The following is a 449,390-nucleotide window of genomic DNA, read 5'->3' as shown; positions in this document are numbered from 1 at the left end:
GCTGGGTATCGCGTATTGGCTGGCCGGCGTGCCGTCGCCGGTGACGCTTGGCGCGCTGACCGGCGTCATGGCGCTGATTCCCGGCGGAGCGCCGCTCTCCTTTACGCTGGTTTCGATCTATCTCGCCGCCAGCGGCTCACCGGTGGCCGGCCTGGCTTTGTTCATCTGGGGCACGGTCGAACTGTTCATCGTCGACAAGACCTTGCGACCGAAGCTCGTCGGCGGACCGATAAAACTGCCCTTCCTGCCGACCTTTTTCGGCCTGATCGGCGGCGTCAAGACGATGGGTTTTCTCGGCCTGTTCATCGGCCCGGTGCTGATGGCGCTGCTGGTGGCGATCTGGCGCGAATGGCTGCGCGAGGTCGAGATGATGGACGAGATGCCTGCTTCCCCGGAACAGGAGGGCTCGCCGTCGCTGATCGAGATCGACGGCGAGGCGAAGAAGATTCAGGCAGGATGACTCACCGCAAGGGCGGCGCGGCGCCTGCGTCCGTCATGCAACTGCCACACCGAATGGACCACCAATGTGACGATCAGGATCGCGCCGCCGATCAGGCTGTTGCGCGACGGCGCTTCGGAAAAGATCAGCCATACCCACACCGGCGCCAGCACGGTCTCCAGAAGGTAGAACATCGCCACTTCCGGTCCGGAGATGTATTTGGGGCCGGCCGCCAGGCAGAAGAACGAGATCGGCATGATCACGGCGCCGTTGAAGATGATCCACCAGGGCGCGCTCACATGGATGCCTTCGCCTGACACCATGAAGGCCGCCAGCACGAGCGGCGGAACAACCCCGACCAGCGCCGTGAAGCCCATGTCCTTGCCGCTGGCCCGCGAAATGGTGATGGCCACGGAAATGAAGAAGGCCGAACACAGCGCCATGAAATTGCCGAACAGATGTCCGGTGCCGACGGATCCGCCGACGATTACCAACACGCCGAGGATCATGACCACCATCGCCGCGAGTGTCACCGCTCGCGGTCTTTCCCGGAGAAACAACCAGGACAAGAGCGCGGCGAACACCGTATTGAAGGCCAGGATGAACACCAGGTCGGCGGTCGAGGTGTGGAAGACGGCGGTGACAAAGGTGATCGAGGTCAGCCCGTAGCATATCGCGGCCGCCAGTCCCGACCAGCCTGGAATGAGCTGCGGGGCGTTTCGGCTCAGCGCCCGCCAGACCGCCCAGATGATCATTGCCGCTATGAAGGTGGTCCCTCCACGCAAGAGCAGGATCGTCCAGGCGCCGCCATCGGCGAGCCGGATCAGCGGAATGTCGACGGTCAGCGTCAGGCCGCCGATGGCGGTTATCAGAAGGCCCTTCTGGTGGTCGCTGTGGGAACTCATATGCAAACTTTCGTAATGAAATACGGACGGAGCGGCCGATCGGCGCAATGACGCACTCTCCCGCCAAGCGGCTGAAAGACCAGCATCCCCTGCGTTGAAACAGTTAAACGTGGATCTTGGAAAAACTCAGCGTGAGACCGCTTCGTTGGTGTAGCGCTCCCAGCCTTTCGGGCCGAGATGCTCCTGCGGCATGAAGCGCATCTTATAATTCATCTTGCGCGAGCCGTTGACCCAGTAGCCCAGGTAGACATGGGGCAGCCCCATCGCCCTGGCGCGAGCGATGTGATCGAGGATCATGAAGGTGCCGAGAGACCGCTCCTCGAAGTCGGGATTGAAATAGGAATAGACCATCGACAAGCCGTCCGCCATCTTGTCGGTGAGCGCCACAGCGATCAGCTCGCCTTGTCCCTTGCCGGTGATGAAGGTGTCGGGTCCGCGCCGGCGGTATTCGATGACCTTGGTGTCGACATGGGTGTCCTCGACCATCATGGCGTAGTCCAGAACCGTCATGTCCGACATGCCGCCGCGGCGGTGGCGGGCGTCGAGATAGCTGCGGAACAGCGAATATTGTTCGGTCGAGGGCTCGGCATTGTGCATGGCGCCGACAAGATCGGAATTGTGCTGCAGCACGCGCTTCATGTTGCGGCTGGCGACGAATTCCTGCGCCAGGATGCGCACGGAGACGCAGGCGCGGCAGGTCTCGCAGGCCGGCCTGTAGGCGATGTTCTGCGAGCGGCGGAACCCGCCTTGCGTCAGGAGATCGTTCATCTCCGACGCCTTGTCGCCGACCAGATGCGTGAACACCTTGCGCTCGAACTGGCCGTCGAGATAGGGGCACGGCGACGGCGCGGTCAGGAAGAACTGCGGCGACTGGGTCGGGTGCTGCGTCATCGAGTCTCGGAAACACTCCTTCGAATCGCTCTACCTTTGGCGCGGAAAGCGAAAAATTCAACAGGATTGTGAAGGCGTGGCCATGTGGACGCCTTCACATTTGCGCCGACGCCGCGGCGATGCTTGCGAAAATGCCTCTTAGCGGCCGGTGCGGCTGACCACCGTGCCGAGCAGCAGGTCGTGCAGCGTGCGCTTGCGATCGGCAAACAGCGTCACCAGCAGCACCAGCGGCGACAGGATGACGTTGCCGGCCCAGAACAGCACCGAATGGACCACCGCCGTGAGCCCGTCGATCGGCCTGCCGTCGAGCCGGTCGAGCCGGATGCCCATCATCTTCATCCCCGTGGTCGCCTGGTCGGCGCTGCCAAGCGTGTTCCAGATGTAGAGAATCGCGACCGCCGGGACCAGGACGCCGAACAGCATCCAGCCAAGCCCGAGGGTTAAAAGTCCGAGGAAAAACACCAGTATGGCGACAGGGATGGTGAGCAGCGCGACAATGACATAGTCGATCATGACCGCCAGGACACGGCGCGTGCGCACGCCTTCATAGACCCTGACGTCGTCGAGCCTGGTGTTGATGATTTCCCCGTCGAGAACGCGAGCGTTCATGTCATTTCCTCGTAACAGGGGCCTGCTTAGCCTGCGCCCCACCTGCTGGGAAAATGGTAAAGGCTGATGACGGAATCAAGATCGAGCCTTTGCCGGTAAGCAAGGCGGGCGAAGCGGCCGGCGGGCCGGTTGAATTCGCGCCTGACATGGCGTTAGCTTGTTGCGGCGCACCAAAAGCGCCGAGGGGCAGGGACGGGCAGGATGGATTACGACATGCTGGTCATTGGCAGCGGCCCTTCCGGCCGTCGTGCCGCTGTGCAATCGGCCAAGCTCGGCAAATCGGTATTGGTCGTCGACAGGGGGCGGCGCCTGGGCGGCGTTTCCGTGCACACCGGCACCATTCCGTCGAAGACGCTGCGCGAAACCGTGCTCAATCTCTCGGGCTGGCGCGAGCGCGGCTTCTATGGGCGCGGCTACCGGGTCAAGCAGGACATCTCGGTCGGCGACCTGGTCGAGCGCCTGCACAAGACCCTCGACCACGAGGTCGAGGTGCTGCAGCACCAGTTCATGCGCAACACGGTCAAGAGCGCCCGTGCCGCGGTGAAATTTCTCGGGCCCAACAGGGTCAGCCTGACATCGGACAATGGCGACTACAGCGAGGTCGGCTTCGCCAATGCGCTGATCGCCGTCGGCACGAAGCCGCACCGGCCGCGCGACGTGCCGTTCGACAAGAGCCGCGTGTTCGACAGTGACGAGATGCTCGAGCTCGACCGCTTGCCGCGCACGCTGACGGTCATCGGCGCCGGCGTCATCGGGGTCGAATACGCGACGATCTTTTCGGCACTCGACGTGCCGGTGACGCTGGTCGAGCCGCGCAACACGATCCTCGATTTCGTCGACCGCGAGATCGTCGACGACTTCATCCACCAGATGCGCGACCGCGGCATGACCATCCGGCTGGGAAGCGCCGTGAAGGAGATCGCCTCGAGACCCGACCATGCAGAGGTCACGCTGGCCGACGGCCGCACCATACGTTCCGAGATCGTGCTCTATGCCGCGGGCCGCACCGGCAATGTCGGTAGCCTCGGCCTCGATGCGGTCGGCATCGAGGCTGACTCCAGGGGACGCATCAAGGTCGATCCGCATACCTTCCAGACCAGCGTGCCCAACATCTACGCCGCCGGCGACGTGATCGGCTTTCCGAGCCTGGCCTCCACCTCGATGGAGCAGGGCCGGGTGGCCGCCTGCCATGCCTTCGGCGTGACCTTGCCGCCGCCGCCGGAAACCTTCCCTTATGGCATTTACGCGGTGCCAGAGATCTCCACCGTCGGCCAATCCGAGGAACAGGTGCGCGAGAGCGGCGCCGCCTACGAGGTTGGCGTGGCGCGTTTCCGCGAGACCTCGCGCGGCCACATCATGGGCGTCAACACCGGCTTCCTGAAGCTTCTGTTCTCGATCGAGACGCGCCGCCTGCTCGGTGCGCATATCGTCGGCGAGGGCGCCACCGAACTGATCCACATCGGCCAGGCGGTGATCAATCTGGGCGGCACGGTCGATTTCTTCGTCAACAACACCTTCAACTATCCAACGTTGGCCGAGGCCTACAAGATCGCCGGGCTGGACGCCTGGAACAGGATGGGGCAGGGATAGTCCTGCCGCCGGCGCACTATCATCCTCACTCCGCCGCCTCCCGTTTGGCCGTGGGCGATCCGGTTGCGAGCAGCAGGGGCAGGCAGAGGACATAGAGGGTCGCGCCCGCGACCCACACCATGCCTGGGAAGACCATTCGAGTGCGAAAATAGAACATGACGATGACGAGTGGTCCGAACACCGAGACCAGGCTCGTCATGCTGGTGAGCACACCTTGCAATCGCCCCTGGTGATCTGCCGCGACACGTGCTGTCAGCAACGATTGCAGCGCCGGGGCTCCGATCCCGCCGAGACAGAAAAGCGGCAACAGCGCGAACGCCATCCAGCCTTGCCAGGCGAGCGCGATCGACACATAGGCCGTGCTGTCGGCAAGGATGGCGACCATGAGCGCTCGCCTTTCGCCCCAACGCTCGGCGATCGGTCCGGCGACGAAACCCTGGGCCCCGGCATGGAAGAGGCCGAACAATGCCAGCGAGATGCCCACGGTGAAAAGGCTCCAGCCGAATTTGTCCTGCACGTAGAGAACCCAGACGGTGCCGCCGACTTCGCCGACAAGGCCGAGCACGGCAAAGGCGCCGAGCAGCGGCAGGAGGGCCGGAAAAGTCAAGGCCCAACGCAGCGGCGCCAGCGGGTTGAACGACAGCGGCTCGCCTGTGCCGCCGACCCGCTCTGGCTCCGGCAGCAGAAGGAAGGCCAGCGCCAGATTGATGCCGGTGAACCCTGCCGCCGCCAGGAACGGCGCGCGCAGCCAGAGATCGCCAAGCAGGCCGCCGAGGGCCGGACCAGCGATGAACCCGACGCCAAAAGCGGCGCTCAGATGGCCGAAGGCGCGGGCGCGCCGCTCTTCGCTGCTGATGTCGACCATATAGGCGGAGGCCACCGCCATACTGGCGCCCGTTATGCCGGCGATCAGTCGGCCGACGAACAGCAGCGGCAGCGACGGCGCGAAGGTCATGAACAGATAATCCAGCATCGACCCGGCAAGCGACAGAAGCAGCACCGGCCGGCGGCCGTAGCGGTCCGACAACGCGCCGAGCAGGGGCGAAAACAGCACCTGCATGGCGGCATAGGCGGCGAGGAACGCGCCGAAAATCCAGCCGATGTCCTCGACATGGCCAACCTCGCGCAACAGCCCCGGCAGCACCGGCATGATCAGCCCGATGCCGGCCGCGTCCAGCGCCATTGCCGTCAGCACGACGAGATAGGCCCTTTTCATCGAGATGCTTCTTTCCTAAAGTTTATCGGTGATAAGGTGGCGTTTATCACCGATAAAATGGACGGGCAAGCGAGGTGCATATGAAACTGGACAAGGCGCTGATCGTCGCGCAGGCGCTCGAGCTGTTGAACGAAGTCGGCATCGATGCGCTCTCGACGCGGCTGCTGGCGCAGCGGCTCAAGGTCCAGCAGCCGGCGCTTTACTGGCATTTCAGGAACAAGCGCGCCCTGCTCGACGCAATGAACGAGGAGATTCTGCGGCGCGGCCATGACCATCGAGCGCCACTGCCGGGCGAGAGCTGGCAGGAATTCGTACGCAACAACGCCCGCAGCTTCCGCGGCGCCTTGATAGCCTATCGCGACGGTGCGCGCGTCCATGCCGGTACCGAGGCCGATCCGGGCGATCTCGAACATGTCGAACGGTTGCTCAACTTTGTGCACGAGGCCGGCATGCCTTCCGTCATGGCCATGCGGTTGCTGATGATCATCGGGCGCTACACGGTGGGCTGCGTCCTCGAGGAACAGGCAGAATATCCGGCCGGCCCAGGTCGAGGCGCGGCGCTCGATGCCAAGGCAAGCGGTTACCCGCTGCTCAGCCAGGCCCTGGCCGATTATCGTGCGGGCGGTCACGAGGCGCTGTTCGAAAGCGGCCTCGACTTGCTGATTGCCGGGGCGCAGGCCGGCATCGCTGAACCGGGCTGAGCGCGGCGATCCGCGTCTTGCCCGTCAGGCGACAGGCACGGGCGGGGCAAGCCATTGCCGCACGATCGCGACATCGGGATCGCCGATTTCATGGCCCGAAGCGACGATACGCGCATCGACCTCGGCACCGCGCTGGCTGAGCAGCGTTACCAGCGCCGGCGCGAAGGGTCCGTAGGTCAGGTCGGCGGCGCCCGCGACAATCAGGGCCTTGATGCCGGTCAGATCGGTTGCCGGCGTCTCGTCCAGCACCGGCATCGGCCGCAGCAGTGCCGCCCGTCCGACAAGGCCGGGATGGAGCAGCATCAGGCTGGAAACCAGATTGGCGCCGTTGGAATAGCCGAGAAAAGCCGTGCGCTTCGGATCGATCCGGTGCCGCTCCATGGCCGCGGCCACGAACCGCGCGAAAGCGGCCGTCTCACGGCGGATGCTGGCCTGCTCGAAGCTGGTCGGCGTGATCCGCTCGAACCAGCGGAAGCCGTCATCCTGGACGATGCGGCCACGCACGGCGACCAGGCAGGCATGTGGCGCGATCTGCCTCGCCAGCGGCACCAGGGTCGTCTCGTCGACACCCGATCCATGCAGCAGGAACAGGCAGTCGTCGCTGGCTCCGCCGGATCCGAAGAAGCGGTAGGGGAAGGTCAGATCCAGCCGCGGCAGGCCGTTTTCGAGGCTTGTATCGCTCATGCCGCATCCTCTTGATTATATTTCGCTTCGCTCAATTTGCCGGCTTCAAAACGCAATATTTTCATGCTCCGCGAAAGTTGATTGAACCGGGCGCATTTCAGTCGGTTTCTGCGCCGATATACTCCATCGCGGAGGAATCGAAGCGGTGCGCCGGGGGTCGCATTGCTGGGCATGAACAACCAGCTTTGAGGCCTTTTGTCGATGACCACCCCAGTTCCAACCGAGCGCGATACGCGCATCGATGTGCTGCGTGCGCTCGCGCTGCTGACGATCTTCGTCGACCATGTGCCGGGCACGGCTTTCGAGACGCTGACCTACAAGAATTTCGGCTTTTCGGATGCGGCCGAGGCTTTCGTGCTGATATCGGGCATTTCGGTCGCGCTTGCCTATGGCATGAAATTCCGCCCGGGAGGCCGGCTGCTCGCGACGCTGAAGATGTGGCGGCGGGCAGGCGTGCTCTACATCGCCCATATCGTCACCACGATGGCGGTGATGGCGTTGTTCTGTGCCGCGGCGGTGTTCGGCCATAGGCCGGAACTGCTGAAGCTGATCAACATCGAACCGCTGATGAAGGACACGCCCGAGGTGGTGGTCGGCATCGTCACGCTCGGCCACCAGCTCGGCTACAACAACATCCTGCCGGTCTACGCCGTGCTGCTTTTGCTGGCGCCGGCCTTCTTGCTGTTCATCAGCTACAGGCCGCTTGCAGCGCTGACCGTGTCCTGCCTGCTATGGCTTGTAGCCGGCATCTGGCAGATCGCCCCGCCGAACTATCCCGAGCCCGGCCTGTGGTTCCTCAATCCGCTGTCCTGGCAGTTCCTGTTCAACATCGGTCTTGCCGCCATGCTGCACGTCAGGCGCGGCGGCGTCATTCCGGTCAACCGTTGGCTGATCGGTGCCGCCGCCGCCTATGTGCTGGCCGCGCTGGCATGGGTGCATAGTCCGTTTTGGGGGCAGGTGACCTGGTTCGACCTGCCGGTGGTGCTGACCGGCTTCGACAAGACATTCCTGTCGCTCCCGCGGCTGCTGCATATCCTGGCGGTCAGCTATCTGGTGGTGGCACTGCCTGTGGTCTCGAACCTGTTTCGCACCGGCCCCGACCATCCGCTGGCGATACTCGGCAAGCGCTCGCTGCCGGTGTTCATTGCCGGCACGCTGATCGCCATGGTCGCCCAGGTGATGAAGCTGATCAACCCCGGCGGCCTCGCTTATGACAGCCTGTTGCTCGCCGCCGGCATCGCCATGCAGTTCGCGCTCGCTTTCTATCTCGAATGGTTGTCGACCATCGGCGGTTCGGGGAAAGCCAGGACGACGCAAAAGGACGCCAAGCCCGTCCAGGCGTCTTTCGGTATCTCGGCCGTGGCAAGAGCCAACCGCTGAGGTCGGCGAGCCGGTTCAGGCGCGCGGCGGAGCCGAGGAGGCGCGCACGATCAGTTCGACCGGCAACAATTGCCGGCTAACCTTGCCGTCGCTTTCCAGGATAGCCTTGACGGCAAGCCGGCCCATCTCGGCGATCGGCTGTGCTACCGTGGTCAATGGCGGCTCGGATAGCGCTGCTTCGGGAACGCCGTCGAAACCGATGACTGAAACATCATCGGGGACGTTCAGCCCGCGCGCGCTCAGCCATTCGAGTGTTGCCAAGGCCATTCTGTCCGACATCGCCAGGATAGCCGTGGGTGGCTCGCGGGAAGCAAAGATCGTTTCCAGCCCCGCCTTTGTGGTGACGGCATCGTTGGCGGTTTCGTAGACGGGCACCTTGGATGTATCGATGCCAACCCGCGAGAGCTCCCGGAAATAACCGGTGAGGCGATCGCGTGTCCCCGCATAGGCTGCGGTGCGAAGCTCCTCGGGCGAAATGAGGCCTGTCCTGTCATCGGCGAAAGGCAGCGCCAGCACGGCAAAGCGGCGATGCCCGAGATCCGTAAGATGACGTGCCGCCATGCCGGCGCCGGCGATGTTGTCGACGCCGATCGCCGCGACGGACCCATCCTCCGAATCCAGGTCGAGCGCCACGAATGGCAGCTTGCGCTCACGCGCCAATTCGACGAGGCGCGAGCCCCCTTCGATGCAGAAGACGATGAAGCCGTCGACAAGGGCGCTCTGGATATTCCAGGCAAGCTGTTCGGTGTTGGCGGCCGAGACTAAGGAGATGCCGGCCCCGGTCGCATCGCAGGCCTGCGAGATGCCCGCCATCATCACGCGCGCGAAGGGATCCTCGAAGAAATAGGAGAGGGGCTCCGCGGTGGCGACGCCGATGGCGTTGACCTTGCCGGCCCGCAGCAGGCGGCCCTTGGGGTCGGGGCCGGCATAGCCCATCGCCTCGGCCGTCGCGCGAACACGTTCGCGGACTTCTTCGCGCACGATCTCGGGGCGGCTGAAAACATTGGAGGCAGTGCCATGCGAAACACCGGCGGCCTTGGCGATGTCGGCCAGCCGGACGGGTCGTCGATTGCCTGCGGTGAGTGACGCCATTTGTGCGTGCCTCCTGATATGCATTTAGCACGTTCCCGATTTGCATCTAGCACTTTCGTTGGATCGATTCAAATTTCGCTTGACCGGCGGCTTCCACAGGCCTATCTTTGAATCGATCCAATTCAGGCTTGCCTGCTGGACCAAACTAGACGGGAGGTGCGCCATGCATCCTGTTAACTATCTGTTCGAAGACATCTACCGCAACGACTGGAGCGGGTCGGCCGCCAAAGTGTCCAAGCGCCGCGGCGGAACAAGCCCGTGGATTCGCGATCTCCGCTTCCTGGTGGCGCGCAAGCGGAGCTGACTGGCGTGAATTTTTTGCGCCGGCTGATTGGATCGATTCAATTAAAGTCAAGGAGAAGAGCCATGCATCCGATGAAGCATCTGTTCGACGACATCTATCGCAATTATTGGGGCATCGGCCCGGCCGCGGAGCGGTCAGAGGCGCCGCGACGCGCGAAGCCCTCGGCGCGCAACCGCGATTTTTGGATCCGGCTTGAACGTCGCCGGGATTGAAACCGGCCGCCCATCTCAGGGTCGCCGACGCACCACGGCGGAGACAGCTATGGCCAGCCAGCCTGCGATGAGCAGGGTGCCTCCGATCGGCGCCGACATCGGAAACAGCCTCGATCCGAGAAAATCGCGGGCGAGAAGATCGCCCGTGAAAAGCACGAGCCCGACGAGCAGCACCAGGCTGGCTATCCGCAGCGGGCGATTCGCGTCGAGAAGACCGACGGCCAGAAACGCCGGTGCGTGCATCAGCAGGAAGGATGCCGCCGTACCGGTGAAGGCGCCGCCGAGATGCGCGGCGGCCGCCGACAGCGCCACTCCTGCCGCGCCAATAAGGCCTGCGGCGAGCACAAGCAGACGGCTGCCGGTCGTTTCGGCCAGGTTCATGTCGACGCTCCTTCGCTTGATCGGCTGGGCAGCTTGTCAGGGCTTGCCCGCTTCCATCAACATATGCCGCGTCCGCCGCGCCTGGACAATCCAGTTGTAGACCGCGCCGAGCGCCATCAGCACCGACGTGCCGAGAAACACCGCCCGCATGCCGAAATGGCCGCCGACGAAACCGCCCGCAAGCGGTCCGGCCACCTGCCCGACATATTGGGCCGAGATCGAAAGGCCAAGCACGTTGCCGCCGACGCCGTCGGGAATGTTGTGGCGGATGACGCTGGTGATGCAAGGCAGCAAACCGCCGAGCGCCAGGCCCATCAGGAAGCGCAGCGCGATCAGTTGCCAGCCGTCGGTGACGAAGGCCTGTGGAATGAGCAGCAGCGCCGACACGGCCAGCGCGCCGACGACGACGTTCCAATGACCGACGCGATCGGCGAGCCTGCCAAGCCATGACGCCGACAGAATGGCGCCAAGAGCGGCCGCCGACATCACCACGCCGGCAACGAGCGTCACCCGGCTCTGGTCCTCGATCAGCTGCTGCACATAGACGGTGATGATCGGCTCGATCGACATGGTGGCGAAGGCCAGCAGCATGCCGGTCGTCAGCATGGCCACGACCGGACGCTTGTCGGCAATTTGCGACCAGCCGCTCTTCGGCTTTGCCGCCGTCGCGGCCTTGCTTGCTTGCGGGCGCTGGTTCTCCTTGATCAGGAATGTCGTCGCCAGGAAGGCAAGGAAGATGACGCCGCCGGACAACAGAAAGGTCGCGCGGATACCGATTACCGGCGGCAGCGCGCCGCCGAGCAAGGGGCCGACCAGCGAACCTGCCGTGATGCCAGCGGACAAGACACCGAGCGCCCAGCCGGAGCGGTCCTTCGGCGTCTGCATGGCCACCAATATGGTCGAGCCGGAGGAATAGCCGCCGGCAAAGCCGATCAGCAGGCGCAGCAGCACCAATTGCCAAACCGTCTCGACCATTCCGGTCAGCGACATGCAGATCGCCATGCCGAAGGAGGCGCGTACCAACATCAGCTTGCGGCCGTAGCGGTCGCCGAGCCGTCCCCATAACGGCGCAACGAGCGCCGCCGCGAAGAAGGTCGCCCCATAGGCGATGCCCGACCATTGCACGATCGCCGCATGGCCCTCGACGCCCAGTTGCTCGACATAGAGCGGCAGGAACGGCAAGAGCAGGGTCATGGCGATGAGCGTGCTGAACGAACCCGCGAAGCAGACGGCGAGATTGCGCCGCCAGTGGATGTTGTAGCCGCCCTGTGCCGTATCGTTCTGCGTCATGTCGTGCCTGCGTGTGTCAGGGGATTGTTGTGGATACCGTTTTGGGATACCAAGTCGGTATCCGTCATGGACCCACAGCCCGACCGCTGTCAATGCGGCACGTGAAAAGGCAACAACGATGTCCCAGATGCACAATGTCGAACGGCAGCTCCGCGAGATGATCCTTGGACTTGAGATCGGCCCGGGTGAGAAACTCACCGAGCGCTGGATCGAAAGCCGCTTCGGCGCCTCGCGCACGCCGGTCAGGGCTGCGCTGCTGCGGCTCGAAACCGAGGGGCTGGTCGGCAGGGACGGGCGCGGCTGGACGGTCTCGCCCATCAACCTGGCCGAACTCGAGCAGATCGCGGTCTACCGCGAAGCGGTCGAGGTCGCGGCCGTAAGGCTGACATGCGGGCTTGCCGACAGAAGTGCCGTCGATGTCGTCGAGGCTATGCTCGTCTCCTGCGACGACGACACTCCGCGCGAGGAATGGCATCGCGTCGGCATGGATTTCCACATCGAGCTGGCACGGCTGTCCGGCAATGAATTCCTGTTTCGGGCCGTCCGCGATGCGATGATCAGGCTTTCGCGCGCCCGTTGGCTGGAGGTACGCGATGGAGCGGCCCTTGGCCGCGCGTGGGCCGAGCATCACGCCATCCTGGCCGCCGTGCGGAGCGGCGATGCACAGGAAGCCGCGCGCTTGCTCTCGGAGCATATCGTCGGCAGTCGCGACCGTCTGTTGACGTCGCTGGCCAATGATCGCCGCGGCCTTCGCGCCAGGGGATTTGCCGTCGTGGCGGCATAATGTGGCCTGCAGGGCAGGCCACTCGCCGCCGAAAAAAGGACCGCCGGCCCCGAGCCCCACTTTTCGGCCTCGCTTCGCGGACGCCGATGGCGTAGGACCGGGCGATGGAAAACAACCGATTTGAAGTACCCGTGACCGTCAAATCAGTCACGGCGGGAAGTACACAGCTCTTACGCTCGGCCCGCGAGGCTTCCGACTACCTCATGAACAGCTGGCCCGGCAAGCGCACTCCCAAGCATCGGGCGGCGCTGCAGGCCTGCCACGATGCGCTGGCCGGCGACAAGCCGGCCATGAACGCAAGGCGCGCCTTTATCGCGGCGGCGCGTGAAGTGGACGTCTTCGTCAGCGACAAGGCGCCGGCCTGATCCAGGCCGGATTGCCGCGCGCCGTCACTCCTCTGTTTCAGTCTCGGTGTCAGTCTCGGGTTTCGAACGCTCCCGCGCCGCAGCCTTGGCCGCCAGCTTTTCGGCCTTCTTGGCCGCCTTCTGGCGATCGCGTTCCTTGCGTTCCTGATCGTAATTTGGTGCTCGTGCCATGGCGGCTCCTTTTTGCTGTTCTTGTGGGCTGACTACGCGTCGTTCGCCTTCCGACGTCTCGGAGCCGGCATCAGGGTTCCTATAAGCTGCTTCGGTCGATCACAAGGTCGGCGGCGCCGAAACGTTCCTTCGCCGTCAGCTGCTGATGCCAATAGGGATAGAGCAGGGGCGGGCGGCTGACCGCGTCGAGACGGTCACGTTCCTCGCCGGTCAGCGTCAGGCTGGCCGCGGCGATATTGTCCTTGAACTGGGCCTCGTTGCGCCCGCCGATCACCAGCGAGCTGACGGCCGGCCGGCCAAGCAGCCAGGCAAGCGCCACCTGTGCGGCGGACACGCCGCGGGCCTTGCCGATTTCGACCAGCACATCGACGATCCGCCACAGCCGGTCCTCGTCGCGGATCGGCGGTTCGGACCACCCGGCGATCTGGCGCGCGGTCGGGCTGTCACGGTGATATTTGCCCGACAGCAGGCCGCCCGCCAGCGGACTCCACACCAGCACGCCCAGCCCCTGGTCGACCGAGATCGGCAGAAGCTCGTATTCGGCTTCGCGAGCCTCGAGCGTGTAGTGGATCTGCTGGGTGACGAAGCGCGGTTGATGGCGGCTGTCGCTGATGGAGAGCGCCTTCATCACCTGCCAGCCGGAATAGTTGGAGCAGCCGACATAGCGGATCTTGCCCTGGCCGACCAGCGTGTCGAGCGCGGCGATGGTCTCTTCGAGTGGCGTCACGCCGTCCCATTCGTGCAGGAAATAGATGTCGATGACGTCGGTCTTGAGCCGCTTCAGGCTCTTCTCGCATTCGCGGATCAAATGATGACGCGACAGGCCCTCGTCATTGGGGCCATCGCCCATGCGCATGCGCGCCTTGGAGGCGATCAGCACGTCGCTCCTGCGCTTGCCGCCGAGCGCCTCGCCGATGATCTCCTCCGAGAGGCCGTTCGAATAGACATTGGCCGTGTCGATGAGATTGATGCCGGCATCGATGCACAGATCGATCATGCGCTTCGCCTCGGCGAGATCGCTGTTGCCGACAGCCGCGAAAGGGCCGGCGCCGCCAAAGGTCATGGTGCCCATGGTCAGTGTCGAAACCTTCAGGCCGGAACGGCCGAGAGTGCGGTATTCCATGTCAGTCCTCGCGATTGAGTAGAATGGCCCGATAGGGTTGCTGGATTTGTAGGACAATCTGCGCGGCTTGTCGCCCTCCGGCCCCGCACACCGATGAGCGGCCGTGGCGTGCCCTTGCAATAAAACCGTCATTGCCGGCCTATACTCAGTCGGTCAGGGTGTTGCGCGCCGCCGTCAGGACGCCGCCAGTGCGCCCGGCCGTTGCCGGAGGCGGCAGCTTGCAGATGGAGCAGCACGAGATGAATGAATCCATACCCAAGTCCGGCGCCAGGGACTGGTTGGAAGCTGAACTCGCCGACACGCTCGACGAGGACTATGAACTGGAGATGTCGGAACCGGCGCTGTCGTTGGAGATCGCGAGGATCTACAAGAACGCGCATCCGCCTTCTATCGACCGCATGCAGTATTTTCGCGACCTGATCGGGCTGCAATCCGAGCTGATCAAGCTGCAATCCTGGGTCGCCTACCACAAGAAGAAGCTTGTGGTGATCTTCGAAGGGCGCGATTCGGCCGGCAAGGGCGGCGTCATCAAGCGCATCACCCAGCGGCTCAACCCACGCATCTGCCGCGTCGTGGCGCTTCCGGCGCCGACCGAGCGCGAGAAGTCGCAATGGTATTTCCAGCGTTATGTGCCGCACCTGCCGGCCGGCGGCGAGATCGTTCTGTTCGACCGCTCGTGGTACAACCGTTCCGGCGTCGAGCGGGTGATGGGTTTCGCTGGGCCCGATCAGGTGGAGGAATTCTTCCGTGACGTGCCGGAGTTCGAGCGCATGCTGGTCCGCTCGGGCATCACGCTGATCAAATACTGGTTCTCGATCACCGACGAGGAACAGCAGATGCGCTTCCTGATGCGCATCCACGATCCGATGAAGCAGTGGAAGCTGTCGCCGATGGACCTGCAGTCACGGGTGCGCTGGGAACAGTATACCAAGGCCAAGGAAGAGACCTTTGCCCGTACCAACATTCCGGAGGCGCCCTGGTTCATCGTCGAGGGCAACGACAAGAAGCGAGCGCGGCTGAACTGCATCGACCACCTCTTGCAGCAGGTTCCCTACGAAGAGGTGCCGCACGAGGAGATCACGCTCCCCGAGCGCGTCTTCAATCCCGAATACGAGCGCCAGGTGCTGCCGCGCGAGCTCTACGTGCCGGAGAAGTATTGAGGCGGGTGAAGCTGCGATCTCCCCCACCAGGGGGGAGATTACGCTCCCCACCTTACGCCCGCTTGATCACCACATGCGTGGCAAGCGGCGTCGCTACCTGTTCGCTGCACTGGTAGCCGAGCTTCGGCAGATTAATCCCGGCGAAGAGGTGCTCGCCGGAGCCGAGCAGCACCGGCGAGATCGCCAGATGCATCTCGTCGATGAGCTTCTCCTGAAGATATTGCCGGACGGTGGCGACCCCGCCGCCGACCCGCACATCGCTGCCATTGGCCGCTGCCCTTGCCTGCTCGAGCGCCGAATGGATGCCATCCGTAACGAAGTAAAAACTCGTGCCGCCTTCCATGACGATGGGCTCGCGCGCATGGTGCGTCAGCACGAAGACAGGCACATGATAGGGCGGGTTGTCGCCCCACCAGCCCTTCCAGTTTTCGTCGGGCCATTCGCCGCGGATCGGCCCGAACATGTTGCGGCCGAGAATCCAGGCGCCGACATTCTCGAAGCTGCCCGCCGCGAACGCGTCGTTGGTATCGGTGGTGCCGCCATCTTCTCCGAGCACCATCTTGCGGAAGGTGCGGGTACCAATCATCCATTTGTGCAGGGCTTCCCCGCCGACGCCGAGCGGGTTTTTCAAATCCTGGTCGGGACCGGCACCGTAACCGTCGAGCGACAAGGTGAATGCATTGACGCGAAGTTTGGACATGGAGGCCTCCTCAGACTGCTTGTAAATTGCAACCAGTATGGAATAACGCAACCGATTGCATATTGCAAGCTGTATTCCCATTGCTGTGACGTGGTGAACTGCCGACGGTCAGCGGCAGCACCGCCAATACGCTTAATGCTTCTGACGAAGGTGACCGGGATGCTTGTGCAGCAGGCAGCTGCGGAGTGGCCGCAGCCGGCCCGCGAGGAAATACAGCTATTTGCCTTGCAAAGCCTTGAGGATTCGCTCGATGGCCAGGTGTAGCGGCGGTAGGCTGTCTGCCGCTACTGCCCAGACGAGAGCTTCGGACGTCTTGTGATATTCGTGGCGTAGATGTTGCCTATTCCACGAACCTGTTTCCAAGGGATTTCTGGAGCAAGAATGATCAAATCGTCCGGGATATGCCGCGTGGCTTCAGAAATAATCTCGATGCCGCGCTCGACGCCATGGCGAAGTAGCCAGCTGTTACGAAAATTTCGAGAGTCTTGCCCGCGGTGGCAGCGTCGATGCCATCCAAGGCCGTCATGATCTCGGCTAGGATTGGCTCGATTCGGCGGGCTCCCATCAGAATACGCACACGGCCGATCGCTCGATCTCGGCTTTCAACATCGGATGAAGGCTATCGCGTGTGGTGAGGTCGATCTCCGCCGAGATATTCTCTTCGAGAAATTGCTTGATACCCACCAGATCGATCAGCGAAAACCGCCGCGTCGGATCATAGTCGATGAACAAGTCGAGATCGCTGTCAGTGTTCCCACTGTCGCGTGCGATGGATCCAAATAGGTAAAGCGATGTCGCGCCCATGCCTCGGATGGCATCCGCGTTTCTCCGCAACCGTTCGATGATCTCATCCTTGCGCATGATTCATTGTAATGGATTAGACTGAAATTCCAAACAATCAGACGGCTTAACCCCTCAGCATCGCCGCCACCTCAGGGGCGAAATAGGTGAGGATTCCGTCGCAGCCGGCACGTTTGAAGGCAAGAAGCGATTCCAGCATGGCCTTTTCGCCGTCGATCCAGCCATTGGCGCCCGCTGCCTTGATCATCGAATATTCGCCCGACACCTGGTAGGCGAAGGTCGGCACCGCAAATTCGTCCTTCAGCCTTCGGATGATATCGAGATAGGGCAGGCCGGGCTTGACCATCAGCATGTCGGCGCCTTCGGCCAGGTCCTGCTCGGCCTCGCGCACCGCTTCGTCCGAATTGGCGTGGTCGATGTAATAGGTCTTCTTGTCGCCCTTGAGCAGACCGGCCGTGCCGACCGCCTCGCGGTACGGCCCGTAGAAGGCGGAGGCGAATTTCGTTGCATAGGACATGATCGCCACGTCCTGGAAACCGTTTGCGTCGAGCGCATCGCGAATGGCGCCGATGCGGCCGTCCATCATGTCGGACGGCGCGATGATGTCGGCGCCGGCCGCGGCCTGGATGACGGCTGCCGCGGTCACCTGTTCCACCGTCTCGTCATTGACGATGAGACCGTCACGCAGGATGCCGTCATGGCCATGGCTGGTGAATGGGTCGAGCGCGGCGTCGGTGATGACGCCGATTTCAGGCACCGCGTCCTTGATCGCGCGCGTGGCGCGGTTGATGACGTTGTCGGGATCGAGGATATGTGAGCCGGTCTGGTCGCGCAGCGAAATGTCCACATTCGGAAAGGTGGCGAGCGCGGGGATGCCGAGCTTTGCCGCGCGTTCGGCCTCCTTGACGGCAAGGTCGATCGACAGGCGGAAGACGCCCGGCATGGCGGCGATAGGCTCGCGCACTTGTCTGCCGTCGACGACGAAGATCGGCCAGATCAGGTCGTCGACGGAAAGCCTGTTCTCCTGCACCAGGCGCCGTGACCAGTCGGCCTTGCGCATGCGGCGCAAGCGGCGGCTGCCGGTGATGTCGTCGACGCTGCGCGCGCCGGCAGGTTTTGCGGGGGTGAATCTGTTCATCGCCAAAACTCTCGTTTGGCGGGCTTTTATCACGCACCCGTGGTGCTGACCAATGCGACACGTTTGTGCCAGCGATCCGGTCGGGTCCCTATTCGGGTTGCCCGTTGCCCGAAAGGATCTGCGCCGCACCGCGCATGCCGACACGGAACGCCTCGTCGAAGCCGACGCCGCGCACTTGCCAGGCGTAGGTCTTGCCGGCCTTCGCCAGCCGCCAGTCGGCGATCCAGCCGAACTCCTTGTCGCTCCAGACGATGCTGCCGGAAAGCGCCTGATCGGCGCCGGCCATTTTCGCAACCGTGTCCAGCTTCGCCATGTCGGCGTCGCGCATGGTCCTGTCGTCCAATCCGGCCTTCGACAGCAGCGCCGCCGTGGGGAAGGCCACCTGCATGGCGATCGGCGCGGCGGCATTGCCGAACGACTCGCGCATCAGCACGCCGCGCTCGTCATCGGCATCGAGCGCGAAATGCCCGACGCCGCGCTCGGTCGACAAGAACACCGCCAGCCGTGGCCGTTCGGTCAGCCACGGCCTGCTGCCGAGCGAAGCCAGCACCGGATCGATTACCGCCGGGCTGTACTGGCAGTAGAGATTGTGAGGCCGATCATAGGTGCCCTGATCGTCATGGTTGGGAATGCCTTCCATGCGATCGCGGTAGCGAAAGCCCGCCACGAAGCTTGCGGCTCTGTCGCGCAGCGCCGCCATCTCCGGTTTCGCCGGCAGGCGCTGGTCGCCGGAGACCCGGACCAGAACAGCGTCGAGGCAACGTTTGAAGCCAGCCTGGCGGTTTTTCTCATACCGACCATTGACGATGGTCTGCGACTGGTAAAGCTCGGCGAGGCTTGCCGCCAGGGTCGGTTGCAAAGCCAGGCAAATGACGATCAGCCCGATCGTCATCGGCACGAGGCGCGCAAATCCAGCCATGAGCCACACCCCATTGGAACCCGCTACAGCTGCGCCGTCGCCATGCGGTTCCCGGCGTTGCGGCCACAACGGCTCTTTTTAGCACTGGGCTCCGGCACGAGCCAAGACGCGCTGTCAGCATGCCGGCATTGACGCGGCCATGCGCCACGCTTTAGCACTTCAGTCCCGGCGGAGCGGGGGAGGGATTCTTTCACGATGGATTTTGGCGGAGGCGACGAGATCCGCTTCGAACATCTGGGTCGGGCCGGCATCGTCACGTTGACGCGGCCGCGGGCGCTCAACGCGGTCACTCACGGGATGGTCAATGCGCTCGCCAAGGCATTGCACGCCTGGGAGCGGGACTGGAGCGTCGACGTCGTCGTCGTCAAGGCCGAGGGCAGGGCGTTTTCGGCCGGCGGCGACATTCTGCACATCTACGAGGCCGGCCGGGCCGGCAAGCCGCCCGTCGAATTTTTCGCCGACGAGTATCGGCTGAACGCCCAGATCGCACGTTTCAAGAAACCTTATGTGGCGCTGATCGACGGCATCGTCATGGGCGGCGGCGTCGGCATCTCCTTTCATGGATCGCACCGGGTGATGACGGAAAATGCCCAGTTCGCCATGCCGGAGGTGGGCATCGGCTTTTTCCCGGATGTCGGCGCCAGCCACCTGCTGCCCGATCTTGGCGGTTCCTTCGGCATGTATCTGGCGCTGACCGGCAATCGCATCCGCTATGGCGACGCGTTGTGGTCCGGGCTGGCCACGCATACGATCAAGGCGCAGGACCAGGCAGGCTTTCTTGACCAGCTCGCCGCTACCGGCGATCCAGAATCAGTGCTGCGCGGCTTCTTCATTCCGGCGAAGCGCGAGACGGACAGGCGCGTGCTGGAGGCGATCGCCCGTCATTTCGCGCAGGCCTCGCTTGCCGATATCATCGGCAGCCTGGAGCGCGCGGCAGGCAGCGACGACTTTGCCGCAACGACCCTGGCGACGATCTTGACCCGCTCGCCGACCAGCCTTCGTGTCGCCTGGCGCCAGATCACTGCCGGCCTGACGCTGCCGATGGATCAATGCATGAAGATGGAGTTCCGCATCCTCAACCGGATGCTTGCGGGCCACGATTTCTACGAAGGCATACGCGCCACCATCATCGAAAAAGGTTCCAAGCCGCAATGGATGCCGGCGACCCTCGATGCGGTCGACGATGCCGATGTCGATGCCTATTTTGCCTCGCTCGGTGAACGGGAACTCCCGCTATGAGCGAGGTGACGTCCAGACGCGTCGTGCTTCAGCCCTCGGGGGTGGAGGTTATCTTCGCCTGGTTCCAGCGGATCATATCGGGTTACTGCCTACTGTTCGGCATTCTGTACTGGGTCAGGCTCATCGGCTTCTATCCCGGCTCGCTGTGGCGCTTCGACCTGATGCCGGTCCACTGGCAGGTGACGGCGGTGGTGCTCGCCGTGTTTTTTCCCTTTGCCGCCGCCGGCCTATGGATGCTGGCCTCCTGGGGCCCGGTGATCTGGTTCATCTGCGCCGTGACGGAGATCGTCATGTATGCCGGTTTCCCCGAACTCTTCGGCCACCGTCCGCTCATCGTCGTCTCGCATGCGGGCGTGGCGCTGCTCTATGTCGTTTTCCGCCTCGTCATCTATCTACAGAAGCGGTCGCCGCGGACCTGAGACCGGCACGCGCCGCCCGCCATCCGGCGGATCAGATTTCGCCCTGAAATCATTGGCTAAATCTTTAGGTTAATTATCCTTGCTCGAGTGACCGTTCGTTAAGCGTCTTGCGAAACCTATTACCGGTAAGCTCTTGTTAGCCTTGGCGTTTAAGTCGAATTTTATGAGTATTCGATAGTGTCGCGATCAAGGTGAAAAACAAAAAATCACCAGGGCGACAAACGAGAGGCAAAGACAATGATCAATTCGCGTCCGGCGGCAAAGACCGCCAACGTTTCCGACGATCGCCGCGAGGCAATCCGTTCGCTGTACATGGAATCGCTCCAACTGGTCGAGCGCCTGCACCGCCGTCTGCTCGACGTGATCAAGGACGAGTTCGACCGCAACGGCCGTTCCGACATCAACGCCATCCAGGCCTTGCTGCTCTTCAACATCGGCAATTCGGAGCTGACCGCCGGCGAGCTGCGCTCGCGCGGCTACTATCTCGGCTCGAACGTCTCCTACAATCTCAAGAAGCTTGTCGATCTCGGCTTCATCAACCACCAGCGGTCGCGCATCGACCGCCGTTCGGTCCGCGTCTCGCTGACGCCGAAGGGCAACGAGGTGGCGGAGGTGGTCGCCGGTCTCTACGAGCGCCATGTCGGCTCGATCGAGCAGGTCGGCGGCATCAACACCGACGAGTTCAAGCAGATGAACCGCGCCCTGCAGCGCCTCGACCGCTTCTGGAACGACACCATCGCTTACCGGATGTGAGCCAAGTCCAGGACTAGAAGCCGCGCCACAGAAGCGCGGCAGCAACAGCGACCTCCAGTCAGGGCCGGTGCCGAAAAGCATCGGTCTTTTCTTTTCGTTGCGTTGGCCGAAGCAAATTGCGGGCCAAGGCCACGTTGCCGCCATATTCCAATGGAACCGAAGATGGCAGTGATGCTGTGGTGAAGGCCATGGGTTCACCCGCAGCCTTGCGCGTTTTCACACCGAGGTGATGCGGACCATGGTTGGCTAATTGTTAAGATTGCCAATTTTAGAGTGCGGGCGAGATCGCCCGATGATCAACGCAGCAAGTGTCGAACTGCTACAAATGTCTGGAACGTCCATGAGAACCAGCCGCCGTTTCTTCCTTTCCGGAGCCTCCGCGCTCGCAGCCGCCGTTGTTGCCGGCCGCGCCAGCGCGCAGGACGTGATCGGGGACATCCTGAAGTCCTCGGCGCGCGGCAACTGGGATGATCAGTTCGACGCCCGCGCCAGTGCAGGCGGCAAGGTGGCCTCGACGCTGCCGATCTTCAGCCCGCAGACCGTCGCCTTCACCGAGCAAGCCGTGGCGCAGTACCAGAACATCGTCGGGCAGGGCGGCTGGGTCGAGGTTCCCGCGACCAAGAAACTGCAGCTCGGCGTCGATGATCCCGATGTCGCGCCGCTGCGCAAGCGCCTGATGGTCGCCGGCGACCTGTCGCAGAGCGCCGGCATCTCGACGGCCTTCGATTCCTATGTCGACTCGGCGGTCAAGCGCTTCCAACTGCGCCATGGCCTGCCGGCCGACGGCGCGCTGGGCAAATATACCTACGCGGCGATGAACGTTTCGGCGCAGATCCGGCTCGGCCAGTTGCAGACCAATCTCCAGCGATTGAAGGAGAAGGCGGGCACGCTTGGCAGCCGTTATGTGCTGGTCGATATTCCGGCAGCGCAGGTCGAGGCGGTCGAGAACGATCGTGTCGTGCTTCGCCATACCGCGATCGTCGGCAAGATCGATCGCCAGACACCGATCGTCAATTCCAAGATCAACGAGATCATCGTCAATCCATATTGGAACGCGCCGGTGTCGATCGTGCGCAAGGACATCATCCCGTTGATGCGCAAGGACCCCGATTATCTCAAGAACAGCCATATTCGCCTGTTTGCGCCAGATGGCAGCGAAGTCGATCCGATGAATGTGGACTGGTCGACCGACGACGCGGCCAAGTACCGTTTCCGCCAGGATCCCGGTTCGGACAACGCCATGGCGTCGGTGAAGATCAATTTCCCGAGCCCGGACGGCGTCTACATGCATGATACACCGCAGCAGAGCCTGTTCGGCAAGATGATGCGCTTCGATTCCTCGGGCTGCGTGCGGGTGCAGAACGTGCGCGACCTCGTCACCTGGATCCTGCGCGACACGCCCGGCTGGGACCGGCAGCATTTCGAGGCTGCGATCAAGACCGGCGAGAACACGCCGATCCAGGTCACCAACCCGGTGCCGGTGCATTTCCTCTATCTCTCGGCCTGGTCGACGGGCCCCGGCGTCGTCCAGTTCCGCGACGACATATATGGCCTCGACGGAGCCAACGAGCTGCAGATTACTTCGTCGCTCTAAGCGATTGATTGTTCAGGAAAAGGCCGCTCTTGAGCGGCCTTTTCCTGTCGCCAGGCCGTTCACACCGCCGCTGACCTCCAACTCTGCGTAGGCCCGCTCCGGCTGGACGAAGCGGGCCATTGCGCATGGTCGGCGAAACTGCCGGAATCGGACCATGCAAGTTGCCGTCTTCGTCCTCGTCGTGCTCGTCCTGGTGGCGCTTTCCGGTGCATTGGTGCGGCTGGTGCGGGTGCCGCTGCCGGTTCTGCAGATCGCCATGGGTTCTGCGCTGGCCTGGCCGGCGCGCGGGCTGCATGTCGAGATCGATCCGGAACTGTTCCTGCTCGTATTCATTCCGCCGCTTCTGTTCGCCGATGCCTTTGCTGCGCCCAAGCGCGAGCTTGTCGCCTTGCGTGGACCCATCCTCGACCTTGCCATCGGACTGGTCTTCTTCACCATCGTCGGATTTGGCTACGCCTTGCATTGGCTGGTGCCCAGCATCCCACTCGTTGTCGCTTTCGCGCTCGCCGCGGTGCTGTCGCCGACCGACGCGGTGGCGGTGTCTTCCATAGTCGACAGGAACATCGTTCCGGCGCGGCTGATGCACATTTTGGAAGGCGAGTCGCTGCTCAACGACGCGTCGGGTCTGGTCATGTTCCGCTTTGCCGTGGCGGCGGCATTGACCGGCAGCTTTTCCTTCGCCGCGGCCTCGCTGAGCTTCCTCTATGCCGTAGGTGCCGGCATCCTCGCCGGCATGGCGGCGCTGTTCGTTGCCGCCAAGGCGCTGCAACTGCTCAACCGCATCGGCGGCGTGCCGGCGGAGGCGCAGGTTCTGGTCATGATCCTGGTGCCTTTCGTCTCCTATCTCAGCGCCGAGCATATCGGCGCCTCGGGCATCTTGGCGGCGGTCACCGCCGGCCTGTTGACCGGAGTTTCCGGCATGTTCCGCTTCCTGGGCGTCTCGGCGCGCATGCAGACGATGTCGCTGTGGTCGACGCTGTCCTTCGTCTTCAACGGCGCGCTCTTCATCCTGCTTGGCCTGCAGTTTCCCGATATTATCCGTAAAGTGCCGCCGGAGTTGTCCAGCCGGCACTGGATCATCGAGCCGGTGCTGACAGTGCTGCTGCTGACGCTCTGCCTGATCGGCCTGCGTTTCCTGTGGATCTGGATCGGCGACATGGCTGGCGCCATGTCGGCGCGGCTCGGCAAGCGAAAGGCCGAGCCGTTCGGCCTGCGCGTGCGGCTCGCCGGATCGGTCGCCGGCGTGCGCGGAGCGATCACGTTGGCCGGCATCCTGTCGCTGCCGCTCACCTTGCAGGACGGCTCGCCGTTCCCGGCCCGCGACGTGGTGATCTTCCTCGCCGCCGGGGTCATCATCTGCTCGCTGGCCATCGCCAGCCTCGCGCTACCGAAGATCGCTCGCGGGCTGGTCGAACCGGGCGAGGACCCGGCGGCGGCCGAGGAGCGCCGGGCGCGGGTCGGCGCAGCCAATGCGGCGATCGCCAGGATCGAGAGCATCGCCAATGAGGCAGGCGAGGGCGGGGCCGTCGAGGCACGGCTCGCCGTTGCCGACAGCATCGTCGCCGGCTACCGGCGCCGCATCGCCGCCTCCGACGAGGCCGACGAAGCGCGTGCCGAGGCGCGCGAGGCGAGCCGTCTGGAGCTTGAACTCAGGGCGGCCGGCATAGAAGCCGAGCGCGCCGCGCTACGCGCCATGTTTCTCAGCCGTGAGATCAATGACCATACGATGCGGGCGCTGTTTTCCGAGATCACCTTGACCGAGGCTCTTCTGAAGCAGCGGCGCGACAGGAAATAACGGTCCGCCGCTCTGCCTGCCGCAATCCGGCCAGCAAATTTCGCGCCGCAAACGTGGCGAGGCGAAAACAACTGTGTTAATGGCGCGGCGAACCCGATCCTGTCACCCGAAAATGTGCAGCGGTTTGGGACAACGGCATGCGCAAGACAAAACCGACCCTCCGGACCTAAGGAATTCAGGCCATGGCAACAGCAGCGGCAGCGTCGAACAAATTCGAATCCTTCTTCGAAACCACGCTGGAAGACGCCGATCCGGAAATTTTCGGCGCCATCCGCAACGAACTCGGACGCCAGCGCCACGAGATCGAGCTGATCGCGTCTGAGAACATCGTCTCGCGCGCCGTGCTCGAAGCGCAGGGTTCGATCATGACCAACAAATACGCCGAGGGCTATCCGGGCAAGCGCTACTATGGCGGCTGCCAGTTCGTGGATGTCGCCGAGGAGCTGGCGATCGAGCGCGCGAAAAAACTGTTCGGTTGCAATTTCGCCAACGTGCAGCCCAATTCCGGCAGCCAGATGAATCAGGCGGTGTTTCTGGCTCTCTTGCAGCCGGGGGACACCTTCATGGGCCTCGACCTCAATTCCGGCGGGCATTTGACGCACGGCTCGCCAGTCAACATGAGCGGCAAATGGTTCAAGGTCGTGTCCTACGGCGTGCGCAAGGACGACCACCTGCTCGACATGGACGCCATCGAGAAGACGGCGCATGAGACGAAGCCGAAGCTTATCCTGGCCGGCGGCACCGCCTATTCGCGCATCTGGGACTGGAAGCGTTTTCGCGAGATCGCGGATGCGGTCGGCGCCTACCTCATGGTCGATATGGCCCACATCGCCGGCCTCGTCGCAGGCGGCGTGCACCCCTCGCCGTTGCCGCATGCCCATGTGGTGACGACCACCACGCACAAGTCGCTGCGCGGCCCGCGCGGCGGCATGATCCTGTGCAATGACGAGGAGATCGCCAAGAAGATGAACTCGGCGGTGTTTCCCGGCCTGCAGGGCGGGCCGCTGATGCATGTCATCGCCGCCAAGGCGGTTGCCTTCGGCGAGGCGCTGAAGCCGAGCTTCAAGCTCTATGCCGAGAGCGTCGCCGCCAACGCCAAGGCGCTCGCGTCCAGCCTTCAGGAGACCGGCCTCGACATCGTGTCGGGCGGCACCGACAACCACCTCATGCTGGTCGACCTGCGCCCCAAGAATGCCACCGGCAAGCGCGCCGAGGCCGCACTTGGGCGCGCCAACATCACTTGCAACAAGAACGGCATCCCCTTTGACCCGGAAAAGCCCTTCGTCACCTCCGGCGTGCGGCTCGGCACGCCCGCCGGCACCACGCGCGGCTTCGGCCAGGCCGAGTTCCGCGAAATAGGCAAGCTGATCGCCGAGGTGCTGGATGGCCTCAAGGCCGCCAATTCCGATGACGGCAATGCCGCGGTAGAGGCCGCGGTCAAGGCCAAGGTCGTGGCGCTGACCGATCGGTTCCCGCTCTACCCTTATCTCGGTTGACCTCGCGCCACGCGTCATCTTTTATCCGCCAGCGGCGCACCGACCCCCCGATCGGTCGACGCGCCGAACTGGAGACCAGACGATGCGTAATTTCCGCCCCGCCACTCTTGGCGCCCAAGCCTTGCTGGGCGTTTTCCTGACATTGCCCGGAGCTGCCCTTGCGCAGACCCAACCCGCCCCAGAAATGCCCGCCACCGCTACCTTCGGCAGATGGACAACCATCGTCGATACGCTCGACACCGGCCAGGATGCGCGCAAGACCTGCGCCGCTTCCACCGCCTTTTTCGATGCCAGCGGCAATTCGGGCACGCTGACGCTGTCGATCTCGAACGGCGACGCCATGCCGCCGGACGCTTACCCGGCCATCATGATTATTGTCGACAACGGGAACCTTCCCACCGGCAAGAAGATCGCCGCCACTTTTGGTGATCCTGGCGTCAAGGTTTCCGCCACCGTCTATTCGAACGATGCCGTCAACGGCCGTCCCAGCTGGACGGTCGACAACCAGCCCAAGACCAGTCTCGCGCTCTTGCGAGCCATGCGCAAAGTCACCTCACTCGATGTCGCTTTCGGCAAAGAGGCTTTCGCCAGCATTCCGATGGACGGCTTCACCAAGGCCTACCGCAACCTCGGCACATCATGCGGCTTTCCGACCAAGGACGTTGCACCCTAGCCAGGTGTGCTGAGGCAGGTGCTGGCAATCTGCCTCGCGGCTCGCTATCTCTGACGCGAAAGGGTCTGCGTGCCTTGCCATCGTGGCAAAAGGCTCTAAGCCTTTTCGCCTCACCAGATTCGCGAACCCAAGGCTCTCAATGCGCTGTCCCTATTGCCAGTCCGAAGATACGCAGGTGAAGGATTCGCGCCCCGCCGAGGATGGCGCGGCGATCCGCAGGCGTCGCGTCTGCCCCGATTGCGGCGGCCGTTTCACCACCTTCGAGCGCGTGCAGTTGCGCGACCTCGTCGTGGTCAAGAAGTCGGGGCGAAAAGTGCCTTTCGACCGCGACAAGCTCTTGCGTTCCGTCGAGATCGCTGTGCGCAAGCGCAATGTCGATCCCGAGCGCATCGATCGTGCCGTGACCGGCATCGTGCGCCAGCTGGAAAGCTCCGGCGAGACCGAAGTGGCCTCGGGCGAGGTTGGGCGGCTGGTCATGGAAGCGCTGAAGTCGCTCGACGACGTCGCCTATGTCCGTTTCGCCTCGGTCTACCGCAATTTCCGCGAGGCCAAGGATTTCCATGAACTGCTGGGGGAATTGAAGGGCGACGAGGACAAGAGCGAAGAGGACGCCGGCTGAGCATGGCGGAACGCAGCGAGGCCGAACAGGCAGCCCTTGACCGCCGTTTCATGGCGGCTGCACTCAGACTGTCGCGCAGGAATGCGGGCCGGACCTCAACCAATCCTTCCGTTGGCACACTCATCGTGCGCGACGATGGCTTGGGCCCGATGATCGTCGGCACCGGCGTCACCGCCGTCGGCGGCCGCCCGCATGCCGAGACCGAGGCACTCGCCGAAGCGGGCGAACTGGCGCGCGGCGCCACCGCCTATGTCACGCTGGAGCCTTGCGCGCATCACGGACGCACGCCGCCTTGCGCCAACGCTCTGGTCAATGCCGGCATCGCGCGCGTCGTTGGCGCCGCCAGCGACCCCGATCCGCGCGTGTCGGGCCAAGGCTACGCGATCCTGCGTACCGCGGGCGTCGAGGTTGTGGAGAATGTCCTGGCGGCGGAGGCCGCCGAGCAGATGGCCGGCTATCTCATTCGATCGCTTAGGAAACGGCCGGAAGTGACTCTCAAGCTGGCGCTTTCCAGCGACGGCAAGATCGGCATGGAAGGGGCTGGGCAGGTGTCGATCACAGGCGACATTGCGCGCCGCGAAGTCTATTTGATGCGCGCCGAGGCTGATGCCATCCTGGTCGGCATTGGCACGGCGCTGGAGGACGACCCGGCGCTGACGGTGCGCTTGCCGGGACTGGAGAACCGGTCGCCGGCGCGCATTGTGCTCGACAGGCAGATCAGGCTGCCTGAGACTTCGAAACTGGTGTCCGGTGTCGACCGGGTGCCGCTCTACGTCGCGGCTTGCCTGGAAGCCGATCCTCTGCGGCGAGCAACGCTCGAACGCGCCGGCGTGCGCTTCATCGGCACCGAGACGCATGAAGGCGGCGTGGCGCTGCCGGAACTGCTCGAGGATCTTGCCGCGCTCGGCATGGCCAGCGTGCTGGTCGAAGGCGGAGCCAAGGTGGCCAGCGCCTTTCTGTCGGAAGGCCTGGTCGACCGCATCGTGCTGTTCCGGGGGCCGGAGGCGATCGGCAAGGGGGGCATTGCATCGCCCATCGATGCCAACCATGTCCCGGCGGGATTTCGCAAACTGCGCGAGATGCGGTTCGGCGAGGACAGCTACGCCGAGTGGGTAAGAGACTTTTAGGATCAACACCGATGTTTACCGGCATTGTTACCGACATAGGCACCGTCGCGGCCGTCAAGCCGCTGCGGGAAGGCGTGGGATTGCGCATCGACACCGCCTATGATCCCGAAACCATCGCCATCGGCGCCTCGATCTCTTGCGGCGGCGTTTGCCTTACCGTGACGGCCTTGCCCGACAGCGGCTCGAACGCGCGCTGGTTCGAAGTCGAGGCCTGGGAGGAGGCACTCCGGCTGACGACGGCGACGGGTTGGAAATCGGGCACGCGGATCAATCTGGAGCGGGCGTTGAAGATCGGCGACGAGCTTGGCGGCCACATCGTGTCGGGCCATGTCGACGGTACCGCCGAGATCGTCGAGCGCAAGGACGAGGGCGATGCGGTGCGCTTCACGCTGGAAGCGCCGCGCGAGTTGGCGAAGTTCATCGCGCCGAAAGGCTCGGTCGCGCTCGACGGCACCTCGCTCACCGTCAACAAGGTGGAAGGCACCCGCTTCGACGTGCTTCTGATCCACCATTCGCTGACCGTCACCACCTGGGGTGAGCGCAAGGTCGGCGACCGCGTCAATCTCGAGATCGACACCATGGCCCGCTATGCGGCACGGCTGGCGGAAGCGGCGAAAGAGGGGCTTTGAGCATCGCCGAGCTGTTCATGAGGAACTAGCGGTGATGGAACACAGGAATTCCAAAGTGCAAGCGCGGCTGAGGTGGCCGATGTAGATGCTGGCCGAGTGGTGGCCCACGCCATTGTTGCCTGGGCTCAAAGCCTCGCTACAGATTGTCCGATCTCGGTACCCCGGCCCAATGAGGCAATCTTGTGCTTGCGATCAATTCGGCTTCGGCCTAAGTCACCGGCGATCCCGGAGACATTTATGGCTGGCACATCCCAACACGGCAAAGCGTTCATTCGCCCGAAGAAGAAGGCCCACCTTCTCGTTATCGAGGCACGCTTCCACGACGATCTTGCCGACGCACTGCTCGAAGGCGCGACGAGCGCGCTTGACGAAGCGGGTGCGACCTACGACGTCGTCACCGTTCCAGGTTCGCTCGAAATTCCCGCCGTCATTACCTTCGCGCTGGACGGCGCGGCGGAAGGCGGCACGAACTATGACGGCTTCGTCGCGCTTGGCACCGTCGTCCGCGGCGACACCTATCACTTCGATATCGTCGCCAATGAATCCAGCCGCGCACTGATGGACCTGTCCGTGCAGGACTCGGTCTGCATCGGCAACGGCATCCTGACCACGGAGAACGACGCGCAGGCCTGGACGCGGGCCAAACGTTCGGAAGGCGACAAGGGTGGCTTTGCCGCGCGCGCGGCGCTGACCATGATCGCGCTCAAGGAACGACTGGGAGCGCGATCGTGAGCGACCCCGCTTCGCCCGGACAGCCCACGGTGCGCCACGCCAACAAGCGCGGCGCGGCGCGGCTTGCCGCCGTGCAGGCCCTCTATCAGATGGATGTCGCCGGCAGCGGCGTCTTCGAGATCACCGCCGAATACGAAGCGTTCCGCCTTGGCAAGGAAGTCGATGGTGCGCTTTACCGCGAGGCGGATGCCCAATGGTTCCGCGCCATCCTCACCGGTGTCGTCGAGGACCAGAAAACCATCGATCCGGTTATCCGCCAGGCGCTGACCGATGATTGGCCGCTGTCGCGCCTCGATTCGACGCTGCGCGCAATCCTGCGCGCCGGTGTCTACGAACTGATGAAGCGCGAAGACGTGCCGGTGGCGGTGATCGTTTCCGAATATGTCGATATCGCCAAGGCTTTCTACGAGGAAGACGAGCCGAAGCTGGTCAACGCCGTGCTCGATCGCGTCTCCCGTCGGGTGCGTGGCGAGGGACGCGGCAAGGACGCTTCATGACGGCGGTCGCCATCGAGGCGGCCAGGGAGGCGCGGCGCACCGCGTTGATCCTCGCCGCCTCGCAGGCAATCATCGGTTCGGCGGCGCCCATCGCTATCTCCATGGGCGCGCTGGCCGGTCAATATCTGCTCGGCCCCGACAAGTCGCTGGCGACGGCGCCGATCACCGGCTTCAATCTCGGAGTGGCGCTCGGTGCGCTGCCGGCGGCGGCCATCATCCGCGCGATGGGCCAGCGCGGCGGCTTCATGACCGGTACGATCGTCACCGCGCTTGGCGGTCTGGTCGCGACGCTGGCACTCTTCCATGGCAGTTTTTGGCTGTTCGCCTTCGGCCTGACGGTGATCGGTGTCGGTGGCGCCTTCGTCCAGCAGTTCCGCTTTGCCGCCGCCGACAATGCGCCGCCGCAGTTCAAGGCGCGCGCCATCTCCTTCGTGCTGGCGGGCGGCATCATCACCGCCATTCTCGGACCGCAGATCGTCATCTTCACCCGCGAGTTGTTCGCACCGGTGATGTTTGCCGGTTCGTTCGCATCCATCCTGGTGCTGGCCGCCGTCGGCGCGGCGATCCTGTCATTGCTGCGCCTGCCGCCGAGGGCCACCGCCGGCGGAACGGAAATTGCCGGCAGCGATGCCCGGCCCTTGGCCGAGATCGTTACGCAGCCGCGTTTCGTCGCGGCACTCTTTTGCGCCGTCGGCAGCTATGCCCTGATGAGCTTCGTCATGACCGGCGCGCCGCTTGCCATGGTCGGCTGCGGCCTGTCGGAGGACGATGCGACGCTCGGCATTTCCTGGCATGTCATGGCAATGTTCGGGCCGAGCTTCTTCACCGGATCGCTGATCCATCGCTTCGGTGCTGAACGCATTGTCGCGGCCGGCCTCCTGCTGCTGATCGGCTGTGCGGTGGTCGCGCTGTCCGGCCTGGCGCTATGGCAATTCTGGACGGCGCTGATCCTGCTCGGCCTCGGCTGGAATTTCGGCTTCATCGGCGCCACGGCCATGGTCGCGGCAAGCTACCGGCCTTCCGAAAAGGGCAAGGTGCAGGGGTTCCACGACTTCGTCCTGTTCGGCTCCGTGGCCTGCGCCTCGCTGATGTCGGGCATGGTCTACAATGCCTGGGGCTGGACCATGCTCAACTGGATGATCTTTCCCGTCACTATGCTATGCTTCGTCGCGCTCGGCGCGCTGAGGATGGCGAGCTTGCGTCTGGCTTGACGCCCAATTTGAATTTATGCGTCCGGCGGCAGAACCTGAAGCACTCGCGCTATGAACATGTGGAACTCAGCCATATAGTTGCGCAGGAAGTCCTCGGTGGATTCGACCGTCACTTCGCCCTCGTCCGTGATCAGCCCCGGCGTGAACTGGATATAAGCTTCAGGCGCGTTCATCTGGGGCGAATTGCAGAAACTCAGAACGCTTCGAAGGCTTTGTTGGGCGACGGCGGTCGCGATGGCGCCCGGCGATGTTCCGATGACGGCTGACGGTTTGCGCGCGAAGGAATTCTTGCCGTAGGGGCGGCTGGCCCAATCGATTGCGTTCTTCAGTCCGCCGGGAATAGAGCGGTTATACTCTGGGGTGACGAACAGAACGGCCTGGACGGAGGCGATCGCCTTTTTGAAAGCCTGGGCGACCGGCGGGAAATCGGCGTCGTAGTCGTAGCTGTAGAGCGGCAGATCCTTGAACGAGATTTCCGTCATTTCGAGTTCCGGAGGGGCAAGTTGAACGAGCGCCTTCGCGAGCTTGCGGTTGATGGATTCCCGGGCAAGACTGCCGATGAGGTAACCGACTTTGTGTATGGCCATGACACGCTCTCCGTGTTTGCCGCCCGCACCCTCGCTGCATTATCCGCCAGATGGCAGCAGATCGCCAGCGTCGCGTCGCAATTGGCCTCCGAACAAAAATATTGCGTCTGTACCACTTGTTATGAAACCGTGTGCCCCGACGAGACGTTGGAGCCGTGCTCATATGCGGCACCGAATTCCGGTTCACAGCAAGGGATTTTCACAATGTTTTCAATCAAGATTCTGGTTGGCGCGGCGCTCGCGCTCGGTATTACGATAGCGTCGGCGAATGCTCAGGTGGTCGTCTCCTCGAAGATCGACACCGAGGGCGGCGTGCTCGGCAACATCATCCAGCTCGTCCTCAATGCCAACAACATCAAGACCACTGACCGCATCCAGCTCGGCGGCACGCCGGTGGTGCGCAAGGCAATCACCGCCGGCGAGATCGACATCTATCCCGAATACACCGGCAATGCCGCCTTCTTCTTCGAGAAGACCGACGACCCGGTCTGGAAGGACGCCGCCAAGGCGTATGAGACGGCCAAGAAGCTCGACTATGACGCCAACAAGATCGTCTGGCTGTCGCCATCGCCGGCCAACAACACCTGGGCGATCGCACTGCGCAAGGAGGTGGCCGAGACCAACAAGCTCGCCACCCTGTCCGACTTCGGCAAATATGTCGCCGGCGGGGGCAAGGTCGTGCTCGCGGCCTCGGCCGAGTTCGTCAATTCAGCCGCGGCCTTGCCGGCCTTCCAGACCACCTACGGCTTCACGTTGAAACCTGACCAGTTGATCACGCTCTCCGGCGGCGACACGGCCGCGACCATCGCGGCGGCAGCCAACCAGACCAATGGCGCCAACGCCGCCATGGTCTACGGTACCGACGGCGGCATCGCGCCCTCCGGGCTGGTCGTGCTCGACGACGACAAGGGCGTGCAGCCGGTCTACCAGCCGGCGCCGATCATCCGCGAGGCGGTGCTGAAGGAGCATCCCGAGATCGAGACGTTGTTGAAGCCGGTCTTCGCCAAGCTCGACCTCGTCACGCTGCAGGAACTCAACGGCCGCGTCCAGGTCGGCGGAGAGCCGGTCAAGGGTGTGGCGGAAGACTTTTTGAAAAAGAACGGGTTCTTGAAGTAGTCAGCGCACCCGTGACGTTGATGCGAGGCGCCCCCCTCTGTCCTGCCGGACATCTCCCCCACAAAGGGGAAGATTGGCAGTTTGCGCGCCTCGCTTCTTTCTACAACGACGGAGATTGGCGAAGGCCATCACGTCATCTGATCTCCCCCCTCGTGGGGGGCAGGCCAGAGGGGGGCGCCTCGCGCAAACGCGCGTCATGATGCTCCGCTTCGACAAGCTCGGCGTGGTCATTGCCGCGATTGCTGCCTATGCGGCGTTCGCCACTCCTTTCGCCACGTTCCGCGCCAATCGCATCGTGCCCGGCCAGGCGCGCTCGATCGTTGAGGCACTTCCCGCAATGGCCGGGCCGCTGCTTTTGGCCGTCATTGTCGCAGCCGCGCTTGTCGCGCTGCTGAAAACGCCGCTCGTCCTGCGCCTTGCCGCCAGCGTGATCACGCTGGCGGCTCTCGCGCTGTTGATCGGCGTCACCGGCACATTCCTGACCCCGGCAGGCAACACCTTCGCGCGCGTTTCGCCGGGCTCCGGGTTCTGGCTGCTGGTCTTCGCCTTTACCCTCCTGCTGGCCGACGTACTGACGAGAATGAACCTGTCTCCCTGGTCACGTGTCGGCGTGCTTGTCGTTGCCGCGCTCGCCATCGGACTGCTGCTGATATCGGGATCCTGGGACAGCCTTTCGATCCTCAAGGAGTATTTCAACCGTGCCGACAGTTTCTGGGCCGAGGGCGCCAAACATGTCACGCTGGCGCTCGGTTCGCTGGCGGCGGCGGTGATACTGGGCCTGCCGCTCGGCATCCTGTGCCATCGCGTCGAGCGCCTGCGCGCCGGCGTGCTCAACGTGCTCAACATCGTCCAGACCATTCCCTCGATCGCGCTGTTCGGCCTGCTCATCGCGCCGCTCGGCTGGGTGGCGGCGCATGTGCCGGGAACTGCCGCGCTCGGTATCCGCGGCATCGGAACGGCACCTGCGTTCGTGGCGCTGTTCCTCTATTCGCTGCTGCCGGTCGTCGCCAACACCGTAGTCGGCCTTGCGGGTGTGCCGCGTGCCGCCAATGACGCGGCGCGCGGCATGGGCATGACCGATCGCCAACGCCTGTTCGGCGTCGAGTTTCCGCTGGCTTTCCCTGTGATCCTCACCGGCATCCGCATAGTGCTTGTGCAGAACATCGGCCTTGCCACCATCGCCGCCCTGATCGGCGGCGGCGGCTTCGGCGTGTTCGTGTTCCAGGGCGTCGGCCAGACGGCGATGGACCTGGTGCTGCTTGGCGCCATGCCGACGGTCGCGCTCGCCTTCGCTGCCGCCATCATTCTCGACGCGGTGATCGAAATGACCTCAACCAAGCGCAGGGCGGACCCCGCATGATCGAGATCGAAGGCATTACCAAGCGCTACGATGCGACCACGGTGGTCGATGACGTCTCGATGATCATCGAGCCCCGCACGCTTTGCGTCATCGTCGGCACCTCGGGCTCCGGCAAGACGACGCTGCTTCGCATGATCAACCGGCTGGTCGAGCCGACTTCCGGCGTCATCAAGCTCGACGGCGCCGACAACCGCTCGGTGCCCGGCTACGAGCTGCGGCGCAGCATCGGCTACGCCATCCAGGGCCACGGCCTGTTCCCGCACCGAACGGTGGCGCAGAACATCGCCACCGTGCCGGTGCTGCTTGGGTGGGACAAGGATCGCATCAAGGCCCGCGTCGACGAACTGATGACGCTCTATCAACTCGACCCGCAGGCCTACGGCCCACGCTACCCGCACGAACTCTCCGGCGGCCAGCAGCAGCGCGTCGGCGTCGCTCGCGCGCTCGCGGCCGAACCCAATGTGCTGTTGATGGACGAGCCGTTCGGCGCGCTTGACCCGATCATCCGCACCAAGGCGCAGGAAGATCTGCTTGCGATCCAGAGGCGCTTCGGCACCACCATCATCCTCGTCACCCATGACATGGAAGAGGCCGTGCATATGGGCGACAAGATCGCCGTCATGGATGCCGGCAAGCTGGTACAATATGCCAGGCCGGCGGAGATACTGGCGAGGCCGGCGAGCGGCTTCGTCGAGACCCTGGTCGGCGCCAGCGAAAAACCGTTCCGGCTGCTGTCGCTCGGCCGCGTGCGCGACGCAGTCGAAAAGGGCGCGGCGGAAGGTGAGGCGATCCTCGGCGACGCTAGCCAGCGCGACGCGCTGGCCGAGCTTCTCTGGTCCGGCCGTCCGGCGCTGCCGGTCAAGGATGCCGACGGCAAGCCGCTCGGCCGCGTTACCGTCGACGGCTTGGTGAAGCGTGCGGCGAGGCCGGCATGAAGGCCTGGCTGCCGTTGCTGCTCAGGCTTGCGCTGGTGGTGCTGCTGGTCGCTTTCGTCACCAGTCCCGGCTGGTTCGAGCCGCTGCTCAAGCCGCTGACCGAGAACGGCGCGCCGGTGATCTACAATCAGGGCAGCCTGCTGACGCTGATGCTGCTGCACCTGCGCACCGTGCTGATCGCCACGCTCGCTGCCACCGTGGTGGCGGTCGCGCTCGCCATCCTGGTCACCAGGCCTGCCGGCGCCGAATTCCTGCCGCTGTCACGCAGCCTGGTCAATATCGGCCAGACTTTCCCGCCGGTGGCGGTGCTGGCGCTTGCCGTGCCGGCGGTCGGGTTCGGCGAGAAGCCGACGCTGATCGCATTGTTCCTCTATGGTTTGCTGCCGATCTTCGAGAACGCGCTGACCGGCCTGACGACGTTGCCCGGCAATGTCATGGAAGCGGCGCGCGGTGCCGGCATGACCGGTTGGCAAAGGCTGCTGAAGGTCGAATTGCCGCTCAGCGCGCCGGTCATCCTCGGCGGTATAAGGCTGTCGGTGGTTATCAGCCTCGCCACCGCCACCATTGGCTCGACGGTTGCAGCGAAGACGTTGGGCGAGGTGATCATTGCCGGGCTCTTGTCCAACAATCTCGCTTTCATCTTGCAGGGCGGCCTGATCGTCGCCGCCTTGGCCGTGCTGATCTATGACGGATTGTCGGCGGTCGAGCGCTATGCCGCGCGGCGCATGGGGCGCCAGGCCGAGTAGGCTTCCGTCCAGGTGCTCCGATCTTTCAACGTCCACTTGAACGGGCAGGGTGGTCGAGCGTCAGTTCGAGTTCGATGCCTTGCTCTTTGCAGATCCAGCGGCGGCAGATGACGGCAAAGTCGTGTTGTGTACCGGCTTTCACGAGCGAGACAAGATCACCCACGGCGCAATCGCTGCCGAGCTGCAGCGCCTCGATGGGTTCGGCGATGACTTGCTTGCCGGCATAATGTCTTGCGCTGGCCGTGAGCATAATCGACACCCGCCTGCCAGTTGCGCGATCTTCGGGACTCGGCGATTGATTGGGCCGATGCCCCGATCCTTCAGCAGGAGTTCTTGCCATGACCTTGCGCTTCTCCAAGATCGTCATGTGTCTCTGTCTGGCGGCTTTCGCCTTTCTTGTCGCTTTCGGCAACGTCACCGATTACGGCTCAAACTTCGCCTTTGTCCAGCACGTGCTGAGCATGGACACGACCTTTCCCGGCAACGCGCTGATGTATCGCTCGATCACCAACCCCTCGCTGTGGACGACGGGCTACTGGCTCATCATCGCCGGCGAGGCGCTGACCTGTCTGCTCTACCTGATCGCGGCCTGGAACCTGTGGCAAGCGCGCAATGCCAGCGGACAGGTTTTCAACGATGCCAAGAAATTCGCCGTTATCGCCGCGACGATGGGATTCCTGATCTGGTATCTTGGATTCATGGTGGTGGGCGGCGAGTGGTTCGCCATGTGGCAGTCGAGCATCTGGAACGGCCAACAGAAGGCATTCATGTTCTACATGACTATGCTGACGGTGCTGATCTTCGTCATTCAGCCAGACGGCGATCTGCGCCAGGCCTGACGGCTGATTGGCGATTTCAATCGATATAAAGCAGCAGCGGCATGGTGACACCTGCCGCTGTCCGGCTCTTTTGGGCGAAAGCCGGGCAAAAACCGAACAATATCTTGACGTTCGCGGCCCTGTTTCGCATACACCGCTGCGAAGAGGGGGATTCCGCGCACGGGATTCCGTCTTTGTCTCAACGGCCCAGGGAGGGGTTCTTTTGGGCCAGCAATCGAGGAAAACCCGGCAATGACCATAATTTCCGCCGTCATCGCCTGCGGCCTGCTTTCTGTCCTTTACGCCATCTGGGCGACACGTTCGGTCCTCGCTTCGGACCAGGGCAATGCACGCATGCAGGAAATCTCCGCAGCCATCCGCGAGGGCGCGCAAGCCTATCTGGCGCGCCAGTACACCACCATCGCCATCGTCGGCGTGGTCGTGCTGCTGCTCGCCTGGTGGCTGCTGTCCATGACCGCCGCGATCGGCTTCCTGATCGGGGCCGTGCTTTCGGGCGCGGCCGGCTTCATCGGTATGCATGTTTCGGTGCGGGCCAATGTTCGCACGGCACAGGCCGCCTCCAACAGCCTTGCCGCCGGCCTCGACATCGCCTTCAAGTCGGGCGCCATCACCGGTATGCTGGTTGCCGGGCTTGCCCTGCTTGGCGTGTCGATCTACTACCTGATCCTCACCCATTTCATGGGGCTTCAGCCCAATGACCGCGTCGTCATCGATTCGCTGGTCGCACTCGGCTTCGGCGCCTCGCTGATCTCGATCTTCGCCCGTCTCGGCGGCGGCATCTTCACCAAGGGCGCCGATGTCGGCGGCGATCTGGTCGGCAAGGTCGAAGCCGGTATTCCCGAGGACGACCCGCGCAACCCCGCCACCATCGCCGACAATGTCGGCGACAATGTCGGCGACTGCGCCGGCATGGCCGCCGACCTGTTCGAGACCTATGCGGTCACAGTCGTCGCCACCATGGTTCTGGGCGCCATCTTCTTTGGCGGCACCGCCATTCTGGGTGCGGCGATGCTCTATCCGCTCGCCATCTGCGGCGCCTGCATCCTGACCTCGATCGTCGGCACTTTCTTCGTCAAGCTCGGCTCCAACGGCTCGATCATGGGCGCGCTCTACAAGGGCCTGATCGTCACCGGCCTGTTGTCCATCGTGGGCCTGGGCGTGGCCACCTCGGCCACGCTCGGCTGGGGCGAGGTCGGCACCGTCGCCGGCATGGTCATCACCGGCAAGAACCTGTTCATCTGCGGCCTGATCGGCCTCGTGGTGACCGGTCTCATCGTCGTGATCACCGAGTACTACACCGGCACCAACAAGCGTCCGGTCAACTCGATCGCCCAGGCGTCGGTGACCGGGCACGGTACCAACGTCATCCAGGGCCTTGCGGTCTCTCTGGAATCGACGGCACTGCCGGCCATCGTCATCGTCGGCGGCATCATCTCGACCTATCAGCTCGCCGGCCTTTACGGCACGGCGATCGCCGTCACCACCATGCTCGGCCTTGCCGGCATGATCGTCGCGCTCGATGCCTTCGGCCCGGTCACCGACAATGCCGGCGGCATCGCCGAAATGGCCGGCCTGCCCAAGGAAGTGCGCCACTCCACCGACGCGCTCGACGCGGTCGGCAACACCACCAAGGCGGTGACCAAGGGCTATGCCATCGGTTCGGCGGGCCTCGGCGCGCTGGTGCTGTTCGCGGCCTATTCGAACGACCTGAAATTCTTTGCCGCCAATGGCGACAAATACCCCTACTTCCAGGGCATGGGCGAGGTCTCCTTCGATCTTTCCAACCCCTACGTCGTCGCCGGCCTGATCTTCGGCGGCTTGATCCCGTATCTGTTCGGTGGCATCGCCATGACGGCCGTCGGCCGCGCGGCGGGCGCCATCGTCGAGGAGGTGCGCAAGCAGTTCCGTGACGACCCGGGCATCATGGCCGGCACGTCCAAGCCGAACTATGCGCGCGCGGTCGATCTTCTGACCAAGGCGGCGATCCGGGAAATGATTATCCCGTCGCTGCTGCCGGTGCTGGCGCCGCTCGTCGTCTATTTCGGCGTGCTGCTGATCTCGGGCTCGAAAGCATCGGCCTTTGCGGCTCTCGGCGCCTCGCTGCTCGGCGTCATCGTCAACGGCTTGTTCGTCGCCATCTCGATGACTTCGGGCGGCGGCGCCTGGGACAACGCCAAGAAGTCGTTCGAGGACGGTTTCACCGACAAGGACGGCGTCAAGCACCTGAAGGGTTCCGAGGCGCACAAGGCCTCGGTGACCGGCGATACGGTCGGCGATCCTTACAAGGACACCGCCGGCCCGGCGGTCAACCCGGCGATCAAGATCACCAACATCGTGGCGCTCCTGCTGCTGGCGGTGCTGGCGCACGGCTGAGCGGCAAAGCGTTGAAAGCCCGCGGGGAGCAATCCCCGCGGGTTTTTATTTGACGGCGGTTTCGGAAAGTGGAAAAGCGAATTTCAACGGCTGCGTCCGCGTCCTGCCGTGGCTGGCTGCCCATCGCCGGCGAGCCGGCCTCTCCCGCTCCACAAAAACCCGCGGGATCGCTCCCACGGGTTTTTGGTCGCCTGAGATGCTGCTGCCTTCCCCGAGGGAAGGCGGTCTGAGATCAGGGAGTGCCGCCGGGAATGCCGGGCGCCAGCTTGCTGGCGCCGTTGATGATCTGGCTGAGGAAGTTCTGGTCCTTGCCGCCAGTCGGCGTGGTGCGCGATATGAAATCGAAGATCTTGCCATCCTTCAGGCCGTAATTGGCGATCTGGGTGACCCGCCCATCGGCCCCGAAATAGACCGCCAGCACATGCTGATCGATCAGTCGCGGCTTGTCGAAGGCGACGTAGCGCTTGCGAGTCTGCGAGATGTAATAAAAGGCCTCATTGTCGAAGGTCGCCGTCGTCGAGGGCGTGCCGAGCGCGAGCAGCACCTGCTCGCGGCTCGAGCCGACCGGCACCGAATCGATCGCCTGCTGATCGATGACATACCCCTGCGTCAGCGTTTCGCTGGGGTTCAGATCGCCGATCATCTTGGAACTGTTGCAGGCCGAAAGCGCCGCAATGATGGCCAGCAGCGAGATCGCGCCAGCGGGCCTGGAAGAGAAGGTCGACTTGAAATTCAGCGCGCGCAACAACAATTCTCCATTATATCGCCGCAACTTGCGCTGGGCCGCAAAACCGGTAAACCAGCTTGCTTGCCGATGCAACAAGGCCAATTCAACAAACGGTCCCCGGAGACCATCCCCATGTTCCAGCGCCTTTTTGGTCGCGAACGCCACGCCAACCGCGCCATCACCGACGCGCTTTACGCACAAATCGTGGCGGCCGCGCGGCAGACCGTATTTTATTCCCACTGGAATGTGCCGGACACGCCACTTGGCCGTTTCGAGATGCTGTCGCTGCACATGTTCCTGGTCCAGCACCGGCTGCGTGGCGAAGACGGCGTGGCGCAGGAGATCGCTCAGGTGCTGATCGACGAGTTTTTCCTGGACGTCGACCATTCGCTGCGGGAACTCGGCATTGGTGACGTCGGAGTGCCCAAGCGCATGAAAAAGCTGGCGAAGATGTTTTATGGCCGCACCGCCGCCTATGACGACGCATTGGAGCGCAATGATCATGATGGGCTCACCGCCGCCCTTGCACGCAATATCCGGCCCGATGCTGTGGCCTGGGCGGAAGCGTTGCGACTGTCCGACTATGTCGCCGATGCCCGCAACCGGCTGGCCGCGCAGCCGTGCCGGGCGATCGTCTCCGGCACAGTGACCTTTCCGCTCGCCCAGGAGGCAGATCGATGAAGCACGCCGATCCGCAAAGCCCGGTGTCGTTTTTTGCCAACGTCGCCCGCCTGCCGCAGAAGGGCCTGCCGGTGGTCATCGAGGCCGACGCCACGCAGCGCGCGAAACTCGCCGAGGAGCACAGCTTGCTCTCGGTCGAAGCCTACCGCGCCGAGTTCCTGGTGACGCCGTGGAAACGCAATGGTGTGAAGGTCAGCGGCCGGGTCGAGGCCCACATCACCCAAGCCTGTATCGTCACGCTCGATCCGGTCGGAGCGAATATCGACGAATCATTCGAGGCTCTGTTCCTGCCCGAGGACTCCAAGCTTGGACGACAGGGTTTCGAAGGCGGCGGCGAGATCCTGCTCGACGCGGATGGACCTGACAGTCCCGAAACATTTTCAGGCGACACGATCGATGTCGGCGCACTCGCCGAGCAGTTCTTCGGATTGGCCATCGATCCTTATCCGCGCAAGCCGGGTGCGACGCTTGATGCCGGCGGCGAGGCCGAACCGGTGGAGAATGAATTTCAGCAGAAACTGCGGTCGCTGCTGGGAAAATCCTGAAAACCTCGCCCGCGACGGAAAAGTCGGTTGTGCGAATGTCCAAAACCGCTATTTTCGCCGAACCTTCGCGATCACTAAAACGATCCGCCGCCTAAGCAAAACCGTGAGATGAATACCGCGTGATCAGGATTTCCATCGATGCCATGGGCGGCGATCACGGACCAGCCGTGGTCATTCCGGCGCTCATGACCGTCGCGACCCGCCGTCCCGACGTTCGCTTCGTCATCTACGGGCGGGAGGAGGCCGTACGGCCCGAACTGGCCAAATTTCCCAAGCTGGCCGGTGTGAGTGAATTCTTCCATTGCGAGGTGGCCGTCAGGATGGACGACAAGCCGAGCCAGGCGCTGCGCCATGGCCGCTGGAAGTCATCGATGTGGAAGGCTGTCGAGGCGGTCAAGTCGGGCACGGCGGACGCGTGCGTCTCGGCCGGCAACACCGGCGCGCTGATGGCGATGTCGAAATTCTGCTTGCGCACCATGGCTACCATAGACCGCCCGGCGATCGCGGCACTTTGGCCGACGCTGCGCGGCGAAAGCGTAGTCCTCGACGTCGGCGCCACCATTGGCGCGGATGCGCACCAGCTCATCGATTTTGCCATCCTTGGAACCGGCATGGCCCGATCGGTCTTCGGCGTCTCGCGGCCCAGTGTCGGCCTGCTCAATGTCGGGGTCGAGGAGATCAAGGGCCAGGAAGAGGTCAAGGAGGCTGGGCGCATGCTGCGTGAAGCCAATATGGCCTCGATGAACTATCACGGTTTCGTCGAGGGCGACGACATCGGCAAGGGCGTGGTCGACGTCGTCGTCACCGAAGGCTTCGCCGGCAACATCGCCCTGAAGACGGCGGAAGGCACGGTGCGCCAGATTGGCGGTTACCTGCGAGCGGCGATGAGCCGTACACTGATGGCCAGGATCGGGTATATCTTCGCCAAGGGTGCGTTCGATCGCCTGCGCGAGAAAATGGATGTGGGCCGCTCCAATGGCGGCGTTTTCCTCGGGCTGAACGGCATTGTGGTCAAAAGCCACGGCGGCGCCGATTCGGATGGTTTCGCCGCCGCCATCGAACTCGGCTACGACATGGTGCGCAACAATCTGCTCGACCGCATCGAGGCCGACCTGGACTTGTTCCATGCGCGCAATCCGCATGCCCAGACATCTAGGAAATCCGACGTCGTCAGCGACGCAAAGGAATAGGAAAGAACTTTGATCAGATCAGTCGTGCGCGGCATGGGCGCCGCGCTGCCCCGCCGCATCATGAAGAATGCCGACTTTGAAGGCATGGTCGAAACCTCGGACGAGTGGATCGCCCAGCGCACCGGGATCCGCCAGCGCCATATCGCGGCCGACGACGAGACGACCGCTTCGCTGGGTGAGGCGGCGGCGCGCGTAGCGCTCGCCGATGCCGGTCTGACACCCGGAGACATCGACCTGATCGTGCTGGCGACCTCGACGCCCAACAACACTTTTCCGGCCACAGCCGTCGAGATCCAGAACCGGCTCGGCATGCATCACGGCTTTGCCTTCGACCTGCAAGCGGTGTGTTCGGGCTTCGTCTATGCGGTAACCACGGCCGACCTCTATATTCGCGGCGGCTTGGCCAAGCGCGTGCTGGTGATCGGCTCGGAAACCTTTTCGCGCATCCTCGACTGGACCGATCGCTCGACCTGCGTTCTGTTCGGCGACGGCGCCGGTGCCCTGGTTCTTGAAGCCGGCGAGGGGGATGGCAGCATTGCCGACCGCGGCGTGCTGGCGATGAGCCTGCGCTCCGACGGCGCGCACAAGGACAAGCTCTTTGTCGACGGCGGGCCTTCGACGACGGGAACGGTCGGCTATCTCAGGATGGAAGGCCGCGAGGTCTTCAAGCATGCGGTGGGCATGATCACCGACGTCATCGAGGCGACGTTCTCGCAGGCCGGCATCACCGCCGACGACCTCGACTGGTTCGTGCCGCATCAGGCCAATAAACGGATCATTGACGCTTCCGCCAAGAAGCTCGGGATAGCCGAGCAAAAGGTGGTGGTGACGGTCGATCTGCACGGTAACACCTCGGCTGCTTCCGTGCCGCTGGCGCTTTCTGTGGCTGTTGCCGATGGCCGCATCAAAAAGGGCGACCTGGTGCTTCTGGAAGCGATGGGCGGCGGCTTCACCTGGGGCGCGGTTCTGCTTCGCTGGTAAGTGCCGAACGGTCCGGTTCGGTCCTTGACCTTGCCGGATCAATTACTTAGGCTCTGCCGCTGTTGTGTCGATTTTATGTTTTGAGCTGATGGGACGGTCGCATGGGGGGAAAGACACTTACGCGCGCCGACCTTGCCGAAGCCGTTTACCGCAAGGTAGGTTTGTCGCGCACTGAATCGGCCGAACTCGTCGAGGCGGTGCTGGACGAGATCTGCGAGGCGATCGTCCGTGGCGAGACGGTGAAACTGTCGTCTTTCGCGACATTCCACGTCCGCTCCAAGAACGAGCGCATCGGGCGCAATCCCAAGACCGGCGAAGAAGTGCCGATCCTGCCGCGCCGGGTGATGACCTTCAAGTCGTCGAACGTGCTGAAGAACCGCATTTTGCGTTCCCACCAGAGCGGCAAGGCAAAGGGCGGCAAGTAGGCTCGCTCCAAATGCACGGTTGAAAACAGGCCTTGCGATCATGCCGGGCTTGAATATTGCCTCACAAACCGCTGAAATGAGACCCGATTCGGCAACATGGCCGGATTGGTGTTCCGCGTGATCGTTACGCGCAGCCGGAATGAGCTCCCCTCCTGTCGAGGGAATCCCATTCGAACGCCGGTTCCCATGTCCCGGGATCATGCTCCAGTGTGAGGATTTCGCCCATGGACAAGAGCCCTGACGCCTTTCGCACCATCAGCGAGGTCGCCGAAGACCTCGATCTGCCGCAGCACGTGCTGCGCTTCTGGGAAACGCGTTTCAACCAGATCAAGCCGATGAAACGCGGAGGCGGCCGCCGTTACTACCGGCCGCAGGATGTCGAACTGATCAAGGGCATCCGCCATATGCTCTACGAGCAGGGCTACACCATCAAGGGCGTGCAGAAGCTGTTGCGTGAAAACGGCAACCATTTCCTGGTTGCCATCGGCAATGGCGACATGGCCGCCGTCGAGGCGATCTCGCAACGAAAGCAGGCCGATCAGGTGCCGTTGACGGCGGCAGCGCAGCCGCGCGGCGGAGATGACGAACTGGTTGGCCAGCCGAGGGTCAAGCCCAGCCGCCGTTTCTTCGGCCTTGGCAAGAGCGACGAGGAAGGCCCGGTCCAGCCGGACGCTTCGAAACTGTCGCGCGACAACCGCGCGCTGTTGCAGGAAGCGTTGTTCGACCTGCTCGAATGCAAGCGCCTCCTCGACCAGGTGCGCTGACGGGCAACCGGCCGGCGCCTGAAGACCGGGAACCCGCCTTTGGGTGATGCGTTACATTTCCTTGAGCAAGACAAGGCTTGAGCAGACAAGGAAACGCACCATGGCATCATTCTCGACCCTCTCGGACGTCGATCTCGACAAGCGGGTCGCTGCACTCTCCAGGGAACTGGCGGCCCTGAAGAAGGCCGTGTCCAGGCGGGGCGGCGCTTATTACGAAGGCGGTCGCGACGCGGCGCTTGACACGTATTCCGACCTTGCGGAACGTCTGCACGATGCGATGCCGGCGATCCGCGAACGAGGCAGGGCGATCGAGAAATCAGCCCGCGAGCATCCGGCGACGGCCGCCGCCATAGGTCTCGTGGTGGTTGGCCTGGTCGCCAGTCTGCTGTTCAGCCGGCGCTGACTTTATTTCACACCACTCGAAAGACGGCCTCGCCACAACCGCCGAAGGGCGATTCATGTCGCGCGAAAGTGCACCCAGTTTGGGACAGCGGCGCCTTCGGGCGCCGCGAAGAAAGAACCCTTCAACCAGTTTGTCGGTCTGTATAACGAACAGGGGATTTTTCCTCAGAGCAGACGCTCCTTGTAGCTCGGGCTCCGCGGGAATCGCACTGATACGGCCCGTGTCCGGAGGAAACCAAGAGGAGACCGGCTTCGAACGAGAGGCCAAAACCGATCTTCTCATTGGCAATCGGTTAAGCTCAGGCCTTCTTGCCCATAACCTTGTGGTGGTGGTGATGATGGTAGTGGTGACTGCGATGGTGCTTGCGATGGTGACGGTGATGCTTGTGCATCGGCGCCGCATCAGCGCTGGTTGCGCCCAGGATTGGCATGGTGAATGCAAGTGCAATTGCAAGCCCGAGGGCCGAGAGGAGGGACTTCTTCATGGATATTTTCCTTTTTTCGCAGGCAATCTGAATCAGGCCAACAGCCTGTTCGCCGCGAGCGGGATTACGCTCCCGTTTTTTTTCGTCAGTATTTCCCGAATATAGAATTTTGTTTCTGGAATGTGTCTGGCGGCGCAGGCTGTGGGCTCCGCCGACAGGCTGAGCTCACAGTGCCGATGAGCGGGAGAAATTTCGGTACGAGGCCGCAGATCCAACCGGCTTATTTACATGGGCGGGACCACGCCATTGTTGCCGACCACGACGCGGTTGGCACTCAGCGTGCCGTCGGCGCCGCGCGTCGCGGTGACCACGACGGGCGCTCCGGGCTTGAGATCGGCCGGCACGGCCGGCGCAAAGGTGACGACCGGCGTCTTGTCGGGGATTGAGATCTTCTTTGTCTGGCCGTTGTCATAGGTCAGCGTCACCGCGCGGCCATTCACCTCGGTCACGTCGGCGACGGTGCCGTTGGTCATGCGGCTGTTGGGCTTGAGGTCCCAGGCGCGGTCGCCTTCGCCCGTGCCTTTCAAGGCAGCGGGAAACACCACGACCTCGAGCGCACCGCTGCCGCCGTCGGCCTTCGACACGGACGCTATGCCGAGGAAATCGCCGAGCTTGATGTCCTTTACCGACGCGCCCGCAACGCCCGATATCTTCCATCCGGCGGCTAGCTTGACCTTATCCATGCCACCCTGGCGGTTTTTCACCGTCAACTGGGATTGATCGGAACTGGCCACGACGCCGCGCACGCGCACCGTGTCTGCCGCCGGCGCGCTGGTTGCAGCAATGCCAAGGCTGGAAAGCGTGCCGAGCACGATCATGATTGTCCGCAATTTCATCGCATCGATCCTTTCGCAAAAATGATAGCCGCGCCGGCAACGGTCTTGGGTCTCGCGCCGGCGCAATTGAAACAACGAACAGGGTGTCAAAATTGTCGAGCGACGAGGGGATCAGGCGTTCAAAAGAACTTGATCGAGAAAGGCTGCGAGCGACGTAAGCCACACCCCGGTTCACGATGCTGTGACGGCCAGTTTGTGACTTGGCAAATCACCCGCAAGCGGGCATGTTCTCGCCGTCTCAGGCAACACCATTTTCATCAAACTCTTTCAGCCAACGGAGTTGCCAATGCCATACAGTGCAAAGCGCGAACCCCTCCCGGAACTGGTTGCCAGCGAAGCCGGGCAAGGCCATAGCGCCCTCAGAACGATTCGGGAAACCAAGGGATACAGTGTCGAGGAGCTGTCCCTGACAACCGGTCTGGCGGTCGACGAAATCGAGGATATCGAGAACGGCAGGACGGCCGATCCGTCGAAGCTCCGCCGTATTGCGTCGGCGCTTCGGCTTCCTCAGGAGGCGCTGCTCGGCACGGCCGCGCAGGCGCGGGCTGCGCAAGACCGCCCCGCGCTGTAAGGGCCAGTGCCAAGCATGTTCGAAAACCCGCCGGGGATCTTGGCGGGTTTTCTGTTTGCCGTGACTGAAGGCTTGCCTGCTTACCCTTGGCACGTGTTTATGGACGCGCCGGCTAGCTTGCTGCTTCGTCATGCCGATCCGCGGGGTTTCGATGAGCCTGGAATCCGTTCGTGCCTTTTTCGCCGGCAAGGCGCCCGATATCGACGTGATCGTGACCGAGGCGAGTTCGGCGACCGTAGCATTGGCTGCGCAGGCGCACGGCGTGTTGCCGGCGCAGATCGCAAAGACGATCTGCCTTCGCGTCGGCGAACGCACCATGCTGGTCGTGACCAGCGGCACCGCCAGGCTGGACAATCGCAAGTTCAAGGATCGATTCGGCAGCAAGCCGCGCATGCTGGAGACCGCCGAGGTTGTCGAGGCAACCAGCCATCCGGTCGGCGGTGTCTGCCCGTTCGGTCTGCCGACGCCGCTGCCGGTCTATTGCGACGTGTCGCTGCGCGGTTTCGAAGAGGTCGTGCCCGCCGCCGGCGCCACCAACGCGGCGGTGCGTATCGCGCCGCAACGCATGGCTGATCTCACCGACGCCGAATGGGTCGATGTCTGCCAGGGGTAGATGGCAATCGATAAGACGGACTGTGGGGGAAGTCCTTGTTTAGAATGGTCGGAGTGGCCGGATTCGAACCGACGACCCCTTGACCCCCAGTCAAGTGCGCTACCGGGCTGCGCTACACTCCGGACCGGTCGCGATGTATCGTGATAACCCCGCTCGGGTCAACCGAAATTCGGCGCTTTTCGCGCCCGTGTGGATGCGATGGCTGTTGAATCCGGCATCGCCATCCGTAACTGCCGCTGGTAGCGGTGTTCCAGTGCGATCGCCCCCCAGACCAATCCAAGCAGCAGGTAGACATGGCGCCAATGGTCGATGTCGATGAAGGTTCCGAGTCCGATATTGCCGATGAAGGCGACATAGGCGCACAGGAGATAGGGCTGCCATGGCCGGTCGCGCAGCAGGATGCGGAATCCCGCACCTATCGTCCAGATGACGAGCGTCAGGAACGATACGAAGCCGAGCCAGCCATAGTCCATCAGCATCTTCAGCCAGATGTCGTGGGTGTCCTCGCCGAAGATGGTGCCGAACACCAGCGGTCCGATGCCGAACGGATGCTCCATCGCCATCTGGAAGCCGATCGCATAGCGGGCGAAGCGGCCGAGGCGGGCGGTGTCGTAGCTTTGTTCGAGATGGGCACGGTTGGAGAACATCTCCGCCACGCCGGGCAGTTGCAGGATGACGATCATGGCGATCGTCAGCAGCGACAATGCCGCAATGGTCATCACCACCACGCGCAGCCTGAACATGCCGCTGTTGCTCTGCAGGAACAGACAGCCGGTGAGCAGAACGGCAGAGACGGCAAACATGCCCCAGGCGCCGCGCGAGAAGGAGAAGAAGATGCCTGATGTGATGATGAGCAGCGGCATCGCCAGCAGCGGCATGCGCGAGACGGGCCCGGTCAGCAGCAGATAGAGCAGATAGATGCCGGGTAGAACCAGGAATGGCCCGAACACGTTCGGGTCCTGGAAGGCGCCCGCGGCGCGGTCGTATTTGGTGAACATCTCCGCGCCCGGGAAGGCATGGAAATAGCCTGCTATGCCGAGCAGCGACGTCATCACCGCGGATATGACATAGGCAATGAAGATCAGCCGGTAGAGGCTCGGCTGCGTGGCGGTGACCGATGCGAAGAACACCGCGCTGAAAGCGAGAAACAGCGACACTGAAAGGTAGAGCGGTGTGTTGGCGAGGTCCGACATCTGCGTCATGGCGATCATGCCGCCGATATTCATCGTCACCAGAAGCACCAGCAGCGGCGCGGCCGCGCGCGAAATCCTCAAACCGAAAAGCGCCCAGATGGCAATCAGGCCGGCCATGTAGATTTCGTATGGGGCCGGCTCGCTGATGACGAAGCCGGAAAGCAGGATGCCGAGCCCGACCGCGCCCGAGGAAATCAGCGCGATCAGCTTGGCGTTGACCGCCGCGCGCGGCAGGTCATGGGTGACCGCGCTCAATAGGCGTTTTCCGTGTTGAGCAGCCGGATCGGCGTCAGGAACAGGATCCGCAGGTCGAACAGCATCGACCAGTTCTCGATGTAGTAGAGGTCGTATTCCGTCCGCATGCGGATCTTCTCGTTGGTGTCCATCTCGCCGCGCCAGCCATTGATCTGGGCCCAGCCGGTGACGCCGGGCTTGACCTTGTGGCGGGCGAAATAGCCGTCGACCACTTCGTTGTAGAGCAGGTTGTGCGACTGCGCGGCAATCGCGTGCGGGCGCGGGCCGACCAACGACAGCGAACCCAGCAGCGAATTGAAGAACTGCGGCAGTTCGTCAATCGAGGTCTTGCGAATGAAGCGGCCGACACGGGTGACGCGCGGATCGTTCTTGGTGACCGTCTGCTTGGCGGTCGGGTCCGACCGGTCGGCATACATCGAGCGGAATTTGTAGACCTCGATCACCTCATTGTTGAAACCATGCCGCTTCTGGCGAAACAGCACCGGTCCCTTGCTGTCGAGCTTGATGGCGATTGCTGTCGCCAGCATCACCGGCGAGAACACGACGATGCCGATCAGGCTGAAAACGATGTCGAAGGCGCGCTTGGCCACCGAATCCCAGTCGTTGATCGGCTTGTCGAAGATGTCGAGCATCGGCACGGAGCCGATGTAGGAATAGGCGCGGGGACGAAACTGCAGCGCGTTGGAATGCGCCGACAGCCGGATATCGACCGGCAGCACCCACAGCTTCTTCAGCAATTGCAGCACGCGCGATTCGGCGGTCAGCGGCAGCGACACGATCAGCATGTCGATGCGGGCGATGCGGGCGAATTCGATCAGCTCCGAGATTGTGCCCAGCTTGGGATAGCCGGCAACGATAGGCGGCGAGCGTTTGTCGCTGCGATCGTCGAAGATGCCGCATATGCGGATGTCGTTATAGGGCTGCCTCTCGACCGAGCGGATCAGGACCTCCGCTGCCTTGCCGCCGCCGACGATGACGGCGCGCCGCTCCATGTGGCCGTCGCGCGCCCAGCGCCGGATCAGCTTCGACATCACCAGCCGCAGGCCGAAGATGAGAATGAAACCGACGGCGAACCAGGTGCCGAACAGCAATCGTGAATAGTTTTCAGATATCTTCATCACGAATGCCGTCAGCGCCATGAGGGCGAACGTGCCGGCCCAGACCAGCAGCAAACGTCCAAAATTGGCGATCGGCCGCATGAGCGAGACGATCTGGTAGCAATCGGTGACGTCGAGCAGCACCACTGCAAGGAACGACGCGGCGGCGATCGTCAGCGGATATTGCCAGGCGAAATAGTTGAAGAAGCCGACAAAGTAGAAATAGACGCCGAGCCCGGAAAGAAACAGCACTGCGAACTCGACCATCCGCAGGACGCCGCTGACCATGATGGGCGACATCGTATCGCGCCGGTATTGCGAGGCGACCTGACGGGCGACATCATTCATGCCGCCCGGCATGCCGCCATCGGTCGGGGTGTCGAGTTTGCGCACAGCCTCTGCCGAAAAGCGGTGCACGGGATCGATCTCGTTCATGGGGTTTCCGCAAGCTTCCCCCAGGCAATAGCAAAAGAGAGCTAAGAAACCCTTGAAACAACGCGTGGCTTTGGAAGGGCTTGGGACGGTGGTCTATTTGGCCAGCGCCGCGAAATACGCCTTCTCGATCTCGGCGGCCATGACATCGGCTCCGAAGCGTGCCTCCAGATCGGCGTGATCGGGCATCAGTTTTCGATAGGCGGCGGGATCGGCCAGCGCTTCGGCCATCTTGTCGGCAAGTTGCAGCGGATCAGGCCTGATCAGGGCAGGGGATTCGGCGCCGAAAATCTCCGGTATGCCGCCGACGGCCGTGGCGATCATCGGTTTCCCCGCCGCAAGCGTCTCCAGCACGACATAGGGCAATGCTTCGGCGCGCGAGGGAACGACGACCAGTGCGGCCAGCGCAAAGGCATCCCTGGCCGGCATAGGCGGCAGGAAACGCACGTTGCCGTCGAGCCCGAGCCGCCTCACTTGCGCGCGGTAGCGAGGCAGGTTGTCGCCGTCGCCCACCATGACCGCGCCCAGCGGGCGTCCGAGCCGTGTCCCGGCAAGGGCCAGCGCGTCGATGAAGATGTCGGGTCCCTTGAGGTCACGCATCATGCCGATGTAGAGCAGGTCCACCGTTCCAGGCTTCTCCGGAACGGGATCGAACTCGGCCGCGCGCAGGCCATTGTAGACCAGCGCGTTCGGAACGGGCGCCTCGCCGACCTTCCTGCGATAGGTGCGTCGCTCATAGTCCGAGACGAACAGCAGACAGTCGGTGAAGTGAGCCATGGATCGCTCGAGCGCGAAGAACAGCTTTCCCGTGAACGTGCTCTCGTCATAGTGGAGAGAACCGCCATGCGGCGAATAAAGGCGGGCCACGCGAGACCTTGATACCCGCAACAATGAGCCGAACAGACGGGCATAGGCGCCACCTTTGGCGCCGTGCCCGTGCAGCACGTCCGGCCGCAATTCCTTGATGATCCCGTAGGTGCGCCAGGCCGAGGCGAGATCGCCCAGTCCGACATGGCGCTGCATCGGCGTGCGATGGATGCCGAGCGCCAGCATGGCCTTCATCCGATCGAACAGGCGCTCCTCGAATTCCCCGCCTGTGGTCGAATCGCACACGATGCCGACCGAATGGCCGGCGGCGACCTGAGCTTCCGCGAGGTCCCGCACATGCCGAAAGATCCCCCCGACAGGTGAACGAAAGCAATGGACGATCCTGAGTTTGTCCGCCACGTGTGTTCGTCAGAACAGACGTTCGCGCACATAGACGGTATCTCCGGGCAGCAGCGGGTCTGACGTGACAACCCGGCCGGTCATCACCTTGCCGTTGATATCTCGGGTGATGTCGACGCTTTCCTGGTTGGCGCGCGGCGTGAAGCCGCCGGCAATGGCGACGGCTTTCTGAACGGTGAGGCCGGGCACATAGGAATACTGGCCGGCGGCTCCCACTTCGCCCATGACGAAGATAGGCCTGTAGCGGTCGATCTCGACGGAAACGTCAGGGTCGCGCAAATAGCCCTGGCGCAGTTTGTCGGCGATTTCCTTTTCCATCTGCTGGGCGGTGTGGCCGCGCGCCGGCACGGCGCCGACCAGCGGGAACGAGAGATAGCCGGACTGATCGACACTATAGGTGTTGGTCAACCCGTCCTGCTCGAACACGGTGACGCGGACGCGGTCACCGGCGCCCAGGCGATAGGGTTGATCGAGCACCGCATGGAAAGCGGCCGGTGTCGGCCGGTAGCTGGAGCAGCCGGCAAGCATCGACACGGCAAGCAGCGCGCGAAAAAGGGAAGCAGTGCTTTTCATGACAGGACACATACCTTCGACTGGCCGCTGCGGCGTCGCAGCAAACATCTGAGAGCGCGTCCGTTATCGTCCTGTTAGGGTTAATGGCCGGTAAAGGGCCCGATCGATACGGCACCGATCGGCAGGAGTTTTACAACTTTGACGGTTTTGCTTGGCGCCTGCCAGTAAGTCCTGACGGAAGCTTCCTGTGATCTTAACGGCTGAGTTACCATAGTTGTTTACGGTGCATGCGATCCGTATCGGAGTAGGATGCATGTCCGTTCAGTCCACGGCCGCAGACGTTGACGTCGATCTCAGGCAGCTCTTCGCCAGCCTGGCGAGGAACTGGCTGCGAATATTGGTCGTCTCCCTGGTGGTTACCGGGTTGGCGTTTGCGCTCGCTTCGCTGGCAACCAAGCACTACAAGGCCCAGACGCAGGTTCAGATCGATACGCGTGAATCCGTCTACACGCGCCCGGCCGGCAGCAATGACAGCGACAAGCCTATCCTCGATGAGCAAGGCGTCGCCACCCAGGTCCAGATCATTTCGTCCAACGAAATCCTCAAGCAGGTAGCGCAGAAGCTTGATCTGTCGCGATTGCACGAATTCGATGAAACTGTCGATATGTCGCCTCTCAGCCGCCTGCTGATCCTGGTGGGGTTGAAGAACGATCCCATGGATATCCCGGTCGACGAACGCGTCCTGAAGAAGATGCGCGAGAAGCTCAACGTCTATGGGGTTGAAAAGACGCGTATCATCGCCATCGAGTTCTCTTCGGAAGATCCCAAGCTCGCGGCTGCTATCCCCGATGCCATTGCCGCCGCCTACATTGCAGGGCAGGGCGCGGCCAAGCTCGAATCCAACACCGCCGCCGCGGACTTCCTGGCTCCCGAGATCGCCGATTTGCAGAAGCAGGTCAGGGATGCCGAGGCCAAGGTCGCCGCCTATCGCGCCCAGTCGGACCTTCTGGTGGGCGGCAACAATTCTGTGCTCGCCACCCAACAACTGGCCGAACTGTCGACCGAATTGTCGCGGGTGCGGGCCAACCGCGCCGCAGCGGAAGGCACCGCCGAAAGCGTGCGCAAGGCGCTGCAGAACGGCGGTTCGCTGGATTCGCTGCCCGAAGTGCTGTCGTCCGATCTCATTCAGCGCTTGCGCGAGCGGCAGGTCGAGCTGCGCGCCAACATCGCTGACCTGTCGACCACGCTGCTCGACAATCATCCGCGCATTCGCGCGGCAAAATCGCAACTGGCCGATCTCGACGCGCAGATCCGCAGCGAAGCTCAGAAGGTCATGAAGGGCCTGGCGATGCAGGCCGATGCCGCCAAGGCACGTGAGAGCCAGCTCGTCGCCGACGTCAACACGCTGAAGGCGGCTGCGGCGGAGGCGGGCGAACAGCAAGTCGGTCTCGATGCGCTGCAGCGTGATGCTGCCGCCAAGCGCCAGCAGCTCGAACTTTACCTGACCAACTACCGCGAGGCGGCTTCGCGCCAGGATCGCAACTACGTGCCGGTCGACGCACGTGTCATCTCGAAGGCCGTGGTGCCTTCCGAGGCCTACTTCCCCAAGATCGGGCCGATCGTCGGTGCTGCTTTTGCCGCCTCGGTTTTGCTCATGTCGGTGTTCACGCTGCTGCGCGAACTCTTTTCCGGCCGCGCCATGCGCCCCGCCAGTGGCGCTCGCTTCGAGCCGATCGACGAGGTGGCGATGCCGGTCGCGGCCAGGGAACCGACGATCATTCCGGAGCTCGGGCCTAAGCACCACGCCGAGAAAGCGGCAGAACCGGAGATGATGGCGGAACCGGATCTGCCCTCGCCGGCGGAACCTGCCACAGAGGTCGAAGCCGCCGCTGGCGCCCCGGTCGCCGAAACCGCTCCTGTCGCCGAGGCCGTCCCGGTCGCCAAAACCAGGCCGCGTTCGGTGCTGGGCGAGATCGACGTCGAAAAAGCGGCGGAAAAGCTGATCGCAAGCGGCGCCGCGCGCGCCATCTTCGTGTCACCGGAAGGTGACGAGGCGGCCGCGTCCGCGATCCTGGTGGCGCGCGAGGTCTCCGACGCCGGGCTGCGCGTGCTGCTGCTCGACCTCACGGCTTCCGGCGCCGCCTCGCGGCCGATGCTCGACAGCGGGCTGTTCCCGGGCATCACCAACCTGCTCGCGTCGCAGGCGCAGTTCAGCGAGGTCATCCACCCCGACCTCTATTCCGACTGCCATGTCATTCCCGTCGGCACCGCCGATCCGGTTCGCGCCATGCGCGCCGCCGACCGCTTACCCATCATCATGCAATCGCTGACCACCGCCTATGACCTTGTGGTGGTCGAATGCGGGCCCGCCGACGCGCAAGGGATCAGCCGGCTGGGTGGCGAGGCGACCGAGGTGTTCCTCTCCATGCTGGAGCCGGATGATGAGGTGACGCAGGCCGCCGTCAAGCTGATCGAGAATGGCTATCCGGAGTTGACGCTGGTGACCCCGATCGGCCACGAACCGCCGGGCACCCCGGTGCCGGGAAGGCGCTCGGCGGCTTGAGTCCGTCGAGGGAGCGTGCGGTCATCACGTTGGAAGGGGTTAGCTACCGTCCTCGGCGGCCGCCGGCGCCTGGCCAGCGGCCTTGCGACGCAGCAGCTTGGTCAGCCTCCACATCGTCGGGCTGTTCTTGACGACGGCTTTCAGCCTGGCGCTTTGCCGCAGCCCCAGCGCCAGTGCGCGGCCTTTCGACGTCAGCGGAACCAGCACCTCGAAATGCTGCGTTTCGATATCGCACCATAAACGCTTGTACGGCTCGTCGCCGACCGAGAAATCATAGACCTCGAAACCCGCCTCGCAGGCTTCCTGGATATTGTCGAAGAACAGGAAGTCGCCGGGGCTGGTGTGGGCGAGGTCATCCTCGGCGATCGCGCCGAACTCGCAGATCAGGCGTTTGCCCGCGCGGCTCGATCCGGTCACGGCGCGAAGCTTGCCGGCAACCTCGAGCCCGTGCAGCACGAAGGAGGGCTTGTCCTCGGCAAGTGCCTCGGTGAACAAAGCACGGAAGAACGCGCGCACTTGATCGTCGCCGAAGACGTTGGCGATGCCCATCCTGCGGAAGCGGAATTCCTTCATCTCGAAAAAGCCGTCGAGCAGCCAGCCGACCTCGTCCACAGTCCGCGCCTCGATGCGCCGATGGCTGCCGATGGCCTCGAACTTGCGCGTCTGCGAACGGTGCTTCTTGCGTTTGCGCTTTCCGTTTGTGCGAGAGAGCAGTGCATCGAAACCGCCGGCCAGGTCGACGGCGAGCGACAGGTTCGGGCTGTCGAAATGATCGAACGAGGCGAGTGGGTTGGCTACGCCATCGAGGTCGGGCAGCAGGCGTTCGAAGGCGACGAGATCGATGTCGGGGCGAGCCTCGCCTATAGCCGCCAGGGTCGAACGAATAGCGGCGCTGTCCGCCCTGGCAAGCCATTGCGGGTCGGCGGCGACGAAATTGCCGTTGGCGTGGCGGCCGCCCATGAAGCGGGCAATACGGAATGGCCCATGGCCGACGACCTCCAGCGCCAGTGCGAAAACCGGCCTGCCTTCACAATTCAGCATCGCCACGACCGGGTCCGGCTCGACCTGCGCGGCCCAGTTGCGGATCCACGCCGCGCTCTGCGCCGGCGCGAACAAAGCTGAGCGGCAGAACGCGGCATAGGCCGCGAGCCCATCGGCGGAAGCGGTGGAAACCGACAGCCCGGCCGAGTCTGTCGGCGGCGCGCAGGGCGAGGCTTCGGTTGCCGCCAGGCGATTGCCGTCAAATGACGCGGCCGCGTCAACCATACCTCAATCCTTAGGGCGTATTGCTGCCGATTTGGGGCGCTCAGGCATATCCGTGCTTGGTTAGCCTAGGCGCAAAAGGTGAAGGAATGATCGACGGCGGGGAGGCAATCCGAAAGCTGGCGCTCAACGTCGCCCGCTATACCGGCCTCGCACCGCTGGCCAAACCGCTGGTCGGCGGTATTGGCGCCATCCTCATGCTGCACCGCGTTACGGCAAAGCCCGAAAAGCCCAATAGCGTCAACCGTCATCTCAACATTGCGCCTGGCTTCCTCGACGCCATGATCGCCGGCCTGAAGGCGGATGGCTACGCCTTCGTCTCGATGGACGAGGCGGTGGAGCGTATCGCGGCGCGCGGCAAGGGCGGCCAATTCGCCGCCATCACCGCCGACGACGCCTATCGCGACAACATGACCGAGGCTTTGCCGGTACTCGAAAAGCACGGCGCGCCGATCACCATCTATGTGGCTCCCGGGCTGATCAACGGCACTGCGGATCTGTGGTGGGACCTGGTCGAGGATCTCGTCAACGCGGGCGATCGCCTGACCCTGACGACGCCCGACGGGCAAACGACGATCGACTGCACCAGCCCGGCCAAAAAGCTCCAGGCCATCGCACGGCTGCACACCTATCTCACCACCGAGATTCGCGAGGAGGACCTGCGCGCCGTGCTGCGCGAACTGGCGCATGCGAACGGCGTCGACGCCGACCGGCCGCGCGTAGACACGCTGATGACCTGGTCGCAGATCCGCGCGGTCGCAGCGCATCCGCTGGTGACGATCGGCGCCCATACGATCAACCATAGTAATCTGAAGCGGCTTTCAGAAGCCGATGCGCGGCACGAAACCGTCGGGGTGAGGTCCATCCTGCGAGCCGAGCTGGGCAAGGAGCCGCGCCATTTCGCCTATCCCTACGGCTATGCCAGCGCCGTCGGCTGCCGTGAAGTGGGTTTTGTCCGCGATGCCGGCTACACTTCGGCCGTGACCACCCGCCATGGCGTGCTGCGCGCCGAACACGCCGGTTTCCTGCACGCATTGCCGCGCATCTCGGTCAACGGCCGTTATCAGAACCTCGCCCACATCCGCACCATGCTGTCGGGCGTGACGACGCCGCTCGCCAACGCCGGTAAGATGGTGGTCACCGTCTGACGGCGGCCGGCCACGGTTCAGCGCTTGGGTCGGGGCTCCAGCATCAGCCATTTGATGATGCCCATCGCCGGCAGCACCCAGAGCAGGCCGCTCAGCAGGAAGAACAGGAAATGCGTCCACGGGCCCGCCTCGGACAGTCGGGCGACCGCGAAGATCGATGCGACCAGCGCATAGATGATGACAAGCGCCACCAGCAGGAACATTCCGATCAGCTTTTTCAGGCGCACGGGCATGGTTGGCCTCCTGGAGCTGGGCGAAGGTGCGGCCCAGCTCAATGTGTCGGCTTCGCATAGAACCTGTCGCGAAGCTGCGCAACCCGGCAGACGCGGCGCGACGGCGTGCCGCGCCATCCGGTCTTGCATGCGGGAATGCGATGGTCCACCAATCCGCGACCTCAACCTGCCGGGAAAATCCATGGCCGCCATTACTGCCGCGCCTTACGAGGCGCGTGACCGCGATCTGCACAACCGCGCGCTGGTGCGTGGCTGGCTCTACGTCGTGCTTCTGGTGCTGTTCGCGCTGGTGCTGGTCGGCGGCGCCACAAGGCTCACCGAGTCCGGCCTGTCGATCACCGAGTGGCAGCCGATCCACGGCGTCATCCCGCCGCTCAACGACGCAGAATGGCAAGAGGAATTCCAGCGCTATCAGCAGATCCCGCAATATGCCGAGCTCAACAAGGGCATGAGCATCGAGGCATTCAAGTCGATCTTCTGGTGGGAGTGGGCACATCGTCTCCTGGCGCGCAGCGTCGGTCTGGTCTTTGCCTTGCCGCTGCTGTTCTTCTGGGCGGCGCGCCGTATCGAGCGCGGACTGGGGCCGAAGCTGGTCGGCATCCTGCTTCTCGGCGGTCTGCAGGGCGCCATCGGCTGGTGGATGGTCGCCTCGGGCCTGGTCGACCGCGTCTCGGTCAGCCAGTACCGGCTTGCCACCCATTTGACGCTTGCCGCGTTGATCTTCACGGCCACTATGGTCGTCGCGCGCGGACTGGCGCCGCATTCGGAGCCTGCGGCCGATCGCTCGACCCAGAAACTGGCTGGTTTCATAGTGCTTCTGGCGCTGATCCAGATCTATCTCGGCGGTCTGGTGGCCGGGCTCGACGCCGGCCTGAGCTACAACACCTGGCCGCTGATGGACGGTAAGATCATCCCCGGCGATTTGCTGATCCTGGAGCCGGCATGGCGCAATTTCTTCGAAAGCCCCAAGACGGTGCAGTTCGTGCACCGGATCGGCGCCTACACGGTGTTCGTCGTCGCCCTGTGGCACGTGATCGCCACGCGTCGCCGTCTGCCCGGTTCAACGCATGCCCGCCGCGCGACGCTGTTGTTTGCCCTGGTGCTGGTGCAGGCCTCCATCGGTATCGGCACGCTGTTGATGCATGTGCCGCTGCACTTGGCGCTGGCCCATCAGGGATTCGCGTTGATCGTGCTGGGGTTTGCCGCCGCGCATTGGCGCGGCACCAAGGGCGCCTATCCCTTGCCCCACGAGATCGCCGTCGGGCGCTGAGTCTCGCAGGTCACGTCTAGAACGCCCGACTGCGCCTTGTCGCCGTAGAATTCCGCCTGACGCAAGGCGGCACGGATCAGAAGCCGAGCCGTACCGTTCGGATCGCTGCTGCCACCGAGAGTTCGCGGTTCTCCTCGACCGCGTTGTCGTCCTCATGGTGCCACGAGGCCGACAGGCAGCCATAGGCGATGGCGTGATCCAGTATTGCCGCCGGCGTCTGGCGCAGCGTTCGCGCAAAGACTTCGGCCATCCCGGCAATCCGTGGGGGATCGAGACAAAGGTCGTCGCGATCAAGAGGGTTGTAGAACATGTTCGCGGCGTCGAAGCCGGGATCGCCAAAAATGCCCTTGGGGTCGATCGCCAGCCAGCCGCGCGGCCCGTGCAGGATGTTTTCGTGGTGCAGATCGCCATGCAGCGGCCGGATGTCGTGCGGATCGTCCAGCAGCCGATCGGCGATAGCGGCGGCCTCGACATAGATGCTGACATGGCCGGCGTCGCGGTCGGTCGCGGCTTTCTTGAACAGGCTCGAAAACCGTTCTCGAAGCGGCTGCAGGTCGGCCGGGGCAGGGTGGTCCGATGGCGAAAGCAGCTTTGCCATCACCTCGGCCGCGATTGCAGTCGCGGCATCGTCGCCCTGCTCATCGAGAACCTTGGAAAGCATGGTCTCCCCGGCATATTCGAGCAGCATGGAGCGCCCGTCGCGGCCCAGCAGCCGCACGGCGCCTTCGCCCCGCCGCCAGGCAAGGAAATGCTCGCCGCGCAACTCGTCCGCTACATCGTCGAATGGCTTCAGCGCCTTGACGATCGCCGGCGACCCGTCCTCGCGCCGCACCTTCCAGATGCGGCTCGAAAAGGTTTCGGCGATGAGCTCGGGCGCGCTGATCTTCCAGCAGTCCGGAAATGCCGGTGCCGCCATCAGAGACCGAGCATCAGGTCCATGTTCTGCACGGCGGCCCCCGATGCCCCTTTGCCGAGATTGTCGTAAACGGCGAGCAGCAGGGCCTGCGCGCGCTTGTCATTGGCAAAGACGTAGAGTTTCATGCGGTTTGTGCCGTTGTAGATTTCCGGATCGATCTCCGGAATGCGTTCCAGATGCGCATAGGGCGCCACTTCGACCACGCCGCCCTTGATGGCGGCGAAATGGTCGGCGATCGCTGCATGGAGTTCCGCACCGGTCGGCACATGGTCGAGACCACCGAGCTGCAGCGGCACCACCGTGATCATGCCTTGCGCGAAATTGCCCACCGCAGGCTGCATGATCGGATCGTGCGACAGTTTCGCATAGGCCCTGAGCTCCGGCACGTGCTTGTGCTGGAGGGTGAGCCCGTAGGGCAGGAATTCAGAGGCGTCCTCGCCCTTGGCGACATAGTCCTCGATCATCGGGCGGCCGCCGCCCGAATAACCGGAGATGCCGTTGACGGTGACCGGGAAATCCGCAGGCAGCAGGCCGGCGGCGATCAGCGGCCGTAGCGTCGCGATCGGTCCTTGCGGCCAGCAGCCAGGATTGGCGACGCGTTTTGCCGCCCCGATCTTCTTCGCCTGCTCCTTGTCCATCTCGGCAAAGCCATATTCCCAACCTTGCGCGACGCGATGCGCGGTCGATGCATCGATGACCCTGGTGGTCTCGTTGGAAATCAGCGAGACACTCTCCTTCGCCGCATCGTCCGGCAGGCACAGGATCGCAACGTCGGCGGCATTGAGGAATTCGGCTCGCGCCGCCGTTTCCTTGCGGCGCTCGGCAGGAATTGAGATGATCTCCAGGTCGCCGCGCTCGGCAAGCAGCGCCCGGATCTGGAGGCCGGTGGTGCCGTGCTCGCCGTCGATGAAGATTTTCGGTTTCATTGGCTGATCAAATTCCCTGATATCGAAAACTATATGCCGTTGCCTTGACTCACGGCGGCGCCGTTGTGGCTGCCGTTGTTCAGCTCTTCGAGCCGTGCTTTCCGCTCGGCCAGCAGGCCGAGATACTGCATGGCGATCATCGAGCCGGCAATCGCCGTTATATCGGCGTGATCGTAGGCCGGCGCAACCTCCACGACATCGGCCCCGACAATATCGATCTGGTTGAGCTGGCGCAGCGTCGACAGGATCTTTGCAGAGGACGGCCCGCCGGCGACCGGCGTGCCGGTGCCAGGTGCATAGGCAGGATCAAGGCAGTCGATATCAAAGGTGAGATAGGTCTTCTTGCCGCCCGTCCTGTCGACGATGGCGTAGGCGATGTCGGACGCACGCATCTCCTCGATCTCGTGACCGTAGAGGATCTTGATGCCGAACGTGTCGGGCGCGTGGGTGCGGATGCCGATCTGGATCGAGCGGTCGGGATCGATAATGCCTTCCTTGACCGCGCGGCCGACGAAGGATCCGTGGTCGATGCGTTTGCCGTCATCCTCCCAGGTATCCTGGTGCGCATCGAACTGCACCAGAGCGAGCGGGCCATGGATTGCGGCATGTGCCTTGAGCAGGGGCCAGGTGACGAAATGGTCGCCGCCCAGCGACAGCAGGAAAGCACCTGACTTCAGGATCTTGGCCGCCTCGCGTTCGATCGTCCCCGGCGTCTTCTGGTGGTTGCCGGTATCAAGCAGACAATCGCCATAGTCGACCACCGCGAGGTGCTCGAACAGATCACGCGAAAAGGGATATTGCGGATCATTGTCGAGGATTGCCGAGGCGCGGCGGATCGCCTGCGGCCCGAAACGCGCGCCGGGCCGATTGGTGACGGCGGCATCGAAAGGGATGCCCCAAACCACAGCGTCCGCGCCTTTCACATCCTTCGTGTATCTGCGTCGCATGAACGACAGCGCGCCGGCATAGGTCGGCTCCAGCGAAGCACCCGTTTTTGAGCGGGCTGTGAAGGCATGGTCGATGTTCTTGTTCGCCATTACGGATCCTTGGTTTTCATCGGGGTGCAACAACTACAGAACCGGCACGCAACATGCCAGTCACAGCTTGGGGAAACGAAACGGCGCGGCCGCGGTGCCGCCGCGAGACAGGATTGTATCATCATGACGCAGACCGCGTTTCTTGATTCTCCCCATGGCGCGGCGTCGATCCAGGCCGGCACGGTGGCGGGTGAGCGGTTCCTGGTTCTCGATTCGTGGCGCGGCATTTGCGCCCTGCTGGTGGCGCTGTTCCACTTCCCGACCGGTTCGACGATCTCGCAAAGCGCCTTTGTCGGTTCGTCCTATCTGTTTGTCGACTTCTTCTTCGTTCTCTCCGGTTTCGTCATCGCCAGCTCCTATGGCGGGCGGCTGAACCAGCCGCGGGAGGTTGCACGCTTCGCGCTGGTGCGCTTCGGCCGCATCTATCCGCTGCACCTTCTCATGCTCGCCGGTTTTGCCGGTTTCGAGCTGCTGCGGCTGATGCTGCCACAGTTGCATGGCGCCGGTGCCGCTCCCTTCACCGGCGGCTTCAGCCTCGAGAGCCTGCTTGCCAATCTGCTGCTGCTCCAGGGGGTCGGTTTCGAGGATCAATTGACCTGGAATGCGCCAAGCTGGAGCATTTCGGCGGAGTTCTTCGCCTATCTGTTGTTCGCCGGCGTGGTCCTCACCGCAGGCGCGCGGGCCTGGGTGTGGTTCGTCGCCGCCGCCATCACCGCGCCACTGTTCCTGCTTGGCTTCTCGACCCACCATATGGATGTGTCCTTCGATTTCGGCTTCATACGCTGCCTGTACGGCTTCTCGCTCGGCGCCTTGCTTGCCTGGTTCCAGCATGATTCCATTGCAGGCGCGCGACAGGCGCTTGCCCGGACCGGTCCGCTGCTGAGCTGGACCCTTGCCGAAATCGTCATGGCGGCTGTCATTGTGCTTTTCGTAGCGCTGGCGGGCGACAATGATGCCGGGATCGCAGCACCGCTGGTGTTCGCGCTGGCGCTGTTTCTCTTTGCTCACGAGGGCGGCTGGATCAGTGTCTTTCTGAGAACCCCATTCATGCTGACGCTCGGCGCGCTGTCCTACTCGATCTACATGGTCCACATCTTCGTCCAGGCGCGCATGATCAACGTCGCCGGCCTTGTCGAGCGCAAGCTCGGCCTCGATCTTGTCGGCGACATCGTCTTGCGCGGAGAGCCGGCGACCGGCTTCGGCGCCGGCTGGGCGGGGGACGTTGCGATCCTCGTCATGCTCCTTGCTACGATAGGTGTCTCCTGGATCACCTGGCGTTTCGTCGAGATGCCTGCGATGGCCTGGTTCCGCCGACTGTCGAAACGCATCTGAGGCGACATATCACGGCAACCGCTAGCCGGCTTCGTTCACCTAGACGTCACGGGCATCGCCTATTCCCGGTTCGATCCGGAATGGAGCGATTCTCGATGCGGACCTTCTGGCCGAGCCTTCTGTTTTCAGTCACGCTGGCGGCTTCCGCCAGCCAGTCAATGGCGGGCGAAACCCGTGCGAGGCAGATCCTCGACCGCTTCGAACATGCCAACCAGTGGCGCGACCACGTCATGGTGGCCGCGCATCGCGCCGGCAGCATGCAGGCCGGCAAGACGCTCTATGCGGAAAATTCGCTCGCCGCCGTCGACGGCTCGATCGCGATCGGCGCCGAGATCGTCGAGGTCGACATCCGGCGCTCGAAGGACGGCGAGTTTGTCGTCATGCATGACAGCTGGCTCGATCGCACCACGACCTGCAAGGGTGAGGTGGTTAAGTACACGCTGGCCGAACTGAAGAGTTGCCGGCTGGTGATCGAAGGTACGGGCGCCGTAACCGACGAGACAGTCTCGACGCTGCGCGAGATGCTGCTGGCGACCCGCGACAAGATCCTCATCAATCTCGACAACAAGCTCGAGGTTGGGGACCTGTCGGGTATGGTCGCGGTGGCGCGAGATCTCGGCATGGCCGACCAGGTCATCGTCAAGGAAAACCTGTGGAACCAGACCAGGATCGCTACGGTGAAGACTGCCATGGAAGCGGTCGGCGGCGGCGTCCACTTCATGCCGATCATCGCCGACGACGCAGTGCATGACGCCGGTTTCGCCGCGACGGTCGACCATGCTTTTGCGCCGCGCGCGATCGAGCTGATCAACTGGCGCGCCGGCGCGGAGACGTTGACCGAGACTGGCGGGCCGCTGTTCAGCACGCGCATGCGCGCGGCCGCGGTGAGGGGCGACTGGCACATCTGGGCCGACACCTACGCCATCGTCAACAAGCCGGGCGGCTTCCTTGCCGGCGGCCGGGGCGATGAATTGGCGGTTCAGGCGAACCTGCCGCGTGAGGCCTGGGGCTTCTGGGCCGATCGCGGCGCCACCATCATCCAGACCGATGAGCCGAAGGCGGCGATAGGCTGGCTCGCCGCGAACGGTTTTCGCGTGCCCTATGCCGGGACGGGCGAACGCGTCGAACCTGCCGCGACCGCCAGCATCAATTGATTTGCCGCGGCTGAAGTTCCGGCCTGGTTGTCGCAGGCCGGCGCCTGCTGACGCAACGGTGTCAGCGGAAACCCGTTATCCATGGGCATGCCCGATACCATCGTTCTCAAGCGCCCTGCCGCCTATGCCGCCACCGTTGCTGCGACCAGCCTCGGCTTCGTGGTCGTGCAACTCGATGTCTCCATCGTCAACGTCGCGCTGAACAGGATCGGTACTGGGCTGTCGATGGGGATCGGCGGCCTGCAATGGGTCGTCGACGCCTACACGCTTGCCTTCGCCTCGCTGCTGCTCGCCGGCGGCGCGCTCGGCGACAGGGTCGGCGCCCGCCGCGTTTTCGTTGGCGGCATGGCGCTGTTCAGCATCGCTTCGCTGGTTTGCGGCCTGGCTCCGAGTGCCTGGTTGCTGATTGCGGCGCGCGCTGCACAAGGCGCGGGTGCCGCTTTGCTGATGCCGTGTTCGCTGGCACTCCTCAATCGCGCCTACGCGTCCGACAAGGCGCGCCGGGCACGCGCCGTGGGGCTGTGGACGGCGGCGGGCGGCATCGCGCTGTCGGCAGGGCCGGTGCTCGGCGGCTTCATGGTCGCGTCGCTTGGCTGGGCCAGCATCTTTCTGGTCAACCTGCCCATTGGCGCTCTCGCCATCTGGATGGCTTATCGGTTTCTGCAGGAGACGCCGCTCAAGGCCAAGCGGCCGCCGATCGACTGGATGGGGCAAGGACTTGTCGTGCTGGCGCTGTTTTCGCTGACCGGAGCCTTTATCGAAACCGGTTCGTGGGGCTGGATCTCAATGCCGGTCATTGGCGGACTGGTGTTGGCTGTGGTGGCCGCAAGCCTGTTCCTGCTGGTCGAGAGCCGTACGAGGGCGCCGATGTTTCCGCTCGGTCTTTTTGCCAGCCGCGTGCCGGCTGTGACGAGCCTCGTCGGACTGGCGGTCAACCTGACGCTCTATGGGACGATCTTCATGCTCAGCCTGTATTTCCAGCAGGAAAGGCATTTTTCTCCCGAAATGACGGGTCTCGCCTTTCTGCCGTTCATGGCGGCCGTCACCGTGTCGAACATTGCCGCCGGGCGCCTTGCCGCGAACCATGGCCCACGATTGCCTATGGCGATTGGCCTGTTCGTCGCAGCAGCCGGTTTCGGACTGATGGCGCTGATCGAGGCCGATACATCCTACCTGTCGCTGCTGTGGCGCCTGCTGTTCCTGCCGGTCGGCATAGGCCTTGCCGTACCGGCCATGACCACCGCGCTCTTGTCTTCCGTTCCGGCGGAGATGTCGGGAACGGCATCGGGCGTGCTCAACACCGTGCGCCAGTCGGGTGGCGCGATCGGGGTGGCGCTGTTCGGATCCGCCTTGGCGGTGGGCACGGTCGAGGGCATGCAACTGGCATTCCTGGCCTCGGCGCTCGCGGTGGCCGGCTCGGCACTTTGCGCGTTCCTGTTCATCCGCGACTCCGGCCATTCCGCTCGATAGTGATGCGCAATGCAAAAAGGCCGCCCGGAGGCGGCCTTTCGATTGTGAAGCTGCGGTGCGCTTAGCGCTTCGAGAACTGGAACGAACGACGGGCCTTCGCCTTGCCGTATTTCTTGCGTTCGACGACGCGGCTGTCGCGGGTCAGGAAGCCGCCCTTTTTGAGCACGGCACGCAGCGCCGGCTCGTAATAGGTCAGCGCCTTTGAGATGCCGTGACGCACAGCGCCGGCCTGGCCCGAAAGGCCGCCGCCGATGACCGTGGCGACGATGTCGTACTGGCCCGAGCGGTTGGCGGCGATGATCGGCTGGTTGAGGATCATCTGCAGGACCGGACGCGCGAAATAGGTCGCGAATTCCTTGTCGTTGATGACGATCTTGCCCGAACCCGGCTTTACCCAAACGCGCGCGATGGCGTTCTTGCGCTTGCCGGTGGCATAGGCGCGGCCCGACTTGTCGAGCTTCTGGACATGGACGGGTGCCGCGGCCTGCGTATTGGTGTTGCCGGTGGCGGCGCCCAGTTCTGCGAGCGAGGAAAGCTCAGCCATCTTATGCGACCTTCTTGTTCTTGGAATTCAGCTTGGCCACGTCGAGGACTTCTGGCTGCTGGGCGACATGCGGATGCTCGGCACCTGCATAGACGCGCAGGTTCTTCATCTGGCGACGGCCGAGCGGGCCACGCGGAACCATGCGCTCAACGGCCTTCTCGACGACACGCTCGGGGAACCGGCCTTCAAGCAGTTGGCGCGCGGTGCGCTCCTTGATGCCGCCGGGGTGCCCGGTGTGCCAATAATAGACCTTGTCGGTGAACTTCTTGCCGGTGAACACCACCTTGTCGGCATTGATGACGATGACATTGTCGCCGTCGTCCACATGCGGGGTGAAGGTCGGCTTGTGCTTGCCGCGAAGATGATTGGCGATAACGGTGGCGAGACGGCCGACGACGAGACCTTCGGCGTCGATCAGGATCCACTTTTTCACCACATCCGCAGGCTTCTGCGAAAAGGTTGTCATGTTTTCTGCTTTCGGTTCGGACCTTCCCCAATCCACAAACGATAAGGAAGGCGTTTCTTGTTGCTTGGATTGGCGAAAGCGTTTGCCCGCCGCCAATAACAAAACGGCGGCCTTTCCGGGCCGCTGCTTCGTGAGGGCTTATAGGGGAGGGCGAGGATCACGTCAAGGTGAGTGAGAAAGCGGATGTCAAAGAAAGTATAGCGAAAACAAACGCTTGGCGTAAAGGTATTATTTTACCACATCTTGTGGGGACTGCGCACCTGGTTTGGTGAGTGCTTGCCTCGATTCCCTTGCGGGCCGCGCTCGAAAGTGACGTTAGCCCTGACGACTGCGCTGTCATTGTCGATGAACGGCACCGAGACGAGATAGCCCCATTTGGCAAGCGACTCGCAAATATCAGGGAGGGCGACAATCATTTCGTGGCCAGGGATACGGGGGAAGCGGATACCGAAAGCGCTGTCAGTCTCTTTTTCGACTAGCGGGAATGGTTCTCCATCTCAGCCTCCGGCATGCCTATTGGTTCAATCGCTAAGATCGTTGCGGCGGGATCGAATAGGTGCCGGTCGCATGTGCAACCGTTTGTCCCTCCGGGCCGGCGACGATGTCGATATCGAACACCATCAGGCTTCTTCCAAGCTTGAGAATCCGGCAATGGCCCTCGACCGCCCCGGCTTGCGCCTTGCGCACGAAGTTGATGTTGAGATTGGTGGTGACCGAGAGCGCGTCCGGGCCGGCATGAGAGAGCACGCAGGCATAGCCGCCTATGTCGGCAAGCGTGAACAGCGACGGGCCCGACACCGTGTCGCCGGGGCGCAGGTGCCGCCCGGAGGCGTTGAGCCGAACCGTGCAGCCGCCGGGAAACACGTCGAGCACCTCATAGAAGCGGAACTGCTCGTTGAGCTGCGGATAGACGCTATTCATCAACGTGTTGGTTTCGGCCGCGGTCAGCACGGGCGTCAGATTGCTTTGGGCGGGCATGGGCGGTTTCCTATATGAAATGTGAGAGCTTCGGGCGAGGGATGCCTGGGCCAAATGTTGCCATGGAGAAAACACGCCGCGCGGCTGTTCTTCAATCGGCAGCATGCTAGTTCTTTTGCTCCATGGCCCGCCAAGCGGGCAGACAAAGAGGTTTCATATGGCTGAAATCGTCGCCATCAAGCCGGCCGCCGAAGGCCCCGTCCTTGCCAGCCTCGACAAGGGCGTGCTGCGCCTGACGCTTGCCAATCCACCCGCTAACGCGCTTTCCCTGGCGGTTATGGCGGCGCTGACGGAGGAACTGGACCGCGCCAGGGCCGACAAGGCCGTTCGCGTCATAGTGCTGTCGGCGGTCGGCAAGGTATTCTGCGCCGGCCACGATCTCAAGGAGATGACAGCGCGCCGCGCCGACGCCGATCGCGGCAAGGCCTTCTTCGAAGAGACGTTTGCCGCCTGCGCCACGCTGATGCAGGCGATCGTGCGCCACCCCAAGCCGGTGATCGCCGAAGTCGATGGCCTGGCCACCGCCGCCGGCCTGCAGCTTGTCGCCAGTTGCGACCTCGCCATCGCCTCGCATGAGGCGACCTTCTGCACGCCGGGCGTCAACATCGGCCTGTTCTGCTCGACGCCGATGGTGGCGCTGTCTCGCAACGTCTCGCGCAAGCCCGCCATGGAAATGCTCCTGACTGGCGAAACCATCGATGCCGCGACCGCCAAGGAGTTCGGCTTGGTCAACCGCGTCGTGCCGCGCGAGTACCTGAATCAGATTGTCAACAAATACGCGCAAACTATTGCTTCAAAATCATCTTCGGTGGTGAAGACCGGCAAGGAAGCGTTTTACGCGCAGGCCGAGATGGGGCTGGCGGATGCCTATGCCTATACCGGGCGGGTCATGGTCGAGAACATGCTGGCGCGTGACGCCCAGGAGGGCATCGGCGCCTTCATCGGCAAACGCAAGCCGGAATGGACCGACGAATAAGGACGAAAGTCATGGAGCCGCGCATCTCCATCATCACCATCGCCACCGACGATCTCGATCGTGCGGTGCGCTTCTACGAGACGATGGGCCTGAAGCGCCATGCCGGCATCACCGATGGCGTCGCCTTCTTCCAGATGGGTGGTGTTATACTCGGCCTGTTCCCGCGCGCCAGCGCCGAGGAGGATTCCGGCATCACCTTCGCCAAGGGGCCTTCCGCCGTCTATCTCGCCTACAACACCCGCTCCGATGCCGAAGTCGACGCGGTGCTTGCGATGGCTGAAAAGGCCGGCGGCCGCATCGTCAAGCCGGCAGGCCGTGCCTTCTGGGGCGGCTGGTACGGCTATTTCGCCGATGCCGACGGACATGTCTGGGAAGTGGCGCACAACCCGGCCTTTCCGATCGCGGAAGACGGCACCATCTCGCTGCCCGATTGATGGCTTACCGCAGGCAGTTGACGCGGCTCAAGGCGCCCTATCTCAAGCGCATTCTGCTCGATTCCGAGCGGGTGACCGATTGGGAAAAATACCCGTGGAACCTGCCGCTGTTTCGCGGTCATGCCTTCGAACTCGAATTCACCACACCGATTACCATCATCGTCGGTGAGAACGGCACCGGCAAATCGACATTGCTCGAGGCGATCGGCGCGCTCGCCGGTTACGACGAAGCCGGAGGCGGCAAGGGCTACCGGCCCGTCGACCATTCCGGCGCCATCGACAAGAGTGGTGCCGCGCTGGCAGACACCTTCCGTGGCCATTGGTTGCCAAAAGTCACCGCCGGCTGGTTCTTTCGCGCCGAATCCTTCTACTCGGTGGCTCGCTATCTCGACCAGGTGGCCCTGGAAGATCCGTTCAAGCCACCTCCGCCCGACTTTCTGTCCTGGTCGCATGGCGAAGGGTTCATCCGCTTCTTCGAGGAACGTTGCCGCAGGCAAGGCATCTACATCCTCGACGAGCCCGAAAGTGCGCTGTCTCCATCGCGCCAGATCGAACTTCTCAAGATGCTGCGGCGCATGGACCGGTCGGGCACCGCGCAAGTGATCATGGCGACGCATTCGCCGCTGCTGATGGCCTGTCCCGGCGCCCGGCTGTTCCGCATCAGCCGGTTCGGGTTAGATTCGACCGATTTTCGGGATACGGACCACTTCCGCATGATGCGCGATTTCAGCAATGATCCTGATGGCTTTCTCGCCGAGGCGTTGTATGAGGACGAGCCATGAATCACGATAGCTACGACAACGCCTACATCGCCGGCATCCTCAATTCGGTGAAGACCATCGCCATGGTCGGCGCGTCTGCCAACGATGTGCGTCCAAGCTATTTCGTGTTGAAATACCTGCTGGCCAAGGGGTTTGAGGTGTTTCCCATCAATCCGGGCCATGCCGGCAAGCAGATACTCGGCCGCACGGTCTATGGCAGCCTTGCCGAGATTGCGCAGCCCATCGACATGGTCGACATCTTCCGCGCCTCGGCGGCGGTGCCCGGCGTTGTCGACCAGGTGCTGAAGGTCGATCCTCTGCCGAAAGTGATCTGGATGCAGCTCGGCGTGCGCCACGACGAGGCCGCCGCGCGCGCCGAAGCCGCCGGCATCAAGGTGGTGATGAACCGCTGCCCCAAGATCGAATATGGCAAGCTGTCCGGCGAGATCGGCTGGACCGGGGTCAATTCCGGTGTGCTGTCGTCGAAGAAGCCGCTGATGCGGTCGGGGTTCCAGAGTTTCGGCGTGCGGCAAAAATAGACAAGGGGAAGGCGCAAAATTATTCCGGCAGGAGCCGCATTTTCCTGCTGCGTGGTCGAAGATGAAACGCCGAAGGGTATTTTCTTCTTTGCATTCGTGGTCCAGCTTGGCCAAGAATGGCCGGCGAATTTCAGAAGTTTGTTCGAGGGAGGTTTCAGTGACCCGCACGCCCGGTTTCAACACGCTCGCCGTCCATGCCGGCGCCAAACCCGATCCGGCCACCGGCGCGCGCGCCACGCCGATCTACCAGACGACCTCCTTTGTCTTCGACGATGCCGACCATGCCGCCTCGCTGTTCGGGCTGAAGGCCTTCGGCAACATCTACACCCGCATCATGAACCCGACGCAGGCGGTGCTGGAAGAGCGCATAGCGGCGCTCGAGGGCGGCACGGCCGCCCTAGCGGTCGCATCCGGCCACGCCGCCCAGGTAATCGTGTTCCACAATCTGTTGCAGCCGGGCGACAATTTCGTCGCCGCCAACAAGCTCTATGGCGGTTCGATCAACCAGTTCGGCCATGCCTTCAAGAACTTCGGCTGGGAGGTGCGCTGGGCCGAAGCGAACGATCCGTCAACCTTCGAGAGCCAGATCGATGACAAGACCAAGGCGATCTTCATCGAGAGTCTGGCCAATCCCGGCGGCACCTTCGTCGATATCGAGAAGATCGGCGACATCGCGCGCAAGCATGGCCTGCCGCTGATCGTCGACAACACCCTGGCCTCACCCTACCTGATCCGACCGATCGAGCACGGCGCCGACATGGTCGTCCATTCGCTGACCAAGTTCATTGGCGGTCACGGCAACTCGATCGGCGGCGCCATCGTCGATGGCGGCACGTTCGACTGGTCGAAATCAGGGAAGTACCCGATGCTGTCAGAACCGCGCCCCGAATATGGCGGCCTGGTGCTGCACGAAACCTTCGGCAATTTCGCCTTCGCCATCGCCGCGCGCGTGCTTGGCCTGCGCGATCTCGGCCCGGCGATCTCGCCGTTCAACGCCTTCCTCATTCTGACGGGCCTTGAAACCTTGCCGCTGCGCATGCAACGCCACTGCGACAATGCGATCACCGTCGCGGGCTGGCTGTCCAACCATCCCAAGGTGGCCTGGGTCAACTATCCCGGCCTTCCCAGCGACAAGAACAACGCCCTGCAAAAGAAATACTCGCCGCAAGGCGCCGGCGCGGTCTTCACCTTCGGCCTCAAGGGCGGTTACGAGGCCGGCGTCAAATTCGTCGAAGCGCTGGAGTTGTTCTCGCACTTGGCCAATGTCGGCGACACCAAGTCCTTGGTCATCCATCCGGCGTCGACCACGCACCGACAACTGTCCGACGAGCAGAAGGTCAAGGCGGGTGCGGGACCGGACACGGTGCGGCTGTCCATCGGCATCGAGGACGTCACCGACATCGTCGCCGACCTCGAACAGGCACTCGCCAAAGTTTGATCTATTCTCTCCCTCGTTGGAGGGTCGGCGCAAAACGCCGGGGGTAGGGTGAGCCGGCCCGGGGCCGGTTCTTTCATGGAGGCAAATCCTGTCCGCGCATTACCTGACGATATCGACGGACTCTGTCGACGCCGAAGAAGGCGCGCCGGCGCCCGATCGCCTGATCTCGGGCGATCCGAAATTCCGCACCTGGAATGTCGAGGAGCGCGAAGGCGGCCTTTATGCCGGTATCTGGGAATCCACTCCGGGCAAGTGGCGCATCGTCTACGACGAATGGGAATTCTGTCACATCCTCTCCGGCGTTTCGGTGATCGAAGAGGAGGGTCACGAAGCGCGCACCGTCAGGGCCGGCGACAGCTTCGTGCTGCGGCCTGGCTTCAAGGGAAGCTGGGAAGTGCTTGAAATCACCCGCAAGGAGTATGTGATCAGGCTCTGATCACTTTGCTGCGCGCTGCTCACAGCCCAGGCCTGCGCTCCTTCAGAAGCCGACGGTGAGCTTTTCCAGCCCGTGGAAATGATACGTGTCGCGGAAGCTTGGGCTTTCGGCAAGACGGAGCTTTGGGTGCCGCTCGAACAAGGTTCTCAGCGACACCTGCAATTCGAGCCTGGCCAGGGGCGCGCCGATGCAGAAATGGATGCCGGCGCCGAACGACACGTTCTTCTGGTCGGCACGATCCGGCCGGAAGGCCCGCGGCTCGGCAAAGGCATGAGGGTCATGATTGGCCATGCCAAGCAGCAGACCGATCGTCTGGCCGGGCTGCACGACGATCCCGGGAGCGATTTCGATCTCCTGGTAGGCGTAACGCGTGAACATGTGCAGCGGCGCGTCGAAGCGCAGGCATTCCTCGACAGCGGCCGCGGTTGCCTCGGGTGAGGTGAAGAAACGGCGCGGGTCGCCGCCTTGCGCAAGGATCGTGCGCACCGCATTGCCGGTCTGGTGCACGGTCGCTTCGTGGCCGGCATTGAGCAGCAGGATCGCCGAGGACACCATTTCGTCTTCCGACAGTTTTTGGCCTTCCTCCTGCGCCGAGATCAGCAGCGACAGCAGGTCGTCGCCGGGATGCTTGCGCCGCTCGGCGATGGTGTCGCGCAGGAAATCGGCGAAATCCTTGGCCGCGCGATTGGCCGTCTCCTCGGTCTCGCGGGTGCGGCCATGCACGTACATGGCGACCATTCGATGTGACCAGTCGAGCAGTTGCGGCCCCATTTCGACCGGCACGCCGAGCATCTCGGCGATGATGGTGATGGGCAGGGGAGAAGCGAAGGCGGGCAGCAGGTCGACTTGCTTGCCCGGCTCGAAACGGTCGATCAGTTCGTTGGCGAGCGCCTCGACACGCGGCCGCAGCCGCTCGACCTGGCGCGAGACGAAGGCCCGGTTGACCAGTGTTCGAAGCCGCGTGTGCGCCGGCGGCTCCAGTTCGAGCATGGAATTGGCTTCGATGCCGTCGAATGCCCTGAGATGTGTCCTATCCCGGCCGACCCCTCGACTGTCGGGAATGCCTGCCGGGTTCTGACGGCCGAAGCGGCGGTCGCGCAACAGCTTGTTGACATCGTCGAAGCCGCCAAAGCACCAGAACCCGAATTCTTCCCAGAAAAAGGCGTTCGATGCATCGTGCAGGAACGCGTAGGCCTCGTACGGATCCTGGAAGAAAGCCCGCTCGTGCGGGTCAAGCCTCAGGCGACGGGTCGCTGGATCAAAGGCGAGGTAGGATGGCGTCGATTTGGTCATGCCAGACCAATAGCGCGGCTTGCCAGCCTGGTTCCAGACCGTATGTTGGCGCCCGCAATCCAATGCGTTGAGCCAGCCGCAACGGCTGCGGAAAGTCTGATTTGATGAATGTGATCGTTGTCGGCGCGGGCATCGCCGGTCTCTCCACCGCATGGTCGCTGGTCAAGGCCGGCCATAGCGTTTCCATCGTCGAGCAGGGGCTGATCCCCAATCCATTGGCGGCATCCGGCGACCATCACCGCATCATTCGCCGTGCCTACCGGGCCGGGACCGGCTACGGCCGGCTGATCAGCGAGGCCTATGAAGCCTGGGACGAGATGTGGGCCGACCTCGGCGAGAACCACCTCGATTCCAGGGGCTTTCTCTGCGTGTCGCGCGAACCGGGCGACGAAGCCGAGGAATACCGGGAAGGGCTGGAGGAGGGAAACTATCCGTTCGATCTGCTGGAACCCGATGCCGCGGTCGAACGCTGGCCTTTCCTGAAGCCGGGCTCGTTCCGCTACGCCTATTTTTCGCCGGAAGGCGGCGCGCTGCATTGCCGCAAGATCGCGTCCGGCCTGGCCAAGTGGCTGCGCGCCAACGGCGCCAACGTCTACGAGAACAGCAGGGTGACTGCGGTCGACCCCGAGGCAGGGCATATCGTGCTCGCGTCCGGCGAGACAATGCAGGCCGACCGCATCGTCGTCGCTGCGGGCGCCTGGGTGTTGAAACTGTTCCCCGAACTCGGCGGCCAACTGAAGACGTACCGAACCGCGCTCGCCTATGTCGAACCGCCGGAGGACCTCAAGGCCGTCTGGGAAGTTGCGCCCGTGGTCCTCGATGTCGGCGGCAAGACCGACGGCTACATGATCCCGCTGACCCGAGGTGCCGGCATGAAATTCGGTTCAGGCCTGCACAGGGTGCCGACCAGCGACGCCGACTGGAACCGGCAGCCGGTGCCGGGCGAGGGCGAGGCGATCCGCAACCTGTTTTCGCCGCCGATCGACCGCATCGAGGAGTACGAGGTGACCGAAGTGGTCACCTGCGCCTACACATTCACGGACGACGAGAAATTCCTGGCGCATGAGACGGGCAAGTGCCTGATCGTCTCGGCCTGCTCGGGCCATGGCTATAAATTCGGCGCGGCGGTCGGCCGGCGCGTGGCGGCGGCTGTCGACGATGGCGATATTGCCGGCCTGAAACGTTGGCTGCGAGCCGAAATCGCCTGAATTCAGTCCTGGCAATGCCTTGGAATATGCACGCGCCGCCAGCCGGATGAGCCTTCGCGCACCAGCACGCGCCGCGGGACGGTCTGGTAGGCGGCGGGAATGTCGATGACGCGCCTTTGTTCCGGTCGCACCAGCACCTCCTCGGCGATCCTGTCATATTGCGCCGGAATGACGACGCGCTGTGTGCGCTCCGGCCGGACCACCACCGTTTCGGCGACGCGTTCATAGCGCGCCTTGTGCCGGACCTTGCACAGCACCTTGCGGCCGTGGATGACGCGCCATTCCCAGGAATAGCCGCCATCGTCGACCTTGACTGTGTGATAGACGGTGCGGGTGATTGCGGGCACCACCTCATAGGTCACCTGTGCCGGAACGGTCATCACCACGCGCTCGCGCGTGCCGTAGATCGGCGCTCCATAATCGACCTGCTGGCTGGGCGGGCTGACCATCACGTCCTCGTACACCGTGTCATAGACATCAGGCGTGCGGACCGGCTCATAGCATTCGACGGCGCGGCCGCCCGCGGCCGTCTGCGAAATCGAGCCGAGCATGGTCAGCCCGGCCATGGCGAAGCATGCGGTTTTCCTGGACATGACATTCCCCCTGTTGAACCGCGGACACAAGTTCAACGTTGAATTGTAGGGGAAGCGGTTCGCCAGGAAAGCGGTTTCGGCGCATTTCGTTAAGCGAAGCGGTTAAGAAACTGCTACCTGTCGTCTGCCGCAGGTGCCGTCGCGGGCCTGCGGAAGCATCCGCGGCTGCGAATCTTGGCTGGAAAGCTTGATTCGACTTACCCAGATGGCTAGGACGGGTCGGCCTTGCACAAGGATGAGCCGGCATCCTATTTACGCAATAACGATCCAGAACCGATTCTGCCCGAGTTGCCAGCATGTCCGGCGCCGGAATCCCACCGCGAGACAAGAGATAACGAATGAAGAACCCCGTCGAAACCTACATGAACCTCGTTCCGATGGTGGTCGAACAGACCAATCGCGGCGAGCGGGCCTACGACATTTTCTCGCGCCTCCTCAAGGAGCGCATCATTTTCATCACAGGTCCGGTCGAGGACGGCATGGCGACGCTGGTCTGCGCGCAGCTCCTGTTCCTGGAAGCCGAGAACCCGAAGAAGGAAATCAACCTCTACATCAATTCGCCCGGTGGCGTCGTCACCTCGGGCATGGCCATCTACGACACCATGCAATTCATCAAGCCGGCCGTGTCGACGCTGTGCATCGGGCAGGCGGCCTCCATGGGCTCGCTGCTCCTGACCGCCGGCCACAAGGACATGCGCTTCGCCACGCCGAACGCCCGCATCATGGTTCATCAGCCGTCCGGCGGCTTCCAGGGCCAGGCGTCCGACATCGAGCGTCATGCCCAGGATATCATCAAACTGAAGCGCCGCCTCAACGAGGTGTACGTCAAGCACACCGGCAAGAGCTACGACGAGATTGAAAAGACGCTCGACCGCGACCATTTCATGACCGCGGACGAGGCCAGGGACTTCGGCCTGATCGACAAGGTCATTTCGTCGCGCGAAGCGGCCGAAGGGGCGCTGGCATAACGGCATATTGGCAGTTGGATGGCGGCATCACGCGCTTTTGGCGCGTCTTGCGGCATTTCGGCCACAATTGGCTGTTCCCTCGACGATCGGGATTGCCTACGTTAAGGCTATGTTGATTTTCGACGGCTTAGCTTTGTGTGGGGTTGCTGCGAATCATTGCCACGTTTTCTGATTTGTGTTTCGTACGGAATACGTTGCGGGAGCCGGGATACTGGCGGCGGCGGATTCCCGCGATAAATAGAGTATGCGCCCTTTCAGCCAGACCATCGGCGGGCGGCCATGAAAGGACATGAAAATGAGCAAAGTCGGCAACAACAGCGGCGATTCCAAGAACACGCTTTATTGCTCGTTTTGCGGCAAAAGCCAGCATGAAGTGCGCAAGCTGATCGCCGGCCCGACGGTCTTCATCTGCGACGAATGCGTCGAGCTGTGCATGGACATCATCCGCGAGGAGAACAAGACCTCGATGGTGAAGTCGCGCGAGGGCGTGCCGACCCCGCAGGAGATCCTCAAGGTTCTCGACGACTACGTCATCGGCCAGCCCTACGCCAAGCGCGTGCTCTCGGTGGCCGTCCACAATCACTACAAGCGCCTCGCCCATGCCGGCAAGAACAACGATGTCGAACTGGCCAAGTCCAACATCCTGTTGATCGGCCCGACCGGTTGCGGCAAGACGCTGCTGGCGCAGACGCTCGCGCGCATCATCGACGTGCCCTTCACCATGGCCGATGCCACGACGCTGACCGAGGCCGGCTATGTCGGCGAGGATGTCGAGAACATCATCCTGAAGCTGTTGCAGTCGGCCGACTACAATGTCGAACGCGCCCAGCGCGGCATCGTCTACATCGACGAGATCGACAAGATCTCGCGCAAGTCCGACAACCCGTCCATCACCCGCGACGTGTCGGGCGAGGGCGTGCAGCAGGCGCTGTTGAAGATCATGGAAGGCACTGTGGCCTCCGTACCACCACAGGGCGGCAGGAAGCACCCGCAACAGGAGTTCCTGCAGGTCGACACCGCTAACATCCTGTTCATCTGCGGCGGCGCCTTCGCCGGGCTGGACAAGATCATCTCGGATCGTGGCCGCAAGACCTCGATCGGCTTCGGCGCCACCGTGGCATCACCCGAGGATCGCCGCACCGGCGATGTCTTCCGCCTTGTGGAGCCAGAGGATCTCTTGAAGTTCGGCCTCATTCCCGAGTTTGTCGGCCGTCTGCCGGTCCTGGCGACGCTGGAAGACCTCGACGAGCCGGCGCTGATCCAGATCCTGACCGAGCCGAAGAACGCACTGGTCAAGCAATACCAGCGGCTGTTCGAGATGGAGAATGTCGACCTGACCTTCCACGAGAACGCATTGTCTGCCATCGCCAAGCGCGCCATCGAGCGCAAGACCGGCGCGCGCGGCCTGCGCTCCATCATGGAAGCGATCCTGCTCGACACCATGTTCGAATTGCCGGCGCTCGAAGGCGTGCGCGAAGTGGTGATTTCGGAAGAAGTGGTGACCGGCAGTGCCCGGCCGCTCTACATCTATTCCGAACAGAAGGAAAAGAAGGGCAATGTCAGCGCCTGACATGCCACTTGGCCCCATATTTTTGTGGAACGGCGCCCTCGGGGCGCCGTTTTGCCATGAGGGGCATGCGAGCTTCGCGAGGGAATGGAAAGCCGGCGATGTTAACTCTTGATCTTTGGCCCTCTGGCATCCACCTATCACGAGAAGGCCGAGGTGCCCGATTTCTGTGCTGTAAAACTCCCGTCACAAACGGTGGTAGGCGGAACGATCCCCGGTCGTTAATATAAGATTCGCGGTTGGCCTGATGGCGGCCGCGACATGAAAGGTTGGACAATGGCCAAAATAACCAAGGCTCCCAGCGACGGCGTCTTCGCAGTCCTCCCACTGCGCGACATCGTGGTGTTCCCGCACATGATCGTTCCGCTCTTTGTCGGGCGTGAAAAGTCGATCAAGGCCCTGGAAGAGGTGATGGGTCAGGAAAAGCAGATCCTGCTCGCCACCCAGATGAATGCCGCCGATGACGATCCGGAGCCCGATGCCATCTTCGATATCGGCACGCTCGCCAACGTGCTGCAATTGCTGAAGCTGCCCGACGGCACCGTCAAGGTGCTGGTCGAAGGCGCCTCTCGTGCGAAAATCACCGCGTTCACCGACCGTCCCGACTTCCATGAGGCCCGCGCTACCGCGCTGGTCGAGCCGGAAGAGGAAGAGGTCGAGGTCGAGGCGCTGGCTCGTTCGGTCGTCGCCGACTTCGAGAACTACGTCAAGCTCAACAAGAAGATCTCGCCCGAGGTGGTTGGCGCCGCCAGCCAGATCGACGACTATTCCAAGCTCGCCGACACGGTCGCTTCACACCTCGCCATCAAGATCCCCGAGAAGCAGGAGATGCTGGCCACGCTCTCGGTCAAGGAGCGGCTGGAAAAGGCGATGGGCTTCATGGAAGCCGAGATCTCCGTCCTGCAGGTGGAGAAGCGCATCCGCTCGCGCGTCAAGCGCCAGATGGAGAAGACGCAGCGCGAATACTACCTCAACGAGCAGATGAAGGCGATCCAGAAGGAGCTCGGCGAAGGCGAGGATGGCCGCGACGAGGCCGCCGAGATCGAGGCCCGCATCAAGAAGACCAAGCTCTCCAAGGAGGCCCGCGAAAAGGCGGAAGCCGAATTGAAGAAGCTGAGGACGATGTCGCCTATGTCGGCGGAATCCACGGTGGTGCGCAATTATCTCGATTGGATCCTGTCGATCCCGTGGGGGAAGAACTCCAAGGTCAAGCAGGACTTGGCGTTCGCGCAGAACGTGCTCGACACCGACCATTTCGGTCTCGACAAGGTCAAGGACCGCATCGTCGAGTATCTCGCCGTGCAAAGCCGCCAGAAGAAGCTCAAGGGGCCTATCCTGTGCCTCGTCGGCCCTCCCGGCGTCGGCAAGACCTCGCTCGGCAAATCGATCGCCAAGGCAACCGGCCGCGAGTTCATCCGCATGGCGCTGGGCGGCGTGCGTGACGAGGCCGAGATCCGCGGTCACCGCCGCACCTATATCGGCTCGATGCCCGGCAAGGTCATCCAGTCGATGAAGAAGGCGAAGAAATCCAATCCGCTCTTCCTGCTCGACGAGATCGACAAGATGGGCCAGGATTTCCGCGGCGATCCGTCGTCGGCTTTGCTGGAGGTGCTCGACCCCGAGCAGAACTCGACGTTCATGGACCACTATCTCGAGGTCGAGTACGACTTGTCGAGTGTGATGTTCGTGACGACGGCGAACACGCTGAACATCCCTGCGCCCTTGATGGACCGCATGGAAATCATCCGTATCGCCGGCTACACCGAGGACGAGAAGATCGAGATTGCCAAGCGGCATTTGCTGCCCAAGGTGGTGCGCGATCACGCTCTGCAGCCGAAGGAGTTCTCCGTCAGTGAGGACGCGATCCGCGCCATCATCCAGACCTACACCCGTGAAGCGGGCGTCAGGAGCCTGGAGCGCGAGCTGATGAAGCTCGGGCGCAAGGCGGTGACCGAGATCCTGAAGACGAAGAAGAAGACTGTGAACATCACGGCGGACAATCTCGCCGACTATCTCGGTGTTCCGCGCTTCCGCTTCGGTCAGGTCGAGGCAGACGACCAGGTCGGCGTCATCACCGGACTTGCCTGGACGGAAGTCGGCGGCGAGCTGCTGACGGTCGAAGGCGTCATGATGCCCGGCAAGGGCCGCATGACGGTGACCGGCAATCTGCGCGACGTGATGAAGGAATCGATTTCGGCGGCGGCCTCCTATGTCCGCTCGCGCGCTCTCGATTTCGGCATCGAGCCGCCGCTGTTCGACAAGCGCGACATCCACGTCCACGTGCCGGAGGGTGCCACGCCCAAGGATGGGCCGTCGGCCGGTGTGGCGATGGCGACCGCGATCGTCTCCGTGCTGACCGGCATTCCGGTCAGGGCCGATGTCGCCATGACCGGCGAGATCACGCTGCGCGGCAGGGTGCTGCCGATCGGCGGTCTGAAGGAGAAGTTGCTTGCCGCACTGCGCGGCGGCATCAAGAAGGTGCTGATCCCGGAAGACAACGCCAAGGATCTGGCGGATATTCCTGACAACGTGAAGAACGGTATGGAGATCATCCCGGTCTCGCGGGTCGGCGAGGCGTTACGCCACGCGTTGGTGCGTATGCCGGAGCCAATCGAATGGGTCGAACCGGTCAATTCTCCTGCCGCGACGGACACTGCGGATGACGCCGGAAAGTCGCTTGCGCATTAGTTCTTGCTAAAGTTGCAGCGCACAAACAGAAAGCCGGGCCTCGCGCCCGGCTTTTTCATGTGAAAAACCCCGGAATTCCGGGCTTTTTTCCATTCTTTCCCGGCTTTTCGACTTGGTTGCGCAAGCGCTTCTTTCTAAAGTCCGTTTCCTGCCGGATGAGTCGTGAGTTCCGGTGTTCTCATGGAAGGGAATTTTTATGAACAAGAACGAACTGGTGTCCGCTGTCGCCGACGCCGCGAGCATTTCGAAGGGTGACGCGCAGTCGGCTGTCGATGCGGTATTCTCCGTCATCACCGGCGAATTGAAGAAGGGCGGCGATGTCCGGCTTGTCGGCTTTGGCAATTTCACCGTCTCAAAGCGTGCGGCCTCGACCGGTCGCAACCCTCAGACCGGCGCCGAAGTGAAGATCCCGGCTCGCACCGTGCCGAAGTTCTCGGCCGGCAAGGGTCTCAAGGACGCCGTCAATTAAGCGCCTTTTTTAAATTTCAAAATATCAGAAAAGCCGGGCAAGCCCCGGCTTTTCTTTTGCGCTCGTAGTGGTCGATAGGTTCGCGATGGCGAGCTACGCGGTCGGCGCGTCCGCCCGCATCAGGCCGTCCTTCTTCAGGTCGGCCCAGAGTGCCGCCGGCAGTTTCGCATCGAGCAGCGACCGGTTGCTTTCGACCTCGCTTGGCCGCTGGCCACCGGGGATCACCGAAACGACGGACGGATGCAGCAACGGGAACTGCAGCGCTGCCTCGATCAGGCGCACGTCATGGCGTCGGCAGATCGCCTCGATGCGCGCCACCCGGTCGAGCACGTCCCGCGGCGCTTCGGTGTAGTTGTAGAAGGCACCCGGCTTCGGCCCCGTAGCCAGGATGCCGGAATTGTAGGGACCGCCCAAAACGATACCGATGCCGCGCTTCTGGCAGAGCGGCAGGAAGGATGTCAGCGCCTCCTGCTCGAGCAGCGTGTAGCGGCCGGCAAGCAGGAACAGGTCGAAATCACCGCGCTCGGCCAATGTCTGGGCAACCTGCCATTCGTTGATGCCGCCGCCGAAGGCCTTGATGACGCCCTGGTCGCGCAAGGCAAGCAGCCCGTAGTAGCCGGAGCGCATAAACTCCTCTATGCGCTGGTCGGACGCTTCCTTGCTGCCATGAGTGAAGATGTCGACGTCGTGCACGAACAGAATGTCGATGCGGTCGACGCCGAGCCGTTCCAGGGACGCTTCGAAGGAGCGCATCACGCCGTCATAGTTGTAGTCGTAGACCTCCTTGCGCGACGGCGTGTCGAAGAACTTGCCGATGCCGGTGCGCTCTTGCGGCGGACAGGCGCGCATGATGCGGCCGACCTTGCTCGACAGCACGTAGTCGTCGCGCATCTTGCCGCGCAGGAAGGGATTGAGCCGCGTCTCCGACAGGCCAAGCCCATAGAGCGGCGCGGTGTCATAGTAGCGGCAGCCGGTCGCCCATGCAGCCTCCAGCGTCGCATTGGCGTCCTCGTCGGAGACGGCGCGGTAGAGGTTGCCAAGCGGCGCCGTGCCGAAGCCGAGTTCGGTGAAGCTGATGCCGCCATTGCCGATGCGGTCGAAATACCGTGTCTTCATATCCTGCCGTTTGCCTCATTGATTTGTCTGACATGACACTATCACGCCCGTGGCACAGCAAAAGCGCGCAGGGGCGTTGGACACGGATTTTCGCGGTGATACCATGAATAAAAACAAGCTGTTCGGGAGAGACGTGACCGGGAATTTCCACTCTTCTTCGACCTTGGATCGTTGGACGGCACCGTCATGAGCGATGCGGGCTTGCAGATGTTCAGGACCGCTCTCGACGAGCTCGGCACTGTGCTGGCACGCGTTGACGACGGCCGGATCGATGCCGCCTGCGGGATGCTCGCAGGAGCACGGCAGATCGTTGTCTATGGCTGCGGCCGTGAGGCCTTGCAGGTCAAGGGCTTCGCCATGCGGCTCTATCATCTGGGCCTGCCGGTGTCGGTGGTCGGCCACATGACGACGCCGCCCGTGGGACCGGGCGATGTCTTCCTCGTCAGTTCCGGGCCTGGAGAAACCGCGACCGTGCTGACCCTGATGCAGGTGGCGCGCCAGGCCGGCGCGAGGGTTCTGCTTCTGACCGCCCAGCCGGGCGGCAGTGCGGCGCGCTTTGCCGACTTCACGCTGCTCGTGCCGGCGCAGACCATGGCCGACGACCAGGGCCCGCAAAAAACATCGGTCCTGCCGATGGGATCGGTGTTCGAAGGCGCGCTGTTCCTGCTGTTCGAGGTCATGGTGCTGAAGCTCAGGGGTTTGACCGCGGCCTCGCCGGAGGCGATGCGGGCCCGCCACACCAATATGGAGTAGTGCGAATGCGCTATGAGCTGATGCTGCCCCACCAGATTCGCAAGGCGATCGCCCAGAACTGGCCGGTCGCGCTGCCGCTCGGCGTGCTCGAATACCATGGCGAGCACATGGCGGTCGGCATGGACACGCTGGCGGTCGTCAAGACGCTGGAACTGTTCGAGAAGGAGCGGGACATCGTCATCCTGCCGCCCTTCTACTACGGCGCGGCGAGCTACGCCGTGGCGCCGCCGGAAGGCACAGGCTCGGTGCAGGTCGGCGGCAATCAACTGGCCCCCTTCGCGGAAGAACTGTTCTACAGCCTGCTGCGCATCGGTTTTCGCAACATCCATGCAATAATCCACCACCAGACCGAGAATTTCGCCGCCGGCATGCCGACCGATCTCGCCTTCAAGGCCGCCGGCCGCCAGGCGATCTTCCGCTTCCTCGAAAAGCAGCGTGGCGAGGGCTGGTGGGGGGCCGACGCGATGGCCGACTACTATGCCGGACACGCCGCGGGCGAGAACTTCTTCAACTGGGTGCAGGTGCATCCGCTGATGCCGGCCGCGATGAACGGCAAGTACCCGTTCGACCATGCCGGCATCGGCGAGACCTCGCTGATGCTGGCGCTATGCCCCGAAGCTGTCGATACCGGCCATTTCGCCGACAATACGAGCTGGTATACGGCCAGCGCTCCGGATGCATCGGCGGAACTCGGGCAAAAGGGCGTGGTGATGATCCTCGATCATTTGCGGGCGATATTGGGGCGCTGACGGGACGGTTCTGCCTTCTCCCCTTGTGGGAGAAGGTGTCGCCGAAGGCGAAGGATGAGGGGTGTTCCAGGGAACGCCGACGTCTCACTTCGCTGGAACACCCTCATCCGTCTCGGCGCTGCGCGCCGATCCACCTTCCCCCACAAGGCGGGAAGAAGGAGCGCCGCCTATTTCACCGCTCCCGCGGTCATGCCCATGATCAGGTAGCGCTCCAGCGCGATGCCGATGACGGCCAAGGGCGCGATTGCCGCCGTGGCAAGCGCCGCCATCGACCACCAATTGATGCCTTGCGAACCGGTCTGGCTCGCCACCATGACCGGAATTGTCTTGGCGTCGGTCGAGGTCAAAAGGGCGGCGAAGAAATACTCGTTCCAGCACAGCACCATCGCCAGGATGAAAGCCGCGACCATGCCGGGCAGGGCGATCGGCATGACGATGCGAAAGAACGCGCCCCAGATCGACAACCCGTCGACGAGGGCCGCTTCCTCGAGCTCGACCGGGATGGAATTGAACTGGTCGCGCATGATCCAGATGACGATTGGCAGCACCATCAGCGTGTAGAGGAGGATCAGCCCGATGCGCGTGTCGAGCAGGCCGACTTCGCGGTAAAGCACCAGGAACGGCAGTGCGAGCACGACTGGCGGCAGGATGAGCTGCGACAGGAAGAAAAAGGAAATGTCCTCGTTCTTGAACCAGGCGAAGTGATAGCGATAGCGTGTAAGGCCGTAGGCGGCGAGGCTGCCGATGATGATGGCCAGGCTCGACGCGCCGACCGAAGTGATGACCGAATTCATGAAGCGCTTGAAGAATTCGTCGCGGACGGTCGACGTCTGGAAGATCGAATCCGGCGACAGACCGAGCGATCGCCAGCCCTTCCAGTCCGGCTGGAAGTCGATGAAGGGGATGAGATGGCCCTGGGTCACGTCTACCGCCGACTTGAACGAGGTCGTGATCGTCCAGTAGATCGGAAACAGGCAGATGAAGGCCCAGAACACCAGCGCGCCATAGATGAAGACGCGGCTGGTGATGAAGCTCGCCGGCGAGCGGATTTCGGAGACGGTGTAGTCGGTGGTCTGAACGCTCATGATCCCTGCCGCACTAGTTCACATTGCGCACGAAGCGGTTGGCGACCTTCAGCAGCCAGGTCACGAACACCACGATGATGACGAGATAGGCCATCGCCAGCATCGTGCCGTAGCCGACATTGGAACGGTCCCGGTACTCGCGATAAATAAAGCTCGACACGGAATCGGTGGCGCCGCCGGGACCACCCGAGGTGACCGTGATGATGATGTCTGCCAGTTTCAGCTTGAAGATGATGCGCAGCACGACCGCGGTCACCGACACCGGCAGCATCAGCGGGAAGGTGACTTGCCAGAAGGTCTGCCAGGCCGTGGCGCCGTCGACGCGCGCGGCCTCCAGCACCTCGCGTGACATCGCCTGCAGGCCGGCGAGCAGCATGATCATCATGAAGGGGATGAAGGTCCAGGCGTCGAGCATCATGATCGAGATGCGGGCGGTGATCGGGTTGGAGAAGAAGGCGGGGTTGTCCCAGCCGAGGTGGCGGGCCAGTGTCGCCGCCGGTCCGAACCGGTACTCCATCAGCGATTTGCCGATCATCCAGGATACCGCGACCGGTGACAGCATCAGCGGCATCAGGAAGACGACGCGGAAGAATTTGCGCGCCCGGATCTGCGCGTTGAGCAGCAGCGCCAGGCCGAAGGCGATGACATATTCGACCAGCACCGCCAGCACGTAGAGCACCATGTTGAACAGCGCGTTGCGGTAATAGGGATCGCCGAGCATCTGCCAGAAATTGTCGAGCCCGTTGAACTTGCGGCCCGAGAATGAACTCAGGTTCCAGTCGGTCAGTGCGATATAGAAGCCGAACAGGGTCGGGAAGATCACCATGGCGATGGTGAACAGCAGCGCCGGCAGCAGGAACAGCGCACGCTGGCCGTCTTCGCCGCGCGTCAGCACCTGGCCGACGCCGAGTGCCACGCCCCACAGCACGTAGGCGTAGACCACGGGCCGCCATGTCTCGAAGCCGATCGTGTCGACCTCGCTCTTGTAGAGGATTTGCACCAGGATCGTTGCCAGAAGGCCGAGCGTCGCGACGGCCATCAGGGACCAACCAAGGCGCTTGCGGCCGGGCGGGATCAGGTCGGTCGGTGCGGAATTTGCCGGCCACGCATTCGTGGTCGAAGTCTGGTCAGCCACGCCTCTTGCCTCATTTGCGCAAATGACCGGCCGAAGCCGGCCGAGATACGGCCCGGCGACGACGTTTCGCCGGGCCGTGATCCATCATAACGCCTGCCTACAGGCCGAGCGAGGCCTTGTAGAGCTTGATCTGGTTGTCGCGGCCGATCTGGTCGGTCAGCTTCTCCCAGGCCGCGGCAATGGCGTCTGCGCCCTCCTGCGCCTTCATCTTGCCTGCGAAGGTGTTTGCCAGAATGTCCTCGGCGGCTGAATAGTACTGGAAGATGCCGGGGATGCGTGGCTCGATCGCCGCGTTCGGGTGGTTGTAGCTGTCCGATTCCGACTTGAGATAGGAGGTGATGAAGGCTTCGTCATAGCCCGCCGCCACCCACTCCGGAATGTCGAAATGCGAGTTGCGGTAGGGCTGGAAGCCCGACGGGTACATCGCCGTCCAGATCGACAGGTCCTTGCCGCCGAGATGGGCGGCAGCGGACCATGCCGCCTTCTTCTTCTTCTCGTCGCTATCGACGCGGGCCATGACGTATACGCCCCAGCCGAGATAGGCGCAGTTCGGCGCATAGTTCGGTCCGCTGGCGAGTTTGTCCCACTGCCCGGTCTTGGAGTTGTAGACGTCGTCGGAGCCGGGCAGGATCGAGAAGCCGGTGACGTCGCCCACGACGGAGGAGTCGTTGGTCTTGACGTTCGAGCCGACATCGCCCCACCAGGTGACCATCGAGCCGGTGCCGGCCAGGAACTGCTGGAAGGCGGTGGTGTTCGGATCGGCGTTGATCTGGTCGGCGGGCTCCGAAGGCAGCGCGTCGATCACGTCCTGTATGGCGCGCACCCAGGCCGGATTGTTGATGCGCGGCTTCATCGTGTCGGCGTCGAACAGCCAGGCCTTGTCGTCGGGGTGCTTGGCGTAGGCGGTGGCGCGGCTGCCAAGGAAATAGAAGCCGAATCCACCCCAGGGTTTCGGCGCGTCGAGATAGCCGTAGACGTCCTGACCCTTGATCTGCTTGCCCTTGAGGAACTTGGTGACCGCCTGGACCTGCTGCCAGGTCTTCGGCACGCCCCATTCGCCGCCGCCGCCGCCGTCCTTCCAGGCCTTGGCGAGATCGGCATCGGAAAACACATCGGTACGGTAATTGAAATTATGCGCGTCGCCATCGACGGTCACGCGGTACTGCTTGCCGTTCCAGGTGCCGACAGGCGGCTTCAGATAATTGACGAGGTCGTCGAAATCGATCTGGGTCTTGACCCAGTCGGGCATCTCGGACGTGAGGCCCTTGCCGCAGACGTCGCCCTCGAACGGCGCGCCCATCTCGATGATGTCGAAGTCGACCGTGCCGGTGGCGATCGACTGCTGCAGACGGGCATTGTAGTCGGCCTGCGCCAGGTCGATCCAGTTGATCTTGGCGCCGGTATAGGTCTCCCAGGGCTTCAGGAAGCCGCGGAACAGCACATTGTGCAGGTTCTGGTTGTTGAGGCCCATGAAGGTAAGCTCGACGCCGGCGAATTCGCCTTCCTTGACATTGGCCTTGGTCGCCTCGAGGCAGAGCTCGCCGACCTTCTGGAAGTCGGCGTCGGTCGGCTGACCCTTGCCCACGCCGGGGATCTGCAGGATTTTCGAGCGCAGCTCGCTGGCGGCGGAGGCCGGGCGCGTGAGGGCGCCGAGCCCGGCGCCGGATGCGGCAGCGATCGCGGCCATCGAGGCCGCGCCCTTCAATATGCCGCGTCGGGTTGCCCCCGCGCGGACCAGCGTTTCGTAGAGACCTGTTTTCATCGATGTTCCTCCCAGAATATCTGTTGTGAATGCGGCCAAATTTCTCAGGCGCTGGAGCGCCAAACGATTCTCCCGGCTCGGAAACGAACGATGCAGGACCCCACCTGCTCGATTGAAGTTCCGTTTTTTTGGTTCGGGCGACCGGTATTCGGACCAGCGCCCGTCACTATTCTCGCAACCAAACGCCGTGTCAACGAGACCTGGTTTTTGTCGGGAAGAGACCGGCTTGCCCTGGCAGGTCGCGTTGGTTAGCTTCTGCGCATACGGCAATGGAGCCGACGGGGGAGATATGGCTCAAGTCGCGATCAGCAAAGTGGCCAAGGCGTTTGGAACCGTCAAGGTTCTGCACGAAGTCAGCGTCGATATATCTGACGGCCAATTCGTGGTGCTGGTCGGTCCTTCGGGTTGCGGCAAGTCCACGCTGCTGAGAATGGTGGCCGGGCTGGAGACCGTCTCCGGCGGCACGATCGCCATCGGCGACCGTGTGGTCAACCACTTGCCGCCGGCCAAGCGCGACATCGCGATGGTGTTCCAAAACTATGCGCTCTATCCGCACAAGACGGTGGAGCAGAACATGGCTTTCGCGCTCAAACTGCGCAAAACCGATCCGGCCGTGGTTGCCGAGCGGGTCAAGCGCGCCGCCGACATCCTCGACCTCAACCCTTACCTGAAACGCTATCCCCGGCAGCTTTCCGGCGGCCAGCGCCAGCGCGTCGCCATGGGCCGCGCCATCGTGCGCAACCCGCAGGTGTTCCTGTTTGACGAGCCGCTCTCAAATCTCGACGCCAAGCTGCGCGTGCAGATGCGTACCGAGATCAAGGAATTGCACCAGCGGCTGAAGACAACCACGATCTACGTCACGCACGACCAGATCGAAGCCATGACCATGGCCGACAAGATCGTGGTGATGCGCGACGGCCGCATCGAGCAGGTCGGTGCGCCGCTGGAATTGTTCGACCGGCCGGCCAATCTGTTCGTCGCCGGCTTCATCGGCTCGCCTTCGATGAACCTGCTCAAGGGCACCATGCGCAAGGGCGGCGTCGACATTGCCGGATCTCTGTTTCCCGTCGCGCCCGGCAGCGCCGTGGAGGAAGGGCGCGCCGTCGTCTACGGCGTGCGCCCGGAGCATCTCGAGATCCATGCCGATGGCGTGCCTGCCAAGATTTCGGTGGTCGAGCCGACTGGTTCAGAAACCCTCGTCTTCCTGCGTTTCGGCGACGGCGAGATGGTGGCGCTGTTTCGCGAGCGCCACGACTTCAAGCCCGGCGATACGCTCAAGCTCAGGCCGCGGCTCGACCACATCCATCTGTTCGATGCCGAGACCGGCAGGCGTCTCTGACCTCAAACTCATTTCGCGAGGAATATCATGCTCAAAGGGATCAATCCGCTCCTCAATGCCGACGTGCTCCAGGCATTGCGGGCGATGGGACACGGCGACGACCTGATTATCGCCGACACCAACTTCCCCTCCGATTCAGTGGCGCGCCAGACGGCGCTCGGGCGGCTGCTGCGCATCGATGCGCCGGCGGCGCAAGTCGTGGAGGCGGTGCTGTCGCTCTACCCGCTGGATACGTTCGTCGACGATTCAGCCGCGCGCATGGAGATCGTCGGCAAGCCGGACGAGATCCCGCCCGTCCAGCAGGAAGTGCAAAAGGAGATCGACGCCGCCGAGGGCAAGCCATGGCCGATGCTGCCGGTCGAGCGCTACGCTTTCTACGAGCGCGCCAAGCAGGCCTATTGCGTCATCCAGACCGGCGAACGCCGGTTCTACGGCTGCTTCGCCTTCCGCAAGGGCGTGGTCCCGCCGGATGCGGAGTAGCGGCATGGTGGCCGGCAAGCCGATCGTCATCCTCGGAGTCTTTGTCGCCGACACGGCCTATCGCGCCGCGCGGCAGCCGCGCATGGGCGAGACGATCCTCGGAACGTCCTTTACCCTCGGTCCCGGCGGCAAGGGTTCTAACCAGGCGGTTGCTGTCGGCAAGCTTGGCGCCGATGTAACCTTTCTCACGCGCCTCGGCGTCGATGCCTTCGCCGACATGGCCAAGCGCACCTGGAAGGACGCCGGCGTGAAGAATGCCGTGATCGACACGCCCGATAGCTATACGGGCGCCGCCTATATCTTCGTCGAGGAGGGCACCGGCAACAACGCCATCATCGTCAGCCCCGGCGCGGCGATGCTGATCTCGCCCGACGACATCGAGGCCAATGCCGCCTTGATTCGTGGCGCCGGCGTCTTCGTGACGCAACTCGAACAGCCCATCGAGGCGGCTCTGCGGGCGCTGGAGATCGCGCGCGGGGCAGGGGTGACGACCATCCTCAATCCGGCTCCAGCGGCCAAACTCCCCGACCGCATCTATTCGCTCTGCGACTACCTCACGCCCAACGAGACGGAGACTGAGGAGTTGACCGGAATGAAGGTCGCTTCGGTCGACGACGCGCGCCGCGCCGCCGGCAAGCTGCTTGAAAAGGGTGTCGGCACGGTCATCGTAACGCTGGGCGAGAAGGGCGCGCTCCTTCACTCGAAGAATCGCTCCGACCATGTCCCGGCCGTCAGCGCGGGGCCGGTGGTCGAGACCACTGGAGCGGGAGACGCCTTCAATGGCGGGCTGGCCGCAGCACTTTCGCGAGGCGTGGAGCCGTTGCAGGCGGTGCGCTTTGCCTGTGCGGTAGCCGGCATTTCGGTGACGCGACCCGGCACGGCGCCATCGATGCCGACGCTGCAGGAGGTAGAGGCCCTGCTGGCGAGGGGTTGATCGCTGCGAATTGTAGGCACTAGCCTAGCTGGCCTAAGTTACCTCAGGCCTCATGCAAGGCAGATATCTTTGACGATCAATGTCTTCATTTCTCTCCAGCCAAGGGTTTGAAACCCTTGAGAGAAATGGCGCGAGTGACGGGGCTCGAACCCGCGACCTCCGGCGTGACAGGCCGGCACTCTAACCAACTGAGCTACACCCGCGCATTGACGAGCACGTGTCAGCCGTGTTCGTCGTTGGGCCGCTGGATAAGGGGTTCGCTACCGGGTGTCAAGCGCACGAAACCATCATAACAACAAACTGGAGAAGGTTTTTTGACAGCCGGCGTTTTGTTCGCAAATCCAGCCTGTGAACCGGGCGTCGACTGTTCATTTGGCCTTGCGAAGCCGGCCCCGACCGCTTAAAGGTCCGGCCCGGAGCGGGCGATTAGCTCAGTTGGTAGAGCGCTTCGTTTACACCGAAGATGTCGGCGGTTCGAGCCCGTCATCGCCCACCATATAACCTGCTGAATTTTAATGCTTATTTGCGATCGTTGGTTGATTCAGATTTCTCCAGATGGGCGCCCTAGCTACAAACTAGCAACCGGTGCGCTTGAGTGACTCCCCTGTTCCAGCTCGATAACGCCAGACAATGGGGCGGGAATCAATCATTCTCGGATGGTCCTTCCACTGCCAAAATTTGAAGGCTCTCGATCTCCTGCATCACCTTGCCAGCGATACCCTGGAGGTCGCCATACATTCCGACTGTGGACTCGATGACGCCCTGGATTGTACCTCTCGTTTAGCCCAGGGCCGCATGTCCGAGAACTTTTCCAGGATCGCCTCTATCCGCTGCCTGAAACGAGGGCCGGTCAGGTACCCATACACCAACTCCATCTTGGAAGCCTGACCAGTATGGGCAAGGTTGAGTTTCCTAATTCGATTAGCGACTGTCGCAACATCACCGCAACGGGGCGTGCGCGTCTCGGATTTGCAGCGTAGAGGCCGTCGATCAGATCGAAAGGCTTCTACTCCAGGGGCAGGGCCTCGGAGATTATCAAGGCTATATGCTGCGCAAAGGGGCTGAATGGTGAAGCCATCGAAACCTCTCCCAATTCCGCTTCTAAACCGAGCCGAAGACAGGCTTCAACTTCGTGCGCGATTCTGCAGCCCTCAATTGCATACATGGACTTCCATCAGCCGCTCGAGCTCCTGGTATTCTTGAGGAAGCTCGGCATTCGGCAGCAGATTTGAAATCGCGGATCGTGTATCCCACGTTCGGCATAGGGACGAACGAAGGGAGGGAACATGAAGCGGGACGTTCATGATTGGGCCGGATGGAAGTCTGCCAACGCGCACAAGACGAAGCATCCAGCCGATTTTGAACAGAAGTTTGTGGACCTAATCCTCGCTAAGGTTCCTGGGTTAACTCCCGACGATGTCACCGCGCAATACGAGTTCGTCGACGATACCGGACGACATAGGCGCATCGACTTCGCAATCAGGAACTCGGGCAAGGGTTACGACCTGATGATCGAACTGGATGGAGCATCGAAAGACACAGACACTTCGAAGTGGAGGGACTTCCTTGAGCGTCAAAACTACATCGTCCTTAGGTTCGGCAACATCCTAAGGTTCTCGAATAGGTGCATGTTCGAGCGACCGAACAAGGTCATCTCCACAATATCACGGGGCCTAAGGCACGCGCCCGGCGCGCCCGGGGAATGGTCCGAATACGATAACGAACTGGGTGGCGACATAACCACGGTTTACCTAGGGAGGCGACGCCTCGGAACTGGTCAATGCTGTGCGGATTGCGGCAGCCTGTTAGGCGATTTTTGGCGCAAGCCCGATGGCGAGGTGGTGTTCAGTTGCGCATTGTGCATGTGAGCCTTGGTGTGAGCTGGCCATCGGGACGCAGTTGTTCAAGCACGAGTTCAAACGGCACCCGGCCAAGAATGAACCTGTCACCGAGGCGAATTCGGGACTGCGTTCCATAGCTACTGGCCTCACTCAGGCGGTCGTCGCCGGACGCGCGAATTTGTGTGAGCAATACGTCGTGAGTGGCTTGGAAAACGGAAACGAAACCCAACGGGCCCTGTTGGATTTGGCTCAGACTCACGTTGATCTCGTTAGACCCGACGACCAATTCTCTCTCGAAAGCCTAGGTTAAATACCCCAGAAAGACGGCATTCCAGGGCGCCTTTCGGCTTGAAAGCAGGAATATTTTCCTATAATCTGGAGTTGTCCCCATCCCTGGAGCGCAACCCAATGTCTGGTCGTCAAGCCAAGGTCATCACCGATTCGATGTTGCGCAAAATGCTTGCGCATACGCGCAAATCATCGCGACCGCTGAGGGATCGGGTGATTATCCTCCTCTCCTGTAAGGCCGGGCTGAGGGCCTGCGAAATCGCCGGATTGGAGTGGTCCATGCTCCTCGATCCGAAGGGGAAGATCGGGAGCCTGGTCGTGATCGAGGATCGTATCGCGAAACGTCAATCCGGCCGCCGTATCCCACTCCATCCCATCCTCAAGGGTGCACTGTCTTTGTTGCGAGGAGAGGAGGGAGTCGACGGCCCGGTGATCAGGTCAAGCCGCGGTGGCGCGATGCGGGCAAACAGCATCGTCAATTGGTTCGTCGAACTGTACGGCGAGCTCAACTTCGAAGGGTGTTCGTCTCATTCGGGACGCCGGACTTTCATCACGACGGCAGCACGATCCGCGCACCGCGCAGGAGGATGTCTTCGCGACGTTCAACTCCTCGCCGGCCATCAGTCTCTGTCGATGACCCAGAGTTACATCGACGGCGACACCGATGCCCAACGCCGCATCGTTTCCATGATCTGAGATAGCGCTATGTCTGACCGAAACGAAGTGGTTGGTGCGCCGATCCCGCGCGCGCGGATTTTGAGGATCCCTGTCGCCGAGAAGATCCTGGCGCCGTTCAACCAAGGGGATCTGGATAGCCTTTGCGGCGTCTATTGCGTGATGAACGCTGTCCGATATCTGTTCCCGGAGCTTGGACGCGAAAAGTCGATTGACCTTTTCCAAGTTCTGTCGGAGAGCCTGACGACAAACAGCGTGACAGCCCATGAGACGGTCGGACTGGGGATCGAAATTCCTACCGTCTACGCCCTTGTCGGGGCCGCCTGCGACTACCTTCAAGAGGTAGTCGAGGCACCGATCAGCATGGCCATGTTGACCTCGAAAGTCCGTCGGTTCGACGATCTATGGGCCGCGTTGCGCGAAGGTCTTCGCGGCAACCAGGTCGCCATCATCGGCCTCTCTGGTCGCCACGATCATTGGACAGTTGCCTACCGTATGACCGCGAGGACGATCCGGTTGTTCGACTCCGACTCGATGAAGGTTTTGCAGCGGGCGCGGTGTTCGCTGCGTGACCGGAGAGTTCCTTACCAGATCGATCCTGACGAGATCATTCTCATTCGGAGGGGAGGGGTAGTTGGTAGTAGATTCTAGTAGAAATCTTGGCGGCCTTTTCGACCTTAGGAGGTTGGTCCGGACGAGATCATTCTCAATCGAAGGGACGGCGTGGTCGGTAGTGAAATCTAGTAGAAATTTCATCGATCGTTCCGTCGGGGTGAAATGTCACTTTTACACTGACAGAGCCATCACCAACGATTGGTGCGCGCCGGCAAAGAGCGGGAGCCCATAGGTGACCCTCGAAGAGTATCTCGGTTATCGGCAACGGGTGGTCGAGCTCGATCCGGACGCGATGAAGAAGGTCGAGACAAAATCCCCTCCGATCGACGCGACCGATTTTGCCCTGAAAGTCTCCTACGTGATCCTCAACAGTGGAATGAGGTGGACGGTCGCCCAAGACATCTGGTCACGAATGAAACCGTCCCTGATCGAAACCGGAGAAGTGGGGGACACCTTCGGACACCCGGGAAAGAAGAAATCCATCAACCAGGTTATGACAAACCGAACGGACTATTTCGACGGGTTTCGGTCGGTATGGCAAATCGGATCGGATGCGGTGATCGAGTTTTGTGAGACCCTTCCACATGTCGGGGGGATCACAAAGTATCATTTAGCAAAGAACCTGGGCGTGGACGTTGCGAAACCCGATGTCTTGTTAGAGAGGGTCGCTGCAAGGTCGGGCGAGACGGTCCAGGAATTATGTAGCCGTTTGTCCAACCGGTCCGGAGACAGTGTCTCGAAGGTCGACTATGTGATCTGGAAAGCCTGCCAGCAAGGATGGTGGGGCGCATGATCGGACCGTCGACGTCGTGGATGTCGATGATCCGTCTCAATGATTGCGCCTATTTAAAGGATAGAGCCCTAGTTATCAGAAACCGAAGGCCGCCTCCCGGCCGCGGCCGCTTGAACTGCAGAAGATGTGATAGAAATCGATACCGCCTGGTCGCGGTGACAGCGGGGCCACCCGGATCGGGTGCCCTGCTGAATTCAATCCGCGAGGTTTGGATAATTGAAAGCCGTATCGACGGAGAGCACGGCTGTGGATGTCTCAACCTCGCTGTCCATACAACTAGGCGCGAGAGGAAGCCTTTGCTTGCTCGCGCCATCGGCTTGCGGCCGAACGCTAGATCGGGGTGGTGCCCAACAGGCGGTGCTTCATTTGTTCGAATTCGGCGTCGGTTATCGCGCCCTTGTTTCGCAGTTCGGCTAGGCGCTCCAGCTTTTCGATCGGCGGCTCGCCAGCCTTGGAATCTCTGGGCCTCACATAAGCCTGTAGCGGCTGCATGGGCTGTGGCGTAGCGTTTGGATTTTGGTGCGCCTCCGACGAGTATGGCCCAGGTTCAGGCCCGTACTCGTTCGGCCCCTTCTCAGAAGCCATCACCGCGAAGATAAATGCGATCAGCGGTACAATGCACGGTATGGCAACCCACGTGCTGTATCCGGCATCGTGCAGTCGTCGCACCAGCGCCGAGAAGTAGGGAATAATATGAATGAGCGCCACCAAATTAGTAAACAGTCGACCTGTCCCTAACTTCGATCGACCGCAAAGGCTAATATAGATATTATATTGACATCGAGGCAGAATAACCAGAAACCTTTTCTGCTGAGACGACCTGAGAACGTAACGTATTTCCTAATTGCGTTATTGTAGTGAAAGACAAGCTCCTTCATTTGTCTCTGAAGGATAACCTCTTGCATTGGTTTACACCCCCATTTAGGTCCCGCGGGGCCACAGATATCCAAGCCAAGAGGGCCGCGGACTATTTCCCCTTTCGGCGCTTCGCTAGGTGGCGCAGGACCTGCGGCCCGAAGGCGCCCACAACAACCACGGCCATAGCCATCCAAAAGAACGGGAACAACGGGGGCTGAATTATACGAGGATCGTCATCACGATAGCCAAGTAGCCAGAGGACAAGCGCTCCAATCAACACAACGGCAAAGGGCCACCAAGGCCTGGCCCACAGTTTATCAACCCAATTTTTCATTTGATGTATTCCCCACCGCCAGAAGTAAACCTAGTCACCCGACCGCCGCGGTCCCTTAGACCCGAGGCTCGCCCTCAACGGAATCGCTGAGACAACCTGCGTTTCCCAGGCCGGGCCTGCGGCCGCTCCAAAAATTCGATCCAGAAGGACGCACCCGCATCACAGCTGCGGCAGGTGCCAAGAGCTGCCGAACAGTCGTCTCGGGGAGGGACCCCAGCCGTTCGTCACTGTGCCAATACCAAATCGCCATCGCCCAACCTTCATGACTAATATGGGACTGTCAGTCCGTCGATTGTCAAGCCGTTTGTACTGCCTTCTTGCTCACGATGAACGTGCGCAAGATCATTGGCTGGAACCTCCGCAAGCTCCGTGTTGCGCAAGGTCTGTCGCAAGAACGGCTGGCGCTGGCGGCGGACATCGATCGCTCGTACGTTGGTCGGGTCGAGCGCGGTTCGGAGAACGTCACCATTGATAGATTGGAGGCTTTCGCCAAGGTGCTTGGAGTCTCCGCCGCGGAACTTCTGACCGAACCTCCGAAAGGCGCTCGCGAGCCATCTCCACTTTCCTCGGGTCGACGGCCGAAGGCAGGATAGCGGACACAGGGCGCGCCCAAAAGCTCAGCCGCGCTTTGGGCGACTGAACCCACACAGCGCAGTTCCGTTGGCCAGGTCGCTTCATTTGCCGACCGATGCGGCGCGCGACCGCGCAATTCGGTGCACGATTGCAAGATGCGCCCGATTTCATCGGGAAAGCTGCTCTGTGCCGGGTTCCTATGGTTCCGCCTCAGCCCTGGTCCGGGTGCATGTTGGCTTGGAATATTTTCCTATATCCTGATCCTAACAGGGGGAGGAACAGCCATGTCAGGACCTCAGGCCAAGGTCACGTTGGAACGGATTTTGTCGCAGGTCGATTATCGACCCCAACTGGGCCTGATCTGAAAGCGCAATCAATGGGTGGTGGGTCGGGGAGCATTCCGGACCCGCAAGTCCTCGGCTGAATTGCCCGCGTCGACGCGGACTGAGCGCTTCAGCTTAACAAGAACTCCAATGTACGAACTGACCGGCAATGGCGCCGGCCAGAAAGGACCATTCGCGTCCAAGAGAGGGAAAGACGATGACAAACCAGAAACCAGGCATGCTCTTCGGGGAGGCCAACGACATCAGCCGGGCGCTCGACGAGAGCGTCCTCAGGACCAGGCTTCTAAACGACGACTTGAGGATCCGGCGCCTCGGGGGAACTATCGTCATCACCGAAGGGATAGCGGCGCTCGGTTCCTCAACGGTCAGGGACATTATCTCGGCCATCACTGTGTTTGATGGTTTTACTCCGGAGAACGATCCCTACGGCGAGCACGATTGCGCGGTTATGACGGTCAGCGGGATCAAGATCATCTGGAAGATCGACTATTACGACCTAACCCGCCGTCTCCATTCGTCGGACCGAAACGTCACATCGCGGGTGATGACGGTCATGCGGGCCGACGAGTACTGAGACTGCCCGGTTGCGCCATCGTACGGAGAACGACCAACCCCTGAACGGCGACCGCTTAAACCTGTTGGGATGTCGCCTCGACTTTCCCAGCGCCGTGCTGAGAGGGTATGACCTAAACTTACCTAACGGCATGTCTGGTCGTTCTAGTCCGGCTCGCATTACCGCGATTTCTTAGCTACTTTCTTCGTTACCTTGGCCAGAGCCTTCCGGCCTAGGCCGGTAGATTTCGCCAGCGCCGACCGTTGCGCGGCATAGTTCGGCGCCACCATCGGATAGTCCGACTTCAATCCCCATTTCTCGCGGTATTCGTCGGGCATCAAACCGTAGTGCACGTTGAGATGGCGCTTCAGCGATTTGAACTTCTTTCCGTCCTCAAGGCAGATGATGTAGTCGGGAAATACCGATCTCTTTGGATTGACTGCGGGAACCAGGGGCTGTTTCTCAGGTTCGCCTGGTCCTCCGATTTTGGACAGCGACGAATTCACGCTCTCTATCAGCTCCGGGAGAGATGCAACCGGCACCGCATTCTTACTGACATAGGCAGACACTATGTCCGTAGTGAGCTCGATTAACTGGTTGCGGCTGTCCTCAATCTTTTCCGACATGCAATAGCTCCCGATCGAGACGAAATTCTTTAATGGCTTTATCGAGAAATGCTAGTGGTCTAAAATTGCCTTCGAGCGACAGCGCCATCGGCGGCGGCCTGAATGATCCGGTAGACTTGCATTCTGGAGCAGCCTACCTCCTTTGCAATTCCAGCCTGGCCAAGGCCGTCAGCGTGCAATGCCATAACTTGGCTTCGATCAAGTCTCTGTTTCCTTCCCTTATAGACACCGTCGCGTTTGGCTTGCTCGATGCCGTCGCGTTGGCGTTCCTTGATGAACCGTCGCTCCATCTGAGCGACCATTCCCAGAACGGTCAAGACGATGTGGCCCATTTCCCCCCTCGTCACGTGCGGGTCGAGCACCGTGACGAACGCACCCTTCTGCTCGCACTCGTAAATCAGGTTGAGCTCGTCTCGAGTATCGCGGGCGAGCCGGTCAAGGCGAGTCACCACCAGCTCATCACCGGGACGAAGAAAATCCAAACGGTTGCCAGTTCTGTGCGGCCATGGCGGGTGCCGCCCGAAACCTTTTCTGAGCGAATGACCTGGCATCCGGTTTAAGTTTTACGAGCTGAGTTTCGAGATCCTGATCGATCGTGCTGACGTGGGCGTATCCCATGCGAGCCATTGGCGTGTCACCTGATGGTTTAGGCTCGACGCTACCTTGCCACAAATAGTCGATGTCAAGCCGGATCGTCTATGCGCCTGTAATCGTCGACTTTTGAGCCCGGGACGTCCATTTGCGCTGTGACGTCCGTCCACGCCTACACGGATCGACACCGTTACCATTCTAGGTTTGCGCGAGTCTCCTACACCTTATCAAGTCTATGATCTATTTCACACTGCTATTATATTTTGCCCCACATTTTCAATTGAGTTTTGCCGTATCTGTGCATATGCTAATGGAGGGTTACTGATCAAAAGTTTGGCGTGCTCAGAGTAGAAAAGACAGAATAAGTATCGTGCCTCAGTGACGCGCGCGATGCATAGAAGTTGTCTACAACGCTTTTGCCTACGTGTTGCGGGGGGAGGGCTATGGCTAGATATCCGGGCGCAGAATGGGTGACGATAAGTGGATCGTCAGGATCCTTCACCGGTGGGCCATTCAAAATCGTCCATCACACTACCGAAGGATCAAGCGCTGCCGGGGCATTTGCTGCCTTTCGCGCCAACCGATCCGATCCACATTTTACGGTAGATGAGAGCAAGATTTATCAGCACATAGACACCAACGTCGCGGCGCGTGCACTGAGAAACGCGCCCGGGGGAATCGAGACCAATCGTGATTCTGCTGTTCAAATCGAAGTCGTAGGTTTCGCGCACCGTCCGAAATCGAAGGCGACGCTTCGCAATGTGGCGCGGCTTTGCCGCTGGATCGAAGCCATTCACGGTGTACCAAAAGTATGGCCAAACGGTCCCCCGCAGCCGGCCCTCAACGGCAAGGATCCTGGTGGGCACAATCGTGATGCACGCGCCTGGGATACGAAGGGCGGCCATTACGGCCATTCAAACGTGCCAGAGAACACCCATTGGGATCCAGCCTATACGAGCGACGAGGTTGAGTTCCTGATGCGTTCCTCCGGCGATGAAGCGATGGCGTTGAACGACGAGTTTCCGTCGATTCCCGAGACCGATCCCGCACTGGCGTCTGATTACAGCCGTATTCCCGACCACAGTCATGTCGGCGATTTAGCATCCGGTTCGGTTTCTCCATCGATCCCCAGCGCGCCGGCGCGAGAGGAATCACGTTCTCGCCTCGGGCCATTCTTTACAAGCCTGCGCGGCGACGTGGGAGCTGCCGTTGGTCGTGCCGTCGTCGAGGGACGCATCGATCCGATTCGCTTCGGCGTAGATCCGTCTGAGTTGGCGCCACTGGAACGATCCCGCGGCAGCCTGGAAGGCGTCGCCAGGGGCAGTGGCCTTGACACAGTTCGCAATCCAGTCGGTCTCGAAGCGATTGTGCGGCGCGTTGGGCGCCCACCCATGCTTATTCGCAACGATCAAATTGCTTTCGAACAAGTCGACTTGCTGCCGGAGCTTACGGCCTCACTAGTGCAAGGGATCAACCGCTTCGTTCCATCCGTCGGCCGCGTCGAGTTTGTGAATCATTCCATGCGATGGGGCGGGACAGGGTTCGTCGTGGCTGAAGCTCCGGGTGGACGTCGCAAGGTCGTCACCAATCGCCACGTTGCCAAGCTAGTGGCACGACGCGCCCGAGATGGTTCGGGCGTTTTCCTGCGGTCGCCGATCGGAGCGCGCTACAGCGCCAACCTCGACCTGCGGGAGGAAGTGGATTCGGCGCCTGGCAACGCCTTCACTCTCCCAGTCGTTACCATCCTCTACATGGCCGACGATACTGAGGCTGACGTCGCGCTGCTCGAGATCGAGGTTCGGGAAGGGTTGGCCCCGGATCCGGTGCCGCTTGCGCCTCGGCGCGGTCGTGATGGGGAGCTCGTCGGCACTATCGGCTATCCGGCCTTCGATGACCGGAACGATCTCTCGCAGATGCGTCAGTATTTCAACGACCTCTATGACGTAAAGCGGTTTGCCCCCGGGTTGATCATGACAGGTGGGGAGGGGACGGTCTTGTCGCACGATTGCACGACCCTGGGTGGCAATTCAGGTTCCTGCCTCGTCAGCCTTGAGCAGCAAGCCGTGGTCGGCCTGCATTTTTCTGGAGAGTTCGGCATCCAGAACGCCGCGGTCAGTTCGGAGACCTTGAAGGATCTGCTCTCATCGTCTCGGCCGACCATCGGTGGATTGGCGCTGGCAGAGCCTGCGGAGGAACGGGCAGACGGCGTCCATTCGGCCAATGATATGTCCAATCGTTCAGGTTATCAGCCGAATTTCCTCGGGGATGGGACAGAGGTTCCCTGGCCTGAGTTCGGAGAGGAGATCGCTGCAGACGTGGCACAGCCGTCGGACGCGACGGAAGAACGCAAGTATGAATTGCGCTACACCCATTTTGGCGTTCTCTACTCGAAGCATCGGCGCTCGCCGCGCGTCACCGCAGTCAATATCGACGGAGAAAACTCGCGACGCATTAAGCGTGGAGACGACCAGTGGTTCTTCGATCTCCGTATCGACCGTGATCTTCAACTGGGTCAAGGTGCCTATCGCGATCCGGAGATCGATCGCGGCCATATGGTGCGGCGCGAGGATCCAAACTGGGGCGACGACGCGCAAAAGGCAAATGACGACACGTTCCATTACACGAATTCGGCCTTTCAGCACTCAAGCCTGAACCAGGGAAAGACGCTGTGGCAGGGCCTTGAGAATTACATTCTCGAAAGCGCGCGAACCGAAGGTTTTCGGGCTTGTGTCTTCACAGGGCCGGTATTCCGGGATGACGATCCTGAGTTTCTGCTGGATTCTAGTTCGTCCAGACAGGTTCACCGCGTTCCACGAGAGTTCTGGAAAGTGGTCGTCATGCTCAAGGTTGGTGGTGGGTTGCACGCTACCGGATACGTACTGAGCCAAGGCGATATAATCCGAGAATTGCTTGAGCGCCGCAGTCGTGTCGAGGCAGTTGAGGGGTTTGTTCTTGGCGCCTACCGAACGTTCCAAGTCGCAATCAGGCATATTGAGGAGATTACTGGCTTTAAGTTTCCCGCTCTACGGGGGGCCGACCCTCTCACTCCGAATGTCGAGGAGTCGCCGGACCCTAGCCAAGTGACCTACCTTCCACTTGAAAGCGTGACCGACGCGATCTTGACTCCATCCGTTAGCCTAGCGGAGGCGGGCGCCGAAAGTGATGTTTTTGCCGCGCGCGGGGACAACGTTCCCGCGCCCGAGTCCATCAAGCTGCTCCACCGGATTGTCGCACTCCAGGAGAGCGTTCCAGACGATGATCTAGCCCTGGGAGGCCAGATGGCTCGGCTTTTCCAGACCTACCAAGGTGAGATCACCTTCAAAGTACCTGGGGATGAAGCACCGGCACCAGACTTTGCCAAATTGAAAGATGAATACAAAGCGCTTTACCAGAGCTGCGCGATACGCCCTGAACGGAAAGGCGAGGTGGCTTGGTATGTCACAAGGCTCAACGATTTCCGCCCACGCTACGAGAAGGTGGGCAGCGTCCTGAACATCCCTTGGTGGTTTATAGGTATCACCCATGCGCTCGAGGGGAGCTTCAACTTCAAGGGACATCTCCACAATGGGGATCCCCTCAGCGCCCGTACCGTGCAGGTCCCCAAAGGGCGGCCGAAGAAATGGAATCCGCCAAGTGATTGGGAATCGAGTGCCGTCGACGCGTTGACGATGAAAGGCTACGCGTCCCAGACGGATTGGTCGATCGAACGGTCGTTCTATCGTTTCGAGGCCTACAACGGCTGGGGTTACCGCACCCGCGGAATCAACACGCCTTATCTCTGGAGCTTTTCCAACCATTACGCGAAGGGAAAGTACATCAAGGACGGAAAATACGATTCGTCGGCGGTGTCGAAGCAATGCGGCGCCGCGGTTATGCTTAAGATGTTGGGCATCGGGGAGCCAAGATAGCCAGACATTTTGAGCCGAATTGCAGATCGCCAGGTAGTAGCGATACGTACAAAGGGGAGTCGAGCATGAACCAAAATCCGCTGAGCTTCATCGAAAGTGCCGACATCAAGGCAAGCCCACGCCGACACACTACCCCCTTGGAACGCTTAGAGAGCCCGCCGCTAAATCTCGACAAGCTCCCAGACGGCATCGTCGCCGGCAATACCCTTATCGATTATTCGGCTGCGCCGGAAGGGGTGCGCGGCCCCCTTTCGCTCGCGATGACTTTCGCGAGCCGGGCAGCTTCGGCTTCGATGCGAGATGGCGATGATGAGGATGACTGGTTTGCCGGCTACAAAACAAACCTGATGCGGCTCGGCTTCACAGTATCCCAGAGTGCGTTTACCAGGTCGCGCTTCAAAAAACGGGGGATCGCTGTACACAATGCGATAATTCCGTTCTTGACCATCGCACTGGGTGGCGCCGCTGTTGGCCCCGTTATTCTCGCGCTACTCCAGAACTTGAAGGAGATGGACAGCAATCAGCCATGGATCACCCTATTCGATCAAGAATCCAGAAAGTTCGAAACTCGCGAGATGCTCTTTGGCGCAGTGAGTTCTGATGTTGTCGAAAGTAGGATGCGGCATGTTGCTGCCCGTCTCTCCTTCATTGATAGTCAAACTAACGTTTTGTTTTTCAAAGTTACCGACGTTGCTGCTGAGTTCGAAAGCGCAACAACTACCGTTAGTGCCAACAACAGTCTTTTGGCAGCGATTGAACCTCGCCTACGCGAACGACTAGGTGAATCGATCTTCGACTTTATTAAGGACGTAGCGATCTAACGCAAAGCAGAAAGACTCATGGGGATGGAGGAGGCTTCAACTCGAAGCTCGCGCGGTTCACCATTCTTTGGACGTTGCGAATAGAACCTTGCTATCAAAGCGGAGGCGCTTTGTCCCAAAAGGCATCGAGCGTTCTCAGTTCGACTCCGTCACTCTCCGTGCGCGCGACTAGGTCGGCGACTATTCGGTGTAGCGGGATCGCCTGATTGTAGCTGCCGCGATAATCTGGCCAATCGAGTGGATCGCCGCCTTGGTGTAGCGCCACTACCTTCAGCCCGTCGTCGCAACATGCCGAGCCGGACGAACCCGGTAGGGTTCGCGCATCATGCCTCAGCCGAATGCCCTCTCCCGCCCACTCAAGCACCTTGCCGTTCGAGAGCTTTATCGGTTGGAGACGCGGTTGCGACGGATAGCCGAGGTCCTGTGGATGTTGGAAGATCCAGATCTGATCGCTCGGCTCGATGGAGCTAGGCTTCGACTGCACCTCAATCCAGCCCCGGACAGGTGCCGACGGTTCCGGCTTGGCACCGACCGGTTGCAGACCGACTGGTTCAGCGAGTCGCAAGAGCGCATAGTCGAGTTCATCGGGTGACCAATCCGTTTGCTCGACCGTAACATCTGCCTTACCAAAGGGGCGATGCGCGATGCATCCTTTTTTCATCACCGAAACGGTTCGGCCGGTATTAACGACGCCGTCCACGACTTTGAAGTCAAATCGGCATTGCAACTTGTCTATTCCATCCGGGAGAAGGTGGCTAACCACGTGATAGTTGGTTATTATGATGTCTGCCGCCACCAGCCATCCCGTTCCGAGGCCTCCACGTGAATCCTCGACAGCGCAAATACCATTCGCCAACTGTCCGAGGCGCCTGCCGAATTCGTCGACATCGCGAAAACCTGATCTCAGGTTCACTATCTTTTCGAGGTTGCCTTGATCCTCTGGAACTTTCGCCTTGGCAAGAAGGTTTACCTCAGCCTCCAGGAGCATCGCGTTCCCGGGGGCTGAGTTACGCGCTGCGATGAGCAGCGCCGGCCACCAGCCTTCCATGTTGGCGCGCTCAATAAGTTTAAAAATCGCTTCTGAAAACGTCGCTCCGCGTCCTGCGTAATTTCTCAGCTTCTTGTCGAGCCGGAAGCTGAGCATCATGGCTAAGCTGTCCTCGTCGAAAGCCGCATCTAGACCTTGATGAAGGGTGGCCATTTCCGGGCCGCTTAACACGCGTATCACCATTGGGGTATCACCTCCTCATTTGTATACAGAGGGATAGCCAGCATGCCTCTACCTCTGCGCCGTCGGCGTCTGTGCTGACCCCCGGGCCATCATCGCATTCAACTCGTCGATTTTGGCTGAACATCAATCGTAAAACCCGTTGCACGGCAAAAGTTACTGGCGCAAAATAGCGTTTGCAAGGTGTTCTTGATTTGTCCGTTGTTGCGTTCCCAAACGCGATGAACCAAGGTAAACATCGTACCGGGTTAGGCAAATGTGCGATCGGTTAAACCCCAAGCAGCTTTTGCAGTTTCGAGATGCGTTAACCGAGGTGTTTACTCAGGGAACATACGCGGCGTTTCATGACCGTCATTGGACCCCCCTTTTTCGAAACATTGTCGGACCCAACGACGCCGATCCAATAGCGATTGGCAAAGTGCTGAACGAAGCGAACACCGGATGTTGGTGGCGAGGCCTGCTGGCGAAGGCCCGCCAGGAACGCCCGAATAGCAAGGCGCTTCGCGACTTCGAGATCGCTACACTTGACTCAGGACGGTTGACACAGAACCAGATCGACCACTTTCGGGACTTGCTCAATGTTTCTTTCACCCGGACTGCTTTTGAGGACTTCGTAGCCGAAAGCCTTGAATTGAAACCTGGTGATATCATCGCGTCGAGTAACAATGATCTCCAAGCGATAGCTGCGGTCCTGGATTATGCAAACTCGACATCACCGCCCTTGTGGAGATTGGTACTAACCGAGGCGCGGATTAAACGCCCGAGCGACGAGAAGCTGCAGAGCTTCGAGCCTGAAATCGGACCAACTCTGCCGCAGCCCCCGCCGTCTTATGATGTCGTGATCCTGGGATCGCCGACCGGGAGCATGGTTGCCGAGACATCAACCGCCATTGAGGATCTCAAAGTACGCTTAGGAAAAAGTGGGGTACCGTTCACCGTTCTTCCGGACAAATGGGCGAAGAAAGCTGCTCATCCCGAGTTGTTGGGTTGGGCCAGCGCCGAGCGGAAGCCCATCTTGATCCTGCCCATCGACAATGCTTGGGCGCGGGCTTACGCGCTTAATCCAGCGCTCCTGAAGAAAGATATCGATGTTGCCGCTGGAGCGCCTGGAAGCAATTTCAAGTGCGTAATCTGGCTTCCGCAAGACACAGACGATGATGATTTCGTCGAAAAGATCAATGCCCAATCCAACGAGGGCTGGGCGGTTCAATTGGCCGCCGACCTTTTTTGGTTTCAGCAGGGAAATTCCGGTCAATTGAGCCAGGTCGTCGAAAGATTTCTGGGGCGCGAGCCGTCGAGCAGCGAAGACGACGAGGAATCTCCTCCTCCGTTTGGATACCAGGATGTCGAATACAAAAAAATGCCAGGCGGGAATGTTATTCGAGATATCATTATCCCTGAGGCGTCAGCGCCGCTCGGAAAATACAAGCCTCCGACTTGGGAGGAGGTACCTTTTTTTGATGAGCAAGAAGCTGTAAAAATAATCAATGACATGATGTTGTACAAGTTCGGTGTCGTAGCGATACACAACTTCAATGATTCCATCGACGACGAAGGCATTATACCGATGAATTTTCGTGAAAGAGTAATGGCTATCGACAAGATCGTCCAAAGCTTTGCTAAAGGAAATGGAGTTGATCCGCAGAACATTCTCTGCCTTGGGATCATAGCGACAACAATGCCGGAAAGACATTCGTTTCGATATTTGAAAAAGGCCACGAATGAAATCATTGCGCGGTGGCGGTTTGTTGCCGTCGGGGTTAAAAGTCAGTTAAATTTTCAAGTCGACTCCGGTCACTTGAACTCTCTTATTCAGGAACTGCAGGCGCGCCTAAACCGAACTGGCCAGAGAAGATCAGAGTGATCGCCATGGGCGAGCAACAGCTACCCCTTGAAGCGGTGGACGAGGGCGAGCAGCTTGAGGCCGAGGACGACGAGGAAAGCGGCCTCGTTGGCTTGATTGCGGCATGGCAGGAATTGCATGATGATCCCCAAGCGGAATTGCCGCGCTACAAATTAACGCCCTCTCCCTATCCGGGACTCAGGAGCTTCGCATCGTCTGAGGGTCTTCTCTATTTCGGCCGATCGGGCGAAGACGAGGCACTTGCTAAACGTCTTGAGATTTTTAACGTCGTAGGGGTGCTGGGCGGCTCGGGGTCTGGCAAGTCGTCTCTGGTGCTAGCCGGGCTGCTGCCATATCTCAGGCGTTTCCAGAGAATACCGAATCGCGGCGGGAGATGGTATCTTGTTACTGCTCGGCCCGGTAAGACTCCCAGCAAGGCCATCGTCGATGCGGTCTGGACAGCGGTCGGTGAGCCGCTTGCCAAAAGACCATTCGGCGAGCGCGCGTTGGCCGCGACGTTCGCTCAATTTGGCGTGTCTGAGGCGTTATCAGGCACAGAATTGCTATCGGCGTGCCAGGAGGCGCTCGTACAATTCCTGCTGCCGGCAGGCAAGCTTGACCATGACAGGCTGCTGAGATTCGCCAATGAAGAGCTTCAAACGCTTGATTCGATCAGTTCCGGGGGCATGCAGGTCGGAGCAGCAAATCTGCTGATTGTCATTGACCAGTTCGAGGAGATTTTCCGCGAAGAGGTCGATCGAGATGGGGCCAATGCGATCGTTGAACTCGTGAAGGCCGTCCACGGCCGAGCGCGGCAGGGTCTGTTCATTGCCTTAACGATGCGCAGCGAAGAGGTGCATCGCTGCGCCGAATACGAGGGGCTCTCAGAGATTATCTTTGCGACCTCGACCCAAGTCGAATTGCTTACCAAGGAGCGGGACATTCACGCTGCGATCGTGCAGCCGGCGCGCCGTGTTTTCGACGCCTGGGGAGTATCCTACGGCTACGACGAAGATGAGCGCTCGACCTCTCCCTTCAGCCGGGATTTGGTCGATTTACTTACCGCTGAAACGCAACGGCTGAGCAGGACTCTCGATCACAAGCCGGACAGTCTTCCGCTGCTGCAGCACGCCCTACGCGCGATCTGGGAAGAAGCAATAAAGCGTTGGGGCAAGGAGCACCGCAGCGGGAATTCGGGTTGGTCACCCAAGTTGACCCTTGATGACTTCCGCGATCGCAAGGCCTCTGAGCCTCTGCAAGTCTGCTTGAATCGATGTGCAGAGAACGCCCGGCAGGAGGCGTTGCAAGAAGGAGCACGACATGTAAGCGAGGGGACCATCGCGTCGCGCCGACCAGCTGTATCGCAAATGATAGATAGCGCGTTCACCTGCATGGCGCGCATGGACGACCGCGGCAGATGGGTTCGGCGCTTTGCCACGCCCGAAGAAATTGCGACTACAGCGGTACTTGACGTCCACGCCGTGCGCGCTAAGAGGCCTTTCCACCGCATCTTCGCAGTGGTGAGGCACGAGCCGCCCTACATTGGGTATGAGGCTGACAGAAGGTCGCTTGTAGACGCAGTGATGCAGGTATTTTGTCGCCGCGGTTATGTGCTTTCACGCGATGACATCCAAGCGCGCCGCGCGGGTGACACGCCCCATACGGCGACCAGGACTTACGACGTCAGTCATGAATCATTGATCAGAAGTTGGGAACATTGTCTGTCAATTTTGGAGCAGGCTAAGTCGACACGGAAGGCGCTTTTAGAGACGCTTGAAGTCGCCAATTCGTTGCAAGCGATAAAAGGCAAACGAAACCTGGCCCGCCGTCTGAGTTTATGGGTGAGAGGTGGCGAGAAGCGCCTGGCCGCGGAAGCACTCCGGCATGTAACGCTGGCGAACCTAAGCCCGCTTTTTTTGCCGCCGCGGTGGCTCGGAGAAACTTGGGCTGAGAACCAACTCATCGAAGAATGGCAGCGCACCGGCAATTGGGGAGTTCCACCTGCAGAGAAAGAAAGATTGAAGACTGACAAAGAAGCACAGCGAAAGCTGGCGCGGGCTCGGATCCGTAGCATTGCCGATCTGTTTCATAAATCAAAACTATGGAATGAAGGAGATGGTTTTTGGCCGTCAGGTCACTCGAGATGGCTCGCTAAAGTGGCGCTACTGCCCTTGGCCGCCGTGCTGACCATTACCGTACTCGGAATAAATGGTAGGAATTCAAACAAGATAATAACACTACTTGGCGGGGTGGCAGGAATTACGGACGAGTCTGCCCGCAATGATTTAGTTGCGGCCCAATCGCAACTTGTTTTGGCATTGAGCAGAGCCAACGCTTCCTCAGAAGAAAATTGGACGTATCTGACTTACCGCCTAACGCAGACAACTTACGTTTTAGATACAGCAACAGAAATTCTGAATCAGAAGGCGAGATCAATTCTCAAGAATTCCGTTGGACGGGTTGGATGGAGTCAGTTACTCCCGGGAAATATTCAGAAAACTGACGTCAGGTGTGGGCAAGTCAGCAAAACATCCGGTTTGCCGCTCGTTAGCACTTCAGAGTTTAGCCTAAAGTATGTAGCTCCTTCGGGTTTTGCCTTCGTGAGCTCCGATGCAAGGGGCCTTTTGTCGCAAACCGTCTCGCTGGACGAAGGAGACAAGGTCTGTGTAGATGTGCGCACATCTATACTGCTTAGAGTTCAGCCAAATGGACTAATCATATATCCTCTTACGATCATCGACAAATCGACTGGGTCCGACGGTATTAAGAGTAAAGTGGTGCGCATAAATGAACCAGGTCTCGTAACGCTGTACGCTGCTGATAGCGTAAATGTTGATAACGCGTTTAACAGTAGGCTTGTGTCATACCTGTCGAATAATATCCTGAGCCGCAAGGTGCAGGGTTTCACAACAGAGTCTACGAACGGTTTTGCGGTTCCGCTCGAGGGGGACGGTCAGTTTCTCTATATTTCCCAAATCTCGGGGGTTAGTCAGCCTCAGTTATTGCCGGACAATGCCTGTGCAAGAATATTTGGGAGCTGCAGCGCAGATAAGGCGGATGCTTATCAAAATCGCGAGTTTAACGGTCTCAAGCTTGAAGGGGGTTCCTACACCTTGAAGCTTCGAATTGGGGCAAACGACCCAGCCGCGGTAGGTGAGCCAAAATGCCGATCTGACCAGGAAAATTGCCCGCAATTTCTTACCCTTTTCAGGCGAATGGAAGGCGTTGCGGAAAAGGGGATCAGGTTTAAGCAGGTGCACATCGGTCTGCCCATCGTTGACGCAAGGATAGACGCTAGAGGATACCTAGACTTGCGGGATACGTCTGGAAGGGGGTGGAGGTATATTGTTGGGTGGGAAGCATTTACCTCCGCCTTGGATGACGCCCGTAGCACGATATTTCCAAGCTCTGAGGATGGGGCCGGCGAGAACTGACGTGGTTGGAATGGCAAGTCTGAGGGCAATGCCGCAAGTGTCTGGGCCCTCCAAGGTGAATCCGTGCGGGTGATTTGGTTGAAAATTGCTGCCCGGATTTCCGGCGCCGCTCGATCTGGAGGCAAGGCTCTGGTAAGCGTTGAGATTTGGAAGTACATTTGACGCAGTTCAATTGGGGCATCGTTTAAATGAGCACCCGTCCCCTCCCCATCGCGTTTGCGCTTGTGATGGCCGTCGAGTGCGGTGTGCTAGATGTCAGGGCGTTGTCGTCCTCAGGTGCTACGTTTGAGCCCGGCGCTCTCAACCCGTTTGAACGACTGTCATCGGACGGTCGAGCCGACGGAAGAAGAGCGGCGCAACCTTCGCTTGGGCAAGGCAAGCAGGTGGCGCAGTGGATGAATTTCCCGAATTTCCCGAATTTCCCGAATTTCCCCAACTTCGGTAATTGTTTTAATGGATACTGGAGGAATTGCTGACCTGTGTGGAACCCTCGGCTCATCATCCTGCAGCCGACAGCGTACTGCAACATATCGTGCACCTACTGCTACCTGTCGCATCGGAATGATCGCACCTTGATGTCGGCTGAGATCTTGGAAGCGATTCGTGAGAAAGTCTTCGCCAGACTTCCACCTGATGCAGCAGCGGGAATTGTCTGGCATGCAGGCGAGCCGACAGCGGCGCCAATACAATGGTTTGAGCGGGCGTATGCGTGTCTTGAGCCCAAGAGACCAGCGAACTGTAACTTTGCAATGCAGAGCAACGGTATCGCAATAGACGCCCGTTGGATCGACCTGTTCAGGCGGACGCGCACCGAAATAAGCCTAAGTATCGATGGTCCAGAGCGCTTTCATGACGCTCGAAGGTTGACTCGCAGTGGGAAGCCCACCTGGCGGCTTGCCATGCGCGGGCTAAAACGTCTACAGGACGCAGGCTTCGAGCCGCGTGTCATAACGGTGCTGCATCCTGACTGCCTACGTTGCGCCCAAGAGTTCTTCGAATTCTATCGCGATAACGGTATTAAGGACGTGAGTTTCAGTGTCGACGAATTAGAGGGCGCGAACAAGTCGTCGAGTTTTGATGGTTGTGATTACAAGCCAGAGATCGTGAGGTTTTTGTTATCAATACTTACACTTGCCTACCGATCTGGGTACGCGTTGTATATTCGAGAAGTCGAACGGATCGCCAGTATCTTAGGGGGAGCCCCCTTTGTCGGTAACGAGCTGAACGAACCATGGGCGGCGCTTGTGATTGGTGCCAACGGAAATGTATCCACCTTTTCTCCAGAATTCATGGAGGTACGAGCTCCTGAATACAAGAATTTCGTTTTCGGTAATATCCTAACAGATGATCTTGAGGTGATCAAAAGAAGTTCGTTCCTCAACAGAGTGGAGAAGGAAATATTAAAAGGCGTGGATGCATGTCGGGTATCGTGCCGGTACTTTGGTGTGTGCGGCGGCGGATCACCTGTGAACAAGTACTGCGAAAGCCGCAATCTGGCGTCCACAGAAACCGAGTTTTGTAGGTTGACGATCCAGGCGTCAACCGATGCGCTAATTGGATTCTTAGCTAACCAGAGTTCGAATGCGGACTCATTTGCTAGTGCAACGGTCGGAGCGTAGCGGCGATGCGTTCGGAACATGTTCATGGATCCACGGCGATTCTTGGCAGGCAGAAGCTTACCGGCAGGTGGCGAAAGTTGATGAAGGAAGCTCACCCTCCTGGAGCTTCACTCCAACGATTTGTAGGTATCAAGGGCGATCTCTGTGCGGTGCCCGCGAAGCAGTTATGCAGAAATCACAAGAAAGTGCATTGGGTTTCTATGCTTATACTAATAGTAGCAATTGCCGTAACTGTCGGCCCGTTATTGGCGGCCCACGCTTCTCCCTTCGTCAGCGGCGAGTCAATTATGCGAGATAGGTACGAGCACGTGCAAAGCTGCACACTTGTTGGTCAGTTCCAAACAGAAGATGACGCAAACACCGTTCGGGATGACTACAAAAAGCGAGGTTATAGAGCCAAAACCAAAAAAGATAAAAGCGGCAACTGGGTGGTAATAGTCTGCTAGTAGGAAACGGCGCCGGCGATCAAAAAGTCACTGGCGTTCAATCTAATTCAGAAAAGTGCCCCTCCTTGGATCGCTGCATCGGCTACTAAGGTGTGGAAGCCAAGGTCGTGTTGACCGCCAGATGGACGCGAGCGCTCACAGAGATTTAGCGAGGACTGTCACTGGCAGGATTTAGGCCTCGACGCTGCCTTTCCGAAGGCTACCCGGCTGTTACGCATGAAGACTCTGGCCGTGGCGCCTGTCGTTCAACCGAGAATTTCGACTTCTCACGATCGACGTGAGACTTCGCGTTGGTCCGTCGCTGGCTAAGTGAGTCCTTTACACTTTGCGGCACCCGAACCGCCTGAGACCGGATGCTGACGCATGACTGTTGGTCACGGGTCTTGCAGAATGCTGAGCATCGCCTCAATGCCCGGAGCGCCGGCTGGGACAAGGTGACCCGTCGGTAGCGGACATGGAGCAAATGGACGGCATTCTTCTAGGATATCGACGAAGCCTTTGTCTGACGTGATCACCATGTCGGTTTCAAGAAGATAGGTGAAAAGCTGGTTGTCCCCTCCAGAGCCATTGGTGACCCTGCGAAAACGTTGGGCCATTGAGTGGCCCCACCGCATCCATTGCCTTGGCAGCGCCTTCGCGTTTGTGCTGTGTAGCCAGAATTCAACCCACCCAGGGCTTTTCAGCAAACCGTGGTCAACCTCGACAAATGGCGAGATCCAGTCGCGATACGGATTCCCCTGCCTAGACAAAGCGTAGGTTAAGCCCGCCCAACTCTCTATCCGCCAAGCCTCGACCATCTCGCCGTTCCAGCCGGGAACCGGGTTTGGTAACGCAGCGAAAGTTTTATCCATCGGCGGGTTTGACTTCCAACCTGACTCCATCATCTGTTTGCGGGCGCCTCGGATCTGCTCGGAGGCCTGTTTCAGCAATGACCCCTCCATTTGCTGCACGCGCTGAGCTTCATCATTCGGCGATTCGGCGCATCTGACCCAAAATCCGCCCATCTTCCGAGACCAGTCGTTGCGGCTGCGAGCAAAGAAAGTACTGTCCGGGTTAGGTCGCAGCCAATCCGGCCTCAACCGGCGGATCTCTCCCAATATCTCCATTGACTCGCTGTATGCTTCGGGCATGAGACGTCTGAAACGTCGATTGGTCATCAGGGAGATTAAACGATTTCTCAGCGGCAGATCGCGCAATCGCAAAGCTTCGTAGACCACCGCCGGGGAAATCTGGATAGCGTAGTGGCCTTCCCGGGCAGCACGAAGAAGTGCTCCTTGTGCCTCTGCGTCGACTGCATATCGCCAAATATTGGAGTCAAGTAGCGCAAGCTTGAGCTCTCGAGACTTATATTTAGCGGAACTTTTCATAGGAACTATATCAATTAGTAATGCCAAACGTTCACCATAGGCGGCTGGATTGACGCAAACTCCATGTGTAGGATGTAATACTCCTCACCCGCACTTTGTTCGAGCCAGCAGCGTGCCAAACGACGGAAAATCAACTCGCACAAGAGCGACATGGCAGTTGTCGATCCTCAGCGAATCGAAACCTATGTTACACTGATAGGGAGGCGGTTGCGCTTGGGACTTGCTGCCTCGACGGGGTGTAGGCCCCTGGCGCGCGAATGGTAACGCGACATCCTGCAATTCTAAAATTTTATGTAGGGGGTACTTGCACTTAGTGTAGTACTATGCTGTATAGGGTGGCGTGCACTCCGAAAGATGGTCTTTCAGGGACACAGGAAACGGGGGTTCTCATGCCCATATCCTCGGAAACTGCGGCTGCCATCGAAGCTGCACGGCTTGAAGGTCATGCATATGTCGATCGCCTTTTCGATGCTCTCCTTGACCGGCTGGATCCTCCGTCCGCTGCGGTCGCGGGAACCATTCAATATAAAGCGCCCAACGACGAGGACTGCCGTGACCCCCGTAACAAGGTCGGCGTAAATCTGACACCGGAGGGGCGGGAGGTGCTTTTTCGCCTCCTAGACGCTGGCGCCGGTTACAACTCAGCCGGCCGCCGCATGTCCATCACCCAGACTGCTGTCAAGAATCGCAAGAAGGACTGGGAAGCTGCGGGGGGGAAGCACCGCGAGAAGCTGTTCATCCCATACCTCGACACTGTGGCCTAAACTGTAGGGATGAGCAGCCATGACGGGTCGGATCGACAAGTTATCTACAATCGCTTCAATTTGGAATCTCCTCAAAGAGCCGCTCGTCTACATGGGAGGCGTGCGTCAGAAGCTGTCAGTCTGCGTTGCCCAGCACGGAAATGCCAGGGTCACGATTGGTGTCACCGGCAGGGGATATCAACCCTGCTTTCGCATCACGTACGAAAAAGACGGTGCTGAGCATATCTTTGGTTCGTTCTGGGACAATCACCTGCCTCTAGACAGGGAGGATGCCGTAAACTCGAATTGGTCGAAGGTGTCGATGAACTCCGAGGAGGTCGACGGGTTTCTAATGGAACAAATGGGGCGGCGACGTGCCTAGTTTGGCAAAACGAAAAAGGGCCTCCAATTGCTACGGGGGCCTTTTTTGCAATGGGCACTTTTGGGATTATTCCGCCAATGTAGCGTTCGGCAAGATTGCCTCGTGAAGCTAATCTGCGGCCTGTCCTATCCCAAGGATGTCCGCGTCGGGATGTGATTAAAGACGCAGAAGGCAAGTCATCACCCATCGCAAGAGTTCGTTGGCCCCTGTTCGTCGCAAGAGACTGGGAGGATCGACAGAGCCAGCGAATCTCGGCTTTATGTAGGTGTCTAGTTGTCGAGAAGGCTTGCGCCTCGACAACTGCCTTGCACTTGGACTGTTGTTTGATTGTTATTATGAACAAAAATTCCGGAACAACCGGAATGTATTGCGGAGAAGGTGTCTTGGGGGAGAAATTTCTAATCAGGTTTCCGCCGCCGGAAGCGCAGCTAAAACGGGCGATTCGCCAGGATCTGAAGCGTCTCGGATTCAAAAAGGGGAAGAACGGTCAACTGTTGTCCCCCGGCCAGGACAAGCAGGCGGTACGACTGCTTCATGCGGAGCAACGTAGCGATAAACTCAAAGCGAACGCGGCCTTCCTCGCCCGATCTGAAGCGAAACTGTTGCCTCATTTTGCGGATGGAAACGAGATCGAACCTGCAAACATCAGGTTGGTGCTTCGGCGAGTACGCAGTGACACGAAGGATGCCGACCTATTTCGGCTGGCTACGTTAACCTGGTCCGTCCCCGTGTCCGCGGGTTTTGGGCGGCGCCTGCGGTACCTCGTATGGGACGAGAGTCACGACCGCCTGGCGGGCATCATCGCTTTGGGTGATCCCGTGTTCAATCTGTTAGTACGGGACAAGTTGGTGGGATGGAACTCAACTGACCGATCGTTGAGGTTGGTCCATCTGCTTGATGCCTATGTGCTGGGTGCGGTGCCACCCTACTCATTCCTGCTTGGCGGCAAAGCCGTGGCTGCGCTGGTGCGTACGAAGGAAGTAGTGCAAGACTTCAAGGACACCTATGGAGAGTCCGTCGGCATTATTTCAGGGGCCGCTAAGCACGCTAGCCTGCTGATGGTGACCACAACTTCATCGATGGGGCGATCCTCGCTCTATAACCGATTGGCACTGAATGGCACAAACTATTTTCAGCCGGTAGGTTATACGACCGGCTGGGGGCACTTTCACATCACTGATGCTTTATTCGAGAAATTGCGGGCCTACCTCCGCCTAATCAATCACGACTATGCCGACCACCATGCGTACGGAAAGGGGCCGAATTGGCGGCTGCGAACGATCAAGGCTGCGCTTACTCGGCTCGGCTTCAAGGATTCCTTGCTCAAACATGGCATTCAGAGGCAGGTATTCCTCTGCGCCCTAGCCGCGAACACGGTCGACATCCTTCGTGGAAGTGGGGCCGATCCTGAGTACAGCAACCTACTAAGCGTAGCTGAGGTATCCGCGCTGGCCGTAAGCCGCTGGATAGCCCCGCGTGGAATCCGTGAGCCAGCTTTTCGCAACTGGCGCAGGGACAGCATTTCGTTGCTGGTGCGTGGCACCGTCGCCGGAACTCTCGACGAGTTGAGGAACCAGGCAGCGTAAGCTGCCGTCGGAGGGCCCGGGATGTATTTCGCCATCGACCTTGCGAGCGGACAGCGGATTGCGGCATCGGCGGCAAAACGGTACCGGCGTTACGCCTGTCCAGTATGCGGCGCGCGTGTCAGTCCTAGGCAAGGCTCCTATCGCGAAGCCCATTTCGCCCATCTCTCGGGCTCCGCGCGACCGGAATGTTACCTTTACCACTCCGCCGATGCATGGCACGGGCCGGCGGCGGAGTCGGTCGGGCAACTGCGGCCACAGCCTGCCATCTCGCACGCGCCACTTTCGCTTAACCTCCATGTCCAACTGCCGGCCGGTAAGGTACCCGCCTTCTGGGGCCTGGAAGTGCAGATCCCCCGCGCGCCGACCCCGAAGGGCATGTTGACCTTCGATGGCGGCGGTGACGGGTTCCGGGTCCAAGTGGCGTGTGCCCGACTGCACGCTGGAGCGCAGACCTACGTCGTCAACCCCGACTCCCCGAGCTTCCGTGTGGCTTGGGTCAGTCCCGAAGTGGATACTGCTTATGGCGAGGCTGTACAGGAGGGAATACCGGGTTTGGGCGCCGGACGAACCACGGTCTTTTCGGCGGGCAGAGGCAGCCGCCAGTCGTTAGCAGCCACACTTGACTGGGGAGCCACCTACTATTTCGTCCAGCATGCCGATTCGACTACGAATGTGCCGCCGCAACTCGCCGTCACGCGTCTCGCCAACCTTAAGCAATGGAGCTGTCTTCTGGTTACGCTACCGCAGGTGGCTGACGACCAGGTAGCCGGCTGGATCAGGCGGGCGACCGGCCTACCGGTGCAGCCTGCAAAGCGCCGGTGGGGTGTCGTGGCCCCAGCGATGCACTTTGTTGATACGTCTGCGCGACTAGTGTTGGACACCAAGAGCGAACTCACGCTTGCGATGCACGCTGGCAATGCTGAAGATGACGCAATTCTAAATGCGCGTAGTGGCAGCGATGCAGCCAGCTTGCAGCTCGCACACGGAGAATGGCAATTCGTAAGAGTTAGTGGCTTCTCGGCGGCTCAGCCGCCCGTCCTCGACATCGACGGACGGCTGTTGCCAGAACTTGTAGCCAGCCTGTCGCGCGGACAGCACGGGCGGCCCTGCTGGCCTTCGGCACACGCTCGATCTCGGCCAGCTCGGCGGAGGCGGAACCATTACTGGAACAAGTGCGCGGGGGCTCGCTCACCTTCAGCGGCTTGCAGGTACCCAAGGGTCTCGTTCCTCGAGTTCGGTCCCGCCCAACAGACGCAATCGATTGGAATGAGCATGCCTTGGCGACGGCACACGCCGAGATCTATTCGGCAAATGAAACAGTCACGTCGGAAGCCCTAGCCCACTTACAAGATCTGCTGCGAGACATTGCGTGCGACGTCCACCTGGACCTAGGTCCATACGGGGGATGGTGGTTTGCTGGACGGGCGGCCACGGAGACGTCGGCCCGGCACATGTCACCTGCTACTCGCGCGCATGCCCGTTGGGTCCTTGCAGGCGCAGGAATTCCTTCAGGCTCTTACTCAGACGACGAATTAGCAGCCGCGTTGCGCACCTTAAATGCACCGCATTGGCTAGAGTCCCACCGCCGTCTGGCCTTGACCCGAATTGCACGTGGCAGCGGGGACGCGAGATGACACAGCCGGCTCCCACCCCCCAGGCTGTCGAGCGGCTACGCGCCATCGGTGACCGCAAGTTGCTGGCCTTCTTCAACGAAGTAACCACAAAAACCAATCGGGCTTTGCTGAAGGTGCTGCCTAGCGTTGACGGATTTCGCGCGGACAGCGTTGCGAGCCTGCCGAAGCGCAAGCAGGCACTGCTCCATCACTTGTTCAAGAAAGGCGGTGCCAAGGCCAACAAAGCGCGGGCCGAAAACGCTTATTACTATCTTTGGCGGGGATGGGCGGAGCAGCACCTAGAGCATGTTGAAGGCCTTGCCGCGCTGCTGGATGGGATTGAAAGCGCCACGGCAAAAGAACATCCCCAGGTGGCTATGGATCAGCCACAAGCCGAGATTGAAGCGCTGTTCCGCAGCCTGCACGAGCAGTCTTTTCTCAACCGCTGTGACGCAGAGACGATCGCGCGACTGCTTCAGTTTAGTCCGTTTGAGATCACCGACACCCTTCAACTGTTGGCAAGCGGTGCAAAACCCTTGGTGGCGGTGGAGAAAGACCGGGAGTTGTCGGTCTTGCCAAACCGCATTCAGGACCATGAGGAGCGGCTGCAAAGCTTGCAGGGCGACATTCAGGCTTTGTCGGGTGAAATTGCGCGTTTAGCGGAAACCATTGCCGACCTTGTAGCTCGGCCAGTACCGGTAGTCGAGGAAGACGCTTCGGCTCGCGCTCTGGAGAGCGTGCTTTCCGAATTGGCGGCCTTGCGGAAAGAATTGGATGTCCAAGGCCAGGCTGCGACGCGCGTGTCTGCCGCGACGGAGGCTCGCCTGAAGACGGTTGAACACGGCGTCGCCGACCTCGAGGCGCTTTGGAGCGATACTGAAGACCGAACGGGCAAGCACGCCTCCGAGCTCCAACAACAGCTTACTGACATCGCTCAACGGATCGCCCAACTGGGCCAGGCCATTCACCCAGAGACCCCGCAGAGCGACATACCTGTCGTAGCATCGAGGCCTTCGCTCCGCGTTGTGCCGCTGGTCGAACAAACCGGTTCGATTAAGGCGCTTAATACTGGCTTGGAAGCTGCAGGCCTACTGGCGTCCAACTATGCTGCACTAGGGCTCAAGTCGCCTGGTGTGCTCACCGCCGCTGTTACCTGTAAAGTGCTGTTTTTCAAAGGATCATTTTCAACAGAACTGGCCCGCGTAACGGCAACGACACTGGCTGGGAAGCATGTTGTGCGGGCACGAGTGCCGGTGGGCTTCGTCGATGCGGCGACATTGGACACCGATGTAGCGAAAGCACTTGGCGGTCGGAACGGAGCAGTCGGTGCGCTGGTTCTGGAGCGAGTGAACAATGTACCGTTCGAACTGCTGGCTGATGCAACCGCGGACCTTATCCGGAACGAAAACGTCGTGGTGGTGGCAACACTCGCAGATGGAGTTACGACGTTCCCAGAACAGTTGCTCTATCTCCAGCTCGGGCCCGTCTTCGATACGGACGTTTTGGATTGGAGCGTTTTCCCAAAAGCAAATGCGACCGTGACCACCGGAGCATTGACGTCACTTGGTCCTAAAGACTTGTGGATGCAGATCTCCAACGGCAATGCGCAAAGCGAAGAATTGGTGCGGCTTTTGCGGCTGGGGCGTTCGTTCCGAAATCCACACGTCGAACGAACTGCCATTGCATTCATGAAGGCCCTTGAGGGCTTCCGCACTTCAGATGCTCCGACCTCACTCCAATCCGCCGCCTACGGCTGGTTGTGGCCGCTATGGCGAATGACCGGCTTGGCGTCCGAGGACATAGAAGAGGAACTGGACGGCGGGCGGGTTGACAGCGAAAACCATATCGACACACGGCTGCGACTTCTCCTCGACCTAGCTGGTATCAGGAGAGAGTAGCGCCGACATGACCCTGTCACTGCGTATCCTTTCCACTTCTGAAGTGCTGGCCGATGCAACGGCCGGCCTGTCGATCAGAGGATCCTCAGGGTCGGTTCGGCTCGCATTGATTGCTGCGCACCTGCGCGCTGCGTGCGAGGGTGAGGGAACGCGAAACGGTCACGGTGTTTTCACGGGCCGTCTCACCGATATGATTGAGAGGGATCTTGGAGGTTTGTTGGGACCTGCTGAGGCGCGCCCACTGGCCAAGCAGGTGCTGGAGGTGCTTGAGAAAGCCGGCGATCTTTGGCGCTCGCCCGGAGGTTACTGGCATGCGACGCCCCCGCGCGCAGTCTCTCTGCCAGATGGCCTGTCTTTCCTGCTTGGCGTGGTTCCGCATGGCGGCTTTATAGCCGCAGGGGCTTTTCGCTATGCAGGGGGGCGAGCCGGTGGAATGGTTGTGCAGGGTTTTGACGATTGGCTTGGTCGCGCCGAACCCATTGGCGTCTGGATGGCCAAGGCGCTCAGGAAATATCGTCCAGGTCTTCAGCACGCGGGTATCTCGGCCGGCCACCTCGAAATATACGCCCCAGACCAAGCTTCACGGCAATTGCGGTCACGCTGGATAAATCCCCAAGAGGTCGAGCTAGGTGGCGTCTCTTTGCGGTTATGCCGTGCTCAGGCTAAGCCAACATCGCTTTACGACCGCCCATACTATCTCGGGGAGTTTGAGCACACGGGTAACGGGTTATCCTTGCGGCGGGCAGTTCCAGTCGAGCATGAACATGCACGACGGTTCCGTTTTGCCTACGACGAAGCCTTGGGAGCTTCTCGGACGCTGGAACTCAAGCAGGCCGACGACATGGTGCAGGTTACTCTGGCCAGGGACCTGCCAATTGAGGAGGGGCGCGTTCTTGCGCTGGGTTGGGAGCTTGGAGGCGCTAGCCCCCCGTCAGTTTATCGCATGAGTTTTCCGGTCCAAGCGGTACCTTTCGTAGCGCATGCTCTCGGGCGGCTTGGGATTAAACTGAAAGGGACGGTGTCATGAGCAACGGGCCGAAGCAGCAAGAGCACGGCGTACACGCCACGGTGGGGCGGCTCGGCGAAAGCCTGCGAGCCTATATCGAAGCGCAGTACCATGTGCGCAACCCGGCACTGATTCAAGAACGGCGGCTTCTGCTAAACGAGGCAGGTACTGTCGCGCAGGTTCCGTTCATCGAGTCCACGCCCGTCTACGAACTCGGCGCTGCCTACGATCAACTTGACCTTCCACCGGTTGTGGCTACCGCTTTGCGGGACCTTGCCGCAGCAAAGGTCGGCCTATTTCCTCGGCCGTATGTGCATCAGGCACAGACGCTGCAAGGGTATTTTGGGGGCTCCGATCTTATCGTCGCCACGGGTACCGGGTCGGGTAAGACGGAAAGCTTCCTGATGCCGATCGTCGGCCAGCTTGTCCAAGAGGCGCGTGATCGGCCAGCCACAGCGTCGCTGGCCGGCTGTCGTGCTCTCTTGCTCTATCCCATGAACGCACTCGTCAATGACCAGTTGGGCCGAATTCGCCGGCTATTCGGTGACGAGAACGCATCTGCGATTGTTTCGGCCGGGCGGGGGCGGCCGGTCCGGTTTGGTAGTTATACCGGCCGATCGCCTTATCCAGGGTTGCGTTCGGGGAAACGCGACGGTGAGCGCATAGAGCCACTCTTCGAGGAATTTTACTTGCCCTTGATGGGACAGCCGGAGACGGTTTCAGGCCTTATGAAAATCGGCCAATGGCCGTCAAAGGACTTGGTCGCGTTCTACGGCAAACACCAGGAAGAGCTGAAGCCCAATCCCAAAGGGGGAGCGCCACGGCGTTATCATCATTGGAACCGCCGCCTCATCACCCAGCCAGGTGACCGTGAGATGATGACCCGCGACGAAACACAGCGGGCCTGCCCGGATATTCTGATAACAAACTACTCAATGCTGGAATACATGCTGATGCGGCCGATCGAGCGGTCCATCTTTCAGCAGACCAGGGATTGGTTGCATAGCAATAGTGCCAACGAGCTAATCCTGGTCTTGGATGAGGCGCACATGTACCGCGGTGCTGGTGGTGCGGAAGTCGCCCTTCTTATAAGGCGCTTACTTGCGCGCCTGGACGTTCCCCGTGAACGCGTGCGCTTCATTCTGACCAGCGCCAGCTTAGGCCAAGGCGCTGTCGCCGAGTCGGCCATAGAAGTGTTCGCCCGCAATCTCACGGGACTGCCGCAATCATCGGCCCGCAAATTCTCGGTTATCACGGGCACGCGCGAGCAACGGCAGGGCAGCGGGCTGTCCAGCGGCCGCGTGACCGACGTGCTCGCTGTATTTGATTTGGCGGCCTTTGACCAACACGCGACCCATCCGGAAGCTGCGCGAGGCGCAGTGGCAGCATTGGCTGCCGGGCTGGACTGGCCTGAACCTTTGACGGACGAAGACCTGCCGGACTATCTGTTTGCTAACCTTACGGGCTTTCCGGTGTTCGAAAGGCTCGTCGAGCTCGTTTCGGGAGAGGCCATAGCGCTGGGCCACCTACAGGAACAGTTGTTTGAGCACCATCCGGATGGCGCACGAGCACTCGCAGCACTGCTGGCTTTGGCCCCATTTGCGCGGCGTAGGGTGGATGGCCGGGTCTTGTTGCCCACCCGACTGCATATGTTCTTCCGCGGCTTGCCGGGGCTTTATGCATGCGTCGATCCGAAATGTGCCCACGCACGGCATCAGGGTCCCGATCGAATTCTTGGCAGGCTTCATACGCATCAACGCCGGCAGTGCCAGTGCGGTGCACGCGTCTTCGAGCTCCTGACGCACCGCGAATGCGGTTCTGCCTATCTGCGAGCCTATGCCGATCGACCGCAACCCGATTTCCTTTGGAGCACTCCGTCGGGGCCGTTCCGTGAAGGCCATCAGCCGCCGTTGGTCGAGGTAGAAATGCTGATGGAGCCCCCGAACCCGAGCTTTGGCGACTGCGTTGCGGCCTGGCTAGACATGCGCAGTGGCCGCCTTGACTATGGCGCCGAACAGCCAGCCCAAGGCTTTACCCGCCTCTATCTGCCCACGCAGAGCCACGATTGGACCAAAAACGGCGTCAGGTTTGCCAGTTGCTGCATCTGCGGTGAACCAACATTACGCAGCGAGACGTCCACTATTATGGACCACGCCACCAAAGGCGAGGCGCCGTTCGCCAATTTGGTTAAGACGCAATTGGATGGTCAGCCGGCCTCGCGTTTAGAAACGCGAGACTATCCGAATGGCGGCCGCAAGGTGCTGCTGTTCTCGGACGGTCGGCAAAAGGCGGCTCGGTTGGCTCGCGATATTCCGCGAGAGGTAGAGCAAGACATTTTCCGGCAGGTATTGGCGCTGGCTACGCGCATTCTGCGCGAGGCGGGTCGCGAACCGCGGCCGGAGCGGGGTCTCTACATCGCGGTGCTTAAGGTATTGAGCGACAGCAATCTGCCCATCTTCGACGGTAAAGACGCACAAGCAATCGAAGATCAGGTGCGGCGCCTCCAAAAGGACTATGCCGACCAGCCGATCGAGGAACTGCTGACGGAATTCGATCCTGGGCCACCCCCCAGCCGCTATACGATCGCTCTCCTCAAGCAACTATGCGGCCGCTACTACTCGTTAACTGGCACTACGGTGGGTTGCCTCCTTCCGGCACAACGGGCGTTGACGAAGCTTGTTGCTGCGATCGCTCCTTTGCTATCATCCCTTACGGTCGCAGATATGTCTGGGTTGGCCGCCGCGTGGTTGATACACGTGGCGGATAGCTATGCCTTTGATCATACCGTCGAGCCCAACGTGCGCGGAAAAGCGGCAGGTCGCTGGAGAGGTTCGTGGGGCAGTAGCGGCGGGTTTCCCAAGGCAATCCGGCCCGCGTTCGCGACTGCTCTGCTGACCGACCTAACCACTCTCGGTCTAATCGAGAAAGAACTCGCTGACCAACTTGGATTGACTGACGCGACGGGGGCAATTTTTATCGATCCCGCAAAGGTCGCGGTTCACATCGACTTGGACATGACGTGGTACCAGTGCGCGGACTGTACCGCTCTATTACCAGTGACCGTTCATAGACATTGCGCAGCCTGCGGTTCAGCATCCTGTGAGCCCATTACACCTTCCCAAAGCGAATACGTCCGCGCGAGAAAAGGTTTTTGGCGTGCGCCGGTGGAACGTGTGCTGACGGGTAGTGCACGGCTTCGCAGCATTTCCGTTGAAGAGCATACCGCCCAACTGTCGAACCGCGACAATGCGCGAGTTCATGCGACAACTGAGCAGTTCGAATTGCGGTTCAAGGATGTCCGCATTGCGAAGACCGACAAGCCAATCGACGTACTGAGCTGCACCACGACCATGGAAGTGGGTGTCGATATCGGCTCTTTGGTCGCCGTTGGTCTCCGCAATGTGCCCCCACAGCGGGAGAACTACCAGCAGCGAGCCGGTAGAGCGGGGCGGCGCGGCTCATCGCTTTCCACTGTGCTGACCTATGCGCAGAATGGTCCTCATGACGGGTACTATTACAACCATCCGAAGCAGATCGTGGCAGGCGACCCGCGCAATCCGGACGTCAAGATCGATAACCCGAAGATCGCGCGTCGCCACATCGCAGCCTACCTCTTTCAGACGTTTTTCCATAACTACATGGATCATCACGAGGTCACCGTCGGAGCTGGGTCTTCTGCCCTGTTCCGCGCCCTTGGCAAGGCTACGGATTTCTTCCTCGGTGAGCCCATGTCTGGGCTGGATATAGCGAGCTTCGATGCGTGGGTGCGACAGGATCTTCTTGCACCAACCGGCCGACTGCGTCCGCTGATCCGAAACTGGCTGCCGAATGATCTCCGCGTTGCCCCCCAAACGATCGATGCGTGGATCGGAGATGAGGCAGAAGAACTGCTGGCGACTCTCGACGGGTTCCGGGCTGAATTGGCAGCAGCAATAGGAGATGGCAAAAGCGTAGGTGAAGGTGGAGAAAACGCTGCCGAAAGCAGCGAGGCCGAGGATGAGCGTTCCGAACGCGAAGCCATTGCTGACCAGGAACTGCTTGAGTTCCTGTTCGCCAAAGGCTTGCTACCTAGCTACGCTTTCCCGACGGACCTATCGAGTTTCCTCGTGGAGCGCCTGGTTCAGCGAAACAATGAATGGAAGATGGAGGTCGTGGAACGGCCTCAGCAGTCCATTGGGAAGGCACTGAGCGAATATGCACCGGGGCGACTGATCGTCATCAACAAGGAAACTTATCGTTCGGGTGGTGTCGTGGCGAATACATTGCCCGACGTCGAAAACCGCGCAGAAGCGATCTTCGACGAGCGTCGCACACTGGTGCACTGCGAGAATTGCAGCTTTGTCGCAGACTTGGACGACCCTTTGCAAGGTGGGGCTCATTGTCCCGTGTGCAGCGGCGATCTGAGACGCACCCACATGGTAGTTCCGCAAGTTTTCCTCCCAGAGGATGGGAGGGCGCTCAAGGAGGATGATCGCGAGCAGGACATTACTTATGCTACCGCTGCGCAATTCCCCGTTCCGGTTGGCAAGGACGACCTGCCCAGCCTAAGAACCATCGGCCGCAACCTCACTTGTGTAGTCACCACGGACCGCCAACTGGTGACTGTCAACAAGGGGCAGGAGACCTCGGATGGTCGCGGCGGGTTCTGGATTTGCAACCAGTGCGGCCGCGCATCTGTCGACGAGCCCCCACATGCACCACACAACCGGCCGTATAAAATTGAATACTCGTACGGGAAGCCAAGGCCAGGGCAACTGTGCTCGGGTTCCTATGAAAACGTGTTTTTAGGGCACGTCTTCTCTACCGATTTGTTGCTGCTGCGGATCAACTTGAAACAGCCGCTCATTACCGACACGGGCGAACCGCTGCAGTTGAGAATACTGGAAGATGCGCTCTACTCGGTGGCTGAAGGCTTGCGGCTGGCAGCAAGCCGTCATCGGCAAATCGATCTCGATCCTTCCGAGTTCGGCGCGGGGTTCCGTGTCGTGCCCAACCGGGACGACCAAACGCTGCTGCTCGACGTTTACCTTTATGACACCTTGTCCGGTGGAGCAGGCTATGCCGACCTTGCTGCAAGGAACATTGAGGAAATCCTGCAACAAACTCTTGCGCTGTTGGAGCTGTGCCCCTCTCATTGCGAGACCTCGTGCGAGAGTTGCCTGCGGCATTATCACAACCAATATCTCAAAGACCGTCTCGATCGGTACCTCGGTGCTGAGCTGTTGCGCTATGCGCTTGATGGTACTTTGCCCGAGGAGAAGACACCGGAAGCGCAGGCCAATTTGCTGCGCAACCTCCGAAGGTTGCTTGAGCTGGAAGGCTTCAGTTGCGAAAGCCCAAGTACCATCGACGGGACTACGGTACCCTTGGTCGTACGTCATAGCGACCGGCGGGTGATCGTTGGCTTGCGTCCGGCGCTGCTCACCCCCGCATGGCGAAATCACTCGTTCGGACGGCTGCAAGCAGGGATATCGACCCTCGTGCTCAATGAGTTCATCCTTGGCCGGAATCTGCCGGATGAACACCAAGTGGTGCGTGGCGTGGTTTTGGGTAAGCAATAGGCCGGCTGAACGACAGTGAACCCATGTCGGGGCGCTGAAACGAGCCGTCCGCCATCGGTTGTTGGCAGTGGATCCAAAGCGACAATTTTCGGAGCAAGAGTGTCAATCCACTTGAGGCGAAAAGCGCCAAAAAAACGGCGTTGGACCTTGCACTCACCAGTCGCACCGAGCGTACCTCTGGTCCATTTAGACGAAACGCTCGTTCGCAAGATCATCGGAAGCCATTGCGAAATTAGCTACCGTCATCTGAATGGGCGCCCAGCCGACATGGCCGCGCAATGTCAGGAATAACGCCGTGCTTTTCCCGACGTCGAATTTTTCAACTTGATCCTGCGACCGCGTTGCCTCACATCTCACTCGCATGAAGCACGATGCCACCACCGCCCCATTCCACGTAGCCTCCACCTATGAGGTAACGGATAAGGTGTTCGTACTCGGCAGTCTGGCGAAAGGCGTGACCGTCTATCAACAACAGGTTCGGGCATTGAACCTAGCCTGGGCGCTGCGGGAACTCGATGTTCACGGGCGGCGGACCCTAAGCAACGTCGCGGTCATTGGCGGCGGTGCCGCTGGCCTCACATTTGCTGCAGCGATTTCGTCATTTCCCGGCGTGCAAGTTACCTTGTTCGAGCAAAGGTGGGACCTGTGCCCGCTCCAGCAGGGTTCCGATACCCGGTGGCTACACCCGTTCATCTACAATTGGCCGGCAGCGGGGAGCAGGAGGCCGAGCGCCAGCCTCCCGGTGCTAAACTGGACCGCAGGCAGGGCGTCAGACGTTGCGACCAAGATGCTTGACGCTTTTGGTGACCGGTGCACGGAGAACGAGAGCAATGGCCAGCCCGTTCCCAAAGTATTTCTCGGCCTGGGCTACTTAAGAGTGGATGCCCACCGAGGACAAGTGGAGTGGTTGGGCTTAGCTGCAGACCATGCGGGGCGGCACTTTCGCGCCGGTGAACCGGCAGGCGACCGCCAAAGCTACGATACCATCGTCGTTGCTGCAGGATTTGGCTTGGAAGCAGGCCAACCAACTCAAGGGGCTATAGCCTCAGGCTCCTACTGGCGGAATGATACTTTAGGGCAGCCGGTTCTAACCGGTGCTCGGCCGGTGTTCGTGGTGTCAGGCCATGGAGATGGCGGCGTGGTCGATCTCTGCAGGCTCACGATCGAACGCTTCCGCCAAGACACCATACTCGCCGAGTTGCTCGGAAACGATCTGGATGAGGTTGAAAAGGAACTACGTCAGGTAATTGGACCCATCGGTGGGCGGCTGCCCGGCAACGTTAAGAAAATGCTCGATTACGCATCTGCTCCTCTGGCGAAATATCTTTCCACCGCGACTACGACGTTACGGTCTCGGCTACGCAAAGATGTACGGGTGGTCTTGCACGTGAAGCCCGAGGATGGGCAGGACTGGAGCGTTGACCATCTCTTCGAGAACAAGAGTTCATTTCTAAATAGGTTTCTCCTGTACCTGCTCTATGACGCTGGGGCATTTGCGATAAGCCTCGAACCAATCGCCGAATTCGCGAAACGACAAGGCATCCCCAAAAGCCATATCGTGCAACGCCACGGCACGGGTTCATATGCTCACGTTCTCGGACTTTTCTCGGACCACACAAAAGTGGCGACGAGGCTCGCGAAATTGAAAGACAGTGACAATCAGTTGTCCGATGAGCTTTGGCTGCCCGGCTTTTTCTCTCCTGATCCAAGAGGATTAGTGTCATGACAACGGCGCCGCATCCGTTCGAACCTAAGCAAATCAAACCGCAGTACCCAGAGCCCGTCCCAGGAGCTTCGCAGTTGGTGGCGCTGCCTTTCACCGCGGCTGTGGCTGGGTATCTTCGAAGCGTCGGCATAGCCGATACAACGCGGGTCGTGCTCCACCGCGCGGTCAACCGCGAGGGCGGCGAATTTCTCCAGCAACTGAGCGCCTACTCTGGAATTCCTTACGACCCCAGAGGGGCAGGAAGAATGAACGCCGTTACGACCGGTATCATGGGAAAAGCTTTTGCGCTTCAGAAAATAGTGCGAACGCGAGCTTACCCCTCGTCTGAGGCACTGCTGACGGATCTGAAGAAAGACATGAAAGAAATTGGCGATGATCGAGACATCAAGACGGTGGCTCGGTCCTATCTTGCCGTCCCAATGACCTCGCCGGCCAAATCTGTCGTCGCGATACTTTATGCCGATACCTTCTCAATAAATGCGTTTTCGGATGAAGACAGGCTTAATTGCTTGATTGGTATGTGCGAAGAGTTTTGTCGACTTCTCGATAGCCTGACTGCACAATCGCTGCCGGGAATTCAAAACTTTGAACTCACCCGAGGTGCTCCGGTTGAAGACACCGCGACCGTTTACCCACGACTTCAGCAGGTGCTTGAGGACCGTGCAACGCCAAAATTCACTCGGCTAACGTCGCTCAATTTCGAAGCGGCGAGCTAGTGCTCCCACCAATATCGGCCCAATCTCGGCAGTTCGATGTCGCGTGGCAGCTCAGCACACATCAACGAGCATGATGGCACGTTAGGGCATACCTCATATGCAGCGGGTGCCCGCTGTGCTCATGGCCTTTATCGAGTGTCGGCGAGTTCTAAGCAGGACGTCACGGGGACTTTTGGAAATTGCTGAATTGACTGCAGAGCTTAGTTGCCATCGCTCCATCTATTCTCGCGTTCCGCTTGACGAGCGTAGTAGGGTTGCTCGACGATCGGCGACGAGAGGGGCCAATCAATGACCGAGAACGAGGACTGGACACCCGAGGCTGAGGCTGCAATCGGGCTATGCCAAGACTGGGCGAGGGATGTGACTGCGGCCATTCCATGCACCGTCTATCTTTTCGGGAGCGCCATTTATCAGGGGGGCGATCAGTTTGATGTCCAGCGAAGTGACCTAGACCTAGTCGTGGTGTTCCACGAAGACCTTGACGCAAGCGAGCGCGTTGAGCGGTTGCAGCAGCTCCAACTGTTCAAGGTGGGGCTCGAGCTGAGAATGGTTCCGTCGCTTCACCGGACTAACTGCGAGGAACCGGGCGTGAGCGTAGTGCCGGTAAGCAGTGTCGAGCTAGAAGCAAACATCCACAAAAGCGGGGCTCGGCGATTTTTCGACAAAAACATCTTCCTTGACCTCTCGACAGGAGAACAATCCCTAGGGTTGCCCGGCGCCGGTCTCGGCATCCTGCCCGACGAGAACAGGCAAGCCCTGGAGTATGTGCAGAAAGTTCGAAATCAATTCCTCGCCATCAGCGCCAACCAGACTGGCGGCATCGCTCCATTCGACGGGCCTGACCCGCTCCCCAAGTCGCTCGCCCGAGTAGCGGCACAGCTTTCCCCCGATGCCCGGGAAGGTGAGTGGTACGACACTCGCATTGGACTTGAATATCTCTCTGCCGAGCTATCGCGCCGCCGATCTGAGTCGGACGCCTTTAGGACGCTCTACCGAAAAATTTCGATAAGGCGTGGTGGCAGGGGCCAACGGCCCGCGTTATCCAATGCTGACCAACTGTTGCTTGCCGAGCTTCTCTATGACGTCGCGGCAAAGACGCCATTGGAGCCCGTTGCCACTTGGCAGATACGCTTCGAGGGCACGCCACCGACCGAGGCCGAGCGATCGCGCCTAGCCGAAGAACTGCGGCGGCTGGTTCCGGATGCCCAGATCCTCGGCATCTTTGTCGGAAGCATTATCATTCGGGTCCGAAGCTCGAAGCGGAGTTATGGCATAGTCCGCCGGTTTCAGGAACTAGGGATGCTGTCCTTCTTCTTCGCCGTCGAGACGGTGCAGATCTCGCCGCCCAGCGATCCGCGCGAGCCTATGGGGTTTGAGGGTATCGGCCCTATCGAGCGTATTGCCGCTTGGATCAGGGACTGGCGTCCGCAATCGAAGGAAAGCCTGGTGACCACGGAGGCAAGTCTCGCTGGTTGGCTCAATCAGCTTTTCGTCCGAGACCCGGCATTGTCCGATGCGACCATGTCTCGCATGGCTGCTGTGGGCGATGGCGCCAGTGCGGACTTCCTCCTCCGCCTAGGGACTCGCGTACCGGATGCGCTTCTGGCGATTGAACTGGTTCGACTGCGAAATCGTTCCAGCTTCTTCAGCCAGCTTGAACACGTGCTTCACTTCAGGGTGCCGACGATCTTAGTGGTCGTGGGAACAGACCAACAGATCGGCGGCTTGCGCGAAGACATCAATCGCCTCGCGCAGCTTAACGCGACGGTCCGCGTCGTGACCGTGGCGCTCGACAACGGCTGAGGGCAAACGGCAGTTCGGAAAAAATATCCTTGCCCAATGCCCCTGCTGATTGTCCGACCACATCCATCGGTGTCCAGTCATATCCGATAAAAAATGTGGGGTAAAATGAGGATTTATGCGACCGATATCGTCGTATTGTCAGCTATTGCAATAAGCTGGCAGCTTGACTGGCGGAGAGAGCGGGTTTCGACCGAGGGTAACTGACATCTGTCAGGGTAAAATACCCATTTCACACTATCGCGTGTTCAAAGATCGCGGACCCATCGTGCGTCGTTCTGCTTTCCGCTTCGAGCTTCGAGAGGAAGTGTGGCGAGAGCAGTAGTGCACAGAAGAAAATCCATCACATGACTAGACACTGATAGCTGCGTGCGGCCTCGAAGTCGGCTATGCAATGACTCTGCCGGCATTCTACAGGGGGATCCAATGGGGCCTGAAATAGACAACGCTCGCGCCTTGATCACGGCGAGCATTTCCTTTGCGCGGCAGAGCAATCGCGGCGAAGTTCGACGATCGCGGATGCCGGTGCCACAGCTGTCATTGCTTGCCCCTTTGCGAGCCCAAGCCCGCTCTCGAACTGGCGGAGCAGACTGATGCTGTCTCAGCCTCTTGCCGGTTCTGAGCAGCCGGAGGAATTCGTTCTTAAGACAGACCAGGCGCCCGAGTTCTGGCAGTTTCTGAACGGGCTACGTGGCGACGACCTGCTTGTAGAACTGATCGTCAATGAGCTCGACGCGCGTTCATCGCGAACCGAAATCCGGTTCGAACCTGACCAACTAGTCTGTCTCGGAAACGGCGATCCGATCGACGCGCCTGGGTGGGAGCGGTTGAGCTACATAAAAGGAGCAGGTCACGAAGTCGCGGCGAAAGTTGGCATGTTCGGGGTGAAGAACCACGGGCTAAAGGCGTGCTTCACACTCGGCAATACGATCACGCTGCGGTCCGCTGGCCAGCAGATCCTGCAAACACTGTTCAAAGATGGCGACAACAAACCTCCTTATCCCGGTGTACGGATACCGCCGCGTGTTGACCCGGGCGCGCCCCCCCGCGGTACCCAAATCGAAGTTCCATATCGTCGCTGTCGCTTCTCGGTGCCCCACGGCGAGGCCATCGAATTCGCGGCCGTGAGCGACCCGCAAATCGAGCGGATCTTTGATCAGGCCGTATCTACGCTGCCCAAACGCCTCCTAGGTGTCATGCGGCCCGGCATGCTTGAGCGATACGAGATAGTTCTCTCGCACCACAAATTGGGTTCTCACACTTTCGCGTTCAGGGCTGGGCGTTTGCGGAAGGAGTCTGGGCTGGTCACCTACTTCCGGGAGTGCAGCGAGACTCTCGCCGATGGCGAGAGGCTGCTCGAACGCGAGCAAGCCTGCCTCGCGCTATCGACCGGACGGTCGCCCGGAAAGGCTCAGTTTTTCCAAGGGACTGAATACCGATCGGCGGGCAAGCGGCTGTTTTCCAGCAGTGGTCTCGTGGTTGAAGTGGCCTGGGATGTGGATGCAGCTGGCAAGCTCAGGCTGGACAGGGGACGGTTGCGTTATCCCGTCGCATATCCGGAGGGTGATACAGGTTCATTGAGCGGAACCGCCGTGCACTACTCAGGGGCGTTTGTCTCTGATACCGAGCGGCACGAGCTCGCGGCGCAATCGGGCACATGGAACGATGCGATTATTTTGGCATGCGATGTGCTCTTTGCCGACGTCCTCGCCAAGCTGCTCATCCCGCGCCACGGCGCGAGGGCACTCGAACTGCTTGGCAACCTTGCCGGCGAACGGCTGCTGTCCTTCGCCAACCGCCTGTTGACGGCTCGCGCATTTCCAGCAATCGACGCGCAGGGCAAGCCTATCCGCCACAAAAGAGGGGCGCTGCTCGCCGTTCCAGTTTACAAGGGCAGGGGGGGCGAATGGTCTGCTGCACTCGCTAAAGTCGCGCCCGCCTCATTGCCTATCCTCGATCCAAAGACCCCTGCGGCGCTGGTCCAGCTGCTTGCAGCCGGAAGCTGTGCCGGATGGGGCAACGATCACCTTAGATACGACGGACAAGATGTGCTGGATCGCCTGGCGGCCTCTGACACCGAGCATTTCCCATGGCGAAGCGAGGCGGAGCGGCTTCGATCGCTGGGCGATCCGGCCATCGCGAAAGCGCATCTCGACGCGCTGCATCCTTTTTTGAGCGGCTTCGCCGTCGCTGTTCGCCCCAGCGGTGCTACCGCGTACCTACCGGATGGCGAGGGAATAATTCATCCCCTGTCGAGGCTGAAGCGTGGCGCGTCGATTCCATCCGAGCTCCAGCTCGATGTTCCTCCCACGATCCATCCTGATCTGCGCGGGCATGCGGTGTTCAAGCTCGAGGGCTGGCATCTTGAAAGCTACGTACTTCGCAACCTGCTGCGCGATGGTGATCTCGCAGATAAATCGGTCGCGATCCGCAAGCGCTTCTTCAGTTGGCTTGCCGCCAATCCGGACGAGCTTGCCCGCGACGACTGGCCGGCGGTCAAGAACCTACCGATCTGGCCTGCGGTCGACGGCACGGTGCGCGCTTTCGATGGCCTATGCTTGCCGGAAGCCAAGGTCGCGACATTGCTCGGCGACCACATTGCCAGACCGACGCGCGAGGTACGCGTGCTCTGCAAGAAGCTCAAGGGCAGCAGCGCCCGGCTGACCTTGCGCGACCAACCAAGTATATCCGAGGTTCTGGCCTTCTATTCGGATCGGCTCATGGCGTTTCCGACCGATCGCCCGCTGGAGGCAAATGAGCGCTCCGCTTTTCACGAACTCGAAACTGCGCTCGCAGTACTGGCCAGTTCGAAGCGGGGAGCAGAGGTGCTGCGCTCAGTACGCCTGAGAGCGGTCGGACTTAGCTTCGCGGGCCAGCTGAAGCCGGTCAACGTGCTCGTCCGAGACAGCGGCGAGACAGCCCGGCTGGTGCTTCAGCCGAAGGATCTGCTTGATCGCCCGACGCTCGACCTTGATGCCGTCATACCGCCAGCGCGCAGCCCGAACGCGCAGATGGTCCTCGACGCATTGCGTAGTGACCCCGGCAATGCGCGTGCGCTTCTGCCGCGGCTGGCTGTTATAACCGAGGCCGATGATCTCGAGATCGTCTCGGAAGCCTCCCAAATACCGTGCCTGCCCTTTGGAGGCGGCTTGGTCGCCCCGGATCGTCTTGCGTTCAAGGGCAATCTCGGCGAACTCTGGGGCGGATGGAAGCTCCAGATTAGCGGTGACGGCCTTGCCGACAATGTCCAGGAGCTTTATCGCAAGGCCGGCGTCATCCGAGGGATTCCGACACCGGAGACTTCGCGCGCCTATTTCGAATGGCTCAACGCGCAGCCCCAGGCGACGCTAATCGCCCAGATCGGCTGTATCATGCGGCACCTCCATCACCCGAAAGGCGTCGACACCTGGTTGATTCAGCCGCCCGAATTGGGCTGCATCCCGGTCGAGGACAATGGCGGGGTCGAACTGCTCACCGCCACGGTGGCACGTCGTATCGCGGTCGTCGATGACCTGCCCGAGCTCGCCGAGGCGATCCGCGCCGACACGCCCAACCCAAGATTGCGGCTGGCGATCCACAGCGTCCCTAACGTGCGAAACCCGATCGCCGATGAATTAAGGCACTGGCAAATCCCGGCCCTTTCGTCGCTCGCAACGGAGCCAGTCAACCCTGCTGGCCGTGGCCAGGAACTCGCTTCTGAGAGTTATCTCGAGACCGTCCTTGCAATGGCAGGCGCGAACGCCGGCAAGGTGTTCCGGAAGCAGCTGCAGGAATTCGATGTTTCTCAGAACCTGATCGAACCGCAGTTCCAGCGCCGGCTGCTAGCAATCAAGCGGGTAGTGATCGCGAGCGGTCTGACTGTCCAGTTCAAGGTGCGCGGCCGCCAATATCGAGCGGCACGCGAATGGGTCGTACTGCCGAACGAAATCTGGCTCGACCGCGACGGCGATCTCGACGACCTGCTGATGAAGGCCATCGCAGACATCGTATTCCTGAAGCCTCGGCTCCGATGGCTGAGTTCGGTCCTCAAGGACGCGCTTCGCCACCGCACCCGCGATTTTCGGGCGACAGAGGGACCGGACAGCTACGAGCAGGACGGCTATGACGAGAAATCTGCCGAGGAAAAACCCGGCGGATCTTCGCGGCCGCATCCAGGATCTGAGCCCGATCCGACACGCAACAATCCAAACCCGGGCGAGCTATATTCCGGCGGTGGCCTCCGCAACACTAGGCGGAGCAACGAAAGCAAGCGCCAGCAAGTGGTTGCCGAGGACATCCAGCGTGTGCAGCTCAAGACCGATCACTATGCGTCGCATTGTCAGATCGAGCTTGCTCGCCGATCTCCCGAGGAACTGGCGCCGGTCGGATCTTATGCGCAACATGCAGAAAACCGGATTCGTATGCTCGAAGGTCATCACCCCGACAAGACGTCGGCTAGTGGCGCGCGCCATGCCGGCAACCTTCTTATCCTCTCAAAGGTCAACCACGATGGGATTGGTACCCGATTGAGCCGCGCCGACGTTACGAAGGCACTTCGCGACAGGTGGACCTCGCACCGTATTGCGCGACCCGATGGATCGACCTGGCTCGAGGGCGGGATCGCGCGGGCCATCGATCGGGTATCGGGCGAGACCATTCCCATCTTCTTCACCAATTGGCATCGAGATTATTGGTTGAAGATGGCGCCGATTTGAGGAGCGCTGTTGCGAATGCCGGTCAAAGCTGCCACTCCTTCCCTACGCATACCGCCTTCTAGGTCTCTGGTTTTGGCAATCAATCACATGGCCCCCGCAGAAGACGCCCGGCCAATTGGCGGCAGCACCTCCCGACAGACCAGCCCCTTCTGTCGGAAGGTAGATGAGCAGCGATGCAATCACCCCTTGAGAAGATTGCGAGCGATGTACAGGGCGCAGTTCCTAGTCGGAGCCGAGGAGTACCCAGTAGACTCGCCCTTCTGCACAGATTCCTGATGGCGTCTTGACCGTCAGCTTGGGGTTGTTGCCGCCTTCAGTCTTGGCCAGGCCGAGCCTGCGCAACTCCTGCATCATGGCCTTGTGGTCTTCGAACTCCAACTGAAACCGTTCTGACGGGATGAGCACCGCCTTTTTTCCGTCCCGGCGGAGCAAGTACCCTGGCGATCGACTGAATTTCTTAAAGCTAACGGGGCCTGACATGGTCTTGACCCGTACGATGTCGTTGCCATGCTCCTGAGCGTACTTCTTCACGCGCTCCAGGGCGGAGGAAGGGGTGCTTCCGGTTTTCACCGATCGCCCCTCCATCCGATCGAACACATTGAGCAGGCTATTCGTCAGACCTCCCCATTCCTCAGGCAACAGCCCCCATTTCCGGGCGAGTGTGCCTGCCGCAAAGATCATCGCGAAGATGGTTTTGACGCGCTCGGATGTACCGTCAGTTCTACGACGCTGACTGAGCTGCCCGAGGAATGCAGACATCCGTTTCGCGATTTGCGTTCGAAGCTTATCCTCGTCCTCGGCGGCAGCTTCGACCAGCCGAGCGGCAAAGATCCTCCCAGGATGGGCGTAGTTTCGAGCGCAATGTTTGCGAAGATGCGCTGCAGCTTCGCTCACATTCTCGTAGCGGTCGGGAACGGTGTCCAGAACTCCGCTCGCTTTGTTGACTTTGATCGTCACCATCCGAGAGCTCACGGCCCCTACAACCTCCTTCGATGCCTTGACCAAATGGCCAAGCGCCTCGTTGCTGGTGCTCAGCAGGGCCATGCGGATGTCAATTCCCGTCAACCAAGCGTCCAGGGAGCCTGCGACAGCGAATTTAGGATTGGTGTCGAAGGCGACGATGATCTTCTCATGGTGGTCCTTCGGAGAGGCTATCGTCCCGTCTCCGAAGACAAAAGACTTTCCGCACCAGCCCGAGTGCCCAGCGACGTTGGCTGGCCTGTAGTCCGACGCATCCTCGATGAGTTTCTTGAAACGGTTCTTAGATTTGGTCATCAACAGTGTGCTACCCGGGCCACTCAGCTTGGCAAAAACTGCCTTCTCGTTGACTAGAAGTTCCTCCAGCGAGAACCAGGTCGAGCGCGCGTCCGTCCCATAGTTCACCCAATGCGTTCCGTTCTGGTCCTTGACTAAGTCGAGAATGTATGGCTCCCGCCTCGCTCCATTGTGTTTAGCGGGGCCAGCTCTATCTTCTGTCGGACCCGGTCCATTTGATTCTAAAGTCATGATTTACCGTTCCTTCTTCGCGTAGGTTCCCACCTTCCCACCCTGAACGAGTGACAAGCGTAAAATTTGGAGGGTGGTCGTTCATCAAAGTTTGTACTGACGCAGTGTTGTCGTGAGAATGCTCTTAGTATACTGCCCGATGCACCTCATGAGAACGTGTTCGTATGATTTACGCTCGACTTCGGCTAATCGAGAAATACAAAAATCTATCGTGAGAGAATGAAATGCCCTGATCGATACGTGCACTTGTTGGCGATCATCACATCTGCCAGCTCTTGTTTGTGCAGCCAGGCAAGAGCTTGGTTGTGATAAGGGACGTCGATCCTGGTTGCCTCGCGGCTTCTTTTTTTCTTGCCGTTGATTTCGATGACGGCTCTCTCCGGCCAGAAGGCTTTGAAAAGGTAAGACAGTTGTTCGCGCCGGTCGTTCACCGACTGTGCCACGATAGGAGGTGCGCCTGTAGATGTCCGCACATAGCCCCATCGCCCCTTGAGCGCAGGTCGGATCGCTTGACCCTTCTTGCGGGTCGTCAGCAGGTGCCAGTGGAGTTGGTATCTCCGGCTGGTGGGCTCGAACTCACCGTGCAGGAAGCCAACCAACAGTCCTTTGCGGGCTAGGATCCCGGCTCTCTCGAGATGGGTTCGGAACTCGCGCTTGATTGCTGCTGCGCTCTTCCTATGGAGGGCTGCTGGGCTGAAGAGCCAATGGCGATTGATAACGGTCACGACGTTGAGATCGTCGTCAGGGATGTCCTCGACAGCCTCGAGCAGAGCCCCAATCATGTCCGCCCGGAGTTCCCGCATGTGGAGAGACGAGGCCAAGGTCGGTTGCGGCTCTGGGCTGATCAGGCCGAGGCGCAGAACCCTTTGAAGGTCTTTGGTCCGCGGTCCATATTTCCGGCAGGCTTGAAGCAGTTCGAGGCGTGTTTGGTCCTCGTTCAGAGAGAACGAACGCGATTCAAAATAGCGCGCGTCATCCTCCCACTCGTGGATGGGTGGCATGTGGTTCACCGTGATGTTGGATTGGGTAGGCGCTCGGTCAGTCGCGACCGACGTCTGAGGTACTTCTGCGAACGTTCGAGGCTTCAAATTCCTCGATGTCCGACGGCCGGTAACGGACAGATCGTCCGATCTTCACAAACGGAATCCCCGGATTGGCACCCGACACTCGCGCGTTCCTAAGTGTCTTGACCGAGAGTTTCCAGCGAGCTGCCAAGTCGTGTTCATCAAGAAGGCGTTCAGATCCCTGGACCCCCCTTGAGGCCCGGTGGGCTGTTCGTCGATTTCCATTTGGTCGTGCTCCGTGTTTGGGACACGACCTATTTACCGCCGCGGCAATTGGCTAATTAGTCCAGGTCATAATTCTAGAAAATAATTGCGCAGGAACTGGTGTCAGGCTTGACAGCGCGATCGCTCACGGCTGCTTCGACGCCAGCATTTTCTGGATGCTGTCGAAGAGAAACGTCTTCAACTTGGCCCTGTCGTTTGCGAAGGCTTCCCGGTCTGCCTTCGGTCGCGGCCCTGGTGTTGCTCTCTTGGCGGGCGCGAGACTGTCGTCATTCCAGAGCGCCCTAAAGCCTACGTCGTTGAGTGCGAGGTGAGGCTCGAACGCCCTTGCCACCTCGTCCAGCAAATCCCAGAAAGGTTCTTCAACAAGGGTGTAACCCTTCAGGGCTGCTCGTTCAGCAATCGCAGGCAGTAGAGGCTTGAAAATGGCTCTTCCGAAGGTGCGATGTCTTGGACCATCCCCGTTCTCTAGCCAGCGGGCGAAGGATTTTTCGTCAACCAGAATCCAGCGTTTATGCTTGGTATCGTTTTTCGTTATTCGAACCGTACCGGTGTAAAACGCACGCACCACCTGGGCGGCGAAGACGCTTAGGTGTTCGATCGGTGTGATTTGACCGTCCGGTGCGATCAGAAGCACTTTGAACGCCTCTGCCTGAATGGCTTTCGAAAGCTCTTTGAGAAGCTTTTTGTGCTCCCGGGAGGCCGAACGAAATTCTTTTCGTTGGGGTCCTCGAACGACTATTCGGCGATCTACACGATCGTACGGGCGCTTTCTGCTAACGCGATATCGGTAGAAAGCTCGCTTTCGTGAGACGTATTGAAAGGGAAAACAGCGAAGCCCAACGATTTCGTCCCACACAGAGCCAAGGCGCTTTGAGCCAAACCTATCCAGACATTCGTCCAGGTAGAGGAAGCGATGCGGCGCCACCAAGCCCTTGGTGTCAAGAAACTGTAGGCGCGTACGCGCCGCTTGAGGCGATACGGCTTGGTGTGCTGGATCTGCCTTAGACGGCTCAAAGCCCGCAATGTCCTCCGGCATTTGTACCCCAAGAAGAAAAATCGCTGAGAACCTACCGAGCAGTACCGGCCTCTGACAACTGTTCAGGAAAAGGAGATTGCAAACTTATAGTCTGCTTCACGCTCGCCTTTCAGATGGCCGACGCGCTCTTCACCGAAATCGAGGAGTTTCTCCTCACGCAATCGGGTGGGAAGGCTGCGATACCAGTTGGTCAATTCGCTATGACCGCGGGTTCGAAATAGCGGTCCGCTACAATTCCCGAATTTGCGCGTCGAAACTCACATTTCCATTCTTCTCCAGACATCATTGGACACTGCCTCTGCGGCAGACGCCAAGGCCGCATCTGGCCTGTGGATGTAGCGAGATGTCACTCCTCGACCCTTGTGACCAAGCAGGCCTGCGATCGTGCCGTCTGAATAGCCCAGTTCGGAAGCCACTGATGCAAAGGTGTGTCGCAACACGTGGCAGGTCACGTCTAGAAGGCCGGCAGATCGAAAGACGCGCGGCGCTTCCTTGTTTAGACCCTGGTAGTGGATTTCTCCCTTAGCCCCCGGGAACACGAAGGATCGTCCTTCGATCCTGGAGTGTGCGATTAATAATTCGACTGCATTGTTTCCAATTGCACGAAGACTCCTGCCCGACTTGGTATCTTCAAGCCGAAGGCATTTTTGTTCCAGGTCCACCTCGGTCCATTCCAAGTTCGTAATCTCACTCGACCGACACCCGGTCAGGCAAAGCAGTTGGATGATGGCAAGCGCATAGGGGTGGAAGGGTTTGTCCTCTGGGTCGACCCCAGCCCGGATCCGAGTTCCTAAAGTAGCTAGCTCGCTGTCATTGAGGAACCTCTGTCGCGGCTCACTTCGGTATCTGCGAACTCTGTGTACCGGGTTAGCCACTACGATCCCCTCATCGACAGCCCAAGTCATGATCCCTGAGAGCAGGTCGGCGACCCGGGCAGCGGTGGCTGCGCCGCCGGTGACCAACGCGCGGCCCCTGGCTTTCGTTTTGATTGTCGCGGCCGTCTTTCCCACTGTCACGTCCTGGATCATCCGCTTCACGATACGGGCGTCCACGTCCGCAACTCGGGTGGACCCGATGAGTGGCTTAATGTGCCGTTCAATGCGGCCGACATCGATATCGAGAGTTGAGGTCTTCTTTGGCCTATTGAACCTGGTCAGAATGGCGCCGGCCCTTGCAGCAACCATGTATCGGTCACAGAGTTCGGCCATTGTCTCGCGTGCACCGCCGGCTTTGGCATCGTCACGGCTACCGGATGGATCCTCGCCGGAGGCAACCCGTCCCAGAAGCTTCTTTGCCTCCAACCGCGCCAGCTCAACGGTCCAGGGGGACCCGAACCGACCAATGGTGTACCATCTTTGGCGTCCCTTCATCGAATACTTGAGTACGAAAACGGCATCGCGGCGCTGCTTGCGAACTCCAAATCCAAGGATGCTTCCCTTTCCCGCATCCCAGAGGAGTGTTCCGGGGGCAAGCTTTTCAACGTCGGTTTTCGTAATAGGCATACATTCCCCCTAGCTACAGACTAGCAACAGGTATGAAGGGAAATCGAGAGGCCTACAAGGTAGCAGCTATGAAAAAAATATAGCAAAAACAATACATGAGGGTAGGCGAGGGACCTGCTAGGAAGTGCGCGCGCTTCGTTTACACCGAAGATGTCGGCGGTTCGAGCCCGTCATCGCCCACCATTGCGGTACCATGTCAGTTGCAGGGCGGCGGCATTCTGGCGCCGGTAGCCACTCGTGCCGCCATTTCCTTCCGCCGCGACGAGATCTTGTGCTGCCGCTCCGCTTCGTCGCGGCGCTGCTTGTGCGCGCTCTTTCTGGCACCGGGAAACTGGCGCAGTTCGACTTTCTTGACACGCGCAGCACAGCACTCAATTTCGAAAGCTGCAATGATAACCAGGCCTCGCAAGGCATCATATCGGCAACCTCGTCGTGGCTGGTCGTTACTGGCGTGGTCGGGACATTCGTTCAAGAGACCATCACCTATCCTGGGGGCAGCGGTACGATTTTCCCCACATCTACGCCGGGGAAGCATAAGGCCATCCTCACGACGACGGGGCCAGCTGCCGCCGCCCTCATCACGGGTTCGACGTCGGGCGCAACTGCAACTGTGAGCTCGGTTACTCATCCCCATGCCCTGGGAGATATCCGCGTCTATCTTCAAGGCGAGGCGCACCTTTTCAGCGACATCAATGTTGTCGGGGGGGCGCGCCACTTGTGCTCGATGCGGTCAGCTACACGATTGGAAACAGGCCGCTCACATGCGTTTTCTCTGCCTGCTTGTTCGACAGTGGCAAGTCGGCCGGGGCGACGGTTTCGAAATCTGTGGGAACCAAATTTCAAGGATGCTGGTTCTCGAATCGCCCGTCTGATAATGATGTTTATATCGCCAGTAGCTACGTTTGAGGATTGCCAGTGGACGAACAGCTGGAAGAAAGCCGTGCTGTCCGACACTGGGTTTGTGGTCACGCAGATCAAGGGCGGGTTCGTCGCTGATTTCAACAGGTCCAACACTGCGAATCTTCCCGCCATTCACTTCGCTGGCGGTTCTTCCGGCACTGTCCGCGATGTCGTCATAGGCAGCGCGGTGGGCTATAGTGGTAACGCGCTTCGCGGCGTTCAGATCGAAGTCGGCTGTGACGTCACTCTGGACAATGTCGACGCATCGCTATGCACGACACCGATAGTCGATAGCAGCGGAGGTACAGCGAAGATCCGCAATTGCGCCGGATACAAGACGCGCAATCGCGGGACGGGAACCATGCCCACGGGCGGCTCCGTGATCATCACGCACGGGCTTGGCGCGGCACCGAACAGCATCGTTGTGACGCCAAAGGCCGACCCGCTGGTTCGCTACTTCGTGCCTACCGCGAACATCACCGCAACCTCGTTCATAGTGGCTTGCAACGCCGGTCCTGGCAGCGCGTGGGACTTCTTCTGGGAGGCGTCAACGGCGTCGGCGGCTTAAAGTTTTGAAAGAATGGCATTCCCGATGCACTTGGACTGGAATCTTCGCGCAGCCAAGTTCTTGACGCGAGGGTGGGTACCCCGTAATTCGCATTCCTGTCCATCAACGGAGCTGGCGGGCGATGGCTACCCCACACCAGGGCAAGCGAATTCTTTTTGATCTAAGTACGTCTTATGCCTGGCGCGGGCAGCATGCTGTAGGAATAGTGCGCACCGAGCGTGAAATTGCCGCAAGAATTCTTGGTGACCCGAATCTTGACGTGGTGCCGGTTATTTTTCATGGCGGCCAACTTCGGGCCATTTCGACAGATCAGGCATTCGATATCATCTCTTCGCCGAAACCAGCGCCGAAATCTATTACTACAGCACCAGCTGAGCCGCCCATTGAAGCCGCGGTTGAAGCCGCCGTTGAAGCATCGCTACCGCCCAGGCCAGGGTTCGCAAAAGGTGTACACCGCTTCGCGAAATGGGTGGCGAGAGGGGTGCTAAAGGGAGTGCCGCAGCGATCCAGAGAGGATTTTCGACAGAGTCTCATTTTCGGCCGAGAAGCCCTTAAAAAGATGGTGGTTACGGACAGGGCACCACCTCCCGCTGTTCTTCTTCCGCAGGAACCGTTGCCTCCGCCTCCGTCTCCGCCGCCACCGCAACCGGTCCACATACCTCTGGACTTTAGCCTAATCGTCCATCCTAGTAAAAACGACGTTCTTTTCCTGTGCGGCCTCGGATGGGATGTAATCGACTGCAAGCGCCTGTCCGAAATCAAGGTAAGCAGCGGCATGAAAATTGCCAGTGTCATGTATGATCTTATCCCCGTCAAGTTCCCGAACTTGGCGGGTGGAAACCCAATGGATTATTTCTACAATTATTTCCTTCACATGGTCGATCTGAGCGAGCATATCTTTTGCATCTCGAAATGCACCGAGCGTGACCTGATCGAATTCATGGAGGAGCGGGATCGGCCGCTGGGTAGGACGTCTGTGTTTTATCTGGGCGCCAACATATCGACTGCACCGGACGGGTCTGAAATTGCCGACGAACCAACCCGAGAGCGCCTTCGAAAAGGCCGGTACGCTCTGACCGTGGGCACGTTCGAAATAAGGAAGAATTACAGACTCCTGTTGGATATCTGGCCTGACCTTGTGAAGGATCCAGAGTTCGATCTTGACCTTGTTATCGTCGGAATGCCCGGCTGGGGTAACGACGAAATTATGGAGAACCTCCGTCAATCCCCGCTCCTGGGAAGGCGTATTTTCTGGTTCAACAAGCTGGGCGATGGCGGCCTCTCATGGCTCTACGAGAACTGTAACGTGTTCGTCTTCCCAAGCCTTTACGAGGGCTGGGGGCTTCCTGTCGTAGAGGCATTGCAGCACGGGAAGCCGGTCATTGTATCGGACCAGGGTTCTTCGCCAGAGGCAGGGCTGGAGGTGGCGACGATCGTGGCCATTGACGACCGTCAAGGGTGGATCAACGCCATCAAAGAGGCATCCACAGGCAGATTGGTTGCCTCACGTCCGAAGGCTATCCCTTCCTGGGATGAGGCGGCTAACGAAGCAAGATCAAGGCTGCTGAACGTGGTGGGCGCGTAAGGATGAGGAAGGTACTGCACCTGATCCCGTTCCCGATCGCAAATGCTCTGCACGGGGGTCAAATAAGGGCGCGCGAAACAAATGCCGTCCTGCGCGGCGCCGGACTTGATGTCAGGACGGCTTGCATCTTCGATGCCGGTCTGTATCCGAACGCTTCTCCCGATATAGATCTCTCAGGGGAGTTGCCTTCTGCCCCTTGGCAATTGCGTGACTTCGTAACAGCAAAGGCGTTTGCCGAGAACGACCGAAAATTCGGGGCGTTTGCCGAACTTCTCAACGCCGCAAAGCCTGATCTCATCGTCTTTGAAGAGCCGTGGCTTGGGAAGGCCCTGCTAAAGGCAAAAGCACAGGGGCTGTTCACCTGCCCGATCCTCTACAATTCATACAATGTCGAATTCATCGCGAAGGGGAATATCCTGGCCGATGCCGGGATCTCCGACAGGGAAAAGTGGGTTGACGAAATCCGCGATCTCGAAAGGGAGATCGTTTCATCGGCGGCTGTGACCGCATGCACGGCTGAAGACGCCAAGACGTTGAGCCCATGGGCTGAGACCGAAATATCAATAGCCCCAAACGGAGCCACCAAAAGAAAGCGCAGCCACCTGTCGGGCATCCTTCATCAGGGGATAAGCCCAAATTCAAGATATGCCCTGTTCGTCGGCAGCGGGCATCCGCCCAACGTTGCAGGATTTAGGGACCTGGTTCTCCGGTCGCTTCCGGCGTTAACATCGGCCCACCGGGTCATCGTTGCCGGAAGTGTTTGTGATCCGCTTTATTCCGAGCTTGAGAGTTCCGGGCTTCCTTACATGTCTAGGGACAAGATAGGGCTGCTCGGAACGGTCACCGATTTCGCACTTGATTGCCTCATCAAAAACGCTTCGGCGATCCTGCTGCCTATTACCTATGGCGGGGGATCGAACCTGAAAACAGCAGAGGCGCTACTTTCCGGGAAGCCGATCGTCGCGACGCGAAAGGCATTCAGGGCCTACGAGGATTTCTCAGACGCCGATACTGTGACGCTGGCTGATACTCCGAAGGAATTCGGTTCGGCTATCCGACATGCTCTTTCAAGAGAGTCGAGAAAAGCCAAAGAAGACCCTCGGCTAGAGCGGCTCCTATGGTCAAACACTTTGAAGCCGATTGTCGAAATCGCCTCCAGGCTGGCCCGCGTCTGAACCTTCTAAATTCTCGGGCGATCGCATCGCTTAGCGCAGGGTACGGGAATACCCCGCGATTGTCGCGACGTTCGCAGAGTTCTTACTCAGGACATATCCGGTGACGGCCATTTGTGCGCCGGCAGGGACGCTCAATCTGATTTCCAAGTCTTTCACGTCAGAAGGAATGTCGAAAAAGAACTCCGATCCCGCCGGACTTAGGGCATTAATAGTATATTGCGCTAAAACATTCCTGCCGGCATCCGTGACCACGTCCAGGTGCGATTCACCGCTTCCGGTCCCGCTTAAGTTTAGGAGATATCGGCCTTTTTCGACTTTGATGTATGGGCCGAAAAACAGGAACCCCGACGGTCCGGAAGCCGCGAGCGCCCCGTCCACCAGTTGCCCGTTCTGGCTGCGTAGAGAAAGCTTCTCCGCGTCAGCGACGTAACACCAATCTGCGCAAGCTCCTGCATCGGCGAAGGCGAGGCGCGAATAGTTGTCCATAGGGGGCGCGCCTTTGCCGAACAGTCGTTCTCGGTCGCCAACAGCGACCCAATCCGCATCCGACGGCCCATCGCTTTGCGACAGGAACGGACCATCGCACGTAGTCGCCCACAGAGACGGCTTCATGCGGGAATATCGGTAGTCGAAAAGATAAAACCCCATGAAGTGGAGACGCGAAAAGCCTCCCGAAGCGGCAAATCCGATGCATGCGCCTCGCGGGATTTGATCACGGATGAGTGTGACGGCTTGCGGCACCCGATGATCGTTCGACGCCATGTCATGCCACTGAAATTGTCGTGGCAAGCAGATCGCGAAGACGGCGAGCAGCCCGACGGCAGCGATCCCCGAAGATGCAATTGCCGTGACGGCACCGGCACCGATCGCTCCAATGAGTATCTGTCTTGAAAAGTCTGCATCAGGGAACGCAACCGCTGGCCAGAAGGCGGCGGAGTTGATGACGCTAAGTGGATCCGCTTCGGGCGCTTGTAGACGAACCAGAATGGCGAAGATGGCAGGTGCTACGAGAGTCAGAGCCAATGCGATCCGACCTGGTTTTGTTGATAAGCCAATTAGCAGGATGGGGAGAAGTGCCCCTTCATTATATCGCCCGTACATCCAGTGATCCTGTCGGGTCGCGGTCTCTACGACAGTGAACATTGCGGCACTGAATATCGTCATGCCAGCGGTGCAACCAACGGCAAACAGACTTACGAGATGAAGGGGGCTTTTATCAAATTTCCCTCTCAGCGCACCGAGCGCTGCGGAAAGGGCGATCAAGAGAGGGGTGGCCGCAAGCCCTAGCGTGACGATGAGTAGGTACGACACCTGTCCAAGTGCCCGCGTCGAGGCTTCAACCAAGCCGGATAGAGAAAATATGTCCAGCGCGCTGACAGCAGAAGGGTAATGCTCGATCGGCGCAAAACCGGCAGGGGTCATCGCCGCCTTAACCGCTGGCGATAGCCAAAGAACATAGCCACCGATCAAGACTAGCATAAGAGCTGCCGATGCAGTCGTGAGGCGATAGTTGCGGCTGGTGACCCAGATCATCAGCGCCGTCATCACGCAGCACACAATGCCCAGTTCGTGAACCCAGAACAGGAATGCGGCTGTTGCAGATGCGCCTATGGCGCAGGCTTTCGACGCCGGAGACTTCATCAGAAGATAAGCCGTCAACGTGAAGAAGAACGCGAAACAGCCCTGAGAGAATGCATAGCCACTGATCGAAATCCACGCTGGGTACAGTGCACATAGGCCTACGGTAAGCGCCGACATCGTCAAGGAGTGGCTCGGGAATATTTCCCGCGAAAGGCGATGGCAGATTACCAGCGCTCCACCAAAGAACGCGCCGTTGATTATCGTAAGTCCGTTCCAGATGGCCTCGGTAGAGGAGAGACCCCAGAATAAGGGCGCCAGGAAGAGAGAGTAGCCAAAGTGAAAACTGCTTGCGGCATCGATTGAGTGACCGCCGAAAAACTCGCCATAGGCGAGATATCCCATCTCATCCGGCAAAACGACTGGGCCGCTGTAGGGGGCATTGGCAATGGAAAAGCACAGCGTTGTCAGTGAAAAAATCGCGGCAGAAATCGACAACTCGCTTGTCATGCTGGCCTCCCTTTCATATCCTTTACAAGGGATTGGGGAGATTGTTTTGTCGCGGGCTGCCACTTTGATTCTCTGGTTGACGGCTTCTGCCATTGTATTAGCCGCTCTCTATGCACGACAAACCGCAATAGCGGTAGTTACCCCCGCAAATAATTGCTTCGAACTTGCAGCGAGCACGGGCATGGTCATGCCGTCGAGAGCTTGTCCAAACTTCTGATGACCTGAAATCAGCTCATCCAGCCGCTGGTTAATTCGGCCTGGCAGCACATTGAGGATCACGTCGGCATCGTGGTGATCGCCGCTGTGAACGACTTCTCACTGCCCGTCGAATTTCCGGAGCATGCCTCCCGGGCGCCGACAATACCCAAAATCCGAAAAGCCACAACCTGCCCGCGAGGGCGGAAAGGAAACTGCCATGACCGCTTCGCGCGAAAAGGAATCGCTTGCCAAGGTGCTGGTGCATGAAGGCGGCTACGTGAACCATGAGGCCGACCCAGGCGGCCCGACCAACAAGGGCGTGACGCAGCGACGGTTACCGGAAGGCGAAGGGGCTGGGCCAAGCGCTCGGTCAAGAGCATCACCATGGACGAGGTCGGCGAGATTTATGATCGCCAGTACTGGGATGCGGTGAAGGGCGATCTTTTGCCCGACGGTGTCGACTACGTCGTATTCGATGGCGGCGTGAACTCCGGCCCCGGCCGCGAGATCATGTGGCTTCAGGAGGCGCTTCGCCCGATCTACACCGGGCCGATCGACGGCGTCATCGGCGTGGGCACGTTGGCGGCGCTGAAGGCAACCAACAACAATGACGCGCTGATCGACCGCATCTGCGATGCGCGCACGAACTTCCTGCGCCATCTCGGCACCTTCAAGACCTTCGGCAAAGGCTGGACGGTTCGTGTCGCCAAAGTCCGTCCGATCGGCAAGGCATGGGCGACCGGCGAGAAGTCGCAGGCCGCGAGCTTTGTCGACGGCGGCCAGGCCAAGGCGCTGGTCGAGAACGCGAAGGCCGCGCCATCGACCGCGCCGGCCGATGCTGCTATGGGCGCCGGCGGCAGCGGCCTTGGCTTGTCTGGCTACCTCTACGACCTTCAGAACCAGCTTTCGCCGCTGTCCTACACCAGCGAGTGGATTGGCAAGGTCGTCGTGGTCGTGGCCATCGCAAGCGCCGTGCTCGCCATCGGCGGGATCGGCTGGCGCTGGTACACCAACCGGAAGGCGAAGCGCCTGGCTCAAGCGCTCGGCGCCGCGCCGGCATGACTTGGCTGATCACCCTGGTTGCCGGTCTCATCGGCGTTCCCCGCCCGCTGGCCGGCATCATCGCCTGGGGCCGCCATAGCCGTAGCAGTCTCAGTTCATCAAGCATTGGGGTGCCGACGAGGTTCGCACCGAGATCGAAAAGGAGAACATGGATGCGGTACGCAAGGGCATTGAGGCGAGCCGAAATTTGATGAGTGCGATCGCGCTGGCGGGCTGTGGGACTTCCGGCGTCAGCGGTGCTCCAGCCCTGCGGGCAGCGATCGGTAGCAGCCTCGCCGGCGCCGAGGGCAAGACGGTAGAGGACCAGAACAAGATCGACCGCACCATTGCGCCCGGTTGCGCCGTGGAGTTCTATACCGCGGCTGAATGCGACAGGCACACCCATGCGAGCGCGGAACGCCGCGCCGAGCTCAAGAAAGGGCAATGATGTCCAGCCAACTCGATAACATCTCTATGTCGATCGGCGCCCTCAAGGCTGAAGTGATCGGATTGCGACGTGATCTCCAGGCATCGGAGCAGCGAGCCGTCGATAGCAACAGCCGGGCTGACAAGCACCGCGCGGCGATTCACAGGCGCGTCGACGACTTGGTCGAGGAGGTCAGCGATATCAAGATCAACGTCGAAACCATGAAAGCCGACGTCAAGGACAGCAAGACTGTGACCGACGAAGTGAAGCAATGGAAGCAGCGCGACGTTGGCGCTCTCTTCATGGCCGGCATCGCTGGAACAGCGCTTGGCGTCGTCGTTGTCGCCTTCATCGCCTATTGGTGGGGAGGCAATCATGCGGGTGCTGCGCTCAGCCTGATCTCCTACACATCATTTCCAGTCTCCCCATCGGGCGTTTGATGCGCCCAGAAAAGCGCCCAGATACGAGCGGTCAGCGCCCAGTTTCGCTGGAAATAGCTGGGCACAAACGGCATGGAAAAACCCGGAAATGCGCGGTTTTCGGCGTTTTAACGCTCGTTTACACCGAAGATGTCGGCGGTTCGAGCCCGTCATCGCCCACCATTGCGGTACCATGTCAGTTGCAGGGCGGCGGCATTCTGGCGCCGGTAGCCACTCGTGCCGCCATTTCCTTCCGCCGTGACGAGATCTTGTGCTGCCGCTCCGCTTCGTCGCGGCGCTGCTTGTGCACTTTCTCGCTGCTGGGCGACCTCGGCCTCGGAACGGGGCGGGACGCATTGCGCTCGCCCTTTGCCGGCACTGGAATGCTGTGCAATACGGGCAGTGCGCCTTCAGGGTATTGCTTGGCTAACCAGGTCAGCGTTCTCCTGCCACCCTGGAAATTTTGCGCGTGAGGGGCATGGGAGTGCGCCGATTGTGATGAGGGCGGAGATCGCACGCCTCCTTGGGCAAGGCTAGGCCGGAGAAGGTGGTTCCAAATACCTTTTCATGACGTGCAAGGGCACGTAACCACCTTCAACTGGTTCTCCTTTTTCCTCATCCATAAGTACCATTAGAGCCTGAGTTGACCTTTTCATAAACACGGATAACTCATCTCGAATCGGTATGTTGCAAGAAAAGCCTTGCTCCATAATTAGAGAAAGCCGATTTTCATCCATATTAAACTCGATCTTGGCCAAAACCTTGTTGAATGGTTTATTATGAAAAATTATTAGATCTCCACGATCATTTATGGCGATTTCAGTTTTTATTGGAAATTGAAATAGAATTTCATCAATCAAATAAGACTCGCGTCTCTGAATTATCGACAGGATCTGCGAAATAGCGCTGCTCATCCCCAAATGCATATCTTTTAGATCTGACGTGTCTCTCTTTATCGAGCCGGTCAGTTCAAATAATTCATCACATTTTGATTCGAGTCTCGGTAGTGAATGGCGCAAATATCCAAGACGAGATGCGACGAAAGATACTTCCGCTTTGTGATTTTTCTTCAATGCCTCCCGCATGAAAGCAAGGAAGATAAGAGCCCAACCCGGCTCATTTTCAGTCCCACCCCCACGGAAAAATACCGCGAAATCGTCAGGAGCGGCGAGTTTGACTTTGCCGTTCTCTGTGCCGACGATGACGTCCTGCAAGACGCGTTCGCACGCTTCATCCAGACTTGCCTGGACCGATAAAAAGTCGCGTGCCGATAAAGCGCCGTCAAGATTTGCCTCGATTTCGTTGACTACATCGTCGTTTGATTGCGTCCTGAACGTCCCACGCACTCCGATCTGCTCATGCAGATAACGACGTGCGGCCTTGGCAAACTGGATGCGTGCGCGCCGCTCAGGCGGTCGGCCGCCAAGCCGCAATTGGTCTGCCTCTTGCTTATCGATATAGAGGCGCACGATCACCAGTGACGACGTGAGTTCACTCAGTCGAATGGCGTGCTCCAGATCGTGGTTTGCTGGGACGCCACCGGTATGAGCCCGCAGCCTGGCGGCAACATCCTCGTAAATAGCTTGATACCGTCCGCCAAAAAGCTTCTCGCCGATCTTGTCTAGGATGTCGCCAGCATTTTCGAGCGCCTTCCAACCGATTACCGCGCCGATGTATCCGCAAACAGAGATCATACATCAGGGTCCATCTATGATCGCCCAACGTAAGCTGGCAGCGTACGATAAATCAAGAATACCAAACGGCTGAGCCTCTGCCGGCCGCTTTGTTGTTGACGCTGACCTCCGCTCGCTGTCATTCGCTGGCCGCAAGTCTGGTCGTAGGCGCCGGAACTCCGGCCAGCAGAGAGGAAAATCTCCCGGCCTGTCACGCCGGGGTTCGAGCCCCGTCGCGCCATTTCTTCTTGGGGAACAAGCCCTTGGCTTCGGAGAAATGTCGACGTTGAATGTCAAAATATCTTCTTGTCGGAGATAGTCCAGACCTTGCGGGTCAGGGATTTGACCCTACGCGTGCTGAACTGCGGCCCTGCTTGTAAACAACGATGAAAGCGTCTCCGATCGATCGAGGGGCAAAAGTCAATTACCCTGTCCTCCGATGAGCTGTAATGATCCACGCGCGCGAGTCGAAGAGTACGCCCTCGCTGGTCATATGCGCCTCCAGTAAATCGCGCAGCCGCCGCAATGCCTTGTCGGGCGCTTCATCGGTTCGCGCCAGCGCGTCCTTTACAAGATAAAGGTCGATGAGCGCGTCAAACGCCCTATCGACGTCTGGTCCATAGAAGACCGGTTCCCGCACGTCGATAAAATCGATCGAAACAAAGCCCGCCGTGGTCAGAAGTTCTGTGGCGAGGGTAGGATCGCCAAGTGAAAACGGTTTGCTGGCATCTGCCGAACCCGAGGTTCCTGGTGCCAAGGCTCGCCGAATGGCGCCGGACCATTCGTTACGCTCCTGACTTTGCCACACCATCCACGCAAGGCGCGCGCCCGGACGCATTGCCCGGGCGACATTGGCAAACGCCGCCGCCGGATCGGCAAAGAACATCACGCCAAACCGGCTGATGCAGAGGTCGAACGCGGCGGCGGGAAATGCGTGGTGCTGGGCGTCGCCTTGCTCAAACGCCACATTTCGCAGCCCCGCTTCACTGGAACGTCGTCGCGCAATCTCGATCATCTCCAAGGACGTATCCACGCCGATCGCTTTCCCTTCCGACGCGGCACGGGCGGCCTCACGCGTTGTTTATCCGGCACCGCAACCGAGATCGAGCACGCGGTCACGTATCCCAACGCTGGCGGCGGCGCGCAAATGACCATTGTGGCGTTTCAGTTCCGCGTCATAGAAATCAGCCCGATCCAACATCTCCACTTTCACTTGGGTTCTGCCGCGGTCACCTAGTTTCTTTAACCAGTCTCAACCCGATCAAAGCAGTCGATTGCTGACGCTGATGAGCTACCCAGTACAGGGGCTCGATATAAGGCTGCTTGAATAACGATTTTTACTTGGCGCCGTGCCGAGCCAAGGTGGCCGGCGCCCTTTTTTGGGGGCGGGTGGGGTAAACCCGACTTGGCAGGACGCCGGCCAGGCGGGTTGGGGTCCGCCAAAAAGTATAATGACAGAAAACCTTGCGGTTCGATATTCCGCGATAACGGAACATATGCGCGACATGAGCGAGTTCTAGCCGATGTCGAGGGGTCCATGATCCGACTGTTCATCCACCAGCGTAGGTGGTGCATATCGGCTTTCTGGCCGCAGATATTGCAGGTGTAGACGCTGTGCTTCTTGCGCGCCGAGTCATGCGGATGGCCAGGAAGGGCGGGGGAGTCCGCCCACCGTAGGCATAACGGCTCTCGGTAAAGATGCCTTTTATGGCAGCTCTGCTATCTACCAGCCCTGCCGACTATACCAGTCGTCGACGTCTCGGCGTACGCGATCCTTCTCGATGCCGTAACGTTCCTGGATAATGCCCTCAAGCTGATCGCGTTTGCCGGCGATGCGGTCGAGATCATCATCAGTGAGCTTGCCCCACTGCTCCTTCACCTTACCCTTGACCTGCTTCCAGTTTCCTTCGACGCGGTTCCAATCCATTGTGGCTATCTCCTGAATCACACATGGAAGAACGGGTGTATCGCCATGAGGTTCCGGCGGCCAGATCCCCGTGATCACCGCCAGCGCGGGAATGCTGCGGCTGCGCTTTGGCATCAGTGATGATGTGCGCCGGCTTTCTTGCTTCCCTCACGCCTTGTTCACGGCGGCGTCAGCCTGAAGTCGCTCCCCTCCGGCAGCAATTGCCCGCCATCGACGACAATCGTGGTGCCGGTGATGTAGCTGGCATCGTCGGAGGCCAGGAACAGGAAGGCATTGGCGACGTCGCGCGGGCTGCCCAGCCGGCCGAGCGGAATGGCGTCTTCCATGTTTTTGATGAAGGCGGCACCCCGGTGAAGCTCCATTCCCTCGGTGAGGATGTTGCCGGGTTCGACGCCGTTGACGGTTATGCCGTAGCCGGCGAATTCGAGCGCCGCCGAACGGATCAGCCCGTTTATGCCTGCCTTGGTCGCGGAATAGTGGCCGTGGCCGGGACTGGTGACGTGTGGTCCGGTGATCGAGGAGGTGAACAGCATGCGCCCGCGGCGCTGCGCCTTCATCGGCACCAGCGCGGCGCGGACGGCATTGAAACTGCCGCGCAGATTGACCGCCATGACGCGGTCCCAGTCGTCCGGGCTGGTGTTCTCCAGCAATTGCCAAGGATAAATGCCGGCGTTCTGGACGATGATGTCGAGGCGGCCGTGGCGCGTGAGTGCCAGCGCGACGGCGGCCTCGACATCGGCCAAAACCGAGATGTCCGTGCCGATGAAGGCGGCGTCAAGTTCACTGGCGGTCGCCCGTCCCACCTCGATCTCGGTGTCGGCAAGTACAAGCCTGGCGCCTTCTTCGGCGAAACGTTGGGCGATGCCCTTGCCGATGCCGCGCGCGGCTCCGACGATCAGCGCCACCTTGCCGGACAGTCTTCCGGTCTCTGGCCGTACGGTCATGCGAGCCTCTGGCGAATGGTTTGCTTGAAGGCGTCGAGCAGGACCGCCGCCAGCACCAGCAGGCCGTGAATGACCTGGGTGAAGTTGGCGGGCAAACCCATCAGATTGATCGCCGTGTTGATTGCCGACAAAAGCAGCACGCCGGCATAGACGCCGGGTAAGGTGCCGACGCCGCCTTTCAGGCTGACACCGCCGATAACGACGGCGGCAAAGGCGTTGAACAGAAGGCCGACGCCGAGATTGGCGGTGGCGCCCGAGGTGCGGATCGCGAGCAGCCAGCCGGCAAGGCCGGCTATGGCGCCGGCAAGCACGAAGGCGATGATCAGGTTGCGGTTGACGCGGATGCCGGCACGGAAGGTCGCCGTCTCGTTGCCGCCGATCATCACCAGGTGCCTGCCGAAAGGCGTCTTGGCCATGATCAGCGAGAAGACGACGAAGCAGGCGATCGCGATCCAGGCGGTGAGCGGCAGACCGATCAGCCGCTGGATGCCGAACCAGCGGATGGCAGGCGCCAGATCCTGCGCCGAGCGGCCGCCCGAAATGACCAGCACCAGGCCGCGCACCCAGATGTAGGAGGCCAGCGTGATGATGAAGGCGCTCATCTTGACCTTGACGACCAGAAATCCGTTGAAGGCGCCGATGATGCCGCCGACGGCAAGCGCCAGCAGCAGCGAGACCGGCACCATCAGCCAGTCCGGGTGCAACTGCACCCCAAGGCCGATGCCTGAAGAGCAGAACAGGATGCCGACCGCCATGGCGCTGAGAGCGGCCACCGATTCGACCGACAGGTCCATATGCCCGGCGATGATGACCAGCGCCAGGCCGATCGACATCACGCCCAGCACGCTGGAGGCTTCGATGATGTTGGCGAAAATACCGAGCTGGAAATAATTGGGAATGAAAAGGGAGAACACCACCAGCACGAAGACCAGCATGAACCAGACGAGATTGTCGAGGACGAACTCGAGGATTTGACGGGTGCGGGGGCTCATGGGCTGATCCGGTTTCGGTTCGAACGCCGCGGCGGTTCTATGCCGGGCAATTCTGCCGGGCAGGGCGGCTCCGGGCGCGTGGCCCGGAGCCGTTCTGGGGGAAGGTTTACTCGACGGGCTTCACGGTGTCCGTCGGCGGCTTCTGGTTGCCCCAGAAGGCCGGATTATCGACGTTCTCCTTGGTGATCGCGGCACCCGGGATCTTGATGTTCGGGCCCCAGGCCTCCTTGGTCACCACTGACTTGAGCCCAAGCACGTCATAGTCGCCGGGCTTGATCTCCTGCTTGTTGACGACCTTGTCCATGAACATGGCGACGGCCGCGGCCTGCGCGTAGAGTGGCTGTTCGACTTCGACATTGAGCCAGCCCTTGCGGATCAGGTCGAGGCCGACCGGCGCGCCGTTCGAACTCATCAGCATGACGTCGCCCGGCTTCTTGCCGGCGGCCTCGAGCGAGGCGACGGCGGCGACCGAGAGATGCGCGGCGTGGCTGAAGATCAGGTCGATGTCGGGGTTGGCAAGCATCTGGTCGGCGACGATGGTGCCGGCGTTGCTGGCCTCCCATTGCATGGCAGGCAGCGAGATGATCTTGACGTCCGGGAACGCCTTCATCTTCTCTTCAAAGCCCTTTTGGATGTCGAGCGTGTAGGGATCGCCGGGATCGCCGAGCACCTGCAGGACCTTGCCCTTCACAGCGCCGTTCTTGGCCTTCAGCAGCGCTTCGGCCTGTTCGGCGGCGACGTGGCCGATTTCGACAGTGCCGGCTACCGACGTGAAGTCGGATGGAGTGGAGGTGATCTGGCGATCGAATTCCACGACAGGTATGCCGGCCGCGCGCGCGGCCTCGATCGACGGCTTCAGCGCGTTGAAGTCGACGGCGGCCAGGATGATCGCCTTCGGTTTCAGCGCGATGACGTCGTTCATCTGCGATTGCTGGGCGTCGGTCTTGTTGTCGGCGTTCAGCGTCTTCATCTCGTAGCCGACCTGTTTCAGGAACAGTTCCAGCGCGCTCACCGAGCCGGTCTGGAACTCGTCGAGCAAGGTCGGCACCATGTAGTAGACGGTACCCTTGGACTGGGCGAATGCCGGCGTGAGCGTGGCAACTGCCAGTGCCAGGACACCGAGGACAGAAAGAAGTATTCGTTTCATGTCGTTGGCTCCTCTAGTGCCGGACCCCTCTTTTGTCCCTCAGCCCGCCGGTCCGGCACCGGCAAGCGTCTCTCCGGTGATCATGTTGATCACCGCATCGGGACTTGTCTTGTTGCGTGCGACATCGCCGGCCACGACGCCTTGCCGGATCACTACGATCCGGTCTGCGACCTGGAAGGCCTGCTGCATGATGTGGGTGATGATGACGACGCCGATGCCCTGGTTCGCCACTTGGCGGATCATGTCGAGACCGCGCCGCGTTTGCTCGACCCCGAGTGCCGCAAACGGCTCGTCGAGCAGCACCAGCTTGCCGCCCCAGTGCACGAAGCGGTTGAGCTCGATGGCTTGCCGCTGCCCGCCCGAGAGATGCTCGACATTGGTGCGCAATGACGGAATACGGGTGCCGGCACTGGCAAGCGCCTTGCCGACCACGGCCTCCATCGCCCGCTCGTCGAGCACTGGAATGCCAAGCACCTTGCGCGTGATCTCACGCCCCATGAAGAAATTGGCAACCACGTCGACATTCGTGCACAGCGACAGGTCCTGATACACGGTCTCGATGCCAGCCGCCTTGGCCTCGGCGGGGGATTTGGCAAGGAACTCCTTGCCTTCGAACAGCATGCGGCCGGAGGTGGGCTCCAGCCCGCCGGCGATGATCTTGACCAGCGTCGACTTGCCGGCGCCGTTGTCGCCCAGCAACGCGACCACCTCGCCCTTGCCGATCGAAAAGCTTATGCCCTTCAGCGCCTGGATCGCGCCATAGTTCTTGGTGACGTTGTCGAGCACCAGCAGGGGTTCGCTCATCAGGCAACCTCCCTGGCCGTCAGGATATCGCGGCCGCGCTCGCGCCCGGCGGTGAACATCTGGCCGAAGCGCGGCGACAACACGCCTGAGACGGCCAATGCGGCCGCGCCGCGCAGCACGGCATGCTGGCCGCCGCCGGCGACGATAATGCGCGGCGTCTTGCGGTCCTTGCGGGCCGAAACCGAATTGTGCAGAGGCGCAGCCGACCTCGCCAGGCGTTCGAGCAGGTCCGGCGCCGCCAGCCCGCCGAGCACGACCGTCTCGGGGTCGAAAAGGTTCTCGATGATGGCTATGGCGTTGCGGAAGATCGGGCCGACCTCGGCGACCCAATCGGCATCGCTGCCCTTCCAGCGCCCTCGCGCTTCGAGAGAGACATAACGTTCGAGGCAACCGCGATTGCCGCACGGGCAAAGCTCGCCATTGGGAACGACGGGAATATGGCCGATTTCGCCGGCATTGCCCCAGGCGCCGCGCAGCACGCTGCCGTCATGCATCATGGCGCTGCCAAGGCCGACGCCGAAATAGAGATAGTAATATTCGGAATGCTGGGCGCCGATGCCGTAGAGGCGTTCGCCCATCGCGGCCGCTGCCATGTCGCCGTCGAAAAAGGCCGGCAATCCCGTCGCCGCCGTTAGCCGCTCGCGCAGTGCCACGTCCTTCCAGCCGGCCATTGTGGTCGGCCCGATGAAGCTCATAGTGTCGACGCCGAACGGGCCGGGAAGCGCCATGCCGATGCCGATGACACGGCCCTCGGCGCGCGTTCCGGTAAGCTCGCGGACCATGGCGCCGACCTGGTCGAACGCATGATCGGGCGTCGCGTTGGGGGCTTCGCGGTGCAAGCTGTCGATCACGTCACCGCTGAGATTGATCAGCGCCGCGTCGATCCCCAGCGGCGTCAGGTGGATGCCGACGGCATAGCCGCCCTCGGGATTGATGCGCAGCGTCGCCGGTGGCAGGCCACGGCCCTTCGGCTCCTCGCGTACGGACAGGACGTAGCCCTGCTCCTCCAGTTCGCGAACGATGGTCGACACGGTCTGGACGGTGAGCCCGACATGCCTGGCGATGTCGCCCCTGGCGATGGGGCCGTACCGGCGGATCGATTCGAGCACGATGCGCCGGTTGTACGGCCGCCCGAACTCCTGATTGGTCCCTCGCAATGCCATGCCTTGCGTCCCCGGTTGAGGCAAGGTTGGCACCAAACATTTATTCAGTCAAATGGAATTCAAAAATGTGCCGTACTTGAGGGATGTGTCCGCGACGGCAGAAAGGCCGCGGCTGTCCGGCTGATCACCGTGCCCTAGATAGGGGACATGGATAAGATTTATGTCTTGCTGATCTTCGCTGCGGCCATTGCCATCATCTGCCTGGGCGGCAGATGGAATACATCTGATACCGACCACTATATGGGCTTCGACAATTTGCGGTCGCCCCGCAAGGGAAAAGCCCTGGACGGCGACAAGGATGCGAAAAAGCAATGAGGACGGCGCGGGATGGCGGCTGCCTGGGCCCGTGCGTCAGAGATACTGCGCGACCTTCTTGCCGACCGTGAGGAAACGCAAAGGATCGATCGCTTCGCCATTGTGGCGGACTTCGTAATGCAGATGCGGCCCGGTCGAGCGACCGCTGCTGCCGGTCTTGCCGATGACAGCGCCGGCATCCACTTTTTCGCCCACGGTCACGTCGATTTCACTGAGATGTCCATAGCGCGTGGCAAACCCGTTGCCGTGATCGACTTCGACCATGCGGCCATAGCCGCCATTCCAGCCGGCCTTGGTGACCACGCCTGGCGCGGTGACCTTGGCCGCCATGCCGATCGGCGCCCTGAAGTCCATTCCCGAATGCAAGGCGGCCGTGCCGAGGATCGGGTCGGTGCGCACGCCGAACGGGCTGGTGACGGAATGACCGGGAGCGGGATTGGCGAGCGGCAGTCGGCGTGCCTCCTTCTTGAGTTGGTCGAGCGCGTCCAGCGCCTCGTCCAGTTCCTTGACCTTGCTGTCGAAAAACATCGAGCTGTCGAGCGGGATCAGCGGTCCGCCGACATCGCTTTCGTTCTTGCCGAAGTCGCTGTCGACCGGCAGCCCGGCCGCCTCGAGCGCCTGGGTTATGGCGTCGGCATTCTTGTAGGCGTTGTCAGCAAGTATGCTGATGCGCGTGAGCTGGTCGTTCTCGATGGATTTCAACGACTTGTTGATCGAAATGAACAGCTTGTCGGCACGATCGGCGGCTGAATCGTTCGGCAGCGGATCGGAGCGGGTCGCCCACAGGGAGAACGGCCTGGTGTCGGCGGCGCCGGGGGCGGTGCCGAGGCTGGCCAGCGCGTAGCTTTGAGCAGGCTGGGCGATGCTGCCGGTTACTTCGGCGCGTTTGTCAGGCTTTGCCGGCACTGCCGGATCGTCGGCCGTCGCTGCGCCGACTTCATTTTCGGCGCGGTCGAGCAGCGGGCCGAGGCGGCCGTGGCGCTGGCTGAGCTGCGTCTGGCGTTCCAAAAGCTCGCTCACCTTGGTTTCCATCAATTGCTGATCAAGCAATTGCCGGCTGGTGATGCGGTCGACTTGGGCGCGTAGCGCCGAGATGCGGTCTTCGTAAGCCTGCTGCATACGCGCCTGGCGCGCGGTGGTGGCGCCGATCAGGTCGTCGCGCAGCACGAGATAGGAGGTGGCCAGCAGGTAACCGATGGCGATCGCCGCCAGCGCCGAACCGAGAAATACAACCAGCCAGGGCCGGATCGTGAAGTGCCTGATCTCGCTGCCGCGGGCGATGATGACTGTATGCGGTTCCTTGCGCCTGCCAAAGATCGCGGACTGACCGGTTGCGTTCACGGGACCAAGCTTTCGTTTACGACACCACGACAGCCCGACTACACATTATTAAGGTTAACAAAGCTTTGCCGAAGCAAGGCGTCGGCAAGGATTGCCCGCAAAACGAGCGTGGGGTTGTGGGAGAAATCTTCGCGCCGCCTTCTGAAAACAAGGCGCTGGCACGGAGACGCTGCCGGCCCTTAAAGCGCGCGAACGGCTTCCAGGACTTCCTCGGCATGGCCCTTGACGCGGACCTTGCGCCAGATCCTGGCGATACGCCCGTCGCGGCCGATCAGGAACGTCGCCCGCTCGACGCCCATGTATTTGCGGCCATACATCGATTTCTCGACCCAAAGATGATAGGCCTCTATCACCTTGCGCTCCTCGTCGGCGGCAAGGTCGATGGTAAGATCATATTTCGATTTGAACTTGTCGTGCTTCCTGGCGCTGTCGGGCGACAGGCCGATCACGACGGCGCCGGCCTTCTCGAATTCCGGCTTCAGCTGCGAAAAGCTGATCGCTTCGGCGGTGCAGCCGGTGGTGTCGTCCTGTGGGTAAAAGTAGAGGACGACAGGCCTGCCGGCGAAGCCGGTCAGGCTGAGCGAACCGCCGCCGTCCCGCGGCAGCTCGAATTGCGGCGCAACGTCGCCCACATTGAGGTCGGCCATATCGATGCCCTTGTTTGAGGTTACGCGCGAAGCCACACCGATATAGTGTCGAGCGGGGATTCGTCCACGAGCGAGTTCGTAGAACGGAAAATTGCGTGGATCAGGAGCAACCGCAGCACGAGAAGATCAGGTTCAGGCGGGATGAAATCACCGACCTGGGCGCCTTGCCGTCGGCTTGCCGCGTTCCGCCTCTCGGCCAGGCGGCGATCGGGCGCGGTTTTCGCATCCTTTCGCGGCTGTTTGCCGGCGCCATTGCGCTGGTGGCGCTGGCGGCGGTGGCCGTCTATCTCATCGGCGTCTCCGGAATAGGGGCCGACCGGCTGCGCGTCGAGGCGGAGGCCGCCATCGAGAAGCTTGCGGGCGTCGATGTCGATGTTGCGGTCGGGCCCGCCCGCATCACCCTCGACAGTTCAAGCTTCGTCGCTCTCCAGGTGAGCGACGTCAGCCTGAAGGCAAGCGACGGCAAGCCCATGGCCGACGCGGGCAGGGTGCGTTTCGGCATGCGCCTGCTGCCGCTGCTTCGAGGCGAGGTGCGGCTGACCAGCGCCAGGATTTCCGATGCGCGCATCGTTACCGCGGCGATGCCGTCGGGCGGCGACTGGACGGCCGAGCTGCGCAATCGAGACGGGCTGATCGATCCCGAAAAACTGTCCGATGCGCTCTTTGCCAACATCAATCACGCTCTCGATGCGGTGCGCGAGGAATCGCTGCATCGTATCGATCTTCACAATGTGGCATTCGTCTTGCCCGATACCGAGGCGGTCAGGTTGATCACCGTCGCCGACGCGGTCGTCTTGCAGTCGGGGACTGGCGGCATGGAGTTCTCCTCGCAGGCAAATGTCGACGGCAAGGCGGTGACCGTCGCCGCATCCGCCAGCCGCGATGCCGAGACCCGGCGCGTGATGTCGCTGGATGCCACCGTCGGTATCGCCGAAGATGGTGGCGCGAGCGGCGCCGCGGCGTCCGGCAGTAGGTTGGGCGCGCTCAGCGTGACGCTCAAAGGGGCGCAAGGCGCCGGCGACACCGCGTCGCGGCTGACGGCTGCCTTGTCGTCCAGGGGATCGGTGCTTGATCTCGGCTCGCGCGGCCTGCTGTCGGCCGATGTCGACCTCGACGCCACGCTCGTGCGCGGCAGCAACAAGATCCAGGTGGACCGGCTGTTGCTCAAGACCGGCCGCTCGACCTTCGATTTCGCCGGCTCGATTGGGCCGAGGCCCGCGACCGGCGCCGCCGGTGAGGAGCCGGCCTACCGATACGATCTGACCAGTGACGGCTCGACGCTGGCGCCTTCGGAATCGCCGGAGCCGGCGCTCACCTTCCTTGCCCGCATCGCCGGCGTCTACCAGACCAAAAGCCATAGATTGGTAGCCGATCAGATCGCAGTCCGATCCGCCGCTTCCAGCGAGGTCCTTGGCACCGCGGCCGTGGAGTTCGTTGACGGCAAGGCTCCCGGCATCAATCTGGCGCTCAACGTCCACGACATGCCGGTCTCGCACGTCAAGCAGCTTTGGCCATGGTTTTCGGCGCGCAATGCGCGGCTCTGGGTATTGGACAATCTGTTCGGCGGCCGCGTCGTGGACGCCAATCTTCAATTCCAGGTGGTGCCTGATCGCCTCGGCAATGGTGTGCCGCTTTCCGCCGACGAGGTGTTCGGCCGCTTCCAGATAGAAGGATCGCGTTTCGACACGGCTGGCCGCATCCCGCCGATCCGCGATGCCGTCGGTGTCGTCGCCTTCCACGGCAATGACGTCGATATCTCCCTGTCCTCGGGCACCGTCTTCATGCCCAGCGGCCGCACCGTGGCGGCCAGCAACGGTACGCTGACCGTCAAGGCAGCCAACCGCCCGCCGGTCGTCGGCGCACTCGACATCGACGTTGCCGGCGAAGCGTCCGCGGTCGCTGAACTTGCCTCCTACGAGCCGATCAACGCCATGCGTCATGTCGGCTTCCTGCCGGAAGACCTGTCCGGCAGCGTCACCGGCCATGTCAGGGCCGATATTCCGCTGCAATCCGGCGTCGACAGCTCGAAGCTCGATTGGCTGGTATCGCTCGACTACAGCGGGCTTTCATTGGCCAAGCCGTTCGAAGGTCAGACCGTCACGGATGCCGACGGTTCCGTCACGGTCGACCCTGAAAAGGCTGTCATTTCCGCCAAGGCGTCCCTGAACGGCATTCCGGCCGAACTCGACCTGATCGAGCCGCTGGAGGATGGCGGACCGGCACGCAGCCGCAAGGTGACCCTGGTGCTCGACGACAAGATCCGCGCCGCCGCCATGCCGGGGCTGGCCCCGTTGCTGGGCGGAACCGTGAAGGTCGCGATCGACAAAAGCGGCGAGGGCAACCAGAACGTATCGGCCGACTTGACCAATGCCAGGCTCGACATCCCCTGGGCTGGATGGAGCAAGGGGGCAGGGATTCCCGCAAGTGCTACATTCGTCATGACCACGTCCGGCGACACCACGACGCTGTCCGACTTCGACCTCGACGGCAAGACATTCTCCGTCGACGGCAACATCGTGCTGGTCAACGGGGCCCTGTCGTCGGCAAAGTTTAGCAAAGTCGCGCTGAACCGGGGCGACGACGTGGCGGTGTCCGTCAAGCGATCGGGCAGGGGCTATGCAGTCAACATCAGCGGCAACGCCCTGGATGCCCGCTCGCTGATCAAGCAATTCACCTCCGACGTCGACACCGCGACCAAGACGACGGGCGCCGACGCGATTTCCGTCAGCGCCGATGTCGATCGGCTGACCGGCTTCCACGACGAGCAATTGTCCGATCTCAAGCTCGATTACAGCGCGGCCGGTTCGAAGGTGAACGGGCTGAAGGTCAGCGCCACCGCAAGTTCGGGAGCCGCCATTGTCATCAGCAACACGAGCGGCGCCGGCCGGCGCTCGCTCAACGTGCAGTCGGCGGACGCCGGTGCGATCCTCAGGTTCCTCAATATCTACGAGCACATGGAAGGCGGAGCGATTGCCCTGGCCTTGTCGGGAGCGGGCGACGGGCCTATGAAGGGCAAGGTGGACACGACGAACTTCTTCGTCGTCAACGAACCGAAGCTCGCGTCCATCGTCTCGACCACGCCGGCAGGCGACAGCCGCAGCCTCAACCAGGCGGTCAAGGGCAAGCTCGACACCTCGCGGGTACAGTTCGAACGCGGCTACGCCGAGATCGAGAAAGGCAGCGGCTATCTCAGGCTGGCCAATGGCGTGCTGCGCGGTCCGCGCATAGGCACCACGTTCCAGGGCACGCTCTATGACCAGAACAACAATATGGACATGACCGGCACCTTCATGCCGGTCTATGGCCTCAACCGCATCTTCGGCGAACTGCCCATCGTCGGCGCGCTTCTGGGCAATGGCCGCGACCGCGGCCTGATCGGCGTGACCTACCGGCTCAAGGGCAACGCCAACAAGCCGCTGCTCGACATCAATCCGCTCTCGGTGATCGCGCCGGGGATATTCAGGTCGATCTTCGAGTACCGGTGAAGGGGCCTCAGATCGGCCGCACCAATATATGTTTTTTCCTGCCGAGTGAAAGCTTTACGACGTTTTCCGGACTCAAATCCTGAAGTGTGACCGTGCGGCGATCATCACTGACGGGCTGATCGTTGAGCCGTACCGCACCGCCTTGCACATGCCGCCGTGCTTCGCCGTTGGACGCCGCCAGTCCGGCGGTCACCAGCAGCGACAGGATGCCGACGCCGGCTTCGAGCTTGGCGTTCTCGACCTCGACGCTCGGCAGCGTCTCTGCGAGGGCACCCTCCTCGAACGTCTTGCGTGCGGTTTCGCTGGCCTGTTCGGCGGCGCCGCGACCGTGGAGCAAGGCGGTGATCTCGGTGGCGAGGATCTTTTTCGCCTCGTTGATCTCGGATCCTCCCAGCTTCTCCAGACGCGCCACCTCGTCCAACGGACGCGTCGTATAGAGTTTCAGGAAACGGCCGACATCGGCGTCCTCGGTGTTGCGCCAATATTGCCAGAATTCGTAAGGCGAGAGCATCTCGGCATCAAGCCAGACGGCGCCCGTGGCGGATTTGCCCATCTTGGCGCCCGACGAGGTGGTGAGCAGCGGCGTGGTCAGCGCATAAAGCTGCGCGTCCTCCATGCGGCGACCGAGATCGATGCCGTTGATGATGTTGCCCCACTGATCGGAGCCGCCCATCTGCAGACGGCAGCCGAGACGCTTGTAGAGCTCGACGAAGTCATAGGCCTGCAGGATCATGTAGTTGAATTCGAGGAAGGACAACGACTGCTCGCGGTCGAGCCGCAGCTTGACGGAATCGAAGGCCAGCATGCGGTTGACCGAAAAGTGACGGCCGACGTCGCGCAGGAAATTGACGTAGTTGATCTCCATCAGCCAGTCGGCGTTGTTGACCATGATCGCGTCATTCGGGCCGCTGCCGAATTTGAGATATGGCATGAAATTGCGGCGGATACCGGCGAGATTGTCGTCGATATCGCGCGGTGTCAGAAGCTTGCGCGCCTCGTCCTTGAAGGAAGGGTCGCCGATCATCGAGGTGCCGCCGCCCATCAAGGCGATCGGCCGGTGGCCGGTCTGCTGCAGCCAGTGCAACATCATGATCTGGATCAGCGAGCCGGCGTGCAGGCTCTTGGCGGTCGCGTCGAAGCCGATATAGGCCGTCACCGTCTCGGTGGCGAAGAGATCGTCCAGCCCGGCATCATCCGAAGTCTGGTGGATGAAGCCGCGCTCGCTCATCGTGCGCAGGAAATCGGATTTGAAGGCAGGCATGTTTTCTTTCCCGAAAGCGCCCGGCCGATCCGGTACGGACGTATATGAACGCGCGCGTTTAGCACCCAAGCGCGATCAGCAAAAGTGGAATCCGGTTTTGCGTCCGATCGCGCTTTAACCAGGGACTCGCGATCAGCAAAAGTGGAATCGGGTTTGGCGCCCATCGCGCTTCGACCAGGGTCTTGGCAATCACTCGTTGTTGAAACGCCGCAAGCCGCCTCTCGGCGCGGATGCTTGCTTCATTGTTTGTGCTGGCGTAATGAGGCGCGCGCCAAAAGGTCCTTGCAGCCCACGACCCCAAGCGGCACCGCACGGCATCCACCCAATGCCATATCCGACGACAGAGCCCCACGCGACATGCCGGACGCATTGATATCCATCGTCATTCCTTGCAGGAACGAGGCGGCAAACCTGCCGCTGCTGATCGATGAGATCGAGGCGGCGATGACCGGGCGCGACTTCGAACTGATCATCGTCAACGACGGCTCGACCGATGGAACCGCAGCCGTTCTCGCCAAGCAGGCAGCACTTCGCCCGTTTCCCGTCAGGGAATTGCGGCACGAGAAATCGGCCGGCCAGAGCCTCTCGGTACGCTCCGGCGCCTGGGCGGCGCGCGGAAGCATCGTCGCCACGATCGACGGCGATGGTCAGAACGATCCTCAGTACATTCCCATGCTGGTTGACGCCTTGCGGCGGGCCGGGCCCGGCTACGGCGCCGCGCAAGGGCAGCGCCTGAAGCGCCGTGACAGCAAGGTCAAGCAACTGGCGTCGCGGTTCGCCAACTGGCTGAGAAACGCCATCCTGCATGACGAGACGCGCGACACCGGCTGCGGCCTGAAGGCGGTCCACACCGAGATCCTGCGCAAGCTGCCGTTCTTCGACGGCACCCATCGCTTCGTTCCGGCGCTGGTCATCCAGGAAGGATACCATGTCGTGCATTGCGACGTCGTCGACCGCTCCCGCCGCCACGGCAAGTCGAACTATGGGATTTTCGACCGCGGCCTCCAAGGCGTGCTCGATCTCTGCGGCGTCTGGTGGCTGCGCCGCAGGCGTCGCCGGATGCCAAAAGTAGAGGAAATCATGCATGGTTAACGTGCTTCAGGAACTGGTGACCTGGATCCACCGGGTCTTCATCGAACAGTTCAACGCATGGATCCTGCTCGGCTTCGTCGCCCAGTTCTTTTTCACCATGCGCTTCGTCGTGCAGTGGCTTGCATCGGAAAAGGCCAAGCGTAGCGTCGTGCCGATCGCCTTCTGGTTCTTCTCGCTGTTCGGCGGGGCTCTGCTGCTGGTTTATGCGATCAAGCGGCAGGACCCGGTGTTCATCGCCGGCCAGGGCATGGGCTTGTTCATCTACATCAGAAATCTCTGGCTGATCGCCAATGAACGCAAGGCGGCGATGACCAAGGTCGATTGAGCGGCTTTGCGCATCAGCAAGAATGGTCGGAGAGGCTGGAATATGGCGCTGAACAGGAACTACATCCTTCTCTTCCTGTTCAGCCTGGTGATGACGGTGTCGGGACTTGCGTCCATGCCGCCGCTGGATCGTGACGAGCCGCGCTTCGTCCAGGCCACCAAGCAGATGGTCGAGAGCGGCGATTATGTCGACATCCGCTTTCAGGACGCCTCACGCTACCAGAAGCCGATCGGCATCTATTGGCTGCAATCCGCGGCCGTGGCCCTGAGCGGCAAGGGCGCCGCCGCACCAATATGGATCTATCGCCTGGTGTCGACGCTGGGCATCGCCCTGGCCGTTCTCGGCATCGCCTGGACCGGCACCAGGCTTTTCGGAACCAGCGCCGGCATCGCCGCAGGCCTGGTGATGGCGGCGATCTTCGCCACCGCCTTCGAGGGCCGCGACGCCAAGACCGATGCGATGCTGCTGGCCTGCTGCGTGGCGGCGCAGGGCGCGCTGGCGCAGATCTATCTGGCATCGCGCCGCAACGAGCCCGTCGCCGGCCATCTTTGGTGGATATTCTGGCTGGCGCAAGGGGCCGCGATCCTCATCAAGGGGCCGATCGCCCCACTGCTGTCGGCGCTCACCATCGCTGTCTTGTTTGCATTCGAACGCGACGGGCGCTGGCTGTCGAAGCTCAAAGTGGGACGCGGCCTGCTGCTCGTCGTGCTGATCGTGTTGCCCTGGCTCGCCCTGATCACCTGGAAAAGCCACGGCGCCTTCCTCCAGCAGGCCGTCGGCAAGGATATGCTCGGCAAGGTCGCCCAGGGCGAGGAATCGCACGGCCTGCCGCCCGGCTTCTACATGCTGACCTACTCGCTGTTCATGTGGCCGTTCGGCCTGATCGCCGTCGGCGCCGGCCTGCAAGCCCTTAACCGGCTCCGCGACGATGTCAGGCTGCGCTTCTGCCTCGCCTGGTACATCCCCTTCTGGCTGGTGTTCGAGTTGATCCCGACCAAGCTGCCGCACTATGTGCTGCCGGCCTATCCCGGCATGGCGCTGCTGATCGGCTGGCTTTTGACATTGCAGCCGCAGGACGCCAATGCGCCGCTCCGGCGATGGCAGCAATGGTTGTGGTGGTCGACGGCCTTTGGCCTGGTCGTGGTCAGCCTCGGCCTGGCGGCGGTCTGCGTGGCCGCCCCGATCTACTTCACCCATGCCTTCTCCTGGTGGAGCATTCCGGCGGCCGCGTCGGCGCTCGGCGCCGGCTATCTGGCCTTCTCGCGACAGTTGCAAGTACCGCTTGCCCGTATCGGCGCCGTCGCGGCCTGTGCGGGCATCACCTACGGGTTGCTGTTTGGTGTCATCGCCCCATCCTTGGGACCGATATGGCTGAGCCCGGCGATCAACGAGGCTGTGCGCGCCTACAAGCCCTGCGACACCTCGGTGCTGGCGTCGGCCCAGTATCACGAACCGAGCCTTGTGTTCCTGGTGGGCACGAAAACGGTGCTGACCGATACCGATGGCGTGGCAAAGCACCTGCTTGCGGACCCCGCCTGCGCGCTGGGGCTGGCGCCGGTCGAGGATGAGCAGAAACTCAATGGATTGCTGGCCGGGCAAGGCAAGGCGGCCAGCCGTCTTACGACGATCGACGGGCTCAACTTTTCCTCGGGAGACAAAATGTCGCTCGGCCTCTACCGTATCGCCCAATGAGTTCGACAATGGGATGGGGTTTTCAATGCTGGTGAAACCGCGCCCTTCCGTTTCCATCGCGCCCGCCGCGGTGCTGCGTCGGTCGGCCGGCAATTTCCACGACACGCTGCGGATCGTCAGAGGGCGCTTCGCCGCTCGTTCCGCATCGTATCCCAAGATCCTCTGGCCGCTCTGGATCTCGGCCTGGATTTTGCTGACGGCAGTGGCGTTCGCCGGCCTCGACACGCCTGCGGGATTGCTGCACGGCCAGTGGTCGGCGGGATTCGGCCGGCTTGCCGAGTTCCTGACGCAGTTCGGCCTGGGCGGCTGGTATCTCATCCCGCCGGCACTGCTGCTCATAGGGGCCAATCTGACGGACTGGCGAAGCCTGTCGCGGCGGTCATTGATGCTCGTCTACAACTGGACCTGCCTGGCGTTCCTTGCACTGAGCGCCGTCGGCCTGTCCGGCCTGCTGGTCAATGTCCTGAAATATGCGATTGGCCGGGCGCGTCCGCTCTATTTTCAGGATCTTGGGGTCCTGTCGTTGCGTCCCTTCGCCTTCGATGCGCGCTTTGCCGGTTTTCCTTCCGGTCACGCCACGACCATGGGGGCCGTGTTCGGCATCCTGCTGCTTTTGTTCCCGCGGCGCTGGTACATCGCCTTGCCGGTCACGGCCTGCATCGCCTCGACGCGGGTCTTCGTCGGCGCGCATTATCCGAGTGATACCGTCGCCGGCTTTGGTCTTGGCTTTGCCTTCGCGCTGGTTTGCGGATTGGTCTTTGCCCGGCTCGGCTTCATCTTCAGCCCGACACGGTCGGGATTGCCGGTGCGCAAGCCGACCTTTCGGCTGATCGGTCGAAACAAGGCGAACGGCCGTCCGATCCGTTGAGCCTGGGATTTAGAGCAATTCCAGGAAAAGTGTATACGGTTTTCCGTCCGGAATTGCGTCAAAACAAGGAGTTAGAGAGTTCTCCGTTCCGCGAAACGGTGAACTGCTCTACTCGCCGTCCAATCCGCCGTAGGACCTTACCAAGTGCACCATGTCGGATGAATTGGCCGTCTCGCTCTCAAGCCCGCGCGCAACGCCTGCGCGATCGGCGACGGGACGGTTCTGGCTGACCTTCCATTTGCCGTGGATTTCGCTGATCTCGATCTCCAGCCCGATGATGCCCTTGATCTGCGACTGGATAAACGGGGCAGGCGCATCGGTGACCGCCCATGGCGCCTCACGCGCGCCCTCCTGCGAAGCCGTCAGGTCAGCGATCTGCCGCGCCAGCCAGTCCTGGTCGTCGATCACCTTCGCGGTGCCGCGCACCTGCACGATGGCATAGTTCCAGGTCGGCACCACCTTGCCGGTTTCGCGCTTGGTCTCGTACCAGGACGGCGTCACATAGGCGTCGGTGCCCTGGAAGACGATCAGCACCGTCGAGGCCGGATTGTCGGCGATGAGGTGCCATTGCGGATTGGCTTTGGCCAGATGAGCGCGCAGCCTGCCATTTGGCCCGATATCGGCGTCAAGCAGGAACGGGATGGCGTTGGCGACCGGCCCCTCGGGTCCGCCGGAAACCAACAGGCCGAGCGGATGCGCCCGGATCAGCCCGTGCAGCACGTCCGGCCGCGTTTCCTGGAAATGAGGAGGCTGGTACATCGCGGTCATCCGCCCTTTAGCGCAGCCGCTTCGGGCGCGGATCCGACAATTCGCCGGCCAGCCGGCGATCGAGATAATCCGCGCATTCCTCGATCAGTAGTTCGGCATCGTTGGCGAAGAAATGATTGGCGCCGGGCAAGGTCTTCTGCGTGATGGTGATGCCCTTTTGCGTGTGCAGCTTATCGACCAGGCCCTGCACGTCCTTCGGCGGTGCCACCTTGTCGGCGTCGCCATGGATGATGAGCCCCGAGGAGGGGCAGGGAGCGAGGAAAGAGAAATCGTAGGTATTGGGCTGCGGCGCGACCGAGATGAAGCCTTCGATCTCGGGACGGCGCATCAAAAGCTGCATGCCGATCCACGAGCCGAACGAATAGCCGGCAACCCAGCAACTCTTGGAATCCGGATGCAGCGACTGCACCCAGTCGAGTGCAGCGGCCGCATCCGACAATTCGCCTGTACCGTGATCGAATTCGCCCTGGCTGCGGCCGATGCCGCGGAAATTGAAGCGCAGCGTGGTGAAGTCGCGCTTCTGGAACATGTAGAAGAGGTCGTAGACGATCTTGTTGTTCATCGTGCCGCCGAATTGCGGGTGCGGATGCAAGACAATGGCGATCGGCGCGCTCTTTTCCTTCGAGGGCTGGTAGCGACCCTCGAGACGGCCGGCCGGACCGGTGAAAATGACCTCAGGCATGAAATACTCCACTTGGGTAATAAGAAATGCGCGGCGCCCGGAACAACCTTCCTCTGGCCTTGACGCAGGGCGAGCGTCTTCATAGAAGCTAGTTTAGAATTGTTCAAAACTGGGTGGCCGAAACGCAATCGCCCGGCCGCCCGCGCCGCAAGCCGCGTAAATAGGACGGCTTGCCTTGGAATTTCAAGGAAATAACGCGATATCTCGGTGGAATGGCTTCTGACGGGACCAACTGGAAGGAAATGGCCGGAATGCGCGCCTATCTCGACTACAATGCCAGTGCGCCGCTGCTTGCAGCGGCACGCGAGGCTATGGTCGCGGCGCTCGATATCGCCGCCAATCCATCATCGGTCCACGCCGAAGGGCGCTCGGCGCGTCGCCTGATCGAAACCGCAAGGCGTGATGTGGCGGAATTGGTGAAGGCCAAGCCTGGGCATGTCGTGTTCACGTCAGGCGCGACGGAAGCCGCCTCGATGCTGCTGACGCCCGATTGGCGGATGGGGCGCGGGACCATCCGCATGAGCCATCTCTACGTCTGCGAAGCCGACCACCCCTGCCTGTTGAACGGCGGGTCCTTCCCGGCCTCGCAGGTGACGCGGATCGGCGTCGACGCCGACGGAATTGTCGACCTCGAAGCAATGGCAAACGCCCTTGCCGCGCACGACAAGGCCAGCGGCCTGCCGCTGGTGGCAATCCATGCCGCCAATAATGAGACTGGCGTCATCCAGCCGGTCGATCGTATCGCCGAAATCGTAAAGGCGGTCGGCGGTGTCCTCGTCGTAGACGCGGTTCAGGCGGCAGGCCGCATTTCGATCGACATTTCGGCGGGTTACGCCGACTATCTGATATTGTCGTCGCACAAGATCGGCGGCCCAAAGGGCGTCGGCGCCATCGTCGCCGCTGCCGATCTGATGATGCCGACGCCTCTCATCAACGGCGGTGGCCAGGAGAAGGGCCATCGCGGCGGCACGGAGAACCTGCCCGGCATTGCGGGGTTTGGCGCGGCGGCGCGGGAGGCTCTCGCCGGATTGGAGGCCATCGATGCGGTGCGTCGGCGTCGCGACGAGATCGAGGCCATCGTAAAAATGTTAGTGCCGGACGTGGAAATCTTCGGAACCGGCGCGCCGAGGCTTGCCAACACGACATTCTTCGCTATTCCCGGCATCAAGGCCGAGACGGCGCAGATCGCCTTCGACCTGGCTGGTGTGGCGCTGTCGGCGGGTTCTGCCTGCTCGTCCGGAAAAGTCGGTCCGAGCCATGTGCTGAAGGCCATGGGGCAGGGTGACAGTCCGGGTGCGTTGCGCGTATCGATCGGCGCGGCGACCGGCGCGCAGGACATCGAGGCGTTCCGCCTGGCGCTGGCGGAAATCGCCGCGCGTCGGGTGCGCAAGGAGAAGGCCGCGTAGCGGTTGGACGAATTTGGGCCTTTCGGCCTGGTAGAGCCGTGCGTTTCATGCTGGCCGGGTGAATTTCCGGCCGAAGCGCACTATATGAAACTTACGCCGCCGCGGGTGCTCCTTGGGTGCTCATCCGGCGGTGCCATAGTTTGAAAACTGTCGGGCCTTGACCCCGGCGTGGATGGAGAACGCATATGCCTGCTGTGCAGGACACGATCGATCGGGTCCGAAAGATCGACGTCGACCAATACAAATACGGATTCCAGACCGAAATCGCTGTCGACAAGGCCCCCAAGGGCCTGAGCGAAGACATCATCCGTTTCATTTCGGCGAAGAAGGACGAACCGTCCTGGATGCTGGAATGGCGACTGGAAGCCTACCGGCGCTGGCTGACGCTGGAAGAGCCGACCTGGGCGCGCGTCAACTATCCCAAGATCGATTTCCAGGACATCTACTACTACGCGGCGCCGAAGAGCACGCCCGGCCCGACGTCGCTCAGCGACGTCGATCCCGAAATCCTGAAGGTCTATGAGAAACTCGGCATTCCGCTGAAGGAGCAGGAGATCCTGGCGGGCGTCCAGAAGACCGACGCGTCCGAGCTCGAGGAAGCCAGCGACAACGTCTATAAATCCGGCCGCGTCGCCGTCGACGCCGTGTTCGATTCGGTTTCCGTCGTCACCACCTTCAAGAAGGAGCTGGCGCAGGCCGGCGTCATCTTCTGCTCGATCTCGGAAGCCATCCGCGAACATCCGGAACTGGTGAAGAAATATCTCGGCTCGGTCGTGCCGACGTCGGATAATTTTTATGCGACGCTGAATTCGGCCGTGTTCACCGACGGCTCGTTCGTCTTCGTGCCCAAGGGCGTTCGCTGCCCGATGGAACTGTCGACCTATTTCCGCATGAACGAGAAGAACACCGGCCAGTTCGAGCGCACGCTGATCATCGCCGAGGAGGGGGCCTACGTCTCCTATCTCGAAGGCTGCACGGCGCCGCAGCGCGACGAGAACCAGCTTCACGCCGCGGTGGTGGAACTGGTGGCGCTCGACGATGCCGAAATCAAATATTCGACGGTGCAGAACTGGTATCCCGGCGACGCCGAGGGCAAGGGCGGCATCTACAATTTCGTCACCAAGCGCGGCGATTGCCGTGGCCACCGCTCGAAGATTTCATGGACGCAGGTCGAGACCGGCTCGGCCATCACCTGGAAATATCCGAGCTGCATCCTGCGCGGCGACGATTCCTCGGGCGAGTTCTATTCGATCGCCGTCTCGAACGGCTACCAGCAGGTCGATAGCGGCACCAAGATGATCCATCTCGGCAAGAACACGTCGAGCCGTATCATCTCCAAGGGCATCGCCGCCGGCTTCTCGCAGAACACCTATCGCGGCCAGGTTTCTGCGCACCGCAAGGCGACCAACGCGCGCAACTTCACCAATTGCGACTCGCTGCTGATCGGCGACCAGTGCGGCGCCCACACCGTGCCCTACATGGAGGCCAAGAACGCGACGGCTCAGTTCGAGCATGAAGCGACGACGTCGAAGATTTCCGAGGACCAGAAATTCTACGTCATGCAACGCGGCATTCCGGAGGAGGAAGCGATCGCGCTGATCGTCAACGGCTTCGTCAAGGACGTGATCCAGCAACTGCCGATGGAGTTCGCCGTCGAAGCCCAGAAGTTGATCGGAATTTCGCTCGAGGGCTCGGTCGGCTGACCGGACAGATATTCAGGAAACAAAAGAATGCTTGAAATCAAGAACCTGCATGCCCGCATCGTCGATGACGGCACCGAAATCATCCGCGGCCTGAATCTGACGGTGAAAGCCGGGGAGGTCGCCGCCATCATGGGACCGAACGGCTCGGGCAAGTCGACGTTGTCCTACATCCTGGCCGGCCGCGAGGACTATGAGGTCACCGAGGGCGATATCCTCTACAACGGCCAGTCGATCCTCGAAATGGATCCGGCCGAGCGCGCGACTTCGGGCATTTTCCTGGCCTTCCAGTATCCGATGGAGATACCGGGCGTGGCGACCATGGAGTTCCTGAAGGTTGCCATGAACGAGCAGCGCAAGGCGCGCGGCGAGGAGCCGCTGAAGATCCCCGAATTTTTGAAGCGGGTGAAGGATGCCGCAGCCTCGCTCAACATGGACATGAACATGCTGAAGCGGCCGCTCAATGTCGGCTTTTCCGGCGGCGAGAAGAAGCGCGCCGAGATCCTGCAGATGAAGCTTTTGGAGCCAAAGCTCTGCGTGCTTGACGAGACCGATTCCGGGCTCGACATCGATGCGCTCAAGATCGTCTCCGATGGCGTCAACGCGCTGCGCTCGCCCGAGCGCGCCATTGTCGTCATTACCCACTATCAGCGGCTGCTCGAACACATCGTGCCCGACACTGTGCACGTGCTCTACAAGGGCCAGGTCATCAAGTCCGGCGACAAGTCGCTGGCGCTCGATTTGGAGGCCAATGGCTATGCCGGCGTGATCGGGCAAGCCGCGTGAGATGCCAGAAGGCAAGGTCAAACTGATGAACATGCATACACAACCGCAGCGGACGCCGGCCGAAACCGCGTTGATCGACGCTTTCGGCGAACGGTTGTCGCTGCTGCCGGGCGACGGCGCGGTGATGTTGAAGCGCGACGACGCCATCGAGGCGGTGAAGCACGGCCTGCCGACCCGGCGCATCGAATCCTGGCACTACACGGACCTGCGCCGGCTGCTGAACGCCGTGCCGGATTTCGATCCGACCGCCGTGGCCAAAGCCATCGCACCAGTTGTTGAAGGTTCCACCGTGTTGCCGCTTCTCAATGGCGTGTCGAGCGCCAAAATGCCCGGAATCGAAGGCGTCAGCGTCCAGGCCCTGTCGGAGAAACTGACCGACGGCAGCATCGCGCCTGGGCTCGATCCCTATGGCAGCGACGATGCCATCGGGGCGCTGAACACGGCTTTCGTCGCCGACGGCTATTTCGTCGACATCGCCGATGGCACCGAAGTGAAAAAGCCGATCGAATTGCAGAACCTGCAGGCCGGCGGCCAGACGCATGTGCGCCTGGCCGTGCGCGCCGGCGCCGATGCCAAGGCTGTGATCGTCGAGCGCCAGGCCGGCGAGGGCGCGGCCCTTGTCAGCTCGGTCAGTCAGCTCGTGCTCGGCGAAGGCGCGGAGGTGACCTGGCTGATCATCCAGGAGCAGCCGGACACGACAACGCATCTGGCGCAGTTCAAGGCTCATATCGGCAAGAATGCGAAGCTGACGCTGTTCGTCATGAACGCCGGCGGCAAGCTCGTGCGCCAGGAGGTCGTGGTGAAGACCACGGGCGAGGGCGCCGACTTCCAGTTGCGCGGCATCAACCTGCTGGCCGGCGACGCCCACACGGACACAACCATGGTGCTCGACCATGCGGTGCCGCACACGACGTCGACGGAAGTGATCCGCAATGTCGTGACCGGCAAGGCCCGCGGCGTCTTCCAGGGCCGCATCAACGTCCATCAATATGCGCAGAAGACCAACGCCAAAATGGCTTGCAACACGCTGCTTCTCTCGGACGACGGCGAGTTCTCGACCAAGCCGGAACTCGAAATCTTCGCCGACGACGTCGTCTGCGGCCATGGCGCGACCGTCACCGAGATCGACCACAACCATCTGTTTTACCTGATGGCGCGCGGCATCGACGAGAAGAGCGCCCGTGGTCTGCTGGTGAAGGCTTTCGTCGCCGAGGTGATCGAGGAACTGGACGACGAGGTGATCGTCGAGGCGCTGGAAGCGCGACTCGACGAATGGTTTTTGACGCACGGGTGAAGTGATGAACGCACCAGGCAAGATCGGCGATTTCTACGACGTCGAGGCGATCCGCCGCGACTTCCCGATTCTGTCGCGCGACGTCTACGGCAAACCTCTCGTCTATCTCGATAACGGCGCCTCGGCGCAGAAGCCGCAGGCGGTGCTCGACGCCGTCCAGCACGCCTATAGCCAGGAATACGCCAACGTCCATCGCGGCCTGCACTTCCTGTCCAATGCGGCGACCGACGCCTATGAAAAGGCGCGAGAGACGGTGCGCCGCTTCCTCAACGCGCCCAGCACCGACAACATCGTCTTCACCTCGAACACGACGTCGGCGATCAACACGGTCGCTTATGGCTATGGCATGCCCAATATCGGCGAGGGCGACGAGATCGTGCTGTCGATCATGGAGCACCACTCCAACATCGTTCCCTGGCATTTCATCCGCGAGCGCCAGGGCGCCAAACTGGTCTGGGTGCCGGTGGACGATCTCGGCGTCTTCCATATCGAGGAATTCGAAAAGCGATTGACCGACCGGACAAAGCTGGTCGCCATCACGCAGATGTCGAACGCGCTGGGCACGGTGACGCCGATCAAGGAGATCGTGCGGATCGCGCATTCGCGCGGCATTCCCGTGCTCGTCGACGGCAGCCAGAGCGCCGTCCATATGCCCATCGACGTGCAGGACCTCGACTGCGATTTCTTCGTCTTCACCGGCCACAAGGTCTACGGACCCTCCGGCATCGGCGTGCTCTATGGCAAGAAGGACATCCTGCAGCGCATGCGCCCCTTCATGGGCGGCGGCGAGATGATCGAGGAGGTGACGGAGGACATCGTCACCTACAACGAGCCGCCGCACCGCTTCGAGGCCGGCACGCCGCCGATCGTCCAGGCGATCGGGCTGGGCGCCGCGCTCGACTACATGGAAAAGATCGGCCGCGAACGGATCGCGGCGCACGAGGCCGATTTGAAGGACTATGCGCACGAACGATTGCGCGCCATCAATTCGCTGCGCATCTTCGGCGACGCGCCCGGCAAGGGCGCCATCATCTCGTTCGAGCTGCAAGGCATTCATGCCCATGACGTGTCGATGGTGATCGACCGGCAAGGCGTGGCTGTGCGCGCGGGCACTCATTGCGCCCAGCCGCTGTTGAAACGCTTCGGCGTAACCTCCACATGCAGGGCATCGTTCGGCATGTATAATACACGGGCCGAAGTCGATGCTTTGGCCGACGCGCTGGAAAAAGCGCGCAAGTTTTTCGGGTGACGATGATGGAAGATGCCAGCACAGCCACCGACGCTGTTCCCGAGGCGGCCGCCAATGCGGTGGTTTCCGCCTCCGCCATTCCCGCCGACGAACTGGCGCGGCTGACCGACGACATCGTTTCGGCGCTGAAGACGGTCTACGACCCGGAAATCCCGGCCGATATCTACGAGCTTGGCCTCGTCTACAAGATCGATATCGAGGACGACCGCTCGGTCAAGATCGACATGACGCTGACCGCGCCCGGCTGCCCGGTGGCCGGCGAGATGCCGGGATGGGTTGAGAATGCCGTCGGCGCCGTCGAAGGCGTGTCGGGCGTCGAGGTCAACATGACATTCGACCCGCCCTGGTCGCCCGACCGCATGTCGGAAGAGGCGCAGGTGGCGGTGGGCTGGTATTGACGTCGAGCCCGTCACACTTGCGCCAGTGGTAAAACTTCACCATTTTAGGTGAGGAATCATTCGGCAGGCCTTGAACCTGCATGGAATGGAGAAGGAAAAAGATGGGACGCTTTGCCGTCATCACGATGACCGAAAAGGCCGCCGACCGGGTGCGCGAGATCGTTGCCACGCGTGAAGGCGCGCATGGCATTCGCCTCGGCATCAAGAAGGGCGGTTGCGCCGGCATGGAATACACGGTCGATCTGGTGACCGAACCCAATACCAAGGACGACCACATCGAACGCGACGGCGCCCACGTCTATGTCGCGCCGGAGGCAGCACTTTTCCTGTTCGGCACCGAGATGGATTTCGAGCAGACAACGCTGCGCACCGGCTTCACCTTCCACAACCCGAACCAGAGCTCGGCTTGCGGCTGCGGCGAATCCGTCGAACTGAAGCCGGCCGATCTCAAGGCGCTGGCCGAGGCGCGCGCTTCGGCCTGACCTTCTTTCGCCGGGTTTACGGGGAGAAGGTGGCCCGAAGGGCCGGATGAGAGCCGCCGCTGCCCCGTCCGAAGTCTGAGCTGTCTCTCATCTGCCTGCATCTTCCCGTAAACGGGAAGAAGAGAACTACTCCACCCACATTCCTGTCCGCTTGTGCCAGTCGGCGATCGATTCCTCGGGATAGACGTCGAACACCTTGTCGCCGGGTCCGATATCGGGCTCGACCCAGTTGGCCTTGTATTTCAACATCAGATGCACCTTCTCAGGCGGTGTCGGCAGGTCGCTGTCGATCGCCGAGGCGAAGGGATGGACGAGTTCCGGCCAGGTCGGGTCGTAGAGCCACAGCGCCGATCCGCATTTGCGGCAGAAATTGCGCTCTCCGGTCGAGATCTCGCAATGCGGATGTTCGTCGTCCTCGATCTCGGCCCGATAGACGCCGAGGCTGCTCTTGCCCCGGATGGTCATCGTCTCGTAGTCGGCGCCGAGATTGATGGCAAAACCGCCCCCGCCCTGCTGCTTGCGGCAGATCGAGCAGTAGCACAGCATGAACGGCACGGGCGTGTGGCTTTCCACCTCGAAACGAACGGCATTGCAGCGGCAGGAGCCTTTGAGCAGGACAGGCATGGCGGGAAACTCCGATCGGTCATCCTTCAACCTGTCAGCATGGTTTTGGTTGCGCCGATGACAAGGCCGGATCGCGGTGACATGATCCGCGCATGGACAATGAACGCATAGAAGAACTCTTCCAGAGCCTGGGCCCGGTCAGCATCCGAAAACTGTTCGGCGGCAAGGGCATCTATGCCGACGGCGTCATCGTCGCCATCGTGTTGCGCGGCGAATTGATGCTGAAAGCGGACGAGCAAAGCGCGCCCGACTTCGAGGCCGCCGGCTGCACGCAGTGGACCTACACCGGGTCCCGCCACGGCAAGCTGGTTGCGATGCCCTACTGGAGCATTCCCGATGGTGCCTTCGACGACCCCGACGAGATGGCGGTATGGGCGCGGCGGGCCTATGAGGCGGGGCGGCGGGCGGGGAAGTAGGAGCTGCGTTCGCCGAAGAATACCGTCATGGGTTCTGAAGACGATCCAGAATGAGTCGCGTTCTGTCACGCCCCCCTCTGTCCTGCCGGACATCTCCCCCACAAGGGGGGAGATTGGCGGTCTGGGCGGCGACGCCCTTTCTTCGATGCTGAAAATTGGCGAAAGCAGTCGGAATATCCGATCTCCCCCCTTGTGGGGGAGATGTCCGGCAGGACAGAGGGGGGCGCTGGCCCGCAGGTATTGATAGATCTGCGCAGCAGATCTGTCCCCTACAGCGCCCTGGCAATCCGCGCCGCCAGCCGCGCATTATTCTCGACCAGCGCGATGTTGGTCTTCAGGCTCCGGCCGGCGGTGAGTTCCAGGATTTTGGACAGCAGGAACGGCGTTACAGCCTTGCCGGTCACGTTGAGCGCCTCGGCGGCCTTCTGCGCGGCCTCGATGTAGCCGGCCATCTCGCCGGCCGGGATTTCCTGATCCTCCGGCACAGGGTTGGCGATCAGCATGCCGCCGCTCAGGCCCAGCGCCTGTCGCGTCTTGTAGAAATGCGCGATGTCTTCCGGCGCGTGCAAGGTCAGCGGCGCGCGGAATGGCGACTGCCTGGACCAGAAGGCCGGCATGGTCTCGCAGCCATGGCCGATCACCGGCACGCCGCGGGTCTCCAGCACTTCCAGCGTCTTTTCGATGTCGAGGATGGCCTTGGCCCCGGCCGAGACGACGATGACGGGCGTGCGCGCCAGCTCGTCGAGATCGGCGGAAATATCGAAGCTTTTTTCGGCGCCCTTGTGCACGCCGCCAATGCCGCCGGTGGCGAACACCTTTATGCCGACCATGTGCGCGGCGATCATGGTGGCGGCAACCGTGGTGCCGCCGGTGCGCCCTTGCGCGACGGCGAAGCCGAGATCGGCGCGCGAGAGCTTCATGGCATCGCCGGTCATGGCGAGCGATTCGCGTTCTCCGTCGGAGAGGCCGATCTTGATGCGGCCTGCCACCACGGCGATCGTCGCCGGCACCCCGCCGCCATCCCCAATGATCTTTTCCACGTCGGCCGCCATGGCGCCATTATCGGGGTAGGGCATGCCATGCGTGATGATCGTGCTTTCCAGCGCCACCACGGGCTTCCCGGCGGCCAAGGCTTGCGCCACCGGCGCGTGGACATCGATGAAGGGGCGGGCGGTCTCTGGGGTCATCTGGATCTCCAATCCGGAGTGCGGCGCATCCTTCCGGGCGCTTGAGCGGCACGGCGGCACCATGAACTGGCCGGTCTCATGCCATCTCCTGCTCATCGGGCACAAGAGCCAGCGCTTGCGCGAAGGTCGCCGTGGTGAAATCGGGAACGGCGCCAGCGCTTTCGATGGCCAGCGTCGCGGCGGCGACGCCCTCGCGCAGCGCCGCACGCAAGGGCATGTCGCGCAGCAAGGCGGCGACCGTCGCGCCGGCAAGCGCATCGCCGGCGCCGGTGACGTCCACGATTTTTCTTGGAGGGGGCGGGACGACGGCAAAGCTGCCGTCGCGGTCGAAACCGAGCACCGGGCTGCCGCCCGCGGTGACCACCGCGCTGTCGAGACCGGCGCTTCTCAGCCCGTCGACGATAATCTTCTGAGAGGCGGCATCGTCAAGCCCGGCAAGCGCCACCGCTTCGCGCCTGTTCATGAAGGCGACGGCCAGGCCGCCGAGCACTGGTTTCAAGCGCACGACCTTGGCCGGTGAAATGGCAATGGCGAAGACGGGCTTGCCGGCCGCAAGCGATGCCAGCCGCTCCAGAGCCGCCGATGGCAGATTGGCGTCGCACAGGACGGCATCGGCGGCGGCGATCTCCTCGCGGACCCTGGAGCGGCGGATCTGTTTGGCAAACGCCAGCTCATAGAGCGCCATGTCGGCAAAGCCGACGAGCAATTCGCCCTCGCGGTCGATCAGCGCCGTATAGCTCGGCGTCGTGCGGTCGAGGAACACCGCGGACAAGTCCGCAATGCCTGCTTCGGCGATGGCGCGCGAAACCGTGTCGGCGGCGGCATCGCCGCCGCGCACCGACAGCAGCGAGCCCGAGACGCCTCGCCGCACCGCGCTGCGCAACGCGTTGAAGACGCCGCCGCCGACATCCTCGCGCATCGTGCCCGGGTTGGAGGCAGCCGGCACATAAGCGCCGGATACCTGGCCGCGCCTGTCGATATGGGCGCCGCCCACCGCCAGGACTCTTGGAGATTTCACCATGCGCCGATATGACCTTTGTTGGCGCTCACGCACAAGCGCCATGCCGTGCGACGGAGCTTCGCAGGCAACGGCCGGCGATTCGTGAGGCCGGCACGGCGAACCAGCCTGGCCTAATGTTCGGCCATGCTGGAGCCGAATCCTGAGACAAAAAAAGAACAAATCAGGATGTTGCTTATTTTTCAAATGCTTGATCCCCCTTGCCAAATGAGAACAAAAAAGGTACAAATAACCAAGGATTACGGATTGTCCGGCCTTCATTGACGACTACGGGGTGATGTATCATGGCTCAGAACAGCTTGCGGCTTGTAGAGGATAAGGCAGTGGACAAATCAAAGGCTCTGGATGCGGCGCTGTCGCAAATCGAGCGAGCTTTCGGCAAGGGCTCGATCATGCGGCTCGGCGCGAACGAGCAGGTTGTCGAGATCGAAACCGTGCCGACCGGCTCGCTCGGTCTCGACATCGCGCTTGGCGTCGGCGGCTTGCCGCGCGGCCGCATCATCGAGATCTACGGGCCGGAAAGCTCGGGCAAGACGACGCTGGCGCTGCACACGGTGGCGGAAGCCCAGAAGAAGGGCGGCATCTGCGCCTTCGTCGATGCCGAGCACGCGCTCGATCCGGTCTATGCCCGCAAGCTCGGCGTCGATCTCGAAAACCTCCTGATCTCGCAGCCTGACACTGGCGAGCAGGCGCTTGAAATCTGCGATACGCTGGTGCGCTCCGGCGCCATCGATGTGCTGGTGGTCGATTCGGTCGCGGCACTGACGCCACGCGCCGAAATCGAGGGCGAGATGGGCGATTCGCTGCCCGGCCTGCAGGCCCGCCTGATGAGCCAGGCGCTGCGCAAGCTGACCGCCTCGATCTCGCGCTCCAACACCATGGTCATCTTCATCAACCAGATCCGCATGAAGATCGGCGTCATGTTCGGCTCGCCCGAAACCACCACCGGCGGCAATGCGCTCAAATTCTACGCCTCGGTGCGTCTCGATATCCGCCGCATCGGCTCGGTCAAGGACCGCGACGAGGTCGTCGGCAACCAGACGCGCGTCAAGGTGGTCAAGAACAAGCTGGCGCCGCCCTTCAAGGTGGTCGAGTTCGACATCATGTACGGCGAAGGCGTGTCAAAGACCGGCGAGCTGGTCGATCTCGGGGTGAAGGCCGGCGTGGTCGAGAAGTCGGGCGCCTGGTTCTCCTACAATTCGCAGCGTCTCGGCCAGGGCCGCGAGAACGCGAAGCTGTTCCTGCGCGACAATCCCGATACGGCGCGCGAGATCGAACTTGCGCTCAGGCAGAACGCCGGACTGATCGCCGAAAAATTCCTCGAGAATGGCGGCTCCGAAGGTGGTGACGATGGGTTCGAGGACGAAGCCGGCGCGATGTAGGCGTTCGCCGGCGTAATCCAAGCGTTCGCCGGCGCGATCTGGCATTCGGTTTACGGCCCGAGTTCGGCCATAATCCAGGTTCATCAACTTGAGCTTATGTAATCGAGTTCTGTAGTATTGCGTTTCGAACCGCCGGCCCCGTGCCGGCGGTTTGCGTTTTGAGCGGCTGGTGAACCGCGAATTGACCAGCTTGCGTGTTTCTGGACAGGGTGCCAAGCGGCGGCTAAAAGGCCAGCTCCATCTTCTAAAGCGCAGAGCCCATTTTCCGCCGGTCCGGCCGGCGGCTCTCTCGAAAAGGCAGCATTCATGAGTGGCGTGAACGAGATCCGGTCGACATTTCTCGACTATTTCCGCAAGGAGGGTCACGAGGTCGTGGCGTCGAGCCCACTTGTGCCGCGCAACGATCCGACTCTGATGTTCACCAATGCCGGCATGGTGCAGTTCAAGAACGTCTTCACCGGCCTGGAGAAGCGGCCCTATTCGCGTGCCACGACCGCCCAGAAAAGCGTTCGCGCCGGCGGCAAGCACAACGACCTCGACAATGTCGGCTACACCGCGCGCCACCTGACCTTCTTCGAGATGCTCGGCAATTTCTCCTTCGGCGACTATTTCAAGGAGCGCGCCATCGAGTTGGCCTGGAACCTCATCACCCGGGAATTCGGGCTGAAGAAGGACAAGCTGCTCGTCACCGTCTATCACACCGACGACGAGGCGGCTGGTTTCTGGAAGAAGATCGCCGGTTTTTCCGACGATCGTATCATCCGCATCCCGACCTCGGACAATTTCTGGGCGATGGGCGACACCGGCCCATGCGGGCCGTGCTCGGAAATCTTCATCGATCGCGGCGAGCACATCTGGGGCGGTCCTCCCGGCAGCCCGGAGGAGGATGGCGACCGGTTCCTGGAATTCTGGAACCTGGTGTTCATGCAATACGAGCAGGTGACGAAGGACGAGCGCATCGACCTGCCGCGCCCGTCGATCGACACCGGCATGGGCCTGGAGCGCATGGCCTCTATCCTGCAAGGCGTTGAAAGCGTCTTTGAGACCGACCTGTTCCGCCATCTGATCGATGCCGCGTCGTCAGCGCTCGGCCGCGGTCCCGACGCCGAGACCGTCGCGTCCTATCGCGTCATAGCTGATCATCTGCGCTCGTCCTCCTTCCTGGTCGCTGACGGCGTGCTGCCGTCCAATGAGGGCCGCGGCTACGTGCTGCGCCGCATCATGCGTCGCGCCATGCGCCATGCGCAGCTGCTCGGTGCGAACGAACCCCTGGTCTGGAAGCTCGTGCCGGCGCTGGTTCGCGAGATGGGCCAGGCCTATCCGGAACTTGTGCGCGGCGAACAGCTGATCACCGAGACGCTGAAGCTTGAGGAGACCAGGTTTCGCAAGACACTGGTACGCGGTCTCGGTCTGCTGTCGGAGGCGACGGAAAAGCTCGGCGCCGGCGACATGCTGGATGGTGAGACGGCCTTCAAGCTTTACGACACCTATGGCTTCCCGCTCGACCTGACGCAGGATGCGCTGCGCCAGCGCAACATCTCGGTCGATCTTGCCGGCTTCACCAATGCGATGGAGCAGCAGAAGGCGGAGGCGCGTAAGCATTGGGCGGGCTCCGGCGAGGCGGCGACCGAAGCGGTCTGGTTCCCGGTGCGCGAAAAAGCCGGCGCCACGGAATTCCTCGGCTACGAGACTGAAGCTGCGGAAGGCATCATCCAGGCGCTTGTCCGCGACGGCAAGACCGTCGACAGCGCCGGCAAGGGCGAAGCGGTCGCCGTGGTCGTCAACCAGACGCCGTTCTATGCCGAATCCGGCGGTCAGATGGGCGACACGGGAACCATTTCAGGCGAAGGCTTCTCGATCGAGGTTTCCGATACGCAGAAGAAGGCCGATGGGCTGTTCGTCCATATCGGCAAGGTGGCCAGCGGCACCGCCAGGACGGGTGCCGCCGTCGAGCTGAAGGTCGACCATGCGAGGCGCTCCAGGCTGCGCGCCAACCATTCCGCGACGCATCTGATCCATGAGGCGCTGCGCGAGGTGCTGGGCACCCATGTCGCGCAGAAGGGCTCGCTGGTCGCGCCCGAGCGCCTGCGCTTCGACATCTCGCACAACAAGCCCATCTCGCCCTCGGAACTCGAGGAGGTCGAGCGCATGGCCAACGAGATCGTGGTGCAGAACAGCCCGGTGACCACGCGCCTGATGTCGGTCGACGATGCCATTGCCGAAGGCGCCATGGCGCTGTTCGGCGAGAAATACGGCGACGAGGTGCGCGTCGTGTCGATGGGCACGGGCCTGCACGGCGCCAAGGCCAACCGCCCCTATTCGGTCGAGCTCTGCGGCGGCACGCATGTCAGGGCAACCGGTGACATCGGCCTGGTGCGCGTCGTGTCCGACAGCGCCGTCGCCGCAGGCGTGCGCCGCATCGAGGCGCTGACCGGTGAGGCCGCGCGCAAGCATCTCGATGAACAGGACCGGCGGCTGAAGGCGGCCGCGGCAACGCTGAAAATCTCGCCGGCCGACGTGCCGGCGCGTGTTGAAGCCCTGCTCGAAGAGCGCAAGAAGCTCGAGAAGGAGCTCACCGAAGCGCGCAAGAAGCTGGCGCTGGGCGGCGGGTCACCCGCTGACGCGCCGGCCGCGAACGAGACCGTCGCGGGGGTCGGCTTCCTCGGCAAGTCGGTTTCCGGTGTCTCGCCGAAGGATCTGAAGCCGCTGGCTGACGCCGGCAAAAGCTCGCTCGGCTCAGGCGTCGTCGTCTTCGTCGGCACGGCTGAGGACAACAAGGCGAGTGTCGTGGTCGCCGTCACCGACGATCTCGTCGGCCGCTTCAGCGCTGTCGACCTGGTGCGCGTTGCCTCCGCAGCACTCGGCGGGCAGGGCGGCGGCGGCAGGCCCGACATGGCCCAGGCGGGTGGCCCCGATGCCTCGAAGGCCGATGACGCGATTGCTGCGGTGAGGGCGGCGCTCGAAGCCGCGTGAACTGCCGGAATCATCAGATGTTCAGGGCAGCGCCGCCCCTCATCTGGCTGCCGCCATCTTCTCCCCGTAAACGGGAGAAGGACGCTCTCGGGCGTGATTTCGCCAATTATCGTCGTTGAAGAATGGCCGCGGAGGTCGCGGCCAGCTTCTTTCTCCCCGTTTTACGGGGAGAAATGCCCGGCAGGGCAATGAGGGGCGGCGCTAACGCCGAGCAAGTTTCGCTCGACTAGCCCAGCTTTTCGGTGCGTGCAAAGCTCGGGCGCTCGACCACCCGAGCATGCCAGTCCCGGATATCCGCAAACCGAGCCAGCAGATCCCGCCCCTCGCTGACCTTGACGAAATAGGCAATGATCGGCGCCGCATGCAGGTCGGCGAGCGCCACCCGGTCGCCGAGCAGCCACGGTCCGGGAACCTTGAGTGAGGTGAGCACCCTGAGGATCGTTTCCGCCTGGCTCAGGCCATCGGCGATCAGCCTCTCATCCGGCTCGGTCTTCTCCAGCCGCTCCACGGCGACATCCCAGACCATGGCCCGGTAGCCATAGGCGTCGAACATGCCGATGATCTGGTTCATCCGCGCGCGGCCGCGCGGATCCTTCGGCTGCAAGGGTGGCCCGTCGAACGCCTCATCGACATAGCGCGCGATCGCGCTGGCCTCGAACAGGCGAAAACCGTCGTGCTCGAAGGCCGGGATGCGGCCGAATGGGTGGTGCTCGAAATACCAGCCGGGGATGCCATCGGCGGCGAAGACATCGACCGGCACAAGCTCGTAGTCGACGCCCTTCTCCTCCAGCGCCATGCGCGCTATGCGCACGTAAACACTGTAGTCTGCGCCGTAGAGGACCGGTTTGGCCATGCTGCCAGCCCTTTGCTTCGTTTTCGTTGGCCCAAAAAGCGAAGGCTCCTTCCGGAGCCTTCGGCATGTCGAACCCGCGGGTGCCTACGCCATCGCCTTCTGCAAATTCTCGTCGATCTTGTCGAGGAAGCCGGTGGTCGAGAGCCAAGGCTGGTCGGGGCCGATCAGCAGCGACAGGTCCTTGGTCATGTAGCCGCTCTCGACCGTCTGGATGCAGACCTTCTCCAGCGTCTCGGCGAAGCGCTTCAGTTCGGCATTGTCATCGAGCTTGGCGCGGTGGGCGAGACCGCGCGTCCAGGCGAAGATCGAGGCGATCGAATTGGTCGAGGTTTCCTCGCCCTTCTGGTGCTGGCGATAATGGCGGGTGACGGTGCCGTGCGCGGCTTCCGCTTCCACCGTTTTGCCGTCCGGCGTCATCAGCACCGAGGTCATCAGGCCGAGCGAGCCGAACCCCTGCGCCACCGTGTCGGACTGCACGTCGCCGTCATAGTTCTTGCAGGCCCAGACATAGCCGCCCGACCACTTCAGGCTGGAGGCCACCATGTCGTCGATCAGGCGGTGCTCGTACCACAGCTTCTTCGACTTGAACTCGGCCTCGAATTCTGCCTCGTAGACTTCCTGGAAAATATCCTTGAAGCGGCCGTCATAGGCCTTGAGGATGGTGTTCTTGGTCGAGAGATAGACCGGGTAGTTGCGCAGCAGGCCGTAGTTCAGCGAAGCGCGGGCGAATTCGCGGATCGACTCGTCGAGATTGTACATGGCCATGGCTACCCCGGCGCCGGGCGCATCGAACACGTCGTGCTCGATCACCTGGCCATCCTCGCCGACGAACTTGATCGTCAACTTGCCCTTGCCAGGGAAACGGAAATCCGTGGCGCGGTACTGGTCGCCATAGGCGTGGCGGCCGACGATGATCGGCTTGGTCCAGCCGGGCACCAGCCGCGGCACGTTCTTCATGATGATCGGCTCGCGGAAGATGGTGCCGCCGAGGATGTTGCGGATGGTGCCGTTGGGCGACTTCCACATCTTCTTCAGCTTGAACTCCTCGACGCGCTGCTCGTCGGGCGTGATCGTCGCGCATTTCACGCCGACGCCGTACTTCTTGATGGCGTTGGCCGAATCGACGGTCACCTGGTCGTTGGTGGCGTCGCGATGCTCGATGCCGAGGTCGTAATATTCAAGCTTGAGGTCGAGATAAGGGTGGATCAGCTTGTCCTTGATGAACTGCCAGATGATGCGGGTCATCTCGTCGCCGTCGAGTTCGACGACCGGGTTCGCCACCTTGATCTTCGCCATGGAAAGAATGCCTCGTTGCTGGGAAATGGGACGGCCTTGCCCGCGTGGCGTTCGGCCGGGATGCGCCCCTATATCAAAGCGTTTTTGGCCGCGCAAACGGCGATCGGTCACGAAAGCGAAGCGATCGCCCCGCCATTTGCGAATGCTTCATTTTCGCGGCCGAATATGGCAGGGGACGCTGAAATGCCGCAAACAGCAGTTCATTGACAATCATGCCCGTCATCAAAGATTCCGATAACGCTTCAGCCGCCGGTCCCGCCATCATCCTCGTGGAGCCGCAGCTCGGCGAGAATATCGGCATGGTCGCGCGCGCCATGGCCAACTTCGGCCTGGTCGAACTTCGCCTCGTCAACCCGCGCGACGGCTGGCCCAACGAGAAGGCGCGGGCGGCCGCCAGCCGTGCCGACCATGTCATCGACGCCGTGAAGGTTTTCGACGATCTCGCCACGGCGATGGCCGACCTGAATTTCGTTTTCGCGACCACGGCAAGGCAGCGCGACGGCTTCAAGCCCGTGCGCGGGCCGGTCGAGGCGGGAAGGGTGCTCCGGGCCCGTCATGGCATGGGTCAGCGAACCGGCATACTGTTCGGCCGCGAGCGTTTCGGCCTCTACAATGACGAGGTCGGCCTCGCCGACGAGATCGTCACTTTTCCGGTCGATCCCGATTTCTCCTCGCTCAACATCGCCCAGGCCGCGCTACTCATGTCTTACGAGTGGATGAAGTCCGGCCTTGAGGACGAGACCAAGACAAATTTTACGGGCCCGGAGATGAAGCCGGCCAGCAAGGAAGAACTGCACGGCCTGTTCGCCTATCTCGAAGGCGCACTCGAAGCGCGCGGCTATTTCCGGCCGGCGCCGAAGAAGCCGAAGATGGTCGACAATCTGCGCGCCGTATTGACCCGGGCGGGTTTCGCCGAGCCGGAGCTGAAGGTGCTGCGCGGCATCATCTCCTCGCTGGACAGGTTCTCGCCGGCGATGCCGCGCGGCGACGGCTCTCCGGGAGATGATCCAAGGCGGCTTCCGGCAGCGGCGCGCGCCAGCGGTCCGGGCCGCAAGACCAATGCGGATCGTCAGGTGTCCGATGACGACGACCACGCCACGCCGCCGCTCGGCGGCAAGGGAACCGACAATGACTGATCAGCCGATCCTGATGTTCGATTCCGGCATTGGCGGGCTGACTGTGCTGCGCGAGGCGCGCGTGCTGATGCCCGACCGCCGCTTCGTCTACATCGCCGACGATGCCGCCTTTCCCTTTGGCGACTGGGAGGAACCGGCGCTGCGGATCCATATACTCGACCTGTTCGGCAAATTGCTCGACCGGTTCGCACCCGCCATCTCGGTCATCGCCTGCAACACCGCCTCGACGCTGGTGATCGATGCGTTGCGCGAGAGGTTTCCCGGCCATCCCTTTGTCGGCACTGTGCCTGCGATCAAGCCTGCGGCGGAGCGCACCCGCTCCGGCCTCGTCTCCGTGCTGGCGACGCCGGGCACGGTGAAACGGCAATACACGCGCGACCTGATCAGCAAATGGGCGCAGAAATGCCACGTCCGGCTGGTCGGCAGCGACCGGCTGGCCGGGCTGGCCGAGGCCTATATGCGCGAAGGGTTCGTCGACGAGGGAGCCGTGCGCGCCGAGATCGCCCCGTGTTTCATCGAACGCGACGGCATGCGCACCGACATCGCCGTGCTCGCCTGCACGCATTATCCTTTTCTGGTCAACCGCATGCGCAAGACCGCACCCTGGCCGGTCGACTGGATCGATCCGGCCGAAGCGATCGCCCGGCGGGCGATGTCGCTGCTGTCGCCGCTCAACGAGCCGTTGCTGCAAGGTCAGCCGGACATCGCGGTCTTCACATCCGGCAAGGCGGACTTTGCCACCAGCCGGTTGATGCAGGGCTTTGGACTGACGGTCGCCTGATTTCCGGAACATTGGCGAGGCCGTTTCGTTTTCTCCCAGGCAATGAAGGGAGAAAAACCATGCCTGCCACCTCGAAAGCCCAACAGAAGGCCGCCGGCGCCGCACTGTCGGCCAAGCGCGGCGAGACCAAGAAGAGCGAGCTCAAAGGCGCTTCCAAGGGAATGTACGAATCCATGAGCGAAAAGCAGCTCGAGGAATTCGCCGAAACCAAGCGCAAAGGTTTGCCCGAAAAAAAGAAAGATTGAAGGGAAGCGCTATTGGCAATACCTTTTGCAGGGTTCGTCAGCGGCAAGAAATGGGCCCGCGACGGGGTCGCAGGCCTTTATATAATTGTCAGTTATTGGTCGGTGTAATCAGCGCCAGTGGCAGCTGTTAGCGCCAGTGGCAGCGTCGCACTTTCTGGCGAATGACATGGCGGTGACCATGGCGCCACACCACGCGCTTCTTGACCACGGTTCGACATACCTGATGAGGCCGGTGGCCTTGCCAGTGCCTTGCCATCGCCGGCTCCGGCGCGATGACGGCCAGCGATCCGGCTAACACCGCCGCACCAGTCAGGCTTAGAAAGAACTTCTTCATCCGAATTCAGGCTCCTATGCTCAAGTCCCTTCCTGGAGCGGTCAGCTTCAGGGAATCGCCGCCCCGCTCCGGTTTTTTACACAATCCCCGGTAGAAACTGCCAGCGCTTTCCTGGAATTGTTCTAATACCGTTGGCGCGACACCTCGCGCCCGATACGGCACCGCCAACATTGAAAACCGAATATGGTCGCGCGGGGCGGCGCCAGTTGGAAGCTTGACACCGGTCAAATCTCTGTTTAACAGCGCTCCCAACACCGGGCCGCAACGCCCGGTGGTTTGTTTTGCATGCGCAAGACCCGTCGGAAGCCAGTCTGTTTCCAAGGTCTTGTTTGAACTGACGTGTCCCGTGGGTTTTCCGCCGCGTTGCGTGGGAAAACCCTGTCAGGTCTCGAAAACGGAGGCCAGAGGAGGGCGCGTTTCCTTCACCCGGAGCATGAGGTTCCGGGTGTATTCTTTTGAAAGGGAATGCGATGAGCAAGCGCGAATCCGCGAAGTACAAGATCGACCGCCGTCTTGGTGAAAACATCTGGGGCCGCCCGAAGTCCCCGGTCAACAAGCGTGAATACGGCCCCGGCCAGCACGGCCAGCGCCGCAAGGGCAAGCTTTCCGATTTCGGCCTGCAGCTGCGCGCCAAGCAGAAGCTGAAGGGCCACTATGGCGACGTTTCGGAAAAGCAGTTCCGCAAGGTCTATGAAGAGGCCGATCGCCGCAAGGGCGACACCTCCGAGAACCTGATCGGCCTGCTCGAGTCCCGTCTGGACGCGGTCGTCTACCGCGCCAAGTTCGTTCCGACCATTTTCGCCGCCCGCCAGTTCGTCAACCACGGCCACGTCAACGTCAACGGCAAGCGCGTCAACATCGGCTCGTACCGCTGCAAGCCGGGCGACGTCGTCGAAGTGCGCGAAAAGTCGAAGCAGCTGGTGATCGTCCTGGAATCGGTCGGCCTCGCCGAGCGCGACGTTCCCGACTACATCGAAGCCGATCACAACAAGATGACCGCGACCTTCTCGCGCATCCCGGGCCTGGCGGACGTTCCGTTCGCCGTCCAGATGGAACCGAACCTCGTCGTCGAATTCTATTCGCGTTAAGCGAAGGCTTTTTGCGAGACCGGAAGGGGCCGCCCATCGAGGCGGCCTTTTCTTTGTCGGCCATGTCCGCTAATCCGGGCGGCAACGAAGCTCCGAACGTTCGTTGCTCCAGGATTTGGAACCGACGCCATGAACATGCTGCCAGACGCTCAATCGCTTGAGCAGGCCGCCGACATCGAAGGCGGCTTTCATCCGCTGTTCGCCGATGTGCCGTCCTCGGTCGAGTTCAACAAGTTGCGCAAGCGGTTGCTGCGGCTGACCCGCCAGGCAATCGAGGATTTTTCGATGGTCAGGCCAGGCGAGCGCTGGCTGGTGGCTCTGTCGGGCGGCAAGGATTCCTACGGCCTGCTTGCCATGCTCTTGGACCTCAAATGGCGCGGCCTGCTGCCGGTGGAGCTGCTGGCCTGCAATCTCGACCAGGGCCAGCCGAACTTTCCCAAGCACATCCTGCCCGATTACCTCAATGCCCACGGCATTGCACACCGCATCGAATACCAGGACACCTATTCCGTCGTCACCGACAAGCTGCCGCAGGGCAGCACCTATTGCTCGCTCTGTTCACGCCTGCGGCGTGGCCATCTCTATCGCGTCGCCCGGGAGGAGGGATGCTCGGCGCTGGTGCTCGGCCATCATCGCGAGGACATCCTCGAAACCTTTTTCATGAATCTGTTCCACGGCGGCCGGCTCGCCGCCATGCCGCCAAAGCTGCTCAACGATGAAGGCGACGTCATGGTGCTGCGCCCGCTTGCCTACTGCGCCGAAGCCGACCTCGAAAAGTTCGCTGCCGCGATGCGGTTCCCGATCATCCCTTGCGATCTCTGCGGCAGCCAGGAAGGCCTTCAGCGCAACGCCATGAAGGCCATGCTCGACGATATCGAGAAGCGCATGCCCGGCCGCAAGGATACGATGCTGCGTGCGCTGTCCAACACCAGGCCGTCGCATCTGCTCGACAGCAAACTGTTCGATTTCGCCGCCCTCGATGAAACGCTCTCCAGCAGGCAAGACATTTCCGATGACATTTGACGACACCGCGATCGACTGGCTGGCCAGCACCCTGGCCGAAGCAGCCGAAGCCGAAATCATGCCGCGCTTTCGCCGGTTGGGCGATGGCGACGTCCGCCAGAAGACGTCGGCCGCCGACCTTGTAACGCAAGCCGATGTCAGTGCCGAGCGGCTGATCACCGCCAAGCTGCGTGAGCGCTACCCAACAGCCATGATCGTCGGCGAGGAAGCCTGTTCCGACAATCCGGCGCTGCTCGACGGCCTTGGCGATGCCGATCTGGCTTTTACGATCGACCCGGTGGACGGCACTTTCAATTTCGCTTCCGGCGTGCCGTTGTTCGGCGTCATGCTGGGTGTCGTGGTCCGGGGCGAGACCGTCGCCGGCATCATCCACGATCCGGTCGGCAAGGACTGTCTGATCGGCGCCAAGGGTGCGGGCAGCCATATCAGGCACGCCCATGGCAGCCTGGAAAAGGTGCGTGTCGCGGCGCCCGCGCCGATCTCGGGAATGACCGGTTCCGTCTCCTGGCAGTACATGGCCGAACCGGAGCGGTCCCGGCTGGCGCGCAACCAGACGAAAATCCTGTCGCAATTCGCCTATCGCTGCGCCGCGCATGAATACCGCCTGCTGGCCAGCGGCCATGCCCATTTCGTCGTCTACAACAAACTGATGCCGTGGGACCATCTGCCCGGTGTGCTGATCCATGCCGAGGCCGGCGGCCACGCCGCGCGTTTCGACGCCAGCGCCTACCTACCGTCGCATGTCGGTGGTGGCCTGCTTGTCGCACCCGACCGGGAAAGCTGGCGCGAGTTGCGCAGGGAACTCTGGGCGCAATAGGCAGGCCGCCAATTCGGATGCCCGGCCGAGCGTCGCAAAGGCGACAATTCAATGCAAATCGGCGATGTGCCCTGAGACGGGTGGGTTCTGCGGCTGGAACATCTTGCCGCGTTCGGCGATGAAGATCATCAGCAGCGCTGCGACCGAGACGCTGCAGAAGCCGGCGGCGAGCGGCGTCACGGTGCCGTTGAAAGCCTGACCGATCAGCGTGCCGAGAATGCCGCCGAGAAACGTCTGCATGAAACCCAGGATGGATGACGCCGTGCCGGCCAGCTGACCGAGCGGCTCCATTGCCAACGCGTTGAAATTGGCGCCGAGCGCGCCGAACGGAAGCATGGCGCAGGCAAAGAAGGTGATGAACAGCCAGAGCGGCATCTTCATTTCCAGTGAAACGACCAGCCAGGCCAGGCTGATGACCAGAAACAACAGCAGCGCACTCTGCGACAGGCGGCGCATGCCGATGCGGCCGACAAGGCGCGAGTTCAGGTAGTTGGAGAAGGCGAGCACGCCGGCAACGCCGGCGAAGATGACCGGAAACAGCTCGCCGACGTTGAAAATATCGACATAAATCTGCTGCGCCGAGGCGATGAAGCCGAACATGGCACCGAAGATGAATGTGCTGGCGAAGGCATAGCAGATCGCGACCCGGTTGGTCAGCACGATGCGAAACCCGCCGATGATGGCATTGACGGTCAGCGGCCGGCGATATTCGGGGTGCAGTGTTTCAGGCAGGCGCAGCAGCGACCAGGCCGAGACCACAAGCGCGCCGACGGCCATGGTGACGAAGATCAGATGCCAGGTCGCGAACAGCATGATGAACTGGCCGATGCCGGGAGCGATCACCGGGATCGCCATGAACACCATGAAGATCAGCGACATCACCTCGGCCATGCGCCGGCCATCGAACGTGTCGCGCACGATCGAGACGGCGATGACGCGGGTCGCGGCCGCACCGATGCCTTGCACGGCCCGGCACAGCAGAAGCGTCTCGAAGCTTGGCGCTATGGCGGCCGCGGCCGCGGCCGCCACGTAAATGATTAGGCCGGCGACGAGCGGCGCGCGGCGACCGAAACGGTCCGAGAGCGGTCCGAAAAAAAGCTGTCCGCCGCCAAAACCCAGAATATAGGCGGTGATCACATATTGCCGGTGGTTTTCGTTCTCCACGCCAAGCGAGGCGCCGATCTGCTGCAACGCCGGCAGCATGATATCGATGGCCAGTGAATTGAGCGCCATCAGCGCCGCGCACAGCGCAATGAATTCCCAGCGCGGAATGGGCAATTTGCTTGCCGATTGCGGTGCTGACGTCTGCTGGTCCACGGCAAGTCCGATCTCTCAAACGAAAACGCGCCGGTGGGCCGGCGCATTGGCTCGTCTCGGTCCCGGTCAGGGACGCAAAATAGCCGAGGAGGCTCCCCGGTGCTCAGGGCATGTCGGCAGCGACATGCCCAACCGAAATCAGGCGGCGCCCTTGACGCTCACGCCCTTCTCGACAAGGAATGTCTGCAACTCGCCCGCCTGGAACATTTCGCGCACGATATCGCAGCCGCCGACGAACTCGCCCTTGACATAGAGCTGAGGGATCGTCGGCCAGTTGGAGTACTCCTTGATGCCCTGGCGCAGTTCGGCCGAATCCAGCACGTTCACGCCTTTGTAGTCGGCGCCGATATAGTCGAGGATCTGGACAACCTGGCCGGAAAATCCGCACTGCGGGAAACCGGGCGTGCCCTTCATGAAAAGCACGACGTCGTTGCCCTTCACCTCGTTGTCGATGTAGTCGTTGATACCGCTCATGGAATATCCTTTCCCGCCTGTGGGAGTCAGGCTCGAAGCTTTTCCATCAGATAAACCCATAGGTTGCCCGAAACAAGACTTTAGCCGCGTCGTGGCCCGAATGGCGCAAAAGATGCAGCGTTTTGGGCCAAGCGACTTTCGCGTTGGAAGCCCTTAATCCGGTACGCTCGTCTGCAGCGCCAGCGCGTGCAGCACGCCGCCCATATTGCCCTTCAGCGCGTCATAGACCATCTGGTGCTGCTGCACGCGGCTTTTTCCGCGAAAGCTTTCGGCCACGACTTCGGCCGCATAGTGGTCGCCGTCACCGGCAAGGTCACGGATGGTCACCCTGGCGTCCGGGATGCCTTCCTTGATCAGTTTTTCGATGTCGCGGGCATCCATTGCCATGGCAAATTCCTGTTTTTTGGTCGGGCTGCGGCATGGCTGCCCGTGCGATGAGAGTCGGGTGAACCTAAAGCCTTTCCGGTCGGGATTGAAGCCGTTCCGTCCAGCCCCACCGCGGTTGTGGCTTACGACGCGTTCTCGCCCTGACCGCCGGCGTCGTCCGCGGGATCGTCCTCGGGCGTCGAGAAGGTCCGCCCAAGGCTGAAGGTCAGCACATAAAGAGGAAGGTTGATCGTGAGGTTGGCAATCGGCAGATAGGCGGTCATCCGCCAGACGGGCGAGAAGAACGGCTGGCCATAACCATCGCAGACCAGCGAGGAGCCATACTCCCACAGTGCCCCCAATGCGGCCGCGACGGCGAAAAGTTTGATGCAGGTGAAGACGTGCCTCGTCCTTGCTTGGTCCGGCAGAAGCCGGCTCCAAAGCACCAGGCAGACAAGCGGAACCGCATAAAGAAGGTTCTGCAGGCCAAGCATCGGAAGCGTGCCGTTGGCTGCGGCGAGGAACTCCGCGCGTGTTTCCAACCGGGCGCAGACCTCGCTCGAGGTCGTCGACAGCAGGAAAAAGACGAACGGGCCGAGAAACCAGAAGAAGAACAGCGATGGCCAGAAGACGACTGCAAGCAGCGCCCGGGCGGCCAGTTTCCTGTGATTGAGCTTTTCCGAAAGATCGGTTCCCACTTTTCGGGATCACGCTCTGGTCAAATGGCCTGATCCATGAAGCGCGGGAACCAGCCTTCGTGCGCGGCGGTCAATTCGCCGAGCGGTATCGCCCGTGCCTCGCCGAGTTTCAGCGTGTCGCCGCCGGTCGAACCGATCCAGGGCGCGAAGATGCCGAGCTCGCCTTGCTGTTTGCGGATTGCATCCCAGTCCTCACTGTCTGGATGGATCGAGAGCGTCAGGAGATAACGGCCCTGGTCCTCGCCGAACCAGACCGGGATGGGATCGGTGCCGGCCAGTCCGGGGACGGTCGCGCCGATGCCGGATGCCATCGCCATTTCCGCCAGGGCGACGGCGATGCCGCCGTCGGAAACGTCGTGAGCCGCGGTGACGATGCCGGACGCGATGAGGGCACGCACATGGTCGCCGACACGTTTTTCATGGTCGAGGTCGACAGGCGGCGGCGGACCGTCGCTGCGGCCGTGAATGTCCCTGAGATAGACCGACTGGCCGAGATGCGTGCCCCATGAGGCCGGCGCGCCGACCAGCAGGATCATCTGGCCTTGCGCCGCAAAACCGGCCCGCACCATCTTCGACCAGTCGGCGATCAGCCCGACGCCGCCGATGGTCGGCGTCGGCAGGATGCCCTGGCCGTTGGTTTCGTTGTAGAGCGAGACATTGCCGGATACGATCGGGAAGCCGAGCGCGCGGCAGGCATCGCCAATGCCCTTCACCGCGCCGACCAACTGGCCCATGATCTCCGGCCGTTCCGGATTGCCGAAATTGAGATTGTCGGTGGCGGCCAGCGGCAGCGCGCCTGTGGCGGTCAGGTTGCGCCAGCATTCGGCCACCGCCTGCTTGCCGCCCTCATAGGGATCGGCCTCGCAATAGCGCGGCGTCACGTCCGACGAGAAAGCCAGCGCCTTGGTGGGATGGCCTTCGACCCGCACCACGCCGGCATCGCCACCGGGAAGCTGCAGCGAATTGCCCTGGATCAGCGTGTCGTACTGCTCCCACACCCATCGGCGCGACGAAAGGTCAGGCCCGCCGAGCAGTTTCAGCAGCGCGTCGGCGACATCGGCCTGCGGAACGTCATTGGCCGCAAGCGGCGCCGGCTTCTTCAGCTCGACCCACGGGCGGTCATATTCCGGCGCCTTGTCGCCGAGATCCTTGATCGGCAGGTCGGCGACCTGGTCGCCTTGATGCAGAACGCGGAAGCGCAGATCGTCGGTCGTCTTGCCGACAATGGCGAAGTCGAGCCCCCATTTGTGGAAGATCGCCTCGGCCTCCTTTTCTTTTTCGGGGCGCAGCACCATCAGCATGCGCTCCTGGCTTTCCGACAGCATCATCTCGTAGGCGCTCATACGCTCCTCGCGCACCGGCACCTTGTCGAGGTCGAGCTCGATGCCAAGATCCCCCTTGGCGCCCATCTCGACCGCCGAGCAGGTAAGGCCGGCAGCACCCATGTCCTGGATGGCGATGACCGCACCGGACGCCATCAGTTCGAGACAGGCTTCAAGCAGGCACTTTTCGGTGAAGGGATCGCCGACCTGCACAGTCGGGCGCTTCTCGTCGATCTTGTCGTCGAATTCGGCCGAGGCCATGGTGGCGCCGCCGACGCCGTCGCGACCGGTCTTGGCGCCGAGATAGACGACCGGCAGGCCGACGCCCTTGGCCTCCGACAGGAAAATCGCGTCCGTCTTGGCAAGACCCGCGGCAAAAGCGTTGACCAGGATATTGCCGTTGTAGCGGGCGTCGAAATTGACCTCGCCGCCGACCGTCGGCACGCCGAAGGAATTGCCGTAGCCGCCGACGCCGGAAACCACGCCCGCCACCAGGTGCCTGGTCTTGGGGTGGTCGGGAGCGCCGAAGCGCAAGGCGTTCATCGCCGCGATCGGCCGCGCGCCCATGGTGAAGACGTCGCGCAATATGCCGCCCACGCCTGTCGCCGCCCCTTGGTAGGGTTCGATAAACGAGGGGTGGTTGTGGCTCTCCATCTTGAAGACGACGCAGTCGCCGTCGCCGATATCGACCACGCCGGCATTCTCGCCAGGCCCCTGGATGACCCGCGGGCCGGTCGTCGGCAGCGTGCGTAGCCATTTCTTCGAAGACTTATACGAGCAATGCTCGTTCCACATCGCCGAGAAGATGCCAAGTTCGGTGAAGCTCGGCTCGCGCCCGACAAGGTCGAGGATGCGCTGGTATTCGTCTGGCTTCAGCCCGTGCGCGGCAATGAGCTCGGGCGTGATCGGCACGGAATTGGAAATGGTCATGGGCGGCGGTTTTTATCCGTGGGAGCTTGGGATTTTGAGTCTCCTCTTATCGCAAGCTTTGCGGCCGATACACCCATGGGCGGACGAAAAATGGCTGAAATCCGGAGAAAGCCGCGACGTCATGAGCGCGCTTCCCATCGGACCGGATTTCAACCGACGCGCCTCGGTCTTGCCTGGAGGCATGCCGTCGTCCTGAACGGCCGGCGCTCCAAGGGGAGGGGATCAGGAAAAACTGTCGTAGCCGGCGCGGCCTTCGTCGAGAAGCCGCCGGATCGCCGCAACGCCGTCCGCGATGTCCTTACGCTGCCTCGGTTGCGAAATGCCGAAGCGCACGGCGTGGAAGACCTGCTCGGAACGGCCCGCCTTGAACTCGTCTTCGTCGTCGATCAGCACGCCGTGCTCGAGGCAGGCGTTCTTGAACGTGCCGGAAAGCCAAGGATCGGGCAAGGTCAGCCAGACAAAGGGTATATTGTCCCGTGACTTGAATTCGAAGCCGGCCAAAGTCTCGCGCACGATGGCGGTGCGGGCGTTGATTTCGGCGATGCTGCGTTTGCGTATGTCCGCGGCCTGGCCCGACAGCACCAGCCGGGCATTCACCTCGGCCAGCAGGAAAGGCATGCCGCCGGTCATCATCTTGTGGGCAACGCGGATGCGATGGCGATAAGCGGGCGGGCAGGAAAGCCAGCCGCCGCGAACGCCGGCCGCTACCGATTTCGACAGGCCGCCTGCGACAATGGTGCGCTCGGGTGCATAGTCGGCCAGCATTGGCGTCGGATCTTCGGTCAGGCCGCCGTAAAGATCGTCCTCGATAAGGACGACATTGTATTCACGCGCGATCCGCGCGATTGCCTCACGTCGCGCTGCCGGCAGGATCGCCAGCGTCGGATTCTGCACAGTAGGCATCAGAAAGATCATCTTCGGATGCTTTTGCGCGCAGACACGCTCGAAATCGTCGGGGTCGAGACCCTGATGGTCCGATGCCACCAGCGCCGTGCGGCGACCGATCAGGCCGGCGCTGCGCGAAATCTGCGAATAGGTCAGATGCTCGAAGGCGACGTAATCGCCGGGCGTGGTCAGTGCGGCGATCGCCGCCATGACAGCGGCATGGGTGCCGAGCGTCGGCACGATCGTATCGGCGCTCGGTCGAAACGAATTGCGCGACAGCCAGCTGGCGCCGGCCTCGAACCAGCGCTCGGGAAAATCACGCGTGTAGCTCGAAATCTCATGCGCATGATCCAAAGCCGTGCGCGACAGCACTTCGGTGACGATGGCGCCCTGGCCGATATCGGGCGCCGCGGTGCTGTCGAAGCGCAGCTTGCCGCGCGGCGCATCGATGTCGCGCGTGCCTTGCGCGTCCGGCGCTATGAAGTCGGGCCTCGCGTTCTGTCGGCCGAGGACATAGGTGCCGCGCCCGACCTCGCCGCTGACCAGTCCGCGCTCGCGCAGCAATTGATAGGCCCTGCCGACCGTGCCGACGGTTGCGCCGATGTCATAGGCGAGATCCCGCTGCGGTGGCAGCTTTGCCCCGGCGTCGATCACGCCGCGGTCGATATCTGACTCAATGCTGTCAGCAAGGCGCTGATAAAGCGGGCCGGAACTGGCCGTGAGGTCGGGAAGCCAATTTGTCATGGTGACAATTTTGTATATTGCGTCGGACGATGAGTCAATTCACATGCATTGTGTGGAAGAAAAGAGTGCAATTTGCAGCTTTGGTAGAGCGAAATGGATACAATCGAGACAATCAGCGAGACAGGTGCAGGATTGTTCGGACCTGCCGCGGGACCTGTCGGCCGCGGCGGCTTTGTCAGCCGTATCGTGCATATGGTCAAATCGCTGGGGCGCTGGATCGACGGCCTGCTGGAGCGCAGGCGCAGCCGGCTTGCCTTGCTGGACATGACCGATGATCAGTTGAAGGACATCGGCATTTCCCGCTGCGACGCCCATCGCGAAGGGATCAGGCCATTCTGGGAATGAACAGGCGCGATGCAGTGTTCAATCCGGATTGCCTGGAGCCGGAAAGTGTGAAGCTGCAGCAGCCCGGCCATCCTAAGCGGCGGCGGTGCAGGCCGGATTGCCGGACTGCCAGCGCGCGATGTCGGAGCCGATGCGCGCGCCGAGCGGCTCGGCCATCAGCGGACCGAACACGTCGACACGGCTCGAATTGCCTTGTGCCTGCACCACCAGCAGCGGCTTGCCGCCATAATGCTTGGCTGGCACCAGCAGGAAGCGCGGCGTGCCGCTGAACGAATTCAGTTCATTGGCCATCTGGTAGGATTTGAAGGCCGGGTCCTTGCTGGCGATCCAGCATTTATGCGCTGATATCGCCACCTGTTCCATGGCCAGCAGAGCCGCGCTCTTGCCGGAGGGCGGCGGCGCACTTTTCGGGCCCGACTGGCAGGATGCCAGCGCAAGCCCGGTCGCAGCCAGGAGGGCAAAGCGAGCAATCGTCAGTCTCATGGTCAGGCCGCCCCCACGTTCTGAAAGAATTTTGGAATATCAGGCAGCGATGCCGAGCGCGCCTTCGAACAGCGCCCGCCCGTCATTACCGCCATGTGCCGCTTCGATCAGGTTCTCGGGATGCGGCATCAGGCCGAGCACATTGCCCTGGCTGCTGATGATGCCCGCGATGTCGTTGATCGAGCCGTTGGGATTGGTGCCGTCGGCATAGCGGAACACCACCTGGCCTTCGCCTTCCAGGCGTGCAAGCGTCTCGGCGTCGGCGAAATAGTTGCCGTCGTGATGCGCCACCGGCGAACGGATGATCTGGCCCGGCTGGTAGCGGCGGGTGAACATGGTATTGGCGTTGGCGATCTCGAGCTTCACCTGCCGGCAGACGAATTTGAGCGAGGAGTTGCGCATGAGCGCTCCCGGCAGCAGACCGGCCTCGACCAGGATCTGGAAACCGTTGCAGACGCCGATGACCATGACGCCCTTGGCTGCCTTTTCAGCGACCGCCCGCATCACAGGCATGCGCGCCGCGATCGCGCCGCAGCGCAGATAGTCGCCGAAGGAGAAACCGCCGGGAATGGCGATCAGGTCGACATCCGGGATTTCGGTGTCGGTCTGCCAGACCGTGGCTGGCGCCTTGCCGGAAATCTTGGTCAGCGCCGCGATCATGTCGCGGTCGCGGTTAAGGCCAGGCAGGAGGACGACGGCTGATTTCATTTCGGTTCGTAAGGCCTTTGGGTTTCGGCAAGTTCGCGCAGGTCAAGACGGCGTTCGATATGTTCCAGCCGATCATCCTGGCGAGCGAGCACACCATAGATATTCTTCACATCGCTCTCAGTGGCTATCAGATGGCCGCGGATGGAGCCAAGCTCTGATTTCACCTCTCCAAGCGTCAAATCCATCCTGTCCAACCGCGACTGGATCGACTTGAGGACTTCAAATATCAGGCTTCCATCGATCTCGGCCACCAACCCCTCCGACACAACCTCAGGTAAGCGTCACACTATAATTCTCAATCACCGTGTTCGCCAGCAGTCTGTCGCACATGGCCTTGAGATCGGCCTCGGCCTTGGCCTTGTCGGTCCCGGCGAGCTCGACGTCGAACACCTTGCCCTGTCGCACCGAGCCGATGCCGTCAAAACCCAGCCCCGACAGCGCATGCTCGATTGCCTTGCCTTGCGGGTCCAGCACGCCGTTTTTGAGGGTTACGGTGATACGGGCTTTCATCGACGCTCCTGAATGATCGGTATCGGCCTGCGCCGGACCTGCCATTGCCGGCAGGCCCGTTGCGGGCAATTAGTGCTTCATGCCCTTCGGCGGTTCGCTGGACGCGACGAGCACCGGTCCGGTTGGACGCGGCGGCTCGTTCTCGTTCATGATGCCGAGACGGCGGGCGACTTCCTGATAGGCTTCAACAAGGCCGCCCATGTCGCGGCGGAAACGGTCCTTGTCGAGCTTGTCCTGCGTCGCCACGTCCCACAGCCGGCAGGAATCGGGCGAGATCTCGTCGGCGACGACGATGCGCATCATGTCGCCCTCGAACAGGCGTCCGCACTCGATCTTGAAATCGACGAGCTGGATGCCGACGCCCATGAACAGGCCGGACAGGAAGTCGTTGACGCGGATGGCCAGCGCCATGACGTCGTCGATTTCCTGCGGGCTCGCCCAGCCGAAGGCAGTGATGTGCTCTTCAGAGACCATCGGATCGTCGAGCGCGTCGGCCTTGTAATAGAATTCGATGATCGAGCGGGGCAGGACTGTGCCTTCCTCGATACCAAGCCGCTTGGACAGCGAACCGGCGGCGACATTGCGCACCACCACTTCGAGCGGGATGATCTCGACCTCCTTGATCAACTGCTCGCGCATATTGAGCCGGCGGATGAAGTGGGTCGGAATACCCATCCGGTTGAGATGATTGAAGATGTGCTCGGAAATGCGATTGTTGAGCACGCCCTTGCCATCGACGACTTCGTGTTTTTTCTTGTTGAACGCGGTGGCGTCATCCTTGAAGAACTGGATCAGCGTCCCGGGCTCAGGGCCTTCATAAAGTATCTTGGCCTTGCCTTCATAAATGCGGCGGCGATTTTTCATTTGATTTTTCTCTGGATTTGCGGGCAGGCGGCAAGCGACCAGTTCCTGTCCGTCTGCCTAAATTAGTGTGGCGACGGTGGCGTTCAATGCCGGTGTCTATCGTAATCGCCTTGTTTGCTCAATCGGCAAATCCTTTCAATCAACTGCTTTCGGGACCGAAATGCCGCAGCGCAGCAAACCACGAAGCGTATTGACCGGCCGCCAGCCTTTTGGTTTGTGCTCCGCCATCACATATTCATCAATGCCAGCGAATCGATTTCCATCGGAGGGATGCCATGAGCAACATGAAGGATCGCGAAGAGGGTTTTGAGCGCAAATTCGTGTTCGATGAGGAGCTTCGGTTCAAGGCGTCGGCGCGCCGCAACAAGGCTCTCGGCCTGTGGGCCGCGGAAAAGCTCGGGAAATCCGGCGCCGAGGCCGACGCCTACGCCAGGGAAGTGGTAGTTTCCGATATCGAGGAAGCCGGCGATCACGACGTCTTCCGCAAGATCCGCAAGGATTTCGACGCTGCCGGCGTCAGCCAGTCGGACCATCAGATCCGCCGCACGATGGACGAATTGATGGCGCAGGCGATCGAGCAGATCAAGAACACCTGATCCGGCTGAAGCAGGTTCCGCAAAAGTGTCCCGCCATTTGCGACGAACCTGCGGCACACAAAAGAATGACTGGACCAATCGACCGCCCGGCCCAGCCGGGCGGTTTTTCTTTGCGTTTCCCGGCGTTTCCGGCTGAAACTGCGATCCTTAACGAGGAAGAAGCCGATGTCCCTGAAATCCCGCCTTGCGGCCGATGAAACGCTGGTCACCGCGTGGTCGGGCGTGCCGGACGCGCTGACCGTCGAAATCCTTGCCAGGCAGGGCTTCGATGCGGTCACGCTCGACATGCAGCATGGCGGCCATCACGAAGACAGCGTGTTGCGCGGCCTGGCGCCCGTGCTTGCCACCGGCAAACCGGCATTGGTGCGTATTCCCGTCGGCCGTTTCGACATGGCGAGCCGGGCGCTCGATTTTGGCGCCGAGGCGGTGATCGCGCCGATGGTCAACTCGGTGGCGGATGCAAAACTGTTCGCTGCGGCGATGAAATACCCGCCGGTGGGCGAGCGCTCCTGGGGCCCGACCTATGCCTTCCCACGCCATGGCAAGGGTGATCATGCCGAATGGCTGCGCGACAGCAACCAGCGCACCATGGCCTTCGCCATGGTCGAGACGCGGGCAGCGCTCGATGCGCTGGACGGCATCCTCGATACCCCCGGTATCGACGGCATTTTCCTGGGGCCATCGGACTTCTCGATTGCCTGGTCGAACGGCACGACCGTCAATTCGACGCTCGAAAGCATGATGGAAACGGTGGGTTCGATCGCCGAGCGTACCCGCAAGGCCGGCAAGCATGCGGCGATCTACGTCATCGAACCGGCCATCGCCGGCCGCGTCGTGGCGATGGGCTACCGGCTGCTGGCCACAGGGTCCGAGCACTCGCTGATTTCGCTGGGGGCGAAGACGCTTTTGAGGGGTATCAAGGATTCGATCGGCCCCTGATTGAGAGCAACGATCCGGTGGGGGTCGTCAGGCCTTCAGGTCGGTCAGGAATTTGGCGAAGGTCATCGAACCTTCGGGCCATGGGCCGAAGCCTGAATCGGCGTTGAGGTGACCGGCTTCACCGGCATCGATGAAGAGAGACCCCCAGGCGCCCGCAATGTCCTCGGCGACGTCGAAGGCGCAGAACGGATCGTTGCGGCTGGCAATCACCATGGACGGGAAGGGCAGGGGCTCGCGTGAGTAGGGGCCGAACGTCATCAGGTGCCTTGGCCGTATCTCCGGATTGGCGACATCGGGCGGCGCCACGAGGAATGCGCCGGCGACCGGCTTGCGGAACCGCGGGATGGCTTGTACCGCCGCGGCAACGCCCAGCGAATGCGCGACGAGGACGACGGGTCTCTCGGCCTCGTTGACGGCGCTGGCCACGCTCGCCGTCCAGTCCTCGCGCACGGGCTTGGACCATTCCGCCTGTTCGACGCGCCGCGCGGTCGACAGCCTGGATTGCCAGCGGGTTTGCCAGTGCTCGGGTCCGGAATTGGTATAGCCCGGGATGATGAGAATATCTGCGTCCTTGACCTTCATGGCGCGCATGTAGCGAGCGTCTCTGTTTCGTGCAACTATCTCGGCAGGCACGGCACGTCACAATTGTGAACAACCTGTTCGATTTTTCTCGCCTTGTGTGAACGATCGCGATCGACGATCTACCGTGGTGAAACGAAACAGCTGTGTAAGAGCCGGGCTTTTGGATCTGACACGACGCAAGATGACCGGTGGCGCAGGGCTCCTTGCCTTGGGAGTGTCGACCGGCGCTGGCCGAGCGGAGACTTTGATGAGTGAACTGCCCTTTGCTGCGACCACGCCGGTCAGCGTCTCGCGCGTCGGTCTGAAGGCCCGCGATGCCGAAAGCCTGGCCGCTTATTACCGTGCCGTTGTCGGCTTGCAGGAATTGAGCCGCGCCGATGGCGCGATCACCCTGGGCGCCGCTAACCGTCCGCTGTTGGTGCTGGAGCCGGATGCCTCGGCCAAGCCTGACGATCCGCGCAGCGCCGGCCTGTTCCACACCGCTTTCCTGCTGCCCAGCCGAGCCGACCTTGGCCGCTGGATCAATCACGCCATCGCCAGCAAGATCGCCATCGAAGGCGCCTCCGACCATCTGGTCAGCGAAGCGCTTTATTTGACCGACCCGGAAGGCAACGGCATCGAGATCTACGCCGATCGCCGGCCGCAGGACTGGAAATGGAACGGCGACAAGATCGCGATGGCGACCGAGCGGCTGAACATACCGGCCGTCGTTGCCGACGTGCCAGCCGGTGACGCCGGCTGGCAGGGTGCGCCTGAAAACAGCATTGTCGGCCACGTCCACCTGCGCGTCGGCCGGCCGGAAGAGGCGGAAGCCTGGTGGAACCAGGAATTCGGCTTCGACACGGTGGCGAAGTATGGCGGCCAGGCTGTGTTCCTGTCGTCAGGCCACTACCATCATCATATCGGCGCCAATGCGTGGCAGAGCGCCGGCGCCGGCCGCCGCGACCCGGCTCGGTCGGGCCTTGCCTGGGTCGAGATGCGTTCCGACAACGTGGCCAATGAAACGACCCGCGAAGATCCGTGGGGCACGGTGATCAGGACCGTTCCCGGCAAAGCGTGATCGGCAGTTACGTCCCGCGGTACTCTCTCCTCGTAAAGCGAGGGGGAGAAGGAAAGCCCGTCTCACGCCTCTCCGAACACCCGCCGGAAGATCGTGTCGACATGCTTGGTGTGATAGCCCAGGTCGAATTTCTCCCGGATCTCGGCTTCCGGCAGGGCGGCGATGACGTCCTTGTCGGCCAGCAATTCTTCAAGAAAATCAGCGCCTTGTTCCCACACCTTCATGGCATTGCGCTGCACCAGCCGGTAGGCGTCCTCACGAGAGACGCCGGCTTGCGTCAATGCCAAGAGCACGCGCTGTGAATGCACGAGGCCGCGGAACTTGTTCATGTTCTTCAGCATGTTGTCGGGATAGACGAGCAGTTTGTCGATGACGCTGGTCAGCCGCGCCAGCGCGAAATCCAGCGTCACCGTCGCATCCGGCCCGATCATGCGCTCGACCGAGGAATGCGAAATGTCGCGCTCGTGCCAGAGCGCCACATTCTCCATCGCCGGCAGTGCGAAGGAGCGCACCATGCGGGCAAGGCCGGTTAGGTTCTCGGTCAGCACCGGATTGCGCTTGTGCGGCATCGCCGACGAACCTTTCTGGCCAGGCGAAAAATACTCTTCGGCTTCCAGCACCTCGGTGCGCTGCAGATGCCGGATCTCGATCGCCAGCCGCTCCACCGACGATGCGATGACGCCGAGCGTGGCGAAGAACATGGCATGGCGGTCGCGCGGGATCACCTGCGTCGATACCGGCTCCGGCTTCAACCCGAGCTTTGCCGCGACATGCTCTTCGACATAAGGCTCGATATTGGCGAAGGTGCCGACCGCTCCCGAAATGGCGCAGGTGGCTATGTCCTCGCGAGCGTGCACGAGCCGCTCGCGGCAGCGCGAAAATTCGGCATAGGCTTGCGCCAGCTTGACGCCGAAAGTGGTCGGCTCGGCGTGGATGCCGTGGCTGCGGCCGATGGTGACGGTATCCTTGTGCTCGAAAGCGCGGCGCTTCAGCGCCGCAAGCAACGCATCGATGTCGGCCAGCAGCATGTCGCTGGCACGGGTGAGCTGCACCGCGAGACACGTGTCGAGAACGTCCGAGGATGTCATGCCCTGATGGATGAAGCGGGCGTCGGGTCCGACGAATTCGGCGAGATGGGTGAGAAAAGCGATGACGTCGTGCTTGGTGACGCGCTCGATCTCGTCGATCGCATCGACGTCGAACTTCGCGGCATTGCCTTTTTCCCAGATGGTCTTCGCCGCCTGTTTCGGAATGACGCCGAGTTCGGCCAGCGCGTCGCAGGCATGAGCCTCGATCTCGAACCAGATGCGGAACCGGGTTTCGGGCGACCATATGGCCACCATTTCCGGCCGGGAGTAGCGAGGGATCATCGGTCAGTCCTGACGTGTCGAGAAATTTGCCCGCGTCCTAACAGAGGCGGACAAAATGCTCAACGCCGCTGCCGCGCAAACCAGAGGCTGGCGGCAAACAAGGCGACGAAGCCGAGCGGAAAATAGAGCCGGACGCCGAGCACCGCGAACTGGTAGAGCGCCACCGCCATCGTGAAGACGAACTGAAGCCCCCAGGTGAGGGTGAAGGTGGGTGCATGCCATTCGGCATAGTAGGATCGGTATTGCAAGGCATACAGCCCGGCGGTCAAGCCGATCGTCGCCGCGGCGAGACCCACGAATGCCGCCGCGAAGGCGACTTCCCGGCTCCTTCCGAGCGAGACCAGCCGTGCCGCGAACAGGCCAACAGGAAAGGCCAGAGCGCCGCCGCCTGCAAACAGCAGCGTCACGGTGCGGATTTTATCTGGCGTCACCCAACTTTCCAGCAACAGGTTGAGGAGCGCGCTGGCGCCCATCGTGGCGGCCCACACCACAGCGCCGAGCAGCGCCGTGCGCAGCGCAGGTATGGCATGGCGGAGGTGGCCCAGGGTGCGGAGACGCCTGGCGGGTTGGACGAGCGGTGTCACAGGTGACCCGTCACCGCGATCCAGCGATAATCCGGCCCTTCGAAGCCATATTGGCGCACCGCAATCAGCACCGCATAGGCGCTGAGACTGTAGCGATTGCCGCAGGGAAATCCCGATCCATCCTGCACGCCATATTCTTCGAACGCGAAGACGCCGCCGTCCTTGGTGAAGCCCAGGATTTCAAGCTCGGCGACATCTCCGGCCCGGGCGGCGACGAGCGCGCAAAACTGCGCAAGCAGGCAAACGGCAAACAGAAGACGGTTTTGCATGACGTTTCCCGCCGGGCCAACGATATCGCCATTCCCTATCACGGCAAGACGCCGGCGTCGCGCTGTCCGATAAAGCAAGCGCCATGCATCCAATCGCGGCCTCGTCTGTTATTGTCGGCAGTCCCAATGGAGAACCACCATGACCGACACCAGCAAAATTCGTGAGCATATGGAAGTGATCGGTGCCGATGGCGTCCATGTCGGCACCGTCGACAAGGTCGAGGGGCAGCGGATCAAGCTGACCAAGTCCGACAGCGGCATGGGCGCGCATAAGGGGCACCACCATTTCATTCCCTTGAGCCTTGTTGCGGAGGTCGAGGGAAAGAAGGTCTGGCTGTCGGCGAATTCCGACGTCGCGGTCACTTTCGAGGAAGAAAAGTCCGACCCCACCTGATCGCGTGTAACCGCCGTCAGCGCGACGACCAGACCGGAAACAGATCGCCCTCGGCGGGCGTCGCGGCGAAAACGCCGCGAGTGATGGCGCGCGCCATCGTGGCGCCTGCCGCGGCATAAAGGTCGATTGCCGCGTCGGCTTCGAGCCGGATACCGCTCCTGCCCGTCGCCAGCGCGAAGACCAGATCGCCATCGGCCGGCGTGTGCGTCGGCCATATGGCCCGCACGAAACCGTCATGCGCCGACATGGCCAGGCGCTTTGCGGCAGCCTTGGTGAGAACGGCGTCGGTGGCGATGACGGCGATGGTGGTGTTGCCGCCGGCATCCGCCTTGTCCGTGAACGTCTTGTCGCGAAACTTCAAGAGGATGCTTTTGGCGTCGTCCGGCACCGGCGAGGGATAGCCAAGCGCGCCGAATTCATCGCCGATCTCGAACGGAGCCGCCCAGAAATGGCGGCTTCGGCTGATGGTTACCGAGCCGATCGGATTGACCGCCGCAAGCGCGCCGATCGTGACGCCATTGTCAAGCAGCGTCGAAGCCGAGCCAAGCCCACCCTTCAGACCGGAGGTCAGCGCGCCGGTGCCGGCGCCGGTCGTGCCGATCTGGAAATCCGAACCGGCGGCCTGCGCCGCCGCGTAGCCGAGATCGCGGTACGGCGGATAGCGGCCCCAGTCCTTGTCGCCGCCATTGCGCAGGTCGAACAGGATCGCCGCCGGCACGATCGGCACGCGAAAGCCGCCGACCTCGAAGCCAATGCCACGCTCGCGCAGCGCTGCCTGTACGCCGGACGCTGCGTCGAGGCCGAAAGCCGACCCGCCCGACAGCACCACGGCATGGACCGTCTCGACCGAATTGTGGGGTTCGAGCAGGTCCGTCTCGCGCGTGCCCGGTGCACCGCCCAGGATCTGGACGCCGGCTACAGCCGGTTCGTCGCAAAGGACGGTCGTCACGCCGGATTTCAGTCGGGCATCGGAGGCATTGCCGACGCTGAGACCGGCGACATCGGTGATCAGGTTGCGCGGGCCGGTGTGAAACATCAGTTGCTTTCCAACGGTACGAAGCGGGCACCATCGAAACGGAAGACGCGGTACGGATTCCGGCTGAGGTCGCCTTTTGCGTCAAAGCGCACCGGCCCGATAGCCGTGGTGAAATCATGCCCGATGAGCGCTTCGGCAAGCGGCCTGCCGGAGCTTGCCGCTTCCGCCATGGCCGCCTTGGCGGTTTCTACCGCCGCATAGGCCGGCAGCGTGTAGCCGTCCGGCACGATCTTTTGCGCGGCGAACGCCTCGATCACCTTGGGATCGGCGACATCGGCCCATTCGGGGGGAGCGATCATCAGTGTTCCCGTGGCATAGGGCACTGCGCCGGGCGGCGTGCGCAGGTTCTCGCCGCCGGCGAATACGATGCCGGCGTCGAGTTGCGCGGCGTCGCGACCCATGATGGCGATGTCGTCGCCATCGCCACCGGCAAAGACATGGGTTGCGCCGGCTTTCTTCAGCCGGCCAATCAGACCGATCTGGTTGTCGAGCTGCGGTCGGAACGTGTCGACGAACACCGGCTTCAGCGCCGCCTGTTCGGCAGCCGCCCGCAATGTCTCGGCGATCTCGCGGCCATAGATGGTGCCGTCGTCGATGACGGCGAACAGTTCGTTCTGCCAAAGCCGGGTAAGGGTGGCGGCGACGGCGTTGCGCTCGTCGCCGCCCCTCGGTCCGAGCCGGTAGATCGGCCAGCCGGTCTTGGGACGGCGGTCAGTCAGGCTCTCGGTTCGCACGCCAACAGTGATGACGGGGATGCCCGCGTCCTTGAGGATCGGCATCGCCGCCTCGATCGCTTCCGTACAGAGAAATCCAACCACCACATTGACCTTCGCGGCCGCGAATTCCCGGGCTGCCGCGGCACCCCCCTCGGCCGTGCAGGCATCGTCGACCGTCTTGAACTCGATGCCGTTCACCTGGGCCGCCATCTCGGCGCCCGCCTCGATCTGCCTGCCGAGGATCGCCGAGGATCCGGAGAGCGGCGCGGCAACGCCGACAAGCAGCGTCTGGGCGCTGGCGGCGCCGGTCAGCAGCAGCCAGGCCAGCGCGGCAGATATCGTTCCCCCGGGTCGCATCCTGTCGAAGACTTCCTCCAAGCGAGTCCGGATGGTCCCGGCGCCACTCCCGCCAAGACCTAAAGGCTGCCCGGTCTTGGCGCAACACGCGAATATCGGGATATGGGCCAAGCGCTTCGCTTGTGGCATGTCATATCTAGCCATATATAGCGGTAGGGTTCTGGTTATGGAAAATCTCCGGTGTTGAAGAAGAACGACATTGGGCCGCAGGCCTATCGCGACGCGATGAGCCATTTTGCCGGCCACGTCCATGTGGTCACCACCGACGGTCCGGCCGGCAGGCGCGGCGCGACGGTGATCGCGGCCTGTTCTGTGTCGGACACGCCGCCGACCATTCTGGTCTGCCTCAACCGCGAAAATCCCAAGAATGAGCCGTTCGTGAAAAACGGCAGGTTTGCCTTGAACACGCTTGCCTCGCACCAGGAGCCCCTGTCGGTGGGCTTTTCCGGCATGACCGGCTTGCCGGTCGAGGAACGTTTCGCGCTCGGGGAGTGGGATGTGATCTCCACCGGCGCGCCGACGTTGAAGGGCGCGCTGGCGGTGTTCGACTGCGAACTGATCGACACCAAGGACTTGGCCACCCATCGTGTGCTTTTTGGCAAGGTGACAGGCCTGCGCATGGGCGATAATTTGCGGCCGCTGATCTATCACGCCCGCGGCTACCACGTTCTGGAAAGCGGGGCAGAGGCGTCCACGGAGAAGGAATGACCGAGCTGAAACCGCGCCCCGTGCCGCGGACGATCGACGAGACGCTCGATCTTCTGACCGGCGCGGACTATGTGGCGGACAGGTCGTTGGCCACCGTGCTTTTCCTGTCGCTGCGCATGAAGCGGCCGTTGTTCCTCGAGGGCGAAGCCGGCGTCGGCAAAACCGAGATCGCCAAGGTGCTGGCCGAGGCACTCGGCCGCCGGCTGATCCGTCTGCAATGTTATGAGGGTCTCGACGTCTCGTCCGCCGTCTACGAGTGGAATTATGCCGCGCAGATGATCGAGATCCGCATGGAGGAGGCGGCCGGCAAGGTCGACCGCTCCGACATGGAGCGCAACGTTTTCTCGGAAAAATATCTGATACGCCGTCCGGTTCTCGATGCGCTGACCGGCAAGGCCGGCGCCGCCCCGGTTTTCCTGATTGACGAGCTCGACCGCACCGACGAGGCGTTCGAGGCCTTCCTGCTCGAGATCCTTTCCGATTTCCAGGTGACGGTGCCCGAACTCGGCACGATCAGGGCGGAGGAACCGCCGATCGTCATCATCACCACCAACCGCACCCGCGAGATCCATGACGCGCTGAAGCGGCGCTGCCTCTATCACTGGGTCGATTATCCCAGCGCCGAGCGGGAATTGGAGATCGTGCGCCGCAAGGTGCCGCAGGCGAACAGCCGGCTTTCGGCCGAGGTGGTCTCCTTCATCCAGAAGCTGCGCCAGATCGAATTGTTCAAGATGCCGGGCGTCGCCGAGACCATCGACTGGGCCGGCGCGCTGACCGAACTCGACAAAGTCGCGCTCGACCCGGAAACCGTCTCCGACACGATCGGCGTGCTGCTGAAATACCAGGACGACATTGCCCGCATCGGCGAGGGCGAAGGCCGGCGTATCCTCGACGAGGTGAAGGCCGAGCTTTCGGCGGCGGAGTAGGCGCATGGCCATGCCTCGCGCGGAACCCAAGGAGGCGACTGTCGACGGCCACATCGCCGACAACATCGTCTATTTCGCCCGTGTCTTGCGCAAATCAGGCATGCGGGTCGGGCCGGCCTCGGTCAAGGACGCCATCGAGGCGGTCCTTGCCGCCGGCATCGGCTCGCGCGACGATTTCTACTGGACGCTGCATGCCGTGCTGGTGTCGCGGCATGAGGACCATGCCACCTTCGACGAGGCCTTCCGGCTATTCTGGAAGTCGCGTGAACTGGTGGAAAAGATGCTGGCGATGCTTTCGCCGGTGGCGCCCGATAGCAGGGAGAAGCAGAAGCCACGCACGGCTGAAAGCCGTGTCAGCCAGGTTATGTTCGAAGGCCACAGCAGGAACCAGCCGGCGCAGGAAATCCCCGAGATCGAGGTCGACGCGCGCTTTACTTTCTCCGGCAACGAGGTGCTGAGGGCCAAGGATTTCGCTCAGATGAATGCCGCCGAGATGGCCGACGCCAGGAAAGCGATCGCCGAACTGCGGTTGCCCTTCGACATGGTGCGGACACGCCGGTTCAAGGCCGATGCGCATGGTCGCCGCATCGATCCGCGTGCCATGATGCGCTCGGCTGCACGCACTGGCGGTGAACTGATCCTGCCGAAGTTCCGCTCGCCCCGCGAAGTGTATCCGCCGCTGGTCGTGCTCGCCGACATTTCCGGTTCGATGAGCCAGTACACGCGCATTTTCCTGCATTTCCTGCATGCTCTGACGGAAAAGCGCCGTCGCGTGCACACTTTCGTCTTCGGCACCAGGCTCACCAATCTGAGCCGCCAGATGCGCCATCGCGATCCCGACGCCGCCTTGGCCGATTGTTCCGCCGCGGTGAAAGACTGGTCGGGCGGCACGCGCATCGGCGACACGCTGGCCGAGTTCAACCTGATATGGTCGCGTCGCGTGCTGGGACAGGGCGCGGTGGTGCTTTTGATCACCGACGGGCTCGAGCGAGACGCGGTCGACGGCCTCTCGGAGCAAATGGAGCGTCTGCACAAATCCTGCCGGCGGCTGATCTGGCTGAACCCCTTGCTGCGCTTCGGCGGTTTCCAGGCGCGCGCCCGCGGCGTCAGGGCGATGCTGCCGCATGTCGATGAATTCCGTGCCGTGCACAATCTCGACGCGCTCGCCGATCTCTGCGCTTCGCTGGACCGGAAGCCTGGATATGCCGTCGATCCGCGGCGATGGATGGAGGGTGGCGCGAGGCGCGCCGCGTAGCCATATGCTGCTGAAGACACATATTTTCGGGAAAAACAGACCCTGAGAGAAGCAACGATGAGCGACAGCATTTATCTCGACGAGGCCCGCGACCCGCTGATCATCGCGGAAGGCTGGATGAAGGACGGCAAGGATGTCGCCATCGCGACCGTCGTCGAGACCTGGGGTTCCGCGCCACGCCCGGCCGGCAGCCATCTGGTCATCGACGCCGACGGCAATTTCCACGGCTCGGTTTCGGGCGGCTGTGTCGAAGGCGCCGTGGTCACGGAGGCCATGGACGTCATCGGCACCGGCAAGCCCAGAATGCTGGAATTCGGCGTCGCCGACGAGACCGCCTGGCAGGTGGGCCTTTCCTGCGGCGGCCGCATCAAAGTTTATGTGGAAAGGCTAGGCTGATCTTCGATGGATCCTTATGCGCTGAAAACACTCAACGCCGAGCGTCGCGCGCGCCGCGCCGCGATCCTGGTCACCGATCTTGGTGATGGCCGCGACCGTGTCGTGCGCGAAGGCGATGCGGTCGCCGGCGATCTCGGTGCGGCGATCAGCAAGGCGTTCCGCACCGGGAATTCCGGCTCGGTCGAAGCGGAAGGGCGGACCTTCTTTCTCAACGCGCATCTGCCGCATCCGCGCCTGGTGGTGATCGGCGCCGTGCATATCAGCCAGGCGCTGGCGCCGATGGCCAGGATCGCCGGCTATCCAGTCGAGATCATCGATCCGCGCACGGCTTTTGCCACGTCGGACCGCTTCCCCGACGTCGCGTTGCACGCCGAATGGCCTGCGGAGGTCCTGCAACGACAGCCACTCGACAGCTACACGGCGGTCGCTGCCGTCACCCACGATCCCAAGATCGACGATTTCGCGTTGAAAGCGGCGCTCGACGCCAGGTGCTTCTATGTCGGGGCACTCGGCAGCAGGAAAACCCACGCCAAGCGGGTCGAGCGCCTGTTGGCGCTGGGCGCCAGTTCCGAGCAGATCGGTCGCATCCAGGCGCCGATCGGTCTCGACATCGGTGCGGCCAGCCCCGCCGAGATCGCCGTCGCCGTGCTGGCGCAGGTTATTCACGCATTTCGCTCGCGCGGCCTTGAAGCCAGGGACGCCGCAGCGTGAAATTCGGCCCGGTTCCTATCGAACAGGCTGAGGGCGCCGTGCTTGCGCACGCGGCGACGGTCGGCGAGCGACGTTTCCGCAAAGCGCATCGGCTGAGTGCAGAGGATGTCGGGGTGCTGAAAGCGGCGGGCATCGGCGAAGTCGTCGCGGCCGTGCTTTCTCCCGGCGATCTGGGCGAAGACGCCGCCGCTGAACGGATCGCGACCGGTATGCGCCACCGCAATGTCGCGGCCAAGCCTGCCGCGACCGGGCGGGTCAACCTCCATGCCCAAGCCGCTGGCGTCTTCACCGTCAGCAGCGCGATGATCGACGCCATCAATGCCGTCGATCCAACCATCACCATTGCCACGCTTGGCCAGCATGCGCCGGTTGAGAAGGGCCAGATGGTAGCGACAGTGAAGATCATTCCCTTCGCCGTCGGGTCGGCGCTGGTCGATGCGGTCATGAAGATCTGCGCCGGCGGCGAGATCTTTGCCGTCAATGCCTATCGGCCCATTCGTGTCGGTGTCATCCAGACCGTCTTGCCGGGCGTCAAGCCGAGCGTGCTCGACAAGACGTTGCGCGTCACCGAGGCACGGCTGGCGCGTTCGGGCGGGCGGCTGACGGCCGAGCGCCGCACGCCGCACGAGGTTGCGCGCGTGGCCGAGGCGGCCGCCTCGCTGGCGCGCGATAACGACATGGTGGTGATCTTCGGCGCTTCGGCCATGAGCGATTTCGCCGACGTCGTTCCGGCCGCGATCGAGGAAGCGGGCGGTACCGTCATCCGCGCCGGCATGCCGGTCGACCCCGGCAATCTGCTGGTGCTCGGCAGGCTTGCCGGCAAGCAGATCATCGGCGCGCCGGGCTGCGCCCGCAGCCCCAAGGAGAACGGCTTCGACTGGGTGCTCGACCGGCTGATCGCCGGCCTCGACGTAACGGCGACCGACATCGCCGGCATGGGCGTCGGCGGCCTGCTGATGGAAATCCCGACACGCCCGCAGCCGCGCGAACCGCTGCCGGCCGTAAGCCGGCTCAAGGTTGGGATCGTGCTTTTGGCAGCAGGCCGTTCGAGCCGCATGGGCGGGCCGAACAAGCTTATGGCGCTTTTCGACGGCCAACCGTTGGTCCGCCGTACAGCAGAGCGTGCGCTCGCCTCGCAAGCTTCGGGCACGATCGTCGTCACCGGCCATCAACGTGAGCGGGTGCGCGGCGCGTTGTCGGGCCTGGACGTGACCTTCGCCGACAATCCCGATTTTGCCGATGGGCTCTCCACCTCCGTGAAAGCCGGTATGGCCTATCTGCCGGGAGACGCCGCCGGTGCGATGATCGTTCTCGGAGACATGCCGGGTGTCTCGTCCGGCGATCTCGACCGGCTGATCGATGCCTTCCGCAAGGCCGGAGGCAATTCGGTGGTCCGCGCCTCGCACCTTGGCAAACGCGGCAACCCGGTACTTCTGCCGCGCTCGCTGTTCCCGGCGATCGCCCATCTCGAAGGCGATACCGGCGCACGCCATCTGGTGGAGGCCGAGGGGCTCGACGTCATCGATGTGGAGATCGGCGAGGGCGCGTCCGTTGATGTCGACACCCGCGAGGCGCTGGAAGGCGCCGGCGGCGTGCTGCAGGATTGACAAACCGAAGCTGAATTACGCATGGCTGAGTGATGGTTTTCAGTTCACCAGCGTCTGCGCTTCTACCCCCCTCTGGCCTGCCGGCCATCCCCCCCTCAAGGGGGGAAATCGACAGTTTCGATGACGGCTCCCGCCTTGCAAGCGTGGAGGTTGGCGAAAGCCGAACATATGTCCAATCTCTCCCCTTGAGGGGGAGATGGCCGGCAAGCCAGAGGGGGGCGTGCCGCGCTGCCCTCACAGCCTTGCTTTTCTTGTTTTCCGCCGCCTATGCCGATGCGCTCGAACTAAAACCCTTCAAGGACGATCTGTTCGCCTATCCCCCGACGCTCTCATCCGACACCAATGGCGCCTATACGGTCATCGACTACCGAGAGATGCGTGACATCAACCAGCGTGACCAGGTGCCGGAGCGAAGGGTGCACGCCCAGTACACCGACACCGGCGTACGCAAGGTGCAGCAGGATCTGCTGTTGAAGACCGATGTCGGCGATGTCAGGCACATTGCCGTTGGCAAGACGCAAGGCGCCGGTATCATGGTGCTTTACCTGCACGGGCAGGGGGGCAGCCGCAAGCAGGGCGTCGACGACTTCACCTTCGGCGGTAATTTCAACCGACTGAAAAACCTGATGGCCGGCAATGGCGGCCTCTATCTCAGCCCGGACTTTTCCGATTTCGGCGACACCGGCGCGGCGCAGGTCGCGGCCCTGATCAATCACTATGCCGAACAATCGCCAGCCGCGAAAATCTTCGTCGCCTGTGGCTCGATGGGCGGCGCCCTGTGCTGGAAGCTTGCCGCCCGCAGCGATACCGGCCGGCGCATCAACGGGCTGCTGCTGCTCGGCTCGCTATGGGACGAGAGTTTCCTTGCAAGCCCTGCCTTCAGGCGACATGTCCCGGTCTTCTTCGGCCAAGGCAGCCATGACGTGGTTTTCCCCGTGGAAAAGCAGGAAGCGTTCTTCCGCTCCATCATCGCAAGATCGAAAGCCTATCCCTATCCGACGCGGTTTGTCCGTTTCGAGACCGGCACCCATGGTACGCCGATCCGCATGACCGACTGGCGCGGCACGCTCAACTGGATGCTGTCGAAGGCGCCTTGATGCATGTCGGCCAGAGAGCATTGGGTTTGGCTATCATCGTTCGGCCGATATCCTCTCGCAGGTGGCTGATATGATCCAACGGCTCGGAAGCACGGCGATGGACGCTCGCCCCTTCAATATCCAGATTCCGAGCGAACAACTTGAGGATCTCCAGGGCCGTCTTCACGCAACGCGATGGCCCGTTCCGCCGATCGAAACAGGCTGGAACGATGGGGCCGACCTGCCGTTCATGGAGCGCCTTGCGGATTACTGGCGAGATCGCTTCGACTGGAGGGCGCAAGAGGCGCGGCTGAACCGGCTGCCGCAATATCTGGCCAGGGTGAACAACCTGGACGTCCATTTTGTCCACCAGCCAGGCACCGGACCGGCGCCGCTGCCGCTGATCATCACGCATGGCTGGCCCGGTTCCTTCATCGAAATGGAACACATCATTCCATTGCTGACGGATCCATCTGCCCATGGTGGTGACCCAGCCGACGCTTTCCACGTCGTGGTTCCCTCGTTGCCCGGACATGGCTTCTCGCAGGCTCCGACGGAACCAGGCTTCCACTCCGGCCGCATCGCGGAGCTATGGGTGCAGTTGATGTGCGGGCTCGGCTATGACCGCTTCGCTTGCCAGGGCGGCGACATCGGCGCGGGCGTCTCCGCCTGGATGGCACGGCTCCTTCCTGAAAACGTGCTTGGCGTTCACGTCAATTACATTCCCGGGAGCTATCGGCCACCCTTGGGTGCAACTGAGCCACCTGTCACCGTTGAGGAACAGGCATTTCTGGACAAGGCTGCGGCCTGGACGGCAACGGAGGGTGCCTATGCCCATCTGCAGGGCACGAAGCCTCAGACGCTTGCTTATGCGCTGACAGACTCGCCGATCGGTCTCGCAGCCTGGATGATCGAGAAGTTCCGTTCCTGGAGCGATTGCGACGGTGACGTGGAACGCGCCTTTGGCATGGACGCGCTCCTTACGGACGTTTCTCTCTACTGGTTCACCAATGCGCTCACCTCGTCCTTGCGACTCTACAAGGAGAATCGGCTGTCCCCTCTTGCGTTCAAGGCGCAGGAACGCGTTTCGCCGCCGCTTGGGGTAGCGCTTTTCCCCCGCGAACTGCCAATGCCGCCGCGCTCCTGGGTGGCGAGGGTCTTCGACGTGCAGCGATGGACACCGATGCCGCAGGGCGGCCATTTCGCTGCGCTGGAGGAGCCCAATCTTCTGGTCCAGGACATTCGCGCCTTCTTTCGGCCGATGCGTTCGCGGCCTGAATCGAGAAGGTGAATGCGAAGGACGGGTCGAACGCGGCGTTCTTGATTGAGTCTTCCCTACGGAGCGGTGTTGTAGTCGACAACCGTCTGCGGGTTTTCCTCGCCGTCATAGGAGGCGTCGACGTCGTACTGGACGAGCGAAAAATCGCCGTTGCGGAACAGATAGGTGCCTGCTGACGAGGCATCGCCGGCGCCGCGCCATTTGTTGAAGGTGGTGATCGTGTGGGCGTCCTGGTCGTAGCTGGAATTGGTCGCCCAGCCGGTGGTCTGAAAGCCGACGATGTGCATGGATTCGACCTTGCCTTCGCTGTCGTTGTTTACGTAGCGGATGTCCATCTCCGGTTCGGTGAACTGCAATTGCCTGACGCCGTTCGCCTCGTCGGTCATGTAGTAGATCGAGCTTTCATTGTATGCGGCCGCCGAGCAGGAAAAATGGAACAGGCGCGTTTCCTTGTCGGGATCGCCGGCCGCCGCATCCTTGTCCCTGTATTTAATGGAAAAAATCTCCGGCTCCTTGGCCGCGAGATCCCTGTCGCATTGATCGCTATAGCTGGCCAGGAAAGCCTTCTTGGCCTGCTCCAGGGCTGCATCCTTCTTCGGCGGCGGCGGGCCGTCGCCACAGCTAGCCGGCACAGCCTGCTCGAAATCCGCGCTCGACGGCTTCAGCGCTCCGCTGTCGATGAAGATCGGCTGGAATGGCGGCGCCTGAATCTGGGCATTGACCTGGCGCAGCGTGTAGCAGCCGGCAAAGACCTTCGCCTCGCCCTTCTTGTCGGTTGCCTGGATGGCGACCGGAACGCTGTAGTAGATGCTGCCTGCCGCGCCCTCGTTGGATACGGCGCCGGTCCTGACATCCACCTTGTCGGTACCGTCATAGCCCTTGACGAAGCTGTCGAAGTCCTTGGCCGGCTTGGTATCGCCGTAATAACCCCAGGCACGCGCGAATTCATGCCGGTTGATGGCGCTGTAGAGCGAGCGGACAACCGCCTCGGCGCTCGACCTGTCATCGACGTAGGGCGCCTCGTCGGCAGGTGCCGACTGGGCGATGGAGGCAAGGGAAAACAAGGCGGTAGCTGCGAGAAAAGCGTGTCTCATCGGGAATCTCCACGCGGTAACGGAAATTCTACCACGGTGATTGCGGCGACGTGGTGACGCCTTGCGGGTATCGCTTGAAGAATCGCCCGGGAAGGCGCTAGTTCGCACTCACGGCGCCTCAACTGCCCGGGAGATAATTGCGTGACCCTATCCATGTATGAAGTATCGGTGGTCGTGTTTTCGACCCGGTTGAAAGCGCTGTCCAGCGTGCTGTCCACGGCCGAACAGAACGCTGGTGAGCGCAAGATCGACCCGCAGGTATTCCTGACGGCGCGGCTGGCGCCCGACATGTTCGCGCTGACCAGGCAGGTGCAGATCGCCACCGACCATGCCAAAGGAGCCCCATCGCGGCTCGCCGGCCGGGAGGTTCCCAAATACGAGGACAATGAGGCGAGCTTTGCCGAATTGCAGGCACGCATCGCCAAGACGCTTGACCATCTGGCGACGTTCTCCGCGGCCGATCTCGAAGGTTCGGACGAGCGGATTGTCGAGGTCAGGCTCGGCGGGCGCGAGGTCTCGATGGCCGGTTTGCAGTATCTCCTGCATCTGGCCATGCCCAACTTCTATTTCCACCTCACCACCGCCTACGACATTCTTCGCCACAATGGTGTGCCGCTGGGCAAGGCAACGTTCCTGGGCTCGCGTTGACGGATCACGCCGTCAAGGCGTTGCGCATCAGGAGCGGAAAATATCCTGGCTGCCGGAACTAGCGAACGGACATTTCGCGGGCGATGCGCGGGAAATCGGCGGGCTTGATGCCGATGTCGGCGCGGTCCGCATTGCTCATGGAATGCAGCAGCGCGAGCGCGGCACGATAACGCAGACGTTCCTGCGGCCGTGGCCGCGCGAACATTTCAGTGAAGAACCCCATAATCCAGGCCCCTGTTGGACCTCCCAGCGTCGGAATATAGGGGATTCGTGACAATTGTGCAGTGCAGCATTTGCATGCCTGCCATGCTCAGCAAAATTTTCTGCCACAATCCTGCATCGCCTGAAATTTTTGCAGATCGCGAAATCCCTCTTGCTGGCACTTGGCCGGTTTTTCCTCGCCGCTTCCGGCGAATTCCGGACTGCCGAAAGTGCGGCCTGGCCTTTTGTGAGTGACGGGGCTGCGGTCCAGTCTCGTCAACGCTTTCAATTGTTAAAATCGGCGGCATGCATTTTTAACGAGCGGACCCTAAGGTGGATGTCTCGAACACACCGTGAGACTGGGGAGGCTGACATCGTTACCAGCGCCAAGCGGGATTTCGCTTCGTTGCTCGATGATCTCTTCGTTGCCCCCGACAAGGACGGCGAAGAGGCCGCCACTCGCCCGTCGATTCCATTTGACTATCTTTCCGTCGCCGACGAGCTTCATTCCGGCCGTATCAAGGTTTCTGGCAGCGGATTTGCCACCGAGTATCGCGAGGCAGGCGCGGATCTCGCCGCAGAATTCGCGGCCCTGCTCGATCATGCGAAGCTGGCACTTGCGGGCGAGGAGACAAGGCCCGAAGAAAAACTGCCACCGATCGATCCCGAATCAATTGCCGTGGAATTGGGATTGAACACGCCTAAGGCTGTCGCCGATTTTGGCCGCATGCGCCGCAGCTTCGCCTTTTCGAACCATCCCGACCGCGTCGCGCCGCACCTGCGCCAGCGCGCCATGATCCGCATGCAGGTGGCTAACATGCTGATCGACGAGGCCAAGCGGCGCGCCCTGGCAGGGGCTCGCCGCTAGCGCAGCCTGGTTCACGCAAAAGTCGGCTTGCCGAGGCTTGGAGAGCGCCTCTGCTTTCTTGTAGGATGAAACTTCCTTCCCCGCGCAGCCGCGCAAGCTTTTCCCGCCGGAGCACACTTCCATGCACAAACGCCGTCTCGGTCGGACCGATCTTCTTGTCACCCAGATCTGCCTCGGTTCGATGACCTGGGGCCAGCAGAACACCGAAGCCGACGGCCACGCCCAGATGGACCTGGCCTTTTCGCGCGGGGTGAATTTCATCGACACTGCCGAGCTCTACCCGATCCCGCCCAAGGCGGAGACGCAGGGGCGGACCGAGAAGATCATCGGCAGCTGGATGAAGGCAAAAGGCAACCGCGACAAGGTGATACTCGCCTCGAAGGTCGTCGGGCGCACCGCCAACAGCTGGTTTCGCGGCGACAGGCCGTCGCAGCTGGTGCGCGCCGATATCTTCGATGCCGTCGACAAATCGCTGGCCAGGCTCGGCACGGACTATATCGACCTCTACCAGATCCACTGGCCGGAGCGGGACATACCCTGGGGCGCCAATCCGACGCGCGTCGGCGCTGTGGCGCGCCGCACTGATTCCGTCGGGGCGCCGACCGGGGAAACGCCGATCGCGGAGACGCTTGCCGTTTTTGACGAGCTGATGAAGGCAGGAAAGATCCGCCATTTCGGCCTGTCGAACGAGAGCTCCTGGGGCGTCATGCGCTTCATTGCAGAGGCTGACAAAGCCATTGGTCCGCGCGTCGCCTCGATCCAGAACGCCTACAATCTGGTCAACCGCACCTTCGAGGTGAACCTCGCCGAAGTCTGCGATCGCGAAGAGGTCTCGCTGCTTGCCTATTCGCCGCTGGCACAGGGTTATCTCTCGGGCAAATACGATCACGGTGCGCGTCCGCAGGGGTCGCGCACGCAGCTCTTCAATCGCGGCCAGCGTTACGAGACGCCTAACGCCGCCGAGGCGCAGCTTGAATATAACGAGCTGGCGCGCTCCTTTCGCCTGGAGCCGGCGCTGTTCGCCAACGCCTATGTGGCGAGCAGGCCCTTTGTCACCTCTAACATCATTGGCGCGACGACCATTTCGCAACTCGAAATGGCGCTGTCTTCAGTCGAGGTCGTCTGGACCGAAGAGATGCAGAAGGCGGTGGACGCCATTCACCAGCGGGTCGGCAATCCCTGTCCTTGATTGGCTCGTGAGTGCAATTAACCAAGAATAACAGGGGGATGCAGACGATGGTGGATTTTCCGATTGAAACAGTGCGTGGAAAATTCCCCGCGCTCGCTCTGACCGATAAAGGGCGCCGGCGCATCTATCTCGACAATCCCGCCGGCACGCAGGTGCCGCAGGCTGTGGCAGACGCAGTGTCGCGCTGCCTGTTGACCACCAACGCCAATCTCGGCGGCTATTTCGAAACAACGATCGCGGCTCAAGCTGTCGTCGACGAAGCGCATCACGCAATGGCCGACTTCCTTGGCGCCGCGAGCCCTGAGGAGATCATCATCGGCGCCAACATGACGACGATGACCTACCACATGTCGCGTACGCTCGGCCGCACGATGAAGCCCGGCGACGAGATCATCCTCACGCGCATGGACCACGAGGGCAATGTTTCGCCGTGGCTGCAGCTTGCCGAGGATCTTGGTCTCGTCGTGCGCTGGCTGCCCTTTGATGAAAAGAGCTGGCAGGTCGAAGAGGCCGCGCTGACAGGGCTTCTGTCCGGGAAGACTCGAATGGTCGCTTTGAACTATGCCTCGAACCTGACCGGTTCGATCAATCGGGTTAAATCTCTGACGCGCCTCGCAAAACAAGCCGGTGCCCTGGTCTATGTCGATGCGGTGCAGTTCGCGCCGCATGGGCTGATCGACGTGCAGGACCTCGGCTGCGATTTCCTGATCTGCTCGGCCTACAAATTCTTCGGACCGCATATGGGCATATTGTGGGGCCGTCGGGATGTCATCGATGACTTGCAACCCTACAAATGCCGCTGCTCGTCAGACAACCTGCCGGAGCGGTTCGAACTTGGCACGCCGCAGATCGAACTGATGGCCGGTTTGACGGCGGCCATCGACTATTTCGCCGATCTCGGTGCCGCGGCGGGCGAGGGCGGTTCACGGCGGCAAAGCATTGCCAAGGCGTTCGAAGTGTCGATCCCATATGAGAACGTGCTGGCCCGGAGGCTGATCGAAGGCCTGTCGGATATCCAGGGGCTGACGATCCGTGGCATCACCGACCCCGCCCGGATCGGCGAGCGTGTGCCGACGGTATCCTTCACCGTCGACGGGATCGCGCCGGAAACGATCGTCCGGCAGATGAACGCAGAGAACATCTTCCTCTGGTCCGGCCACAACTACGCCTGGGAGATCGTCCACCAGCTCGGCATTCCGGCCGAACAAGGCGTCGTGCGCATCGGCATCGCCCACTACAACACATCCGGCGAGATCGATGAGACGCTGGAGAGCGTGCATCGGGTCATCGCCATGCTCAGGCAGCAGCGGCCCTGACCCGAGATCGACCGGTCAGCGTGCCTTGGTGCCGAACCCGGTCAGGAAAGCGGTGAGGTTGTCACCGAGTTCGTCGCAGAGATAGCCGCCTTCCTGGACGATTGCTGTCGGCAGGCCGAGCTTGGCGATGGCTTCGCCGATGCGCGAGAAACCTGGCGTCGTCACCGAAAGTCCGCCGAACGGATCACCCTCGAACGCGTCGAGCCCGAGCGCCACGACCAGCGCGTCGGGCGAGAAGGCGCGGATGCGCTGGAACGCCACCTCAAGCGCTTCCAGAAACGCCGCGTCGGCGGATTTGCGTGGCAAGGGCAGGTTGAAATTGTAGCCGAGACCGGGCCCTTCGCCGCGCTCGTCGGCATGGCCCCAGAAGAACGGATAGAAGCGCACCGGATCGGCATGCAGCGAAACGGTCAGCACGTCGGGCCGCGCATAGAAGATGCCTTGCGTGCCGTTGCCGTGATGCAGATCGACATCGAGGACCGCAACCCGTGCCGCTTGGCGGCGCAGTACCTGTGCTGCGACGGCCGAATTGTTGATGAAACAGAAGCCGCCGGCGACGTCGGCGAACGCATGGTGACCGGGCGGGCGGCAAAGCGCATAGGTGGCCGGCGCGCCCGCCATCACCGCTTCCGCCGCCTCAACCGCGCTCCACGCGCTCCACAGCGCGCTTTGCCAGGTCTCGCTAGAGATCGGGCAGGCCGTGTCGGCCATGTGGTACCCAGCCTGGCCGACCGCGGAGGCCGGATAGGAGCCGTTGCGCACGATCGGGTGGATGTTCGGAATCACTTCCGCCGAGGCACCCTCAATGCGTTGCCAACGCGTATAGATATGCTCCAGGAAATCGAGATATTCGGGCGTGTGCACCGCCGCGACCGGACCAAGTCCGTGATTGCGCGGCCGCTCGATCGTGCAGCCGGCCGATTTTGCGCCTGCCAACAATCTCTCGACGCGCTCCGGCTTTTCCGGATTGGGCTGCGGGGCGCCGCTGGAAAGGAAAGCCTTGGGGTCGTGGCGCTTCTGCTCCTGCGCGTAGAAGGCTTTCATTCCTTTTCCTCCGGCGCGTCGGCAAAGGTGAAGAAAGCGTCGCCGATGATCTTCTGCGTCTGCTCGTAGCTCGACCAGGCGATGCCCAGCCGTTCATAAAAGGCCTTTGCGCTCTCATTGTCGGTATCGACGGACAATCTGAGATAAACACCGCCTTGCTTGCGGCACTCGGCCGCGACGCGCCGCAGCAGGCGCTCGCCGATCCTGCGGCCGCGAAACCGGTCCTCGACATAGAGGTCCTGCACATAGACGCCGGGCCGCCCCATCCAGGTCGAGAAGATCGGGAAATAGAGGCACAGTCCGGCGAATTCGCCATCGACTTCGGCGATCAGGGTCGAGAAGGCAGGTCTTTCGCCAAAGCCGTAGCGGCGCAGGTCCTCTGGCGTCGAGGTGATCTCCTGATGCGCGCCGATATTGTTTCCGAGTTTCAGGATTGCCGCGTGGATGGTTTCGACATCGTCGATCCGGCCGGGGCGAAGTGTAACCGCTTGTGATGGGCGAACCTTGTTCATTGAGAGCATGGCGCCAAGGCACCCCCCTCTGTCCTACCGGACATCTCCCCCTCAAGGGGGGAGATTGGCAGCTTCGAGGTCACCGCCGGTGTTGCGATGTCGGTGATTAGCGAAAGCCGTAGCGATGTTCGATCTCCCCCCTTGAGGGGGAGATGGCCGGCAGGCCAGAGGGGGGTGGGCGCTACCATCTCAATCGCATCTCAAAACGCCACCCTGTCGCCGCCCTTCAGCGCCAGCATGTCGCGTGCTTCGGCCGGCGTGGCAATCTCCAGCGACAGCCCGTCGAGAATGCCACGGATGCGGCGCACCTGATCGGCGTTGGATTTCGCCAGCTGGCGGCCGTCGTAGAGACTGTCTTCCAGCCCGACACGGACATTGCCGCCCATGGCCGCGCCGATCGAGATCAGCGGCATCTGGTGGCGGCCCGCGGCCAGCACCGAGAACTGGTAGCTGTCGCCGAACAGCTTGTCGGCGATGCGCTTCATGTGGATGAGATTGTCCGGATCAGCGCCGATGCCGCCCAGAATGCCTAGCACGAACTGAATGAACAGCGGCCCCGACACCAGACCCCGGTCGCGGAAATGCGCCAGCGAATAGAGATGGCCGACATCGTAGCACTCGAATTCGAAGCGCGTGCCGCAGCCCTTGCCCAGCCTCTCCAGCACGCCTTCCATGTCGGCGAAGGTATTCTTGAAAATCGTGTCGCGTGTGGCTTCCAGCAGCTTCGGTTCCCATTCGTGTTGCCATTCCCTTGGCTTGTCGAGCATCGGGAACAGCGCGAAATTCATCGAGCCCATGTTGAGCGAACACATTTCGGGCTCGGCCCGCAAAGGTGCCGCCAGCCGCTGGTCCAGCGTCATCAATGAGGAGCCGCCGGTGGTGATGTTGATCACCGCCGCCGTCGCCTGCTTGATGCGCGGCAGGAACTGCATGAACACGTCCGGATCGGCCGTTGGCCGACCGTCTTTTGGGTCTCGGGCATGGAGATGCAGGATCGAGGCGCCGGCCTCGGCCGCGGCGATGGCATCCGTCGCGATCTGGTCCGGCGTTACCGGCAGATAAGGCGACATGGATGGTGTATGGACCGATCCGGTGACGGCGCAGGTGATGATGACCTTTCTCGGCTCCATTGTTTTATCCCTGACCTTCGACCGGCAGGTCGAGCTCGGCTGCCAGGACTTCGAGCGAGTCGCCGATGATGGAGACGATCTCGCCGACCTGTTCGCTGGTGACGATCATCGGTGGTGCGACCATGAAATTGTCGCCGTCGACACCGCCCTTGACCTTGCGGCCATAAATGATCAGCCCGCGCTCATAGGCGAGGTCGAGCAGGCGCTGGGTGGCCTTCCTGCCCTGGTCTATCGGCCGCAGCGTTTCGGGGTCGGCAACCATCTCGGCACCGGTGAGCAGGCCCTTTCCGCGCACGTCGGCGATGAACGGGAAGCGCTTGGCGAGCCCCCGCAATCCCTCCATCAGCACATCGCCCATGGCGGCCGCATTGGTGATCAGGTCGAGCCGGTCCATTTCACCGAGCACGGCAAGACCGGCGGCGCAGGCGAGCGGATTGCCGGCATAGGTATGGCCGTGCTGGAAGCCGCCGGAGGCAAGCAGCGGCTGCACCAGCCGCATCGGCGCCGCCAGCGCGCCGAGCGGCGCGTAACCCGATCCCAGGCCTTTGGACAGCGCGACGATGTCTGGCTTGCAGTTCCAGTGGTCGCCGCCGAGGAATTTGCCGGTGCGGCCGGCGCCGCTCATCACTTCGTCATGGATGAGCAGGATGCCGTAGCGGTCGCAGATCTCGCGGATGCGCGCATAGTAGCTGTCCGGCGCCACCAGCGCCGCGGTGGCAGCACCCCCGATCGGTTCCATGATGAAGGCGACCACGCTTTCCGGCCCCTCGGCCAGGATTTTCTCCTCCAGCATGTCGGCATAGCGGATGCCGCGCTGCTCCATCGAGAGATTGTCGCGGTCGCGCCAGGCGGTAGGTGCCTGCACGGTCGGCATTACCCTCATCATCGGCGTGAAGGTCTCGGCCAGCGCATCGTCCCCGGTGATCGAGAGCGAACCCAGCGTGCCGCCATGATAAGAGGGGAAGCGGGTGATCACCTTCCAGCGGCTGGCCTGGCCGGTGGCCACCGCCCACTGCCGCGCCAGCTTGATGCAGGATTCCGTCGCCTCCGAGCCGCCGGAGACGAAGAAGATGCGATCCATGCCTTCGGGCAATTTGCCGGCGAGTTCGCGCGCCAGCTCTTCGGCCGGCTCGTTCTCGAAATGCAGCCGGTAGGCGAAGGTGGCGCGATCCATCTGCCGCTTCATGGCGTCGAGCACATTGCGGTTGGAATGACCGATATTGGCGACCATTGGGCCGCTCGATCCGTCGATGAAACGGCGGCCGTCCTGCGTCCACATATAAATGCCCTCGGCGCGGTCGATCAGCGGCCGGCGCAGGCTGGAGAGGTAGAACAGATGCGATTGGCGCCGGGCTTCGGCGTCCGGGGCGGCGGTCTGGGCGTTCGACATGTCAGGACTTTCCGAGATAACGATCGAGGACATTTTGGGTAACGCGTTCGACCATCGGGTCCTGCCTCAGCAGGCCGGCGACCCATTCGCAGCTTCCGGCGTGGAACACCTCGCCCTTGCCGCGCGGGAAACTGACGATCATGCCGTTGCCGCGTTTGACTTTTTCCAGGCTGGCGGCGCTCCGATCGCCAAACAGCGTCTCGGCGCTGAAGCGGCCGTCCTCGTCGGTGAGAAACTGATCCTCGATCGGGATATCGGCGCTTTCCTCGACCTGGCTGGCCATGCCGACCGCGAGAACCTCCAAGCCATCCGGCGCGCCGCTGGTCGCGGTCGGATAGGGCAGGCCGCCGCGGATTTCGAAATCCAGCCCGTCGACCTCATAGCCATAGACATGGCTGTCGGCGCCAAGCAAATCGCCATAGTAGATGCCGGTTCCGGCGAAGGCCCAGTGCTCGGGTCTATACACGGGAAAGCCGCGCACACCGCGTGGCGCGCAGCCGCCCCATCCGGCATAGAGGCCACGGGTAGCGTTGAGCCCGAAGGTCGCCGAACCTGGCCGGCCGATCTCGGACGCCTCCCATGAGTTGGTGGCGCGGGTCACATCGCCGCCCCGATAGACAGGATCCTCGGCGCGGGCGCGGTATTTGTAGCAGACCTGGCGGCGGCCTTCATCTTCCAGCCGCGTCTGCCACATGAAATTGCCGGCGAAACGCGCCGCATGGCCGCCGCGCTCGACATAGCTGTCGACTGCATCGCGCATCTCCCAGGTCCAGTATTCGTCATGGCCGACAAAGACGGCGCAGTCGTAGCCATCGAGAATGTCCGGCGAGAAATGCAGATCATGCTGGCTGGCGAGGTCGACGGCGTAGCCCGCCCGTTCGGCGAAGCGGAAGAAATGGCTGTCATAGCTCGCCCAGCCCGACGAGGCGTATTTCTTCGAATGGCCGGTCGCAAGCGCCCATTCCATGTGCGGATAGCGCGGCACGGTCTTTGGCGGCACCGCGACCTCCAGCGGCACGCGCGGCGCCTCCTTGGGCAGCACGACGAAGCCGCGGCACCAGGGGCGCTGCGTCGAGACAACAGGCGAGTACTGGTTGCGGTCCGGCCCGGTGATGCCCTGATAATGATTGGAGCCGCCCCAGGTGTTGTAGGCGAGCCAGGTGCCTGTCGCCGCCACCTGGAGCACACGGCCTGTCTTCTTGCCGGGCAGGGGCGCGACGATGAAGAGATGATAGGATTGGATGGGCTTGCCGTGATGGCCGTCCGCGGTCAGCGTCACGCGATAGGCCCCGGACGGCCAGTCGCTGCCGATGCGGAATTCGAACGAGGCCTCCCAGCCGCAGCCTTCGGCCGAACACTGGTCTGGACTTTCCTGCCAACGCGCCGCAATGCCCGATTTCTCGAACATTCTCGTTTCCGTGCTGCCGTCGCGGACGATCGCCATGCTGAAGGACGGTGCCGTCGAACTGACATGCAGCGTCACTGTCTCGCCGGCGCGATAGGAAAACCGGTCGCTGTAGCACCAGATTTCGCCGCGCTCGCCATCCATGCCTGGCCACTCATAATAGTGGCCGCGCACTGCGTGGCGGCGCTGCTCTGGCGTCAGTCCGAAATCGGGGAATTCAGCGGTCAATCTGGTCATTGTCATGCTCAGGCGGAAAGGTATTTCTTGAGGAAGGTGCGGGTGCGTTCCTTTTGCGGGGCGCGGAAGATGTCGCCCGGCGGGCCTTCTTCCACCACCACGCCGCCATCCATGAACAGCACTCTGTCCGCCACTTCGCCGGCAAAGCGCATCTCATGCGTTACGATGAGCATGGTCATATGCTCGGCGGCAAGCTGCTTCATCACCGCGTTGACCTCATCGACCAACTCCGGATCGAGGGCCGAGGTGGCCTCGTCGAACAGCATCACCTTGGGCTGCATGGCCAGCGCGCGGGCAATCGCCACGCGCTGCTTCTGCCCGCCCGAAAGGCGCGAGGGATAGGCGTCGATCTTGTCGGCGAGCCCGACCTTGGACAGCAGACCAAGCGCCAACTCACGAGCTTCGGCTTTTGGCATGCTTTTCAGGATCACCGGGCCCATCGTGATGTTCTCGATCACGGTCAAATGCGGGAACAGGTTAAAGTGCTGGAACACCATGCCCATCTGCTGACGCACCTTGTTGATGTGCCTTTCGAACGCATGGCCATGCAGCTCCTGGTTGACCTGTACGCCGTCCAGCCAGACCTCGCCGCCGTTCAAACTCTCGAGATGGTTGATGGAACGCAGCAGCGTGCTCTTGCCGGAGCCGCTCGGCCCGATGATGGCGACGATCTGCCCACGTTCGACCGACAGGTCGATGCCTCTGAGGACCTCGACGGCGCCAAACGATTTGCGTGCGCCGCGGACCTCGACCATTGGCCGCTGCGTGCTCATCGGGAAACCTCCACATGTCTTTCAAACCGATGCAAGGCCGCCTCGAGCACGAGATTGAGAATATAGTAGAGCGCCGCGGCCGTGATGTAGAATTCGAAGGGGCGGAATGTTTCGCTGATCGCCAGTTGCGCCGAGTGAACCAGCTCGGCAATGCCGATGACCGAGACGATGGAGGATTCCTTCAACAGCGCGATCAAATTGCTGCCGATGGGTGGCGCCGTGTTGCGGATGGCCTGCGGTATCACGACATGGCGCAGCGTCTGCCACTTGCCGAAGCCGATGCTGCGCGCGCCTTCCGTCTGGCCGACATCGACGGCCACGATGCCCGCGCGGATGACATCGGCATTGTAGACGGCAAAATGCAGTCCAAGGCCGACAATGCCGGCCGCAAGGGCAGGGATGTCGATGCCGACCTGCACCAGGCCGAAGTAGATCAGGAAGAGCTGCAACAGCAGCGGCGTGCCCATGAACACCCACATGAAGGCGCGCACGGGGTAGGCCAGGATTGCCGGTGCGTAGAGTACGACAACAGCAAAGAAGATGCCGCCGGCGAAGCTGAGCGCTCCCGCCGAGACCGTCAGCACCGATGTCCACCAGGCGCCGGTCAGCAGAAGATCCCAGTAGGGCGCGACGACGGTGAAATCCAAATCTTGCATTCTGTTTCGCCCTCAGACGATTGCGAAGCGCTTGTCGAGCATGTCGACGACTCGGGCGACGGCGTAGACCATGATCATGTAGAGAAGGGCCGCGACGCCGAAGATCTCGAACGGCTTGTAGGTGGACCCGATGAAACGCTGGGCGGTGTAGGTCAATTCCACGACCGAGATGGTGGACACCAGTGCCGACCCTTTCAGCAGCGCGACCGTGTTGACGCCGAGCGGCCGGATCATCAGCCTGGCGGCCTGCGGCAGCACGACCTTGCGCAAGGTCTGGAACCGGCCGAACCCGATCGTGCGCGCCGCCTCCGTCTGGCCCCGGTCGACCGCCACCACGGCGCCGCGGATCGATTCCGCCATATAGGCGCCGATGTTCAGCCCGAGGCCGATCACGCCGGCCGCGAACGGATCCAGATTGATGCCGATCTGCGGACCGCCGAAATAGAGCACGAAGAGCTGGATCAGGCAGGGTGTGCCGCGAAACAGGCTCACATAGAGCGTGCCGACGGCCCGCAGGACCGCCGATCTCGACATTCTTGCGGTCGCGGCCAGTGCTGCCGCGACCAGTCCCAGAACCAGGGCCAGCGCTGTCAGTTCCAGTGTCACCAAGGCGGCTTCCACGAAGAACGGGAAGACGCGCTGCATCAAGGAGAAATCCATGCAATGGCCCGTGGCTCTCGGCTTCAGGCGGCCTTGACCGCCGAAGCCTGGCGAAGTTAGCGGATGTCGCTGCCCACCCAGTGCATGGATATCTTCTGGTAGGTGCCGTCGGCCATCATGCCGTCCAGCGCCTTCTGCATGGCGGCCTTCAGCTCCGGATTGTCCTTGCGGATGGCGATGCCGATGGCGACGCTGCCGCCTTCGATACCCGGCGTGTCGAGCTTGCGCACCTTCTCGCCGGTCTCCTTGACGGCGACCATGACCGGAATGTTGTCGACGACGATGGCGTCGACGCGACCGGCCTTCAATTCCAGCAGCAATTCCGGCAGCCCCTTATAAGTGCGGATGTCCCAGCCGCCCTGTTGGCGCGCCCATTTCTCATGCGTTTCGCCGAGCGTCACGCCAAGGGTCTTCCCCTTGAGTTCGTCGAGGCTCTGCACCTTGGAATCCTGATTGACGAAAACCGCGCGGCCGGCGTGGTAGTAGGGGCCGACGAAATCGACCACCTTCTCACGCTCCGGCGTGATCGTCATCGAGCCGACCACGGTGTCGTATTTGTTGGCGAGCAGGCCGGCGATGATGCCGTCCCAGGCGGTGGTGATGATGGTGCCCTTCACGCCGATGCGCTCGGCGATGGCCTTGCCGATATCGGCGTCGAAGCCGACGACCTCGTTCTGGTCGTTGACGAAGTTGAAGGGGGGATACTGCCCGCTCATGGAAATCTTCAATTCGCCCGCCGCCTTGACCTTCTCGAGGTCGTCGGCCCGAGCCGAGACGGCTGCGAAGGAAGACGCAAACAGCAGCGTCGCCACTGCAATGCCGGAAAATATTTTGTTCATCTGATTCCTGTCCTCTGGATGGAGCGCGACGGCTTGTTCTTGGGAGGCGTTGGAGCGCTCCTGAGGTCAATGATTGCCTTTGCGGCAGTATTGCGCAAATAGATAACGGAAATAGGGAGCATAGATATCAGGAATGGCATTGCCGCGCCCCGAACGGCTGGTCTGGGATCTGGACTGGAACCTCCTGCGGACATTCGTCGTCATCGCGGAAGTGAAGAGCATCACGCGTGCCGCCGAGAGGCTGAACCTCAAGCAGCCAAGCGTCAGCAATGCGCTGCGGCGGCTGGAAGACCGGGTCGGCCGGCGGCTGGTCGAGCGTGACGCGACACGCTTCGAGCTCACAGAGGTTGGACGGCTTCTCTACGAGCAGAGCATCGAGGTGTTCGGCACCATATCGCAACTGCCGCTCTTGATGCGCGGCATCAGCGACGATGTCACCGGCCATGTCATGATCGCGACCGCCAGCCATGTGGTCTCGCCGCTGTTTGATCGGGCGCTGTCGGAATTCCACAGCAACTATCCGCGCGCCAGCATCACCATTTCGGTCGCGGCAAGCACGGAAGTGACCAAGCAGGTGAGGGAGCGTCGTGCTTCGTTTGGCGTCTGCCTGGTCAGCCAGCGCGATCCGGCGCTGCAATACGACATGGTCTATCGCGAGTTCTTCGGCTTCTTCTGCGGGCCGCGGCACAGGCTCTACGGGCAAACCGGACTGACGCTCGCCGATCTCCGCGACGAGCCCTCGGTATCGTTCCAGACCGATCATATATCGGATGCGCTGCGGCCGGTCGCGCTGTTGCGCAGCGAAGCACGGCTGAACGCGGATGTCGTGGGCGTGTCGTCGAGCCTGGAGGAGGTGCGGCGCATGATCGTCGCCGGGCTCGGCATCGGCCCGCTGCCGCTGCATGTCGCGCGGCGCGATGTGGCCGACGGCACGCTCTGGCGGCTGCCGCCCTACGATGCGCCGCCGGCTATCGACATCTTCCTGCTGGTCAATCCGGACAAGGCTATGAACCGCGCCGAGAAGGCGTTGCTGTCGGGCCTGCAGACGCTGATCGCCGAAACGCCGCTCGAGGACCGTATCTACAAAGGCTGATATGCAATATCGAATGTGCGGCGGCAGACAAACCCGCTTGCCTCCCTATTCGTCGCCATGCCCTTGGCCCTCGTCAACAAAGCGACTATCTCAGGACAAGGCGGCGTTCCGCCCAGGGGGTCGACATGCTCAGAGTGCAGAAGGTCAAGGTCGACGACATCTACGTGCCGACGGCGCGCAAGAAGACGCTGCATCCCGAGACGGTCCGTCATCTCGCCGAGGACATATTGGAGAACGGCATGAAGATGCCGATCCAGGTCCGCCACGACGGCAAACGGCATATATTGGTCGAAGGCCTGCACCGGCTGGAAGCGGCCAAGTGGCTCGGCGAGACCGAGATCGATGCTTATCTGGTGCAAGCCAAGCGCCACTGAGGCGTCCTCGATTTCGCCGTTGATCCCCATCCACGGGAAAGCCCCAGAATTTCTCCTTGATGATGTCGGTTTGCATTTCGCTGGTTCGTCCTTGGGACGGAAAGCCGGGTCAGACCAATATTCTCGATCGGTTTTCGCGCGGGTTGGGGCCGATGGACCAGCCAGCTCAGGAACCCACCGACACACGGACGGACTGGAGGAGATCGATATGTCCAAAGCCCTGCTTTTCGCCATTCTTGCTTCGGCCGCGGCGCTTCTCGCCTGTCCGGGCATCACCAACGCAAACGAGGTAAAATCTGCCATGACGACCGAAGCGAAGACACCGCCGAAGCCTGAAAAATCCGGCCTGCTGCCGATCAACGGCCTGAACTACTATTATGCCGTCCACGGCAAGGGTGAGCCGCTGCTTCTGCTGCATGGCGGTCTCGGCACAGCGGACATGTTCGTCCCCATCCTGCCAAAGCTTGCCGAACATCGCACTGTCATCACCGTCGACCTGCAAGGTCATGGCCGCACCGCGCTTGGCGACCGGCCGTTCACGCTGGAGGCGATGGGCAACGACATGGCCGATATCGTCAAGGCGCTCGGCTACGATCATGTCGACGTCATGGGCTATTCGCTGGGTGGCGGCGTCGCCTTCCGCATGGCTGTCCAGCATCCCGAAGCGGTGCGCCGGCTTGTGCTGGTCTCGACCGGCTATGCCGCCGACGGGTTCTATGACGAGATGCGCCCGCAGCAGGCGCAGGTGAGCGCGGCCGCCGCCCCCTTCATGAAGAACACGCCGATGTACAAATCCTACGTCGCCGTCGCGCCGCATCCCGAGGAGTTCCCGAAGCTGCTCGACACGCTCGGCAACTTCATGCGCCAGAACTACGACTACTCGGCCGATGTTCCCCAGCTCAAGATGCCGGTCATGCTCGCCTATGGCGACAGCGACATGTACAAGCCCGAGCACGAGATCAAGTTTTACCAGATGCTCGGCGGCGGGTTGAAGGACGCTGGTTGGATGCGCGAGAACCTGTCGCGGAACCGCCTGGCGATCCTGCCCAACCGCACGCACTACGACGTCTTCTTCGCCCCGGAACTGACTGCGGCAGCACTGCCGTTCCTCGATGGTCAGACCAAGGTGAAGAGCTGGGACGAGGTAGTCGGCGAAACCGAATAGCTTGTCCGGTATTGAGTGCCGGCAGTCTCCTTGAGGCGGCCGGCAGTTTCATCGCAGCCGTCGATGGGATCGCATCAATGCTTTTGAATTGACCCAATGTCGGGCGTCGATAGTCTCGCATCAAATCCTCTCGGGAACGGATACGGCAATGGCTAAATATCACGGCGGATGCCTGTGCGGAGCGGTGCGTTATCGCGCCGACGTCGAGCCCGTCAACGAACGCATCTGCCATTGTCGGCTTTGTCAAAAAGCGATCGGCGCCGCCTTCAATGCGCGTGTGCTGTTTCGCATCGACGATGTGACGGTCGAAGGGCCGTTCGCGATTGTGAACAGCTCGCCGGATATCAAGCGCGGGTTTTGCCCCAACTGCGGCACGACGATGTTTTCGCGGCGCGATGCCGCCGGCATCATAGGCGTCACCACCGGCTCACTCGATGATCCGTCCGTCTTCAAGCCGCAGATGCACATCTGGACCGCCTCCAAGCAACCTTGGGTGGTGCTCGATGACGGCTTGCCGCAGCACGAAGGCGCGCCGCCTGCCTAAGGCCTCCGGCCTCCCTTTTCGACTTATGAAAGAAGATGGATCGGGGATCGAGCGCCGAGACGGTTGAGGCGTGCTGGATGAAGTGTGGCACTGCCACGCATCCACCCTTCGGGCCAACAGAGGGATGAAGTCACGTGACCATGACAAAAATTAATCGAAACAGTCACGAAATAATCGAAACAGTCACGCGAAAGCCGGCAAAGCGTCATTGGCGAGCCATCATTGTCTCCCTATTTAACCGGTGCGGGCCGGCATTCGAGGAGACGACGGATGAACGACAGCATCAGTACCCTGGACGAGCTTTTGAGCGATCCGATGGTCCTGCTTGTGATGGAGCGCGATCGTGTGCGCCCGGAACAGGTGCGCATGCTGCTCGAACGGGCGCGTCGGCCTTCCGTCGAGGAGCCGGTTGTCCCGCCGGCGCACGTGATCGCCAGGGCGTGCCAGAAACTCTGGCTGTGCCCCTGATCGCGGCTGTGCCCCCGATCGCATCGTGATTTCCTCCAGTTTTTGCAGACCGACCCAACGGGCCGGTCTGGCCACTGCCTGGCGCGGCCTCCGCCGGGGCCGCGCAGTGTTGACATTCGACCACGCTTTCCGAGCCCGGTGACACCCGTCCGCGGGCGCCAGTTCACAAATCCGTAAATTGATTTTCCTCCCCATGGCGGTATGGCTTGCCTCGGGCCGATCGCCATCAGTCGTTGTCCGCGCAACTCCGATCTCTGACATGGAATTCGACATGGCCGACAGCTGCATGCAAGGCATGGACATGGGCTTTGTCGGCCTGGGCTATGCCAAGGTCGCATTTCTCGGCTTGGTGCAAGGCATCACCGAACTGCTGCCGATTTCCTCGACCGCCCACATGCGCGTCGTCCCGGCGGTGCTGGGCTGGCAAGATCCCGGCTCCGCTTTCTCCGCCGCCATGCAGCTTGCGGCCCTCGCCGCGGTGATCAGCTACTTCTGGAACGATGTCAGGGACATCCTGTCCGGTTCGCTCGGCGCCTTGAAACGGCGCGATTTCGCCGACCGGCATTTCCGGCTGGCGCTCTGGATCATGCTGGCGACGATCCCGATCGTCGTCGCGGGCGTGGCTCTGTCTGGCCTTCTCAACGCCTGCAATTCACCGCTGCGCGGCCTCGGGGTCATCGGCTGGGCCTGCATCGTTATGGCACTCCTGCTGGCGCTGGCCGAACTCCGTGCCCGCCATGCGCGCACCATGGGCCAGGCGTCCATGGCCGATGCGCTGCTCGTCGGCGTCGCCCAAATCGGCGCATTGATCCCGGGCGTCTCGCGGTCCGGCTCGACCTTGACGGCAGCACTGGGGCTCGGCTTCAAGCGGGAAGAAGCGGCGCGCTTTTCATTCCTGCTGGGGCTGCCGGCCATCGCGCTCGCCAGTCTCAAGGAGCTCTGGGAACTGCACAAGGCTCATCTCGATGCCCATGGCTGGTCGATCCTCGCGGTCGGCCTGGTGGTTGCCTCGCTATCCGCCTTCCTCGCCATATGGGGCCTGATGCGCGTGCTGGAACGCTTCTCGGCCTGGCCTTTCGTCATCTATCGCGGCGTGCTCGGCATCGCCCTGCTGCTGGGGCTGGCCATGGGATGGCTTGCCTAAAGCATTCCAGGAAAGTGCGTAGCGGTTTTCCGCCGGCTTCACACAAGGACTAAAAGGCACTTCCAGGAATGTGCTTGCCGGTGTTGCTTCGGCGCAACCCTGGTCGGGCATGCGTCGATCGCCAAAGATGTGATCGGCCGCCTTCATTGACTCCGGGCAAAATCCATCTTTAACGTTCTGTTAACAAAAATAGATGGGTGGGGCCGTATGGCATCCTCGGTGGGTTGGCGCCGCAAGGCGACGGGTTTGGGGTTCGCGTTTGCGCTGACGGCTTTTTGTTCGGCCGCGGGTTTGGCGAATGCGGGACCGCTTTCCATGACGATCGGCGGGCAAACCTCCCAGCCGATCGGGCACTATGATTTTTGCAAGGTCCATTCCGCCGAATGCTCCATCCGCTCGCCCGACAACGCGCCGGAGAGCATGACCGGCCAGCTGTTGCGGCAAATTTCCGCCGTGAATCTCTCGGTCAACACCCGCGTCAAGCCGATGAGCGACATCGACAATTACGGCAAGGACGAGTGGTGGGCCTATCCCGACAACGGGTTTGGCGACTGCGAAGACTACGCGCTTGAAAAGCAGCGCGAGCTCAAGGCCGCCGGCATTGCCATCGCCAATCTGCTGATGACGGTGGTGCGCAAGCCGGACGGCGAAGGCCACGCCGTGCTCACGGTGCGCACCGACAAGGGCGATTTCATCCTCGACAATCTCAGCGACAAGGTTCGCCTCTGGAACCAGACAGGCTATCGTTACCTGAAGAGACAGGCGAGCGACAACAGCGGTCGCTGGGTTTCCATCCTTGGCGGCGACGAGCGGCTCGTCAGCTCTGTTCAATGATGTCGCCGCTTTCTGATATCGGCAGCCGCACTTCGACCTTGGCCGTCTGATCCATTCCCTCTTGGGACCGGTCTTGCGTCGCGCCGGCGAATGCTGGCAGCGGCTCGTTGGACTGGCAATCCGGTGCGCACATGGATCTTTTGACTGTCCTCCAATCCGCGCCTTTGCTGCTCGCGCTGATCAAGACCGCGCTGCCGTCGGCGGCGGCGATCGGCATGGCGCTCGGCCAGTGGCTCGCCTCGGTACCGCCGTGCCGCGACTTCGCCTTCGAGGCCACCAGCTATCTCGTCTGTGAGGTCGATCCCAAACACTATCGGATCGAACTGTTCTGGAAGGACCCGGCCGGCAAGCCCTACCAGTCGCTGCACAATCTCGGCGACGCCCAGCGGCAGGCCGGGCGCACGATGCTGTTCGCCATCAATGCCGGCATGTACCATCCAAACCTCGCGCCGGTCGGCCTGTATATCGAGCGCGGGCAGGAACTGGCCCCGGCGAAGGTCGGGTCGGGAAGCGGCAATTTTTCGCTCCAGCCCAATGGTATTTTCTACATCAGCGACGGCAAGGCCGCGGTCCGCGCGACAAGGGATTTCCTAAAGAAGCGTCCGCCCACCGACTATGCCACGCAGTCCGGACCGATGCTGGTGATCGACGGCCGATTGCACCAGAAATTCCGGGCCGACAGCACCTCGCGCAAGACGCGCGACGGTGTCGGGGTGCGAAGGGACGGTGTCGCCGTCTTCGCCATTTCGAATGGCACGGTGACATTCCATGCATTCGCACGCCTGTTTCGCGACGGGCTCGGCTGCGACAATGCGCTGTTCCTCGACGGGTCGATATCGAGCTTGCTCGCGCCGGCCATCGGCCGCAATGACGACTACTGGAATCTGGGGCCGATGATCGGCGTCTTCAGGCGATAGGATCGGCAGGCCTAGATTGCGCTTGTGACCGCGCACGGCCGACACTCGGAACCGTGCCCAACATGCTTAAAAACTTGATTCAATCTTTATTGGTAATTTCCCGTTCATAACTAGACCTGGTTTGTCCGTCGGCCGTCGCCTTCGGTCTGTTGTGTTTGAGTACAGGTCAAGATGCGGTTACCAGGCGCCGTCAGTTTCGTGATCGCATCGCTGTGCCTTGCCGGCTGCTCATCGACATCGGGCATGGACGCGCTGGACATGCAGAAACCATCGAACGAGATCACCAGCTCGGTCGTGCGGCCCAGCGCGCCGATCGCATCGGTCCCAGTGAGAAAGGCTGAACGCAGAGTGGCGGAAGCCGTGCCGGCGGACGAGAATGTCCGGCCTTACGGCCTGGCCGAGGAAGAGACGGTGGCGTTTCCGGCGCCCGACCTGCCGGACAGCGTGGAGCCGCCGGTCGTCGAGCCAGCGGCGCTGGTGTCGCCGCCGAAGCTCTTGTCGCGGGCAGCCCCTGCGATGCTTGCCGGGCCGGTCACGCGCTACGGCTTTCGCGATGCCAAGCCGATCAATTTCGGCCGCTCCTCGCCCCGTCACCTTGCCGTGCATGGTGTCGACGTGTCGCGCTGGCAAGGCAACGTCAACTGGGAGAAGCTGCGCGCACAGGGCGCCAACTTCGCCTATATCAAGGCCACGGACGGTGGCGACCATCTCGATCCCCTGTTCATGAAAAACTGGCGCAACGCCGACGCCGCCGGACTGAAGCGCGGCGCCTATCACTTCTTCTACTGGTGCCGCACCGCCGGCGAGCAGGCCGACTGGTTCATCCGCAACGTGCCCAAGGTCGACGGTGCCTTGCCGCCGGTGATCGATGTCGAGTGGAACGGCGAATCCAGCTGCAAGCGACGCCCGTCGCGTGAAAAGGTGCTGGAGAAGATGCAGGTGTTCATGGACAAACTTGAACGCCACTACGGCCAGCGGCCCATCATCTACACCGCGCCCGATTTCTACCGCGACAATCTCCGGGGCGAATTCCTCGATTATTCATTCTGGCTGCGCGCCGTGGCGCAGCACCCCTCAAAAGTCTATCCCGGCCGCAAATGGCTGTTCTGGCAATATTCCGGCTCCGGCCTCTCGCATGGCGTCACCGGCCGCATCGACCTCAACGTCTTCCACGGCGACGAGCGGCAATGGCGCGCCTGGGCCGGCGGCCGGCAAATGGTGGCCGACGCGGATTGAGGCGGCGCCATTCGCCCCGTCCTAGTGCCTGTTTGAGCTGCTTGCTCTTGCCGTTGACTCCTCGCTCCGCGAAAGGGGCCCCAAGCACCGTGTTGAGCAGTGCCTGGATATAGACTATGCCTCTACATATTCCGCCAGGCTCACACTTTCGGGCACATCCAGCCCATCGGCTCGCAAGCCCTCGATATGGAAGCGTATTGCGTCCCGAATCTCGGTTTCCACCTCGGGGACCGTCGCGCCAGTCGCGATGCAGCCGGGTAGGTCCGGCACATAAGCAGAAAAATTATTTCCTGCTTTCTCAATCACGACCGCGTAACGCATGTCGTCACTCCTTTAAACCGGACTGCTTGAGGATGCTGTTCAGGGTTCCTGGCGCAGCCTCTTCAGACGGCTTGCCGGCCACGGTGACGCGGCCGGCTTTGGCACTGTGCTTATAGTGGAGATGGTTGCCCTTGGTTGCAACCAGAGGCGGCATCAGCTCTCAGCTACACCCGCTGGTACTTCCACACGTATCGCACTTCTCACATGTCCCGTTCCGCACCATGGTGAAGTTGTGGCATTCCGAACATTCGTTGCCGGTGTAACCCTGCATCAGCGATTGCTGGCGCCGGGTGGCGGCAAGCGCCTTGGCTTCCGCGGCCTCATGCGCGGCGGTGTCGGTGAACAGCCCCTCGACGCCCGAAGCCTCGGCTTCCTCCTCGACGATGTCCTCGACCAGTTCCCTGGCGCGTTCCTCATAGTCGCGCTTGTAGGCGATGGCCTCGTCGCTCGCCGGCTTCAGCGCCAGCACGTTGGAACCGGAGAAGGCCGTCGGTGCTGAGCGGGCAGGGGCCGTTGCCGGGCCAGAACCGCCAAATCCCTTGGGCTCGGCGCCCGACACCAGCTTGACCGGCGAGGCACCGCGATAGAGTCCCTTGGAGAAGGGCGTGGCCTTGCCTTCGGTGATGCCGCGGCCGAGTGCCGTCTTGTCGAAATCCGATTGGTCGACATGGGCGAGGTCGTGGCGGTTGAGATAAGACACGGCAAGTTCGCGGAACACGTAATCGAGGATCGACGTGGCGTTCTTGATCGCGTCATTGCCCTGCACCATGCCGGCCGGCTCGAACTTGGTGAAGGTGAAGGCTTCGACAAATTCCTCGAGCGGCACGCCATATTGCAGGCCGAGCGAGATGGCGATGGCAAAATTGTTCATCATCGCCCGGAAGGCAGCGCCTTCCTTGTGCATGTCGATGAAGATCTCGCCGAGACGCCCGTCGTCGAACTCGCCGGTGCGCAGGTAGACCTTGTGGCCGCCGACGACCGCCTTCTGCGTATACCCCTTGCGGCGGTTCGGCAGTTTTTCGCGGTCGCGGTAGAGACGCTCCACGACGCGCTCGACGATCTTTTCGGTGACCTGCACCGCACGCTGCGCGGCTGGGGCGGCGATCAGCTGCTCGATGGCTTCGTCCTCGTCGTCCTCGCCATCGGCGAGCAGCGAGGAGTTCAGCGGCTGCGACAGCTTCGAGCCGTCGCGGTAGAGCGCGTTAGCCTTGAGAGCCAATTTCCAAGACAGCATGTAGGCGCCCTTGGCGTCCTCCACCGTCGCGTCGTTCGGCATGTTGATGGTCTTGGAGATGGCGCCGGAGATGAAGGGCTGTGCGGCCGCCATCATCTGGATGTGGCTGTTGATCGACAGCGAACGCTTGCCGATCTTGCCGCAGGGGCTGGCGCAGTCGAACACGGGGAGGTGTTCGGTCTTGAGGAAGGGCGCTCCCTCGAGCGTCATCGCACCGCAGACATGGATGTTGGCGGCTTCGATGTCCTTCCTGGAGAAGCCCAGTGCCGGCAGCATCTCGAACGAGAAGTCGTTGAGCTGCTCGTCGGTGAAGCCAAAGGTCTCCTTCACCCAGTCGGCGCCCAGCGTCCACTGGTTGAAGACGAACTTGATGTCGAAGGCCGACTTCAGCGCGGCATTGAGCGCCGCGATCTTGTCGTCGGTGAAGCCCTTGGTCTTGAGCGAGCCGGGGTTGATGCCGGGCGCCTGGTTGAGGTTGCCGTGGCCGACGGCGTAAGCCTCGATCTCTGCGATCTGGCTTTCCGAATAACCCAGCGTGCGCAGCGCTTCCGGCACGGCGCGGTTGATGATCTTGAAGTAGCCGCCGCCGGCGAGCTTCTTGAACTTCACCAGGGCGAAGTCGGGCTCGATGCCGGTGGTGTCGCAATCCATGACGAGACCGATCGTGCCGGTCGGCGCGATCACGGTCGCCTGCGCGTTGCGATACCCATGCTCCTCGCCGAGTTCGATGGCGCGGTCCCAGGCAGCCTTGGCGTGCGTCGCCAGGTCCTGCTGCTTGAGGTCGGAAGCAACCAGCGGCACCGGATTGACGGCCAGTTTCTCATAGCCGTCCTTGTCGCCATAGGCGGCGCGGCGATGATTGCGCATGACGCGCAGCATGTTCTGCGCATTACGGTCGTAATCGGGGAAGGCGCCGAGTTCGGACGCCATTTCGGCCGAAGTGGCGTAGGCGGTGCCGGTCATGATGGCGGTCAGCGCGGCGCAGATGGCGCGGCCCTCATCGGAATCATAGGGAATGCCGGAGGTCATCAGCAGGCCGCCAATATTGGCGTAGCCGAGGCCCAGCGTGCGGTATTCGTAGGAGAGCTTGGCGATCTCCTTCGACGGAAACTGCGCCATCATGACCGAGATTTCGAGAACGATGGTCCACAGCCGCACGGTGTGCTCGTAAGCGGCGATGTCGATCGTGCCGTCGGCATTGCGGTAGGGGAGCAGATTGATCGAGGCGAGATTGCAGGCCGTGTCGTCGAGGAACATGTATTCCGAGCACGGGTTGGAGGCGCGGATCGCACCGGCGGACGCGCAGGTGTGCCAGTCGTTCATCGTCGTGTTGAAGTGCAGGCCCGGATCGGCGGATGCCCAGGCGGCGTAGCCGATCTTTTCCCAGAGATCCCTGGCCTTCAGCGTCTTCAGCACCTTGCCGTCCTTGCGGGCGGTGAGATGCCAGTCGGCATCATCCTCGACGGCGCGCAGGAAATTGTCCTTCAGCGACACCGAATTGTTGGAGTTCTGGCCCGACACGGTGAGGTAGGCATCGGAATCCCAGTCGGTGTCGTAGGTCTTGAACGACATCGAGGTGTAGCCCTGCTTGGCGAACTGGATGACGCGGTAGATGTAGTTCTCCGGCACCGCGGACTTCTTGGCCGCCTTGATCTCGCGCTTCAGTGCGGTGTTGACGGCGGGGTCGAAGCAGTCGTCGTCATGGCCTTCGCAGTTGACGCAGGCCTTCATGATGGCTTCGAGATGCTTCTTGACGATCTTGGAGCCGGTCACCAGCGAGGCGACCTTCTGCTCTTCATTGACCTTCCAGTCGATGAATTCCTCGATGTCGGGGTGATCGGCGTCGACGATGACCATCTTGGCGGCGCGGCGCGTCGTGCCGCCCGACTTGATGGCGCCCGCAGCGCGGTCGCCGATCTTGAGGAAGCTCATCAGGCCGGACGAACGGCCGCCGCCGGACAGCTTTTCGCCCTCGCCGCGCAGCAGCGAGAAATTGGAGCCGGTGCCCGAGCCATATTTGAACAGGCGCGCCTCGCGCACCCACAGATCCATGATGCCGCCCTCATTGACGAGGTCGTCCTGCACGCCCTGGATGAAGCAGGCATGCGGCTGCGGGTGCTCGTAGGAGGATTTCGACTTGGTCAGCTTGCCGGTGAACGGGTCGACATAGAAGTGGCCCTGGCTCGGGCCGTCTATGCCATAGGCCCAGTGCAGGCCGGTGTTGAACCATTGCGGCGAGTTCGGCGCCACGCGCTGGGTGGCCAGCATATAGGCAAGCTCGTCGCGGAAGGCGCGCGCGTCTTCCTCCGACTTGAAATAGCCGCCCTTCCAGCCCCAATAGGTCCAGGTGCCGGCCAGACGGTCGAAGACCTGGCGGGCGTCGATCTCGGAGCCGTAGCGCTCGGCTTCCGGCAGCTTGGCAAGTTCGGCCTCGTCGGCGACGGAGCGCCACAGGAAGGAGGGAACATCGTTCTCCTCGACCTTCTTCAGCCGCGCGGGGACGCCGGCCTTGCGGAAATATTTCTGCGCCAGGATGTCGGCGGCGACCTGCGAGAACTGCGCCGGCACGTCGATATTGTCCAAGCGGAACACCACCGAGCCATCCGGATTCTTGATCTCGGAAAGCGCCTTGCGGAATTCGATCTCCGCATAAGCAGATTGGCCTGGCTTGGTGAAACGACGCTCGATGCGCATTGGTCCGGTCCCTTTTGTCTATATATAGCGCTTTTCCCGAGGGATTTCTGCCCCAAAGGTGAAACGCGCACTCCGCCGTCTGCCGGCGTTCGAAAACGGCCGGCTCTCCATTTTCGCGGTCTCTGTCCGACTTGCTGGTCAAACTTCTCGCGAAGCGCCTGTCCAACTCATCGACGAACCCGCGGGTCCCTCAAAACTGATTTTTTTCCGATTCCCTCACTCGAGGGAAATTCACATTATCTAGCGTCGAACCTGCCTGTAAACACTAAATATAGTGTTAACAGACAATTTATTCCAGTCCGACAATTCTCCCCTTTTATCGCCCACGCCCCCACAATCCCAACGCTTCCGCCAGCCTCGTAAACAGGCGGAAATGTGGGGAAAAACGCACATAATCCGGGAAAAAGACCGGGCTCAGAACTTTCCGGTCGCGCTCTCAACAGGAGCGCATGGCCTATAAAAGGCGACTCGTTTTGCGCCGTCAAGGATTCGTTTGCGTAGCTTTTGTGACCCCAACATCTTGTGTGTCACACATGTGGATAACGGGGATAGAATGAAGGTGCGGCGGTCGCCCCTCGCCGAGGGGAAAAAGGCGCGCTTGTCAGGCTCCGCGATGGCTTCGGGGCGTCATCCGGGCACGCCTGGCGCATCCGGCGTCGCGGATCAGCCGTAATGCGTCCTGGGCTTCGGCTCGGTTCCGGTGAACTGCACCCCGATCCGGCCGTTGCGGCGCCAGCGGACCTCGCATCGATAGCCGATGCCGTCGACGGGCACATAGAGAAGGAAGCGATCCGGAATTCTTGCTTCGGGGGGAATCTTGAGTTCGGCGCCGCTATCATTTTGATTGCGCAGCATGCAGCCAACTTCCGAATTCGAGATGCCGGTAATGATCGTGGCGCCCTTGAGCACGCGCTGGCGATGCTCCCGCTTGTGCTCGTCGGATCGCTCTGGAATGGGATTTGCGGGATTTGTCATCGGTAAAACGCCAGGATCGGATCAGATCCTATTGCGTCTTCATTAGCAAAGCATTCACGCCGGCGGGCACGCCCCTCCGGGCCGCTTGGTCGCACGGTCAATCCCGGTTCAGGTAAACCGGTGCGGGTCGGCGCAGAAATAGGCGATGATCTGGCAGAGGTCCGGTTCGTTGACCATGCGCATCGCTTCGCCCGAACTGACCCATTTGCGGGTGCGGGAGCGTTTTTCCTTCCAATGGTCGGCGACCTTGTCGACATGCAGCGGGAACACCAGCACCTCGCACGGCACTTCCTCGCCGGAGGCCAGGGCCTTGGCATAGAAATAGCGGCCAGCCTCGAGATGCGAGATCGTCCCGCGCAGTCCGGCTTCCTCGACAGCCTCGCGTGCCGCGGCTTCGCAAAGCGGCTCCCTGGCTTCAGGCCAGCCCTTCGGAAGCACCCAGCGGCCGGTATCGCGGCTGGTAATCAGCATGATCTCGACACCGTTTCCGGTTTCGCGCCAGGGCAGGGCGGCTACCTGCAGACGGCACGGCGCGGTGCCGAAGAGTCGCCGGACCCTTTCGGCCAGATGGTTGTGCGTCGTTGGCCTCGTCAGCATCGGAGAAGCTAGCCCCAGCCTCCAGAATCGTTTGCCGTCTCACGAATCTTACGGCCAATTATCGGCAATAAAAGTAAAAACTTTCATCAGGATGGCCGATTTTCGCCAACAGACGCCGATTCCGCGCGCTAGCCTGCCTCGCGAGACCCCTTTGCCTAGTGGAGGAGACTTCCCTGCGGCTCGATTTGCAGCAGGTTGCTTGCCGCGAATCAGCCGGCGTGATCGTCGGCGATCGGCTTCTGGTAGGTGAAGCCCATGTCCCAAGGAAAATAAATCCAGGTATCCTGGCTGACCTCCGTGACGAAAGTATCGACCAGCGGCCGCCCTTTCGGCTTGGCATAGACGGTGGCGAAATGCGCCTTCGGCATCATGGCGCGCACGATGCCCGCCGTCTTGCCGGTATCGGTCAGGTCGTCGATGATCAGCACGCCCGCGCCGTCGTCGGCGAGCAGGGCCGGCGTGACCTCCTTCAGCACCTGCAACTGCCCCTGGCTGCTGTAGTCGTGATAGGAGGCGACGCAGACCGTCTCGATAACGCGGATGCCGAGTTCCCGCGAGATGATCGCCGCGGGCACCAGCCCGCCGCGCGTGATGCAGACGATGGCTTTCCATTGCGCCTTGTTGGTACCGGCAAGCCGCCAGGCGAGCGCGCGCGCATCGCGGTGGAACTGGTCCCATGAGACCGGAAAGGCTTTTTCGGGAAGGGACATTCTTCGCGCACTCCGCAGCACGCGCGGTCGCGCGCAGAAAACAGGGGATTGCGCGCGGAAGTAACTGGAAAACCTTGCGCTTGGCAAGGGCGGCCGCAAACGATCCTTGTGGACTTACCGCGACAGGAAAGCCGCGACCGGCGCGGTGCGCAGCACGGAGCGCGTTACCCCGCCGAACAGGAGCTGGCGCAGCCACGAGTGGCTGTAGGCGCCAAGGACCAGCAGGTCGGCGCCGGTTTCTGCGATCCTGGTCTGGATCACCTCGTCGACCGAGGTGCCGCCCGACCTCTGCACCGAGACACTCACGCTGGCGCCATGACGCGACAAAGCGGAAGCGATTTCCGCTCCGGCGGCTTCGGGGCGTTCATCGAGCGTGTCCGGCGGATCGATGACCAGAATGTCGGTTTTCTCGGCCTCGATGATGAAGGGCAGCGCATCGAAGGCGGCGCGTGCGGCCTCCTTGCTGCCGTTCCAGGCAAGCAGCACACGCTTGAAGGTGGTGATCAGCGGACCCAGATGCGGCACCACCAGCACCGGCCGTCCGGCGTCGTAGACCAGCGTGTCGACGTCGGCGCTCGCATCGCCGCCCGTCTCGCGCTGCGCGGCGATGATCAGGTCGGCGGCACGCACGCTTGAAATGCCGGTCAAGGCGCTGTCGCCGGAAAAACTCTCCAGGCTGTGCCATTCGAAGGACAGGCCGGAATTCTCGATATGCCTGAGAAACGCGGCCCGCAGCTTTTCGGCCCGTTCACGGTTCATGTCGGCCGAAACCTGCAGGAACTCGGTGTCGGGAAAGCCGGTGGCCGAGGTGTAGGGCACCGGAAGCGCTTCGGCGTGGATACCGATCAGATGACTCTGGAAGCGGTTTGCAAGCGGAATGGCGAAGTCGAGCAGGCGCTCCGCGTCCTGCTCGTTCTGCAGAATGGCGACGATCGTCTTGAAGCGCATGGTGATCCCCTCATTTTGCGAGCGATCCGCCCGCGGCAAGGAAACGTCGCAGCGTTGTGCTTGGTTCCGGCCTGGACCGGATCAGCTCGCGCTGCCGGCAAAGCCGGCCACCATCGCCTCGACATCGGCGCGCGCGGCGTCCAGGGCCTGCTGGCTGCGGGCACGGACCACCAGTTCGGTCCAGAACTTGCCGTCGCCGTATTTCGGGTAGGAACCGATGATCGTATCCGGATGCGCTTTCTGGATCTCGCCCAGCGGCCCGCCGACGAGACCTTCGCCGAACGGGCAATGCACTGCCGCCGACAGCATTTTCGTGCCGGCCCTCAGCGTCGGCACGACATTGTCGAGCATGGCCTGGAAAATCGAAGGCACGCCGGCCATGACGTGGACATTGCCGATGCGGAATCCAGGCGCGACCGACACCGGATTGTCGATATGGTCGGCGCCGCGCGGCATCCGGGCCATGCGCTTGCGGGCCTCGGTGTATTCGATGCCTCGCGCGGCATAGCTTGCTTCCAGCAGGGCATAGGCCTTGGCATCGTATTCGCACGGCACGCCGAAGGCCTTGGCAATCGAATCGGCTGTGATGTCGTCATGGGTCGGGCCAATGCCGCCGGTTGTGAACACATAGGTGTAGCGGGCCCGCACTGCATTTACCGCGGCGACGATCTCGTCTTCCTCGTCGGGAACGATGCGCACCTCCTTCAGGTCGATGCCGATGGCCGTCATGATGTCGGCCAGATGGCCTATATTCCTGTCCTTGGTGCGGCCGGACAGGATCTCATCGCCGATGACGAGCATGGCGGCGGTAACGATTTCGGACATTGAAGGCTCCGGCAAAACGGGTCGCCTGAAATAGCGCGGCAAGCGGCCAGCGGCAATGCCACCCGACCGGTGAACAATCTGTGCCCGCATACGCGCCTGTCCCCGCACTTCAACTTTTCGGCGGCCCGCGGCGAACATGGGCGGGAGGCGCTCGTCTTCCTGAACGGGCTTGGCGCTGAAATGCATCACGTTCGCCATAAGGGTCGCCGCCTTCATCCAAGGCATAGTGGCTCGCGCATTTGGGATCGGCTTCACCGACGCTTCACAAGGAATTCAAGGAACCATTCGGTTGATGACTGGTTTGCCCCGTGTCGCACCCAAGGCGACGACGACAAAACGGAGTGATCCAATGTACAAAAAACTTCTCGCGGCATTCGTTCTGACAGCCGGCCTTGCCACATCGGCGATGGCGCAGTCGACGGACGGCAGATATTACAACCATGACAATTGGTGGAACAATTGGTCGCTGTTCGGCAATGAGGATTCATCAGGCATCGACCGGAGCACCACCGGGAGCATCAATGCATACGGCTCCGGGTTGAGCACCCAAGGCTATACCGGTGCGATGGGCCCATGTGCCCATAACACTCCAGGCCCGGACGCCAACGCTCAAGGCAACGTCAATGACCAGTACTGCGGCAAATAATCAGCCGTAGGCTCCCTGCTGACCGTAGGACGTTTTCTCTCCCGACGTCCGCGGTCGGCGCTCCGGGGCGGCCGGCCTTTGGGGCGATCGGGCTCTGGGCTGCAAGATCAGTCGGAAACCTCGGTCTGCGGCCGGTCGCGTCCGTCAGCCAGTTCCTCGTGCCATTTGCCGTCGGCATCCTCGTACTGGATGCCGTCCGTCGACCCAGCGACCTGCTGCTCGGCCGAAGCGATCTCGGCGGCCCGCAGCGCGTCCTGATGCGTGGGAAACGTCTCCGAGAAGGTCGCTCCGACCTTGTAGGCCCAGCCGCCGTCATGCTCGACGATCTTGTAAGTCAGCTTCGCCATCAAAAACCTCCGGTTTAAAGGTCCGTCCGCTCAATGCAGCCGGTCGTCGGACAGCTTGTCGTCCGGCACCAGCACGTCCGATTCCCTGGCGGCTTCGATAAGTGCCCGACGCGCATCCGCTGTCGAACGATAACCTTCCAGCACTTTGAGGCAAGTGTCGAGAGCATCACGATGACGAGGGCCGCGATTGAGCGGCCAAACCGTCATCAGGCACTCCGCCGCCTCCTGGGCGCTGCGGATATGGCGATATTTGCCGACATGGCCGAGTTCGACCACGACCGGTGTTTCAAAAGGCTTGTTGTCCATCATGGCCGCAACGCAAAGCAGCCAATTTGGTTGCAACCGTGTCCTCAGCCTGCGCCCAAACGTCCCAGGAGCGGGGAGGGCGGGCTCGAGGGCCCGCCAGACCGGGCAAATGTCAGCCCGTCGCCTTCATCCAGTGCTGCATCGTCGTCACCGAGCGCGCGAGCTGCGGCGCCGGATGGATCGTCTCGCTGAACGTGGCGGCCGCACGCCATCCCCAGCGCGGGTCGGCGAGGAAGGCGCGCGCCAGCGCCACCATGTCGGCGCGCCCTTCGGCGATGATCGCCTCGGCCTGCTTGGGATCGTCGATCAGACCGACCGCGCGGGTAGGGATGCCGGCGCCCCTGCGCACGGCCTCCGCCAGATGCACCTGGTAGCCGGGCCCGGAAGGCAGTTTCTGCAGGGGCGAATTGCCGCCGCTCGAGCAACAGAGATAGGCAACGCCTTCGGCCTTCAGCGCTTTCGCCACTTCGATAGCATCCTCGACGTCGAAACCGCCATCGACCCAATCCTTGACCGACAGCCGGGCGCCCAGCATCAGTTTCGGCGCTGCCTTTTTCACCGCCCTGGCGATCTCGACGACAAGACGCATGCGATTTTCCAGCGAGCCGCCCCAGCGGTCCGTGCGCTGGTTGGAGAGCGGCGACAGGAACTGGAAGATCAGATAGCCGTGCGCTGCGTGCAGCTCGATGAAGTCGAAGCCCGCGCGTTCGGCCCGCCTTGCCGCCTCGGCGAACCGCTCGATGAGCTGGAGGATGTCCTCGTCTTCCAGCGCCCGTGGCACGTTCCAGCCGGTATCGTAGGCGATTGCCGAGGCCGAGACGGTCTGCCAGGGATCCTCGTCCGGCTGCAGCGGTCCGCCGCCCTCCCAGGGCTTGCGGTTGGAGGCCTTGCGCCCGGCATGGGCAAGCTGAGTGCCGAATTTGGTGCCGGGGGCGGCCACGCGCCTTGCTGCGTCCAGGGCGCGGCGCGCAGCCGCTTCATTGTCTTCGGAATAGAGGCCGAGGCAGCCATGGCTGATGCGGCCACGCCGCTCGACATCGGTCATCTCGACCGTGACCATGCCGGCGCCGGACATTGCCAGGTTCATCCAGTGGTGGAGATGCCAGTCGCTCGCCGAGCCGTCCTCGGCCGAATACTGGCACATCGGCGCGACGGCGATGCGGTTGGGAAAGCTCAAGCCATCGAGCGTGATCGGCTGGAAAAGCGATGTCGTCATGAAAGAAACTCCGGGAGGGGAACGCTATCTAGGCGATCGATCGCCTAGATACCACACACGAGAGAGTGAAACGCCTGCTGGACCAATCGCTGCCCCGATTGCGCGAACGCCGGTTCGCGGCTACGCCTCGCGAACAACATGGAGGCAGCCGATGGAAGATCGTATCCGCATACGTTCTGAAGAGATCCTGTCCGACGACTGGGCGGTTCTGAAGAAGACCGTCCTCGACTATCGCCGCCGCGACGGACAATGGGAGACGCAAATCCGCCAGACTTACGATCGCGGCGATGGCGCGGTGATCCTGCCTTACGATCCCCAGCGTTCGACCGTGCTTCTGGTGCGCCAGTTCCGTTATCCCGCTTACGTCACCGGCCACCGCGAGCCACTCATCGAGGCCTGCGCGGGGCTGCTCGATCAAAACGACCCGGAGACCTGTATCCGCAAGGAGGCTGAGGAAGAGCTCGGCTATCGGCTGAACCATGTGGAGCGGCTGTTCTCGCCCTATATGAGCCCGGGCAGCGTCACCGAGCGGCTCTGGTTCTTCACCGCCCTCTATTCGCCCGCCGACCGCATTTCGGCCGGTGGCGGCGCCGCCGACGAAGGCGAGGACATCGAGGTGCTGGAAATGCCCCTCGACGAGGCTCTGGCCGGCATCGCCGATGGCCGCATCATCGACGCCAAGACCATCATCCTGATCCAGCATCTGAAGCTCAACCCGATCGCTGCTTGACCGATTTCGGTCGCCCTCGGCGCCCGGGGGCGTTGAACGCGTGCGGGACAAAGAATCGGGTGCGGGGCGAATGAAAACGAACGTGTTTTGCACAACGCTTTTTCGGGACTGCATGACACCGATTGACGAGATCGCCTAGGTAGTTGAAACGAAAGGCGCGCGGACGTGGCGGAATTGGTAGACGCAAGGGACTTAAAATCCCTCGATCTCTGATCGTACGGGTTCGATTCCCGTCGTCCGCACCAACCTTGGCTCTACTTGAGCGGTCGGCAGGGCCTAGGCGCCATCAGCGGAAACTGCCTGGCGGGCCTTTTCGGCTCGGCGAGCGCGCACCGAGGCGTGCCGTCCGGCAATAGGTTCTCGGCGAATGTCGCCACGGTCCGCCGCCTTGAAGCGGCGGACCGTGCGTTCAATCGCTCACTGGAGGATCTTTACGATCTTGCGCGTGCCGGGATCCACGATAACCGTGCGATTGTCCACGACGACATAACGATATTTGACGTTGGGAACTTCATGGAGCTCGACCGTGTCGGGCAGGGCGGTCCCGACATTGAGTTCCACACCGGGAATCTTGACCGAGGCCAGAGGCTCTTTCTTGACATACTCCTGTATGACTGTCTCGTCCTGCGGCTGAATGACCACATCCTGTGCGGCGGCTGCACCGATGCCGGTAAGCAGCAGAATTCCCGCTGCGATGGTTGCAAGATCGGTTCTCATTGTTGCTTCCTTTCTTTCTCGTTGAGCTTGGCGCGAAGAGCGGTGGGCGTCCCACGGCTTGCCAGGAATTCGGCAGGGGCTCCAATGCAGGCCATCGATCAGGAACCACCGTTCGATGGCTTGTCAGGCAATCGCTTTTAGACGGGTGGGTTCCGAACAACCGTAAGTTTGGGCCTTTTGCGCGCTATGACCTGACCTTTAGTCGCATGTCCAATAGGACCGAAGCCCTAGCAGTGGAACTGCCGGTAGGAAGCGTGCGTTGCGTTTGCTGCTGATCTTCCAGAGGAGGCCGATCATGGCAGCTCGCCCCACGATGGTAAATCTGGCGGTGGCGGCGCTGCCGTGGCCATAGTACTCGCGATTATTGCGATTGTTGTCCTGCTCATCTTCATGGGCGTGATAAATGTCGGCGGCGGAAAAAACATCGACGTCAAGATCGACGCTCCCAAAGTCGGGACGCCTTCCACGCCTGCATCGGCAAAGCCGGCGGCGCCAGCCGCTCCGTCGAACGGTGGCTGATGTCAATCCGACGCTTCGTGAGGTTAAGCATGACCCCTGGCTCCATCAAAACTGATGGCCACGATCGTGTGGAGATCCCTGCCAATGACAATCACATGGCTGGCGCCGAAATCTTCACCGACCCGCTGTTGGACGTTATCGAGAGCGACGACTTCGCCAACGCGCTTTGCGCGAGAGCGGAGCGCTTCGCGACCAAGATGGTCGTGGTAATGGCGATTTGCTGGACATCAACACTGGTCGCCAGTCTTTATTTTCTACTGGCGCCCTCTTGAAAGGCCGGCCTCGCTTCTTCAGCCTCGACCTCCGCTAGCCCAGGCTGGCGAGGCGTTGTTGTGGGGACGAGCGCCGCATCCCGTTGTTGTCAGCCCGCCGCTTCCTGGACGGCCCGGCGGGTTGGCGATCAGCCGGGCCGAACTGCACAACATTAGTAGTCGCTGTTGTCGATCACCACTGGGTGATGCCGATGGTGACGGTGTTCAATAGAGCCCGTTACGACGACGGTGTCGTGGCGATGATGATGCCGACGACCTTGGTCATAGAAAGCCACTGTGCCATGGCGCCGATGATGGAGGCGCTGCCCTTGATCGTTTATCACGGCCACGTGGCGGTGATGATGGCGGTGGGTTTTGATGACGACATCGGCCTCTGCCGCCGAAGCGACGATCGGCATCGCAACGAAAATGAGCGCCATGGCACTTGTCAAAAGAGTCGCTTTCATCAGTGTTCTCCATCTTTCGGATCCCTCGGCTACGTTCACGGCAGCCCAAGCCGCACGAGATCTCGATTGAGCTTTCTGCCTTCGAAATGAGCAGGGGCCGCCAACTGTTTGGGGTACGGTTTGATCGGTGACCCCTGCTCTCATGGGCGCATGAAGGGACCGTTGCTGCACCCGTCCAACAAATGGAAGGCGTGCGAGTACGTTCCTCGCAGGAGGGCGGATCGGACCTCTGCTGTAGGTATTCAGACCAAGGTCTGGCGGATGTTCTTGGACCTTCGTCCTCAACTGCGGCTCGACAGCCCTCTTCTCGATGCAATTCCTCAACGCGGTGCGCCGTGCGATCAGGCGAGGGCGTTGCCATGGGGGATGCGCGCCTTTGCGCGAGGGCAGGAGCATGACCGCACGCGGCATCAAGCTCCTGCGCGGTCGCGTTCAGACAAGCGGGCGTGACGATACTGGTGCGATCGCGCAATTCCGCGCGCCGCGAGCGATGATAGGGTGTTTGCGCGGCGGATCTGATCCGTCCAGGCCGGCGTCCACCAGCCCCAACCCATCCCCCCGCCCACTGGGGGACGTCGGCCCCTCAGTTTTCCGAATTGCCGTCGCAGACCTGCGACGTCGGACCAGATCGTGCCGCGGCTCAGAACTTGTAGCTCAGATTGATGCCGACCGTGTTCAGCTTCACATTCTGGTCGCGGTCGAGAAAATCGTCCGGAGCATCGAAGTGCTCCTTGCTGAAATCGTAGTAGCGATACTGCGCCCCGACGACGAACTTGTCGGTAAGGGCATAGTCGACCCCGGCGCCAACCGTCCAACCGACGCTGGTTCGCGTGTTGTCGAACGAGGTGCCGGCATTTTGCGAGGTTTCGATACCGGCAAAGGCGATGCCGCCGATGCCGTAGATCAGGAACCGGTCCATCGCATAGCCGGCCTTGGCATTGATGGAACCGAACCACTTGACATCCGTGCCGAGCAGATTTCCCGCGCCCAGTTCTTCGGCGCCCTTTGCCGAGGAATAGTTGAGCTCTGCTTCGGCGCCGAGCACCGCCTGGTCGAATTGCCACAGACCGGCGACATGGCCACCGACGAAACCGCCGTCGAGGTCTGGCGAGGCGGCAAACGGCTCGCCCTCGGTTCCCGAAATGTCGGAACTGCCCCAGCCATAACCGCCTTGCAGGCCGGCATAGTAGCCGGTCCAGTCGAAACCGGGCGCGGTCATCGGCACATCGGCCACAGGCTCGGCTGCGAAAGCCGGGGCGGCCAGAGCGGCAAGAAAACCAGCACTTACAAGCGCTAGGCGGCGCATCGAACTCCCCGAACGAAGAGCTGGAAAGATCCTGGCGGGCACGGTAGCCCGATTTGCGGCAAAACGGTATCGGATTTCTGTGCGGCCGATTTACGCTCTCCTTCGGCCTTCGATAAAGGGGCCAGAGGCCCCGCCATTCCGTTCGGAATTGCGTAAAACCTTGGAGCAATTTTAGGAAAAGTGTGAGGCTGGTCAAAATGCTGTCGGCTTGGCACAGTCACGCAAACGGGAGTTCCTTCATGGCAAAGAAGCCGGCGGCGCATGCTACGAAACCGAAACCCTGGACCGAAATGGCGACGCATCTGGTCGACGTCGCGATGGGCAGGAAACCCGCCGATCTCGTCATTCGCAATGGACGCTGGGTGAACGTCCATTCGGGCGAGATCATCCCCGGCACCGACATCGCCATTGCCGGCGGCCGTTTCGCTTATTGCGGTCCGAATGCCGGCCACACCATCGGGCAGGGCACCAAGGTGGTCGATGCCGGCGGACGCTATCTGGTGCCCGGCCTTTGCGACGCGCACATGCATGTCGAGAGCGGCATGGTGACGGTGACCGAATTCTGCCGCGCGGTGATCCCGCACGGCACGACTTCGATGTTCATCGATCCGCACGAGATCGCCAATGTGCTCGGCCTGCCCGGCGTGCGGCTGATGCATGACGAGGCCGTCGCTATGCCGATCAACGTGCATGTCCAGATGCCATCCTGCGTGCCCTCGGCCCCCGGGCTCGAACATGCCGGCGCCGAACTAACGGTCGCCGACGTCGCCGAGGCGATGGGCTGGGAAAATATCATCGGGCTGGGCGAGGTGATGAATTTCCCCGGCGTCGCCGCCAACGATCCAGTGATGTCGGGCGAGATCGCCGCGACGGTGAAAGCCGGCAAGACCGTCGGCGGGCACTATGCCTCGCGCGATCTCGGCCTGCCGTTCCACGGCTATGTCGCCGGCGGCCCGGAGGACGACCATGAGGGCACGCGCGCCGAGGATGCCATCGCTCGCGTGCGGCAGGGGATGAAGGCGATGCTTCGGCTGGGCTCGGCCTGGTACGACGTCGCCTCGCAGATCAAGGCGGTTACCGAGGGCGGCATCGATCCGCGCAATTTCATCCTGTGCACCGACGACAGCCATTCCGGCACCTTGGTTCATGAAGGGCATATGGACCGCGTGGTCCGTCACGCCATCAGCCAGGGCTTGAAACCAGTGACCGCGATCCAGATGGCGACGCTCAACACCGCTCAGCATTTCCGGCTGGAGCGCGAGATCGGATCGATCGCGCCGGGGCGGCTGGCTGACTTTTTGATCGTCTCGGATCTCGCCGAAATGACCATGGACGAGGTCTATGCGCGCGGCGTCAGGCTGGCCAGGGCCGGCAAGCTCGACATCGACATTCCGGTCTACGACTATCCCAAGGCGGCGAAGAACACCGTCAAGCTCGGCAAGAAGCTGAAGGCCCACGATTTCGACATCACGGCACCCAAGGGCGCGAACGAAGTCCGGGTCCGGGTCATCGGGGTCATCGAAAATCAGGCACCGACGCGGGCGCTGGAAGCGGATCTCGCCGTCGAGGACGGGCTGGTCGCCATGGATCGCCGCAATGACGTCTGCCAGATCGCGCTGGTCGAGCGTCACAAGGGTACCGGCGGCGTCACCAATGCCTTTGTCTCCGGCTTCGGCTACATCGGCGATTGCGCGATGGCGTCGAGCGTGGCGCATGATGCCCATCACATCATCGTCGTCGGCACCAACAAGCGGGATATGGCGCTGGCGGTCAACCGACTGGGCGAGGTCGGTGGCGGCGTCGTGCTGTTTTCCAAGGGAAAGGAACTGGCACTGGTCGAAATGCCGATCGCCGGGCTGATGTCGGACGAGCGGGCCGAAATCGTCGCGGCCAAGGCCGAGAAATTGACCGAGGCCATGCGCCAGATGGGCTGCTCGCTGAACAACGCCTACATGCAGCACTCGCTGCTGGCGCTGGTCGTCATTCCGGAGCTCAGGATTTCCGATGTCGGCCTGATAGACGTGACGACTTTCCAGAAGGTCGACCTCTTCGTGTAAGAGGAGTTGCGGTCGCTTCGCTCATCCGCCGGTGGCGATCGTCAGCACCTTGAACGGCGTGGTGATGACGATCTCGGCAACCGAGCCGACGGCCTTGCCGAGGCCTTGGCCGAGATTGTTGAGCTGCACTGGAGGTTCGTCCGACGCCAGGCCGGCCGGGGCCCGCAGCCGGTCGCCGAGCAACTGAACCAGGATCGGATTGTCGGCGAATTTGGCGTGGTTCAGCCGGTCGCCACCCTTGGTCTGGCTGAGATCGACCACGGACACGCCATAGCTGGCGAGATCGGCCGCATCGCCATAGTCGCCGACGCGGGGCTTGTCGCCCGAGATCAGGGAAGACAATTTGAGCGCCCGGTCGTCCGCGGAAAGCAGGATGGCGAAGGGTTTGTCCGGCTTGCCGTAGCGGATCATCTGTTTCTTGAACACGTCGACGTCGATGTCGGGCGAGGCCAGGATGACATAACCAAGCTTGCCGTCGAGATCGCGGTCGCCGGTGATGGCAAGCTGGCGCAGCGCCTCCATGGTCACCCATGTTCCCATCGAATGGGCGACGATGTCGATGCTCTTGGCCCGCGTCTTGGCCAGCATCCTGAGCGTTGCCTCGAGGTCGTCACGCGCCGCGTTGGCGCTCTCCTTGTCGTAGATGTAGCCTGTCGTCTTGCCGCTCGAAGCCCAGGAGAACAGCACCGGCGTGCCCGGATATTTCGTGTCGTGCGCGATCTGCGTCAGCCGGTAGATGCCGTCGTCGAAACCATTGTTGAACCCGTGCACGAAAACCAGCGCACGGTCGCCGCGCATGGCGATGTCGGCACCGACCGCCTTGGCGAATTGCGGCGCATCCGCATAGAACGCGACATCCTTGGCAGTGAAATCCTTGGCTGGATTGCTGTTGGCAGACCCTCGGACACGCTCGATCATGCCGACCTTATGGCTTTTCGGCACGGTGACGTCGACCCGGGCGAAGCTGGTGGTCAAGGAGCGATCGCCGTCGAACACCTGCCGCGGGTTCTTCGTCGCCTTCTGGCGGGTGGTGGCGACGAATATCTCGTGGGTGGCCGCGATGTCGGACGCGGGTACGGCAACCGTCGTCCTGTTCAGCAGATCGTGCGTGTTTCGGCCGGCGCAGCCTGAGACCAGCAGCGCGAACGCAATGACGATGAAACTCTTCGAATGCACCGTCACACGCCGGCTCCCGCAAAGGAGGACGTCAAACGCGTGACGTCGCTGGATATTTCGATAAGGCCAGAGGCCGGCGCGGTCCAGTTCAAAGTTGGTCGACCGTCGCAAGGCCGAGCGGGCCATGCGAAGCCGCGGCGATGCATCTATTGCCCGAGCAGGCTGATGCGGTCGGTCACGTCGCGGTCGCTGGCAAATCCATCGTCTTCGCGCAGCCGCTGGCCGATCATCTTCACCAGCGCGGGATTGTCGGCGAATTTCGTATGGTTGAAACTGTCCGCTCCCTTGATCTTGGAGAGGTCGACGACCGTTACGCCGTAGGATGCAAGGTCGGCGGCGTCCTTGTAGTCGCCGACGCGCGGCCGCGCGCCGGCAATCAGGCCGGAGAGCCGGAGCGCGCGGTCGTCATCGGACAACAACAGGATGAACGGCTTGTTGGGTTTGCCATACCGGCGCATCTGGCTCTTGAACACGTCGACATCGATGTCGGGCGATGCGAGCACGACGTCGCCGAGCTTGCCGCCGAGATCACGGTCGCCGGTGATGGCGAGCTGGCGCAGCGTCTCCATGGTCACCCAGGTTCCCATCGAATGGGCGACGATATCGATGCGTCGCGCGCCGGTCTGCGCCAGCATGCGCAACGTCACTTCGAGCTGGTCGCGCGCGGCGCTGGCGCTTTCCTTGTCGTAGACATAGTCGGTGGTCTTGGCGCCGGATGCCCAGGAAAACAGCACTGGTGTGCCGGGATAGCCGGAATCGTGGACGATCTGGGTCAGGCGGTAAACGGCGTCGTCGAAGCCGGTGTTGTAGCCATGGACGAAGACCATGACGCGGTCGCCGCGCGCCGCGATGTCAGCACTCAGCGCATTGGCGAATTTCGGCTGGGTGTCGTAGCCGACGACCTCGGAGGCCATGAAATACTTGGCCGGATCGTTCGACTTGCCGCGCGAGCGGCGTTCGATCTGCCCGGTCTGGTGGATGCCGGGAACGGTAACGTTGACGCGGGCATAATTCAGCGTGGCCGATCGCTCGCCGTCGAAGACCTTGTTCGGATCGTCGGACTTCTTGCGCGTGGTGGCGATGAAGATGCTGTGATTCCCGGCGATCTCGGTCACCGGCGCTGCCACGATGGCGCTGCCGAGCAGTTCCTGGGTCTGCTGTCCCGCGCAGCCCGCGACAAGCAAGGTTAGGCCAATGGCAAAAATCGTCTTCAACGGCACGTCTGAAATTCCACTCCGGCCCGAAAGGCCAATCGCCTCCGCGAAGTCTCCCCCGACAGCGCAAGTGCGGCGGAAGTAAGTCGTGCCCAGCCGAAAAGCGGTCGGCGTACAGCGACCGCCGCCGCAGTGTTGCACGAAAGCCAGACTGGCATCAGGGCGGGCCCCGACGGGCCTTGGCACCCGCATCGATTTCAAGCTGGCCGATGCACGGCATGAACAAACGCCCCCAACTGACTGCAAGCATGTCACGAACGCCCGCCGCATGGGTGCGTGCATGACTGGGCAATGGCTTCAGGGGGCAGCCTGTGCAATAGACGGAACCGGGATGCTCGACGGCAAGGCTCGCGGCAAACGGACGTTCCGCAGCCAATCGATGATAGACATTCCCAAACGACATGCGTTCAAGGTGGCTTTCCGATGACCAGCTTCTCTTCCCGTGTTGCCACCGCTGCTTCCGCGATCCGCCGGATCTTTCCGGAAACGCCGCTGCAGGAGAACGACTACCTGTCGAAGAAGACCGGCGCGCGGGTGCTTTTGAAGCGCGAGGACCTGAGCCCGGTGCGCTCCTACAAGATCCGCGGCGCCTTCAACTTCTTCCGCAAGGCACTAGGCGAGGGCAACCAGGCCGAACTGTTCGTCTGCGCTTCCGCAGGTAACCATGCGCAGGGTTTCGCCTTCGTCTGCCGCCATTTCGGCAAAAAGGGGGTTGTGTTCATGCCGGTGACGACGCCGCAGCAGAAGATCGACAAGACGCGGCTGTTCGGCGGCGACTTCGTCGAGATCAGGCTCGTCGGCGATTTCTTCGACGATTGCTATCGCGCCGCCATCGAATTCACCGAAAGCGCCGGCGCCCATATGGTGCCGCCCTTCGACCACAAGGACATCATCGAGGGACAGGCGACGGTCGCCTATGAGATCGCCAACCAGATGCCCGGCGCGCGTATGCCCGATATCGTCATGCTGCCGGTCGGCGGCGGAGGTCTGGCCGCAGGGGTGACGCACTACTTCGCCGATCACGGGCGTGAGGCGCGCTTCGTCTTTTGCGAACCGGCAGGGGCGCCAAGCCTGCGCGAGAGCCTTGCGGCGGGAAAACGGCTCAAACTCGCCAAGGTCGACAATTTCGTCGACGGCGCGGCGGTCGCCGAAATCGGCCGTGAGCCCCTGCGGCACCTCAAGGACTTTGCCGCCGAGACGGTGCGGCTGATCCCGGAAAACCGGCTCTGCGCGACCATGATCGAGATGCTCAATGTCGAGGGCGTGGTGCTGGAGCCGGCCGGCGCGCTGGCTATCGATGCGCTGAAGGATTTTTCCAGGAAGGAAATCCGCGGCAAGACCATCGTGGCCGTGGTTTCGGGTGGGAATTTCGATTTCGAACGGCTGCCGGACGTCAAGGAACGGGCACTGCGCTTCGAGGGCCTGAAGAAATACTTCATCATCCGCTTTCCGCAGCGGCCGGGCGCGCTGCGCGACTTCCTCGAAATGCTGGGGCCGGACGACGACATCGCGCGGTTCGAATATCTGAAAAAGTCGGCACGCAATTTCGGCTCGGTTCTGATCGGCATCGAAACCAAGGCTCGCCGCAATTTCGAACTGCTGAAAGCGAATTTCGAGGCCGAAGGCGTCCAGTATCAGGACATCACCGACAACGAGACGTTGGCCGGGTTCATCATATGAGCGGAAACGTCTTCATAGCCCTGTTTTCAGGCATCAATGTCGGCGGCAACCGCATCGTGAGGATGGCCGAGTTGCGGGCGTTCTTCGAGGATCTCGGGTTGTGCGATGTCGCTACCTACGTGCAGAGCGGCAATGCGGTGTTCCGAACCAAGGAGGGTGACGCCGCCGCGCTGACCAAACAGATCGAAGCGGCTTTCGAGGAGAAATGGGGTTTTCATTCGCGCATCATGGTACGCGATCTCGGCTGGCTCGAACGGCTGGTCAGGGAAAATCCCTATCCGGAGATTGCCGAGGAGCCGACCAAGCTGCACGCGTATGTGCTGGAGCGCGCGCCGACCGCCGAGGAGGCGGCACGGCTGGCCGAAAGATGTACGGGTCCGGAACGGTTCGAGATCAAGGGCGACGCGCTTTATCTGCACGCACCCGAGGGGCTCGGCAAATCGGTGTTTGCCAATCTCATTCCACGCGTGCTGAAGGTACCGGGCACGGCGCGCAACTGGCGCTCCGTGCTGGCGCTGCTGGAGATGGCCGGCAAGCCGGCGGCGGCTGATTGATGCCTGCCGTAATGCGCAGAGAAGGGCCTATGCCGCCTCGGCGCGTTTCCAGTCGAACGTCAGCTCCTCGCGAAACGCAAAGCGTTTGATGTGGTCGGCGACGACGCTTTCGAGGCGCTCGATGGAGCCGGGGTCGTCGCTCGATACGGTGATGTGCAGCGCAGCTCCATCGGCATCCATGATGGTGCGGCCGAGCGAAAGGTCGATGGCGCCATGATTGGGATCGAATTCCACGGGGAATTTGTGGGCCCAATGTTTGCACAATTGCTGCAGATAACGGCTTGCATGTGCGGTGGTGACATCGGCATGGCTGATCGTCATGAAGGGATCTCCGAGGGTGAAACGCACGAAACGGCGCCCGCTTTCGAGGCGGGCGCTATCGCCGCATAGATAGGCGCAACCTCGCCCGCCTTCATAGGCCGGCTGCCGACCGCTCGAAAAGGTGATCGATCACCAGCTTCCGGTGTTCGGCATCGACGCCCATGGTTCGGCCTTTGTCTTCGCCGGACCTTTCTGCAGAAGTTCGATCGAGATTCCGTCAGGCGACCTGACGAAAGCCATGTTGCCGTCGCGCGGCGGCCGGTTGATGGTGACGCCGCTGTCCATCAGCCGCTGGCAAGTGGCGTAGATGTCGTCGACCTCATAGGCGAGGTGGCCGAAATTGCGGCCGCCCTTGTAGTCTTCCGGGTCCCAATTGTAGGTGAGCTCGACCAGTGGTGCTTTCTCGTCGATGCCGCTTTGCTCGTCTTCCGGCGCGGCCAGGAAGATCAGCGTATAGCGGCCCTGCTCGTTCTCGTAGCGGCGCACTTCCTTCAGGCCGAGCTTGTTGCAGTAGAAATCGAGCGAAGCATCGATGTCGGCGACGCGGACCATGGTGTGCAGATAGCGCATGTGATTTCCTCGACTTGTTGGGTTGCGGCGCAACATAGGGGCGGGCCGTCCAAAGGGCAAATCCCAGGCGGCCGCCGGCGCCGCCAAAGAACAAATCCGGTATTCGCATAATGAACCGTGAAAAAAGGCACGTCAGGTCTTGCACACACCGGAAGCCGCAGTGTTAATCTGGTGTCAAGAATCAGTTGCGGTGTTCTTGAAAAAAGGGGGCATTCTTATGGGGGAAAAGGCCTCTTTGACGGGGCGGTCCGAAACCCTTGGCGACGCCATGAAGCGCGACGAAGGCGGCGATGCCGTCGATCTGACCGAAATATCCGGCGCCATCAAGTGGTTCGATGTAGCCAAGGGCTATGGCTTCATCCTCCCGGATGACGGCGTTTCAGGCGACATCCTCCTCCATGTGACATGCCTTAGACGGGATGGTTTCCAGACTGCTCTGGAGGGAGCGCGCGTTGTCTGTCTCGTCAAGCAGGGCGAGCGCGGATTGCAGGCTTTTCGCGTTCTCTCGATGGATGTCACCACAGCGGTCCATCCCGCCGAAATGCAGGAACAGCGCACCCATGTCTCGGTGACACCCGAAAGCGGGCTGGAACGTGCCTTGGTGAAGTGGTTCAACCGCACCAAGGGGTTTGGTTTCCTGACCCGGGGCGAGGGCACTGAGGACATCTTCGTCCATATGGAGACCTTGCGTCGCTACGGCATCACCGAGCTTCGGCCGGGGCAGGTCGTGCTTGTCCGCTTCGGGCGTGGCGACAAAGGCCTTATGGCTGCCGAAATCCACCCCGATATGGGAACCTTGCCGGTCGCGCATTAGGGCGGTTGCCGAGGATTTTCGCATGACACATAGGAACTGGCTGACGGCGGGCGCAATGTGCGTCCTGGCTGCCGTCATCGTCGCCGCGGGCGCCTATTTCTATTCGCCCACACCGACGGCGGCCGACAGCCGGGTGATGATCCTGCCGGTCGACCCGACGCCGCTGGTCGTGGCGACGAAAGACGGGGATCGCTCCTTTTCCATCGAAATCGCCGACACCGACGCTGAACGCGAGGCTGGCTTGATGTATCGCCAGGATATGGCGGACGATCACGGCATGTTGTTCGTCTTCGATATGCAGCAGCAGGTCAATTTCTGGATGCAGAACACGCCGATGCCGCTTGACCTGATTTTTATCGGCCAGGATGGCAAGATCCGGGCGGTCAAGCACGGTGAGCCGCAATCCCAGGCCCTGATTTCGCCTGGCGTGCCGGTGCGCTTCGTGCTTGAGCTCAAGGCGGGCACAGCCGCGAGGAACGGTATCGACTATGGCGACCTCGTGCGCCATCCGGCCGTTGGCACCGTATCGGGCCCCGGCATGCCTCCATCGGACAATGGCGATGCGCCGAACGGCGGTGGCGGTTGAGGACGCGGGCAGTATAGCCGATGCAGTTTTTTTCCCATGACGGGTTCGATATCGCCTTCCTCGATCGCCAGCCGGGATCGGGCCGGGGAGATCCTGCGCTGATGATCCATGGCTTTGCCTCCAGCCACTACGTCAACTGGGTTTCGCCCGGTTGGTTCAAGACGCTGAACGATGCCGGCTACCGCGCCATTGCGCTGGACAATCGCGGCCACGGCTCGTCATCGAAAAGCTATGAAGAGGCAGACTACACCCCGGCCCGGATGGCCTCGGACGCGGCTGCCTTGCTCGATCATCTCGGCATCGGGCGCGCCCATGTCATGGGCTATTCGATGGGCGCGAGGATAGCGGCATTCCTGGCGCTGTCGGATCCCGACAAGGTGGCGACGCTGGTTTTCGGCGGTCTCGGCATCGGCATGATCGACGGCGTCGGCGATTGGGATCCGATCGCTGCAGCCCTTCTTGCCGACGATCCGGCCCAGACCACCCATCCCCGCGGCCGTTCGTTTCGCGCCTTCGCCGACCAGACCCGCAGCGACCGTCGGGCGCTCGCGGCCTGCATCGCCACCTCCCGCGAGTTGCTGAGTGAGGACGACATTGCCCGGATCGCCCAGCCGACGCTGATCGCCGTCGGCACCACGGACGACATTGGCGGCTCGCCCGACGAGCTTGCCGCGCTGATGCCCAATGCCAGGGCTTTCCACATCGAGGGCCGCGACCACATGCTGGCTGTCGGCGACAAGACCTTCAAGCGGCGTGTGCTGGAATTCTACGCCGAAAATCCGCTTTGACCGGCGCAAGAGCCCGATAAAACCTGAGGCACAAGCCCGATATCACGCCGGTTTTTGCAGCGCTTCGAGCGACCGGGTGAGATTCAGCCTGGCCTGCCGCTCGAAGCGCCGGCGGAACTCCTCGCTGTGGAAGATGTGCGGGCGTGTCAGGAAGCTGTTCAGCACCGCGCCGCGCCCGGCCCGCCACATCGGCTCCTCCACCCATTGATATTCGGCGCGGATCGCGCGCTCATAGGCGTCGAATGCATCCGGCGCTGCGCCCAGGATCGACAGGTCCATGTCCAGGAAAAGAGCGACGTCACGCACCGCGGCCGTGTCTTCGAAGTCCGGCAGCTGGTGTGTTGCGGTGGCAAGGATCATGGCGCTGATGCGGCCGAGGCGCTCGGCGTCGAGGCGGTCCGCGAGTTTTTTCTCCGCGAGCGCCGCGCTTTGCGCCTCATTGTCCTTGGCACGGCTGTCGTAAACGGCGTCGTGGAACCAGATCGCCGCCTCGACGGCTTCGGGATCGCCGAGCAGCTCCCGGTATTGGCCGGCGAGCGCCAGCATCGCCTCGATATGGGCAAGGTTGTGGTAATGGCGGTCCTCTCCCTCATAGAGGGCGGAAAGCTCGCGTTTGAGGGCATTGTCGAGCAAGCGTTCATTTTCCATGGCGGCTTGAATTCCCGCGAACCAAATCCATTTGACAAAGCACTAAGGAAAATTGAGTTCAATCGTGCTATGATCTGGCTTATATGTGCGGCCCGATATTAGGCAAGGCGGCAGGACGACGTCGATGAACAGCATCAGCATTTCCCGACACAGCGCGTTGCAGCCGGTCGATCCGATCTGGCGCTCGATCCGTGACGAAGCGATGGGCGCGGTCAATCGCGACCCGCTGCTCGCCGCCTTCCTCTATTCGACCATCCTCAATCAGGAGAGCCTGGAGGAGGCGGTCATCCACCGGCTGGCCGAGCGGTTGGCGCACCAGGACATAGGCTCTGATCTCATCCGCCAGACCTTCAAGTCGATGCTGGCCGACGACAAGGATTGGCCGACCACCGTGCGTGTCGATATCCAGGCCTATTACGACCGCGACCCGGCCTGCGACCGCTTCATCATGCCGGTGCTCTACTTCAAGGGATTTCACGCCATCCAGACCCACAGGCTGGCGCATTGGCTGTGGAACCAGGGGCGCAAGGATTTCGCGCTCTATCTGCAAAGCCGTTCGTCTTCGGTCTTCCAGACCGATATCAATCCGGCGGCCCGCATCGGCAAGGGCATATTCATCGACCACGCCACCGGTCTGGTCGTCGGCGAGACAGCGGTCATCGAGGACGACGTGTCGATCCTGCACGGTGTCACGCTCGGCGGCACCGGCAAGGCCGGCGGCGACCGTCACCCCAAGATCCGTCGTGGCGTGCTGATCGGCGCCGGCGCCAAGATTCTCGGCAACATCGAAATCGGCCATTGCTCCAAGATCGCCGCCGGTTCGGTTGTGCTTTCGCCGGTGCCGCACAACAAGACGGTCGCAGGCGTGCCGGCTCGCGTCGTCGGCGAGACCGGTTGTGACCAGCCGTCGCGCCAGATGGACCAGCTTCTGCCGTCGCAGACGATGGACCAGGTCGTCAGCTTCGACATCTGATTTTCACCGCGGGGCGTCGCGGAGTTTCGCACTGCTCGCGCCGACGGATCCGATTGCCGTGCAATACGGCGAGCTTGCCTTTACATCGCCATCGTCGACGTGTCAGAAGCGCCGTTCAAACGAGCAAGCCGATGATCGGAGAAGACTGTTGAAGCCTGACGAAATCAGAAAGCTGGACGCCTATTTCAAGCGCGTCTTCCAGAATCCCAAGCTTGAGGTCAAGGCACGGCCGCGCAAAGAGGATTCGGCCGAAGTCTACGTCGGCGACGAATTCCTCGGCATCGTCTTCAAGGACGAGGATGACGGCGACTATAATTTCTCGATGGCGATCCTCGACATCGATCTGGGCTGATCCCACCATCCCGTGGCGACGCCGGACGCAAACACGGCCGGCCTTCCCGTCAATGTCCCGCCTTCAGGACACGCCCGGCCTCGGCGGTGATTGCCGAATCAAGCGCCTGCCAATCCCCCAGAAATTCTTTCGGGAAGCGATAGGTGAGGCTGAGATCCTCGCCGACATGGATGTCGCGCTCGCAAGGCGCCAGCGATTGTTCGGCTGCCGGCCCACTCAGGCAGCGGGCCACGAACGGGTCCTTGCCGGGCCGATTGCCGACAACGAGCACCTCGTTGAGGTAACCTGATTTCGCGTTGAAACCGTAAATCGTCGTGCCGCCCGGGCCTGCAGTGCCGGGCTGCACGATCAGCGCGCTGTAGATCGGCCCGAAACGTCCGCTCATGTCGCGAGACATCATCTGCTGTTCGAAGGACAGGAAGACGATGCTTTTGGCTGGCCCCGTGTGATTGAAATCGCCGCGGGCAGCTTCGCTGTAGCCATCCATCTGGGGGTAGCGCAGATAGAGGTCGAGCCGCGAGGCGATGCCGTCGCGCCGCGCCTGCTCGAAACGGATGAAATTGGCCGGCACGGCGATGACATTGTTGCCGATCACCACCTTGCGCATCGTCGCATCATCCGTGTAGCCGGCCATGGCGATCGAATGGCCGGCCCATTTGCCGCCAAGGCTGATTGCGACCGACAGCAGGGCGAGTGCCGCGAAGGCGTAGAACACCCGCTTCATCAGCGTGGAATCGACCACGGTGAATTCGAGGTCTTCGGCGATCGCTGCCTGCTTCATCTCTGTCCCCGGATTCCTGTCCCGTGACGGCACGCATCGCACGGCACGGCTCTTGCAGTCCTTTCGGCGACTGTGCGATTTCATGGTAAACGGAAGGTAAAGATGGGCCCGGTTGAGCTAACTGCGTTCGCTTTTCTTGTCGGGTTGACGGCTTGCGGGCTGGTTGGATCGGCGATGGAGTTGGTTGCCGGGCGCAAGGTCGCGTTCACCGAGCCTTATGTGTCCTCCGCGCACGTACTGCGTTCGCTCGCCGCCACGGCGTGCGCCGGGCCGTTCATGCTGCTCAACGATGCCTTGGACGCCCGCCGCGAGGGTCGCATTTCGTCTGTGGCGCTGGTCTCCTGCGGCTGCACGGCGGTGGCCTGGATGCTGGCGCTCGGCATCGTCCTCGTCGCCATTGCATGTTGGGGGGCTGCCAACCTAGGGTCGTTCGGCTTCCAGGCTTGAGACGAATCGGAGACCGGAAATGCCGCTTTATGCGATCGATGGCACAGAACCAAGCTTCGCGGATGCGGATTCAAACTGGATCGCGTCCGATGCGACCCTGATCGGCGATATCAGCATCGGCCGCAATGCCGGCTTCTGGTTCGGCGTCGTCATTCGCGGCGACAATGAACCTGTCGTGATCGGCGCCGACACCAACGTGCAGGAGCACACGGTCATGCACACCGATCCAGGCTTCCCGCTGACCATTGGCGAAGGCTGCACGATTGGACACCGGGCCATGCTGCATGGCTGCACCATTGGCGACAACAGCCTGATCGGCATGGGCGCAATCGTGCTCAACGGCGCCAGGATCGGCAAAAACTCGCTGGTCGGCGCCGGCGCGCTGGTCACCGAAGGCAAGGAATTCCCTGACAATTCGCTGATCGTCGGCTCGCCGGCCAAGGCGATCAGGGTGCTCGACGAGGCGGCGATCGCGAGGCTGCGAGCCTCGGCCGCGCACTATGTCGCCAACGGCAAGCGGTTCAAGGCGGGGTTGAAGAAGGTCTAGGCCTCCGCCAGAAATGGCGGAGCCGGCCCGGGGACGGGGCCGGCTCCTTAGACCCGGTCGTTGGGACGGGGAGGGTGGGGACTCGACCGGGTTTCTCCTTAGGCGCATCGCGTTGATGCGTAGCGCCTGGTCTCTGGTTCACGCGTGCCGGTCCCCCAAAGCTGCGCGTTGGTCGCCATGGATCGACGCCTTCAGCGGACGCTGGCGACCGCGTCGGCGCGGCCGTCGTTGATCGTCACCCATACGCCGGAGTTGGTATCCGACTGTCGCTTGAGGTAGGTGTAGTCGGTGTCCGTCCAGGACAGGACCTTGGTTTCCAGATTGTCGAGGATGAACTCGCCGAGGCTGGTGCGCACGGTCAGCACCGCATGGCCGTCACCGTTCGGCTGGCGCGCGACCGTCATCAACAGGTTGCCGGCCGAAACGCCGGCGTCCATCAGCTCGCGGCGCTTTTCCAGCGCGTAGTCCTCGCAATCGCCATAGCCATTGTCGGGATAGGCCCAATATTCCTCGACGCCGTTGTTTTCCATGTCGGTGCGCGGTTTGATGCGGGTGTTGACCGAATTGTTGATGCTGACGATCGTCGCCCACAGCTTGCGGGTCAATTCGACCGGCGCCCCCTTGGGTGTCCGCTCGCTGCACTCGCCCGGTATGCGCTGGCAGAATTCATAGTGGCCGACAGGCTGTGTGGTGCGGCCGCCGGTGTGCATATAGGCCGGTCCCGCGGCATATGCTGATCCCCAAGCGGAAAGCTGCATCGCCATTGCCATCAGCAACAGCTTGCCCCTCGTTTTCTTCATTGTTCTTGTCTCCCCGTTCGAAGGAGACATTGCCACAGGTGGATTTATTCGACGCAAAGGCGCGCAGTAGATATTGAGTAAAACGTCCCTAGAATAAGTATCAAATTTGAAACTTTTGAACGGTCAATCGTTTTACGTTTCGGGGACTGAAGTGCCTCGAATTGCGCTGTCGTGAAATACAAAAACCGGCCGCGAGGGCCGGTTTTGATTTGGACGCTGTTGCGCCTTCAGGCGCGCGGCGTGTTGAATTCCGAATCGAGCGTCTCAGGCCGCTGGATGACGGCGAATTCGATGGCGACGCCATCCTCGAAATGACGCACGATCTGTCCGCGCATGGTGCCGAGCATGACCTGGACGCCGATCGCCGGCTTGACGTCGATCTCGATCGCCGCGCCGGAGAGCGACAGGTCGATGATGCGGCACTGGTACTGACGCCCGTCGGTGAGCTGCAGGATGCTGGTCGGGTTGCGGGGGGCGACGCGCTCGTGGCGGCGGTCTTCCGGCAGATCGAGCTCGTGCTTGTTGGCGAGCCACGTCAATTGCGCGGCGAGCTTGTCCTTCTTGCGGTCCGACGCAATCACCGTCATTGCGAAACCGTCCTGCAAGGTGCGGGTGACGACGCCTTCTATGCGGCCGATATGGTCGATATAGGCGATGACCTTTTCGCCGGGCATGCCGATGCGGTCCGTGCGAAGCGCGACGTTACCCGGCGACATATCGACGACCTGGCAAGGATGTTCGGTGCGGTCTTCCAGCATGAAGCGCCCGTATATCTTGACCCGGACGCGCTGAAAGTTACGTCTCTCAGCTTGGGACGGCGCATAGTCGACCGCCGCTGACCTCATGACTGCCTACACCCCGTTTGGCATCCCCGCGCGCCGATGCCAGGGACTTCATCCCAGAACTACAGCAAAGCGGGTTAACAAAGGGGAAAAACGGGCCGGCGGGGCTGTAGGATCGTCAACTATTCCTCGCGCCCGCCATCGAAGACGACGAGGTGGCGAATGCGGCGCGCGCGGCCGAGCGCGGAGATGGTTTCGGGCGCCTCCAGTTCGGCGGGAACAAGCGAGGGAACGTCGATAGCCGGGCGGCTCGCCAGCAGCTCTTTTTCCGGATCGATGACACGGATCGAATCGATCAACGCGTCCGTGATCGGGTCGGCGCCCAGCCAGAACGGCTTCTCCACAGCGCTGATCACGCCGAGGCAACGCGGGTTTTCGACGCCGCCGTCCAGCGGCAAGGCAAGCAGTTCGAACTTGTTGGAACGGCCGTTGCGGCTGAAGCCCTCGAACATGATCAGCACGACGGATTTCTGGTCGAACACGCCATGGATCAGCTTCGAAACCAGCCGCTGGTCCTTCTCGCGCCACAGCGAAGGGAAGGAGAACCCCTTGAGTTCGCGGCCGTAGGAGGCGCAGAGCCTTGTGCCGGCCAGCCGGAACACAGCTTGCCCACGCGTGTCCCTTTCCAGGATGAACGTGTCGGCCAGCAGCGACTTGATGTCGGCCGGCTCTACTTCCGAGCGCTTCGGAGCAGGGCGTCCATCACGCAAGCGGTTCCAATACTGGAACAGCGTGATCGATCCGTTCTGGTTCATGCTAAGCAGCTCCGCGCATTCTGTCGTCTGATGTCCCATCGGTGAACAGAAGGGCGCCTTCCGATGACCTACATGCGTTGCGGAGCAGGAAGCGTGCCAGCGTCGTTAACACTTGTTCACGGGTCGGGGCCGTTAAGGTTAACAAGTGGTTTACGTTGCACCCAGGCGAGCCGCGTGGCACACAAAAACCACTCCAGAAGCGGTCGTTTCGCGACGATCGGCAGCACTTCAGTCAAGAGTTCGGGGGAACAGGGGACTCGACAGCCGTTCAAGGGAAACCTTGGACGGCTTTCTTTTGATTCGGCACTTTTGATTCGCGCTCGGCGATTCGCCCTTTGTGGTCCGGCGAGCAGTGGTCTAGATGCTCGCAACAACGAATCCTGGACCGAGTGCTAGTGCGCATGAGTGAACCTGTAAGCCCACCGGAAATGGAACAGGCGGATCGCGAGCCCGAGCCGCGTCGCGAGCCGGTCTTCAACCTGCCGCCGATCGTGCTGGCGGTGATCGCCATTTGCGTGGCCATCTACCTGTTGCAGCAATACGTGCTGAGTGATGCTCAGCAAATGACACTGCTTTACGACGGAGCCTTCATCCCTGTCCTCTACACCGGCCAATACGGCTTCGACTGGTTCCTGTTCACGCGGCCCTTCACCTATGCCTTCATGCATGGTGGATTTGCCCATATCGCCATCAACATGGTCTGGCTCGCTGCCTTTGGCTCGCCGCTGGCCAATCGGCTCGGAGCCTTCTGGTTCGCGTTGTTCTTCGCCGCGACGGGACTGGCTTCAGTGGCGCTTTTCTGGGCCATGCATCCATATGGCGAAGCGCCGCTGGTCGGCGCTTCCGGTGCGATATCGGGCATGATGGGAGCGGCGGCACGCTTTGGCTTCCGTACGGATCGTTCGGCGGGCAAAGCCGCATTCGCCGGCCCCGTACTGCCGATAGCAATGGTGCTGCGCTCACGTGGCGTGATGATCTTCCTTGCCGTTTGGATGGTGATCAACCTTGTCACCGGCCTTGTCGGCTTCGCCCCCGGCGTCGACAGCCAGATCGCCTGGGAGGCTCATATTGGCGGCTTTGTCGCCGGCTTCCTCGGCTTGCGCTGGTTCGACAGAAATTGGCAGCCGCTCGACTGGGAGACGACCGACCACCGCACTTGAAATGCAACCGATCGCGGCGCACGATGTTCACTCTTACGTGAAAGCCGGTCAGGGCAGGAACCGGTTGGCAAAGTAGAGGAGGACGCCATGACGGTTAAGGCCATTCTCGAGCAAAAAGGTCACGACGTGTTGACGCTCGGGCCGAACGAAAAACTGAGCGAAGCCATTCGCATTCTCACCGAACACAGGATCGGCGCACTGGTCATCACCAATGGCGATCGCAAGATCGTCGGCATCCTCTCTGAGCGTGACATCGTGCGGGTGATCGCCAAAGAAGGAGCCGCTGCGCTAGACATCGCGGTGCGCTCGGCGATGACGCCGAAGGTGAAAATCTGCAATGAGAACCACACCGTCAACGAGGTGATGGAGATCATGACCAGGGGGCGCTTCCGCCACCTCCCGGTGGAAAAGGATGGCTTGCTCGATGGCATCGTATCGATCGGCGACGTGGTCAAGCGTCGTATCGAGGACGTCGAGCGCGAGGCTGAGGAAATCCGCGCCTATATCGCTACCGCCTGAGCGGTGAGCAACCGCCGGCCGCGCAAACGGCCGGCGGGCGATAGCTACCTGTTGTCGAGTTCGGAGCGGACGAGTTGGAGCCCGCGCCGCGTGATGCGGTAGGGGCCGCCGTCCGACGACGAAACCGCCTTCTTCCGTTTCAGCTTCCGAAACAGGTCGAGGTCGACGCCGGGGTAGTGCCAGCCGTCGCGGGTCAGGCATTTGACGGAGGCGATCCGTTTCTTCTCGCTCTTTTCGATCTCGATGCGTCCGCCCTGCGCGAGCAGGTGCAGAACGCGTTGTTCAATACGCGAAATATCCATGGGAGAGTTTCCGGGAAAACAACAAAAGCCGCCGCCGCGAAGCTTCGCGGCACGGGGTTTCAGGTTTTCTGCCCTGCCTCGCTACGAGGTCAGGGCCTTACCGGGACTGAGCGTAAGTGGACATCCACTCTCCATTGGGATGGATGGGCTATAGGCGAAAACGGCGGAAAAGGCCAGCGGGCGGCTTTACGCTTGTCTCGCGATGCGCTTTGCACTAGCGAAGTTGCAAATCAGGATGTGCAAAACGCACGTTCCCATCGTTCTACTACGCAGGCCACCATGAGCATCATCGATACCCGCACGCCCGACGCGAAACGCCTGATCCCCGGCGCCACCGGTGACTGGGAAATCATCATCGGGCTCGAGGTCCATGCGCAGGTGACATCGGAAGCAAAACTGTTTTCCGGCGCTTCGACGTCGTTCGGTGCCGCCCCTAACGCCAATGTCAGCCTGGTCGATGCGGCAATGCCCGGCATGCTGCCCGTCATCAACGAGGAATGCGTCAAGCAGGCGATCCGTACCGGCCTCGGGCTGAAGGCGCAGATCAACCACAAGTCTGTCTTCGACCGGAAGAACTACTTCTACCCGGACTTGCCGCAGGGCTACCAGATATCGCAGTTCAAGCAGCCGATCGTCGGCGAGGGCACGGTGATCGTCTCCGTCGGTCCCGATCGCCAGGGCGAGTTCGAGGACATCGAGGTCGGCATCGAGCGCCTGCATCTGGAGCAGGACGCCGGCAAGTCGATGCACGACCAGCATCCGACCATGTCCTATGTCGATCTCAACCGCTCCGGCGTGGCGCTGATGGAAATCGTGTCGAAACCGGACATGCGTTCGGCTGACGAAGCCAAGGCCTATGTCACCAAGCTGCGCACCATCGTGCGTTATCTCGGCACCTGCGACGGCAATATGGACGAAGGCTCCATGCGAGCCGACGTCAACGTTTCGGTGCGCCGTCCGGGCGGCGAATTCGGTACGCGCTGCGAGATCAAGAACGTCAATTCGATCCGCTTCATCGGCCAGGCGATCGATTTCGAGGCGCGCCGGCAGATCGCCATCATCGAGGATGGCGGCACGATCGACCAGGAAACGCGGCTGTTCGACGCCGTCAAGGGCGAGACCCGGTCGATGCGCACCAAGGAAGAGGCGCACGACTACCGCTATTTTCCAGATCCCGACTTGTTGCCGCTGGAGTTCGACCAGGCCTATGTCGAAGCGCTGGCCAAGGAGTTGCCGGAACTGCCTGATGACAAGAAGGCGCGGTTGATCTCCTCGCTCGGCCTGTCGACTTACGATGCCTCGATCCTGGTGTCGGAAAAGCCGATCGCCGACTATTTCGAGAAGGTGGCCGCTGGCCGCGACGGCAAGCTCGCCGCCAATTGGGTCATCAACGACCTGCTCGGACAATTGAACAAAGCTGGCAAGGACATTGAAAACGCTCCGGTTTCGCCAGACCAGCTCGGCGCCATCATCGATCTGATCAAGGATGGCACCATCTCCGGCAAGATTGCCAAGGACCTGTTCGAGATCGTCTGGAACGAGGGCGGCGACCCGCGCCAACTGGTTGAGAGCCGCGGCATGAAACAGGTTACCGACACCGCCGCTATCGAAAAGGCGGTGGACGAGGTGATCGCGGCCAACCCGGACAAGGTCGAGCAGGCGCGCGCCAAGCCGACCATGGCCGGCTGGTTCGTCGGCCAGGTGATGAAGGCGACCGGCGGCAAGGCCAACCCGCAGGCCGTCAATGACCTGGTCAAGGCCAAGCTGGGCATCGAGTAGACTATGTTCGTGCGCACCGCCGGAGATCGCGACCTCGCCGCCATCCGGGCGCTGCTGGTCGAGACTTGGCATGCGACCTATGACGCCATCTACGGCGCCGAACGGGTGACCGAGATCACCGATGAGTGGCATTCGATCGCCTCGCTCACGGCGCGGCTGGCGAAGCCGAACAGCGAGTTCCTCGTCGCCGATGATGGCCAGCGCATTGGCGGCATGGCATTTGCCGAGGCGGTCGATGGCGGCGGCTTGATCATGCTGAAGCAGCTTTACGTGCAGCCCGGCCTGCAGGGCCGGGGCATCGGCGGCATGCTTCTCGACGAGATCATCGAAAGCTTCCCTGAGGCCCGCGCCATCCGGCTGGAAGTGGAAGAGAAGAACACGCGCGCAATTGCCTTCTACCAGGCGAACGGCTTCGTCCGGACCGGCCGCACCGACAATTGCGGTTCGGCCCAATCCGCAATCCCGGCGCTCGTTTATGAAAGGCCACTTGCCGCATAGCGGCGGACCTTTTCGGGTGCGCAATCCGGCGGGTCGAATTCAGCGATCGAGCCGCGGCCTAACTGGCGGAAACATCCACATTGTCGATCAACCTGGTCTTGGCGAGCCAGGCGGCGGCGAGCAGGCGGCCCTCCTGTCCGCGGCGCCACGGCCCCAGCGTCCGGCTCTCGCGAGCTTCGACATAATCGACCTTCTGGAAACCGGCCGAAAGCAGGGCGCGGCTGGCTTCGCCTGTCGCGCCGTTCTGGTCGGCGCCGGCCGCCAGCGCCGCGGCTGCCTTGTGCAGGACCACGTTGAGCCGGCGGGCGATCTGGAGTTCGGCCTCGCCGAGATAGGCGTTACGCGATGACATGGCGAGGCCATGCGCGTCGCGGATCGTCGGCGCGCCGATGATCTCGACGGGCAGGTCGAGGTCGCGGCAGAGCTGCCTGACGACGCACAACTGCTGATAATCCTTTTCGCCAAAGACCGCGACGTCGGGCGACGCCTGCAGGAACAGCTTCGCCACGACGGTGGCGACGCCGTCGAAAAAAGTCGGTCGAAAATCCGATTCGAGCCCGGCGGAGGGACCGCCGACCGAGATTTTGGTGGCAAAGCCGGCAGGATACATCTCACCAACCCCAGGCGTGTAGGCAAGATCGGCTCCGGCCAAAGCCAGTTGATCGAGATCGCGGGCGAGTTGACGTGGATATTTGTCGAGATCCTCGCTCGGCGCGAACTGCGTCGGGTTGACGAAGATCGAGACGACGCAGCGCTCGGCTCGTTCGAGCGCGATCCTGACCAGCGACAGGTGCCCTTCGTGCAAGGCGCCCATTGTCGGCACCATGGCGACGCGAAGGCCGTCGCGCCGCCAGTCGCGGATCCGCGCGCGAAGGCCGGCGACCGTGTCGACGACGAGGGGCCGGCTCATCTGTTGTCCTTGCCCAAGGTGGCCGAAAAGACATTTTCGGGGCCGGGGAATGTCCGGTCTCGTACCTCGCTGGCGTAACGTGCGGCCGCATGCGAGACCACGCTGCGCAAATCGGCGTACTCCTTGACGAATTTTGGCACGCGGTCGACGGTGAGCCCGACCATGTCGTCTATGACCAGGATCTGGCCGTCGCAAACGCCGCTCGCGCCGATGCCGATGGTCGGGATGGCGATGCGGCGGGTGATTTCGGCCGCGACCGCCTCGACCGTGCCCTCGATGACCACTGAAAAGGCGCCCGCTTCTTCGACGGCGCGCGCATCGGCAAACAGCGCTGCCGCATTCTCGTCGGTCCGGCCCTTGATCCTGTAGCCGCCATCCTTCTCGACGGATTGCGGCAACAGGCCGATATGGCCCATGACCGGGATGCCGGCATCGACGACCGCGGCGATCTGCCGGGCCATGCCGACGCCGCCCTCGAGTTTCACTGCCTGGCAGCCGGTATCGCCAACAATACGCCGCGCCGAGGCAGCCGCTTGGGCCGCCGAATCTTCATAGCTGCCGGCCGGCATGTCGACGACAACGCAAGCCTTGGCGGAGCCGCGCATCACCGCTTGCCCATGCGCGATCATCATCTCCAGCGAGGCGCCCAGCGTCGTTTTGTGGCCATGCAGGACCATCGCAACGCTGTCGCCGACCAGGAGCAGGTCGATATGCTCATCAAGCAGGCGGGCGATGGGGTAGGTATAGGCGGTGAGACAGACGATCGGCACGCCATGCTTGCGGCGGCGAATGGCGTCGGCGCCGGTGCGAATGTCGGCGGTCGGCGATTCCGTGGCCAATCGTCACCTCCTTCGGCCAATTGTCGGCCGGATACCCACACGGGGCGGGCGCGCAGAGCTTTAGAAAGGCTGAGGGTGCTTGGCAAGCACCATACGGCGCGGGCCAATGCATCACAGGCTTGTGTCGCCTTACCGGCGCGCCATTTGCGCCCTGCAGGCGGCAAGACCCTTGCCTTCCCGAAGGGCTGACGCCATAAGCAGGAAACGGGCGCCACGGGCGCGAGGGTTTTGAAGATGAAGACTTTCCTTACGCAGTTTTTCACCTGGTGGAACGGCCAGACGCTTGGCACGCGCCTGCACACCTGGCGCTACGGCAGGAAGGTCGGGCAGGACGAGGTGGGCAACGTCTACTACGAAGGCGGTGTCGATTCCGAAGGACGCACGCGCCGCTGGGTCATCTATCGCGATTATTCCGAGGCTTCTTCTATCCCGCCCGGCTGGCACGGCTGGATCCATCACCGCGTCGACGTCGCGCCGCCGAGCGACGACTACAAGCCGCGCGACTGGCAGAAGCCGCATCAACCGAACCTGACCGGCTCGCCCTCGGCCTATCGTCCGAAGGGCTCGGTGCTGACCAACCAGCACCGTCCGCAGGTCACCGGCGACTACGACGCCTGGACGCCCGGATCGTAAGCGGGCGTCGGTCCTTTATCGCCACAATTGGTGTTTAGCTGCTTGCTGATCAAAAAACGGCGACTAGCCTTTGTGATAGAGAGAATCACCCGGGCGCTAACCACCGGTATCCCTGCATGAGCATTTCCAGCCTGACATCGATGGGCGCACTGATGGTAGCCGCCGGGCTCACCGTTAGCACCGTGGCACTTGCCGCTTCGCCAGAGTCGGCCGCACCCGCGCCGGCGCCGGGGTCGGATCGAATCACCAACCCGGTCGCCGAATTCGCCGGCATCGACAAGATCACCGGCCGCATCATCACCTTCGACGTCTATATCGACGAGACGGTGCAGTTCGGTGCTTTGCAGGTGACGCCGCGCGTCTGCTACTCCCGGCCGCAGAACGAGGAGCCGAAGACCGATTCCTTTGTCGAAGTCGACGAGATCACGCTTGACCGCAAGATCCGCCGCATCTTCACCGGCTGGATGTTTGCCGAAAGCCCCGGTCTTAATGCCGTCGAGCATGCCGTCTATGACGTCTGGCTGAAGGCCTGCAAGCAGAAGTCGGATGTGCCAGCGCCCGATGCGGCCAAGACCGATGCCGCCAAGCCCGATACGGCCCAGCCGAATGCCACGGCCGCTCCGGCTGCGGCCGAACCGGAAGCCACGGAACCGCCTACGACCAGCACCAACTGATCCTTCGGAACCGCGCTGGCGGCAACGCGTTGGGCCCTGACGGCCATATGATGCGCGCCGGGAGGATTTTCCGATGTCTGCCAGAAAGCGGATCACCGCCAGCATCAAGGAACTGCTTGAGCTCGAAAAGGGCTTCTGGACAGGCGATTCGGCATTTTTCGCGGCCAATGCCGACACCGAGTGCCTTGTGGCATTTCCGCGGATGGCCCAGACTATGAGCAATGCCGATCTCGCCGAAACCGCCGCCGATCCCAAGCGATGGCGTGATCTCGAGATCGATCTCAAGGGCGTGGTCGAACCGGGCAGCGACATCGTCATCCTGGCCTATGAGGCGCATGCCGTGAGGGACAATGGCGAAGCCTACGCGGCGCTGGTCAGCACCGGCTATGTCCATCGCGTCAACGGCTGGAAGATGATGTTCCATTCGCAGGCTCCGCTGGAAACGAAGGTCCGCTGACGGGCTGGATCATCAGGGGAAAAATACCGCTTCACCCTTGAGCGCGTCGGCCAGCATCTTCTCGTATTTACCGCGCGGCACGTCGATTGCGCCGAAGCGCTTGAGGTGTTCGGTGGTGAACTGCGTGTCAAGCAGCGCGAAACCGCGCGCCTGCAGGCGTTCGACGAGATGCACCAGGCAGATCTTCGAAGCGTCCGTTTCCCGGGAAAACATGCTTTCGCCGAAGAACACCCGCCCCAGCGAGACACCGTAGAGGCCGCCGACCAGCCGCTCCTCGCACCAGGCCTCGACAGAATGGCAATGGCCGATGCGATGCAACTGCACATAGGCCTCGCGGATCGGCGCGTTGATCCAGGTGGAACGGCGCTCCTCGCGCCTTTCGGCGCAGCCATCGATCGTCGCCTCGAAATCGAAGTCGAAACGGATGTCGAAGAGGTTTCGTCGAAGCGCCTTCTTCAGACTTTTCGGCGTGTGGAAGCGGTCGAGCGGGATGATGCCGCGCGTCTCCGGGCGCACCCAGAACACTTCCGGGTCGGCGGCACTTTCGGCCATCGGGAAGACGCCCGAGGCGTAGGCCTTGAGCAGAAGGTCGGTCGGGATACGATAGCCTGGCGCGTAAGGGCGAGTCATCGCTTCATTATAGCGGCAAGTCGGGGGCTATTCGCCTTTGGCCAGATATTTTTCCAGCCAGTGGATGTCATAGTCGCCATTGGCGATGTCGGCGTTGCCGACGAGGTCGCGAAACAGCGGCAACGTCGTCTTGATTCCGTCGACGACGAATTCGTCCAGCGCCCGGCGCAGCCGCATCATGCATTCGACGCGGTTGCGCCCGTGCACGATCAGCTTGCCGATCAGGCTGTCGTAATAGGGCGGGATCTTGTATCCGGAATAGACGCCGGAATCGACGCGGATGCCAAGACCGCCTGGCGTGTGGAAATGGGTGATCGTGCCGGGCGAGGGCGTGAAGGTGCGCGGATCCTCTGCATTGATGCGGCACTCGATGGCATGGCCCTGGAAGCGGATGTCTTCCTGCTTGACCGAAAGACCACCGCCCGAGGCGACACGGATCTGCTCATGCACCAGATCGATGCCGGTGATAGCCTCCGTCACCGGATGCTCGACCTGCAGGCGCGTGTTCATCTCGATGAAATAGAACTCGCCATTCTCGTAGAGGAACTCGATCGTGCCTGCGCCGGAATAGCCGAGGTCGGCGATGGCCTTGGCGCAGATATCGCCGATGCGCGAGCGTTCCTCGGCGTTGAGGGCGGGTGAGTTGGCCTCTTCCCAGACTTTCTGGTGGCGGCGCTGCAAGGAGCAGTCGCGCTCGCCGAAATGCACGCCCCGGCCAAAGCCGTCGCCGAACACTTGCACCTCGATATGGCGCGGCTTTTGCAGGTACTTTTCAATGTAGACGGCGTCATCGCCGAAGGCCGCGCCCGCTTCCGAGCGGGCCGTCTGCAAGGCGACTTCGAGGTCGGCCTCGGTATGCGCCACTTTCATGCCGCGTCCGCCGCCGCCGGCCGATGCCTTGATGATCACGGGATAGCCGATCTCTGCGGCGATGCGCTTGGCCTCCTTTTCCTCGGTCACCGCACCGTCGGAGCCGGGAACCACTGGAATCCCGAGGCGCTTGGCGGTGCGCTTGGCTTCGATCTTGTCGCCCATGATGCGGATATGGTCGCCGGTCGGACCGATAAAGGTAATGTTATGCGCGGCCAATATGTCGGAAAACTTGGCGTTCTCCGACAGGAAACCGTAGCCGGGATGCACGGCGTCGGCGCCGGTGATCTCGCAGGCGGCGACGATCTGGTGGATATTGAGGTAGCTGTCGCGCGATGGCGGTGGCCCGATGCATACGCTCTCATCGGCGAGCCGAACATGCATGGCGTCGGCGTCGGCGGTCGAGTGCACCACCACCGTCTGGATGCCGAGCTCCTTGCAGGCACGCAGCACCCGAAGCGCGATTTCGCCGCGATTGGCGATGAGAATCTTCTGGAACATTAGGGCCGCTCTACTCGATCACGACGAGCGGCATGCCGTATTCGACCGGCTGTGCGTCCTCGAACAGGATCGCCGTCACCGTGCCGGCGCGCGGCGAGGGGATCTGGTTCATCGTCTTCATCGCTTCGATGATCAGCAACGTCTGCCCTTCCTTGACGTTCTGGCCGATCTCGATGAACGGCTTGGCGTCCGGCGAGGGCGCCAGGTAGGCGGTACCGACCATGGGGGAGGCTACGGCGTTTTTGGACACGTCGGCGGCGGCCGGAAGGGCTGCGGTGGCAGGTTGGGCCGCCGGCGCCGGCGCGAAGGCCGGCTGCGGCGCGGCTATCGCGTGAACCGCCGGTGCCTGCCGCGATACGCGCACCTTCAGGTCACCCAGCTCGACTTCGATCTCGGTGAGATTGGTGTCGTTCAGTATGCCCGCCAGGTCGCGGATCAGCTGCTGGTCAACACCGGTCTTCTTTATCGACATTTTCGAGCCTTCTGTTTGTTGGCCGGTCATAGGCGTGCGGCCAGCGCCTGCAGCGCCAGCGTGTAGCCGAGCGGCCCAAAGCCACAGATCATGCCGACAGCGACCGGCGCGACCATGGAGACGTGGCGGAATGATTCCCGCGCATGGATGTTGGAAAGATGAACCTCGGCGACCGGCAGGGGCGCCACGGAACGGATGGCGTCGTGGATCGCGATCGAGGTGTGGCTATAGGCGCCGGGATTGATGACGATGCCGGCGGCCTTGTCGCCGGCTTCCTGGATCCAGTCGACGAGGTCGCCCTCGTGGTTCGACTGGCGGAAATCGATTTCGAGCCCGAGCGCCGTGCCCGCCTCTCTGCAGTCGTCCGCGATGGCGGCAAGCGTCTTGCCGCCATAGATGCCAGGCTCGCGCTTGCCGAGCGCGTTGAGATTGGGACCGTTCAGGACGAAAACCGTTTTCAAAAAATGCCGACCTTTTCCGGCACCGGCGTCAAACCGGCGCTGGGCCCTCTATAATGGGCATAGACGCCCGCGGAAAGAGCGCAAGTGCGTTCTTTCACTGTCCACAACAGGCGGAAATGCGCCCGTGAAGAAAACCCGCGGCCGATCAAAGCGCGGCTTTCGCCGCCTCGATCTTCTCCGCCAGGACTTCCTGTCCGAGCGCCCCGAACACGACCTCGTTGCCGACGACATAGGACGGCGTTCCGGTGATCGCCAGCTTGTTGGCGAGATCGTAGGTCTTGGAGAAGGCTTCGGTGATGGACGGGTCCTTCATCTTTTCACGCAGCGTCGCTTCGTCGGCGCCGAGCGAAAGCGCGACCTTGATCGCCGCCGCCTCGGTGGCGCGTCCCTGGCCGCCGAGCAGCGCATTGTGGAACTCGCCGTACTTCTGCGGCATCATCAGGTGGAAGGCCATCGAGACGACGCTGGCCTTCTGCGAATCCGGCCCGAGGATCGGGAACTCCTTGAGCACGAAACGCAGGTCCGGATCGGCCTTGGTCAGCGCCTGCATGTCTTCGATGGCGCGTTTGCAGAAGCCGCAATTGTAGTCGTAGAACTCGACGATCGTGACCTTGCCGTTCGGGTTTCCGACCACGCCGTCGAAGGAGGAGTTGAAGATCTGCTCCTTGGCGCCCTTGATGACGCCGAGATGGGCGATGCGCTGCTCTTCCTTCTGCTTGGCCTCGAGCGCATCCTGGACTTCCAGCAGCACTTCCGGATTCTTCAGGAGATAATCGCGGATGATGCCTTCGACCTCGGTGCGGTCGATCTTGGTATCGGCCGCTGCCGTCTGAAGCGGTTGCGCCGCACCGGCTTCCGCGGTTTGCGGGCTGCCGGCCACGAAACCGAACGCCAGCATGGCAAGGGCTATCGCAACTCCCGTGGTGCCCAGCAACAGTGCCTTTTTCATCGTTCGTTCCTTTGCCTGTTTTCCGGTCTGGCTGCGTCGCAGCGCACGGCCGGAAGGTTCATTATACCTTGCCCGACGGCTTGTAGTTTATGATGTCCTGGGCGCGAATCCATCGCGGCTCGCCGCGTTTGAGTTGCTGCTGCGCTCGCATGGCGAAGATCTTCGCATCCTTGTAGTTACCGGAATAGAAATGACCCTCGGCCGTGGCAAGCTCGGCGCCCGGTATGTCTCCCAATTCGCCATAGGCCTGCGCCAGATAGCGGTATCCCACGGAATTTTCCTTGTCGCGTCGCAAGCCGTTGTTGATCTGCACCACGGCCTTTTTCAGAGCGTCGGGAGTGCCCGTCGCCATCAACGCCTGACCGAGCGAAACCGGCAGCAATCCGGATCGCGCCTTGTCGAGGCTGACTGCCTTGGCGTAGGCATCGGCAGCTTCCTTGGGCTTGTTCGCCTTCATCAATATATCGCCGCGCAATTCCTGGAAATAGGCGTTGCCGGGCTGGGCCTTGATCAAGGCGTTGGTCTTGGCGAGTGCGGTGGCGATGTTGCCGAAAAGATAGGCCGATTGGGCCTCGCCATACTGCGCGGCAAGGCTGCCCTGCATCTTTCGCATCAGCCGCGACGCGGCGGCCTGGCCTTCCATGTAGACAGCGATCTTCACCCGCATCATGTCGTGGCGCAATTGCAGAGCCGGTGCATCGACCTTGTCGAGATACGGGCTCTGCTTGACCAGCACTTCGAGGTTGGAGATTCGGTCGCGCGGCATCGGATGGCTGATCCGGTAGGGATCGACCTGCGCGCCCGACAGCGACAAGGCCGTCTGAAAGCGCTGAAACGTCTTCAGCATGCCCATGCCGGACTGGCCGGTGGCGTTGAGATAGGTGATCGCCGAGCGGTCGGCCGTCATCTCCTCTGTGCGCTGATAGGCGAGAATGCTGCGCTGCGCCATCTCGCCGCCGCCAGCCGCCACGCCCACGCCGGCGCCGGCAAGTCCGCGGCTGTTGGTGGTCGCTCCGGCGACCATGGCCCCGGCGCCCAGCAAGGTTGCGATGATGGCCATCGTCTTGGCGCGCTCGAGCTGGTCACGCAGTTTCTGCTGGTGGCCGCCGGCGATGTGGCCGGCCTCGTGGGCGATGACGCCGATGATCTCGTTGGGCGTTTCGGCTTCCATCAAGGCGCCCGTGTTGATGAACAGCCGGCGTCCGGTGACGAAGGCATTGAAGCTCTGGTCGTTGACCAGGACGATGTCGATGCCGTCATTCGCCAGACCGGCGGCCTTGAAGATCGGGCGGGCGTAGTCGCGCACCAGCGCCTCGATCTCGGCATCGCGCACCACCGGCACGTTCTGGGCGAAGGCGCTGATGGAACCAGACACCGCGACGGCGACGCCAAGCGAAAGCGTCGCAACGACGCGCGCTGCCCGGGCAACCATCGATTTGGGTCGGCTCAACATGACGTATCCACTGGTAGACGAGCGGGCGAAAGATGAAAAGTCGGCACCGGAAAAACTTCCTCAACTTGTGATCCTCACACCAATCGGGCATTTGTGCGGCGCATGCGCCAGGATGTGGCGCGCTCAATCGTCGGATCGAGGTCAAAATGGTCGTTTCGCTCTCACGCCGTGGCAATGTCGAACCCTTCCACGCCATGGATGTGCTGGCCGAGGCGAACCGGCTGAGAGCGACGGGCGCGCCGGTCATTTCCATGGCCGTCGGCCAGCCGTCCGATCCGGCTCCGGCCCGCGTTCGTGCCGCGGCGGCCAGGGCTTTGCAGGACGGGCGCATTGGCTATACCGATGCGCTGGGCCTGGCTGGATTGCGCAAGGCGATCGCCGAACACTATGGGGATCACTACGGGCTTGATGTCGCGCCCGACCGGATCGCGGTCACCACGGGATCCTCGGCCGCCTTCAATCTCGCTTTCCTGGCAATGTTCGATCCTGGTGACCGCGTCGCCATCGCAGCGCCGGGCTACCCTGCCTATCGCAACATCATGGCGGCGCTCGGCATCGAAGTGATCGAGATCGAGCTCGGCGATGCGGCCTATCTTCATGCCGCTCACCTGGAGACCGCCCATCGCGAAAAGCCGCTGAAGGGCGTGCTGTTCGCAAGTCCGGCCAACCCGACCGGCGCGGTCATCCCGGCCGATGATCTCGCGGACCTGGTCCGGACGGCGGAGGCGCTTGGCATTGCCGTCATCTCCGACGAGATCTACCATCGGCTGGCCTATGCGGCGCCCGACACCACCGCACTCGCCTTTGGCACCGGTGTCTCGGCGATCAACTCCTTCTCGAAATATTATTGCATGACCGGCTGGCGCATCGGCTGGATGGTGCTGCCTGAAGCGCTGGTGCGGCCCATCGAGCGCATTGCGCAGAGCCTCTACATCTCGCCGCCGGAACTGTCGCAGGTCGCCGCAATCGAGGCCTTTGCCGCTACCGAGGAGCTGGAGGCGGTCAAGGGTCGCTATGCCTGGAACCGCGAGCTCCTGATGACACGTCTGCCGGAACTCGGCTTTCCGCTGGCCGCACCGATGGATGGCGCCTTCTATGCCTTTTGCGACGTCACCCGGCACAGCAATGACAGCATGGCTTTCGCCCGCAAGATGCTGGCCGAGGCGCATGTCGCGGCCACACCCGGCCGTGATTTCGACACCCAGGCCGGGCACCGCACCATGCGGTTCTCCTATGCCGGCAGCCATGACGACATGGTCGAGGCATTGGCGCGCATCGAACGCTGGCTGGGATAGATCCATGCCGGAACTCGAGCAGGCCCTGGCCGAAGTCGCGGCCGAAATGGCCGAACGCACCGATCGCGGCGAGGTCGCCACCTATATCCCGCAACTCGGCAAGGTTGATCCCAAGAAATTCGGCATCGCAGCCGTCACCAATGACGGCCGTGTGCTGATGGCGGGCGACGCCGACCAGCCCTTTTCGATCCAGAGCATCTCGAAAGTGTTCACCTTGACGCTGGCACTGGGCAATGTCGGCGACGCGCTGTGGAAAAGGGTAGGGCGCGAACCCTCGGGCAACCCGTTCAACTCGATCGTGCAGCTCGAGCATGAGAACGGCATTCCGCGCAATCCATTCATCAATGCCGGCGCCATCGTCATTTCCGACATCCTGCTTGCCGGCCATCAGCCGCGCGAGGCGATCGGCGAGATCCTGCGCTTCGTCCAGTTCCTCGCCGACGACGAGGCCATCATCATCGACCGCGAGGTCGCGGCCTCGGAGCGCGCCACCGGCTACCGCAACTTCGCGCTCGCCAATTACATGAAATCCTTCGGCAATCTTCATCATGCGCCGGAGCTGGCGCTCGGCGTCTATTTCCACCATTGCGCCATCGCCATGAGCTGCCGGCAACTGGCGATGGCCGGCCGGTTCCTCGCCAATGGCGGCAAAAATCCGGCGACCGGACATTCCGTGGTGTCGGCCGAGCGGGCACGCCGCATCGGCGCCATGATGCTGACCTGCGGCCACTATGACGGCTCCGGTGATTTTGCCTTCCGCGTCGGCATTCCGGGCAAGAGCGGCGTCGGCGGCGGCATATTGGGCATCGTGCCCGGCGTCGCCTCGCTCGCCGTCTGGTCGCCCGGCCTCAACGCCAACGGCAATTCCAAGTTGGGCTCGATCGCTCTGGAAAAGCTCGCCAGGATGATGAACTGGTCGATCTTCGCGCCGTAACGTTCCGGCAGATATGAAAAATCCCGCGCCGTCTTTCGACCGCGCGGGATTCTTTTATTCAGAAAATCAGTTCGAAGGGCTGAAATCCTAGAAGAAGCCTTTCCGCTGCCACCAGCCGGCGCGCTTCGGCTTCTCTTCGGTCTTGGTTTCCGGCTCTTCGGCGACGGTCGAGGAAACCACCGGCACGACCGGAGCATCGATGGCCGCCGGCTTGCGTCGCGACGGACGGGCCTTCGGTGTGTCCTCGGCCGTCGCTGCCGCTGCCTCGTCCGATGCCGTGGCTGGCGTCTCGGCGGGTGCCGGAACGGCCAGTTCAGCAGTCGGCTCCTCGGCGACAGCCTCGACGGCTGCCTTCTTCGGCTTGGCTGCACGCCGCGGCTTCTTGGGCTTCTCGGCGGTCGTCGCCTCGTCGCTTACCGGAGCCATCGGCTCTTCGACAGCGGCGATTGCTGCCGGCTCGATCGCAGGCTCGCTTTCGGAAGCATCGACCCCGGAAGGCTCGGTCGCTTCATCGACGCTCGCCTCGGCCTCGCCTTCGCCGTCCTCGCGCCGGTTGCGCTTGCCACCGCGTTTGCCGCGGCGACGCTTCTTGCCCTGGCCCTCGTCGGATGCTTCCGCCGTTTCGGCCGTTCCGGCTGCGGAGACCGGAGCCTCGTCGCCGGCTTGCGCCTCGTCACGACTCACTGGGCTTTCCGACGTGGACAAATCGTCGGCCTGCGCGGACACGGAAGCACCGTCGGTGTGGCCATGTTCACGATCGCGATCCTTGCCGCCGCGGCGTCTGCGACGCTTGCGGCGCTTGCGGTCGCGGCCTTCGCCCTCTTCGCCGGGCCTCTGCTGGTGCTGACCTTGCTGCGGCTGACGCGGCTGCTCGGCCTGGGCCGGTGCCTCGTCTTCCTCCTCGGCGATGGTCTCATCCTCGGGCTCTTCCGGTTCGACATAGGCCGGCAGGGTGCGCGCTTCGACGAAGCCTTCCGGCTTTTCGGCCAGCGCGCCGCGGAAGATCGCATAATGCTGCGAACCGACCGTGTCGTCGGCCTCAAGCGTGATGGTCAGGCCGAAGCGGCTTTCCAGTTCCACCAGCGTGCCGCGCTTGTGGTTGAGCACATAGAGCGCGGTCGCCGCGGGCGTGCGAACCGTGATGTGGCTGCGCGAATCCTTGAGCAGGAACTCCTCGATCGCCCTGACCACCATCAGTGCGACAGACGAATCGGAGCGCACATGGCCGGTGCCGCCGCAATGCGGGCAAGGCTTCATGGTCGATTCCAGCACGCTGGCGCGGATGCGCTGGCGCGACATCTCCATCAGGCCAAAATGCGAGATGCGGCCGACCTGGATGCGCGCGCGGTCGTTCTTGAGGTGATCCTTCAACCGCTTCTCGACGGCGCGGTTGTTGCGGTTCTCCTCCATGTCGATGAAGTCGATGACGATCAGGCCGGCAAGGTCGCGCAGCCTCAGCTGGCGGGCGACTTCCTCCGCTGCTTCCAGATTGGTGTGGAGCGCGGTGTCCTCGATCGAGTGCTCCTTGGTCGAGCGGCCCGAATTGACGTCGATGGCGACCAGCGCCTCGGTCTGGTTGATGATGATGTAGCCGCCGCTCTTCAGCGTCACTTGCGGCTGCAGCATGCGGTCAAGCTGCGCCTCTATGCCGTTGCGCACGAAGATCGGGGTCGTATCGCGGAACGGCTGAACCACCTTGGCGTGGCTCGGCATCAGCATGCGCATGAAGTCCTTGGCCTCGCGGTAGCCCTCTTCGCCGGAGACGAGGATCTCATCGATGTCCTTGTTATAGAGGTCGCGCACCGAACGCTTGATCAGGCTGCCTTCCTCGTAGACGAGGGCAGGGGCGGTGGACTGGAGCGTGAGATTGCGCACGTTCTCCCAAAGCCGCATCAGATATTCATAATCGCGCTTGATCTCTGCCTTGGTGCGGCTCTCGCCTGCGGTGCGCAGGATGACGCCCATGCCTTGCGGCACTTCGAGATCGGCGACCACTTCCTTGAGGCGCTTGCGGTCGACAGCACTGGTGATCTTGCGCGAAATTCCGCCGCCGCGCGCCGTGTTCGGCATCAGCACGGAATAGCGGCCGGCAAGCGACAGATAGGTGGTGAGCGCTGCGCCCTTGTTGCCGCGCTCTTCCTTGACGACCTGCACCAGCAGGATCTGGCGGCGTTTGATCACTTCCTGGATCTTGTACTGGCGGCGCATCGGCTTACGGCGGTTGCGCGCTTCCTCCAGGGCATCCTCGGCGCCGACCGATTCGACCTCGTGATCGTCCGGATGCGAAGACTGAACCTCTTCCAGCATGCCGCGATCATCGTCGCTGGATTCACTGCCCTGTTCCGTCTGCGGGACAGGTTCGGAAATCACTTCGGCGTCGACGGAGGCGGCGATCGACGTCGGACCGCCCTCGCGGGTCTCGCCTTCGTTCTGTCCAGAAGATTCCTCGCTCTGCTCGGGGGAGGCTTCGCCACGATTGGATGCATCCGCGGCCTGTTCCGAGATATCGGCCGCATGTTCGATGGTTTCCGAACCGTGGGAAGCGTTCTCCGAGACGGCGTCGTTGCCATTGTCGGCGTCGCCTGCCTCGCTGGCCGTTTCGGTTGCCTCGTCGGCATCTGCCCCGCCCGCATCGCGCTTGTGTTCTGCGCGGTCGCGGCCCTTGCCGCCGCGCCGGCGCCCGCGCCGGCCGCGATCGCGGCTCTGGCGGTCGTCGCCTTCGCCGTCCTCATCGTCCTCGTCCTCGTCTTCCTGCGCTTCAGCACGCAGCAGCGCCTGACGGTCGGCGACGGGGATCTGGTAGTAGTCGGGGTGTATTTCACTGAAGGCGAGGAAACCGTGACGGTTGCCGCCATATTCGACAAAGGCTGCCTGAAGGGAGGGTTCGACGCGCGTTACGCGGGCGAGATAGATGTTTCCTTTGAGCTGCTTCTTGTCCTGTGATTCAAAGTCGAATTCTTCGATACGATTACCGCGTACGACGACAACGCGTGTTTCCTCCGGGTGGGAGGCGTCTATCAGCATTTTGTTGGGCATTATTTCGTTTCCCCCCGGCAGCCGTCAGCCGCAGCTTGCGGCGCAAAGGCCGCTGCTGTGTGTCTGGATGAATGTGGGTGCCGGATGTCTGAATGTCCGCCGGACGGTGCCTGCGCGCCATGGCGGTGCCGCCCGCAGCCATATTGGCGCGGTTTGATGCGGACCTTTCCATGATTGCGCTTGAAGCCATCGTCACCAGCAGAACCTTTTGAACCAAAGCCCGGAAACCGGACCAGCTTGTTTGCTCATACAGAGCCGGCGCGGGACAAACCCGGCCGTTTTCCTCACGCAGGCGATTCCCCCGCCACGGGCGCACACCTGCGAAATTCGTCGCGATCACCTGAACCCTTCTCGCATGGAGCGAAAGGAGCCGCCTTTCGTCTCACCTGTAGCGGGAAGCTGCGGAGGAGGGCGGTTCCAGGATTGCAGTGATCCACTATCGCTTTTATGATTTGGCGGGTTGGAAGGCAACCCCGATTTCCGACGCCGGCAAAAGCGGTTCCGGCACGGAAGCATGGGTCCGGGCCTCGCGTGAAAAGGCTTGGTTAACCTTCTCTGGATACCAATCGTTAATCGAGTTCGCGGCCTAACCGGCACTTCGACTACATGACCGGGCGCCTTGGCGCCAAACCGGGAGCGACTGCAAAGAGATGGGATTGGCAGGCTTCACAGACAAGGGCAGTCGTGCCGGCGGCCGTTTGCTCGCGATCTTCTGCCTCCTGCTGTCGATGACCATTTCGTTGGTCGCCAACGCCGCCGATGCCCCGCTCACGGCAACCGGTTACAAGATGGCGGGCGATGCCACCAAGATGCGCATCGTCATGAATTTCGACCGTGAGCCCGACGTCAAATGGTTCCTCTTGCGCGGGCCCAATCGTTTGGTCATCGATCTGGCGAATACCAGATTGGCCATCAATGCCAAGGATTTGAAGCCTCGCGGGCTGGTCAAGGGCGTGCGCCTGGGTGAGTTGGAGGCAGGCGTGTCGCGGCTGGTTCTCACCGGCAAGGGGCCGTTCGCGGTCGACAAGCTCGATGTTCTCAAGAACGAGGACGGCGCGGGCTACCGCATCGCCATCGACATGTCGGCGGCCTCCGAACGCGAGTTCGACACTGCCCTTGCCAATCAGGCGCTGACCACCGGTTCCACGGTTTCGACCGACAAGGGCGGGCGGGTCGGCACCGGGCCGGTCTCCAATCCGGGCCATCGCTTCACCGTCGTCATCGATCCGGGCCATGGCGGCGTCGATGGCGGTGCCGAGGGCCTGAACGGCACAGTCGAAAAGAACGTCACGCTGGCTTTCGCCACGGAACTGCGCGACAAGCTCGCCGCCGTCGGCAGATACGATGTCTTCATGACGCGCGACACCGACGAATATTTGCGGCTGGACGACCGCGTGCGCATCGCCCGTCAGCATGAGGCCGACCTGCTCATCTCCATCCATGCCGACACCATCAGCCTCAAGGGTATCCGGGGCGCGACCGTCTATACCGTTTCCGACAAGGCTTCGGATCCGGAAGCACAGGCGCTTGCCGATCGTGAAAATCTCTCCGACCAGTTCGCCGGCATGGAGATCAAGGACGACAACAAGGAAGTTACCGATATCCTGATCGACCTGATCCGCCGCGAGACTCACACCTTCTCGATGAGTTTCGCCCACACGCTGGTTGGCCAACTGTCCACCAGTGTCGGCCTCATCAACAATCCGCAGCGCTCCGCGGGATTCAAGGTGCTGAAAGCGCCTGACGTCCCGTCCGTGCTGGTCGAACTCGGCTATCTCTCGAACGCCAAGGACGAGGCGCAGCTGCTCAACGCCGACTGGCGCGGCAAGGCGGCGCAAAGCATCACCAACGCCGTCGCCCTGTTCGCTTCCGCGCGTGCCGGAACGGGAACCGGGGGCTGAAATGCCTGACGACGCCTGCAACCACAGGCAGCGTTGCGCAACGACAACACCCGACGCTTTTATTTGCTGCTTTCGGCCACGAAATCCGGCCTTGCCGTATTTTGCCCACATGGCGGCGACATGGGTTTTCGATTACGGGTTGGGACCGGCTCGAAAGCTTGCGCGGAAGGCGGCTTCGTCTAGGAAATTCCCGAACCAAGGACTGGAGCGGGCATGATTCGTCTCATTGGCTATTTCTTCGGCATCGGCACGACGCTGGCCCTGCTGGTCGCGGCGGGCGTTGCCATCTATATCGGCCATTTGTCGAAGGATCTGCCCGACTACGAGGTGCTGGCCAAATACGAGCCGCCGGTGACGACCCGCATCCATGCCTCGGACGGCGCGCTGATGGCCGAGTACGCGCGCGAGCGGCGCTTGTACCTGCCGATCCAGGCCATCCCCGACCGCGTCAAAGCGGCCTTCCTGTCGGCCGAGGACAAGAACTTCTACAATCACCCCGGCATTGATGTGACCGGCCTCGGCCGCGCCATCATCGTCAACCTGCAGAATTTCGGCTCGGGCAGGCGTCAGGTTGGCGCCTCGACGATCACCCAGCAGGTGGCGAAGAATTTTCTGCTGACCTCGGACCAGACCTACGAGCGCAAGATCAAGGAAATGATCCTCGCCTTCCGCATCGAGCAGGCCTATTCCAAGGACCGCATTCTCGAACTTTACCTCAACGAAATCTTCTTCGGTTTCGGCGCCTATGGCGTTGCGGGTGCCGCGCTCACCTATTTCGACAAGTCGGTGAACGAACTGACCGTGGCCGAGGCCGCCTATCTGGCCTCGCTGCCCAAGGGGCCGAACAATTATCACCCCTTCAAGCATGCCGACCGCGCGCTTGAGCGCCGCAACTGGGTCATCGACCAGATGGTCGAGAACGGCTACGTCACGCGCGAGGAGGGCGACAAGGCCAAGGCGGAGCCCCTCGGCGTCACGCCGCGCCGCAACGGCACCTATCTGTTCGCCGGCGAATACTTCACCGAGGAGGTGCGCCGCCAGATCATCGCCCGCTACGGCGAGAACGCGCTTTATGAAGGCGGCCTGTCCGTCCGCACCACGCTCGACCCGAAGATCCAGCTCATCGCCCGCAAGGCGATGCAGAACGGCTTGATCAAATACGACACGCTGCGCGGCTACCGCGGGCCGCTAAAGACGATCGACGTGTCCGGCGACTGGGGTGTGCCGCTGGGCAATGTGAAGGGGCTGGAAGACGTTCCCGAATGGAAGCTCGCAGTCGTGCTCGACAGTTCGGCATCCGGCCTGTCGATTGGCTTGCAGCCGGCACGCCAGGCGTCGGGCGACATCGTCAAGGAGCGCGTCGAAGGCACCGTCAGCAAGGAAGACATGGGCTTTGCCATGCGCCATGTGGTCGGCGGCAAGACGGTCAGGGCCAAGTCGCCGGCCGATGTGCTGAAGCCGGGCGACGTCATCTTCGTCCAGAAGAACGAAGGCTCCGACGACGCCTACAGCCTGCGCCAGGTCCCCGAAGTGGAAGGCGGCCTGATCGCCATGGATCCGCACACCGGCCGCGTGCTGGCCATGGTCGGCGGCTTCTCCTACGCGCAGTCGGAGTTCAACCGCGCCACCCAAGCCATGCGCCAGCCCGGCTCTTCGTTCAAGCCGATCGTCTATTCCGCGGCGCTCGACAACGGCTATACGCCGGCATCTGTGATCATGGACGGGCCGATCACCATCCAGAGCGGCAACACGACCTGGACGCCGAAGAACTACGACGGCACGGTTGCCGGTCCGGCAACCCTGCGCTCCGGCATCGAAAAGTCGCGCAATCTGATGACTGTGCGCCTCGCCAACGACATGGGCATGAAGCTGGTCGTCGAATATGCCGAGCGCTTCGGCGTCTATGACCATCTGGCGCCGTATTTGCCGATGGCGCTGGGTTCCGGCGAGACGACGGTGATGCGCATGGTTTCGGCCTATTCGATCATGGCCAATGGCGGCAAGTCGATCAAGCCGACACTGATCGACCGTATCCAGGACCGCTACGGCAAGACCGTCTTCAAGCAGGACGAACGTGGCTGCGAGGGCTGCAACGCGGCCGAATGGCAGAACCAGCCGGAACCCGAGCTTGTCGATAATTCCGAACAGGTGCTCGATCCGATGACCGCCTACCAGATCACGTCGATGATGGAAGGCGTCGTCCAGCGCGGCACCGGCGCCACCATCGCCGAGCTCGGACGCCACATCGCCGGCAAGACCGGCACCACCAACGACGAAAAGGACGCCTGGTTCATCGGCTACACGCCGAACCTCGTCGTCGGCCTCTATATGGGCTACGACACGCCGCGCGGCCTTGGCCATGGCGCCACCGGCGGCGGCCTCGCCGCCCCTATCTTCAAGGATTTCATGCGCGTGGCGCTGGATGGCACGCCCAATGTCGACTTCAAGGTTCCCGAAGGCATGAATCTGGTCGCCATCAACCGCAAGACAGGCATGCGGGCCAATTCGGGCGATCCCGGTACCATCATCGAAGCCTTCAAGCCGGGCACCGGTCCAGCCGACAGCTATTGGGTGATCGGCATGGGCGCCGACGGGTCCAATGCCTCCGGCGGCGCGCTGTCGCCTCAGGCCAACCAGGCCATCCAGTCGGGCGGCGGCGGTCTCTACTGACGGGGATGAAAATGCAGGGTTGGGCCGGCCCCGGGCCGGTCCAATTTGCTTTACAGGCGGCGGCGCCGTCCCTATGTATCGCGCCGACCAGGCGTCACTTTCAGCAACAGGATAAAACACCAGGCCATGCGCGCGGAAACGCAGAATATTGTCGACGAGATCAGGCAGGCGATTACCCTGCTGAGGAGGCATCTTTGACTGGGATCAGGCCATAAAGCGGCTTGAATACCTGAATGTCCGCGCCGAGGACGCCAGCCTCTGGAACGAACCGCTGGAAGCGCAGAAGCTGATGCGCGAGCGCCAGGGCCTCGAAGAAGGCATCGCGGCGGTCAGGGGCCTGACCCAGGCGCTTGAAGACAATATCGGCCTGATCGAACTCGGCGAGGAAGAGGGCGACGAGAGCGTCGTTGCCGAGGCTGAGGCCGCGATCCGCTCGATGCAAGGCGAGGCGAAGGCCCGCCAGGTCGAGACGCTGCTGTCGGGCGAAGCCGACGCCAACGACACCTATCTCGAAATCCACGCAGGCGCCGGCGGCACCGAAAGCCAGGACTGGGCCTCGATGTTGCTGCGCATGTACACGCGCTGGGCCGAGCGCCGCCGCTTCAAGGTAGAGGTGCTGGAAGTGCATGACGGCGAAGAGGCCGGCATCAAGTCCGCGACGCTGCTGATCAAGGGCCACAATGCCTATGGCTGGCTGAAGACGGAGTCCGGCGTCCATCGCCTGGTGCGCATTTCACCCTATGACAGCAACGCGCGCCGGCACACATCCTTCGCCAGCGTCTGGGTCTATCCTGTCATCGACGATACGATCGAGATCGACGTTTCCGAATCCGACGTGCGCATCGACACCTATCGTTCGTCCGGTTCAGGCGGCCAGCACGTCAACACCACCGATTCGGCGGTGCGCATTACCCATCTCGCCACCGGCATCGCGGTCGCCTGCCAGGCCGAACGCTCGCAGCACAAAAATCGGGCAAAGGCCTGGGAGATGCTGCGCTCGCGGCTTTACGAGGAAGAGCTGAAAAAGCGCGAAGCCGTCGCCAACGCCACCGAAGCATCGAAGAGCGACATTGGCTGGGGTCACCAGATCCGCTCCTACGTGCTGCAGCCCTATCAGCTGGTGAAGGATCTGCGTACTGGCGTCGAAAGCACCAGCCCGTCGAGCGTGCTCGACGGCGACCTCGATGACTTCATGGAAGCCTCGCTGTCGCAACGCATCGAGGGTGGTTCTGGAGAAGCAGTGGCGGACCTGGATTAGGGCCGGCACCTACAGTGCCACACATTTGGATTGGATGATGGCTCGCAAGCTTGTTGGAAAGTGCTTCTGCGGCGCGATGCACTATGCGGTCGCTGACGAGTTCCTGTACGCGGCGAATTGCCATTGCTCGAACTGCCGGCGCACGACAGGTTCGGCTTTCAAGCCCTTCGCGGGCATCGAACGCGCCAAGTTTTTCCTGACCAAGGGCCACGACATGTTGCTGGTCTTCGGCGACGACAACGGCCATGACGCGCACTGCAAGCGGTGCGGTTCGCTGCTCTATTCGGTCGTGCGTGAGGGCGCCTTCGTCCATGTCGCGATGGGAACGCTCGTCGACGACCCGAGCATCCGTCCGACCGAGCATATCTTCGTCGGTTCCAAGGCGCGGTGGTATACGATCAACGACGACCTGCCGCAGTATGACGAACACGTGATCGCAGGACCTGCCGGCGAATAGGCCGGAACTTCTCTCGCTGAATCTCGTTATCTGCGATCCCGTCTTCTGGGCATGGCTGTGCCTGCCTATCCACTCGAGAGACGGCGCCTGTTTTCTGTTGCCGATGCGCGGCATTCAGCCTGCGACGTCGGCATGCAGTGGTTTCTTGCGCCGACTCACAAATCGGCTCACCATCCATGGTCGAGGGGAGACAAAAGCATCTATGGCCGGGCGCGGCAGAACTACCCGCTGACGATCCGGCCGCTGGGAAGACACGTTTCAGGAACGGGCAAGCGAAACGCTTGATGCTCGTCGAAAGGAGCGCTTCCATGTCTGCTGCCCCATCAAGATCGGCTCGGGCCGCGGTGGGCCGACTCATGCTCTGCCTGCTTGCAATCGGAGCGATTGCGTTGCCGATGGCGTCTGCCTTCGCCCACGATGCCAAGCCTACAGCGGCGAAGCCGCTGGGTTGGAGCTATCCGTTCGCATGCTGTGCCAATTACGACTGCCGCACGGCCCATACAGGCGAGGTTTTGGAAAAACCCGAGGGTTATGTGATCGCCGGGACAGGGGAAGTTGTCCCGATGACCGACAAGCGTGTGAAGGACAGCCCGGACGGCGAATTCCACTGGTGCGCGCATCAAGCGGGTCTCGACGCCGGTAAGACGATCTGCCTGTTCGTGCCGCCGCGCTCCTACTGAGCCGGAGAGACGCAGCGGCGACCGGCCCGGGGCGATGGGCGGCGGGCCGCCTGCTGAAGGACGGTTGCCAGGACGGCTCCTTTGTGTTGCGCTGCCTGCGGGCGGCGGACAAGGGAGAGGTGACGTTCATGACCATCAAGGGAAGCTGCCACTGCAAGGCGACGATATTCGAGGTTTCGCAAGCACCGCAGACGCTGACGCAGTGCACCTGTTCGTTCTGTTCGAAGCGCGGTTCGCTCTGGGCCTACTACACTCCGGCGCAGTTCAAGCTCCTCACGCCGCAGAAGAATGTTTCCTTCTATCTGTGGGGATCGAAGACCGTTAAGCACGGCTTTTGCGACACCTGCGGCTGCGGGACCTTCACCGAAACACCGGACTGGTCGAGCGGAGAGCCGGATTTCGACAATCCCAAAATCAGCGTCAACTCGCGGCTGTTTGACGATTTCGATCTGGACAAGGTGGAAGTGGTGGTCATCGACGGCAAGAATCTCTGGTAGATTCTCGGATGCCCAATCGGGAAATTTGTGCCCGGGGGAAAAGCCATGGCCGGCGCTTTTCCCGTTCCGTTTTTCGCCGCATTTCATGGTACAAGTCGCGCGAAGGGCTGATTTGGCGCCACCGCAAGGCGTGACTTGGAGAGGGACAATCTATGAAGAAGACCGTGCTCGTCGTCGTGGCGACGGCTGTGCTGGTGAGCGCCTGCACCACCACCGATCCGTATACCGGCGACCAGAAGATTTCCAACACCGCGGCCGGTGCCGGCCTCGGCGCTCTGGCCGGCGCCAGCCTTGGCCTGCTTGCCGGCGGCAATGATCGCCGCAACGCGCTGATCGGCGCCGGCATCGGCGCGCTGGCCGGCGGCGCCATCGGCGCCACCATGGACCAGAACGAAGCCGAACTGCGCCGGCAGTTGGAGGGCACAGGCGTCAGCGTAACCCGCTCCGGCGACCAGATCATCCTCAATATGCCGTCCGATATCACCTTCAACGTCGATCAGGACGCGGTGAAGCCCAGCTTCTACCAGGTGCTGAATTCGGTCGCGCTGGTGCTGAAGAAGTTCAAGCAGACCACGGTCGACGTGTTCGGTCATACCGATTCGACCGGCGGCGACGAGCACAATTTCGATCTGTCGCAGCGCCGTGCGCTGGCGGTCGCCAACTACCTGGCCGGCCAGGGCGTCGATTCGCGCCGCTTCGCCGTCACCGGCTTCGGCAAGACCCGTCCGATCGCGTCCAATGCCACGGCCGAGGGCCGCGCCCAAAACCGCCGCGTCGAGATCCAGCTTTCGCCGCTCACCTGAGCAGCATCGATCAGAATGCAAAAACGGCCTCGCAAGGGGCCGTTTTGTTTGCAAAATGCGACCGATGGTGAGGCCTGCGGCCCCGGGTTCTTCTATAATGTTGCGGTGGGGTCGGCTTATCGACCGTCATTCATTGGATCAGGCGCTGCCGCCGGACGACATGGGCAACGATCAGTCCATGAATGAGCAGCCCGACCGCAAATCCAAGGACATGGAAGCCCGTTCCCGAACCGGAAAGCGTCAGGATCGACCAGATGGATGTGGGTAAGAACAAGACAATTGCGGTGATGAGCCCCGGGTTATAGCTGCGCATCCTGATTGCCTGCGCGATGTGAACGAAAGCGTTGATCAGGGTGGTGTAGGCGGCGATCAGCCCTATCCCGGCATTGACCGTGACAGCGAGGGTGAAAACCAGGGAGTAGATGCCCCATACACCCGGTACGTTGATCACAAAGACATCGAAACGCGTAAGCAGCGGCGCCCCGCCGCCGAGCATCTTGTTGACAAAAAGCCGGAACCGGTCGTCCGCATGCTCCTCGTATTGGTGGAGCATGTAAATCGGGATCAGCAGGAAGACGGCGAGTTCGGCTGTCTTTAATCGAGCGGCCAGCCCGATCGCCACCACGCACAGAGTGAGGCCGGCAAGCACGCCACCATAGACCCAATCTTCCACCAGACGCTTCATCACGCCATCTTCGGCGACGCCGTGCGTCCTTGCAACACACGACGATATCAGGCCTTGGCAACGATGCGCATGAAGGCCGGTGTGTCGTCGCCGAAGCCAACGGTCGCATGGCTCGGCGATTACGGCAACAGCTTCGCCGGCCGCGACCGGCCGCTCTCAGATTGAGATTGGCGTGCCAGAGAATTAGCTAGTCCTAAATAACCGCTTTCCCGCAGCCATGGAAAGGAATAGCATCGTCGCTGTTCCGGAGGGGATGAGGCGGTACACCCGGCCGCGCAATAAGCATTTTTCAGCCTCGGTCTTGCACGGCCAGATCAGAAAAATCTGGGAGGAATGCATGACAAGAACAGCCGGCCTTGGGCGCTGCGGCGTCCTCGCTTTAACAAGTCTTGTGAGCGCATGGTTGGGCGTCGCGGCGGCTCGGGCCGAGGACGCGAATAAAGCTGACATCGACGCCTTGAAAAAGTCGCTCGCCAAATATGAGGACTACACCGCCGCCGTCCGCGACCTTTATCTGTCGACGGTCGGCTGCGTCTACTATAGCGGAGAAAAGATATCCGGAGCGATGTATTACCCGAAAGGCGCCATGGGCATCCATTTCGTCAACGTCCCAAGTGTCGGCCAGAAACTCGACCCGATGCACCCCAATGTGCTGATCTATGAGCCGACGAAAAACGGTCTGCGCCTGGTCGGGGCGGAATGGCTGGTGCCGCTGACGCCGGACCTCAAAGAGCCGCCGAAGCTGTTTGGCCAAACCTTCATGGGTCCGATGGAGGGACACTATCCGCTCATCCCGAGGGAGTTCGTCCACTACGATCTTCACGCCTGGCTGGGTGATAATCCGAACGGCATGTTCAGTCCGACGAACCCGAACGTGAAATGCAACAAGGCCGAGTTTCCGATGTTGGAGAAGCCGACCAAGATGATGCCTGGGCCGATGTAACGGCCAGCCCGGCCAGGAGCTTGCCGGGAGGGCAAGCCGGATGGCCGTCTTGCCTGGAACTAGTCGTCGGTCAGCCCTTGGCGACGATACGCATGAAGGCCGGCATGTCGTCGCCGAAGCCGACGGTGCCGTCGTTTTCGTCGTCTCGGTTGCGGGCAGGGCGACGGTCATCTCGCTGAGGCCTGGTGTCGCCGCGCTCCGGTGCACGCTGCTCGCTGCGCGCCGCGGAGCCCTTGCGCCCGGAATTTTCCGAGCGGATAGCGTCCTTGCGCGTGCGCCGCTCACCGATGTCGGCGACCGTTTCTTCGGCCACGACCGGCTGTTCCTCGCGCACGGTTTCCGGTGCCGCGTCTTCGCTGTGCTTGGCCTGGCGTCCGCCTCTCTTGCGCTCGCCCCTATCCTGGCGGTCGTCGTCCTTGCGGCCGGCGCGGCGCGGCGCACCGCGGCCACGGCGCGGAGCTTCGTCCTCGCCTTCGCTGACCACCACCGTCGACAGGTCACCGTCATGCCATTCGATCTTGGTGCCGATCAGCCGTTCGATGGCGTCGATGTACTTGGTGTCGGACTTGGTCGCGATGGTAAAGGATTTTCCGGAGCGCCCGGCGCGGCCGGTACGGCCGATGCGGTGGACGTAATCCTCGGCGTGGATCGGAACGTCATAGTTGAAGACGTGGCTGACGTCTGGAATGTCGAGGCCGCGCGCCGCCACGTCGGAGGCGACCAGATACCGAAGCTTGCCGTCACGGAAATTGGCCAGCATCTGCATGCGTGCGCGCTGGTCCATGTCGCCATGCAGCGCGCCGGCGTCGAAATCATATTTCAGCAGCGAGCGGAACAGCTCCGACACCTCAATCTTGCGGTTGCAGAAGATGATGGCGTTCTTCAGCTCCGCATCCTCGGCCTTGATCAGGTTGCGCAGCGTCTCGCGCTTGTCCCAGGGTTTGGAACCGGACTTCACCAGCCGCTGGATGATGTTGGTGGCGGCGGAGGCAGCCTTTGAAACCTCGACGCGCACAGGCGCGTGCAGGAATTTTTCGGTGAGCTTGGTGATCTCGGGCGGCATCGTCGCCGAGAAGAAAAGCGTCTGCCGGGTGAAGGGGATCATCTCGCAGATGCGCTCGATGTCGGGAATGAAGCCCATGTCGAGCATGCGGTCGGCTTCGTCGATGACGAGGATCTCGACGCCGTTGAGCAAGAGCTTGCCGCGCTCGCGGTGGTCGAGCATGCGGCCGGGCGTCGCGATGAGCACGTCGGCGCCACGCTCCAGTTTCTTGTCCTGTTCGTCGAACGACACGCCGCCGATCAACAGTGCGATGTTGAGCTTGTGGTTCTTGCCGTATTTTATGAAGTTTTCCTCGACCTGCGCCGCAAGCTCGCGGGTCGGCTCCAGGATTAGCGTGCGCGGCATGCGGGCGCGGGCGCGGCCCTTTTCCAGTCGTGTCAGCATCGGCAGCACGAAGGAGGCCGTCTTGCCGGTACCGGTCTGCGCTATGCCCAGCACGTCCTTGCCCAGAAGGGCGTGCGGAATGGCGCCGGCCTGGATCGGCGTCGGCTTGAGGTAGCCGGCATCGGTGACTGCGGAAAGGACCTTCGGCGATAGGCCGAGGTCCGCGAAAGTCAACGCTTCTTGAGCGGTCTGGGTGTCTGAGGACAAGTTCTGGCTGTCTTTGGCTGTTCGGGGAAGCGCAACGGCATCCGTCGCGGCAGGCGCCGCGCGCCCGCAAGATCATCACTGCAACTAGGCGCAAGCCCGCGATTTGTCAACACAAACGGCCGGGAATGGCTCGATTGTGAAGTCGTAACCTTAATTGCTATGTCTGATCCGGCCGCTTATCCGCGCGCCGGCTCAATATCGGCTCAATAACGGAACTGTTCCGCCAGTATGCGTTCGTTCCACGAGTGATTGGGATCGAACAGCAAAGTTGCGGTCGCCGTCGCTGATTCCCGCACCGTCACGGAAGCCACGGCCTTGACTTCCGTATGGTCGGCGGCGGCGTTCACCGGCCGCTTTTCCGCCTCCAATATGTCGAAGCGCACGGTCGCCTTGTTGGAAAGCAAAGCGCCGCGCCAGCGGCGCGGGCGAAACGGGCTGACGGGGGTAAGCGCCAGCAGCGGCGCGTCGAGCGGAAGGATGGGCCCATGCGCCGAAAGATTGTAGGCGGTGGAACCGGCTGGCGTGGCGATCATCACGCCGTCGCAATTCAGTTCCTCGAGCCGTACCTGGTCGTCTATGGTGATGCGGATCTTGGCCGTCTGATAGGACTGGCGCCATAGCGCCACTTCATTGATGGCCAGCGCCGAGACGGTTTCGCCATCGGAGGTAACGGCCTGCATCTCCAGCGGGCGGATTGTTTCGGCGACCGCTGCCGCGATGCGCTCGGCGAGACCTCCGGAACGGTATTCGTTCATCAGGAAGCCGATGGTGCCACGGTTCATGCCGTAGACCTTTTTGCCGGTTCCCATCGTATCGCGCAAAGTTTGCAGCAGGAAACCGTCGCCGCCGAGCGCCACGACGACCTCGGCGTCCGCGACCGAATGCTGGCCATAGCGCGCCGACAGGCTTTCCAGCGCCGCTTTGGCGTCAGGCGTGCCGGACGAGACGAAGGCGATGCTGTTGGCGGCTTTGCTCATGGCTCTCCGACGATGACCGGTTGGCGGCTGGGCCGGGGTAGCATGGGCGGGCCTGTGTGCAAAGAGAGCTCGCAGCCGTGCGGTTTCGAACCGGCAGTCGCGAATCATATCAGGGAACGAGCCAATGTGATGGTTAAGGCCGGGCTTAAACTCTCGTAAAGCCGCATCGATCATGTTAGCCGGCATGGGTGGCGTGGGGGCGCCCGCAGCGATTTTATGCCTTTCAGGATACGAAAGACGCTGTGGCACTTTTGATCGTGCGTGAATCCTTCGAGAGTCGAGCCCGATTTCGGGGACACGCGCCAGCCGGGACCAACATATTGCTGGTAACACGCCTGATCATCATCTCCATCGTGCTGGGAAGCTTCGCGCTTGTCTTCGCCGAACTGGTGCGCCACTCGGAAGAAACAAGCCTCAGGCCATTGCCCACGGCCTCGCGTTGCGGCGACGCCGTGGGAACGCCTTGTCCGCAAAGGGCGCTATAGATCAAAACTAGCTGATTGCTAGGAGCGTGGTTGCAGATGGCAGCCGGCCTGGCGTTTCTGTGCCAGATACTCGTCGATCAGCTGGCGATAGCGCGCCTTGCCGAAACTCGGGAAATGGCCGCCATGCACGACCGAGACGTCGAGGTCGCGCATGGCAAACAGCGTCCCCAAATAATCACCGATATCGGAATGGTAGACGTCGTCGATCAGCGGACCGTCATAGATGATGTCGCCGGAAAGCAGGATGCCGGTCTTCTTCTCGTACAGCGCGATGCCGCCTGGCGAATGGCCGGGCGTGTGGATCACCTCGAAGGCGCGATCGCCGAGGTCGACGATGTCGCCATGTTCGAGCAGGCGGTCCGCCGGGGCGGGCACGATGCGATAGCGCGCCGTGTCCCAACCTTCCGGCTGGCGATCGAACATCTCTTCATTGGCGTAGCGGTCAGCCACCGTCCATTCGTTGCGCGGATCGGCGAGGATTTCAGCCTCGGCCGCATGCACGCAACGTTCGGGAAATTCATGGTGGCAGCCTATATGATCGAAATGCGTGTGGCTGGCGACGCAGGTGAGCTTGCGCTCGCTGACCAGCGGCACATGGCGCCTGAGGCTGAAATGGCCAAGCCCGGTATCGAACAGCAGGTCGCGGTCGCGGCCGCGCACATGCCACATATTGCAGCGGAAGAATGGTTTGATCCATGGCTCATGGATCAGCGTGACACCGTCGCCCACACGGATGGTTTCGTACCAGTCAGGTGCGTCGACGACCGCAAGCATGCCCATGTTCAATCCGTCAGCAGGATGATCTTGTCTGTATCGCAGGAAACCGAGACCGTGTCGCCCGGTTGCACGGCGGACGTCGCGGGCAGTTTGGCGATGAATTGCAGCGTGGCGTCTTCAGCGGAGACCGCGAGCACGCGCTTGAAGCTGCCCTGGAAGACGACGTCGCTGACCTGCGCCTTTCCCAGCTTGGTGGTGCCTGACGTCGCGGCCAGGGTAAGGTGCTCCGGCCGGATGGCCAAGGCAACCGCCGATCCCACCGGCAACGCTCCGGATGCCGAGACCGGCCCGACCTGTGTCGCGACAGTGCTTGTCCTGTCCTTGATCTCGATCACCGTTCCGCCAAGAATGGTGCTCTCGCCCATGAAGGTCGCCGAAAAGCGTGTCTTTGGGCGCGCATAGACGCGCTCGGGCGGCCCTTCGTCCTCGATGCGGCCATCATTCATGACAACACAGTGGTCGGCCAGCGCCATAGCTTCTTCCTGGTCGTGGGTGACGTGGATGAAGGCGGTGCCGACGCGCTTCTGAATCGCTTTCAGCTCATCCTGCATCTGCCGGCGCAGCTTGAGGTCGAGCGCGCCGAGCGGCTCGTCGAGCAGCAGCACCGCCGGCTCGATCACCAATGCGCGCGCCAGCGCCACGCGCTGCCGCTGGCCGCCGGAAAGCTGGTGCGGCTTCTTGTCGAAGGCGGCAGCCAGTCCGACGAGCGCCAGCGCCTCGCGCGCTTTCGCGGCGCGTGTCGCGCCGTCGACGCCTTGCATACGTAGGCCGAATCCGACATTGGCGCCGACGCTCATATGCGGAAACAGCGCATAATCCTGGAACACCGTCGTTGTCGGGCGCTTCGCCGGCGGAACCGCGGTGCAGTCCTCGCCGCGTATGAACACCTTGCCTTCGCTCGGTGTGACGAAGCCGCCCAAGATCGACAAAAGCGTCGTCTTGCCGGAGCCCGACGGTCCGAGCAGGATGGTATAGCTGCCGGGCTCGATCCCCAGCGAGACGTCTTTCAGCACCGCCAACTGGCCGAAACGGTGCGAGACGCCGCGGATATCGACCAGGGGCGCGCTCATCCCGGCTTTCTCCGCAGCAATGTCAGTTCGAACAGCACGACCAGCACGATGGAGACGGCGAACACCAGCGAGCCGACTGCGTTGGTCTTGGGGTTGAGGCCGGAGCGTAAGAGATTCCAGATTTCGACCGGCAGCGTGGTTTCGAAGCGCGTCAGCAGGAAGGAAATCACGAATTCGTCCCAAGAAAAGGTCATCGACAGGAAGAAGCCGGCGAAGATGGCCGGCGCCATCACAGGCACGGTGATCAAGAGCAGCACTTTCCATTCCGGCGCGCCGAGATCGCGCGCGGCGCGCTCGATATTGATCTGGTGGTCGCCCATCTGGCTGTAGACGATGGCGAAGCAGAGCGGCAGGTTGATCACGACATGGCCGATGCCGGCGGCCATCAGCGATTTCGGCACACCGGCCCAGTTGAACAGCACCAGCAGCCCCATGCCGATGATGAGATAGCTGACGGTCAGCGGCAGGGTGATCAATCCCCGCAGCAGGGCCGAACCCGGCAGCACGAAGCGCGCGAACGCCCAGGCGCTGAGGAAGCCAAGCGTGACGGCCGCGAGCGACGAAAGGACGGCCACCAGCAGCGAGTTCATCAGCGCCGAGGTCAGCCGCGTATCGGACAGGACGGCCTGGTACCAGCGCAGCGACGGGCCGGTGAAGGGTGGGATGGGGAAGGAGGTTGCCTGCAGCGAGAACAGCACGAGCACGACCACCGGCAGGAAAATGAAGGCATAGATGGCGATCGCGTAGAGACAGGAAGCGATTCGGACGATCCGGCGCATCTCAGGCCCGCTCGATCTTCAGCCAGCGGGCGCAGGCGAGATAGGCGATGGTCACGACCGCCATCAGGATGATCGAGAGCGCCGAGGCCAGCGGAAAGTCGCCGCGCCGGCCGATCTGCATCATCACCAGCTGTGGCATGACCAGCTCGTTGTTGCCGCCCAGAATCTGCGGCGTGATGTAGTCGCCGATGCACAGCACGAAGGTGAGAAAGGCGCCGACCATGATGCCGGGCAAGGTCAGCGGCAGGATGACATGCAGGAAAGTCCGCACCGGCCCGGCGCCGAGATCGGCGGCGGCCTTGCGGTAGCTCGGACTGAGCTGCTTCAAATTGGCGAAGATCGTCAGCGTCAAAAGCATGACGAAGAAATGCACGAAGCCGGTCACGGTGGCGAAGCGGATGTTGGCGAGCGGCAGCGGTTCGCTGGTCAAGCCGATACCGGTCAGCGTCCGGTTGATGACGCCGTTCTGCGCCAGCACTAGAAGCCAGGAATAGGAGCGCACGACATAGGACGTCCAGAACGGCAGCACGGCCAGCATCAGCGCCAGCCGCTGCCAGCGTTCCGGCACCTGTTCGGCCAGGATCCAGGCGAAAGGATAGGCGAGCAGCACCGAGACCACGGTGACGATTGCCGTCACCTGAAGCGAGTTCACCATCGCTTGCCAATAGGCAGGATTGGTGAAGAACTGGCTGTAGTTGGCTGATGTAAAGCCGCCGCCCTCATGCGACGTCAGGCTGGAAAGCCCCATGGCGATGAAGGGCAAAACGAAGAACAGCAAGGTCCAGCCGAGCGCCGGCGTAACCAGTGCCCAGGGCAGGGCCTTGTTCGCGGTGCTGCTCACGACGCCCGTCTACTGCGCCTGCAGCATCTCGGTCCACATGTCCTGCATCTTCTTGTCGAGGTCGGCATTCGGCGCCGGATAGGCCTGGGCGCGGGCAAGGAACTCGGGCTGCTCGTCGAAGCGCAGGATCTTCTTCTGGTCGTCGGTGAGCGTCGCCTTGCTGTTCGCCGGCATGCCCCAGTAGCAGGACGAGGTGGCAAGCCGGGCCTGACCCTCCGGGCTCATGATGTATTGGATGAATTTCAACGCTATATCCTTGTTCTTGGAATCCTTGAACATGGCCAGCGACTGCGACCACAGCACCGCTCCCTCCCTGGGTATCGAGAAGTCCAGCGCCGGGTTCTCCTTGGCCAGGCCCGCCGTCACCCATTCACCACCGCCGACCAGAATGTCGACCTCGCCTGTGGCGAGCGCCGTCTGGCTGGCGGTCACCTCGCCAACCAGCTTGGCGTTGGCCTTCATCTTGAGCAGCTCGGCGTTGAGGGCGGGAAGGTCGGCCTCCGTGAGTTCAGCCGTCCTCTTGCCGATGGCGAGTGCTGCCATGCCGATGACCGGCAGGTAATAATCGTAGATGGCGACCTTGCCCTTGTACTTGTCGCTTGTCAGCGACGCCAAGGATTGCATGTCGGCCGGGTCGACCTTGGTCTTGTTGAAGCCGATCGTGTTGTAGCCGAACTTTTCGGTGATGCCGTAGCGCTTGCCGGCGACCACGGTGGAGCTGTCCATCTTCACCTGCGGGAAGAGGTCGCCCAACGGCAGCTTGTCCTCCGGCAGCGGCTCGAACAGGCCCCTTTCCACGCCGCGTGGCACATCGATGCTGTCGATCACCATCACGTCCCAATCGCCGGGTTGCGACTGCGCGACGATGGCGAGCCCCGCGCCGGTGCCCTCGAATTCCTTGACGTTGACCTTGATGTTGTTGGCCTCTTCGAAGGGCTGCAGCAGCGCCGGGTCGGCGTGATCGCACCAGATCAGGGCGTTGAGATCGGCGGCTTGGCTGGCGCCGGCTGCTGAGAGCGTCAGTGCCGTGGCGCCGCAAGCCGCGCGCAGATGCCTCTTCAGGGTTGAAAGCGGATTGTTGGATCGTGCGGACATCGAGTGTTCTCCCTTGCCTTTATGGCTTCTTGCAAAAAATTGAACCAATTCTAAAATTGAGTCAATTCTGTTTTTGTGACAGACAGCCGGCATGAGTGGATTGAGGGCAAGGCAAAAGGCCGACCGGCACCGCCGCATCATTGAGGCGGCGGCCGAGCTTTTCCGCGAGGCCGGTTATGAAGGCGCGAAGATCGAGACGATCGCCGCCCAGGCCGAAGTGTCGATCGGGACGATTTATAATTACTACCAGAATAAGGGCGACATCCTCGGCGCCATCGTCTCCATGGAAGTCAACGAGGTGCTGAATGCCGGGCAAGGCGTGGTGGACAGCCCACCGGCCAATGTCGGCGATGCGCTGGACACGCTGATCGGCATCTATATCGAACACTCGCTGCACTATCTCAGCAAGGAAATGTGGCGCCAGGCGATGGCGATCTCGACGCAACTGCCCGACAGCCCGTTCGGCCAGGCCTACACGGCGCTCGACCGCGCGCTGACCGGACAGATCCGGGCGCTGATCGCAAGGCTTCAGGAGATTGGCCTGGTGCGGCGCGACATAGACGGGCTGGCGCTCGGCGAACTGGTCTTCAACAACATGAACATGATGTTCATCGAATTCGTGAAGCGCGAAGAGGCGAGGATACCGGAGCTGCGCGCGGCGATAAGGCGGCAGAACAGGATTCTCGTCGCCGCGATCGGGGTGTGAGGATGGAAGCGACCGCGGCATCAAACCAGCTTCCGCTGCCAGCGTGACTGACGATGAGTGCAAACGGCGGCATCCATCTACACCGCAAGGCTCCCGTGCGCGGGATGACCTAGCGGCTTGACGCTGCGGGGATTGACAGCGTAGCCGCCGGCCCTAACCAGCGATCCGTTCGAAGCATCGACCGAAGGGAAAGCAGACGCGCGGCCGCAGTGGCGCAGGTAAAAATCAGTGATCGGTCGGATCGATCTTCGTCAGGCGCTCCCGCGCTTCGGTGACGCGCCGCTGCGCGGACCTTATCCTGCTGCAAAGCGCAAGATTGATGCCGACGCCACAGTCTCCGTCCAACATTTCTTCCGCGCGTTTGAGGGCGAGTTCCGCTCGGCCAATCCGCTGCCTGGCCTGGGCCAATTCCATGTCCAAGAGTTCGATCATCGTTCCGCTACAGAGTTTGCGGTCCCTTCGATCGTTAACCGCCTCCGGCCGGGTTTGGTTCCAGGTTATCGGCTTGAGAGCCAGGAACAGGCAGGAGAAAGCCGCCGCTTCGGCATCGACCTCGTTGTACGCGAGTTCACCTCTTGAGTTGAGTTTAAAATCTGATACAACTTATAGGGGCAGACAAAGGGGGAAGATGGTGGGGACGTTTTCAATCTGGCATTGGGTGATCGTGCTGCTGATGCTCGGCGTGCCTGTTTTCTTTGCGATTCGCTCAGCCGTAAAGCCGTCACAGGGCCCGGCGGCTCTTGTAGGATTCGGTGGCTGGCTTATGCTACTGGCGATCGGTCAGGTGTTGTCGCCGCTGCGCACGCTTGCCGAGTTGGCCAATTCGGTCGAGGGTTACCGGCAACTCATGCCCCTGCCAAATGGGCCGCTTGCGGTGTATAGCGAGTTTGCCCTCAATTTGGCATTTCTGGCGCTTCAACTGGTTGTGCTCATTTCGATGCTGCGGCGAAGCCGACGCTTTCGACAATTGTTTCTGTTCCAGTGGATTGCGATACCGGTTGTGTTCGTCCTGGACACGATCTTGATCTCATCAACTCTAGGCGTCCCGGTGAGCCAGATCCTCGTTGGAGATGCGCTGATGACACCCGTTCTGTCGTTCATCCTCACCGGGGCCTGGGTCGCCTACGTCTACAAATCCGTCAGGGTAAAGAACACGTTCGGCGGCGAAGTGGCAGCCGGCCAGGTTGCGACGGCCGCCTAGCGAGAATCCGCTGGGTTTCGCCTCTTCGCATGAGCAGTCCTCCTTTGCGAGCTTCGGAGGACACTTCTTCGTTTTGCGAGATCTGGTATTCTTACGGGCTCTGGGTGGCCTACCACCCGAAGCTCGAAGAGCGAAGGGTGGTGCCCCCGGCAGGAATCGAACCCGCGACCTTCGGTTTACAAAACCGCTGCTCTACCAGCTGAGCTACAAGGGCATGCGGCACCGGTTAGCCATATTTGCGGCGCCAGTAAAGACAAATGTCGGTTTTGAGGCGCTCATGAACGCTGCCGGGCAACAGACACGGCATCCTGAAAACGGCCAATTCGCTTCCTATATCCTACGGCAGGTGCAATCGCTTGGGCGAGGGCTGTCGCATGATCAGATTCGTCATCATCCTGCCGATCGTCGTCATAGCCTGGATGCTGCTGGTGAAGCTTATCAGAAGCGTCAAGAACGCCAATGTCGACTGGACCGGCGTCACCACCATCATCGGCTTCATCGCGCTCGCCTTCTGGCTGCGCCATGTCACGGGCATGGGGTGGTGAGTAGCGAGTAGCGAGTAGTGAACCGCACGACCGACATCGGTTCACTACTCACTACTCACTACTCCCACTCCCCCGAAAAAATCCCCTCCACCTTTCGAACCTTTTCCCGCGCCGCGCCGACTGATGGTCAGAGGCGAATGGGTCGCCTCGATCAAAAGATCCAGGAGATCATCATGTTCAAGCGCACTCTCGTCTCAGGCCTCGTTGCCATCTTCGTCGCCACCGGCGCGCTCGCCGGCACCGTCGGCACGTCGTCGGCCCACGGCATGCACGGCCACCACCACCATCACAAGAAGCACTTCAAGAAGTTCTGGTGGAAGCACCACAACCATCATCACCACAAGCACGGCAAGGTGATCATTTTCCTTTGATGGAGGGACCCAATTCTCCCGAAAGGGCGGCTTCGGCCGCCCTTTTTTCGTTGGGCAAAAGGGGCGGGCGATCAATGTCTAGCCAGCCCTTGCAGGCCGCCATCAGCACGACCTCCTCGGTTCACGTCAAAAAAGATTCGAACCTTTTTCTTGTGCCAAACGACAGATGATCAAGAGGCGGATGGGTCGCCTCTCCAAACGAAGCAAGGAGATCATCATGTTCAAGCGCGCACTCGTTTCCAGCCTCATCGCAACCACCGTCGCCGCCACCGCTCTGGTCGGCACCGTTCAGCCCTCGGCGGCTCATTCGCATCACCACCACCATGGCCTCGGCATTGGCATCGCCGCCGGCGTCGGCGGTTTTGTTCTCGGCAGCCTGCTTGCCCAGCCCCGCACCGTCTACGTCGATGAGGACGGCGGTTCGTGGCACGTCCGCCGCTGCGTCGATCGCTATTCGAGCTACGATCCGGACTCTGACACCTACGTTGGTTACGACGGCTATCGTCACTACTGCCGGCTCTGAAGAGGAGGAGCACCGTTCAGCACCGGAAGAGGGGCTCAGGCGAGCCCCTTTTCTGTTGCTTGGACGGTGGGGCCACCTGTTGGATTGGCCGACTTTCAAGGAGATGCCTGAACCCACGGTCATCGGCCTTTGTCGACGCGATCGGCAATGTACAGGCATTTCCCGAAGGCCTAATCTGCTTTGGCGATGATCTGCGGGCGATATGGGGGAGGGTGATCCTTGGACGAGCAGGACCCGAAAGAGGAACAGGTCGAAACGATTTTCCGCAACGGCACGGTCACGACCGTCGGCATCCTGCTGGCGTTTTCGCTGGGCTTCATCACGCATTGGGCCGCCAACCCGATCCCGTGGCAGACCTATCACCTGACCGCCGTGCTACCGATCCTGGCCGGCATCGCCTTGCAGATGCGGGCACTGTGGCTTCTGCTCGACACAAAGTGCCTGCAGCGGCGCGTTTTCGAGCGCGCCAACCGCATCTTCATCGCCGGCCTCATCTTCACGGCCTGCGGCGTCGGCATGGCGATCCTGCTCGATTTCTTCGATATTGCGGCGAGGAGCGCGCTGCCCGGGGCAGGTTGATCATCCGGTTTGCACGCCACCGATCATCTTGGTCACCTCGGCCGCGGCATTGCGCACCATCGGCCCGATCTCGGCAAGCCGCTCAGACGTCACCCGGACCGTGGGGCCCGACACGGAGACACCGCCGATCGGCTCGCCGAATTCGTTGAAGATGGCCGATGCCACGCAGCGCATGCCTGGATGCCGTTCCTCGTCGTCGACCGACCAGCCGCGCAGCTTGATCGTCGCGAGATCGCGCGCGAGGGCGGGGATGTCGGACAGCGTCCTGTCGGTGAAGCGCTGCAGGCCGGCCTTGCGCAGGATGGTTCCGACGCGCTCCGGTTCCAGATGCGCCAGCACCGCCTTGCCGATGCCTGAAGCATGAAAGGGGCTACGCGTGCCCGGCCGGAAGAAGGCGCGGATCGCCTGGTGCGTCTCGACCTGGCTGACGAAGACCACGCAATCGTCCTCGGCGACGCCGAGATTGGCGGTCTCGCCGGTTTTCTCCATCAGTTCCTGCATGACGATGCGGGCGCGGTCGACCAGCTTGCGGCGGCGCAGGAACGCTGCTCCCATCCGGTAGGTCTCGACGCCGATCGACCAAAGCTGGTCCGAACTGTCGAATTCGACCATGCCGTGGTTTTCGAGCGTCGTCAGCATGCGGTAGGCAGTAGAGGCAGCGAGACCGCTTCGCGCTGAAATCTCGCTCAGCGACAGGCCGCTGCCTTCGGCAACGATGGCCAGGATGCGCAAGGCCCGGTCCAACGACTGCACCGAAGCCGATTCCGATGGGCCATTGAAGGCGCGCGGCCGACCGCGCTGGCGTTTTTCAGCGGTATCCATGGCGGCATCATGCCCGATTTTCCCGAACGGACAATGAAAAAGTTTTTCACGCCTTCTGCATTGCCACTTTTTGAAAAACAAAAAGAGAAATGAAATCAAGATACAACGGCAGCTTCTTAGAAATGAAAAAATATTCTGAAAAAATTGAAAAATAGCCGGCTTGCTGACATTCTCGGCCATCCAACAATGACAACCCTGTGGAGGGCCGGAAAATGGCCAGGATGCGCGCTGTCGATGCGGCGGTTCTCGTTCTCGAAAAGGAAGGCATCGCCTGCGCCTTCGGCGTCCCGGGCGCGGCGATCAATCCGTTCTACGCGGCCCTGAAGGCGAGGGGCACCATCCGCCATGTGCTGGCCCGCCATGTCGAGGGCGCCTCGCACATGGCCGAGGGTTTTACCAGGGCCAAGGCGGGCAATATCGGGCTCTGCATCGGCACGTCTGGCCCGGCCGGCACCGACATGATCACCGGGCTCTACTCGGCCGCAGCCGATTCCATCCCGATCCTCTGCATCACCGGACAGGCGCCGCGGGCGCGGCTGAACAAGGAGGATTTCCAGGCCGTCGACATCGCCGCGATCGCTTCGCCCGTCGCCAAATGGGCGGTCACGGTCATGGAGCCCTATCTCGTGCCGATGACGCTTCAGAAGGCATTCCACCTGATGAGGTCTTCGCGCCCGGGACCGGTGCTGATCGACCTGCCGGTCGACGTCCAATTGGCCGAGATCGAGTTCGACATCGACGCCTATGAACCGCTGGCGCCGTTCAAGCCGGCGATGACGCGCGCCCAGGCCGAGAAGGCGCTGGCCATGCTCAACGCCGCCGAAAAGCCGCTGATCGTCGCCGGCGGCGGCATCATCAATGCCGATGCGTCGGACCTGCTGATAGAATTCGCCGAGATTACCGGCGTGCCGGTCATCCCGACGCTAATGGGTTGGGGCGCGATCCCCGACGACCACCGACTGATGGCCGGCATGTGCGGGCTGCAGACATCGCACCGCTACGGCAACGCGACGATGCTAGAGGCCGACTTCGTGTTCGGCATTGGCAATCGCTGGGCAAACCGCCACACCGGTTCCGTCGATGTCTACACCAAGGGAAAAAAGTTCATCCATGTCGACATAGAGCCGACGCAGATCGGCCGTGTGTTCGCACCCGATCTCGGCGTCGTCTCGGATGCGGGCGCCGCGCTGAAGATGCTGCTCGACGTCGCCACCGAATGGAAAACCGCCGGAAGACTGCGCGACTGGTCGGGCTGGGCGAAGGAATGCCAGGGCCGCAAGAAGACGATGAAGCGCAAGACGCATTTCGACCAGGTACCGCTCAAGCCGCAGCGCGTCTATGAAGAGATGAACAAGGCGTTCGGGCGCGACGTCACCTATGTCACCACGATCGGCCTGTCGCAGATCGCCGGCGCGCAGTTCCTGCATGTCTATAAGCCGCGAAACTGGATCAATTGCGGCCAGGCCGGCCCGCTCGGCTGGACCCTGCCGGCAGCCCTTGGCGTGCGCGCCGCCGATCCCGAGCGCACCATCGTGGCGCTGTCGGGCGACTATGACTTCCAGTTCATGATCGAGGAGCTGGCGGTCGGCGCGCAGCACAGGCTGCCCTATATCCATGTCGTCGTGAACAACGCCTATCTCGGTCTGATCCGCCAGGCGCAGCGCGGTTTTTCGATGGATTACGAGGTCAGCCTCGCCTTCGAGAATATCAACCGATCGGACGACCCAGAGGCCGGCTACGGCGTCGACCACGTCGCTGTTGCCGAGGCGATGGGTTGCAAGGCGGTCAGGGTGCGCAAACCGGAAGAATTCGCCGGTGCCTTCAAGGAGGCGCAGCGGCTGATGAAGGAGCATCAGGTTCCGGTGGTGCTCGAATTCATCCTCGAACGCGTCACCAACATCTCGATGGGCACCGAGATCGACAAGATCACCGAATTCGAAGACCTTGCCGAACATCAAGAGGATGCCCCGACGGCGATCGTGATGCTGGACTAGGAGAAAAAGAATGCCGCGTTTTTCAGCCAATCTTTCGATGCTCTTTGGCGAGCATGACTTCCTCGACCGTTTTGATGCAGCTGCCCGCGCGGGCTTCAAAGGCGTCGAATATATAGGCCCCTACGACCATGCCCCCGAGGTGGTGGCCGCGCGGCTGAAGAAGAACAGCCTGACACAGGTGCTGTTCAACCTGCCGGCGGGCGATTGGGGCAAGGGCGAGCGCGGTATCGCCGTTTTGCCGGACCGCGTGCCGGAATTCCGCCAGGGCATCGCCAAGGCGATCGCCTATGCGCAGGCGCTCGGCTGCTCACAGGTCAATTGCCTGGCCGGCATCGCGCCCGCCGGTGTCGACCGCAAGGTGCTCGAGGATGTGTTTGCCGAGAACCTCGCCTTCGCTGCGGAGAAACTGGAGCAGGCCGGTATCAAATTGCTGATCGAGCCGATCAACACGCGCGATATCGAGGGCTTCTTCCTCAACTATTCCGACCAGGCGCTGGCGCTGATCGACCGTGTCGGCTCGAAGAACCTGTTCCTGCAATACGACATCTACCACATGCAGATCATGGAGGGGGATCTCGCCCGTACCATCGAGGCAAACCTCGGCCGCATCGCGCATATCCAGCTTGCGGACAATCCCGGCCGTCACGAGCCGGGGACGGGCGAGATCAACTATCCCTTCCTTTACGAGCACATAGACCGCATCGGTTATTCCGGCTGGGTCGGGGCGGAATACAAGCCGAAGGCGGGGACCGAAGCGGGATTGGGCTGGTTCAAAGAGTTGGCTGGGCAAGGGAGCGCGGCGGCTTAGCAGCCATCGCAATCGAAGCCGCGATCCTTCGCGCCCCCCTCTAGCCTGCCGGCCATCTCCCCCACAAGGGGGAGATCGGATGTCACCGGCGGCTTCGCCAAATTTTTTGAACCGAGAAAGTTGAGGCCGGTGCCGGAACTGCCAATCTCCCCCCTCGTGGGGGAGATGTCCGGCAGGACAGAGGGGGGCGCGACGGAACTCGGCCTCAACAAAGGAGAACCACTATGGAAACCATCGGCTTCATCGGCCTTGGCATCATGGGCGCGCCGATGGCGGGACATTTGCTGGATGCCGGCTACACGGTCATCGCCAGCGACCACCGCTCCAAGCCGCCGGCCGATCTCGTGGCCAAGGGACTGAAAACTGTCTCTGACCACGCTGCCGTGGCCAAGGCCGCCGATATCATCATCACCATGGTGCCCGACACACCGCAGGTGGCCGAGGTGCTGTTTGACGGGAACGGCGTCGCATCAGGTCTTTCCGAAGGCAAACTGGTCATCGACATGAGCTCGATCTCGCCGATCGAGACAAAGACCTTCGCCGGAAAAATCAACGAGATGGGCTGCGATTATCTCGACGCGCCGGTCTCGGGCGGCGAGGTGGGAGCCAAGGCCGCATCGCTCACCATCATGGTCGGCGGCGAGGAGAGGGCCTTCGAGCGCGCCAGGCCCGTTTTCGAGAAGATGGGCAAGAACATCACACTGGTCGGACCGAACGGCGTCGGCCAGACCACCAAGGTCGCCAACCAGATCGTCGTCGCGCTGACCATTGAAGCCGTGGCCGAAGCGCTTGTTTTTGCTTCAAAAGCCGGCGCCGACCCGGCCAAGGTCAGGCAGGCGCTGATGGGCGGGCTGGCCGCCTCGCGCATTCTCGAAGTGCATGGCGAGCGCATGGTCAGGCGCACCTTCGCGCCGGGCTTCCGCATCGAACTGCACCAGAAGGATCTCAACCTCGCCCTGGAAGGCGCAAGGGCGCTCGGCGTCTCCCTGCCCAACACGTCGACCACCCAGCAACTGTTCAATTCCTGCACCGCCAATGGCGACGCCAGGGAGGATCACTCGGCCCTGGTCAGGGCGCTGGAGCGGATGGCCGGGCATGAGGTAGGCAGAGGCGAATAGCGAGTAGGGAATAGCGAATAGGGGTTGCAGCCGCGGATAGCCGGGATTGGAGTTCGCTACTCGCTACTCGCTACTCGCTACTCGCTACTCGCTACTCGCTAAAAATTTCCGTGCCGCATAAAGGCTTACCGCCGCCGCGTTCGACACGTTGAGAGAGCGGATGGCGCCGGGCATGTCGAGGCGGGCCAGTGTCGTCACCGTCTCGCGCGTCTTCTGGCGCAGGCCCTTGCCTTCCGCACCCAGCACCAGCGCAAGCTTGTCGCCGGCAAAGCTCGTTTCGAGTTCGGCCGGGCCGCCCGAATCGAGACCGATTGTCTGGAAGCCGGCCTCATGCAGTTGCCCGAGCGCGTCGGCCAGGTTCTTCACCTCGATCTGGTCGATATGTTCGAGCGCGCCCGAGGCTGATTTCGCCAGCACGCCTGATTCCTGCGGGCTGTGGCGCGCCGTGGTGATCAGCGCGCCGGCATCGAAGGCGACCGCCGAGCGCAGGATGGCGCCGACATTGTGCGGATCGGTGATCTGGTCGAGCACCAGCACCAGTCTTGTATCGCCGAGCGCGTCGAGGCGCTTGGGCTTCAGCGGCTCGGCCTCGATCAGCACGCCTTGGTGCACGGCATCCGAACCCGTGATCTTGTCGATGTCCCTGGGTTCGGCCAGCTCCGCCTTGAAGGGCAGGGCCGCGAGGTCGGCCAGTCCCAGCCTCTCGGCGGCATTGCGCGTCACCAGCATTTTTTTGACCTTGCGGCGCGGATTGTCGAGTGCCGCCCGCACCGTATGCAGGCCATAGAGCCGCACCAGGCCGTCGGCTGCGTTCTCTCCTGGCGGCACGGGCTGGCGCGGCCGGAACGGCGGCGCGCCGCCGCTCTTCTCGTCGCGGTGCGCACGGCGCAGCTTGGCGTAGTGGGTGTCTTTCGGGGTGCCGGTCTTGTTGCTCATGGCCGGCTTCTATAGCGGTCTCCGGCGGCCAGGGATATGGTCCGTCGCCGCAGCCGGCGAACAACATCGAAAAACCCTTCCCGCGCGGTTGACACCCACTGGCCTTGCCGCCATAAGGCGCTTCGCTGATTTCGGAGAAGTGATACTCGGGTCCGGATCGGCAAGAATGCCTCGTTGCATGGCTCCGGCGGCAGACTGGAGAGGTGCCCGAGTGGTTAAAGGGGACGGACTGTAAATCCGTTGGCTTAGCCTACGTTGGTTCGAATCCAACCCTCTCCACCACTGCCGGCCCGGAAGCCCTGAAACGTGAAAGCATCGGAGGCGGAAAGCGCATGGCGCTTTTCCAGGAAATCCGATACTTCAGTGCAAGGCGCGGGTATAGCTCAGTGGTAGAGCAGCAGCCTTCCAAGCTGAATATGCGGGTTCGATTCCCGCTACCCGCTCCAGATTTCCAACCGCGCCATCGGTAAGCTGAAACACTGCGCGGCCAGGTCGCGCAGCGCTCCAGAGGATGGCTGTCCACTCGTTTCAGCTGTTGAAGGCCGATGCGACCTGGTGTTGCTGCGGCACCTGGCCGTTCGGCGTCAGCTTGTCGACGATGCCCGGCAGGGCTGCGGACAGTTGCTTGAGCAGCTCCTGCTCGTCGAGCCCGGTCCGTTGCGCGATTTCCCGGATGACCTGCGGTCCGATCGCATTTCCCAGGTCATTGGGGTTGATCGGCTGGTTCTGGCCGGTGCCGACCCAGGAATCGGCGACGTTGCCGTGGCCGGAATTCTTCAATTTGTCGAGCAGGCCGCCCAGCCCGCCAAGAAGGCCGCCATCGCCTGCCGTGGTTTCATTGGGCTCGGCCGGTACGGGAGCTTGGGCTTGCTCCGGCTGTTCGGCGCTCCTGCCGCTCAGCATCTTTCCGACCAGCAACGCGCCGAGCGCGATCATCAGGGGTTTGGTGATGTTGCCGCCTGGAACGGCATTGTCAAACAGTCCCATCGTGGATCTCCTTGTCAGCCAAGCCCGTCCCGTCCTCACAATGACGCAAACGGGCGGAATTTCAAGCTGGCTTGAGCTTTTGACAATCATATGAAAATGATGGACGCGGCAGGGGATTGGAGAGGAAAAATGTCAATCATCAGCTGGATTATTCTGGGCGTCATTGCCGGCTTTCTTGGCAGCAAGATCGTCAACAAGAGCGGCCAGGGCATGATCATGGATATTGTGCTGGGCATTGTCGGCGCCATTGTCGGCGGCCTGATCTTCAGCGCTTTCGGCGCGTCGGGCGTCACCGGCCTCAACATTTATAGCCTGATCGTCGCCGTGGTGGGCGCCGTGGTCGTGCTGTGGGCCTACCACCAGTTCGCCGGCAAGCGCACGATTTAAGCGCCAGCCGAACTGTCTGATTTCGAATTCCGCCGAGGCAACACCGGCTTCCGGCCGGTATGCGCGGCAAGCTTGCCTATGGCATCAGGATTGCGTCGGCCGCGGCGAAAAAGATCAGCGTTCCCGCGATGAACACCGCCCAGCCGACAAGCGACTTGCGGATGGCCGCCTTGTGCTCGGCGTCGGAGTGCTTGTTCTGGTCAAAATCGGTCATGGGGAAGCTCCCTTGGCTGATCATCATGTCTTCGTCGGTCGGACGATGCTTCGCCGATTAGACGATCGATCTGACTACTGCAATATCAGCTGAAAGGGCACGCGCCGGCGCCTGCCAGGGCGCCAGGCCTATGCGACGACGGTCAGCCGGCGCTTGCGCTGGTCGAGCGAGACGATTGCCAATCCGCTGCCGACAACCAGAAGGATGCCGCAGACCGCCAGCGCGTTTGGGAATTGTCCGAACACCAGCAGGCCCGAAATCACCGCCCAGACGGTGAAGCAGTAGTAGAACGGCGCCACCGCGCTGGTCGGCCCGACGCGATAGGCCATGAAGATGAAGAAATGGCCGAAGATCAGGAAAAACCCGGCTCCGGCCATGAGCAGCAAATGATGCGCTTCGGGCATGATCCAGCGCTCTGAAACCAGGTGTGCCGCACCGGCGCCGATCAGCACGACGACGACGGCGGAAATCGCCACGATCATTCCCGGCACCTCGGCCGGAACCCGCCTGCCGGTGAGATCGCGCGCGGCCGACAATGCCGCGTTGCCGAGCGCCAGCAAGGCATAGATCGAGATGCCCTGCATGGTCGGTTGCGCCACCATCAGCGCGCCGATGAAGCCGAGGCCGATCAGCGCCATGCGCTGGCCGCCTATCCGCTCGCCGAACAGAATGGAGGAGCCGACCAGCATCAAGAGCGGCGTGACCTGTCCGAGCGCGGTGGAATCGGCGATCTGCATGTTGGCGAGCGCCACGACGTAACAAAGGATGGCGGCCAGTTCGAGCAGGTTGCGGTGCAGCACGCGCTTGTCGAAGATCAGCGGGATCTGTTTGCCATAGCCGAGCGCGAGCAGCAGCGGAAAGCCCCAGAGCGCCGCCGCCGCGCCGCGCAGGAACAGCACTTCGTAAGACGGCAGGCCCGCCGTGGCGAGCTTCATCATCGTATCGTTGACGAGATACGACCCGGTCGAGACGATCATGAACAGGGGGCCGCGAACGGCTGTCGGGATGAAATGCATCGGTGCAGGAAATCAGAGCGGGAACGCCGCCGCAATGGGCCATGGAGCGGCGACCAATCCGACAGCAACCGACGAGCGGCGCGCGCAATGCCGGCGTCCTTGCGCAGGGCATGGGCCCATTCCATTTCGCGCGACACGTTCCTATATCAGCGCCATATCCCCGCAATCGGATCACGGGTTCGGACCGAGTGAGACGGCGCCCGGGCAAAAGACGCTTGTGTTTTTTGGCCTTTGTCGCTAATCGCCCCGCATTCGACTGAACTGAAGGTCCAGGCCGTCCAAGGAAAGAGACTATGGCAAAAGGTAAATTCGAGCGCACCAAGCCGCATGTGAACATCGGCACGATTGGCCACGTTGATCATGGCAAGACGTCTTTGACGGCAGCGATCACCAAGTATTTTGGCGAATACAAGCGCTATGACCAGATTGACGCGGCGCCGGAAGAGAAGGCGCGCGGCATCACCATTTCGACGGCTCACGTTGAGTACGAGACGGAGAACCGCCACTACGCCCACGTCGACTGCCCCGGCCACGCCGACTATGTGAAGAACATGATCACCGGTGCCGCGCAGATGGACGGCGCGATCCTGGTCGTGTCGGCTGCTGACGGCCCGATGCCGCAGACCCGCGAGCACATCCTTCTGGCCCGCCAGGTCGGTGTGCCGTCGATCGTGGTGTTCTTGAACAAGGTCGACCAGGTCGACGACGCCGAGCTGCTTGAGCTGGTCGAGCTCGAGGTTCGCGAATTGCTGACCAAGAACGAGTTCCCCGGCGACGACATTCCGATCGTCAAGGGTTCGGCGCTGGCGGCTTTGGAAGATTCGGACAAGAAGATCGGCGAGGACGCGATCCGCGAGCTGATGGCTCAGGTCGACGCCTACATCCCGACGCCGGTTCGTCCGCTTGACAAGCCGTTCCTGATGCCGATCGAGGACGTGTTCTCGATCTCGGGCCGCGGCACGGTTGTGACCGGGCGCGTCGAGCGCGGCGTGGTCAAGGTCGGCGAGGAGCTGGAGATCATCGGCATCCGTCCGACCACCAAGACGACCTGCACGGGCGTTGAGATGTTCCGCAAGCTGCTCGACCAGGGCCAGGCCGGCGACAACATCGGCGCGCTGCTGCGCGGCGTCGACCGTGAAGGTGTCGAGCGCGGCCAGGTTCTGGCCAAGCCCGGTTCGGTGAAGCCGCACAAGAAGTTCGTGGCCGAAGCCTACATCCTGACCAAGGACGAGGGTGGCCGTCACACGCCGTTCTTCACCAACTACCGTCCGCAGTTCTACTTCCGCACGACGGACGTGACCGGCATCGTGTCGCTGCCGGCCGGCACCGAGATGGTGATGCCCGGCGACAACATCACGGTCGACGTCGAGCTGATCGTGCCGATCGCCATGGAAGAGAAGCTGCGCTTCGCCATCCGTGAAGGCGGCCGCACCGTCGGTGCCGGCATCGTCGTCACCATCAAGGAATAGTCGACACCGGCATCAGCCGGATCGAGAAGGAAGGGCGGTCCTCGGGCCGCCCTTTTTTGTTGGCGACCGAAGATCAGCCATTGGCATGCCGGGGCCGACACGCAGTCGAACGGTAGCCGCGTCATCGAACTGGCCATCGAGGCAGGTTGAGGCTTGCTCGATTTTTCCGCTATCGTCGCTGCAGGCGGCGCTGGGCGGAGGTCAAGTATGAGCCAGGATGTTCCGACACTGTATGAATGGGCCGGCGGCAGCGAAGCGCTGAACCGGCTGACGCAGACCTTCTATGACAAGGTGGCGCGGGATCCGGTCGTCGGGCCGGTGTTCAAGCATATGTCGCCCGACCACCCCGCCCATGTCGCGGCCTTTATCGGCGAGGTTTTCGGCGGCCCGAAAACCTACAGCGAAAAATTCGGCGGCCACCGCGAGATGGTGATGCATCACCTGGGCAAGCATTTGACGGAAGAGCAGCGCCGCCGCTGGATCAGTCTGCTGGCCGATGCCGCCGATGCGGTCGGCCTGCCTGACGACCCGGAGTTCCGTTCCGCCTTCATGGGCTATGTCGAATGGGGATCGCGGCTCGCCAAGATGAACTCCAATCTCGGCGAAACGTGCGATCCGGAGACCGAGCCGATGCCGGCCTGGGGCTGGGGCGTGCCTGGCGGGCCGTACCGGGTCCCGGACACCAAATAGCCGGCCAACGGATACACCGGCCGGCAGGCAAGATCTCCGCGAATGGCATGCCGACGCACTCCTGCGTGAAACCGGAGATCGACGACGGCGGGCTGGCCGGCGGCCATCCCGATTTCCGGTAAAGGGGATGAAGGCGCGTTTGCTTGCAAACCGCTCTTTACAGAGCGCGCGGAAGCTTTTAGGAAGCCCCTGCTGCGCCGAGGCGCACGTGTACGGGCATAGCTCAGTTGGTAGAGCGGCGGTCTCCAAAACCGCAGGTCGTAGGTTCGAGCCCTGCTGCCCGTGCCATTTTCCCTCAGGGGAATAGGTACCTAGAAAACGCCTTGCGTGGCGCGGAGCCCGAAAGTAGCCTTGCCTGGATACGAATTTAGGTATTGTTCATTTTTTGTTCACTGGTCCGCTTGCATATGATAGCTTACGTAAGTCAGTAAGGAACGTGCTCGGAGGATTCTCCACATGAGAGACATCATCATTATTTAATTCCGCGTGCAGATGCGATAAGAAGCCCCTGGGGATCCCCTGGGGGCTTTTCGTTATGGGCGAGTTTCTCGGCTACCTAATCGGGCTTGGGAAGAATACATCGATCACGCAGATCCCAGACGGCTACGCTGTCCTTCTCACGGGCATTCTGGTGATCCTCGGTTGGTACATCTCGGCCCGTCAGGCCACGAATGCGTTTCGGCGGGAAAAGGCCAACAAGTACCTGCTTGCCGATTCCCATCCGGTCTATCCGATCCTGAGAAGGCTCTCTAATCCTTACTTGCAGAACCGGACCCCATTTCCGACCTATGGTGAGCTTCAAGCAGATGCAGCTCAGCAGAATTTGCAGAAGGATATCCGGGAAGCGCTCGTCTATTTTGAATTCGCGGCAGCGGACATCATGCACGGGCTCGTTTCGGAGCGATACCTGTATGTCTCCCAGCGCAGCTTGACGATGAACGTTTTCGAACAGTCGCGGCGCTACATCGTTAGCGTCCGGGAACTGCACAAGCAGCCTTCGGCGTTTGAAGTCTTCGAGACCCATTATATCCGCTTTGCATACCCAAGCTTGAGCTACGGGGCCAAGATCCTTGAATTCGCAATGCACCGGCCGCTCTACAAGCCCTACCGCTTCATCTTCCTGTGTCATTATTGGTTCGGATCGCAGGGGATGAGCTATCCCTCCGATCCCATGCAAGCGGACCTGAAAGAGATTTCCGAGGCTTGGAGGCGCAGTTGCCAGCTTGTAGGCCTAGGACGGCTGATGGCTTTGCTAGTGGTCGCTTTGCTGGTGGGGAACTGGCTTCGAACTTGAGACCGTTTTTCACTCGGTGCTCAAGATCGCAGCCGGCGGCCGGTCGCAAGGTCTTCCCGAGTTCGGTCGGTGCGCGGACTGACGCCGCTCGGCAGAAAAGCTCGATTTTGGTCACACAAAATGTTGCACGTCATTTGAAAATCGGCGACCGGCTTGCCATATTAGGTCGATTGAGGCATAAGGGCGCCATAGCCGGGACGGAACGACTGGATGGTTCCGAGGCGGCGTTTGGTCATAAAGCGGACACTTGCCACTTGCGTGGATCAAGAATCGGTTTTATGTAGACGAAACAGACACGCGACGCGTGGAGCTGGGAAGCCGGCTTTACGCGTCTGATTTGCATGGGCGAAATGATTGCGCTGATTCGGCGCGAAAATGGACCCAGGCGGCACGTCCCGGCCAGCGGGATCATCCAGGAGACCCGGCCAACGGGTCTTGAAGACAGAGCGGCATATGGCTTCGAAAACCACAAATCCTTTCGTCTTTCTCCAGCAGGTTCGCGCGGAGACCGCCAAGGTGACTTGGCCATCGCGGCGCGAAACGATGATCTCGACGGTGATGGTTCTGGCCTTCGCTGTGATCGCGATGATCTTTTTCTTCACCGCCGATCAGCTCATGGGCCTCGCGGTCGAACAGATTCTGGGCATTGGACGCTAAGTCCGGCGATTACGGAGAAGTCGTGAAATGACTACGCGCTGGTACATCGTCCACGCCTATTCGAACTTTGAGAAGAAGGTCGCCGAGGACATCGAGAACAAGGCCAAGCAGAAGGGCTTGTCCGCCGATATCGAGCAGATCGTCGTGCCGACCGAGAAGGTCGTCGAGGTTCGTCGCGGCCGCAAGGTCGACGCCGAGCGCAAGTTCTTTCCGGGCTATGTGCTCCTGAAGGCCAACTTGACCGACGCCGTGTTCTCGCTAGTCAAGAACACGCCGAAGGTCACCGGCTTCCTGGGCGACTCCAAACCGGTGCCGATCACCGAGGCCGAGGCGCAGCGCATCCTGAACCAGGTGCAGGAAGGCGTCGAGCGGCCGAAGCCCTCGGTTACTTTCGAGATCGGCGAGGCGATCCGCGTTTCGGATGGCCCCTTCGCGTCCTTCAACGGTTTCGTCCAGGAAGTGGACGAGGAGCGGGCGCGGCTCAAGGTGGAAGTTTCGATCTTCGGGCGCGCCGTGCCTGTCGATCTGGAATTCGGACAAGTCGAAAAAGGCTGATCCGAAATCCCTGGCGCCGTTCCGGTGGTCAGGGGAGGCGGCGCGGCAACGCGCGGCCTGAGAACGGTGGGAGGCGAATGCGGCTTTAGCCGGCCGCAGGAACCGCACCACCAGACTGCAACAGCCGGTGCTTTCCCAGATGGTGGGATCGGCATAGACAAAGGCAGGAATAGAGATGGCTAAGAAAATTGCAGGCCAGCTCAAGCTCCAGGTTGCCGCGGGCTCGGCTACGCCGTCGCCCCCGATCGGCCCGGCGCTTGGTCAGCGCGGCATCAACATCATGGAGTTCTGCAAGGCGTTCAACGCGCAGACCCAGGAAATGGAAAAGGGATCGCCGATTCCGGTCGTCATCACCTACTACCAGGACAAGTCGTTCACCTTCGTCATGAAGACGCCGCCGGTGAGCTACTTCCTGAAGAAGGCCGCGAACCTGAAGTCGGGCTCGAAGGAGCCGGGCAAGGTCAAGGCGGGCACGATCGGCCGCGACAAGGTCCGCGCCATCGCCGAGCAGAAGATGAAGGATCTGAACGCAAACGACGTCGAGGCGGCCATGCGCATGGTCGAGGGCTCCGCCCGCTCGATGGGTCTGGAAGTGGTGGGCTGAGATCATGGCAAAGATTGCAAAGCGTGTATCGAAGACCCGCGAAGGCATCGATCCCAACAAGGCTTATACCTTGGGTGACGCGCTGAAGCTGCTCAAGGATCGCTCCACGGTCAAGTTCGATGAGACGATCGAAGTCGCGATGAATCTCGGCGTTGATCCCCGTCATGCCGACCAGATGGTCCGCGGCGTGGTCAACCTGCCGAACGGCACCGGCCGCTCAGTCCGCGTCGCCGTGTTCGCCCGTGGCGACAAGGCCGAGGAAGCCAAGGCCGCCGGCGCCGACATCGTCGGCGCGGAGGACCTGGTCGACATCGTCCAGAAGGGCACGATCGATTTCGATCGCTGCATCGCCACGCCGGACATGATGCCGCTCGTCGGCCGTCTGGGCAAGGTGCTCGGCCCGCGCGGCATGATGCCGAACCCGAAGGTCGGTACCGTCACCACCGACGTCGCGGCCGCCGTCAAGGCATCGAAGGGCGGCGCTGTGGAGTTCCGCGTCGAGAAGGCCGGCATCGTTCACGCCGGCGTCGGCAAGGTCTCGTTCGACGTCAAGGCGCTGGAAGAAAACATCCGCGCCTTCGCCGATGCGGTGACCAAGGCAAAGCCTGCTGGCGCCAAGGGCAACTACGTCAAGAAGGTGTCGGTCACCTCGACGATGGGCCCGGGCCTCAAGCTCGATGTCTCGACGCTCGCAGCGTCCTGATTAAGACGATCTGGATCGGCCGCTGAAAGGTCGATCCGCAAGTGAATTCCGGGCCCGGATCGTTCTGGGCCCGGTACCGGGAGCCGAAAGGCTTCCGGACATCCTGTCCGAGATTGCAGGCGGCCCGGCCTTTATTGAAAAGGGGGGCCTTAATTCATGTGGGCCTGCATGAGACGGGTGAAGACCTGACAACGGAGCAAGTGCTCCAATGAAAGGTTCGAACCGTGTTTGCCTTTTGTCTGCGCATCGTCCGGCTTGCCGGCGATGTGGCGAAAGGGGGCAGGATCCTCGAGCGCTGTTCGGGAGATCCGTTACTGGATGGCCCGGCCGGCAAAAGGCAACCCGACGCCTGTCCTCGTGAATGGGAATGTTCCCGTTAGCAGGATGGGGGTCAACTGGAGATAGGCAGTGGACAGAGCGGAAAAACGCGAACTCGTCACGGGCCTGAACGATGCGTTCTCGAACGCGGGTTCAGTGGTCGTGGCCCACTATGCCGGTATCACCGTCGCGCAAATGAACGACCTCCGGTCGAAAATGCGCGCTGCCGGTGGCACCGTTAAAGTCGCGAAGAACCGTCTCGCCAAAATCGCTCTTCAGGGCACGGACTCCGCATCGATCATCGATCTGTTCAAGGGACAGACGCTGGTCGCCTATTCGGAGGATCCGATTGCGGCGCCGAAGGTCGCGTCCGATTTCGCCAAGGGGAATGACAAGCTGGTCATCCTCGGCGGCGCAATGGGCACCACCTCGCTCAACGCCGACGGTGTGAAGGCACTCGCCACACTTCCGTCGCTCGACGAGCTGCGCGCCAGGCTGGTTGGCATGATCGCCACGCCGGCAACCCGGATCGCCCAGATCGTCAATGCGCCCGCGGCTTCGGTCGCGCGTGTCATCGGCGCTTACGCCCGGAAGGACGAGGCGGCATGAGGCCGTTCCTCGCTATCACAAACACACGTTCGAACCTTATGAAGGAATACAACAATGGCTGATCTCGCAAAGATCGTAGACGACCTTTCGAAGCTGACCGTCCTCGAGGCGGCTGAGCTGTCGAAGCTTCTGGAAGAAAAGTGGGGCGTTTCGGCTGCTGCTCCGGTGGCGGTTGCCGCTGCCGGCGGCGCTGCCGCCGCCGCTGCTCCGGTCGAGGAAAAGACGGAATTCGACGTCGTCCTCACCGACGCCGGCGCCCAGAAGATCAACGTCATCAAGGAAGTCCGCGCCATCACCGGCCTTGGCCTCAAGGAAGCCAAGGACCTGGTCGAAGCGGCTCCGAAGCCGGTCAAGGAAGCCGTTTCCAAGGCCGACGCCGACAAGTTCAAGGCCCAGCTGGAAGCAGCCGGCGCCAAGGTCGAGCTGAAGTAAGCGTAACAAGCGGCGGACGGCCTCGCGCCGTCCGCCACTCCCTCGGGTGACCCTGGGGAGGCTGCGTAGCGCGAGATGTACGAAAACCTCTTTCCTGAGGGCCGAAAACCGGCCCTCAGGAAACGGGTTTTCTCCCGTTTTAGCCGGCCGCCGCCAAGTAGTTTGGTAATGGGGCCGGAGAACAGACAGAGAGCCGCTGCCCAGGCGGTTCGGATGCAAGGCGAGCCGCGGCGAGGCTCGCCCCGAGTTTAGAGCTAAGGAGCGACGATGGCCCAGACCCAGACTTTCAATGGCCGCAGACGCGTACGCAAGTTCTTCGGAAAGATCCCGGAAGTTGCGGAGATGCCGAACCTCATCGAGGTTCAGAAGGCATCCTATGACCAGTTCCTGATGGTGGACGAGCCCAAGGGTGGACGTCCGGACGAGGGACTGCAGGCTGTTTTCAAGTCGGTCTTCCCGATCTCCGATTTTTCCGGCTCCTCGATGCTGGAGTTCGTGAAGTACGAGTTCGAAGGACCGAAATTCGACGTTGACGAATGCCGTCAGCGCGACCTCACCTATGCCGCGCCGCTGAAGGTGACGCTGCGCCTGATCGTATTCGATATCGACGAGGATACCGGCGCGAAGTCGATCAAGGACATCAAGGAGCAGGACGTCTACATGGGCGACATGCCGCTCATGACCTCGAACGGCACCTTCATCGTCAACGGCACCGAACGCGTCATCGTCTCGCAGATGCACCGCTCGCCGGGCGTCTTCTTCGACCATGACAAGGGAAAGTCGCACTCGTCGGGCAAGCTCCTGTTTGCCGCGCGCGTCATCCCCTATCGCGGTTCGTGGCTCGACATCGAGTTCGATTCCAAGGACGTCGTGCACGCCCGCATCGACCGTCGCCGCAAGATTCCGGTGACGTCGCTGCTGATGGCGCTCGGCATGGACGGCGAAGAGATCCTGTCGACCTTCTACAACAAGATCACCTACAAGCGCGCCGGCGATCACTGGCGCATTCCGTTCAACGTCGATCGTTTCCGCGGCTTGAAGGCCGTCGGCGACCTGGTCGACGCCGATACGGGTGAGGTTGTTGTCGAGGCCGGCAAGAAGATCACCGCCCGCCAGGCTCGCCAGCTCGGCGAAAAGGGCCTGAAGGCGATCAAGGCGACCGACGAGGACCTGCTTGGCAACTATCTCGCCGAGGACATCGTCAACTACGCCACCGGCGAGATCTTCCTCGAAGCCGGCGACGAGATCGACGACAAGACGCTGAAGGTGCTGCTCGGCACGGGCGAGGACGAGATCCAGATCCTCGACATCGACCACGTCAATGTCGGCGCCTACATCCGCAACACGCTCGCCGTCGACAAGAACGAGAGCCGCCAGGACGCGCTGTTCGACATCTACCGTGTCATGCGCCCGGGCGAGCCGCCGACGCTCGAAACCGCCGAAGCCATGTTCAATTCGCTGTTCTTCGACAGCGAGCGCTACGACCTGTCCGCCGTCGGCCGCGTCAAGATGAACATGCGCCTCGAACTCAAGGCCGAGGACACCGTCCGCGTACTGCGCAAGGACGACATCCTGGCCGTGGTCAAGACGCTGGTCGAACTGCGTGACGGCAAGGGTGAGATCGACGACATCGACAATCTCGGCAATCGCCGCGTGCGTTCGGTCGGCGAACTGATGGAAAACCAGTACCGCGTCGGCCTGCTGCGCATGGAGCGCGCGATCAAGGAGCGTATGTCCTCGATCGAGATCGACACGGTCATGCCGCAGGACCTGATCAACGCCAAGCCGGCGGCTGCCGCCGTGCGCGAGTTCTTCGGTTCCTCGCAGCTGTCGCAGTTCATGGACCAGACCAACCCGCTATCGGAGATCACCCACAAGCGCCGTCTCTCCGCGCTTGGACCGGGCGGTCTGACCCGCGAGCGGGCCGGCTTCGAGGTGCGCGACGTGCACCCGACGCATTACGGCCGCATCTGCCCGATCGAGACGCCGGAAGGCCCGAATATCGGCCTGATCAACTCGCTCGCCACCTTCGCGCGCGTCAACAAGTACGGCTTCATCGAGAGCCCGTACCGCAAGATCGTCGACGGCAAGCTGACCAATGACGTCGTCTATCTGTCGGCGATGGAAGAGGCCAAGCACCATGTCGCGCAGGCCAATGCCGAGCTCGACAAGGATGGTCGCTTTGTCGACGAATTCGTCATTTGCCGCAGTGCCGGCGAAGTGATGATGGCGCCGCGTGAAAACGTCGACCTGATGGACGTTTCGCCCAAGCAGATGGTGTCGGTGGCCGCGGCCCTGATCCCGTTCCTTGAGAACGACGACGCCAACCGCGCGCTGATGGGCTCGAACATGCAGCGCCAGGCCGTGCCGCTGGTGCGCGCCGAAGCGCCGTTCGTCGGCACCGGCATGGAGCCGATCGTCGCCCGTGACTCGGGCGCCGCCATCGGCGCCCGCCGCGGCGGCATCGTCGACCAGGTGGACGCGACGCGTATCGTCATCCGCGCAACGGAAGACCTCGATCCGGGCAAGTCCGGCGTCGACATCTACCGGCTGATGAAGTTCCAGCGTTCGAACCAGAACACCTGCATCAACCAGCGTCCGCTGGTGCGCATGGGCGACCGGGTCAACAAGGGCGACATCATCGCGGACGGTCCTTCGACCGAGCTCGGCGATCTGGCTCTCGGCCGCAACGTGCTGGTCGCGTTCATGCCGTGGAACGGCTACAACTACGAGGACTCGATCCTCCTGTCCGAGCGCATCGTCGCCGACGACGTCTTCACCTCGATCCACATCGAGGAGTTCGAGGTCATGGCGCGCGACACCAAGCTCGGACCGGAGGAAATCACGCGCGACATTCCGAACGTCTCGGAAGAAGCGCTGAAGAACCTCGATGAAGCCGGCATCGTCTATATCGGTGCCGAAGTTCAGCCGGGCGATATCCTGGTCGGCAAGATCACGCCGAAGGGCGAAAGCCCGATGACGCCGGAAGAAAAGCTTCTGCGCGCCATCTTCGGCGAAAAGGCATCCGATGTGCGCGACACCTCGATGCGCATGCCTCCGGGCACCTTCGGCACCGTCGTCGAGGTGCGCGTGTTCAATCGCCACGGTGTGGAGAAGGACGAGCGCGCCATGGCGATCGAGCGCGAGGAGATCGAACGCCTCGCCAAGGACCGTGACGACGAGCAGGCGATCCTGGATCGCAACGTCTACGCGCGCCTTTCCGACGTGCTCGTCGGCAAGGAAGCGATCGCCGGACCGAAGGGCTTCAAGAAGGGCTCGACGCTGTCGAAAGACACGCTCGACGAGTATCCGCGTTCGCAGTGGTGGCAGTTCGCCGTGGAGAACGAAAAGCTCCAGAGCGAACTGGAAGCCCTGCGCGGCCAGTACGACGATTCCAAGAAGGCGCTCGAACAGCGCTTCATGGACAAGGTCGAGAAGGTGCAGCGCGGCGACGAAATGCCTCCGGGCGTCATGAAGATGGTCAAGGTCTTCGTGGCGGTGAAGCGCAAGATGCAGCCGGGCGACAAGATGGCCGGCCGTCACGGCAACAAGGGTGTCGTGTCGCGCATCGTTCCGGTCGAGGACATGCCTTTCCTCGAGGACGGCACGCATGCCGATATCGTGCTCAACCCGCTGGGTGTGCCGAGCCGCATGAATGTCGGCCAGATCCTGGAAACGCATCTGGGCTGGGCTTGCGCCGGAATGGGCAGGAAGATCGGCGAGATGATCGACGCCTACAAGTCTGCCGGCGACATCAAGCCGCTGCGCAAGACGCTGGAGAGCTTCATGCCCGCCAACGACCGCAACGAGCCGGTCCGCGAGTATGACGACGAGAGCATCGTTCGCCTGAGCGAGCAGATGCGCCGCGGCGTCTCGATCGCGACCCCGGTGTTCGACGGCGCGCACGAGGCCGACATCAACGTCATGCTGGAGCAGGCGGGCCTGCACACCAGCGGTCAGTCGCAGCTCTATGACGGACGCACCGGCGAGCCGTTCGATCGCAAGGTGACGATGGGCTACATCTACATGCTCAAGCTTCACCACCTCGTGGACGACAAGATCCACGCGCGCTCGATCGGTCCGTACTCGCTCGTCACCCAGCAGCCGCTGGGCGGCAAGGCGCAGTTCGGCGGCCAGCGCTTCGGCGAAATGGAGGTCTGGGCACTGGAAGCCTACGGCGCCGCCTACACGCTGCAGGAAATGCTGACGGTGAAGTCGGACGACGTCGCCGGCCGCACCAAGGTCTACGAGGCGATCGTCCGCGGTGACGACACCTTCGAGGCCGGCATCCCCGAGAGCTTCAACGTTCTCGTCAAGGAGATGCGGTCGCTCGGCCTCAACGTCGAATTGGAGAACACCAAGCTCGACGAAGCCCCGGTTCGGCTGCCCGACGCAGCGGAATAAACAAGACACCCGGTCGCGGGAGAGGCTCTTCCGCGACCGGGTGCACCAAATTCTTCGGCCGGTGGGCCGACCACTCAGCGGGCATTCGCCCCGCATCAGATGCAAGGGGTTTTCGAGGACCCCGAAAGGAGAACGGCATGAACCAAGAGGTCATGAATCTCTTCAATCCCCAGGCGCCGGCGCAGGTGTTCGATTCCATCCGGATATCGCTTGCCAGCCCTGAGAAGATTCTGTCCTGGTCGTTCGGCGAGATCAAGAAGCCGGAGACCATCAACTACCGCACCTTCAAGCCGGAGCGTGACGGTCTGTTCTGCGCGCGCATTTTTGGGCCGATCAAGGACTACGAATGCCTGTGCGGCAAGTACAAGCGCATGAAGTACAAGGGCGTCATCTGCGAAAAGTGCGGCGTCGAAGTCACGCTGTCGCGCGTTCGCCGCGAGCGCATGGGCCATATCGAGCTGGCGGCGCCCGTCGCCCATATCTGGTTCCTGAAGTCGCTGCCCTCGCGCATCGGCACGCTGCTCGACATGACCTTGAAGGACATCGAGCGCGTCCTCTACTTCGAGAACTACATCGTCACCGAACCCGGCCTCACCGCGCTGAAGGAGCACCAGCTGCTCAGCGAGGAAGAGTACATGATCGCCGTCGACGAATATGGCGAGGATAGCTTCACCGCCATGATCGGCGCCGAGGCCATTCATGACCTTCTGGCCGGCATGGACCTGGAGAAGATCGCCGGCGACCTGCGTTCGGAGCTGGCTTCGACCACGTCCGAGCTGAAGCAGAAGAAGTATCTGAAGCGGCTCAAGGTCGTCGAGAACTTCATGGAGTCCGGCAACCGTCCGGAATGGATGATCATGAAGGTGGTTCCGGTGATCCCGCCGGACCTGCGCCCGCTCGTCCCGCTGGACGGCGGACGGTTCGCGACGTCGGACCTCAACGACCTCTATCGCCGCGTCATCAACCGCAACAACCGTCTGAAGCGGCTGATCGAGCTGCGTGCCCCCGGCATCATCGTGCGCAATGAAAAGCGCATGCTGCAGGAAGCTGTGGACGCGCTGTTCGACAACGGCCGCCGCGGCCGCGTCATCACCGGCGCCAACAAGCGTCCGCTGAAGTCGCTGTCGGACATGCTCAAGGGCAAGCAGGGCCGGTTCCGCCAGAACCTGCTCGGCAAGCGCGTCGACTATTCCGGCCGTTCGGTCATCGTCACCGGTCCGGAGCTCAAGCTGCACCAGTGCGGCCTGCCCAAGAAGATGGCGCTCGAATTGTTCAAGCCCTTCATCTACGCCCGCCTCGACGCGAAGGGTTACTCCTCGACCGTCAAGCAGGCCAAGAAGCTGGTCGAGAAGGAGCGTCCGGAAGTCTGGGATATCCTCGACGAGGTCATCCGCGAGCATCCGGTGCTCTTGAATCGCGCGCCGACGCTGCACCGCCTCGGCATCCAGGCGTTCGAGCCGATCCTGATCGAAGGCAAGGCGATCCAGCTGCATCCGCTGGTCTGCACGGCCTTCAACGCCGACTTCGACGGCGACCAGATGGCGGTTCACGTGCCGCTGTCGCTGGAAGCGCAGTTGGAAGCCCGCGTGCTGATGATGTCGACCAACAACATCCTGCACCCGGCTTCCGGCGCGCCGATCATCGTGCCGTCGCAGGATATGGTTCTGGGTCTCTACTATCTCTCGATCGTCAACCAGAACGAGCCGGGCGAGGGCATGGTGTTTGCCGACATGGGCGAACTCCAGCACGCGCTCGAGACCAAGGCGGTGACCCTGCACGCCAAGATCAAGGGCCGCTTCCGCTCGGTCGACGCCGAGGGCAAGGTCGTGTCGAAGATTTACGACACCACGCCTGGCCGCATGATCATCGGCGAGCTTCTGCCGAAGAACGTCAACGTGCCTTACGAGACCGCCAACCAGGAGATGACCAAGAAGAACATCTCCAAGATGATCGACACCGTCTACCGCCATTGCGGTCAGAAGGAGACGGTCATTTTCTGCGATCGCATCATGGCGCTCGGTTTCGCTCATGCCTGCCGCGCCGGCATTTCGTTCGGCAAGGACGACATGCTGATTCCGGACACCAAGATCAAGCTCGTGTCGGACACCGAGGCCTTGGCCAAGGAATACGAGCAGCAGTACAATGACGGCCTGATCACGCAGGGCGAGAAGTACAACAAGGTCGTCGACGCCTGGGCCAAGTGCTCGGAAAAGGTCGCCGACGAAATGATGGCCCGCATCAAGGCGGTCGAGTTCGAGGACAATGGCCGTCAGAAGCCGATGAACTCGATCTACATGATGTCGCACTCCGGTGCGCGCGGCTCGCCCACCCAGATGCGCCAGCTCGCCGGCATGCGCGGCCTGATGGCCAAGCCGTCGGGTGAAATCATCGAGACGCCGATCATCTCGAACTTCAAGGAAGGCCTGACCGTGCTCGAGTACTTCAACTCGACCCACGGCGCCCGCAAGGGCCTGGCAGACACCGCCTTGAAGACGGCGAACTCGGGCTACCTCACCCGTCGTCTGGTCGACGTGGCGCAGGACTGCATCGTCAACTCCGTGGATTGCGGCACCGACAAGGGCCTCACCATGCAGCCGATCGTCGATGCCGGTCAGGTCGTCGCTTCGGTCGGCCAGCGCGTGCTGGGCCGCACCGCGCTCGACGACATCAACCATCCGGTGACCGGCGAATTGCTGGTCAAGGCCGGAACGCTGATGGACGAGCGCGACGTGGAGCAGATCGAAAAGGCCGGCGTGCAGTCGGTCCGCATCCGCTCGGCGCTGACTTGCGAAGTCAGGGTCGGCGTCTGCGCGGTCTGCTATGGACGCGATCTGGCCCGGGGCACCCCGGTCAACCAGGGCGAGGCCGTCGGCGTCATCGCGGCGCAGTCGATCGGCGAGCCGGGCACCCAGCTCACCATGCGTACCTTCCACATGGGCGGTACGGCGCAGGTGGTGGATAGCTCGTTCCTTGAAGCCTCCTATGAGGGCAAGGTCGAGATCCGCAACCGCAACGTGGTGCGCAACTCGGACGGCCAGCAGATGGTCATGGGCCGCAACATGGCGGTGCTGATCCTCGACGAGGCCGGCAAGGAGCGCGCAACGCACCGCGTCACCTATGGTTCGCGCATCTTCGTGGACGATGGCGACAAGGTGAAGCGCGGCCAGCGCATCGCCGAGTGGGATCCTTACACCCGCCCGATCCTCACCGAAATCGAGGGCAAGGTGGCGTTCGAGGATCTGGTCGACGGCATTTCCGTCCAGGAAACGGCCGACGAGTCGACCGGCATCACCAAGCGCGAGGTCATCGACTGGCGTTCGACGCCGCGCGGCAACGACCTGAAGCCGGCGATCGTGGTTCAGGACGCCAAGGGCAAGGTCGGCAAGCTGTCGAAGGGCGGCGATGCCCGCTTCCTGCTCTCGGTCGAGGCCATTCTCTCGGTCGAGCCGGGTGCTCAGGTTCGCCCCGGCGACGTCCTGGCGCGTATCCCGATGGAAAGCGCCAAGACCAAGGACATCACCGGCGGTCTGCCGCGTGTTGCCGAGCTGTTCGAGGCTCGTCGTCCGAAGGATCACGCCATCATCGCAGAGATCGATGGCACGATCCGCTTCGGCCGCGACTACAAGAACAAGCGCCGCATCATCATCGAGCCGCATGACTCGACGCTTGAGCCGGTCGAATACCTGATCCCGAAGGGCAAGCCGTTCCATCTCCAGGACGGCGACGTCATCGAGAAGGGCGACTATATCCTCGACGGCAATCCGGCGCCGCACGACATCCTGGCGATCAAGGGCGTGGAGGCGCTTGCGTCTTACCTCGTCAACGAGATCCAGGAGGTCTACCGGCTGCAGGGCGTGTCGATCAACGACAAGCACATCGAGGTGATCGTTCGCCAGATGCTGCAGAAGGTCGAGATCACCACGCAGGGCGACTCGACCTATATTCCGGGCGACCACGTCGACGTGATCGAACTGGAAGAGGTCAACGAGCGCCTGATCGAGGACGGCAAGAAGCCGGCCGAAGGCCAGCCGGTGCTGCTCGGCATCACCAAGGCCTCGCTGCAGACGCCGTCCTTCATCTCGGCCGCCTCCTTCCAGGAGACGACCAGGGTGCTGACGGAAGCCGCGGTTGCCGGCAAGACCGACATGCTGCAGGGCCTGAAGGAAAACGTCATCGTCGGCCGGCTGATCCCGGCCGGTACCGGCGGCACGATGAGCCAGATCCGCCGCATCGCCACCTCGCGCGACGAACTGATCATCGACGAGCGCCGCAAGGCCTCCGGTGTCGAAGTCGCCGAGCCGATGCTGGCGGACATGACAACCGCCGCGCAATAAGCGCGGCGGCAAGAAATCTCAGGCAACAAGGCCGCCGGGGCAACCCGGCGGCTTTTTCGTTTCAACGAACGAGAGAGGAAGGCAGATGAACACGAAAACCTGGACGGCTGTCGACAACTACATCGTTTCCTCGCTCTTCGAGGCGGATCCCGTTCTCGATGCGGTCCTGGCGGCCAACCGCGACCATGGCCTGCCGGCGATCGACGTCTCGGCGGCGCAAGGAAAGCTGCTCTCGCTGCTGGTGCGCATCAGCAGTGCGAAAAAGGTGCTCGAGATTGGTACGCTGGGCGGTTATTCCACCATCTGGATGGCGCGGGGATTGCCGGCCGGCGGCAAGATCGTGACGCTCGAACTCGATCCGCACCACGCCAAGGTCGCGCGTTCGAATTTCGAGCGGGCAGGGGTTTCCGAACGGGTCGATCTGCGGGTCGGGCCGGCGCTGCAATCGCTCGCTGCGCTGGGTGCCCAGAATGCCGGGCCGTTCGACCTCGTTTTCATCGACGCCGACAAGCCGAACAACCCCAACTATCTCTCCTGGGCCATGCGGCTGTCGCGCTCGGGGACGGTCATCGTCTGCGACAACGTCATCCGTGACGGCGCGGTGCTCGATGAGGATGGCAACGACGCCAACGTCGAAGGTGCACGCGCGGTGTTCGCCTTCATCGGCGGCGACAAGCGCCTGGACGGCACCGCGATCCAGACCGTCGGTGCCAAGGGCTATGACGGGTTTGCCATAGCGATTGTCGATTGAGTTGTTGCGATGGCGGCCGGCTCCGAGATCGGGCGACGGCCGCCTTTTCAATCGAAGAACGCCTCGACCACATTGCGCTTGCCGAGCATGAAGGCGTCGGCGACATGCTGGAGCGGTGCCAGGTCGACATCGGAGATACCGGCGCGCACGATTTCGGCGAAACGCCTGTAGAGCATCGGATATTCCGCTTCCGGTTCTTCATGGACGACGCGGCCGTCGACGGCGAGTTTCGAGCCGCCGCCCGAAAGCACCATCTTGCCGGCATCCGTGTCGACGAGAATGTCCCAGCTCTGCGGTCCGGTCTGGAGCCAGTCGAGATCCATCGTCACCGCCGAACCGTTCGCCGCGCGGAAGGCAACCTGGGCTGCGATCGGCGCGTCGCGGTTCTCCGGGAAGTCGAGCGCGGCCGAGGTGATGTACATGGCGGGCAGGATGTAGGTCGCGATCGACAGCGCGTTGATGCCGGGATCGAAGACGCCGAAGCCGCCAGGCTGCCAGATCCAGTCCTGGTTCGGGTGCCAGCGGCGCACATCTTCCTTCCAGACGATTGCCGCTGATCTGATCTTCGTCGAGGCCAAGAATGTCCGCGCCGCTTCCACCGCCGGCGCATAGCGCGAATGCCAGCTGGCGAACAGCGAAACGCCCTGTTTCGTCGCCAGCACCTTCAGGTCCTCGACCTCGCTGACCGTGGCGCCGGGCGGCTTTTCCAGGAACACGTGCTTCTTCGCCTCGAGCGCGGTGCGCGCCGCGTCGTAGCGGAATTGTGGCGGCATGCAGAGCGACACCGCCTCAAGCTCCGGCATCGCACTGAGCATCGTCTCGATATCGGGAAAATTTGCGATGCCGTCCACCTTGCCGTGGCGACTGGCCGCTGCGATCAGCCGGTAGTCCCGGTCCTTGGCGAGCGCCGGAAGGTGCTGGTCGCGCACGATCTTGCCGACACCGACAATGCCTATCTTGATGGGCTGGGACACGGCCGCTCCGTCTGTTGGATGATGGTGAGCGCTTCTTATCAGAACACTTGCCCCGGGCAAGCCGAAGTCGAAAGGTCAACTCCGGCGTTGCTGGAACCGCAACGCCGGCCTCTCACCGGTGGAGGGCTTCAGCGCCGATTCGAAAGGCGAGGGCCGGTACGATTTCAGATCGGCACGTCGAAGGTCACGATCGACACTTCGCCTTCGAGCGCGCCCTGGAAGGCCGAAAGATGCGGCTCCTCGTCGGGCTCGCCCTCCATGTCGCCGATCTGGTCGAGCTCGGCTTCGGCGTAACCCTCCGCCGCCAGCGATTCGAGCGCACGGCGCACCGCCGAATCGTCATCGGGCGCAACCAGCATGACGTGCACGCCTTCCGGCTTGCCGCCTTTTCTCTTCCACACCCGGCCGGTGATGATGGTGACCGGGCGTTCCTCGTTGTCGTTCACGGGCCGATTCCTTCGCGGCGAGGGGCTTTGGTTGTTCATGCGGCTTTTTCGCATGAAGCCGCGCCGCGCAACAGCCAAAAGCCATTCACTTTGCTAAAGGCTTGGCATTTTCTTCCTCGCCCTTGCAAAATGACGAAAGAAAATTACATGCGGTTTACGCATGGCCGCCAAGCCCCGGCTTCATTGCAATATTTGCCGCTCCGGGGTTGACGGTACGCGGGCTTGCGAGTAGAAGCCGCCCAGTCAGAACCGATGTGAGGCTCTCCCTTCCGAAGCGACACGCTTTGGAGTTTGCCTCAAACAGGGTTCGTTTTACGAGCGAAAAGACATTTCCGGCGTGCACGAAGCGGTATCCGCTTCCTCTGCGATTTGTTCGGGCAAGACCGCAAGGCGCGGTTTGTGGCCCGAATTTGCGTATGGAAATGACGCTTTGAGCGAGCCTTGACCGGCACGAGACACGGAATTGAGAGACAAGAGGGTTTAATGCCTACCGTCAACCAGCTGATCCGCAAGCCGCGCATTGCGCCGGTGAAGCGCAACAAGGTCCCGGCCATGCAGCAGAACCCGCAGAAGCGGGGCGTCTGCACGCGCGTCTACACAACGACGCCGAAGAAGCCGAACTCGGCGCTGCGCAAGGTGGCCAAGATCCGCCTGACCAATGGTTTCGAGGTGATCGGTTACATTCCCGGCGAAGGTCACAACCTTCAGGAGCACTCCGTGGTCATGATCCGCGGCGGCCGCGTCAAGGACCTTCCGGGTGTCCGTTACCACATCATCCGCGGCGTGCTCGACACGCAGGGTGTGAAGAACCGCAAGCAGCGCCGTTCGAAATACGGTGCCAAGCGTCCGAAGTAAGGTTTTCCGGCTTCGGCGCTTTTTTGACTGCGCCGGGCTATGAGAGATTGAGAGACAAAAGCCATGTCCCGTCGTCACAGTGCAGAAAAGCGTGAGATCAATCCGGACCCCAAGTTCGGCGATCTGATCGTCACCAAGTTCATGAACGCCGTCATGTATGACGGCAAGAAGTCGGTTGCCGAGACCATCGTCTACGGCGCGCTCGACCAGGTTCAGTCGAAGACCAAGCAGGAGCCGGTCACCGTCTTCCATCAGGCGCTCGACAATGTCGCGCCGCATGTGGAAGTGCGTTCGCGTCGCGTCGGCGGCGCCACCTACCAGGTTCCGGTCGACGTGCGCCCCGAGCGCCGTCAGGCGTTGGCCATCCGCTGGCTGATCGCCGCGGCCCGCAACCGCAACGAGACCACCATGGTCGACCGCCTCTCCGGCGAGCTGATGGACGCGGCCAACAACCGCGGCACCGCCGTGAAGAAGCGTGAAGACACCCACAAGATGGCTGAAGCCAACCGCGCCTTCGCGCACTACCGCTGGTAAAGCGCGAACGAGACTGAGAGGCAGTTACGATGGCCCGCGAATATAAAATCGAAGACTACCGCAATTTCGGTATCATGGCGCATATCGACGCCGGCAAGACGACGACCACCGAGCGCGTCCTCTATTATACGGGCAAGTCGCACAAGATCGGCGAAGTGCACGACGGCGCCGCGACCATGGACTGGATGGAGCAGGAGCAGGAGCGCGGCATCACGATCACGTCGGCCGCGACCACGACCTTCTGGAAGGGCCGTGACGGCAAGATGCACCGCTTCAACATCATCGACACGCCCGGACACGTCGACTTCACCATCGAGGTCGAGCGTTCGCTGCGCGTGCTCGACGGCGCCATCGCGCTGCTCGACGCCAATGCCGGTGTGGAGCCGCAGACGGAAACCGTCTGGCGCCAGGCCGACAAGTACCGCGTGCCGCGCATGATCTTCTGCAACAAGATGGACAAGACCGGCGCCGACTTCTATCGCTCGGTCGAGATGATCGGCTCGCGCCTCGGTGCGCAGGCCGTCGTCATGCAGCTGCCGATCGGCGCCGAGACCGAGTTCAAGGGCGTCGTCGACCTGGTCGAGATGAACGCGCTTGTCTGGCGCGACGAGACGCTGGGCGCTGCCTGGGACGTCGTCGAGATCCCGGCCGACCTCAAGGCCCGCGCCGAGGAATACCGCGAGAAGATGATCGAGGCCGCCGTCGAGATGGACGAGACGGCGCTCGAAAACTACCTCGAAGGCAAGATGCCTGACAATGACGAGATCCGCGCATTGATCCGCAAGGGCACCATCGCGGTCAAGTTCTTCCCGATGTTCTGCGGCTCGGCATTCAAGAACAAGGGCGTGCAGCCTCTGCTCGACGCCGTCGTGGAATACCTGCCGTCGCCGGCCGATGTGCCCGCGATCAAGGGTGTCGATGCCAAGACCGACGCCGAGATCGAGCGTCACGCCGACGACAACGAGCCGCTGTCGATGCTGGCGTTCAAGATCATGAACGACCCGTTCGTCGGTTCGCTGACCTTTGCCCGCATCTATTCGGGCAAGCTCACCAAGGGCATCTCGGTCGACAACACCGTGAAGGGCAAGAAAGAGCGCATCGGCCGCATGCTGCAGATGCATGCGAATTCCCGTGCCGACGTTGAAGAGGCCTATGCCGGCGACATCGTCGCTCTCGCAGGTCTCAAGGACACGACCACCGGCGATACGCTGTGCGATCCGCTGCATCCGGTCATCCTCGAGCGTATGGAATTCCCCGATCCGGTCATCCAGATCGCGATCGAGCCGAAGACCAAGAACGACCAGGAAAAGATGGGCCTCGCGCTGCATCGCCTGGCTGCCGAGGATCCGTCCTTCCGCGTCAAGACCGACGAGGAGAGCGGCCAGACCATCATCTCGGGCATGGGCGAGTTGCATCTCGACATCATCGTCGACCGCATGCGCCGCGAGTTCAAGGTGGAGGCCAATGTCGGTGCGCCGCAGGTGGCTTATCGCGAGACGATCACCCGCAGGCACGAGCAGGACTACACGCACAAGAAGCAGACCGGCGGTACCGGGCAGTTCGCCCGCGTGAAGATCGTGTTCGAGCCGAACCCCGAGGGCGAGGATTTCGTGTTCGAATCCAAGATCGTCGGCGGCGCTGTGCCGAAGGAATACATCCCGGGTGTCGAGAAGGGCCTGCTGAGCAAGATGGGTTCCGGCCCGTTTGCCGGTTTCCCGATGATCGGCGTCAAGGCTACCCTGATCGACGGCGCTTTCCACGACGTCGACTCTTCGGTGCTCGCATTCGAAATCGCTTCCCGCGCTTGCTTCATGGAAGCTTCGCCGAAGCTCGGCGTGCAGCTGCTCGAGCCGATCATGAAGGTCGAGGTCGTGACGCCGGAAGATTATGTCGGCGGTGTCATCGGTGACCTCAACGGCCGTCGTGGCCAGATCCAGGGCCAGGAAGCCCGCGGCGTGGCAGTCGTCATCAACGCGATGGTGCCGCTCGCCAACATGTTCAAGTACGTCGACAACCTGCGCTCGATGAGCCAGGGCCGCGCGGCCTACACGATGCAGTTCGACCATTACGAGCCGGTCCCGACCGCGGTCGCCCAGGAAGTCCAGAAGAAATACGCGTAACCCGGCAGGGTGCTGCGGCAACTTAATTAAGAGCCCGTACGGGCGAGCAGGAATGGAGACATCACATGGCAAAAGGTAAATTCGAGCGCACCAAGCCGCATGTGAACATCGGCACGATTGGCCACGTTGATCATGGCAAGACGTCTTTGACGGCAGCGATCACCAAGTATTTTGGCGAATACAAGCGCTATGACCAGATTGACGCGGCACCGGAAGAGAAGGCGCGCGGCATCACCATCTCGACGGCTCACGTTGAGTACGAGACGGAGAACCGTCACTACGCCCACGTCGACTGCCCCGGCCACGCCGACTATGTGAAGAACATGATCACCGGTGCCGCGCAGATGGACGGCGCGATCCTGGTCGTGTCGGCCGCCGACGGCCCGATGCCGCAGACCCGCGAGCACATTCTTCTGGCCCGCCAGGTCGGCGTGCCGTCGATCGTGGTGTTCTTGAACAAGGTCGACCAGGTCGACGACGCCGAGCTGCTTGAGCTGGTCGAGCTCGAGGTTCGCGAATTGCTGACCAAGAACGAGTTCCCCGGCGACGACATTCCGATCGTCAAGGGTTCGGCGCTGGCGGCTTTGGAAGATTCGGACAAGAAGATCGGCGAGGACGCGATCCGCGAGCTGATGGCTCAGGTCGACGCCTACATCCCGACGCCGGTTCGTCCGCTTGACAAGCCGTTCCTGATGCCGATCGAGGACGTGTTCTCGATCTCGGGCCGCGGCACGGTTGTGACCGGTCGCGTCGAGCGCGGCGTGGTCAAGGTCGGCGAGGAACTGGAGATCATCGGCATCCGTCCGACCACCAAGACGACCTGCACGGGCGTTGAGATGTTCCGCAAGCTGCTCGACCAGGGCCAGGCCGGCGACAACATCGGCGCGCTGCTGCGCGGCGTCGACCGTGAAGGTGTCGAGCGCGGCCAGGTTCTGGCCAAGCCCGGTTCGGTGAAGCCGCACAAGAAGTTCGTGGCCGAAGCCTACATCCTGACCAAGGACGAGGGTGGCCGCCACACGCCGTTCTTCACCAACTACCGTCCGCAGTTCTACTTCCGCACGACGGACGTGACCGGCATCGTGTCGCTGCCGGCCGGCACCGAAATGGTGATGCCTGGCGACAACATCACGGTCGACGTCGAGCTGATCGTGCCGATCGCCATGGAAGAGAAGCTGCGCTTCGCCATCCGTGAAGGCGGCCGCACCGTCGGTGCCGGCATCGTCGTCACCATCAAAGAGTAATTTGGACTTAAACCGATCTGTCGCGGGCGCGGGTGCCCGCGCCGCGCCAGAACAAGGAAGTGACGCATGAACGGACAGAATATCCGCATCCGCCTGAAGGCGTTTGATCACCGGGTGCTCGACGCCTCGACGCGCGAAATCGTGTCGACGGCCAAGCGCACCGGTGCCAACGTCCGCGGCCCCATTCCGCTGCCGACGCGGATCGAAAAGTTCACGGTCAACCGGTCGCCTCACGTCGACAAGAAGAGCCGCGAGCAGTTCGAGATGCGCACGCACAAGCGTCTGCTCGATATCGTCGATCCGACCCCGCAGACCGTCGATGCTTTGATGAAGCTCGATCTGGCCGCCGGTGTCGACGTCGAGATCAAGCTCTAAGGGAATGAGAGCGCGGTAAGGGGCGGTGCCCCTGGCCCGGAACTCTAAAGGAATTGAACCGATGCGTTCAGGTGTGATTGCAAAGAAGGTGGGAATGACCCGCATCTACAACGATGCCGGGGAACATGTTCCCGTCACCGTTCTCCAGATGGAGAACTGCCAGGTCGTGGCGCAGCGCACGCAGGAGAAGAATGGCTACACCGCCGTTCAGCTCGGCGTTGGCCTTGCCAAGGTGAAGAACACGTCGAAGGCGATGCGCGGCCATTTCGCGACCGCTTCCGTCGAGCCGAAGGCCAAGCTTGCCGAGTTCCGCGTCTCCGCCGACAACATGATTGATGTCGGTGCCGAGATCACCGTCGAGCATTTCGTCGTCGGCCAGAAGGTCGACGTCACCGGCACGACGATCGGCAAGGGTTTCCAGGGCGTCATCAAGCGCCACCACATGGGTGGTGGCCGCGCGACCCACGGTAACTCGGTCTCGCACCGCACGCACGGCTCGACCGGCCAGCGCCAGGACCCCGGCAAGGTGTTCAAGGGCAAGAAGATGGCCGGCCACATGGGCGACACGCGCGTCACCACGCAGAACGTCGAGATCGTCTCGACCGATGCCGACCGCGGCCTGATCCTGATCCGCGGCGCGGTTCCCGGGTCGAAGGGCGCCTGGATCCTGGTTCGCGACGCCGCCAAGGTGGCGCTTCCGGCCAATGCGCCGAAGCCCGCCGCGATCCGCCCAGTTGCTGCCGACATGGGCACGAAGAATGAGGCTCCGGCCACAGAGGGAGCGGAATAATGGATCTCAAGATCACAACGCTGGGCGGCAAGGACGCCGGCAAGGTGAAACTCTCCGAGGAGATTTTCGGCCTTGATCCGCGCGAGGACATTTTGCAGCGCGTCGTGCGCTGGCAGCTCGCCAAGAAGCAGCAGGGCACGCACAAGGCCAAGGGCCGCGCCGAGATCGCGCGCACCGGCGCCAAGATGTACAAGCAGAAGGGTACGGGCCGCGCCCGTCACCATTCGGCACGCGCTCCGCAGTTCCGCGGCGGCGGCAAGGCCCACGGCCCGGTCGTCCGCAGCCACGAGCATGAGCTGCCGAAGAAGGTCCGGGCGCTCGGCCTCAAGCATGCTCTCTCGGCCAAGGCCAAGAGCGCGTCGATCATCGTCATCGACGAGCTGAAGCTGACCGAGGCAAAGACCAAGGCGCTGATCGCGAATTTCGCGACGCTGGGCCTGACGAACGCCCTGGTGATTGGTGGCGCCGAGCTCGACCGGAACTTCAAGCTGGCCGCGACCAACATTCCGAACATCGACGTGCTGCCCATCCAGGGCATCAACGTCTACGACATTCTGCGCCGCGGCACGCTGGTCCTTTCGAAGGCCGCCGTCGAGGCTCTCGAGGAGCGCTTTAAATGACCGACCTTCGTCACTACGACGTAATCGTCAGCCCGGCGATCACCGAAAAGTCGACCATGGCTTCCGAGCAGAACCAGGTCGTCTTCAACGTCGCCAAGAAGGCGTCGAAGCCGGAAATCAAGGCCGCCGTCGAAGCGCTGTTCGGCGTCAAGGTGATGGCCGTGAACACGCTTGTCCGCAAGGGCAAGATCAAGCGCTTCCGCGGCACGATCGGCCGCCAGAGCGACGTCAAGAAGGCGGTAGTGACGCTGGCCGATGGCCAGTCGATCGACGTCGCGACGGGTCTCTGAGCAAGGCCGCGAGGACAGGACAATGGCACTTAAAAAATTCAACCCGATAACGCCGAGCACCCGTCAGCTGGTCATCGTCGACCGCTCGGGCCTCTACAAGGGCAAGCCCGTCAAGGGCCTGACCGAGGGCCTGACCAAGTCGGGCGGCCGTAACAATTACGGCCGCATCACTGCCCGCTTCATCGGCGGCGGTCACAAGCGTTCGTACCGCATCATCGATTTCAAGCGCCGCAAGTTCGACGTCGTCGGCACGGTCGAGCGCATTGAATACGATCCGAACCGCACCGCCTTCATCGCGCTGATCAAGTATGACGATGGCGAGCTGTCCTACATCATCGCTCCGCAGCGCCTTGCCGCCGGCGACAAGATCGTGTCTGGCGAAGCGGTCGACGTGAAGCCGGGCAATGCGATGCCGCTGGCCTCGATGCCGGTCGGCACGATCGTCCACAACATCGAGCTGAAGCCGGGCAAGGGCGCCCAGGTTGCCCGTTCGGCTGGCGGTTACGCCCAGCTCGTCGGCCGCGACCAGGGCATGGCGATCCTGCGCCTCAACTCGGGCGAGCAGCGTGTCGTTCACGGCTCCTGCATGGCCACCGTCGGTGCCGTGTCCAATCCGGACCACGGCAACATCAACGACGGCAAGGCCGGCCGCACGGTTTGGCGCGGCAAGCGCCCGCACAATCGCGGCGTGACCATGAACCCGGTCGACCACCCGCATGGCGGTGGTGAAGGCCGCACCTCCGGTGGCCGCCATCCGGTCTCGCCGTGGGGCAAGCCGACCAAGGGCAAGAAGACGCGGTCCAACAAGGCGACCGACAAGTTCATCCTGCGCTCGCGCCATCAGCGCAAGAGCTAAGAAGAGGTAACGCCAAGTGACTCGTTCTATTTGGAAAGGCCCCTTCATCGACGGCTACCTTCTCAAGAAGGTGGACAAGGTTCGTGAAGGTGGTCGCAATGAGGTGATCAAGATGTGGAGCCGTCGCTCCACCATCCTGCCGCAGTTCGTCGGCTTCACCTTCGGTGTCTACAACGGCCAGAAGCATGTTCCCGTCTCGGTGAACGAGGACATGGTCGGTCACAAGTTCGGTGAATTCGCTCCGACGCGGACCTACTACGGTCACGGCGCGGATAAGAAGGCGAAGAGGAAATAATCATGGGCAAGGCCAAAGCTCCGCGCAGGCTTGCTGACAACGAAGCGCGCGCCGTTCTGCGCACGATCCGTATCAGCCCGCAGAAGCTGAACCTGGTTGCCGCGCTGATCCGCGGCAAGAAGGTCGCGACAGCGCTTTCCGACCTGGAATTCTCGGCCAAGCGGATTTCCGGCACGGTCAAGAAGACGCTGGAATCGGCGATCGCCAACGCGGAAAACAACCACGACCTCGACGTCGATGCGCTGATCGTGGCGGAAGCCTATGTCGGCAAGTCGATCGTCATGAAGCGGTTCCATGCCCGGGGCCGTGGTCGCGCCAGCCGTATCGAGAAGCCGTTCTCGCACCTCACGATCGTCGTTCGTGAAGTCGAAGAAAAAGGGGAGGCCGCATAATGGGCCAGAAAGTCAATCCGATCGGTCTTCGCCTCGGCATCAACCGCACCTGGGATTCGCGCTGGTTCGCGAACACCGGCGAGTACGGCAAGCTGCTGCATGAGGACATCAAGATCCGCAAATACCTCGAGAAGGAGCTCAAGCAGGCTGCCATCTCCAAGGTCGTGATCGAGCGTCCGCACAAGAAGTGCCGCGTCACCATCCATGCCGCGCGCCCGGGTCTGATCATCGGCAAGAAGGGCGCCGACATCGAGAAGCTTCGCAAGAAGCTGATGGAGATGACCAAGTCCGAGACGCACCTCAACATCGTCGAAGTGCGCAAGCCGGAGATCGACGCGACCCTGGTCGCCCAGTCGATCGCCCAGCAGCTCGAGCGCCGCATCGCGTTCCGCCGCGCCATGAAGCGTGCCGTGCAGTCGGCGATGCGCCTCGGTGCCGAAGGCATCCGCATCAACTGCTCGGGCCGTCTCGGCGGCGCCGAAATCGCGCGCATGGAATGGTACCGCGAAGGCCGCGTGCCGCTGCACACGCTGCGCGCCGATGTCGACTACGGCACGGCCGAGGCGAATACGGCGTACGGCATCTGCGGCGTCAAGGTCTGGGTGTTCAAGGGCGAGATCCTCGAGCACGACCCGATGGCTTCGGAGCGCCGCGCGACCGAGGGCGATCATGCGCATGGCGGTGGTGGTGGTGATCGCGAACGCGGTCGTCGTCGCGAAAACGCCTGAGACATTTAGGAATTTGGAGTTAGAACGATGCTGCAGCCAAAGCGCACAAAGTTCCGTAAGCAGTTCAAGGGCCGCATCCACGGTACCGCCAAGGGCGGCACCAATCTGGATTTCGGTGGTTTCGGGCTGAAGGCGCTTGAGCCGAACCGCGTCACCGCGCGCGAGATCGAGGCGGCTCGCCGCGCGATCACCCGCGAGATGAAGCGCGCCGGCCGTGTCTGGATCCGTATTTTCCCGGATCTGCCGGTCACCTCGAAGCCGACCGAAGTCCGCATGGGCAAGGGCAAGGGCGCGGTCGACTATTGGGCGGCGCGCGTCAAGCCGGGCCGGATCATGTTCGAGATCGACGGCGTCAATGAAGAAACCGCCCGTGAGGCACTGCGTCTCGGCGCGGCCAAGCTCTCGGTCAGGACGCGCTTCGTACAGCGCATCGCAGAATAAGGACGGGCTGATCATGAAAGCCGAAGACATCCGGACCAAGACCCAGGACCAGCTGACCGACGACCTGGCCAGCCTGAAGAAGGAGCAGTTCAACCTGCGCTTCCAGAAGGCGACCGGCCAGCTCGAAAAGACCGCGCGCGTGAGGCAGGTCCGCAAGGACATTGCGCGTATCAAGACCATCGCTGCGGAAAAGTCCGCGGCTAAGAAGGCTTAAGGACGAAAACCATGCCAAAGCGCATTCTGCAGGGCACCGTCGTCAGCGACAAGAACGAGAAGACGGTTGTCGTCAAGGTCGAACGGCGCTTCACGCATCCCGTGATGAAGAAGACCGTGCGCATGACCAAAAAGTACAAGGCGCACGACGAGAACAACGCCCACAAGGTCGGCGATCAGGTGTTCATCCAGGAATCGAAGCCGATTTCCAAGGACAAGCGCTGGATCGTCGTGTCTTCGGACCAAGCCTGATCTCTGGGCGTAAACAAACGAATTTTGGACAGACTGGGGAGGGGTGAAGAACCCGTCCCGTTAGAAAAGAAGAAGGCGGCCAGTCATGATTCAGATGCAAACAAACCTCGACGTCGCGGACAATTCCGGCGCCCGTCGTGTCATGTGCATCAAGGTGCTGGGCGGCTCGAAGCGGAAATACGCTTCCGTAGGCGACATCATCGTGGTGTCGATCAAGGAAGCCATCCCGCGCGGCCGCGTGAAGAAGGGCGATGTGATGAAGGCGGTCGTGGTTCGCACGGCCAAGGACATCCGCCGCCCGGACGGCAGCGTGATCCGTTTCGACAAGAACGCGGCCGTTCTCGTCGACAACAAGAAAGAGCCGATCGGCACGCGTATCTTCGGACCGGTTCCGCGCGAACTCCGCGCCAAGAACCACATGAAGATCATCTCGCTCGCGCCTGAAGTGCTGTAAGGAGCCGGACCAATGCAGAAGATTAGAAAAGGCGACAAGGTCGTCGTGCTGGCTGGCAAGGACAAGGGCCGTTCGGGCGAAGTCCTGTCGGTTCAGCCGAAGGACGACACCGCGCTGGTGCGCGGCGTCAACATGATCCGTCGTCACCAGAAGCAGTCCCAGTCCCAAGAGGGCGGGATCATCACCAAGGAAGCGCCGATCCAGCTGTCGAACATCGCGCTGGCCGACCCCAAGGATGGCAAGCCGACCCGCGTCGGCTTCATCTTCCAGAAGGACGGCAAGAAGGTGCGCGTCGCCAAGCGCTCGGGAGAAGTCATCAATGGCTAAGGCTCAAACCAAGCAGGCGACCGCCCAGAACACGCCGCGCCTCAAGCAGGTCTACAACGAGACCATCCGCAAGGCCCTGCAGGAGCAGTTCGGCTACGAGAACGAGATGCAGGTTCCGCGCATCGACAAGATCGTGCTGAATATGGGTGTTGGTGAAGCGACCGGCGATTCGAAGAAGCCTTCGATCGCGGCCGAGGATCTGGCGATGATCGCCGGCCAGAAGGCCGTCGTCACCCGCGCCCGCAATTCGATCGCTGGCTTCAAGGTCCGCGAGAAGATGCCGATCGGCGCCAAGGTCACGCTGCGCAAGGAACGCATGTACGAGTTCCTCGACCGCCTCGTGAACATCGCGTTGCCGCGCGTCCGCGACTTCCGCGGCCTGAATCCGAAGAGCTTCGATGGCCGTGGCAACTACGCCATGGGCATCAAGGAACACATCGTGTTCCCGGAGATCAACTACGACAAGGTTGATCAGATCTGGGGCATGGACGTCATCGTTTGTACGACTGCGAAGACGGACGACGAAGCCAGGGCGCTGCTCAAGGCCTTCAACTTCCCCTTCCGCCAGTAACGGCAGCGAGAAAAGGAAAAATCTGAAATGGCAAAGACCAGCTCAGTCGAGAAGAACAACAGGCGCCGCAAGCTTGCCGACCAGTACGGTCCCAAGCGCGCTGCCCTGAAGGCGATCATCATGGACCAGTCCAAGCCGATGGAAGAGCGCTTCCGCGCTCAGCTCAAGCTTGCTGCCCTGCCGCGCAACTCGGCCAAGATCCGCATCCGCAACCGCTGCGAAGTCACCGGCCGCCCGCGCGCCTACTATCGCAAGCTCAAAGTATCGCGCATCGCGCTTCGTGATCTCGGCAATAACGGCCAGATCCCGGGCCTGGTCAAGTCGAGCTGGTAAGGAGGACATAACATGTCATTGAGCGATCCTCTCGGCGATATGCTGACCCGCATCCGCAACGCCTACGGCCGCAAGAAGTCGAGCGTGTCCACGCCGGCCTCGCGTCTGCGCACCCGCGTCCTCGACGTTCTGAAGGCTGAAGGCTATATCCGCGACTACAGCCAGACCGATTTCGACAACGGCAAGTCCGAAATCGAGATCGAGTTGAAGTATTTCGACGGAGCGCCGGTGGTGCGCGAAATCGCCCGCGTCTCGAAGCCGGGCCGCCGCGTTTACGTTTCGGCAAAGTCGATCCCGCATGTCGCTAACGGCCTCGGTATCGCCATCCTTTCGACGCCCAAGGGCGTGATGGCCGACCACGAAGCGCGCGAACAGAACGTCGGTGGCGAGATCCTCTGCCAGATCTTCTGATCCGGCAGCGTGATCCCGAAAAAATGGAATCCGGTCTTCGGATCGTTCCGAAGACAGAGACCTGAAACAAGAGAAGTGACGAGGACAACAAAATGTCTCGTATTGGAAAGAAACCCGTTTCGCTGCCGCAGGGCGTGACCGCGACCGTCAACGGCCAGACCGTGACGGCGAAGGGCCCCAAGGGCGAGCTGAAGTTCGTGGTCAACGACGAAGTGCTGGTCAAGATGGAAGGCAGCGAGATCGCTGTCGAGCCGCGCGACCAGTCCAAGACCGCCCGCTCCAAGTGGGGCATGTCGCGCACGCAGATCGTCAACATCCTGCAGGGTGTCAAGGACGGCTTCGAGAAGAAGCTCGAAATCACCGGCGTCGGCTATCGCGCCGCCTTGCAGGGCAAGAACCTGCAGCTGGCGCTCGGCTTCAGCCACGACGTCGTTTACGAGACGCCGCAAGGCATCACCATCACCGTGCCGAAGCCGACCGAAATCACCGTGGCCGGCATCGACAAGCAGCAGGTTGGCCAGGTGGCCGCGGAGATCCGCGAATACCGTGGTCCCGAGCCCTACAAGGGCAAGGGCGTCCGCTACGCAGGCGAGAAGATCGTCCGCAAGGAAGGCAAGAAGAAGTAGTGGGTTTGGCCCCGGGAAGGTGCAGACTTTCGGAAGGGGGCCAAGCCAGGAAGTGTAACGCCGCGGGGAGCGGTCGCGGGAGGCGCTTTCGCCTGCCGCACAGGGCGGCCCCCGTTTTCTGAAGGCAAGGAAGACCATCATGGGTACCAAGGAAGCAACTCAGCGCCGCGCGCAGCGCGTCCGCCGCCAGATCAAGAAGGTCGCCGGCGAGCGTCCGCGCCTGTCGGTTCACCGCACGTCGAAGAACATCTACGTCCAGGTCATCGACGACGCCAAGGGCCACACCATCGCTGCGGCTTCGACACTTGAGAAGGACCTCAAGGGTTCGCTCAAGACCGGTGCCGATACCGCTGCCGCTGCCGCGATCGGCAAGCTGATCGCCGAGCGCGCCGCCAAGGCGGGCGTCAAGGAAGTCGTCTTCGACCGCGGCCCGTACATCTATCACGGCCGCGTCAAGGCGCTGGCCGCGGCGGCTCGCGAAGGCGGCTTGAGCTTCTAAGCCTGATCCGGACCGAAGGTCGGCAGAAAGTTGCAGACTTTTCGGAAAGGATCATGCAAGGGAATGATGATTTTCACCGTCGGCGACCCGCAATGAGGCGTCGGCATTCAGCAACCCGTGCTTCCGGAAAAGAACAAGGAACAGGATATGGCACAGGAACGTAGGGATGGCGGCCGCGGCCGCGATCGTGAAGAGCGCGATGACGGCATGGTGGACAAGCTCGTCCACATCAACCGTGTCGCCAAGGTCGTCAAGGGCGGCCGCCGCTTCGGCTTTGCAGCACTCGTCGTCGTCGGCGACCAGAAGGGCCGTGTCGGCTTCGGTCACGGCAAGGCGCGCGAAGTGCCGGAAGCCATCCGTAAGGCGACCGAATCGGCCAAGCGCGACATGATCTTCGTGCCGCTGCGCTCGGGCCGTACGCTGCACCACGACGTCGAGGGACGCTGGGGCGCCGGCCGCGTTCTGCTGCGCGCCGCCAAGCAGGGTACCGGCATCATCGCCGGCGGCCCGATGCGCGCCGTCTTCGAGACGCTCGGCATGCATGATGTGGTCGCCAAGTCGATGGGTTCGTCGAACCCCTACAACATGGTTCGCGCCACCTTCGACGCGCTGAAGAGCCAGATGCATCCCAAGGATGTGGCTGCCGCGCGCGGCATCAAGTATTCGACCCTTCAGGCCCGCCGCGGCACCGCCGTCGCGGCTGAAGAATAGTCGATCTGACCAGGGATTTTGACCATGGCCAAGAAAGCAACCAAGACCATCACCGTTGAGCAGATCGGTTCGCCGATCCGCCGCCCGAAGGAGCAGCGCGCGACGCTGGTCGGCCTCGGCCTCAACAAGATGCACAAGCAGCGCACGCTGGAAGATACGCCTTCCGTGCGCGGCATGATCGCTGCCGTCCAGCATCTCGTCCGCGTCGTGGACGAGGGCTGAGCACAGGCGCAGGAGAAGCAAGATGAAACTCAACGATCTGCGTGACAAGGACGGCGCGACGCATTCGAAGAAGCGTCTCGGCCGCGGCATCGGCTCCGGTTCCGGCAAGACCGCCGGTCGCGGCGTCAAGGGCCAGAAGGCGCGCTCCGGCGTTGCCGTCAACGGTTTCGAGGGTGGCCAGATGCCGCTCTATCGGCGCCTGCCGAAGCGTGGCTTCAACAACATCTTCGCCAAGAGCTTCACCGTCGTCTCGCTGGCCCGTATCCAGGCCGCTGTGGACGCCAAGAAGCTCGACGCGAAGGCGACCGTGACGGCCGAGGCGCTGGTCGCCGCCGGCGTCATCCGTCGCGTGAAGGACGGCGTGCGTGTGCTGTCGGACGGCGATCTCAAGGCAAAGCTCGCCTTTGACGTCGCCGGCGCTTCCAAGGCCGCGATCGAGAAGATCGAAAAGGCCGGCGGCTCGGTCAAGCTGCCGCAAGAGGCGGCCGCCGAGTAACAGCAATTTGAAGCGCGGTCGGCAAGGCCGGATCCGGTTTTGCTTTCGATCGCGCTTCGACCTGTTCAATATGGCGGCCGCGTCAACGCGGCCGCTTGCATGTTTACAGTCCGGAGCTTATCTCGTGAGCTTCGGTGACACGCGCCGCCTGACCTTAGGGCCATCAAGCGTGACCAAGCGGAGAATCGGGCATGGCTTCGGCTGCTGAACAACTAGCCTCGAATCTGAATTTCTCGGCCTTCGCCAAAGCGGAGGACCTGAAGAAACGAATCTGGTTCACCGTCGGCGCGCTGCTCGTCTACCGCCTCGGCACCTACATCCCGCTTCCCGGCATCAATCCCGACGCCTTCGCCCAAGCCTTCTCTTCGCAGAGCAAGGGCGTGCTGGGCATGTTCAACATGTTCGCAGGCGGCGCCGTGCAACGCATGGCGATCTTCGCGCTCGGCATCATGCCTTACATTTCCGCCTCCATCATCATGCAGCTGATGACCTCCGTCATCCCGTCGCTGGAAGCGCTGAAGAAGGAAGGCGAGCAGGGCCGCAAGGTCATCAACCAGTACACGCGCTACGGCACGGTGCTCCTGGCGCTGGTGCAGGCCTATGGTATTTCGGTCGGGCTTGAAGGCGGCAACGGCATCGTCAGCGATCCCGGCATGTTCTTCCGCATCTCGACCGTCGTCACGCTGGTCGGCGGCACCATGTTCCTGATGTGGCTCGGCGAGCAGATCACCGCGCGCGGCATCGGCAACGGCATTTCGCTGATCATCTTCTCCGGCATCGTCGCAGGCCTGCCGCATGCCATCTCCGGCACGCTGGAGCTCGGTCGCACCGGAGCGCTGTCGACCGGCCTGATCCTGGCGATCATCGTGCTGGCCATCGTCGTCATCGCGCTCATCGTCTTCTTCGAGCGTGCCCAGCGGCGTCTGCTGATCCAGTATCCGAAGCGCCAGGTCGGCAACCGCATGTTCCAGGGCGACACCTCGCACCTGCCGCTCAAGCTCAACACGTCGGGCGTGATCCCGCCGATCTTCGCCTCGTCGCTGCTCTTGCTGCCGGCGACCGTCGCCGGCTTCTCGCAGACCACGAACATGCCGGCTTGGGCCAGCACCGTCCTCGCCTCGCTCGGCCATGGCCAGCCGCTCTATATGTTGTTCTACGCCGCGATGATCGTGTTTTTCGCCTTCTTCTACACCGCGATCGTCTTCAACCCGAAGGACACCGCCGACCAGCTCAAGAAGCACTCCGGCTTTATCCCCGGCTACCGTCCGGGCGAGCGCACCGCCGACTATATCGACTACGTTCTTACCCGCATCACTGTCGTCGGCGCCATCTATCTGGTGCTGGTCTGTCTGCTGCCGGAGTTCCTGATCTCGGCGACTGGCGTACCATTCTACCTCGGTGGCACATCGCTTCTGATCGTGGTCAGTGTCACGCTCGACACGGTTGCGCAGATTCAGGGCCACCTGATCGCGCACCAGTATGAAGGCCTGATCAAGAAGTCGAAGCTGCGCGGGGGGAAGAAAGCCAGATGAGGTTGATTTTGCTTGGGCCGCCAGGAGCGGGCAAGGGGACACAAGCACAAAGACTGGTAGAGAGACACGGCATACCCCAGCTTTCCACGGGCGACATGCTGCGCGCCGCGGTTCAGGCCGGTACCGAAGTCGGCAAGCGCGCCAAGGCGGTCATGGATGCCGGCGAGCTGGTCTCGGATGCCATCGTCAACGCCATCGTGGCCGAGCGCATCGACCAGCCCGATTGCGCCAATGGTTTCATCCTCGACGGCTACCCACGTACACTGGTGCAGGCTGATGCGGTTGAATCGATGCTTGACGAACGTGGCATCGGGCTCGACACCGTCATCGAGCTTGTCGTCGACGACAAGGCGCTGGTCGGCCGTATCGTCAAGCGAGCCGATGAGGCCAAGGCAGCCGGTCAGCCGGTGCGCAAGGACGACAATCCGGCGGTGTTCGAGGAGCGCCTGCGGGAATATTACAAGAAGACCGCTCCGCTGATCGGCTATTATTATGCCAAGCGCCGGCTGAAGAGCGTGGACGGCATGGCTGGTATCGATGCCGTGACGTCGGAGATCGAAGCCGTGCTCGCGGCGACGGTGAAAGAGGCCGCCGCGGCCAAATAGAGATTGTGCTTGACTGAAGCGGTCCGCTGGGGTATGGCGGCCCGTCTTCCTGTCAGGCATGGAGTTTGCTTGCCCGCAAGGGCAGGGCAGCCGTTTTTGACCAGGAAACTCCCGCAAGGGCCGGCCTCCACCGGACGCGGGGCAACGCAGACAGCGCCGGCTTGTCCGGCCCATATGGAGATGAGAAGAACATGGCTCGTATAGCCGGCGTCAACATTCCGACCAACAAGCGCGTTGTCATCGCGCTTCAGTACATTCACGGCATCGGCAAGAAGTTCGCCCAGGAAATCGTCGACAAGGTCGGCATCCCGGCCGAGCGCCGCGTCAACCAGCTGACCGACGCGGAAGTGCTGCAGATCCGCGAGACGATCGACCGCGACTATCAGGTCGAGGGCGACCTGCGCCGCGAAGTGTCGATGAACATCAAGCGGCTCATGGACCTTGGCTGCTACCGCGGCCTGCGTCACCGTCGCTCGCTGCCGGTTCGCGGCCAGCGTACGCACACGAATGCCCGCACCCGCAAGGGCCCGGCCAAGTCGATCGCCGGCAAGAAGAAGTAATTTAGGGGAGTAAGGGAATAGGGCAGTAAGGCAGTAGGGATTGTTTCCCTATTCCCTTACTGCCTTACTCCCCTACTGCCTTTCCTAGGTGGAGCCGCTGGCATTACGGCGGTGTAGAGATCAACTGAAAGGAATACCATGGCCAAGGAAGCCGCTCGTGTTCGCCGTCGCGAACGCAAGAACATCTCGTCGGGCGTTGCCCACGTCAATTCGACCTTCAACAACACCATGATCACCATCACCGATGCGCAGGGCAATTCGATCGCCTGGTCGTCGGCTGGTGCCCAGGGCTTCAAGGGTTCGCGCAAGTCGACCCCCTTCGCCGCCCAGATGGCTGCCGAGGATGTTGCCAAGAAGGCCCAGGAACATGGCATGCGCATGCTCGAGGTCGAGGTCTGCGGACCGGGCTCGGGCCGTGAATCGGCGCTGCGCGCCCTGCAGGCGGCCGGCTTCACCATCACCTCGATCCGTGATGTGACGCCGATCCCGCACAATGGCTGCCGCCCGCGCAAGAAGCGCCGCGTCTAAGGAATTACCGAACGCCGCGTGAACGCCAGAAGCGTTCCTCCGCGGTTTTCCAGGTCGCCCGCCACGATTGGATGGTGGCGGGTCAACGGAAGGAAAGCATCATGATCCAGAAAAATTGGCAGGAACTGATCAAGCCGAACAAGATCGAGTTCTCGTCGAAGAAGAAGACGCTGACCACGCTGGTGGCCGAGCCGCTCGAACGCGGCTTCGGCCTCACGCTCGGCAACGCGTTGCGTCGCGTGCTTCTGTCTTCGCTGCGCGGGGCGGCAGTCACGGCCGTACAGATCGACGGCGTTCTGCATGAATTCTCGTCCATCGCCGGCGTGCGCGAGGACGTGACCGACATCGTCCTCAACATCAAGGAAATCGCCATCCGCATGGAAGGCGACGGCCCCAAGCGCATGGTCGTGCGCAAGCAGGGCCCGGGTGCGGTTCTCGCCGGCGACATCCAGACGGTGGGCGACGTCGAGATCCTCAATCCCGACCACGTCATCTGCACGCTGGACGAAGGCGCTGAAATCCGTATGGAATTCACCGTCGACACCGGCAAGGGTTACGTGCCGGCCGACCGCAACCGCGCCGAGGATGCGCCGATCGGCCTGATCCCGGTCGACAGCCTCTATTCGCCGGTCAAGAAGGTCTCCTACAAGGTCGAGAACACCCGTGAGGGCCAGGTTCTCGACTACGACAAGCTGACCATGACCATTGAGACCGACGGTTCGATCTCGGGCGAGGACGCGGTGGCTTTCGCCGCCCGTATCCTGCAGGACCAGCTTGGCCTGTTCGTCAATTTCGACGAGCCGCAGAAGGAAGTCGCCACCGAAGCCGTCACCGAGCTCGCCTTCAACCCGGCGCTGCTCAAGAAGGTCGACGAACTCGAGCTTTCGGTGCGTTCGGCCAACTGCCTGAAGAACGACAACATCGTCTACATCGGCGATCTCATCCAGAAGACCGAAGCCGAGATGCTGCGCACCCCGAACTTCGGCCGCAAGTCGCTGAACGAGATCAAGGAAGTCCTGGCGGCGATGGGCCTGCACCTCGGCATGGAAGTGCCGGACTGGCCGCCGGAAAACATCGAAGACCTCGCCAAGCGTTACGAAGACCAATATTGAGCATGAATTCCAAGGATCGGCGGCGTGAGCCGCTCGATCCGACGGTCATGCGGAAAACCATCAGAGGCCGTGGCCTCTTGAACAACTGAAGAAGGAAAAGAGCCATGCGCCACGGTTTTAAAGGCCGTCGCTTCGCCCGCAGCGTAAGCCACCGCAAGTCAATGTTCGCCAACCTCGCCGTGTCGCTGCTCGAACACGAGCAGATCGTCACCACCTTGCCGAAGGCGAAGGACCTGCGTCCGATCGTCGAGAAGTTGGTGACGCTCGGCAAGCGCGGCGACCTGCACGCCCGCCGCCAGGTGATCGCGCAGATCGGCAATGAAGGCGTCGTCAAGCGCCTGTTCGACACCATCGCGCCGCGCTACGCCACCCGCAACGGCGGCTATCTGCGCATCATGAAGGCGGGCTTCCGCCACGGCGACAATGCCGCGATGGCGGTCATCGAGTTCGTCGACCGCGACACGGACGCCAAGGGTGCCGGCGACCGCGCTCGCCTCGAAGCCGAAGGCGCCAACGAGGAAGCCGCGGCCGCGTAAGGCTTCGTCTTTCCCAAGTGATTTAAAGGGGCCCGCGGGCCCCTTTTGCTTGTCTAAGTGTGTCAGGCGCGCTCGTACTGGGCTGCCGGCGTGAAAATATTCGGATTTCAGCGGCTTAGCCTTTTATTTTGCACATTCGTCGGGACAATGCCCCGAACTCGCTCGGAGGATTCGCAATGCGCGCTAAAAGACTGTCCCTGGTTCTGCTCTGCGCCTCCATGGTGTTCGCAACCATGCCGACAGTCCGGCAGGCTCTGGCCGAGGATGCCCCCAAGGCCGATCCGGGTCTCTCCGACGTACTGACCGACCTGCTGCACGGCGTCGAGGGTGAAAACGCCACCTCAGGTCCCGACAAGCGCGTGCCGTTCGGCCGTGAGGAAGTGCAGTTGTCGTTCGCGCCATTGGTCAAGCAGACGGCGCCGGCCGTGGTCAATGTCTATGCCTCGCAAACGGCCAAGGTCGTTTCGCCCTTCGAAGGCGATCCGTTCTTCGAAGAATTCTTCGGTCGCGCGCAGCCGCGCGCGCAGTCCTCGCTGGGCTCGGGCGTGCTTGTCGATCCGAGCGGCGTCATCGTCACCAATTTCCACGTCATCAAGGATGCCGACGAGGTGAAGGTCGCGACCGCCGATGGGCGCGAATTCACCAGCAAGGTGATGCTCAAGGACGAGACGCTCGATCTTGCCGTGCTCAAGATCGAATCCGACAAGCCATTCCCGGTCATCGCCATCGGCGATTCGGATGCGCTCGACGTCGGCGACCTGGTGTTGGCCATCGGCAATCCTTTCGGTGTCGGGCAGACCACCACCAGCGGCATCGTTTCCGCACTTGCCCGCAGCCATATAGGCGTTTCGGATTCGGGTTATTTCATCCAGACGGACGCTGCCATCAATCCCGGCAATTCCGGCGGCGCGCTGATTAACATGGGCGGCCAACTGGTCGGCATCAACACTGCCATCTTCAGTCGCAGCGGCGGCTCGATCGGCATCGGCTTTGCCATTCCCGCCAACATGGTGCGCGCTTTCGCCGATGCCGCCAAGGCCGGTCTCGATTTCTTCGAGCGGCCTTACATCGGGGCCGAGTTCGAAGCAGTGACGCCGCAAATCGCTGAATCGCTCGGCATGGAAAAGCCGGCCGGCGCGCTGGTCTCGTCCGTGGACCAGGCCGGACCGGCCGGCAAGGCCGGATTGAAGCCTGGCGATGTCGTCCTGCAGATCAACGGCAAGCCGGTCGAGAGCATCGAGGCACTGGACTATCGCATGGCGACGCTGTCGATCGGTACCAAGGCCAATTTCGCGGTGCTGACCAAAGGCCAGCAGGCGGCGATGGACATCGCGCTGGAACGCGCGCCCGAGGGTGCAAAACCCTCGGAGGTGACGCTGCATGGCCGCAGCCCGTTCTCGGGCGCCAAGGTTGCGGAATTGTCGCCGCGGCTGGCTCAGAAGCTCGGCCTGCGCACCGACATCAAGGGCGTCACGGTGGTCGACATCAATCGCGATTCGCCGGCCGCCGATTTCGGTTTCCAGCCGGGCGACATCGTGCGCGAGGTCAACGGCACGACAATCGATACGGCGGCGACGCTGGCGCAGGCTTCCCAGCAGGATACACGCTGGTGGCGCTTTACCGTCGAGCGCGGCGGGCAGATACTGCGCCAGGTGTTGCGTTACTGAGCCCGGTCGCTGAAGGGATCGCGCTCCAAACCCAAAAGAAGTGCATGGCCGATCTGTTCAGTGTCGATGAACCGGAAAAGGCGCCGCCAGGCCGGCCGCTGGCAGACAGGCTGCGCCCGAAAAACCTTGGCGAGGTCGTCGGCCAGGAGCATCTGACCGGCCCCGATGGCGCGCTGACCCGGCTGATTAATTCCGGTTCGCTCGGCTCCATGATTTTCTGGGGGCCGCCTGGTACCGGCAAGACCACGGTGGCGCGTCTGCTCGCGGGTGAAACCAGCCTTGCCTTCGAGCAGATTTCGGCGGTTTTCTCCGGCGTGGCCGACCTGAAGAAAGTGTTCGAGGCGGCCAAGCTGCGCCGCGCCAATGGCCGCCAGACCCTGCTGTTCGTCGACGAGATCCACCGCTTCAACCGCGCCCAGCAGGATGGTTTCCTGCCGGTCATGGAAGACGGCACCGTCGTGCTCGTCGGCGCCACCACCGAAAATCCGTCCTTCGAACTCAATGCAGCTCTGCTGTCGCGTGCGCGCGTGCTGGTCTTCCATTCGCTCGGCGAGGAAAGCATAGCAAAGCTTCTGGCCAGGGCCGAGGAGACGGAGGGCAGGGCGCTGCCGCTCGACGACGAGGCACGGGCGATGCTCATTCGCATGAGCGACGGCGATGGCCGGGCCTCGCTAACGCTGGCGGAAGAAGTGTGGCGCGCCGCCAAAGCAGGCGAGATGTTCGGCCCCGAAGGCTTGCAGCGCATTATCCAGCGCCGCGCGCCGATCTACGACAAGGGCCAGGACGGTCATTACAATTTGATCTCGGCGCTGCACAAATCCGTGCGCGGTTCCGATCCCGACGCCGCGCTCTACTATCTCGCGCGCATGTTCGACGCCGGCGAGGATCCGCTCTATCTCGGCCGCCGGCTGGTGCGCATGGCGATGGAGGACATCGGGCTGGCCGATCCGCAGGCACTGGTCGTCGCCAACGCGGCCAAGGACGCCTACGATTATCTGGGTTCGCCCGAGGGCGAACTCGCCTTCGCCGAGGCCACCGTCTATCTCGCCACCGCGCCCAAATCCAACGCCGTCTACACCGCCTTCAAAGCCGCCACGCGTGCCGCCAAGGAGCACGGCTCGCTGCTGCCGCCCAAGCACATACTCAACGCGCCGACCAAGTTGATGAAGGACGAAGATTACGGGGCCGGCTACCGCTACGATCATGACGAACCGGACGCGTTTTCCGGCCAGGACTATTTTCCTGAAAAGATGGGCCGCCAGACCTTCTACGACCCGCCCGAACGCGGCTTCGAGCGCGACATCAGGAAACGGCTCGACTACTGGGCAAAGCTGCGCAAAGAGCGGGAATAGCCGGCTTGCGGCGACCGATAGCGGTTGCGGTCCGAAACGAGGCCTCGCCTTGGGGCATCTCCACGTCGGTTCTTCTGCACGTGGTGTTGGCGGCCACGATTATATCGATACCAATGCCGAAAGCCCCGAGCGGGCCGGTGGAAGAGCGGGTGACGGTCGACATCCTGACCCCGCGACAGTTCGAGGCCTCGACAAGGCCGCTTCGGCAGCGTGAGCCAGAGGTGCCGGCCACGCAAGCGCCTGAACCGCCCCCGCCCGCTCCCGCCGCTGTTCAGCCTCGACCTTCGGCGCCAGCCATGATCCGCCCGACGCAGATGCTGTCGGCCAGGACGCTCGCCGACCCGCGCAGCCGGCAGGCACGCGCCGATCTCAAAACCTTCGCCTCAGATGAGCGCATGGCCCAACTGTGCAATCTCGAGGCCATGGATCAGATCCGCGAATGGCGCGCGGATTTCCAGCCGGACCGGGTGGTGCCTTACGCGACAGCACAGGAAAAGATCACCGGCACGACAATCGCCGCAAATGGTGCGGCTTTCCGCAGTCGCGGAAAATGGTATGGTCTGAAATTCAGATGCCAGCTGACTGGGGCCGGCGAAAGCGTCGTCGGCTTTGAATTCCTCGTTGGCGATCCCGTGCCCAGGGAAAAATGGGATGAGCTTGGCTTGCCGGCGGTGCATTGACCCCAATCCGGCAAGCTTGACAAGGCAGTCAGCCGGCCACGATGCGTGGCCGTTGTGTGGCAACCCAAAAGACCTTATCAAGGCGCACGGCCGGGCGGTGGTCGTTGTCGTGATTTTGGCACTATTCGTTCGCAACAGGATCGCGCTCGGCGCGTGGAAAAATGACAAAAAACCTTCGCAAAACCCTTCGCAAATTCGCCATTGCCATCCCCCTCCTTGCCCTTGGCTTCTATTTCATCCCGATCCTCACGACGATTTTCATCGTTTGTGGCCTGATCGACGTGCTGCGCAACGACCGCAAGAATCTGTCCTTGTTCAGCGGCTATTTCCTAGGCAATGGCATCTTCACCTGGCTGCTTTCGCCGTTCAACCTGCTGGTCGACCTCCTGTGCTACAGAAATCCGGGCGTGTGGAAGCTGGAGCAGTTCCCGGAGGATTATCAGCGCGAAGTCAACGAGGTCTTGGATGTCTTCAAGGCGCGCAAGGCCGAAATCATCGCCGACATCGACGCCAATTTCGGCGCCGGCCGGCGCGGCATGTATGTCTACCAATGGTATGGCAAGCACAGGATCGACAATGTCGCCGAATTCAACAAGGATTTCAAATACATCAAGACCATAGCCGTCTCCGTCTTCAGCAAGCGTGAATCGACTTCCTGGCACTTCGGACCGCTGCGGCTCAGCCTGCGCATCCTCTACAACCTCATTCCGGTGAAGTCAGAGATCTTCGTCGAGTGCGGCAACGTCAAGAACTACTGGCACGACAATCCGCTGTTCATTTTCGACGACACGCTGCTGCACCGCTCGGTCAACGAGTATGACGGCCGCCGCTACTGCGTATTCATGGACATTATCAGGCCGTCCCCGGTCCCCAGGCTTATCGCCGGTCTTCTCGCCATCGTCTCGGTGAGCGTCGAGCGAATCAATTCGATGTTCTACAAGAATTGGAAGATGATCGGCTCGACCAAGCCGAAAAAGGCCGAAACCACCTGAGCTGGCAAGTTTTCAAACGTAGCCGGCGCGCCGGATAGGTATGAACAGTCAGGGACAGTAGACGGCGATGTTCAATCTGCTTCTCGTGATGGCCGGCGGCGGGATTGGCGCCGGCATTCGCCATCTGGCCAATATGGGCTCGCTGCGCCTTGTCGGCCCCAACTATCCCTGGGGCACGATGGCGATCAACATCGTCGGTTCGTTCGCAATGGGCCTGTTCATCGCCACCCTGGCGCGCCGCGGCGGGTCTAACGAAGTCAGGCTGTTTGTCGCCACCGGCATCTTAGGCGGCTTCACGACCTTTTCCGCCTTTTCGCTCGATTTCGCGACCTTGTGGGAGCGGGGAGCCACCTTGCCGGCGTTTGGATATGCGCTGGCCAGCGTGATTGGCGCCATCATTGCACTGTTTTTGGGTCTTTGGCTCGCAAGAAGCCTGCCTTAATGCTATTGCCGCGCCGAGAGCAGGCCCGGGCCTGCCAGGAAACGGATAAGCGAAAACAATATGGCAGGCGTTGAACAGATCACGGTGGAGGCTGGCGAGGCGGGCATGCGGCTCGATCGCTGGTTCAAGACCCATTTCCCGGGCCTTGGCTTTGGTCATCTCCAGAAACTGCTGCGTTCCGGTCAGATCCGCGTCGACGGCGGCCGCGCCAAGGCCGACACCCGAGTCGAGCCTGGCCAGACGGTGCGCGTTCCACCGCTGGAGGTGGACAAGAAGGGCGAAAGCCCGCTGACCGGCCACTCGATCCGCAACCAGGGCGACGCCGACGTCCTGGCAAAAATGCTGATCCATGAGGATCCGAAGGTCTTCGTGTTCAACAAGCCGGCTGGTCTTGCCGTGCAGGGCGGCTCGGGCGTCACCCGTAACGTCGACGACATGTTGGAAGCCTGGCGCAACCAGAAGGGCGAGAAGCCGCGGCTGGTGCACCGGCTCGATCGCGACACGTCTGGCGTGCTGGTCGTCGCCCGCACCCGGCTAGCGGCGATGAAACTCTCCGAGGCGTTTCGCGCCCGCGAAACCAAGAAGACCTATTGGGCCCTGGTCAAGGGCGTGCCGCCCAAGCGCGAGGACAAGATCTCGACCTGGCTGATCAAGGAGCCGACCGAGGACGGCGACCGTGTTCGGGTCGCCGCGCATGGAGAAAAAGGCGCCGACCACGCCGTGTCCTACTATCGTATCATCGAGCAGGCGGCGCAGACCATGACGTGGCTGGAGATGGAGCCTTATACGGGCCGCACCCACCAGCTTCGCGTCCATGCCGCCTATATCGGCTGCCCGATCATCGGCGACCCGAAATATTTCGAGGCCGACACCAACTGGGATTTCCCCGGCGGCATCCAGAACCGCCTGCATCTGCATGCGCGCCGCATCATCATTCCCCATCCCGACATGGGCGTCATCGACGTCACCGCGCCTATGCCGCCGCATATGCGCCAGAGCTGGAACCTGATCGGTTTCGACGACGCCAGCGCGGAGGATTGACATGAGCGGCGCTGCCGATGCGCTCGACCGTCGCGATGCGGTCGACATGGCGGCCGCCGCCATAATGGTCGGCCTGACGTTCTCCTGGGGCCTGAATTACGTCGCCGCCAAGATCTCCTATGCTGGCTATGATCCGGTTTTCCTGTCGATCGCACGCTCGGTTATTGGCGGGTTCTGCGTCTTCCTCTGGTGCCGCTGGCGCGGCGTTGCGCTTTTCAAGAGAGACGGGACATTGCTCGCGGGCGTTGCAGTGGGCGTGCTCTTCGGCATCGAGTTCCTCTGCCTCTATGTCGGGCTGGAGCACACCACGGTCGCCCGCAACACGCTGCTGGTCAACACCATGCCGTTTTGGATGCTGCTGGGCGGCCATTTCCTGCTCGGCGAGCCGATCAGCCTGCGCAAATCCCTTGGCCTTCTGCTTGCCTTTGCCGGCCTCGCAGCGGTCTTTTCCGACAAGCTCGGCGGCAGCGGGGACATGCTGTTCGGCGATCTGCTGAGCCTTGGCTCCGGGTTCGTCTGGGCCTTGACCAATATCCTCATCAAGCGCTCGAAGCTGGTTGAGACGAGCGCCGAAAAGCTGCTGCTCTATCAACTCTCCGGCGCTGCGATCGTCGGCGTCCTGGTGTTGCCTCTGGCTGGCCCCTCCGTGCGCGATCCCGCGTTGTTGCCGACGTTAGCCCTGCTTTTCCAGGCGCTCTATATCGTCGCCTTCACCTATGTTTTGTGGTTCTGGCTGCTGCGGCGTTATCCCGCCTCGAGCCTGTCGAGTTTCACGTTCCTGTCGCCGGTCTTCGGCGTGCTGTGCGGCGCCCTGTTCTTGAACGAGCCGCTGACCATACGCATTTTTCTGGCACTTGGTCTCATTGCCGCCGGTCTGGTGATCGTCAACAGGCCGCCGCGCCAGCAGACGGCCGAAGGAGGCTGACATGCGCGATATCCTCAGCGATCTCGAAGCGGGGAAACTGCTCTCCGACCCCGATCCGGTGCGCCGCGCCCAAATCCAGATGAAGAAGCCGCTGCCGAGGCGTTTTTACAAGACCGTTTCGGTCGCGCCCGCCGATGCCGGCTTTGCCGTCCATCTCGACGGCAAGCCGGTGCGTACGCCGGGCAAGGCGCTGCTGACGCTGCCGACCGAGAAGGCGGCATCGCTAGTCGCCGATGAATTCGCCGCCCAGGGCGAGACCATCGATCCGCTATCGATGCCGGTGATGCGTCTCGTCAACACCGCGCTCGACGGCGTCGCCAGCGATCCGCAGGCGGTGCTGGAGGACATACTGCGCTTTGCCTCGTCGGATCTGCTCTGTTATCGCGCCGACGCACCACAAGGCTTGGTCGAGCGGCAGAACGAACTGTGGGATCCTGTCCTCGATTGGGCGCAGGCAGCACTTGGCGCTCGCTTCAACCTTGCCGAGGGCATCATCCACGTCGAGCAACCGCGCGAAACCATCGCTGTGCTGGGTGTGCATCTTGCCCAGCGCGCCGAGCCGCTGCGCCTGGCAGCGATCCACGTCATGACCTCGCTGACCGGTTCGGCGCTGCTGGCGTTGGCCGTGGAGTTCGGCGAACTCGGCGGTGAGGCGGCCTGGACCGCCGGCCATGTCGACGAGGATTGGCAGATCCAGCATTGGGGACAGGATGCGGAAGCTGTCGCGCGCCGCTCCGCCCGCAAGCGCGACATGATGGCTGCCGTCGGTCTCATCGAGGCGCTCGAAGGCTGACCGGCCAACGCACCGCACCTAATACCAAAGTCATAATCCCAAAGTCATCTGCCGTTGGCAGGCGCTTTCTGTCATTTTTCCCGTGATTGCTGCCGCGAGTCTGCGTTCGGAGGAGAATGCGAACGCAAGGGCGCTGCATCGAGCACAAGGGTCTCACGGGAGGAGCATCTCAATGGCTATCGCATCGACCGCCAGCGGAAAGAGCCGCGGCATGACGCGAGAGGAGAAGAAAGTCATCTTCGCTTCTTCGCTCGGCACCGTTTTCGAATGGTACGATTTTTATCTCTACGGGTCGCTCGCGGCCTTTATCGGGTCGACCTTTTTCAGCCCGACCATTCCGGAAGCGACGCGCAATATTTTCGCGCTGCTGGCTTTCGCCGCCGGCTTCCTCGTCCGTCCGTTCGGCGCTTTGCTGTTCGGCCGCATCGGCGACCTTGTCGGCCGCAAATATACCTTCCTCGTCACCATGACGATCATGGGCCTGTCGACCTTCCTGGTGGGCTTGCTGCCTGGCTATGCGAGCCTCGGCATCGCGGCTCCGGTGATCCTGATCATCCTGCGCATGCTCCAGGGCTTGGCACTGGGCGGCGAATATGGCGGTGCGGCCACCTATGTCGCCGAGCATGCGCCGGACGACCGGCGCGGCTACTATACGTCGTGGATCCAGACGACCGCCACACTCGGCCTGTTCCTGTCGCTGATCGTCATCCTGATCGTCCAGGGCTCGATGAGCAAGGAAACCTATGCCGCCTGGGGCTGGCGCGTTCCTTTCATCGTGTCGTTCCTGTTGCTCGGCATTTCCATCTGGATCCGGCTGTCGCTTTCCGAATCGCCCACCTTCCAGCGCATGAAGGAAGAGGGCAAGGGTTCCAAGGCACCGCTCTCGGAAGCCTTCGGCCAGTGGAAGAACGCCAAGATCGCGCTGCTGGCACTGCTCGGCCTTACGGCCGGCCAGGCCGTGGTCTGGTATAACGGCCAGTTCTACGCCCTGTTCTTCCTCCAGAACGTTTTGAAGCTGGACGCCCAGTCGGTCAACATCATGATCGCCATCGCGCTTGCGCTGGGCTCCATCTTCTTCGTCGTGTTCGGCTGGCTATCCGACAAGATCGGTCGCAAGCCGATCATCATGGCCGGGCTCGCACTGGCGATCGTCTGCACCTTCCCGCTGTTCAAGGCATTGACCTGGGCCGCCAATCCGGCCCTTGCCGAGGCACAGCAGAGCACCCGCGCGACGGTGACCGCGGCACCCGGCGACTGCAGGTTCCAGTTCAATCCGGTGGGTACCGCGAAGTTCACGACGTCTTGCGACATCGCGACCTCGTTCCTGACCAAGAACTCGGTGCCCTATGACGTCGTCTCCACGGCGGCACCGGGTACGGCTGCTTCGGTCAAGATCGGCAATGAGACGGTGGCATCCTACGATGCTGTCGCCGCGGGCGACCAGGCCAAGGCCAAGGAGGCCGCCTTCGTCAAGGCCGTCAACATGTCGCTGCAGGACGGCGGATATCCGCTGAAGCGTGCTGCGATCAAGATACCGGACCAGAAGCTCGACGCGTTTGTCGCTGCCAATCCCGAACTGAAGCTCGACGCCGCCGCCATCCGCGCCGGCGAGAAGGCGACGGTTCCTACCGATCAGGCGATCAAGGACAAGCTTTTGACCGCCGACGAGGCTGCCGGTGCGCCTGAGGTCACCGTCTACAACATACCCGGCGGCGGTGCCTTCGCCATGTTCGCCGACCCTGCGGCCGTGAACTGGCCGATGACGATCGCTATCCTGTTCGTCCTCGTCCTGTTCGTGACCATGGTCTACGGTCCGATCGCGGCCATCCTGGTCGAGATGTTCCCGACCCGCATCCGCTACACCGGCATGTCGCTGCCCTACCATATCGGCAATGGCTGGTTCGGCGGGTTGCTGCCGGCGACCGTGTTCGCGCTCAGTGCCTACAGGGGCGATATCTATTATGGCCTCTGGTATCCCGTGATAATCGCGGCGATGTCGCTCGTCATCGGCATGATCTTCATCAAGGACACGCTGGGCACGAACCTGGACACCAAGCAGTAACAGATCGAATTGGCATGCATAAGAAACCCGGCGCGAGCGATCGCGCCGGGTTTTCATATCGAGGCTGAAGATGCGTTCAGCTCTTCGGCTGCTGGTTTTCTTCCTCGACAGCGGCCTCGTGATACCAGCCATCGAAATCGGCATGCGTGTTACGCAGTGAGGCAAGCTCTGCCGCGAACTTGGCCTTCGCGCCTAAATTTGAGGCAGATACGCGGCCTGCAAGCGGGAACATCAGGATCTTTGCCGAAGGACGGACTAGGGTGGCTTCCATTGGCGGTCTCCTTTCATTTCAGGAGCGTGTCGATTCAGCTTTCCCACAAGATAGGCCTTGCGATTCTTTTAGGCAATATGCCTACGAAAAGAACAGCAAATGCCTAATATTTATGCGAAATCCGCATTTGACCGATATGAGCCCAGTGATGAGGCGGCCTAGCAAAATTCGACGCGATATCACTGCATTTTGCCGCACCTGCCGAAGTCGGAGTGGCACACGAATTGCATTTCAGGGATCGGCAGCGCCGGCTGCCGACGGCTGATGCATGTCGACGCCGTTTGGTATTCGGTGAACAAGCAACGAGAGGCTCTATAATGACCAAATACAAGCTCGAGTATATCTGGCTCGACGGATACACCCCGGCCCCCAATCTTCGCGGCAAGACCCAGATCAAGGATTATGCCGAGTTCCCGACGCTCGACCAGTTGCCGCTGTGGGGCTTCGATGGCTCGTCCACCCAGCAGGCCGAGGGCCGCAGCTCCGATTGCGTCTTGAAGCCGGTCGCACTTTATCCCGATCCGGCCCGCACCAACGGCGTTCTCGTCATGTGCGAAGTCATGATGCCCGATGGCGTCACGCCGCACGTGTCCAACAGCCGCGCGACCATTCTCGACGACGAGGATGCCTGGTTCGGCTTCGAGCAGGAGTACTTCTTCTACAAGGACGGCCGTCCGCTCGGTTTCCCCGAGAGCGGTTATCCCGCCCCGCAGGGCCCGTACTACACCGGCGTCGGCTATTCGAACGTCGGCAGCATCGCCCGCCAGATCGTCGAAGAGCATCTCGACCTCTGCCTCGCCGCCGGCATCAACCATGAAGGCATCAACGCCGAAGTGGCCAAAGGCCAGTGGGAATTCCAGATTTTCGGCAAGGGCTCCAAGAAGGCCGCCGATCAGATGTGGATGGCCCGCTACCTGCTTCAGCGCCTCACCGAAAAGTACGGCATCGATATCGAGTTCCACTGCAAGCCGCTCGGCGACACCGACTGGAACGGCTCGGGCATGCATTGCAACTTCTCGACCAAATATATGCGCGAGGTCGGCGGCAAGGCCTATTTCGAGGCCCTGATGGCGCAGTTCGAAAAGAACCTGATGGACCATATCGCCGTGTACGGCCCGGACAACGACAAGCGTCTGACCGGCAAGCACGAGACGGCGCCCTGGAACAAGTTCAGCTACGGCATCGCCGACCGCGGCGCCTCGATCCGCGTGCCGCATTCCTTCGTCAAGAATGACTACAAGGGTTATCTGGAAGACCGCCGCCCGAACTCGCAGGGCGACCCCTACCAGATCGCTTCCCAGGTCCTGAAGACGATCTCGCAGGTTTCGACTGGCGCATGGGTTTCGGCCGCTGCTTGATATTTCACGTCGGGCCTCAAGATCCCCGACAACCATGACGCGAGCCCCGGCGAGAATTGCCGGGGCTTTTTCGTATGACGACGGCGGGCACTATTGCATGCCGCTGGTTCCGTTCGCCGATCCTCGCCGTCCTGGCTCCTGGGCCTGGCAAAGCAAATTCCCCCAAAAAAAGTCAGGTTGAAAAGGGCGGTTCAAACCCATCCCGACAAGGCGGCTTTGGGCTGACGAAAGCATGCCTTGGCGCTGGGCCGCAGGCTTCGAAATCCTCGAAAAAGCCCGGAAATCCGGCCATTCCGACAAGAATGCCTGTCGAGCGATCCTTTCATAAGCCCCTGTTCATGCACCAAAATCGACCCTCTCGACGCCCGGCAGGCGACATTGACAGGCTGCGGCGCAACATGCGTATTCGCAGGCATTGGGGGATACGCCAAGCGGTGCTGTTCGAACGGGGCGGGGTTTCTTGAACGACAGCATTGGCGGGGGCGCCGGACGAGCGGGCATTGCAGCCTGAGGCAGTGTGCCGCTCGCTCCTGGCTTATCTCTTCCCTTGCAAAAAGCGCGTGCCGGCTCGCCTGGCAGCCCAGCTAGGCTGGCTCAAGCCGACCAGTGCCTCAGCGCAATCGACACGTGTGGCGTGACCGCTAGATCGGGCAGCATCCGATCGAACGCGTCGGCGTCCGCGGATTTGGGCTGAATGGAAGCCTCGATATGTGCAAACAAAAGGGCCGGAAGAGGTTCATCTTCCGGCCCCGCATTTGCAGGCTGAATTGAAGCCGCTGGATCCGGGTTGCGCCGGGTCCAGGGAGATCAAAAATCAGACCGAATAATACATGTCGTATTCGACGGGATGCGGTGTCATTTCGAAGCGCATCACCTCGGCCATCTTCAACTCGATGTAGCTGTCGATCTGGTCGTCGTCGAAGACGCCGCCGGCCTTCAGGAAGCCGCGGTCCTTGTCGAGGCTCTGGAGCGCTTCACGCAGCGAGCCGCAGACGGTCGGGATCTTCTTCAACTCCTTCGGCGGCAAATCGTAGAGATCCTTGTCCATCGGCTGGCCGGGATGGATCTTGTTCTTGATGCCGTCGAGGCCGGCCATCAGCATGGCGGCAAACGCGAGATAGGGGTTCGCGCCCGGATCGGGGAAGCGGACCTCGACCCGCTTCGACTTTGGCGACGAGCCGAACGGGATACGGCAGGAGGCCGAGCGGTTGCGCGCCGAATACGCGAGCAGCACCGGCGCCTCGTAGCCCGGCACCAGGCGCTTGTAGGAGTTGGTCAGCGGGTTGGTGAAGGCGTTGATGGCCTTGGCGTGCTTGATGATGCCGCCGATATAGAACAGGCAGCTTTCCGACAGGCCGGCATACTCGTTGCCGGCGAAGGTTGGCTTGCCGCCTTTCCAGATCGACTGGTGGACATGCATGCCCGAGCCGTTGTCGCCGAAGATCGGCTTCGGCATGAAGGTGGCGGTCTTGCCATAGGCATTGGCGACTTGATGCACGACATATTTGTAGATCAGCATCTTGTCGGCGTTGCGGACCAGCGTGTCGAATTTGATGCCGAGTTCGTGCTGGGCCGCGGCCACCTCGTGGTGATGCTTCTCGACCCGCACGCCCATCTCGGCGAGCACGGTCAGCATCTCGGAACGCATGTCTTGCGCCGAATCGATCGGCGGCACCGGGAAATAACCACCTTTGATGCGCGGACGGTGGCCGAGATTGCCGGTTTCGTAGTCGGTGTCGTCATTGGACGGCAGTTCGGTGGAATCGAGCCTGAAGCCGGTGTTGTAGGGATCGGCTTTGTACTTGACGTCGTCGAAGACGAAGAACTCGGCTTCCGGGCCGACATAGATGGTGTCGCCGATGCCTTCCGACTTCATGTAGGCCTCCGCCTTCTTGGCAGTGCCGCGCGGGTCGCGGTTGTAGGATTCGCCCGAAACCGGATCGAGGATGTCGCACAGGATGACCATGGTCGACTGCGCGAAAAACGGATCCATGTGGACCGTTTCAGGATCGGGCATCAGCACCATGTCGGACTCGTTGATCGCCTTCCAGCCGGCGATCGAAGATCCATCGAACATCACGCCATCGGCGAACATGTCTTCCTCGACCTCGATGACATCCATCGTCACGTGCTGCAGCTTGCCTTTCGGGTCGGTGAAGCGCAGGTCAACGAATTTCACATCGTTGTCCTTGATCTGCTTCATGATGTCTTTGGCTGTCGTCATGTCGTGTATCCCTGTGTGACGTTTTTTTGATAATGACGTTTCGGAAGGTGGACGAGGTGTCAGACGGCATCCATGCCGGTTTCGCCGGTGCGGATGCGCACGACTTCCTCGATGTTCGAGACGAAGATCTTGCCGTCGCCGATGCGCCCGGTCTGGGCCGCCTTGCGGATGGCTTCGATGGCGCCTTCGACGGCATCGTCGCCGAGCACGACCTCGATCTTCACCTTGGGCAGGAAGTCGACGACATATTCAGCGCCGCGATAGAGCTCGGTGTGGCCCTTCTGGCGTCCAAAACCCTTGGCCTCGGTCACGGTGATGCCTTGCAGCCCGGCCTCCTGAAGCGCTTCCTTCACTTCGTCCAGCTTGAATGGCTTGATGATCGCTTCGATCTTTTTCATGTAAAAAGTGGCCTCCACTGCCAAAAAAACGGGTTGTGAGCCCCCGCTTGCGCCTCCATCAAGCACGAATTGTGCCAATTGGCGGGATTTCAAGCGGTGTCATTCGATTCCAGAACCATGCCGCACCAAGATGCAAATTCGCATCGTTCACCGCATCCAGCGCGCGACGGATGGCTGCAACCTACGCGGCGTCGGTGTTTATGTCTGCCCGATATTTAGGCCTATTGCTTACTCGGTGGGCATTGCTCAGCTTGGCTGGGACCGCGCCAACTCCTCTGCGTTTGCGTCGAGCCGAAAACTGGACAATGCTTGATCGAATGCGGATCGGCAATCCATGAGCAACGAACTTCTTACTCCCGGGGAGATGAGCGAGGCGGATCGGTTGACGATTGCCGCCGGCGCAATCGACGGCATCGGCCTGATGCGCCGTGCAGGCGAAGCCGTCGCGGCCGAAATTTTCAGGCGCTATCCGGCGGCGAAGCGGGTCCATGTGCTTTGCGGTCCCGGCAACAATGGCGGCGATGGCTATGTCGCGGCACGCAGCCTGGCAGCCGCTGGTGTCGACACGATGGTCTGGGCGTCGGGCACGCCGAAGCCGGGCAGCGATGCCGCGCTCGCCGCCGGTGAATGTCCGGTGAAGCCTCGATCGCTGGCGAATTTCGCGGCCGAGGCCGGCGCTGTCGTCGTCGACGCCCTTTACGGCGCAGGGCTGTCCAAACCGCTATCGGGTGATGCGGTGAGAACGGTTGGCATTGCGGCAAGCCTGGCCTTGCCGGTCGTCGCGGTCGATCTGCCATCAGGCGTTTCCGGGGACAGCGGCCAAGTGCTCGGCCATGCTTTTCGGGCTGAGGTCACCGTCACCTTCGCGCGCAAAAAACCTGGCCATCTTTTGCTGCCCGGGCGCGAGATGTGCGGGGAGATCGTGCTCGCCGACATCGGCATCACCGATGGTCTCATTGCGCGGATTCGGCCCCAGGCCTTCGAGAACTCGCCGGCGCTTTGGCTCAGCGCCTTTCCGATTCCAGGCGTCGATACGCACAAATACAAGCGCGGCCACGTCGGTGTCTTTTCCGGCGGCCCGAGCGCCACCGGCGCGGCGCGGCTTGCGGCGCTTGCCGCGGCGCGAAGCGGGGCAGGGGCGGTCACTGTCCTGTCCCCGGCGAACGCCATGCAGGTCAATGCCGCGCATCTGACCTCGATCATGCTGCGCAAGGCCAATGACAGCGCCGACATCGAGGCCTTCATCGGCGAACGCCGGCCCTCCGCCTTTGTGCTGGGGCCTGGCTTCGGTGTCGGTGAAAGAGCGCAGAATTTTGCGCTCACGCTGCTCGCCGCTGGCCAGCACCGGAACATTTCCGCGCGGGTCGATGGCCTGGTGTTCGACGCCGACGCGATCACCTCGTTTCGCGAGGCGCCGGACGTCCTGTTCGAAGCCGCGCGCCAGACGGGCGCACTGCCGCTGGTGATGACGCCGCATGAGGGGGAATTTGCCAGGCTGTTTGCTGACATTGCGGGTGGCGCCGTTTCGTCCAAGCTGAGCAGGGCCCGTATGGCCGCCACCCGTGCCAACGCCGTGGTCGTCTACAAGGGCGCGGACACCGTAATCGCTGCTCCCGATGGCAGGGCTGCGATAAACTCCAATGGCGCGCCATGGTTGGCAACCGCCGGTTCGGGCGACGTGCTCTCAGGGCTCGTGGCCGGCTTCCTGGCGCAAGGCATGCCGGCCTTCGAGGCGGCATGCGCGGCGGCGTGGATCCATGCCGAGGCCGGCAGCCGGTTCGGGCCGGGCCTGATCGCTGAGGACTTGCCGCTGGCGCTGGTGCCTGTGCTGCGTGAACTGGTGGCGGCTCGCGGCGCGCGCTGACCGGCCGCGACATTCAGCTCACAGCGGAATGTTGTCGTGCTTTTTCCAGGGGTTCTGCATGTCTTTGTTGCGCAGCATCCGCAGCGCGCGGGCAATGCGGCGGCGGGTCGAATGCGGCATGATCACCTCGTCGACATAGCCGCGCTCGGCGGCGACGAAGGGCGACAGGAAACGGTCTTCGTAAGCCTTTGTATGGGCTGCGATCTTTTCGGCGTCGCCGATGTCCTTGCGATAGATGATCTCGACCGCGCCCCTGGCGCCCATCACGGCGATCTGCGCCGTCGGCCAGGCATAGTTCATGTCGCCGCGCAGGTGTTTCGAAGCCATCACGTCATAGGCGCCGCCATAGGCTTTTCTGGTGATGACGGTGATCTTCGGCACGGTCGCTTCGGCATAGGCGAAGAGCAGTTTGGCGCCGTGCTTGATCAGCCCGCCATATTCCTGCGCCGTGCCCGGCAGGAAGCCCGGAACGTCGACGAAGGTGACGATTGGAATCGAAAAGCAGTCGCAGAAGCGCACGAAGCGCGCCGCCTTGCGGCTGGCGTCGGAATCGAGCACGCCGGCCAGCACCATGGGCTGGTTGGCGACGAAGCCGACCGTGCGGCCTTCGATGCGTCCGAAGCCGGTGACGATGTTCTTGGCGAAGCTTTGCTGGATCTCGAAGAAATCGCCCTCATCGGCGACTTTCAGGATCAGCTCCTTGATATCGTAAGGCTTGTTGGCGTTGTCGGGTATCAGACGGTCGAGCGACAGATCGTGATCGGTGACCGACTGGTAGCATTCGATCTCGGGGATCTCCGATGTGTTCGAAGCCGGCAGCAGGTCGACCAGCCGGCGCATTTGCAGCAGCGCCTCGACGTCATTGTCATAGGCGCCGTCGGCGATCGAGGATTTCGTCGTGTGGACGGAAGCGCCGCCGAGGCTCTCGGCGGTCACCGTCTCGTTGGTTACGGTCTTCACCACGTCCGGCCCGGTGACGAACATGTAGGAGGTATCGCGCACCATGAAGATGAAGTCGGTCATGGCCGGCGAATAGACGTCGCCCCCGGCGCAAGGTCCCATGATCACGGAAATCTGCGGAATGACGCCCGACGCCAGCACATTGCGCTGAAAGATCTCGGCATAGCCGCCGAGGGCGGCCACGCCCTCCTGGATGCGGGCGCCGCCGGCATCGTAGAGGCCGATGATCGGCGCGCGGTTGCGCAGCGCCATCTCCTGCACCTTGATGACTTTCTCGGCATGCGCTTCCGACAGCGAGCCGCCGAACACGGTGAAATCCTTGGCGAAGAGATAGACCGGACGGCCGTTGACGGTTCCCCAGCCGGTGACGACGCCATCGCCGGCGATCTTGGTCTTTTCCATGCCGAAGTCGGTCGAACGGTGCTCGACATACATGTCGAACTCCTCGAACGAGCCCTCGTCGAGAAACACCTCGATGCGTTCGCGGGCGGTCAGCTTGCCCTTCTTGTGCTGGGCATCGATTCGGGCCTGACCCCCGCCCATGCGGGCGATCTCGCGACGACGCTCGAGTTCCTTCAGCACGTCCTTCATTCTCGATCTCCTGCGCGGGCTGCTTTGTGGTAATGATGCCCGCAGGCGAGCGCAAGCGTCGCTTTTTCGAGGCGTTTTGTTGCGCTGCAACATGATGCCCTTGCATTTCAGAGCGAACTCAGCCATATGCACGGCATAGGCGCTTGGGCCGGACTGATCCGGCCTTCTCCTCGAATGAGACTGGTTGCGTCTGTTTTCCCTCTTTCCTGCTGATCGGCCCCGATTGGTTAGCAAGGTGGCGAAAAAGCCCCGTGGCATGATGCCTGCGGGCACGACAGCGCAGCCGCGCGGACGGACACGTCCGCCGCCTTGTCGTTCCATAACAATTGTCCGACGGCAGGTTGCGCGCCCTGCCGCCATTGATGTTTGCGGCCAGAGGCCGTGTGAAAGAAGAATATTTTGACCAACGAAAACACTTTGCCCGGCAACGACACTGGAGAACTCTCCGGTTTCGCGGCGCTGGGAATTACGGGTGCGCTGCTCAAGGCCACCCATGCCGCCGGCTTCGCCGATCCGAAACCGATCCAGGTCCAGGCTATCCCGCCGCAGATGGAAGGCCGTGACATTTTCGGCATCGCCCAGACCGGCTCCGGCAAGACAGCGGCTTTCGCTCTGCCGATCCTCTCCAAGATCATCGCGCTCGGCACCAAACGGCGTGCCAAGACGACCCGCGCGCTGATCCTGGCGCCGACTCGTGAGCTCGCCGTGCAGATCGAAGACACCATCAAGATCCTCGCCAAGGGCGCGCATGTCTCGACGGCGCTCGTGCTGGGCGGCGTCTCGCGCTTCAGCCAGGTGAAGAAGATTGCTCCCGGCGTCGATGTACTGATCGCCACGCCCGGCCGGTTGACCGACCTGGTGCGTGAGGGCGACCTCATCCTCTCCGACACCAAATGGCTGGTGCTCGACGAGGGCGACCGCATGCTCGACATGGGCTTCATCAACGACGTCAAGCGCATCGCTAAGGCGACCGCGCCCGATCGCCAGACGGCGCTGTTTTCGGCGACGATGCCGAACGAGATCGCCGAGCTTGCCAAGGGTCTGTTGAAGAGCCCGGTTCGCGTCGAAGTCGCGCCACAGAGCACGACGGCGGCCGAGATCGTGCAGAGCGTCGTCCTTGCCCGCACCAAGCAGAAGCGCCAGGTGCTGTCGACGATGCTCGCCGACGAGGCGATGAAGTCCGTCATCATCTTTTCGCGCACAAAGCACGGCGCCGACCGGGTGACCAAGGACCTCGAGCGCGACGGCTTCAAGGCCGCCGTCATCCACGGCAACAAGTCGCAGAATGCACGCCAGAAGGCGCTCAATGATTTCCGCGACGGCGCGGTGCGCATTCTGGTGGCCACCGACATCGCCGCGCGCGGCATCGACGTGCCCGGCATCAGCCATGTCGTGAATTTCGACCTGCCTGATGAGGCGGAGAGCTATGTCCACCGCATCGGCCGCACCGGCCGCAACGGCCGGGACGGCATTGCGATTACGCTCTGCGATCCGTCCGAGAACAGCAAGCTGCGCCAGGTCGAGCGCATCATCCGCGCCAAGCTGCCTGTTGTCGCCGACCATCTCGGCAGTCCCGATCCGCAGCGCAACCCGGCTGAGAAGAACGAGCGCTTCGAGCCTGCCAATGACCGTAACGAGCGCAATGGTCGTCGCGACGGCAGGCGGCCGGGCGGCCAGAACAACGGCTCCGGCAAGAAGCGCTTCGGTGACAAGCCGGCCTTCGCCGGCGACCGTAAACCGGAAGGCGCCAAGCCCTTCAAGGGCAACAACAAACGCCGCTTCGGCGGCAAGCGTCCTGCGGCGCGGGCTGCGTAGACAGGCCGCTTCGTATTGGCCGGGCATTGCGTGCCCGGCTGGCCACCAGCGACATAAGGGCGACCGCGGTGAGGCTGCGGTCGCCCTTTCCGTATGGAAGCTCGGGCTACTTCGCGACCGCCTCGATCCAGACGGCAATTCTTTGTGCAAGGAAGGTCGTGGTCGATGGCGACAGGGCGTCGCCGGCGATGACGTGGTTGTCGGGATCGCCGGTGTCGTCGACCGGAACCAGTTCGTGCGGCGCGCCCCAACGCCCGGCGATTTCACGCGTGCGGTCAGGCCGCACCACGCTGTCCGAATCCGAAAAGATGAAGAGGGCAGGGACCTTCGCTTTCTCCACCGGCGCGCCATAGGCAAGTTCCGTCAGCGCCTGCATCGGCAGCGTCGCGGCAAGGGGATATCTGGTGGTCCAGAACTTTTCGTGCAGCGCGTTGCGCGGCATGAAACTGCGCTCTTTACCAGCGACGAGTTCGGCGATTTGTTTGCCCCATCGCGTGGTCAGGATCTCGGCGCCGGACGCCTTGACGCCGAAGTTCGGCGAGATGAACGCGATCGCCGCCACGCCGTCCGAAGCGCCCGGCTGTGTTGCCGCCCAGGCCGCCAGCGAGCCGCCGGTCGAGGTGGAGATGACGATCACCTTGTCGCCGATGGCCCGGCCGATCGCGAGCGCCTCCTCATAGTCGTTGATCCAGGCATTGACGCTGCCTTGCGTCATGGCTGCGCCATCCTGCCCGTGGCCGGTGAGGCGGGTGAAGAACAGATTGGCGTCGAGCTGTTCGGCAACCTCGTCGGGCAGCGGACGGAGCTCGCCTTTCGACGCCGAAAAGCCGTGGATATAGACGATGGACAGCCGTGTCCTGGCATGCACCATCGGATTGGCCCAGATGATCTCCTTCTCCAGCCCGTCGCGGATTCCGGATATGGCCGCTTCCTCCTTGGCCACATAGGCCTGCGGATCGTCGCCGATGGCGGAAGGATCGAAGCGGATCGTGGTGTCGACGGGAACACGCGGGCCAAGCACGAAGGCCAGTGCGAGGATGGCGATTAACCCCAGCACAGCAAGCACGACTCGTCGCCCCATCGCAGACTCCAAACGCAACAACAACAAACCCACCGGGGTGGCCGGGAGCAGGCAACGACCGGCCCGGCGATGATGCCGCCGATCCGGCGGCTTCTATTCGCTCGGCGGCTTGCGGTCGTAATTCAGCGGCCGTGCCTTCCAGCTCGTCATGAGGCTGATCACGCCTCGGTACACCGGTCTCGGCAACAGGCTGAGCAGCTTCAGGGGCCAGCTCGTCCGGCGCGGGAACGTGACCTCGAAGCCGCCGGATTTGATACCCCGCACCATGCGCCGCGTCGCCCGGCTGACCGGCATCAGCCCCGGCATGGGCAGCATGTTTTTCTCTGTCAGCGGTGTGTCTATGAAGCCCGGATTCATGACCTGGACGCGCACGTTCATCTTGTCGAAATCGTATTTCAGCGATTCGGCCAGGATGTTGATCGCCGCTTTGGTGCCGCCATAAGCGGCCGTCGTCGGCCAGCCGAAATAAGCGGTAACCGAGCCGACCAGCACGACATGGCCGCGCGCCCGCACGCGCATGCGTTCGACGACCGGCACCAGCCCATTGATGATGCCGAAATAGTTGACCTCGAAAGAGCGGCGAAAATCGCTGACGACGAGAGCCTCGCCAGGCGTGGAAATGTAATTGCCCGCGTTTAAGACGGCGAGCACAATGGGGCCAAGCTCGTTCTCGATCGCAGCGACGGTTCTCGCCATGCGCGGCTCGTCGGTGACATCGCAGGGAAAAGCCTTCACCTTGCCTGGCATCTGCGCGGTCTCGACAATCAGCGTGTCAATCGGATCGCCATCGGGTGCCGTTACGGCCACCGCATAGCCCTGGGACGCAAGATCCCTGGCCAGCGAACGGCCGATGCCGCTGCTGCCTCCCGTGACCCAGGCGACGCCATGCTTCGGGTCGGCCCGATAGAGTGTCATCCTGCGCCCCCGTCGAATTGTTCTTGGCTTTTGCTCTAACCGCGAAGAAATCGAATGAAAAGAGCGGTTTTTCGATGCCGGCCGCAAATGAACAGCGTGGATAAGCCCGGCACCAGGGAGACGCCGGCGCAAATGCAGTACGGAAAATGCGACTGGACCAGGCAAATTCTTGCCTTGAAACCGAAGCTTCGGGTTTCTAGGGTTTCGCCGCAGCTACACAAGGACTCCCGAATGCCCCGCTCCGTGATCGACGCTATCGGCAACACGCCATTGATCCGCCTCAACAGGGCTTCGGAAGAAACCGGCTGCGAGATTCTGGGCAAGGCCGAATTCATGAATCCAGGACAGTCGGTCAAGGACCGCGCCGGCCTGTTCATCATCCGCGATGCCGAAGAGCGTGGGCTGCTCAGGCCGGGTGGCGTCATTGTCGAGGGCACGGCCGGCAATACGGGCATCGGGCTGACGCTGGTCGCCAAGGCGCTCGGCTACCGCACCGTCATCGTCATTCCCGAGACGCAGAGCCAGGAGAAGAAAGACACGATCAAGCTGCTCGGCGCCGAGCTGATCGAGGTTCCGGCCGTGCCGTACAAGAACCCCAACAATTACGTGAAATTGTCGGGGCGGCTGGCTGAGCAAATGGCGCGGTCGGAGCCGAACGGCGCTATCTGGGCCAACCAGTTCGACAATGTCGCCAACCGCGACGGGCATATCCGCACCACGGCGCAGGAGATCTGGAGCCAGACCGGCGGCAAGGTCGACGGCTTCGTCTCGGCGGTCGGCTCGGGCGGAACGCTGGCCGGCGTCGCTTTCGGGCTGAAGGCGAAAAGCAGGGACGTCAAGATCGCTCTCGCCGATCCGCTGGGCGCCGCTCTCTACAGTTTCTACACCAGCGGTGAGCTGAAATCCGAGGGCAGTTCGATCACCGAAGGCATCGGGCAGGGACGCATCACCGCCAACCTCGATGGATTCACGCCCGACTTCTCGTTCCAGATTCGTGATGAGGATGCGTTGCCGATCGTCTTCGACCTGGTCCAGGAGGAAGGCCTTTGCGTCGGCGGTTCGACCGGCATCAACATAGCGGGCGCGATCCGACTGGCGCGTGAACTCGGCCCCGGCCATACCATCGTGACCATTCTTTGCGACTACGGCACACGCTACCAATCGAAGCTGTTCAATCCGGAATTCCTGCGCGAAAAGAAGCTGCCGGTGCCCGGCTGGATGGAAGAGAAATCAGAGATTTCCGTGCCGTTTGAAAAGGTTGTGTGATGGCGCACAAGACCGAAGCGCTGTTTCGCGACGACGCCTATCTCAGGACAGCCGATGCCGTGGTTGTCGCCGTCAACGAGCGCGGCGGCATCGTTCTGGACCGCACCATCTTCTATGCGACTTCGGGCGGGCAGCCAGGCGATAGCGGCTATCTCCAGCGCGCCGATGGCAGCCGCATCGTCCTGGCCGCCACCATCACCGGGGAGACGAAGGACGAGATCATCCACGTGCCGGCGGCGGAACAAGCCGCGCCTGCGGTCGGCGAGCGCCTGAAGCTCGCTATCGACTGGGAGCGGCGGCACCTTTTGATGCGCATGCATGCCGCTTGCCATTTGCTGACCGTCGTCTGCCCGTTTCCAATCACCGGCGCGGCGGTTTCGGAAGACGACAGCCGTGTCGATTTCGACATTCCCGACGCCAGCTTCAGCAAGGAAGAGGTGACGGCTAGCCTGATGGGCCTGGTGCGGGCCGATCATCCGATCTTTACCAGGCTGATCAGCGACGAGGAACTGGCCGCCAATCCGGGGCTGGTGAAGTCCAAAAATGTCCGTCCGCCGCTAGGTACCGGCAAAATCCGGCTGGTCTGCATCGGCGAGAACGCTTCGGTGGACAGCCAGCCCTGCGGTGGCACCCATGTCAAAAGCACCGGCGAGGTCGGCGAAATCCATATCGGCAAGATCGAGAAGAAGGGGCGTGAAAACCGGCGCTTTCGCATCCGGTTCGGCCCAATGCCCCAAACATGATCTCGAAAGCTGCGAGTTTTCGACAAGATCATGCGGCAAGGCAACGTCTGGTCAATGGCGGCAGGAGAACCACAATGGCTGAAGACAGTCCTTTCACCGTCGACGCGGACTGGTTGCAGGAGCGTTTGGGTCAGCCTGGCCTGACGATTGTCGATGCATCCTGGTACCTTCCGGCGCAAAAACGCGACGCGCGCGCCGAATATGATGCCGGGCACATTCCGGGCGCCCGCTTCCTGGATCAGGATGCGGTCTCGGATCCGGACGCTGCGCTGCCGCATACGCTGCCGTCGCCGCAGCATTTTGCCCAGTATGTCGGCGCGATGGGCGTTTCGGCAGATGACACGATCATCGTCTATGACGGCCCGGGCTTTTTCTCGGCACCTCGAGCATGGTGGATGTTCCGGGTGATGGGCGTCTTCCAGACCTATATCCTCGACGGCGGTTTCGATGGCTGGAAAGCGGCAGGTCGGCCGGTGACGGCCGAACCGACCAAAATCGCGCCAAGCGTGTTCCACGCCGATTTCGACGCCGGCCGGGTCGCCAGCCTTGCCGATATGCGCCGCATCGTCGAAACCCGGGAAAGTCAGATCGCCGATGCGCGCGGGGCAGGGCGCTTCACCGGCGCGGAGCCGGAGCCGCGCGCGGGCGTCCGTTCCGGCCATATGCCGGGCGCGCGCAACTTGCCTTATTCGGCGCTGTCGGAAAACGGCGTGCTTCTGCCGAAGGAGCGGTTGCGCAAGGTGGTCGAGGAAGCCGGCCTCGATCTGTCGAAGCCTGTCGTCACCTCCTGCGGCTCCGGCGTTACGGCGGCGGTGATCACGCTTGCGTTGGAAACGCTTGGCCATACCGACAACAGGCTTTACGACGGCTCATGGACCGAATGGGGCGGTCTCTCCGACACACCAGTCGTGACAGGCAAGGAATGACGATGGAAAACGGCGAGCTGAAGGACATCGAAGTCACGGTGACGTTCCTCGAGATGCATGCGCCACCGGCCGTGTCGTCGCCCATGCCTTACAACCGCCAGGTCGCACTCCTGAAAACCAAGGACATTCCGCTGCATTTCTATCGGTACCTGATGGATCGGGTGGGGCGTAAATGGCACTGGGTCAATGTGCTGAGGCTGGATGACGACGAGCTATCGGCCGGCATCCACCGCGAGGATCGCGACATCAGGGTGCTCTATCTCGATGGCGCGCCCGCCGGTTTTTTCGACCTCAAGCCGCATCTGCCTGATGAAGTCGAGCTTGCCTATTTCGGCATGATGGAACACGCCACCGGGCAAGGCATCGGCCGCTGGTTCCTGGGATCGGCGATCGCCGCGGCTTGGTCGTATGGACCGAAGCGGGTGACGGTGCAGACCTGCACGCTCGACCATCCTGCTGCCTTGCCGCTCTACCAGAAGCTCGGCTTCGCGCCGGTGGCGCAGAAGAAGGAGACCGTGCACCCCCTGCCTTTCGCCGAGCGCTCGGCCAGCGTCATGCGGCCATAAGCGGTCCTCGAATTACCCGGGATGTCACATGTTGGTCGGCTAGTATGGCCGACTAAGCAGGCGATTGCCCGGCAAGGCTCGATACAGCGAACTCAAGACCAACGCTTGGCAGGAATCGGGTGGGAGGCGGGGACTGAAGCGCATAATTTCCGATCAACGACATCGGAGATTTTCGCCATGACCATCCAGTTCAAAGCCTTGCCGACACAAGATGTACGCGCGCTGCAGCGCGGCGGACCCGATGCCTATGGAAACACGCCCGAGCGCAAGGTTTCCGACGGCGACGGCATGCCATGCCGGCATTGCCTGAAGAATATCGCCGCAGGATACGACTATCTCATCCTGGCCTACCGGCCATTCCCCGAGCTGCAGCCCTACGCCGAGACCGGACCGATCTTCCTGCATGCGCAGGAATGCGAACGCGCCGCCGATGCGCAGGCGCTTCCCGAAGTTCTCGAAAGCCCGGATTACATCGTGCGCGGCTACGGCAGGGATGACCGCATCGTCTATGGCAGCGGCGGCGTCATTGCGACCGATGCGATCCCCGCGCGCGCCGAGGCTCTCTTGGAACGCGACGACATTGCCTACGTGCATGTCCGCTCAGCGCGCAACAATTGCTACCAGTGCCGGATCGAACGCGTCTGACGGGCGCATGTGGCGGTGCGATAGCGGAGCGCTGTCGTACTTCCGTCATACCATTGCGGTACACGGGTAGCCGTCGATCGATTTGTCGACCGCGGATGAACCGGCGGCAAATCTCGACTCGAGGAAGCGGGGCCTTGGCTCCGCTTTTTTGTTTGCCGGAACCCGACGGGCTTCGACTATGTGCCTGGAGGGCTCAGTTAAACCTGCAATTGGCGCCGAGACGCAGGTTGCGGCACACGTTTCAGGCCCGAGCCTGGTGCAGGCCTGACAGCCCTCAATCCGGAAAGAAAAAACCCGCCGGAATGACCGGCGGGCTGACGGGAGGCAGGTATCCTCTCAGGAGAATCAGGCCGCGAGAACCGCCTTCGGTTCGACCAGTTCGTAGCCGAGCGCTTCGGCGACCGCACGGTTGGTGATCTTGCCTCTGTGGACGTTGAGTCCATTGCGCAGATGATGGTCGTCCACCAGCGCCTTCAGGCCCTTGTCGGCGAGCTGAAGGCCATAGTGCAGCGTCGCGTTGTTGAGTGCATGTGCTGAGGTGACCGGCACGGCGCCTGGCATGTTGGCGACGCAGTAGTGGATGACGCCGTCGACCTCGTAGGTCGGCTCGGCATGCGTGGTCGCGTGCGAAGTCTCGAAGCAGCCGCCCTGGTCGATGGCGACGTCGACCAGCACCGACCCCTTCTTCATGCCCGAAAGCATTTCGCGCGAGACCAGCTTCGGCGCCGCAGCACCCGGGATCAGCACGGCGCCGACGACGATGTCGGCGGAAAAGCATTCTTCTTCCAGAGCCTCCACGGTCGAGTAGCGGGTGTGGACGCGGCCGGCAAAGAGGTCGTCGAGCTGGCGCAGGCGCGGGATCGAGCGGTCGATGATGGTGACGTCGGCCCCCAGGCCGGCCGCCATCCTGGCCGCGTGCAGGCCGACGACGCCGCCGCCGAGCACGGTGACCTTGCCGGGCAGCACGCCGGGCACGCCGCCGAGCAGCACGCCGCGGCCGCCATTGGCCTTCTGCAGCGCCGTGGCGCCGGCCTGGATCGACAGGCGGCCGGCGACTTCCGACATCGGCGCCAGCAACGGCAGGCCGCCACGGTCGTCTGTCACCGTTTCATAGGCGATGGCGGTCACGCCCGAAGCGAGCAGGCCCTTGGTCTGTTCCGGATCCGGAGCGAGGTGAAGATAGGTGTAGAGGATCTGGCCATCGCGCAGCTGGGCCCATTCGTTAGGCTGCGGCTCCTTGACCTTGACGATCATGTCCGACTTGGCGAACACATCGGCCGCCGTCTTGGCGATGGTGGCGCCGGCGGCGCGATAGGCATTGTCGTCGGCGCCGATGCCGGCGCCGGCTCCGGTCTCGACCAGCACCTCATGTCCGTGGGCGACATATTCGCGGACCGAGCCGGGCGTAAGTCCGACGCGATATTCATGATTCTTGATTTCCCGGGGGCAGCCGACGCGCATTTTCTTTTCTCCTGACACGGCCCTTCGGGGCTCGTTCCCTGTATTGACGCAGTCAACCACGAATCGTTGCGTAAGTGTTTGCGAATGCACTTGCAGGAGGGCTCGCTATTCGATAATTGTTGCGTAAAATGCGCAAAAATTCGCAGGAATCACGAAGAATGCCGCTCGACAGGATTGATATCGCCATTCTGGAGACATTGCAGAAGGATGGCCGGATGCCGAACGCCGCCCTTGCGGAAAGGGTCGGCCTGTCGCAGTCGGCCTGTTCGCGCCGGCTCGACAATCTGGAGAAATCCGGAACCATCCGCGGCTATCATGCCCGGCTTTCCAATGCAGCACTTGGTCACCAGATGACGGCGATCGTGCACATATCGCTGTCGGGCCAGTTCGAGAAGACGCTGTCGGATTTCGAGGCTGCGATCAAGCGCTGCCCCAACGTGCTGTCCTGTCACCTGATGTCGGGCGAGTACGACTACATCCTCAGGATCGCGGCCAAGGACCTCGCCGACTACGAACGCATCCACAAGGAGTGGCTGTCGGCGATGCCGCATGTGACGAAGATCAATTCGTCTTTTGCCCTGCGCGAAATCGTCGACCGGACGGCGATGGGGCTGAAGCCCGAAATGGCCTGATCATTCGATCGGCCTTCTCCGCCTTAAGCCATCTACGCCTTGGCAGCCTCCGTCACGATCCGGTCCATCGGGATATCGTGCGGCTGCGGGTAGATGGTGGCGATGCGCTGCAATTCGTAACCGACGCCGATGACCAGCGGCTTGAACGGCATCGCCGCCAGCGTGCGGTCATAGAACCCGCCGCCATAGCCCAGGCGATAATTGCCGGGATCGATACCGACGATCGGCGAGACGACGATGTCGGGAAAAACCGGGTCGCCCTCGGCGGGAACTGGAATGTTCCACACGCCCTTCTCCAGCCGGTCGCCCGGAACATAGGCCCGGAAGATCAGCGGCTGTGCCTTTTCGACGACGACGGGCAGCGCGGTGCGCCCGCCTCGTTCATTGATGGCAGCCATCCATGGCCGCAGGTCCGGCTCGCCGCGAAACGGCCAATAGAGGCTGACCATGCGGCCGGCAATATTGCCGATCACCGCGTCGAGGGCTCCGGCGATGCTCTGCGACATCGCCGTTCGCGCATCGGCGGAAACCGCGAGACGCGCCGCGATCAGGCGTTCCCGTTCGGCCTTGCGCCATCGTCTGACGTCGGTCCAATCGGGTATCGGCGCGTGAAACGCAGGATCGAGTTCGTGCATGAAGCATGGCGGCGAGGAATATTGCGCGGGACCCTGGTCGTCGTGATCGTTGGCCATGCTTCACCTCATCGCTGTTTTCCATAACGCTATACCCGGCGGCGGGATGCGACATGTGCATTCACGACATGGAACGACGAGTCTCGGGCACGGCCTTTGTGTTGCTGCATTGCACAAAAGCTCCTACATCAAAGGCAGGCGATATTGCTCGTCGGGGTAAACGCGATGGATCAAGCCAACCACCATGTCGTCGTCGTAGGGGCGGGGTTCGGCGGCCTCGAATTCACCCGCGCTCTCGCCGGTGCGCCCGTGCGCATCACCATGATCGACAAACGCAATCATCATCTTTTCCAGCCGCTGCTCTACCAGGTCGCGACGACGGCGCTGGCGACCTCGGAGGTCGCCTGGCCGATCCGCCACCTGCTGCGCAAGCGCAAGGACGTGACGACGCTGCTCGCCAATGTCACCGGGATCGACCGAGCCGGAAAACGCGTGCTGCTCGATGACGGCAGCACCGTCGCCTATGACACGCTTGTGCTCGCCACCGGTGCCCGACACGCCTATTTCGGCCACGACGAATGGGAGCCGTTCGCGCCGGGGCTGAAGACCCTGGAGGACGCCACCACCATTCGACGGCGCATTCTGCTCGCTTTCGAACAGGCCGAGCGGGAAACCGATCCCGCCAGGCGCCAGGCGCTGCTGACCATCGCGATCGTCGGCGGCGGTCCGACCGGTGTCGAACTCGCCGGCACCATTGCCGAACTGGCGCACGACACGCTGCGCGGCGAATTCCGCAACATCGACACGCGCGAGACGCGTGTGGTGCTGATCGAGGCGGGCGACCGCATACTGGCCAATTTCGCCCCGAAACTGTCCGATTATGCCAAAAAGGCGCTGAAGCGACTCGGCGTGACAATCGAGCTCGGCCGGGCGGTCACGCGTTGCGACGCCGAGGGCGTCGTCTTCGGCGACACGCATCTGCCGGCGAGGACCATATTGTGGGCGGCGGGCGTTGCCGCCTCGCCGGCAGCCGAATGGCTGGGCGCCGCCGCGGACCGCGCGGGAAGGGTGCTGGTTGAACCCGATCTCACCGTGCCGGGCAGCCCCGAGATTTTCGTCATTGGCGACGCCGCCCTCGTGCTGCGGCGCGATGGACGGCCCGTGCCCGGCGTGGCGCCTTCCGCCAAGCAGGAGGGCCGTCATGTTGCCGCGACCATCAAGGCCAGGCTTGCGGGCGACACGAGCGCACGGCCGTTCCACTACAAGCATGCCGGTGACCTGGCCACGATCGGCAAACGGGCGGCGGCGATCGATTTCGGTTGGATCAAACTAACTGGCTGGCCGGCTTGGTGGCTATGGGGCATCGCCCACATCTATTTTCTGATCGGTTTCCGCAACCGGCTTGCGGTTTCCCTGAACTGGCTATGGATCTATGTCACGGGCCAACGCAGCGCCCGCCTGATCACGCAGGGCGACGACGACAAGGGCTGATCTTCCGCGCCTGCGCCTGTTCATCCGCGCGTCATCTGTTGCTGATCGACTGACAGCTCCGGCGCGCGCAACTTCTTGAGTGGACTCGAATGGGTTTCAGCGCGAAGTTCGCTCCGGGGCAGGGTCTTTCGTGTCGTCGAAGAAGGAGAAAACATGTCGCAGCTGCTCCATTTCGTCTCCCGCCGCGGTCTCCTCGCGGGCGCCGCCGCCACGGGCGCGCTGATTGCGCTTCACCCTTTCTCCGCCCGCGCCCAGGCCAACCAGGCGCATCTCCGGATCATGGAGACCACCGACATCCATGTGAATGTGCTGCCCTACGACTATTACGCCGACAAAGCGAATGACACGATGGGACTGTCACGCACGGCCTCCCTGATCGACGCGGTGCGCAAGCAAGCCGTCAATTCGATGCTGATCGACAATGGCGACCTTTTGCAGGGCAATCCGATGGGCGACTACATCGCCTATGAAAAAGGCATGAAGGACGGAGACCTCCATCCGATCATGAAAGGCATGAATCTGCTCGGCTACGAGTGCTCGACGCTGGGCAACCACGAATTCAACTACGGCCTGTCCTTCATGGACAAGGTTCTGGCCGGCGCCAATTTCCCCTTCGTCTGCGCCAACCTGATCCGCGGCACCGAGCTTGCCGCGAACCCGCGCGGCGACAAGCTCTACCTCAAGCCCTACGTCATCCTCGACAAGAAGATCAAGGACGGTTCAGGCACCGAGCAACCGATCAGGATCGGCATCATCGGCTTCGTGCCGCCGCAGATCATGGTCTGGGATCTCAAGAACCTCGAAGGTAATGTCAGCACGCGCGACATTGTCGAGGCCGCCAAGGCCTGGGTGCCGCAGATGAAGGAGGAGGGCGCCGACATTATCATCGCGCTCTCGCATTCTGGCATCGACATCAAGCAGGGCGATATGATGGAGAACGCATCGTTCTTTGTCGCCGGCGTTGAAGGCATCGACGCGGTGTTCACCGGTCACCAGCATCTGGTATTCCCTGGCAAGAAGGATTTTCAGGCGCTCGAAGGCGTCGATGCGCAAAAGGGCACGCTGCAGGGCAAGCCCGCCGTCATGGGCGGCTTCTGGGGCTCGCATATGGGCCTGATCGACCTGATGCTGGAGCGCGACGGATCGAAATGGAAGATCGTTTCCGCCACCTCGGAGGCGCGGCCGATCTTCGAGCGTGTCGACAACAAGAACAAGCCGACTGTCGCGGACGACAACCGCATCATCGCCGCGCTCGAGCAGGACCACCAGGCAACGCTCGCCTATGTGCGTCGTCCCGTCGGCAAGACCGCAGCGCCGCTCTATTCCTATTTCGCGCTGGTCGCCGACGATCCGTCGGTTCAGGTCGTCAACCAGGCGCAGAGCTGGTACCTCCAGGACATCCTGAAAAACACACAGTGGAAGGACGTGCCGCTGCTGTCGGCGGCAGCTCCCTTCAAGGCCGGCGGGCGCAACGGCGCCGACTACTACACCGATGTGCCGGCAGGCGACATCGCCATCAAGAACGTCGCCGACCTCTACCTTTATCCCAACACCGTGCGGGCCGTTGAGATCACCGGGGCGCAGGTCAAGGAATGGCTGGAAATGTCGGCCGGCATCTTCAACCGGATCGAACCCGGCAAGGCGGACCAGTCGCTCATCAACACCGGATTTCCGTCCTACAATTTCGACGTTATCGACGGCGTCACCTACAAAATAGATCTGTCCCAGCCGCCGAAATACGATGCCAAGGGCGGGCTTGCCAATGCCGGCGCCAATCGAATCGTCGGCTTGATGTTCGACGGCAAACCGATCGATCCCAATCAGAAATTTGTGGTTGCGACGAACAACTACCGGGCCGGCGGCGGCGGCAATTTCCCTGACATTGATGCTTCCAGGATCATCTACGAAGCGCCCGACACCAACCGCGACGTCATCGTCCGCTACATCGTCAAGCAGGGCACGATCAACCCGTCGGCGGACGGCAACTGGTCGTTCGCGCCGCTGCCCGGAACCAGCGTCGTGTTCGAGACAGGGCCTAAGGCGAAGGACTTCATCTCCGAAGCGAAGTCGTTGAAGATCGAGCCGGCGGGCGAAGGCGAGGCAGGATTCGCGAAATACCGAATCCTTCTCTGATCGCCACTCGCAATTGGGCCGCGGGCCGTTTCGGGGTCATGCCCGGCCAGTCGCCCGGCGACGAGATCGAAGGCGCGCCGGCATTGATTTGCCAGTTCCAGGTGCCGAGAGCTCACATACCGGACGAGGGTCGACACGGATCCCGTCTTTGCCTGGCGGAAACGTCTATGAGCACAGCCAAGCTTATGCGATAGATTAGCCATGCGTTATGTCATCGTCATCGCCGCCGTTGCGTTTTTCCTGATCTGGGACGGTCTCTACAACCAGGGCCGGTACCTCGATATGACGGTGAGGAATGTCTCTCACGTGGTGCGTTACGTCACCGGCAAGGCCTAGTTCCCGTTCAGGTCTCATGCATCCCGGGCGCGTCGCAAGGACGCGCGGCACCCTGAACGGTTGACCTGACGGCTTCGTCGTCACAAAAGACCCCGGATTTTTGATCGAGGAGGCGGGGTTGATCCGGCATATCGTTTTCTTCAGCGCGCGGCGTGACGAGGATGTGGAGGCAGTGCGCTCTGGGCTGCTGGCGCTCGGCGGCATTCCCCATTCCAGCCTGTTCGAGGTGACTCTGAACACCAAGGTCGATCCGCTGTCGGATGAAATCGACGTGGTCGTCTATGCCGAGTTCACGGATGCCGCCGCATTGGCCGCCTACAAGGCGCATCCGCTCTATGCGCAGACCACCAGCAGGGTCAAACCATTGCGTGAATTGCGTTATTCCGCCGATGTGGTGGCGGGGAGCTGATCCGATACTCTTGAACCCTTTTGCGGAATGATGCACACCGCGCTGGCATGATCCAAACACTACCCACAGGCACTCATCCGCTCGACCATCTGGTGCTGCCGACCTCGAGCCTGGGAGTGGCGCGGGCGCGGCTAACGGCCCTCGGCTTCATCGTCGCGCCGACAGGCATCCATCCATTCGGTACAGAAAATTGCTGCGTCTTCCTTGCGGACGGCACCTATCTGGAACCGCTGGCTGTCGGCGATGACCAGGCCGCGATGAAGGCCGCCGGCCAGGGCAATGTCTTCGTCGCGCGCGACCGGCTCTATCGTGACCGCAATGGCAATGAAGGTTTTTCCGCCGTGGTCCTGGCCACGGATGACGCCGATGCGGACCATGCACGCTATGTCGATGCGAGCCTGTCGGGCGGGGACATGCTGGGCTTTTCGCGCGCCTTCACCGATGCCTCCGGCAAAAGCGATATGGCGTCATTCAAACTGGCCTTCGCGTCGGCAGGGGGTTCAACCGATGCGTTCCTGTTCGCTTGCCAGCGCGTCAACGCGCCGGAAGTGGACCGCACAGCGCTGCAGGCTCACGCCAACGGTGCCACGGGAATCGTCGAGATCGTGGCGCTCAGCGACGAGCCCGCCGAGCAGCGCCGGCTGATTTCCGTGGCAGCAAACGATCCGACGGCTGACGCGCGCGCCTCCATTTTTCGTCTACCTAACGCTATCTTGACTGTGCTCGACCCGGCCTCTTTCACGGCACGCTTTGGCGTGCCCGCCGGTAAGCCGACGCAACTCCGCTTCGCGGCAGTCGTCTTTTCGGTTCAGCGTGCCGCTGTCGCGGCAGGTCTGCTTGCAGCCAATTCCATCAGATACGATATGTCGGGCAATGATATCGTCGTGCAGCCGGCATCCGGGCAGGGCGCGGCCTTCATCTTTCGGGAGATACAATGAGCAACGCCTTGGCGCCCAATTCATCGGTAACCGTCGGCAATGTCGTCTTCGACAACGCAGCACCGCTGTCGCTGATCGCCGGCCCTTGCCAGTTTGAATCACGCCAGCATGCCTTCGACATGGCCGGCGCGCTGAAGGAATTGACAGGCAAGTTGGGCATAGGCCTCGTCTACAAGACCAGCTACGACAAAGCCAACCGCACCTCCCTGTCGGCAACGCGAGGTGCCGGTATGGAAGCGGCGCTCCCGGTCTTCGACGAGTTGCGCAAGGAATTCTCCTTGCCGGTTCTGACCGACGTCCACACCGAGGAACAGTGCGCCATCGTTGCGCCACATGTCGACGTGCTGCAGATCCCGGCCTTCCTGTCGCGTCAGACCGACATGCTGGTTGCCGCCGCAAGGACAGGCAAGGTGATTAACGTCAAGAAGGGACAGTTCCTCGCGCCCTGGGACATGAAGAACGTGGTGGCCAAGATCACCGGCTCCGGCAACGCCAATGTCTTGACCACCGAGCGCGGCGCCTCGTTCGGCTACAACACGCTTGTCTCCGACATGCGGGCCCTGCCCATTATGGCCGACATCGGCGCGCCTGTTATTTTCGACGCCACGCATTCGGTCCAGCAGCCGGGCGGGCAGGGCGGTTCCTCCGGCGGCGAACGTCGCTTTGTCGAAACCTTGGCCCGCGCGGCTGTCGCTGTCGGCGTTGCCGGCGTCTTCATCGAGACCCACCAGGATCCGGATAATTCGACCTCGTCCGACGGACCGAACATGGTGCCGCTGAAGGACATGCCGGCACTTCTGGAAAGGTTGATGGCGTTCGACCGGGTGGCGAAGGCCCGCTGACCCGGCGCAGTTGAAGGTTGTCGCCGAGGTGGGCAAGGCATCGGCCTGCCACGTCAGCGAGAAGTCACCTTCATACAGGCGGAAAAACTCGAACAGACCGGCGGAAAAGTCGGGAACCTTCGATCTCGCCCCTCATTGTGAAAGTCCAGAGCAACGACAATGAGGAGCACATCATGACAACCCAGGCAGGACACACAGAGGCTATCGCTGCTTCGCGGGTTATCGGCACATCCGTCTATAATACCGAAGGCACGAAGATCGGCAGCATCGAGGACGTCATGCTCGACAAGCTGTCCAACGGCATCATGTTCGCTGTGATCGGTTTTGGCGGCTTTCTCGGCATGGGTGAAAAATATCACGCCATCCCATGGGCGAGTTTGGACTACGATGAGGATCGGGGCGGCTATGTCGTGCCATTCTCCAAGGACCAGCTGAAAGCCGCTCCCGCCTATTCGATCAACGAACTGACGGGCGCCGATGGCGAGGCCGCACGTGACGCCTCCTACAATTACTACAAGGTCGAGCCTTACTGGCACTGACCGGCCAGCCTGACGTGAAAAGGCCCCCGCAAACGCAGCGGGGGCCTTTTACATGATCGCCTGCCGTGCCTACTCCGCGCTGCGGAGGGTCGACAGTTGCACCGCGCCCTGTGGAGGCTGCTGGTTGTCGCAGGACGTCAGGAACGCCGCCGCGATCAGGAACAAACTCACGATACCGCTCAACTCGGACATGGCGAAACTCCTCCTGTTTCGCCCCGCGCAACCGCCATCATAGACCGGCGGCCACCCCATGGCGCATGACTTATGATGACAGGAATTTGCGCTTCGTGAATCTCGCCGGCGGCAATAATTGCCGGTGGCCCGATTGCCTTTTGCGCCGCTTTGGCTAAGACGGGCGCGACGTTTCGTCAGATCAATCGGGGACATCGCAATGACCGCCATCATCGACATTGTCGGGCGTGAAATCCTGGACAGCCGTGGAAATCCGACCGTCGAGGTCGATGTCGTGCTCGAAGACGGTTCGATGGGCCGCGCGGCCGTGCCGTCTGGAGCTTCGACCGGAGCGCATGAAGCCGTCGAACTGCGCGACGGCGGCGCCCGCTATCTCGGCAAGGGCGTGCTGCGGGCCGTCGAGGCGGTCAATGGCGAACTGTTCGAGGCAATCGGCGGCATGGAAGCCGAAAACCAGATACACATCGACCAGACCATGATCGAACTCGACGGCACGCCCAACAAGAGCCGGCTCGGCGCCAACGCTATTCTTGGCGTGTCGCTGGCGGTGGCTAAGGCCGCGGCCGAAGCCGCCGGCCTGCCGCTCTATCGTTATGTTGGCGGCACCAAGGCGCATCTGCTGCCGGTACCGATGATGAACATAATCAATGGCGGCGCCCATGCCGATAACCCGATCGATTTCCAGGAATTCATGATCCTGCCCGTCGGTGCGCCGACCCTGCGCGAAGGCGTGCGCTGGGGTTCGGAGGTGTTCCACACGCTGAGGAAGAAGCTGAAGGACGCCGGCCACAACACCAATGTCGGCGATGAAGGCGGCTTTGCCCCGAACCTGAAGAGCGCGCCGGTGGCGCTGGATTTCATCATGGAATCGATCGAGCAGGCCGGCTTCAAGCCGGGCGAGGAGATCGCGCTCGGCCTCGATTGCGCCGCAACTGAATTCTTCAAGGACGGCAACTACGTCTATGAAGGCGAGAAGAAGACACGCGACCCAAAGGCGCAGGCGAAATACCTGGCCAAGCTCGCCGCCGATTATCCGATCATTTCGATCGAGGACGGCCTTGCCGAGGATGACTGGGAAGGCTGGAAATATCTGACCGACCTGATCGGCAAGAAGACGCAGCTCGTCGGCGATGATCTCTTCGTCACCAACACTGCGCGCCTGCGCGACGGCATCCGCATGGGGGTCGCCAATTCGATCCTGGTCAAGGTCAACCAGATCGGCTCGCTGACCGAGACGCTCGATGCCGTCGAGACCGCGCACAAGGCCGGCTACACCGCCGTCATGTCGCATCGCTCGGGCGAGACCGAGGATTCGACCATCGCCGATCTCGCCGTCGCTACCAATTGCGGGCAGATCAAGACCGGATCGCTGTCACGCTCCGACCGCATGGCCAAATACAACCAGCTCATCCGCATCGAGGAAGAACTCGGCAAGCAGGCGCGCTACGCCGGCAAGTCGATGTTGAAGGGCTGAGCCGAAGCATCGGACACAGGGATGGCGGTGAGGGGCGGGAATTCCCGCCCTTTTTCGTTGGAGCGCCTGTGGACGCGTCATCCGTAACCGTCCGTTAAGCACAATGGAGCGAAAAAGACCGTGGTCGCCTGAGTTCGCGACTGCGAGGGAACGGACGATGTGGACGCGTCAGCACAAACAGAGAAACACCGGCCGGCTGATCATCCCCTCGCTCTGCGCGGTGTTCCTGGCCTATTTCGGCTTCCATGCCTATCACGGCGAGTTCGGCATCAATTCGAAATACCAGTTGGAGGCCGAGACTGTTGCCCTGCAGGCCCAGCTCGATGCGATCAAGGCGCGCAGGATGGAGCTGGAACGGCGCGTCAAGCTGATGCACGACGGGACGCTGGAGAAGGACATGCTCGACGAGCAGGCGCGTAAGGCGCTGAATTTATCCCAGGCCGACGAGATCACCATCATGCTGCCGGTCTCGGCAAAGTAACCAATATCAGGTTAATCACCAATATTTTCAATGATTCTAATTGCTTAGTCGCATGCCAGCTATGCAATTTCGACATGGCGGAACACGTTCTCACGTGTTAGCCTCCCCAAAATCGGTGGGGAGAGCTGATCTCCCCTGAGCAGATTTCATCTTGCTCGAGCAGATTTCATCTTGCTCGAAATGTCCGCGAAGAGACGCCAACAGGGAGTGATGCATGGCAACCGCAGCCAGGAAAGCGCCTGCCAAGTCGAAATCCGACGGCAAATCGGGCCTTTCCGCGCCCAAACCAGTGGAATTCACCAAGGACGAGGAGCTTGCCGCCTACCGGCACATGCTGCTTATTCGTCGCTTCGAGGAAAAGGCCGGCCAGCTTTACGGCATGGGCTTCATCGGCGGCTTCTGCCATCTCTACATCGGTCAGGAAGCGGTCGTCACCGGTATGAAGATGGCGCTGGTCGACGGTGACCAGATGATCACCGCCTACCGCGATCACGGTCATATGCTGGCGATGGAACTGTCGCCGCGTGGCGTCATGGCCGAACTGACCGGCCGCCGAGGCGGCCTGTCGAAGGGCAAGGGCGGCTCCATGCACATGTTCTCCAAGGAAAAGCATTTCTACGGCGGTCACGGCATCGTCGGCGCCCAGGTCTCGCTCGGCACGGGCTTGGCCTTCGCCAACCGCTATCGCGGCAACAACAATGTCACGCTGACCTATTTCGGCGACGGGGCCGCCAACCAGGGCCAGGTCTACGAAAGCTTCAACATGGCTTCGCTGTGGAAGCTGCCGGTGATCTACATCATCGAGAACAACCGCTATGCCATGGGCACCTCGGTATCGCGCTCCTCGGCGGAGACCGACTTCTCTAATCGCGGCGCCTCGTTCAAGATTCCCGGCATCCAAGTCGACGGCATGGACGTGCGTGCGGTCAAAGCCGCCGGCGATCTCGCCACCGAATGGTGCCGTGCCGGCAATGGGCCGCTGATCCTCGAAATGCAAACCTATCGCTATCGCGGCCATTCGATGTCCGACCCGGCGAAATACCGCTCCAAGGAAGAAGTGCAGAAGATGCGCTCCGAGCATGACCCCATCGAGCAGGTCAAGGCGCGGCTGATCCAGAAGAAGTGGGCAAGCGAAGACGAATTGAAGACCATCGACAAGGAGGTTCGCGACGTCGTCGCCGATGCCGCCGAGTTTGCCCAGCACGACGCCGAGCCGGATCCGTCCGAGCTCTGGACCGACATCGTATTGTAACGGGAGGGCAAGGACATGCCGATCGAAATTCTCATGCCCGCCCTTTCGCCGACCATGGAAGAGGGCAATCTTTCCAAATGGTTGAAGAACGAGGGCGACAAGGTGGTCGCCGGCGACGTCATCGCCGAGATCGAAACCGACAAGGCGACGATGGAGGTTGAAGCTGTCGATGAGGGCACGCTTGCCAAGATCGTGGTTCCCGCCGGCACCGAAGGCGTCAAAGTCAACGCGGTGATCGCCGTGCTGGCCGTGGATGGCGAAGACGTCGACAAGGCCGGCGAAGGCATCGGTGAAGAGCCCGCAAAGGCTGAAGCAGCGGCGCCGTCGCCGGCGCCCGCGGCGGCCAAGAGCGAGGCGGCGGCACCCGTGGCGGCCGCGCCGAAGACGGAAGTCGCCGCCGATCCTGACATTCCTGCCGGTACCGAGATGGTCTCGACCACGGTGCGCGAAGCGCTGCGCGATGCCATGGCGGAGGAAATGCGCCGCGACGGCGATGTCTTCGTCATGGGCGAGGAGGTTGCCGAGTACCAGGGCGCCTACAAGATCACCCAAGGCCTGCTGCAGGAGTTCGGACCGCGTCGCGTCGTCGACACGCCGATCACCGAGCACGGCTTTGCCGGCGTCGGGGTCGGCGCGGCGATGGCCGGCCTGAAGCCGATCGTCGAATTCATGACCTTCAACTTCGCCATGCAGGCGATCGACCAGATCATCAACTCGGCCGCCAAGACGCTCTACATGTCCGGCGGACAGATGGGCGCGCCGATCGTTTTCCGCGGGCCGAACGGTGCTGCGGCTCGCGTCGCCGCCCAGCATTCGCAATGCTACGCCGCCTGGTACAGCCATATACCGGGCCTGAAGGTGGTGATGCCTTATACCGCCGCCGACGCCAAGGGCCTGCTCAAGGCGGCGATCCGCGATCCGAACCCGGTCATCTTCCTCGAAAACGAAATCCTCTACGGCCAGTCCTTCGACGTGCCGAAGCTGGACGATTTCGTGCTGCCGATCGGCAAGGCGCGCATCCATAAGTCAGGCAAGGACGTCACCATCGTCTCCTTCGGCATTGGCATGACCTACGCGGTCAAGGCCGAAGCGGAACTGCGCGGCATGGGCATCGACGCAGAGATCATCGATCTCAGGACCATCCGTCCGCTCGACTTCGACACCATCATCGCCTCGGTGAAGAAGACCAACCGGCTGGTCGTGGTGGAAGAAGGCTTCCCGCAGAACTCGGTCGGCGACCATATCGCCAACCAGGTATCGCAGCGAGCCTTCGATTTCCTCGACGCGCCGGTCATCACCATTGCTGGCAAGGACGTGCCGATGCCCTATGCGGCCAATCTCGAAAAGCTGGCTTTGCCGAATGTCGGCGAGGTCATCGAGGCCGTCAAAGCCGTCTCATATCGCTGAACCGGGCGGGAGGACACAATGCCAATCAACATCACCATGCCGGCCCTCTCGCCCACCATGGAAGAGGGCAATCTGTCGAAGTGGCTCGTGAAGGAGGGCGACAAGGTTTCGCCCGGCGATGTCATTGCCGAGATCGAGACCGACAAGGCCACGATGGAAGTCGAAGCCGTCGATGAAGGCACGGTGGCGAAACTGGTCGTTCCCGCCGGCACCGAAGGCGTCAAGGTCAATGCGCTGATCGCCGTGCTTGCCGCCGAGGGTGAGGACGCAAGTGCCGCGGCGAAAAGCGATGGCGATGCCGCACCGGCGAAAGCGGAGGCCAAGCCGGAGAAGGCGCCAATCTCCCCCCAAGTGGGGGAGATGTCGGCGAAGCCGACAGAGGGGGGCGCTGTCCCGCCGTCCTCTCAGCGCGAGGCGCCCCCCTCCGGCCTGCCGGCCATCTCCCCCACAAGGGGGGAACTCGGCCAATCCTCGGAAGGGCGCACCTTCGCTTCGCCGCTCGCGCGCCGTATTGCCAAAGAGGCGGGCGTCGATGTGTCTGCCGTGACCGGCACCGGCCCGCACGGCCGGGTGGTGAAGGCCGATGTCGATGCCGCTATCGCCGGCGGCGGCGCCAAGGCGGCACCCGCTGCCAAAGGTCCGGCTGGCGCGCCGGCCGCTGCTCCCGCGCCGGTAAAGGCGATGTCGGACGATCAGGTGCTGAAGCTGTTCGAGGAAGGCTCCTATGAACTCGTCCCGCACGACAACATGCGCAAGACCATTGCGCGCCGGCTGGTCGAGGCCAAGACCACCATACCGCATTTCTACCTGACGCTCGACTGCGAACTCGATGCGCTGCTTTCGCTGCGCACGCAGCTCAATGCGGCCGCACCGGTAAAGAAGACCGACAAGGGCGAGGCGCCCGCCTACAAGCTCTCGGTCAACGACATGGTGATCAAGGCGATGGCCATGGCCCTGAAGGCGGTGCCGGATGCCAATGCCTCGTGGACCGAGAGCGCCATGGTCAAGCACAGGCATGCCGATGTCGGCGTCGCCGTGTCGATCCCCGGCGGCCTGATCACGCCGATCATCCGCAAGGCGGATGAAAAGACGCTGTCGGTGATCTCCAACGAAATGAAGGACCTGGCCAGCCGCGCGCGCAGCCGCAAGCTGAAGCCGGAGGAGTATCAGGGCGGCACTACGGCGGTGTCGAACCTTGGCATGTTCGGCATCAAGGACTTTGCCGCCGTCATCAACCCGCCGCATGCGACGATCCTGGCGGTGGGCGCCGGCGAGGAGCGGGCGGTGGTCAAGAACGGCGAGATCAAAATCGCCACGGTGATGTCGGTGACGCTGTCGACCGACCACCGCGCGGTAGACGGCGCGCTCGGCGCTGAACTGCTGGTCGCCTTCAAGAAGCTGATCGAGAACCCGATGGGCATGCTGGTGTAGGAAGAACAAGGCGGTGCGGAAATTCTTCACCGGCTTCTTCGCCGGCGGCTTGGAGGCGCAGGAATTCGCCGTCGTCACCAATGCCGAGGAAGAATACACCCTCGCAAGGGCGGGTTGAGCACGATGAAGACGGTTCTTTGCTACGGCGACTCGCTGACCTGGGGCTACAATGCCGAGGGTGGCCGTCATGCGCTGGAGGATCGCTGGCCTAGCGTGCTGCAGACCGGACTAGGTGACGGCGTGCATGTCATTGCCGAGGGGCTGAATGGCCGCACAACGGCGTTCGACGATCACCTGGCAGGCGCCGACCGCAATGGCGCAAGAACGCTGCCGACGGTGCTGACCACGCATGCGCCGATCGACCTCATCGTCATCATGCTCGGCGCCAACGACATGAAGCCCTGGATCCACGGCAATCCCGTTGCGGCCAAACAAGGCATCCAGCGCCTGATCGACATCGTGCGCGGCCACGACTATCCGTTCGACTGGCCGCCGCCGCAGATCCTCATCGTTTCACCGCCTCTCGTCAGTCGCACCGAAGATGCCGAGTTCAAGGCGATGTTTGCCGGCGGCGACGATGCCTCCAAGCAGCTTGCGCCGCAATATTCCGCGCTTGCCGATGAGGCCGGCTGCGGCTTCTTCGATGCGGGCACGGTGGCCCAGACCACGCCGCTCGACGGCGTCCATCTCGATGCCGAAAATACCCGAAACATCGGCGAGGCGTTGACGCCGCTCGTGCGCGTCATGCTGGAATTGTGATTGAAGGAGAAAATCGTGGCTGAGAACTACGACGTCATCATTATCGGCTCCGGTCCCGGCGGCTATGTCACCGCGGTACGTTCCGCGCAGCTCGGTTTCAAGACGGCGATCGTCGAGCGCGAGCATCTTGGCGGCATCTGCCTGAACTGGGGCTGCATTCCGACCAAGGCGTTGCTGCGTTCGGCCGAGATCATGCATTATTCGGATCATCTGAAGGACTATGGGCTGAAACTCGACGGCAAGGTCAGCGTGGACACGTCGGCCGTCGTCGACCGCTCGCGCAAGGTTTCGCTGCGGCTCAATGGCGGCGTCGCCTTCCTGATGAAGAAGAACAAGGTCGACGTCATCTGGGGCGAGGCCAAGCTGACAAAACCGGGCGAGATCGTCGTCTCCAAGACGGCCAAGAAGCCGATGGAGCCGCAGCCGCCTGTGCCGAAAGGCGTCAAGGGCGAGGGCACCTACACCGCCAAGCACATCATACTGGCGACCGGCGCCCGGCCGCGGGCGCTGCCGGGCATCGAGCCGGACGGCAAGCTGATCTGGACCTATTTCGAGGCCATGGTACCCAAGGAAATGCCGAAGTCGCTGCTGGTGATGGGTTCGGGCGCCATCGGCATCGAATTCGCCTCGTTCTACCGCACCATGGGCGCCGACGTGACCGTCGTCGAACTGCTGCCGGCGGTAATGCCTGTAGAGGACGCCGAGGTGTCGAAATTCGCCCAGAAGCAGTTCGAGAAGCAAGGCATGAAGATCATCCTCCAAGCCAAGGTGACCAAGGTCGAGAAGGGTGCCAACTCCATCACTGCGCATGTCGAGATGAAGGACGGCAAGGTGGAGAAGATCACGGCCGACCGCATGATCTCGGCCGTCGGTGTGCAAGGCAACATCGAGGGCCTCGGCCTGGAGACGCTTGGCGTAAAGACGGAGCGCGGCTGCGTCGTCGTCGACGGCTACGGCAAGACCAATGTGCCCGGCATCTATGCCATCGGCGATGTCGCAGGCCCGCCCATGCTCGCCCACAAGGCCGAGCATGAAGGCGTCGTCTGCATCGAGAAGATCGCCAACTTCCCCGGCGTGCACGCCATCGACAAGCTGAAGATCCCTGGCTGCACCTATTGCAATCCGCAGGTCGCTTCGGTCGGCCTGACGGAAGCGAAAGCCAGGGCCGAGGGCAAGGATATCAGGGTCGGCCGCTTTCAGTTCGCCGCCAACGGCAAGGCCATCGCGCTTGGCGAGGACCAGGGCTTCATCAAGACCATCTTCGACAAGAACGCCGGCCAACTGCTCGGCGCCCACATGGTAGGCGCCGAAGTGACCGAGCTGATCCAGGGTTTTGTCGTGGCGATGAACCTCGAGACGACCGAGGAAGAACTGATGCATACGATCTTCCCGCACCCGACCCTGTCGGAGATGATGAAGGAAAGCGTACTCGACGCCTATGGCCGAGCGTTGAACGCATGATAGATTGGCCGCACGAGACTCAGGTGCGAAAGCCGCAGGAGCTCGACGGCAAGTTAGTTCGTTTCCGGATGCGTTTTTTCTCAAGCAAGGAGAGGGCATATGGACGTGAATGGCGTGGGCTGGATCGCAGCCATCATCATCGGCGGCCTGGCGGGCTGGTTTGCCGAAATGGTCATGAAGAGCAATACCGGCGTCTTGATGAACATCATCTTGGGCATTGCCGGCGCAGTGGTACTGAATGCGATCCTGCGTGCCTTGAACATCGGCGTGTTTGGCGTCGGCTGGACCGCCTACCTGATCACCGGTTTCATCGGCGCCTGCCTGTTGATCTGGGCCGGGCGTCTGGTGCGCCGTTAGTCGGTATCGTTTCCGCCATGCGAAAACGGTTGTGGCGGCATGTTCCGCCGCAGCCTTTTTCTTTGTGCTGAAAAGTCCTAGATGACGTGTAAGTGACGATCGCCGGCGGCGATCGCAAAGAAACCAGGGTTCCGATGGTCACCGTCCTCGACACGATTGCCAATGCGCCGCGGCTGCGCCATCCCGAGAAGGCGCACAAGCCCGACCAGGACGTGCTGCGCAAGCCTGACTGGATCCGCGTCAAGGCGCCGGTATCGAAAGGCTATGCCGAAACCCGCGAGATCGTGAAATCGCATAAGTTGGTAACGGTCTGCGAGGAGGCCGGCTGCCCGAACATCGGCGAGTGCTGGGAGAAGAAGCACGCCACTTTCATGATCATGGGCGAGATCTGCACGCGCGCCTGCGCCTTCTGCAATGTCGCCACCGGCATCCCGACCGCGCTCGATCCGGATGAGCCGGCCCGCGTCGCCCACGCGGTCAAGCAGATGGGCCTCAGCCACGTCGTCATCACCTCTGTCGACCGCGACGACCTCGCCGATGGCGGCGCACAGCATTTCGCCGACGTCATCCGTGCGATCCGCGCGGCGACGCCCTCGACCACGATCGAGATCCTGACGCCTGATTTCCTGCGCAAGGACGGCGCCCTGGAGATCGTCGTGGCCGCCAAGCCGGACGTGTTCAATCACAATTTGGAAACCGTGCCGTCGAACTACCTGACGGTCCGCCCAGGCGCCCGCTATTTCCATTCGATCAGGCTTTTGCAGCGGGTCAAGGAGCTCGACCCTTCGATCTTTACCAAGTCCGGCATCATGGTTGGACTGGGCGAGGAGCGAAACGAAATCCTGCAGCTGATGGACGATCTGCGTTCAGCCAACGTCGACTTCATGACCATCGGCCAGTATCTGCAACCATCGAAAAAGCACCACCCGGTGATCCGCTTCGTCACCCCGGAGGAGTTCAAGTCCTTCGAGACGATCGGCCGGACCAAGGGCTTCCTGCTGGTGGCGTCGAGCCCGCTGACCCGCTCCTCGCACCATGCCGGCGACGACTTCGCCAGGCTGCGCGCCGCGCGCGAAGCGCAGCTCCAGAAATCGCTCTGATGCATGTCGCCCAAAGTGACCTCGGGTTTTGGGAGAACGACATGCACGAGAACAAAGACTCCAAAGCGCGTCGCATGAGTCTGTGTCGACGCGACGCGCTTTAGAGTTGGGTTCATGCCGAAATTCGAAGCCACCCGCCGCGTTGCCCACACGCCGGAACAGATGTTTGCCCTGGTCGCCGACATCGAAGCTTATCCGCAATTCCTGCCGCTTTGCGAGGCGCTTACGGTGCGCTCGCGCAAGGAGCGTGACGGGCGTACCATCCTCGTTGCCGATATGAGCATCGGCTACAAGGCGATCCGCGAGACCTTCACGACGCAGGTGCTGCTGAAGCCCGACGAACGCGCGATCGACGTCAAATACATCGACGGTCCGTTCAAATATCTGACCAATGTCTGGCGATTCGACCCTGCCGACGGCGGCTGCGCCGTCTGCTTCTTCATCGATTACGAGTTCAAGAGCCGCATCCTCGGCGCCCTGATGGGCACGATGTTCGACCGTGCTTTCCGCATGTTTTCCGAGGCGTTCGAGAAGCGTGCTGATGTCATCTACGGTGCAAAACCGGCGTGAGCATGCCCAAGCGCGTGCAATCCCAGCTTAAGTGCATGGCTGACGGTCTCCTGGCGAATGAAATCGCGGCCCTTGTCTGCAAAGAGCTGGCGCTCGGCGATAACCGGCCGACCTGCCAGCGCCAGCCCGAACCAGACGAGGCCGACCGGTTTCTCCGGCGAGCCACCGCCCGGTCCGGCAACGCCGGTGACCGCTAGGGACAGCCTGGCACGCGAATGGGCCAGCGCGCCGGCCGCCATCTCCAGTGCGGTCTCGCGTGAAACCGCGCCATGAGCCTCCAGCGTGGCGGCGGAAACCCCGAGCATGTCCATCTTGGCTTCATTGGAATAGGTGACGAAGCCGCGATCGACCACAGAGGACGAACCGGCGATGTCGGTCAGCGCGGCGATGATCATGCCGCCGGTGCAGCTTTCTGCCGTCGCAAGCATGATGCCGCGCTTCCGGCAGGCTTGCAGCAATGCGTTTGCCAGTTCGCGGTTGCTCATTCCGGCACCTCGCCGGGAAACACAACGCTCGCCGTCGCGATCGCCGCTATGCCTTCCTCGCGTCCGACGAAACCGAGCTTCTCGTTGGTTGTCGCCTTGATCGAGATGCGGTCGGCGGAAATCGCCAGCATCTGCGACAGGGCAGCCGTCATCGCCTCACGATGCGGGCCGACGCGTGGCGCCTCGCAGATCAGCGTGATGTCGGCATTGGCGATGCGCCCGCCGCGCGCGCGTACCAGCTTTGCCGCATGTTCGACGAACAGCCGCGAGGCAGCGCCCTTCCATTGCGGGTCGGAGGGCGGGAAATGCGTGCCGATATCGCCGGCGCCGCAGGTCGCCAGCAGCGCATCGGTAAGGGCATGGAGCCCGACATCGGCATCGGAATGGCCGGACAGTTTCTTGTCGTGCGGGATGGGGATGCCGCATAGCGTGACGTGGTCGCCAGGCACGAACGCGTGGACGTCGTAGCCATTGCCGGTTCTGATATCGGGAAAGCGCATGCGCTCGCTGGAAAGCCGTTGGTCCGCCATGGCGATGTCCCGTGCCCAGGTGAGTTTGACATTGTCCGGCGAGCCGGGAACGAGTTTGACCGGCATCTGCATCCACTCGGCGATCGCGGCGTCGTCGGTAAAGTCGGTTTTGCCGCTGTTATAGGCTTCCTCATGCATCGCCATGATCGCCAGGAATGGAAAACCCTGCGGCGTTTGCGCTGCGTGAAGCCCGCTCCGGGACACTGTTTCAGCGACCATGCCGGCGGCGGATTCGCGTTTGAGCGTGTCGGCAACGGGCAGCGCCGGGAGCGCGCCTTCGCGCTCGCCGATGGCTGCGATCGTGCGGTCGATCAGATCCGCGTCGACGAAGGGGCGCGCCGCGTCGTGGATGAGAACCTTGTCCGGTGCGTGGCTTCTCAGCGCCAGCAGGCCGAGCCGAACCGAATCTTGCCGGGTGGGGCCACCCGCAATTGCCGTGACGCGATCGGCGTGCACGCCGACCGCATGTCGAAAAAGGTCATGATCCTCGGCGTGAATAGCCACGACGAGCGGGCCGATACGCGGATGCGCCAGGAAAATATCGATGACGTGGGCGATGACGGCGCGACCGCCGATCTGCTGATATTGCTTCGGGCCGTCGGCCTGTCCGGCACGCGCGCCGCGGCCGGCCGCAACAATAACCACCGCGACCTTGCCGTCCGCCTCCAAAACCTGATTTTCGCTCGCGTCAGTCATGCCGATTGGCTTAGCGCACGATCCCCAAAAGTGTAATCGGTTTTCGGAGAGATCGTAGGCGAACATGAAGTCCTAAAACGTCCATTGCGTGTCCGTGTAAGGCGCGGCGCTATGCTCGGGACTGCAGCCGAGCTCGGCATTTCCCAATTGCGCCTTAATGTGGCGTCATTCCGCGTTGCACATTGCGGCCGATATGGCTAGAGAATGTGCAGCAAATGAACATGCTTGGTTTTTGTGCATGCTTGACCTGACCAAATTGGCCGCACCTCTCGATGTCGGCGGCGTGAGTATCCGCAATCGCGTGTTCCTCGCGCCGATGTCGGGAATTACCGACGAGCCGTTCCGGCGGCGCGCCCATGCGCATGGCGCCGGCCTGGTCGTGTCCGAAATGGTGGCAAGCGGCGAGCTCGCTAAAGGCAGGGCCGGCTGCGACCTGCGCATACGTCATTCCGGCCTGCCCGTCCATATGGTGCAGCTTGCCGGCCGCGAGGCGGCACACATGGCCGAGGGCGCGCGCATCGCCGCCGGCGAGGGCGCCGATATCATCGACATCAATATGGGTTGCCCCGCCAAGAAGGTGACCGGCGGCTATGCCGGTTCGGCACTGATGCAGAACCTCGATCATGCACTGTCGCTGGTCGACGCCGTGGTCGGCGCGGTCGGTGTGCCGGTGACGCTGAAGATGCGGCTCGGCTGGGACGAAACTGCGCTCAACGCACCTGACCTGGCGCGCCGTGCCGAGCAGGCGGGCGTGAAGATGGTAACGGTGCACGGCCGCACGCGCTGCCAGTTCTACCAGGGCAAGGCTGATTGGCGCGCCATCGCACGCGTCAAGGCTGCCGTGTCGATCCCGGTCGTCGCCAATGGCGATGTGTCTTCGCCTGCGCAAGCAGCCGCTGTTCTGGAGCAGTCCGGCGCGGATGCGGTGATGGTCGGCCGCGCCCACTACGGCGCGCCCTGGGCCGCCGGAACCATCGCGGCCGCGGCGGCGGGCGAGCTTGCCCATCTGCCGGAAAGCGCTGCGGAACTGGCCGACTACATCATTGCCCACTACGAGGACATGCTAGCGCTCTACGGCGTCGAAAGCGGCCTGCGCCAGGCGCGCAAGCACCTCGGCTGGTATCTGGACCGCCATGCCGGCGCCGTCGCCGACGAAAAGCGCAAGGCCATTCTCACGTCGTTCGATCCCGCGCGAACGATCACCTTGCTTCGCGAGGTGTTTTCGGCCGCCGAGCAAACACCCTTGCGGAGCGCCGCATGAACGCCTCCGTCGGCCAGAGCCCGGAAATGGCGGATGCCGCCCAGATCGTGCTCAACACCATCCGCCGTCCGGTGATCATGATCAGCCCGGAGGGGTTCATCACCTTCGCCAACGCCGATGCGGAAGACTTCTTCCGCTCGAGCGCGACGATGCTCGCCCGTAACACGCTGTCAAAGCTCATCCCCTTCGGCAGCCCGTTGCTGACGCTGGTCGACCAGGTGCGCGAGCGCCGGGCCCCCGTCAACGAGTACCGCGTCGACGTGTCGTCTCCGCGTCTCGGCATCGAGAAGGTGGTCGATCTCTATGTCGCCCCGGTGCCGGAGTTTCCAGGCTCCGTCGTGGTGATGTTCCAGGAACGGTCGATGGCCGACAAGATCGACCGGCAGATGACACATCGCGGCGCGGCGCGCTCGGTGACCGGTCTGGCGGCGATGCTGGCTCACGAGATCAAGAACCCGCTCTCCGGCATCAGGGGCGCTGCCCAGCTGCTTGAACTGTCCGCTTCCGACGAGGATCGCGCGCTGACGCGGCTGATCACCGACGAGACCGACCGCATCGTTTCGCTGGTCGATCGCATGGAGGTGTTTTCCGACGAGCGGCCGATCGACCGTTACCCCGTCAACATCCATGTCGTGCTCGACCATGTGAAGGCGATCGCCAAGAACGGTTTTGCGAAAAAAATCAAGATATTGGAGGATTATGATCCTTCATTGCCTCCGGTTTTCGCCAACCGCGACCAGCTCATCCAGGTGTTCCTCAATCTGGTCAAGAACGCCGCCGAGGCGATCGGCGGCGATCCCCAAGGTGAAATCGTCCTGTCGACGGCCTTCCGGCCGGGCATTCGCGTTTCGGTTCCAGGCACCCAGGACCGCGTGTCGCTGCCGCTCGAGTTCTGCGTGCGCGACAACGGTTCCGGCGTCTCGGAGGATATCCTGCCGATCCTGTTCGATCCCTTCATCACCACCAAGCCGAACGGCTCGGGACTGGGCCTCGCGCTGGTGGCCAAGATCGTTGGTGAGCATGGCGGCATCATCGAATGCGAATCGACGCCGCGCGCGACGATGTTCCGCATCCTGATGCCGGCCTGGAAGGAAACGGCGCTCGGCGCCGATGAAGACGCTGAAGGAGACCGCAAATGACCGTTCGCGGCAATATTCTCGTCGCCGACGACGATGCGGCGATCCGTACGGTCCTCAACCAGGCCCTTTCGCGTGTCGGCCACGAGGTGCGCGTGACTTCCAATGCCTCGACGCTGTGGCGCTGGGTGGCGGCGGGTGAGGGCGATCTCGTCATCACCGACGTGGTGATGCCGGACGAGAACGCCTTCGACATGCTGCCGCGCATCAAGAAGGCGCGGCCGGAGCTGCCAGTCATCGTCATGAGTGCCCAGAACACGTTCATGACGGCGATCCGTGCCTCCGAGACCGGCGCCTACGAATATCTGCCGAAGCCCTTCGACCTCACCGAGCTCCTCAACATCGTCAACCGGGCGCTGTCGGAGCCGCGGCGCCCCAAGATCGACGCGCGGCCGGAAGAGCAGCCCGAGACGATGCCGCTGGTCGGCCGCTCGGCCGCCATGCAGGACATCTATCGCATGCTGGCGCGCATGATGCAGACCGACCTGACGGTGATGATTTCGGGCGAGTCGGGCACCGGCAAGGAGCTGGTGGCGCGTGCGCTGCACGAATATGGCCGCCGCCGTGGCGGCCCTTTCGTTGCCATCAATATGGCGGCCATCCCGCGCGACCTGATCGAATCGGAACTGTTCGGCCATGAGAAGGGCGCCTTCACCGGCGCGCAGAACCGCTCAACCGGCCGTTTCGAACAGGCCGAAGGCGGCACGCTGTTCCTTGACGAGATCGGCGACATGCCGATGGAAGCGCAGACGCGCCTGCTGCGCGTCCTTCAGCAGGGCGAGTACACGACGGTCGGCGGCCGCACGCCGATCAAGACCGACGTGCGCATCGTCGCCGCCACCAACAAGGATTTGCGCACGCTGATCAACCAGGGGCTCTTCCGCGAGGATCTTTTCTATCGCCTCAATGTCGTGCCCCTCAGGCTGCCGGCACTGCGCGAGCGCTCCGAGGACGTGCCGGACCTCGTCCGGCACTTCTTCAAGCTCGGCGAGATGGAGGGTCTCCAGACCAAGCGTATCTCGTCGGGCGGCATCGAATTGATGAAGCGCTATCCCTGGCCGGGCAATGTGCGCGAACTGGAAAACCTGGTCCGCAGGCTCGCCGCGCTCTATTCACAGGACGAAATCTCCGCCGAGATCATCGAGGCGGAACTGAAGACCGGCGAACGCCCGGTGGTGCCGGGCGGCGGCAACCTCATTCCCGACGACCTGTCCATCGGCCAGGCGGTCGAGCATTTCCTGCAGCGCTATTTCACCTCGTTTGCCGGCGAATTGCCGCCTGCCGGCCTCTACCAGCGCATTCTCTCGGAGGTCGAATATCCGCTGGTGTTGGCCTCGATGACCGCGACGCGCGGCAACCAGATCAAAGCCGCGGAACTGCTGGGGCTCAACCGCAACACGCTGCGCAAGAAGATTCGCGAACTCGGCGTCAACGTCTACAAATCGTCACGCCAGGCCTGAGCCGGGATCGAGCCGAAGCGCTTTTCCGGGGGACTGGCCGCGAAAGATTTCCGTCCAGGCCACACTTGTTGCATAATCGCCACAATGCGTTGCATAGATCCGACGCAATCACTGGCTCTAGACGGCGACATGGCTTCGCAGGCTCCGACACCGAACGAACCGCTTTTCAACGACCCCGGCACGCGTGACGGGCGCCGGCTGCTGGCGCTGCCCGGCGTGGTGGCGGTGGTCGGTGCGCTGGTCATGGCTGCCATTTCGTTCGCCATTCTGGTCGGCGCGACGCCGATTGCGCCCGACGCCAGGACAACCTGGGCGCTGATCGCGCTCAACGCCGTCTTCGTCCTGTTGCTGATCGCACTGATCGGCCGCGAGGTGCATCGCATCGTCATGGCGCGCCGGCATGGCAAGGCAGCCTCGCGGCTGCATGTGCGCATCGTGGCCATGTTCGCGCTCGTCGCCGCCATCCCCGCCATCATGGTGGCCATCATTGCGTCGATTACGCTCGATATCGGCCTCGACCGCTGGTTCGAGATTCGCACCAAGACGATCGTCAATTCGTCGCTGTCCATCGCCGATGCCTATGTGCAGGAAAACGCGCGCAACCTGCAGGGCACGACGCTGTCGATGGCCTATGACCTCGACGCCTCGCGCACGCTCTATGGCCTCGACCGGACTGGCTTCCTCGATCTGATGAGCAAGGAAGCGGTTGGCCGCTCGCTGGCGCATGCCGCGCTGATCAAGCCCGACGGTTCCTTCGTGATGAGCGCCAAGACCGATGCCGACTTCGCCATGCCGGAACCGCCGGAGGGAGCGGTCGCCAGCGCCACTGATGGCAAGCCGGTTCTGATCGAGCCGCGCACGCGCAACATCATGGGCGCTATCGTCAAGCTGCGTGAGATCGAGGGACTCTACCTCTACACGATCCGGCTGGTCGATCCCGAGGTGATAAAGGCGCGCCAGATCGTCAGATCGAACACCGACGAATATCGCAATCTCGAAGACAACAGGCGCACTTCGCAGGTGGCTTTCGCGTTGCCTTATCTGTCGTTGACTTTGATTATCATCCTGTCGGCAATCTGGACCGGCATTGCCGTGGCCGACCGGCTGGTGCGGCCGATTCGTCAGCTCATCGGCGCTGCCGACGAGGTCGCGACCGGCAATCTCGACGTCGCCGTGCCGGTGCGCCCGTCCGACGGCGACGTTGCCTCGCTCGGTAATACTTTCAACAAGATGCTGCAGGAATTGAAATCGCAGCGCAACGAGATCCTGTCGGCCAAGGATCTGATCGACGAGCGACGGCGCTTTTCGGAAGCGGTGCTGGCCGGTGTCACCGCGGGCGTCATCGGCGTCGATCCCTATGGCATCGTCACCATCGTCAACCGCTCGGCCGAGTCCATGCTGGCCATTTCGGCCAGTGCGGCGCTGGGGCAGAACCTTTCCGCCATTCTCCCGCATGTCGGCCGCGTCTTCGAGATCGGCCGCCAGTCGGGTAAGCCCGTCTATCGCGAGCAGGTGACGTTTTTCCGCGCCGGCACGGAGCGGACTTTCAACGTGCAGATCACCATCGAGGCCGGCGATAACGGCACGGAGGAGAAATCCTACGTCGTGACGGTCGACGACATCACCGATCTGGTCCAGGCGCAGCGCTCCTCGGCCTGGGCCGATGTGGCGCGCCGAATCGCCCATGAGATCAAGAACCCGCTGACGCCGATCCAGCTTTCAGCCGAGCGCATCAAGCGCCGCTACGGCAAGGTCATCACCGAGGACCGTGAGGTCTTCGACCAGTGCACCGACACCATCATCCGGCAGGTCGAGGATATCGGCCGCATGGTCGACGAATTCTCCGCTTTCGCGCGCATGCCGAAGCCCGAGATGAAGTCCATCGACCTGCGCGAAGCCCTGCGCGAAGCCTCGTTCCTGGTCGAGGTGAGCCGTTCCGACATCACGTTCGAGCGCATATTCGGCAACGAACCGCTCAAGGGTACTTTCGACAGCCGCCTGTTGGCGCAGGCTTTCGGCAACGTGATCAAGAACGCCGCCGAAGCGATCGACGGGCTGGAACAGAAGGACGGTTCGCACGGCATAATCCGGATTCAAGCCGGACGTCAGAATGGCGCGATTCGCATCGACGTCATCGACAATGGCAAAGGCCTGCCGCGGGAGAATCGCCAACGGCTGCTGGAGCCCTACATGACCACGCGTGAGAAGGGCACGGGCCTTGGCCTCGCCATCGTCAAGAAGATCGTGGAGGACCATGGCGGCAGGCTGGAGCTCCACGATGCGCCTGCGGATTTCCATGGCGGGCGCGGCGCGATGATCAGCATCATCCTGCCACCTGCGGCCGTGGCGCCAGCGCGCGGCGAAAGCAGGACGGAACACGAAAGAGAAACTGAAAAGGTCGGTAATGGCGTCTGATATTCTGATCGTCGATGACGAGGAAGACATCCGTGAGCTCGTCGCAGGCATACTGAGCGACGAAGGTCACGAAACCCGCACGGCATCCGATGCCGACACCGCTCTGGCGGCCATCGCCGACCGAGCGCCGCGGCTGATTTTCCTCGACATCTGGTTGCAGGGTTCGCGCCTGGACGGCCTGGCTTTGCTGGACGAGATCAAGACCATGCACCCCAACCTGCCGGTGGTGATGATTTCGGGCCATGGCAACATCGAAACCGCGGTCTCCGCCATCAGACGCGGCGCTTATGACTTCATCGAGAAGCCCTTCAAGGCGGACAGGCTGATTCTGATTGCCGAGCGTGCGCTGGAAACCTCCAAGCTGAGGCGCGAAGTTTCCGATCTCAAGCTGCGCAGCGGCGAGACCTTCGACCTGATCGGCATGTCGTCGGCGATGAGCCAGTTGCGCCAGACCATCGAGCGCGTCGCGCCGACCAACAGCCGCGTCATGATCATTGGCCCCTCCGGATCTGGCAAGGAGCTGGCCGCGCGCGCCATCCACACGCTGTCGGCGCGCAAGAGCGCGCCTTTCGTGACGCTGAGCGCCGCCAACATCACGCCCGAACGCATGGAGATCGAACTGTTCGGCACCGAATCGAACGGCGTAGAGCGCAAGGTCGGCGCCCTGGAGGAAGCCCATCGCGGCATCCTCTACATCGATGAGGTGGCCGACATGCCGCGCGAGACGCAGAACAAGATCCTGCGTGTGCTGGTCGAACAGCAGTTCGAGCGCGTCGGCGGCACCAAACGGGTCAAGGTCGATGTCCGCATCATCTCCTCGACGTCGCAGAACCTGGAGGCGATGATCGCCGATGGCCGTTTCCGCGAGGATCTATACCATCGCCTTGCGGTGGTACCGGTGATGGTGCCGGGACTTGCCGAGCGGCGCGAGGACATTCCTTATCTCGTTGACAATTTCATGAAGCAGATCGCCCGTCAGGCCGGCATCAAGCCGCGCCGCATCGGCGATGACGCCATGGCGGTGCTGCAGGCGCACAATTGGCCAGGCAATGTTCGCCAATTGCGCAACAATGTCGAACGGCTGATGATCCTGGCGCGCGGCGACAATGTCGATGCGCCGATCACCGCCGACCTGTTGCCGTCCGAAATCGGCGATGTCATGCCGCGCACGCCGAACCAGTCGGACCAGCACATCATGGCGCTGCCGCTGCGCGAGGCGCGCGAACAATTCGAGAAGGACTATCTGATCGCCCAGATCAACCGGTTCGGCGGCAACATTTCGAAAACGGCCGAGTTCATCGGCATGGAGCGTTCCGCGCTGCACCGCAAGCTGAAGTCGCTCGGCGTCTGACCTGATGTCTTGAAGGGTTCGGCGTTTGAGGGATCGCCGACCGCTTGGGGTTTGTCTGCACAATGGCGGACGGAAAACGGTTACAAGTTTTTCCTGGAATTGCTTCAGTGGCCTACGCGATTATCCATCACTGTTGAGGCGGAATCGCCTAAACAAGCCGAAGCAGATCCCCCGAGGTGACAAATGCCGCGTATTGCCTATGTGAACGGGCGCTACACCGCTCATGCCGATGCCGCCGTGCATATCGAAGACCGTGGCTACCAGTTCGCCGACGGCGTTTACGAGGTCTGCGAAGTGGCGCGGGGCTTCATCGTCGACATGCCGCGTCACCTTGCCCGGCTGAAGCGTTCGCTGGGCGAGCTGTCGATCGGCTGGCCGGTCACCCCAAGCGTCCTGCCGCTCATCATGCGCGAAGTGGTCAACCGCAACCATGTCATCAACGGCCTGGTTTATGTCCAGGTCACACGCGGCGTTGCCAGCCGCGACTTCGCCTTCCCCTCGGCTGACACCAAGCCGTCGCTGGTGATCACCGCCAGGAAGCTGGATCCCGCTGCTGGGGCCAAACGGGCCGAGACCGGCATCGCCGTCATCACAGTGCCCGAGAATCGCTGGGATCGCGTCGATATCAAGAGCACCGGCCTGCTGCCCAATGTGTTGGCCAAGCAGAAGGCCAAGGAAGCTGGCGCGCAGGAAGCCTGGTTCGTGGATACGGACGGCAACGTCAAGGAAGGCGGGTCGTCGAATGCCTGGATCGTCACCAGGGACGGCGTTCTGGTCACCAGGCCGGCCGAGCACGGCATTCTGCGCGGCATAACCCGCACCACCATGTTTGAAGTGGCGGCCAAGCTCGGCCTCAAGATCGAGGAACGCGGCTTTTCCGTCGCCGAGGCAAAGGCGGCGAGGGAGGCTTTCATCAGTTCCGCGACCACGATTGCGATGCCGGTCGTGGCCATAGACGGCGATCCGGTCGCCAACGGCCACCCCGGCTCGATAACACTTTCGTTGCGGCAAGCCTTTTTTGACATTGCGGAAAAAAGTCCAGCCTGATAACCGCACAGGTGGAATGAACATCAATATATCTCGTTCTGCTTGTCGTTACTGACGACAAGACGGTGTTTGCGCGCTTGACATGTGCTGGTTAATTTGGCGCATTGGCCTGCAAACCGAAGGGGATCGGCGAAAGACAAGAACAATGGCGGAACGATCGCAAAACCTTCAGGACCTGTTCCTGAACTCTGTTCGCAAGAGCAAGAACCCGCTCACCATCTTTCTCATCAACGGCGTGAAGCTGACCGGCGTCGTCACTTCATTCGACAATTTCTGTGTCCTGCTGCGCCGCGACGGCCACTCCCAGCTCGTCTACAAGCACGCCATTTCCACGATCATGCCGAGCCAGCCGGTTCAGATGTTCGATGGCGAGGAAAGCCAGGGCGCCTGATTGGCACGTGAGAAGGACCCGGACCGCAGCGTTCGTGGAAAATCAGTACATCAGCCGGGGACGGAAGCCGAGGGTCCGACCCGGGCAGTCGTCATCGTGCCGGTGCTTACCCGCCAGCCGCGCGGCGAGGACGACACCAGCCGTCCGCGGCTGACGCGCTCGGCCGAGGCCCGTCATGATGAGGCTGTCGGCCTTGCCCGCGCCATCGATCTTGATCTGATCCACACGGCCGTGGTTACCGTCAACGATCCACGCCCGGCGACCTTGCTCGGCAGCGGCAAGGTCGAGGAGTTGGCGGAGATCGTCAAGGAAGGGCACGCGGAGGTGGTCATCGTCGATCATCCGCTGACGCCGGTGCAGCAGCGCAATCTCGAGAAGGAATTCAACGCCAAGGTGCTGGACCGCACCGGGCTGATCCTCGAGATCTTCGGCGAGCGCGCCCGCACCAAGGAAGGCACGCTGCAGGTCGAGCTTGCCCATCTCAACTACCAGAAGGGCCGGCTGGTGCGTAGCTGGACCCACCTCGAGCGCCAGCGCGGCGGTGCCGGCTTCCTCGGCGGTCCCGGCGAAACCCAGATCGAATCGGATCGGCGCGTCCTGCAGGACAAGATCGTCAAGCTGAAGCACGAGCTGGAGACGGTGCGCCGCACCCGCGACCTGCATCGTGCCAAGCGCAAGAAGGTGCCGTTTCCGGTGGTGGCCATCGTCGGCTACACCAATGCCGGAAAATCGACGCTGTTCAACAAGCTGACCGGGGCAGGGGTACTGGCGCAGGACATGCTGTTCGCAACGCTCGATCCGACGCTGCGCCGCGTGCGGCTGCCGCACGGCACGCCGATCATCCTCTCGGATACGGTCGGCTTCATCTCGGACCTGCCGACGCATCTCATCGCGGCTTTCCGCGCCACGCTTGAAGAGGTGGTCGAAGCAGATCTCGTCATCCATTTGCGCGACATCTCCGATCCCGACACATCCGCCCAGGCCGAGGACGTCGAGCGCATCCTGGCCGATCTCGGCGTCGACGCCGGCGATACCAAGCGGGTCATCGAGGTCTGGAACAAGGTCGACCTGCTCGATGAAGGCAATCGCGCACGGCTGCTTGCCGAGAGTACGGATGCCAAGGCGCCTCCCGTCGCCATATCGGCCGTCACGGGCGAGGGCATCGATGCGCTGAACGCGATCATCGAGACACGGATGTCCGGCGAACTCGAAGATCTGACGGTGACGATCGAGCCGGCGCAGTTCGGCCTTGTCGACTGGCTTTACCGCAATGGCGATGTCGTTTCGCGAACCGACAACGAGGACGGCAGCGCCACCATCTCGCTGAAGGCGACGCAAAGTGCCCGCGAAGAGATCGAAAGCAGATTGCGTCGCAAGAATAACGGCTAACGCCAGTTATTTCGCGCTCTTCGCTTCCTGCCAGAGCGTTTCCATTTCTTCCAGATCAGCCTTTTCCAGCGAGCTGCCGGATTTCTCCAGGGCCTGCTCGACATAGTGGAAGCGCGAACGGAATTTCTCGTTGGTGCCGCTCAGCGCTGCTTCCGAGTCGAGCTTGAGGTGGCGGCCGAGATTCACGACGGCAAACAGCATATCGCCGAATTCGTCCTTGATCTCGGCGGTTTCGCCCTTGGCCAGCGCCTCGCGCAATTCGCCGATCTCTTCCTCGATCTTGTCGAGGATGGGCGCTGCCTCGCTCCAGTCGAAACCAACGTGGGCGGCCTTTTCCTGAAGTTTCAGGGCCCGCGTCAGTGCGGGCAGGGCGACCGGCACGCTGTCCAGAAACCCCTTGCCATTGTCTTCCGGGTCGAGACCGCGCGCGAGACGGGCGCTACGCTTCTCAGCCTTCTCTTGCGCCTTGATCCTCTCCCACATGCCCTTGGCCATGCCGGCGCTGCGCGCCTTCTCGTCACCGAAGACATGCGGATGGCGGCGGATCATCTTCGTGGTGATGGCCTGGACCACGTCCCCGAAAGCGAACTCGCCGGCCTCCTCAGCCATCTGCGCGTGGTACACGACCTGCAAAAGGAGATCGCCGAGTTCGTCGCGCAGGTCGTCGAGATCGCCGCGCGCGATGGCGTCGGCCACCTCATAGGCCTCCTCGATCGTGTAAGGCGCGATGGTCGAGAAATCCTGTTCGATGTCCCACGGACAGCCGGTCTTCGGCGCGCGCAGCGCCGCCATGATTTCGATCAGGCGCGAAATGTCTTTCGATGGCTTCATGCGGCGGATGCTATCGCGCGGTCCGCCGCGCGGCCAATGCTGTCGGCCGGCGAAGCGGGCTTGTCCACAGTTGCGCCGGACAAGTCCGGTCAGTCGAGCACGGAAACGATCGCCTTGGCGAGCTTGTCCATGCCGTCTTCCGGCAGGCCGGCGACATTGATGCGGCTGTCGCCGACCATGTAGACGCCATACTCCGCGCGCAGCCGTTCGACCTGCGCTTCCGTGAGCCCCAGCCGGGAAAACATGCCGCGATGGCTGGCGACGAAATCGAAGCGGTCGGAGTTGGACTGCCGGCGCAGCGCCTCGGCGAATTGCACCCGAAGTCTCAGCATGCGCAAGCGCATCTCCTCGAGCTCGGCTTCCCAGTCCGCGCGCAAGGCCGCGTCCTCAAGCAAGATGCGCACCGCCGCCGCGCCGTGGTCCGGCGGCATCGAATACATGGCACGAGCCGCCGACAGCATCTGGCCCAGCGCCACATCGGCCTGCGCGCTGTCCTTCGCCAGGATCATCGCAGCGCCGACACGGTCGCGGTAGACGGCGAAGTTCTTCGAGCAGCTGGACGCGACGACCATTTCCGGAACCTTTTCGGCCAGCAGCCGCAGTCCGGCGGCATCGGCCTCGAGGCCATCGCCAAAGCCCTGATAGGCAATGTCGACAAACGGCAGCAGGCCGCGCTCGACGACGAGATCGGTGACAGCGGCCCACTGCGCGATGTCCAGATTGGCGCCGGTCGGGTTGTGGCAGCAGCCATGCAGCAGCACCACGTCGCCGCTCTTTGCGGTGCGCAGTGCTGCCAGCATGTCGTCGAAGCGAACGGCGCCCGATGCCGCGTCGAAATAGGGATACTCACGGATTTGTAGCCCGGCGGCGCGCATCACCGGCATGTGGTTCGGCCAGGTGGGATCGGACAACCAGATCGTCGCATCGGCGCGGGTTCGCATCAAAAGCTCGGCCACCAGCCGCAACGCGCCGGAGCCGCCCGGCGCCTGCGCGGCACGGATCCGCGTTATGTCTGCACCCGGACCGAAGGCGAGCCTGGCCATCACGGTATTGAACCCGGTGTCGCCGGCGAGGCCGAGATAAGTCTTGGTGTCCTGACCCTGCAGCAGCCGCTTCTCCGCCTCGCGGACGGCCCGCATGACCGGCGTCTTGCCGTCGCGATCCTTGTAGACGCCGACACCAAGGTCGACCTTGTCGGGTCGAGGATCGGCGCGATAGAGGCCGATCAAGGCAAGGATCTTGTCGGCGGCAGCCGGCTGAAGGTTTTCAAACATCTGCATGGTTCCGTTGGCGCGGCGGAGTGATACGCAAATCGAACCCCTTGCACCAGCGGTTTTAACTCTCGCCAGCCCGAATCGCATAGCCTTGGCATCGCCGCGAGCTACGTCCGCGGCTGCATGTCTGCGGCGTTTTCGCGAAAAAATCTGCAGGGCCGGGATTAAAACCCCCACATGTTCCGTAAACAGGGCATGAAACGGTCGATGCCACGCTTCGATATCGTCGGACAACTCGGCTCGCTCAGGCGTTACGCGCGCTCGCTGACGCGCGACGGTGCCGATGCCGAGGATCTCGTGCATGACGCTCTTGTGCGTGCCTATGAGCGGCGCGGCACCTTCCGCTCGGGCGGAAATTTGCGCGCCTGGCTGCTGTCCATCGTCCATAACACGTTCGTCGACCGCATGCGCTCGCGACGCTCGGAAGCAGCGCGCCTCGAACAGGCTGGATTCCTTGCGGACGCCAGCGCGCCGGCGCCGCAGGAGCATTCGGTGCGCCTGGGCCAGGTGCGCGATGCTTTTTTCAGCCTGCCCGAAGAACAGCGCTCGGCCCTGCATCTCGTCGCCATTGAGGGCCTTTCCTACAGCCAGGCGGCCGATGCCAGCGGCGTGCCGCTCGGAACGCTGATGTCGCGCATCGGCAGGGCACGCGCCGCGCTTCGCGAGATGGAGGAGGGGGCTCCGGCGAAGGCGAAAAATCACCTCAGGATTGTCGGAGGCCCGTCATGACAGCAACTATCGACCCCGTGACGGACGCCGATCTCGACGCCTATGTCGACGATCAGCTCGACGTCTCGCGCCGCATCGAAGTCGAGGCCTTCCTCTCCGCCCGGCCGGAAGCGGCCGCGCGTGTGATGTCGGATCTCAGGATGCGGGACGAACTGCGCGTGGCGCTGGCGGGGTCAGGCGGCATGGCGAGGCCGGCCACGACCGATGCCGCGCGGCGCCTGGAGAGGGGGCTTGCCCGGGGCCGTATCTTCGGTGTCTTGCAGCGTGCCGCGGCGGTGGCCGCTTTCGTCGCCGCCGGCTGGCTTGCCAACGGCATAATCGGGCCGATGTCGGTGACGAAGGTCGTCGCCTCGCCGCAGCCGCCCGCCTATCTCGACGAGGCGGTGCGCGCGCACAGGACGACCCTTGTGCGCGAGACCATGCCCTCGCAGGCCGAGGCGCCGAACTACAATGCCGGCGAAATCCGCGCGGCGACGGCCATCGTCATGCCGTCCTTGCCCAAGGACTGGAAGGTCCGCGACGTGCAGGTCTATCCGTCGCGCTTTGGGCCCAGCGTCGAGATGGCGGTCGAGACCAAGGAGATGGGCCTGGTGTCGCTGTTCGCGATCCGGCCGGGAACCTTCGACGTGGTCAAGCCGACCGTCGCGCCCTCGGGCGATATTTCCTCGGCCTATTTCCAGATCGGCGAGGTCGCCTATGCGGTGGTTGCGCAGGGCGAGGTCCGTGACCTCGACCGCGCCGCCGAGACGCTTGCCAGAACGCTTTACTGATCCGTTCACAAAGGAGAATGCAAATGAACACGCCCAACCTGGGATACCGCGTCGGCACCGGCGCCCAAAGCGGCGCCCTCTACGACGAGGGCCTGCGCCAGCACATGCTGCGCGTCTACAACTATATGGGCCTCGGCCTCGTGGTCACCGGCCTCGTCGCGTTCATGGTGTCGTCGACGCCCGCGCTCTACGTGCCGATCTTTTCCAGCCCGCTGAAATGGGTGGTGATGCTGGCGCCGCTCGCCTTCGTCCTGCTGTTCTCGTTCAAGATGCAGACGATGTCGGCGGCAAGCGCGCAGGCGATGTTCTGGGCCTTCTGTTCGGTCATGGGTCTGTCGTTGGCTTCCGTCTTCCTGGTTTTCACCGGAACCAGCATCGCGCGCACCTTCTTCATCGCCGCCACCATGTTCGGCGCCACCAGCCTCTACGGCTACACGACCCGGCGTGACCTGACCCAGTTCTCGTCCTTCCTGATCATGGGCCTGATCGGCGTGGTGATTGCCAGCATCGTCAACATCTTCCTCGGCTCGACCGCTTTGCAGTTCGCCATCTCGGTGATCGGCATCGCCGTGTTCATCGGCCTGACTGCGTGGGACACGCAGTCGATCAAGGAACAGTATGCGGAGAACTTCGACGCGGAGTCGCGGCAGAAACTGGCTGTTTTCGGCGCCTTCTCGCTCTACCTCAACTTCGTCAACATCTTCCATCTGCTGCTGAATTTCACCGGCGAGCGGGAATAGTCCGAACTGTAGCAGGCAACATTTGGCATCTTGCCGTGGCCGGAGGGAAATCTCCGGCCAATCTTCATTTGAGACGGCGCCTGGCCCACTTGTGCCATCACACGTTCATCGTGACTGTGTGAAACGCAATGCAAACCGCCGCCTTGAGTTCACGCCTGGCCATTTGCTAGCCTGCCGGCCAAGCAAAGACAAACCGCGAGAACATATGGCACAGGACAGCCAGACACTTCATGGCGACGGCATTTCGGCCGTGATAGTCGGGCAGGGGGCCGAACTGGTCTCGCTGCGGGATGCGGATGGGCTGGAACTTGTGTGGCAGGCCGGACCGGCCTGGCGCCGTCATTCCCCAGTGTTGTTTCCGATCGTCGGCCGGCTGAAGGGCGATCAACTGCGCCATCGCGGCCAGACCTATCCGATGACGCAGCACGGCTTCGCCCGCGATAAGTCGTTTGCCTGGGCGGAGAGGGGTTCTCGGTCCTGCATGCTGGTGCTCACCGACGACGCGGAGACCCGAACGCACTACCCTTTCGCCTTCCGTCTGGCGGTAGCCTACACTCTCGACCGCCGGCAGCTTGGCGTCACGTTCGAGATCACCAACACCGGCGACGAGCCGCTGCCGGCGTCGATCGGGGCGCACCCGGCATTCAACTGGCCGCTGCTGCCGGATCTGCCCAAGGAGGCTTACCGCCTGACCTTTGCACAGCCCGAGCCTGCGCCGATCCGCCGTCTCAAGGACGGGCTGCTGCTGACGGCGCGGCAGCCGACGCCCATCGAGGGCAACAGTCTCGCTCTGTCGGATCGCCTGTTCGACGAGGATGCCGTGATCCTGGACCAGCCTGCCAGCACCGCCGTGCGTTACGGCGCCGACCGCGGTCCGGCGATCGAGATGCATTGGCACGGATTTCGGGAGCTAGGCATCTGGTCCAAGCCGGGAGGCGCGCCGTTCCTCTGCATCGAGCCCTGGTACGGTCTCGCCAGCCCGGCGGATTTCGACGGCGAATTCGCCGACAAGCTAGGACTCATGCTGATCGAGCCGGCCGGAAGGCGCGTGCTCGGCTATCGGATCGAACTTCAACCGCGGGCGCATTAGCTGAAAGCTGGCGCCGCGTTCATGGATGGTGGAGTTGGTCGTACATCCAGCCCGCTTGATTTGGAGGAATACAGCATGGACCGATTCACCGGCGGTTGCCTGTGCGGCAACGTCCGAATTGTGGCGACTGGACGCCCATACCGGGTGGGCCTCTGTCACTGTCTCGATTGCCGCAAGCATCACGGGGCGCTTTTTCACGCTTCCGCGATTTTCCCTCGGGATGCGGTGACGATCGACGGCGAAACACGCGACTACGCCGGGCGGTTTTTCTGTCCGCGCTGCGGCTCGACCATTTTCGGCCGCACCGCCGACGAGATCGAAGTGAACCTGGGATCCCTGGATGCCCCTGACCAACTGGCGCCGACCTACGAAAGCTGGATCATCCGTCGCGAATCCTGGCTGCCGCCGTTTCCGCTCACGAGACGCTATGAGCGCGATCGTGACGCCACGGGCCGCTTCGAGGAGTAGGCGGCACCAGGGGACCGGCGGCGAGTCATTCCGGAAGGCCGGCCTTGCGGAAGCCGTCGACGAAATGATCGAGCATCGCCGCATCGCGGAAGGGCTCCGTCCAGACCCAGTGGCTGGTGGTGAAATGCGGGTTGCCGACGAGGAACAGTTCGACCTCCGTGCGCGCCTCGTCGAGCCGGCCGAGCTGCGCGAGGCTAGCCGCCAGGAAGCGGCGTGAGCTCGTTCGGTAAGTCTCGTCCCGGCGCAACGTTTTGACGGCGGCCTCGTAGTCGCGCGCCGCATATTGCGCCGCGCCGAGCGTCAGATAGTACCAGCTTGCCGGAAAGGGGTTGAGCCTGAACGCCTTGCGGATCTGCTCGAGCCCCTCCTCGACCCGCCCGGCCAGCACAGAGATGTCGGACAACGTCGCCCAGGCATCGGCCTCGTTAGGGTCGAGCTCGAACGCCCTGGCGAATTCCGCATCCGCTTCGGCGAAGTCGCGCTCATAGGCGAGCAGGTTGCCGAGCACCCAGCGGCAGCCGGCGTCGTTGGGATCGATCGTCACCGCCTTGCGCGCCAGATCCAGGGCCAGGCGACGGTTGGGTTCCACCGGCTCGCCCCAATGAACCCATCCCATCCAGTGGTTCATGGCAAGCCAGCGATAGGCCTCGGCATAGTCGGGATCGAGCGCGACCGCGCGCGTCAGCATCAGATGCGCCTCCCGCGCCGTCTGCGGCGAATCGTCGATCAGCTTGCGCGCCCGAACGCAGAGATCGTAGGCCTCGAGATTCTTGGGCCGATTGCGCGGCAGCGGCGCGCGCAACCGGCCGAGCAGCGCTTCCACGATCTTGGCCGTCACCTCGTCCTGAACGGCAAAGATATCGTCCACTCCGCGATCGAAGCGTTCCGCCCACAGGTGATCGCCGCTCACGGCGTCGACCAGCTGGGCGTTGATGCGCACGCGTCCCGCGGCACGTCTTGCGCTACCTTCCAGGAGATAGCGCACGCCAAGCTCCCGGGCGATCTCGCGCACGTCCATGGCCTTTCCCTTGTAGGCAAAGGTCGAGTTGCGCGCGATGACGAACAAGCCCGAGGCCCTGGACAGGTCGGTGATCAGGTCTTCGGTCAATCCGTCGGCGAAGGGCTCCTGCTCGGGGTCGTTGCTGAGATTGACGAAGGGCAGCACGGCTATCGAGGGCTTGTCGGGCAGCGGCAAAGCTTTTCGCTTCGCGCCATCGAGGGATTCCACGATCCCGGCGAAGCGGTAGCCGACGCGCGGAATAGTGGCGATCCATTCCCCGCCGTCGGCGGGCGGACCAAGCAGCTTGCGCAGCTGCGCGATCTGGACGGTGAGATTGCCTTCCTCGACCGCTGTACCCGGCCATGCCGCATCCATCAGCTCGGCCTTGTCGAGGACTTCGCCTGGCCGTTCGACGAGCGCCGCCAGCAGCTTGAGCCCACGGTAGCCGACGGCAACGGGATTATCGTTCCGAAGCAGTGTTCCCGCATCCGGATCAAGCACAAACGGACCAAAGGCAAAGCGCGATCCCTGCATGAAGCGCATCTATAGCTCGTTTGGAACTTTTGAGAACTATTTGGGAGAGCTTAATTACGGCGCTGTTCGCATCCGGCACAATTCAACCTCTTTCAGGTCGAGGTCCCAAGTCGAGGACCCCACCCTCAAACCGTAGGAGGTTGCCATGAACGATATCCTTGCATCGACGCGGTGTCGGACCGCGCGGCCGAGGATGCCCGAGGGGCTGGCGGAAGCGTTGCATCGGCGCCTGACGACCCTGCGAAGCATTGTCGAGAGCTGGCACGATCGGAGCTGGCGCGAGCGGATACGCTTTCGCTGGGAGCTTGAGCGAATGACGAAGGACAATCCCCATCTGATCGACGACATCGGATTGACGAAACGGCAGGTCGAGGCAGAGCTAGCAAAGCCCTTCTGGCAACGGTAGGCCGAATGCTGAGCAGATATCAGCGGCAAAGGGTAGGGCGGATTTCAGACCTGCCGGGCGATGGTACCAATCACATTGATGACGAGCCGTGCGGCGGTCAGGGCCGACAGGCGTCAATATCGGGACGTAGAGCGGCTTCGATGCTATGGGCCTGGACCTCGCGGGCGGTCACGAGTGGCTGCCATAACGCAGGGCCGCTTAGACGTCGGTGTAAGGCGCGCGCTGCCTACGCTGCGCAGCCCGAACGCGAAGCGCTGCCGGCGCAGGCCCTGGGAGGCGCTGAGTTTCGTCTGCCGCTATTATTGGCACGTTCAACTTCGCTGGAAGCAGTGATCCTGAACAAGGCGATCAGCCTGGTCGTGGTGGCCACGGCGTTGCCGTTCAGGGCGCAGACAGTGCCTGCTGGTCATCATCGCGGCCGTGCTGTTGTTCGGTACGAAGCGCTTGAATGCACCAGATCGCCGTCAACACGAGACGGCGATCTGGTGCCCATTCAAGCAGCCGCTCTCCCGCACCAGCCTGCCATCTCCATAAGTCGCATAAGATAGATTATGGAACTGTCGCATTGAGCTGATGCAGCGTATTGCCTTGATCTGTCCAGCAACGCTAGCCTACGGCGATGACGGGTTCAAACCGAACGATTGAGTCTGCCATCGAGGTGTTCGTGCACGGGCACAGCACTGGCAAGAGCCGTACCTTTCCTTACGAGACAAGTCGTGTCGGGTCGTTGTGGTTGATGCGCGATGCTGAGCATGCGCGAGGAAGATTCCATGTCTGCGTCATGGTTGCGACAGCGGAGCCAGACGAGCCGACGCGAAGCGCATATAAGGCTCTCGGCTACCGGTTGCTTGGGACCGAAGGTTTCTTCGTGCGGCGGATAAGCCAGATTCCGAGGCCGCCGCAGGCTGCCGTTTCGATCGAACGTGTGCAAACAGCCGAACTGGCGGTCCAGTTGGGAAAGATCACGCGCACACGGCCGATCCCGGACACTTTGCTTGGCGATGACGCTTCATTCCGCCAGTACGTGGCGATCGACGGAGAAGACATCGTCGGTCGCGTACGCAGCGTGGATGCTGTGGGCGCCACATGGTGCGCGGACATGTATGTCGAACCCTCGCACCGCCGCCGTGGCATCGGCCAGGCGCTTCTCTCAAGGATGTTGTGGGACGATCAGGCCCATGGTTCTAAGTCCTCCGTGCTGACGGCCACTCACACCGGGGCGCATCTGTACCCTCGTGTCGGTTATGAGCGGATTGGAACGCTGTTCATGTTCGCGCCAAAGAGTATGGCGCCCCGATGAAGACCTCTTCCTATGATGCTGACTCATAAGGAATTTCAAGCGCCATGCCATCAAATGCCGGCTCGACATTTGCCGGAGTCTCAGCCATCACGGTAGCGTAGTCCAGCGGCCCATGCATATGGGTCAGCACGGCCCGTTTCGGAGCCAGCCGTTCGATCCATTCTAGCGCCTGGCCGAGCGACAGATGGCTCGGGTGTGGCCTGTACTGAAGCGCGTCCACGATCAGGACATCAAGATTACGCAGCCGCTCGGCGGTGGCAGCCGGAAAATCGCTGATGTCGGGGCAATAGGCTAGTCCGCCGATGCGGAAGCCGAGCGATATGATGTCGCCATGAACCTGCGGCAGCGGCTCGAGGGCGAGGGCACCGCCCTCGCCTTCGATCACGACGGGCTTTGCGTGATCGATGATATGGGCGTCGACGATCGGCGGATAGGAGCTGCCTGGCGGCGTCTCGAAACAATAGCCGAAGGCCTGGCGCAGCCGCAGCATCGTTGGCTGGTCGGCATGGATATCGATCCGCTGCCGCTGATCGAGCACGAAGCCGCGCAGGTCGTCGATGCCGTGGATGTGGTCGGCATGTGGATGCGTGTAGACGACGGCGTCGATGCGTTTGACCGACGCCATCAGCATCTGCTGACGGAAATCCGGTCCGGTGTCGATGACGACGGTGGTGCGGGCGCCGCTCGCGGCGATCCGCTCGACAAGGGCAGCCGTGCGCATGCGCCGATTTTTCGGATTTTGCGGATCGCAATTGCCCCAGTCGCCGGTGATGCGCGGCGTGCCGGGTGACGAGCCGCAGCCGAGAATGGTGAGGCGCAGCCGGTCTGTCATCGTTCAGGCGCTTTGCTCGGCGGGTCGCGGCATCTTGCCGAACAGCCGGAAGAAATTGTCGGTCGTCAAAGCCGCGATTTCACCTTCGCTGACGCCGACCGTCTCGGCCAGCACCTTGGCCGTGTGCGCGACATAGGCGGGTTCATTGCGCTTGCCGCGAAATGGGATCGGCGCGAGATATGGCGCATCGGTCTCCACCAGCAGCCGGTCATGCGGCAGGTCGGCGGCTATGGCGCGTATTTCGGCCGAATTCTTGAAGGTCAGGATGCCGGAAAACGAAACATAGCCGCCCAGCGAGACGCCGACCTCGGCCAGCCTGCGTCCTGACGAAAAACAGTGCAGGACGAACGGGAAGGCGCCCTTCCCCGTTTCCTCCTCCAGAATATGAGCCATGTCGCCGTCGGCATCGCGCGAATGGATAACCAGCGGCAGGCGCGTCTCGCGGGCAGCGGCGATGTGGTTGCGCAAACCCTGCGCCTGCGCATCGCGGGGCGCCTTGTCATAGAAATAGTCGAGCCCGGCTTCGCCGATCGCCACCACCTTGGGATGGGCGGACAGGCGCACGAGATCCGCCGTCGTCACATCAAGCTCTTCGGCCGCATTGTGCGGATGGGTTCCGACGGAGCAGTATACTTCGTCGAAAGTTTCTGCGATTCCAAGTATTTGCTGAAATCGCTTCACGCGCGTCGAAATCGTCACCATGCGGCCGATCCCGGCGGCCAAGGCGCGGGCGACGATGGCCGCCCGCTCCTCGGCGAAGTCCGGGAAATCCAGATGGCAGTGGCTGTCGACGAGCATCAGCCGTTCGCTTCCGGCTGATCGACATAACGCGGAAACACGCCTTCTGGCACAGGCAACGCTCTGCCCGGCACAAGCGCATGGTCGGCGTGGAGATGCACGAAATCGCGCTCGTCTGCCGGCACAGCCAGCAGGTCGAGCAGCTTCGCGGCCGATCCTGGAGTAAAGGGCTGGCACAGAATCGCCACGCGCCGCACCACTTCGGCCGTAGCCCACAATACCGTTTGCATGCGCTCGGGGTTGGTCTTCTTCAGCGCCCAGGGTTCCTGTCCGGCGAAATACCGATCGGCTTCGGCCACCACGCCGAAGATCGATGCCAGCGCCAGATGGATGCCTTGCTCGGCCATTGCCTTGCGCGCGGCGGCAAGAGCGGCCGCCGCCTGATCGAGGATTGCCTTGTCGGCATCCGTCAGCTCGCCGCGCGTCGGCACCACGCCGCCGCAGTTCTTGGCGATCATCGACAGCGAGCGCTGCGCCAGATTGCCGATGCCGTTGGCGAGGTCGGCATTGGTGCGGTTGACGATCGCTTCGTGGCTGTAGCTGCCGTCCTGGCCGAACGGCACCTCGCGCAGGAAGAAATAGCGCACCTGGTCGAGCCCGTAATGCTCTATCATGGTGAAGGGGTCGATGACGTTGCCGACCGATTTCGACATCTTCTCGCCGCGGTTGAACAGGAAGCCGTGGCCAAAGACGCGCTTCGGCAGCGGAATTCCTGCCGACATCAGGAAGGCCGGCCAGTAGACGGCGTGGAAACGCACGATGTCCTTGCCGATGATGTGCGCATCGGCCGGCCAGAATTTCCAATTATCTGCTTTTTCATCGGGATAGCCGACGCCGGTAATGTAGTTTGTCAGCGCGTCGACCCAGACATACATTACGTGCTTCTCGTCGCCGGGCACCGGCACGCCCCAGTCGAACGTCGTGCGCGAGATCGACAGGTCCTTCAGTCCCGATCTGACGAAGCTCATCACTTCATTGCGCCGCTCGGCCGGGCCGATGAAATCCGGCTGGCCCTCGTAGAGCGCCAGCAGTTTGTCCTGATAGGCCGAGAGCCGGAAGAAATAGCTTTCCTCCTCGACCCATTCGACCGGCGTTCCTTGCGGGCCATAGCGGACATTGTCGGGACGAACCTCGGTTTCCTCCTCGCCGTAATAGGCTTCGTCGCGCACCGAGTACCAGCCGGCATAGCCGCCCTTGTAGATGTCGCCATTGGCGGCCATCGCCTTCCAGATCGCCTGAGATGCCGCGTAGTGCCGCTCTTCGGTGGTGCGGATGAAATCGTCGTTGGAAGCGTTGAGCGCGGTCGCCATGCGCTTGAACTCGGCCGAATTGCGGTCGGCCAGTTCGCGCGCCGAAATGTCTTCCCTCTTCGCCGTCTGCAGCATCTTGATGCCGTGTTCGTCGGTGCCGGTGAGAAAGAAGACCTGCTTGCCGTCGAGCCGCTGAAAGCGGGCCAGCGCATCGGTGGCGATCAATTCGTAGGCATGGCCGATATGCGGCTTGCCATTGGGGTAAGAGATCGCGGTCGTGACGTAGTATGTATCGCGTGACATGAATGAACCGTCATGAATGTCTGAATGGAAGGCGTGGCGGTGGATATCGCATCGGGGCGGCGATTGCCATCCCGAGGGAACCATCACATTCGCATTGCAGACTTCAGGCGGTCGATCATGGTCAGGGCGTGCTGCTTCTTGTCGAGATTGTAAGTGTCAGTCTCAGATATGGCGTCCAGCGCCTCATGCCAAGTGTCCGACAGCGTTTTGGCTCGTGCGAGATCGCCGGCCAACGCCGCCCGGCTCGCCGCATCGGACAACAGGTCGAGCGCACGGCGGTTGAAGATATCGAACTGGATCGCCTGGTCGCGCCCGGCCACCACCTCGGCAAGGCGATAGGCGCCGGCGATGTCGCTCTTGCCGGCGGTCACCAGGGCGTCCAGCGTCTCGGCGATCTCCAGCCCGCCATACTGCGTCAGGAGGATCGCATTGCGGGCGCTGCCCCCTGCCCGCGCCGCCAGCGCCGCACGCGCGGCCGGATCGTTCGGTGGAGGCGGCTCGGCGGTTTCCAGCACTGCCATCAGCTCGTCGGCATCGAGCGGCGACAGCCGCACCAATTGGCAGCGCGAGCGGATCGTCGGCAGCAGGCTGCCCGGTGCATGGACGATGAGGATGAACAGCGTTCGCGCCGGCGGCTCCTCGAGGTTCTTCAGCAAGGCATTGGCTGCATTGGTGTTCATGTCGTCGGCCGGGTCGACGATCACCACCCGGTAGCTGCCGTCATGCGAAGTCAGCGACAGGAAGCGACTGACCTTGCGTATCTCGTCGACGGTGACGACCGTCTTGAAGTTCTTGGTCTTGTCGTTCAACGGACGCGTCAGGTGCAAGACGCCCGGGTGCGCGCCGGTGGCGATCTGACGAAACAGCGAGGACGCCGGATCGGGAACGGCGAGCGTCTCCGGCGCTTGCTCGAAGGCGGGATGCTTCAGGAGGTGATGCGCCAGATGGAAGGCGAGCGTCGCCTTGCCGATGCCGACCGGTCCGACGAAAATCAGCGCGTGTGGCAGCTTTCCCGCGCGATAGGCGGCGGCGAGCATGGCAGCGACCTGCCCGTGCCCGACCAGAACAGGCGTTTCGGATGGTTCGGGGACGCCGTCCAGCGTGTCATGCTGTTCCGGCGCGATGCGTTCGAAGATCATGCGGGTGCGGTCTGCCTGTTGCGTGTGGGCGCCCTCGCCTCCAGCGCCGCGAACACGGTGGCGGTGACGGCATTTTCTACCGCATCGGGAGCGGCGGATGCGTCGATCACGACGCAGCGCTCCGGCTCGGCCGCGGCGATCGCCAGGAACGCCTCGCGGCGCGCCTGGTGGATGGCAAGCGTTTCCTTTTCGAAGCGGTCGGGGCCGGCGCCGGTGCCGCGACGCACTGTTGCGCGTCTCAGGCCTTCGGTGGGATCGATGTCGAAGATCAGCGTCATATCGGGCATCATGCCATTGATGGCCACCTGCTCCAGCGTCTCCATGAACACCGGGTCGAGGCCGCCGGTGACGCCCTGGTAGACGCGCGAGGAATCCAGGAAGCGGTCGCATAGCACGATGGAGCCGCGCTCGACCGCCGGGCGGATGACCTGCTCGACATGGTCGGAACGCGCCGCGGCGAAAAGCAGCGCCTCCATCTTTGGTCCGAACGGCTCGGCGGCGCCCGAAAGCAGCACATGCCGGACCGCTTCCGCGCCCGGCGAGCCGCCCGGCTCTCGGGTGACGAGGACGTCGTACTTCTTGGTGCGCATCTTTCCCGCCAACCGCTCGATCTGCGTCGACTTGCCTGCTCCTTCGCCGCCTTCGAAGGTGATGAAAAATCCGCGTGCCAATCGAAAGGCCTTTATCCCGTATTTGAATGGATTCTAGCGCTTTAGATAGTCCGCGCTCGGGAAAACGTCCATGCCGCCGGCGCATCGCATGTCGCTCAAAAGTGACATCTGAGAGAACGACATGCATAAACGAACAAGCTAAAGCGCATCGCGTGAATCCGGTTCAGCCCGACGCGCTTTAGCGCAGCCAGCCGACCGCCAGTTCCTTGACGGCGTCGAGGGCGCGTTGCGGCAGCGTGCCGACGCCGATCGATTCCGCGGCGAAAAGCGGCGTCTCTTGGCTCAGCGTGTCGCCGATCCAGACCCGCAGCGCACCTACAGGCTGCCCCTCCTCCACAGGTGCGGCAACCGGGCCGTCATAGACGATGCTCGCCCTCAACTTGTCGCGGTTGGCGACGGGCAGGAAGATGGCGATCGGCCCCTTCGCCTTCAACGTCACGCCGGCTTTAGCGCCGCCGAAAACCTGCGCTTGGCCCACCACCTCGTCCTTGGCGAAGATTTCCGTCTTCTCGAAGGAACGGGCACCCCATTCGAGCAGCTTGCGCGCCTCTTCGGCGCGTTCCTTGTCGCTGGCGAGCCCACTCATCGCCGCGATGACCCGCACGCCATTGTGGCTGACCGAGCCGACTATGCCGAAGCCGGATGCCTCACTGCTGCCGACCGCCAGGCCATCGGCGCCGATGTCCATCGCCAGCAGCGGGTTGCGGTTGCGCTGCGAAATCTTGTTCCAGGTAAAATCCTTCAGGCCGTAATAGCGATAGAGGTCCGGATAGTCGCGCCACAGATGCAAAGCCAGCATTGCCAGTTCGCGCACGCTCGTCTGCTGGCCATCCGCCGGCAGGCCGGTCGAATTGACGAAAGTCGATTTCGCGAGGCCGATCTGGCGGGCGCGTTCGGTCATCTGGGCCGCGAAATTGCCCTCGGACCCGGCCATGCCTTCGGCCAGCACGATACAGCCGTCATTGGCCGCCTGTACCGTCACGCCCTGGATCAGGTCCTCGATCCGGACCGCCGATTTGAGCTTGGCGAACATCGTCGACGTTCCGGAAGGGGCACCGCCCGTGCGCCAGGCGTTTTCACTCACCACGAATGTATCGTCGAGGGTCAGGCGTCCTGACTTGATAGCGTTGAATACCACTTCCATCGTCATCAGCTTGGCCATCGAGGCGGGCTGTATCGGCTTGTCGGCATCCTTGGAAAACAACACCGTCCCAGTGTCGGCGTCGATCATGAAGGCCTGCGCTGCCTTGGTCTCGAAAAGCTGCGCGCCGGCGGGCCCGATACAAAGCAGCAGCAGGACCAATCCCAGAACTCCGGCCAAAGGCGGAAAGACGCGCAACTGCATGAAATCTCGACCCGTTTGCCGGTTCTGGCACAGCCAAGCTATCAGGATTTTTTCCGCAGGATCAACCGTGCGGGAAAAATAGATCAGTTGCGCACGGCCAGAGCGTCCGGCGCACCATGCGACCATGCCGCCTGCAGCAGATCGTCGACGCCGCCATGGCCGTCCGGATAGAGGTTCACCGCATACCAGTCCTTGCCGTCGAATTCGGAACGCTGGATCTCGATCCTGCCGAAGGGCTCGAGCGCGGCGGCCACGCGTTTTGCCTCGGTGGCGTCATCGAAGGTGCCGGCCGCGACATAGGCGGGCGATGGCGCTTGCGGGTTGGCGTTCTTCCATGAGCGCAGGATGTCGGCGGGCGACATGCCGTCGTCGTCGAGTGCGGCAAAGACATCGGCGCGCCGCACGCGCTCGTCGGCATAGGAAAGCGAGGCCACCGAGAACGGCGATTGCGGCGGCAGGCCGATGTCCGGACGCTCCGGCACGATCGGGCCGAAGTCGGGCAGCGCCAGGTCGCCCAAGGCCGGCGATCGTGCCGGCACCTGCGCTTGCGGAGCTGTATCGGAATTCGTCAACTGGCCCGGAAACGGCACGGCGGCAGCGCCCACCGGCAGACTGGGCGACGGTCCGTTCATGGCCACCATGACGCCGGTTGGCAGGCCGTCGGACGGATCCGGTATCCTGTTGCCTGGGTGGTAGGAGGCCATCAGATACTGGTCGTCGTTTCCGTCGAGCGGTGCGCGGCCGACATACTCCACCTTCACCTCGGCCGTGCCGACATTGGCATAGTCGAGCATCTGGGCGGCGCGTTCCGAGACATCGATGATGCGGCCCTGGTGGTAGGGACCACGGTCATTGACGCGCACGATGACCGAACTGCCGGTCTTGAGATTGGTGACGCGAGCGTAGCTCGGCAGGGGCATGGTCGGGTGCGCCGCCGTCAGATGGCTCATGTCGTAGACTTCGCCGTTGGCGGTCAGCCGTCCATGAAAGGCATCGCCGTACCAGGACGCCAGGCCGACCTTGGCATAGTGCTTGTCTTCCTTCGGATAGTACCACTTGCCGCGAACCTGGTAGGGTTTGCCGAGCTGGTCGCGGCCGCCGCCGCGCCGCATGAAGGCGGCGCGAGGGCTGGCCTTCACGCCATATTCGGTTTCGGCGAAATATTCCTTGGAACGGGTCTTCTTGTGGACCATCCCTTTTGGTTCAGGCTGCGACGCGCAGGCGGCAAGCAGGACTGCCGACATGGTGAAGAGCGCGAAAGCGCAAGCACGGCGTAGACGCGGGCGCGCCGTAGTCTGCATTTCCTGATGTCCCCTACAGTCTCGACCAAAGATGCCGCGGCTTGAATGTCGCAGGAGCCAAAGCTTACCTGACCAATACCGACGACACCTTGAACCCCTGTCCTTTGTGCGCAGGAATTGTTTATCACGCTATTAATCGATTGTGGCCGGAACCGGGCAAGATTGTGACGCCACCCGGCCCGGGGTCGGGTGCCAGGAAACGTGCTGTCCGCGCATGCCGGTTGACAGGCCTTTGCCGGGCACACTAGAGCATCAGCCAGATGGCTCTCTTCGCCGCCAGGCTCGAATATATGTCGAGTGATGTTGGGCGAAGAGATGTCGCTTGGAGGGATGGCCGAGCGGTTTAAGGCACCGGTCTTGAAAACCGGCGTGGGCGCAAGTTCACCGTGGGTTCGAATCCCACTCCCTCCGCCATTTGCAAACCTGTACAACCCGGAGACATAGGTAACGTATTGTACCTAAGACATGGGTGACAATCTCGTGCCGAACGGATTGTCGATGGTCTGCAAGGTCCTCTGTTCCAGATCGATATAGCCGAGATCATAGTGCATGAAGGAGACGAGCCAAATGCCTTCGTCCACTTCCTTGATGCCGAGCTTTTGGCCTGCCAGCACATGCGAGATATTGATGCGCTTGCGATGCATGCAGATGCGACCGCAGTGGGTAACGAGAACATCGCGGTCATGGAATGGGTAGTGCACCTCGTGCAGGCCGGCATAGGTTCTTGAAGAGGGAGCATAAAGCTCCGCCGGCGCCTTCATCTCCAGCGCCTCGTGCGGCCGTTCGGTGTTGAATTCCTTGACGAAGCCGTCGAATCTCACCTGCTGTTGAAGGATGTTGGCGCCAGCCGGTCTGGTTGTCTCTGCCTTCAGCGTCCGGTGCATTCGCTCGTGGCGGCCGTTTTGCTGTGGCTTGCCGGGCTGGATGCGCTCGATGGCAATACCAAGCCTGAGCCAGAAGACAGAGAGCCTGGAGAGATTGTAGAGGCCATTGGGCGAGGCAAAAGGCAGGCCGTTGTCGGAGCGTATGGCGGTGGGCAGGCCGCGCTCCTTGAACAGTCGCGCGAAGACCTGGATGACCGGCCCTTCCTTTGTCGACTCAAGCGCTTCACAGGCGAGCAGATAGCGCGAAGCCTGGTCGGAGACGGTCAGTGGGTAACAATAACGGCCGTGGCGGTCGAGCACCGCATGCACCGTGCTCCTGGCCGGAATGCGGATATCGACATCCAGCTTGCGAACCAGCAGCTCGCGTATCTTTCTGGCACCCCAATGCGGCTTATCCTTCTTGGCCGTCACGATCATCCGCTCGATCGGGTCCGGCAGTTGGTTGGCATAACGCACCGGCCGGCGCGAGCGATCGCAAAGCGCCTCGAGCCCCTCTTGCCGGTATCGGTTGAAGATCTTGTAGCCGGTCTTGCGCGAGATGCCGAACTCCCGGCAAACATCGCTCATGCTTTCACCGTCAAGAAGACGACCGACGAAACGAACCCGCTCGTCCATCACCGAACACTCCTTCCACGGCATCAACACCTCCCGCAAAGCGAAAAGTGTTACCCATGTGTCCGGTACGTTTCGTCACCTATGTCTCGGGTCGCTCAAAAGGCCTAAGCGAATGCGGCTTCGGCATCTTCCAAGTCCTCCGGCCCTTTCGCAGCGCCGAGGCGGCTGCTGATGCTTCTATATGCCGTGCTTACGGCATCGCGCCATCCATCGGCCGCCAGGCTCAAGCTCTCAGGTTCAAGCGCCTTCTTTACGTCGTCGGAAGTCCACTCACGGATCAACTGCTTGGCTTGAGCATAGATGACGGCATAGCCGACCCGGCCCATGACCAGCCGTTCCGACCATTGCCGTGCCAATTCCCTAACGATCTCGGGTTCTTCATACGTCGCATAGCGCAACCCGAGGTGCTCCTGCGCTGAGCTAACTGCCGAGTAGGTGAGGTTGACGAACAGCTGATTCGTCTCGCGTACATAGCGGGCCGCCTTTCCCGTGATGCCCTTTTCCGCCACGTCCTCCTCGTCTCGCAAAGGAATGATCTCCGGAGCCTGTTCCAAATTCTTGGAGATGTTGGCTCGCTTCGCGCCACCCGGATTAAAGATGAGATCGGTAGGACTGACCGGCGTCTTGTCGCCGTCGCCGCGAGAACCCTCCTTGTGCTCGCGGCGCGCTCCCCTCGCCCCGCCGTCCTCAACAAGGTGTAGGCCTTCAACTGCTTCGCGCGGACTCTTTGTCTGAATGCGAAGCTCGTTGAGCAGGTCTTGAAGCTCCTTCCGCAGGTCATCGGTTGATGCGGATGCCTTCGGCGCAAGCGAGTTGATAATCTCAATCACCCACTCGGGGCGGTTGCGGAAAACGAGTTCGGCAAAATCTTCGACCATGACCTGTCGCTGGTCAGCGCCTGTAAGTTGGACGAAGCGGCGGTACGGCTCGTGGCGGACCCGAAAATTGTCCGGCAACTCCACGTGCACGGAGATGTGCCGCGCACCGAAGGGGATGCCGAATGCAGGCGCATCGGCCGCCCACTTCCGAGCTTTCCGCACGTCGAACATTTCGCCACGGAACACGATGGCGGCAGTGCTAACTGACGAGGTCAGCGACCCGGAGATCGACTTATTGTGTCCGCCCTCTTGGTACGGAGGATCGTAATAGAAGTGTATCCGCACGCCTTCTCCAACATCGACCGCTTCGACGCGTCCGAATGCGTCGGCGCGTTGCGGGATCGGCTTGAACTGCCTGCGCCCGTCGCGCGGATGCGTCCCCTCATGCAGGAATACCTCCACGCCCCCCGGGAGTGAGTAGAACCTGTGGTAGAGGTAGGTCGTGATCCACTGGCGGTCCTGTTTTGGGTCGCCGTCATACGGGTCAGCAACGGTGTCCTGATCAGGGCGGTTGCCGAAGAGGACCACCTCGGTCCAATCCTCGTCGAACCGATATTCCCCTTCCTGACGCACCTGCTCCGTTACGTCCACGACCTCCTCAAAGGAGTCGTCAACTGGAACCCAAATCTTGCCATAAATGCCCTCGCGCTTGCCGAGGATAACTTGACTGACCAAACCGTCCCGGCAAGATCGGTAGCGCATCCCGAGGGTGTTGGAAGGAAGCGATGCCACCTTCGCGCCCATTCCAAAGTTCCCTTCCAGAGCCATATCCTTGCCGAGCGACGCGGCCAGATCGCAAATGTGGTCAAGCTCCGTGCTGGTCATGCCCGGACCGGTGTTCCAAATCGTCAGCTTCCGGGTATCACCGCATTCGGCCACCGTTTTCCCTTTGATCTCAATCATGCGCCGTCCGACCGGACCCTTCGCCGCTGCCTCGATCGCATTCATCACGAGTTCGCGCAGCATCATCGTTTTCGGGCACTGCTCGATCTGGCGGGAAACCGTGAAGTCGATGTCTCTGATTGTGATCGGGGTGATTTGCTTGATATGATTCACAATTGATCCCCGCTTAGAGCTTGAACTCGCCGCCGCGGCGGCCCGGTGTCTTTCCGAAGCGGGATTCCACCTCGGACACGGCATCACGCAGCGCTTTGACGATCTTCCGAACCTCGGCTTCCTCGTAGACGTAGGTCTGCCGGTTCGAAAGGTTCCCAATTAGCCGCACAGTCTCAAGCGCCTTGTTAGTGCGCTTCTCCGCCAGTTCTCGGAACTTTGCGTGCTTCTTTTCGTCAGCGCTCATGTGCGAGTCATCCAAATATGTTGTGTGTACGGTCATCTGGATGACATAAAAATCGTCTGCACGCCAACACATTCTGAATATATTTTCATAATATATGCGACCAGTGAGTTCGGGAACGCGCTTTTGATGGGCTTACTTGCAGCACGAGGTCCGGCAGGAAGCGCTTAGAATCCATGGCTTGTGGGGTTTGTCGGTGGTGACAGCGCCGCATCCGACGGAACGAGGCACTGACAGCGTCAGAGCGGAAGCAGATAACGGCTGTCCCGGCGTCCCACACCTTGCTGACGCCGACGTCCGCGTTCGGCCGGTCGACGATTGCGGGCCGGCCAGAGAGATCGACCAGAAAGCGGCCGCCTTCCTCGATCAGCCGGTTGCCCTTGCGGCCGATGACGCTGACCGGCGAGAAGCGCAGCTTGCCGATCTGGGCGATGGTCGCGACATCGCGCTCGCGCAGGCTGAGATTGCTCAAAAGACGGTGTTCATTTCCCGCGCGGGCAGCGGCCGATGTCGCTTCCTTCATGACGTGGTGAGGGTCACTCCCGAGGCTTTTCGCGCCGAATCGGCTAAGCCTTGAAACCATGAACGAAACCTCACTCTACGCGCCGGTGAAGCGGTTTCTCGAAAGCCTGGACTTTGCCGTGAAGGGCGAGATCGGCGGCTGCGACATCGTCGCGCTGCGCGAGGGGGAGCCGCTCGTCGTCGTCATCTGCGAGTTGAAGCTGGCGTTCAATCTCGAACTGGTGCTGCAAGGCGTCGATCGCGCAACCGCCTGCGACGAGGTGTGGCTGGCCGCGCGCATGTCGGCCCGGGGCAAAGGACGCGAGAGCGACGCGCGGTTCCGCAATCTTTGCCGCCGGCTTGGTTTCGGCCTGCTCGGCGTGACGGCGAACGACCGGGTCGAGGTGCTTCTGAGCCCGGTCACCGTCGCGCCGCGCAAGAACCCACGGCGCCGCTCGCGGCTGGTCGACGAACATCGCCGGCGCCGGGGCGATCCCGTCGCGGGCGGGGGATCGCGCAATCCCATCATGACAGCGTACCGCCAAAGCGCCCTCGCCTGCGCCGCGGCATTGGCCGACGGGCCCAAGCGCCCGCGCGATCTCAAGGCGCTGACGCCGCTTGCGCCGAAAATCCTGCTGCACAATGTCTATGGCTGGTTCGCGCGCGTCGACCGCGGCGTCTACGATCTGACCGACGCCGGCCGTGCCTCGCTAGTGCGTTGGCCGCAGCCATCGCACGATGAATCCCGACACGGGATTTTGAACGCGCCGAGTGCCTGAGCGCGGGACAACGCCCGGCCCTTTGGTTGATTTTTCAGACAAAATATGCTGCTTGTCCCGCCCATGAAGACACTCTGCACGATGGTCATGGCGTTCTTGACCCTGGCTTTTCCGGCCAACGCCATGGACAGCGCCTTGCGCGCCGGCCTCCTGAAACTCGACCCGCAAACCCGCCTCGAACAGCGCTGTGATGCTGAAGTCCTCGACCGCATCACCCATGACGACCGCAAGTACAAGGCGGATCGGGTGGTCGCTTACGCCTTTGCCACGCCCGTCATGAGCGACGACGCCATCAAGAGCCCGGGAGCTGCCTTCCGCAGCAAGGGGCAATGGTACCGGCTGAAATTCAAGTGTGAGACGGCGCCGGACCATATGGAGGTTTTACAGCTCCGCTACCGCATCGGCGACGAGATTCCGGAGACCGACTGGGCAAAATACAATCTCTACGATTAGGCTCTACGGCTAGGTTTTCACTGCCGTTTCGGCTCGCCTGCCGCGATTGTCGAATCCCCTCAGTAGCGCCGCTGCAACGAAAGCGGTTTTGCGCGTTGCCCGAAGCGATGTCTTGACGGCAAGGGACCATGCCTTTAGGGCGGGCTGGGCGATCGACAACAAACACTCGGCGAACAGGCAAGGGCTTCCAGGTCGATGGAAATATTTACTGCCGCAGGCTTATCGGCCCTTTTTCAGGTAATCGCGATCGATCTTGCGCTGGCTGGGGACAACGCCATCGTCATCGGCCTTGCGGCGGCCGGCTTGCCGGCCAGTCAGCGCAAACGGGCCATTCTGGTCGGCATCATCGCGGCCACCGTCCTTCGCATTTTCTTCGCCCTGATCACACAATGGCTGCTGACAATTGGCCCCATGCTGCTCATCGCCGGCGGCCTGCTGCTGCTTTGGGTGTGCTGGAAAATGTGGCGGGAGCTGGGTGTCAGCCACGAGCAGGAGCGCGACGCGACCGAAGCGCTGTCGAATGGCGATTTCGACAAGGATGGGACCATCGCCGGCAAGTCGCCGCGCAAGACCTTCTCGCAGGCCGCCTGGCAGATCGTCATTGCCGACGTCTCGATGTCGCTCGACAATGTCCTGGCCGTGGCGGGAGCGGCCATGAACCATCCGACGGTGCTGATCATCGGTCTCGCTCTGTCGATTGCGCTGATGGGCTTCGCCGCGTCCTTCGTCGCGCGCCTGCTGCACAAATACCGCTGGATCGCCTATATCGGCCTGCTGATCATCCTTTACGTCGCCGTGAAGATGCTTCTCGACGGCGCCGTGCAGCAGTTTCCCGACCAATTCGCTTTCCTGGCGCCATGGTTCGGGTCGAGCGGCCACTGAGCTGGAACCTTGCGCCCGCCGCCCTGTTTGCCTGATCGGGCAAGCCGTGCTATTGCGCCGCCCGAATTGAGCTCCTGCCAGAGCCGTGCAAACCGTTATATGCCGAGACTTCGAGCCGGATCAGCGTTTCCGGTTCACCTCCATTGGAAACTTGCCCATGTCCGCCCCGCGCGTCAGCTTCGTCAGTCTCGGATGCCCCAAGGCGCTGGTGGATTCCGAACGCATCATCACGCGCCTGCGCGCCGAGGGCTATGAGATCGCGCGCAAGCATGACGGTGCCGACCTCGTCGTGGTCAACACCTGCGGCTTCCTCGATTCCGCCCGCGATGAATCGCTGAATGCCATCGGTTCCGCGCTTTCGGAGAACGGCAGGGTCATCGTCACCGGTTGCCTGGGCGCCGAGCCCGACGTCATTCGCGAGAAGCACCCCAACGTTCTCGCCATCACTGGTCCGCAGGCCTATGAGAGCGTCATGGCCGCCGTGCACGAGGCGGCGCCGCCCAGCCATGATCCCTATATCGATCTGTTGCCGCCCCAGGGCGTCAAGCTGACGCCGCGCCACTACGCCTACTTGAAGATTTCGGAAGGCTGCAACAACCGCTGCACCTTCTGCATCATCCCGGCCCTGCGCGGCGACCTTGTCTCGCGGCCGGCGGCCGATGTGCTGCGTGAAGCCGAGAAACTGGCCAAGGCCGGCGTCAAGGAGCTCCTCGTCATCTCGCAGGACACCAGCGCCTACGGCATCGACATCAAATATCGGACCAGCATGTTCGGCGACCGTGAAGTACGGGCGAAATTCCTCGATCTGTCCGAGGAACTGGGCAAGCTCGGCATCTGGGTGCGCATGCACTATGTCTACCCCTACCCGCACGTGGCCGACGTCATCCCGCTGATGGCCGAGGGAAAGATCCTTCCCTATCTCGACATCCCCTTCCAGCATGCTTCGCCGCAGGTATTGAAGAACATGCGCCGGCCGGCACATGGCGAAAAGACGCTGGAGCGCATTCGCGGCTGGCGCGATGTGTGTCCCGACCTCGCCATTCGCTCGACCTTCATCGTCGGATTTCCCGGCGAGACCGACGAGGATTTCGAGATGCTGCTCGACTGGCTGGATGAGGCGAAGATCGATCGCGCCGGCTGCTTCAAATACGAACCTGTACGAGGCGCGCGCTCCAACGAACTCGGCCTTGAGCAGGTGCCGCAGGAGATCAAGGAGGCGCGCTGGCATCGCTTCATGCAGCGCCAGCAGAAGATCTCGGCGACGCAATTGGCCAAAAAGGTCGGCAAGCGCCTGCCGGTGCTGATCGACGAAGCGCACGGCACATCGGCCAAGGGCCGCACCAAATACGATGCGCCGGAGATCGACGGCTCCGTCCACATCCAGTCGCGCCGCCCGCTGCGCGCCGGCGACATTGTCACCGTCAAGGTCGATCGCGCCGACGCCTATGATCTCTACGGTTCGGCCGTCTGAGGACTGCGATTTACCACATTTCGCGATAGTTCCGGCCATTTACCCTGTTTGGCCGCCGCCTGCTTTATGGTTTCCGGACCGTAAACGCAGGGACTTAGGATGGACCCCAGACCTGCCCGCCAGGACTATATCGCGACGCTGGACCTGTTGAGGATGGCGGCGGCGCTGGCCGTCGTGCTGTTTCACTATTTCTTCCGCGGCGCGGCCGCCGACGGCTTTCTCACGGACGGCTATCCTCATGCCGCGCCGCTCGCTCTGTACGGCTATCTCGGCGTCAATCTGTTCTTTCTGATCAGCGGCTTCGTCATCGCATGGTCGGCGGAAGGCCACGGCTGGGAAAGATTCGCCGTCGCGCGTTTCGCGCGTCTGTATCCGGGCTTTCTGCTCTGCATGACGATAAGCTTCGCGGTTATCGCCTTTTTCGGCACGCCGCTGCTCCCAGTCTCCTTCAGCCAGTATCTCGCCAATCTCGCAATGTTCGCGCCGGCCTTCGGACAGCCTTTCATGGACGGCGTCTACTGGTCGGTCGCGCTTGAAGTGGTTTTCTACGGATGGGTGACGCTGGCCCTCGTTGCCGGCGTTTTCCAGCGATGGAAATTGGGGCTGATCCTCGGCTGGCTGGCGATCGCGGCCGTCAACGAACTCTTCCTCGGCAGCGGCGCGGCGCGGCTTCTGTTTGTCACCGAGTTCGGACCGTTCTTCGCCGCCGGCATGCTGGTCCATCATCTCCATGCGCATGGTCGCTCAATGCCGGCCTTGCTGTTGCTGGCGGCCGCCTTCGTGCTCTCCAGCTATACGCTGTCTGTGACGCAACAGTGGATGATCGGGCATTACGGCATCGCGGTCTCGTCCGCCCATCTCGTGGCCGCCAACGTGGTGATGCACGCGGCGCTGACCGGCGCTGTCCTGCTGCGCGAACGGATCAGACCGTCGCCGCTCACGCTGGCACTGGGCGGGCTGACTTATCCGCTTTACCTCCTTCACCAGAATGCCGGCTATCTCTTCATCAACGCTTTGACGCCGCTGGCCGGCAAATGGGTTGCAGCGTGGACCTGTGTGGCGCTCATGGTTTTGGTGGCGTGGGCGATCTGGCGCTATTTCGAGCGGCCGGTGCAGCGTTGGCTCAGGATCCGGCTCAGCCTCGTGGTGGACGCCGGCCTGGTGCGGTTTCGCCATGTCTCTTCGGCGGCGCAAGCCGCCGAATGAAAAAGGGCGCCTCGCGGCGCCCTTCCCTGTCGAACGTACGCAGAGCCTATTGCGGCAACTTGTCGTCGACGCCCTTGACGTAGAAATTCATGCCGAGCAGCGTGCCGTCATCGGCGACCTCGCCGTCCTTCAGCCATGGCGAGCCGTCCTGCTTGGCGATCGGTCCGGTGAAGGGGTTCCAGCCGCCGGCGATCTTCTTCTCGGTCGCCTCGGCCATCGCCTTCACGTCGTCGGGCATGTTGGTGTAGGGCGCGAGTTTCACCGCGCCGTCCTTGATGCCGAGCCAGACATTGTCCGGCTTCCAGGTGCCGTCGATGGCCGCCTGGACGCGGCTGATATAATAGGGCCCCCATTCGTCTGTCAGCGAGGTCAGCTGCGCGTGCGGCGCGAACTTGATCATGTCGGAGGACTGGCCGAAGCCGTGCAGCTTGCGCTCCTCGGCCACTTGCAGTGCCGCGGTCGAATCCGTGTGCTGGACGATGATGTCGGCTCCCTGGTCGAACAGGGCCTTGGCCGCGTCGGCTTCCTTGCCCGGATCGAACCAGGAATTCACCCAGACGATCTTGGCCTTGAAATTCGGATTGATCGACTGCGCGCCGAGCATGAAGGAGTTGATGCCCATCACCACTTCCGGGATCGGGAAGGAGACGATGTAGCCGGCGACGCCGGACTTCGATTCCTTGGCCGCGATCTGGCCGAGCACATAGCGGCCTTCATAGAAGCGCGCATTGTAGATGCCGAGATTGTCCGCCGTCTTGTAGCCGGTGGCGTGCTCGAACATCACCTTGGGGAACTTCTTGGCGACCTTCACTTCGGCGTCCATGAAGCCGAAGGACGTGCCGAAGATGATCTTGCAGCCCTCGCGCGCCAGACGCTCGAAAGCGCGGTCGGCATCGGGGCCTTCGGAGACGTTCTCCAGATAGGCGGTCTCGACCTTGTCGCCGAGCGCCTTTTCGACTTCGAGGCGGCCCTGGTCGTGCTGGTAGGAATAGCCGAAGTCGCCGATCGGGCCTGTATAGACCCAGCATGCCTTCAGCTTGTCGGCGGCCTCCGCGGACGCGGCCAGCGAAAATGCCGCTGTCGTCGTCATCAGGGCAATAAGCAGTTTTTTCATCGTGTTACCTCTCTGAGTTAAGCCTTGGAGCTTCCCGTCTTGTTATTGTTGTCAACGATCCGGAACGAATGGCTGCCCCAAGGAAGCCGGTGTGTTCATCATCGTCAGACGCTTGTTGCGCGAGATTAGAACGAGAACCACGACCGTCGCCAGATAGGGCAACGAAGAAAGCAGTTGCGAAGGCACTGGAATGCCAAAAGCCTGTGCATGAAGCTGACCGATCCACACCGCGCCGAAGATATAGGCGCCCGCCAGCACCCGCCACGGCCGCCAGGACGCGAACACCACCAGCGCAAGCGCGATCCAGCCGCGGCCCGCGCTCATGTTCTCGACCCACTGTGGCGTGTAGACCAGCGAGAGATGGCCGCCGGCAAGACCGGCGCAGGCGCCGCCGAAGATCACCGAGAGATAACGGTAGCGGATGACCTTGATGCCGAGCGCATGCGCCGAGGCGTGACTGTCGCCGATCGAGCGTAGTGTCAGCCCGGTGCGCGTCCTGAACAGGAACCACATCACGGCGGCCGTCAGTGCGATGGAAATGTAGAAGACCGGATCCTGGCCGAACAGCAGCCGGCCCACGACGGGAATGTCGCTGAGGCCGGGTATATACAGGTTCGGCAGCCTGACGCCGGGCTGGCCGACGAAACTGGTTCCCATCATGCCGGAGAGGCCGAGGCCGAGCAGCGTCAGCGACAGGCCGGTCGCCACCTGGTTGGTGGCCAGCGACAGCGTCATGACGGCAAACAGCAGCGAGAACAGCGCGCCCATGGCGATGGCCGCCAAGAGCCCGATCCAGGGCGAGCCGGTCAGATAGCCTGCGCCGAAACCGCCGACCGCGCCCATGATCATCATGCCTTCGACGCCAAGGTTGAGCACCCCGGAGCGCTCGACCACCAGTTCCCCGATCGCGGCAATGAGCAGCGGCGTCGCCGCCGTGGCGATGGTCAGGAGGATGTTGACGGTGATGTCCATCAGCGGGCTTCCTTCAACTTTGGCGCGGCCTCGAGCTTCGCGGCACTCTCCGATTTGGTCAGCGCCAGACCGATCAGCCGGATGCGGTAATGGATGAGCGTGTCGCATCCGAGCACGAAGAACAGCAGCATGCCCTGGAACACGCGCGCCACCTTGTCGGAGATGCCGAGCGCGCTTTGCACCGCCTCGCCGCCGAGATAGGTCAAGGCCAGCACCAGGCCCGCCGCGACGATGCCGAGCGGATTGAGGCGGCCAAGGAACGCCACGATGATGGCGGTGAAACCGTAGCCGGGCGAAATGACGGGCTGAAGTTGCCCGATGGCGCCGGAAACTTCCGATATGCCGGCAAGCCCGGCCAGCGCGCCCGACAACAGGAAGGCGAAGAAGACCATGCGGTTGAGGCCGAAGCCGGCGAAGCGCCCTGCCCGCGGACTGGAGCCGAGCACGCGGACCTCGAAACCCTTGAGCATTCGGCTCATCATCAGCCACACCAGCACCGCCGCGACCAGCGCGAACACGAAACCCCAATTGGCGCGGCCGGCATCGGGCATCAGCTCCGGCAGGATGGCCGAGTCGCCGAACTGGATGGTCTGCGGGAAGCCATGGCCCTGCGGGTCGCGCCACGGTCCGCGCACCAGCCAGTCGAGGAAGAGCTGTGCCACATAGACCAGCATCAGGCTCGTCAGGATCTCGTTGGTGCTGAAGCGGGTTTTCAGAAATGCGGGGATAGCCGCGTAGGCGGCACCGCCGACCATGCCCAGCAGAAGCATCAACGGCAGCACCAATGGGCCCTCGAACCCAGGAAACAGCACCGGAACGGCCGAGCCGAAGATGGCGCCGAAGATGAACTGGCCTTCGGCGCCGATGTTCCAGATGTTGGCCTTGTAGCAGACCGACAGGCCGACCGCGATCAGGATCAGCGGCGCCGCCTTGATCGCCAGCTCGTGCAGTTGCCAGACCTGGCTGATCGGTTCGATGAAATAGATGTTGAACGCGCTGAACGGATTGACCCCGAGCAGCGCGAACATGATACCGCCCGCGATGATCGTCAGCGCGAAGGCGATGAATGGCGACAGCATCGAAAACAGCGCCGAGCGCTGCGGCCGTTTGACGAGTTCGAGGCGCATCATGCCGTCTCCAGCGTGTGTTCGGCGTGGCCTGGTTCGGCGCCGCCCATCAGCAGGCCGATCTTTTCGAAGGTCGCTTCGGCGATCGGCAGCGGCCTGGACAGTTCGCCATTGTGCATCACCGCGATCGCATCCGATATCTCGAACAGCTCGTCGAGATCCTGGCTGATGACCAGCACCGCCGAGCCGCTGCGGGACAGTTCGATCAGTGCCTGGCGGATATGGGCGGCGGCGCCTGCATCGACACCCCATGTCGGCTGGTTGACCACCATGACGTCAGGCCTGCGGTCGAGTTCGCGGCCGACGATGAATTTCTGCAGATTGCCGCCGGACAGCGCTGCCGCCTCCGGATCGGGCGCGCTCTTGCGCACGTCCATCGTCTCGATGATGCGCTGCGCGGCGGCGTAGACGGTGCCGCTCTTGACCATTCCGCCCGTGCCGACAAAGGTCCTGCCGTCGGTGGCATGGCGCGACAGGAGCAGGTTTTCCGAGAGTCTCATGCGCGGCGCGGCACCATGGCCGAGGCGCTCTTCCGGCACGAAGGCGGCGCCCAGCAGCCGGCGCCCGGTGATGCTGAGGCTGCCTGCATCCTTGCCGCGGATGCGCACCGAGGCAGCATCCGGCTGCAGGACTTCGCCGGAAACGGATTCGAAGAACTCGCCCTGGCCGTTGCCGGCGACGCCGGCGATGCCGATCACCTCGCCGGCGCGGACGGCGAGGTTGATGTTCTTCAGCGGGATCGAAAACGGCGTCGCCGGCTTGCGGCTGAGGCTGCGGATTTCGAGCAGGGACTGCGCTGTTTCGATGCCCGCGACCGGCGCCCGCACCACAGCCTGCACTTCGTTGCCGACCATCATGCGGGCCAGCGACGAGGCTGTTTCCTCGCGCGGATTGCAGTGGCCCACCACCTTGCCGTGCCGCAGCACGGTGGCGCGGTCGCAGATGCGTTTGACCTCCTCCAGCCGGTGCGAGATGTACAGGATCGATTTGCCTTCCGAGCGCAGACGTTCGAGCGTCTCGAACAGCTTGTCGGCCTCCTGCGGCGTCAGTACCGAAGTCGGCTCGTCGAGGATGATGAGTTGCGGCGTCTGCAAAAGGCAGCGGATGATCTCGATGCGCTGGCGCTCGCCCACCGACAGGTCGCCGACCAGCGATTCAGGATCGAGCGGCAGGCCGTAGCTGTAGGAAAGCGCCCTCGCCTTGGCCGCGATGCTGCTGATCGGCGAACCGTCATCCAGGGAAAGCGCGATGTTCTCGGCCGCCGTCAGTGCCTCAAACAGCGAAAAGTGCTGGAACACCATGCCGATGCCGAGCTTTTTCGCGACGCCCGGGCTGGTAATTCGGACGGCCTGGCCATTCCAGAAGATCTCGCCGGAATTGGGTTCCAGCGAGCCGAACAGCATCTTGACCAGCGTCGATTTGCCCGCGCCGTTCTCGCCGAGCAGCGCGTGGATCTCACCCTTGGCGATGTCGAGGTCGACATGATCGCACGCCGTCAGCGTGCCGAAAATCTTGGTAAGGCCGCGAACCTCAAGCAGATTCGCTCCGTTATGATTTGCACTCACAGTGCCTCCCATCCGGGTTCCCGGATATGTTCTGTGTTCCCGCAAGCATCGTATGCGCGGCCAGCTCCCATGCGAAAGCAGCACTCGACTTGAAAGAGCTTCAAGAATTTCAGCGGAAACTCAAGGGTAAAGATCAGCCTTCTTCATGCAACCATGCAGCGGGCCGGCTTTTCGCGCAAACCGTGCCCGCACCTGCGGCAGAGAGCTGAAAACCAGGGCAGTTCCCGTCAGGGAACCAGTATGGTCGTGCCCGTGGTCCGGCGGCCTTCAAGATCCGCGTGAGCTTTGCCCGCGTCCTTGAGTGCATAACGCTGGTTGATCTTGATCTCGACGGCGCCGCTAAGCACGACATTGAACAGGGCCGCGGCCGAGGCGTCCAGATCCTCGCGTTTTGCGTTGTAGACGAACAATGTCGGCCTTGTGGCGAACAAGGACCCTTTCTGCGCCAGCAGCGACATCGAGAATGGCGGGATCGGACCCGAGGACTGGCCGAAGCTGACGAACATGCCGAGCGGCTTCAGGCAGTCGAGCGAGGCCGGGAATGTGTCGTTGCCGACGGAATCGTAGACGACGTCGCATTTCCTGCCGCCGGTGATGGCCGCGACGCCGGCGACGAAATCCTGCTCCTTGTAGTTGATGACATGGTCGAAGCCGTGTGCCTTGGCGAGCTCGATCTTGTCGGTCGAGCTTGCCGTGCCGATAACGGTCGCGCCCAGATGCTTCGCCCATTGGCCGAGAATGAGCCCGACGCCGCCGGCTGCCGCATGGAACAGGATGGTGTCGCCTGCCTTGACCTTGAAGGTCCTGCGCAAGAGATATTCGGCGGTCATGCCTTTCAGCATCATCGCTGCCGCCTGCTCGTCGCTGATGCCCTCCGGCACCTTGACGACCTTGCTGGCATCGATGACGCGCTCCTGCGCATAAGCGCCTGTGGTGACGGCATAGGCGATCCGGTCGCCCGGCTTCAGCCAGTCGACGCCCTCGCCCACTGCCAGCACCAAACCGGCGGCTTCGCTGCCGGGGATGAGCGGAAACCCGCCGGGCGGCGGATAGAGACCGGAGCGATGATAGACGTCGATGAAATTGAGACCGATTGCCGTGTGCCTGACCAGGATCTGCCCCGATCCCGGTTGCCCGGGATCGGTGTCCTCATAGGCCAGGACTTCCGGACCGCCATGGGCGTGGATGCGGATTGCTTTGGGCATGGTAGGCTTCCTTGAGAAATGGCCGATCAGGCTTTCTTGGCACCGAGATTTGGAAAGAACTGCATGATGCCGCCGATACAGGCGAGATAGAGCCCCGTAACGGTAATGCCAATCTTTATGAAGGTGCTGACCTGCGCGCCCAGCACGCCGATCTGGTCATAAAAGGCCGCGAGAGCCGCCTGCGCCAGCGCCAGCGCGCCGAAAGCGCACCACAGAAGCGTCATTGCGAGATTGATGGGCCGCAGCCGCACCACCCGCACCGGATGAATGAAATTGATCGGCACGAACGTCAAAATGCCGGCCACAACCACCACCGCGAACGAGACCCATTGCCCCGGCTCGATGACAAACAGCGTGAACACCACCATGTTCCAGACGACCGGAAATCCCTTGAAGAAATTCTCCTTCGTCTTCATGCCGGTGTCCGCATAGTAGATCGCGCTGGACACCACGATGATGGCCGCCGACAGGAACGACAGGCCCTCGCCCATGAAGCCGCGCTGATAGAGCGCGAAGGCCGGGATCAGAACATAGGTGACATAATCGATGATATTGTCGAGGAGCTCCCCCGACCATGTCGGGAGGATATCCTTGACATCGAGCTTACGCGCGATCGGCCCGTCTATGCCGTCGACGAACAGCGCCAGCCCCAGCCACCAGAACATGGCCGTCCAGCGTTCCTCGCTCGCCGCCACCAGCGACAGGAAGGCGAGGAACGAGCCCGACGCGGTCAGCAGATGGACGGAGAAGGCCCTCGCCTGCGGCCAGGTGACTTTCTTCTTCGGCCGCGGAATCCGGTCGGCGATTTTCTTGGCGGCTTTCCTGGCCGTTGTGTTCTTGCTCACGGACCCTGCCAGTCCAGCTTGCAGATTTCGGCTGAACGGCCGCCGAAATTCCAGTTGCGGCCAAAGGCTCGCATCTTGCTCTTGTCGGACTTGGCCACGATGATCTCCGGCGCGATCCAGTATTCCGAATTGCTGATCACCGTGTCCTTGTCGCGGTCCTTGCCGACAATTGGCGTGACCGCCCCGTCGATGATCTTCGGTATCTGGAAGATACGCGTCTTGTCGCGTGTCTCATAGGTGATCGGCACTTGTTCGACGCCGAGAAATTTGCCGACGAGGATCGAAAGCAGCGAGGTGGTCCCGCCCGCCTTGCCGGTGAAGATCTTCGTCAACGCCTTTACCGCGTAGATCGAGGCCCTGATGTCGATGAACAGGCCGGCGGTCCAGTTGCCGCGGCTCATGTAGCCGGGGATTTCCATGATCAGCCCGAGATTGAGGCCTGACAGGTCGACCTCTCCGAAATGACCGGCATCGATACGGAAACCCGCCCAGGTCTGGCAGTAGCCTTCGGTCGGAGGATGGCTGCCCAGCGACAGCACGCAAGGGCAAAAAACCGTGCAATTGCAGGAGAGTACGAGCTCCCCTTTCATTGCCCAGCTCGGATCCGTCATCGAGTTTCCCCCACTCATAGCGAGACTAATAGCAGCGCGGCCGCCCAGACAAGCAGTATCGCACCGGCCAGCCGGGTTGGAAGCCTGCTTGCGGCTTGTTTTTCGATCAGGGTGAACAGGCCGATCAGCGCCATCCAGAAGACGTTCATCACGCCCACGGCGAACATCACCAGCATCAGTGCCCAGCAACAGCCAAGGCACCAGACGCCTTGCGCGACGCCGAGCCGGAAAATGGCTGTAGGCCGCGCGCTCCAGTTGGAAAACAGGATCGCGAACGGGTTCCTGCATTTCTTCAGGCAGGCCTCCTTCAAGCCGCTGAACTGGTAGAACCCGGCAACCAGCAGGGCGACGGCACCGGCAATGCCCAGGACCGGATCGAGCATCTGGCCTGACGAGGCGAACGCATCGAGGGCGAGCGTCAGCGCCGCAAACCCCGCCGAGGCGGCCAGCCATATCGAGAGATAGCCTGATACCAGCACCAGCGGATGGACAACCGGCTCATGCCTGATCCTGGCCGTATCGGCGATCTCGCAATAGGTTCGGATCATCGGCGCCGCCGAGGGCAGCATCGTTGCGGTCGCCATCAGGAACCACATTGCCGTCAGCGCACCGGCGCGCGGGCCGATATCTCCGTCCAGGGGCGCGGCCGAGAGGCAGAGGGCGAAGAACCGGGCCAGGGAATCGGGCAACGGCAGCTGCGGCAGGGTTTTCAACAACGCGTCGCCGGGCGCGCCGATACCCGCGGCGCGTCCCTCCGCGGCGCGGATCGCCATTGCGGCCAGGGAAAGCCAGGCAAGCAGGATGCCGGCGCCGACAACGAGGTTCACCGTCAAACGCGGGTTGCGCGCGATATCGGCCGTCGCACGGCCTGCGCTGTCGAGATGGCTGAAATCGTCCTGACGGCCGGTCATGACATTCGAATGGGCCGAATCGCCACGTTGATCAAGCCTTATGACCTGACCTATATGCTCATCGAATGGCGGGGCGCGTGGGCTGCCTCGCATTGCAAGCCGGAAGCCGATCTTGGAGCATCAGAAAACAGCACGGATACTCATCGCAGGCACGGGCCCCGCAGGGTTGATCGCCGCGCTCGGTTTCGCCGACGCCGGCTTCCCGGTGACGCTCGTCGGGCCGGAGGCATCCGCCCCCGATGGCCGCACGACGGCGCTGATGAACCCTGCTTTGAAGGTGCTTGAGCGGCTGGGCGTCCTCGCCGACATCAGGCCACAGGCCGCGCCCCTCAAGGTGATGCGCATCGTCGACGCGACAAGCCGGTTGATCCGCAGTCCGGTCGTCACCTTCCGCGCCAGCGAGATCGACGAGGATCAGTTCGGGCTCAACCTGCCCAACAGCGTCCTCATTCCCGCGCTCGCCGGCAGGGTCGGCGCGCATTCCGGGATCGCGTGGCTGACATCCATGGTCGACGCCTGGCATCTCGGCGCGGACAAGGCTCGCGCGGCCCTCGCCGACGGCAGCGTGATCGAAGCATCCCTGGCGGTTGCCGCCGACGGACGCCTGTCGCCGGCGCGTCAGGCGGCGGGCATCTCGACCGCCGCACGGACTTATCCCCAGGCAGCGCTGGTGCTCAACTTCTCCCACGGCCGCGACCATGCCTTTACCTCGACCGAGTTCCATACCGAAACCGGTCCGTTCACGCAGGTTCCGCTGCCCGGCAACCGCTCGAGTCTGGTCTGGGTGGTAAAGCCCGAGACCGCCAAGGAACTCGCTGCGCTGGATGATGCGACGTTGTCGCTGCGGGTCGAACAGCGGATGCAGTCCATGCTGGGCCGGGTCACGGTCGAGCCGGGCCGGCAGGTCTATCCGCTCGCAACCGCGACGCCGCTGCGTTTTGCGCGCGACCGGGTGGCGCTTGTCGGCGAAGCCGCCCACGTATTTCCCCCGATCGGCGCACAAGGGCTTAACCTTGGCATTAGGGATATCGACGATCTTATTGGAATCGCGAATGAAAATTATGAAGACCCCGGGGCCGCGAAAGCCCTCGCCGTCTATGACTTCAAGCGCCGGCCCGATATTCTGGCGCGCAGCAGCGCGGTCAATCTGCTGAACATGTCGCTGCTTTCCGACATGTTGCCGGCGCAGATGGCGCGCGGCGCCGGGCTCGGCGTGCTTGGTGGTTTTGCACCGCTTCGCGCTTTCTTCATGCGCGAAGGGCTCCGTCCCGGCAGCGGGTTTGCGGCGCTTGGCGGTGGCCTCGGGAAGCAAGCGCGCCAGCGGTGAGCTTGCGAACACATTTGCTACCGGCAGGCATCGATGGCCGGCCGCCCGCTCAAAATCTTTGCTCCGCATCAT

Annotated in this window: 449 protein-coding genes, 9 tRNA genes and 5 pseudogenes (1 of these 463 only partly in view); 282 read left to right on the top strand and 181 right to left on the bottom strand. The window is 62.0% G+C overall.

The features are described from left to right. A protein-coding gene (locus tag FJ964_RS03655) for an AI-2E family transporter (RefSeq protein WP_140549110.1) crosses the window boundary here: on the top strand, nt 1-460 show its 3' portion. 740 nt of this gene lie to the left of the window's left edge; the window shows 460 of its 1,200 coding nt (coding positions 741-1,200); its start codon lies off the left edge, out of view; its stop codon occupies nt 458-460. On the opposite strand, the gene FJ964_RS03650 is transcribed toward FJ964_RS03655, so the two are convergent. The 3 genes from FJ964_RS03650 to FJ964_RS03640 all read right to left on the bottom strand — a co-directional run bounded on the left by FJ964_RS03650 (nt 448) and on the right by FJ964_RS03640 (nt 2,844). Continuing rightward, entirely contained in the window at nt 448-1,344 is an 897-nt protein-coding gene (locus tag FJ964_RS03650) for a DMT family transporter (protein ID WP_140549109.1), read from the bottom strand. The genes FJ964_RS03655 and FJ964_RS03650 overlap by 13 nt on opposite strands. 126 nt (nt 1,345-1,470) lie before the next feature. After that, nucleotides 1,471-2,235, bottom strand: a complete 765-nt coding sequence (locus tag FJ964_RS03645; protein ID WP_140494092.1) for an arginyltransferase — start codon at nt 2,233-2,235, stop codon at nt 1,471-1,473. Between the two features lie 138 nt (nt 2,236-2,373). Further along, nucleotides 2,374-2,844, bottom strand: a complete 471-nt coding sequence (locus FJ964_RS03640) for an RDD family protein (protein ID WP_140549108.1) — start codon at nt 2,842-2,844, stop codon at nt 2,374-2,376. Between the two features lie 201 nt (nt 2,845-3,045). Between FJ964_RS03640 and sthA the strand changes: the two genes are divergently transcribed. Then, on the top strand, nt 3,046-4,434 hold the full coding sequence (gene sthA, locus FJ964_RS03635) for a Si-specific NAD(P)(+) transhydrogenase (RefSeq protein ID WP_140549107.1): 1,389 nt from the start codon (nt 3,046-3,048) through the stop codon (nt 4,432-4,434). A gap of 25 nt (nt 4,435-4,459) precedes the next feature. On the opposite strand, the gene FJ964_RS03630 is transcribed toward sthA, so the two are convergent. Then, nucleotides 4,460-5,650 carry a TCR/Tet family MFS transporter gene (locus FJ964_RS03630; protein WP_140549106.1) on the bottom strand — a complete coding sequence of 397 codons (1,191 nt, stop codon included), beginning with the start codon at nt 5,648-5,650 and terminating at the stop codon, nt 4,460-4,462. Between the two features lie 80 nt (nt 5,651-5,730). Here FJ964_RS03630 and FJ964_RS03625 point away from each other — a divergent pair, with 80 nt between their 5' ends. After that, nucleotides 5,731-6,351 (top strand): TetR/AcrR family transcriptional regulator C-terminal domain-containing protein, encoded by a 621-nt coding sequence (locus FJ964_RS03625; protein WP_140549105.1) that lies wholly within the window; start codon nt 5,731-5,733, stop codon nt 6,349-6,351. Nucleotides 6,352-6,375: 24 nt separating this feature from the next. Here FJ964_RS03625 and FJ964_RS03620 read toward each other — a convergent pair whose 3' ends face one another. Beyond that, complete coding sequence (locus FJ964_RS03620; RefSeq protein WP_140549104.1) at nt 6,376-7,035, bottom strand: alpha/beta hydrolase; 660 nt, start codon at nt 7,033-7,035, stop codon at nt 6,376-6,378. 201 nt (nt 7,036-7,236) lie between these two features. Here FJ964_RS03620 and FJ964_RS03615 point away from each other — a divergent pair, with 201 nt between their 5' ends. Further along, on the top strand, nt 7,237-8,415 hold the full coding sequence (locus FJ964_RS03615; protein WP_140549103.1) for an OpgC family protein: 1,179 nt from the start codon (nt 7,237-7,239) through the stop codon (nt 8,413-8,415). 15 nt (nt 8,416-8,430) lie between these two features. Here the strand turns inward: FJ964_RS03615 and FJ964_RS03610 are convergent, their stop codons facing one another. Next, a complete protein-coding gene (locus FJ964_RS03610; RefSeq protein ID WP_140549102.1) occupies nt 8,431-9,507 on the bottom strand; it encodes a LacI family DNA-binding transcriptional regulator in 1,077 nt (358 codons plus the stop codon). 163 nt (nt 9,508-9,670) lie between these two features. Between FJ964_RS03610 and FJ964_RS03605 the strand changes: the two genes are divergently transcribed. Both FJ964_RS03605 and FJ964_RS30890 read left to right on the top strand, forming a co-directional pair. Then, nucleotides 9,671-9,811 carry a hypothetical protein gene (locus tag FJ964_RS03605; RefSeq protein ID WP_140549101.1) on the top strand — a complete coding sequence of 47 codons (141 nt, stop codon included), beginning with the start codon at nt 9,671-9,673 and terminating at the stop codon, nt 9,809-9,811. Between the two features lie 62 nt (nt 9,812-9,873). Next, a complete protein-coding gene (locus FJ964_RS30890; RefSeq protein WP_181172347.1) occupies nt 9,874-10,023 on the top strand; it encodes a hypothetical protein in 150 nt (49 codons plus the stop codon). Nucleotides 10,024-10,038: 15 nt separating this feature from the next. Here FJ964_RS30890 and FJ964_RS03600 read toward each other — a convergent pair whose 3' ends face one another. Together FJ964_RS03600 and FJ964_RS03595 are read right to left on the bottom strand one after the other, a co-directional pair. After that, the gene (locus tag FJ964_RS03600; protein WP_140549100.1) at nt 10,039-10,404 is read right to left on the bottom strand and encodes a DUF423 domain-containing protein; all 366 of its coding nucleotides are present in this window, start codon (nt 10,402-10,404) and stop codon (nt 10,039-10,041) included. Between the two features lie 36 nt (nt 10,405-10,440). Continuing rightward, a complete protein-coding gene (locus tag FJ964_RS03595; RefSeq protein ID WP_140549099.1) occupies nt 10,441-11,694 on the bottom strand; it encodes a multidrug efflux MFS transporter in 1,254 nt (417 codons plus the stop codon). A gap of 118 nt (nt 11,695-11,812) precedes the next feature. On the opposite strand from FJ964_RS03595, the gene FJ964_RS03590 reads away from it, so the two are divergent. Together FJ964_RS03590 and FJ964_RS03585 are read left to right on the top strand one after the other, a co-directional pair. Then, the gene (locus tag FJ964_RS03590) at nt 11,813-12,478 is read left to right on the top strand and encodes a GntR family transcriptional regulator (protein WP_140549098.1); all 666 of its coding nucleotides are present in this window, start codon (nt 11,813-11,815) and stop codon (nt 12,476-12,478) included. Between the two features lie 131 nt (nt 12,479-12,609). Next, nucleotides 12,610-12,843, top strand: coding sequence for a DUF982 domain-containing protein (locus FJ964_RS03585; protein WP_246670991.1), 234 nt, complete (start codon nt 12,610-12,612; stop codon nt 12,841-12,843). 24 nt (nt 12,844-12,867) lie between these two features. Here the strand turns inward: FJ964_RS03585 and FJ964_RS03580 are convergent, their stop codons facing one another. Together FJ964_RS03580 and FJ964_RS03575 are read right to left on the bottom strand one after the other, a co-directional pair. Continuing rightward, nucleotides 12,868-13,014 (bottom strand): hypothetical protein, encoded by a 147-nt coding sequence (locus tag FJ964_RS03580; protein WP_140549097.1) that lies wholly within the window; start codon nt 13,012-13,014, stop codon nt 12,868-12,870. Nucleotides 13,015-13,093: 79 nt separating this feature from the next. Further along, on the bottom strand, nt 13,094-14,137 hold the full coding sequence (locus tag FJ964_RS03575) for an aldo/keto reductase (protein ID WP_140549096.1): 1,044 nt from the start codon (nt 14,135-14,137) through the stop codon (nt 13,094-13,096). Nucleotides 14,138-14,376: 239 nt separating this feature from the next. Between FJ964_RS03575 and ppk2 the strand changes: the two genes are divergently transcribed. Continuing rightward, nucleotides 14,377-15,297, top strand: coding sequence for a polyphosphate kinase 2 (gene ppk2 / locus FJ964_RS03570; protein WP_140549095.1), 921 nt, complete (start codon nt 14,377-14,379; stop codon nt 15,295-15,297). A gap of 52 nt (nt 15,298-15,349) precedes the next feature. On the opposite strand, the gene FJ964_RS03565 is transcribed toward ppk2, so the two are convergent. The 5 genes and pseudogenes from FJ964_RS03565 to FJ964_RS03545 form a co-directional block, all read right to left on the bottom strand. After that, entirely contained in the window at nt 15,350-15,997 is a 648-nt protein-coding gene (locus tag FJ964_RS03565; RefSeq protein WP_140549094.1) for a dihydrofolate reductase family protein, read from the bottom strand. 284 nt (nt 15,998-16,281) lie between these two features. Beyond that, nucleotides 16,282-16,431, bottom strand: a pseudogene (locus FJ964_RS31760) (hypothetical protein); the annotation flags it as partial. A 130-nt stretch (nt 16,432-16,561) separates the two neighbouring features. Then, a complete protein-coding gene (locus tag FJ964_RS03555) occupies nt 16,562-16,858 on the bottom strand; it encodes a nucleotidyltransferase domain-containing protein (protein WP_140549093.1) in 297 nt (98 codons plus the stop codon). Nucleotides 16,859-16,904: 46 nt separating this feature from the next. After that, nucleotides 16,905-17,936, bottom strand: coding sequence for a porphobilinogen synthase (gene hemB / locus FJ964_RS03550; protein WP_140549092.1), 1,032 nt, complete (start codon nt 17,934-17,936; stop codon nt 16,905-16,907). A gap of 88 nt (nt 17,937-18,024) precedes the next feature. After that, nucleotides 18,025-18,855, bottom strand: coding sequence for a DUF2066 domain-containing protein (locus tag FJ964_RS03545; protein WP_140549091.1), 831 nt, complete (start codon nt 18,853-18,855; stop codon nt 18,025-18,027). Between the two features lie 195 nt (nt 18,856-19,050). On the opposite strand from FJ964_RS03545, the gene FJ964_RS03540 reads away from it, so the two are divergent. The 13 genes from FJ964_RS03540 (at nt 19,051) to FJ964_RS03480 (ending at nt 31,639) form a co-directional block, all read left to right on the top strand. Continuing rightward, nucleotides 19,051-20,094, top strand: a complete 1,044-nt coding sequence (locus FJ964_RS03540) for an enoyl-CoA hydratase/isomerase family protein (protein ID WP_140549090.1) — start codon at nt 19,051-19,053, stop codon at nt 20,092-20,094. Continuing rightward, entirely contained in the window at nt 20,091-20,513 is a 423-nt protein-coding gene (locus tag FJ964_RS03535) for a DUF6163 family protein (protein ID WP_140549089.1), read from the top strand. Before FJ964_RS03540 ends, FJ964_RS03535 begins: the two co-directional genes overlap by 4 nt. Before the next feature lie 237 nt (nt 20,514-20,750). After that, nucleotides 20,751-21,266, top strand: a complete 516-nt coding sequence (locus FJ964_RS03530) for a winged helix DNA-binding protein (RefSeq protein ID WP_008875359.1) — start codon at nt 20,751-20,753, stop codon at nt 21,264-21,266. A gap of 340 nt (nt 21,267-21,606) precedes the next feature. Then, a complete protein-coding gene (locus FJ964_RS03525; RefSeq protein ID WP_140549088.1) occupies nt 21,607-22,860 on the top strand; it encodes a murein L,D-transpeptidase in 1,254 nt (417 codons plus the stop codon). A 154-nt stretch (nt 22,861-23,014) separates the two neighbouring features. Continuing rightward, nucleotides 23,015-24,655: a Na+/H+ antiporter gene (locus FJ964_RS03520; RefSeq protein ID WP_140549087.1), complete on the top strand. Its 1,641-nt coding sequence runs from the start codon at nt 23,015-23,017 to the stop codon at nt 24,653-24,655. Between the two features lie 182 nt (nt 24,656-24,837). Continuing rightward, complete coding sequence (gene glyA, locus FJ964_RS03515; protein ID WP_140549086.1) at nt 24,838-26,151, top strand: serine hydroxymethyltransferase; 1,314 nt, start codon at nt 24,838-24,840, stop codon at nt 26,149-26,151. Nucleotides 26,152-26,233: 82 nt separating this feature from the next. Next, on the top strand, nt 26,234-26,824 hold the full coding sequence (locus FJ964_RS03510) for a hypothetical protein (RefSeq protein ID WP_140549085.1): 591 nt from the start codon (nt 26,234-26,236) through the stop codon (nt 26,822-26,824). Between the two features lie 139 nt (nt 26,825-26,963). Further along, nucleotides 26,964-27,443 carry a transcriptional regulator NrdR gene (gene nrdR, locus FJ964_RS03505; RefSeq protein ID WP_010915593.1) on the top strand — a complete coding sequence of 160 codons (480 nt, stop codon included), beginning with the start codon at nt 26,964-26,966 and terminating at the stop codon, nt 27,441-27,443. Beyond that, nucleotides 27,440-28,570 carry a bifunctional diaminohydroxyphosphoribosylaminopyrimidine deaminase/5-amino-6-(5-phosphoribosylamino)uracil reductase RibD gene (gene ribD, locus FJ964_RS03500; protein WP_181172368.1) on the top strand — a complete coding sequence of 377 codons (1,131 nt, stop codon included), beginning with the start codon at nt 27,440-27,442 and terminating at the stop codon, nt 28,568-28,570. The genes nrdR and ribD overlap by 4 nt, the downstream gene beginning before the upstream one ends. An 11-nt stretch (nt 28,571-28,581) precedes the next feature. After that, nucleotides 28,582-29,199, top strand: a complete 618-nt coding sequence (locus FJ964_RS03495) for a riboflavin synthase (protein ID WP_140549083.1) — start codon at nt 28,582-28,584, stop codon at nt 29,197-29,199. 237 nt (nt 29,200-29,436) lie between these two features. Then, nucleotides 29,437-29,931, top strand: coding sequence for a 6,7-dimethyl-8-ribityllumazine synthase (ribH, locus tag FJ964_RS03490; protein WP_140549082.1), 495 nt, complete (start codon nt 29,437-29,439; stop codon nt 29,929-29,931). Continuing rightward, entirely contained in the window at nt 29,928-30,428 is a 501-nt protein-coding gene (nusB, locus tag FJ964_RS03485; RefSeq protein WP_140494035.1) for a transcription antitermination factor NusB, read from the top strand. Before ribH ends, nusB begins: the two co-directional genes overlap by 4 nt. Next, on the top strand, nt 30,425-31,639 hold the full coding sequence (locus tag FJ964_RS03480; RefSeq protein ID WP_140549081.1) for an MFS transporter: 1,215 nt from the start codon (nt 30,425-30,427) through the stop codon (nt 31,637-31,639). The genes nusB and FJ964_RS03480 overlap by 4 nt, the downstream gene beginning before the upstream one ends. A 14-nt stretch (nt 31,640-31,653) precedes the next feature. Here the strand turns inward: FJ964_RS03480 and FJ964_RS03475 are convergent, their stop codons facing one another. Beyond that, a complete protein-coding gene (locus FJ964_RS03475) occupies nt 31,654-32,226 on the bottom strand; it encodes an NADPH-dependent FMN reductase (protein ID WP_140549080.1) in 573 nt (190 codons plus the stop codon). Between the two features lie 204 nt (nt 32,227-32,430). Here FJ964_RS03475 and FJ964_RS03470 point away from each other — a divergent pair, with 204 nt between their 5' ends. The 4 genes from FJ964_RS03470 (at nt 32,431) to FJ964_RS03455 (ending at nt 36,383) form a co-directional block, all read left to right on the top strand. Continuing rightward, complete coding sequence (locus FJ964_RS03470; protein ID WP_140549079.1) at nt 32,431-33,342, top strand: ABC transporter substrate-binding protein; 912 nt, start codon at nt 32,431-32,433, stop codon at nt 33,340-33,342. A gap of 196 nt (nt 33,343-33,538) precedes the next feature. Further along, nucleotides 33,539-34,702: an ABC transporter permease gene (locus FJ964_RS03465; protein WP_140549078.1), complete on the top strand. Its 1,164-nt coding sequence runs from the start codon at nt 33,539-33,541 to the stop codon at nt 34,700-34,702. Further along, nucleotides 34,699-35,637 carry an ABC transporter ATP-binding protein gene (locus FJ964_RS03460; protein WP_140549077.1) on the top strand — a complete coding sequence of 313 codons (939 nt, stop codon included), beginning with the start codon at nt 34,699-34,701 and terminating at the stop codon, nt 35,635-35,637. Before FJ964_RS03465 ends, FJ964_RS03460 begins: the two co-directional genes overlap by 4 nt. Next, nucleotides 35,634-36,383: an ABC transporter permease gene (locus FJ964_RS03455; RefSeq protein WP_140549076.1), complete on the top strand. Its 750-nt coding sequence runs from the start codon at nt 35,634-35,636 to the stop codon at nt 36,381-36,383. Before FJ964_RS03460 ends, FJ964_RS03455 begins: the two co-directional genes overlap by 4 nt. A 25-nt stretch (nt 36,384-36,408) precedes the next feature. On the opposite strand, the gene FJ964_RS03450 is transcribed toward FJ964_RS03455, so the two are convergent. After that, a complete protein-coding gene (locus tag FJ964_RS03450) occupies nt 36,409-36,750 on the bottom strand; it encodes a hypothetical protein (RefSeq protein ID WP_224713231.1) in 342 nt (113 codons plus the stop codon). Here FJ964_RS03450 and FJ964_RS03445 point away from each other — a divergent pair. Next, entirely contained in the window at nt 36,722-37,222 is a 501-nt protein-coding gene (locus FJ964_RS03445) for a DUF2165 domain-containing protein (protein WP_140549074.1), read from the top strand. The genes FJ964_RS03450 and FJ964_RS03445 overlap by 29 nt on opposite strands. A gap of 231 nt (nt 37,223-37,453) precedes the next feature. Then, nucleotides 37,454-39,595 carry a sodium-translocating pyrophosphatase gene (locus tag FJ964_RS03440; RefSeq protein ID WP_140549073.1) on the top strand — a complete coding sequence of 714 codons (2,142 nt, stop codon included), beginning with the start codon at nt 37,454-37,456 and terminating at the stop codon, nt 39,593-39,595. Between the two features lie 232 nt (nt 39,596-39,827). Here the strand turns inward: FJ964_RS03440 and FJ964_RS03435 are convergent, their stop codons facing one another. After that, nucleotides 39,828-40,340 (bottom strand): outer membrane protein assembly factor BamE, encoded by a 513-nt coding sequence (locus tag FJ964_RS03435; RefSeq protein WP_140549072.1) that lies wholly within the window; start codon nt 40,338-40,340, stop codon nt 39,828-39,830. A 114-nt stretch (nt 40,341-40,454) separates the two neighbouring features. On the opposite strand from FJ964_RS03435, the gene FJ964_RS03430 reads away from it, so the two are divergent. From FJ964_RS03430 to FJ964_RS03400, 7 genes are all read left to right on the top strand, one after another. Further along, on the top strand, nt 40,455-41,003 hold the full coding sequence (locus FJ964_RS03430) for a ubiquinol-cytochrome C chaperone family protein (RefSeq protein WP_140549071.1): 549 nt from the start codon (nt 40,455-40,457) through the stop codon (nt 41,001-41,003). After that, complete coding sequence (locus FJ964_RS03425) at nt 41,000-41,548, top strand: DUF177 domain-containing protein (protein ID WP_140549070.1); 549 nt, start codon at nt 41,000-41,002, stop codon at nt 41,546-41,548. The genes FJ964_RS03430 and FJ964_RS03425 overlap by 4 nt, the downstream gene beginning before the upstream one ends. A 119-nt stretch (nt 41,549-41,667) precedes the next feature. Beyond that, the gene (gene plsX / locus FJ964_RS03420; RefSeq protein WP_140494009.1) at nt 41,668-42,738 is read left to right on the top strand and encodes a phosphate acyltransferase PlsX; all 1,071 of its coding nucleotides are present in this window, start codon (nt 41,668-41,670) and stop codon (nt 42,736-42,738) included. Nucleotides 42,739-42,747: 9 nt separating this feature from the next. Continuing rightward, the gene (locus FJ964_RS03415; RefSeq protein WP_140549069.1) at nt 42,748-43,719 is read left to right on the top strand and encodes a beta-ketoacyl-ACP synthase III; all 972 of its coding nucleotides are present in this window, start codon (nt 42,748-42,750) and stop codon (nt 43,717-43,719) included. Between the two features lie 101 nt (nt 43,720-43,820). Then, nucleotides 43,821-44,144: an integration host factor subunit alpha gene (locus tag FJ964_RS03410; RefSeq protein WP_140494007.1), complete on the top strand. Its 324-nt coding sequence runs from the start codon at nt 43,821-43,823 to the stop codon at nt 44,142-44,144. Between the two features lie 224 nt (nt 44,145-44,368). After that, nucleotides 44,369-44,908, top strand: coding sequence for a MerR family transcriptional regulator (locus FJ964_RS03405; RefSeq protein WP_140549068.1), 540 nt, complete (start codon nt 44,369-44,371; stop codon nt 44,906-44,908). Nucleotides 44,909-45,008: 100 nt separating this feature from the next. Then, nucleotides 45,009-45,311 (top strand): hypothetical protein, encoded by a 303-nt coding sequence (locus FJ964_RS03400; protein WP_140549067.1) that lies wholly within the window; start codon nt 45,009-45,011, stop codon nt 45,309-45,311. A 298-nt stretch (nt 45,312-45,609) separates the two neighbouring features. Here the strand turns inward: FJ964_RS03400 and FJ964_RS03395 are convergent, their stop codons facing one another. Continuing rightward, on the bottom strand, nt 45,610-45,795 hold the full coding sequence (locus FJ964_RS03395) for a hypothetical protein (RefSeq protein WP_140549066.1): 186 nt from the start codon (nt 45,793-45,795) through the stop codon (nt 45,610-45,612). 224 nt (nt 45,796-46,019) lie between these two features. Further along, complete coding sequence (locus tag FJ964_RS03390; protein WP_181172346.1) at nt 46,020-46,631, bottom strand: hypothetical protein; 612 nt, start codon at nt 46,629-46,631, stop codon at nt 46,020-46,022. A 286-nt stretch (nt 46,632-46,917) separates the two neighbouring features. On the opposite strand from FJ964_RS03390, the gene FJ964_RS03385 reads away from it, so the two are divergent. Further along, nucleotides 46,918-47,202 carry a helix-turn-helix transcriptional regulator gene (locus tag FJ964_RS03385; RefSeq protein ID WP_140549065.1) on the top strand — a complete coding sequence of 95 codons (285 nt, stop codon included), beginning with the start codon at nt 46,918-46,920 and terminating at the stop codon, nt 47,200-47,202. A 151-nt stretch (nt 47,203-47,353) separates the two neighbouring features. Continuing rightward, nucleotides 47,354-47,815 (top strand): YbaK/EbsC family protein, encoded by a 462-nt coding sequence (locus FJ964_RS03380; RefSeq protein WP_140549064.1) that lies wholly within the window; start codon nt 47,354-47,356, stop codon nt 47,813-47,815. A gap of 45 nt (nt 47,816-47,860) precedes the next feature. On the opposite strand, the gene FJ964_RS03375 is transcribed toward FJ964_RS03380, so the two are convergent. From FJ964_RS03375 to FJ964_RS03355, 5 genes are all read right to left on the bottom strand, one after another. After that, nucleotides 47,861-47,937 (bottom strand) — tRNA-Pro (locus tag FJ964_RS03375). Nucleotides 47,938-47,973: 36 nt separating this feature from the next. Further along, nucleotides 47,974-49,263: an O-antigen ligase family protein gene (locus FJ964_RS03370; protein ID WP_140549063.1), complete on the bottom strand. Its 1,290-nt coding sequence runs from the start codon at nt 49,261-49,263 to the stop codon at nt 47,974-47,976. After that, on the bottom strand, nt 49,260-50,795 hold the full coding sequence (locus tag FJ964_RS03365; protein WP_140549062.1) for an undecaprenyl-phosphate glucose phosphotransferase: 1,536 nt from the start codon (nt 50,793-50,795) through the stop codon (nt 49,260-49,262). Before FJ964_RS03365 ends, FJ964_RS03370 begins: the two co-directional genes overlap by 4 nt. A gap of 93 nt (nt 50,796-50,888) precedes the next feature. Further along, nucleotides 50,889-52,019 carry a glycosyltransferase family 4 protein gene (locus FJ964_RS03360; RefSeq protein WP_140549061.1) on the bottom strand — a complete coding sequence of 377 codons (1,131 nt, stop codon included), beginning with the start codon at nt 52,017-52,019 and terminating at the stop codon, nt 50,889-50,891. 9 nt (nt 52,020-52,028) lie between these two features. Then, a complete protein-coding gene (locus FJ964_RS03355; RefSeq protein ID WP_140549060.1) occupies nt 52,029-52,592 on the bottom strand; it encodes a polysaccharide biosynthesis/export family protein in 564 nt (187 codons plus the stop codon). A gap of 253 nt (nt 52,593-52,845) precedes the next feature. Here FJ964_RS03355 and FJ964_RS03350 point away from each other — a divergent pair, with 253 nt between their 5' ends. After that, nucleotides 52,846-55,095 carry an exopolysaccharide transport family protein gene (locus tag FJ964_RS03350; protein ID WP_140549059.1) on the top strand — a complete coding sequence of 750 codons (2,250 nt, stop codon included), beginning with the start codon at nt 52,846-52,848 and terminating at the stop codon, nt 55,093-55,095. A gap of 39 nt (nt 55,096-55,134) precedes the next feature. On the opposite strand, the gene FJ964_RS03345 is transcribed toward FJ964_RS03350, so the two are convergent. Then, a complete protein-coding gene (locus FJ964_RS03345; protein ID WP_140549058.1) occupies nt 55,135-56,361 on the bottom strand; it encodes a GNAT family N-acetyltransferase in 1,227 nt (408 codons plus the stop codon). An 86-nt stretch (nt 56,362-56,447) separates the two neighbouring features. Here FJ964_RS03345 and FJ964_RS03340 point away from each other — a divergent pair, with 86 nt between their 5' ends. Further along, a complete protein-coding gene (locus FJ964_RS03340) occupies nt 56,448-57,506 on the top strand; it encodes a polysaccharide deacetylase family protein (protein ID WP_140549057.1) in 1,059 nt (352 codons plus the stop codon). A gap of 17 nt (nt 57,507-57,523) precedes the next feature. On the opposite strand, the gene FJ964_RS03335 is transcribed toward FJ964_RS03340, so the two are convergent. Continuing rightward, on the bottom strand, nt 57,524-57,739 hold the full coding sequence (locus FJ964_RS03335) for a DUF2842 domain-containing protein (RefSeq protein ID WP_140522178.1): 216 nt from the start codon (nt 57,737-57,739) through the stop codon (nt 57,524-57,526). A 181-nt stretch (nt 57,740-57,920) separates the two neighbouring features. On the opposite strand from FJ964_RS03335, the gene FJ964_RS03330 reads away from it, so the two are divergent. Then, nucleotides 57,921-59,009: a COX15/CtaA family protein gene (locus tag FJ964_RS03330; RefSeq protein WP_140549056.1), complete on the top strand. Its 1,089-nt coding sequence runs from the start codon at nt 57,921-57,923 to the stop codon at nt 59,007-59,009. 76 nt (nt 59,010-59,085) lie between these two features. On the opposite strand, the gene FJ964_RS03325 is transcribed toward FJ964_RS03330, so the two are convergent. Genes FJ964_RS03325 through speB form a run of 3 tightly spaced genes read right to left on the bottom strand, consistent with a single transcriptional unit; the run spans nt 59,086 to nt 61,888 of the window. Then, a complete protein-coding gene (locus tag FJ964_RS03325; protein ID WP_210243359.1) occupies nt 59,086-59,928 on the bottom strand; it encodes an aminoglycoside phosphotransferase family protein in 843 nt (280 codons plus the stop codon). Then, the gene (gene argC, locus FJ964_RS03320; protein ID WP_140549054.1) at nt 59,925-60,851 is read right to left on the bottom strand and encodes an N-acetyl-gamma-glutamyl-phosphate reductase; all 927 of its coding nucleotides are present in this window, start codon (nt 60,849-60,851) and stop codon (nt 59,925-59,927) included. The genes FJ964_RS03325 and argC overlap by 4 nt, the downstream gene beginning before the upstream one ends. A gap of 29 nt (nt 60,852-60,880) precedes the next feature. Further along, complete coding sequence (gene speB / locus FJ964_RS03315) at nt 60,881-61,888, bottom strand: agmatinase (protein ID WP_140549053.1); 1,008 nt, start codon at nt 61,886-61,888, stop codon at nt 60,881-60,883. A gap of 123 nt (nt 61,889-62,011) precedes the next feature. Here speB and FJ964_RS03310 point away from each other — a divergent pair, with 123 nt between their 5' ends. The 3 genes from FJ964_RS03310 (at nt 62,012) to FJ964_RS03300 (ending at nt 65,844) form a co-directional block, all read left to right on the top strand. Next, nucleotides 62,012-63,220 (top strand): acyltransferase, encoded by a 1,209-nt coding sequence (locus tag FJ964_RS03310; RefSeq protein ID WP_140549052.1) that lies wholly within the window; start codon nt 62,012-62,014, stop codon nt 63,218-63,220. A 95-nt stretch (nt 63,221-63,315) separates the two neighbouring features. Then, nucleotides 63,316-64,374 carry a glycerophosphodiester phosphodiesterase family protein gene (locus FJ964_RS03305; RefSeq protein ID WP_140549051.1) on the top strand — a complete coding sequence of 353 codons (1,059 nt, stop codon included), beginning with the start codon at nt 63,316-63,318 and terminating at the stop codon, nt 64,372-64,374. 81 nt (nt 64,375-64,455) lie between these two features. Next, the gene (locus tag FJ964_RS03300) at nt 64,456-65,844 is read left to right on the top strand and encodes an MFS transporter (RefSeq protein ID WP_224713230.1); all 1,389 of its coding nucleotides are present in this window, start codon (nt 64,456-64,458) and stop codon (nt 65,842-65,844) included. 61 nt (nt 65,845-65,905) lie between these two features. Here FJ964_RS03300 and rpsI read toward each other — a convergent pair whose 3' ends face one another. The 3 genes from rpsI to FJ964_RS03280 form a co-directional block, all read right to left on the bottom strand. Then, nucleotides 65,906-66,388, bottom strand: coding sequence for a 30S ribosomal protein S9 (gene rpsI, locus FJ964_RS03295; RefSeq protein WP_140549050.1), 483 nt, complete (start codon nt 66,386-66,388; stop codon nt 65,906-65,908). A gap of 1 nt (nt 66,389) precedes the next feature. Continuing rightward, nucleotides 66,390-66,854 carry a 50S ribosomal protein L13 gene (rplM, locus tag FJ964_RS03290; protein ID WP_010915638.1) on the bottom strand — a complete coding sequence of 155 codons (465 nt, stop codon included), beginning with the start codon at nt 66,852-66,854 and terminating at the stop codon, nt 66,390-66,392. A 528-nt stretch (nt 66,855-67,382) separates the two neighbouring features. Next, complete coding sequence (locus FJ964_RS03280; protein ID WP_140549049.1) at nt 67,383-67,832, bottom strand: PaaI family thioesterase; 450 nt, start codon at nt 67,830-67,832, stop codon at nt 67,383-67,385. Between the two features lie 157 nt (nt 67,833-67,989). Between FJ964_RS03280 and FJ964_RS03275 the strand changes: the two genes are divergently transcribed. The 6 genes from FJ964_RS03275 to FJ964_RS03250 all read left to right on the top strand — a co-directional run bounded on the left by FJ964_RS03275 (nt 67,990) and on the right by FJ964_RS03250 (nt 72,416). Beyond that, nucleotides 67,990-68,808 (top strand): enoyl-CoA hydratase, encoded by an 819-nt coding sequence (locus tag FJ964_RS03275; RefSeq protein ID WP_140549048.1) that lies wholly within the window; start codon nt 67,990-67,992, stop codon nt 68,806-68,808. An 11-nt stretch (nt 68,809-68,819) separates the two neighbouring features. Beyond that, a complete protein-coding gene (locus FJ964_RS03270) occupies nt 68,820-69,242 on the top strand; it encodes a VOC family protein (RefSeq protein ID WP_140549047.1) in 423 nt (140 codons plus the stop codon). Beyond that, nucleotides 69,242-70,024, top strand: a complete 783-nt coding sequence (locus FJ964_RS03265) for an AAA family ATPase (RefSeq protein ID WP_140549046.1) — start codon at nt 69,242-69,244, stop codon at nt 70,022-70,024. The genes FJ964_RS03270 and FJ964_RS03265 overlap by 1 nt, the downstream gene beginning before the upstream one ends. Continuing rightward, nucleotides 70,021-70,542 carry a CoA-binding protein gene (locus FJ964_RS03260; RefSeq protein ID WP_140549045.1) on the top strand — a complete coding sequence of 174 codons (522 nt, stop codon included), beginning with the start codon at nt 70,021-70,023 and terminating at the stop codon, nt 70,540-70,542. The genes FJ964_RS03265 and FJ964_RS03260 overlap by 4 nt, the downstream gene beginning before the upstream one ends. Before the next feature lie 157 nt (nt 70,543-70,699). After that, nucleotides 70,700-71,980 carry an O-acetylhomoserine aminocarboxypropyltransferase gene (locus FJ964_RS03255; protein WP_140549044.1) on the top strand — a complete coding sequence of 427 codons (1,281 nt, stop codon included), beginning with the start codon at nt 70,700-70,702 and terminating at the stop codon, nt 71,978-71,980. An 85-nt stretch (nt 71,981-72,065) separates the two neighbouring features. Further along, nucleotides 72,066-72,416 (top strand): cupin domain-containing protein, encoded by a 351-nt coding sequence (locus FJ964_RS03250; protein WP_140549043.1) that lies wholly within the window; start codon nt 72,066-72,068, stop codon nt 72,414-72,416. A gap of 42 nt (nt 72,417-72,458) precedes the next feature. Here the strand turns inward: FJ964_RS03250 and FJ964_RS03245 are convergent, their stop codons facing one another. After that, nucleotides 72,459-73,709: a cytochrome P450 gene (locus tag FJ964_RS03245; protein WP_140549042.1), complete on the bottom strand. Its 1,251-nt coding sequence runs from the start codon at nt 73,707-73,709 to the stop codon at nt 72,459-72,461. Between the two features lie 104 nt (nt 73,710-73,813). Here FJ964_RS03245 and FJ964_RS03240 point away from each other — a divergent pair, with 104 nt between their 5' ends. Next, complete coding sequence (locus FJ964_RS03240; RefSeq protein ID WP_140549041.1) at nt 73,814-74,917, top strand: FAD-dependent oxidoreductase; 1,104 nt, start codon at nt 73,814-73,816, stop codon at nt 74,915-74,917. A gap of 2 nt (nt 74,918-74,919) precedes the next feature. Here FJ964_RS03240 and FJ964_RS03235 read toward each other — a convergent pair whose 3' ends face one another. Further along, nucleotides 74,920-75,510, bottom strand: a complete 591-nt coding sequence (locus tag FJ964_RS03235) for a hypothetical protein (protein ID WP_140549040.1) — start codon at nt 75,508-75,510, stop codon at nt 74,920-74,922. A 338-nt stretch (nt 75,511-75,848) separates the two neighbouring features. On the opposite strand from FJ964_RS03235, the gene FJ964_RS03230 reads away from it, so the two are divergent. From FJ964_RS03230 to FJ964_RS03215, 4 genes are all read left to right on the top strand, one after another. Then, the gene (locus FJ964_RS03230) at nt 75,849-76,478 is read left to right on the top strand and encodes an ATP-dependent Clp protease proteolytic subunit (protein WP_140549039.1); all 630 of its coding nucleotides are present in this window, start codon (nt 75,849-75,851) and stop codon (nt 76,476-76,478) included. Nucleotides 76,479-76,773: 295 nt separating this feature from the next. After that, nucleotides 76,774-78,048 carry an ATP-dependent Clp protease ATP-binding subunit ClpX gene (clpX, locus tag FJ964_RS03225; protein ID WP_140493939.1) on the top strand — a complete coding sequence of 425 codons (1,275 nt, stop codon included), beginning with the start codon at nt 76,774-76,776 and terminating at the stop codon, nt 78,046-78,048. Between the two features lie 273 nt (nt 78,049-78,321). Then, the gene (gene lon, locus FJ964_RS03220) at nt 78,322-80,733 is read left to right on the top strand and encodes an endopeptidase La (RefSeq protein WP_140549038.1); all 2,412 of its coding nucleotides are present in this window, start codon (nt 78,322-78,324) and stop codon (nt 80,731-80,733) included. 196 nt (nt 80,734-80,929) lie between these two features. Continuing rightward, complete coding sequence (locus FJ964_RS03215) at nt 80,930-81,202, top strand: HU family DNA-binding protein (RefSeq protein WP_006201846.1); 273 nt, start codon at nt 80,930-80,932, stop codon at nt 81,200-81,202. Nucleotides 81,203-81,295: 93 nt separating this feature from the next. On the opposite strand, the gene FJ964_RS03210 is transcribed toward FJ964_RS03215, so the two are convergent. Beyond that, the gene (locus FJ964_RS03210; RefSeq protein ID WP_140549037.1) at nt 81,296-82,318 is read right to left on the bottom strand and encodes an aldo/keto reductase; all 1,023 of its coding nucleotides are present in this window, start codon (nt 82,316-82,318) and stop codon (nt 81,296-81,298) included. A gap of 186 nt (nt 82,319-82,504) precedes the next feature. Here FJ964_RS03210 and FJ964_RS03205 point away from each other — a divergent pair, with 186 nt between their 5' ends. Continuing rightward, nucleotides 82,505-83,071 carry an SIS domain-containing protein gene (locus FJ964_RS03205; RefSeq protein WP_140549036.1) on the top strand — a complete coding sequence of 189 codons (567 nt, stop codon included), beginning with the start codon at nt 82,505-82,507 and terminating at the stop codon, nt 83,069-83,071. Nucleotides 83,072-83,076: 5 nt separating this feature from the next. Next, nucleotides 83,077-83,820: a creatininase family protein gene (locus FJ964_RS03200; protein WP_140549035.1), complete on the top strand. Its 744-nt coding sequence runs from the start codon at nt 83,077-83,079 to the stop codon at nt 83,818-83,820. A 167-nt stretch (nt 83,821-83,987) separates the two neighbouring features. Here the strand turns inward: FJ964_RS03200 and FJ964_RS03195 are convergent, their stop codons facing one another. The 3 genes from FJ964_RS03195 to FJ964_RS03185 form a co-directional block, all read right to left on the bottom strand. Continuing rightward, nucleotides 83,988-84,905, bottom strand: coding sequence for a carbohydrate ABC transporter permease (locus FJ964_RS03195; protein WP_140549034.1), 918 nt, complete (start codon nt 84,903-84,905; stop codon nt 83,988-83,990). A 13-nt stretch (nt 84,906-84,918) separates the two neighbouring features. Beyond that, complete coding sequence (locus FJ964_RS03190; RefSeq protein WP_140549033.1) at nt 84,919-86,040, bottom strand: sugar ABC transporter permease; 1,122 nt, start codon at nt 86,038-86,040, stop codon at nt 84,919-84,921. A gap of 97 nt (nt 86,041-86,137) precedes the next feature. Beyond that, entirely contained in the window at nt 86,138-87,802 is a 1,665-nt protein-coding gene (locus tag FJ964_RS03185) for a sugar ABC transporter substrate-binding protein (protein WP_140549032.1), read from the bottom strand. Between the two features lie 289 nt (nt 87,803-88,091). Between FJ964_RS03185 and ugpC the strand changes: the two genes are divergently transcribed. The 3 genes from ugpC to rbsK are packed head-to-tail and all read left to right on the top strand — an operon-like array spanning nt 88,092 to nt 90,555. Further along, on the top strand, nt 88,092-89,141 hold the full coding sequence (gene ugpC / locus FJ964_RS03180) for a sn-glycerol-3-phosphate ABC transporter ATP-binding protein UgpC (RefSeq protein ID WP_140549031.1): 1,050 nt from the start codon (nt 88,092-88,094) through the stop codon (nt 89,139-89,141). A 27-nt stretch (nt 89,142-89,168) separates the two neighbouring features. Further along, nucleotides 89,169-89,621: an RbsD/FucU family protein gene (locus tag FJ964_RS03175; protein ID WP_140549030.1), complete on the top strand. Its 453-nt coding sequence runs from the start codon at nt 89,169-89,171 to the stop codon at nt 89,619-89,621. Nucleotides 89,622-89,625: 4 nt separating this feature from the next. Next, entirely contained in the window at nt 89,626-90,555 is a 930-nt protein-coding gene (rbsK, locus tag FJ964_RS03170) for a ribokinase (RefSeq protein ID WP_140549029.1), read from the top strand. A gap of 126 nt (nt 90,556-90,681) precedes the next feature. Here rbsK and FJ964_RS03165 read toward each other — a convergent pair. Next, nucleotides 90,682-90,758, bottom strand: a tRNA-Asp gene (locus tag FJ964_RS03165). Nucleotides 90,759-90,975: 217 nt separating this feature from the next. On the opposite strand from FJ964_RS03165, the gene FJ964_RS03160 reads away from it, so the two are divergent. Beyond that, a tRNA-Val gene (locus tag FJ964_RS03160) sits at nt 90,976-91,051 on the top strand. A 146-nt stretch (nt 91,052-91,197) separates the two neighbouring features. Here the strand turns inward: FJ964_RS03160 and FJ964_RS31280 are convergent. Then, a pseudogene (locus FJ964_RS31280) lies at nt 91,198-91,600 on the bottom strand (DUF2130 domain-containing protein); the annotation flags it as partial. 241 nt (nt 91,601-91,841) lie between these two features. Here FJ964_RS31280 and FJ964_RS03150 point away from each other — a divergent pair. From FJ964_RS03150 to FJ964_RS03130, 4 genes are all read left to right on the top strand, one after another. After that, entirely contained in the window at nt 91,842-92,423 is a 582-nt protein-coding gene (locus FJ964_RS03150) for a hypothetical protein (RefSeq protein ID WP_140549028.1), read from the top strand. Between the two features lie 381 nt (nt 92,424-92,804). Next, nucleotides 92,805-93,380, top strand: a complete 576-nt coding sequence (locus FJ964_RS03140) for a site-specific integrase (RefSeq protein WP_140549027.1) — start codon at nt 92,805-92,807, stop codon at nt 93,378-93,380. Between the two features lie 9 nt (nt 93,381-93,389). Continuing rightward, nucleotides 93,390-94,010: a hypothetical protein gene (locus tag FJ964_RS03135; RefSeq protein ID WP_140549026.1), complete on the top strand. Its 621-nt coding sequence runs from the start codon at nt 93,390-93,392 to the stop codon at nt 94,008-94,010. Between the two features lie 196 nt (nt 94,011-94,206). Then, entirely contained in the window at nt 94,207-94,767 is a 561-nt protein-coding gene (locus tag FJ964_RS03130) for a hypothetical protein (protein WP_140549025.1), read from the top strand. Between the two features lie 330 nt (nt 94,768-95,097). On the opposite strand, the gene FJ964_RS03125 is transcribed toward FJ964_RS03130, so the two are convergent. Further along, nucleotides 95,098-95,490: a DUF805 domain-containing protein gene (locus FJ964_RS03125; RefSeq protein ID WP_263493345.1), complete on the bottom strand. Its 393-nt coding sequence runs from the start codon at nt 95,488-95,490 to the stop codon at nt 95,098-95,100. 795 nt (nt 95,491-96,285) lie between these two features. On the opposite strand from FJ964_RS03125, the gene FJ964_RS03120 reads away from it, so the two are divergent. Both FJ964_RS03120 and FJ964_RS03115 read left to right on the top strand, forming a co-directional pair. Next, nucleotides 96,286-96,552 carry a helix-turn-helix transcriptional regulator gene (locus tag FJ964_RS03120; protein ID WP_140549383.1) on the top strand — a complete coding sequence of 89 codons (267 nt, stop codon included), beginning with the start codon at nt 96,286-96,288 and terminating at the stop codon, nt 96,550-96,552. Between the two features lie 520 nt (nt 96,553-97,072). After that, a complete protein-coding gene (locus FJ964_RS03115) occupies nt 97,073-97,450 on the top strand; it encodes a DUF3768 domain-containing protein (RefSeq protein WP_224713229.1) in 378 nt (125 codons plus the stop codon). A gap of 158 nt (nt 97,451-97,608) precedes the next feature. Here the strand turns inward: FJ964_RS03115 and FJ964_RS03110 are convergent, their stop codons facing one another. Together FJ964_RS03110 and FJ964_RS03105 are read right to left on the bottom strand one after the other, a co-directional pair. Beyond that, nucleotides 97,609-98,055, bottom strand: coding sequence for a MucR family transcriptional regulator (locus FJ964_RS03110; RefSeq protein WP_140549023.1), 447 nt, complete (start codon nt 98,053-98,055; stop codon nt 97,609-97,611). 59 nt (nt 98,056-98,114) lie between these two features. After that, nucleotides 98,115-98,682, bottom strand: a pseudogene (locus FJ964_RS03105) (recombinase family protein). Between the two features lie 407 nt (nt 98,683-99,089). Here FJ964_RS03105 and FJ964_RS03100 point away from each other — a divergent pair. After that, on the top strand, nt 99,090-102,554 hold the full coding sequence (locus FJ964_RS03100) for a DNA/RNA non-specific endonuclease (RefSeq protein ID WP_140549022.1): 3,465 nt from the start codon (nt 99,090-99,092) through the stop codon (nt 102,552-102,554). Nucleotides 102,555-102,619: 65 nt separating this feature from the next. Then, nucleotides 102,620-103,375: a hypothetical protein gene (locus tag FJ964_RS03095; RefSeq protein ID WP_140549021.1), complete on the top strand. Its 756-nt coding sequence runs from the start codon at nt 102,620-102,622 to the stop codon at nt 103,373-103,375. Nucleotides 103,376-103,469: 94 nt separating this feature from the next. Here the strand turns inward: FJ964_RS03095 and FJ964_RS03090 are convergent, their stop codons facing one another. Next, a complete protein-coding gene (locus FJ964_RS03090; RefSeq protein WP_140549019.1) occupies nt 103,470-104,606 on the bottom strand; it encodes a trypsin-like peptidase domain-containing protein in 1,137 nt (378 codons plus the stop codon). 253 nt (nt 104,607-104,859) lie between these two features. On the opposite strand from FJ964_RS03090, the gene FJ964_RS03085 reads away from it, so the two are divergent. The 3 genes from FJ964_RS03085 (at nt 104,860) to grrM (ending at nt 111,499) form a co-directional block, all read left to right on the top strand. Further along, nucleotides 104,860-106,467 (top strand): hypothetical protein, encoded by a 1,608-nt coding sequence (locus FJ964_RS03085; RefSeq protein WP_140549017.1) that lies wholly within the window; start codon nt 104,860-104,862, stop codon nt 106,465-106,467. Between the two features lie 5 nt (nt 106,468-106,472). Beyond that, nucleotides 106,473-109,880 (top strand): hypothetical protein, encoded by a 3,408-nt coding sequence (locus tag FJ964_RS03080; RefSeq protein ID WP_348642850.1) that lies wholly within the window; start codon nt 106,473-106,475, stop codon nt 109,878-109,880. Between the two features lie 479 nt (nt 109,881-110,359). Beyond that, nucleotides 110,360-111,499: a cyclophane-forming radical SAM/SPASM peptide maturase GrrM/OscB gene (grrM, locus tag FJ964_RS03075; protein ID WP_140549013.1), complete on the top strand. Its 1,140-nt coding sequence runs from the start codon at nt 110,360-110,362 to the stop codon at nt 111,497-111,499. An 820-nt stretch (nt 111,500-112,319) separates the two neighbouring features. Here the strand turns inward: grrM and FJ964_RS03070 are convergent. Continuing rightward, the gene (locus tag FJ964_RS03070) at nt 112,320-113,312 is read right to left on the bottom strand and encodes a hypothetical protein (RefSeq protein WP_140549011.1); all 993 of its coding nucleotides are present in this window, start codon (nt 113,310-113,312) and stop codon (nt 112,320-112,322) included. Nucleotides 113,313-113,701: 389 nt separating this feature from the next. On the opposite strand from FJ964_RS03070, the gene FJ964_RS03065 reads away from it, so the two are divergent. The 10 genes from FJ964_RS03065 (at nt 113,702) to FJ964_RS03020 (ending at nt 135,037) form a co-directional block, all read left to right on the top strand. Further along, complete coding sequence (locus tag FJ964_RS03065; RefSeq protein WP_140549009.1) at nt 113,702-114,076, top strand: hypothetical protein; 375 nt, start codon at nt 113,702-113,704, stop codon at nt 114,074-114,076. Between the two features lie 19 nt (nt 114,077-114,095). Next, complete coding sequence (locus FJ964_RS03060) at nt 114,096-114,437, top strand: hypothetical protein (protein WP_140549007.1); 342 nt, start codon at nt 114,096-114,098, stop codon at nt 114,435-114,437. 335 nt (nt 114,438-114,772) lie between these two features. Further along, the gene (locus FJ964_RS03055; RefSeq protein WP_210243357.1) at nt 114,773-116,023 is read left to right on the top strand and encodes a Druantia anti-phage system protein DruA; all 1,251 of its coding nucleotides are present in this window, start codon (nt 114,773-114,775) and stop codon (nt 116,021-116,023) included. A gap of 1,630 nt (nt 116,024-117,653) precedes the next feature. Next, nucleotides 117,654-119,534 (top strand): hypothetical protein, encoded by a 1,881-nt coding sequence (locus tag FJ964_RS03050; RefSeq protein ID WP_140549005.1) that lies wholly within the window; start codon nt 117,654-117,656, stop codon nt 119,532-119,534. Nucleotides 119,535-119,541: 7 nt separating this feature from the next. Continuing rightward, entirely contained in the window at nt 119,542-120,561 is a 1,020-nt protein-coding gene (locus FJ964_RS03045; protein ID WP_140549003.1) for a hypothetical protein, read from the top strand. Next, nucleotides 120,558-126,101 carry a DEAD/DEAH box helicase gene (locus FJ964_RS03040; protein ID WP_140549001.1) on the top strand — a complete coding sequence of 1,848 codons (5,544 nt, stop codon included), beginning with the start codon at nt 120,558-120,560 and terminating at the stop codon, nt 126,099-126,101. The genes FJ964_RS03045 and FJ964_RS03040 overlap by 4 nt, the downstream gene beginning before the upstream one ends. Before the next feature lie 361 nt (nt 126,102-126,462). After that, nucleotides 126,463-127,827 (top strand): NAD(P)-binding protein, encoded by a 1,365-nt coding sequence (locus FJ964_RS03035; protein WP_140548999.1) that lies wholly within the window; start codon nt 126,463-126,465, stop codon nt 127,825-127,827. Then, a complete protein-coding gene (locus tag FJ964_RS03030; protein ID WP_140548998.1) occupies nt 127,824-128,543 on the top strand; it encodes a hypothetical protein in 720 nt (239 codons plus the stop codon). The genes FJ964_RS03035 and FJ964_RS03030 overlap by 4 nt, the downstream gene beginning before the upstream one ends. A gap of 288 nt (nt 128,544-128,831) precedes the next feature. Next, on the top strand, nt 128,832-130,346 hold the full coding sequence (locus FJ964_RS03025) for a hypothetical protein (protein ID WP_140548996.1): 1,515 nt from the start codon (nt 128,832-128,834) through the stop codon (nt 130,344-130,346). A gap of 590 nt (nt 130,347-130,936) precedes the next feature. Then, entirely contained in the window at nt 130,937-135,037 is a 4,101-nt protein-coding gene (locus FJ964_RS03020; protein ID WP_140548994.1) for a hypothetical protein, read from the top strand. A 222-nt stretch (nt 135,038-135,259) separates the two neighbouring features. On the opposite strand, the gene FJ964_RS03015 is transcribed toward FJ964_RS03020, so the two are convergent. From FJ964_RS03015 to FJ964_RS02995, 4 genes are all read right to left on the bottom strand, one after another. Next, nucleotides 135,260-136,420, bottom strand: a complete 1,161-nt coding sequence (locus tag FJ964_RS03015) for a DUF927 domain-containing protein (protein ID WP_181172344.1) — start codon at nt 136,418-136,420, stop codon at nt 135,260-135,262. Nucleotides 136,421-136,749: 329 nt separating this feature from the next. Then, on the bottom strand, nt 136,750-137,544 hold the full coding sequence (locus FJ964_RS03010; RefSeq protein WP_140548990.1) for a hypothetical protein: 795 nt from the start codon (nt 137,542-137,544) through the stop codon (nt 136,750-136,752). A 412-nt stretch (nt 137,545-137,956) separates the two neighbouring features. Continuing rightward, nucleotides 137,957-138,868, bottom strand: a complete 912-nt coding sequence (locus FJ964_RS03000) for a hypothetical protein (RefSeq protein WP_140548988.1) — start codon at nt 138,866-138,868, stop codon at nt 137,957-137,959. Between the two features lie 257 nt (nt 138,869-139,125). Further along, a complete protein-coding gene (locus tag FJ964_RS02995; protein ID WP_140548986.1) occupies nt 139,126-140,370 on the bottom strand; it encodes a site-specific integrase in 1,245 nt (414 codons plus the stop codon). 271 nt (nt 140,371-140,641) lie between these two features. Here FJ964_RS02995 and FJ964_RS02985 point away from each other — a divergent pair, with 271 nt between their 5' ends. The 3 genes from FJ964_RS02985 (at nt 140,642) to FJ964_RS02975 (ending at nt 144,598) form a co-directional block, all read left to right on the top strand. Then, complete coding sequence (locus FJ964_RS02985) at nt 140,642-141,838, top strand: hypothetical protein (RefSeq protein ID WP_140548984.1); 1,197 nt, start codon at nt 140,642-140,644, stop codon at nt 141,836-141,838. A gap of 121 nt (nt 141,839-141,959) precedes the next feature. Beyond that, entirely contained in the window at nt 141,960-143,423 is a 1,464-nt protein-coding gene (locus FJ964_RS02980) for a glycosyltransferase family 1 protein (protein ID WP_140548982.1), read from the top strand. Nucleotides 143,424-143,425: 2 nt separating this feature from the next. After that, nucleotides 143,426-144,598 (top strand): glycosyltransferase, encoded by a 1,173-nt coding sequence (locus FJ964_RS02975; RefSeq protein WP_140548980.1) that lies wholly within the window; start codon nt 143,426-143,428, stop codon nt 144,596-144,598. 30 nt (nt 144,599-144,628) lie between these two features. On the opposite strand, the gene FJ964_RS02970 is transcribed toward FJ964_RS02975, so the two are convergent. After that, nucleotides 144,629-146,779 carry a hypothetical protein gene (locus FJ964_RS02970; RefSeq protein WP_140548978.1) on the bottom strand — a complete coding sequence of 717 codons (2,151 nt, stop codon included), beginning with the start codon at nt 146,777-146,779 and terminating at the stop codon, nt 144,629-144,631. A 15-nt stretch (nt 146,780-146,794) separates the two neighbouring features. Continuing rightward, nucleotides 146,795-146,965 (bottom strand): hypothetical protein, encoded by a 171-nt coding sequence (locus FJ964_RS30885; protein ID WP_181172343.1) that lies wholly within the window; start codon nt 146,963-146,965, stop codon nt 146,795-146,797. 61 nt (nt 146,966-147,026) lie between these two features. Here FJ964_RS30885 and FJ964_RS31755 point away from each other — a divergent pair, with 61 nt between their 5' ends. From FJ964_RS31755 to FJ964_RS02955, 4 genes are all read left to right on the top strand, one after another. Continuing rightward, nucleotides 147,027-147,317 carry a glycosyl hydrolase 108 family protein gene (locus FJ964_RS31755; RefSeq protein ID WP_348642848.1) on the top strand — a complete coding sequence of 97 codons (291 nt, stop codon included), beginning with the start codon at nt 147,027-147,029 and terminating at the stop codon, nt 147,315-147,317. After that, a complete protein-coding gene (locus tag FJ964_RS02965; RefSeq protein WP_246676165.1) occupies nt 147,269-147,946 on the top strand; it encodes a glycoside hydrolase family 108 protein in 678 nt (225 codons plus the stop codon). The genes FJ964_RS31755 and FJ964_RS02965 overlap by 49 nt, the downstream gene beginning before the upstream one ends. Nucleotides 147,947-148,094: 148 nt before the next feature. Further along, nucleotides 148,095-148,373: a hypothetical protein gene (locus FJ964_RS02960; RefSeq protein ID WP_181172342.1), complete on the top strand. Its 279-nt coding sequence runs from the start codon at nt 148,095-148,097 to the stop codon at nt 148,371-148,373. Further along, entirely contained in the window at nt 148,370-148,792 is a 423-nt protein-coding gene (locus FJ964_RS02955) for a DUF1515 family protein (RefSeq protein WP_181172341.1), read from the top strand. Before FJ964_RS02960 ends, FJ964_RS02955 begins: the two co-directional genes overlap by 4 nt. Nucleotides 148,793-149,304: 512 nt before the next feature. Here the strand turns inward: FJ964_RS02955 and FJ964_RS02950 are convergent. From FJ964_RS02950 to FJ964_RS02915, 8 genes and pseudogenes are all read right to left on the bottom strand, one after another. Continuing rightward, the gene (locus FJ964_RS02950; protein WP_140548974.1) at nt 149,305-150,465 is read right to left on the bottom strand and encodes a hypothetical protein; all 1,161 of its coding nucleotides are present in this window, start codon (nt 150,463-150,465) and stop codon (nt 149,305-149,307) included. 403 nt (nt 150,466-150,868) lie between these two features. Further along, nucleotides 150,869-151,645, bottom strand: a pseudogene (locus FJ964_RS02945) (class I SAM-dependent methyltransferase). A 522-nt stretch (nt 151,646-152,167) separates the two neighbouring features. Next, on the bottom strand, nt 152,168-152,371 hold the full coding sequence (locus tag FJ964_RS02940) for a CsbD family protein (RefSeq protein WP_140493912.1): 204 nt from the start codon (nt 152,369-152,371) through the stop codon (nt 152,168-152,170). Nucleotides 152,372-152,529: 158 nt separating this feature from the next. Then, complete coding sequence (locus FJ964_RS02935; protein ID WP_140548972.1) at nt 152,530-153,315, bottom strand: SDR family NAD(P)-dependent oxidoreductase; 786 nt, start codon at nt 153,313-153,315, stop codon at nt 152,530-152,532. Continuing rightward, entirely contained in the window at nt 153,312-154,307 is a 996-nt protein-coding gene (locus FJ964_RS02930) for an ABC transporter permease (protein ID WP_140548970.1), read from the bottom strand. The genes FJ964_RS02935 and FJ964_RS02930 overlap by 4 nt, the downstream gene beginning before the upstream one ends. Before the next feature lie 106 nt (nt 154,308-154,413). Further along, nucleotides 154,414-155,454 (bottom strand): sugar ABC transporter substrate-binding protein, encoded by a 1,041-nt coding sequence (locus tag FJ964_RS02925; protein ID WP_140548968.1) that lies wholly within the window; start codon nt 155,452-155,454, stop codon nt 154,414-154,416. Between the two features lie 39 nt (nt 155,455-155,493). Continuing rightward, complete coding sequence (locus tag FJ964_RS02920) at nt 155,494-156,258, bottom strand: ATP-binding cassette domain-containing protein (RefSeq protein WP_140493903.1); 765 nt, start codon at nt 156,256-156,258, stop codon at nt 155,494-155,496. Further along, on the bottom strand, nt 156,258-157,421 hold the full coding sequence (locus tag FJ964_RS02915) for an ROK family transcriptional regulator (RefSeq protein ID WP_140548966.1): 1,164 nt from the start codon (nt 157,419-157,421) through the stop codon (nt 156,258-156,260). The genes FJ964_RS02920 and FJ964_RS02915 overlap by 1 nt, the downstream gene beginning before the upstream one ends. Nucleotides 157,422-157,568: 147 nt before the next feature. On the opposite strand from FJ964_RS02915, the gene FJ964_RS30880 reads away from it, so the two are divergent. Next, a complete protein-coding gene (locus tag FJ964_RS30880) occupies nt 157,569-157,736 on the top strand; it encodes a hypothetical protein (protein ID WP_181172340.1) in 168 nt (55 codons plus the stop codon). 36 nt (nt 157,737-157,772) lie between these two features. On the opposite strand, the gene FJ964_RS02910 is transcribed toward FJ964_RS30880, so the two are convergent. Both FJ964_RS02910 and FJ964_RS02905 read right to left on the bottom strand, forming a co-directional pair. Then, on the bottom strand, nt 157,773-159,077 hold the full coding sequence (locus tag FJ964_RS02910) for a M23 family metallopeptidase (protein ID WP_140548964.1): 1,305 nt from the start codon (nt 159,075-159,077) through the stop codon (nt 157,773-157,775). A gap of 179 nt (nt 159,078-159,256) precedes the next feature. After that, entirely contained in the window at nt 159,257-159,724 is a 468-nt protein-coding gene (locus FJ964_RS02905) for a peroxiredoxin (protein ID WP_140548962.1), read from the bottom strand. Nucleotides 159,725-159,819: 95 nt separating this feature from the next. On the opposite strand from FJ964_RS02905, the gene FJ964_RS02900 reads away from it, so the two are divergent. Next, nucleotides 159,820-163,209, top strand: coding sequence for a DUF3971 domain-containing protein (locus FJ964_RS02900; protein WP_140548960.1), 3,390 nt, complete (start codon nt 159,820-159,822; stop codon nt 163,207-163,209). Between the two features lie 7 nt (nt 163,210-163,216). On the opposite strand, the gene tyrS is transcribed toward FJ964_RS02900, so the two are convergent. Then, a complete protein-coding gene (tyrS, locus tag FJ964_RS02895) occupies nt 163,217-164,470 on the bottom strand; it encodes a tyrosine--tRNA ligase (protein WP_140548958.1) in 1,254 nt (417 codons plus the stop codon). 357 nt (nt 164,471-164,827) lie between these two features. Here tyrS and FJ964_RS02890 point away from each other — a divergent pair, with 357 nt between their 5' ends. From FJ964_RS02890 to FJ964_RS02875, 4 genes are read left to right on the top strand one after another with little or no spacing between them, the layout of a single operon-like run. Continuing rightward, entirely contained in the window at nt 164,828-165,562 is a 735-nt protein-coding gene (locus tag FJ964_RS02890; RefSeq protein ID WP_140548956.1) for a glycosyltransferase family 2 protein, read from the top strand. Further along, the gene (locus FJ964_RS02885; RefSeq protein WP_140548954.1) at nt 165,555-165,887 is read left to right on the top strand and encodes a lipid-A-disaccharide synthase N-terminal domain-containing protein; all 333 of its coding nucleotides are present in this window, start codon (nt 165,555-165,557) and stop codon (nt 165,885-165,887) included. Before FJ964_RS02890 ends, FJ964_RS02885 begins: the two co-directional genes overlap by 8 nt. A 42-nt stretch (nt 165,888-165,929) precedes the next feature. Continuing rightward, nucleotides 165,930-167,579, top strand: coding sequence for a glycosyltransferase family 39 protein (locus FJ964_RS02880; protein ID WP_181172339.1), 1,650 nt, complete (start codon nt 165,930-165,932; stop codon nt 167,577-167,579). A gap of 25 nt (nt 167,580-167,604) precedes the next feature. After that, nucleotides 167,605-168,447, top strand: a complete 843-nt coding sequence (locus FJ964_RS02875; protein WP_140548952.1) for a phosphatase PAP2 family protein — start codon at nt 167,605-167,607, stop codon at nt 168,445-168,447. A gap of 108 nt (nt 168,448-168,555) precedes the next feature. On the opposite strand, the gene FJ964_RS02870 is transcribed toward FJ964_RS02875, so the two are convergent. Continuing rightward, nucleotides 168,556-169,206 (bottom strand): FMN-binding negative transcriptional regulator, encoded by a 651-nt coding sequence (locus tag FJ964_RS02870; protein WP_140548949.1) that lies wholly within the window; start codon nt 169,204-169,206, stop codon nt 168,556-168,558. 16 nt (nt 169,207-169,222) lie between these two features. Further along, a complete protein-coding gene (locus FJ964_RS02865) occupies nt 169,223-169,897 on the bottom strand; it encodes an alpha/beta hydrolase (RefSeq protein ID WP_140493883.1) in 675 nt (224 codons plus the stop codon). A 242-nt stretch (nt 169,898-170,139) separates the two neighbouring features. On the opposite strand from FJ964_RS02865, the gene FJ964_RS02860 reads away from it, so the two are divergent. From FJ964_RS02860 to sufA, 7 genes are all read left to right on the top strand, one after another. Continuing rightward, a complete protein-coding gene (locus FJ964_RS02860) occupies nt 170,140-171,303 on the top strand; it encodes a cysteine desulfurase family protein (protein ID WP_140549377.1) in 1,164 nt (387 codons plus the stop codon). 185 nt (nt 171,304-171,488) lie between these two features. Continuing rightward, nucleotides 171,489-173,006, top strand: a complete 1,518-nt coding sequence (sufB, locus tag FJ964_RS02855; RefSeq protein ID WP_140548947.1) for a Fe-S cluster assembly protein SufB — start codon at nt 171,489-171,491, stop codon at nt 173,004-173,006. Between the two features lie 27 nt (nt 173,007-173,033). Then, on the top strand, nt 173,034-173,789 hold the full coding sequence (sufC, locus tag FJ964_RS02850; protein ID WP_140548945.1) for a Fe-S cluster assembly ATPase SufC: 756 nt from the start codon (nt 173,034-173,036) through the stop codon (nt 173,787-173,789). Nucleotides 173,790-173,814: 25 nt separating this feature from the next. Continuing rightward, entirely contained in the window at nt 173,815-175,083 is a 1,269-nt protein-coding gene (gene sufD / locus FJ964_RS02845; RefSeq protein WP_140548943.1) for a Fe-S cluster assembly protein SufD, read from the top strand. Between the two features lie 4 nt (nt 175,084-175,087). After that, entirely contained in the window at nt 175,088-176,332 is a 1,245-nt protein-coding gene (locus FJ964_RS02840) for a cysteine desulfurase (RefSeq protein WP_140548941.1), read from the top strand. Between the two features lie 5 nt (nt 176,333-176,337). Then, nucleotides 176,338-176,730: an SUF system Fe-S cluster assembly protein gene (locus FJ964_RS02835; protein ID WP_140548939.1), complete on the top strand. Its 393-nt coding sequence runs from the start codon at nt 176,338-176,340 to the stop codon at nt 176,728-176,730. 101 nt (nt 176,731-176,831) lie between these two features. Then, nucleotides 176,832-177,212, top strand: a complete 381-nt coding sequence (gene sufA, locus FJ964_RS02830; RefSeq protein WP_140548937.1) for a Fe-S cluster assembly scaffold SufA — start codon at nt 176,832-176,834, stop codon at nt 177,210-177,212. Nucleotides 177,213-177,338: 126 nt separating this feature from the next. On the opposite strand, the gene FJ964_RS02825 is transcribed toward sufA, so the two are convergent. Next, on the bottom strand, nt 177,339-177,836 hold the full coding sequence (locus FJ964_RS02825) for a GFA family protein (RefSeq protein ID WP_140548935.1): 498 nt from the start codon (nt 177,834-177,836) through the stop codon (nt 177,339-177,341). 92 nt (nt 177,837-177,928) lie between these two features. Here FJ964_RS02825 and FJ964_RS02820 point away from each other — a divergent pair, with 92 nt between their 5' ends. Further along, entirely contained in the window at nt 177,929-178,252 is a 324-nt protein-coding gene (locus FJ964_RS02820; RefSeq protein WP_140548933.1) for a TfoX/Sxy family protein, read from the top strand. Between the two features lie 269 nt (nt 178,253-178,521). Here FJ964_RS02820 and FJ964_RS02815 read toward each other — a convergent pair whose 3' ends face one another. Together FJ964_RS02815 and FJ964_RS02810 are read right to left on the bottom strand one after the other, a co-directional pair. Then, nucleotides 178,522-179,439, bottom strand: a complete 918-nt coding sequence (locus tag FJ964_RS02815; protein ID WP_140548931.1) for a pseudouridine-5'-phosphate glycosidase — start codon at nt 179,437-179,439, stop codon at nt 178,522-178,524. A gap of 76 nt (nt 179,440-179,515) precedes the next feature. Continuing rightward, nucleotides 179,516-180,460, bottom strand: a complete 945-nt coding sequence (locus FJ964_RS02810; protein ID WP_140548929.1) for a carbohydrate kinase family protein — start codon at nt 180,458-180,460, stop codon at nt 179,516-179,518. A 281-nt stretch (nt 180,461-180,741) separates the two neighbouring features. Between FJ964_RS02810 and recA the strand changes: the two genes are divergently transcribed. Further along, nucleotides 180,742-181,839 carry a recombinase RecA gene (recA, locus tag FJ964_RS02805; protein WP_010909075.1) on the top strand — a complete coding sequence of 366 codons (1,098 nt, stop codon included), beginning with the start codon at nt 180,742-180,744 and terminating at the stop codon, nt 181,837-181,839. A 306-nt stretch (nt 181,840-182,145) separates the two neighbouring features. Then, nucleotides 182,146-184,812 (top strand): alanine--tRNA ligase, encoded by a 2,667-nt coding sequence (gene alaS / locus FJ964_RS02800; protein WP_140548927.1) that lies wholly within the window; start codon nt 182,146-182,148, stop codon nt 184,810-184,812. A gap of 226 nt (nt 184,813-185,038) precedes the next feature. On the opposite strand, the gene FJ964_RS02790 is transcribed toward alaS, so the two are convergent. Continuing rightward, nucleotides 185,039-185,665, bottom strand: a complete 627-nt coding sequence (locus FJ964_RS02790) for a glutathione S-transferase family protein (protein WP_140548925.1) — start codon at nt 185,663-185,665, stop codon at nt 185,039-185,041. An 84-nt stretch (nt 185,666-185,749) separates the two neighbouring features. Then, complete coding sequence (locus tag FJ964_RS02785; protein ID WP_140548923.1) at nt 185,750-186,961, bottom strand: NADP-dependent isocitrate dehydrogenase; 1,212 nt, start codon at nt 186,959-186,961, stop codon at nt 185,750-185,752. Nucleotides 186,962-187,173: 212 nt separating this feature from the next. Here FJ964_RS02785 and FJ964_RS02780 point away from each other — a divergent pair, with 212 nt between their 5' ends. The 3 genes from FJ964_RS02780 to FJ964_RS02770 are packed head-to-tail and all read left to right on the top strand — an operon-like array spanning nt 187,174 to nt 189,123. Beyond that, complete coding sequence (locus tag FJ964_RS02780) at nt 187,174-188,097, top strand: RNA methyltransferase (RefSeq protein WP_140548921.1); 924 nt, start codon at nt 187,174-187,176, stop codon at nt 188,095-188,097. Beyond that, nucleotides 188,090-188,878 (top strand): glutamate racemase, encoded by a 789-nt coding sequence (gene murI, locus FJ964_RS02775; RefSeq protein WP_140548919.1) that lies wholly within the window; start codon nt 188,090-188,092, stop codon nt 188,876-188,878. The genes FJ964_RS02780 and murI overlap by 8 nt, the downstream gene beginning before the upstream one ends. Nucleotides 188,879-188,937: 59 nt before the next feature. Next, nucleotides 188,938-189,123: a DUF3008 family protein gene (locus tag FJ964_RS02770; protein ID WP_140548917.1), complete on the top strand. Its 186-nt coding sequence runs from the start codon at nt 188,938-188,940 to the stop codon at nt 189,121-189,123. A gap of 127 nt (nt 189,124-189,250) precedes the next feature. Here FJ964_RS02770 and FJ964_RS02765 read toward each other — a convergent pair whose 3' ends face one another. Next, nucleotides 189,251-189,457 carry a hypothetical protein gene (locus FJ964_RS02765; protein ID WP_140548915.1) on the bottom strand — a complete coding sequence of 69 codons (207 nt, stop codon included), beginning with the start codon at nt 189,455-189,457 and terminating at the stop codon, nt 189,251-189,253. 470 nt (nt 189,458-189,927) lie between these two features. Here FJ964_RS02765 and rpsD point away from each other — a divergent pair, with 470 nt between their 5' ends. From rpsD to FJ964_RS02750, 3 genes are all read left to right on the top strand, one after another. Beyond that, on the top strand, nt 189,928-190,545 hold the full coding sequence (rpsD, locus tag FJ964_RS02760) for a 30S ribosomal protein S4 (RefSeq protein ID WP_140493847.1): 618 nt from the start codon (nt 189,928-189,930) through the stop codon (nt 190,543-190,545). Between the two features lie 129 nt (nt 190,546-190,674). Then, complete coding sequence (gene ttcA / locus FJ964_RS02755; protein ID WP_140548913.1) at nt 190,675-191,568, top strand: tRNA 2-thiocytidine(32) synthetase TtcA; 894 nt, start codon at nt 190,675-190,677, stop codon at nt 191,566-191,568. Further along, nucleotides 191,558-192,385, top strand: coding sequence for an inositol monophosphatase family protein (locus FJ964_RS02750; protein ID WP_140548911.1), 828 nt, complete (start codon nt 191,558-191,560; stop codon nt 192,383-192,385). Before ttcA ends, FJ964_RS02750 begins: the two co-directional genes overlap by 11 nt. 48 nt (nt 192,386-192,433) lie before the next feature. Here FJ964_RS02750 and FJ964_RS02745 read toward each other — a convergent pair whose 3' ends face one another. The 6 genes from FJ964_RS02745 to FJ964_RS02720 all read right to left on the bottom strand — a co-directional run bounded on the left by FJ964_RS02745 (nt 192,434) and on the right by FJ964_RS02720 (nt 199,121). Beyond that, the gene (locus tag FJ964_RS02745) at nt 192,434-193,702 is read right to left on the bottom strand and encodes a multidrug effflux MFS transporter (protein WP_140548909.1); all 1,269 of its coding nucleotides are present in this window, start codon (nt 193,700-193,702) and stop codon (nt 192,434-192,436) included. A gap of 138 nt (nt 193,703-193,840) precedes the next feature. Then, nucleotides 193,841-194,176 carry a Grx4 family monothiol glutaredoxin gene (grxD, locus tag FJ964_RS02740; protein ID WP_013532137.1) on the bottom strand — a complete coding sequence of 112 codons (336 nt, stop codon included), beginning with the start codon at nt 194,174-194,176 and terminating at the stop codon, nt 193,841-193,843. A 153-nt stretch (nt 194,177-194,329) separates the two neighbouring features. Then, nucleotides 194,330-194,563: a BolA family transcriptional regulator gene (locus FJ964_RS02735; RefSeq protein ID WP_140493839.1), complete on the bottom strand. Its 234-nt coding sequence runs from the start codon at nt 194,561-194,563 to the stop codon at nt 194,330-194,332. Between the two features lie 122 nt (nt 194,564-194,685). Beyond that, nucleotides 194,686-195,240: a hypothetical protein gene (locus tag FJ964_RS02730; RefSeq protein ID WP_181172338.1), complete on the bottom strand. Its 555-nt coding sequence runs from the start codon at nt 195,238-195,240 to the stop codon at nt 194,686-194,688. A gap of 20 nt (nt 195,241-195,260) precedes the next feature. Beyond that, complete coding sequence (gene purL / locus FJ964_RS02725) at nt 195,261-197,492, bottom strand: phosphoribosylformylglycinamidine synthase subunit PurL (protein ID WP_140548907.1); 2,232 nt, start codon at nt 197,490-197,492, stop codon at nt 195,261-195,263. A gap of 222 nt (nt 197,493-197,714) precedes the next feature. Continuing rightward, entirely contained in the window at nt 197,715-199,121 is a 1,407-nt protein-coding gene (locus tag FJ964_RS02720) for a PLP-dependent aminotransferase family protein (protein WP_140548905.1), read from the bottom strand. A gap of 93 nt (nt 199,122-199,214) precedes the next feature. Between FJ964_RS02720 and FJ964_RS02715 the strand changes: the two genes are divergently transcribed. After that, nucleotides 199,215-199,466, top strand: coding sequence for a DUF1127 domain-containing protein (locus FJ964_RS02715; protein WP_140548903.1), 252 nt, complete (start codon nt 199,215-199,217; stop codon nt 199,464-199,466). A 72-nt stretch (nt 199,467-199,538) separates the two neighbouring features. On the opposite strand, the gene FJ964_RS02710 is transcribed toward FJ964_RS02715, so the two are convergent. From FJ964_RS02710 to purC, 5 genes are all read right to left on the bottom strand, one after another. Next, a complete protein-coding gene (locus tag FJ964_RS02710) occupies nt 199,539-199,949 on the bottom strand; it encodes a hypothetical protein (RefSeq protein WP_140548901.1) in 411 nt (136 codons plus the stop codon). A gap of 39 nt (nt 199,950-199,988) precedes the next feature. Next, on the bottom strand, nt 199,989-200,657 hold the full coding sequence (purQ, locus tag FJ964_RS02705; protein ID WP_140493824.1) for a phosphoribosylformylglycinamidine synthase subunit PurQ: 669 nt from the start codon (nt 200,655-200,657) through the stop codon (nt 199,989-199,991). Continuing rightward, nucleotides 200,654-200,908, bottom strand: a complete 255-nt coding sequence (locus tag FJ964_RS02700) for a hypothetical protein (protein ID WP_140548899.1) — start codon at nt 200,906-200,908, stop codon at nt 200,654-200,656. The genes purQ and FJ964_RS02700 overlap by 4 nt, the downstream gene beginning before the upstream one ends. Before the next feature lie 19 nt (nt 200,909-200,927). Beyond that, nucleotides 200,928-201,167: a phosphoribosylformylglycinamidine synthase subunit PurS gene (purS, locus tag FJ964_RS02695; protein ID WP_140517697.1), complete on the bottom strand. Its 240-nt coding sequence runs from the start codon at nt 201,165-201,167 to the stop codon at nt 200,928-200,930. Between the two features lie 69 nt (nt 201,168-201,236). Next, a complete protein-coding gene (gene purC / locus FJ964_RS02690; protein WP_127282327.1) occupies nt 201,237-202,031 on the bottom strand; it encodes a phosphoribosylaminoimidazolesuccinocarboxamide synthase in 795 nt (264 codons plus the stop codon). 275 nt (nt 202,032-202,306) lie between these two features. On the opposite strand from purC, the gene FJ964_RS02685 reads away from it, so the two are divergent. Beyond that, nucleotides 202,307-202,627 carry a DUF1476 domain-containing protein gene (locus tag FJ964_RS02685; protein ID WP_140548897.1) on the top strand — a complete coding sequence of 107 codons (321 nt, stop codon included), beginning with the start codon at nt 202,307-202,309 and terminating at the stop codon, nt 202,625-202,627. Between the two features lie 165 nt (nt 202,628-202,792). Next, complete coding sequence (locus FJ964_RS02680; protein ID WP_140548896.1) at nt 202,793-203,566, top strand: HpcH/HpaI aldolase/citrate lyase family protein; 774 nt, start codon at nt 202,793-202,795, stop codon at nt 203,564-203,566. 27 nt (nt 203,567-203,593) lie between these two features. On the opposite strand, the gene FJ964_RS02675 is transcribed toward FJ964_RS02680, so the two are convergent. After that, nucleotides 203,594-204,148, bottom strand: a complete 555-nt coding sequence (locus FJ964_RS02675) for an alpha/beta hydrolase (RefSeq protein ID WP_140549375.1) — start codon at nt 204,146-204,148, stop codon at nt 203,594-203,596. A gap of 247 nt (nt 204,149-204,395) precedes the next feature. Here FJ964_RS02675 and FJ964_RS02670 point away from each other — a divergent pair, with 247 nt between their 5' ends. Then, nucleotides 204,396-205,208 (top strand): VOC family protein, encoded by an 813-nt coding sequence (locus FJ964_RS02670; RefSeq protein WP_140548895.1) that lies wholly within the window; start codon nt 204,396-204,398, stop codon nt 205,206-205,208. Nucleotides 205,209-205,270: 62 nt separating this feature from the next. Here the strand turns inward: FJ964_RS02670 and purB are convergent, their stop codons facing one another. From purB to FJ964_RS02655, 3 genes are read right to left on the bottom strand one after another with little or no spacing between them, the layout of a single operon-like run. Further along, complete coding sequence (purB, locus tag FJ964_RS02665; protein WP_140548894.1) at nt 205,271-206,578, bottom strand: adenylosuccinate lyase; 1,308 nt, start codon at nt 206,576-206,578, stop codon at nt 205,271-205,273. A 59-nt stretch (nt 206,579-206,637) separates the two neighbouring features. Next, on the bottom strand, nt 206,638-207,102 hold the full coding sequence (locus FJ964_RS02660) for a hypothetical protein (RefSeq protein ID WP_181172366.1): 465 nt from the start codon (nt 207,100-207,102) through the stop codon (nt 206,638-206,640). A gap of 56 nt (nt 207,103-207,158) precedes the next feature. After that, nucleotides 207,159-207,431 (bottom strand): DUF2259 domain-containing protein, encoded by a 273-nt coding sequence (locus FJ964_RS02655; protein ID WP_140548890.1) that lies wholly within the window; start codon nt 207,429-207,431, stop codon nt 207,159-207,161. 139 nt (nt 207,432-207,570) lie between these two features. Between FJ964_RS02655 and FJ964_RS02650 the strand changes: the two genes are divergently transcribed. Further along, nucleotides 207,571-207,825, top strand: a complete 255-nt coding sequence (locus tag FJ964_RS02650) for a DUF2171 domain-containing protein (RefSeq protein WP_140548888.1) — start codon at nt 207,571-207,573, stop codon at nt 207,823-207,825. Nucleotides 207,826-207,841: 16 nt separating this feature from the next. Here the strand turns inward: FJ964_RS02650 and FJ964_RS02645 are convergent, their stop codons facing one another. Continuing rightward, nucleotides 207,842-208,861, bottom strand: coding sequence for a P1 family peptidase (locus tag FJ964_RS02645; RefSeq protein ID WP_140548886.1), 1,020 nt, complete (start codon nt 208,859-208,861; stop codon nt 207,842-207,844). Further along, nucleotides 208,861-209,934, bottom strand: a complete 1,074-nt coding sequence (locus FJ964_RS02640; protein WP_140548884.1) for an ABC transporter substrate-binding protein — start codon at nt 209,932-209,934, stop codon at nt 208,861-208,863. The genes FJ964_RS02645 and FJ964_RS02640 overlap by 1 nt, the downstream gene beginning before the upstream one ends. A 180-nt stretch (nt 209,935-210,114) precedes the next feature. Between FJ964_RS02640 and FJ964_RS02635 the strand changes: the two genes are divergently transcribed. The 8 genes from FJ964_RS02635 (at nt 210,115) to FJ964_RS02595 (ending at nt 217,904) form a co-directional block, all read left to right on the top strand. Next, nucleotides 210,115-210,642 carry a flavin reductase gene (locus FJ964_RS02635; RefSeq protein ID WP_140548882.1) on the top strand — a complete coding sequence of 176 codons (528 nt, stop codon included), beginning with the start codon at nt 210,115-210,117 and terminating at the stop codon, nt 210,640-210,642. Next, the gene (locus FJ964_RS02630) at nt 210,639-211,568 is read left to right on the top strand and encodes a MoxR family ATPase (RefSeq protein WP_140493800.1); all 930 of its coding nucleotides are present in this window, start codon (nt 210,639-210,641) and stop codon (nt 211,566-211,568) included. Before FJ964_RS02635 ends, FJ964_RS02630 begins: the two co-directional genes overlap by 4 nt. Nucleotides 211,569-211,578: 10 nt before the next feature. Then, the gene (locus FJ964_RS02625) at nt 211,579-212,823 is read left to right on the top strand and encodes a VWA domain-containing protein (RefSeq protein WP_140549374.1); all 1,245 of its coding nucleotides are present in this window, start codon (nt 211,579-211,581) and stop codon (nt 212,821-212,823) included. 57 nt (nt 212,824-212,880) lie between these two features. After that, nucleotides 212,881-213,219: an XdhC family protein gene (locus FJ964_RS02620; protein ID WP_140548880.1), complete on the top strand. Its 339-nt coding sequence runs from the start codon at nt 212,881-212,883 to the stop codon at nt 213,217-213,219. Between the two features lie 6 nt (nt 213,220-213,225). Continuing rightward, nucleotides 213,226-213,930 (top strand): XdhC family protein, encoded by a 705-nt coding sequence (locus tag FJ964_RS02615; RefSeq protein WP_140548878.1) that lies wholly within the window; start codon nt 213,226-213,228, stop codon nt 213,928-213,930. Continuing rightward, nucleotides 213,927-215,537: a molybdopterin-binding/glycosyltransferase family 2 protein gene (locus tag FJ964_RS02610; RefSeq protein ID WP_140548876.1), complete on the top strand. Its 1,611-nt coding sequence runs from the start codon at nt 213,927-213,929 to the stop codon at nt 215,535-215,537. Before FJ964_RS02615 ends, FJ964_RS02610 begins: the two co-directional genes overlap by 4 nt. A 242-nt stretch (nt 215,538-215,779) precedes the next feature. After that, the gene (locus FJ964_RS02600) at nt 215,780-216,634 is read left to right on the top strand and encodes an alpha/beta hydrolase (protein WP_140548874.1); all 855 of its coding nucleotides are present in this window, start codon (nt 215,780-215,782) and stop codon (nt 216,632-216,634) included. A gap of 97 nt (nt 216,635-216,731) precedes the next feature. Continuing rightward, nucleotides 216,732-217,904, top strand: coding sequence for an epoxide hydrolase family protein (locus tag FJ964_RS02595; RefSeq protein WP_140548872.1), 1,173 nt, complete (start codon nt 216,732-216,734; stop codon nt 217,902-217,904). Between the two features lie 44 nt (nt 217,905-217,948). Here the strand turns inward: FJ964_RS02595 and FJ964_RS02590 are convergent, their stop codons facing one another. Further along, the gene (locus FJ964_RS02590) at nt 217,949-218,986 is read right to left on the bottom strand and encodes a DUF1176 domain-containing protein (RefSeq protein ID WP_140548870.1); all 1,038 of its coding nucleotides are present in this window, start codon (nt 218,984-218,986) and stop codon (nt 217,949-217,951) included. A gap of 141 nt (nt 218,987-219,127) precedes the next feature. On the opposite strand from FJ964_RS02590, the gene FJ964_RS02585 reads away from it, so the two are divergent. After that, nucleotides 219,128-219,634 (top strand): DUF1993 family protein, encoded by a 507-nt coding sequence (locus FJ964_RS02585; protein ID WP_140548868.1) that lies wholly within the window; start codon nt 219,128-219,130, stop codon nt 219,632-219,634. A gap of 58 nt (nt 219,635-219,692) precedes the next feature. Here the strand turns inward: FJ964_RS02585 and FJ964_RS02580 are convergent, their stop codons facing one another. Beyond that, nucleotides 219,693-219,839 carry a hypothetical protein gene (locus FJ964_RS02580; RefSeq protein ID WP_181172380.1) on the bottom strand — a complete coding sequence of 49 codons (147 nt, stop codon included), beginning with the start codon at nt 219,837-219,839 and terminating at the stop codon, nt 219,693-219,695. A gap of 402 nt (nt 219,840-220,241) precedes the next feature. Here FJ964_RS02580 and FJ964_RS02575 point away from each other — a divergent pair, with 402 nt between their 5' ends. The 3 genes from FJ964_RS02575 to FJ964_RS02565 all read left to right on the top strand — a co-directional run bounded on the left by FJ964_RS02575 (nt 220,242) and on the right by FJ964_RS02565 (nt 223,208). After that, nucleotides 220,242-220,703 carry a hypothetical protein gene (locus FJ964_RS02575; RefSeq protein ID WP_140549373.1) on the top strand — a complete coding sequence of 154 codons (462 nt, stop codon included), beginning with the start codon at nt 220,242-220,244 and terminating at the stop codon, nt 220,701-220,703. A gap of 121 nt (nt 220,704-220,824) precedes the next feature. Next, entirely contained in the window at nt 220,825-221,892 is a 1,068-nt protein-coding gene (locus FJ964_RS02570) for an aldo/keto reductase (RefSeq protein ID WP_140548864.1), read from the top strand. Between the two features lie 47 nt (nt 221,893-221,939). Beyond that, nucleotides 221,940-223,208: a cysteine desulfurase-like protein gene (locus FJ964_RS02565; RefSeq protein ID WP_181172337.1), complete on the top strand. Its 1,269-nt coding sequence runs from the start codon at nt 221,940-221,942 to the stop codon at nt 223,206-223,208. 15 nt (nt 223,209-223,223) lie between these two features. Here FJ964_RS02565 and FJ964_RS02560 read toward each other — a convergent pair whose 3' ends face one another. From FJ964_RS02560 to FJ964_RS02515, 9 genes are all read right to left on the bottom strand, one after another. After that, nucleotides 223,224-224,252: a histone deacetylase family protein gene (locus FJ964_RS02560; protein ID WP_140548862.1), complete on the bottom strand. Its 1,029-nt coding sequence runs from the start codon at nt 224,250-224,252 to the stop codon at nt 223,224-223,226. Further along, nucleotides 224,249-224,773, bottom strand: coding sequence for a GNAT family N-acetyltransferase (locus FJ964_RS02555; protein WP_140548860.1), 525 nt, complete (start codon nt 224,771-224,773; stop codon nt 224,249-224,251). The genes FJ964_RS02560 and FJ964_RS02555 overlap by 4 nt, the downstream gene beginning before the upstream one ends. Nucleotides 224,774-224,964: 191 nt before the next feature. Then, the gene (locus FJ964_RS02545) at nt 224,965-225,894 is read right to left on the bottom strand and encodes a 3-keto-5-aminohexanoate cleavage protein (RefSeq protein WP_140548856.1); all 930 of its coding nucleotides are present in this window, start codon (nt 225,892-225,894) and stop codon (nt 224,965-224,967) included. A 4-nt stretch (nt 225,895-225,898) separates the two neighbouring features. Then, nucleotides 225,899-227,284 (bottom strand): aspartate aminotransferase family protein, encoded by a 1,386-nt coding sequence (locus FJ964_RS02540; protein ID WP_140548854.1) that lies wholly within the window; start codon nt 227,282-227,284, stop codon nt 225,899-225,901. 1 nt (nt 227,285) lies between these two features. Continuing rightward, the gene (locus FJ964_RS02535; RefSeq protein WP_140548852.1) at nt 227,286-228,926 is read right to left on the bottom strand and encodes a N,N-dimethylformamidase beta subunit family domain-containing protein; all 1,641 of its coding nucleotides are present in this window, start codon (nt 228,924-228,926) and stop codon (nt 227,286-227,288) included. A gap of 8 nt (nt 228,927-228,934) precedes the next feature. Then, nucleotides 228,935-229,699, bottom strand: a complete 765-nt coding sequence (locus FJ964_RS02530; RefSeq protein WP_140548850.1) for an amino acid ABC transporter ATP-binding protein — start codon at nt 229,697-229,699, stop codon at nt 228,935-228,937. Continuing rightward, on the bottom strand, nt 229,696-230,355 hold the full coding sequence (locus tag FJ964_RS02525) for an amino acid ABC transporter permease (RefSeq protein WP_140548848.1): 660 nt from the start codon (nt 230,353-230,355) through the stop codon (nt 229,696-229,698). The genes FJ964_RS02530 and FJ964_RS02525 overlap by 4 nt, the downstream gene beginning before the upstream one ends. A 12-nt stretch (nt 230,356-230,367) precedes the next feature. Beyond that, nucleotides 230,368-231,015 (bottom strand): amino acid ABC transporter permease, encoded by a 648-nt coding sequence (locus FJ964_RS02520; protein ID WP_140548846.1) that lies wholly within the window; start codon nt 231,013-231,015, stop codon nt 230,368-230,370. Between the two features lie 56 nt (nt 231,016-231,071). Then, nucleotides 231,072-231,854: an ABC transporter substrate-binding protein gene (locus FJ964_RS02515; RefSeq protein ID WP_140548844.1), complete on the bottom strand. Its 783-nt coding sequence runs from the start codon at nt 231,852-231,854 to the stop codon at nt 231,072-231,074. 133 nt (nt 231,855-231,987) lie between these two features. On the opposite strand from FJ964_RS02515, the gene FJ964_RS02510 reads away from it, so the two are divergent. The 9 genes from FJ964_RS02510 to FJ964_RS02470 all read left to right on the top strand — a co-directional run bounded on the left by FJ964_RS02510 (nt 231,988) and on the right by FJ964_RS02470 (nt 239,629). After that, nucleotides 231,988-232,947, top strand: coding sequence for a LysR family transcriptional regulator (locus tag FJ964_RS02510; protein ID WP_140548842.1), 960 nt, complete (start codon nt 231,988-231,990; stop codon nt 232,945-232,947). 125 nt (nt 232,948-233,072) lie between these two features. Next, nucleotides 233,073-233,321 (top strand): ParB N-terminal domain-containing protein, encoded by a 249-nt coding sequence (locus FJ964_RS02505; RefSeq protein WP_006206067.1) that lies wholly within the window; start codon nt 233,073-233,075, stop codon nt 233,319-233,321. A 208-nt stretch (nt 233,322-233,529) separates the two neighbouring features. Next, nucleotides 233,530-234,486 carry an alpha/beta hydrolase gene (locus FJ964_RS02500; RefSeq protein ID WP_140548840.1) on the top strand — a complete coding sequence of 319 codons (957 nt, stop codon included), beginning with the start codon at nt 233,530-233,532 and terminating at the stop codon, nt 234,484-234,486. A 148-nt stretch (nt 234,487-234,634) separates the two neighbouring features. Beyond that, nucleotides 234,635-235,030 (top strand): GFA family protein, encoded by a 396-nt coding sequence (locus tag FJ964_RS02495; RefSeq protein ID WP_140548838.1) that lies wholly within the window; start codon nt 234,635-234,637, stop codon nt 235,028-235,030. A 270-nt stretch (nt 235,031-235,300) separates the two neighbouring features. Further along, complete coding sequence (locus FJ964_RS02490) at nt 235,301-235,498, top strand: hypothetical protein (protein WP_140493757.1); 198 nt, start codon at nt 235,301-235,303, stop codon at nt 235,496-235,498. 271 nt (nt 235,499-235,769) lie between these two features. Further along, a complete protein-coding gene (locus FJ964_RS02485; protein WP_140548836.1) occupies nt 235,770-236,642 on the top strand; it encodes an undecaprenyl-diphosphate phosphatase in 873 nt (290 codons plus the stop codon). 207 nt (nt 236,643-236,849) lie between these two features. Beyond that, a complete protein-coding gene (locus FJ964_RS02480) occupies nt 236,850-237,476 on the top strand; it encodes a transglutaminase-like cysteine peptidase (RefSeq protein ID WP_140548834.1) in 627 nt (208 codons plus the stop codon). Nucleotides 237,477-237,607: 131 nt separating this feature from the next. Beyond that, nucleotides 237,608-238,393, top strand: coding sequence for a phosphodiester glycosidase family protein (locus FJ964_RS02475; protein WP_140548832.1), 786 nt, complete (start codon nt 237,608-237,610; stop codon nt 238,391-238,393). Between the two features lie 171 nt (nt 238,394-238,564). After that, the gene (locus FJ964_RS02470; RefSeq protein ID WP_140548830.1) at nt 238,565-239,629 is read left to right on the top strand and encodes a GH25 family lysozyme; all 1,065 of its coding nucleotides are present in this window, start codon (nt 238,565-238,567) and stop codon (nt 239,627-239,629) included. Between the two features lie 114 nt (nt 239,630-239,743). Here FJ964_RS02470 and FJ964_RS02465 read toward each other — a convergent pair whose 3' ends face one another. The 8 genes from FJ964_RS02465 to FJ964_RS02430 all read right to left on the bottom strand — a co-directional run bounded on the left by FJ964_RS02465 (nt 239,744) and on the right by FJ964_RS02430 (nt 247,933). Further along, nucleotides 239,744-239,950: a type II toxin-antitoxin system HicB family antitoxin gene (locus tag FJ964_RS02465; protein WP_140548828.1), complete on the bottom strand. Its 207-nt coding sequence runs from the start codon at nt 239,948-239,950 to the stop codon at nt 239,744-239,746. Nucleotides 239,951-239,954: 4 nt separating this feature from the next. Then, nucleotides 239,955-240,104 (bottom strand): type II toxin-antitoxin system HicA family toxin, encoded by a 150-nt coding sequence (locus tag FJ964_RS02460; RefSeq protein ID WP_140548826.1) that lies wholly within the window; start codon nt 240,102-240,104, stop codon nt 239,955-239,957. 6 nt (nt 240,105-240,110) lie between these two features. Next, nucleotides 240,111-243,878: a vitamin B12-dependent ribonucleotide reductase gene (locus FJ964_RS02455; RefSeq protein ID WP_140548824.1), complete on the bottom strand. Its 3,768-nt coding sequence runs from the start codon at nt 243,876-243,878 to the stop codon at nt 240,111-240,113. A 663-nt stretch (nt 243,879-244,541) separates the two neighbouring features. Continuing rightward, on the bottom strand, nt 244,542-244,853 hold the full coding sequence (locus tag FJ964_RS02450) for a PilZ domain-containing protein (protein WP_140548822.1): 312 nt from the start codon (nt 244,851-244,853) through the stop codon (nt 244,542-244,544). 108 nt (nt 244,854-244,961) lie between these two features. Beyond that, nucleotides 244,962-245,450 (bottom strand): NUDIX hydrolase, encoded by a 489-nt coding sequence (locus FJ964_RS02445; protein ID WP_140548820.1) that lies wholly within the window; start codon nt 245,448-245,450, stop codon nt 244,962-244,964. Nucleotides 245,451-245,659: 209 nt separating this feature from the next. Then, on the bottom strand, nt 245,660-246,160 hold the full coding sequence (gene gpt / locus FJ964_RS02440; protein ID WP_140493737.1) for a xanthine phosphoribosyltransferase: 501 nt from the start codon (nt 246,158-246,160) through the stop codon (nt 245,660-245,662). 114 nt (nt 246,161-246,274) lie between these two features. Continuing rightward, nucleotides 246,275-247,108, bottom strand: coding sequence for a universal stress protein (locus FJ964_RS02435; protein ID WP_140548818.1), 834 nt, complete (start codon nt 247,106-247,108; stop codon nt 246,275-246,277). A gap of 81 nt (nt 247,109-247,189) precedes the next feature. Further along, nucleotides 247,190-247,933 (bottom strand): competence/damage-inducible protein A, encoded by a 744-nt coding sequence (locus tag FJ964_RS02430; protein WP_140548816.1) that lies wholly within the window; start codon nt 247,931-247,933, stop codon nt 247,190-247,192. A 349-nt stretch (nt 247,934-248,282) separates the two neighbouring features. Between FJ964_RS02430 and FJ964_RS02425 the strand changes: the two genes are divergently transcribed. Next, nucleotides 248,283-248,579, top strand: coding sequence for a hypothetical protein (locus FJ964_RS02425; RefSeq protein WP_140548814.1), 297 nt, complete (start codon nt 248,283-248,285; stop codon nt 248,577-248,579). Nucleotides 248,580-248,686: 107 nt separating this feature from the next. Here FJ964_RS02425 and FJ964_RS02420 read toward each other — a convergent pair whose 3' ends face one another. From FJ964_RS02420 to FJ964_RS02410, 3 genes are all read right to left on the bottom strand, one after another. Then, nucleotides 248,687-248,926: a DUF2188 domain-containing protein gene (locus tag FJ964_RS02420; RefSeq protein WP_140493732.1), complete on the bottom strand. Its 240-nt coding sequence runs from the start codon at nt 248,924-248,926 to the stop codon at nt 248,687-248,689. Nucleotides 248,927-248,956: 30 nt separating this feature from the next. Then, nucleotides 248,957-249,235: a DUF982 domain-containing protein gene (locus tag FJ964_RS02415; RefSeq protein ID WP_140548812.1), complete on the bottom strand. Its 279-nt coding sequence runs from the start codon at nt 249,233-249,235 to the stop codon at nt 248,957-248,959. Nucleotides 249,236-249,344: 109 nt separating this feature from the next. Beyond that, nucleotides 249,345-250,448 (bottom strand): NADH:flavin oxidoreductase/NADH oxidase, encoded by a 1,104-nt coding sequence (locus FJ964_RS02410; protein WP_140548810.1) that lies wholly within the window; start codon nt 250,446-250,448, stop codon nt 249,345-249,347. Between the two features lie 151 nt (nt 250,449-250,599). Here FJ964_RS02410 and FJ964_RS02405 point away from each other — a divergent pair, with 151 nt between their 5' ends. Together FJ964_RS02405 and FJ964_RS02400 are read left to right on the top strand one after the other, a co-directional pair. Then, on the top strand, nt 250,600-251,178 hold the full coding sequence (locus FJ964_RS02405; protein WP_140548808.1) for an NUDIX domain-containing protein: 579 nt from the start codon (nt 250,600-250,602) through the stop codon (nt 251,176-251,178). A 159-nt stretch (nt 251,179-251,337) separates the two neighbouring features. Continuing rightward, nucleotides 251,338-251,423, top strand: a tRNA-Leu gene (locus FJ964_RS02400). Nucleotides 251,424-251,595: 172 nt separating this feature from the next. On the opposite strand, the gene FJ964_RS02395 is transcribed toward FJ964_RS02400, so the two are convergent. Continuing rightward, nucleotides 251,596-251,895 carry a DUF1236 domain-containing protein gene (locus tag FJ964_RS02395; RefSeq protein ID WP_140548806.1) on the bottom strand — a complete coding sequence of 100 codons (300 nt, stop codon included), beginning with the start codon at nt 251,893-251,895 and terminating at the stop codon, nt 251,596-251,598. Nucleotides 251,896-252,443: 548 nt separating this feature from the next. On the opposite strand from FJ964_RS02395, the gene FJ964_RS02390 reads away from it, so the two are divergent. Then, nucleotides 252,444-252,686 carry a hypothetical protein gene (locus tag FJ964_RS02390; RefSeq protein ID WP_140548804.1) on the top strand — a complete coding sequence of 81 codons (243 nt, stop codon included), beginning with the start codon at nt 252,444-252,446 and terminating at the stop codon, nt 252,684-252,686. A 152-nt stretch (nt 252,687-252,838) separates the two neighbouring features. Here FJ964_RS02390 and FJ964_RS02385 read toward each other — a convergent pair whose 3' ends face one another. Together FJ964_RS02385 and FJ964_RS02380 are read right to left on the bottom strand one after the other, a co-directional pair. Then, nucleotides 252,839-253,132 carry a hypothetical protein gene (locus FJ964_RS02385; protein ID WP_140548802.1) on the bottom strand — a complete coding sequence of 98 codons (294 nt, stop codon included), beginning with the start codon at nt 253,130-253,132 and terminating at the stop codon, nt 252,839-252,841. A 640-nt stretch (nt 253,133-253,772) separates the two neighbouring features. Continuing rightward, a complete protein-coding gene (locus FJ964_RS02380; RefSeq protein ID WP_140548800.1) occupies nt 253,773-254,438 on the bottom strand; it encodes an outer membrane protein in 666 nt (221 codons plus the stop codon). A 239-nt stretch (nt 254,439-254,677) separates the two neighbouring features. On the opposite strand from FJ964_RS02380, the gene ade reads away from it, so the two are divergent. Then, nucleotides 254,678-256,495, top strand: a complete 1,818-nt coding sequence (gene ade, locus FJ964_RS02375) for an adenine deaminase (protein ID WP_140548798.1) — start codon at nt 254,678-254,680, stop codon at nt 256,493-256,495. Nucleotides 256,496-256,516: 21 nt separating this feature from the next. On the opposite strand, the gene FJ964_RS02370 is transcribed toward ade, so the two are convergent. Both FJ964_RS02370 and FJ964_RS02365 read right to left on the bottom strand, forming a co-directional pair. Further along, a complete protein-coding gene (locus FJ964_RS02370; protein ID WP_140548796.1) occupies nt 256,517-257,677 on the bottom strand; it encodes an alpha/beta hydrolase in 1,161 nt (386 codons plus the stop codon). A 140-nt stretch (nt 257,678-257,817) separates the two neighbouring features. Next, nucleotides 257,818-258,891 carry an alpha/beta hydrolase gene (locus FJ964_RS02365; RefSeq protein ID WP_140548794.1) on the bottom strand — a complete coding sequence of 358 codons (1,074 nt, stop codon included), beginning with the start codon at nt 258,889-258,891 and terminating at the stop codon, nt 257,818-257,820. Between the two features lie 417 nt (nt 258,892-259,308). Here FJ964_RS02365 and ilvA point away from each other — a divergent pair, with 417 nt between their 5' ends. Then, a complete protein-coding gene (gene ilvA / locus FJ964_RS02360; protein WP_140548792.1) occupies nt 259,309-260,565 on the top strand; it encodes a threonine ammonia-lyase IlvA in 1,257 nt (418 codons plus the stop codon). Next, nucleotides 260,562-261,119 (top strand): DUF1697 domain-containing protein, encoded by a 558-nt coding sequence (locus FJ964_RS02355; protein ID WP_140548790.1) that lies wholly within the window; start codon nt 260,562-260,564, stop codon nt 261,117-261,119. Before ilvA ends, FJ964_RS02355 begins: the two co-directional genes overlap by 4 nt. Before the next feature lie 27 nt (nt 261,120-261,146). Here FJ964_RS02355 and FJ964_RS02350 read toward each other — a convergent pair whose 3' ends face one another. Then, nucleotides 261,147-261,440, bottom strand: coding sequence for a DUF2218 domain-containing protein (locus FJ964_RS02350; RefSeq protein ID WP_140522099.1), 294 nt, complete (start codon nt 261,438-261,440; stop codon nt 261,147-261,149). A 129-nt stretch (nt 261,441-261,569) separates the two neighbouring features. Next, entirely contained in the window at nt 261,570-262,010 is a 441-nt protein-coding gene (gloA, locus tag FJ964_RS02345) for a lactoylglutathione lyase (RefSeq protein ID WP_140548788.1), read from the bottom strand. A gap of 268 nt (nt 262,011-262,278) precedes the next feature. Here gloA and FJ964_RS02340 point away from each other — a divergent pair, with 268 nt between their 5' ends. The 3 genes from FJ964_RS02340 to FJ964_RS02330 are packed head-to-tail and all read left to right on the top strand — an operon-like array spanning nt 262,279 to nt 264,198. Continuing rightward, nucleotides 262,279-262,824, top strand: coding sequence for a cold-shock protein (locus FJ964_RS02340; RefSeq protein ID WP_181165163.1), 546 nt, complete (start codon nt 262,279-262,281; stop codon nt 262,822-262,824). 22 nt (nt 262,825-262,846) lie between these two features. Next, a complete protein-coding gene (locus FJ964_RS02335) occupies nt 262,847-263,410 on the top strand; it encodes a DUF192 domain-containing protein (RefSeq protein WP_140548786.1) in 564 nt (187 codons plus the stop codon). Between the two features lie 20 nt (nt 263,411-263,430). Then, on the top strand, nt 263,431-264,198 hold the full coding sequence (locus FJ964_RS02330) for an alpha/beta hydrolase (RefSeq protein ID WP_140548784.1): 768 nt from the start codon (nt 263,431-263,433) through the stop codon (nt 264,196-264,198). A gap of 42 nt (nt 264,199-264,240) precedes the next feature. Here FJ964_RS02330 and FJ964_RS02325 read toward each other — a convergent pair whose 3' ends face one another. Further along, complete coding sequence (locus FJ964_RS02325; RefSeq protein WP_140548782.1) at nt 264,241-264,846, bottom strand: hypothetical protein; 606 nt, start codon at nt 264,844-264,846, stop codon at nt 264,241-264,243. A 124-nt stretch (nt 264,847-264,970) separates the two neighbouring features. Between FJ964_RS02325 and cysE the strand changes: the two genes are divergently transcribed. Both cysE and FJ964_RS02315 read left to right on the top strand, forming a co-directional pair. After that, on the top strand, nt 264,971-265,819 hold the full coding sequence (cysE, locus tag FJ964_RS02320) for a serine O-acetyltransferase (RefSeq protein WP_140548780.1): 849 nt from the start codon (nt 264,971-264,973) through the stop codon (nt 265,817-265,819). 148 nt (nt 265,820-265,967) lie between these two features. Further along, nucleotides 265,968-266,171, top strand: coding sequence for a DUF3126 family protein (locus tag FJ964_RS02315; RefSeq protein WP_019857879.1), 204 nt, complete (start codon nt 265,968-265,970; stop codon nt 266,169-266,171). 49 nt (nt 266,172-266,220) lie between these two features. Here FJ964_RS02315 and FJ964_RS02310 read toward each other — a convergent pair whose 3' ends face one another. Beyond that, nucleotides 266,221-266,952 (bottom strand): hypothetical protein, encoded by a 732-nt coding sequence (locus FJ964_RS02310; RefSeq protein ID WP_140548778.1) that lies wholly within the window; start codon nt 266,950-266,952, stop codon nt 266,221-266,223. Nucleotides 266,953-267,054: 102 nt separating this feature from the next. Between FJ964_RS02310 and FJ964_RS02305 the strand changes: the two genes are divergently transcribed. After that, nucleotides 267,055-267,399, top strand: a complete 345-nt coding sequence (locus FJ964_RS02305) for a hypothetical protein (protein WP_140548776.1) — start codon at nt 267,055-267,057, stop codon at nt 267,397-267,399. 19 nt (nt 267,400-267,418) lie between these two features. Continuing rightward, the gene (locus FJ964_RS02300; RefSeq protein ID WP_140548774.1) at nt 267,419-267,946 is read left to right on the top strand and encodes a gamma carbonic anhydrase family protein; all 528 of its coding nucleotides are present in this window, start codon (nt 267,419-267,421) and stop codon (nt 267,944-267,946) included. 191 nt (nt 267,947-268,137) lie between these two features. Here the strand turns inward: FJ964_RS02300 and FJ964_RS02295 are convergent, their stop codons facing one another. The 3 genes from FJ964_RS02295 to FJ964_RS02285 form a co-directional block, all read right to left on the bottom strand. Further along, entirely contained in the window at nt 268,138-268,746 is a 609-nt protein-coding gene (locus FJ964_RS02295; RefSeq protein WP_140548772.1) for a transglutaminase-like cysteine peptidase, read from the bottom strand. A 227-nt stretch (nt 268,747-268,973) separates the two neighbouring features. Continuing rightward, nucleotides 268,974-269,591, bottom strand: coding sequence for a PilZ domain-containing protein (locus FJ964_RS02290; RefSeq protein WP_140548770.1), 618 nt, complete (start codon nt 269,589-269,591; stop codon nt 268,974-268,976). A 119-nt stretch (nt 269,592-269,710) separates the two neighbouring features. Then, on the bottom strand, nt 269,711-270,343 hold the full coding sequence (locus FJ964_RS02285) for a PAS domain-containing protein (protein ID WP_140548768.1): 633 nt from the start codon (nt 270,341-270,343) through the stop codon (nt 269,711-269,713). A 401-nt stretch (nt 270,344-270,744) separates the two neighbouring features. Between FJ964_RS02285 and FJ964_RS02280 the strand changes: the two genes are divergently transcribed. Beyond that, nucleotides 270,745-271,503: a rhomboid family intramembrane serine protease gene (locus FJ964_RS02280; RefSeq protein WP_140548766.1), complete on the top strand. Its 759-nt coding sequence runs from the start codon at nt 270,745-270,747 to the stop codon at nt 271,501-271,503. Between the two features lie 87 nt (nt 271,504-271,590). Next, nucleotides 271,591-272,022, top strand: coding sequence for a CBS domain-containing protein (locus FJ964_RS02275; RefSeq protein ID WP_140548764.1), 432 nt, complete (start codon nt 271,591-271,593; stop codon nt 272,020-272,022). A gap of 44 nt (nt 272,023-272,066) precedes the next feature. On the opposite strand, the gene FJ964_RS02270 is transcribed toward FJ964_RS02275, so the two are convergent. Continuing rightward, nucleotides 272,067-272,324 carry a YjhX family toxin gene (locus FJ964_RS02270; RefSeq protein ID WP_140493680.1) on the bottom strand — a complete coding sequence of 86 codons (258 nt, stop codon included), beginning with the start codon at nt 272,322-272,324 and terminating at the stop codon, nt 272,067-272,069. A 279-nt stretch (nt 272,325-272,603) separates the two neighbouring features. Between FJ964_RS02270 and gatB the strand changes: the two genes are divergently transcribed. Together gatB and FJ964_RS02255 are read left to right on the top strand one after the other, a co-directional pair. After that, the gene (gene gatB / locus FJ964_RS02260) at nt 272,604-274,103 is read left to right on the top strand and encodes an Asp-tRNA(Asn)/Glu-tRNA(Gln) amidotransferase subunit GatB (protein ID WP_140548762.1); all 1,500 of its coding nucleotides are present in this window, start codon (nt 272,604-272,606) and stop codon (nt 274,101-274,103) included. Nucleotides 274,104-274,106: 3 nt separating this feature from the next. Then, complete coding sequence (locus tag FJ964_RS02255; RefSeq protein WP_140548760.1) at nt 274,107-274,601, top strand: GNAT family N-acetyltransferase; 495 nt, start codon at nt 274,107-274,109, stop codon at nt 274,599-274,601. A gap of 58 nt (nt 274,602-274,659) precedes the next feature. Here FJ964_RS02255 and panC read toward each other — a convergent pair whose 3' ends face one another. Next, a complete protein-coding gene (gene panC / locus FJ964_RS02250) occupies nt 274,660-275,511 on the bottom strand; it encodes a pantoate--beta-alanine ligase (protein WP_140548758.1) in 852 nt (283 codons plus the stop codon). Next, a complete protein-coding gene (panB, locus tag FJ964_RS02245) occupies nt 275,508-276,350 on the bottom strand; it encodes a 3-methyl-2-oxobutanoate hydroxymethyltransferase (protein ID WP_140548756.1) in 843 nt (280 codons plus the stop codon). The genes panC and panB overlap by 4 nt, the downstream gene beginning before the upstream one ends. Nucleotides 276,351-276,584: 234 nt before the next feature. Here panB and FJ964_RS02240 point away from each other — a divergent pair, with 234 nt between their 5' ends. The 3 genes from FJ964_RS02240 (at nt 276,585) to FJ964_RS02230 (ending at nt 278,114) form a co-directional block, all read left to right on the top strand. Next, nucleotides 276,585-276,983 (top strand): NADH:ubiquinone oxidoreductase subunit NDUFA12, encoded by a 399-nt coding sequence (locus FJ964_RS02240; protein ID WP_140548754.1) that lies wholly within the window; start codon nt 276,585-276,587, stop codon nt 276,981-276,983. 116 nt (nt 276,984-277,099) lie between these two features. Beyond that, on the top strand, nt 277,100-277,657 hold the full coding sequence (locus FJ964_RS02235) for a DUF2155 domain-containing protein (RefSeq protein ID WP_181172336.1): 558 nt from the start codon (nt 277,100-277,102) through the stop codon (nt 277,655-277,657). A 73-nt stretch (nt 277,658-277,730) separates the two neighbouring features. Next, a complete protein-coding gene (locus tag FJ964_RS02230; RefSeq protein WP_140548752.1) occupies nt 277,731-278,114 on the top strand; it encodes a hypothetical protein in 384 nt (127 codons plus the stop codon). A 12-nt stretch (nt 278,115-278,126) separates the two neighbouring features. Here the strand turns inward: FJ964_RS02230 and aat are convergent, their stop codons facing one another. The 6 genes from aat to FJ964_RS02200 form a co-directional block, all read right to left on the bottom strand. Then, a complete protein-coding gene (gene aat / locus FJ964_RS02225) occupies nt 278,127-278,744 on the bottom strand; it encodes a leucyl/phenylalanyl-tRNA--protein transferase (protein ID WP_140548750.1) in 618 nt (205 codons plus the stop codon). A 27-nt stretch (nt 278,745-278,771) separates the two neighbouring features. Continuing rightward, nucleotides 278,772-280,115, bottom strand: coding sequence for an acetyl-CoA carboxylase biotin carboxylase subunit (gene accC / locus FJ964_RS02220; protein WP_140548748.1), 1,344 nt, complete (start codon nt 280,113-280,115; stop codon nt 278,772-278,774). A gap of 10 nt (nt 280,116-280,125) precedes the next feature. After that, nucleotides 280,126-280,587: an acetyl-CoA carboxylase biotin carboxyl carrier protein gene (gene accB / locus FJ964_RS02215; RefSeq protein WP_140548746.1), complete on the bottom strand. Its 462-nt coding sequence runs from the start codon at nt 280,585-280,587 to the stop codon at nt 280,126-280,128. Nucleotides 280,588-280,613: 26 nt separating this feature from the next. Continuing rightward, nucleotides 280,614-281,048 (bottom strand): type II 3-dehydroquinate dehydratase, encoded by a 435-nt coding sequence (gene aroQ / locus FJ964_RS02210; protein WP_140548744.1) that lies wholly within the window; start codon nt 281,046-281,048, stop codon nt 280,614-280,616. Nucleotides 281,049-281,193: 145 nt separating this feature from the next. Further along, the gene (locus FJ964_RS02205; RefSeq protein WP_140548742.1) at nt 281,194-281,997 is read right to left on the bottom strand and encodes a DsbA family protein; all 804 of its coding nucleotides are present in this window, start codon (nt 281,995-281,997) and stop codon (nt 281,194-281,196) included. Between the two features lie 61 nt (nt 281,998-282,058). Then, the gene (locus tag FJ964_RS02200; RefSeq protein WP_140522130.1) at nt 282,059-283,450 is read right to left on the bottom strand and encodes a M48 family metalloprotease; all 1,392 of its coding nucleotides are present in this window, start codon (nt 283,448-283,450) and stop codon (nt 282,059-282,061) included. Nucleotides 283,451-283,596: 146 nt separating this feature from the next. On the opposite strand from FJ964_RS02200, the gene FJ964_RS02195 reads away from it, so the two are divergent. Together FJ964_RS02195 and FJ964_RS02190 are read left to right on the top strand one after the other, a co-directional pair. Next, on the top strand, nt 283,597-284,745 hold the full coding sequence (locus tag FJ964_RS02195) for an aminotransferase class I/II-fold pyridoxal phosphate-dependent enzyme (RefSeq protein ID WP_140548740.1): 1,149 nt from the start codon (nt 283,597-283,599) through the stop codon (nt 284,743-284,745). A gap of 4 nt (nt 284,746-284,749) precedes the next feature. Continuing rightward, a complete protein-coding gene (locus FJ964_RS02190) occupies nt 284,750-285,679 on the top strand; it encodes a glutaminase (RefSeq protein ID WP_140548738.1) in 930 nt (309 codons plus the stop codon). Nucleotides 285,680-285,766: 87 nt separating this feature from the next. Here the strand turns inward: FJ964_RS02190 and FJ964_RS02185 are convergent, their stop codons facing one another. Further along, nucleotides 285,767-288,715 carry a ribonuclease E/G gene (locus FJ964_RS02185; RefSeq protein WP_140548733.1) on the bottom strand — a complete coding sequence of 983 codons (2,949 nt, stop codon included), beginning with the start codon at nt 288,713-288,715 and terminating at the stop codon, nt 285,767-285,769. 650 nt (nt 288,716-289,365) lie between these two features. Here FJ964_RS02185 and FJ964_RS02180 point away from each other — a divergent pair. The 7 genes from FJ964_RS02180 to FJ964_RS02150 all read left to right on the top strand — a co-directional run bounded on the left by FJ964_RS02180 (nt 289,366) and on the right by FJ964_RS02150 (nt 296,981). Further along, nucleotides 289,366-290,616, top strand: coding sequence for an N-acetylmuramoyl-L-alanine amidase (locus tag FJ964_RS02180; protein ID WP_140548731.1), 1,251 nt, complete (start codon nt 289,366-289,368; stop codon nt 290,614-290,616). 213 nt (nt 290,617-290,829) lie between these two features. After that, a complete protein-coding gene (locus FJ964_RS02175) occupies nt 290,830-293,286 on the top strand; it encodes a penicillin-binding protein 1A (RefSeq protein WP_140548729.1) in 2,457 nt (818 codons plus the stop codon). A 126-nt stretch (nt 293,287-293,412) separates the two neighbouring features. Continuing rightward, nucleotides 293,413-294,544, top strand: a protein-coding gene (gene prfB, locus FJ964_RS02170; RefSeq protein ID WP_140548727.1) for a peptide chain release factor 2 whose coding sequence is annotated in 2 segments (ribosomal slippage) — nt 293,413-293,478 and nt 293,480-294,544 — 1,131 coding nt in all. Because the reading frame shifts where the segments join, the coding sequence is not laid out codon by codon here. Between the two features lie 37 nt (nt 294,545-294,581). Next, nucleotides 294,582-295,001, top strand: coding sequence for a GFA family protein (locus tag FJ964_RS02165; RefSeq protein WP_140548725.1), 420 nt, complete (start codon nt 294,582-294,584; stop codon nt 294,999-295,001). A 308-nt stretch (nt 295,002-295,309) separates the two neighbouring features. Further along, nucleotides 295,310-295,681 carry a hypothetical protein gene (locus FJ964_RS02160; protein WP_140548723.1) on the top strand — a complete coding sequence of 124 codons (372 nt, stop codon included), beginning with the start codon at nt 295,310-295,312 and terminating at the stop codon, nt 295,679-295,681. 128 nt (nt 295,682-295,809) lie between these two features. Then, nucleotides 295,810-296,178: a GFA family protein gene (locus FJ964_RS02155; RefSeq protein WP_140548721.1), complete on the top strand. Its 369-nt coding sequence runs from the start codon at nt 295,810-295,812 to the stop codon at nt 296,176-296,178. A 152-nt stretch (nt 296,179-296,330) separates the two neighbouring features. Beyond that, on the top strand, nt 296,331-296,981 hold the full coding sequence (locus tag FJ964_RS02150; RefSeq protein WP_140548719.1) for an OmpA family protein: 651 nt from the start codon (nt 296,331-296,333) through the stop codon (nt 296,979-296,981). A gap of 130 nt (nt 296,982-297,111) precedes the next feature. Here FJ964_RS02150 and FJ964_RS02145 read toward each other — a convergent pair whose 3' ends face one another. Beyond that, nucleotides 297,112-297,666, bottom strand: coding sequence for an HXXEE domain-containing protein (locus FJ964_RS02145; protein ID WP_210243355.1), 555 nt, complete (start codon nt 297,664-297,666; stop codon nt 297,112-297,114). Between the two features lie 337 nt (nt 297,667-298,003). Here FJ964_RS02145 and FJ964_RS02140 point away from each other — a divergent pair, with 337 nt between their 5' ends. Further along, nucleotides 298,004-298,609 carry a hypothetical protein gene (locus FJ964_RS02140; RefSeq protein ID WP_140549370.1) on the top strand — a complete coding sequence of 202 codons (606 nt, stop codon included), beginning with the start codon at nt 298,004-298,006 and terminating at the stop codon, nt 298,607-298,609. Nucleotides 298,610-298,679: 70 nt separating this feature from the next. Here FJ964_RS02140 and FJ964_RS02135 read toward each other — a convergent pair whose 3' ends face one another. From FJ964_RS02135 to FJ964_RS02100, 7 genes are all read right to left on the bottom strand, one after another. Next, on the bottom strand, nt 298,680-300,263 hold the full coding sequence (locus FJ964_RS02135) for a DEAD/DEAH box helicase (RefSeq protein WP_181172335.1): 1,584 nt from the start codon (nt 300,261-300,263) through the stop codon (nt 298,680-298,682). Between the two features lie 203 nt (nt 300,264-300,466). Then, nucleotides 300,467-301,240: an NAD kinase gene (locus FJ964_RS02130; protein ID WP_140548715.1), complete on the bottom strand. Its 774-nt coding sequence runs from the start codon at nt 301,238-301,240 to the stop codon at nt 300,467-300,469. A gap of 503 nt (nt 301,241-301,743) precedes the next feature. Then, nucleotides 301,744-302,505 (bottom strand): MBL fold metallo-hydrolase, encoded by a 762-nt coding sequence (locus FJ964_RS02120; protein ID WP_140548711.1) that lies wholly within the window; start codon nt 302,503-302,505, stop codon nt 301,744-301,746. A gap of 2 nt (nt 302,506-302,507) precedes the next feature. After that, on the bottom strand, nt 302,508-303,572 hold the full coding sequence (locus FJ964_RS02115; RefSeq protein WP_140548709.1) for an ABC transporter ATP-binding protein: 1,065 nt from the start codon (nt 303,570-303,572) through the stop codon (nt 302,508-302,510). Then, the gene (locus tag FJ964_RS02110; protein WP_140548707.1) at nt 303,569-304,351 is read right to left on the bottom strand and encodes an ABC transporter permease; all 783 of its coding nucleotides are present in this window, start codon (nt 304,349-304,351) and stop codon (nt 303,569-303,571) included. The genes FJ964_RS02115 and FJ964_RS02110 overlap by 4 nt, the downstream gene beginning before the upstream one ends. A 1-nt stretch (nt 304,352) precedes the next feature. Further along, nucleotides 304,353-305,192, bottom strand: a complete 840-nt coding sequence (locus FJ964_RS02105; RefSeq protein ID WP_140548705.1) for an ABC transporter permease — start codon at nt 305,190-305,192, stop codon at nt 304,353-304,355. A gap of 9 nt (nt 305,193-305,201) precedes the next feature. After that, nucleotides 305,202-306,287 (bottom strand): spermidine/putrescine ABC transporter substrate-binding protein, encoded by a 1,086-nt coding sequence (locus tag FJ964_RS02100; RefSeq protein WP_140548703.1) that lies wholly within the window; start codon nt 306,285-306,287, stop codon nt 305,202-305,204. Nucleotides 306,288-306,378: 91 nt separating this feature from the next. Between FJ964_RS02100 and FJ964_RS02095 the strand changes: the two genes are divergently transcribed. From FJ964_RS02095 to FJ964_RS02085, 3 genes are all read left to right on the top strand, one after another. Continuing rightward, nucleotides 306,379-306,993: a TetR/AcrR family transcriptional regulator gene (locus FJ964_RS02095; RefSeq protein ID WP_140548701.1), complete on the top strand. Its 615-nt coding sequence runs from the start codon at nt 306,379-306,381 to the stop codon at nt 306,991-306,993. Between the two features lie 228 nt (nt 306,994-307,221). Then, the gene (locus FJ964_RS30875) at nt 307,222-307,572 is read left to right on the top strand and encodes a hypothetical protein (RefSeq protein WP_181172334.1); all 351 of its coding nucleotides are present in this window, start codon (nt 307,222-307,224) and stop codon (nt 307,570-307,572) included. Nucleotides 307,573-307,621: 49 nt separating this feature from the next. Next, on the top strand, nt 307,622-308,194 hold the full coding sequence (locus FJ964_RS02085; protein WP_224713226.1) for a DUF2569 family protein: 573 nt from the start codon (nt 307,622-307,624) through the stop codon (nt 308,192-308,194). A 138-nt stretch (nt 308,195-308,332) separates the two neighbouring features. Here the strand turns inward: FJ964_RS02085 and FJ964_RS02080 are convergent. Continuing rightward, nucleotides 308,333-308,408 (bottom strand) — tRNA-Thr (locus FJ964_RS02080). 160 nt (nt 308,409-308,568) lie between these two features. On the opposite strand from FJ964_RS02080, the gene FJ964_RS02075 reads away from it, so the two are divergent. From FJ964_RS02075 to FJ964_RS02060, 4 genes are all read left to right on the top strand, one after another. Then, the gene (locus FJ964_RS02075) at nt 308,569-308,739 is read left to right on the top strand and encodes a hypothetical protein (RefSeq protein WP_140548699.1); all 171 of its coding nucleotides are present in this window, start codon (nt 308,569-308,571) and stop codon (nt 308,737-308,739) included. A 173-nt stretch (nt 308,740-308,912) separates the two neighbouring features. Then, nucleotides 308,913-309,110, top strand: a complete 198-nt coding sequence (locus tag FJ964_RS02070; protein ID WP_140548697.1) for a hypothetical protein — start codon at nt 308,913-308,915, stop codon at nt 309,108-309,110. Between the two features lie 217 nt (nt 309,111-309,327). Further along, nucleotides 309,328-309,633: a BA14K family protein gene (locus FJ964_RS02065; protein ID WP_140548695.1), complete on the top strand. Its 306-nt coding sequence runs from the start codon at nt 309,328-309,330 to the stop codon at nt 309,631-309,633. Nucleotides 309,634-309,852: 219 nt separating this feature from the next. Continuing rightward, on the top strand, nt 309,853-310,212 hold the full coding sequence (locus FJ964_RS02060; protein WP_140548693.1) for a hypothetical protein: 360 nt from the start codon (nt 309,853-309,855) through the stop codon (nt 310,210-310,212). Here the strand turns inward: FJ964_RS02060 and bhcR are convergent, their stop codons facing one another. Next, on the bottom strand, nt 310,213-311,034 hold the full coding sequence (gene bhcR, locus FJ964_RS02055) for an HTH-type transcriptional regulator BhcR (protein ID WP_140548691.1): 822 nt from the start codon (nt 311,032-311,034) through the stop codon (nt 310,213-310,215). A 212-nt stretch (nt 311,035-311,246) separates the two neighbouring features. Here bhcR and gcl point away from each other — a divergent pair, with 212 nt between their 5' ends. The 3 genes from gcl (at nt 311,247) to FJ964_RS02035 (ending at nt 314,954) form a co-directional block, all read left to right on the top strand. Next, nucleotides 311,247-313,028 carry a glyoxylate carboligase gene (gene gcl, locus FJ964_RS02050; protein ID WP_140548689.1) on the top strand — a complete coding sequence of 594 codons (1,782 nt, stop codon included), beginning with the start codon at nt 311,247-311,249 and terminating at the stop codon, nt 313,026-313,028. Nucleotides 313,029-313,038: 10 nt separating this feature from the next. Further along, a complete protein-coding gene (otnI, locus tag FJ964_RS02045; protein WP_140548687.1) occupies nt 313,039-313,836 on the top strand; it encodes a 2-oxo-tetronate isomerase in 798 nt (265 codons plus the stop codon). Between the two features lie 224 nt (nt 313,837-314,060). Beyond that, nucleotides 314,061-314,954: a 2-hydroxy-3-oxopropionate reductase gene (locus FJ964_RS02035; protein ID WP_140548683.1), complete on the top strand. Its 894-nt coding sequence runs from the start codon at nt 314,061-314,063 to the stop codon at nt 314,952-314,954. Nucleotides 314,955-315,038: 84 nt separating this feature from the next. Here the strand turns inward: FJ964_RS02035 and FJ964_RS02030 are convergent, their stop codons facing one another. Continuing rightward, entirely contained in the window at nt 315,039-315,890 is an 852-nt protein-coding gene (locus FJ964_RS02030; RefSeq protein ID WP_140548681.1) for an RNA methyltransferase, read from the bottom strand. Nucleotides 315,891-316,087: 197 nt separating this feature from the next. Between FJ964_RS02030 and FJ964_RS02025 the strand changes: the two genes are divergently transcribed. Together FJ964_RS02025 and FJ964_RS02020 are read left to right on the top strand one after the other, a co-directional pair. Further along, nucleotides 316,088-316,172: transfer RNA gene (locus tag FJ964_RS02025), tRNA-Tyr, on the top strand. 90 nt (nt 316,173-316,262) lie between these two features. Then, nucleotides 316,263-316,336: transfer RNA gene (locus FJ964_RS02020), tRNA-Gly, on the top strand. An 82-nt stretch (nt 316,337-316,418) separates the two neighbouring features. On the opposite strand, the gene FJ964_RS02015 is transcribed toward FJ964_RS02020, so the two are convergent. Then, a complete protein-coding gene (locus FJ964_RS02015) occupies nt 316,419-316,877 on the bottom strand; it encodes a YidB family protein (protein ID WP_140548679.1) in 459 nt (152 codons plus the stop codon). 129 nt (nt 316,878-317,006) lie between these two features. Here FJ964_RS02015 and FJ964_RS02010 point away from each other — a divergent pair, with 129 nt between their 5' ends. After that, complete coding sequence (locus FJ964_RS02010; RefSeq protein ID WP_140493554.1) at nt 317,007-317,264, top strand: GlsB/YeaQ/YmgE family stress response membrane protein; 258 nt, start codon at nt 317,007-317,009, stop codon at nt 317,262-317,264. A gap of 76 nt (nt 317,265-317,340) precedes the next feature. Here the strand turns inward: FJ964_RS02010 and FJ964_RS30870 are convergent, their stop codons facing one another. Together FJ964_RS30870 and FJ964_RS02005 are read right to left on the bottom strand one after the other, a co-directional pair. Then, nucleotides 317,341-317,478 (bottom strand): hypothetical protein, encoded by a 138-nt coding sequence (locus FJ964_RS30870; protein ID WP_181172379.1) that lies wholly within the window; start codon nt 317,476-317,478, stop codon nt 317,341-317,343. Nucleotides 317,479-317,606: 128 nt separating this feature from the next. After that, nucleotides 317,607-318,494 carry a DMT family transporter gene (locus tag FJ964_RS02005; protein ID WP_140548677.1) on the bottom strand — a complete coding sequence of 296 codons (888 nt, stop codon included), beginning with the start codon at nt 318,492-318,494 and terminating at the stop codon, nt 317,607-317,609. Nucleotides 318,495-318,787: 293 nt separating this feature from the next. Between FJ964_RS02005 and tuf (FJ964_RS02000) the strand changes: the two genes are divergently transcribed. From tuf (FJ964_RS02000) to FJ964_RS01940, 13 genes are all read left to right on the top strand, one after another. Then, the gene (tuf, locus tag FJ964_RS02000; RefSeq protein WP_140515452.1) at nt 318,788-319,963 is read left to right on the top strand and encodes an elongation factor Tu; all 1,176 of its coding nucleotides are present in this window, start codon (nt 318,788-318,790) and stop codon (nt 319,961-319,963) included. Nucleotides 319,964-320,170: 207 nt separating this feature from the next. Next, entirely contained in the window at nt 320,171-320,653 is a 483-nt protein-coding gene (locus FJ964_RS01995) for a group II truncated hemoglobin (protein WP_140548675.1), read from the top strand. Between the two features lie 212 nt (nt 320,654-320,865). Beyond that, nucleotides 320,866-320,941, top strand: a tRNA-Trp gene (locus FJ964_RS01990). Between the two features lie 247 nt (nt 320,942-321,188). Next, nucleotides 321,189-321,947 carry a hypothetical protein gene (locus tag FJ964_RS01985; RefSeq protein ID WP_140548673.1) on the top strand — a complete coding sequence of 253 codons (759 nt, stop codon included), beginning with the start codon at nt 321,189-321,191 and terminating at the stop codon, nt 321,945-321,947. 453 nt (nt 321,948-322,400) lie between these two features. Then, the gene (secE, locus tag FJ964_RS01980; RefSeq protein ID WP_013531408.1) at nt 322,401-322,604 is read left to right on the top strand and encodes a preprotein translocase subunit SecE; all 204 of its coding nucleotides are present in this window, start codon (nt 322,401-322,403) and stop codon (nt 322,602-322,604) included. A gap of 27 nt (nt 322,605-322,631) precedes the next feature. Next, the gene (gene nusG / locus FJ964_RS01975; protein ID WP_140501620.1) at nt 322,632-323,159 is read left to right on the top strand and encodes a transcription termination/antitermination protein NusG; all 528 of its coding nucleotides are present in this window, start codon (nt 322,632-322,634) and stop codon (nt 323,157-323,159) included. A gap of 175 nt (nt 323,160-323,334) precedes the next feature. Beyond that, nucleotides 323,335-323,763 (top strand): 50S ribosomal protein L11, encoded by a 429-nt coding sequence (gene rplK, locus FJ964_RS01970; protein WP_140501622.1) that lies wholly within the window; start codon nt 323,335-323,337, stop codon nt 323,761-323,763. 4 nt (nt 323,764-323,767) lie between these two features. Next, nucleotides 323,768-324,466: a 50S ribosomal protein L1 gene (gene rplA, locus FJ964_RS01965; protein WP_140548671.1), complete on the top strand. Its 699-nt coding sequence runs from the start codon at nt 323,768-323,770 to the stop codon at nt 324,464-324,466. 408 nt (nt 324,467-324,874) lie between these two features. Then, the gene (gene rplJ, locus FJ964_RS01960) at nt 324,875-325,393 is read left to right on the top strand and encodes a 50S ribosomal protein L10 (RefSeq protein ID WP_140515456.1); all 519 of its coding nucleotides are present in this window, start codon (nt 324,875-324,877) and stop codon (nt 325,391-325,393) included. A 54-nt stretch (nt 325,394-325,447) separates the two neighbouring features. Further along, on the top strand, nt 325,448-325,825 hold the full coding sequence (rplL, locus tag FJ964_RS01955; RefSeq protein WP_027146630.1) for a 50S ribosomal protein L7/L12: 378 nt from the start codon (nt 325,448-325,450) through the stop codon (nt 325,823-325,825). Between the two features lie 267 nt (nt 325,826-326,092). Next, nucleotides 326,093-330,229, top strand: a complete 4,137-nt coding sequence (gene rpoB / locus FJ964_RS01950) for a DNA-directed RNA polymerase subunit beta (RefSeq protein ID WP_140501628.1) — start codon at nt 326,093-326,095, stop codon at nt 330,227-330,229. 137 nt (nt 330,230-330,366) lie between these two features. Next, nucleotides 330,367-334,563, top strand: a complete 4,197-nt coding sequence (gene rpoC, locus FJ964_RS01945) for a DNA-directed RNA polymerase subunit beta' (RefSeq protein ID WP_140501630.1) — start codon at nt 330,367-330,369, stop codon at nt 334,561-334,563. A gap of 85 nt (nt 334,564-334,648) precedes the next feature. Further along, on the top strand, nt 334,649-335,314 hold the full coding sequence (locus FJ964_RS01940) for an O-methyltransferase (protein WP_140548669.1): 666 nt from the start codon (nt 334,649-334,651) through the stop codon (nt 335,312-335,314). A gap of 47 nt (nt 335,315-335,361) precedes the next feature. Here the strand turns inward: FJ964_RS01940 and FJ964_RS01935 are convergent, their stop codons facing one another. Together FJ964_RS01935 and FJ964_RS01930 are read right to left on the bottom strand one after the other, a co-directional pair. Next, a complete protein-coding gene (locus tag FJ964_RS01935) occupies nt 335,362-336,288 on the bottom strand; it encodes a Gfo/Idh/MocA family oxidoreductase (protein ID WP_140548667.1) in 927 nt (308 codons plus the stop codon). A gap of 164 nt (nt 336,289-336,452) precedes the next feature. Then, complete coding sequence (locus tag FJ964_RS01930; RefSeq protein WP_140501636.1) at nt 336,453-336,734, bottom strand: transcriptional regulator; 282 nt, start codon at nt 336,732-336,734, stop codon at nt 336,453-336,455. A gap of 483 nt (nt 336,735-337,217) precedes the next feature. On the opposite strand from FJ964_RS01930, the gene rpsL reads away from it, so the two are divergent. From rpsL to FJ964_RS01730, 40 genes are all read left to right on the top strand, one after another. Further along, nucleotides 337,218-337,589, top strand: a complete 372-nt coding sequence (gene rpsL, locus FJ964_RS01925; RefSeq protein WP_006333356.1) for a 30S ribosomal protein S12 — start codon at nt 337,218-337,220, stop codon at nt 337,587-337,589. A 63-nt stretch (nt 337,590-337,652) separates the two neighbouring features. Further along, nucleotides 337,653-338,123 (top strand): 30S ribosomal protein S7, encoded by a 471-nt coding sequence (gene rpsG, locus FJ964_RS01920; protein ID WP_008875664.1) that lies wholly within the window; start codon nt 337,653-337,655, stop codon nt 338,121-338,123. Between the two features lie 29 nt (nt 338,124-338,152). Then, a complete protein-coding gene (gene fusA, locus FJ964_RS01915) occupies nt 338,153-340,243 on the top strand; it encodes an elongation factor G (RefSeq protein WP_140548665.1) in 2,091 nt (696 codons plus the stop codon). 65 nt (nt 340,244-340,308) lie between these two features. After that, nucleotides 340,309-341,484, top strand: a complete 1,176-nt coding sequence (gene tuf / locus FJ964_RS01910) for an elongation factor Tu (RefSeq protein ID WP_140515452.1) — start codon at nt 340,309-340,311, stop codon at nt 341,482-341,484. A gap of 66 nt (nt 341,485-341,550) precedes the next feature. Continuing rightward, complete coding sequence (gene rpsJ, locus FJ964_RS01905; RefSeq protein ID WP_006205468.1) at nt 341,551-341,859, top strand: 30S ribosomal protein S10; 309 nt, start codon at nt 341,551-341,553, stop codon at nt 341,857-341,859. A 61-nt stretch (nt 341,860-341,920) separates the two neighbouring features. After that, on the top strand, nt 341,921-342,649 hold the full coding sequence (rplC, locus tag FJ964_RS01900; RefSeq protein WP_140548663.1) for a 50S ribosomal protein L3: 729 nt from the start codon (nt 341,921-341,923) through the stop codon (nt 342,647-342,649). Beyond that, on the top strand, nt 342,649-343,269 hold the full coding sequence (gene rplD / locus FJ964_RS01895; protein ID WP_140501259.1) for a 50S ribosomal protein L4: 621 nt from the start codon (nt 342,649-342,651) through the stop codon (nt 343,267-343,269). The genes rplC and rplD overlap by 1 nt, the downstream gene beginning before the upstream one ends. After that, nucleotides 343,266-343,559: a 50S ribosomal protein L23 gene (locus FJ964_RS01890; RefSeq protein ID WP_006205465.1), complete on the top strand. Its 294-nt coding sequence runs from the start codon at nt 343,266-343,268 to the stop codon at nt 343,557-343,559. The genes rplD and FJ964_RS01890 overlap by 4 nt, the downstream gene beginning before the upstream one ends. A 22-nt stretch (nt 343,560-343,581) precedes the next feature. Continuing rightward, nucleotides 343,582-344,415, top strand: coding sequence for a 50S ribosomal protein L2 (gene rplB / locus FJ964_RS01885; protein WP_140548661.1), 834 nt, complete (start codon nt 343,582-343,584; stop codon nt 344,413-344,415). Nucleotides 344,416-344,431: 16 nt separating this feature from the next. Beyond that, on the top strand, nt 344,432-344,710 hold the full coding sequence (gene rpsS, locus FJ964_RS01880; protein ID WP_006205463.1) for a 30S ribosomal protein S19: 279 nt from the start codon (nt 344,432-344,434) through the stop codon (nt 344,708-344,710). Nucleotides 344,711-344,712: 2 nt separating this feature from the next. Further along, nucleotides 344,713-345,102: a 50S ribosomal protein L22 gene (gene rplV / locus FJ964_RS01875; RefSeq protein ID WP_006205462.1), complete on the top strand. Its 390-nt coding sequence runs from the start codon at nt 344,713-344,715 to the stop codon at nt 345,100-345,102. Next, nucleotides 345,102-345,830, top strand: coding sequence for a 30S ribosomal protein S3 (rpsC, locus tag FJ964_RS01870; protein ID WP_140501263.1), 729 nt, complete (start codon nt 345,102-345,104; stop codon nt 345,828-345,830). Before rplV ends, rpsC begins: the two co-directional genes overlap by 1 nt. Before the next feature lie 27 nt (nt 345,831-345,857). Then, nucleotides 345,858-346,271: a 50S ribosomal protein L16 gene (rplP, locus tag FJ964_RS01865; protein ID WP_027026963.1), complete on the top strand. Its 414-nt coding sequence runs from the start codon at nt 345,858-345,860 to the stop codon at nt 346,269-346,271. A 13-nt stretch (nt 346,272-346,284) separates the two neighbouring features. Continuing rightward, a complete protein-coding gene (gene rpmC / locus FJ964_RS01860) occupies nt 346,285-346,485 on the top strand; it encodes a 50S ribosomal protein L29 (protein ID WP_006205459.1) in 201 nt (66 codons plus the stop codon). Between the two features lie 11 nt (nt 346,486-346,496). Beyond that, entirely contained in the window at nt 346,497-346,736 is a 240-nt protein-coding gene (gene rpsQ, locus FJ964_RS01855; RefSeq protein WP_010909280.1) for a 30S ribosomal protein S17, read from the top strand. A gap of 85 nt (nt 346,737-346,821) precedes the next feature. After that, complete coding sequence (gene rplN / locus FJ964_RS01850) at nt 346,822-347,190, top strand: 50S ribosomal protein L14 (RefSeq protein WP_006205457.1); 369 nt, start codon at nt 346,822-346,824, stop codon at nt 347,188-347,190. 12 nt (nt 347,191-347,202) lie between these two features. Beyond that, nucleotides 347,203-347,517: a 50S ribosomal protein L24 gene (gene rplX, locus FJ964_RS01845; protein WP_006205456.1), complete on the top strand. Its 315-nt coding sequence runs from the start codon at nt 347,203-347,205 to the stop codon at nt 347,515-347,517. Continuing rightward, nucleotides 347,510-348,088, top strand: a complete 579-nt coding sequence (gene rplE / locus FJ964_RS01840; RefSeq protein WP_008875670.1) for a 50S ribosomal protein L5 — start codon at nt 347,510-347,512, stop codon at nt 348,086-348,088. Before rplX ends, rplE begins: the two co-directional genes overlap by 8 nt. 27 nt (nt 348,089-348,115) lie before the next feature. Next, the gene (gene rpsN / locus FJ964_RS01835) at nt 348,116-348,421 is read left to right on the top strand and encodes a 30S ribosomal protein S14 (protein ID WP_010909282.1); all 306 of its coding nucleotides are present in this window, start codon (nt 348,116-348,118) and stop codon (nt 348,419-348,421) included. 12 nt (nt 348,422-348,433) lie between these two features. Continuing rightward, nucleotides 348,434-348,832, top strand: a complete 399-nt coding sequence (gene rpsH, locus FJ964_RS01830) for a 30S ribosomal protein S8 (protein WP_006205453.1) — start codon at nt 348,434-348,436, stop codon at nt 348,830-348,832. 92 nt (nt 348,833-348,924) lie between these two features. After that, a complete protein-coding gene (gene rplF / locus FJ964_RS01825) occupies nt 348,925-349,458 on the top strand; it encodes a 50S ribosomal protein L6 (protein WP_140501269.1) in 534 nt (177 codons plus the stop codon). 139 nt (nt 349,459-349,597) lie between these two features. Continuing rightward, nucleotides 349,598-349,957: a 50S ribosomal protein L18 gene (rplR, locus tag FJ964_RS01820; RefSeq protein WP_140548659.1), complete on the top strand. Its 360-nt coding sequence runs from the start codon at nt 349,598-349,600 to the stop codon at nt 349,955-349,957. Between the two features lie 147 nt (nt 349,958-350,104). Next, entirely contained in the window at nt 350,105-350,668 is a 564-nt protein-coding gene (gene rpsE, locus FJ964_RS01815; RefSeq protein WP_006333394.1) for a 30S ribosomal protein S5, read from the top strand. A 24-nt stretch (nt 350,669-350,692) separates the two neighbouring features. Further along, a complete protein-coding gene (gene rpmD, locus FJ964_RS01810) occupies nt 350,693-350,890 on the top strand; it encodes a 50S ribosomal protein L30 (RefSeq protein ID WP_006205449.1) in 198 nt (65 codons plus the stop codon). A gap of 22 nt (nt 350,891-350,912) precedes the next feature. Then, entirely contained in the window at nt 350,913-351,386 is a 474-nt protein-coding gene (gene rplO, locus FJ964_RS01805; protein ID WP_140501273.1) for a 50S ribosomal protein L15, read from the top strand. Between the two features lie 191 nt (nt 351,387-351,577). Further along, nucleotides 351,578-352,918, top strand: coding sequence for a preprotein translocase subunit SecY (secY, locus tag FJ964_RS01800; protein ID WP_140548657.1), 1,341 nt, complete (start codon nt 351,578-351,580; stop codon nt 352,916-352,918). Next, the gene (locus tag FJ964_RS01795) at nt 352,915-353,523 is read left to right on the top strand and encodes an adenylate kinase (protein WP_140548655.1); all 609 of its coding nucleotides are present in this window, start codon (nt 352,915-352,917) and stop codon (nt 353,521-353,523) included. The genes secY and FJ964_RS01795 overlap by 4 nt, the downstream gene beginning before the upstream one ends. A gap of 191 nt (nt 353,524-353,714) precedes the next feature. After that, nucleotides 353,715-354,083 carry a 30S ribosomal protein S13 gene (gene rpsM, locus FJ964_RS01790; protein ID WP_006205445.1) on the top strand — a complete coding sequence of 123 codons (369 nt, stop codon included), beginning with the start codon at nt 353,715-353,717 and terminating at the stop codon, nt 354,081-354,083. Between the two features lie 138 nt (nt 354,084-354,221). Beyond that, a complete protein-coding gene (gene rpsK, locus FJ964_RS01785; protein WP_006205444.1) occupies nt 354,222-354,611 on the top strand; it encodes a 30S ribosomal protein S11 in 390 nt (129 codons plus the stop codon). Between the two features lie 101 nt (nt 354,612-354,712). After that, nucleotides 354,713-355,723, top strand: coding sequence for a DNA-directed RNA polymerase subunit alpha (locus FJ964_RS01780; RefSeq protein ID WP_023682599.1), 1,011 nt, complete (start codon nt 354,713-354,715; stop codon nt 355,721-355,723). Nucleotides 355,724-355,827: 104 nt separating this feature from the next. Then, entirely contained in the window at nt 355,828-356,259 is a 432-nt protein-coding gene (gene rplQ / locus FJ964_RS01775; protein WP_140548653.1) for a 50S ribosomal protein L17, read from the top strand. A gap of 176 nt (nt 356,260-356,435) precedes the next feature. Further along, nucleotides 356,436-357,926 (top strand): DegQ family serine endoprotease, encoded by a 1,491-nt coding sequence (locus tag FJ964_RS01770; RefSeq protein WP_140548651.1) that lies wholly within the window; start codon nt 356,436-356,438, stop codon nt 357,924-357,926. 44 nt (nt 357,927-357,970) lie between these two features. Continuing rightward, the gene (locus tag FJ964_RS01765; protein WP_140548649.1) at nt 357,971-359,278 is read left to right on the top strand and encodes a replication-associated recombination protein A; all 1,308 of its coding nucleotides are present in this window, start codon (nt 357,971-357,973) and stop codon (nt 359,276-359,278) included. Nucleotides 359,279-359,574: 296 nt separating this feature from the next. Continuing rightward, a complete protein-coding gene (locus FJ964_RS01760) occupies nt 359,575-359,958 on the top strand; it encodes a DUF930 domain-containing protein (protein ID WP_140548647.1) in 384 nt (127 codons plus the stop codon). A gap of 161 nt (nt 359,959-360,119) precedes the next feature. Beyond that, the gene (locus tag FJ964_RS01755) at nt 360,120-360,950 is read left to right on the top strand and encodes an aspartyl/asparaginyl beta-hydroxylase domain-containing protein (RefSeq protein ID WP_140548645.1); all 831 of its coding nucleotides are present in this window, start codon (nt 360,120-360,122) and stop codon (nt 360,948-360,950) included. A gap of 67 nt (nt 360,951-361,017) precedes the next feature. Next, on the top strand, nt 361,018-361,392 hold the full coding sequence (gene crcB, locus FJ964_RS01750) for a fluoride efflux transporter CrcB (RefSeq protein ID WP_140548643.1): 375 nt from the start codon (nt 361,018-361,020) through the stop codon (nt 361,390-361,392). 60 nt (nt 361,393-361,452) lie between these two features. Next, the gene (locus FJ964_RS01745) at nt 361,453-362,433 is read left to right on the top strand and encodes an RluA family pseudouridine synthase (RefSeq protein ID WP_140548641.1); all 981 of its coding nucleotides are present in this window, start codon (nt 361,453-361,455) and stop codon (nt 362,431-362,433) included. Nucleotide 362,434: 1 nt separating this feature from the next. Further along, on the top strand, nt 362,435-363,358 hold the full coding sequence (locus FJ964_RS01740; protein ID WP_140548639.1) for a DMT family transporter: 924 nt from the start codon (nt 362,435-362,437) through the stop codon (nt 363,356-363,358). A gap of 1 nt (nt 363,359) precedes the next feature. Further along, on the top strand, nt 363,360-364,151 hold the full coding sequence (locus FJ964_RS01735) for an ATP12 family chaperone protein (RefSeq protein WP_140548637.1): 792 nt from the start codon (nt 363,360-363,362) through the stop codon (nt 364,149-364,151). 172 nt (nt 364,152-364,323) lie between these two features. Then, complete coding sequence (locus FJ964_RS01730; RefSeq protein WP_140548635.1) at nt 364,324-366,213, top strand: MFS transporter; 1,890 nt, start codon at nt 364,324-364,326, stop codon at nt 366,211-366,213. A 76-nt stretch (nt 366,214-366,289) separates the two neighbouring features. Here the strand turns inward: FJ964_RS01730 and FJ964_RS01725 are convergent, their stop codons facing one another. After that, complete coding sequence (locus tag FJ964_RS01725; protein WP_140548633.1) at nt 366,290-366,484, bottom strand: DUF2735 domain-containing protein; 195 nt, start codon at nt 366,482-366,484, stop codon at nt 366,290-366,292. 317 nt (nt 366,485-366,801) lie between these two features. Here FJ964_RS01725 and FJ964_RS01720 point away from each other — a divergent pair, with 317 nt between their 5' ends. After that, nucleotides 366,802-367,842, top strand: coding sequence for a glutamine synthetase beta-grasp domain-containing protein (locus FJ964_RS01720; RefSeq protein WP_140548631.1), 1,041 nt, complete (start codon nt 366,802-366,804; stop codon nt 367,840-367,842). 814 nt (nt 367,843-368,656) lie between these two features. Here FJ964_RS01720 and glnA read toward each other — a convergent pair. Together glnA and FJ964_RS01710 are read right to left on the bottom strand one after the other, a co-directional pair. Beyond that, complete coding sequence (glnA, locus tag FJ964_RS01715) at nt 368,657-370,066, bottom strand: type I glutamate--ammonia ligase (RefSeq protein ID WP_140515442.1); 1,410 nt, start codon at nt 370,064-370,066, stop codon at nt 368,657-368,659. A 59-nt stretch (nt 370,067-370,125) separates the two neighbouring features. Further along, the gene (locus tag FJ964_RS01710; protein ID WP_006205430.1) at nt 370,126-370,464 is read right to left on the bottom strand and encodes a P-II family nitrogen regulator; all 339 of its coding nucleotides are present in this window, start codon (nt 370,462-370,464) and stop codon (nt 370,126-370,128) included. A 334-nt stretch (nt 370,465-370,798) separates the two neighbouring features. Between FJ964_RS01710 and FJ964_RS01705 the strand changes: the two genes are divergently transcribed. After that, on the top strand, nt 370,799-372,328 hold the full coding sequence (locus FJ964_RS01705; protein WP_140548629.1) for an NAD(P)H-hydrate dehydratase: 1,530 nt from the start codon (nt 370,799-370,801) through the stop codon (nt 372,326-372,328). Nucleotides 372,329-372,346: 18 nt separating this feature from the next. On the opposite strand, the gene FJ964_RS01700 is transcribed toward FJ964_RS01705, so the two are convergent. Further along, entirely contained in the window at nt 372,347-373,879 is a 1,533-nt protein-coding gene (locus FJ964_RS01700) for an acyl-CoA carboxylase subunit beta (RefSeq protein ID WP_140515440.1), read from the bottom strand. A 399-nt stretch (nt 373,880-374,278) separates the two neighbouring features. Between FJ964_RS01700 and FJ964_RS01695 the strand changes: the two genes are divergently transcribed. After that, nucleotides 374,279-375,694: a DEAD/DEAH box helicase gene (locus FJ964_RS01695; protein WP_140548627.1), complete on the top strand. Its 1,416-nt coding sequence runs from the start codon at nt 374,279-374,281 to the stop codon at nt 375,692-375,694. Nucleotides 375,695-375,800: 106 nt separating this feature from the next. On the opposite strand, the gene FJ964_RS01690 is transcribed toward FJ964_RS01695, so the two are convergent. Next, on the bottom strand, nt 375,801-376,775 hold the full coding sequence (locus FJ964_RS01690) for an alpha/beta fold hydrolase (protein WP_140548625.1): 975 nt from the start codon (nt 376,773-376,775) through the stop codon (nt 375,801-375,803). A 93-nt stretch (nt 376,776-376,868) separates the two neighbouring features. Beyond that, the gene (locus FJ964_RS01685; protein WP_140548623.1) at nt 376,869-377,690 is read right to left on the bottom strand and encodes an SDR family oxidoreductase; all 822 of its coding nucleotides are present in this window, start codon (nt 377,688-377,690) and stop codon (nt 376,869-376,871) included. 231 nt (nt 377,691-377,921) lie between these two features. Here FJ964_RS01685 and FJ964_RS01680 point away from each other — a divergent pair, with 231 nt between their 5' ends. The 5 genes from FJ964_RS01680 (at nt 377,922) to FJ964_RS01660 (ending at nt 381,836) form a co-directional block, all read left to right on the top strand. Further along, entirely contained in the window at nt 377,922-378,956 is a 1,035-nt protein-coding gene (locus FJ964_RS01680; RefSeq protein ID WP_140548621.1) for a cysteine synthase A, read from the top strand. After that, complete coding sequence (locus FJ964_RS01675) at nt 378,956-379,699, top strand: alanyl-tRNA editing protein (protein WP_140548619.1); 744 nt, start codon at nt 378,956-378,958, stop codon at nt 379,697-379,699. Before FJ964_RS01680 ends, FJ964_RS01675 begins: the two co-directional genes overlap by 1 nt. Before the next feature lie 74 nt (nt 379,700-379,773). Continuing rightward, the gene (sseA, locus tag FJ964_RS01670) at nt 379,774-380,625 is read left to right on the top strand and encodes a 3-mercaptopyruvate sulfurtransferase (RefSeq protein WP_140548617.1); all 852 of its coding nucleotides are present in this window, start codon (nt 379,774-379,776) and stop codon (nt 380,623-380,625) included. A 2-nt stretch (nt 380,626-380,627) separates the two neighbouring features. After that, complete coding sequence (locus FJ964_RS01665; protein WP_140548615.1) at nt 380,628-381,191, top strand: GNAT family N-acetyltransferase; 564 nt, start codon at nt 380,628-380,630, stop codon at nt 381,189-381,191. Nucleotides 381,192-381,368: 177 nt separating this feature from the next. Continuing rightward, nucleotides 381,369-381,836 carry a DUF1203 domain-containing protein gene (locus FJ964_RS01660; RefSeq protein WP_140548613.1) on the top strand — a complete coding sequence of 156 codons (468 nt, stop codon included), beginning with the start codon at nt 381,369-381,371 and terminating at the stop codon, nt 381,834-381,836. Between the two features lie 345 nt (nt 381,837-382,181). Here the strand turns inward: FJ964_RS01660 and ald are convergent, their stop codons facing one another. Continuing rightward, nucleotides 382,182-383,297: an alanine dehydrogenase gene (gene ald, locus FJ964_RS01655; protein WP_140501325.1), complete on the bottom strand. Its 1,116-nt coding sequence runs from the start codon at nt 383,295-383,297 to the stop codon at nt 382,182-382,184. 158 nt (nt 383,298-383,455) lie between these two features. Here ald and FJ964_RS01650 point away from each other — a divergent pair, with 158 nt between their 5' ends. Beyond that, on the top strand, nt 383,456-383,929 hold the full coding sequence (locus FJ964_RS01650) for an Lrp/AsnC family transcriptional regulator (protein ID WP_140501327.1): 474 nt from the start codon (nt 383,456-383,458) through the stop codon (nt 383,927-383,929). A gap of 32 nt (nt 383,930-383,961) precedes the next feature. Here the strand turns inward: FJ964_RS01650 and FJ964_RS01645 are convergent, their stop codons facing one another. Further along, nucleotides 383,962-384,621: a 5-formyltetrahydrofolate cyclo-ligase gene (locus FJ964_RS01645; protein ID WP_140548611.1), complete on the bottom strand. Its 660-nt coding sequence runs from the start codon at nt 384,619-384,621 to the stop codon at nt 383,962-383,964. A 165-nt stretch (nt 384,622-384,786) separates the two neighbouring features. Between FJ964_RS01645 and FJ964_RS01640 the strand changes: the two genes are divergently transcribed. The 7 genes from FJ964_RS01640 (at nt 384,787) to FJ964_RS01615 (ending at nt 391,249) form a co-directional block, all read left to right on the top strand. Then, on the top strand, nt 384,787-386,052 hold the full coding sequence (locus FJ964_RS01640; protein ID WP_140548609.1) for an NAD(P)/FAD-dependent oxidoreductase: 1,266 nt from the start codon (nt 384,787-384,789) through the stop codon (nt 386,050-386,052). 153 nt (nt 386,053-386,205) lie between these two features. Next, the gene (locus tag FJ964_RS01635; protein ID WP_140548607.1) at nt 386,206-388,185 is read left to right on the top strand and encodes a bifunctional 2',3'-cyclic-nucleotide 2'-phosphodiesterase/3'-nucleotidase; all 1,980 of its coding nucleotides are present in this window, start codon (nt 386,206-386,208) and stop codon (nt 388,183-388,185) included. Nucleotides 388,186-388,386: 201 nt separating this feature from the next. Next, a complete protein-coding gene (locus tag FJ964_RS31655; protein WP_263486323.1) occupies nt 388,387-388,521 on the top strand; it encodes a hypothetical protein in 135 nt (44 codons plus the stop codon). 118 nt (nt 388,522-388,639) lie between these two features. Then, a complete protein-coding gene (locus FJ964_RS01630; protein WP_140548605.1) occupies nt 388,640-388,930 on the top strand; it encodes a Dabb family protein in 291 nt (96 codons plus the stop codon). 47 nt (nt 388,931-388,977) lie between these two features. Next, nucleotides 388,978-389,868, top strand: coding sequence for a VOC family protein (locus tag FJ964_RS01625; protein WP_140548603.1), 891 nt, complete (start codon nt 388,978-388,980; stop codon nt 389,866-389,868). Continuing rightward, nucleotides 389,865-390,710 carry a 3-deoxy-8-phosphooctulonate synthase gene (gene kdsA / locus FJ964_RS01620; RefSeq protein ID WP_140548601.1) on the top strand — a complete coding sequence of 282 codons (846 nt, stop codon included), beginning with the start codon at nt 389,865-389,867 and terminating at the stop codon, nt 390,708-390,710. The genes FJ964_RS01625 and kdsA overlap by 4 nt, the downstream gene beginning before the upstream one ends. Before the next feature lie 173 nt (nt 390,711-390,883). Then, nucleotides 390,884-391,249 carry a PRC-barrel domain-containing protein gene (locus tag FJ964_RS01615; RefSeq protein ID WP_140501340.1) on the top strand — a complete coding sequence of 122 codons (366 nt, stop codon included), beginning with the start codon at nt 390,884-390,886 and terminating at the stop codon, nt 391,247-391,249. A 69-nt stretch (nt 391,250-391,318) separates the two neighbouring features. Here FJ964_RS01615 and FJ964_RS31650 read toward each other — a convergent pair whose 3' ends face one another. Next, entirely contained in the window at nt 391,319-391,441 is a 123-nt protein-coding gene (locus tag FJ964_RS31650) for a hypothetical protein (protein ID WP_263483006.1), read from the bottom strand. A 199-nt stretch (nt 391,442-391,640) separates the two neighbouring features. Between FJ964_RS31650 and eno the strand changes: the two genes are divergently transcribed. The 10 genes from eno to FJ964_RS01565 all read left to right on the top strand — a co-directional run bounded on the left by eno (nt 391,641) and on the right by FJ964_RS01565 (nt 401,733). Then, nucleotides 391,641-392,915 carry a phosphopyruvate hydratase gene (gene eno / locus FJ964_RS01610; RefSeq protein WP_140501342.1) on the top strand — a complete coding sequence of 425 codons (1,275 nt, stop codon included), beginning with the start codon at nt 391,641-391,643 and terminating at the stop codon, nt 392,913-392,915. A 157-nt stretch (nt 392,916-393,072) separates the two neighbouring features. Next, complete coding sequence (locus FJ964_RS01605) at nt 393,073-393,396, top strand: septum formation initiator family protein (RefSeq protein ID WP_140501344.1); 324 nt, start codon at nt 393,073-393,075, stop codon at nt 393,394-393,396. Nucleotides 393,397-393,610: 214 nt separating this feature from the next. Further along, the gene (pdhA, locus tag FJ964_RS01600; protein WP_140548599.1) at nt 393,611-394,648 is read left to right on the top strand and encodes a pyruvate dehydrogenase (acetyl-transferring) E1 component subunit alpha; all 1,038 of its coding nucleotides are present in this window, start codon (nt 393,611-393,613) and stop codon (nt 394,646-394,648) included. A 15-nt stretch (nt 394,649-394,663) separates the two neighbouring features. Beyond that, the gene (locus FJ964_RS01595) at nt 394,664-396,055 is read left to right on the top strand and encodes a pyruvate dehydrogenase complex E1 component subunit beta (protein WP_140548597.1); all 1,392 of its coding nucleotides are present in this window, start codon (nt 394,664-394,666) and stop codon (nt 396,053-396,055) included. Between the two features lie 18 nt (nt 396,056-396,073). Next, nucleotides 396,074-397,486: a pyruvate dehydrogenase complex dihydrolipoamide acetyltransferase gene (locus FJ964_RS01590; RefSeq protein WP_140548595.1), complete on the top strand. Its 1,413-nt coding sequence runs from the start codon at nt 396,074-396,076 to the stop codon at nt 397,484-397,486. A 123-nt stretch (nt 397,487-397,609) separates the two neighbouring features. Continuing rightward, entirely contained in the window at nt 397,610-398,245 is a 636-nt protein-coding gene (locus FJ964_RS01585) for an SGNH/GDSL hydrolase family protein (RefSeq protein ID WP_140548593.1), read from the top strand. A 15-nt stretch (nt 398,246-398,260) separates the two neighbouring features. Next, nucleotides 398,261-399,706 carry a dihydrolipoyl dehydrogenase gene (gene lpdA, locus FJ964_RS01580; RefSeq protein WP_140548591.1) on the top strand — a complete coding sequence of 482 codons (1,446 nt, stop codon included), beginning with the start codon at nt 398,261-398,263 and terminating at the stop codon, nt 399,704-399,706. Between the two features lie 99 nt (nt 399,707-399,805). After that, the gene (locus tag FJ964_RS01575) at nt 399,806-400,063 is read left to right on the top strand and encodes a GlsB/YeaQ/YmgE family stress response membrane protein (RefSeq protein WP_140498561.1); all 258 of its coding nucleotides are present in this window, start codon (nt 399,806-399,808) and stop codon (nt 400,061-400,063) included. Between the two features lie 134 nt (nt 400,064-400,197). After that, a complete protein-coding gene (gene lipA / locus FJ964_RS01570; protein WP_140549367.1) occupies nt 400,198-401,163 on the top strand; it encodes a lipoyl synthase in 966 nt (321 codons plus the stop codon). A gap of 114 nt (nt 401,164-401,277) precedes the next feature. Next, nucleotides 401,278-401,733, top strand: coding sequence for a type II toxin-antitoxin system RatA family toxin (locus FJ964_RS01565; RefSeq protein ID WP_140548589.1), 456 nt, complete (start codon nt 401,278-401,280; stop codon nt 401,731-401,733). Here the strand turns inward: FJ964_RS01565 and FJ964_RS01560 are convergent. After that, on the bottom strand, nt 401,712-402,218 hold the full coding sequence (locus tag FJ964_RS01560; protein ID WP_140548587.1) for a CinA family protein: 507 nt from the start codon (nt 402,216-402,218) through the stop codon (nt 401,712-401,714). The two genes, FJ964_RS01565 and FJ964_RS01560, sit on opposite strands and share 22 nt — an antisense overlap. Further along, the gene (locus FJ964_RS01555; protein WP_140548585.1) at nt 402,215-403,444 is read right to left on the bottom strand and encodes a bifunctional 2-C-methyl-D-erythritol 4-phosphate cytidylyltransferase/2-C-methyl-D-erythritol 2,4-cyclodiphosphate synthase; all 1,230 of its coding nucleotides are present in this window, start codon (nt 403,442-403,444) and stop codon (nt 402,215-402,217) included. Before FJ964_RS01555 ends, FJ964_RS01560 begins: the two co-directional genes overlap by 4 nt. A 238-nt stretch (nt 403,445-403,682) precedes the next feature. Here FJ964_RS01555 and dusB point away from each other — a divergent pair, with 238 nt between their 5' ends. The 8 genes from dusB (at nt 403,683) to hflX (ending at nt 413,894) form a co-directional block, all read left to right on the top strand. Next, a complete protein-coding gene (gene dusB / locus FJ964_RS01550; RefSeq protein ID WP_140548583.1) occupies nt 403,683-404,705 on the top strand; it encodes a tRNA dihydrouridine synthase DusB in 1,023 nt (340 codons plus the stop codon). Further along, nucleotides 404,702-405,844, top strand: a complete 1,143-nt coding sequence (locus FJ964_RS01545) for a nitrogen regulation protein NR(II) (protein WP_140548581.1) — start codon at nt 404,702-404,704, stop codon at nt 405,842-405,844. Before dusB ends, FJ964_RS01545 begins: the two co-directional genes overlap by 4 nt. After that, entirely contained in the window at nt 405,841-407,301 is a 1,461-nt protein-coding gene (ntrC, locus tag FJ964_RS01540; RefSeq protein WP_140515418.1) for a nitrogen regulation protein NR(I), read from the top strand. Before FJ964_RS01545 ends, ntrC begins: the two co-directional genes overlap by 4 nt. Before the next feature lie 129 nt (nt 407,302-407,430). Continuing rightward, the gene (locus FJ964_RS01535) at nt 407,431-409,716 is read left to right on the top strand and encodes a PAS domain-containing sensor histidine kinase (protein WP_181172333.1); all 2,286 of its coding nucleotides are present in this window, start codon (nt 407,431-407,433) and stop codon (nt 409,714-409,716) included. Continuing rightward, nucleotides 409,706-411,067 (top strand): sigma-54 dependent transcriptional regulator, encoded by a 1,362-nt coding sequence (locus tag FJ964_RS01530; RefSeq protein WP_140548579.1) that lies wholly within the window; start codon nt 409,706-409,708, stop codon nt 411,065-411,067. The genes FJ964_RS01535 and FJ964_RS01530 overlap by 11 nt, the downstream gene beginning before the upstream one ends. 183 nt (nt 411,068-411,250) lie before the next feature. After that, entirely contained in the window at nt 411,251-412,114 is an 864-nt protein-coding gene (locus FJ964_RS01525) for a D-amino-acid transaminase (protein WP_140548577.1), read from the top strand. A 145-nt stretch (nt 412,115-412,259) separates the two neighbouring features. Beyond that, nucleotides 412,260-412,505 carry an RNA chaperone Hfq gene (hfq, locus tag FJ964_RS01520; RefSeq protein ID WP_006202172.1) on the top strand — a complete coding sequence of 82 codons (246 nt, stop codon included), beginning with the start codon at nt 412,260-412,262 and terminating at the stop codon, nt 412,503-412,505. After that, the gene (hflX, locus tag FJ964_RS01515) at nt 412,506-413,894 is read left to right on the top strand and encodes a GTPase HflX (RefSeq protein WP_140548575.1); all 1,389 of its coding nucleotides are present in this window, start codon (nt 412,506-412,508) and stop codon (nt 413,892-413,894) included. It abuts the gene before it with no gap. A gap of 6 nt (nt 413,895-413,900) precedes the next feature. On the opposite strand, the gene mazG is transcribed toward hflX, so the two are convergent. Both mazG and FJ964_RS01505 read right to left on the bottom strand, forming a co-directional pair. Next, nucleotides 413,901-414,725, bottom strand: coding sequence for a nucleoside triphosphate pyrophosphohydrolase (gene mazG, locus FJ964_RS01510; protein WP_140548573.1), 825 nt, complete (start codon nt 414,723-414,725; stop codon nt 413,901-413,903). 89 nt (nt 414,726-414,814) lie between these two features. Beyond that, on the bottom strand, nt 414,815-415,999 hold the full coding sequence (locus tag FJ964_RS01505; protein ID WP_140548571.1) for an amino acid aminotransferase: 1,185 nt from the start codon (nt 415,997-415,999) through the stop codon (nt 414,815-414,817). Nucleotides 416,000-416,206: 207 nt separating this feature from the next. Here FJ964_RS01505 and FJ964_RS01500 point away from each other — a divergent pair, with 207 nt between their 5' ends. The 5 genes from FJ964_RS01500 (at nt 416,207) to FJ964_RS01480 (ending at nt 419,796) form a co-directional block, all read left to right on the top strand. Then, the gene (locus tag FJ964_RS01500; RefSeq protein WP_246676163.1) at nt 416,207-416,728 is read left to right on the top strand and encodes a sigma-70 family RNA polymerase sigma factor; all 522 of its coding nucleotides are present in this window, start codon (nt 416,207-416,209) and stop codon (nt 416,726-416,728) included. After that, nucleotides 416,725-417,498 (top strand): anti-sigma factor, encoded by a 774-nt coding sequence (locus tag FJ964_RS01495; RefSeq protein ID WP_140548567.1) that lies wholly within the window; start codon nt 416,725-416,727, stop codon nt 417,496-417,498. Before FJ964_RS01500 ends, FJ964_RS01495 begins: the two co-directional genes overlap by 4 nt. A 23-nt stretch (nt 417,499-417,521) precedes the next feature. Next, nucleotides 417,522-418,238 carry a Bax inhibitor-1/YccA family protein gene (locus tag FJ964_RS01490; protein ID WP_140548565.1) on the top strand — a complete coding sequence of 239 codons (717 nt, stop codon included), beginning with the start codon at nt 417,522-417,524 and terminating at the stop codon, nt 418,236-418,238. Nucleotides 418,239-418,443: 205 nt separating this feature from the next. Next, entirely contained in the window at nt 418,444-419,328 is an 885-nt protein-coding gene (locus FJ964_RS01485) for an aldose 1-epimerase family protein (protein WP_140548563.1), read from the top strand. Nucleotides 419,329-419,403: 75 nt separating this feature from the next. Then, nucleotides 419,404-419,796 (top strand): GFA family protein, encoded by a 393-nt coding sequence (locus tag FJ964_RS01480; protein ID WP_140548561.1) that lies wholly within the window; start codon nt 419,404-419,406, stop codon nt 419,794-419,796. A gap of 25 nt (nt 419,797-419,821) precedes the next feature. Here the strand turns inward: FJ964_RS01480 and FJ964_RS01475 are convergent, their stop codons facing one another. Beyond that, on the bottom strand, nt 419,822-421,339 hold the full coding sequence (locus FJ964_RS01475; RefSeq protein ID WP_181172332.1) for a winged helix-turn-helix domain-containing tetratricopeptide repeat protein: 1,518 nt from the start codon (nt 421,337-421,339) through the stop codon (nt 419,822-419,824). Nucleotides 421,340-421,475: 136 nt separating this feature from the next. Between FJ964_RS01475 and FJ964_RS01470 the strand changes: the two genes are divergently transcribed. From FJ964_RS01470 to FJ964_RS01460, 3 genes and pseudogenes are all read left to right on the top strand, one after another. Continuing rightward, the gene (locus tag FJ964_RS01470) at nt 421,476-421,736 is read left to right on the top strand and encodes a DUF1127 domain-containing protein (RefSeq protein WP_140548559.1); all 261 of its coding nucleotides are present in this window, start codon (nt 421,476-421,478) and stop codon (nt 421,734-421,736) included. Between the two features lie 269 nt (nt 421,737-422,005). Beyond that, nucleotides 422,006-422,137 (top strand): annotated as a pseudogene (locus FJ964_RS31275) (sulfite exporter TauE/SafE family protein); the annotation flags it as partial. A gap of 218 nt (nt 422,138-422,355) precedes the next feature. Further along, complete coding sequence (locus FJ964_RS01460) at nt 422,356-423,036, top strand: GNAT family N-acetyltransferase (RefSeq protein ID WP_140548557.1); 681 nt, start codon at nt 422,356-422,358, stop codon at nt 423,034-423,036. Between the two features lie 10 nt (nt 423,037-423,046). Here the strand turns inward: FJ964_RS01460 and FJ964_RS01455 are convergent, their stop codons facing one another. The 7 genes from FJ964_RS01455 to FJ964_RS01425 all read right to left on the bottom strand — a co-directional run bounded on the left by FJ964_RS01455 (nt 423,047) and on the right by FJ964_RS01425 (nt 430,675). After that, on the bottom strand, nt 423,047-423,868 hold the full coding sequence (locus FJ964_RS01455; protein WP_140548555.1) for an MBL fold metallo-hydrolase: 822 nt from the start codon (nt 423,866-423,868) through the stop codon (nt 423,047-423,049). Nucleotides 423,869-423,871: 3 nt separating this feature from the next. Then, the gene (locus FJ964_RS01450) at nt 423,872-424,666 is read right to left on the bottom strand and encodes a TatD family hydrolase (protein WP_140548553.1); all 795 of its coding nucleotides are present in this window, start codon (nt 424,664-424,666) and stop codon (nt 423,872-423,874) included. Next, nucleotides 424,666-426,219 (bottom strand): methionine--tRNA ligase, encoded by a 1,554-nt coding sequence (metG, locus tag FJ964_RS01445; RefSeq protein WP_140548551.1) that lies wholly within the window; start codon nt 426,217-426,219, stop codon nt 424,666-424,668. Before metG ends, FJ964_RS01450 begins: the two co-directional genes overlap by 1 nt. Nucleotides 426,220-426,302: 83 nt before the next feature. Then, complete coding sequence (locus FJ964_RS01440) at nt 426,303-427,358, bottom strand: DNA polymerase III subunit delta' (protein ID WP_140548549.1); 1,056 nt, start codon at nt 427,356-427,358, stop codon at nt 426,303-426,305. Beyond that, nucleotides 427,355-428,029, bottom strand: coding sequence for a dTMP kinase (gene tmk, locus FJ964_RS01435; protein WP_140548547.1), 675 nt, complete (start codon nt 428,027-428,029; stop codon nt 427,355-427,357). The genes FJ964_RS01440 and tmk overlap by 4 nt, the downstream gene beginning before the upstream one ends. 178 nt (nt 428,030-428,207) lie before the next feature. Next, the gene (locus FJ964_RS01430; RefSeq protein WP_140548545.1) at nt 428,208-429,374 is read right to left on the bottom strand and encodes a D-alanyl-D-alanine carboxypeptidase family protein; all 1,167 of its coding nucleotides are present in this window, start codon (nt 429,372-429,374) and stop codon (nt 428,208-428,210) included. Nucleotides 429,375-429,457: 83 nt separating this feature from the next. Then, nucleotides 429,458-430,675 carry a septal ring lytic transglycosylase RlpA family protein gene (locus FJ964_RS01425; protein ID WP_140548543.1) on the bottom strand — a complete coding sequence of 406 codons (1,218 nt, stop codon included), beginning with the start codon at nt 430,673-430,675 and terminating at the stop codon, nt 429,458-429,460. A 324-nt stretch (nt 430,676-430,999) separates the two neighbouring features. On the opposite strand from FJ964_RS01425, the gene FJ964_RS01420 reads away from it, so the two are divergent. Next, nucleotides 431,000-431,089 (top strand) — tRNA-Ser (locus tag FJ964_RS01420). 44 nt (nt 431,090-431,133) lie between these two features. On the opposite strand, the gene FJ964_RS01415 is transcribed toward FJ964_RS01420, so the two are convergent. The 4 genes from FJ964_RS01415 to FJ964_RS01400 all read right to left on the bottom strand — a co-directional run bounded on the left by FJ964_RS01415 (nt 431,134) and on the right by FJ964_RS01400 (nt 434,872). After that, nucleotides 431,134-432,198, bottom strand: coding sequence for an integrase core domain-containing protein (locus FJ964_RS01415; protein ID WP_140548541.1), 1,065 nt, complete (start codon nt 432,196-432,198; stop codon nt 431,134-431,136). Nucleotides 432,199-432,278: 80 nt separating this feature from the next. Beyond that, nucleotides 432,279-434,108, bottom strand: coding sequence for an ATP-binding protein (locus FJ964_RS01410; RefSeq protein ID WP_181172331.1), 1,830 nt, complete (start codon nt 434,106-434,108; stop codon nt 432,279-432,281). A 13-nt stretch (nt 434,109-434,121) separates the two neighbouring features. Then, nucleotides 434,122-434,352 (bottom strand): hypothetical protein, encoded by a 231-nt coding sequence (locus tag FJ964_RS01405; RefSeq protein ID WP_140548536.1) that lies wholly within the window; start codon nt 434,350-434,352, stop codon nt 434,122-434,124. Between the two features lie 85 nt (nt 434,353-434,437). Continuing rightward, nucleotides 434,438-434,872, bottom strand: a complete 435-nt coding sequence (locus FJ964_RS01400; protein WP_140548534.1) for a hypothetical protein — start codon at nt 434,870-434,872, stop codon at nt 434,438-434,440. A 58-nt stretch (nt 434,873-434,930) separates the two neighbouring features. Here FJ964_RS01400 and FJ964_RS01395 point away from each other — a divergent pair, with 58 nt between their 5' ends. The 5 genes from FJ964_RS01395 to FJ964_RS01375 all read left to right on the top strand — a co-directional run bounded on the left by FJ964_RS01395 (nt 434,931) and on the right by FJ964_RS01375 (nt 439,641). Beyond that, the gene (locus tag FJ964_RS01395) at nt 434,931-435,629 is read left to right on the top strand and encodes a DUF2161 family putative PD-(D/E)XK-type phosphodiesterase (RefSeq protein ID WP_140548532.1); all 699 of its coding nucleotides are present in this window, start codon (nt 434,931-434,933) and stop codon (nt 435,627-435,629) included. Between the two features lie 45 nt (nt 435,630-435,674). After that, nucleotides 435,675-436,082, top strand: coding sequence for a DUF930 domain-containing protein (locus FJ964_RS01390; RefSeq protein ID WP_140548530.1), 408 nt, complete (start codon nt 435,675-435,677; stop codon nt 436,080-436,082). A 195-nt stretch (nt 436,083-436,277) separates the two neighbouring features. Further along, the gene (locus FJ964_RS01385; RefSeq protein ID WP_140498596.1) at nt 436,278-436,964 is read left to right on the top strand and encodes a TerC family protein; all 687 of its coding nucleotides are present in this window, start codon (nt 436,278-436,280) and stop codon (nt 436,962-436,964) included. Between the two features lie 157 nt (nt 436,965-437,121). Beyond that, complete coding sequence (gene rimO / locus FJ964_RS01380; protein WP_140548528.1) at nt 437,122-438,435, top strand: 30S ribosomal protein S12 methylthiotransferase RimO; 1,314 nt, start codon at nt 437,122-437,124, stop codon at nt 438,433-438,435. Between the two features lie 99 nt (nt 438,436-438,534). After that, complete coding sequence (locus FJ964_RS01375; protein WP_140548526.1) at nt 438,535-439,641, top strand: acyltransferase; 1,107 nt, start codon at nt 438,535-438,537, stop codon at nt 439,639-439,641. Nucleotides 439,642-439,687: 46 nt separating this feature from the next. Here FJ964_RS01375 and FJ964_RS01370 read toward each other — a convergent pair whose 3' ends face one another. The 8 genes from FJ964_RS01370 to FJ964_RS01335 form a co-directional block, all read right to left on the bottom strand. Beyond that, a complete protein-coding gene (locus tag FJ964_RS01370; RefSeq protein ID WP_140548524.1) occupies nt 439,688-440,755 on the bottom strand; it encodes a BMP family ABC transporter substrate-binding protein in 1,068 nt (355 codons plus the stop codon). Between the two features lie 51 nt (nt 440,756-440,806). Then, nucleotides 440,807-441,727 carry an ABC transporter permease gene (locus FJ964_RS01365; protein ID WP_140548522.1) on the bottom strand — a complete coding sequence of 307 codons (921 nt, stop codon included), beginning with the start codon at nt 441,725-441,727 and terminating at the stop codon, nt 440,807-440,809. Continuing rightward, complete coding sequence (locus FJ964_RS01360; RefSeq protein ID WP_140548520.1) at nt 441,727-442,857, bottom strand: ABC transporter permease; 1,131 nt, start codon at nt 442,855-442,857, stop codon at nt 441,727-441,729. Before FJ964_RS01360 ends, FJ964_RS01365 begins: the two co-directional genes overlap by 1 nt. Then, on the bottom strand, nt 442,854-444,431 hold the full coding sequence (locus tag FJ964_RS01355) for an ABC transporter ATP-binding protein (RefSeq protein WP_181172330.1): 1,578 nt from the start codon (nt 444,429-444,431) through the stop codon (nt 442,854-442,856). The genes FJ964_RS01360 and FJ964_RS01355 overlap by 4 nt, the downstream gene beginning before the upstream one ends. Nucleotides 444,432-444,646: 215 nt before the next feature. Beyond that, nucleotides 444,647-445,624 (bottom strand): quinone oxidoreductase, encoded by a 978-nt coding sequence (locus tag FJ964_RS01350; RefSeq protein ID WP_140548516.1) that lies wholly within the window; start codon nt 445,622-445,624, stop codon nt 444,647-444,649. Nucleotides 445,625-445,650: 26 nt separating this feature from the next. After that, nucleotides 445,651-446,469 (bottom strand): phosphatidylcholine synthase, encoded by an 819-nt coding sequence (pcsA, locus tag FJ964_RS01345; RefSeq protein ID WP_140548514.1) that lies wholly within the window; start codon nt 446,467-446,469, stop codon nt 445,651-445,653. Beyond that, nucleotides 446,466-447,080 (bottom strand): DUF1326 domain-containing protein, encoded by a 615-nt coding sequence (locus tag FJ964_RS01340; RefSeq protein ID WP_140548513.1) that lies wholly within the window; start codon nt 447,078-447,080, stop codon nt 446,466-446,468. The genes pcsA and FJ964_RS01340 overlap by 4 nt, the downstream gene beginning before the upstream one ends. 14 nt (nt 447,081-447,094) lie before the next feature. Then, nucleotides 447,095-447,991, bottom strand: coding sequence for a DUF2182 domain-containing protein (locus tag FJ964_RS01335; RefSeq protein ID WP_181172329.1), 897 nt, complete (start codon nt 447,989-447,991; stop codon nt 447,095-447,097). Between the two features lie 112 nt (nt 447,992-448,103). Here FJ964_RS01335 and FJ964_RS01330 point away from each other — a divergent pair, with 112 nt between their 5' ends. Next, entirely contained in the window at nt 448,104-449,318 is a 1,215-nt protein-coding gene (locus FJ964_RS01330) for a UbiH/UbiF family hydroxylase (RefSeq protein ID WP_140548512.1), read from the top strand. The last annotated feature ends 72 nt before the right edge of the window (nt 449,319-449,390 follow it).

Origin of the sequence: Mesorhizobium sp. B2-3-2, from assembly GCF_006442295.1 — a bacterium.
GTDB lineage: Bacteria > Pseudomonadota > Alphaproteobacteria > Rhizobiales > Rhizobiaceae > Mesorhizobium.
Note: the sequence above shows the minus strand (reverse complement) of the source record. Positions and strands in the feature narration are given on the sequence as shown.

Excerpts from the sequence above, each read along its gene's own strand:
- FJ964_RS03650 (WP_140549109.1), bottom strand. The coding sequence starts at position 1,344 with ATGAGTTCCCACAGCGACCACCAGAAGGGCCTTCTGATAACCGCCATC.
- FJ964_RS03645 (WP_140494092.1), bottom strand. The coding sequence starts at position 2,235 with ATGACGCAGCACCCGACCCAGTCGCCGCAGTTCTTCCTGACCGCGCCG.
- FJ964_RS03640 (WP_140549108.1), bottom strand. The coding sequence starts at position 2,844 with ATGAACGCTCGCGTTCTCGACGGGGAAATCATCAACACCAGGCTCGAC.
- sthA (WP_140549107.1), top strand. The coding sequence starts at position 3,046 with ATGGATTACGACATGCTGGTCATTGGCAGCGGCCCTTCCGGCCGTCGT.
- FJ964_RS03630 (WP_140549106.1), bottom strand. The coding sequence starts at position 5,650 with ATGAAAAGGGCCTATCTCGTCGTGCTGACGGCAATGGCGCTGGACGCG.
- FJ964_RS03625 (WP_140549105.1), top strand. The coding sequence starts at position 5,731 with ATGAAACTGGACAAGGCGCTGATCGTCGCGCAGGCGCTCGAGCTGTTG.
- FJ964_RS03620 (WP_140549104.1), bottom strand. The coding sequence starts at position 7,035 with ATGAGCGATACAAGCCTCGAAAACGGCCTGCCGCGGCTGGATCTGACC.
- FJ964_RS03615 (WP_140549103.1), top strand. The coding sequence starts at position 7,237 with ATGACCACCCCAGTTCCAACCGAGCGCGATACGCGCATCGATGTGCTG.
- FJ964_RS03610 (WP_140549102.1), bottom strand. The coding sequence starts at position 9,507 with ATGGCGTCACTCACCGCAGGCAATCGACGACCCGTCCGGCTGGCCGAC.
- FJ964_RS03605 (WP_140549101.1), top strand. The coding sequence starts at position 9,671 with ATGCATCCTGTTAACTATCTGTTCGAAGACATCTACCGCAACGACTGG.
- FJ964_RS30890 (WP_181172347.1), top strand. The coding sequence starts at position 9,874 with ATGCATCCGATGAAGCATCTGTTCGACGACATCTATCGCAATTATTGG.
- FJ964_RS03600 (WP_140549100.1), bottom strand. The coding sequence starts at position 10,404 with ATGAACCTGGCCGAAACGACCGGCAGCCGTCTGCTTGTGCTCGCCGCA.
- FJ964_RS03595 (WP_140549099.1), bottom strand. The coding sequence starts at position 11,694 with ATGACGCAGAACGATACGGCACAGGGCGGCTACAACATCCACTGGCGG.
- FJ964_RS03590 (WP_140549098.1), top strand. The coding sequence starts at position 11,813 with ATGTCCCAGATGCACAATGTCGAACGGCAGCTCCGCGAGATGATCCTT.
- FJ964_RS03580 (WP_140549097.1), bottom strand. The coding sequence starts at position 13,014 with ATGGCACGAGCACCAAATTACGATCAGGAACGCAAGGAACGCGATCGC.
- FJ964_RS03575 (WP_140549096.1), bottom strand. The coding sequence starts at position 14,137 with ATGGAATACCGCACTCTCGGCCGTTCCGGCCTGAAGGTTTCGACACTG.
- ppk2 (WP_140549095.1), top strand. The coding sequence starts at position 14,377 with ATGAATGAATCCATACCCAAGTCCGGCGCCAGGGACTGGTTGGAAGCT.
- FJ964_RS03565 (WP_140549094.1), bottom strand. The coding sequence starts at position 15,997 with ATGTCCAAACTTCGCGTCAATGCATTCACCTTGTCGCTCGACGGTTAC.
- FJ964_RS03555 (WP_140549093.1), bottom strand. The coding sequence starts at position 16,858 with ATGCGCAAGGATGAGATCATCGAACGGTTGCGGAGAAACGCGGATGCC.
- hemB (WP_140549092.1), bottom strand. The coding sequence starts at position 17,936 with ATGAACAGATTCACCCCCGCAAAACCTGCCGGCGCGCGCAGCGTCGAC.
- FJ964_RS03545 (WP_140549091.1), bottom strand. The coding sequence starts at position 18,855 with ATGGCTGGATTTGCGCGCCTCGTGCCGATGACGATCGGGCTGATCGTC.
- FJ964_RS03540 (WP_140549090.1), top strand. The coding sequence starts at position 19,051 with ATGGATTTTGGCGGAGGCGACGAGATCCGCTTCGAACATCTGGGTCGG.
- FJ964_RS03535 (WP_140549089.1), top strand. The coding sequence starts at position 20,091 with ATGAGCGAGGTGACGTCCAGACGCGTCGTGCTTCAGCCCTCGGGGGTG.
- FJ964_RS03530 (WP_008875359.1), top strand. The coding sequence starts at position 20,751 with ATGATCAATTCGCGTCCGGCGGCAAAGACCGCCAACGTTTCCGACGAT.
- FJ964_RS03525 (WP_140549088.1), top strand. The coding sequence starts at position 21,607 with ATGAGAACCAGCCGCCGTTTCTTCCTTTCCGGAGCCTCCGCGCTCGCA.
- FJ964_RS03520 (WP_140549087.1), top strand. The coding sequence starts at position 23,015 with ATGCAAGTTGCCGTCTTCGTCCTCGTCGTGCTCGTCCTGGTGGCGCTT.
- glyA (WP_140549086.1), top strand. The coding sequence starts at position 24,838 with ATGGCAACAGCAGCGGCAGCGTCGAACAAATTCGAATCCTTCTTCGAA.
- FJ964_RS03510 (WP_140549085.1), top strand. The coding sequence starts at position 26,234 with ATGCGTAATTTCCGCCCCGCCACTCTTGGCGCCCAAGCCTTGCTGGGC.
- nrdR (WP_010915593.1), top strand. The coding sequence starts at position 26,964 with ATGCGCTGTCCCTATTGCCAGTCCGAAGATACGCAGGTGAAGGATTCG.
- FJ964_RS03495 (WP_140549083.1), top strand. The coding sequence starts at position 28,582 with ATGTTTACCGGCATTGTTACCGACATAGGCACCGTCGCGGCCGTCAAG.
- ribH (WP_140549082.1), top strand. The coding sequence starts at position 29,437 with ATGGCTGGCACATCCCAACACGGCAAAGCGTTCATTCGCCCGAAGAAG.
- FJ964_RS03480 (WP_140549081.1), top strand. The coding sequence starts at position 30,425 with ATGACGGCGGTCGCCATCGAGGCGGCCAGGGAGGCGCGGCGCACCGCG.
- FJ964_RS03475 (WP_140549080.1), bottom strand. The coding sequence starts at position 32,226 with ATGGCCATACACAAAGTCGGTTACCTCATCGGCAGTCTTGCCCGGGAA.
- FJ964_RS03470 (WP_140549079.1), top strand. The coding sequence starts at position 32,431 with ATGTTTTCAATCAAGATTCTGGTTGGCGCGGCGCTCGCGCTCGGTATT.
- FJ964_RS03465 (WP_140549078.1), top strand. The coding sequence starts at position 33,539 with ATGATGCTCCGCTTCGACAAGCTCGGCGTGGTCATTGCCGCGATTGCT.
- FJ964_RS03460 (WP_140549077.1), top strand. The coding sequence starts at position 34,699 with ATGATCGAGATCGAAGGCATTACCAAGCGCTACGATGCGACCACGGTG.
- FJ964_RS03455 (WP_140549076.1), top strand. The coding sequence starts at position 35,634 with ATGAAGGCCTGGCTGCCGTTGCTGCTCAGGCTTGCGCTGGTGGTGCTG.
- FJ964_RS03445 (WP_140549074.1), top strand. The coding sequence starts at position 36,722 with ATGACCTTGCGCTTCTCCAAGATCGTCATGTGTCTCTGTCTGGCGGCT.
- FJ964_RS03450 (WP_224713231.1), bottom strand. The coding sequence starts at position 36,750 with ATGACGATCTTGGAGAAGCGCAAGGTCATGGCAAGAACTCCTGCTGAA.
- FJ964_RS03440 (WP_140549073.1), top strand. The coding sequence starts at position 37,454 with ATGACCATAATTTCCGCCGTCATCGCCTGCGGCCTGCTTTCTGTCCTT.
- FJ964_RS03430 (WP_140549071.1), top strand. The coding sequence starts at position 40,455 with ATGTTCCAGCGCCTTTTTGGTCGCGAACGCCACGCCAACCGCGCCATC.
- FJ964_RS03425 (WP_140549070.1), top strand. The coding sequence starts at position 41,000 with ATGAAGCACGCCGATCCGCAAAGCCCGGTGTCGTTTTTTGCCAACGTC.
- FJ964_RS03410 (WP_140494007.1), top strand. The coding sequence starts at position 43,821 with ATGGGGGGAAAGACACTTACGCGCGCCGACCTTGCCGAAGCCGTTTAC.
- FJ964_RS03405 (WP_140549068.1), top strand. The coding sequence starts at position 44,369 with ATGGACAAGAGCCCTGACGCCTTTCGCACCATCAGCGAGGTCGCCGAA.
- FJ964_RS03400 (WP_140549067.1), top strand. The coding sequence starts at position 45,009 with ATGGCATCATTCTCGACCCTCTCGGACGTCGATCTCGACAAGCGGGTC.
- FJ964_RS03395 (WP_140549066.1), bottom strand. The coding sequence starts at position 45,795 with ATGAAGAAGTCCCTCCTCTCGGCCCTCGGGCTTGCAATTGCACTTGCA.
- FJ964_RS03390 (WP_181172346.1), bottom strand. The coding sequence starts at position 46,631 with ATGAAATTGCGGACAATCATGATCGTGCTCGGCACGCTTTCCAGCCTT.
- FJ964_RS03385 (WP_140549065.1), top strand. The coding sequence starts at position 46,918 with ATGCCATACAGTGCAAAGCGCGAACCCCTCCCGGAACTGGTTGCCAGC.
- FJ964_RS03380 (WP_140549064.1), top strand. The coding sequence starts at position 47,354 with ATGAGCCTGGAATCCGTTCGTGCCTTTTTCGCCGGCAAGGCGCCCGAT.
- FJ964_RS03365 (WP_140549062.1), bottom strand. The coding sequence starts at position 50,795 with ATGAACGAGATCGATCCCGTGCACCGCTTTTCGGCAGAGGCTGTGCGC.
- FJ964_RS03355 (WP_140549060.1), bottom strand. The coding sequence starts at position 52,592 with ATGAAAAGCACTGCTTCCCTTTTTCGCGCGCTGCTTGCCGTGTCGATG.
- FJ964_RS03350 (WP_140549059.1), top strand. The coding sequence starts at position 52,846 with ATGTCCGTTCAGTCCACGGCCGCAGACGTTGACGTCGATCTCAGGCAG.
- FJ964_RS03345 (WP_140549058.1), bottom strand. The coding sequence starts at position 56,361 with ATGGTTGACGCGGCCGCGTCATTTGACGGCAATCGCCTGGCGGCAACC.
- FJ964_RS03340 (WP_140549057.1), top strand. The coding sequence starts at position 56,448 with ATGATCGACGGCGGGGAGGCAATCCGAAAGCTGGCGCTCAACGTCGCC.
- FJ964_RS03335 (WP_140522178.1), bottom strand. The coding sequence starts at position 57,739 with ATGCCCGTGCGCCTGAAAAAGCTGATCGGAATGTTCCTGCTGGTGGCG.
- FJ964_RS03330 (WP_140549056.1), top strand. The coding sequence starts at position 57,921 with ATGGCCGCCATTACTGCCGCGCCTTACGAGGCGCGTGACCGCGATCTG.
- argC (WP_140549054.1), bottom strand. The coding sequence starts at position 60,851 with ATGAAACCGAAAATCTTCATCGACGGCGAGCACGGCACCACCGGCCTC.
- speB (WP_140549053.1), bottom strand. The coding sequence starts at position 61,888 with ATGGCGAACAAGAACATCGACCATGCCTTCACAGCCCGCTCAAAAACG.
- FJ964_RS03310 (WP_140549052.1), top strand. The coding sequence starts at position 62,012 with ATGACGCAGACCGCGTTTCTTGATTCTCCCCATGGCGCGGCGTCGATC.
- FJ964_RS03305 (WP_140549051.1), top strand. The coding sequence starts at position 63,316 with ATGCGGACCTTCTGGCCGAGCCTTCTGTTTTCAGTCACGCTGGCGGCT.
- FJ964_RS03300 (WP_224713230.1), top strand. The coding sequence starts at position 64,456 with ATGGGCATGCCCGATACCATCGTTCTCAAGCGCCCTGCCGCCTATGCC.
- rpsI (WP_140549050.1), bottom strand. The coding sequence starts at position 66,388 with ATGGCTGAGCTTTCCTCGCTCGCAGAACTGGGCGCCGCCACCGGCAAC.
- rplM (WP_010915638.1), bottom strand. The coding sequence starts at position 66,854 with ATGACAACCTTTTCGCAGAAGCCTGCGGATGTGGTGAAAAAGTGGATC.
- FJ964_RS03280 (WP_140549049.1), bottom strand. The coding sequence starts at position 67,832 with ATGCCCGCCCAAAGCAATCTGACGCCCGTGCTGACCGCGGCCGAAACC.
- FJ964_RS03275 (WP_140549048.1), top strand. The coding sequence starts at position 67,990 with ATGGCTGAAATCGTCGCCATCAAGCCGGCCGCCGAAGGCCCCGTCCTT.
- FJ964_RS03270 (WP_140549047.1), top strand. The coding sequence starts at position 68,820 with ATGGAGCCGCGCATCTCCATCATCACCATCGCCACCGACGATCTCGAT.
- FJ964_RS03265 (WP_140549046.1), top strand. The coding sequence starts at position 69,242 with ATGGCTTACCGCAGGCAGTTGACGCGGCTCAAGGCGCCCTATCTCAAG.
- FJ964_RS03260 (WP_140549045.1), top strand. The coding sequence starts at position 70,021 with ATGAATCACGATAGCTACGACAACGCCTACATCGCCGGCATCCTCAAT.
- FJ964_RS03245 (WP_140549042.1), bottom strand. The coding sequence starts at position 73,709 with ATGACCAAATCGACGCCATCCTACCTCGCCTTTGATCCAGCGACCCGT.
- FJ964_RS03240 (WP_140549041.1), top strand. The coding sequence starts at position 73,814 with ATGAATGTGATCGTTGTCGGCGCGGGCATCGCCGGTCTCTCCACCGCA.
- FJ964_RS03235 (WP_140549040.1), bottom strand. The coding sequence starts at position 75,510 with ATGTCCAGGAAAACCGCATGCTTCGCCATGGCCGGGCTGACCATGCTC.
- FJ964_RS03230 (WP_140549039.1), top strand. The coding sequence starts at position 75,849 with ATGAAGAACCCCGTCGAAACCTACATGAACCTCGTTCCGATGGTGGTC.
- clpX (WP_140493939.1), top strand. The coding sequence starts at position 76,774 with ATGAGCAAAGTCGGCAACAACAGCGGCGATTCCAAGAACACGCTTTAT.
- lon (WP_140549038.1), top strand. The coding sequence starts at position 78,322 with ATGGCCAAAATAACCAAGGCTCCCAGCGACGGCGTCTTCGCAGTCCTC.
- FJ964_RS03215 (WP_006201846.1), top strand. The coding sequence starts at position 80,930 with ATGAACAAGAACGAACTGGTGTCCGCTGTCGCCGACGCCGCGAGCATT.
- FJ964_RS03210 (WP_140549037.1), bottom strand. The coding sequence starts at position 82,318 with ATGAAGACACGGTATTTCGACCGCATCGGCAATGGCGGCATCAGCTTC.
- FJ964_RS03205 (WP_140549036.1), top strand. The coding sequence starts at position 82,505 with ATGAGCGATGCGGGCTTGCAGATGTTCAGGACCGCTCTCGACGAGCTC.
- FJ964_RS03200 (WP_140549035.1), top strand. The coding sequence starts at position 83,077 with ATGCGCTATGAGCTGATGCTGCCCCACCAGATTCGCAAGGCGATCGCC.
- FJ964_RS03195 (WP_140549034.1), bottom strand. The coding sequence starts at position 84,905 with ATGAGCGTTCAGACCACCGACTACACCGTCTCCGAAATCCGCTCGCCG.
- FJ964_RS03185 (WP_140549032.1), bottom strand. The coding sequence starts at position 87,802 with ATGAAAACAGGTCTCTACGAAACGCTGGTCCGCGCGGGGGCAACCCGA.
- ugpC (WP_140549031.1), top strand. The coding sequence starts at position 88,092 with ATGGCTCAAGTCGCGATCAGCAAAGTGGCCAAGGCGTTTGGAACCGTC.
- FJ964_RS03175 (WP_140549030.1), top strand. The coding sequence starts at position 89,169 with ATGCTCAAAGGGATCAATCCGCTCCTCAATGCCGACGTGCTCCAGGCA.
- rbsK (WP_140549029.1), top strand. The coding sequence starts at position 89,626 with ATGGTGGCCGGCAAGCCGATCGTCATCCTCGGAGTCTTTGTCGCCGAC.
- FJ964_RS03150 (WP_140549028.1), top strand. The coding sequence starts at position 91,842 with ATGAAGCGGGACGTTCATGATTGGGCCGGATGGAAGTCTGCCAACGCG.
- FJ964_RS03140 (WP_140549027.1), top strand. The coding sequence starts at position 92,805 with ATGTCTGGTCGTCAAGCCAAGGTCATCACCGATTCGATGTTGCGCAAA.
- FJ964_RS03135 (WP_140549026.1), top strand. The coding sequence starts at position 93,390 with ATGTCTGACCGAAACGAAGTGGTTGGTGCGCCGATCCCGCGCGCGCGG.
- FJ964_RS03120 (WP_140549383.1), top strand. The coding sequence starts at position 96,286 with ATGAACGTGCGCAAGATCATTGGCTGGAACCTCCGCAAGCTCCGTGTT.
- FJ964_RS03115 (WP_224713229.1), top strand. The coding sequence starts at position 97,073 with ATGACAAACCAGAAACCAGGCATGCTCTTCGGGGAGGCCAACGACATC.
- FJ964_RS03110 (WP_140549023.1), bottom strand. The coding sequence starts at position 98,055 with ATGTCGGAAAAGATTGAGGACAGCCGCAACCAGTTAATCGAGCTCACT.
- FJ964_RS03100 (WP_140549022.1), top strand. The coding sequence starts at position 99,090 with ATGGCTAGATATCCGGGCGCAGAATGGGTGACGATAAGTGGATCGTCA.
- FJ964_RS03095 (WP_140549021.1), top strand. The coding sequence starts at position 102,620 with ATGAACCAAAATCCGCTGAGCTTCATCGAAAGTGCCGACATCAAGGCA.
- FJ964_RS03090 (WP_140549019.1), bottom strand. The coding sequence starts at position 104,606 with ATGGTGATACGCGTGTTAAGCGGCCCGGAAATGGCCACCCTTCATCAA.
- FJ964_RS03085 (WP_140549017.1), top strand. The coding sequence starts at position 104,860 with ATGTGCGATCGGTTAAACCCCAAGCAGCTTTTGCAGTTTCGAGATGCG.
- FJ964_RS03080 (WP_348642850.1), top strand. The coding sequence starts at position 106,473 with ATGGGCGAGCAACAGCTACCCCTTGAAGCGGTGGACGAGGGCGAGCAG.
- FJ964_RS03070 (WP_140549011.1), bottom strand. The coding sequence starts at position 113,312 with ATGAAAAGTTCCGCTAAATATAAGTCTCGAGAGCTCAAGCTTGCGCTA.
- FJ964_RS03065 (WP_140549009.1), top strand. The coding sequence starts at position 113,702 with ATGCCCATATCCTCGGAAACTGCGGCTGCCATCGAAGCTGCACGGCTT.
- FJ964_RS03060 (WP_140549007.1), top strand. The coding sequence starts at position 114,096 with ATGACGGGTCGGATCGACAAGTTATCTACAATCGCTTCAATTTGGAAT.
- FJ964_RS03055 (WP_210243357.1), top strand. The coding sequence starts at position 114,773 with ATGAACAAAAATTCCGGAACAACCGGAATGTATTGCGGAGAAGGTGTC.
- FJ964_RS03050 (WP_140549005.1), top strand. The coding sequence starts at position 117,654 with ATGACACAGCCGGCTCCCACCCCCCAGGCTGTCGAGCGGCTACGCGCC.
- FJ964_RS03045 (WP_140549003.1), top strand. The coding sequence starts at position 119,542 with ATGACCCTGTCACTGCGTATCCTTTCCACTTCTGAAGTGCTGGCCGAT.
- FJ964_RS03040 (WP_140549001.1), top strand. The coding sequence starts at position 120,558 with ATGAGCAACGGGCCGAAGCAGCAAGAGCACGGCGTACACGCCACGGTG.
- FJ964_RS03035 (WP_140548999.1), top strand. The coding sequence starts at position 126,463 with ATGAAGCACGATGCCACCACCGCCCCATTCCACGTAGCCTCCACCTAT.
- FJ964_RS03030 (WP_140548998.1), top strand. The coding sequence starts at position 127,824 with ATGACAACGGCGCCGCATCCGTTCGAACCTAAGCAAATCAAACCGCAG.
- FJ964_RS03025 (WP_140548996.1), top strand. The coding sequence starts at position 128,832 with ATGACCGAGAACGAGGACTGGACACCCGAGGCTGAGGCTGCAATCGGG.
- FJ964_RS03020 (WP_140548994.1), top strand. The coding sequence starts at position 130,937 with ATGCTGTCTCAGCCTCTTGCCGGTTCTGAGCAGCCGGAGGAATTCGTT.
- FJ964_RS03010 (WP_140548990.1), bottom strand. The coding sequence starts at position 137,544 with ATGCCACCCATCCACGAGTGGGAGGATGACGCGCGCTATTTTGAATCG.
- FJ964_RS03000 (WP_140548988.1), bottom strand. The coding sequence starts at position 138,868 with ATGCCGGAGGACATTGCGGGCTTTGAGCCGTCTAAGGCAGATCCAGCA.
- FJ964_RS02995 (WP_140548986.1), bottom strand. The coding sequence starts at position 140,370 with ATGCCTATTACGAAAACCGACGTTGAAAAGCTTGCCCCCGGAACACTC.
- FJ964_RS02980 (WP_140548982.1), top strand. The coding sequence starts at position 141,960 with ATGGCTACCCCACACCAGGGCAAGCGAATTCTTTTTGATCTAAGTACG.
- FJ964_RS02975 (WP_140548980.1), top strand. The coding sequence starts at position 143,426 with ATGAGGAAGGTACTGCACCTGATCCCGTTCCCGATCGCAAATGCTCTG.
- FJ964_RS02970 (WP_140548978.1), bottom strand. The coding sequence starts at position 146,779 with ATGGCAGAAGCCGTCAACCAGAGAATCAAAGTGGCAGCCCGCGACAAA.
- FJ964_RS31755 (WP_348642848.1), top strand. The coding sequence starts at position 147,027 with ATGCCTCCCGGGCGCCGACAATACCCAAAATCCGAAAAGCCACAACCT.
- FJ964_RS02965 (WP_246676165.1), top strand. The coding sequence starts at position 147,269 with ATGGACGAGGTCGGCGAGATTTATGATCGCCAGTACTGGGATGCGGTG.
- FJ964_RS02960 (WP_181172342.1), top strand. The coding sequence starts at position 148,095 with ATGGATGCGGTACGCAAGGGCATTGAGGCGAGCCGAAATTTGATGAGT.
- FJ964_RS02955 (WP_181172341.1), top strand. The coding sequence starts at position 148,370 with ATGATGTCCAGCCAACTCGATAACATCTCTATGTCGATCGGCGCCCTC.
- FJ964_RS02950 (WP_140548974.1), bottom strand. The coding sequence starts at position 150,465 with ATGATCTCTGTTTGCGGATACATCGGCGCGGTAATCGGTTGGAAGGCG.
- FJ964_RS02940 (WP_140493912.1), bottom strand. The coding sequence starts at position 152,371 with ATGGATTGGAACCGCGTCGAAGGAAACTGGAAGCAGGTCAAGGGTAAG.
- FJ964_RS02935 (WP_140548972.1), bottom strand. The coding sequence starts at position 153,315 with ATGACCGTACGGCCAGAGACCGGAAGACTGTCCGGCAAGGTGGCGCTG.
- FJ964_RS02930 (WP_140548970.1), bottom strand. The coding sequence starts at position 154,307 with ATGAGCCCCCGCACCCGTCAAATCCTCGAGTTCGTCCTCGACAATCTC.
- FJ964_RS02925 (WP_140548968.1), bottom strand. The coding sequence starts at position 155,454 with ATGAAACGAATACTTCTTTCTGTCCTCGGTGTCCTGGCACTGGCAGTT.
- FJ964_RS02920 (WP_140493903.1), bottom strand. The coding sequence starts at position 156,258 with ATGAGCGAACCCCTGCTGGTGCTCGACAACGTCACCAAGAACTATGGC.
- FJ964_RS02915 (WP_140548966.1), bottom strand. The coding sequence starts at position 157,421 with ATGGCATTGCGAGGGACCAATCAGGAGTTCGGGCGGCCGTACAACCGG.
- FJ964_RS30880 (WP_181172340.1), top strand. The coding sequence starts at position 157,569 with ATGGATAAGATTTATGTCTTGCTGATCTTCGCTGCGGCCATTGCCATC.
- FJ964_RS02905 (WP_140548962.1), bottom strand. The coding sequence starts at position 159,724 with ATGGCCGACCTCAATGTGGGCGACGTTGCGCCGCAATTCGAGCTGCCG.
- tyrS (WP_140548958.1), bottom strand. The coding sequence starts at position 164,470 with ATGCCTGCCTTCAAATCCGATTTCCTGCGCACGATGAGCGAGCGCGGC.
- FJ964_RS02890 (WP_140548956.1), top strand. The coding sequence starts at position 164,828 with ATGCCGGACGCATTGATATCCATCGTCATTCCTTGCAGGAACGAGGCG.
- FJ964_RS02885 (WP_140548954.1), top strand. The coding sequence starts at position 165,555 with ATGGTTAACGTGCTTCAGGAACTGGTGACCTGGATCCACCGGGTCTTC.
- FJ964_RS02880 (WP_181172339.1), top strand. The coding sequence starts at position 165,930 with ATGGCGCTGAACAGGAACTACATCCTTCTCTTCCTGTTCAGCCTGGTG.
- FJ964_RS02875 (WP_140548952.1), top strand. The coding sequence starts at position 167,605 with ATGCTGGTGAAACCGCGCCCTTCCGTTTCCATCGCGCCCGCCGCGGTG.
- FJ964_RS02870 (WP_140548949.1), bottom strand. The coding sequence starts at position 169,206 with ATGTACCAGCCTCCTCATTTCCAGGAAACGCGGCCGGACGTGCTGCAC.
- FJ964_RS02865 (WP_140493883.1), bottom strand. The coding sequence starts at position 169,897 with ATGCCTGAGGTCATTTTCACCGGTCCGGCCGGCCGTCTCGAGGGTCGC.
- FJ964_RS02860 (WP_140549377.1), top strand. The coding sequence starts at position 170,140 with ATGGCCGGAATGCGCGCCTATCTCGACTACAATGCCAGTGCGCCGCTG.
- sufB (WP_140548947.1), top strand. The coding sequence starts at position 171,489 with ATGCCTGCTGTGCAGGACACGATCGATCGGGTCCGAAAGATCGACGTC.
- sufC (WP_140548945.1), top strand. The coding sequence starts at position 173,034 with ATGCTTGAAATCAAGAACCTGCATGCCCGCATCGTCGATGACGGCACC.
- sufD (WP_140548943.1), top strand. The coding sequence starts at position 173,815 with ATGAACATGCATACACAACCGCAGCGGACGCCGGCCGAAACCGCGTTG.
- FJ964_RS02840 (WP_140548941.1), top strand. The coding sequence starts at position 175,088 with ATGAACGCACCAGGCAAGATCGGCGATTTCTACGACGTCGAGGCGATC.
- FJ964_RS02835 (WP_140548939.1), top strand. The coding sequence starts at position 176,338 with ATGGAAGATGCCAGCACAGCCACCGACGCTGTTCCCGAGGCGGCCGCC.
- sufA (WP_140548937.1), top strand. The coding sequence starts at position 176,832 with ATGGGACGCTTTGCCGTCATCACGATGACCGAAAAGGCCGCCGACCGG.
- FJ964_RS02825 (WP_140548935.1), bottom strand. The coding sequence starts at position 177,836 with ATGCCTGTCCTGCTCAAAGGCTCCTGCCGCTGCAATGCCGTTCGTTTC.
- FJ964_RS02820 (WP_140548933.1), top strand. The coding sequence starts at position 177,929 with ATGGACAATGAACGCATAGAAGAACTCTTCCAGAGCCTGGGCCCGGTC.
- FJ964_RS02815 (WP_140548931.1), bottom strand. The coding sequence starts at position 179,439 with ATGACCCCAGAGACCGCCCGCCCCTTCATCGATGTCCACGCGCCGGTG.
- FJ964_RS02810 (WP_140548929.1), bottom strand. The coding sequence starts at position 180,460 with ATGGTGAAATCTCCAAGAGTCCTGGCGGTGGGCGGCGCCCATATCGAC.
- recA (WP_010909075.1), top strand. The coding sequence starts at position 180,742 with ATGGCTCAGAACAGCTTGCGGCTTGTAGAGGATAAGGCAGTGGACAAA.
- alaS (WP_140548927.1), top strand. The coding sequence starts at position 182,146 with ATGAGTGGCGTGAACGAGATCCGGTCGACATTTCTCGACTATTTCCGC.
- FJ964_RS02790 (WP_140548925.1), bottom strand. The coding sequence starts at position 185,665 with ATGGCCAAACCGGTCCTCTACGGCGCAGACTACAGTGTTTACGTGCGC.
- FJ964_RS02785 (WP_140548923.1), bottom strand. The coding sequence starts at position 186,961 with ATGGCGAAGATCAAGGTGGCGAACCCGGTCGTCGAACTCGACGGCGAC.
- FJ964_RS02780 (WP_140548921.1), top strand. The coding sequence starts at position 187,174 with ATGCCCGTCATCAAAGATTCCGATAACGCTTCAGCCGCCGGTCCCGCC.
- murI (WP_140548919.1), top strand. The coding sequence starts at position 188,090 with ATGACTGATCAGCCGATCCTGATGTTCGATTCCGGCATTGGCGGGCTG.
- FJ964_RS02770 (WP_140548917.1), top strand. The coding sequence starts at position 188,938 with ATGCCTGCCACCTCGAAAGCCCAACAGAAGGCCGCCGGCGCCGCACTG.
- FJ964_RS02765 (WP_140548915.1), bottom strand. The coding sequence starts at position 189,457 with ATGAAGAAGTTCTTTCTAAGCCTGACTGGTGCGGCGGTGTTAGCCGGA.
- rpsD (WP_140493847.1), top strand. The coding sequence starts at position 189,928 with ATGAGCAAGCGCGAATCCGCGAAGTACAAGATCGACCGCCGTCTTGGT.
- ttcA (WP_140548913.1), top strand. The coding sequence starts at position 190,675 with ATGAACATGCTGCCAGACGCTCAATCGCTTGAGCAGGCCGCCGACATC.
- FJ964_RS02750 (WP_140548911.1), top strand. The coding sequence starts at position 191,558 with ATGACATTTGACGACACCGCGATCGACTGGCTGGCCAGCACCCTGGCC.
- grxD (WP_013532137.1), bottom strand. The coding sequence starts at position 194,176 with ATGAGCGGTATCAACGACTACATCGACAACGAGGTGAAGGGCAACGAC.
- FJ964_RS02735 (WP_140493839.1), bottom strand. The coding sequence starts at position 194,563 with ATGGCAATGGATGCCCGCGACATCGAAAAACTGATCAAGGAAGGCATC.
- purL (WP_140548907.1), bottom strand. The coding sequence starts at position 197,492 with ATGACCATTTCCAATTCCGTGCCGATCACGCCCGAGCTCATTGCCGCG.
- FJ964_RS02720 (WP_140548905.1), bottom strand. The coding sequence starts at position 199,121 with ATGACAAATTGGCTTCCCGACCTCACGGCCAGTTCCGGCCCGCTTTAT.
- FJ964_RS02715 (WP_140548903.1), top strand. The coding sequence starts at position 199,215 with ATGGATACAATCGAGACAATCAGCGAGACAGGTGCAGGATTGTTCGGA.
- FJ964_RS02710 (WP_140548901.1), bottom strand. The coding sequence starts at position 199,949 with ATGAGACTGACGATTGCTCGCTTTGCCCTCCTGGCTGCGACCGGGCTT.
- purQ (WP_140493824.1), bottom strand. The coding sequence starts at position 200,657 with ATGAAATCAGCCGTCGTCCTCCTGCCTGGCCTTAACCGCGACCGCGAC.
- purS (WP_140517697.1), bottom strand. The coding sequence starts at position 201,167 with ATGAAAGCCCGTATCACCGTAACCCTCAAAAACGGCGTGCTGGACCCG.
- purC (WP_127282327.1), bottom strand. The coding sequence starts at position 202,031 with ATGAAAAATCGCCGCCGCATTTATGAAGGCAAGGCCAAGATACTTTAT.
- FJ964_RS02685 (WP_140548897.1), top strand. The coding sequence starts at position 202,307 with ATGAGCAACATGAAGGATCGCGAAGAGGGTTTTGAGCGCAAATTCGTG.
- FJ964_RS02680 (WP_140548896.1), top strand. The coding sequence starts at position 202,793 with ATGTCCCTGAAATCCCGCCTTGCGGCCGATGAAACGCTGGTCACCGCG.
- FJ964_RS02675 (WP_140549375.1), bottom strand. The coding sequence starts at position 204,148 with ATGAAGGTCAAGGACGCAGATATTCTCATCATCCCGGGCTATACCAAT.
- FJ964_RS02670 (WP_140548895.1), top strand. The coding sequence starts at position 204,396 with ATGAGTGAACTGCCCTTTGCTGCGACCACGCCGGTCAGCGTCTCGCGC.
- purB (WP_140548894.1), bottom strand. The coding sequence starts at position 206,578 with ATGATCCCTCGCTACTCCCGGCCGGAAATGGTGGCCATATGGTCGCCC.
- FJ964_RS02655 (WP_140548890.1), bottom strand. The coding sequence starts at position 207,431 with ATGCAAAACCGTCTTCTGTTTGCCGTTTGCCTGCTTGCGCAGTTTTGC.
- FJ964_RS02650 (WP_140548888.1), top strand. The coding sequence starts at position 207,571 with ATGACCGACACCAGCAAAATTCGTGAGCATATGGAAGTGATCGGTGCC.
- FJ964_RS02645 (WP_140548886.1), bottom strand. The coding sequence starts at position 208,861 with ATGTTTCACACCGGCCCGCGCAACCTGATCACCGATGTCGCCGGTCTC.
- FJ964_RS02640 (WP_140548884.1), bottom strand. The coding sequence starts at position 209,934 with ATGCGACCCGGGGGAACGATATCTGCCGCGCTGGCCTGGCTGCTGCTG.
- FJ964_RS02630 (WP_140493800.1), top strand. The coding sequence starts at position 210,639 with ATGACCGAGCTGAAACCGCGCCCCGTGCCGCGGACGATCGACGAGACG.
- FJ964_RS02625 (WP_140549374.1), top strand. The coding sequence starts at position 211,579 with ATGCCTCGCGCGGAACCCAAGGAGGCGACTGTCGACGGCCACATCGCC.
- FJ964_RS02620 (WP_140548880.1), top strand. The coding sequence starts at position 212,881 with ATGAGCGACAGCATTTATCTCGACGAGGCCCGCGACCCGCTGATCATC.
- FJ964_RS02615 (WP_140548878.1), top strand. The coding sequence starts at position 213,226 with ATGGATCCTTATGCGCTGAAAACACTCAACGCCGAGCGTCGCGCGCGC.
- FJ964_RS02595 (WP_140548872.1), top strand. The coding sequence starts at position 216,732 with ATGGACGCTCGCCCCTTCAATATCCAGATTCCGAGCGAACAACTTGAG.
- FJ964_RS02590 (WP_140548870.1), bottom strand. The coding sequence starts at position 218,986 with ATGAGACACGCTTTTCTCGCAGCTACCGCCTTGTTTTCCCTTGCCTCC.
- FJ964_RS02580 (WP_181172380.1), bottom strand. The coding sequence starts at position 219,839 with ATGTTCGCGCGGCCACGGCCGCAGGAACGTCTGCGTTATCGTGCCGCG.
- FJ964_RS02570 (WP_140548864.1), top strand. The coding sequence starts at position 220,825 with ATGCACAAACGCCGTCTCGGTCGGACCGATCTTCTTGTCACCCAGATC.
- FJ964_RS02565 (WP_181172337.1), top strand. The coding sequence starts at position 221,940 with ATGGTGGATTTTCCGATTGAAACAGTGCGTGGAAAATTCCCCGCGCTC.
- FJ964_RS02560 (WP_140548862.1), bottom strand. The coding sequence starts at position 224,252 with ATGAAAGCCTTCTACGCGCAGGAGCAGAAGCGCCACGACCCCAAGGCT.
- FJ964_RS02555 (WP_140548860.1), bottom strand. The coding sequence starts at position 224,773 with ATGCTCTCAATGAACAAGGTTCGCCCATCACAAGCGGTTACACTTCGC.
- FJ964_RS02545 (WP_140548856.1), bottom strand. The coding sequence starts at position 225,894 with ATGGAGCCGAGAAAGGTCATCATCACCTGCGCCGTCACCGGATCGGTC.
- FJ964_RS02540 (WP_140548854.1), bottom strand. The coding sequence starts at position 227,284 with ATGTCGAACGCCCAGACCGCCGCCCCGGACGCCGAAGCCCGGCGCCAA.
- FJ964_RS02535 (WP_140548852.1), bottom strand. The coding sequence starts at position 228,926 with ATGACCAGATTGACCGCTGAATTCCCCGATTTCGGACTGACGCCAGAG.
- FJ964_RS02530 (WP_140548850.1), bottom strand. The coding sequence starts at position 229,699 with ATGAGCACGCAGCGGCCAATGGTCGAGGTCCGCGGCGCACGCAAATCG.
- FJ964_RS02525 (WP_140548848.1), bottom strand. The coding sequence starts at position 230,355 with ATGCAAGATTTGGATTTCACCGTCGTCGCGCCCTACTGGGATCTTCTG.
- FJ964_RS02520 (WP_140548846.1), bottom strand. The coding sequence starts at position 231,015 with ATGGATTTCTCCTTGATGCAGCGCGTCTTCCCGTTCTTCGTGGAAGCC.
- FJ964_RS02515 (WP_140548844.1), bottom strand. The coding sequence starts at position 231,854 with ATGAACAAAATATTTTCCGGCATTGCAGTGGCGACGCTGCTGTTTGCG.
- FJ964_RS02510 (WP_140548842.1), top strand. The coding sequence starts at position 231,988 with ATGGCATTGCCGCGCCCCGAACGGCTGGTCTGGGATCTGGACTGGAAC.
- FJ964_RS02505 (WP_006206067.1), top strand. The coding sequence starts at position 233,073 with ATGCTCAGAGTGCAGAAGGTCAAGGTCGACGACATCTACGTGCCGACG.
- FJ964_RS02500 (WP_140548840.1), top strand. The coding sequence starts at position 233,530 with ATGTCCAAAGCCCTGCTTTTCGCCATTCTTGCTTCGGCCGCGGCGCTT.
- FJ964_RS02495 (WP_140548838.1), top strand. The coding sequence starts at position 234,635 with ATGGCTAAATATCACGGCGGATGCCTGTGCGGAGCGGTGCGTTATCGC.
- FJ964_RS02490 (WP_140493757.1), top strand. The coding sequence starts at position 235,301 with ATGAACGACAGCATCAGTACCCTGGACGAGCTTTTGAGCGATCCGATG.
- FJ964_RS02485 (WP_140548836.1), top strand. The coding sequence starts at position 235,770 with ATGGCCGACAGCTGCATGCAAGGCATGGACATGGGCTTTGTCGGCCTG.
- FJ964_RS02480 (WP_140548834.1), top strand. The coding sequence starts at position 236,850 with ATGGCATCCTCGGTGGGTTGGCGCCGCAAGGCGACGGGTTTGGGGTTC.
- FJ964_RS02475 (WP_140548832.1), top strand. The coding sequence starts at position 237,608 with ATGGATCTTTTGACTGTCCTCCAATCCGCGCCTTTGCTGCTCGCGCTG.
- FJ964_RS02470 (WP_140548830.1), top strand. The coding sequence starts at position 238,565 with ATGCGGTTACCAGGCGCCGTCAGTTTCGTGATCGCATCGCTGTGCCTT.
- FJ964_RS02465 (WP_140548828.1), bottom strand. The coding sequence starts at position 239,950 with ATGCGTTACGCGGTCGTGATTGAGAAAGCAGGAAATAATTTTTCTGCT.
- FJ964_RS02460 (WP_140548826.1), bottom strand. The coding sequence starts at position 240,104 with ATGCCGCCTCTGGTTGCAACCAAGGGCAACCATCTCCACTATAAGCAC.
- FJ964_RS02455 (WP_140548824.1), bottom strand. The coding sequence starts at position 243,878 with ATGCGCATCGAGCGTCGTTTCACCAAGCCAGGCCAATCTGCTTATGCG.
- FJ964_RS02450 (WP_140548822.1), bottom strand. The coding sequence starts at position 244,853 with ATGACAAATCCCGCAAATCCCATTCCAGAGCGATCCGACGAGCACAAG.
- FJ964_RS02445 (WP_140548820.1), bottom strand. The coding sequence starts at position 245,450 with ATGCTGACGAGGCCAACGACGCACAACCATCTGGCCGAAAGGGTCCGG.
- gpt (WP_140493737.1), bottom strand. The coding sequence starts at position 246,160 with ATGTCCCTTCCCGAAAAAGCCTTTCCGGTCTCATGGGACCAGTTCCAC.
- FJ964_RS02435 (WP_140548818.1), bottom strand. The coding sequence starts at position 247,108 with ATGCGCTTCAAGACGATCGTCGCCATTCTGCAGAACGAGCAGGACGCG.
- FJ964_RS02430 (WP_140548816.1), bottom strand. The coding sequence starts at position 247,933 with ATGTCCGAAATCGTTACCGCCGCCATGCTCGTCATCGGCGATGAGATC.
- FJ964_RS02425 (WP_140548814.1), top strand. The coding sequence starts at position 248,283 with ATGTACAAAAAACTTCTCGCGGCATTCGTTCTGACAGCCGGCCTTGCC.
- FJ964_RS02420 (WP_140493732.1), bottom strand. The coding sequence starts at position 248,926 with ATGGCGAAGCTGACTTACAAGATCGTCGAGCATGACGGCGGCTGGGCC.
- FJ964_RS02415 (WP_140548812.1), bottom strand. The coding sequence starts at position 249,235 with ATGATGGACAACAAGCCTTTTGAAACACCGGTCGTGGTCGAACTCGGC.
- FJ964_RS02410 (WP_140548810.1), bottom strand. The coding sequence starts at position 250,448 with ATGACGACATCGCTTTTCCAGCCGATCACGCTCGATGGCTTGAGCTTT.
- FJ964_RS02405 (WP_140548808.1), top strand. The coding sequence starts at position 250,600 with ATGGAAGATCGTATCCGCATACGTTCTGAAGAGATCCTGTCCGACGAC.
- FJ964_RS02395 (WP_140548806.1), bottom strand. The coding sequence starts at position 251,895 with ATGAGAACCGATCTTGCAACCATCGCAGCGGGAATTCTGCTGCTTACC.
- FJ964_RS02390 (WP_140548804.1), top strand. The coding sequence starts at position 252,444 with ATGACCCCTGGCTCCATCAAAACTGATGGCCACGATCGTGTGGAGATC.
- FJ964_RS02385 (WP_140548802.1), bottom strand. The coding sequence starts at position 253,132 with ATGAAAGCGACTCTTTTGACAAGTGCCATGGCGCTCATTTTCGTTGCG.
- FJ964_RS02380 (WP_140548800.1), bottom strand. The coding sequence starts at position 254,438 with ATGCGCCGCCTAGCGCTTGTAAGTGCTGGTTTTCTTGCCGCTCTGGCC.
- ade (WP_140548798.1), top strand. The coding sequence starts at position 254,678 with ATGGCAAAGAAGCCGGCGGCGCATGCTACGAAACCGAAACCCTGGACC.
- ilvA (WP_140548792.1), top strand. The coding sequence starts at position 259,309 with ATGACCAGCTTCTCTTCCCGTGTTGCCACCGCTGCTTCCGCGATCCGC.
- FJ964_RS02355 (WP_140548790.1), top strand. The coding sequence starts at position 260,562 with ATGAGCGGAAACGTCTTCATAGCCCTGTTTTCAGGCATCAATGTCGGC.
- FJ964_RS02350 (WP_140522099.1), bottom strand. The coding sequence starts at position 261,440 with ATGACGATCAGCCATGCCGATGTCACCACCGCACATGCAAGCCGTTAT.
- gloA (WP_140548788.1), bottom strand. The coding sequence starts at position 262,010 with ATGCGCTATCTGCACACCATGGTCCGCGTCGCCGACATCGATGCTTCG.
- FJ964_RS02340 (WP_181165163.1), top strand. The coding sequence starts at position 262,279 with ATGAAGCGCGACGAAGGCGGCGATGCCGTCGATCTGACCGAAATATCC.
- FJ964_RS02335 (WP_140548786.1), top strand. The coding sequence starts at position 262,847 with ATGACACATAGGAACTGGCTGACGGCGGGCGCAATGTGCGTCCTGGCT.
- FJ964_RS02330 (WP_140548784.1), top strand. The coding sequence starts at position 263,431 with ATGCAGTTTTTTTCCCATGACGGGTTCGATATCGCCTTCCTCGATCGC.
- FJ964_RS02325 (WP_140548782.1), bottom strand. The coding sequence starts at position 264,846 with ATGGAAAATGAACGCTTGCTCGACAATGCCCTCAAACGCGAGCTTTCC.
- cysE (WP_140548780.1), top strand. The coding sequence starts at position 264,971 with ATGAACAGCATCAGCATTTCCCGACACAGCGCGTTGCAGCCGGTCGAT.
- FJ964_RS02310 (WP_140548778.1), bottom strand. The coding sequence starts at position 266,952 with ATGAAGCAGGCAGCGATCGCCGAAGACCTCGAATTCACCGTGGTCGAT.
- FJ964_RS02305 (WP_140548776.1), top strand. The coding sequence starts at position 267,055 with ATGGGCCCGGTTGAGCTAACTGCGTTCGCTTTTCTTGTCGGGTTGACG.
- FJ964_RS02300 (WP_140548774.1), top strand. The coding sequence starts at position 267,419 with ATGCCGCTTTATGCGATCGATGGCACAGAACCAAGCTTCGCGGATGCG.
- FJ964_RS02295 (WP_140548772.1), bottom strand. The coding sequence starts at position 268,746 with ATGAAGAAAACGAGGGGCAAGCTGTTGCTGATGGCAATGGCGATGCAG.
- FJ964_RS02290 (WP_140548770.1), bottom strand. The coding sequence starts at position 269,591 with ATGAGGTCAGCGGCGGTCGACTATGCGCCGTCCCAAGCTGAGAGACGT.
- FJ964_RS02285 (WP_140548768.1), bottom strand. The coding sequence starts at position 270,343 with ATGAACCAGAACGGATCGATCACGCTGTTCCAGTATTGGAACCGCTTG.
- FJ964_RS02280 (WP_140548766.1), top strand. The coding sequence starts at position 270,745 with ATGAGTGAACCTGTAAGCCCACCGGAAATGGAACAGGCGGATCGCGAG.
- FJ964_RS02275 (WP_140548764.1), top strand. The coding sequence starts at position 271,591 with ATGACGGTTAAGGCCATTCTCGAGCAAAAAGGTCACGACGTGTTGACG.
- FJ964_RS02270 (WP_140493680.1), bottom strand. The coding sequence starts at position 272,324 with ATGGATATTTCGCGTATTGAACAACGCGTTCTGCACCTGCTCGCGCAG.
- gatB (WP_140548762.1), top strand. The coding sequence starts at position 272,604 with ATGAGCATCATCGATACCCGCACGCCCGACGCGAAACGCCTGATCCCC.
- FJ964_RS02255 (WP_140548760.1), top strand. The coding sequence starts at position 274,107 with ATGTTCGTGCGCACCGCCGGAGATCGCGACCTCGCCGCCATCCGGGCG.
- panC (WP_140548758.1), bottom strand. The coding sequence starts at position 275,511 with ATGAGCCGGCCCCTCGTCGTCGACACGGTCGCCGGCCTTCGCGCGCGG.
- FJ964_RS02240 (WP_140548754.1), top strand. The coding sequence starts at position 276,585 with ATGAAGACTTTCCTTACGCAGTTTTTCACCTGGTGGAACGGCCAGACG.
- FJ964_RS02235 (WP_181172336.1), top strand. The coding sequence starts at position 277,100 with ATGAGCATTTCCAGCCTGACATCGATGGGCGCACTGATGGTAGCCGCC.
- FJ964_RS02230 (WP_140548752.1), top strand. The coding sequence starts at position 277,731 with ATGTCTGCCAGAAAGCGGATCACCGCCAGCATCAAGGAACTGCTTGAG.
- aat (WP_140548750.1), bottom strand. The coding sequence starts at position 278,744 with ATGACTCGCCCTTACGCGCCAGGCTATCGTATCCCGACCGACCTTCTG.
- accC (WP_140548748.1), bottom strand. The coding sequence starts at position 280,115 with ATGTTCCAGAAGATTCTCATCGCCAATCGCGGCGAAATCGCGCTTCGG.
- accB (WP_140548746.1), bottom strand. The coding sequence starts at position 280,587 with ATGTCGATAAAGAAGACCGGTGTTGACCAGCAGCTGATCCGCGACCTG.
- FJ964_RS02205 (WP_140548742.1), bottom strand. The coding sequence starts at position 281,997 with ATGAAAAAGGCACTGTTGCTGGGCACCACGGGAGTTGCGATAGCCCTT.
- FJ964_RS02200 (WP_140522130.1), bottom strand. The coding sequence starts at position 283,450 with ATGTTGAGCCGACCCAAATCGATGGTTGCCCGGGCAGCGCGCGTCGTT.
- FJ964_RS02195 (WP_140548740.1), top strand. The coding sequence starts at position 283,597 with ATGGTCGTTTCGCTCTCACGCCGTGGCAATGTCGAACCCTTCCACGCC.
- FJ964_RS02190 (WP_140548738.1), top strand. The coding sequence starts at position 284,750 with ATGCCGGAACTCGAGCAGGCCCTGGCCGAAGTCGCGGCCGAAATGGCC.
- FJ964_RS02185 (WP_140548733.1), bottom strand. The coding sequence starts at position 288,715 with ATGCCCAACAAAATGCTGATAGACGCCTCCCACCCGGAGGAAACACGC.
- FJ964_RS02180 (WP_140548731.1), top strand. The coding sequence starts at position 289,366 with ATGGGATTGGCAGGCTTCACAGACAAGGGCAGTCGTGCCGGCGGCCGT.
- FJ964_RS02175 (WP_140548729.1), top strand. The coding sequence starts at position 290,830 with ATGATTCGTCTCATTGGCTATTTCTTCGGCATCGGCACGACGCTGGCC.
- FJ964_RS02165 (WP_140548725.1), top strand. The coding sequence starts at position 294,582 with ATGGCTCGCAAGCTTGTTGGAAAGTGCTTCTGCGGCGCGATGCACTAT.
- FJ964_RS02160 (WP_140548723.1), top strand. The coding sequence starts at position 295,310 with ATGTCTGCTGCCCCATCAAGATCGGCTCGGGCCGCGGTGGGCCGACTC.
- FJ964_RS02155 (WP_140548721.1), top strand. The coding sequence starts at position 295,810 with ATGACCATCAAGGGAAGCTGCCACTGCAAGGCGACGATATTCGAGGTT.
- FJ964_RS02150 (WP_140548719.1), top strand. The coding sequence starts at position 296,331 with ATGAAGAAGACCGTGCTCGTCGTCGTGGCGACGGCTGTGCTGGTGAGC.
- FJ964_RS02145 (WP_210243355.1), bottom strand. The coding sequence starts at position 297,666 with ATGAAGCGTCTGGTGGAAGATTGGGTCTATGGTGGCGTGCTTGCCGGC.
- FJ964_RS02140 (WP_140549370.1), top strand. The coding sequence starts at position 298,004 with ATGACAAGAACAGCCGGCCTTGGGCGCTGCGGCGTCCTCGCTTTAACA.
- FJ964_RS02130 (WP_140548715.1), bottom strand. The coding sequence starts at position 301,240 with ATGAGCAAAGCCGCCAACAGCATCGCCTTCGTCTCGTCCGGCACGCCT.
- FJ964_RS02120 (WP_140548711.1), bottom strand. The coding sequence starts at position 302,505 with ATGGGCATGCTTGCGGTCGTCGACGCACCTGACTGGTACGAAACCATC.
- FJ964_RS02115 (WP_140548709.1), bottom strand. The coding sequence starts at position 303,572 with ATGAGCGCGCCCCTGGTCGATATCCGCGGCGTCTCGCACCGTTTCGGC.
- FJ964_RS02110 (WP_140548707.1), bottom strand. The coding sequence starts at position 304,351 with ATGCGCCGGATCGTCCGAATCGCTTCCTGTCTCTACGCGATCGCCATC.
- FJ964_RS02100 (WP_140548703.1), bottom strand. The coding sequence starts at position 306,287 with ATGTCCGCACGATCCAACAATCCGCTTTCAACCCTGAAGAGGCATCTG.
- FJ964_RS02095 (WP_140548701.1), top strand. The coding sequence starts at position 306,379 with ATGAGTGGATTGAGGGCAAGGCAAAAGGCCGACCGGCACCGCCGCATC.
- FJ964_RS02085 (WP_224713226.1), top strand. The coding sequence starts at position 307,622 with ATGGTGGGGACGTTTTCAATCTGGCATTGGGTGATCGTGCTGCTGATG.
- FJ964_RS02075 (WP_140548699.1), top strand. The coding sequence starts at position 308,569 with ATGATCAGATTCGTCATCATCCTGCCGATCGTCGTCATAGCCTGGATG.
- FJ964_RS02070 (WP_140548697.1), top strand. The coding sequence starts at position 308,913 with ATGTTCAAGCGCACTCTCGTCTCAGGCCTCGTTGCCATCTTCGTCGCC.
- FJ964_RS02065 (WP_140548695.1), top strand. The coding sequence starts at position 309,328 with ATGTTCAAGCGCGCACTCGTTTCCAGCCTCATCGCAACCACCGTCGCC.
- bhcR (WP_140548691.1), bottom strand. The coding sequence starts at position 311,034 with ATGGATACCGCTGAAAAACGCCAGCGCGGTCGGCCGCGCGCCTTCAAT.
- gcl (WP_140548689.1), top strand. The coding sequence starts at position 311,247 with ATGGCCAGGATGCGCGCTGTCGATGCGGCGGTTCTCGTTCTCGAAAAG.
- otnI (WP_140548687.1), top strand. The coding sequence starts at position 313,039 with ATGCCGCGTTTTTCAGCCAATCTTTCGATGCTCTTTGGCGAGCATGAC.
- FJ964_RS02035 (WP_140548683.1), top strand. The coding sequence starts at position 314,061 with ATGGAAACCATCGGCTTCATCGGCCTTGGCATCATGGGCGCGCCGATG.
- FJ964_RS02030 (WP_140548681.1), bottom strand. The coding sequence starts at position 315,890 with ATGAGCAACAAGACCGGCACCCCGAAAGACACCCACTACGCCAAGCTG.
- FJ964_RS02015 (WP_140548679.1), bottom strand. The coding sequence starts at position 316,877 with ATGGGACTGTTTGACAATGCCGTTCCAGGCGGCAACATCACCAAACCC.
- FJ964_RS02010 (WP_140493554.1), top strand. The coding sequence starts at position 317,007 with ATGTCAATCATCAGCTGGATTATTCTGGGCGTCATTGCCGGCTTTCTT.
- FJ964_RS30870 (WP_181172379.1), bottom strand. The coding sequence starts at position 317,478 with ATGACCGATTTTGACCAGAACAAGCACTCCGACGCCGAGCACAAGGCG.
- FJ964_RS02005 (WP_140548677.1), bottom strand. The coding sequence starts at position 318,494 with ATGCATTTCATCCCGACAGCCGTTCGCGGCCCCCTGTTCATGATCGTC.
- tuf (WP_140515452.1), top strand. The coding sequence starts at position 318,788 with ATGGCAAAAGGTAAATTCGAGCGCACCAAGCCGCATGTGAACATCGGC.
- FJ964_RS01995 (WP_140548675.1), top strand. The coding sequence starts at position 320,171 with ATGAGCCAGGATGTTCCGACACTGTATGAATGGGCCGGCGGCAGCGAA.
- FJ964_RS01985 (WP_140548673.1), top strand. The coding sequence starts at position 321,189 with ATGGGCGAGTTTCTCGGCTACCTAATCGGGCTTGGGAAGAATACATCG.
- secE (WP_013531408.1), top strand. The coding sequence starts at position 322,401 with ATGGCTTCGAAAACCACAAATCCTTTCGTCTTTCTCCAGCAGGTTCGC.
- nusG (WP_140501620.1), top strand. The coding sequence starts at position 322,632 with ATGACTACGCGCTGGTACATCGTCCACGCCTATTCGAACTTTGAGAAG.
- rplK (WP_140501622.1), top strand. The coding sequence starts at position 323,335 with ATGGCTAAGAAAATTGCAGGCCAGCTCAAGCTCCAGGTTGCCGCGGGC.
- rplA (WP_140548671.1), top strand. The coding sequence starts at position 323,768 with ATGGCAAAGATTGCAAAGCGTGTATCGAAGACCCGCGAAGGCATCGAT.
- rplL (WP_027146630.1), top strand. The coding sequence starts at position 325,448 with ATGGCTGATCTCGCAAAGATCGTAGACGACCTTTCGAAGCTGACCGTC.
- rpoB (WP_140501628.1), top strand. The coding sequence starts at position 326,093 with ATGGCCCAGACCCAGACTTTCAATGGCCGCAGACGCGTACGCAAGTTC.
- rpoC (WP_140501630.1), top strand. The coding sequence starts at position 330,367 with ATGAACCAAGAGGTCATGAATCTCTTCAATCCCCAGGCGCCGGCGCAG.
- FJ964_RS01940 (WP_140548669.1), top strand. The coding sequence starts at position 334,649 with ATGAACACGAAAACCTGGACGGCTGTCGACAACTACATCGTTTCCTCG.
- rpsL (WP_006333356.1), top strand. The coding sequence starts at position 337,218 with ATGCCTACCGTCAACCAGCTGATCCGCAAGCCGCGCATTGCGCCGGTG.
- rpsG (WP_008875664.1), top strand. The coding sequence starts at position 337,653 with ATGTCCCGTCGTCACAGTGCAGAAAAGCGTGAGATCAATCCGGACCCC.
- fusA (WP_140548665.1), top strand. The coding sequence starts at position 338,153 with ATGGCCCGCGAATATAAAATCGAAGACTACCGCAATTTCGGTATCATG.
- tuf (WP_140515452.1), top strand. The coding sequence starts at position 340,309 with ATGGCAAAAGGTAAATTCGAGCGCACCAAGCCGCATGTGAACATCGGC.
- rpsJ (WP_006205468.1), top strand. The coding sequence starts at position 341,551 with ATGAACGGACAGAATATCCGCATCCGCCTGAAGGCGTTTGATCACCGG.
- rplC (WP_140548663.1), top strand. The coding sequence starts at position 341,921 with ATGCGTTCAGGTGTGATTGCAAAGAAGGTGGGAATGACCCGCATCTAC.
- rplD (WP_140501259.1), top strand. The coding sequence starts at position 342,649 with ATGGATCTCAAGATCACAACGCTGGGCGGCAAGGACGCCGGCAAGGTG.
- FJ964_RS01890 (WP_006205465.1), top strand. The coding sequence starts at position 343,266 with ATGACCGACCTTCGTCACTACGACGTAATCGTCAGCCCGGCGATCACC.
- rplB (WP_140548661.1), top strand. The coding sequence starts at position 343,582 with ATGGCACTTAAAAAATTCAACCCGATAACGCCGAGCACCCGTCAGCTG.
- rplV (WP_006205462.1), top strand. The coding sequence starts at position 344,713 with ATGGGCAAGGCCAAAGCTCCGCGCAGGCTTGCTGACAACGAAGCGCGC.
- rpsC (WP_140501263.1), top strand. The coding sequence starts at position 345,102 with ATGGGCCAGAAAGTCAATCCGATCGGTCTTCGCCTCGGCATCAACCGC.
- rplP (WP_027026963.1), top strand. The coding sequence starts at position 345,858 with ATGCTGCAGCCAAAGCGCACAAAGTTCCGTAAGCAGTTCAAGGGCCGC.
- rpmC (WP_006205459.1), top strand. The coding sequence starts at position 346,285 with ATGAAAGCCGAAGACATCCGGACCAAGACCCAGGACCAGCTGACCGAC.
- rpsQ (WP_010909280.1), top strand. The coding sequence starts at position 346,497 with ATGCCAAAGCGCATTCTGCAGGGCACCGTCGTCAGCGACAAGAACGAG.
- rplN (WP_006205457.1), top strand. The coding sequence starts at position 346,822 with ATGATTCAGATGCAAACAAACCTCGACGTCGCGGACAATTCCGGCGCC.
- rplX (WP_006205456.1), top strand. The coding sequence starts at position 347,203 with ATGCAGAAGATTAGAAAAGGCGACAAGGTCGTCGTGCTGGCTGGCAAG.
- rplE (WP_008875670.1), top strand. The coding sequence starts at position 347,510 with ATGGCTAAGGCTCAAACCAAGCAGGCGACCGCCCAGAACACGCCGCGC.
- rpsN (WP_010909282.1), top strand. The coding sequence starts at position 348,116 with ATGGCAAAGACCAGCTCAGTCGAGAAGAACAACAGGCGCCGCAAGCTT.
- rpsH (WP_006205453.1), top strand. The coding sequence starts at position 348,434 with ATGTCATTGAGCGATCCTCTCGGCGATATGCTGACCCGCATCCGCAAC.
- rplF (WP_140501269.1), top strand. The coding sequence starts at position 348,925 with ATGTCTCGTATTGGAAAGAAACCCGTTTCGCTGCCGCAGGGCGTGACC.
- rplR (WP_140548659.1), top strand. The coding sequence starts at position 349,598 with ATGGGTACCAAGGAAGCAACTCAGCGCCGCGCGCAGCGCGTCCGCCGC.
- rpsE (WP_006333394.1), top strand. The coding sequence starts at position 350,105 with ATGGCACAGGAACGTAGGGATGGCGGCCGCGGCCGCGATCGTGAAGAG.
- rpmD (WP_006205449.1), top strand. The coding sequence starts at position 350,693 with ATGGCCAAGAAAGCAACCAAGACCATCACCGTTGAGCAGATCGGTTCG.
- rplO (WP_140501273.1), top strand. The coding sequence starts at position 350,913 with ATGAAACTCAACGATCTGCGTGACAAGGACGGCGCGACGCATTCGAAG.
- secY (WP_140548657.1), top strand. The coding sequence starts at position 351,578 with ATGGCTTCGGCTGCTGAACAACTAGCCTCGAATCTGAATTTCTCGGCC.
- FJ964_RS01795 (WP_140548655.1), top strand. The coding sequence starts at position 352,915 with ATGAGGTTGATTTTGCTTGGGCCGCCAGGAGCGGGCAAGGGGACACAA.
- rpsM (WP_006205445.1), top strand. The coding sequence starts at position 353,715 with ATGGCTCGTATAGCCGGCGTCAACATTCCGACCAACAAGCGCGTTGTC.
- rpsK (WP_006205444.1), top strand. The coding sequence starts at position 354,222 with ATGGCCAAGGAAGCCGCTCGTGTTCGCCGTCGCGAACGCAAGAACATC.
- FJ964_RS01780 (WP_023682599.1), top strand. The coding sequence starts at position 354,713 with ATGATCCAGAAAAATTGGCAGGAACTGATCAAGCCGAACAAGATCGAG.
- rplQ (WP_140548653.1), top strand. The coding sequence starts at position 355,828 with ATGCGCCACGGTTTTAAAGGCCGTCGCTTCGCCCGCAGCGTAAGCCAC.
- FJ964_RS01770 (WP_140548651.1), top strand. The coding sequence starts at position 356,436 with ATGCGCGCTAAAAGACTGTCCCTGGTTCTGCTCTGCGCCTCCATGGTG.
- FJ964_RS01765 (WP_140548649.1), top strand. The coding sequence starts at position 357,971 with ATGGCCGATCTGTTCAGTGTCGATGAACCGGAAAAGGCGCCGCCAGGC.
- FJ964_RS01760 (WP_140548647.1), top strand. The coding sequence starts at position 359,575 with ATGATCCGCCCGACGCAGATGCTGTCGGCCAGGACGCTCGCCGACCCG.
- FJ964_RS01755 (WP_140548645.1), top strand. The coding sequence starts at position 360,120 with ATGACAAAAAACCTTCGCAAAACCCTTCGCAAATTCGCCATTGCCATC.
- crcB (WP_140548643.1), top strand. The coding sequence starts at position 361,018 with ATGTTCAATCTGCTTCTCGTGATGGCCGGCGGCGGGATTGGCGCCGGC.
- FJ964_RS01745 (WP_140548641.1), top strand. The coding sequence starts at position 361,453 with ATGGCAGGCGTTGAACAGATCACGGTGGAGGCTGGCGAGGCGGGCATG.
- FJ964_RS01740 (WP_140548639.1), top strand. The coding sequence starts at position 362,435 with ATGAGCGGCGCTGCCGATGCGCTCGACCGTCGCGATGCGGTCGACATG.
- FJ964_RS01735 (WP_140548637.1), top strand. The coding sequence starts at position 363,360 with ATGCGCGATATCCTCAGCGATCTCGAAGCGGGGAAACTGCTCTCCGAC.
- FJ964_RS01730 (WP_140548635.1), top strand. The coding sequence starts at position 364,324 with ATGGCTATCGCATCGACCGCCAGCGGAAAGAGCCGCGGCATGACGCGA.
- FJ964_RS01725 (WP_140548633.1), bottom strand. The coding sequence starts at position 366,484 with ATGGAAGCCACCCTAGTCCGTCCTTCGGCAAAGATCCTGATGTTCCCG.
- FJ964_RS01720 (WP_140548631.1), top strand. The coding sequence starts at position 366,802 with ATGACCAAATACAAGCTCGAGTATATCTGGCTCGACGGATACACCCCG.
- glnA (WP_140515442.1), bottom strand. The coding sequence starts at position 370,066 with ATGACGACAGCCAAAGACATCATGAAGCAGATCAAGGACAACGATGTG.
- FJ964_RS01710 (WP_006205430.1), bottom strand. The coding sequence starts at position 370,464 with ATGAAAAAGATCGAAGCGATCATCAAGCCATTCAAGCTGGACGAAGTG.
- FJ964_RS01705 (WP_140548629.1), top strand. The coding sequence starts at position 370,799 with ATGAGCAACGAACTTCTTACTCCCGGGGAGATGAGCGAGGCGGATCGG.
- FJ964_RS01700 (WP_140515440.1), bottom strand. The coding sequence starts at position 373,879 with ATGAAGGACGTGCTGAAGGAACTCGAGCGTCGTCGCGAGATCGCCCGC.
- FJ964_RS01690 (WP_140548625.1), bottom strand. The coding sequence starts at position 376,775 with ATGGGGCGACGAGTCGTGCTTGCTGTGCTGGGGTTAATCGCCATCCTC.
- FJ964_RS01685 (WP_140548623.1), bottom strand. The coding sequence starts at position 377,690 with ATGACACTCTATCGGGCCGACCCGAAGCATGGCGTCGCCTGGGTCACG.
- FJ964_RS01680 (WP_140548621.1), top strand. The coding sequence starts at position 377,922 with ATGCCCCGCTCCGTGATCGACGCTATCGGCAACACGCCATTGATCCGC.
- FJ964_RS01675 (WP_140548619.1), top strand. The coding sequence starts at position 378,956 with ATGGCGCACAAGACCGAAGCGCTGTTTCGCGACGACGCCTATCTCAGG.
- sseA (WP_140548617.1), top strand. The coding sequence starts at position 379,774 with ATGGCTGAAGACAGTCCTTTCACCGTCGACGCGGACTGGTTGCAGGAG.
- FJ964_RS01665 (WP_140548615.1), top strand. The coding sequence starts at position 380,628 with ATGGAAAACGGCGAGCTGAAGGACATCGAAGTCACGGTGACGTTCCTC.
- FJ964_RS01660 (WP_140548613.1), top strand. The coding sequence starts at position 381,369 with ATGACCATCCAGTTCAAAGCCTTGCCGACACAAGATGTACGCGCGCTG.
- ald (WP_140501325.1), bottom strand. The coding sequence starts at position 383,297 with ATGCGCGTCGGCTGCCCCCGGGAAATCAAGAATCATGAATATCGCGTC.
- FJ964_RS01650 (WP_140501327.1), top strand. The coding sequence starts at position 383,456 with ATGCCGCTCGACAGGATTGATATCGCCATTCTGGAGACATTGCAGAAG.
- FJ964_RS01645 (WP_140548611.1), bottom strand. The coding sequence starts at position 384,621 with ATGGCCAACGATCACGACGACCAGGGTCCCGCGCAATATTCCTCGCCG.
- FJ964_RS01640 (WP_140548609.1), top strand. The coding sequence starts at position 384,787 with ATGGATCAAGCCAACCACCATGTCGTCGTCGTAGGGGCGGGGTTCGGC.
- FJ964_RS01635 (WP_140548607.1), top strand. The coding sequence starts at position 386,206 with ATGTCGCAGCTGCTCCATTTCGTCTCCCGCCGCGGTCTCCTCGCGGGC.
- FJ964_RS31655 (WP_263486323.1), top strand. The coding sequence starts at position 388,387 with ATGCGTTATGTCATCGTCATCGCCGCCGTTGCGTTTTTCCTGATCTGG.
- FJ964_RS01625 (WP_140548603.1), top strand. The coding sequence starts at position 388,978 with ATGATCCAAACACTACCCACAGGCACTCATCCGCTCGACCATCTGGTG.
- kdsA (WP_140548601.1), top strand. The coding sequence starts at position 389,865 with ATGAGCAACGCCTTGGCGCCCAATTCATCGGTAACCGTCGGCAATGTC.
- FJ964_RS01615 (WP_140501340.1), top strand. The coding sequence starts at position 390,884 with ATGACAACCCAGGCAGGACACACAGAGGCTATCGCTGCTTCGCGGGTT.
- FJ964_RS31650 (WP_263483006.1), bottom strand. The coding sequence starts at position 391,441 with ATGTCCGAGTTGAGCGGTATCGTGAGTTTGTTCCTGATCGCGGCGGCG.
- eno (WP_140501342.1), top strand. The coding sequence starts at position 391,641 with ATGACCGCCATCATCGACATTGTCGGGCGTGAAATCCTGGACAGCCGT.
- FJ964_RS01605 (WP_140501344.1), top strand. The coding sequence starts at position 393,073 with ATGTGGACGCGTCAGCACAAACAGAGAAACACCGGCCGGCTGATCATC.
- pdhA (WP_140548599.1), top strand. The coding sequence starts at position 393,611 with ATGGCAACCGCAGCCAGGAAAGCGCCTGCCAAGTCGAAATCCGACGGC.
- FJ964_RS01595 (WP_140548597.1), top strand. The coding sequence starts at position 394,664 with ATGCCGATCGAAATTCTCATGCCCGCCCTTTCGCCGACCATGGAAGAG.
- FJ964_RS01590 (WP_140548595.1), top strand. The coding sequence starts at position 396,074 with ATGCCAATCAACATCACCATGCCGGCCCTCTCGCCCACCATGGAAGAG.
- FJ964_RS01585 (WP_140548593.1), top strand. The coding sequence starts at position 397,610 with ATGAAGACGGTTCTTTGCTACGGCGACTCGCTGACCTGGGGCTACAAT.
- FJ964_RS01575 (WP_140498561.1), top strand. The coding sequence starts at position 399,806 with ATGGACGTGAATGGCGTGGGCTGGATCGCAGCCATCATCATCGGCGGC.
- lipA (WP_140549367.1), top strand. The coding sequence starts at position 400,198 with ATGGTCACCGTCCTCGACACGATTGCCAATGCGCCGCGGCTGCGCCAT.
- FJ964_RS01565 (WP_140548589.1), top strand. The coding sequence starts at position 401,278 with ATGCCGAAATTCGAAGCCACCCGCCGCGTTGCCCACACGCCGGAACAG.
- FJ964_RS01560 (WP_140548587.1), bottom strand. The coding sequence starts at position 402,218 with ATGAGCAACCGCGAACTGGCAAACGCATTGCTGCAAGCCTGCCGGAAG.
- FJ964_RS01555 (WP_140548585.1), bottom strand. The coding sequence starts at position 403,444 with ATGACTGACGCGAGCGAAAATCAGGTTTTGGAGGCGGACGGCAAGGTC.
- dusB (WP_140548583.1), top strand. The coding sequence starts at position 403,683 with ATGCTTGACCTGACCAAATTGGCCGCACCTCTCGATGTCGGCGGCGTG.
- FJ964_RS01545 (WP_140548581.1), top strand. The coding sequence starts at position 404,702 with ATGAACGCCTCCGTCGGCCAGAGCCCGGAAATGGCGGATGCCGCCCAG.
- ntrC (WP_140515418.1), top strand. The coding sequence starts at position 405,841 with ATGACCGTTCGCGGCAATATTCTCGTCGCCGACGACGATGCGGCGATC.
- FJ964_RS01535 (WP_181172333.1), top strand. The coding sequence starts at position 407,431 with ATGGCTTCGCAGGCTCCGACACCGAACGAACCGCTTTTCAACGACCCC.
- FJ964_RS01530 (WP_140548579.1), top strand. The coding sequence starts at position 409,706 with ATGGCGTCTGATATTCTGATCGTCGATGACGAGGAAGACATCCGTGAG.
- FJ964_RS01525 (WP_140548577.1), top strand. The coding sequence starts at position 411,251 with ATGCCGCGTATTGCCTATGTGAACGGGCGCTACACCGCTCATGCCGAT.
- hfq (WP_006202172.1), top strand. The coding sequence starts at position 412,260 with ATGGCGGAACGATCGCAAAACCTTCAGGACCTGTTCCTGAACTCTGTT.
- mazG (WP_140548573.1), bottom strand. The coding sequence starts at position 414,725 with ATGAAGCCATCGAAAGACATTTCGCGCCTGATCGAAATCATGGCGGCG.
- FJ964_RS01505 (WP_140548571.1), bottom strand. The coding sequence starts at position 415,999 with ATGTTTGAAAACCTTCAGCCGGCTGCCGCCGACAAGATCCTTGCCTTG.
- FJ964_RS01500 (WP_246676163.1), top strand. The coding sequence starts at position 416,207 with ATGCCACGCTTCGATATCGTCGGACAACTCGGCTCGCTCAGGCGTTAC.
- FJ964_RS01495 (WP_140548567.1), top strand. The coding sequence starts at position 416,725 with ATGACAGCAACTATCGACCCCGTGACGGACGCCGATCTCGACGCCTAT.
- FJ964_RS01490 (WP_140548565.1), top strand. The coding sequence starts at position 417,522 with ATGAACACGCCCAACCTGGGATACCGCGTCGGCACCGGCGCCCAAAGC.
- FJ964_RS01485 (WP_140548563.1), top strand. The coding sequence starts at position 418,444 with ATGGCACAGGACAGCCAGACACTTCATGGCGACGGCATTTCGGCCGTG.
- FJ964_RS01480 (WP_140548561.1), top strand. The coding sequence starts at position 419,404 with ATGGACCGATTCACCGGCGGTTGCCTGTGCGGCAACGTCCGAATTGTG.
- FJ964_RS01475 (WP_181172332.1), bottom strand. The coding sequence starts at position 421,339 with ATGCGCTTCATGCAGGGATCGCGCTTTGCCTTTGGTCCGTTTGTGCTT.
- FJ964_RS01470 (WP_140548559.1), top strand. The coding sequence starts at position 421,476 with ATGAACGATATCCTTGCATCGACGCGGTGTCGGACCGCGCGGCCGAGG.
- FJ964_RS01460 (WP_140548557.1), top strand. The coding sequence starts at position 422,356 with ATGACGGGTTCAAACCGAACGATTGAGTCTGCCATCGAGGTGTTCGTG.
- FJ964_RS01455 (WP_140548555.1), bottom strand. The coding sequence starts at position 423,868 with ATGACAGACCGGCTGCGCCTCACCATTCTCGGCTGCGGCTCGTCACCC.
- FJ964_RS01450 (WP_140548553.1), bottom strand. The coding sequence starts at position 424,666 with ATGCTCGTCGACAGCCACTGCCATCTGGATTTCCCGGACTTCGCCGAG.
- metG (WP_140548551.1), bottom strand. The coding sequence starts at position 426,219 with ATGTCACGCGATACATACTACGTCACGACCGCGATCTCTTACCCCAAT.
- FJ964_RS01440 (WP_140548549.1), bottom strand. The coding sequence starts at position 427,358 with ATGATCTTCGAACGCATCGCGCCGGAACAGCATGACACGCTGGACGGC.
- FJ964_RS01430 (WP_140548545.1), bottom strand. The coding sequence starts at position 429,374 with ATGCAGTTGCGCGTCTTTCCGCCTTTGGCCGGAGTTCTGGGATTGGTC.
- FJ964_RS01425 (WP_140548543.1), bottom strand. The coding sequence starts at position 430,675 with ATGCAGACTACGGCGCGCCCGCGTCTACGCCGTGCTTGCGCTTTCGCG.
- FJ964_RS01415 (WP_140548541.1), bottom strand. The coding sequence starts at position 432,198 with ATGCCGTGGAAGGAGTGTTCGGTGATGGACGAGCGGGTTCGTTTCGTC.
- FJ964_RS01405 (WP_140548536.1), bottom strand. The coding sequence starts at position 434,352 with ATGAGCGCTGACGAAAAGAAGCACGCAAAGTTCCGAGAACTGGCGGAG.
- FJ964_RS01400 (WP_140548534.1), bottom strand. The coding sequence starts at position 434,872 with ATGAAGGAAGCGACATCGGCCGCTGCCCGCGCGGGAAATGAACACCGT.
- FJ964_RS01395 (WP_140548532.1), top strand. The coding sequence starts at position 434,931 with ATGAACGAAACCTCACTCTACGCGCCGGTGAAGCGGTTTCTCGAAAGC.
- FJ964_RS01390 (WP_140548530.1), top strand. The coding sequence starts at position 435,675 with ATGCTGCTTGTCCCGCCCATGAAGACACTCTGCACGATGGTCATGGCG.
- FJ964_RS01385 (WP_140498596.1), top strand. The coding sequence starts at position 436,278 with ATGGAAATATTTACTGCCGCAGGCTTATCGGCCCTTTTTCAGGTAATC.
- rimO (WP_140548528.1), top strand. The coding sequence starts at position 437,122 with ATGTCCGCCCCGCGCGTCAGCTTCGTCAGTCTCGGATGCCCCAAGGCG.
- FJ964_RS01375 (WP_140548526.1), top strand. The coding sequence starts at position 438,535 with ATGGACCCCAGACCTGCCCGCCAGGACTATATCGCGACGCTGGACCTG.
- FJ964_RS01370 (WP_140548524.1), bottom strand. The coding sequence starts at position 440,755 with ATGAAAAAACTGCTTATTGCCCTGATGACGACGACAGCGGCATTTTCG.
- FJ964_RS01365 (WP_140548522.1), bottom strand. The coding sequence starts at position 441,727 with ATGGACATCACCGTCAACATCCTCCTGACCATCGCCACGGCGGCGACG.
- FJ964_RS01360 (WP_140548520.1), bottom strand. The coding sequence starts at position 442,857 with ATGATGCGCCTCGAACTCGTCAAACGGCCGCAGCGCTCGGCGCTGTTT.
- FJ964_RS01355 (WP_181172330.1), bottom strand. The coding sequence starts at position 444,431 with ATGGGAGGCACTGTGAGTGCAAATCATAACGGAGCGAATCTGCTTGAG.
- FJ964_RS01350 (WP_140548516.1), bottom strand. The coding sequence starts at position 445,624 with ATGCCCAAAGCAATCCGCATCCACGCCCATGGCGGTCCGGAAGTCCTG.
- FJ964_RS01340 (WP_140548513.1), bottom strand. The coding sequence starts at position 447,080 with ATGACGGATCCGAGCTGGGCAATGAAAGGGGAGCTCGTACTCTCCTGC.
- FJ964_RS01335 (WP_181172329.1), bottom strand. The coding sequence starts at position 447,991 with ATGACCGGCCGTCAGGACGATTTCAGCCATCTCGACAGCGCAGGCCGT.